Source organism: Nonomuraea sp. NPDC050783 (assembly GCF_040802095.1).
In the GTDB taxonomy this organism is placed as follows: Bacteria; Actinomycetota; Actinomycetes; order Streptosporangiales; family Streptosporangiaceae; genus Nonomuraea.
Window position 1 is genome coordinate 338128 of record NZ_JBFAHK010000004.1, and the last position, 351029, is coordinate 689156.

A 351029-nucleotide genomic window follows, 5' to 3' on the forward strand; every position below is an offset into this window, starting at 1 on the left:
CGGGCAAGACCACGCTGACCGCGCTGGTGCCCCGCCTGCTCGACCCGACCGAGGGCCGCGTCACGATCGACGGGCACGACGTGCGCGACCTCGACCTCACCACCCTGCGCACGGTGGTGGCCACGGCGTTCGAGGAGCCGACGCTGTTCTCGATGAGCGTGCGCGAGAACCTCACGCTCGGCCGGCTCGACGCCACCGAGGAGGAGCTGGCCGAGGCCGTCCGCACCGCGCAGGCCATGTTCGTCTACGACCTGCCGTGGGGCCTCGACACCCGCATCGGCGAGCAGGGCCTGTCCCTGTCCGGCGGCCAGCGCCAGCGCCTGGCCCTGGCCCGCGCCGTGCTGGCCAGGCCGCGCGTCCTGGTGCTCGACGACACCCTGTCCGCGCTCGACGTGGAGACCGAGGCGCTGGTGGAGGAGGCGCTGCGGCACGTGCTGCGCGACGCCACCGGCATCGTGGTCGCCCACCGCGCCTCCACCGTGCTGCTGGCCGACAAGGTGGCGCTGCTGCGCGACGGCACGATCACGCACGTCGGGCAGCACCACGAGCTGCTGTCCGAGGTGCCCGAGTACCGCGAGCTGCTGGCCCAGGACGCCGACCTCGACGACGCCTCGGAAGGAGCGCTGCGATGACCACGGCCACGGAGTCACCGCGCTCGCCGCGCCCCTCGCGGGCGTCCTGGCGCGGGGTCGCCACCGAGGACCAGGACGAGCTGCCGGAGAAGGTGTCGGTCCTGCTGCGGGAGCGCTCCCGGCGGCTGCTCGGCACGCTGCTGCGGCCCTACCGCAGGCGCATCGCGCTGCTCGTGGCCACCATCGTGGTCTCCAGCGCGGCGGGACTGGCCATCCCCTTCCTGGTCTCGGTCGGCATCGACCGGGGCATCCCGCCGCTCTCCCGCGGCGAGGGGGCGGCGGTCCTGCTGGCCGTGGTCGGGGTGATCCTGGCCGCGACCCTCGTCCAGGCGGTGACGCGGCAGGCGTTCCTCAACATGTCCGGCCGGATCGGCCAGGGCATCCTGCTGGAGCTGCGCCGCCGGGTCTTCGGCCACTTCCAGCGCCTGTCGCTGAGCTTCCACGAGCAGTACACCTCCGGCCGGGTCATCTCCCGGCTGACCTCCGACATCGAGAACATCGCCGAGCTGCTGCAGTCGGGCTTGGACGCGCTGGTCCGGGCCCTGCTGACCATGGTCGGCACGGCGGTGCTGCTGCTGGTGCTGGACGTGCGCCTCGGCCTGATGGCGCTCGTCCCGCTGCCGCTGCTGCTGCTGTTCACCCGCTGGTTCCGCCGGCAGTCGGCCGTGGTCTACCGGCGCACCCGCGAGACGGTCGCCCTGGTGATCGTGCACTTCGTGGAGTCGATGACCGGCATCCGCGCGGTGCAGGCCTTCCGCAGGGAGCCGCGCAACCAGGAGATCTTCGAGCAGCTCAACGACGACTACCGGGACGCCAACGCCGGCAGCATGAAGCTCGGCGCGACGTTCATGACCGGCATCAAGCTGATCGGCAACCTGACGGTCGGCGGCGTGCTGCTCTACGGCGGCTACCTGGCGCTGCACGACGAGGTCACGGTCGGCACGCTGGCCGCCTTCCTGCTCTACCTGCGCCAGTTCTACGAGCCGATGCAGGAGGTCAGCCAGTTCTACAACACGCTGCAGTCGGCGAGCGCGGCCCTGGAGAAGCTGTCGGGCGTGCTGGAGGAGGAGCCGTCGGTGCCCGAGCCGCGCGACCCCCGGCCGCTGCCGCAGGGCCGGGCGCGCGGCCGGATCCGCTTCGAGCGGGTCAGGTTCGCCTACGTCGAGGAGATGCCGATCCTGCCGGGCCTCGACCTGACGATCCCGGCCGGGCAGACGGTGGCGCTGGTCGGCTCGACCGGCGCGGGCAAGACCACGCTGGCCAAGCTGATCTCGCGCTTCTACGACCCCACCGAGGGCCGGGTGCTGCTCGACGGCGTGGACCTGCGCCTGCTGGACGAGCCGGCCCTGCGCCAGGCCGTGGTCATGGTGACGCAGGAGAACTTCCTGTTCAGCGGCACGGTCGCGGACAACATCAGGTTCGGCCGTCCGGGGGCCGGCGACCGGGAGGTGCAGGAGGCCGCCAGGGCGATCGGCGCGCACGAGTTCATCTCGAACCTGCCCGACGGCTACGACACCGAGGTCGGCAAGCGCGGCGGGCGGATGTCGGCCGGGCAGCGGCAGCTCGTGGCGTTCGCGCGGGCGTTCCTGGCCGACCCGGCGGTGCTGATCCTGGACGAGGCGACCTCCAGCCTGGACGTGCCCAGCGAGCGCCTGGTGCAGCGGGCGCTGCGTACCATCCTCGCCGACCGCACGGCGCTGATCATCGCGCACCGGCTCTCGACCGTCGAGATCGCCGACCGCGTCCTGGTGATGGACCGGGGCGAGATCGTCGAGGACGGGCCGCCGGAGCGGCTCATCGCCGCCGCGGGCCGCTTCGCCGGCCTGCACCAGGCGTGGCTGGACAGCCTGAGCAGCTGAGCGGTCAGTGGTGCGCCACCGGGGCCGCGACGGCGGCGTACAGCTCGTAACCGACGAACAAGGCGATCGGCACCCCGAGCGCCACCAGCAGCCGACCGGGTAGGGTGGCCCGCACCACGGCGGGCAACCCGTCCGGCGGCTCGGTCGCCGGCCCCAGCAGGGGCGCCGGCTCCGGGTCCGGCGCCGCCATCAGCTCGGGGTGGCGGGCCAGGTAGCCGCTCGGGAACGAGGTGACGTGGTAGGCGCCGCAGCCGGGGCAGCACGACCCCGACCAGGGTGGCTGCACCGCCACGCCGGAACTCAGCCAGATCTGCGTCTCGTTGCCGTGGACGTCCAGGAGATGGCGGACCAGGAAGTCCTCCTCCCAGACGTGCAGGCAACGCAGGCACTCGAAAGGCCATGACACCTGGGTTTCGAACCCCTCGGGCACGAAGACCACCCCCGGCTGTGGATCACCGTTCGCCCTCAGTGTCCACCCGGCTACACAAGACCGGCAAGACGGTCTTGTAACACCTGACGTTAGACAATGCTCACCAACTGTCAGGTTAGCGCTGAGAGCCTAGGTTTCCGGCGCGAGCAGGTCAGAACCCTCGTGACCACACGAAGGCCACCGCGCCCGCGACCACGCAGAGCGTGCCGAGCCAGGCCAGCAGGGCGTCCACGCCGTTGTCGAGGGGCCGGCCGCCGTGCAGCGCCGCCTGCGTCCGGCGGAAGCGGGCGCGCGTCCTGGTGAGCAGCACACCGCCGCAGAGCGCGGCCAGCGTGAAGACCACCACCGCGGGCGCCGGCAGGGCGTGGCGCAGCGCGACGCCGGCCGCGCCGAGCCCGCCGGTGGCCAGCGCCACCGCCGAGCGCACCCAGGCCAGCCGGGTGCGCTCGCTCTGCAGGCCGCTGTCCCAGACCTCCTCCTCCGGGGCCCCCGCCATCGCCGGTGCCGCCGCTCAGGCCGCGAGGACGATGAGGACGAGCGCGATGACCGCCACGGCCGCCACGCCGTAGCCGAAGACGGCGGCGAGCGCGGGCGGGGGCAGCGGCGTCTGCTCGCGCAGGGCGCGCTGGATGTTGCGCCAGCGGGGGTAGGCCAGGCCGGCCGCCAGCGCCGAGAGCGTGACGAGCATGACGGCCAGGGCGGTGCGGATCCACGGGACGAACACGTCGGCCGGCACCGCCGCGATGGCCACCCCGCCCGCGCTGAGCGCCAGCGCCGTGCTCAGCCAGGTGAGGAAGGTGCGTTCGTTGGCCAAGGTGAAACGCGGGTCGGGCTCCATGAGGAAACGGTAATTCTTCCCCATTTCCCCTAGAGAAGGCGGGATTGTGCCGCCCGGCAGGCGCTCAGTTGGTGCAGGCCCGGCTGACCTTCTCCAGGTAGGCGGCCGAATCCGTGGCCACCTTCTGGGCCGCGTCCACGGCGTCGTTGACGTTCTGGACGGAGATGCCGCTCAGGGTGGCGGCCAGGTTGTCGGAGGCCTCCTTGAGCGTGGTGTTGGCGGCGCTGTCGGCCACGTCGTTGAGCTTGGCCGCGGCGTCGTCCAGCGCCTTGTCCATGGCCTGGGGGTCGTCGGTGAGCTTGGCGACCTGCGCGCCCAGCTCCGTGACGATCTTCGGCGCCTCCAGGCACGCCTGGGCCTTGTCGATGGTCTGGTTCACCTCGCCGCACCCGGCTGCGGCGAGGACGACGACGGAGAAGGCGGCAAGGGACAGGAACCGGCTCTTGTGGAGTCGCATGCCCCGACCCTACCCAAGCCCCGGGCCCGGCGCGGGGAACGGCGGTCCGGCCGGTACACCCCGGCTCCACCAGGAGAGATATCGCTTTCCATATCACCGGGTTCCCGATATCGCTATTAGACATCACGTGATCCCTTCTGCTGTGCTTCTGCCCTCTGACCGACGACAGCAAGGACAGATGACATGCGACACCACCGCGCCCGCCGTCTCGCCGCCACGCTGCCCGCCACCGCGCTGGCCGCCTCCCTCCTGACCGGGGGCACGCTGGGAACGGGCACCGCGGCGGCCGGGACGACCGCGACGGTCACGGCCGACCGGCTCGCGGGGCAGGCCCGGGTCACGAAGGAACTACGGGCGCTGGAGGCGTCCTTCCGCGGGCGCATCGGGGCGTACGCGATCGACACCGGCACCGGCAGGACGGTCTCCTACCGGGGCGGCGAGCGGTTCCCGCTGCTGTCCACGTTCAAGGCGCCTGCCTGCGCGGCCGCGCTGCACCAGGCCCGCACGTCCGAGCCCGGCCTCATGGACAAGGTCGTCAAGTGGACCAAGGCCGAGCTCAAGCCCAACTCGCCGACGACCGGGAAGCACCTCAAGGACGGCCTCAGCGTCGCCCGGCTCTGCGAGGCGACCATCACCCTCAGCGACAACACCGCAGGCAACATGGTCCTCAAGCAGATCGGCGGCCCGGCCGGCCTCACCCGGTACTTCCGCTCGCTCAAGGACCCGATCTCGCGCCTCGACCGCTGGGAGACCGAGCTCAACGATTGGAGCCCGAAGGAGAAGCGGGACATCACCACGCCCGCCGCCATCTCCCGCGACCTGCGCCTGCTCACCACCGGCGACGCGCTGCACGCCGAGGACCGCGCGCGGCTCAACCGCTGGCTGCGGGCCAACGAGACCGGCGGCGAGCGCATCCGCGCCGGCCTGCCCAAGACCTGGACGATCGGCGACAAGACCGGCAGCAACGACGCGATCGGCGGCGGCAACGACATCGCCGTCATCTGGCCGGGCAAGAAGGCCGCGCCGATCATCATGGCCGTCTACACCACCCGCTCGGTCCCCGCGATCGACAACAAGGTGATCGCGAAGACCGCCACCGTCCTCGCCCGCGGCCTCGGCAAGCTCTGATGGCGCGGCGGGGGACGAAGGTGGTCCGGCTCGCCGCCGCGGGGGCTGCGGCGGGCGTGCTCCTGGCCGCGATCGCGGTCCCGGCCGTGGGGGGCGCCGGGGCCGGGCTGGTGGCGGCGGCCGACCAGATCGACCTCAAGCCGGTCGACCTGGTCGAGCCGCCACCGGCCGAGGTCACGATCGTGCTGGACGCCAAGGGCGGCGAGATCGCGCGCTTCTACGAGGAGTACCGCGAGGTGGTCGGCTTCGACGACATCGCGGACGTCATGAAGACCGCCATCGTGGCGATCGAGGACTTCCGCTTCTACGAGCACGGCGCGATCGACCTTGAGGGCACGCTGCGCGCGCTCGCGACGAACCTGCAGGCGGGCGAGGTCGCGCAGGGCGGTTCGAGCATCACCCAGCAGTACGTCAAGCAGGTGCTGCTCAACTCGGCCGGCACCGACGCGGAGCGCGAGGCCGCCCTGGAGACCAGCTACGCGCGCAAGCTGAACGAGCTGCGTTACGCCATGGGCGTGGAGAAGAAATACACCAAGGACCAGATTCTTGAGAAATACCTGAACATCGCGTATTTCGGCGCGGGCGCGTACGGGGTGGAGGCGGCGGCCGAGCGCTTCTTCGGCGTCCGGGCCGCGGACCTGACCCTGCCGCAGGCCGCGACGCTGGCCGGAGCCGTCCAGGACCCGAACGCCACCGACCCCAACCTGGGCAGGCGGCAGCGCGAGCGCCTGCTGAAGCGCCGCGACGTGGTCCTGGACCGGATGGCGGAGCTGGGCAGGATCACCCGGGAGCAGGCCGGCAAGGCCAAGGCGGCCAGGCTCGGCTACAAGGGCACGCGGCTGCCCGGCGGCTGCGAGTCCAGCGAGTACCCCTACTTCTGCCTCTACGTGCGCCACGAGATCCTCGGCAACCCCGACTTCGGCCCGACCGCCGAGGCCCGCCTGGCCACGCTCAACCGCGGCGGCCTGACCATCAGGACCACCCTCGACCCGGCCATGCAGGCGGCCGCCGAGCGGGCGATCCGCGCGCGCGTCCACGCCACCGACCGGCCGGTCGCCGCCGAGGCGCTGGTCCAGCCGGGCACCGGAGCCATCAAGGCGATGGCCGCCAGCCGGCCCTACGGCAACCGCGCGGCGCGCGGCGAGATCTCCTACAACCTGGTCGCCGACGCCGCGCACGGCGGTGGCACCGGCTTCCAGGCGGGCTCGACGTTCAAGACGTTCACGCTGATCAGCGCGTTGAAGCAGGGCATGAAGGTGGACGACGGCTTCACGGTGGGCGCGGGCTACCGCGCGGCCGGGTACGCGGCCTTCAAGAACTGCGCGGGCGGGAACATCGGCGACCCCACGCACACGGTCACCAACGACGAGGGCTCCCCCGGCTGGAAGACCCTCCGGACGGGGACGTGGGGCTCGGTGAACACGTTCTTCATGGAGCTGGAGCGGCGGGTCGGCCTGTGCGAGACGGTGACCACGGCCAAGTCCCTCGGCATCCGCCGCGCCGACGGCCGCGCGCTGCAGGAGTACGAGACGTTCACGCTCGGCATCAACGAGATGGACCCGGTCACGGTGGCGGCCGCGTACGCGGCCATCGGCGCGCGCGGCACCTACTGCGCGCCGATGGCCATCACCCGCATCACCGACAGGAACGGCAAGGCCACCCGCTACCGCCCGAAGTGCCGCCAAGCCCTCGAACCGGCGATCGCCGACGCCACGGCGGACGTGCTGTCCGGGGTGTTCACCAAGGGCACGATGAGCGGCGTCGGCGGCATCGGCCGGGACGCGGCCGGCAAGACCGGCACCACCGACGGCTACGCGACCGCCTGGTTCGCCGGGTTCACCCCGGACCTGGCGGCGGCGGTGAGCATCGGGGACCCGCGGGGGTCGCAGCGCCACAAGCTCGTGGGGGTGACGATCGGCGGCCGGTACTACGGGATCGTGGCGGGGGCCAGCCTGCCGGGGCCGATCTGGAAGGAGACGATGATCGGGGCGCTGAGGAAGGTGCCGCCGTCGTCGTTCACGCCGATCGACCGCACCCGCTTCGAGGGCTGCGCCACCCACTGCCGCCCCGCGCCGGAGGAGGACGCCGGCGAGGAGCCGGAGTAGGCGCGGGCAGCGCGTCCCCCTGGTCCCTGCGGAGGCGCCGGTGAGCAGGCGAAACGCTCCGGCTGTTGCATGAAGCTCGCGTATTAGGATGATTCATATGGCTATGTGCGAGCATCTTGCCCAGAGTGACGACCCCGCGGCGCGTACCCCGGAGGGCTGCGAGGAGTGCCTCGCCGAGGGTGGCCGCTGGGTGCACCTGCGGCGTTGCCTGGAGTGCGGCCACATCGGCTGCTGCGACTCCTCCCCCGGCAAGCACGCCACCGCCCACTTCCACGACACCACCCACCCGGTGATGCAGTCGTTCGAGCGCGGCGAGAGCTGGCGCTGGTGCTTCGTGGACAACCAGATGGGCTGAGCCGTCCCCGGCCGGGGGCGGCTCAGCGCTCCAGGATGGCCTCCTCGAAGTCGAGCTGGGCCATCACCTCGCGCAGCACCTCGTCGTCCAGCCGCCGCTCGTCGCGCAGGCGGACGAACACCTGGCGCTCGGCCTGCAGCATGTCGCGGCGCAGGCGCCGGTAGAGGTTGCTGGGGGTCTCCGCGCCGCCCTGCCCGGTGCCGCCGCCCAGACGCTCCCAGGCGCTGAGCGAGCGCCGCCACGACTTCTCGCGGAGCTGGTCGATGACCTGCCTCTGGATCTCGTCGGGCTCGCCCTCCTGCTCGGCCACCAGCCGCTCCAGCTCGGCCAGGCCCGCCTCCAGCGCCGCCTGCTGGGCGGCGGCCTCGGCCAGCCGGTCTTCGTACTGCTCCTGCTCGCCGGAGACCCCGAGCCGCCTGATCAGCGCGGGGAACGTGGTGCCCTGGATGAGCAGGGTGCCGATCACGGTGGTGAACGTCAGGAACAGCACCAGGGCCCGGTCGCGCGGCGGCACGTCCGGCGGCAGGGCGAAGGCCGCCGCCAGCGACACCACGCCGCGCATGCCCGCCCAGCCCAGGATGACGCTCTGCTGCCGGGTCGGCGCCTGCCGGCGGCCCCGGCCGACGAGCTTGACGACGTAGGTGGCGGCGAACACCCACACGAACCTGGTGAGGATGGTCACGCCGAGCACCGCGGCGGCGTAGCCGGCGACCTGCCAGGCGCTGTAGCCCGAGATGCCGCGGATCACGGTCACCAGTTGCAGCCCGATCAGCGCGAAGACGATCGTCTCCAGGAAGAAGTCGGTGACCTTCCACACCGCGTCGGACACCAGCCGCGTGCCGAACCCGCGCAGGTGCATGCGGTAGCCCAGATAGAGGCCGACGATGACCACCGCGATGACCCCGGAGACGTGCACCGACTCGGCCGCCATGTAGGCGGCGAACGGGATCAGCAACATCAGGGTGTTCTCCACCAGCGAGTCGCGGGTCAGCGTGAACAACCACGCGAACGCCAGCGCCAGCGCCAGCCCGATCACCACGCCGCCGACCGCCGTCAGCAGGAACTGGCCCACGCTGTCGAGCAGGCCGAGCAGGTCGACCGCGCCGCCGGTGAGCGCGCCGAGCGCCACCCGGTAGACCGTCAGCGCCGTGGCGTCGTTGAACAGGCTCTCGCCGATGAGGATCGTCAGGGCCTGGCGCGGCAGGCCGAGCCGCCGCCCGACCGCGACGGCGGCCACCGCGTCCGGCGGCGCGATGATGGCGCCCAGCGCGAACGCCAGCGGCAGCGGCAGCGCCGGCAGCATGAGGTGCACCACGAACCCGACGACCGCCGTGGTGAACAGCACCAGCCCGATCGACAGCAGCGCCACGGCCCGCTTGACGTCACGCAGCCGCAGGTAGGAGCTGTCGAGCGCGGCGGAGTAGAGCAGCGGCGGCAGGAAGACGTAGAGGACCAGCTCGGGGTCGAGCGGCACCGCGGGCACCAGCGGCGAGACCAGCAGCCCCGCGGCCACCAGCAGCAGCGGCGCGGGCCAGCCCTTGCGCCGCGCGATCGCGGCCACCGCGATGGCGCCGCTCGCCACCAGCAGCAATTGCAGGCCCAGGATGGGGCTCACCGATGCTCCTCCCGCTCCGGTCGGTCAACTCGCCGACAGGAGCGTACCCGGCCCGCCGGAGCGGGCCGGCACTCACCACTCCCTGCGGTCGCTGCGCTCGTGGTAGTCGGGCTGCTCGGGACGCAGGCGCTCGCCCGTGGAGAACATGGGGTCCCCGACGTACGGGCGGGACATGCCCTGGTCGGGCTGCGGCGGGTACTGCTCCTGGCGGCCCAGCGCCAGCAGGGGATCCACCGGGTTGGGCTGGTGCTGCGCCTGCGAGGAGTGATGGCCCTGGGGCTGCTGGACCTGCGGCTGCTGGGCCTGGGGCTGCTGGTAGGCCGCGTAGTCGTCCCGGTAGTCGTCCCTGACGGGCTGCTGGGGGGCGGCGCGGCGGCGGCCGGCGCCCGGGATGCCGTGCATGGGCGTGCCGAGGCCCGCGCCGCCGCCGTCCTGGCTCTGCGGCTGGGGCGGCTGCGCGTAGGAGTCCTGCCGCCGCCCGTAGGTGTCGGACGGGTACGGCTGGGCGGGCGCGGCGGCCGCGTACGGATCGGCGGCCGGGGAGGGGAAGCCGAGCGGGTCGGTGCTGATCGGCGAAGGACGGCGCTGCTCGGCGGTGCCGGGGAGCTGGTAGACGGGCTCGTTGTCGGTGTACTGGGGGCCGCCGAAGCGGTCGGGCTGCGGCTGCTGGTACTGCGGCTGCTCCGAGGTGTACTGGGGGCCGCTGAAGGGGTCGCCGGTGTAGCGGGACTCGCCCGGGTACTGCTGCTGCGGGCCGCCGGCCGGGTCGCCGGTGTACTGCGGGCCGCTGAAGGGATCGCCGGTGTAGCGGGGCTGCGGGCCGGTGCTCTCGACGTATTGGGGGCCGGTGAAGGGCAGGCGGTCGCCGTAGGCGGCGGGCTGCTCCCTCGGCACGGTGTTCTCGCCGAACCCGGCGACCAGCTTGTCCTGGGGCGCGGGCCCCCGGGCCACGAGGACGTCGTTGGGGGACAGCGCGGCGGTGGGCCGCTCGTCGAGCGGCTGCGCGTGCTGCTGCTGCGGCTGCTGGTGGAGGGGCTGCGGCGGGCGTTGGTACTGGCCCGTGCCCGGGATGACCTCGGTGCCCGGGTCGTGCGCGGGCACGGCGGGCTGCTCGCCCGTCGCCTCGGCGTAGCCCTCGTCGAGGGTGTCGAGCAACCGGCCGACATCCTCCATGGGCATGCGGAAGCTCGCTGTGCACATCTCCCCACGCCACAGGCTGAGCACCAAGGTGCCCTCGTGCCACGTGACCCGGAGGCACCGCTCCTGACCTCGTGCATCGAAGAAGACTTCGCCGAACGACGGCAACGGGACAACTTCCGACATGGCAGACATACTGCTTTAACCAGCCTTTATTCGTCCACTCAACCCCGGAAAACCCTACAGAACCGGCCTTCCTATACACACCACAGGCCCCTCTCGTCAATGATGCACGATCGTTTCGACCAGTTGGGGTCCCGATCGCCCAGTGTGCCACGCGGGCCGCCGGGAGCGTTCGCAAATGCCGGGATGCGTCTGGCCGGTCACAGGGCGTTCGGCCCAGCGGTCGGCCCAGCGTCGGCCCAGCGGTCGGCCCAGCGTCCGCCCGGTGTTGGGCACGGCGACCCGGGAAATGCGGGTAGCGTTTACTGCCGTGCCGGACTCCCATCTCCCGTCAGTGGACGAACTGCTCAGCATCGCGGTCAGCGCCGTCGGCGGGAGCGAGCGGCAGGGCCAGGTCACCATGGTCCGCGCCGTGCAGCGGGCCATCGACGCCGACGAGCACCTCGCCGTCCAGGCCGGCACGGGCACCGGCAAGTCGCTGGCCTACCTGGTGCCGTCGATCCGCCACGCCATGGACAGCGACAAGCCCGTGGTGGTCTCCACGGCCACGATCGCGCTCCAGCGCCAGCTCGTCGATCGCGACCTGCCCCGGCTGGCCGAGGCGCTGGGCGAGAAGCTGCCGCACGAGCCGACGTTCGCCATCCTCAAGGGCCGGCGCAACTACCTGTGCCGCTACAAGGCGACGGCGGGCTGGCCGGAGGAGGACGAGCAGGACCAGCTCTTCGACCCGCGCGAGGTGAGCGCCACCGGCCGCATGGTGCAGCGCATCCAGGAGTGGGCCGAGGAGACCGAGACCGGCGACCGCGACGAGCTGGTGCCGGGCGTCAGCGAGCAGGCCTGGCGGCAGTTCTCCGTCAGCGCCCAGGAGTGCCTGGGCGCCAACCGCTGCCCCAGCGGCGCCGAGTGCTTCGCCGAGCTGGCCCGGCAGCGGGCCGGCGAGGTCGACGTCGTGGTCACCAACCACGCGCTGCTGGCCATCGACGCCATGGGCGAGCTGCCGGTGCTGCCCGAGCACAAGGTCGTGGTCGTGGACGAGGCGCACGAGCTGGTCGACCGGGTCACCTCCGTGGTCACCGGCGAGCTGTCGGAGCAGACGGTGTCGCTGGCGGTGCGGCGCGTCGGCCGGCTCATCGAGCAGGCCGTCGCCGACCAGCTCCAGGAGGCCGGCGAAGACCTCAAGGCGCTGCTCGCCGCCGCCCCGCCCGGCCGCGTCGACGAGCTGCCGCAGGTGCTGGCGATGACCCTGCAGCTCGTCCGCGACTCGGCCTGGCGCTGCGTCAGCGCGCTCGGGCCGCGCAACGCCGACAAGGACGACCCCGACAAGGCCGGCCAGCGCAAGGCCGCGTTCACCGCCCTGGACGAGGTGCACGACACGGCGGTGCGCATGCTGGAGGCGTACGGGCACGACTCCGAGGCCGACCGGGCCGAGGTGGTCTGGCTGGAGGGGGCCACCGACCGGCGGCCGCCCGTGCTGCGCGTCGCGCCGCTGACGGTCAGCGGCATGCTGCGCGACAAGCTGTTCGGCGAGCGCACCGTGATCCTCACCTCGGCCACGCTCGCCCTGGGCGGCACGTTCGACGGCCTGGCGGCGCAGTGGGGGCTCGGCGGCTCGGGCGAGTGGCAGGGCATCGACGTCGGCTCCCCGTTCGACCACCCCAGGGCCGGCATCCTGTACGTCGCCAAGCACCTGCCCCAGCCGGGCCGCGACGGCCTGCCGCAGCAGTACCTCGACGAGATCGCCGAGCTGATCGAGGCGGCCGGCGGGCGCACGCTGGGCCTGTTCTCCTCGATGCGCGCCGCCAAGGCCGCCACCGAGGCGCTGCGCGACCGCCTGGAGGTGCCGCTGCTGTGCCAGGGCGACGACTCGACGATGCTGCTGGTCAAGCAGTTCGCCGAGGACGAGCCCACCTGCCTGTTCGGCACGCTGTCGCTGTGGCAGGGCGTGGACGTGCCCGGCCCCTCGCTGCGGCTGGTGATCATCGACCGGGTGCCGTTCCCGCGCCCCGACGACCCGCTGACCTCCGCCCGGCAGCGGCACGTGGCGGCGCGCGGCGGCAACGGCTTCATGGCCGTGGCCGCCAACCACGCCGCCCTGCTGCTGGCCCAGGGCACGGGCCGGCTGCTGCGCTCGCAGCACGACAAGGGCGTGATCGCGGTCCTCGACCCGCGCCTGGCCACGGCCCGCTACAGCGGCTTCCTGCTCAACTCCCTGCCGCCGTTCTGGCGCACCACCGACCCGGCCGTGCCCCGCGCGGCGCTGAAGCGCCTGGCCGCCGAGTCGCCCGCCTGACCGCCCGGCGCCGGAGCGCGGGCGGGCGAGGGGTCATCCCCAGGGGCTGAGGTCGGGGCGCTTCGGGGTGAGGCCGTCGCCCGACGAGACGCCCCGCAGGCGGCGCGCCACCCACGGCACCAGGTGCTCGCGCAGCCACTGGGCGTCCTCGCGCCGCCGCGTGCGCGGATCGACGGTCCGGGCCGGCCACTCCTTGCGCCAGTCCTCGAACGGCACGCCCAGCTCGTCCAGCACCCGGGCGGCCACCAGGCGGTGCCCGTCCTCGTTCATGTGCAGCCGGTCGGCGCTCCAGGCCCGCCAGTCGCGCAGCCCCTGCATGGACCACTGGTCCACCAGCCGGCACCCGTAGAGGTCGGCGATGGAGCGCAGGTGCAGGTAGAAGATGGCGAAGCGGCCGCGCAGGCGGCGCATGAGCGGCGTGTCGCGTGGGTCCACCCCGGTGAACAGCAGCACGTCCGCCCCGCCCGCCCGCAGCTCGCGCACCGCGCCGGCGAGCTTCTTGGCCATCACGTCCGGGTCGCTGCCCGGCCGGAGCAGGTCGTTGCCGCCCGCGCAGAAGCTGACCAGGTCGGGGGCCATCTCGACGGCCACGGGAACCTGCTCGGCGATGATTTGGTCGAGCAGCTTGCCCCGCACGGCGAGGTTGGCGTAGCGGAAGGAGGGGTCGTCGGCGGCCAGCCGCTCGGCGACCCGGTCGGCCCAGCCGCGGTAGTGGCCGTCGGGGCCCGGGTCGTTCAGTCCTTCGGTGAAGCTGTCCCCGAGCGCGACGAAGGACTTGTAGTGCCTCATGAGGTGGTGTTCATCTCCGCGATAGCGTGCAGCGCAAGGACGTACGACTGTAGTCCGAAGCCGGCGATGGTGCCCGTCGCCACCCCGGCGACGACGGAGGTGTGCCGGAACTCCTCCCTGGCCGCGGGGTTGGTGAGGTGGACCTCGACGAGCGGGGCCCTGCGCTGGGCGATGGCGTCGCGCAGCGCGTAGGAGTAGTGGGTGAACGCCGCCGGGTTGAGCACGACCGGGATGCGGCCGTCGGCGGCCTCGTGCAGCCAGCCGACCAGCTCGGCCTCGTCGTCGGTCTGGCGCACCTCGACGTGCTCGCCCAGCTTCCTGCCGGTGTCGCGGCACAGCGCGGCGACGTCCTCGAACGTCTCCGAGCCGTAGACGTCGGGCTCGCGGGTGCCGAGCCGGCCCAGGTTGGGCCCGTTGAGCACGAGGATCATGCCGAGATCTCCTTGTAGGCGGCTTCGAGCAACTCTTCAGGCGGGCCTTCGAGCCGGCCCGGCTCGGCCAGGCCGTCGAGGACCACGAACCGCTGCTTGGCGCCACGGTTCTTCTTGTCCAGCCGCATGTGGTCGCGCAGGCGCGGCCAGGCGTCGGCGCGGTAGGAGACCGGCAGCCCGACGGCGGTCAGGATGTCGCGGGTGCGGGCGACGAGGTCGGCCCGCCCGGCGAGCCTGGACAGCTCGGCGGCGTAGACCATGCCGATGGCGACGGCCTCGCCGTGGCGGATGGCGTAGTGCTCCTCGCGCTCGATGGCGTGGGCCAGCGTGTGGCCGTAGTTGAGGATCTCGCGCAGGCCCGCCTCGCGCAGGTCGGCGCCGACGACCTCGGCCTTGACCCGGATCTTGCGCTCGATCAGCTCGCGGGTGTGCGGGCCGCCGGGGCGGGTGGCCCCCTCGGGGTCGGCCTCGACGAGGCGCAGGATCTCGGGGTCGGCGATGAAGCCGCCCTTGATGACCTCGGCCAGGCCGGCGCGGTAGTCGTCGCGCGGCATGCTGTCGAGCGTGGACAGCTCGCACAGCACGCCCGCGGGCGGCAGGAACGTGCCGACGAGGTTTTTGCCCTCGGGCGTGTCGATGCCGTTCTTGCCGCCGACCGCGGCGTCGACCATGGCCAGCAGCGTGGTGGGCACGAGCACGACCTGCACGCCGCGCAGCCAGGTGCCGGCCACGAACCCGGCGAGATCGGTGGTGGCGCCGCCGCCCACGCCGACGACGGCGTCGGAGCGGGTCACGCCGTGGCGGCCGAGCGCGGACCAGAGCCCGGCGGCCACCTCGACGGTCTTGGCGCGCTCGCCGTCGGGCACCGGCAGGGCGACGACCTCGAACCCGGCCGCCTCGACCGCCTCGCACACCGGGCGGGAGATCGCCGGCAGGCTCTCGGGGTGGACGACCGCGACCGTGCGGACGCCGGGCCTGAACAGGGTGGGCAGCTCGGCCAGCACGCCGGTGCCGACGACCACGTCGTACGGGCTGTCGCCGCGCACGGTGATCCTGGTCGCGCCGGTGATCCTGGTCGCGCCCGTGATCCCGGTCGCGCCCGTGGACGGCCCGCTCATGCCGGCAGCCCCTTCGCGATCTCGTCGGCGAGCTCGGCGGGCTCGCGCTGGTCGGTGACCACGGTGACGGCCGCCAGCCGCTCGTAGACCGGCCGCCGCTCCTCCATGAGCTTCTTGAGCTGGCTGCGCGGGTTGAGCACCAGCAGCGGCCTGGCCGCGGCCAGGCCGACCCGCTGCACCGCGTCGGCGAGGCCGACCTGCAGGTAGACCACGTGGTGGCCGGCGAGCAGGGCCTGGGTCTCCTCGTGCAGCACGGCGCCGCCGCCGAGGGACAGGACGCCGTCGTGCTCGGCCAGGGCCCGGCGCACCGCCTCGTGCTCCAGCTCGCGGAAGCGGGTCTCGCCGTCCTCGACGAAGATGTCGGGGACGGGCTTGCCCGCCACCGCCTCGACGTCGGCGTCGGTGTCGCGGAAGGCGACGCCGAGCCGGTCGGCCAGCAGCCTGCCGACCGTGGTCTTGCCGGAGCCGGGTGGACCGATGAGCACTGCCTTGGCCGTCATTTGATCACCATCGAAGAGAGGTAGCCGGACAGGTTGCGCGCGACCTCCTCGACGGAGTCGCCGCCGAACTTCTCGAGCGCCGCGTCGGCCAGCACCAGCGCGACCATGGCCTCGGCCACGACGCCCGCCGCCGGGACGGCGCACACGTCGGAGCGCTCGTGGTGGGCCTTGGCCGCCTCGCCGGTCTTGACGTCGATGGTGGCCAGCGCCCTCGGGACGGTGGAGATCGGCTTCATGGCGGCGCTGACCCGCAGGACCTCGCCGTTGGTCATGCCGCCCTCGACGCCGCCCGCGCGGTTGGTCATGCGGCGGACGCCGTCGCCGGAGGTGTAGGCGATCTCGTCGTGGGCGCGGGAGCCGGGCCGCGTGGCGGTCTCGAAGCCGTCGCCGACCGCCACGCCCTTGATCGCCTGGATGCCCATGAGCGCGCCGGCCAGCCGGGAGTCGAGCCGGCGGTCCCAGTGGGTGTAGCTGCCGAGGCCGGGCGGCAGGCCGTAGGCCAGGACCTCCACGACGCCGCCGAGCGTGTCGCCGTCCTTGTGCGCCTGGTCGATGGCGGCCACCATCGCGGCGCTGCCCTCGGGGTCGTGGCAGCGGACCGGGTCGGCGTCGATGCGGGCCAGGTCGCCGGGGCCGGGCAGGGTCGGCGACGGGCTGCGCACGCCGCCGATGCCGGTGACGTGGCTGACGATGTCGACGCCGAGCGCCTGCTTGAGGAAGCGCCGGGCGACCTCGCCGAGCGCGACGCGGGCCGCGGTCTCGCGGGCGCTGGCCCGGTCGAGCACCGGGCGGGCGTCGTCGAAGCCGTATTTCTGCATGCCGGACAGGTCGGCGTGGCCGGGGCGCGGGCGGGAGCGGGGCGCGTTGCGGGCCAGGCCCTCCAGCTCGGCCGGGTCGACCGGGTCGGCCGCCATGACCTTCTCCCACTTGGGCCACTCGGTGTTGCCGACGCGGACGGCGACCGGGCTGCCCATGGTGCGGCCGTGGCGGACGCCGCCCACGATCGTGACCTTGTCCTCCTCGAACTTCATGCGCGCGCCCCGGCCGTAGCCGAGCCGGCGGCGGCGCAGCGCCTCGTCGATGGCGGCCGTGGTCACCTCGACCCCGGCCGGCAGGCCCTCCATGACGGCGACGAGTTCGGGCCCGTGGGACTCTCCGGCGGTCAACCAGCGCAACATGCGTACAAGTCTTCCATGCGCGGCCGGGTGGGACGTCCCGTGCTCACCCGTCGAGACAGAGCACGGTGAACGCGCCCATCAGCATGAACGGCCCGAACGGGAACTGCGTGTGCCGGGTGCCGCGCCGGGTGGCCAGCAGCGCCAGGCCGTACAGCGCGCCGAGCACCTGCCCGGCCAGGGCCGCGAGCACCCACGCCGGCCGGCCGGCCGCCGCCGAGACCAGGCCGATGAGCCCGGCCAGCTTGACGTCGCCGAGGCCCATCGCCGCAGGCCGGGCGAACCAGAGCAGCCCGTAGAGCGCCGCCAGCGCCGCCCCGCCGGCCAGCGCGCGCGGCAGCTCCCCGGTGGGCCACAACGCCAGGGCCGTGATCGGGTACGCGGGAAGCGTGATCGCGTCGGGCAGAACGCTGGTGCGCCAGTCGATGACGGCCAGGGCCACCCCGGTCACCGCGAACGGCACGTACGGCAGGCCCATCCGCCAGGCGGTCAGCGCCGCCACCGCGGCGGTCACCAGCTCGACGGCCGGGGGCCAGGCGGGCGTGCCCCCGGCGGCGGGCTCGTGGAGGCGCTCGTAGGCGTCGGCCAGCGCCCTGATGCGGTGCCCGCAGACCAGCCCCGCCAGCGCCATGAGTGCGACCACGAGCCGACCCTAACGGGCCGGGCGCCGCCGGGCGGCCCGTTCCGCGGATACCGGCCAACGGGCGCCGGTCAGCGAGCGCCGGTCAGCGGGCGCCGGCCAGTGGGCGCCGGTCAGCGGGCGCCGGCCAGTGGGCGCCGATCAACGGGCGCCGGCCAGTGGGCGCCGATCAACGGGCGCCGGCCAGTGGGCGCCGATCAACGGGCGCCGGCCAGTGGGCGCCGGTCAGGGGGTGCCGGTCAGCGGCGGGAGAACCAGCGGCGCCTGCGGGCCGGCTCGACCCGGGCCACGGTGGCGCCCTCCAGCCGCGCGGCCGTGCCGGACTCGACCGCGGCCAGCGCCTCCAGCATCGCCCCCTCGATGACGAACGGCACCGGCCCGGCCACGTCCACCACGACCGCCGCCGCCCCCTCCTGGACCGCCGCCCGGCACACCTGCAACGTGGTGGTCTGGATCGGCCGCGCGTCGGGCCGCCACCTGACCAGGGCCTCCGTGCCGGTGAACGCCGGCACCGCGTGCCTGCCGTCCTGCCCGACCAGCTTGGGCAGGGCCATCTCGCTCTCCTTCTCCTGCCGCAGCCCGCGCGCGCCCACCTCGGACTCGGTCAGCAGCGCCACCACGGGCACCAGGAGCCGGGCGCCGCCGAGGGCGTTCAGCACGGCGGCGGCGTCGGCCGTGCCCGCCTGGTAGGCGGCGAGGGCGGCGACCACGGCGGGCGCGGCACCGCCGTCGTCGTGGGGGTCGAGGGGCTGCGGAATGCTCGGCACAGCCCCCGAGACTACCCGCGCCCGCCCCCGCCTCCGCCCCCGATCCTGCCCCGCAGCGCCCGCGCCCGGCGCAGGACGCGCGACACGTCCTCCCGGCGCGGGACGCGCGGCACGTTCCCCCGGCGCAGGACGCGCGGAGCGTTCCCCCGGCGCAGGGTCGCCGCCATGCGCGGCATCCCGGCGACGAGCTGGAGGGCGAAGCGCGCCCTCGCCCGCGGTCCGGGCAGCGCGTGCAGCTCCCCCAGCCACTCCTCCACGTAACGGGCACGGGCACCGGGCGGGAGCAGCACCGCGCCCGCGGCGATCAGCGCGAACGACCCGCGCCCTGGCAGGTTGGCGGCGGACAGCCGCTGGAGCTCGCGCCCGACCGGCTCCAGGCGCGCGCGCCCGGCCACCGGCACGAACAGCTCCAGGGTCTCCCGCGCCTTGCGCCGCCGCTTGTCCTCGGGCAGGAAGCGGGCGGTGCGCAGGTTGTGCAGGCGGTCGGCCAGCTTGATCGCCAGGACGCGCTCGTCGGTGGTGTCCCGCCAGTCCGGCGGAAGGCGCTCGGGGTCGTCGAGCGCCGACACCCCGCGCACCAGCCTCACCACCGTCTCGCCGAACGCGGCGGCCAGCTCCGGCTCCGGGCAGCCCGTGTCCTCCAGCACGTCGTGCAGCAGCGCGGCGCAGATCACCTCGTGGTGCGCACGCCCTGCTCGGCCAGGATCGTCGCGACGGCGACCGGGTGCGTGACGTAGGGGTCGCCGCGGCTCACGACGCCTCCCCGGGGCGGGCCGGCCGGAGCGGCGTGGTGCGGGGGCGGGAGCGGTGGGCGCGGGCGACGGCGTCGCGGGCGCGCTCGGCGCCGTCCGGGGTGAGGCGGTAGTAGCGGCGGCGCGGGCGGCCCGCCTTCTCGTGGGTGCCGGGGTCCTCCCACCGGCTCTCCATCCAGCCGAGCTGCTCCAGCCTGGCCAGGATCGGGTACACCGTGCCGCCGGGCAGCCCGGCCAGGTCGCACAGCTCCAGGCCGTAGCGCTCCCGGGCGGGCTCGGCGAGCAGGACGCGAAGGAGGGCCCGGGTCGGCATGGTCATCCGGGGAACGCCACTCTTCATAGGTAGTACTCTATATAGGTAGAACAGGAGATGGTAGAAGGGACCGCATGCGGATCGCCCGGCTTCCCCTCGACGAGCAGGCCGACGCCACCGTGAAGGTGCTGCGGGCCAGCCCCCGGCTCGCAGCCGTGCTGGAGGGCGCCCGCGCGCTGGGCCTGCCCGGGTGGTGGCTGGCGGCGGGGGCGGTGGCGCAGACCATCTGGAACCACGTGACGGACCGCGACCCCGACCACGGGATCAGGGACTACGACCTCGTCTACCACGACGCCGCCGACCTGTCCTGGGCGGCCGAGGACGCGGCGATCGGCGCGGGGCGGCGGGTGTTCGGTGACCTGCCAGTGGAGATCAGGAACGAGGCGCGGGTGCATCTGTGGTACGAGGAGCGCTTCGGCGTCCCCTGCCCGCCGTACGACAGCGCCGAGGACGCCATCGGCTCCTTCCCCGCCACGACCTGCAGCCTGGGCGTGCGGATCACCGCCGGCGGCGAGTGGAAGGTGTACGCCCCCTACGGGGTCGCGGACGCGTTCGGCCTCGTGCTGCGGCCCAACCCGCGGCTCGCGCCCCGGCACGTCTACGAGGCCAAGGTCGCCCGGTGGACGGCGGCCTGGCCGGAGCTGCGGGCGCTGCCGTACCCCGAGGGGGACGGCTAGGACAGGTCGGCGATGGCCGCGACCGGGCCGCCGCCCGACGGCCCCTGGTGGACGGCCGCCACCGACACGAACACCGCCGGGTCGCCCGTCACCGACGCCGCCACCCCGCCCACGGCCGCCTTGATCTGCCGGTGCCAGTGCACGTCGGAGTCGTCCAGCATGATGTTGCGCCGGCCGCGCACCCGCCCGGACGGGTCGGCCTCGCACTTCATGAAGACGTTGACCAGCCGCCCGCCGAGGTCCGACGGGTGGGGGCGCTCGGGCAGCGGCAGGCCGGAGTCGCGGATGGCGGCCCAGACGCCGTCGGCGTCCAGGGCGTCCTTCATGACGCTGTGGCCGATGCGGTAGCGCCCGCCGATCCCGCGGACGTTGCCCGCCAGCACGATCTGCGCCCGGTCCAGCTCGACGCCGGACGAGCAGGAGGCCACCGACGAGTAGAGCGACAGGTCCTTGTGGATCTGGTCGGCGCGGGGCATGTCGATCTCGCCGAGCGCCACGGCGATGCCGAGGGCCGTGGTGGAGTTGGACAGGTCCATGGAGGGGCCGGTCTCCTCGATGGCGGTGTCCTGGCCGCGGCTCCTGGCGTCGGCGATGCCGGCCATGGTGAGCAGGGGTGTCTTGGTCTGGACGTAGTGGACGTCGCGCGGGTCGTCGATGCCGGCGGTCTTCATGGCCTCGCGCACGCCGGCGGCGACCTTCTCCACCATCGCGGGGCGGCCGATGTCCTCGGGCAGGATGACCTCGCTCATCGCCACGCCGACCGACAGGCGGGGCTCGTCGGTGGCGGGGGCGTCCGCGGTGGTGGCGAAGACGGTGGCGTGCGGGCTCAGGATGCCGTCGGTGCCGCCGGACCACACCAGCGGGACGTTCTCCGGCGCCGGGTGGCCGTGCTCGGCCAGCACGTCGCGGAAGGCGCGGTCGGCCAGGATGCGCGTGTAGTCGTTGACCCCGCCGTTGCCCTCGGTCTTGCCGATGACGGCGAGCACCCGCCCGGCCTCGATCACGCCGTCGGCGATGAGGCGCGACAGCCCGGAGGCGTCGGTCACGCTCTCGATCGGCACCTTGCGCACCTCGATCGGCTCCGGCATCGCGCCCTCCCTTTCCGCACGTCCCTGGCGACGCTAGCCGAGCCGGCCGGCGCGCTTCATGGGCAATGTGTGCCCATGAAGGCCGCCGGGCATGTCAAGGCGCGCCGTACGCCGGCCCTCGTGAGCCGTACGCTGGCCCTCGTGATTCGCGAAGCATCAGTGAACGGGATCAAGCTCCTCTACCGGGAGGAAGGCGACCTCGCCGCTCCCCCGCTGCTGCTGATCCACGGCCGCACGGCCGACCACAACGACTGGAACGGCATCACCCAGCACTTCGCCGCCCGCTACCACGTGCTCGTGCCCGACCTGCGCGGCCACGGGGGCAGCGACCGGCCGGGCGCGTACCCGCTGCCGGACCTGGCCGGGGACATGGCCGGCCTGCTCGACCACGCGGGGATCAGCCGGGCCACGGTGATCGGGCACTCGCTGGGCGGCATGGTGGCGTACCTGCTCGCCATGCGCGACCCGGAGCGGGTGGAGCGGCTCGTGCTGGAGGACGTGCCGCCGCCCCTGCCGCTGGAGAACCGGCCGCCCGTCGTCGAGGACGGCTCCACCGGCTTCGACTGGCGGATGGTGCACGAGACCGAGCGGCAGTTCCTCGACCCCGACCCGGCGTGGCGGGCGGGGCTGGCGCGGATCACGGCGCCGACGCTGGTGCTGTCGGGCGGGGCGGCCAGCCCCTTCGACGCCGGGGCGCTGGCGGCCGCGATCCCGGGGGCCGAGCTGGTGACGATCGAGGCGGGGCACCTGATCCACGTCACCGAGCGGGCGGCGTTCCTGCGCGCGGTGGACGCGTTCCTGCCGGAGTGACGTGGGCAGTGGCTCTGGCCGGAGATAGTGGACTGAACGGGCGAATGTGACCCCAATGTCATCTCTGTCCGCCAGGGTGGGAAGGGTGCGAACGAGGCTCGGCGATCATGTCAGGGAGCGGCTGGGCACGTTCGCCCTCGCCGCGCCGTCCATCGCGCAGTGCGCGGTGGGCGCGGCGCTGGCCTGGGTCGTGGCCACCGAGCTGCTCGGCCATCCGCGCCCGTTCTTCGCGCCGATCGCCGTGCTGATCAGCGTGGGCGTGGGCCTCGGGCAGCGGCTGCGGCGCGTCGCCGAGCTGGTGGTCGGCGTCAGCCTGGGGGTCGGGGTCGGCGACCTGCTGGTGTCCTGGATCGGGTCGGGGCCGTGGCAGATCGCGCTGGTGGTGGCGCTGGCCATGGCCATCGCGGTGCTGCTGGACGGCGGGGCGCTGTTCGTGGCGCAGGCCGCGTCGTCGGCGGTGCTGGTGGCCACGCTCGTCCCCACGGCCGGCGCGGGCGGACTGGACCGCATGGCCGACGCCCTGACCGGCGGCCTCATCGGGATCGCGGCGGTCGCGCTGATGCCCGCCAGCCCGTTCGCCATCGCCGCCAAGCACCTGTCCGGGGTGCTGGACGCGCTGTCCACCGTGCTGGAGCGCGCCGCCGAGGCCATCGAGAAGCGGGACGTGGACCTGGCCGCCGAGGCCCTGGACGAGGCGCGCGGCACGCAGGCGGCGGTCGAGGAGTACGAGAAGGCGCTGGAGACCAGCAAGGAGATCACCACGCTCTCCCCGCTGCACTGGCACCGGCGGGCCCGCCTGGCCCGCTACGAGGCCGCCGCGCTCCCGGTGGACCTGGCGATGCGCAACATCCGCGTGTTGTGCCGGCGCACGCTCGCCTCGCTCGGCGAGGCCAGCCCGCCTCCGCCCTCGCTCGCCGAGGCCATGCGCGAGGTGTCGGAGGCGGCCCTGCTGCTCCAGCTCGAACTGGGCGCCGGCCGGGACCCCGCGCTGGCCCGCCAGGCGCTGCTGGCGGTGGCGGCCCGGGAGCGGCCCGAGCACCTGGGCTTCTCCGCGCACGTGATCATCGCGCAGCTCCGCTCGGTCGTGGTGGACCTGCTCCAGGCCACCGGCATGGAGCACGAGGAGGCCACCGCCTCCCTGACCCCCCTCGACGTGGAGGACGGCGGGAACGGCCAGGACGGCCGGCGGGGGCCCGCCGCGGGTTGAGCCGCCGCGCGGGAGACCCCCTACGATCGGAATACGCGTTCCGCTTGACCACGGGAGGTCCGACCATGCGCGCCGACGCCCAGCGCAACCGCGCCCGCGTCCTGGAGGCCGCCGAGCAGGTGCTGGCCAGGGACGGGCTGGCGGCGTCGATGCGGGAGATCGCCGAGGTGGCCGGCGTCGGCGTGGGGACGATCTACCGCCAGTTCCCCACCAAGGAGGCCCTCTACCAGGCGATCGTGCTCGACCGGCAGCGGCGGCTGGTCGAGCGGGCCGCCGAGCTGGCCGGGGCGCCCGACCCCGGGGAGGCGTTCTTCGCGTTCTTCACCCGGGTCGTGGAGGACTCGACGGTCAAGAAGGTGCTGGTGGACGCGCTGAGGGAGGCCGGCATCGACCCCAAGGCCGGCCTGCCCGACATCCGGGGCGCGATCGCGGAGCTGCTGCGCCGCGCCCAGGACGCCGGGGCGGTGCGCGCGGACGTGGGCATGGCCGAGCTGCTGGCCCTGCTCAGCGCCACGTCCCTGGCGGCCCAGCACAACAACTGGGACGCCGATCTGCGCACCCGCACGCTGCGGGTGGTCTTCGACGGCCTCAGGCCGACAGGCGCTTGAGCCGGGCCACCGCCTCGTCGATGACCTCCTCCTTCTTGCAGAAGGCGAAGCGCACGAAGTGCCGGCCGCGCTCCGGGTGCTCGTAGAAGACCTGGGTCGGGATGGCGACCACCCCGGCCAGCTCCGGCAGCCGCCGCGCCAGCTCCAGGCCGTCGGTGAAGCCGAGCGGCCGGATGTCGGTCTGCACGAAGTACGTGCCGGAGGGCCGCAGCACCTCGAACCCGGCCGCCGCCAGCCCCTCCATCAGCCGGTCGCGTTTGTCCTGGAGCCCGGCGCGCAGCGCGGCCACCCACTCCAGCTCGTGCCGCAGCCCGTAGGCCACCGCGAGCTGCCACGGCGCGCCCGCCGTGAACGTCAGGAACTGCTTGACGGTCTGCACCGCCGTGACCAGCGGCGCGGGGGCGCACACCCAGCCGGTCTTCCAGCCGGTGACCGAGAACGTCTTGCCGGCCGAGGAGATCATGACCGTGCGCTCGCGCATGCCGGGCAGTGTGGCCAGCGGCACGTGCGCGACGCCGTCGAACGTCAGGTGCTCGTACACCTCGTCGGTGATCGCGATCAGGTCGCGCTCGCGGCAGAGCTCGGCGACGACCTCCAGCTCCTCGCGGGTGAACACGGTGCCGGTCGGGTTGTGCGGGGAGTTGACCAGGACGGCGCGGGTGCGCGGCGTGACCGCGGCGCGCAGCTCGGCGGGGTCGAAGGTGAAGCGGCCGCCGTCCGGCCGCAGGGTCACGGCCACCAGCCTGGCCTGGGCGAGGGCGATGGAGGCGGCGTAGGAGTCGTAGTAGGGCTCGAAGGCGATCACCTCGTCGCCGGGCTCGCACAGCGCCAGCACGGTGGCCGCGATGGCCTCGGTGGCGCCGACCGTGACCAGGACCTCGCCCGACGGGTCGTAGCCGAGCCCGTAGTGCTCGGCGCGGTGCTCGGCGACCGCGTGGCGCAGCTCGGGCAGGCCGGGGCCGGGCGGGTACTGGTTCGCGCCGGAGGTGATCGCCTGGACCGCCCGGTCCAGCATGGCGGCCGGCCCGTCGGTGTCGGGGAACCCCTGGCCGAGGTTGATCGATCCGGTCTGCACGGCGAGCGCGCTCATCTCCGCGAAGATGGTCGTTCCGAAAGCGCGCATCCTGGACACTAGTGGTTCCGTCACGGTCACAGACTATTAGTCTCGTCCCGTGATCTTTCGGGTCGTGCTCGCCCTCGCCCTGTCCGCGCCGCCGGTCACGGCCTCCCCCGCTCCGCAGGCGCACCCCTGCCCGGTGGCCGTGCCGGCCCGCACGAGCTGCGGTTTCCTCGTCGTGCCCGAGCGCAGGGACGCCCCGGGACGGACGATCCGGGTCGGCTACGCCGTGCGCCACTCGACGGCGCGCGAGCGCCGACCGGACCCCGTGGTCTACATGAGCGGCGGGCCGGGCTCGGCGTCGCTGCAACTGACCGGGTTCCTGAGCCAGATGTTCCCCGACCGGGACGTGGTGACGCTGGAGCAGCGCGGCGGCCGCTACTCCGAGCCGGTGCTGAGCTGCCCCGAGACCGCGCAGGCGCTGCTCGGCCGGCTGCGCCGCCCGCCCGCCGACGTGGGCGCCGCGGCCGCCGGGTGCCGCGACCGGCTCCGCGAGCAGGGCGTGGACCTGCGCGGCTACACCACCAGGGAGATGGCGGCCGACGTCGTCGCGCTGCGCCGCGAGCTGGGCTACCCGAGCTGGAACCTGTTCGGCGTCAGCTACTCCACCCGCGTCATGCTGGCCGCCGCCGCGGCCGACCCCGGGGGCACCCGGTCGGTGGTGCTGGACTCGTTCCTGCCCGAGAGCGTCGCCTGGTACGACGACGCCGAGCGCAACCTGGCCGACACCGTGGCCCGGCTCGGCGTGAAGGACGCCTTCGCGACCATGCGCGCCCGGCTCAACGCCTCCCCCGCCCGGGTGCCGACCACCGACCCGCTGCTCGGCCGGGCCTTCACCGCGCTGATGAGCGGCGATGACGTGGCCGCGGTGCTCGGCGAGGCGCTGCACGAGACGGACGTGGCGGCGGTGGCCGGCGAGCTGGTGCCCGCGCTCGCCGAGGGCCACGACGAGCTGCTGCGACCGCTGGCCGACGCCGTGGGCGAGGGGCTGGTCTCGCACGAGTTCGGGCTGTACCACGCGGTGCAGTGCCAGGACGAGCTGCCGTTCAACGCCTTCGCCGGCGGCTCCCGGCTGTTCACCCTCGACGCCGACAAGGCGGTGTGCGACGCCTGGGGCCTGCCGAAGTCGCCGCCGCTGAACGCGGCCCCGCGCGCCCCGGCGCTCGTGCTCGGCGGCCAGTACGACCCGACCACCCCCGTGCGGACCGGCCGCCCGGCCGCCGAGGCCCTGCCGCGGGCCCGCTTCGTGGAGATCCCGCGCGCCTCCCACGCGGTCTTCCTGTCCAGCGCGTGCGCCCGGGCCGAGATCGCCGCGTTCCTGGACGACCCGGCGGGCGGCGGCGCGGGCCCGTGCCCGGACGACGAGCACCGGCCGGACGACCTGCGCGTGACGGCGGCCCCGTACGCGATCTCGCGGGCTCCCTGGCTGGCCGCGCCGTTCGCGGTGTTCGCGCTGGCCGCCCTGGTCCAGCTCGTGGCGGCCGGGCTGCGGGGCCGGGCGCTCGCGGCCTTCGGCGGCCTGGCCGGGGTGGCCTTCGCCGGGCTGACCGCCCAGGCGGTGTACGGCCTGGCCGAGCGCAACGAGACGGCGCTGGCCGTCGGCGTCCCCGAGGTGGTCGGTCTCTACACGTGGATCGCGGTGGCCGCGGTGGCGCTCACGGCGGCGGGCGCGCTGGCCCGGCGCCGCCGCTGGCAGGGGTGGGCCGCGACCGCCGTCGGCGCGGGATTCCTCGTATGGTGGTTCACCTGGTTCCTATGACGCGCATCAGAGAGCTCGACGCGCTCCGCGGGTTCGCGGTGTGCGGCATCATGCTGGTCAACACCTGGCAGCACACGCGCGTCGCCGGGGCGCCGGCGGGCGGTGTCGACCTCGTCGTCGAGCACCTGTTCCAGAGCCGGTTCTACCCGATCTTCTCGGCCCTGTTCGGCATCAGCTTCCTGCTGTTCCTGCGCGGCAACAGCCGGTGGGCGCTGCTGAGCCGGCTGTTCTGGCTCTACTGCATCGGGCTGGGGCAGGGCCTGTTCTACGAGGGCGAGGTGCTGACCGACTACGCGCTGTGGGGGGCGCTGGTGCTGCTGCCGGCCTCGTTCGTGCCCGGCGGCTGGGCGCAGCTCGCGCTCGGCCTGGCCGGCATGGCGTGGGGGCTGCTGGCCGGGGGCGGCGGGTCGTGGCTGATCCCGGGCCTGCTCCTGACGGGCATGGGCCTGTGGCTGATCCGGCCGCCGCGGTCGCTGCTGCTGCCGGGGTTCGCCGCCGCCGCGCTGGCCACGGTGCTGCTGACCTACGCCTCGGTCACGGGCGGCGGCTGGAACGTCTACAGCGTGGCGGCGCTGGCCGGGGCGCTGGCGTACGCGCTGGGCCTGGTGCTGGCGCTGCGGCCCGGCCTGTCGGCGGTGCTGGAGCCGCTGGGGAGGATGGCGCTGACCAACTACGTGACCGGCACGGCGGTGATCGTGGCGGCGCTGCCGCTGCTGAGGCTCGACCCGTCCCACTGGGCGGTGGTGGGCCTGGCGGCGGGGACGATCGCCGCGCAGGTGCTGGGGAGCCGGTGGTGGCTGGCCAGATTCCGGTACGGACCGCTCGAATGGGTCTGGCGCTGCCTGACCTGGTTTCGACGGGTGCCCAACCGGTTAGAGTCGGGCCGTGACCACAATCGCCCTCTGCCAGATCCCGGTCTCCCCTGACCCCTCGACCAACCTCAAGAGGGCCAGGGAGGCGCTCGCCCGCGCCGAGGGCGCCGATCTGGCGATCTTCCCGGAGGCCACGCTGACCCGCTACGGGCGGCGCATCACCGACCTCGCCGAGCCGCTGGACGGGCCGTTCGTGTCCGGCCTGGCCGACGCGGCGCGCGAGCACGGGCTGGCGGTGATCGCCGGGGTGTTCGAGCCCGGCGAGGGCCGGGTGCACAACACCGCCGTGGCGCTCGACGCGCAGGGCGAGGTCAGGGCCGCGTACCGCAAGATCCACCTGTTCGACTCCTTCGGCGCGAAGGAGTCCGACCTGGTCGCGCCGGGCGCCGAGCCGGCGGTGGTCGAGCTGGCCGGGCTCCGGGTGGGGATGATCACCTGCTACGACGTGCGCTTCCCCGAGCTGGCCAGGGCGCTGGTCGACAGGGGCGCGGAGCTGTTCGCGGTGATCGCCGCCTGGGGCTCCGGGCCGCTCAAGGAAGACCACTGGGTGACGCTGGTGCGGGCGCGGGCGCTGGAGAACACCATGTGGACGGCCGCCGTCGGCCAGGCGCCCAACCCGGGCGAGTCCTCCGACGGCTACGGCGTGGGCCGCAGCATGCTGGTCGATCCGCTGGGCGTGGTCCGCGCCGACCTGGGCACCGCCCCCGGCGTCCAGGTGGTGCGGGTGGACCACGAGTACACCGAGACGGCCAGGGCCACCCTGCCGTGCCTCAGCCACCGGGTCATGTAGGGGTCAAGCGACCGTAAAGTAGAAGCGTGAGCGGAACGCAGATGCAGAAGGTGATCCCGCCGCGTCTGCTCGTGCCCTATCTGTCGGGCAAGCGCACGGTGATCTCCGGTTACGTCTACCGGGTGCAGGATTGCGTCAGGCTGACCACCCCAGAGGCTCTCTACTGGGGGCTCGACCTGTCGTTCGACGGATCGGAGCTGTTCGCGGAGGTGCCCGAGGTGTATCTGATGCGCTGGTACGCCCGCGACGTCGACACCTACGCGGTGCCGTACGGGCCGCACATGGGTGGCGACTGGAGCGACGCCCCGCCGTTCGCGGGCAACGGCTTCACCACCTCGCCCGACCACGTCGTGCCGCAGTTCCACACCGTCCCGATGCCGATCCCGGCGGGCGCGGAGATCGTGCACGTCACGCGCGACGGCGAGCGGCCCTTCGCCGGCTACGACGGGCTGACCTGGCGGCCCGCCGCATGAGCGAGGACATCACGCCGGTCGCCTCCGGCTTCGTCGCCCGCTACGGCGAGCACACCCTGCCCGCTGCCGTGGGCCCCGAGGACGGTCAGGTGGTGCTGTTCAGCGAGGCCGAGCTGCCCGGCTTCGAGCAGGCCGACGGCTACTGGCGGCGGCGGGTGACCCGCGCCGAGGTGGAGTGGCTGGTGCTCGTCCGCACCGTGGGGGCCTTCGGCGGCGAGCCGTGCATCGTCCTCGACGAGGACGAGGACGGCCTGCACATCGCTTACACCGGGCACAGCGGGATGAAGGCCGAGGCACTGGGCTACTGGATGGTCGACCACGGCGCCTACGAGGTCGTGGTCCCCCGCGAGGAGGTCTTCTCCATCCGGGTCGAGCGCATCCCGGTGCCGTAGGGAAGGCGGTCCGCGTGTTCTCGGTGTCCCTCGGCGACGACGGCGCGCTGCTGCGCCCCCTGGAGCCGTGGCACGCGGCCGAGTTCCTGGCCCACATCGACCGCGGCCGCGAGCACATCGGCCGCTTCATCGGCCTGCCCGACCGGGTGGGCGACCTGGAGTCGGCGCGGGCGTTCCTGATCTCCTACGCCGGCAGGGCCGCCGCCGACACCGGCCGCCTCTACGGCATCTGGCTGGACGACCGGCTCGTCGGCGGGGTGCTGTTCCGCACCATGGACGTCGCCATGGGCACCGCCGAGGCCGGCTGCTGGCTGGAGCCCTCGGCCGTCGGCAAGGGGCTGGTGACCAGGGCGGTGCGGGCGATCATCGACTGGGCCGTCGAGGAGCGCGGCATCCACCGCGTGGAGTGGCAGGCGGCGTCGGGCAACACCGCCAGCATCGCGGTGGCGCGGCGGCTCGGCATGACCCGCGACGGCGTGCTGCGCGAGAGCTACCCGCACCGGGGCGAGCGCCACGACATGGAGGTCTGGTCGGTGCTCGCGCCGGAGTGGCGGGCGGCGCGCGGCTGAGATCGTCCCGCCCGTCGCGTCAACCGGATCACGCATCGGGTGTCTCTTCAGGTGTGATCGACACACCGACCGCCACCACGCGGCAGCCGGCGTTCGCGGAGCTGTTCGCCGCCCAGTACCACGGCCTGGTGCGCCTGGCCGGCCTGCTGGGCGCCGACGACCCGGAGGACATCGCCCAGGAGGCGTTCGCCCGGCTGCACGCCAGGAGGCTGCGCGAGGACACGGCCGCGCTGGCCTACCTGCGCGCGACCGTCTGCAACCTGACCCGCAACCGCCTGCGCCACCTGCGCCTGGTCCGGCTGCGCCGCCCCGACCCGCCCGAGCCGGCCCGCGGCGGCGAGCACGCCGTGCTCGCCGCCGAGGAGCACCGCGAGCTGCTGGCCGCGGTGGACCGGCTGCCCCGCCGCCAGCGCGAGGCCCTGGTCCTGCGCTACTGGCTGGACCTGTCCGAGCGGGAGATCGCCGAGGCCATGGGCGTCTCGCCCGGCTCGGTCAAGACGCACGCCAGCCGGGCGCTCGCCGCGCTGGGCCGGGCACTGAAGCAGGAGGAGGACCCGCGATGAACGACATGGAGGAGCGCCTGCGGGCCGCGTTCCACGCGCGGGCCGAGACCTTCGGGACGAGCCCGGACGCCTGGATCCGGGTCCGGAACCGGCACCCGCGCCGCCGCCGCTGGGGCCACCCGCTGCTGGCCGCGCTGCCCGTGGCGCTGCTGGCCGTGTTCGCGCCGGTCCTGCTGGGCGGGGGCCTGGGCCGGAACACCGCGGCCGACCCGGGCGAGATCCACAGCCGGCTCATGCGGGACCGGACGGCCGCCGGGGAGGAGGTGACCGTGGACAACCCCAGCGAGGAGCGGCCGCTGCGGCTCTGGTTCGCCAAGGCCGCGCTGGGCTACCCGCAGCTCTGCTTCGTGCTCGAACGGGCCGCCGCCGAGCCGTACGGGGGCTGCTCCGAGGTGTCCGAGCAGTCCCAGGTCGAGTTCATGGGCAGCACGAACCGGGACGGGGCGGCGACCGCGCTGGACTGGGGGGTGGCCCAGCCCGGGGTCGGCGCGGTCACCGGGATCACCGCCTCGGGGCGGAGGGTGGCGGGCACGCTGCTGAGCCCGGAGGGCGCGCCGTACCGGATCTGGACCGTCACCTACCCCGCGCCGGACGGGCTGTCCTGGGTCGAGTACGCCGACCGGGGGGGCGCCCCCATCAGCAAGCGCTCCCGCGACCCGCTGGCGATGCCGCGCGGGCCCGCGGCGGGACCGGCGGCCGAGCTGCCCGAGGGCGTCACGGTACGGTACCGGAAGCCGCCGGAGGGCGACCGGCTGACCTGGACGCGCGGCGGCGCCGACCTCGACGACCTCCCGGTGGACGTCCGCAAGGAGCCGGTGCACCTGATCCTGCGCCCGGCCGTCGTCACCGGCTACGCCCGCCCGGACGTCGCCACCGTCAAGGTGTCCTACCAGGACGGCGGCGAGGCCACCGTGAGCACCCGGCCCGACCCGTGGCACCTGGGTCTCGCGCTGTTCGCCGGCGCCGGCCCGGACGTCGATCCCTACGCCGGCTACACGGCGGTCGCCTACGACGCGGCCGGCCGCGAGGTCTGGCGGTACCAGGAGCCGGACAAGTCCGGCGCCGCCACCGCCGATCACGTGATCGGTCCCGTGCAGGACCTGCCGGGCACCGAGGGCTCCGGCGGCCCGACGCGCGTCTGGTTCGTCCGGAGGGGCGAGGATCCGCTCACGCTCTGCGCGAGCGGCGGCGTCCGCCCCAGCGAGCGGCACGCGACGTGGTGCTCCCCCGCGGATCCGCAGGGGACGTTCCCCTCCTACACCACGGTCACCTACCTTCCCGAGCCGGGGGCCGAGACCCTTTACGGCCCGGCCGGCGACGACTGGGAGTGGGTCGAGGCGGTGCTGTCCGACGGGCGGCGGGTGCGCGCCGGCTTCCTGCGGGGCGAGGGCGCGCCCGGCACGGTGTGGCACGTGTCGGTGCCGCTCGGGACCGACGTGCGCGGCTACGTCGTGAAGGTACGCGACCGCAAGCCCCGGCCGGTGCCGATCTACACCAAGGCCTGCGGCCTCGACACCAGCCCGGCCGGGGACAGGCTCCTGAGCCTGCCCGGCGGGACCACCGCCCGGCTGAGCGACAGCTGCCTGGACTTCCGGGAGGGCGGGGAGCTGGCGGCGGCACTGCCGGGACCGGTGCCCGGCAGCAGGCTGAGCGAGCAGTTCGACGAGCGCCACCCCGCGTACTGGGCGAACGGCGAGCACTCCTGGTACGGCTACGCGCCCGCGGGCACGGCCAAGGTCGTGATCGCCTGGAAGGGCGGCGCCACCGCCACCGCCACGACCGTGCCCGACCCCTGGGGACAGGGCGTGACGCTGTTCGCGGGGCCGGCGCCTGACGGCGCCGACTTCGGCGAGGGCGCGACCCTGACCGGCTACGACGCCGCCGGCGAGCGGATGTGGTCCACCCCGCCTCCGTCCTGACGGCGGGCTAGCCGGCGGGCGTGCCCAGCCCCCGGTAGCGGGCCCGGCGGGCCGCGAGTCGGTCCGCCGGGTCCTGCCGCAGCAGCCCGGCGATCTCGTACTCCAGCGCCCGCCCCACCCGCTCGCAGAAGCGCCGCGGCTCGTAGGCGGCGTCGGGCACCTCAGGGATGACCCGGTCCACGATGCCGTCGCGGCGCAGGTCGGTGGCGCGGATGCGCTGGAACTGGGCGATCTCCGGCGCGAAGTCGACCGAGCGGTAGAGGATCGCCGAGGCGCCCTCCGGTGGCAGCGGCGACAGCCAGGCGTGCTGGGCGCACAACACCCGGTCGGCGGGCAGCAGGGCGAGGGCCGCGCCGCCCGCGCCCTCGCCGAGCAGCAGGCAGACGGTGGGCGCGGGCAGCGTGACCAGCTCGGCCAGGCAGCGGGCGATCTCGGCGGCCAGCCCGCCCTCCTCAGCCGCCTTCGACAGGTCGGCCCCGGCCGTGTCGACGACGGTGACCAGCGGCAGGCCCAGGTCGGCGGCCAGCCGCATGCCGCGCCTGGCGACCCGCAGCGCGGCCGGGCCGGGCGGCGCGCTGGCCCGCTGGATCCGCCGGTCCTGGCCGAGCACCACGGCCGGCGCGCTGCCGAACCTGGCCAGCGCGAGCAGCAGCCCCGGGTCGCTGTCGCCGGTGCCGGTGCCGCTGAGCGGGGTGGTGTCGGTGGCGGCGAGCTTGAGCAGCGTGCGCACGCCGGGACGGTCGTCGCGGCGCGAGCGGGTGATCGCCTCCCACGCCTCGACCGGCCGCAGGTCCTCCTCCGGCGGCTCGCCCGCCACCACGGCGGAGCGGTCGGCGGCCAGCACGCCCAGCGCCCTGATCGCGACCGCCCGCAGGTCGGCGGCCGAGACCACGGCGTCCAGCAGGCCCTTGTGGTAAAGGTTCTCGGCGACCTGGACTCCCTCGGGGAACGGGTAGCCGTGCAGCGCCTCGAACACCCGCGGCCCCATGAAGCCGATCAGCGCCTCCGGCTCGGCGGCCGTGACGTGGCCGAGCGACCCCCACGAGGCCAGCACGCCGCCGGTCGCCGGATGGCGCAGGTACACCAGGTAGGGCAGGCCGAGCGCGCGGTGCTCCTGGAGCGCGGCGGTGATCTTCACCATCTGGACGAACGCCGGCGCGCCCTCCTGCATGCGCGTGCCGCCCGAGGCGGGCGCGGCCAGCAGCGGCAGCCGCTCGCGGCCGGCCCGCTCGACCGCGGCGGTGACCCGCTCGGCCGCCGCCATCCCGATCGAGCCGGCCATGAACGAGAACTCGCAGGCCACGACGGCCACCCGGCGCCCGTCGAGCAGCCCCTCGCCGGTGATCACGGACTCGTCGTAGCCGGTCTTGACGCGGGTGGCGGCCAGCTCGTCGGCGTAGGAGGAGCCGGGCTCTGCCGGGTCGGCGGGCGGCGCGTCCCACGACTTCCACGATCCCTGGTCGAGGACCGTCTCGATCAGCGTGCGCGCGTCCGGACGGCTCACTGTCGCTCCCTAGTTGTCGGCCGGCTCTGGGATGGTGCCGCACGGGCGCCCCGGCGGGCGGCGCCGCGTGCCGGTCGTGCCGTTCGTGCCCGTCGTGCCCGTCATCCTTCGCGCTCCGCCAGCCAGGCGAGCACCGCGTCGCCGTCCTGGCCGAGCATGGGGGGCGCGGTGTGCTCGCGGGCGGGCAGGCCGTCGAAGCGCAGCGGCGGGCCGGGCAGCTCGACGCGGCCGAGCACCGGGTGGTCGACCTCGACGACGAGGCCCTGCGAGCGGGTCTGATCCCACGTGTAGACCTCGTCGAGGGAGCGGATCGCGCCCGCGGGAACCCCGGCCGCGCCCAGCTCGGCCAGCCAGTGGGCGCGGCCGTGGGCGGCCAGCGCCTTCTCCATCTCGGCGATCAGCGTCTCGCGGTGGGCGTGGCGGTCGCGGTTGGTGCGGTAGCGCGGTGTGTCAGGGTCGATGCCGAGCAGCGTGGCGACCTTGCGCCACTGGCCGTCGTTGGCGGCGGCGATCTGGAGCATGCCGTCGGCGCAGCGGAAGGAGCCGTAGGGGGTGATGGAGGCGTGGTGGTTGCCGGCGGCGCGGGAGACCTGGCCGCCGACGGTCCAGGCGGTGCCGTGGTAGGAGTGCACGCCGGTGACGGCGGCCAGCAGGGACGTACGCACGACGCGCCCCCTGCCGGTGCGCTCGCGCTCGTAGAGCGCGGCGACGACGCCGTAGGCGCCGTGGATGCCGGCCAGCAGGTCGGCGATCGAGGCGCCCACCCGGTAGGGCTCCTCCGGCGAGGGGCCGGTCAGCGACATCAGCCCGGCCTCGCCCTGGGCGATCTGGTCGTAGCCGGGCCGGCCGCCCTCGGGGCCGTCGTGGCCGAAGCCGGTGATCGACAGGATGACCAGGCGGGGGTTGAGCTGGTGCAGGCGCTCGGTGGAGAAGCCGAGGCGGTCGAGGACGCCGGGGCGGAAGTTCTCCACCAGGACGTCGCTCTGCCGGGCCAGGCGCTTGACGAGGGTTTTGCCCTCGGCGGACTTGAGGTCGACGGCGATCGACTGCTTGTTGCGGTTGGCTGCCAGGAAATATGTTGAAATTTCGTGATCGGGACCGACGAACGGCGGCCCCCAGCCCCGCGACTCGTCGCCGCCGTCCGGGTGCTCCACCTTGATCACCCGGGCGCCCAGGTCGCCCAGCATCTGCGCGGCGTGCGGCCCGGCCAGCGCCCTGGACAGGTCCAGCACGACGACGTCGCCGAGGGGTCCGAGCACGGTCAACCTCCTGCTTGCGTCCAGGGTGAAAGAACATTCTCTCAGTTGCCGCCGCCGCGTCATCTACCCTGGGTCGGTGAATTCGCCGGCCGCCGTCGTCAGGAGCCTGCCGCCGTCGTGCGGCCCGGTCCGCCTGGTGGCGGTGGACGGGCCGGCCGGGTCGGGCAAGACGACGTTCGCCCGGCGGCTGGCGGCGGAGCTGGGCTGCCAGGTCGTCCACAGCGACGACTTCCCGGTGCCGTGGGAGGAGGGGCCGGGCGGCTGGTTCGCCGCGCTGGAGGAGCAGGTCCTGGAGCCGCTGCGGAACGGGCGGCCCGGCGGGTTCCGCCGCTACGACTGGGTGCGGGGCGCCTACGCGGAGCACGTGGACGTGCCGGTGGCGCCGGTGCTCGTCGTCGAGGGCGTCGGCGTGGCGCGCGCCCGCGTCGCGCACCTGCTGGCGTACACGGTGTGGATGGAGGCGGACGAGGCGGTGCGGCTGGCCCGCGTGCTGGAGCGGGACGGCCCGGCGCTGGAGCCGCGCTGGCACGAGTGGTTCGCGGCCGAGCGGGAGTGGTTCGCCGCCGACCGCACCCGCGAGCGCGCCGACCTGGTCGTCAGGACGTGAGGTGCCCGACGTCGTTGAAGCGGACCAGCTCGAAGGCTCCCTCCCCGGTGCGCCACACCGACACCGAGGCGTTGAGCACGGGCGCGAACTCCAGCACCGCGGCCAGCTCGGCGTCCGGCGCTCCGGCGATGACGTGCCGCAGCCCCAGCACCACCGAGTCGTGCGCGACGATCAGCACCCGCCGCCCGTCCGCCCGCCGCTCCAGGTGCCGGACGAACGCGCGCAGCCGCACCACCACGTCCGCCAGCGACTCCCCGCCCGGCGGCCGGAAGGCGTAGGCGCCCTCCGCCTCCCGCCGCGCCGGCTCCCCGGGGAAACGTTCCCTGACCGCCGCCGGGTTGAGCCGGGCGAACGCCCCTTGCTCCTGGTCCCTGAGCCGGTCGTCCACGGTGAGCGGCAGCGGCCCGGCGCCCCAGGCGGCCCTGGCGCCCTCCCAGGTGTCGAGCGCCCGCCGGTAGGGCGAGCACCACACCTGCTCGGGCTCCTCGCCGGCGGGCAGCGCCGCCAGCAGCCGGCCGAGCGCCGCGGCCTGCTCGCGGCCCAGCGCGGTCAGGGTCACCTCGTCGTCGCCCCGCCCGTAGACCAGCGGCCGCTCGCCGGCCCGCCGGTACGCCAGGTTGGCCTCGCTCTCGCCGTGGCGCACGGCGATGATCCGGGAAGGTCCCACGCGGCCATCGTATGATGATCCCATGACTTCAGTCGCAGTTCTCGGCACCGGGATCATGGGCGCGCCCATGGCGCGCAACCTGGCCGCGGCCGGTCTCCGCGTCACCGCCTGGAACCGGACGAGGGAGAAGGCGCAGCCGCTGGCCGAGCACGGGATCACGGTCGCCGGCACGGCCGCGGGCGCGGTCGAGGGCGCGGACGTGATCGTCACCATGCTGAGCGACGCCGGCGCGGTGCGGGCCGCGATGACGGCCGCCGTCCCCGCGCTGCGGGCCGGGCAGGTCTGGGCGCAGATGAGCACGGTCGGCCCGGCCGCCGCCGCTGAGCTGGCCGCGCTGGCCGCCGAGCACGGCCTGGCCTACGTGGACGCGCCCGTGCAGGGCACCAGGCAGCCCGCCGAGCAGGGCAAGCTGCTCGTGCTCGCGGCCGGCCCGCAGGAGGCCAGGAAGGCGGTGGAGCCGGTCTTCGACGCGGTCGGGCAGCGCACGCTCTGGCTCGGCGAGGACGGCGCCGACGGCACCGCCTCCAAGCTCAAGCTGGCCACCGTCAGCTACGCCATCTCGCTCACCGCCGTCGTGGCCGAGTCGCTGGCCCTGGCCAAGGGCCTCGGCCTCGACCCCGGCCTGGTCGGCGAGGTGATCTCCGGCGGCCCTCTCGACAACGCCTACTTCCAGGGCAAGTCCAAGGCGATCATCGCGGGCGACTTCACGCCCAGCTTCACCGTGGCCAACGCCGAGAAGGACACCCGGCTGATCGTCGAGACCGGCGCGGCCGCCGGCGTCCGGCTCGACGTGGTGGCGGCCGCCGGCGAGCGCTTCCGCCGCGCCGCGGCGCGGGGCCACGGGGGCGAGGACATGGCCGCCACCTACCACGCCAGCTTCGACGAGCAGGGTTAGAGCTCGTCCACCTCGGCCTGCGCCCGGCCGCCCGACAGCTTGGCGTAGCCCGGCCCCCGGTCGAAGAAGCGGTTCGACGGGGGCCGCAGGGTGGCGCGCAGCTCGGCGGTGCCCTGCTCGTCGATGCGGTCGCCGTCCAGCACCACGCCGTAGTCGCCGAGGGCGCCGGCGATCGAGACCTTGCCGTCGCGCACATCGGCCGCGACGGCGCGCGGGTCCCGGTCGTACGGCGAGCCCCAGCCGCCGCCCCCGGTGGTGCGGATGCGGATGATCTCGCCGGCGTGCACCGGATGGTCGTCCACCAGGCCGTCCATCTCCCTGCCGTTGATCTCCACCCGGAACGGCCGCCCGGCCAGCCCGCCGTTGACGCCCCAGCACGACAGGATCGAGCGGTCGGCGATCGACATGTACGAGGCGTCGCGCAACATCCGGATGTGCTTGTCGTAGCCGAGCCCGCCCCGGAACATGCCCGGCCCGCCCGAGTCGCAGGCGAGCGCCAGCCGCTCGACCCGGAACGGCCAGCGGGCCTCGGCGAACTCCACCGGGATGTTGCGCGAGTCGGGCACGACGTGGATGGTGTCCTCGCCGTCGGCGTACCAGCGCCCGCCGGAGCCGCCGCCCAGCACCTCGCGCATCAGGTACGGCTGCCCGTCGGCGTCCAGGCCGTGCACGCCGGTGTAGCGGATGGTCTCCTGGTCGGCCGGCATGCGCCCGCCGGTGGCCTTGGCCAGCACCCCGGCGAGCACGCCGAGCAGGCGCAGGATGACGAACGTGCGCGCGTTCGTCGGCGCGGGGAAGACCGGCGTGAGCAGCGTGCCCTTCTCCGGGAAGACCATCTCGATCAGCGGCACGACGCCCTCGTTGACGTCCAGCTCGGCCATCCGCTCGGGCGTGTCGGCCAGGTTGCGCAGCACGGGGGCCAGCCACTTCTTCAGGAACACCCCGTCGGCGTAGTCGCCGGCGTGGTTGATCGGCCCCTTGGCCTGCGGCGAGGTGCCGGTGAAGTCGATGCGCAGCGGGGCCTCGGCGGCGTGGTCCACGGTGAGCGTGATGCGCTGAGCGTGCAGGCGGGGCTCGTCCACGCCGTCGTGCTCGGCGTAGTCCTCCCACACGTACGTCCCCTCGGGGATCTTCGACAGCAGCTCGCGGCGGAAGGTCTCGGTGGTCTTGGTGATGATGGCGTCGAAGCACTCCTCGACGGCCTCGCGGCCGTAGCGCTCGAACAGCTCGCCCAGCCGCCGCGCGCCCATCAGGCAGGCCGAGCACTCGGCGTCCAGGTCGCCGGCGAGGGAGTCGGGCAGGCGGGAGTTGCGGGTCATGATGCGCAGCGCGGCCTCGTTCGGCACGCCCTGGTCCCACAGCTTGATCGGCGGGACCATCAGGCCCTCCTCGAACACCGAGCGCGCGTGCGAGGGCATCGAGCCCGGCACGCTGCCGCCGATGTCGTCGTGGTGGCCGAACGCCTGCACGAACGCCACCACCTCGCCCTCGTGGAAGACCGGCACGGTGACGCACAGGTCGGGCAGGTGGCCGATGCCGCCCTCGGACAGGTAGACGTCGTTGTGGAAGTAGACGTCGCCGGGCCGCATCGTCCCGATCGGGAAGTCGCGCACGACCGGCTGGACCAGCGCGCTGTAGGAGCGGCCGGTGAGCTTGCGCAGGCGGGCGTCGTGGATGCCGGCGCGGAAATCGTGCGCGTCGCGGATCATCGGCGAGCGGGCGGTGCGGGCGATGGCGGTCTCGACCTCCTTCTCGACCGACGCCAGCGTGCCCTCGACGATCTCGACGAGGATGGGATCAGTCACGCTTGACCTCCACGTTGCCGTAGGCGTCCACGGTGGCGGTGAAGCCGGGGTGGATGGGGATCGTCGAGCCGTACTCCTCGATCACCGCCGGGCCCTTGACGGTGGCGCCGGGGCCGAGGGCGACGCGCTGGTGTATCGGCGTGTCGCGGGTCTCGGTGAAGTGCACGGAGCGTACGGAGGTGGCGCCCGTGCCGGGCTTGTCCAGCGGGCGCAGGGCCGGGCGGGTGATGGGGCCGATGCCCGAGACGCGCAGGTTGACCCATTCGACCGCGTGGCGGGGGTCGTCGCGGTAGGCGTAGCCGTACAGCTTCTCGTGCGCCTCGTGGAAGCGCTCGACGACCTGGGCCCGCCAGTCGGCGTCGATCTCCCCCGACGGGGCCGGGACGCGCACCTCGTAACCCTGGCCGTAGTACCGCAGGTCGGCGCTGCGGACGTAGACGGGGTCGGCGAAGCCCTCGCGGTCCAGCGCCTCCCCCGCCTGATGCTCCAGGTCGTGGAAGATCTCCGCGGCCTTGCCGAGCGACAGGTCGCGGGTGACGTACGTCCGCACGTAGTCGTTCTTGACGTCCACCGTGAGCAGCCCGAACGCCGAGACGTTGCCCGGGTCGCGCGGCACCACGACCGAGGGCAGCCCCAGGATGTCGATGAGCCGGCACGCCAGCAGCGGCCCCGACCCGCCGAAGGTCACCAGCGGGAAGTCCCGCACGTCCAGCCCCCGCTTGACGGTGAGCTGCCGGATGGCGTTGCTCTGGTTGAACGCGCTGATCTCCAGGATGCCGGTCGCGGTGCGCTCGGGGGTGAGGCCGAGCTTGTCGGCCAGGGCCTCGATGCCGGCGCGGGCGGCCTCGACGTCCAGCGGGATCTCGCCGCCCAGCAGGTGCGGCGGGACGCGGCCGAGGAAGACGTGCGCGTCGGTGACCGTCACCTCCGTGCCGCCCTTGCCGTAGCAGATCGGGCCGGGGTCCGCGCCGGCCGAGCGCGGGCCGACCTTGAGCGTGCCCTCGGGCGAGATCCACGCGATCGAGCCGCCGCCCGCGCCGACCGTCACCAGGTCGATCATCGGGATCTTGCACGGGTAGCGGCCGATCGAGCCCTCCGTGGTGACCGACGGCTCGCCGTCGATGACCACGGCCACGTCCGTGGAGGTGCCGCCGCCGTCCAGCGTGATCACCGAGCCGTGCCCGGCGGTGGCGGCGACCAGCGCCGCGCCCAGCGCGCCGGCGGCCGGGCCGGACAGCACGGTGGTGATCGGCTGGTTGACCACCTCACGGGCCGACAGGATGCCGCCGTTGGACTTCATGACCGAGAACGGGCGGCCGAGGCGGGTGGACAGGCTCGCCAGGTAGCCGCGCACCGCGGGCTTGACGGCGGCGTCCACCAGGGTGGTGACCGAGCGCTCGTACTCGCGGTACTCGCGCAGCACGTCGCTGGAGAGCGAGATCACCGCCTGCGGGTGCTCGCGCCACAACACCTCGCGCATGCGCCGCTCGTGCTCGGGGTTGGCGTAGGAGTGCAGGAAGCACACGCCGATCGCGTTGATGCCCTTGCCGCGGAACCAGCGGGCCACCTCGACGGCCTGCTCCTCCGAGAACGGCCGCACCTCGTTGCCCTGGTGGTCCAGGCGCCCGCCGACGGTGCGGACGTGGCGCACCGGGACGATCCTGGGCGGCTTGACCCAGAAGTAGGAGTTGCCGTAGCCGTCGGGGACGCTCTGGCGGGCGATCTCCAGGATGAACTCGAAGCCCTCGGTGGTGATGAAGCCGAGGCCGGCGATGCGGTCCTCCAGGAGCTGGTTGGTGGCGACGGTCGTGCCGTGCACGATGCCGCTCACGTCGAGCCCGCCACCGCCGTCCAGCTCGCTCAGCTTCGCGATGCCCGCCAGGAACCCGTCGGCCGGGTTCGCGGGGGTCGAGGGGGTCTTGGTGGTGAGGATCTCACCGGTCTGCTCGTCCACCGCCACCACGTCGGTGAACGTGCCTCCGGTGTCCACTCCGATTCGGACGCTTCGCATGGGCTCCTCAGCTCCGGCGTCGGCCGAGCACTTCGTCGATGACTCGGGGCGCGTTCGCGGTGCCGACGTACGCGGCCAGGCGGATCGCCAGCTCCTGGGTCCTGGCCAGCTCGGCCTCGACCCTGGCCTTCCCCGACTGGCCGGCCTGCACGCCGAAGTACGCGCCGACGATCGTACCGATCACCCCCGCCACCCCGGCGAACAGCGCCGCGAACTCGCGCGTGGCGAACACGGCCGCGCCGAAGGCGACCAGGACGGCCACGATGCCCGCGACCACCACGTAGAAGCCGTAGCGCCATCGGGTGGCATCGGCCTGGGCGGCGGTGAGGTCGTCCTGCTTCAACATCTCGTCGAGCGCGGGCGGTTTTTCGGTGACCACAGTTCCTCCTGAAACCTCAGGGGAGAAATGTCCCACGAGGTTATGGAACAAGCCAAGCCGCTAAGCTGGCGGCCCGTGACCCAATCGTCTGCCTTGTCGCCGGTGCCGTCGGGGGCGCGGGATGCCGTGCTGAAGTTCTACTTCGGCCCCATGGACTGCGGGAAGTCCACCCTCGCGCTCCAGCTGAACTACAACCACGCGAGGCAGGGCCGGCGCGGCCTGGTGCTCACCAAGCACGACCGCTCGGGCGGGCCCAAGGTCACCAGCCGCATCGGGCTCGGACTGGAGGCCATCGAGGTGGAGGACGGCCTCGACCTGGTGCGGCTGGTCACCGCGCACGACCGCGTCGACTACCTCATCTGCGACGAGGCGTGCTTCTACACGGTCGAGCAGATCGAGCAGCTCGCGGACCTGGTGGACGACCACGGCGTGGACGTCTACGCCTTCGGCCTGGCCTCCGACTTCCGGTCGGTGATGTTCCCGGCGGCGCAGCGGCTGTTCGAGCTGGCCGACGAGGTGTGCCGGCTCCAGGTCGAGGTGCTGTGCTGGTGCGGGCGGCCCGGGCAGCTCAACGCGCGGGTGGTGGGCGGGACGATGGCGCGGACCGGCGAGCAGGTCGTCATCGGCGACACCGACGACTCGCCGGTGCGCTACCAGGTGCTCTGCCGCCGCCACCACCGCGCCGGGCAGCTCGGCGAGGGCGGGCCCGTTTCAGCCGACCAGCTTGCCGAGCAGGGCGCGAAACAGGCGGGCCTCCCCCTCCTCTAGGCCCGCCAGGAACTCCGCCTCGGCGGCGTCCACCGCCCGCGTGGCCCCCTCCAGGGTCTCGCGGCCGCGCTCGGTCAGCTCGACGACGTTCTTGCGCCGGTCGTCGGGGTGCGGCCGGCGGCCCACCAGCCTCTTGCGCTCCAGCCCGTCCACCAGCCCGACCATGCTGGAACGGTCGACGCCGAGCCGCCGCCCCACGTCGAGCTGCGACAGCGGCCCCGGCCCGCCGATCACCGCCAGCACCGCGAACTCGCGCCCGTCCAGGCCGTACGGCTCCAGGGCCGGACCGGTCAGCTCGGTCAGGCGCAGATTGGCGTGCTTGAGCAGGTAGCCGAGGCGGCGAGGACGCGACACGTCCCGATTCTCCCACCCGTCCTGGAGTTCACACGGCTCTGGAGTTCACACGGCGCAGGAGCCGTCGTCGCAGCCGTCGGCGGGAGCGGCGAGCACGGTGACCGGCTGCTGGCCGGTGCGCTCGGCCACCTCGTCGATCGCGGCGTCGAACGTCTCCTCCGGCTGCGCGCCCGACACCGCGAACTTCTCCTCGAACAGGAACAGCGGCACCCCGGTGATCCCGAGCGCCCTGGCCCGGCCGAGGTGCTCGCGTACCTGCTCGGCGCCCTCGCCGGTGTCCTCGACGCCGGTCTCGGCGGCCAGCTCGGCCAGCACGGCGGGGTCGGCCACGTTGCGGCCCTCGGCGAAGTGCGCGCGGAACAGCCGCTCGGCCAGCTCGACGCCGCGTCCCTGCCGGGTGGCCAGCTCGATGAGCCGGTGCGCCTCGAACGTGTTCGCGCTCACGCCCTTGCCGTAGTCCAGGGTGAGGCCGTCGGCCGCGGCCACGTCCACCACCCGCTGGACCATCTGGGCGGCGTTCGGCCCGAACTTGCGCTCCAGCGCCGGGATCATCGGCTCGCCCGCCGCCGAGGCGTCCGGGGCGAGCTGGAACGGCCGCATCGTCACCTCGATCGTGCCGCCCCTGGCCCGGAACCGCTCGGCCGCCCTGGAGAACCTGGCGTGCCCGATGTAGCACCACGGGCACGCGATGTCGGAAAATATCTCAACCTTCACATAGGACGACAACCGCGCGCCCCAACGCTCGATTCCGTGCCCGATTCCGTGCGCCGTCGCGGGACCTCAGCCCGCGGCCAGCTCCTCCAGCCGGTACGGCAGGTACGCCGAGTCGTCCACCAGCGCCGAGACCCCCCGCCACCAGCCGAACCACTCGCCGCTGCGCCACATCCAGTCCACCCGCTCGATGGCGCTCACCACGTCGCCGACCGTCTCCCAGCGCTCGCCCAGCTGCTCGGGGGTGGCCCCGTGGCGCAGCGCCCAGGCGCGCAGGATGCCGGAGGCGCGGGCGGGCACCTCGCGGGCGTACGGGTCGGGGTGCTCGCCGGGCAGCCGGTGCGGGCCGAGCCCGGCCGCCACCCCCCAGCTCCACTGGGCCTCGGCCGGGCGCGCGTAACGCAGCGAGTGGAAGTCGAGGTTGGAGCCCAGCTCCTCGTCGGAGCGCCGGGTGACGACCGCGTCCAGCCGGCCGCCGGCGTCGAAGTGCACCACGAGCCGCTGCCCGGGCCTGGCGCCCGGCGGCAGGCCGAAGCGGTCCTCGGCCTGCCAGGAGTTGAGGTCGACCTGGGCGACCGGCGTGCCCCAGAGCTGGTCGGCGGCGTCGTCGGAGATCCAGGCGGCCAGCATCTCCAGCGCGGTCAGGTCGGTCCACGGCTCGATGGCCACGGCCGTGCGGACCACCTCGTCGGGCGGCGGCAGCTTGCCGCCACGGGGGCGCGTCCACCACTCCTCGCCCAGCTCGCGGGTGCCGACCAGCAGCGCGGCGAGGGCCGCCAGCTCGGCCGAGCGCCGGGTGAGCGAAGCGCCGAGTGCCAGTTCGAGCGCGCGGCGGGTGCGCTCCTCCCCGAGCACGGGGCTCACGTCGGCGATCAGGGACTGGGCGGTCGGCCGCTCCTCGCCCAGCAGGTTGCGTACGATCCGTCTGGCCTCGGTCCGTGCGTCTTCCGCGTGTGCCTGGCGCATACCGCCACGCTACGCCGGGAGATCCTTTTCCGCGAGAGCCCGCGCACGGACCGTCATCCCGGCACCGTCCCGGCCGCCGTCAGCCGCGGGGGCGGCGCGAGCCGCGGCCGAGCAGCCAGCCCACGGCGACGCCGGTGAGCGCCACGCCCGCGCCCGTGCCGAAGGAGGCCAGCATCACCCACGGGCGGGTGCCGGCCTGGGCGCGGGCCGCGACGGGCCGCTCGTGGACGGCCCCCCGCACCTCCACGGCATCCGCCCGTTCCCCCACCTCCGCCCCGCCGGACAGGTGCCGTTCGACGGCGGCGAAGAACTGCCCCGCCGTCCGCTTGGCCACCGAGCCGAGCATGCGCTGCCCGACCCCGCCGATCATCCCGCCGATCACCGCCTCGGCGTCGTACTCGACGCGGGTCCCGCCGCCCTGCCCGCCCTCCTGCCCGCCGTCCTGCCCGCTCTCCTCGCTGAGCCGCAGCCGGACGACGGCCTCCACCGTCCCGGGCGCGCCCTGCCCCCGCGCCCTGAGCGTGAAGCTCTCGGGCGGCACGGGCTCGGCCAGCACGACCTCCCCCTGGTAGACGCCCTTGACGGAGGCCACCCCCGCGTTGACCGTCATCCGGTACGCCCCCGGCCCGGTCTCCTCCAGCCGCTCGCACCCGGGAATGGTGCGCACCAGCACCGCCGGGTCCTGGAGCGCCGCCCACAGCCGCTCCCTCTGCACGCCGATCACCGCACTGCCCGCCACTCGCATGCCGCCACTCTAGGCAGCCGCGCGCCTCCGGATAAGGGCAACTCCTGCCAGAGGAGGGGCGTGTCCCGGACGCCGGGGATGGCAGGATGGTGCCCCATGCGTGCGAGATCCGCGTTCGCCGCCGTGCTCGCGCTGACGGCGGCCACGGCCGGCACCGCCTGCGCGCCCGAGCGCGGCGCCGCCCCCGCCGCCCCGGCCACCCGGGCCCCCGCGCCCGCGCAGAGCCGCACCGCCCGGCCGCCGCAGGGCCCGCCGGGCGTGCTCCCGCGCGCGGGCGAGGTCCGCCCGCTGCCCGCCCCCACCGGCTCACTGCCGCCGGTGATCAGCTCGATCCCCACCAGCCGCAAGGTCGTCTTCCTCACCATCGACGACGGCTGGGAGCAGGACCCCGGCTTCGTCCAGCAGGTACGCGACCAGCGCATCCCGGTCACCGTCTTCGCGATGCGCGACGCGGTGGAGGCCAAGGGCGCCCCCGACCAGGCGGGCGGCACGGCCCGCTACGTCGGTGCCGGCAAGTGGGACTACTTCCGCCGGCTCCGCGACGCCGGCGCGCCCATCGAGAGCCACACCCTGACCCACCCCGACCTGCGCACCCTTTCGGCGGCCGCCCAGCGCCGCGAGATCTGCGGCTCGGCGCGGCTCATCGGGAGGGAGCTGGGGGCCAGGCCGACGCTGTTCCGGCCGCCGTTCGGCTCGTACAACACCGACACGCTGCGGGCCGCGAAGAGCTGCGGCATGACCGCCGTCCTGCTGTGGACCGCCACCGTCCAGCCGGGCGGCAAGATCGCCTACCAGGTCCCCGACAAGCGCCTGCGCCCCGGCGACATCCTGCTGCTGCACTTCCGCCCCGACCTGGCCAGGGACTTCCGCGTCCTGGTGCGGAAGATCGAGCGGCGCGGCTACCGGTTCGGCAACCTCCACGCCTACCTGGAGGCGGCCGTACGCCCCGCGGCGGACGGCTGAATCAGCCCGGCGGGTGACGCCCCTGGCCGCCTCGCCAGGGCATCCTCGATACCCGGTAACCAGCACGTACGCACCGATGTGACCAAGCTCGCATCGCATTGCTCTACAGCGTGTAGTACTACTACAAGTAGATGTACTACAGCCTGTAGAGCTCAGGAGTCGACGGGGAAGATGGACGCACTTGACCTGGCACGGTGGCAGTTCGGGGTCACCACCGTGTACCACTTTCTGTTCGTGCCCCTGACCATCGGCCTGGGCATCTTCGTGGCCGGGCTGCAGACGGCCTGGCACCGCACCGGCAAGGAGCACTACCTGAGGCTCACGAAGTTCTTCGGGAAGCTGTTCCTGATCAACTTCACCATGGGCGTGGTGACCGGCATCGTGCAGGAGTTCCAGTTCGGGATGAACTGGAGTGAGTACTCCACGTTCGTCGGGGACGTCTTCGGGGCGCCGCTGGCGATGGAGGCGCTGCTGGCCTTCTTCATGGAGTCCACGTTCCTGGGACTGTGGATCTTCGGCTGGGACAGGCTGCCGAAGAAGGTCCATCTGGCGTGCATCTGGGCCGCGGCCATCGGCTCCAACCTGTCGGCCTACTTCATCCTGGCCGCCAACGCCTGGATGAAGCACCCCGTCGGGTACGAGGTCGTGGACGGCAGGGCCCGCATGACCGACCTGTGGGCCGTGCTGACCAACTCCACCGCGCTGGCCCAGGTGCCGCACGTGATCGGGGCGGCGTTCATCGTGGCGGGCGGGTTCGTGCTGGCCGTCTGCGGCTACTGGATGCTGCGCGGCAACGCGCCCATGTGGCGCGGCGCGGCGCGGGCGGCGCTGGTGATGACGGCGATCGCGGGCGCGGTCGTCGCCGGCACCGGCGACATGTCGGGCAAGCTGCTGTACGAGCAGCAGCCGATGAAGCTGGCCGCCGCCGAGGGGCTGGAGCACGACACCGCGGGCGCCGCCTTCAGCCTCGTCCCCGGCCTCGAGATCCCGCACGTCCTGAGCTTCCTCGCCACCAACGACCCCAACGCCACCGTCCAGGGCACCGAGGACCTCCAGCGCCGCTTCGAGCGGCAGTTCGGCCCCGGCGACTACCGCCCCGACCCCACCGTCGTCTTCTGGTCGTTCCGCCTGATGATCGGATTCGGGATGGCCACGGTCGGCCTGTCGGCGCTCGGGCTCTGGCTGACCCGCCGCGGGCGCGGCTTCCCGCGCTGGTTGTCGCGGGCGCTGCTGGCCGCCCTGCCGCTGCCGCTGCTCGCGGTGATCGCCGGCTGGCTGCTGAGCGAGGTCGGCCGCCAGCCGTGGACGGTGGCCGGCGAGCTGCTGACCGCCTCCAGCGTCTCCCCCGGCGTGTCGCTGGCCGAGGTGGCCGCCTCGCTGGCGGTCTTCACCCTCCTGTACGGCGTGCTCGCCGTGGCCGAGGCCGTGCTGCTGACCCGGCACGTACGCCAGGGCGTCGCCGATCCCGAGCCCGTCCAGGCGGCCGAGCCGCGGCGCGAGCCGCAGCTCATGTACTGAGAGGCCCCGCAGTGATCGATCTCTGGTTCGTCATCATCGCCTTCCTCTGGACGGGCTACTTCGTGCTGGAGGGCTTCGACTTCGGCGTCGGCCTGCTGGCGCCGCTGGTCAGCAGGAACGCCGCCGAGCAGCGGCAGAGCCTGCAGACCATCGGCCCGGTGTGGGACGGCAACGAGGTGTGGCTGATCACCGCGGTGGGCGCCATGTTCGCCGCGTTCCCCGCCTGGTACGCGGGCGTGTTCAGCTCCTTCTACCCGCACGTCACGCTGATCCTGGTGGGGCTCATCCTGCGCGGCGTGGGCCTGGAGTGGCGCGGCAAGGTCCGCGACCCGCGCTGGTGCGACCTGGCCGTGATGGTGGGCAGCGGCCTGCCGGCGTTCCTGTGGGGCGCGGTCTTCGCCGACCTGCTGACCGGCAGCGCGCCCGCGGCCCTGTTGGGCGGCGCGTTCACGCTGGCCGTGTGCGTCCTGCACGGCGCGGTGTTCCTGGCGCTCAAGACCACCGGCCCGGTGCGCGCCCGCGCCCGCGCCACCGCCCTGATCGCCAGCGCCGCGGCCATCCCGGTGGCCGTGTTCGTCCTGTCCGGCCTGGGGACGTTCCCCGCCCTGGCCGCGATGGCGGCGCTGGCCGCGGCCGCGGCGCTGATCTGGCGGCGCAGGGAGGGCTGGGCGTTCGCGGCCACCGCCGGCTCGATCGTGCTGGCCACGCTGGCGGTCTTCATGGAGCTGCGGGTGCGGCCGCTGCCGGGGCTGACCCTGGCGGAGGCGGCCTCGGGGGCGTACACGCTGACGGTGCTGAGCTGGATCGGGCTGATCGCGCTCCCGTTCGTCCTGGTCTACCAGGGCTGGACGTACTACGTGTTCAGGAAGCGGGTCCGGGCGGGCGTCTGAGTCACCGGCCGGCCACCGTCATCCGCCGGGTGCGGTGGTCGGTCAGGTGCAGGTCGCCGCCGAGGCGTTCCTTGAGCAGGTCGAGCACCTTCCGGCTGGACAGCACCGTCCACAGGTTGCCGACCAGGTGCGGGTTGTACTCGGGGGCGGCGTCCATCCAGGCGTCCTTGCCCGCCTGGGTCCTGAACGTGGTCACGAAGAACTCGCCGTCGGCGGTGCGGCAGTACCCGGTACGCAGCTCGGCGGCGTTGACCTGGATGCGCGGCCGGCAGCCGACCTTGGCGGACAGCTGCTCGACGGTGAGGGGGGCGGCGCCGGCCCGCCCGCCGGCCGCCGCGGGGCCGCCGCCCGCGCTGCCCTGGGAGCAGGCGGCGGCCAGCCCGGCCAGCAGCGCGAGGGCGGCCAGACGTGGAAATGTCGTCATGCGCAGGGGTACGCGGCCCGTCCCTGCCGGGTTCGGCGCCATACCGGTTGCCTCTCAGTTCGGCGTCGGCGTCTGCGAGACCCGGTGGTCCATGAGGTGCAGGTCGCCGTTGAGCGGCGACTTGAGCTGCTCCAGCACCTCCAGCGGGCCGAGCACGGTCCACCGGGGGCCGACCAGGTGCGGGTTGTACTCCGGCGCCTGGTCCATCCACTCGTCCTTCAGCTTCTCGCTCTTGAAGGTGTTGACGAAGAACTCGCCGACGGTGGTCTTGCAGTATCCCGTGCGGACCTCCGCGCCGTCGACCTGCATCTTCGGCTTGCAGCCGACCTTGGCGGAGAGCTGCTCGACGGTGAGGGGGGTGGTGTTGGCCGGCTGGTTCTGGCCCGCTGCGACGTAGTCGCCCCAGCCCCCCGAGGAGGAGCATCCGGCGACCAGTCCGGCCAGCAGCGCGAAAGCGGCCAGACGTGGAAATGTCGTCATGCGCTGAGGTACGCAGGGATCGCCACGCCGGTTCACCCCCGAACTTCAGGGCGGGACTTCGGCGCAGGACTTCAGCGCAGGACTTCAGCGCAGGACGACGCAACCCCGACCGGCCAGGACGCGCAGGACCTCGGGATCGGGGTCGTCGAGCTTGTTCCAGCGCAGGTCCAGCTTCTCCAGCGCGGTCAGCCCGGCCAGCCCGGCGGGCAGCTCGCGCAGCCGGTTGGCGCGCAGGTCGAGGTGGGTGAGTCGGGGCGGCAGGGCGTCCGGCAGCGCGCGGAGATGGTTGCCGCGCAGGTCCAGCACGCGCAGCTCGCGCAGGCCCGCCAGGCCGGGCAGGAACCGCAGGCGGTTGCCCTGGAGGTGCAGCTCGCGCAGCCGGGGCAGCCGGCCGACGGCGTCCGGCAGGGACTCCAGGCGGTTGTTGTAGAGGCGCAGCTCCACCAGCGCGGACATGCCGCCGATCGTGTCCGGCAGGCGGGTGAGGCGGTTGTCGGTGAGGTTGAGGTAGGCCAGCCGGTCCAGCCGCCCGAGCGCGGCGGGGACCTCGGTGAAGCCGTTGTCGCTGAGGTAGAGGTAGTCGGTGAGCGGCAGATCGCCCAGCTCGGGCGGGATCGCGGTGAGGCGGTTGTGGCCGAGGTCGAGCATGCGCAGCCGGGTCAGGCCGCCGATCGCGGCGGGGACCTCGGTGAGGGCGTTCTCCGCCAGGTTGAGGGACTCCAGGCCGGTCAGCTTCCACAGGGCGGCGGGGACGGCGGTCAGGCCGTTCGCGCCGGCGGCCAGGTGGCGGAGGGCGGGCGGCAGGCGTTCCGGCAGCTCGGCGAGGCGGTTGCCGTACAGGAAGAGCGTCTGCAGGCCCGGCGGGCAGGCGGGGAGGGACGTCAGCCGGTTGCCGTCCAGGTGCAGCGCCCGCAGCGCGGACAGCCCGGACAGGTCGGGCAGGGCGCTCAGCGCGTTGCCGTCCAGCCGCAGCTCCTCCAGCGCGGTCAGGGCGGCGAGGCCGGCGGGCGCCTCGGTGATCGCGTTCCAGGCCAGGTCGAGGATCCGGACGTCGCCGGGCACGTCGGGGAAGGCGGTCAGGCCGCTGTCGGGGGCACGCACGCCGCCGATCATCCCACGGGGCGATCACTCCTGGCGCAGGTGGAACAGGTCGGAGGGGGAGATGGGCATGCGGTCGATCGGGATGCCCTCGGCGTCCTCGATCGCCGAGGCGATGACCGCCGAGACCGGGATGACGCCCGCCTCGCCCGCCCCCTTGACGCCCAGCGGGTTGAGCGGCGACGGGGTCTCCAGGTGGGCGGTCTCGACGCGGGGCACCTCGGTCGCGTACGGCATGAGGAAGTCCATGAAGGAGGCGTTGACGAGCTGCCCGTGCGGGTCGTACACCATCCGCTCGTAGAGCGCGCCGCCGATGCCCTGCGCCACCCCGCCGTGGATCTGCCCCTCCACGATCATGGGGTTGACCAGCCGCCCGCAGTCGTGCACGACCGCGTAACGCAGCACCCGGATCTCGGCGGTGTCGGGGTCGGTCTCCACGACGGCGGCGTGCATGCCGGCCGCGAACGTGGACCTGATCGGCGAGTAGTAGTCCCGTCCCTCCAGCCCCGGCTCCTCGCCCGCCGCGACCGGCGGCCGGTCGGCGTCGGCGGGCGCGGCGAACTGGGTGGCCCTGGCGGTCTCCTCGTCGAAGGCGTAACGCAGCGGGTTGGCCAGGACGGCGACCGTGGACAGCGGGACGGCCGCGTTCGGCGCCCCGGCCACGTGCACGACCCCCTCGGTGATCTCCAGGTCGGCCGGGTCGGCCTCCAGCGCGTCGGCGGCGATGCGCAGCGCCTTCTCGCGCACCTTGCGGCAGGCCAGCGCGATGGCGTTGCCGCTGACCACGGCCGCCCTGGAGGCGAACGTGCCGACCGCGTAGCCGAACCTGCGGGTGTCGCCGGTGACCACGCTCACCCGGTCGATGGGCACGCCCAGCTCGCTCGCGGCAATCTGGGCGAAGACCGTCTCGTGGCCCTGCCCCTGCGAGGTGAGCCCGGTCGAGACGTGGACCCGGCCGTCGGAGGTGATCTGCACGTGGCCGCCCTCGTACGGGCCGACGCCGGTGCCCTCGACGTAGCAGCCGATCCCGATGCCGAGCCCGGGGCGGCGCTCGAAGGAGTCCCAGCCGACGAGCTCCTTCAGCAGGCGCAACATCTCGGGGTAGTCGCCACTGTCGTAGATCAGCGGCCGGCCGTCCTGGAAGGTCATCCCCTGGTCGTAGGGGAACTCGCCGGGCCCGATGAAGTTGGCCGCCCGCACCTCGGCGCGGTCGCGGTCCAGGTAGCGGGCGATCTTGTCCATGGTCCGCTCCATGCAGAACACGCCCTGCGGGCGGCCCGCGCCCCGGTACGGCGTGACCTGCACGGTGTTGGTGTAGACCGCGCTGAACTCGACCCGGTAGGCCCCGATCTTGTAAGGCCCGAGGAGCTGCGTGGAGGTGACGATCGGCACGATGATCCCGTACGGGGTGTAGGCGCCGTGGTCGTGCAGGATCGTCACGTCCAGCCCGAGCACGCGCCCGTCGTCGTCGAACCCGACGCGCACGTACTGGACCTGCCCGCGCTCGTGCGCGGAGGCGACGAAGTGCTCCCTGCGGTCCTCGGCCCACTTCAGCTCGCGGCCGAGCGTCATGGCCGCCCACGGCACCAGGATCTCCTCCGGCCACGGGTGCACGATCTTGACGCCGAAGCCGCCGCCGACGTCCGGCGCGATGACCTCGACCTGCGGCAGCGGCAGGCCGAGCGCGGCCGCCACCGCCATGCGCACGCTGGTGGAGGTCTGCGTGCTGGAGTAGACGCGCAGGTCGCGGCCGTCCCAGCGGGCGTACACGCCGCGGCCCTCCAGCGGCATGCCGGCGCTGCGCTCGATGTCGAGGCGGAAGGCGAGGGTGTGCGGCGCGGTCTCGATGGCCTCGCGCGCGCCGCGCCCGTCGGCCCCGGCGACCTCCTGCACGAGGTGCGCGCCGACGTTGCCCGGCACGTCGTCGTGGACGAGCGCCGCGCCCTGGACCGCCTCCTCCAGGCCGACGACCGGCTTGAGCACCTCGTAGTCGACCTCGATGAGCGCGCAGGCGTCCTCGGCGGCGTAGCGGTCGGCGGCCACCACCATCACCACCGGCTCGCCCACGTGCCGGACGACGTCCCTGGCCAGCGGGTGGGCGGTGCGGCCGTGGGTGAGCGCCGGGTGCGGGATGAGCAGCGGCAGCGGCCGGCCGACCCGCTCCGGCAGGTCCTCCCAGGTGTAGATCGCGACCAGGCCCTCGACGTCGAGCGCGGGGCCGACGTCGATGTCGCGGATGCGGGCGTGGGCGTGCGGGGAACGCACGAACGCGGCGGCGAGCGCGTCGCGGCCCAGGTCGTCGAGGTAGCGGCCGTCGCCGGTGAGCAGCCGCGGGTCCTCGCGCCGCCGTACCGGCTCGCCGAACAGTTTGGTGGTCATCGCTCCTCAGCCAGCAGCTCGGCGGCCCGGTGGACGGCCTTGACGATGTTCTGGTAGCCGGTGCAGCGGCACAGGTTGCCCGAGACGCCCTCCAGGACCTCCTCCTCCGTCGGGGCCGGGTTGGCGGCCAGCAGGGCGGTCACCGTGCACAGGAAGCCGGGGGTGCAGAAGCCGCACTGCAGGCCGTGGCACTCGGCGAAGGCCCGCTGCACGGGCGACAGGCCGTCCGGGCGGGCCAGCCCCTCGACGGTGGTGATCTCGTGGCCGTCCACGGTGACGGCGAAGGTCAGGCACGAGCGCACCGGCTCGCCGTCGAGCAGCACTGTGCAGCAGCCGCAGACGCCGTGCTCGCAGCCGACGTGGGTGCCGGTCAGGCCGAGGTCGTGGCGCAGGCAGTCGGACAGCAGCCGCCGGGCCGGGACGCGCGCCCGCCGGGCGGCGCCGTTCACGACGAGGGTGATCTCATGCTCCACCGGTGCCCGCCTCCTCCGCCGCCTCGCGCAGCGCCCGCTCGGCCAGGACGCCCACCAGGTGGCGGCGGTAGGCGGCCGTGGCGTGGATGTCGTCGTCGGGGTCGGCCGCCGCCCGCACCGCGCGGACCGCCGCCGCCCGGTCGGGGGCCCGGCCGCTCACGTCCACCACGACCGGGACGGGGCCGACGCCGAAGCAGGCCACCCGGGCGGTGCCGTCGGCGGCGGCCACGGCGCAGACCCCGGCCAGGGCGTAGTCGCCGTGGCGGCGGGAGATCTCGGCGAAGGCGCATCCGGCCCGCTCCCCCAGCGCCGGGAAGAACGCCGACACGGCCAGCTCGCCGGGCCCGACCGCCGACTCCATCGGGCCGAGGAAGAAGTCGGCGGCGGGGACGTCCCGCTCCACCGCCGTGCCGCCTTCCCAGCGCGCCACGCGTACCGACCCGCCCAGCACGGCCAGCACGGCGGGCAGCTCGGCGGCCGGGTCGGCGTGGACGAGGCTGCCCACGACCGTCCCCCGGTTGCGGATGACCGGATGGGCGACCAGCTTGAGCGCCCGCGCCAGCAGCGGGTGCGCGCCGGAGCGCTCGACCTCGGCGTGCCGGGCCAGCGCCCCGACGCGCACGCCGCCGGGCACCCGCTCGACGCCGCCCAGCCCGGCCACCCGGTTGATGTCCACCAGGTGCGCCGGCGCGGCCAGCCGCATGTTGAGCATGGGGATGAGGCTCTGCCCGCCGGCCAGCACCTTGCCCCCGCCGGCGCCCTGGACCTCGGCCAGGACGCGCAGCGCCGCGCCGAGGTCGCGCGGGGCGTGGTACGCGAACGGCGGCGGCTTCACCCGGCCTCGCTCCCGGTCGTGCTCCCGGTCGGGCTCCCGGTCGGGTTTCCCGCCGTGCTCCCGGCTGGGTTCCCGGCCGTGCTCCCCGCTCGCGCGGCCGGTTCGAGCGGCCGGCCGGAGATGGCCCGCAGCAGGTGGTAGCCGCCCAGCACGACGATGGTGCCGAGCGCGATGCCCTCCAGGGTGAACTCGCCGGCGACGGGATGATGGACCGGCCCGATGGCCAGGATGATCCCGGCGCCGATCGGCACCATGTTGACCGGATCGGCGAAGCTCACCCGGTTCTCGATCCAGATCTTCGCGCCGAGCAGGCCGATCATGCCGTACAGGATGACCGTGACGCCGCCGAGCACGCCGCCCGGCGTGGCCGCGACGAGCTGGCCGAACTTGGGGCACAGCCCGAACAGGATCGCGATGACGGCCGCGATGTAGTAGGCGGCGGTCGAGTAGACCTTGGTGGCGGCCATGACGCCGATGTTCTCGGCGTAGGTGGTGGTGGGCGAGCCGCCGACCGCGCTGGCGACCACGGTGGCCACGCCGTCGGCGGCGACCGCGCGGCCCACGTACGGGTCCACGTCCGCGCCGGTCATCTCGCCGACGGCCTTGACGTGCCCGACGTTCTCGGCGATGAGCGCGATGACGGCGGGCAGCACCAGCAGCACGGCCGAGAAGCGGAAGTCGGGCCCGTGGAAGTCGGGCAGCCCGAACCACTCGGCCTTGGCCACCTTGTCGAAGCTCACCCGGTCGTGCGGGAAGGCCGTGGCCACGCAGTACGTGCCCTCGGCCGTGCAGGGGTTACCGGCCGCGTCGCGCAGGTTGGCGCTGGGCAGCACCGACGTGATCGGCCCGGCCAGCCGGTCGAGCACCCACGACAGCACGAACCCGGCGACCAGCCCGACCAGCACCCCGATGCGCCCGACGAACCCCTTGAACAACACGATCACCAGGAACGTGATGACCATCGTGAGCAGCGCCACCCAGTGGTCCTGCGGCCAGTACACGCCGGCCACCACGTACGCCAGCCCGAACCCGATGAGCATGACCACCGCGCCGGTGACCACGGGCGGGAAGATCCGGTGGATGACCTGCACGCCGAGGAAGTGGATGGCCACCCCGGCCAGCGCCAGCACGAACCCGGCGACCAGGATCGCGCCGGTCACGACCGCGTCCGCGCCCGCCGTGTCGCCGCCCGCGACGGCCCGCACGGCGAGCACGCCGCCCACGAACGAGGCGCTGGTGCCGAGGTAGCTGGGCACCCGGCCCTTGACGATGAGCAGGAACAGGATCGTCGCGACGCCGGACATCATCACCGCGATGTTCGGGTCCAGCCCCATGACCAGGGGGAAGACGAACGTCGCGCCGAACATGGCGATCACGTGCTGCGCGCCGAACCCCACCATCCTGGGCCAGCTCAGCCGCTCGTCCGGCCTGACCACCTCGCCGGGCGCCAGGTGCTTGCCGTCACCGTGTTTGGTCCATCCCAAAACCATGAGCGCCCCTTACGCGCTGGGCCTTGCCGGCGACACGTGTGCCGTTGCGGGCACATTAGGCCCGTCCCGGCACTCCTACACGGGCATGATCTGCCAAATCCGCGCCGCTCACCAGTAGGAACCTCGCGTACTGGCGGGATCTAGGCGACGTGAATGGAGAAACCGTCCCCGCTCACGACCTGCCCGGCCCGGATCTTGGCGGTCTTGCGCAGCTCCACCTCCCCGTCCACCAGCACCAGGCCCTCGGCGATCAGGTGCTTGGCCATGCCGCCGGTCTCGGTGACGCCGCAGTACTTGAGCAGGTCGCACAGCGGGATGAAGTCGGAGCGCAGTTCGAAGTCCAGGTCCACGGGGACCCAGCTTAAATGCCCCTCATCCGCAGCACGTGCAGGGCGAGGGTGAGGTTGAGCCGCAGGTGCGGGTCGTCGGTGAAGTTGCCGAGCAGGCGCTCCAGCTTGCCGATGCGGTAGCGCAGCGTGTTGTAGTGGAAGTGCAGCCGCCGGGCGGTCTCGGCCACGTTGAGGTTGGTCTCCAGCAGGACCTGCAGGGTGCGGCGCAGGTCGGCGTTCTCGGCGTCGTCCTCGGCGGCCAGCGGGCCGAGCGTCTCGCGGACGAACGCGTGCAGCTCCCCGGTGTCGTTGACCAGCGACAGCAGCCGGTAGACGCCGAGCTGGTCGAAGTGGGCGACCGCGCCGGGCCCGTGGAGCTGGCGGCCCACCCGGGCGGCCTTGAGCGCCTGCGCGTACGCCTCCGGCAGCGCGTCCGCGCCCGGGCTCGGCCGGGAGGTGCCGGTGGAGAACGTGGCGGGCGGCACGTCGGCGAAGGCCGCGGCGGCGTCCCTGGCCACCCGCGCGGCGTCGAGCGCGGCGTCGATCACCGCCACCACCTCGTGCGAGAACCCGGCCACCGCGCCGCGCGGGTCGTGCCGCCTGATCGCCGCCGTCCAGCAGGACACCAGCCGGTCCTGGGCGCTGCGCTCGTCGCCGTCCGGGTCGAGCTCGGACACCAGCACGGTCACCGGCCGCGACAGGTCCCAGCCGAACGCGCGGGCGCGGGCGGTGACCCGCTCGGCCGCGCCGGCCCGGCCGGTGAGCACGTCGCGCAGGAAGTCGGCCCGGTACTTGCTCTCGACGGCGTTGACCGCCTCCTGCCGGGTGACGACGAGCGCGGCCACGGTGGCGGCCCGCTCCAGGATGCCGACGTCGCTGTCCCTGATCGCCCTCGCCGCGCTGTAGGCGACGATCCTGCCGTGGTGGTGCCCGCCGGCCAGCACCGGCACCGAGGCGAACTCCCGGCCCCGCCCGGCGCCGCGCGCCCCTCCCGGCTGCCGGGCCGCCGGCACCCGGGCGGAGGTGGGCGGGCCCTCGCGGGAGATCGACTCGCGCAGCACGGCCACGTGCCCGGCGGGCCCGGCGGTGGCCAGCACGGCGCCGGCGCCGTCCACGACCGCCACCGACACGTCGAGGAGCTGCGCCACCTCGGCGGCCACCTCGTCCAGCCCGCCGCCCGCCAGCACGACCTGCACCAGCGCGCGGTGCGCCTCCTCGGCGCGGGCCAGCACGGCGGCCTGGCGGTTGAGGATGTCGGTGAGCACCTGGTTGAGGATGTCGTCGAAGCCGACGTCGTTGGGCAGCAGGATGAGCGGGAAGCCCAGCCGGTCGGCCTGCTCGACCATCTCGCCGGGCAGCTCGTCCACGTACCGGCCGAGCTTGATCGCCAGGGCGGCGAGGCCGCGCTCGTCGAGGTCGGCGACCAGCCGGCCGAGCGACTGCGGGGTGTTGCGCAGCGGGTAGCCGGTGGTGAGCAGCAGCTCGTGCGGCTTGACCCAGGCCAGGATGTCGGGGACCTCCATGACGTTGAGCCGCTGGACGATGCGGCCGAGCCCGCTCTCCCCGGCGATCAGCCTGGCCTGGGCGAGGGTGGACACGCCCAGCACCTCCCCGACGGAGACGCCGTGAAGGATGGTGCCGGTGCTGGCGAGACGGACAGGGGGCTCCATGAGGGAATTGTGACTCCGAAGCGGTCTGTCAGGAAGAGCCAACCATCGCGCTGACTGTTGGCAAATTTCTCCGTACGGAGGGTTCCCGGCCCGTTCTACGGTCAGGTCCAGGGTCGGTCAGGGAGGTCTGGTGCCCGTCGGTGTCCATGTCAGCACGTCGTCCGCGCGGCGGGGCCGCGTCCACGTCACGGGGGCGGCCAGCACCGCGGTGCGTCCGGTCCTGGAGGCGCCGCGGCGGCCCGCCCGGGTGCTCGCCGCGTTCCCGGCCGGGGTGTACCTGGAGGTCAGGACGGAGCTGGAGCCCAAGGTGATCGCGGTCATCACCGGCGAGGCCGTCCGGCTGCCCAACTCGGTGCTGCTGGCCGGGCCGCTGCCCCGGGTCGAGGTCGGCGAGGAGGCGTGGGCGGGCGAGCGGGGCGTGGAGCTCGGGGCGCTCAGCCTGCGGGTGCGGCGCTGGTGGGATCCCGCGCCGCCGCTGGGGCCGGTGGACCGGGCGGGCCTGGAGGAGGCCGCCGCGGTCCTCGCCCGGCCGGCGGAGCCCGCGCCCGGACTGCCGGGCAACGGGGTGATCGCGGCGCTCGCGGCGGCCTGCGGGCGGGGCTGGCTGCTGGGCATGGCGACGGCGGCCGAGCAGCTCGTCGGGCTCGGGCCGGGGCTGACGCCGAGCGGCGACGACGTGCTGGCGGGGCTGCTGGTGACGCTCCGGCACCTGGGGGCGGCGACGGGGACCGGGCGGGCGGTGTGGCTGGCCGGCTGGCTGGCGGCGACCGTGACGTTCGACGCGCGGACCCGTACCACTCCGCTGTCGGCCACGCTCCTGCACTGCGCGGCGCGGGGCGAGGCGAGCCCGGAGGTGCTGGCGGTGCTGCGCGGCGTCGCCGGCCACCAGGCGCTCGAACCGGCGCTGCGCCGGCTGCGCCACCTCGGCCACACCTCGGGGGCGGACCTGGCGCAGGGCGTGGCCATCGGCGTGGACGCGGTGCTGGCCCTGGGCGGGCGCCGGTGAGCGAGGGGACGGCGAGCGAGGGGACGATGGGCGAGGGGACGGCGAGCGGCGAGATCGTGCTGGTCCGCGAGGGCGCCTATCACGACTCGGTGCGGCTCATGCGGGTCAGCCGGGCGCTGGCGGCCGTGCCGGGCGTCGAGGCGGCCATGGTCGCGATGGGGACCGAGCTCAACGTCGCGGTGCTCAGGGACCTCGGTTTCACCGTGCCGGCGGCCGGGCCGGGCGACCTGCTGGTCGCCGTGCGGGCCGCCGACCCCGGCGCGGCCGTGGCGGAGGCCGACCGGCTGCTCGGCGCGCTGGACCGGCCGGGGGACCCGGCGGGCGGCACAGCGGGCGGCACAGCGGGCGGCACAGCGGGGCAGCCGCCGCGCACCGCCGGCTCGGCGATCCGCCGGGGGGACGCCGGGCTGGTGCTGGTCTCGGTGCCGGGCGAGCACGCCTTCTGCGAGGCGCACGACGCCGTGCTGGCCGGGCTGCCCGTCATGATCTTCAGTGACGGGGTGCCGGTCGCGCTGGAGCGGCGGCTGAAGGAGCTGGCCGAGGAGCGGGACGTCCTGGTGATGGGTCCCGACTGCGGCACCGCCTCGATCGGCGGCGTAGGGCTCGGCTTCGCCAACGTCCTCGCGCCCGGCCCCGTCGGCGTGGTCGCGGCCTCCGGCACCGGCGCGCAGCAGGTCGCCTCGCTGCTGGACTGGGCGGGCGTGGGGGTCAGCCACATCCTGGGCGTGGGCGGGCGGGACCTGTCGGACGAGGTCGGCGGCCTGTCCACGCTGCGGGCGCTGCGCCTGCTGGAGGCGGACCCGGCCACCGAGCTGATCGTGCTGCTCTCCAAGCCGCCGGCCCCGCGGGTGGCGCGGGCGGTCGAGGCGGCCGCCGCCGGGCTGCGCAAGCCGGTGGTCCGGGCCCTGCTGGGGCCGGGCGCCCCCGACCTCACCGCCGCCGCCGAGTCGGCGCTGCGGGCGCTCGGCCGGGCGGTGCCGGTGTGGCCGTCCTGGCCGGGGCGGCCGTCCCGGGGCGCGAAGAAGGCGCTCAAGGGCCTCTACTCCGGCGGGACGCTGAGCGCGGAGGCCGCGCTGGTGGCCGGTCCGATGGCTGGGCGGGGCGACTTCGTGGACTACGGCGACGACGCCTACACCAGGGGCCGGGCGCACCCGATGATCGATCCGACGCTGCGCGTGGCGGCGCTGGCCGGGGCGGCGGAGACGGACGTCGTCCTCATGGACGTCGTCCTGGGCCACGCGGCCGACCCCGATCCCGCCGCGACGCTCGCCCCCGCCGTCGCCGCCTCGCCCGCCACCGTGGTCGTGGCGCTGGTCGGCACCCGCTCCGACCCGCAGGACCCCCACCGCCAGGCCACCGCCCTGCACCGGGCGGGAGCGGCCGTGTTCCTGTCCAACGCCCAGGCCGCCCGGCACGCCAGGAGCCTCCTGTGACCCCGCCGCCCGTGACCCCGCCGCCCGTGACCCCGCCGCCCGTGACCCCGCCGCCTGTGACCCCGCTGTCCGCTCCCTCCCGCGTCGTCACCGTGGGCGCGGGCCTGCTCGACGAGTCCCTGGCCGCGCAGGCCGTGCCCACGACGCCGGTGGACTGGCGCCCGCCGCTGCCGGGAACCGCCGAGGCCCTGGTCAAGGTGCTGTCCGATCCGCGCAGGCGGGCCGCCAACGAGCTGGCCGCGCGCCGCCTGACCACCGCCCGGCCGCGGCTGGTGGCCGTCCGGCGCGCCTCGGAGGCGCTGGCGGAGGTGCTGGGCGAGGGGGCGTTCCTGCACGCCGGGCCGCCGATCACCTGGGAGCGGGCGTCCGGCCCGCTGCGCGGCGCGCTGATCGGCGCGATGCTGCTGGAGGGCCGGGCGCGCGACGAGCACGACGCCGGGCGCGCGCTGGCGGCCGGCCGGGTGGCGCTGCGGCCCTGCCACGAGCACGGCGCGGTCGGTCCGATGGCGGGCGTGGTGAGCCCGTCGATGTGGTTGTTCGAGGTGCGCGACGAGGAGCACGGCGGCACCGCGTACTGCTCGCTCAACGAGGGCCTGGGCAAGGTCCTGCGGTACGGCGCCTACGGCCCCGAGGTGCTGGAGCGGCTGCGCTGGATGGACGAGGTGCTCGGCCCGGTCCTGGCCGCGGCGCTGGCCGCCACCGGGCCGGTCGACCTGGGCGCGCTGGTCGCGCAGGCGCTCCAGATGGGCGACGAGCTGCACAACCGCAACCGCGCCGCCACCTCGCTGCTGTTGCGCGAGCTGGCCCCGGCCGTGGTCGAGGCCGCCCCCGGCCAGGCCGCGCGGGTGCTGCGCTTCATCCACGGCAACGACCACTTCTTCCTCAACGTGGGCATGGCCGCGGCCAAGGCCGCCACGGACGCCGCCCGCGACGTCCCCGGCTCGTCGATGGTGGTCGCCATGGCGCGCAACGGCACCGACTTCGGCGTGCAGGTGTCGGGGCTCGGCGGGCGCTGGTTCACCGGCCCCGCGGGGGTGCCCGACGGCCTCTACCTCGGCTCGTACGGCCCCCAGGACGCCAACCCCGACATCGGCGACTCCACGATCACCGAGACCTCGGGCCTCGGCGGCTTCGCGATGGCGGCCTCGCCGGCGATCGTGCGGTTCGTGGGCGGCGAGGTGGCCGACGCGGTGCGGGCCACCCGCTCCATGTACGAGATCACGCTGGCCGAGCATCCGGCGTACCAGATCCCGGGGCTCGGCTTCCGCGGCACGCCGACCGGCATCGACGTCGCGCTGGTCGCCCGGACGGGCCTGCTGCCGGTGGTCAACACCGGCATCGCGGGCCGCGTACCAGGAACGGGACAGGTCGGAGCGGGGCTGGTCAAACCACCTGCAGAGGCTTTCATCTCCGCATTGCTGGCATTGGCCAACGAAGTAAGTGATCCATTTGAAAGGGGACATATCAGCACGTCAGAGCCCCAGTAAAGGGGCATCACCTTCCCTCGCGCATTCCCCGCCGATATCGTAACGAACCTCATAATCTGCAAGTAGCGTGAAGAACGCACGTGACGGATGAGGGAGATGGGGGCGGGATCATGGCAGCCGACCGCTTGCTCAGCGGGCCCGGCCGGGAGGGCGACGCGGCGAGCGACGCCGCGCAGAGCCAGGGCCGCCTCATCGGACGGCGTTACCGGCTCATGTCCCCGGTCGGCAGGGGCGGCATGGGCATGGTGTGGCACGCCCACGACGTCCTGCTCGCCCGGGACGTGGCGGTCAAGGAGCTGATCCTGCCCTACGGGCTCGACCACGCGGGCAAGCAGATGGCGCACCGGCGCATGCTCCGCGAGGCCCGCTCGGCCGCCCGGCTGCAGCACCCCGGCATCGTGACCGTCCACGACGTCGTCGAGGAGGACGGGCGGCCCTGGATCGTGATGGAGCTGGTCCGGGCGTGGTCGCTGGAGCAGGCGGTCCGCCAGAGCGGGCCGCTGCCGGTGATCCAGGCCGCCGAGATCGGCATCCGGGTGCTGGACGCGCTCATGCACGCGCACGCGGCCGGCGTCCTGCACCGCGACATCAAGCCCGGCAACGTGCTGCTGACCTCGGACCGGGTGGTGCTGACCGACTTCGGCATCGCGGCCATCGAGGGCGACGTGACGATCACCCAGACCGGGCTGCTCATGGGGTCGCCGGCGTACATCCCGCCGGAGCGGCTGTCGGCGCAGGCGATCACCCAGGCGGCCGACCTGTGGTCGTTCGGCGCCACGCTGTACGCCGCCGTCGAGGGGCGGCCGCCCTACGAGGGGCCGGACCCGGTCGCCGTGCTCGGCCAGGTGCTCACCCAGGACCCGATCCCGCCGCAGCGCGCCGGCTCGCTCATGCCGGTGATCGAGGGCCTGCTGCGCAAGAACCCCGCCGAGCGGCTGACCGCCCCGCAGGTGATCGAGATGCTGGAGGCGGTGCTGCGGGTGCACGGCTCGGTCCGGCCGCGGGCGCCCGAGCCGCTGCCGAGCCCGGTGGACCCGACGCCGGTCGGGCTGCTGCCGCCGCTGGACACGCCGTCGGGGCCGATGCCCTCGCGCATCGTGGAGACGCCGTCGGGGCCGGTGCGGGTGCCGTACGACCCGCTGACCAGCCCGTCGGGCGGGCACTCGATGCCGTACGACGGGTTGTCCACCCCGTCAGGCAGCCACCGTACCGACCAGATCCCGCGCCCGCCCGGCTTCGGCGGCCCGGACCCCGGCGCGCCGCCGTTCGCGGGCGCCAGCGGGCCGCGGATCCCGGCGCGCGACCTCGACGACGACCTGGACAGCCCCTCCGGCCCCCATCCGCGGCCGATCCTGCCGCTGACCACGGACAGCCGCTCCGCCGGCCCCGCCGACACCCCGTGGCCGCTGGCCTCCGACGACGACCTGCGCGAGCAGTCGCGCGGCCTGTCGGGCCAGCTCGGCGGCGGCCGGCTGACCCGGCTGCCCGCCGCCGCGCCGCGCGCGGGCAGGAACCGGCGCAGGGCCGAGGAGGACGGCGGCCTGTGGGTGCGCGGCGGGCGGCCCACGCCGCTGGCGATCGCCGGGTCGCTGGTGGTGATGGGCGGCGCCATCGTCGCGGCGATCCTCGCCCTGTCGAGCGGCGGCTCCCCCGCGCCGGTCGCGGACCCGCCCGCGGTCGCGGCCAGTGCGGGCACGCTGCGGGCCGAGGCGGCGGCCGTGCCCGACGGCTACAAGGAGCAGACCCCGGCCGGGTTCAGCGTCGCGGTGCCCGCGAGCTGGAAGTTGTCCGCGGCGGGCGGCGTGGCCACGTTCACCGGGCCGAAGGACTCCGGCCTGCGCACGCTGGTGGAGGAGGTCTCGCCGCAGGCCGACGGCGGCCTGTCGGAGCTGAGCAGGCAGGAGGCCGACGGCGGCCTGGAGAGCTACATCCAGGTGCAGCTCCAGGGCGTGGCCTACCGCGGCTGGAAGGCGGCCGACTGGGAGTACACCTACACGACCGCGAGCGGCGTCCCCATGCACGCGCTGACCCGGTACGTCACGATCGACGACACCACCGCGTTCAAGATCACCTTCGACGGGCCGGAGCTCACGTGGGACGAGCAGGCCGACATGCGGGAGGTCTTCCTGAAGACGTTCAGGAAGACGACGTGACCCCGACCGTATTGCACTGATCGTTCCAAAACATGTTATCGTCGTGCCATGGCCCGACCGAGGAAGTTCGACGAGGAGCGCGCGGTCGAGGCGGCCATGCGCGCGTTCTGGCGGACGGGCTACGAGGCCACCTCGACGCAGGACCTGTGCGCGGCCACCGGGCTGGGGCGCAGCAGCATCTACAACACCTTCGCCGGCAAGCACGACCTGTTCCGCAGGGCGCTGCGCCACTACATGGACGAGCGTGACACCGCCCTCGCCGAGCTGATGGACGGCGACCTGCCGGTCAAGGAGAAGGTGCGGACCGTGCTGGGGTGGGCGGTCGAGCCCGGCCCCGACGACCCGGCCGGCTGCCTGGTGGTCAACTCGATGATCGAGCTGGGGCCGCACGACGAGGAGGTGGCCGGGATGTTGCGGCGCAGCCACGAGCTGCGGGTGCGGATCATGCGCACGGCGTTCGAGGCGGCGCGGGCACGCGGCGAGCTGGGGCCGGGCCAGGACCCGCTGGCGCTGGCCCGGTTCGTCACCGCCACGGTCAGCGGGCTGCGCGTGCTGGCGCGCGGCGGGGCCGACCGGGCCACCCTGGAGTCCGTGGCGGGCACCGCGCTGGACACCTTCTGAGTTTTTTGTGCCCGAATTTTGGACTGATCAATCTAAAACTGGGGAAGGAGACCGCCGTGCCACTGGCGGTGTACGTACTGGGACTTTCGATCTTCGCGCAGGGCACCTCCGAGCTGATGCTGGCCGGGCTGCTGCCGGAGATGGCCGCCGACCTGGGGGTGTCCGTGCCGCGGGCGGGGCTGCTGATCTCGGCGTTCGCGATGGGCATGCTGGTGGGCGCGCCGGTGCTGGCCGTGGTCACGCTGCGGTGGCCGCGGCGCACGGCGCTGCTGACGTTCCTCGCGGTCTTCGCGCTGTCGCACGTGGTGGGCGCCCTGACCACGGACTACGCGACGCTCTTCGCCACCCGGGTCGCCGGGGCGTTCGTGTACGCCGGGTTCTGGGCCGTGGCGGCGGGCAGCGTCGTCGGCCTGGTGCCCGCCGGGTCCCGGGGGCGGGCGATGAGCGTGCTGGCCGGCGGCCTGACCCTCGCCACCGTCCTCGGGCTGTCCCTCGGCACGGTCATCGGGCAGCACCTCGGCTGGCGGGCGGCCTTCTGGGCGGTGACCGCCATGACCCTCCTGGCGGGTGCGGGCGTCCTCGCCACCATCCCGGGCGCCGGCCCGCGCGCGGCGGGCGGGGGCGAGGCCGGGAGCGGCGGGGCGCGGCTGGGCGCCGAGCTGCGCGCGATGGCCCGCCCCCGGCTCTGGCTCGCCTACGCCACCACCGCGCTCACCACGGGCGCCCTGCTGGCCTCCTTCAGCTACCTGAGCCCGATGCTCGTCACCACCACCGGCCTGGCCCCCGCCTGGGTGCCCGCCGTGCTCGCCCTCTACGGCCTCGGCGCGCTGACCGGCATCACGATCGGCGGCAGGACCGCCGACGCCCGCCCGTTCCCGACCCTGTTCGCCGGCGTCACGGGCCTGGTGGCCACGTCGGTGGCGCTGGCCCTGTCCGCCTCGGTCCCGGTCCTGGCCGTCGTGCTGATCCTGCTGCTGGGCGGGTTCGGCTTCGCCACCAACCCCGCGCTCAACACCCGCGTCTTCGCCGTGGCGCCCGACGCCCCGACGCTGGCCGCCGCGGGCAACGTGGCCGCCTTCAACGTCGGTATCACCGCCGGCCCCTGGCTGGGCGGCCTGGCCATCGACGCGGGCCTCGGCTACCCGTCGGTCTCGTGGCTCGGCGCGGCGATCGGCGTCGCGGCCCTCGGCGCGGTGGCGCTGGCGGCCCGCCTGCACCGTACGGAAGCGGGCGTCGCCGGCCCGGAACCGGCCGGAACCGGTGAGGTACGGTCGGCCGTATGAAGCTGGCGAGCATCCACTTTTATCCCATCAAGTCGACAGCCGGGCACGACGCCGCCACCGCCGAGGTGCAGCCCTGGGGGCTGGCCGGCGACCGCCGCTACCTGGTCACGGACGCCCGCGGCGCCATCCTCACCGCCCGCGAGGAGCCCCGGCTGCTGGCCTGCCGGGCCGAGCTCGACGGCGACCGGCTGACGCTGACCGGCCCGCACGCCGCCCCGCTGCCGGTGACCCCGGGCGGCGGGCGGGCCGTGGTGGAGATGGCGGGCACGCGGGTGGAGCTGACCGACTGCGGCGAGGACGCGGCGCGCTGGCTGTCGGAGCTGACCGGGCGGCCGGTCCGGCTCAGGTGGCTCGACGACCCGACCCGCCGCCGGGTCGACCCGGAGTACGGGCGCCCCGAGGACCGCGTCAACCTGGCCGACGGCTACCCGCTGCTGCTCACCTCCACGGCCTCGCTCGCCCGGCTGAACGACTGGATCGCGGAGGGCGCGCTGGAGCGCGGCGAGGAGCCGCCCGCGCCGCTGTCCATGCGCCGCTTCCGCCCGAGCGTGGTCGTGGACGGGGCCGCGGCGGCCTTCGCCGAGGACGGCTGGAAGCGGCTGCGCATCGGCGAGGTGGACTTCCGCGCCGTCAAGGGCTGCGACCGGTGCGTGCTCACCACGATCGACCCGGAGACGCTGACGAAGGGCAAGGAGCCGATCCGCACGCTGTCCAGGCACCGCAAACGGGACGGCAAGGTGTGGTTCGGCGTCAACCTGATCCCGGACGCGCCGGGCCGGATCTCCGTGGGAGATTCGATCACCATTCTCTGAAATATTGCAGAAAAACCCCTTCCCAGACAGAAAAGGGTTGCTGTCCATCTTTGGGGCGATGTTGGGGCATATGCGAGACTTCACAGGTGACCAGCACCCCCACCAAGCCCGCCGTCTTTCCCCCTGACCGCATCCAGAGCATTCAGCGCCGGACCCTGGGCGTGCTGTCCGCCGCCCAGATCATGGGCGGCGTGGGAGTCGCGGTGGGGCTCGCGCTCAGCTCGGTCGTGGTGGACGAGCTGTCGGGGTCCACGGTCATCAGCGGCTTCGCCGGAACGGCGACCACGCTCGGCGCGGCGCTGCTGGCCCTGCCCACGGCCAAGGCCTCGGGCCGGGGCGGGCGCCGCGCGGGGCTGACCCTGGCCTACGTGGCCGCGCTCACCGGCTGCGCGATCTCGGTGACCGCCATCAGCCTGCGTACCTGGCCGCTGCTCCTGGCCGGGCTGGTGCTGGTCGGCGGCGGCAGCGCGGGCGGCCTGGCCGCGCGTTACTCGGCGACCGACCTGGCACCGAAGGGGCGCTCGGCCCGGCACCTGTCGCTGGTCGTGTGGGCCTCGACCATCGGCTCCGTCGCCGGTCCCAACCTGGCCGAGCCCGCCGACCGGATCGGCATCCGGCTGGGGCTGGTGGACAAGGCCGGGCCGTTCGCGTTCGCGGCGCTGGCCTTCGCCCTGGCGATGGTCATCGTCCTCGCCCTGCTGCGTCCCGACCCGCTGCGGCTGGCCCGCCGCCTCGACGGTGCCGCGGAGGCCGGCCCGGCCGGCAACCGCACGGTCAGCACCGCCTGGCACACCCTGCGCACCACCCCGGCGGCCCGCCGCGCGCTGGTCATGATCGCGGTGAGCCACACCGCGATGGTGTCGGTCATGTCGATGACCCCGGTCAAGCTGCACCACGACGGCTCGGCCCTGGACGTCATCGGGCTGGTCATCAGCCTGCACATCGCCGGCATGTACATGATGTCGCCGCTGGTGGGCTGGCTGGCGGACAGGGCGGGCAAGGTGCCCGTGCTGGTGCTCGGCATGGGGCTGCTGCTGCTCGCGGCCACTCTCGCCGGCACGGCCGGCCACCGGGTGGGGCAGGTGACGGCGGCGTTGTTCCTGCTCGGGCTGGGCTGGTCCTGCGGGCTGGTGGCCGGCTCGGCGCTGGTCACGGAGTCGGTGCCGATCGAGCGCCGCCCCGCCGTCCAGGGGCTGTCCGACCTGATCATGAACGTCTGCGGCGCGACCGGCACGATCGTGGCCGGCGCGATCGTCGGCGTCCTGTCCTACGGCTTCCTGGGCCTGGTGGTCGGCGTCATGGTCGCCCTCGCCGCGCTCTGGCTCCTCGCCACCCGCACCCGGGGCTGAACGGGCCCGCGAGGCGGCGGCTCACTTGGCGTCGGCGTAGCACCTGACGGCGACCGCCTCCATCGGGAAGCGGACCTGGGTCTGCCCGAACAGCAGCCGGGTGGCCTCGGCGGCGGCCGCCGCGACCGCCTCGACCACCTCGCCGGCCTGCTCCTGGGGGCAGTGCACCATCACCTCGTCGTGCTGGAAGAACACCAGCCGCGCCGGCTCGGGCAGCAGCCCCCGCAACACCGCCAGCAGCGCCAGCGCCCACTCGGCGGCCGTCGCCTGCACCACGAAGTTGCGGGTGAAGCGCCCCCGGTCGCGGGCCGCGCGCCCGCCCTCGGGCCCGGACACCAGCTCCCGCCAGCGCGCCGACGGCGGCGGGCTGGTGCGGCCCAGCCAGGAGCGCACGAGCCGCCCCTCCTCCCCCGCCTTGGCGGCGTCCTCCACGAACTGGTAGGCCCTGGGGAAGCGCCGGCGCAGCACGGCCAGCAGCTTGGAGGCGTCGCCGCTGGTGCCGCCGTACATGGCGGACAGCATGGCGATCTTGGCGTTGTCGCGCTGCCCGCCGAAGGACCTGGCCAGCGCCGAGTACAGGTCGATCTGGCCCGCGGCCCTGGCCAGCCCGCCGTCGCCGGACATCGCGGCCAGCACCCGCGGCTCCAACTGGGCGGCGTCGGCCACGACGAGGGTCCACCCCTCGTCGGCCAGCACCACGCGGCGCATCACCTTGGGGATCTGCAGCGCCCCTCCCCCGCTGGTGGCCCACCGCCCGGACACCACGCCGCCCACGACGTACTCGGGCCGGAAGCGCCCGTCGCGCACCCACTGGTCGGCCCACGCCCAGCCGTGCGCGCTGAAGAGCCGGGCCAGCTCCTTGTAGGCCAGCAGCGGCGCCACCGCGGGGTGCTCGACCCGCTTGAGCTCCCACGACCGGGTGCTCTTGAGCGCCACCCCCGCGCCCTTGAACGCCTTGACGAGCTGCTGCACCGAGTCGGGGTTGACCGGATGGCCGAACGCGGCGGCCACCTCGTCGGCCAGCGCCTGGAGCCGGGCCGGCCGCATGCCGTGCACGGGCCGCGGCCCGAGCAGCTCGGTGAGCAGCGCGTCGTGCACGTCGCGCCGCCACGGCATGCCCGCGTGGGTCATCTCGGCGGCGACCAGCGCGCCCGCCGACTCGGCCGCGACCAGCAGCCGGAGCCGGGCAGGCTCCGGCAGCGCCGCGATCCGCCGGAGCTGGCCGGCCAGCACCTCGGCCACCACCTCGGCCGGCACCGGCTCGGGCGCGAACAGCGTGCCCGGCGCGCTCGGCGGCTCCTCGGGGACGGGCAGCCCGTACAGCCGGGCGTGGGCGGCCCTGGCCGAGCGGCTCTCGCCGGAGCGGCCCTCGCAGGCCAGCAGCAGGCCCTCGGTGAGCGCGAGGTCGTGGCAGCGCCCGACCCGGACCCCGGCCGCCAGCAGCGCGGGGTAGGTCTCGCGCGTGTCGGCCCACACCCAGCGCGGCCGCTCGGCCGCCTCGATCTCCCGCACGGCGGCGGCCAGGTCGGCGGGCCGGCGCGCGGCGCCTCCGACCGGCAGCAGCGTCTCCCCCGCGACCACGACGTACACGCGGTCAAGGGTGCCAAACGGCTACGACAGACTGATGCGCACCTCGTCCTCCACCGGCGGCTGCAACTCCTGCGCGAGGCAGCCGGTCGCGGCGTGGCAGCGCAGCGTCAGCTCCCGGGGCGTGACCGAGGCGTGCAGGAAGCTCTTGAAGAACGGCGGGCGGTCCCAGTCGGACAGCTCCGACAGGAAGCGGTGGTTGGCCTTGCCCACGGGCAGCCGCAGCGGCCACGGCCAGGTGCCGAGCAGCCGCGCGGCCCACCGCATCCTGGCGGTGATCTCGACCGGGCCCTCGGGCGTGCGGACCGGCTCGTTGCCGACCTGCCGCGCCGTGATGCACGCCGCCTCGTCCGGCTGCAGGCAGAGCCATCGCATGCGGAGCCTCTGGGCGTAGAGCTGGCTGTAGAACGACAGCGAGTCGCCGCGCAGCGGGTAGCACCGGAAGTCGTCCTCGTGCACCCCGGCCACGTCCACCCGGTCGATGGTGTGCGTGGCGTGCATGAACGCGCCGCCGCCGCCGGAGACGACGTACTGGATGACCCGGTCGCCCACCTTGACCGGGTAGCGCTGGTAGTTGTGCACGTCGCCGCCGATGGCCGCGACGTACCGGTGTGCCGGGTCGCGCACGATGTCGTCGATCGTGCCGCCCTCCTCCAGCTCGGACGGCTTGTAGGCGTTGTCGACGTAGATGGGCTTGCCGGTCACCAGGATCTTGGGGCGGGGGTCGCGGGAGACGCCGCGCAGCCAGGCGGTCTGGCCCTTGTCGATGACGTTCTTGATGCCGGTGTCCACGCCCACGACGAGCAGGGCGGCGGTCTCGATCGCCCAGTAGGGACCCGGCTGGACGGCCTGCTGGGACGGCCTGCCGCGTAACGCGCGGGCCTCGGCCAGCCGGGCCTCGTCGATGGTCTCCGGCTTGCGCCACAGCAGCCGGCGCAGCAGCCCCCGGTCCGGCTTCGGCTTGAGCGGCGGCGCGTCGCAGAAGACCCGCATGAAGCCGCCGAGGCCGTCGTACCAGTCGTGGTTGCCGGGGATGGCGTAGATGGGGGCGTCGTAGTCCTGGTAGGGGCGGAAGAACTTCGCCCCGTACTCGTTGCCGGAGCCGGTGGGATAGATCACGTCGCTGGCGATGACGGCGAAGGCGGTGCCGGCGCCCACTTTCAGCATCGGCGGGACGACGGCGTACTGGGAGGCGTCGCCCTCGCCGGTGTCACCGAGCAGCAGGAAGTCGAAGGTGTCCCCTACGGGCGGCCGGATCCGGAATTCCGGATCGACCCCCCGCGCCCGCTGGGCCTCCACCCACCGCGCCCGCACCTCGCCCGAGGGGTCGCCGAGCATCCCCGCCAGGATCTCGTTGCGCGAGCGCCACAGCGTGCCGGCGTCGAGCCAGCTGAAGCCCTGGTCGTCCGGCCTGAGCCCGGCGAACTCGCCGATCTGGGCGCAGGCCCACCCGGCCCCCGCCTCCGACTCCCGCGAGGAGCGCCCTCTCGCGCGCCCGGCCGCCGCTCCCGTCCTGACCCCATCCATGCCCCCATCTCTACCGCTTCCGGGCCCGGCGCGCGCCCGTACCTCTCGGCTGCCTTCTGGACGGCCTTTGGGACGCTCCGTACCGTGAAGAACACAGAAGGTGCGCCATGGTGTACCCTCACCCCCCAAGCAAGCGGTTGGGACCGCCGAGGGGAGGCTCCCATGTCGCGTAACGGCCCCGATGACGCGACCCGGAAGGGGACCGAGGAGGCGGCCGAGATCGAGGGCCTGCTCGCCCTCGCCGCCACCACCCGCCCCCAGAGGGGCGGGGCGGCGCTGGAGGTCATGAGCGAGGCGATCGCCAAGTGCAGGGTCCTGGCCCGCACCTCTCCCGGCGAGTACGACGCCCTGCTGGCCCGCTGCCTGCGCGACACCGCGACGATGCTGCTCGACCGGCGCCGGGCGGTGGAGGCGCTCACCCTGGCCCAGGAGGCGGTGGCGCTCGCCCGGGCGGCCGGCGGGGTCCCGCTGATGAGGGCGCTGCGGTGCCTGGCGGCCGCCCTGGGGGCGCTCAACCGGTTCAGCGAGGCCGCCGTGACCGAGGCCGAGGCCGAGACGCTCGCCCGGCCGCCGGACTGAGCCCCTGACCTCCCGGGACGCCGGGCCCCTAGTCCTCCGGGACGAGCACGCCGGGGTTGAGGATCCCGGCGGGGTCGAGGCGCGCCTTGACCGCCCGCAGGACGCCGGCCCCCAGCGGGCCGATCTCGGCGGCGTAGGCCGCGCGGTGGTCGCGGCCCACCCCGTGGTGGTGGGAGATGGTGCCGCCGGCCGCGACGACGGCGGCGTTCACCTCGGCCTTGGCCCGCTCCCACTGCGCCACCGGGTCCTCGTTCTGCGGGGTCACGACGGTGAAGTAGAGGGAGGCGCCGGTCTCGTACACGTGGGAGATGTGGCACATCACCAGCGGCGAGCCGAGCGCGCCGAGCAGGGCGAGCCGGACGGCGTCGTACAGGCGGGGCAGGTTCGCCCAGAACCCGGCGGTCTCCAGCGTCTCGACGGTGGCCCCGGCGGCGAGCAGCGCGTCGCGCAGGTACGGCGCGGAGAAGCGCCCGTGCTCCCACGCCCGCCCCGGCCCCTCGCCGAGGGGTTCGCCGCCCAGCCGCGCCAGCACCGCCCCCGCGGCTGCCCGCCGCGCGGCGACCGACGCCCCCTCGTGGCCCGCGACCAGCAGGCATCCCGAGCCGCCCGCGCCGATGGCGTCCGGCTCGGCCAGCCCGATCATCGTCTCGGTCTCGTCCGACAGGCGCAGCACGGTGGGGACCGGCCCCTCCTGGGCGAGCGCCCGCACGGCCGCCGAGCCGGCCCGCCACGACGGGAAGCGCCACCCCTCGTAGGCGCGCTCGGCGGGGGCCCTGCGCACGCGCAGCCGCAGCGCGGTGATGACGCCGAAGGCGCCCTCCGAGCCGAGGACGAGCTGGCGCAGGTCGGGCCCGGCCGCCGACTTGGGGGCGCGGCCGAGGTCGAGGGTGCCGGAGGGGGTGGCGAGGGTGAGGCCGACGACCATGTCGTCGAAGCGGCCGTACCCGGCGGAGGCCTGGCCGCTGGAGCGGGCCGCGGCGAAGCCGCCGAGCGTGGCGTACTCGAAGGACTGGGGGAAGTGCCCGAGGGTCAGCCCGTGCGCGGCGAGCAGCCGCTCGGCGTCGGGGGCGCGCACGCCCGGCTCGAACCCGGCCGTCATCGACTCGGCGTCCACCGAGCGCAGCCGGTCGAGCCGGGCCAGGTCGAGCGCGACCACCCCGGCGAAGCCTGCCCGGGCGGCGGCCAGCCCGCCCACCACCGAGGTGCCGCCGCCGAAGGGCACGACCGCGACGCGCTCGCGCGAGCACAGCGCCAGCAGCTCGGCGACCTCCTCGTGCGAGCCGGGCAGCACCACCGCGTCGGGCGCGTCCGAGCCGTCGCCGGCCCGCAGGCGCAGCAGGTCGGGGGTGGACTTGCCGCGCGTGTGCCGCACGCGCTCCTCGTGCCCGGTGCGTACGTGCTCCGCGCCGACGACGCCGGCCAGCGCGGCCAGGTGCGCCGGGGTGAGGGCGACCGGCGGCAGCCGTACCGACTCCAGCGTGGCGGCGGGCGCGTGCGGGGCCCGCACGCCCAGCAGGTCGCGCAGCAGCCCGCGCACCTGCTCGGGCAGCTCGCGGGCCTTGGCGGGGTCGCCCCAGCCGCACCACGACATCGGTTCGCGCGTCATGCTTACACTGTGACACATGACGTCTATTCGTCACAATGACGGCGTTCTGGACGCCGCCCGCGACTGCGTGCTGGCCTACGGCGTGCGCAGGACGACGCTCACGGACGTGGCCCGCCGCGCGGGCGTGTCCCGGATGACGCTCTACCGCCGCTGGCCCGACGTGCGCACCCTGGTCGCCGACCTGATGACCCGGGAGTGGGTGCGCGTGCTGGCCGGGCTGGACACCTCCGACCCGGTGCGGGCGGTCGTCGCGGGCATCCGCGAGCTGCGCGCCCACCCGCTCTGGCGCAAGATCGTCGAGGCCGATCCCGAGCTGCTCCTGCCCTACCTGCTCGACCGGCGCGGCGCCACCCACGAGGCCGTGCTGGCGCTGCTGGAGCCCGCCGTCGGCGGCCCGCGCAGGGCCAGGGCGGTGCTGCTGGTGGCGCAGTCCTTCCTGCTGTCGGCGCCCACCATGCTCGACCCCGTCACGCTGGACGAGCTCGACGCCGAGCTCGCCGCCCTCCTGGAGGCCTACCTTGGATAGCTCGCTCAACGCCGCCCGCCGCGCCAGGGAGTTGCGCCGGGTCCCCGAGGAACGGCTCGACGTGCTGGTGGTCGGGCTGGGCGCGACCGGCGCCGGGGCCGCGCTCGACGCCGCCGCGCGCGGGCTGAGCGTGGCCGCGATCGACGCGCACGACCTGGCGTTCGGCACCTCGCGGTGGAGCTCCAAGCTCATTCACGGCGGGTTGCGCTACCTGGCCAGGGGGCAGGTCGGCGTGGCCTACGAGAGCGCCGCCGAGCGCGGGATCCTGCTGCGCAGGACCGCCCCGCACCTGGTCAAGGCGCATCCGTACGTGCTGCCGCTGACCCCCGCCGTCTCCCGGCGGCAGGCGGAGCTGGTGATGGCCGGCTACCGCCTGGGCGACGCCCTGCGCGCCGCCGTCCGCACCCCGCGCCGCCTGCTGCCCGGCCCGTCCCGGCTGGACGCGGCGCGGGCGCACACGCTCGTCCCGGTGGCCCGCGCAGAGGACCTGCGCGGCGCCCTGCTGTCCTGGGACGGCCGGCTGCTCGACGACGCCCGCCTGGTGGTGGCGATCGCCAGGACCGCCGCCGCGCACGGCGCCCGCGTCCTGACCCGCTGCCGCGCGCTGCGCCTCGATCCCGCCGGCGGCCCCGGTGGCGGCCCCGGTGGCGGCCCCGGTGGTGGCGGAGTGCGGGCCGCCGTGCGCGACGAGCTGACCGGCGAGGAGTTCGAGATCCGCGCGCGGACGGTGGTCAACGCCACCGGCGTGTGGGCGGGCACCCTGGACCCGCGGGTGCGGCTGCGCCCGTCCCGGGGGACGCACCTCGTGCTGCCGCCCGGGACGCTGCCGGGTCTGATCGCCGGCCTGCACCTGCCGCTGCCGGGCGAGACCAACCGGTTCGCCCTGGTTCTTCCGCAGCCCGACGGCCGCGTGTACGTCGGGCTGACCGACGAGCCGGTGGAGGGGCCGGTGCCCGACGTGCCCGAGGCACCCGAGGAGGACGTCAGAGCGCTCCTGGAGGTGCTGAACGGGGCTCTCGGGACTCGGGTGACCAGAGAGGCGGTCGCGGGCGCGTACGCGGGCCTCAGGCCCCTCCTGGCGGACGACGGGCGGGCCGGGGGTCGGGCCGGCGCGCGGGCCGGGGGTCGGGCCGGCGAAGGAGCCGGGGGGCGGACGGCCGACCTGTCCCGGCGGCACGCGGTGTCGGCCGGGGACGGCGTCGTCACGGTGGTCGGCGGAAAACTCACGACATATCGCCGTATGGCCGAAGATGCGGTGGATTGTGCGGTTTCGTCCGGAGACCTCCGGGCAGGACGATGCCTCACCCGGCGCATCCCGCTCGTGGGCGCGGCGCCCCGACCGGCCGGAGCGCCGTCCGGCGTGCCGGCTCGCCTGACGGAGCGCTACGGCAGCGAGGCCGCCGCCGTGCACGAGCTCGTGCGGGCCCATCCGGAGGAGGTCGGCCTCGGCGTCACCGAGGGCGAGCTGCTCTGGTCGGTCCGGCACGAGGGTGCGCTCGACGAAGGCGACCTGCTGGACAGGCGGACCAGGATCGGCCTGGTCGAGTCGGACAGGGAGCGCGCGTTGCCCGCGGCCCGCGAGGCACTCGCGCGGTTCCCCCGCCCCTGAACCCGCCTATCCGTTAGGTTAGTCTTACCTAATTCACCGGACAGAGGGGGGACGGGCGTTGGTGAAGGGCTGCGACCATCCGTTCGGGTGCCACACCGGGGAGGTGCCCACGCTCGCCAGCGCCACGGCGGGCGCCCGGCTGTGGCTGCTGATCGAGTATCCCGGCCCGTGGCCCTCCCACCTCGAAAGCTTCGAACTTCCTGAAGAAATCTCGGAACTGGTCCGCCGGGCGCTCGAACGCGGTATCAGGCCCCAGCTCATCCGCCGCCCGGGCCGCCGGACCCGTCAGCGGGACCAGGGCATCCGTGTGCTAGTCGGGCACGCGGCGGGCGAGCACCCCTGGCTCGCGAGCGGCGTCGTCGCAGGTCCCGAAGACCTGGACCTGGACGCGCTGGTGGCCGGAGTGGTCCCGGAGTCCTGCATACTTGAAGACGAGCCGGTATTTCTGGTCTGCACGCACGCCAAGCGCAATGTGTGCTGCGCCCGCATTGGACTACCCCTCGCCCGGTCCCTGGCAGAAAATCTGCCGGACAGAGTGTGGGAAACGTCACACGTTGGCGGCGATCGCTACGCCGCCAACCTCGTGTGCTTGCCACACGGAATTTTCTACGGCAGCATGTCTCAGGCTGCTGCACTGGCAGCGGCTAACGCGTACCGGTCGGGCGAGGTCATCCTCGACCGCTACCGGGGGCGCGCAGGCATCCCTGAGCCATTGCAGGCCGTCGAGCACTTCGCCCGAGCCCATACGGGAGAGTGCTCCGTCGGCGCGGTGGCCGTGGAATCCTCCAGGTCGGACGGCGACGTCACCGAAGCCATCGTGCGAGTCGGCACGAAAAGGGACGGCGACGTCCGGTTCCAGGTTGTGGTTGAACCATCGGCGTTCACGACGCCGTGTGGTACGGCTAGCGCCGGAACGATCACCACCTACCGGCTGGTTTCGCTGGACAGGCTCGCGCCTGTGCGGTACGCCACGCCGGCTCTCGCCTGATCAGGGAACATCACGGCCCGAAGTTGCGTTGGAACAGTGACGCCATAAGCGTCCAATGCGGCTCAATTACCGAAATACCTCTCACGAAGGTGGTTTTCTCATGTCTCAGGTACGTCGGCAGCTCGCCCGCCCGCGCCCCAGCTGGGGTTGGCAGGATGATGCCGCGTGCCGGGGTGAGGACCTCGTGCTCTTCTTCGGCCCCGACGGGGAGCGGCAGCCCGAGCGTGACGTACGTGAGCGGAAGGCCAAGGCGATCTGCGCCCAGTGCCCTGTCCGCAACGAGTGCCTTGACTACGCGCTGTCCCGGCCGGAGAAGTACGGCACGTGGGGCGGTCTCAACGAGGACGAGCGCGCCAGCGAGCGTCGCCGTCGCATGCGCCGCGCGGCCAGCGCCGGCATCTCCGCCGCCTGACACACCCGGCAGCAACACCATCATCGCGTGATCCCGCAGTTGTCCCGATGAACCGGAGCCTGGCACCCCACGCCCAGGCTCTGGCGAACCCGGTCGGGACAACTGTTTGATCAGGCCCGCAAGCACGGAGATCCCGGACGTGCGGTGACCGTCGCAGGTCATCGCGCGTCCGGGATCTCGTCACATGAGCGGCCGGCGACCCCTCGCGCAGGGGGCGCCGGCCCGCGCGTTAGAGTGCCCGGCATGGCACGTTCCGACCGGGTTCCCGTGACCGCCGACGACCTGTTGCGGGTCGTGCGGCTGGCCGTCGACCTCCTCGCCACCGCGCCCGCGGTGGCCTGGGACCGCAGGGCGGGCTCGCTGGAGTGGACGTGCAGGGAGACCGCCGACCACCTGGCCGACGACCTGTTCGCCTACGCCGCCCAGCTCGGCCCGCGCCGGCCGCCCCTGGACGGTTACGTCCCCTTCGCGGTGAGCGGGCGCAGGGAGGGCGCGCCCGTGGAGACCATCCGCACCCGCCCGGAGGCGGGCCCGGACGGCGTGCTGCAGGTGGTGGAGGCGTGCGGCGCGCTGCTCGCCGCGATGGTGCGCACGGCCGCGCCCGGCACGCGCGCCTACCACGGGTTCGGCAACTCCGACCCGGAGGGCTTCGCCGCCATGGGCCTGGTGGAGACCCTCGTCCACACGTACGACCTGGCCGAGGGCCTGGGCCTGACGTGGACGCCGCCCGGCGACGTGTGCGCCCGGGTGCTCGACCGGCTCTTCCCCGCCGCCCCGCGCGACGCCGACCCGTGGCCGGCCCTGCTGTGGGCGACCGGGCGCGCCGAGCTCCCGGGACGCCCGCGCCGCACGTCGTGGCGCTGGTACAGCGCGCCCCGCGACTGACCTGACCCCGGCTCGCGGCCGAGGTGATGCTATGTCCGGACCTCACACGATGAGGTCGTCGAACTCCCCGTCCTTGGCCCCGAGAACGAACGCGGCGATCTCCGCCGGGGTGTAGACCAGCGCCGGCCCCTCGGGGAAGCGCGAGTTGCGCATGGCGATCTCCCCGTTGGGCAGGGTGGCGACCTCGACGCAGTTGCCGTTGGGGTTGCTCCGCTTGCTCTTGCGCCAGACGACGGGAAGGCGGCCGGCGGGGGTTCCGTTCCGGAACTCGTGCATGGGGGCGGCTCCTCGCGATCTTACGGATGCACGTGCATCCGCGTTTGCGAGCAGACAATACGGCAGCATGCCCACCTCCATATACCGGACGGCCAAAAATCCGGTATGGAGTGGATCACAGAGGTTTCAGCTGGTCATCATCCGGAAAGCAGCCGCTCCAGGAAACGCCGGGTCTCCCTCGGCGTCTCCGCCTGGACGCTGAGCCGGTCCATGACCTCCATGTAGTGGTCGGAGTCGGCCGGCTTGTCCAGGTAGAGGGCGCTGGTGAGCTGCTCCATGTAGACCACGTCGGGCAGCTCCCGCTCGGGGAAGCGCAGGATGCTGAACGGGCCGCCGGCGGCGGCGTGCCCGCCCCGCTCGAACGGCATGACCTGGAGGGTGATGGTGCGCTCGGCCGTGGCGTCCAGCAGGTGCGAGATCTGGGCGCGCATGACGCCCGGCCCGCCGAGCGTGCGGCGCACCACCGCCTCGTCGATGACCGCCCAGAGGGTCAGGCCGTTCGCCAGCCGCCGCTGGCGGGTGGTGCGCAGGGCGACCCGGCGGTCCAGCTCGGCGCGGGTGGCCTTCTCGTGGGCCAGCTCGATGACCGCCCTGGCGTAGTCGGGGGTCTGCAGGAGGCCGGGGACGAACTGGTTCTCGTAGGTACGGATGCTGGAGGCGGCGCCCTCCAGGCCGATGTAGACCTCGAACCAGCCGGGCAGCACGTCGCCGTACTTGTGCCACCAGCCGGGGGCGTTGGCCTGCTTGGCCAGGTCGAGGAGCTGCTGACGCTCGGCGGGGTCGGTGACGCCGTAGAGGGTGAGCAGGTCGGCCACGTCACGCTGCTTGAAGCTCACCTGGCCGAGCTCCAGCCTGCTGATCTTGGCATGGGATGCGCGAATCGAGTACCCGGCGTCCTCGCGCGAGATACCCTTCTCCGTACGGAGCCTGCGGAGCTGGGTTCCGAGCAGGATCCGCAGCACCGTCGGGCTTCCCGGCGCGTAGTTGAGGAGATTCCCCTCCGCGCTCTCTGCGCTCACCGTACCGCTCCTAGATCATCTGCACGTGCAGATGCGATTAGCATCCGTAAACTACGAAAAGTCTTGCATTGGTAAGCACTCCCCGTAAAGATGGGCATTGGATCACCAGACCGCGCTTCGGGGGCCAGAATGACGACTTTCGACGCTCGGCCGCAAGCCGCCATCGGGGCCCGGCCTCCAGGATGGCTTTTGTCCATTCTGGTGGACGGTCACTCCAGTGACCACGACGCCGCTTTCCCCTTCGCCGAGCGCACCGCGCTGGAGCCGGCCTGCGTGGCCACGGCCCGGCGGTTCGTCGACCAGACGCTGACCTCGTGGGGTGTGGGCGAGATCGCCTTCGACGCGCAGCTGGTGGTCTCCGAGCTGGTGACCAACGCCATCCGGCACGGCGGCGGGGCCGCGCAGCTCCGGCTGCTGTGCCACGGGCCCGAGCTGGCCTGCGTGGTGACCGACCACAGCCAGAGCGTCCCGGTGACCGCCGCGCCCGACGTCTTCTCCGAGTACGGGCGGGGGCTGCGCCTGGTGGACGCCCTCTGCAGCACCTGGGGCTGGCTCTCGACCGGCAGCGCGCGCAAGCTCGTCTGGGCCGTGCTCACCGGCTGACCGCGCCCGGGCACCCAGGAGGGGCAGGAGGTCAGGGGCGTTCCAGCAGCTTCAGCACGTCGGCGTCGGTGAGCTGCTCGAAGTGCTCGTACCACTGGCCCACCGCGCGGAAGTCGACCGGCGTGAGCAGCGCCACCACCTCGTCGGCCTCCCGCCGCATGGACTCCACCGTGTCGCGCGCCCCCACCGGCACGGCCAGCGTCACCCTCGCGGGACGGGCCGCGGCCACCGCCCGCAACGCCGCCCGCGCCGTGCCGCCGGTGGCCAGGCCGTCGTCCACGACCACCACCTCCCGGCCGGCCAGCGGCGGCAGCGGCCGGTCGCCCCGGTAGGCGCGCACCCGGCGGGCCAGCTCGCGCCGCTCCAGCTCCACCACCTCCGCGACGGACTCGGGCGTCATCCCCAGCCGCCGCAGCAACCCCAGGTCGAACACCGGCTCGCCGCCCTCGGCGATCGCGCCGACGCCCAGCTCGGGCTGCGCGGGGTGGCCGATCTTCCTGGTGACGAGCACGTCCAGGGCGGCCCCGAGCCGGCGCGCGACGGGCGCCGCCACCGCCACGCCGCCGCGCGGCAGCGCCAGCACCAGCGGGTCGCGGGCGTCCGGCAACCGCTCGGCCAGCCGCCTCCCGGCCTCGTCCCGGTCTGCGAAGAGCTCCATCCTCCCTGCCTACCCACCAGCCACGACCCCGCACTGAACCGGTCACCCCGCCGGCACCGGGAGACCCCGGAACGCGGTGACCGGGCGGGCGAACGCCGCGCCCCCGCTCCCCCGCCCGGAACGGCCGTCCGTCAGGACCGGGGCAGGGGGCAGGAGGCAGGGGGCAGGGGGCAGGAGGCAGGGGGGCAGGGGGCAGGAGGCAGGAGGCAGGAGGCAGGAGGCAGGGGGCGCGGCCGCCGGGACGGGCGCCGCGCCCCTCACCCCCGCCCCCGCCCCCGGAACGAACGGCCGTTCCGTCAGAGCCGGGGGCGGGGACCCGTCAGGGGCGGTTGCGGCCGGAGCGGCGCATCTCCTTGGTGATCATCTTCCACTTGTTCTGCTGCTCCTTGCGCAGCCGCGCGTCCGTACGGGACGCCATCCAGGCGGCCTCCCGCTGCAGCTTGCGCCAGCTCTCCAGCCGCCGCTCCGGCAGCTCGCCGCTCTCCAGGGCGGCCAGCACCGCGCACCCCGGCTCCCCGTTGTGCCCGCAGTCGCCGAACCGGCACCGCTCGGCCAGCGCCTCGATGTCGGCGAAGACGAGATCGACGCCCTCCTGCATGTCGTACAGGCCGATCCGCCGGATGCCGGGCGTGTCGATGACGAGCCCGCCGCCGGGCAGCGGGATCAGCTCCCGGTGCACGGTGGTGTGCCGGCCGCGCCCGTCCGCGGCGCGTACCTGCTGGGTCTCCATGACGCCCTCCCCGGCCAGCGCGTTGACCAGGGTGGACTTGCCGGCGCCTGACGGGCCGAGGATGACGGCGGTGCGGGAGCCGTCGAGGTAGGACCGGACGATCTCCACGCCGTCGCCGAGCAACGACGACACGGCGTGCACGTCCACCCCGGGCGCGGCCGTGCGGACGTCGGCCAGCAGGTCGTCCAGGCCGTCCTCGAACAGGTCGGACTTGGTGACGAGCACGACGGGCGTGCCGCCGGACTCCCAGGCCAGCGCGACCAGCCGCTCGATGCGGCCGAGGTCGGCGAAGTCGGCGGCGTGCATGGACGGCTCGGCGACGAAGACCACGTCCACGTTGGCGGCGAGCACCTGGCCCTGGCCGTCGCCGGACAGGCCGCCGACCGAGACGCGGCTCACGCCGCCCCGGATGAACGCGGTCGTGCGGGGCAGCACCGCGTCGAGCTCGTAGCGGCCCTCGGGCAGCAGCCGCAGCGCCGCCCAGTCGCCGACGCAGGGCAGCGCGACCGGGTCGGCCGCCGAGGCGCGGCGGATGTGGGCGGCGTGGCGGACGTGGTGGTGGCCGTCGGCGGCGATCACCTCGGCGGCGCCGCGATCGACGCGGGCCACGCGGGCGGGCACGGTGCCTTCCGGCAGCTCGTCGGCGCGCGCCTCGCTCCAGCCGAGCAGGGACAGATCGTACGACGGCAGATCGTGCGACGACAGGTCGTACGACGACAGGTCACGAGAAGAAGACAGGTCGTGAGAAGACAACGGAGGAAACCTTTGATCGAGAAGGGAAGAAGGAAGCCGGGCGGCGTCAGGCGAGCGCCCGGAGGCGAACTGAGGGCACGCTGAACAGGACAACCCGCATGACCCTCACCTCCTCGATCGATGAACCGGGGGTGACTCTACGCATCCCGCGCCCGGCCCGCAAACCATTTTGTTCTGGCGATTCGTTTGTTCCGGCGATTCATTGAACCGTGCCGGGCCGGCCCCCCGTACCTCCTCGCGACGGACACGAGAAAGGGGCGAACATGCGAGCGAGCACGTATCCCCCGCCCTCGGCCGACGGAGCCACCCCGAAAGGGAAGCCGCGCGCACGCCACTGGATGCGGCGCGTGCGGCCGGAGCACGAGGTGCCCGACGACGAGGTGGCCGTGTCCGCGCTCTACCGGGAGTACCACGGGCCGCTGCTCGGCTTCGTGATCCGGCTGACGGCGGGCGATCGGCAATGGGCGGAGGACGTGGTGCAGGAGACCATGATCCGGGCCTGGCGCAGCGCCGAGCAGCTCGATCCCGAGGCGGTGTCGCTGATGCCCTGGCTCGCCACGGTGGCCAGACGTATCGTGATCGATGACCGGCGGCGCAGGGACGCCCGCCCCCAGGAGTCGGGCGACGGGCCGCTGGAGAGCATGCCCGTGCCGGACGAGATGGAGGGACTCCTGCACCAGGTGGTCGTGTCAGAGGCGCTGAAGGCGTTGTCGCCGGCCCACCGCGAGATCCTCAACGAGACGATCCTGCGGGACCGGTCGGTCAACGACGCCGCCGAGGCGCTCGGCATCCCGGTGGGCACCGTGAAGTCCCGGGTCTACTACGCCGTGCGCGCGCTGCGGATCGCGCTGGAGGAGAGGGGGGTGACGGCGTGACAGCGAGAGTCGAGCACACGGATGTGGGCGCCTACGCGCTCGGCCTGCTCGATGAGGAGGACAGAGAGGCGTTCGAGGCCCACCTGCTGCTCTGCGGCGGCTGCCGGGCCGAGCTCTCCGACCTGGCGGGCGTGGCCAGCGCGCTGAACGGCATCGGCCCCGTCCACGACGAGCCGGCGCCCGCCCCCGGCCCCGCGATCGACCTGGTGCGCCGCAAGCGGTCGGCCGACCGGCGCTCGCGGAGGGGGACGTTCGTGATCGGGATGGCGGCGGCGGTCACGCTGGTGGCCGGCGGGCTGACCGTCGGCACGCAGCTCAGCGGCGGCGCCACCGTGCAGGTCGCGCAGGAGCACTCCGGCCATCTCAACCATCTGGGCCCGGCCGAGCAGTTCTACGCCGACGGCCGGCCCATCGAGGGCAAGGGGATCGACGGCGTCACCGGCGGGCTCGTGGTGGAGTCCAAGGGGTGGGGCACGCACGCCGCGCTCAAGCTGGCCGGGGTCAAGGGGCCGCTGGAGTGCGAGCTGGTCTCGGTCGGCAGGTCCGGCGAGCGCCGGGTGATGACGGGGTGGTCCGTGCCTCCGGCCGGGTACGGAGTGCCGGGCTCGCCCGATCCGCTCTACATGCACGGCGGCAGCGCCACGCCGCTGAAGGAGATCGACCACTTCGAGGTGGTCACCTCGGCGGGCAAGCGGCTGCTGACCGTGCGAGTCTGACGGTGCGGGTCTGACGGTGCGGGTCTGACCGTCGTACCAGGCCCTCCTGCCGCCGGCGGCGGAGGGAGGGCACGCGAGGGGCACTCCGGCCACCCCCCCCTCGCACCGCGGCGCCCCGCCGCGCACGGAGCCCGTGCGGCGGGGCGCTGCGGCGGTCACCGAAGGATCAGGACAGGCCCGGGGCCGGGAACTGGGCGGTCAGCTCGCTCACCTCGTGGTGGACGCGGGTGATGACGTCCTCGGCGTCGCCCTTGGCGAGGGCGGTGACGACCTCGTCCATCCAGGCGCCGATCTGCCGCATCTCGGCCTCGCCCATGCCGCGCGAGGTGACCGACGGCGTGCCGATGCGGATGCCGGACGGGTCGAACGGCTTGCGCGGGTCGAACGGCACCGTGTTGTAGTTGGTCTCCAGCCCGGCCCGGTCGAGCGCCTGGGCGGCCGGCTTGCCGCCGATGCCCTTGGGCGTGAGGTCGAGCAGGATGAGGTGGTTGTCGGTGCCGCCGGAGACCAGGTCGAACCCGCGCGAGGACAGCTCGTCGGCCAGCGCCTTGGCGTTGGCGACGACCTGGTGGGCGTACTCGCGGAAGGACGGCTGGGCGGCCTCGTGCAGCGCGACGGCGATGGCGGCGGTGGTGTGGTTGTGGGGGCCGCCCTGCAGGCCGGGGAAGACGGCCTTGTTGAGCGCCGTGGCGTGCTCGTCGGAGGTGGCCATGAGCATGGCGCCGCGCGGGCCGCGCAGCGTCTTGTGGGTGGTGGTGGAGATGACGTCGGCGTGGCCCACCGGGGAGGGGTGGGCGCCGCCCGCGACGAGGCCGGCGATGTGCGCGATGTCGGCGGCCAGCACGGCGCCGACCTCGCGGGCGATGGCGGCGAAGCCCTCGAAGTCGATGGTGCGCGGGATGGCGGTGCCGCCGCAGAAGATGAGCTTGGGCCGGTGCTCCAGGGCCAGCTCGCGCACCTCGTCGAGGTCGATGCGGCCGGTGTCCTTGCGCACGCCGTAGCGGACGGAGTTGAACCACTTGCCGGTGGCCGAGACCGACCAGCCGTGGGTGAGGTGGCCGCCGAAGGGCAGGCCCATGCCCATCACGGTGTCGCCGGGCTGCAGGAACGCCAGGTAGATGGCGAGGTTGGCGGGCGAGCCCGAGTAGGGCTGGACGTTGGCGTGGTTGACGCCGAACAGCGACTTGGCGCGCTCGATGGCGACGGTCTCGATCTGGTCGATGACCTGCTGGCCCTCGTAGTAGCGCTTGCCCGCGTAGCCCTCGGAGTATTTGTTGGTCAGGACGGTGCCGGTGGCCTCCAGCACGGCCTTGGAGACGTAGTTCTCCGAGGCGATCAGCTTCACCGTGTCGGCCTGGCGGCGCTCCTCCGCCTGGATGAGCTCGGCGATCCGCGGGTCGACGCTAGCGAGAGAACTCATGATTCTCCTGTCATCGTTGACGGCTGCGAAGACCCAGGCGCCCGGCCTCCGCTCCTTCCGCTCCCCGGTGGTCGATCCCACCCAATGCGCCAGTCGCGTCTCGCTGTAGACGATAGCGGATGCGGCAGGGGGCTTCCCCCGCCCGATCAGCGCATTCAGCCGCCGCTGGTGCGGCCCTCCCCGGGCCACAGCCGGTCGACCTCGGCGTTGAGTATCGCCCCGATGAGCACGGCGAGGGCCGTGATGTAGAGCCACAGCAGCACGGCGATGGGAGCGGCCAGGGAGCCGTACACGGAGACGGGCGAGAACCAGGCGGCCAGCACCGCGCGCAGCACGGCGGCGCAGACGATCCACAGGAACAGGGCCAGGATCGCGCCGGGCAGCTCGCGGTACCACTTGGTCCGCACCGGCACGCTGACGTGGTAGAGCACGGTGAGGAACAACACCGAGCCGATGATGACGACCGGCCAGTAGAGGACGTCGATCATGACGCCGTACTGAGCGGGCAGGGCGTCCTTGAGCAGCGTGGGGCCGACGACCATGATCGGCATGATGATGATCGCGATGACCAGGCCCATGACGTACAGGCCGAAGGACATGAGGCGGGTGCGGATGATGCCGCGCTCCTCGCCCAGGCCGTAGGCGACGGAGATGAGGTCCACGTAGACGTACAGGGCCCGGGAGCCGGACCAGAGCGACAGCAGGAAGCCCAGCGAGATGATCGACACCTTGCCGGCGTCGTCCCTGAGCACGTCGGTGATCAGCGGGTTGACCACCTTGTTGATGGCGTCCTCGGTGAACAGCAGCCCGGCCTGCTCGATCACCCACGACTTGACCTGGTCGACGACGCCGCCGCCCAGCCAGTTGCCGATCTTGCCGAGCACGCCGATCAGGCCCAGCACGAACGGCGGCAGCGACAGCAGCGCGAAGAAGGCCGCCTCGCCGGCCAGGCCGGTCACGCGGTAGGTGACGCCGGCGTTGGTGGCCGCCTGGACGACCGCCCACGCCTTCGTGCCGAGCACCCGGCTCAGTCTGGCACGGGCGTGCCTGACCAGCCCTCTCTTGTGTCTCCTCTTGGAGTGCGGGGGCGCATCGGTGGACGTCATGGCACCCAACGTTCGCAGTGACACTGGTCGTGGTCTCTTCCGGACAGCTTACGTCCCCAGTCACTGCCCTAGTCGAGGTCGACGATGCGGGCTCCCAGAGGAAGAAGGGAAACAGGGACCAACTTGATGTTCGCCACACCCATCGGGATGCCGATGACGGACAGGAAGAGCGGGATCGAGGTGACGACGTGACCGACGGCGAGCCAGACGCCGGCGACCACGAACCAGATGATGTTGCCGAGCAGCGAGAACACGCCCGCGTCGGGGTCGCGTACGACGGTCCGGCCGAACGGCCACAGCGCGTACGCCGCGATGCGGAACGAGGCGATGCCGAACGGGATGGTGACGATCAGGACGCAGCAGACGACCCCGGCCAGCGCGTAGCCGATCGCCAGCCAGATCCCCGCGAACACCAGCCAGATGACGTTCAGTAGGGTACGCATGGTCACAGCATGTCACCGGCCGCGCCGGGCGGGTCATCCGGAACGACCCTGGTCCTTCCCTAGTCCGCGCGGCGGCCGTCCCTTGCCCGGCGGCCCGGCGAACGCCTGGGCGATCTCCATCCAGGCCCGCGCGGGCTCGCCGGCCAGCTCCAGCGCCGTGTCGGACAGGTGGATGCGCTGGGTGACGGCCAGGCAGAAGTCGAGCATCGGGCCGCGCACGGTGCTCGCGGCGCCGGGCGGTCCGGCGGTCCAGGTGCCGCCGCCGGGCATGGCCAGCTCGACGCGCACCGGCTCGGCCGGCTCGGGCAGGCCGCGCACGGCGAAGCTGTAGGGGCGCGCCCGGCAGCCGATCGCGGCCACGTGCCGCAGCCGGTCGGTGGGCCGCCTGGCGACGCCGAGCGCGTCGGCCACGTCCTGGCCGTGCGCCCAGGTCTCCATGAGCCGGGCGGTGACGAAGGAGGCGGCCGACATGGGCGGCCCGAACCACGGCACCCGGGCGCGGGCGTCCAGTCCGGCGAAGACCTCCAGGCCGCGCTCGCGGGCGGCCAGGAACCAGGCGCGCAGGTCGGCCGGGGACAGCTCGCGCGCCTGGCGGGCGAGGTCGTCCACGGAGGTGAACCCCGCGAGGGAGGCCGTGAAGCCCTCGGGGTCGGTGACGGCCCGGACGGCGGCCTCGTCGAACCAGGCCAGATGGCTCACCTGGTCGCGCACCGCCCATCCCTCGGCCGGCGTGGGCAGCTCCCAGTCCGCCTCCCGCAGCGGCGCCAGCAGCTCCTCCAGGGACGCGGTCTCGGCGCGGAGGTCGTCCAGCAGCTCGGCCATGAGATCCACGCGCGCCAGCCTAACCCGAACAAGGTTCTAGGAGAATAATCGGAGAGGTGATCTGCGAAAGCTGCAAGGACAAACGCCACGAGGACTGCCGGGGCGGCTCCTGGTGCGACTGTCAGCACCAGAGCGCCGACCGGCCCGCGGAGTCCCCGCTCGACTGGCCCCGCCAGGGGTGACCTGACCCGGACAGTCCCACACTCTGGACCCTGTCTTGGACATCCCGGACGCCCGGGGTATCGTCAAGGTATGCCAGCGGATCCCATGCTCGTCGGCCGACGCCACGTCGACCTTCAGCGTGTCCGCAGTGCCATCTGTTGCGACGCCCGCTAACACTCGCTGTTTCTCTGCCGCTGAGCGCGTCGCAAACCTCCTGAATCTCCCTGCCCCTCGACGACGAGGCCACGGAGGGCCCCTGCGCGCGCCCATGAACCGAAGGACGCGCAATGAGCACCCCTGCCAGCCGCACCCCTGCCAGCCGGCACCACAAACGCCCGCGCGGTGAAGGCCAGTGGGCTCTCGGTTACCGTGAGCCGCTCAACAAGAACGAAGAGAACAAGAAGAACGACGACGGTCTCAACGTCCGCCAGCGCATCATCGACATCTACTCCAAGCGGGGCTTCGACTCGATCGACCCGGCCGACCTGCGCGGCCGCATGCGCTGGTACGGCCTCTACACCCAGCGCAGGCCCGGCATCGACGGCGGCAAGACCGCCGTCCTGGAGCCGGAGGAGCTGGACGACCGCTACTTCATGCTGCGCGTGCGCATCGACGGCGGCCAGCTCGACCTGGCCCAGCTGCGCACGATCGCCGACATCTCCAACGAGTACGCCCGCGGCACCGCCGACATCACCGACCGCCAGAACATCCAGCTCCACTGGGTGGAGATCGAGTCGGTGCCGGACATCTGGGAGCGCCTGGAGGCCGTGGGCCTGTCCACCACGGAGGCGTGCGGCGACACCCCGCGCGTGATCCTGGGCTGCCCGCTGGCCGGGATCGACACCGACGAGGTGCTCGACGCCTCCGACCAGATCAGGGAGATCTACGACCGGGTGATCGGCAACCCGGCGTACTCGAACCTGCCGCGCAAGTTCAAGACCGCGCTGAGCGGCTGCCCGGCGCACTGCACGGTGCACGAGATCAACGACGTGGCGTTCGTCGGCGTGGTCAACGAGCACGGCGAGGCCGGCTACGACCTGTGGGTGGGCGGCGGGCTGTCGACCAACCCGATGCTGGGCAAGCGGCTGGGCGTGTTCGTCAGCCCCGAGAAGGCGGCCGACGTGCACGAGGGCGTCGTGGGCATCTTCCGCGACTACGGCTACCGGCGGCTGCGGCACCGGGCCCGCATCAAGTTCCTGGTCAACGACTGGGGGCCGGAGAAGTTCCGGGAGATCCTGGAGACCGAATACCTCAAGGAGCGACTGCCCGACGGGCCCGCCCCCGTGCAGCCGCGCGACAGCCGCCGCGACCACGTGGGCGTCTTCCCGCAGAAGGACGGCAACTTCTACGTCGGCTTCGCGCCCAAGGTGGGCCGGGTGGACGGCGACACGCTGCACCGGATCGCCGACATCGCCGAGCGGCACGGCTCCGGCCGGGTCCGCACCACCGTCGAGCAGAAGATGGTCATCCTCGACGTCGCGCCCGACCGGGTGGACTCCATCGTGGCCGAGCTGGAGGCCGGCGACCTGCAGGTCAAGCCCTCCACGTTCCGCCGCCAGACGATGGCCTGCACCGGCATCGAGTACTGCAAGCTGGCCATCGTCGAGACCAAGGCCGCGGCGATGGACCTGATCGACGAGCTGGAGCGGCGGCTGCCGGACTTCCAGGAGCCGCTGACCATCAACCTCAACGGCTGCCCCAACTCCTGCGCCCGCATCCAGGTCGCCGACATCGGCCTCAAGGGCCAGCTCGTGGTGGACGAGAACGGCGACCAGGTCGAGGGTTTCCAGATCCACCTGGGCGGCTCGCTGGGCGTCGGCTCCGGCTTCGGCCGGAAGGTGCGCGGGCTGAAGACCACCGCCAAGGGCCTGCCCGACTACGTCGAGCGGGTGGTGAAGAACTACGACGCCCAGCGCAAGGAGGGCGAGTCGTTCGCCGACTGGGTGCAGCGGGCGGACGAGGCGGACCTGCGATGAGCGAGCGAGCGGTTCCCTTCCACTGCCCGTACTGCGGCGAGGAGGACCTCGAACCGTACGAGAGTGACGGCGGCTGGTACTGCAGGTCCTGCGCTCGCGCTTTCAAGCTGAAATTCCTCGGGATCGGAGTGAAGATATGACGCTGGTGGACATCGAGGTCGGTTTAAGAGATCAGCGCGGCACGCTCGACCTGCAGGACATCGTCGAGTCCGCCGCCACGTTCCTGGAGGGCGCCCCGGCCCGGGAGATCATCCGCTGGGCGGCGGCCACCTTCGGCGACCGGCTCTGCCTGACCTCCTCGATGAGCGACGCGCTCCTGATCGACCTGGTGAGCAGGGTCAAGCCCGGCGTGGACGTGTTGTTCATCGACACCGGCTACCACTTCGCCGAGACCATCGGCACGCGGGACGCGGTGCGCCAGGTCTATGACGTCAACGTGATCGACGTGAAGCCGTCGCGGACGGTCGCCGAGCAGGACCGCGACCTCGGGCCGCGGCTGTTCGGCCGCAACCCGGACCTGTGCTGCTACCTGCGCAAGGTGGAGCCGCTCAACCGGGCGCTCGAGCCCTACCTGGCGTGGATCTCCGGCATCCGCCGCGACGAGTCGTCCAGCCGCAAGGACACCAGGGTCGTCGAGTGGGACGCCAAGCGGCAGATGGTGAAGGTCAACCCCATCGCCGCCTGGACCCAGGAGGACGTCGACAACTACATCGCCGACAACGGGGTGCTCATCAACCCGTTGCACTATGACAACTACCCCTCGATCGGGTGCGCGCCCTGCACGCGGCAGGTCGCCGAGGGGGAGGATCCGCGCAGCGGGCGCTGGGCGGGCCTGGGGAAGGTCGAATGCGGCATTCACCTGTGATCCCCGGAAGGGGTCTCGTCCCGTTGGCAGGCGGGGCGGCCCCCGGTCGCGTGCCACTGGTGGCGGTGGCGCACGGGTCGCGTGACCCGCGCGCCGCCGCCACCGTGGCCGCGCTGCTCGACCAGGTGCCGCTGGACGTGCGGGTGGCCTACCTGGACCACTGCGCGCCGGCGCTCGCCCAGGCCCTGCACGGCCTGGACGAGGCCGTGGTGCTGCCGCTGCTGCTCACCGAGGCCTACCACAGCCGGGTGGACCTGCCGGCGGCGCTGAACGAGGCCCGCGCCCACCAGCCGCGCCTGCGCGTCCACTACGGCACGACGCTCGGCCCGCACCCGCTGATGCGCGCGGCGCTGGAGCGGCGGCTGGCCGAGGCGGGCGTGCCCGCCGGCGACCCGGACACCGCCGTGGTGCTGGTGTCGGCCGGCTCCAGCGACGTCCGCGCCAACGCGGTGGTCTCCAGGACGGCCAGGGAGTGGCGACGGGCCGGGTGGTGGACGGTCCGGGCCGCGTACGCCTCGGCCGCCGGGCCCACCCCCGCCGAGGCGGTGGCGGAGCTGGTGCGGGCGGGGGCGCCGCGGGTGGCCGTGGCGCCGTACCTGCTGGCGCCCGGTCACTTCGCGGACAAGGTGCGCCGCGAGGCGCTGGAGGCCGGCGCGGCCGTGGTGTCCGACGTGCTCGGAGCCGCGCCGGAGCTGGTGGACGTGCTGCTGGAGCGGTACGAGGGGGCGCAGCGGGACCCGGTGTCGCTGGTCGGCTGAGCCGGAGGGCCGGGCGGGCCGGTGGCCGCAGGGCGGGGGGCGGGGTCAGTAGCCGCGCCTCTGGTCGCGGATCTGCCGGTTCATCTCCCGGGTCTGCTCGCGGATCTGCCGGTTCAGCCCGCGGGTCTGGTCGTTGATCTCGCGGTTCAGCGCGCGGGTGTCGTCGCGGATCTGGCGGCCCAGCTCGCGCCAGTCCTCGCCGTGCATCTGCCGCCAGTGCTCGCGCCAGGCGGCGAACCCGCGCTTGAGCGGCTTGGCCCGCGAGTCGCCGAGCACCTTGACGTCGCCCATGACGGCGTAGGCGCGGACGCGCACCACGGGCACGTTCGTGCCGGGCGCGCCCTCCAGCACGTCCACCCGCTTGTCGCCCATGACGGCCATGCCGTCGAGGTCCACGTTGACGCCGTCCGGGACGATGATCTTGACGTCGCCCATGACGGAGACGGCCGTGATGTCCACCACGTCGGTGCGCACCTCGGCCTCGCGCAGGTCCAGCACCACGTCGCCCATCACCGCGACCGCGCCCAGCTCCTGGTCGATGCGCCACTTGCCGCGCCGCTTGGTGTCGCCCATGACGCCCACGAACCACCGCCGCTTCCTGCCCTGCGCCGCGGGCGCGGGCGCCGCGGGCGCCGCCCCGGGGCCCGGCAGGTCCTGGGTGAGCAGGGCGAGCTCGGCGTGGGTGGTGGCGGTGTAGGCGGCCTCCGTACGATCGGTCAGCTCGGCCAGCGTGAGCCTGCCCTCCACCGACGCGACGCGGAGCTGCTCGACGACGGCTTCGCGCTCGGCGTCGGACGCGCGAAGCTCCCCAGGATCGCTCATACTCGCAACATATCGCGTTTGCCGGGATGGGGAACTCCTCCTCCAGGAGGAGAAGCACCGCAGTCGAACGATGCACGTTCCCCCGGCCGGTGAACCGGAGGCGGGCCGGATCGCGTACCACTCGATGACATGGCCCTAGCCTGGCCCGGGGCGCGGCCGGACCAGGCTAGGGTCCGTGTCATGCATGAGGAACAGCTCTACCGCGCGGCGTTGAACGGCGAGACCGACACGGTGGCCAAGCTGCTCGCCGCCGGCGCCGACCCCAACAGGCCCAGCGAGGGCGAGGAGGAGGGCCTGCCGCTGTGCGCGGCCGCCGCCTGGGACCGGCAGGAGGTCGCCCGCGCGCTGCTCGCGGCCGGCGCCGAGGTGGACGGCCGGGAGAGCGGCGGCTGGACGGCCCTGCTGTGGGCGGCCGCCAACGGCCAGGCCGCCACCGCCCGGCTGCTGATCGAGGCGGGCGCCGACGTGGACGCGAGCAACGACGACGGCGACACCCCGCTCACGCTGGCGGCCAGGCGCGGCGCGCTCGGCGTGGTGCAGGCGCTGCTGGAGGCGGGCGCCGACGCCGGGAAGTACGACGGGGACGGCGACACGCCGCTGGAGATCGCCGTCGACTGGGTGGGCGTGCACCTGGAGAGCGCGCTGCTCGACCAGGTCGAGCAGGACGGCTGGGAGTACGTCGTGGCCCGCCAGTACGCCAAGGACGGCACCGAGCTGGTCACCGTGGCCGGCCGCTCCCCCGACGGCGAGCGGAGCGAGCAGGTGCAGGCGCAGCGCGGCCACGCCGCCGTCGCGACCCTGCTGGAGGACGCCCTCGGCCTGCGTACGCCGGTGGAGCGGCTGGTGGCGCGGGCGGTGGCGCACCGCGACACCGACGAGGACGCCGAGACGTGGTGGATCGTCGCCGACACGCTGGCCAAGCGGGCCGACGACGACACCTACGAGGAGCTGGCCCGGCTGTGCGTGAGCGAGGACGCCAGGGAGCGGGAGTTCGGCGTGGACGCCATCGCCCAGTTCGGCTTCGCCGACGGCGAGAAGCCGTACCTGGAGCGCACGCTGCCGCTGCTGCTGAAGATGGTCACCACCGAGAGCGACCCGCAAGTGCTGCGCTCGGTGCTGGCCGCCCTCGGCCACCAGGGCGATCCGCGGGCGCTGCCCGCCGTGCTCGACCTCCTCGGCCGCCCGGGGCACCGGCGCACGACGACCGACGCGATCGCGCTGGCCGACGTGCTGCCGCCGGACGACGAGGAGGGCCTGGCGCTGCTCGTCTCGATGACCGAGGACGACGACGCGGAGGTGCGCGACTGGGCCACCGCCGGCCTCGCCGCGCTCGACGCCGACACGCCGCGCATCCGCGAGGCGCTGGCGGCCAGGCTCACCGATCCCGACCTGCGCACCGTGGCCGAGGCCACCCGCGGGCTCGCCGCGCGCGGCGACGCCCGCGCCGCCCAGGGGGCCGCGCGGGTGCTGGCCGAGAGCGACGACGAGTACGCCAGGGACCTCGTCACGCAGGACTGAGCACGCGAGCCGGAGCCGGCTACGAGGGGCCGCCGTTGAGCACGCGGACCACCCAGTCGAGGGTGCCCGTGCTCAGCGCCTCCTCCGCCAGGCGCTTGCCGGTCGGGGTGGTGATGGCGGCCAGCGAGCTGTCGATCCACCCCTGGGTGTTGTGGTTGCCCTGCTCGCGGTACTCCACGGCCTGCAGGAGGCACTCCAGCTTGTCGGCGTCGCGCGCGCAGACGGCCTCGATGCTGGCCTTCTCCTCGTACTCGGCGACCGCGTCGCGCACCATGTCGCCGACCGGGCCGCTGACGCCGCGCGTCTGGTCGGCGGTGACCTCCTCGTTGGCGGCGGCCTTGAGGTAGCGCTTGCCCAGGTAGGGGATGTCGGTCAGGCGCGTCTCCTGCGTGTCGTGGAACAGCGCCATGAACGCGGCCCGCTGCGGGTCGCCGCCCTCCAGCCGGGCGATCACAGCCGCGATGACCGCCGCCCGGAAGGAGTGGTCGGCGACGCTCTCCGGGTCGCGCACCCCGGCGACCAGCCATCCCGTGCGCTTGTAGCGCTTGAGCAGCCCGAACTCGTACAGCAGGTCCGCCAGCCCCGTCACATCGCCCGTCACGATGAGCCCCCTCTCGTCATGCGCCCGAGCCTAGACGACTTCGGTCGTCAGTCGCCGATGGCCGCGTACCCCGGCGTCCAGAAGTCGCGGAACGGCCGCGGGGCGGGTCAGGGGCCGGACAGGGCGGGGGCGGTACGCAGGACGTCGGCGGCGAGGGCGCGGTCGCCGGTGACGTCGGCGGGGAAGTCCTCCGGGTCGCCCCGGCCGCCCAGCAGGAAGCAGAAGGCACGCACGTCCGCCGTGAGGTGCGCGTCCGGGTCGCCGGGGACGGTCTCCGCCACGCCCAGCGGCAGCAGCCACTCGCCCCCGCCGGGGCCGGTCAGCGTCAGGCGCAGGGTGCGGCCGGTGCCGTCCAGGCCGGAGAAGAGCATCGTCCAGGGCAGCAGCCGGGCGCACAGGTCGGCGGTGGGCCGGACGTGCTCGGGGACCGGGTCCGGCAGCCGGACCCCGGCCGCCCGCGCGGCGTCGTCGGTGTGGACCCAGGTCTCCAGGCCCCGGCCGAGCAGGTGGTCGCGGAGCGGCACCTCCATGCCGTCGAGGGTGGCCGGGGTGGTCTCGGGCAGCGTGGCCACGTGGCGGCACAGGGCGTCGGCCTGCGCCCGCCAGTCCCGCCGCGTCTGCTCGGGGCTGCGCGCCCGCTCGTACGCCTGGACGTCGCCCGTGCGCCCGAGCGCGTCGAGCGCCCCCAGGGGCGGCCCCAGCACGGGGGCGCCCACGGAGGCGGCCAGCAGGCCGTCCTTGGCGGCCAGGTGCGCGACGAGCTCCTGCAACGTCCAGCCCTCGACGATGACCCGCGACCAGTCCTCGTCCGCCGCCGAGGCGAGCAGGGCGTCCATGGCGGCGACCCGGCCCGCGTACGGCTCCGCCCACACCGCCGTGGGGGCCGCCGGCCTGCGCCTCGCCCGGGCTCCGGCCAGGAGCTGGGGCCGCAGCGAGTGGGCCGGCGACGCCGGTTCCTCCATCAGCGCGTCCAGGTAGAGACGCTCGACGGGATCCATCACACCTCTTCCTCCGCCAGCGCGTCCGCCAGCCGCCTGAGTGCCAGCCGGATGCGCGACTTGGCCGTGCCCTCGGGCACGCCCAGCTCCTCACCGACCTGCCGGTACGTCCGGCCTCCGAAGTACGCCAGCTCGACCGCCTGGCGTAACCCGTCGGGCAGTGACGTCACCGCCTGGCGCACCCGTTCGGCCTCGTCGGCGGCGAGCACGCCGTCCTCCAGCCGGGCCGGCTCCCGTTCGAACAGCCGGGGCCCCAGCGCCGACACGCGGCGCCGCTCCTCGGCGCGCACGTGGTCGACCGCCCGCCGGTGGGCGATGGTGGCCAGCCAGGCGCGCAGCGTGCCGCGGCCGGGGTCGTAGGCCAGCGGACGCTCCCAGAAGACCAGGAACACCTCCTGCGTGATGTCCTCGGCGATCACCCGGTCCCTGGTGACCCGCAGGGACAGGCCGAAGATCAGCGCGGAGAGCCGATCGTAGACCTCCCCCAGCGCGGACTCGTCGCCGCCGACCACCCGCTGGTGCAACAGGCGGTCGTCGTACGGTGCCTCCACTGGCACCACGCTCCCGTTGTATCCGGATCCGGACCCAGGCGGCAGGTGCGCCGCGACCCGAGCATGTCATTATTCGCGGCAAATGTAGAGACGGATGAGTGCCGCGCCGCCTTCGTCCCCTCCGCCGGGTGGTGACGCGGGCGCGATAGGGTCGGAGGACCATATCGGAAGGGAGCACAGCCATGGCCACCACCCGCACCGCCACCACGCAGTGGAAGGGCGCCCTGCTCGACGGCTCGGGCACCGTGTCGCTCGACACCTCGGGCGTGGGCACCTTCGAGGTCTCCTGGCCGTCCAGGGCCGAGGCCGCCAACGGCAAGACCTCCCCCGAGGAGCTCATCGCCGCGGCCCACTCGTCCTGCTTCTCGATGGCGCTCTCGCACGGTCTGGCCGGCGCGGGCACCCCGCCCGAGTCGCTGCGCACCAGCGCCGAGGTGACCTTCCAGCCGGGCGAGGGCATCACCGGCATCGTGCTGACGGTGCAGGGGCAGGTGCCGGGCATCACGGCCGAGCAGTTCCAGGAGGCCGCCGAGACGGCCAAGGCCAACTGCCCGGTGAGCAAGGCCCTGGCCGGCACCACGATCACGCTCAAGGCCGAGCTGCTCTGAAACGTCATCCACGGCGCCGGTACCCTTCCGGCGCCGTGCATGTGAGGGCATCTGTGCATTGAGAGACCAAGAGCGCCATCCCGTGCGACAATTGGGCCACATGCGCGAGGTCTGGCCGGGGCAGCCCTATCCACTCGGCGCGACCTGGGACGGCGTTGGCACCAGCTTCGCGGTGTTCTCAGAGGTCGCCGAGCGGGTCGAGCTGTGCCTTTTTCACGATGACGGCTCCGAGGAACGCCTGGAGCTACCCGAGGTCGACGGGTTCGTCTGGCATGGCTACCTGCCGGGCATCCAGCCGGGGCAGCGCTACGGTTACCGCGTCCACGGCCCGTACGCGCCCCAGCACGGGCACCGGTGCAACCCGAGCAAGCTGCTGCTCGACCCGTACGCCAAGGCGATCGACGGCGAGCTGACCTGGAACCAGGCGCTGTTCCCCTATTACTTCACCGACCCGGGGCGGCGCAACGCCGAGGACAGCGCGCCCTACATGCCGAAGAACGTGGTCATCAACCCGTTCTTCGAGTGGGGCAACGACCGGCCGCCGCGCATCCCGTACCACCAGACGGTGATCTACGAGGCCCACGTGCGCGGGCTCACCATGCGCCATCCCGCCGTGCCGCGCGACCTGCGGGGCACGTACGCGGCCATGGGCCATCCGGCGATCATCGAGCACCTGCTGTCGCTGGGCGTGACGGCGGTCGAGCTGATGCCGGTGCACCACTTCGTCCCCGAGCACTTCCTGGTGGCGCGCGGGCTGACCAACTACTGGGGCTACAACACCATCGCCTACCTCGCCCCGCACGGCGGCTACTCCAGCGCGGGCACCAGGGGGCAGCAGGTGCCGGAGTTCAAGGGCATGGTGCGGGCGCTGCACGAGGCGGGCATCGAGGTCATCCTCGACGTGGTCTACAACCACACCGCCGAGGGCGACCACATGGGCCCGACGCTGGGCTTCCGCGGCATCGACAACACCGCCTACTACCGGCTGCACGACGGCGACCGCCGCTACTACCTCGACTACACCGGGTGCGGCAACTCCCTCAACGTGCGCTCCCCGCACGCGCTGCAGCTCATCATGGACTCCCTGCGCTACTGGGTGCTCGACATGCACGTCGACGGGTTCCGCTTCGACCTGGCCTCGGCGCTGGCCCGGGAGCTGCACGACGTCGACCGGCTGAGCGCCTTCTTCGACCTCATCCAGCAGGACCCGGTGATCTCGCAGGTCAAGCTGATCGCCGAGCCGTGGGACGTCGGCCCCGGCGGCTACCAGGTGGGCAACTTCCCGCCGCTGTGGACGGAGTGGAACGGCAAGTACCGCGACATCGTCCGCGACTTCTGGCGGGGCACGCACTCGGCGCTGCCCGAGTTCGCCTCCCGGCTGACCGGCTCGGCCGACCTCTACGAGTCCTCCGGCCGCCGCCCGGTCGCCTCGATCAACTTCGTGACCTGCCACGACGGGTTCACGCTGACCGACCTGGTGTCGTACGACCACAAGCACAACGAGGCCAACTGCGAGGACAACCGCGACGGCACCAACGACAACCGCTCCTGGAACTGCGGCGCGGAGGGCCCGGTCGAGGACCTCGACATCGTGACGCTGCGCCGGCGCCAGCGCCGCAACTTCCTGGCCACGCTGTTCCTGTCGCAGGGCGTGCCGATGTTGTCCCACGGCGACGAGATCGGCCGCACCCAGCGCGGCAACAACAACGCCTACTGCCAGGACAACGAGCTGGCCTGGGTCGACTGGTCGACGCTGCACACCGAGTCCGAGCTGCTGGGGTACGTGCGGGCGCTGTCGAAGCTGCGCCGCGAGCACCCGGTCTTCCAGCGCCGCCGCTTCTTCCGCGGCCGGCACCCCGACAACGGCGACCGCGACCTGGTGTGGCTCACGCCGGGCGGCACGGAGATGACGGCCGGCGACTGGCACATCGGCTACGCCAAGTCGCTCATGGTCTACCTCAACGGCGAGGCGATCACCGAGCCGGGGCCGCGGGGCGAGCGCATCGCCGACGACTCGTTCCTGCTGCTGATCAACGCCCACCACGAGGACATGTCGTTCACGCTGCCGGGCAGGGAGTGCGGCGAGGTGTGGCTGCCGGTGCTCGACACCACCCACGAGGTGGCCGGCGAGGGCTTCCCCACGGAGCGCTACCGGCCGGGTGACGTGGTCGCGGTGACCAGCCGCTCGCTGCAGGTGCTCCGCCGCCCCCGCACCCCGGCCCCGGCGGCCCAGAACGGCCGGCGGAACCCCTGAACCGGCGGAACCCCTGAACCGGCACGCCCAGGCCCGCCGGCGCGGGGCGGCCGGCGGCGCGGGGCGGCTCGTGGCTCAGAAGGCGCGGGCGGCGCTGGCGGCGAGGAACACCAGCGCGAACGTGGCCACCCCGGCCGCCCCGTGCAGCGTCACCGCCAGCAGGGGCAGCCCGCCGGCTCCGTCGCCGTGCCGTCCGGTGCCGAGCCACCGCGTGAACATCACGAACCCCAGCAGCGCCGTGGCCGCCAGCCCGGCGGTGGCCAGCCAGGCCAGCGCCCGTACGCCGGTGACCAGCGCGGCCGCCCAGCAGGCCAGCGCCGACACCGCCAGCGCGGGATGGGACAGGATCAGTGCCAGGGGAAAGGGCGTGACCTTGGCGCGGCGCACGCCGCCGCGCGCGACCCAGAAGTGGAGGAGATATGCCCCTGCGGCAGCGGCGACCGTTCCCGTCGCGGCGGTGACCAGCCCCACGGGCCCTCCCCTGTCCGTTCCATGCCTCTCGTCACGTTAAGTAGAGAACCCCCCTTATGTCGTTGATACCGGGAAGTGCGGTTGTCAACGATCGCCGGCCACGCCAGGCGCCGTCAGCCGGCTTCCAGAACGAAGAACAGGAAGCTCAGGAACCTCGCCCCGGTGATCCCGCGGAACTCCTCGGGGAACAGTTCGCGGGCTTCCGGCACGAACGGCGGTTCGCTGATGACGCTGATGCGAAAGCCGGCCTCGGTGAAGGCATCGGTCATCGCGTGCAGCGGCCGGTCCCAGAAGCGCATCCGGGTGGTCCGCCCGCCCATGGTCCATTCGTCGGTCCGGGCCCGGGTTCCGAAGTACCTGGGCTTCTCCCCGGCCAGGTGCTGCCAGAGGGTGACGGAGAAGGGATGGTCGACCGAGACGAGGAGCCGGCCGCCAGGTCTCAGCACGCGTCGCAGCTCGGCCAGTGCCGGCCCCCAATCCTCCAGGTAGTGCAGCACCAGCGACGCGATGACGTCGTCGAAGGTGTCATCGGGGAAGGGCAGCGGGCCGGCCAGGTCGGCGGCCCGCAGGTCCGCGTCGGCGCCCAGCCGCCGTCGGGCCATCTCCAGCATCCCGGCGCTCGCGTCGATGCCGGTGACGACGGCGCCCCGATCGCGCAGCTCGGCGAACAGGGGGCCCGAGCCGCAACCGGCGTCGAGGATGCGCCGGCCGGTCACGTCGCCGGCGAGTTCCAGCATCGCGGGACGCTCGTAGTACGCGTTCAGGAGGCCGGTCTCGTTCTCGGCCGTGTACCCCTCGGCGATGGTGTCGTAGTCGTTGAACCGGGACGGATGGGCAGTCTCACCGTGATCCTCGGGTATGGCGGGCATGCGGGCCATTGTGGACCAGCAGGCTCGGCGGCACAGACATATGGCCCGTTCGCCGTGACTGAGCGCTTCGAGCGCTCCCACGCCCGGGAAGCCAGGGACGGACGGGACGTGCCGGAGGGTTGTCGGTGGCGTGTGCCAAGGTAGAGGAGTGCGGCGCATCTACCCCGACATCGGTGACAATCCAGACATCCCCCAGGCGTACGCCTACCCCGAGCACCGGCCGTGGCTGCGGCTCAACATGGTGGCCAGCGCCGACGGCGCGGCCTGGCTCGACGGGCGCTCGGGCGGGCTGTCGAGCAGCGGCGACAAGCGCATCTTCCAGATCCTGCGCGGCCTGTCCGACGTGGTGCTGGCGGGCGCGGAGACCGTGCGCAAGGAGGGCTACGGCCCCATCGAGCCGCGCGAGTCGTGGGCGGGGCTCCGCGCGGGCCGCCCCGCCGTGCCGCCGATCGCGGTCGTCTCCCGCAGCCTCGACCTCGACCCCGGGCACGCGCTGTTCACCGAGGCCACCATCAGCCCGACCATCGTCATCACCTGCGAGGCCGCCCCGCGCGAGCGGCGGGCGGCGCTGGCCGGGCGGTGCGACCTCATCGTGGCCGGCGAGGAGAGCGTCGATCTGCGCGAGGGCGTGGCACGGCTGCACGAGCGCGGCCTGACCCGCATCCTGTGCGAGGGCGGCCCCCGGATCAACGCCCAGCTCTCGGCCGGCGGCCTGGTCGACGAGCTGTGCCTGACGATCAGCCCGCTGCTGGTCGGCGGCGGCGCGGCCCGCATCCAGAACGGCGAGCTCGCGCGGGTCGGCCTCTCCCTCGTCCAGGTGCTGGAGGAAGAGGGAGTCCTGTTCTGCAAGTACGCCAAGGAGAAGGAGCCCGACGCATGACCGAGCCGACCAAGCCGTCGAGGCCGACGCGATCGGCGAAGCCGGCCGAGGAACCCGCGCCGGGGCCCGCGCCGGAGCCGGTGCCCGGCCTGGTGGTGCGCCCGCCCGTGCCGCCGATGCTGGCCAAGCCGGTCAAGGCCATGCCCGCGCAGGACGGCGGCCTGTTCTACGAGCCGAAGTGGGACGGCTTCCGCTGCATCATCTTCCGCGACGGCGACGAGGTCTACCTCGGCAGCCGCAACGAGCGGCCGTTCACCCGCTACTTCCCCGAGCTGGTCGAGGCGGCCAGGGCCGAGCTGCCCGACAAGGTGGTGATCGACGGCGAGATCGTGCTGCCCCGGGGTACGCAGCTCGACTTCGACGCGCTGCAGCAGCGCATCCATCCGGCCGCGTCGCGGGTGAAGCTGCTGTCGGAGCAGACGCCCGCCCAGTTCGTCGCCTTCGACCTGCTGGCCGTCGGCGAGGAGTCGCTGATGGAGGCGCCGTTCGCCGAGCGCCGGGCGCGGCTGGTGGAGCTGTTCCCTGAGAAGGGCGGCTCGATCCGGCTGACCCCGGTGACCACCGACGAGGCGCGGGCCCGCCAGTGGTTCGAGACGTTCGAGGGCGCGGGGCTCGACGGCATCATCGTCAAGCCCGGCGACCAGCCGTACGCGCCGGACAAGCGCACGATGTTCAAGGTCAAGCACGAGCGCACGGCCGACGTCGTGGTGTGCGGCTACCGCGAGCACAAGTCGGGGCCGGTCGTCGGCTCGCTGCTGCTCGGCCTCTACGGCGACGACGGCAGGCTGCACCACGTCGGGGTGGCGGCGTCGTTCCCGATGGCGCGCCGGGCCGAGCTGGTGGAGGAGCTGCGTCCGCTCGTCGCCGAGCTGAGCGAGCACCCGTGGGGGCACTGGGCCGAGGCCGCGCAGGCCGGCATCGGCCAGCCGGCGCCCGGGCCGTCGCGGGGCGGGCAGCGGGTGCCGGGCGCGGTGTCGCGGTGGAACGCCAAGAAGGACCTGTCGTTCATCCCGCTGCGGCCCGAGCGGGTGATGGAGGTCGCCTACGACCAGATGGAGGGCGACCGGTTCCGGCACACGGCGCAGTTCCGGCGGTGGCGGCCCGACCGCACGCCGCAGTCGTGCACGTACGAGCAGCTCGAACGGCCCGTCAGTTACGACCTCGACGACATCCTTGCGCGCTGAGCCGGTGCCCTGTCTAGGCTCGGTGCATGAGCACCGGCGATGAGTTAAAGGCCGCCATGTCCGCCCGCCGCGACCTCGGGCCCGACTTCGAGGACGCCATCGTGGAGTCGTTCCTCGACAAGATGGGCCAGGAGGTCGACCGGCGGGTGGACGAGCGGCTGGCCCAGGTCGCGCCGCGGGCCGCGGCCCGGCAGGGGGCGGGCGACGGGCAGCGGCTCGCCCTGGCGATCGTCTCCCTCTGCCTGGGCACGATCATGACGCTGGCCGTGATGTTCTCGGGCGACACGCCGATGAGCTTCATCGTGCCCGTGTGGGTCGGGATCATCATCGTCAACGTGGTCTTCAACGGCAACCGGGGGAAGGGCTGACCGCCGGGCCGCCAGCCGCCGGTGGCGGGTGCCGTCACTCCAGCCAGATGAGGCCGGCGAAGCGGCCGCCCGGCTGCTCGCGGCGGTGGGAGTAGAGCTCCCCCGACTCGATCGTGCAGCGCGCGTCGTGCCGCACCTCCGTCAGGCCCGCCGCCCTGAGCTGGGCCTCGATGCCGGCCCGCAGGTCGAGCGCCGGCGTCCGCCACGACGTCTCCGACCAGGTCTGCGGCATCCGCGCGGCGACGCGCTCGCGCAGCTCGGCGGGCACCTCGTAGCAGCGGCCGCACGCGCCGGGGCCGACCAGCGCGACCATCCGGCCCGGCTCGGCGCCCTTGGCCGTCATGGCCTCCACCAGGGCCGTGGCGATGCCCGCCTCGGTGCCGGGACGGCCGGAGTGGGCGGCCCCCACCATGCGCGCCACCGGATCGGCCACCAGCACCGCCGGGCAGTCGGCGCCGAGCGAGGCCAGCGCCAGCCGGGGCTCGGTGGTGAACACGCCGTCCAGCGGCGGCGGGTCGTCGCCGAAGGGCTCGCTCACGTACGCGATGTCGGTGCCGTGGACCTGCCGCATGTAGACCACGGCCCGCACGCCCAGCTCGGCCACGACGCCCGCGCGGTTGGCGCGCACGGCCGCCGGGTCGTCGCCGACCATGCCGCCGAGGTTGCGCGAGCCGTAGGGCGGGGCGCTGACGCCCCCGTGCCGGTCGGTGACGGCGACGCGCACTCCGGGGGCCAGCTGCATGTCTAGATCCTAGAGCCCCGGCGGGGGGCGGGTGGTGGCGCGGTGGTGGGTCGGATGGGGTTTGCCCCCTTTCGGCGACAGCGAGGGTGGGGCGTGCGATGATGATCGTGCCATGCCCGCCATACCCGCAGCCGCCCCGGCCACCGCTGCGACCGCCGCTGCGACCGCCGCTGCGACCGCTGTCCCGGCTGCCGCTGCGACCGCTGTCCCGGCTGCCACTGCGGCCGTTGCTCCGGCTGCCGCTCCGGCTGCCGTTGCGAACGGCGTTCCGGTCGCTGGGTCTCGTGGAGGCGCCCCGGGAGCGCTCGCCGAGGGGGCCGGGGTTCCGCTGCGCGGGGCGCGGGCCGGGGTGTTCGCGGCGGTCTCGGTGTTGCTCGGCCTGGCGGCCCACCTGCTGCCGGGCGGGTCGGTGTCGATGGCCTGGCTGCTGCCGGCGTGGGGCGTGGCGTTCGTGCCGGCGTACCTGCTGGCGGGGCGGGAGCGCTCGTTACCGGTCATCGTGACGGCGCTGGCCGCCACGCAGGTCGCGTTGCACCTGCTGTTCTCCTCGGCGCACGCCGTCGAGGCGGCGGTGGCCGGCGGGCACGCGCACGCCGGCTCCGGGCTGGTGCCGGGTCTCGGCATGCTGACCACGCACGCCTGGGCGGTCGTGCTGACGGCGGTGTGGCTGGCCCGTTGCGAGGCGGCCGTCTGGGCGGTGCTGCGCCGGCTGGCCGTCCGGTTGTTCGTCGCGGTAGTGGCGGCCGTCGTGCCGGTCGCCCGGCAGGTCCTGGCCGTTCCGGCGTCCCGGCGGCCGGTGATCCTGCGCCCGGCCCTGCTCGGTCATGAGATGGGCCGGCGCGGTCCTCCCCTTCGCCGCGCCGTGCTCGTGCCCGCCTGATCCTGCCGTCGTCCACGGCCCGGCGGGCCCTTTCCGACCTCTTCTGTCGTTCTCACGCCCCCGGACGGGGGTGTCCTCGGCGTGCGCGCCCTCGGTGGCGACCGCCGAGCCGTTCCACAGCGAACCGTGCCGGCTTGAGCCGGATGAAGGGCTTTGTCATGTTCTCGCGTACCAGTAAGGCCACCGCGATCCGCGTCACCGGCCTCGGCCTCGTCGCCGCCGCCGCCGTCCTGACCGCCTGCGGCTCCCCGCGGCAGGCGGCGCCGGCCGCCGCCCCTGCCGCCGCCACCACCGCTCCCGCGACCGCGCCGGCCGGGCCGGCGCTCGCCATCACCGACCCCTGGGTCAAGACCGCCGAGAAGGGCATGAGCGCCGCCTTCGGCACCCTGGTCAACAACACCGGCTCCGACATCGTCGTGGTCTCGGGCACCACGCCGCTGTCGCCCGAGGTGGAGCTGCACGAGGTGGTGGAGTCGGACGGGAAGATGGTCATGCGGCCCAAGAAGGGCGGTTTCGTCATCCCCGCGCACGGTTCCCACGAGCTCAAGCCCGGCGGTGACCACATCATGCTGATGAACATCGTCGAGCAGGTACGGCCGGGCGCGGAGGTGCGCTTCACCCTCACGCTCAAGGACGGCGGCACCTTCAGCTTCACCGCCCTCGGCAAGGACTTCGCCGGGGCCAAGGAGGACTACCAGCCGGGCTCGGGCATGCACATGGGCGGCGGGAATGGCTGAGCGGCGGCGGCCCGCCGGGCAGGGCGCCGAGAGCCCGGCCTGGCTGACCCGGCGCGGGTTGCTGAGCGGAGGCGCGCTGGCCGCCGCCGCCACGGTGACCGGCGGCGCCCCGGCCGGGGCCGCGGCGACCAGCTCCCCGCCCGGGGCCGCAGCGACCGGCTCACCGCCCGGGGCCGCGGCGACCGGCGGCCCGGCCGGCGCCGGACCCGCGAGCGGTGGCACGAGCGGCCCCGCGGGCGGCGCGGTGGAGCCCTTCCACGGGCCGCACCAGGCGGGGGTGGCCACGCCACCGCAGGCCCACGCCGTCTTCGTCGCCTTCGACCTGCGCAAGGGCGTCGATCGGGAGGCGCTGGCGCGGATGATGCGGCTGCTGACCGACGACGCCCGCCGCCTCACCCAGGGGCGGCCCGCGCTGGCCGACACCGAGCCGGAGCTGGCGGCGCTGCCCGCCCGGCTGAGCGTGACCTTCGGCTTCGGGCCGCGGTTCTTCGACGCCGCCGGCGTGGCGGAGCACCGCCCGGGGTCCGTGGCCGCGCTGCCCGCGTTCGCGATCGACCGGCTGCAGCCCCGCTGGAGCGGCGGCGACCTGCTGGTGCAGATCTGCTCCGACGACCCGCTCACCGTCACCCACACGCTGCGCATGATCGTCAAGGACGCCCGCGCGTTCGGCAGGGTGCGCTGGACGCAGCGCGGGTTCCGCCGCGCCGCCCACAGCCAGCCCGGCGGCATGACCCAGCGCAACGTCATGGGCCAGCTCGACGGCACCGTCAACCCGGTCCCCGGCACGGCGGACTTCGACCGCGCGGTGTGGATCGCGGACGGCCCGCTGCGCGGCGGCACCACCCTGGTCCTGCGGCGCATCCGGGCCGAGCTGGAGACCTGGGACGCCGCCGACACCGTGGCCAAGGAGTTCACCGTGGGCCGCCGCCTGTCCGACGGCGCTCCGCTGACCGGCCGGTACGAGCGGGACGCCCCGGACCTCGACCGGCTCACCCCGGCGGGCTTCCCGGTCATCTCCGAGTTCGCCCACATCCGCCGCGCCCACGTCGCCGACCCGGCGCTGCGCATCCTGCGCCGGGTCTACAACTACGACGAGGGCGTGGCGGCCGACGGCACCGCCGACGCGGGGCTGCTGTTCGCCTCCTACCAGGCCGACGTCGCCCGCCAGTTCGTCCCGATCCAGCGGCGGCTGGCCGAGGCGGACCTGCTCAACGAGTGGACCACGCCGATCGGCTCGGCCGTCTTCGCCGTCCCGCCGGGCTGCGGCCCGGACGGCTGGATCGGCCAGACCCTGCTGGCCTGATCGGGGCACCCCGGTACGGGAGGGCGCGGCCGGCTCTCCCGTACCGGCCATGCCGGGTGCCGATGGGGTTGAACCGGGCGGGGCCGCGCCGCGTACCTGGGCACGATCGGCACCCGCCGGGGTCCAGAAAGTTGCGTGAGATGAAGCGTCTGCGGTCCTTCGTGGCGTCCGGCCTGCTCCTGCTGGGCGCGGTCCTGGCGGTGTCCACGATCCTCGCTCCGGCCTCCACGGGGACGGCGGCGGCCGGACACCGGCACCGGGCCGGGCCCCTGCCGGTGGCCGGGCTCGACCGGATCCTGGCCGCCGTCGCGTGCCGGCATCCCGAGGTGCAGGTGGACGCCGCCGAGCTGCACGAGGTGGCCTGCCGCTCGGCCGCCGGGCGGTACACCGTGATGACCTTCGCCACCTCGCGGGGGGAGAGCTCCTGGCTCGGCGAGGCGGAGCCGTACGGCGGGACGTACCTCGTCGGTGACCGGTGGGCCGTCGTGTCCACCCCGGCCCTGCTGGACGGGCTGCGCGCCCGGCTCGGCGGGCGGATCGAGGGCGGGCCGGGGAGCGGGCCGGGGAGCCATCACTGAGCGGCGCCGCCTGGCCTCCGCCATCAAGCAAGCATATGCTTGGTTACGTGCCTGACTTTCGCAACCTCATCGGCGGCGAGCTGACCGCCGCGGCCCGCACGATGGAGACGGTGGACCCGAGCACCGGCGAGGCGTGGGCCCGCGTCCCGGCCGGTGGCCCCGAGGAGGCCGGGGCCGCCGTGGCCGCCGCCCGCGCGGCGTTCCCCGCCTGGGCCGCGCTGCCCGCCCCGGCCCGCGCCCGCCACCTGCGCGAGGTCTCGGAGCTGTTCGGCCGGCACGCCGAGGAGCTGGCCCGGCTGGAGACCCGCGACAACGGCCGCGTGCTGCGCGACACGCTGCGCAAGGACCTGCCGGGCATGGCGTTCCTGTGGCAGCTCGCGGCCGGGCAGTGCCTGGACGCGGTCACCGGCGACACCGTCGTACTGGGCCCGGACACGCTCGGCATGACCCGGCGCGAGCCGTACGGGGTGGTGGTCTGCATCATCCCGTGGAACTCCCCCATCTCCACCTTCTCGGCCAAGGCCGCGTACGCGCTGGCGGCCGGCAACACCGTCGTGGTCAAGCCCGCCGAGCAGGCGAGCGCGTCGGTGCTGCGGCTGGGCGAGCTGCTGGCCGGGGTGTTCCCGCCCGGCGTGCTCAACATCGTCAGCGGCCTCGGCGAGGAGGCCGGCGACGCCCTCGTACGCCACCGCGACGTCGCCAAGATCAGCCTCACCGGCTCCACCGAGACCGGCCGGGCGATCACCCGGGCCTCGGCGGACGCGCTGAAGCCGATGACGTTCGAGCTGGGCGGCAAGTCCCCCAACATCGTCTTCCCTGACGCCGACCTGGACGCCGCCACCCTGGGCGTCACCGTGAACTCGATCTACACCGGCAACGCCGGGCAGGTGTGCGTGGCCGGCTCGCGCATCCTCCTGCACCGCTCGATCTGGGACGAGATGCTGGGCCGGATCAGGGACGTGTGCGCCGGGCTGGTGCTGGACGACCCCCAGGACCTGCGGACCACGATGGGGCCCATCGTGTCGGCCGGGCAGTTCGAGCGCGTGACCTCCTACCTGGAGCTGGCGGAGAAGGAGGGCGCGCGGCTGGTGTTCGGCGGGCGCAGTGGCGCGGAGGTGGTGCCGGGGCTGCCGGGGGGCTACTGGGTGGAGCCGACGTTGTTCGCGACGGAGGACAACGCGCTGCGGATCTGCCAGGAGGAGATCTTCGGGCCGGTGGCGGTGGCGTTGCCGTTCGACAGCGACGAGCAGGCACTGGAGATCGCCAACGACTCGGCGTACGGGCTGGCGGCCGGCGTGTGGACCCGTGACCTGGGGCGGGCGCACCGGTTCGTCCGGGATCTGCGCAGCGGGACGGTGTGGGTGAACACCTTCCGGCAGATGCCGCCCGGGCTGCCGTTCGGGGGCGTCAAGGACAGCGGCTACGGCCACGATTCGGTCCTGGAGTTCACCCGGGAAAAGGCAGCCGTTATCCAGATCTAGTCGGATAGAGTTCCGCCTCATGAGCGAGGGGATCAAGGATCGGGCGGAGCACGGGCTGTCGGAGGCGGCCGCCCGGTCGCGGGCGTCGGTGCTGCGGAGCCGTGCCGAATCGTACATCGCCCTGTCGCGGCACGACGCGGCGATCGCGGATCTCACCGAGGCGATCGCCCTGGTGCCCGACAGCGCCCGCGCCTGGCGCCTGCGCGGCGAGAGCCACCGCGTGCTCGAACGGTACGAGGCCGCGCTGACGGACTTCGACGAGTCGCTGAAGCTGGAGCCCGACAACGCCTACGCCCTCGGCTCGCGCGGCCAGACCTACGCGGCCATGGGCCGCATGGAAGAGGCCATGACCGACTTCGAGCACGCCCTCACCATCACGCCCGACTCGTTGTGGATCCTGGAGGCGAAGGCGGACGCCCTGGTGGACCTCGACCGCCTCGACGAGGCCCTGGACGAGCACGCGAAGATCATCGCGTTGAACGGCGAGCAGCCGTACCCGTGGGTGGCCCGCGGCGACCTCTACCAGCGCCTCGACCTGTACGCCGAGGCCATCGACGACTACACCAAGGCCCTGGCCCTCGACCCCGCGCACGTACGCGCCCTGAGCCGGCGCGGCGAGGCCCTGCGCATGATCGACCGCTACGAGGAGGCGCTGGCCGACCTCAACCGCGCCCTGGAGCTGGACCCCGGCAACGACCGGGCGCTGGGCAGCAGGGGCGCGGTGCTGAGCGAGCTGGGCGACAACGAGGCGGCCCTGCGCGACCTGGACCAGGCCATCGAGCTGGACCCCGAGTACGTCTGGGCGTACCGGGTGCGGGGCGAGATCCTCCAGGAGCTGGACCGCCACGAGGAGGCGGTGGCCGACTTCACGCAGGCGCTGCACCTGGAGTTCGGCGACTGAGCCACTCCAGCGCGCCGGGCGCGGCGTGGAGCACCGAGATGTGACCGTCGCCGGGGAGCAGGCGCAGCTCGGCGCCCGGGCAGTGGCGGGCCAGCCACTCGCCGTGCGCGGCGGGGATCACGCGGTCCTCGGTGCCGTGCAGGATCAGCACAGGGACGGCGATCCCGGACGGGTCGCAGCCCCAGGGGGCGACGTAGGAGAGGTCGTCGTCGACCGGGCCGGGGCCGTCGGGGCCGGCGGCGAGGGCCGGCTCGACGACCTCGCCGAACCAGGACCACTCGCCGCCGAGGGCCTGGTGGTCGGCCGGGGTGAACATCTCGGGGTCGTAGCCCGCCTCCGCCTCGTGGCGCCGCTTCGCGGCCCGGCCCGCCAGCGCGGCACGCAGGGACGCCTGGCCCGAGGGGCACATGCCGGCGAACCAGTCGAGGCCCTCGGCGCCGTACGGGGCCGGGCCGGACACGTCCACCGCCGCCAGGACGCGCTCCGGCAGCAGGGCGGCGCAGGCCAGGGCGTACGCGCCGCCGCCGGAGTGCCCCATCACCGCGAAGCGGCCCACGCCCAGGGCGTCGGCCACCTGGGTGGCGAGGGCGGCGGCGGAGGCGAGGTCGCGGCCGGGAGCGGGCGTGGAGGTGCCGTAGCCGGGACGGTCGTAGGAGATCCAGCGGATGCCGAGCCGGGCGGAGGCCGCGAGCAGCGGGGCCGGGGGCGTGCCGATGTTGGGCGTGCCGTGGTGCCAGAGGATCGTCAGCCGGTGCGCGCCGGAAGGCCCGCCGGGGGCCGCGGTGTCGTAGACGTGGAGGGTGCGGCCGTCGCCGAGCCGCATGTCGAGCTCTCTCAGCATCCGGCGAGCCTAACCACTGTCGAACAAGTGCGCTAGTCTGCTCCCGCTCTCCTCGCCGGGCCGCGGGGGGCGGGACCGGCGAGGAGAGCCTTGGGAGCGGGCTGTCAGAGGGCGAGCAGGGCGGTCGCCGGCAGGCGCCCGCCGAAGGACAGCGGGCGGAAGGCGACGCGGAGCAGGGCCCGCGCGTTGTCGTCGCCCGCGATGCGGTTGGCACTGAGCCCGCCGCACGACTGGCAGTGGTGGATGATCAGCCACTCCCCGTCCGGCCGGACGGTGACGCTCAGCGCCGCCATCCGGCCCCGGCAGCCCGCCCGCCGGTCACCCGGTACGCGGTGATCGACGTGCAGGCTGGTCAGGCAGTGCGGGCAGTGGTTGCGGTGCGCGGTGCCGGGCGCGGACATGGGCACGTCCAGCCGGCAGCCGACGCAGCGGAACGCGTCCCCGCGCTCGCCGTGCCGGACCGGGCTCTTGCGCCGTTGCGGCCGTTGCCCACGGCCAGGGTTCCTCCTGGGCATGTCACAGATCACCGAACGCCTCAAGGGGGAACGGCGGCTGCGCGAGCGGGCGTACCGCCATGCGCATGAGGATGAGCTGGTTGTCGTCCCCGCAGATGGGGTTGGACGTGAGTTCGCCGCAGCGGGTGCAGCGGTGGATGATCATCCAGTCACCGGTACGGAGGACCGCGATCGAGATCGGGATCATCCGCGACCGGCACTCGGACGGGCCGCCCTCCACCCGGTCGAGCACGTGCAGCGAGTGCAGGCAGCTCGGGCAGTGGTTGCGGCGCGTGCCGTCGGGCGCGGTGGCGGTCACGGTGAGGCCGCAGCGCACGCACGGGAAGGTGTCGGTGGTGGAGACGGTGGAACGAGGTTTGCCGTTGCTGGACAACGCGGGTGGCTCCTTGCCGGAAGAAGGTCGATGAACGTCGGCGGCTGCGGCGAAGATGCGCCTGGCGAGCGCCGCGCGAGAGCGCGCGGGCACGCCGGTGCCGCGGGCGGTCGTCCTCCGGCCGGTCGGGAGCGAGGGTCAGAGGCGGAAGGCGCCGGCAGCACGTCGGGGCGCACACCGCAGGGTGACGGTCATAAACGCACTCCCTCCGTGGGCGGCACGACGGCCCGCCCGGCTGCTCTTCCTCCATCCGGCACTGACAGATCGGAGGGTAGCGGGGGCGGGCCGCGGGCCGCCAACGGTTTTTCGCCGGCCGGGCGGGCCGGCTGCCGCGCGATCCGCGATCCGCGATCCGCGATCAGCTCTTCGCGCCCGGGTAGTACGGGGCCGCCAGGTGGGCGTAGACGATCGTGTTGTCGCGGTAGCTGTGCGCCTGCCGGTCGAACGTCCCGCCGCACGTCACCAGCCGCAGGCCCGGATAGGAGAGCTTGCCGTAGACCTTCCTGGCGGGGAAGCCCGACTTCGGCGCGTGCTCGACCCGGTCCACGACGAACACCGCCACCGAGCGGTCGGCGCGCAGCACCTGGACCTGGTCGCCGCGCCTGACGTCCTTGAGCCGGGCGAAGACGGCGGGGCCGCTCCTGGTGTCGAGGTGGCCGGTGATGACGGCGGCGCCGCGCTGGCCGGGGACGGGGGCGTAGCGGTACCAGCCGGCCAGGTTCGGCTGGTCGAGCGGGGGGTTCTGGATGGCGCCCCGGGCGTCCAGGCCCAGCTCCATGAGCGGTGCCGCCACGCCTGCGGACGGGATGTAGACGGCGGTGGGGCGGGCGGCCCTCATCGGCCGGGCTACCTTGCCCACGGGCAGCGGGCCGGTGACGGGCGCGGCCCCGGGTGGAGCCTGGCGCGCCGCCGTGGCCGTCTCCCCCGCCGGGGCGGGCGCGCTCGCGGGCTCGCCACCGTTCCCGGCGATGCCACTGAGCCCGAACGCGATCAGCGACACCCCGGCCAACGTGACACCCCCGGCCAACCCCCAGATCCCCCACTGCCCCCGACCCCCCTGCGAAGAGGGAAGCGAAGCCCCACCGGAACGCCCATGCGTCTCGGACGCCGCCCCACCGGAACGGCCGGACGTGCCGGATGGCGCTTCGCCGGGGTCGGCGGGGGCGGTGGGCGGGGCGGGCTGTGTGCCGTCGGAGGGGGTCATGCCGTCAGGGGGTGGTCCGGCGGCGGCGTACCGCGAAGCCGGTCAGGCCCGCGCCCGCGAGCAGGGCCGTGCCGCCCGCCGCGAACGGCCACGCCGCCCCCTCCTCGGCCAGGCCGCCCCCTCCGGTCTCCGGGTGGCCGCGCGGGATCCGGTGCTCGCGCTGCCCCGCCGGCCGCCACGGCCGGTCCGATACGACGGGACCGGGCTGGGAGGGCCACGAGTCCTGCGGGGCGGGCGCGTCGGACCAGGTGTCACCGGGCGCCGGAGCAGCGGGCCAGGAGTCGTCGGGCATGGTGTCATCGGGCACGGTGCCGTCAGGAACGGTGCCATCAGGAACGGTGGCGCCAGGAACGGTGCCGCCAGGAAGGGTAGCGCCGGGCGCGGGGGCGTTCGACCAGGAGTCGTCGGGCGCGGGCTCGGCCGGCCAGGAGTCGCCCCCGCCGTGGTGGCCCCGCCGGGAGCCGTCCGTACCCGCCCGCGGGTCGCCCGGGGCCTGGCCGCCGGACCAGGAAGCGTCGTCCGGCTCGTCGCAGAGGGCCGGCAGCGGCAGGACGCAGTCGGGCCTCGTGCCCGGCACCCGAGGAGCGGCCCCGGTGGAGGCGGCTGTGGAGGCGGCGGAGGCCGCCGTGGACGCGCCGGTGGTGGCGGCGGCCGCGGTGCCGAGACCGGCGGCCAGGCTCACCCCTGCCACCACGAAGGCCGTCACCGCTCCAGCGGCCGAGAGACGTCGCGCTCTTGCCATGGAAGGCTCCCGAAGAGATCGGCTGTCGCCCCCGATGCCCTAGAGAGCCTTGCGGACTATTGGACCGAGCGTCAAGTAATGTGACCGAAGCGAAACAGGCCAATACGGACTGTGGGGTGTTTGGCTTCCGCCCGCCGTGGCAGGGGGAACGGAGCTAAGGGGGACAAACGCCATGACCAATCCACAACAGCCCGAACTTCGCAGATCAGGAAAATCAGCCACCGAGTCCAAGTCCGCGAACGGCATGCCCGACACCCGGAGCGGCACCAAGCCCTCGGGCCGTGCCCACGGCACCGACAAGGGCAACAAGGGCGGCGGCAAGGGCGGCGGCGTGCCGCCCGACCAGCAGCCTCCGCACCCGGAGTGAGGCGGGCCGTGAAGGGAAGCCTCCAGTTCATCGGCAACGCCACCACGCTGATCCGCTACAACGGCTTCACGCTGCTGACGGATCCCAACTTCCTGCACCGGGGCCAGCGCGCCTACCTCGGCCACGGCCTGTTCTCGCGCCGCCGCACCGACCCGGCGGTGGAGATCGAGGACCTGCCGCCGCTGGACGCGGTGGTGCTGTCCCACATGCACGGCGACCACTGGGACCGGGTGGCCCGCAAGGGCCTGGACCGGGACACCCCGATCGTGACCACCCTCTCGGCGGCGGGCAAGCTCCGCCGCCAGGGGTTCGGCCAGAGCGTGGGCCTGCGGCAGTGGCAGCAGCACGAGCTGCGTAACGCGCACGGCACCGTCACGATCACGGCGCTGCCCGCCAAGCACGCGCCGGGGCCGATGGAGCGGCTGCTGCCGCCCGTCATCGGCACGATGCTGGAGTTTCGTGACCGCGAGGGACGGGTGGAGCTACGCCTGCACATCAGCGGGGACACGCTGCTCGACCGCCGCCTGGACGCGATCCCGCGCCGCTTCCCGGACATCGACCTGGCGCTCGTCCACCTGGGCGGCACCAAGCTGCTCGGGGCCGTGCTGGTGACCATGGACGGCGAGCAGGGCGCCTCCTGGGTGAACCTGCTCAACCCGCGCACGGTCGTACCGGTCCACTACGACGACTACACCGTCTTCACCTCCCCACTGGACGACTTCCGGCACCACGTCGAGCAGGCGGGCCTCGGCGACCGGATCGTCTACCTGGAGCGAGGCGAGACCCGGGAGCTCGCGCCCCACCACATCGCCCGCCACTGACGACGCGCTCGTCAGGGCGACGCGCTCATCAGGGCGACGCGCTCATCAGGGCGACGCGCTCGTCGGAAGGCCCGGCGGGCCCTTCGTGGACGTCGAGCGGCCGGCCGGACAGGTCATCGACCACCTGCCCGGCCCGCCGCCACCGGCTCTCGCCCAGCACCTGGGGCACCTCCACACCCCGCGGAAGGAGCGCGAGCGCCCGGGTGAGCGCCCGCTCCGCCCGCATCACGGGGAGCGGGCTCGTCCACATGCGGCCCACCGGACCGCACCACGCCAGCATCGCGACGGACCCGTCCGCCACCGGCCGCGCCAGCTCGGCCGCCGTGGACGCCCGCAGGTCGCCCCGGACCCGATGCCCCACGGCCACCCACGTGATGATCGCCCCGGGGCCGAGCGTCGGGTCGTAACCTCTGCGCCGCTCCCGAGAAGCGGCGGGATCGGGCGGCGGCGGGCGGAAGCCGTGCGGCAGGTACCAGCCGGCGCATACGACCGTGCCGGCCAGCTCGAAGACGCGGCGGAACCGCGCGACCGCCTCCGCCATCGCCTCCGCCGGGTAGCCCCAGCCCGCGCGCTCGGCGACGAGCAGCGCCTCGGCCCGGGTGAATACGCGTTCATCGGCGACCGGGCCCCGGTACAGCGCGTGGAAGCCGGCGGCGGGCATGTCAGTCGGTCGCTCTGGCCCGGCTGGGCTGCACGCGCATCGGCTCGCCGGGCATCTTCGGGTAGTTGGGGGGATAGGACAGGTCGCCGCGGTCGTCCTTGGTGTACAGCTCCAGCAGCGGCTCGATCGAGTAGGCCCGCTCGTCGATGGCCGCGTGCACGTCGCCGACCTCGGCGAAGCGGGCGGGGACGGTGCGGATGTCGAAGTCGCGCGGATCGGCGTCGGCCAGCTCGTCCCAGGTCAGCGGGGTGGAGACGGGCGCGTGCGGCTGGGCCCTGACGGAGTAGGCGCTGACCACGGTGCGGTCGCGCGCGTTCTGGTTGTAGTCGATGAAGACCCGCTCGCCGCGCTCCTCCTTCCACCAGGCCGTGGTGACCAGGCCGGGGTCGCGCTCCTCGACCGCCCGGGCCAGGGCGATGCCGGCGTGGCGGACCTGGACGAAGTCCCAGCGCGGCTCGATGCGTACGGCGATGTGCACGCCGCGGTTGCCCGAGGTCTTGACGAAGCCGGACATGCCCAGCTCGCCCAGGACGTCTCTGGTCAGGAAGGCGGCCCGGCGCGCGGCGTCGAACTCCAGGCCGGGCTGCGGGTCCAGGTCGACGCGCAGCTCGTCGGGGTGCTCGACGTCGGCGGCCCGCACCTGCCAGGGGTGGAAGTCGATGGTGCCGAGGTTGGCGCAGTAGGCCAGGGTGGCGACCTCGGTGACGCGGATGGACCGGGCCGTCCGGCCGCTCGGGAAGGTGACCTCGGCCGACTCCAGCCAGTCGGGGTGCTTGGGCGGCATGCGTTTCTGGTAGATCGCCTCGGTCTGGATGCCGTCGGGGTGGCGCTTGATGTTGGTCGGGCGGTCGCGCAACGCCCGCAGCGCGCCCTCGCCGACGCTCACGTAATACTCCACCAGCTCGCGCTTCGTGACGCCGAGCTGCGGGAAGTAGACCTTGTCGGGATTGGTGACCTTGACGGTCCGCTCCCCCACCTGGAGCTCGATGAACGGCGATGCCATGCCCAGGAACCTACATTCCCGCGCCGACAAAATCGCCCCGACGAGCGGCGGGCGAGCGGGCATGCGGGCGAGCGGGCAGGTAGGCGAGCGGGCAGGTAGGCGGGCGGGCAGGTAGGCGGGCGGCGGGCGAGCAGGGTGGGCCCGCCCCGGAGCACTTCTCGGTGGCGGGACCGAGGGCTCGACAGGGCGGGCCTGCAGACCGCCCGCCACCGTTCCGGGCGCTGGCGCGCCACCCGGTCGGCCGTTGCGATCCCCCCAGCGGCGCCAGCACGGGCGTGGGCTGCGCCGCTCTGCGGGACCTGCGGACGATCTCACCCCTTCGCAGGAGGCGATGACACCCCCTTACCGACAAAGACGCGAATTCTCCCCCGAATGGATGCTTCGACCTGCGGAGATCTCTTTTTGCCGGATCTGGTACTTCGGCTGTCTCGTACTCTGGTCGTATGGAAAAGGTCGTCAAGAGCGAGGCCGAGTGGCGGTCCGAGCTCTCCCCGGAGGAGTACCACGTCCTCAGGGAGGCCGGGACCGAGCGCCCGTTCACGGGGGAGTACGTCGACACCAAGGTGGAGGGCGTCTACTCGTGCCGCGCGTGCGGGGCCGAGTTGTTCCGTTCCGACACGAAGTTCGAGTCCCACTGCGGGTGGCCGAGCTTCTACGCTCCCTCCGAGTCCGACGCCGTGAAGCTGATCGAGGACCGCAGTCACGGCATGGTCCGCACCGAGGTCCGGTGCGCCCGGTGTGACTCCCACCTGGGGCACGTCTTCCACGGCGAGGGTTACCCGACGCCGACCGATGATCGTTACTGCATCAACTCGGTCTCGCTGCGGCTCCAGCCCAAGGCGTGATCGACTAGCGACTCCGCGTACCGACCGGTGGCCACGGGTAGACCCTCCCGCGTGCGGTTCATTCATCTCCGCCACCGCTGGATGACGATCGAGACCATCGGTCGGGTCGTCACCCAGCGGTGTGAGGTGTGCGGGAAGACCCGCGTACGGGTGCGGTGAGCCTCCGCGCCTCCGTCGCCCCTCCCCTGTTTCTGTCCCTGTCAGCCCGGGGCCGGGTGGGTGACCGTACAACCGCGGTCGGAGGGGCCGAGGATGTTGGCGAGGACGGGGTTGCCGTTCCCCCCGAACCTCGCGTGGACGAACACCACCGGCCGGCGCACCCCGGCGGCGCGCAGGTAGTCCAGGCCGCGTTCGCACAGGGTGATCGCGGTCGGGGAGTTGTGCGCGGACTCCGGCAGGTTCGTGTAGATGCGGAGGTATCCGCCGACGGTGCGGATGTCCGTCATGCGGCGCAGGGCTTTGTCGTCCGGGCCCCAGTTGCCGCGGAAGTAGTCCAGCGCCCGGTGGTCGGTGTGCGACGAGGGGCCGTCGGCGCGGTGGCCGTCGGTGTCGCCCGTGCCCGGCACGGCGGGCGTCCCCTCGCCCTGGGGAGGGAGGGCGCCCGCGATCGCGTTCGGGCCGGTGGCCGTGGCCGGAGCGGGCGCCGAGAGCCGGCGCTGCCCGCCTGGTCCGCCCGGTCCGCCTGGTCCGTCCAGCCGGTCCTGGTCGTCCGGGTCCTGGGCGCCCTCGCGGCCGGTGGCCCCTTTCGGGCCGGTCGTGCTCTTCGTGCCGACGGTCCCCCGCGCTCCCGCCGTCCGTAGCGGGCCCGCGGTCCGTCCGGACGGGCCGGGCTGCACGGGTGCCGCCTGCCCGACCCCGGGCCCCCCGGACGCCTGGGCGCCCGTCCGCGATCCCGCGCCGCTCCGCCCGCGTGCCGTCGCGCCCGGGTCGCCCTGCCCGGCGCCCCCGCCCGGGGACGTGCCCGGCCCGGAACCCGCCAGTGACCCGGAGCCCGCCGGCGTGCCGCCGGTCACCCCGCTGACGCCCGCCATGCCTGCCGCTCCCCCGGCCAATACCAACGCGCCCAGCACCACGGCCACCACCGGCCGCGTCCGCCGCCCCGGACCTCGTACCCCGCGCCGCCCCGGACCTCGTACCCCGCGCCGCCCCCGCTCCTCCCCGCTCTCACGCCGCGGTTCCTCCCTGCTCCCACGCCGCGGCTCCTCACCGCCCTCGCGCCGCGGCTCCTCACCGGCTCCGCGCCGCCGCGCTCCTCGCGACCGGCCTGCCGCATGCCGCCCGCCAGCGTGCCGTCCCCTCGCCCGCCGCCCGTCCGCGTCCCGCCCGTCCGCGTCCCGCCCGTCCGCGTCCCGCCCGGCGGCGTGCCGCTCGGCAGCGCGGCCGGCCTCTTCGGATGGCTCCACCCGTCCTCCTCCACACCCCGTCCGGATGCCGTCGGCGAGTCGCCGGCTCGGGGCTTGCCGGTGTAGGACGCGTACGATCACACTACGGTTGTGGCCCGGGACGAGATCCTGAGATGTCGCGGCCTGCGCAAGACGTTCGGCGACCTCGTGGCGGTGGACGGCGTCGGCTTCACCGTCGCCGCAGGCGAGACGTACGGCCTGCTCGGCCCCGGGGGCGCGGGGAAGACCACCACCCTCGCGATGATCGCCGGCACCCTGCACCGCGACGGCGGAGAGGTGCTGGTCCGTGGCCGCCCCCACGACCCGTCCCGCCCCTGGGGCAGGCGCCGCGTTGGCTACGTCCCCCAGGAGCCGTTGCCGGCCCTCTCCCCCGGCCTCACCGGCCGCGAGAACCTGCGCCTGCTCGCCCGCCGCCACGGGCTGGGCCGCGCGCGGGCCCGCCGCCGCGCCGATGAGGTCCTGGAGGCCGTCGGCCTCACCGGCCGGGCGGGGCAGGCCGTCAAGGCGTACTCGGACGGCACGATGCGCCGCCTCCGTCTCGGCGTCGGCCTCCTGCTCCGTCCCCGCCTGCTGATCCTGGACGAGCCCACCGCCGGCCTCGATCCGCGCGGCCGCGACGCCGTCCTGGCGAGCCTCGCCACGCTGGCGGGCGAGGGCGTCGCGATCCTCTGCGCGACCCGTCGCGTGGCCGAGGCCGGGCGCCTCTGCGACCGGGTCGGCCTCGTCGATCTCGGCCGGATCAGGGCCGAGTGCACCCGCGCGGAGCTGGCCGGCCCGGCCGCCGAACTGGACCGGATCACGCTGACCGTGGACGGCCGGCCCGACGTGCCCGCGCTGCTGGCGCTGCCCGGGGTCCGCGAGGCCACCGGGCACGAGGGCCACGTGGACGTCATGACCGAGGACGCCGGCCGGGCCCTGCCCGGGGTGCTGGCGGCGGCCGCGGGCGCGGGCATGGCGGTGCGCGCGGCCGAGGTGTACGAGCCGGCCCTGGAGTCGGTGTTCGTGCGCCTCACGGGCGGGCCGCCACGGGGCTGACCCGCGCAAGGCCAGGCCGTGGTGGCTACGGCAGGGCGTTGACCAGCTCGCGCACCGGCTTGCGGGCGCCGGTGTAGAACGGGATCTCGACGCGGGTGTGGCGGCGGGCCTGGGCGCCGCGCAGCGTACGCATGAGATCGACGATGCGGTGCAGCTCGTCGGCCTCGAACGCCAGCATCCACTCGTAGTCGTTGAGCGAGAAGCAGGCGACGGTGTTGGCCCGCACGTCGGGGTAGTCGCGTGCCATCCGGCCGTGCTCGGCCAGCATCGCCCGCCGCTCGGAGTCGTCGAGGAGGTACCACTCGTAGGAGCGGACGAACGGGTAGACGCTCACGTACGCGCGCGGCTCCTCCTCGGCGAGGAAGGCCGGGATGTGCGACTTGTTGAACTCGGCCGGCCGGTGCAGCGCCATCGCCGACCAGACGGGCCTGCTGTGGCGGCCCAGCGCGGTGCGGCGGAAGCGGGAGTAGACGTCCTGGAGGTCCTCGGGGGCGGGCGCGTGCCACCAGAACATGAAGTCGGCGTCGGCCCGCAGCCCGGCCACGTCGTAGACCCCCCTGGTCACGACGTCCTTGCCGGCGGCCTGCTCCAGCAGCTCCTCGACCTCGCCCGCCAGGCCGTCGCGATCGGCGGGGCACGGGTCGGTCACCTGGAAGACCGACCACATGGTGTAACGGATCACCTGGTTGAGATCGCGGGCCTTGAGCCGCGGGGCTCCCTCTGTCATGGTTCCTATTCTCCTCGCTCGGACAGGTGGTCCAGAATCCGGCCGGCGGCCGTGCGGGCCGCGCCGACGCAGGCCGGGATGCCGATGCCGTCGTAGGCCGCGCCGCAGACGGCCAGCCCCGGCTCCACCGCGACCGCCGCGCGCACCCGGGCCACCCGGTCCAGGTGGCCCACGTTGTACTGGGGCAGGCCGCCTCCCCAGCGGGTGACCCGGCTGTCCAGGGGCAGGCCGCGCGCGCCCATCACGTCGGCCATCTCGGCGGTGGCCAGCGACACCAGCTCGACGTCGTCGCGCTGGAGCAGGTGCTCCTCGCCGACGCGGCCGATCGAGCAGCGCAGGATCACCAGGTCCTGGGCCAGGTGGGGCCACTTCACCGAGCTGAACGTCACCGCCTTGACCGGGCGGCGCTCCACGGGCGGCACCAGGTAGCCGCTGGTGGTGGGCGGCTGGGGGAAGGCCGACAGCGGGTAGGCGAGCGTGACCACGGCCATGCTGGCGTACTCGATCCTGGACAGCTCGGCCGCGGCCTTGGGGACCTCGGGCTTGAGCAGGCGGGCGGCGGCGGGGCCCGGCACGGCGACGATCACGGCGTCGGCCTCGACGGTCTCCGGTCGCGGCACCGGCCCGGTCACCAGGCGCCAGCCCTGCCCGGCGCGGCGCAGCTCGCGGACGGTGACGCCGGTCCTGACGTCGGCCCCCGACGCCTTGGCGACCGCCTCCGGCAGGGTGCCGACGCCGTGGCGCAGCGTGGTGAAGACCGGCCCGGCGTCCTTGGGGGCCTCCGCGACCAGGTGGCGGGCGGCCGACAGCAGCGAGCGCTCGGCGCGGGCCACGGCCGCCACGCGGGGCATCGTGGCCTCCAGCGACAGCATGTCGGCGCGGCCCGCGTACACGCCGCCGAGCAGCGGCTCGACCAGCCGGTCGACGATCTCGCCGCCCATCCTGGCGCGGATGTAGGCGGCCACGGAGACGTCGGTGCGTACGAGCGTGGCGGGCAGGACCTGGTCGAGCGGCACGCGCAGCAGCCCCGCGGGTGAGACGATGCCGGACCTGGCCAGCTCGGCCAGGTCGGCGGGCACCCCCATGACCTGGCCCTTCGGCATGGCGTGCAGGCCGCCCCTGGAGTAGATGGCCGAGCGGGTGGTGCCGGGGTGGACCAGGTCGTCGCCGAGCCCGACCGCCCTGGCCAGCTCGATGCCCTCGGGGCGGCGGGCCAGCATGGCCTCCGCGCCGGCGTCGACGCTCACCCCCGCGACCTCCGAGGCGTGCAGCTTGCCGCCGATGCGCGAGCCCGCCTCCAGAACGGTCACCTTGACCCGCTCGCCCGCACCCTGCCGGAGGTACCACGCGGCGGCGAGCCCGGAGATCCCGCCACCGACCACGACGACGTGCGCCCGATTCCCTTCCACGCCTCCAGACGCTACCGCCTCGCCTCCCCGCCCGGCCGCGCGGGGCACGTGACCCGACCGTGATCCGTCCCGTCAAACCGCCCTGATCACCGGGCCGTCTTAAGGGCATGAGGAGAATCCGGTACGGGATCACCGCGTTATCCGTTCTGCTCCTGGCGGGGTGCGGCGCCGGCGCCACGTACGAGAGCACGGCCAGCGCCCCCGAGCACGCGGCCGGCGGCGCGAGCGCCTACCCGATGCCCGCGCAGACCAGCGCGGCCAAGCGCCCCCGGTCGGAGGCGGCCGACCAGAGCGGCGGCGTCTCCGACGGTAAGAGCGGCGTCTCCGACGTCAAGGTGACCCGGCAGGACCGGCAGGTCATCTACACCGGCGACATGACGGTCCGGGTCAAGCAGGTCTCCGCCGCCGTCGAGCAGGCCAAGCAGATCGTCACCGCGGCCGGTGGCTACCTGTCCAAGGAGGAGAGCAGCTCGGCCAGCAAGGCGCGGGAGACGGCGTCGCTGGAGTTCAAGATCCCGCCGAGCGGTTACGGCGCGGTGCTCGCCCGCCTCGGCAAGGAGCTGGGCACCCAGACCGCCATGAACCAGTCCACGCAGGACGTCACGCTCCAGGTGGCCGACGTCAACAGCCGGCTCAAGTCGGCCCAGCAGTCGCTGGAGTCGCTGCGCACGCTGCTGAAGCGGGCCGACACGATCGGCCAGGTGCTGGAGGTGGAGCGGGAGATCGCCACCCGCGAGGCGGACCTGGAGTCGTTGCAGGCGCAGCAGAAGGAGCTGGCCACGCAGGTCGCGATGGCGACGCTGACCCTGCGGCTGCTCGGGCCGGTCGCCGCCGCGCCGAAGCCCGAGAAGAGGAGCGAGGGTTTCCTGGCCGGGCTCAAGAGCGGCTGGAAGGCGCTGCTGGCCAGCCTGGTGACGTTGCTGACGATCCTCGGGGCGCTGCTGCCGTGGCTGGTGGCCTCGCTGCCGCTGGTGCTGCTGGTCGTCTACCTGGTGCGCCGCGCCCGGCGCGACGACGCCCGCGGCGGCCGCCTGCCCGCGCCCCCGCCCGGCACGCCCCGCTCCGGCGACCCGGACCCCGAGGCCGCCTGAGCCCGGCCGCCGTCAGGCCCGGCCGCGGGGCGCCGGTCGCCCAGGGCCGGGCCTCGGGCGCCGGCCGTCCAGGGCCGGGCCTCAGGCGCCGGTCGCCCAGGGCTGGGCCTCGGGCGCCGGTCATCCAGGGCCGGGCGTCAGGCGCCGGTCTCGTGGACGAGGTCGGTCAGCCGCTTGAGCTGGTCGGGGTCGGTCGAGGGCAGCACGCCGTGCCCCAGGTTGAACACGTGCCCCTCGGCGGCGCGGCCCTGCCGCAGCACCTCGCGCGCCTTGCGCTCGACGACCTCCCACGGGGCCAGCAGCACGGCCGGGTCGAGGTTGCCCTGGAGCGCCCGGCCCGGCCCCACGCGGCGGGCCGCCTCGTCGAGCGGCACCCGCCAGTCGACGCCCACCACGTCGGCACCGGCCTCGCCCAGCACGCCGAGCAGCTCGCCGGTGCCGACGCCGAAGTGGATGCGCGGGACGTCCGCGATGCCGTCGAAGATGCGCCGGGTGTGGGGCAGGATGAACTCGCGGTAGTCGGCCGGGGCCACCGCACCCACCCACGAGTCGAAGAGCTGCACGGCCGAGGCGCCGGCCGCCACCTGGATGCGCAGGTGCTCAAGGACGATGCCGGACAGCCGCTCCATCAGCGCGTGCCACAGCTCGGGGGCGCCGTACATCATGGCCTTGGTGCGGTCGTGGTTCTTCGACGGGCCGCCCTCGATCAGGTAGGAGCCCAGTGTGAACGGCGCCCCCGCGAACCCGATCAGCGGCGTGCCACCCAGCTCGCCGGTCAGCGCGCGGATCGACTCGGTGACGTAGGGAACGTCGCCGGGCTCCAGCGGCCGCAGCGCCTCCAGCCCCCTGGCGTCACGGATGGGGTCGGCCACGACCGGCCCGACGCCCGGCTTGATGTCGAGGTCGACGCCGATGGCCTTGAGCGGCACCACGATGTCGCTGAAGTAGATGGCCGCGTCCACGCCGTAGCGGCGGACCGGCTGCATGGTGATCTCGACGATGAGGTCGGGCGTGGCGCACGCGGTCAGCATCGGCACGCCCTCGCGCACCTTGAGGTACTCCGGCAGCGAGCGGCCGGCCTGGCGCATGTACCAGACCGGGGTGTGCGGGACGGGCTGGCGGCGGCAGGCACGCAGGAACGCGGAGTCGGCGAGGTTCACCTGTCAAGGGTCCCATGTCAGGGCAGCGGTCGGGGCAGCGGTCCGGTCACCGGCGCGGATCGGCGCGCGGTGTCGGAAAAAGATGCATTGGATACCCCAAATCATGATCAGATAGCAGGATGAAGGTTTACCGGTCTGCTCGGCATCGGCGGCTCAGCCGGGTCCACTGCGCCCCATGGCGGGCCAGGGAGCCGGTCTGGATCGGGCCAAATGTTCCCCAACCCACCGCGCGGCACCGATTCAGCGACCACTTTCGGGACACGCCGAGCGCGTTGCGGGGAATTGTCGGCGGCTCATGCCAACGTCAGAGCCACGACCCGAAGAAAGGCCCGTTGTGATGACCGCGTTGTGGAGTTCTCCAGAGCGCCGCAGTGAGCGCTGCGCCTCCTGCGGTGACGAACGGCCGTTCGAGCAGCCGCCGTGCCCCGACGGGCACGAGGTGGGCGAGTGCCCCGAGTGGGCCTGCGCCGACTGCGGCCACGCGATCACGCTCGGCACGGCCGAGACCGCCCGACCGCTTCGCCGGCTCGTAACGGCTACGGCTTGATCACCGAGGATGAGCACCCCCGTGGTCCCCTTCCGCCCGATTTCGACCTACGCTCCGGCCATGACGCCCGGTGAGCAGCCGCCGCCTCCGGCCGCGTTCACCCGCGCGGCGGAGAGCCTGCGGCCGCCCGAGGTCAGGCCGGAGATCGAGCTGGAGGACCTGCCCGCGCCGCAGCGGCTGGCCCCCTACTCGGCCGCGATCGGCGCGTCGGTCTACCGCGACGACGACGAGCTCGCGGTCGGCAGGCTGATCCTGCTCTACGACCCCGACGGCCAGCGCGGCTGGGAGGGGCCGTTCCGGCTGGTGGCCTACGTCAGGGCCGACATGGAGCCGGAGATCACCTCCGACCCGCTGCTCGGGCCGGTCGCGTGGAGCTGGCTCACCGAAGCTCTGGAGGCCCATCAAGCCGTTTACTCGGCCGCCGGCGGTACCGTGACAAGAGCCGTGTCCGAGGGGTTCGGCAACAAGGCCGAGGACCCGGTCACGACCGAGCTGGAGCTGAGGGCGTCCTGGTCTCCCGCCGAGGAGGATCTGTCCGGCCATGTCGCCGCCTGGTGCGATCTGATGTGCCTGGCGGCGGGCATGCCCCCGCTCCCGCCGGACGTGGCCGCGCTGCCCCGGCGACGTGATGATCCGGAGAGTGACCGAACGAAGTGAGGGCACCAGTCAATACAGCACAAGCGTCATGAGGTCGGTGAGCTCATGACAGAAGAACGAACCGTCGAGCCGCTGCTCGAACCTCGTGAGGGCATCCCGCCGGTGATCGCCGACGCGGACGGCCTGGCCAGGGTGGTGGAGCGCTTCGCCGCGGGCGGCGGCCCCGTCGCCGTGGACGCCGAGCGCGCCTCGGGCTACCGCTACGGCAACCGCGCCTACCTGGTGCAGCTACGCCGCGCGGGGGCCGGCACCGCGCTGATCGACCCGATCGGGTGCCCCGACCTGTCCGCGCTCGACGCCGCCGTGGCCGACGCGGAGGTCGTGCTGCACGCCGCCTCGCAGGATCTCCCCTGCCTGCTGGAGGTGGGGTTCCGGCCGCGCGAGATGTTCGACACCGAGCTGGCGGGGCGGCTGCTCGGCTACGAGCGGGTGGGGCTCGGCACGATGGTGGAGACCGTGCTCGGGCTGCGGCTGGAGAAGGGCCACTCGGCCGCCGACTGGTCGACCAGGCCGCTGCCCGAGGACTGGCTGCGGTACGCCGCGCTCGACGTGGAGGTGCTGGTCGAGCTGCGCGACGTGCTCCACCGGCAGCTCGCCGACAGCGGGAAGCTGGAGTGGGCGCGCGAGGAGTTCGCCGCCGTGCTCAACAGCCCGCCGCCCGCGCCCCGGTCCGACCCGTGGCGGCGGACGTCGGGCATCCACAAGGTACGCAACGTGCGGGCCCTCGCGATCGTCCGCGAGCTGTGGCTCATGCGCGACCGCATCGCCCGCGAGGCCGACCTCGCGCCGGGGCGGGTGCTGCCGGACGCGGCGATCGTCACGGCGGCGCTGGAGGGGCCGCGCACCAAGAAGGCGCTGACCGAGATCTCCGCCTTCACCGGGCGCAGCGCGCGCCGCCACATGAGCGACTGGCTGGCGGCCGTCAACCGCGCCCGCACGCTGCCCGACAGCCAGCTCCCCGCGCCCAGCACGCCGGGCGACGGGCCGCCGCCGCCCAACCGCTGGGCCGACCGCGACCCGGCCGCCGCCAGGCGCCTGGCGGCGGCGCGTGCCGTCGTGGCCGCGCTGGCCGACAAGCACCACATGCCGACCGAGAACCTGCTGCAACCGGAGGCGGTGCGCCGGCTCACCTGGGAGCCGCCGGAGGAGATCAGCGACGAGACGGTCACCGCCCGGCTGCGGGAGCTGGGCGCCCGGGAGTGGCAGCTCGCCCTCGCCGCCCGGCCCATCGCCAAGGCCCTGTCCCGGCTGAAGGGCTGAGGCGGCCTCGGCCCCCGCCCCCAGGACGTCCCGGCCGTCCGGCCGGGTGAGCGGACGGGCGGGCGGGGGTAAACCCGTTACCAGCGGGCGGTCGGGAGGTCGCGGCACTTGACGCCTTCGGGCGGCCCGCCGTACCGTTCGGGAAAGCGCTTTCCCCCGCCTTTGTCCTGAAGGGATTCTCATGAGCGTGCGCACCATCGGCGTCGTGATGAACGGCGTCACCGGACGGATGGGCTATCGCCAGCACCTGGTCCGTTCCGTCCTGGCCATCAACGAGCAGGGCGGTGTGACGCTCTCGGACGGCGGCCGGGTGAAGCTGGCGCCCGTCCTTGTAGGCAGAAATGCTGACAAACTGGCAGATATAGCTACCAAGCATGGAATTGCCGACTTCACCACGGACCTCGACGCCGCCCTCGCCGACGACGGCAACCTGATCTACTTCGACGCCCAGGTCACCAGCGCCCGCGTGAAGGCCGTGCTGAAGGCCATCGAGGCCGGCAAGCACGTCTACGCCGAGAAGCCCACGGCCGAGTCCACCCAGGAGGCCGTCGCGCTGGCCGAGGCCGCCACGGCCAAGGGCGTCAAGAACGGCGTGGTGCAGGACAAGCTGTTCCTCCCCGGCCTGCTCAAGCTGAAGCGGCTGATCGACGGCGGCTTCTTCGGCCGCGTCCTGTCGGTGCGCGGCGAGTTCGGCTACTGGGTGTTCGAGGGCGACTGGCAGGAGGCCCAGCGCCCGTCGTGGAACTACCGCAGCGAGGACGGCGGCGGCATCGTGCTCGACATGTTCCCGCACTGGCACTACGTGCTGGAGAACCTGTTCGGCCGGGTCGAGTCGGTCTACGCCCGCGCCGTGACGCACATCCCCTCCCGCGTGGACGAGCAGGGCAACGCCTACCAGGCGACCGCCGACGACGCCGCGTACGGGATCTTCGAGCTGGAGGGCGGCGTGGTCGCGCAGATCAACTCGTCCTGGACCGTCCGGGTCAACCGCGACGAGCTGGTCGAGTTCCAGGTGGACGGCACGCACGGCAGCGCCGTCGCGGGCCTGCGCAACTGCCGCGTCCAGCACCGCTCGGCCACGCCGAAGCCGGTCTGGAACCCCGACCTGCCGGTCACCGCGCGCTTCCGCGACGGCTGGCAGGAGGTGCCGGACAACACGGAGTTCGACAACGGGTTCAAGATCCAGTGGGAGGCGTTCGTCCGGCACGTGCTGGAGGACGCGCCCTTCCCCAACGACTTCGCCTCGGGCGCGCGCGGCGTGCAGCTCGCCGAGCTGGGGCTGCGCTCGTCGGCCGAGGGCCGCAGGATCGAGGTGCCGCAGCTGTGAGGATCGACCTTCCCGGCTTCGGCTCCTACCCGCTGCGGGAGCCGGTGTCCTGGCCGGTCGTCGGCACGCCGGCCGGCAGCCGCGTCGTGTACGCCGCCGCGCACGTGGTGGCCGACCCGCTCGGCGACAACACGCCCGGCTCCCCCGCCGCGGTGGACTGGGACGCCACGCTGCGCTTCCGCCGCCACCTGTGGTCGCACGGCCTGCGCGTGGCCGACGCCATGGACACCGCCCAGCGCAACATGGGTCTGGACTGGGCGGCGACCAGGGAGCTGATCAGGCGCAGCGCCGCCGAGGCCCGCTCGTACGGCGACCCGGCCACGCTGGTCGCCTGCGGCGCCGGCACCGACCACGCGCCCGGCGCCGCCGACCTGGACGCGATCACCGCCGCCTACGCCGAGCAGATCGAGACCGTGCAGGCCGCCGGCGCCGGCGTGATCGTCATGGCCTCCCGCCAGCTCGCCAGGGCCGCCACCGGCCCGAAGGACTACCACCAGGTGTACGGCAAGCTGTTCGGCCTGGCCGAGCGCCCGGTGATCCTGCACTGGCTGGGCGAGATGTTCGACCCCCACCTGGCCGGCTACTGGGGCTCGCGCGACGTGGCCGCGGCCACGGAGTCGTTCCTGGAGCTGGTCCACGCCCACGCCCCGATGGTGGACGGCGTGAAGGTGTCGCTGCTGGACGAGGAGCACGAGGTGCGGCTGCGTGCCGCGCTGCCCGAGGGCGTCCGGCTCTACACCGGCGACGACTTCAACTACCCGTCGCTGATCAGGTCGGGCTCGCACGCGCTGCTGGGCATCTTCGACGCCATCGCCCCGGCGGCCGCGGCCGCGCTGCGGGAGCTGGACGCCGCCGAGGCCGGCGACGAGAGCGCGGCGGCCCGCTACGAGGAGATCCTCGCCCCGACGGTCCCGCTGTCGCGCAAGATCTTCGAGACCCCGACGTACAACTACAAGACCGGCATCGTCTTCCTGGCCTGGCTGAACGGCCACCAGAACGCCTTCGCCATGGTCAACGGCGCCCAGTCGGCCCGCTCGCTGGTCCACCTGTCGGAGGTGTTCCGCCTGGCCGACCAGGCCGGGCTGCTGGCCGACCAGGAGCTCGCGGTGCGCCGCATGAGGGCGCTGCTGGCGGTGAACGGCCTGTGAGCCTGTCACTCAACCAGTGGACGACGCGGCGCTGGTCCGTGGCGGAGGCCGTGGACGGGTGCGCGCGGCACGGCCTGGAGGCGATCGGGCTGTGGCGCGAGAAGGTCGCCGAGACCGGGCTCGCGGAGAGCGTCAAGCTCGTGCGGGCGGCGGGGCTGCGCGTCTCGTCGTTGTGCCGCGGCGGTTTCCTCACCGCGGGTGGGCTGCCGGGCGAGGAGGGCCGCACGGCCTTCGCGCGGGCGCTGGAGGAGAACCGGCGGGCCATCGACGAGGCGGCCGAGCTGGAGGCGGCCTGCCTGGTGCTGGTCGTGGGCGGCCTGCCCGGCGTGAAGCCGGGCGAGGAGCTGCCCGGCTCCGGCTTCACCCGTGACCTGGCGGGCGCGCGGGAGCGGGTGGCCGAGGCGCTGGCCGAGCTGGCGCCGTACGCCGGGGAGCGCGGGGTCAGGCTGGCCCTGGAGCCGCTGCACCCGATCTACTGCCCCGACCGCGCGGTGCTGTCCACGCTGGGCCAGGCGCTGGAGTTGTGCCTGCCGTACCCGGAGGAGCGGGTCGGCGTGGTGGTGGACACCTTCCACGTGTGGTGGGACCCGCGCCTGCTCGCGGACGTGGCGCGGGCGGGCAACCGCATCGCGAGCTACCAGGTGTGCGACTACCTGCATCCGCTGCCGGCGGACGTGCTGCTCGGGCGGGGCATGATGGGCGACGGCGTGATCGGCTTCGGGCCGATCACCCGCGCGGTCCTGGACGCCGGCTACACCGGCGACATCGAGGTGGAGATCTTCAACGCCGAGGTCTGGGCCGCCGACCCGGACGAGGTGCTGGCCACCATGAAGGCCCGCTACGCGGACGTGGTGCTCCCCTGACCGCCCGGCCGGGGGCCGCCCCGGCCGGGTGAGGCCCCCTCACAGCGGCGTCACCGTGCCGGCCGCGCCGTCGATCGTGACCTCCTGGCCGGTGGTGATCCGGTGGGTGGCGTCGGGGACGCCGACGACGGCCGGGATGCCGTACTCGCGGGCCACCACCGCGCCGTGCGACATCGCGCCGCCCATCTCCATGACCAGCCCGCCCGCCGTCAGGAACAGCGGCGTCCAGCCGGGGTCGGTCGAGGGGCAGACCAGGATCTCGCCCGGCTCCAGGTGGGCGCCGACCGGGTCGAGCACGACGCGGGCCCGGCCGGTGACCGTGCCGGCCGAGGCCCCGATGCCCGCGAGCCCGGCGCCGTCGAGCGCGCCCGGGGCGGCCAGCGCCTCCGGCTCGGTGCCGTCGGACAACAACATCCTGGGCACGTGCCGGCGGCGCGACTCCTGCTCGTAGGCCGCCCGCCGCCCGGCCACCAGCGCGCGCAGGTCGCCGCCGTCCAGCGCGGCCCTGGCCTCGCGGAAGTCGAGGAAGAACACGTCGCCGGGCGCGTCGAGGACGCCCAGCCCGGCCAGGTGCTCCCCGACGGCGAGCAGGCTGCGCCGCACCCCGGCGAGCGTCTTGACCAGGTAGAACTTGGGCAGCTCGCGCAGCCCCGCGTACGTCCTGGTGCGCCGGAGCCCGAAGCGCACCACGGCGGCCCGCCACCGGCCCCGGCGCCGGGCCGCGGCGACCACCCGGTCGGCCGCGGCGCGGGCCTGCGCCTCGCCCTTGGCGAACAGCGCGGCGGGGGCGAGCCCGGAGCCGGCGTCCATGCGCAGGTAGTTGGCCAGCGCGCCGAGGATGTGGGCGGGCTCCTCCGACCAGCGGGGCAGGCCGAGGTCGATCTCGGCGACGCCGCGGTGGCCGTAGGTGTCGAGGAACGCGGCGATCCCGCGCTGCGCGACGGGCGGCAGCTCGCCGGCCTCGTAGCGGCGGGTCAGCTCGGCGACCGTCAGCTCCCTGAACGGCTCCGGCTCGACCCGGGTGGCCAGGTCCCACAGCTCCAGGTCCATCTCGGTGGTGGGGTTGTGCGGGACGCTGCGCAGCACGTCCTGCATCTCGGCCAGCGACAGTCCGGAGAGCCTGGCGGCCAGCGCGAACAGGCCGTAGCCGGTGACCACGATCGGCATCACCGTGATGATCGCCGGGAACGTGCCGGCCAGCATGCGCTCGGCGTGGTCCAGCCGCTGCGCGGGCGTCGCGGAGGCGGCCACCCGCAGCCGCTGGTCGAGCACCTCGCCGATGCGCCGGCTGTAGGCCAGGGCCCGCCGCGGGCCGGCCAGCGCCAGCAGCGCGCGGGAGGGCAGGTGGACGCGCCGGGCGAAGCGGGCCAGCCTGCGCAGGAACGCCAGGCGGGAGGCGGGCACAGGCGCCAGCCTGGGGTCGTCGAAGAGCCGCTGGACGAGGGCCACGCCGCGGGCCTCGCCGAGCGCGAGCGCGCGCGGCAGGACGGCCCGGCCAGGGCGGCTGCGTACGGCGGTGGTCAGGTCGAGCCACACCCGTTGCCCGGAGACCGCCATGAAGGGCGCGCCGTCCAGGGGGTCGGCGGGGGCGAGCCCGGCCAGGCCGGCCCCTCCCGCGCCGAGCAGCCGGAACGCCGACAGGCCCATCGGGGTGAGCGGCCCCATGACGCCCTGGATGACGTTGACCGAGAAGAAGACCCGCAGGCCGGGCCTGGTCGGCTCGGGCAGCGGGTAGAGCGTGGTGATCGGCCGGGCCTGGGTGAGCCAGAGCCCGCCGTCGCCGTCGATCGCCCATTCGGTGTCCTGGGGCGCGCCGTAGTGGTCCTCGACGCGGCGGCCCAGCTCGGCCAGCCGCAGCACCTCGGCGTCGGTGAGGCAGAGCCCCTCGTGCGCGGTGTCGAGACGTTCGGTGCCGCCGCCGGGCAGGGGGCGGATGGCCAGCCGCTTGTCGCCGGCGCGGCGCTCCAGGATCCTGCCGCCGTGCACGACGAAGCGGTCGGGGTTGACCGCGCCGGACACGACGGCCTCGCCGAGCCCGGGGCTGGCGTCGATGACGGCCTCGTGCCGCCGCCCGGTGACCGGGTCGGCGGTGAACATCACGCCCGCCACCCGCGCGTCCACCATGACCTGGACGACCACGGCGAGGCGGACGGCGGCGTGGTCGATGCCGTTGGACTCGCGGTAGGCCACGGCGCGGTCGGTCCACAGCGAGGCCCAGCAGCGGCGCACGGCCTCGACCACGGCGTCGGCCCCCACGACGTTGAGGTAGGTCTCCTGCTGCCCGGCGAAGCTGGCGAAGGGCAGGTCCTCGGCGGTGGCCGAGGAGCGCACCGCCACCGGCACGTCGGGGCCGAGCGCGGCGTAGCGCTTGACGATCGTCTCGTGGACGGCGTCGGGCACGGGCGCGCCCAGCAGGTGCCGCCGGGCACGCTCGGCCAGCCCGTCGCCGGTCAGGTCGAGGCCGGTCGCGGCCTGCCGGTAGGCGTCGGTGGTCAGCACCCAGCCGGGCGGGACGGGCAGCCCGGCCCGGGTGAGCTCGCCGAGGTTGGCTCCCTTGCCGCCGACCTCGGCGAGCATGCCGCCGTCGATCTCGGAGAAGTCCAGTGCCGTGTTCATCGAATGCACCCCTGCCGTTCGGCTCGTCGACACCAGTGTCACCCCTGCCGGGCAGAAATTCAACACCCGATGAAAATCGATCACGGCTCCAGGGGCGCGCCGTCCAGCTCCCAGGCGGACTCGACCGGCACTCCGAGCGCCGCGAGGGCCGTCGGCGCCACGTCCACCAGGCGCGGGCCGGGCAGCGACCGGCCGCCCAGGTCCTCGCCGAGGCGGTGGGCGATGACGAACACCGTGCGCTCCTCGTCCGAGACGCCGCCGTGGCCGCCCTCGTCCACGTGGCCGTGGTCGGTGGTGACCAGGACCGTCCAGCGCTCGCGCGGGTAGTCCGGGCGGGCGCGGACGGTGTCCAGCAGGCGGCCCAGGTGGGCGTCCTGGGTCCGGAGGGCGGCGGCGTACTCCGGGCAGTGCGGGCCGAGGGCGTGGGCCACCTCGTCGGTGTCGCCGAGGTAGACGAAGACGGCGTCCGGGTCCCGCTCGGCGAGGTGGCGCTCGGCGGCCGCGGCCACCTGCTCGTCGGCCCGGCTCCAGCCCAGGGCGTAGCCGTCCACGACGAAGCGGTGGTCGATGGCCGGGCCGAGGGCGCCGTGCTCGGCGAGGGCCGTCCAGGAGAAGAAGGCCGCGGTCGCGAGGTCGGGGCGGGCGTGCTTGGCCCGGGTCAGGAAATCCGGAAATTTCTGGAACTGGGGGTCGCCGAAGGCGTTGTCCACGACCCCGTGCTTGTCGGGCCACACCCCGGTCGCGATGGACGACCACCCGGGCCCGGAGTCGGTGCGGGAGCGGATCGCCCGGCCGCCGCCGCCCGGCTCGGGGCTCTTGGGCACGACCTCGCCGATCGACTCGGTACGGGGCGCGCCGGCCTCGCCGTAGGGAAGCCTGCTGGTGCCGTACGCGCCGGCGGACATCAACCCGGTCAGGACGGGCACGCCCGAGGCGGCCAGCAGGTCGAACCGGAGGCCGTCCATGCCGACCACGAGGACCTTGGAGCGAAAGGTGTTCTTAGATGCGGACATACCGCTATCTAAGCGGGCGATCTACCCGGCGAATCGGCGCACCCAGTCCGCCGCGCCCGGCAGGATCTCCTCGACCGGCGCGACCTGCGGATACCAGGTCCGCTCCCACTCCAGGGACACCCAGCCCGCGTACCCGGCCGCGCGCAGCAGGGCGCCCGCCTCCTCCAGCGGCACCGAGCCCGCCCCCAGGGGGACCGGCGTGGTGTCCTGGGCCGAGACCGCGTCCTTGATCTGCACGTACGCCAGGTGCGGGCCGAGCGCGGCCAGCGAGCCGGCCGGCGCTTCGCCGTGCCGCCAGGGGTGCAGCAGGTCCCAGATCGCGCCCGTGGACCCCGGGCGGCCGGCCGCGTCGAGCAGCCCGGCCACGGCCGCGCAGGTCGCCATGGCGTCGTGCGTCTCGACGAGCACGCGCACGCCCAGCTCGGCGGCGGCCCCGGAGACCGCCCGCAGCCGGCGGGCGCCGAGCGCCGGGTCCGCGCCGCGCGGGAACACCCGGACGCCGGGCGCGCCCAGGTCGGCGGCCAGCCGCAGGTCGGCGAGGAGGGCTTCGGTGACCGGCCCGTCCGGCCCCGGCGCGCAGATCCCGACATATCCGGCGAGAGCCGCGATCTCCAGGCCCGCGCCCGCCACCCGCGAGCACACCGAGCGCCGCTCCGCCGCGTCCAGCCCGGCGTGCACGCCGGTGTCGGGATGCAGCCGCAGCTCCAGCCCCTGGCAGCCGTGCTCCGCCGCGAGCCGCACGGCCCGGCCGAGCCCTTCCCCGGGCATCCCCAGGGTGCTGACCGCCAGCCTCACCCGGACCTCCGCGCGTTCCGGGACCGCGCCCCCGCAGAACTCACCCGGGCCCCCGCAGAACTCACCCGGGCCTCCGCACGCCGCTCATCCGGGCCTCCGCACGCAGCTCACCCGAGCCTCCGCACGCTCTCGCGCAGCACGACCTCGCCGTCGACCTGCTCGACCACCGGGCCGTCCGCCTCGCCGAGGGCCAGCTCCAGCGCCCGCGCCCCCATGTCCTTCAGCGGCAGCCGCACGGTCGTCAGCGCCGGGACGTGGTCACGCAGCGTGACGATGTCGTCGAACCCGGCCACCGAGACGTCCTCCGGCACCCGCACGCCCGCCTCCCGGTAGGCCGCCAGCGCGCCGACCGCCATGACGTCGTTGACCGCGAACACGCACGTGACGTCCGGCGCGACCCGCCGCGCGGCCTCGTGGCCGCCGTCGCGGTCGAACGGCCCGGGGACGATCTGCGGCGCGGGCAGCCCCAGCTCCTCCAGCGCGCCGGCGAAGCCCGCGCACCGGTCGGCCGCCGTCACCAGGTGGGGCGGCCCGGCCAGCACCGCGAAGCGCCGGTGCCCGAGCCCGGCCAGGGCCCGCGCCAGCTTCGCCGCGCCCTCGCGGTTGGCGGGCGCGACGGTGTCCACGGCGAGCAGGTCCTGGCCCACGCAGGCCGCCCGGCCGCCGCCCGCGCAGTACTTGGCCAGCTCCTCGCGCAGCCGCCCGGTGACCCGGGGATCGGCGACGCGGGAGCCGACCAGCAGCACCGCCCGCACCCGCTGGGCGCTGAGCGTGGCGACGTAGGCGATCTCCTGCTCCGGGTCGCGATGCGTGGTGCCCACCATGACCAGCAGGCCCTGGGTGGCCGCCGCCCGCATCGCCCCGTCGGCGAGAGCGGCGAAGTAGGGGTCGGTCAGGTCGTGCACGACGATGCCGATGACGTTGCTGGCGCCCCTGGCCAGCGTCTGGGCCGCGATGTTGGCCCGGTAGCCCAGCTCGACGGCGGCCTGCTCGACGCGGGCCCGCAGCGTCGCGCCCACCTGGCGGGTGCTGCCGTTGAGCACCCGCGAGGCGGTCGCCAGCGAGACGCCCGCCTGCTTGGCGACGTCCTCAAGCGTGACCACGAGACCTCCCCCGTCGGAAAGCGGTTTCCAGTGTGCCAGAACAGCACGGTGATCCGCATCCTCGCACGGGCCGGGCCCCGGACGACAGGACGCCCGTGGCCCGTTTCGCGGGCGCCCCGCCCGGAACGGCCCCGGACGTGGGGAAACCCGGTCCCCGGGGCTCAGGCCCAGGGGAACAGGAAGTCCAGCAGCCCCTTGCGCTCCTCCTGCGTCGGCGCGGGATCGGGCGCCTCCGTGGCGGAGGGGGCCTCGGTGGGCTGCTCGGTCTCGGCCTGCTCCTTCCGCTCGGTCTGCGAGTCGCGCACGCTCGCGGGCGGGTCGTCGTCGGTCTCCCGCGCCTCCGGCTCCTGGGAGCGGGACGGGCGGGCGCTCGACCGCGCCGACGGCTCCTCCTCGCGCGTGCGGGTGGGCCGGGCGGCCGGCTCGCGGGTCGGCCTGGCCCGCTCGGGGGACGGGGTGGACCGCGCGGTCCCGGGCTCGCCCGGCTCGGTCGTGGCCGGCTCCGTGGGCTCGGCGGTGGGCTGCTCGTCCTCCTCCTGCGGGGTCTCCTCGGGCAGCGCGGACTCCGACGGCGCCCGTACCTCGCCGGCACTGGCACAGCGGCCGCCGGCGCACGGGTCGTCGGAGGAGGTGCCGGTGAGCAGGAAGCCCGCGCCCACGCCGACCAGCACCACCGCGACGGCCGCCAGCACCAGCGTCCGGGTGCGGCGGCGCACCTCGCGCTCGGCGCGGCCGGAGTGCCCGTCGCCGGAGTCGTCGGTCCAGCCGGAGCCGAGGAAGCCGCGCCTGGGCCGGTCGTCGTCGCCGTAGGAGTCGTAGGAGTCGTAGCCGCCGGGGCCGCCGGGGCCGCCGCCGTGACCGTCGTCACCGCCCCCGCCGTGACCGCCGTCGTCGGGCCCGTCGCCCTGGCCGGCGCCGTCGTGGCCGCTCCCCGCGAGGGCGGGCCGGTCGTCGTGCTCGCCCTCGTAGCCCCGGTCGAGCGGCAGGTACGGGCTCTCCTCCTCCAGGGCCTCGCCGGAGGGGGCGAGTTCGTCGTACGGGCCGGCCTGCGGGGTGCCGCCGAGCACGTCGCCCCCGGGCTCGGGCGGCAGGATGTAGGTCTCGTTGCCGGACACCTGGACGGCCGGCTGCTCGTCGGTGTCGTCGTTGCTCCACCGCGGGGACAACACGTCGCCCGTCAGCTCCGGGTTCAACGACCTTGCCTGGCCGTCCTCGTATGGCCTGTCGTTCTCGTCGCGCGCCACGGTGGAACCTCTCTAAGTACGTAAAGTGACCGCGCCCTTTCTTAGCAGAGTCAAACCCCACTTGTCCGGAAATTCCACACGTTTCGCTAAAATCACTCTACGTAACATTCGCCCCTTACGTGCAGGGCGGCGGCCTCACTTGCACGGATTGGTGTTGACGTCCACCACCTTGTCCTTGAGCGAGTCAGGGATCGCCGACAACACCCGCACCCCCGGCCAGTCCTTGCCGATGACGAGCTGGACGATCGGCCCCTTGGCCGGCACGGCCACCTTCGACGGGTAGGCGTCGGTGGTCACCGGCTTGACCTTGCCCGCCACCGGCGTGCGCTTGTCCTTCGACAGCCGGGCGGCCACCGCGTCGGCGTACGCCGGCCCGTCCTGGGCGTCCTTCTTGGCGTAGCGGACGGCGGTGGTCGCGGTGGCGGGCGCGTTGCCCACCCCGACGACCGGGAAGCCCTGCGCGGCCAGCTCGTCGGCGACCTGCACGGCCTTGCCCTGCTCGCCGCTGCCGTTGAGCACCTGCACCCGGACCTGGCCGTGCTCGATCTTCGGCGCGGACGACCTGCCGGGCGAGGGGGTGGCGGTGACCTCGACGTCGTTGCGCACGGCCTCGAAGAAGTTCGCGGCGGCCGGCTGGCTGAACTGCACCCGGTTCTTGTCCTGCGGGTACGCCTCCACCGGCACCGTGATGCCCTTCAGCTCCTTGGCCGTCAGCCCCTTGACGCTGTTGGCGATCTCCAGCATGCGGTCGGGCGACAGCCCGCTGTCCACGGTGACGGCGGCGGCGGCCGAGCGCAGGAAGTCGTTGAGCTTGACCGGGTTGGTGAGCAGCCCGCCGTCGGTGACCTTCTCCAGCACCTTGGTGAGGAACACCTGCTGGCGCTGGATGCGGCTGAGGTCGCTGCCGTCGCCGAGGGAGTAGCGGGTGCGCACGTACCCGAGGGCCTGCTCGCCGCTGACCACGTGCTTGCCCGCGCCGAGCACCAGCTTCGCCTTGGGGTCGTTGACCGGCTTGGGCAGGCAGATCTCGATGCCGCCGAGGGCGTCGATGATGCCCTTGAAGCCGGTGAAGTCCACCTTCACGAAGTGGTCGATCTTGATGTTGGTGAGCGACTCCAGCGTCTTGATGGTGCAGTTGATGCCGCCGTCGTTGAAGGCCGCGTTGATCTGGCGGACGCCGGGGGCGATCACCGTGCCGTTGCGGGCCCGGCACTCCGGGATCTGGACCACGGAGTCGCGCGGGAAGCTGATCATGGTGGCCTTGTCCCGGTTGGGGGAGATGTGCAGCAACATGATGGTGTCGGTGCGCTCGCCCAGGCCCTGCGACTTGGGGCCGTACTTCTTGTTGTCGCCCTCGCGCGAGTCGGAGCCGACGAGCAGCACGTTGAGCGCCCCGGTCTCCGGCGGCCGGGTGGCGTCGATGACGATCTTCTCCTGGTCGATGCCGCTGAAGATGCTGCGGTAGTACGCGTACCCGCCGAGCGTGCCGGCCACCAGCACGCCCGTCAGGCCGACGCTCACCCAGCCCAGGGGCGTCAGCCGGTTGCGGCGCGGGCGCGGGCCGCCGTCGTGCGGGGACCGGGGGCCGGGGGCGGGACGGGGGCCTCTGTCCGTACTGCCAGGTCTTGCTCTCACACGGTCCACCCCTTGCGCCATGATCGCGCAGCATAGTCACAAACGAGCAGCCACGACGACAAAACTCCGCTTCTCCCCCATCGCACCCCCGGAAGGCCGGAAGGCGCCGAGGCTCACTTGGTAATTCGGCTGCCGGCGCCCGGAGAAGCCTGGCGCGCGCGCCACTTCTTGCTCACCTCGCCGGGATCTCGCCGGGCGGTGAGAGCTCCGTCCGAACCGGGGAATCACGGGCGGGACCACGTGCGATGCCGCCATCATGGCGTTCATGCCGCTCACCGAGATGCCGCCGCCAGGAGCCGTGGAACTGGCCGCGCTGCGGGCCGCGGCGCGGGTGGCGCGCCGGAGCGCCGGCGTCGCGCTCGTGGTCGGCATCGCGCTGCCGGCCGCCGCCCAGGTGCTCGCCGAGCGCGCCACGAGGGAGCAGGCGCCGGCGCTGGCCGCCTTCTCCCTGGCGGCCCTCGCCGCCGCGCTGCCCGTGCTGGCCGTCACGCAGTACGTCTGGGGCGTGCGCGCCCGCCGGGTACGCCACCGGGAGCGCGAGCTGTACGCCAGGGCCCGGTCCGGGCGGGCCCGGCCGCTGAGCCGGCTGGGGGTCGCCGCCTGCTGGGCGGTCGCGCTGCTGCTGGGCTGCGCGCTGCCGCACCTGCTGCGCCGGGCCGCCCTGGATTCCGCCGCGGGCGCCCTGAGCTGGGCGGTCGAGGCGCTCAGGGTGCTCGGGCCGGTGGCGGGGGTGTCGTTCCTGCTGTGGTGGGCACGGGACGTGGCAGGGATGCTGACGCGCGTCCGGCGCCCGGGAGGATCACCTGGCGATCCATGGGACCCCGGCCCCGGCGCGCGTCCGCGGACGGGCGCGGCGCTCTGGACCGGCGCGGCCCTGGCGGTCACCGCCCTGGTCGGGGCCCGCGCCCACCTCTGGGAGCCCGCGACGGGCTGGATCTACACGTTCCTGACGGCCGCCCTCGTCTGCGGAGTAGTTACTGACGAGTAGCATAGGCACGGAACCCCTTTCCAGAACGAGGAGCTAATCCGTGCCTTCCTCTCGTGACGTCGTGTTCGTCGACGGCGTGCGCACGCCTTTCGGCAGGTCAGGGCCGAAGGGGCTGTACGCGGAGACCCGCGCGGACGACCTGGTCGTCCGGGTCATCCGCGAGCTGATGCGGCGCAATCCCGGCCTGCCGCCGGAGCGCGTGGACGAGGTCGCCATCGCCGCGACCACCCAGATCGGCGACCAGGGCCTGACCATCGGCCGCTCGGCGGCGGTGCTGGCCGGCCTGCCCAAGACCGTGCCCGGCTATGCCATCGACCGCATGTGCGCGGGCGCGATGACCGCGGTGACCACGGTGGCCGGCGGCATCGCCTTCGGCGCGTACGACGTGGCCATCGCGGGCGGCGTCGAGCACATGGGCCGCCACCCGATGGGCGAGGGCGTCGATCCCAACCCGCGCTTCCTGTCGGAGAAGCTCGTCGACCCGAGCGCGCTGGTCATGGGCATGACGGCCGAGAACCTGCACGACCGCTACCCGGCGATCTCCAAGGAGCGCGCGGACGCGTACGCGGTGCTGTCGCAGGAGAAGGCGGCCAAGGCGTACGCCGACGGCAGGATCCAGCCCGACCTGGTCCCCACCGCGATCAGGACCGCCGAGAAGGGCTGGGGCCTGGCCGTCGAGGACGAGGCCCCCCGGCCGGGCACCACGATGGAGGCGCTGAGCGGGCTCAAGACCCCGTTCCGGCCGCACGGCCACGTCACGGCGGGCAACTCCTCCGGCATCAACGACGGCGCCACCGGCTGCATCGTGGCCGCCCGCGAGGTGGCCGAGGAGCTGGGCCTCGCGCCGCGGATGCGGCTGGTGTCGTACGCGTTCGCCGGCGTGGACCCCGAGGTCATGGGCGTCGGCCCGATCCCGTCCACCGAGCGCGCGCTGCGCCTGGCCGGGCTGGACATCTCCGACATCGGGCTGTTCGAGATCAACGAGGCGTTCGCCGTGCAGGTGCTGGCCTTCCTCGACCACTTCGGCATCGCCGACGACGACCCCCGCGTCAACCCCTACGGCGGCGCGATCGCCTACGGCCACCCGCTGGCCTCCTCGGGCGTGCGGCTGATGACGCAGCTCGCCCGGCAGTTCGGCGAGCGTCCCGAGGTGCGTTACGGCATCACCACCATGTGCGTCGGCATGGGCATGGGCGGCACTGTGATCTGGGAGAACCTGGCGTGAGCAACATCGACAACTGGCGGGCGCTGCTGGGCGAACGCAACCCCGACGAGGTCGTCACCAAGGCGCTGGTGCGCGACGTGCGGCTGCCCGGCGGCGCGGGCACGATGGCGCTGATCACGCTGGACAACGGCTTCGACCACACCAAACCCAACACCTTCGGCCCGCACGGCCTGCTCGCGCTCGACGAGGCGCTGTCGGCGATCGCCGGGCGCGGCGACCTGGCGGCCGTGGGCGTGACCGGCAAGCCGTTCATCTTCGCCGTCGGCGCCGATCTCAAGGGCGCGGCCGCGGTACGCACCCGCGAGGAGGCGCTGGCCATCGGCGCGCTCGGCCACCACGTCTTCCGGCGGCTGGGCGAGCTGGGCGTCCCGTCGTTCGCGTTCGTCAACGGCGCGGCGATGGGCGGCGGCCTGGAGATCGCGCTGCACTGCACGTACCGGACGATCTCCTCCGGGGTGCCGGCGGTGGCGCTGCCGGAGTGCTCGCTCGGCCTGGTGCCGGGCTGGGGCGGCACGCAGCTCCTGCCGCGCCTGATCGGGCCGGCCGCCGCGATCAAGCTCATCGTCGAGAACCCGCTCGCCCAGAACCGCATGATCAAGGGCAGGGACGCGTTCGAGCTGGGCGTCGCGGACGCGATGTTCGAGCCGGCCGACTTCCTGGAGGAGTCGCTGCGCTGGGCGTCCCGGGTGCTCAAGGGCGAGGTGACGGTCGAGCGCGAGACCCACGACGGCTGGGAGAAGGCCGTGGCGGACGCGCGCTTCCTGGTGGACCTCAAGCTGCACGGCGCCTCCCCCGCCCCCTACCGGGCGCTCGACCTCATCGCCAGGGCCGAGACCGCCACGCCGGACGAGGGCTTCGCCGCCGAGGACGAAGCGCTGGCCGACCTGCTGACGAGCGACGAGCTGCGGGCCGGGCTGTACTCCTTCGACCTGGTGCAGCGCCGGGCCAAGCGGCCCGCGGGCGCGCCGGACCAGGCGCTGGCCCGCAAGATCACCAAGGTCGGCGTGGTCGGGGCCGGGCTGATGGCCTCGCAGATGGCGCTGCTGTTCGCCCGCCGCCTGGAGGTGCCGGTCGTCCTGACCGACCTCGACCAGGCCCGCCTCGACAAGGGCGTCGGGTACGTCCACGCCGAGGTGGACAAGCTCCTGGCCAAGGGCCGCGTCTCGGGCGACCGGGCCAACCGCCTGAAGTCGCTGGTCACCGGCTCGCTGACCAAGGACGCCTTCGCCGACGCCGACTTCGTCATCGAGGCCGTCTTCGAGGACCTGGCGGTCAAGAAGCAGGTGTTCGCCGAGGTCGAGGCCGTGGTCACCGCCGAGTGCGTGCTCGCCACCAACACCTCCTCGCTGTCGCTCACCGAGATGGGCGCGGACCTGGCGCACCCGGAGCGGCTGGTCGGCTTCCACTTCTTCAACCCGGTCGCGGTCATGCCGCTGCTGGAGATCGTCCGGGGCGCCGCGACCGACGAGGCCACCCTGGCCACGGCCTTCGCCGCCGGCAAGGCGCTGAAGAAGTCGGCCGTGCTGGTCAAGGACGCCCCGGCGTTCGTGGTCAACCGGCTGCTGACCGTCTTCATGGGCGAGGTCGTCAGGGCCGTGGACGAGGGCACGCCGCTGGAGGTCGCCGAGCACGCGCTGGACGGGCTCGGGCTGCCGATGACGCCGTTCGCGCTGCTGCAGCTCGTCGGCCCGGCCGTCGGCCTGCACGTGGCCGAGACGCTGCACGCGGCCTTCCCCGACCGCTTCGGCGTCTCGGAGAACATGTCCAAGCTGGTGGCCGCGGGCAAGCCGGGCGTGTACCGGCCGGACTTCAGCCTCGACCCGGAGGCGGTGGCCCTCTTCGCGGGCGGCGACCGGCCGTCCACGGCCGAGCAGGTCCGCGAGCGGGTGCTCGGGGCGCTGGCCAGGGAGATCCGGATCATGCTGGACGAGGGCGTCGTGGCCGCGCCGCAGGACATCGACCTGTGCATGATCCTCGGCGCCGGCTGGCCGTTCCACCTGGGTGGCATCACGCCTTATCTGGACAGGACCGGCATCGCCCAGCCGCGTTTCCTTCCTCCCGGTGTGGCCTCCCTGCCGGCCTGACTCTTTACCGGAGCCCGGTCCTGGACACCGCGTTTCATGACCTCCACCTCCGTAGCGTTACGTCCCGCACGACGAACGGAGAGTAATCATGATGCGAGCAATCGGCACGATGGCCCTGTGCGCGGCGTTCCTGGCGTGCGCGGCCTCCGCCCCCGCGCAGGCCGCGGCGCGCCCTGCCAAGGGCAAGCTGAAGATCGTCGTCGCGGTGAAGGGGTCCCCCACCAAGGGGGTCACCCTTCGCTGCAGCCCCGACGGCGGCACCCACCCGCACCCGAAGGCCGCCTGCGACGTACTGCGCAGGTACAAGGGCGACCTCAGCGGGATGCACGTCCCGAAGTCCAACTCCTGCGGGCCGGAGGTGCAGCCGTACGCGGTGGTCGTCAAGGGCACCTGGGAGGGCAAGAAGGTCGAGTGGAGCAAGGGCTACCGCAACGCCTGCGTGATGAAGGCCGCGGCCGGGGCGCTGCTGTCCTGACCGGCGGATAGAAGGGGGGCGGGCCGGGCACGGCCCGCCCCCCTTCGCGCGCTCAGCGGACGGACTCGCGGACTCCGGTGCGGCTGTGCCGGTAGCCGTAGCCGAAGTAGACGACCACGCCGATGACCATCCAGATCACGAACCGCAGCCAGGTCTCCACCGGCAGGTTGAGCATCAGGTAGACGCAGGCCAGCACCGACAGGATCGGCAGCACCGGCACGAGCGGGGTGCGGAAGGCGCGCGGCAGGTCCGGCCGGGTGCGCCGCAGCACGACCACGCCGATCGAGACCACCACGAACGCGAACAGCGTGCCGATGTTGACCAGCTCGGCCAGCTCCCCGAACGAGACGAACCCGGCCAGCGCCATCGTCACCACGCCGATGATGACGGTGAGGGTGGCGGGCGTGCCGAAGCGGGGGTGCACCTTGGCCAGCGAGCGCGGCATCAGCCCGTCGCGGGACATCGCGAACAGCACCCGCGTCTGGCCCAGCAGCAGCACCAGGACCACGGTGGTGAGGCCGGCCAGCGCGCCCAGGCTGATGATGGTGGCCAGCCAGGGGTGGCCGACGGAGGTGAAGGCGTCCGACAGCGGCGCGGCGGTGCTGAGCCGGTCGTAGCGCTGCATGCCGACGACGACGAGGGAGACGGCCACGTACAGGACCGTGCAGATGACCAGCGAGCCGAGGATGCCGCGCGGCACGTCCCGCTGCGGCTTGACGGTCTCCTCGGCGGCCGTGGCCACGATGTCGAAGCCGATGAAGGCGAAGAACACGATCGCGGCGGCGGCGAAGACGCCCACCACGCCGAACGCGACCGGCGTGATGCCGAACAGCACCTGGATCAGCGGCGCGTTCAGCCCCTCCACCCGCGGCGTGGACACCGGGTCGGGGACGAACGGCGTGTAGTTGGCGGCCTTGACGAAGAACAGCCCCGCCACGATGACCAGCAGCACCACGGCGACCTTGGTGATCACCAGGATGAGGTTGACCCGGGACGACAGCTTGATGCCGGCCACCAGGACCGCCGTGAGGATCGCCACGATGACCACGGCCGGCACGTTGACCACCGGGTCGTCGCCGGCGATCGTGGCCGGCAGCGGAATGCCGATGGAGTTGAGCATGGAGGCGAAGTAGCCCGACCAGCCGACCGCCACCACGGCCGCGGCGAGGGCCAGCTCCAGGATGAGGTCCCAGCCGATGACCCAGGCGGGGAACTCGCCGAGGGTGGCGAAGGAGAAGGTGTACGCCGATCCGGCGACCGGGATCGTGGAGGCGAACTCGGCGTAGCACAGGGCCGCGAGCCCGCACACCACGCCCGCCACCACGAACGAGATCGCCACCGCCGGGCCCGCCATCTCCTTGGCGACCTGGCCGGTGAGCACGAAGATCCCGGTTCCGATGATCACGCCGATGCCGAAGACCGTGAGGTCGAGGGCGCTCAGGCGCTTGCGGAGCTGGTGATCCGGGTCCTCGGTGTCACGGATCGACTGCTCGACGCTCTTCGTGCGAAAGATGTCCACGGCCGGTGATCCTTCCCACACCCTAGGCGATCATTCCTGGCGCGCGCACGTCGGCGCAGCGGGGAGAACACGCTCAATGGTGTGCTGGACGCCCGCGACCGGCAAGACCCAGAGTTCACCGCCACCCCCCGGCGCCGGGGGGTGGCGGTGGGCCGTCGGTGGCGGTGGACCGGCGGCGGGACGTCAGTCGCGGTGGACCGGCGGCGGGACGTCAGTGGCCGTGGACCGGCGGCGGCGGGACGTCAGTGGCGGGCCGGCTCCGCGGCGGCGGAGGTGGTGCGCCTGGCGACGGCCTCGGTGACCTGGCGGGCGAGGTCCTGCCCGGTCAGGCCGATCCGGCCGAGGATCGCGGCGCGCTTGGCGTGCTCGAGGAACTCCTGGGGGATGCCGAAGGTGCGCACCGGCACGTCGACGTCGGCGTCGCGGAGCAGGCGGGCCACGGCGTCGCCCACGCCGCCCACGCGGCCGTTGTCCTCGACCACGGCCACCAGCTTGTGCGCGCCGGCGGCCGGCACCAGCGCGTCGTCCAGCGGCTTGACCCAGCGCGGGTCCACGACGGTGGCGGCGATGCCCTGCGCGTCGAGCAGCACGGCGGCCTCCAGGCAGACCTGGGCCATCGGGCCCACGCCGACCAGCAGCACGTCGGGCTCGGCCGCGGGGGCACGCAGGAGGTCCATCTCGCCCAGCTTGCCGACCGGCTCGACGGCCTCGGCCACCGGGCCCTTGGGGAAGCGCAGCACCGTGGGGCCGTCGGTGACCGCGACCGCCTCGCGCAGCAGCTCGGCGAGCCGGTCGCCGTCGCGCGGCACGGCGATGCGCAGGCCCGGCACGACCTGGAGGATGGACAGGTCCCACATGCCGTTGTGGCTGGCGCCGTCGTCGCCGGTGACGCCCGCGCGGTCGAGCACGACGGTGACCGGCAGGCGGTGCAGGGCGACGTCCATGAGGAGCTGGTCGAAGGCCCGGTTGAGGAAGGTGGCGTAGACGGCCACGACCGGGTGCAGGCCGCCGAGCGCCAGGCCGGCGGCGCTGGTCAGCGCGTGCTGCTCGGCGATGCCGACGTCGTAGATGCGCTCGGGGAAGCGGTCGGCGAAGGCGTTGAGGCCGGTGGGGTGGAGCATGGCCGCGGTGATGGCGACGAGGTCCTCGCGCTCCTTGCCGAGCCGGACGAGCTCCTCGCTGAAGACGTTGGTCCAGATGCGGCCCTTGGGCTTCTCCGTGCCGGTGGCCCGGTCGAAGGCGCCCGGGGAGTGGAACTGGTCCTCGTCGTGGTTCTCGGCCGGGGTGTAGCCGCGGCCCTTCTGGGTGAGGGCGTGCACGATCACCGGGCCGCGGAAGTCGCGGGCCTTGCGCAGCGCCGCCTCCATGGCCTGCTCGTCGTGGCCGTCGATGGGGCCGACGTACTTGAGGCCGAGGTCCTCGAACATGACCTGCGGGGCGAGGACGTCCTTGACGCCCTTCTTGAAGCCGTGCAGGGCGTCGTAGAGGACGGGAACGTTCCCGAGCTTGTCCTTGACGTAGCCGAGCATGTCCTCGTAGCGGCGGTTGACGCGCAGCGAGGACAGGTGGGAGGCCAGGCCGCCGATGGTCGGGGAGTAGGAGCGGCCGTTGTCGTTGACCACGATGACGACCGGGAGGTCCTTGGCGCCGGCGATGTTGTTGAGCGCTTCCCAGGCCATGCCGCCGGTGAGCGCGCCGTCGCCGATCACCGCGACCACCGTGCGGTCGCGGTCGCCGCGCAGCTTGAACGCCTTGGCCAGGCCGTCGGCGTAGGACAGGGCGGTGGAGGCGTGGGAGTTCTCCACGAAGTCGTGCTCGGACTCGGCCTGGCTCGGGTAGCCGGACAGGCCGCCCTCCTGCTTGAGCGCGTCGAAGCCGGCGACGCGGCCGGTGAGGATCTTGTGGACGTACGCCTGGTGGCCGGTGTCCCAGATCACGGGGTCGCGCGGGGAGTCGAAGACGCGGTGCACCGCGATCGTGAGCTCCACCACACCCAGGTTGGGGCCCAGGTGCCCGCCGAAGCGCGCGCACGAGTCGACGAGCAGGTCACGGATCTCCCCTGCGAGCCGCGGCAGCTCCTCGGCGGCGAGCCGTTTGACATCATGCGGTCCTCTTATCCCGCCCAGCAACCCGCTCACGGACGCGACTCCCCTCTGCTGTTGTCAGCGCCGACTCCTCGAGTCTAGTTCGCCGACGCCTCATTGACTCCATCGAGTCAATTCCACCCCTATATGTCCGATCTTGACCTAGTCTTTCGGTACCTATGAACTCCGTCTCCACTGGCAAGGTCGTGGTGCTCGTGGCCGCCTTGCTGGCGTTAGCCCTCGCCGCCGCGGGTCTGGTGCTCGTCCTCGCCGACTCGGCCACGACCTCCGCCAGGCCGGTGAACGAGGCGCAGCAGGTCGCCGCCCCGCCCGCCAGTGCCGCCGAGACCAAGCGGGTCCCGGTGCCCGGCAAGCGCCTGGCCACGGACAGCCCGCTCTACCGCACCGGCCGGCTGACGGACGTGAACTGCACGCCGGGGCCGCTGCCCGCGGGCAGCATCACGGCCTACCGGCGCTTCCTGCTGCGGGTGACGACATGCCTCAACAGGGCGTGGGCGGCCCAGTTCCGCAAGGCGGGGATGCCGTTCAGCAAGCCGCGCCTGCGCATCATCACCGGCAGGGTCCGCACGCCCTGCGGCGCGTGGAACACCGGCGCGGACGGCGTCTACTGCTCCACCGACCGCACGATGTACCTGATGATCAGCCGCGACCAGCTCCGCAACCCGTTCCCGCTCGGCATCACCCGGCTGATCGCCCACGAGTACGGCCACCATGTGCAGCAGATCTCCGGCATCTGGAGCTACTACTGGACCGCCAGGGCGAGCGCCGGCAAGGCCGGCCGGCTGCTGCTGTCGCGCCGGTCGGAGCTGCAGGCCGAGTGCCTGTCGTCGATCTTCATGAGCACGATGCGGGACACGCCGCTGGTCACGGACGCCGACTGGGCGTACACGGTGGACTGGTTCAGGAAGAACGGCGCCAAGGGCTGGCCCCAGAACGACCACGGCAGGGGCCCCACGCAGGCCGCCTGGATGACCCGCGGCTTCAACCGCGGCACCCCGGCCGCCTGCAACACCTGGTCCGCCCCCACCCGCAACGTCACCTGACGGCTAAGGCGTACGTGTCCTGACAAATCGGGAAATAGTGCTTTATTATGCGCCAACGTGCGCACTGCTCTCGTGGTGGCGGGCTGGGGGCTGCTCGCGGGGATGCTCGGGGCCGGGCCCGCGCAGGCCGGGCCGCGGGTGGGGCAGCCGGTGCTGTCCGATGTCATGGGCGGTGACCGGGGCGAGCTGGCGTGCGCCGTCCCGCCGATCAAGGTCGGGTCGGTGGGCTCGTTGCGGGCCTTCCACCGGGCCATGGCCGGGTGCGCCGACCGCTTCTGGGCGGCGCGGTTCGCCGCGGCCGGGATCGCGTACAGCTCGCCCGAGGTGACGATCACCACCGGCGCGGACTCGGTCTGCGGGCGCATCTCGGGCGCCGGCGCCCATTACTGCCCCGAGCAGCGCGCGATCGTCATCCGCATCACCCGGCAGGACCTGCGTGACCCGTTCAGGATGAACATCGCGCACTCCGTCGCCCACGAGTGGGGCCATCACGTGCAGCAGCTCACCGGCGTGCTGGGGGCGCAGGAGGCGCTGTACCAGCAGGCCACCGACCAGGCGCGCACCGTGCTCAGCCACCGGCTGGAGATGCAGGCCGAGTGCTACGCGGGCGTCTTCTACAGCGCCGCGCTGAAGTCGATCAGGCCGGGGATCACCTGGAAGGCGTGGATCGGCGCGGTACGGCAGGCGGAGGAGAGCGAGGTCCACGGCAAGCCGCGCAACCTGGCGTTCTGGCAGGACCGCGGCTACCGCGGCGGCGCCACCGGCTTCTGCAACACCTGGACGGCGGACGGGACGAAGGTCGGCTAGCCACCGGCTAGCCGTTGGCGCGGGCCAGGACCTCCAAGGGGTCGGCGAGGACGTGTGCGAAGGCCAGCTCCGCCGCGCCGACCAGGGTGGCGGAGTCGCCGAGCGCGGAGGTGCGCAGCCGCAGCCGCTCGCGCTGCGGCGCCATGGCGTGCAGGGTGAGCTGCGTGCGCACCTGCGCGGCCGAGCCGAGGTAGACCTCCCGCAGCATGCCGCCGAAGATCACCATTTCCGGGTTGAAGATGTTGACGAGGTTGGCCACGCCAAGGCCGAGCCACTCGCCGATGCGGGTGAGCCCCTCCTGGGCGACGATGTCGCCGCGGTCGGCGGCCTCGACCACCGCGCGCACCGCGTCGCGGCCCTGCTGGCCGGCGCCGAACCGGCCGGCCGCCTCCAGTAAGGCCCGCTCCCCCACCTCGGCCTCCAGGCAGCCGTGCGAGCCGCAGCCGCAGGCCCGGCCGCCCGGGTTGACGACCATGTGGCCGACCTCGCCCCCGTAGCCGTCGTGGCCGCCGAGCAGCTGGCCGCCGGCGATGATGCCGCCGCCGATGCCCACGTCGCCGTGCAGGTAGATGAGGTCCTTGACGGCGACGCCGATGCCCCGGCTGTGCTCGGCCAGGGCCGCCAGGTTGGCGTCGTTGCCCACGCTGACCGGCAGCCCCAGGCCCAGCCTGCGGCCCAGCTCCTCGCCGAACGGCGCCTCCTCCGCCTTGAGGTTGGGGCCGAAGGAGACCACGCCGTCGGCCTTGCGCACGCCGCCCGACACGGCCGCCGCGGCCCCCACGCACACCGTGTCGGCCCTGGTCCTGCGGCGCATCTGCCGGGCGAAGCCGGCCAGCGCGCCGGTCAGCTCGTCCAGCCGGAACGCGCCCCGCCTGCGTACCGCCTCGCGCCGGTCGAGGATGACCCCGCCCAGCCCCACGCGGGCGACCGCGAGCCGGTCGGGGCCGACGTCGAAGGCGAACACGTAGACCCGCGACGACTCCGGCCGCACCACGAGCGAGGGCCGGCCCGCGCGCCCGGTCTCCTTGGGCAGCTCCTCGCGCACCAACCCGGCCGCCGTGAGGTCGGAGGTCAGCGCCATGATCGTGCTGCGGTTGAGCCCCATCTTGGAGGTGAGCTCGGCCCGCGAGGTCGGCCCGCCCAGGTGGACATGGCGAAGCAGCGCGCCGAGGTTGTGGCGCCTGATGTCCTCCTGCGAGGGGCCGGCACGCATGGTCTGGAGTTCCTTCAGGGGCTGCGGGTCGCTGATCACCTTAGACCAGCGATCACCTTAGGCCAGCGGCAGCCGCCCGCCTGCGCGCCAGGGCGTCCACGCCCGCGGCCAGGAGCAGAACGGACCCGGTGACCAGGTACTTGACGCTGGCGCCGTACCCCATCAGGCCCATGCCGTTCTCGATGACGGCCACCACGGCGCCGCCGAGGACGGCGTCGAGCACCCGGCCCTTGCCGCCGAACAGGCTGGTGCCGCCGATGACCGCGGCGCCGACCGCGTACAGCAGCACCGAGCTGCCGCCCGTGTTGGGGTCGACGGAGCTGGCCCGGGAGGCGGCCACGATGCCGCCGACGGCGGCCATCGAGGAGCAGATGACGAACGCGCTGATCTTGAGCCGGTCCACCGGGATGCCCGCGCGGCGGGCGGCCTCGGTGTTGCCGCCGACCGCGTAGAGGTGGCGGCCGAACGCGGTGCGGCGCAGGATGACCGTCCACACCACCAGCAGCACCAGGATGATGGGCACCACGATCGGCACGCCGGTCAGCGACACCAGCGCCGGGTTGCGGCTGCGCTCCAGGTTCAGCGCGAACACCGCGGCTCCGGCCAGCACCGCGAGCGCTCCCACGCGGAAGGCGATGAGCGACAGCGGGTCGGCGGTCAGCCCGCGCTTGGCGCGCCGGTTGGCCCGGACGAGCTGGAGGGCCGCGAACGCCAGCACGCACACGGCGTAGAGCGCCCAGCCGAGCCACGGCGGCAGGTTCTTGTTCGCGATGGCCACGATCGTCGGGTCGTGGATGGAGATGTTCGTGCCTTCCCTGACCAGCACCAGGACCAGGCCCTGGAAGGCGAGGAAGGCGGCGAGCGTCACGATGAACGACGGGATGCCGACCTTGGCCACCAGCGCGCCGAGCACGGTGCCGATGACCACGCCGGTGAGGATGGCGGCCAGCGCGCACACGTACCAGGGCAGGCCGAGGTTGGTGAGCGTGACGGCCAGCACCGCCGCGCATACGCCGCTGGCGAAGCCGGCCGACAGGTCGATCTCGCCGAGCAGCAGCACGAACACCAGGCCCATCGCGATGAGCGTGACGGCGGCGCCCTGGGTGAACAGGTTCGCGAAGTTGATCGCGGTGACGAAGGACGGGCGGGCGACCGCGAAGACCGCGCAGAGCACGACCAGGCCGAGCACGGCGGGCAGCGCGCCCATGTCGCCGCCGCGTACCCGCTGGGCGTAGGCGCGGAAGCTGTTGCCGATGGACGGGGCCTCGGTCGCGGCGACGATGGCCTCGCTGGGGAGTTCCTTGACCTTGCTCATGGGGTGACCCCGTTCTTGAGGCCGAGGTCCCCGCTCCGGCCTGCAGTGATCAGTTCCACGACCTGCGCGTGCGTCACGTCGGCGGTCTTGACCTGGGCGGCCATCCTGCCGAGGTAGAGCGCCGCGATCCGGTCGGAGACGGCGAACACGTCGTTCATGTTGTGCGAGATGAGGACGACGGCCAGCCCCGTGTCGGCCAGCCTGCGGACCAGTTCGAGCACCTGGGCGGTCTGGGCCACGCCCAGGGCCGCGGTGGGCTCGTCGAGGATGACGACCTTGCTGTTCCACAGCACGGCCTTGGCGATGGCGACGGTCTGCCGCTGCCCGCCGGACAGGCTGGAGACCTGCTGCCTGATGGACTTGACGGTGCGTACGGACAGGCTGCTGAGCGTCTTCTCGGCCAGCTCCTCCATGCTGTCCTCGTCGAGCATGAAGCCGCTCTTGCGCTCCCGGCCGAGGAACATGTTCTGGACGATGTCCAGGTTGTCGCACAGGGCCAGGTCCTGGTAGACGATCTCGATGCCCAGCTCGCCCGCGTCGCGCGGGGTGTGGATGTGCACCTGCTTGCCGTCGAAGAGGACCTCGCCGGCGTCGATCGGGTAGATCCCGCCGATGCACTTGACCAGGGTGGACTTGCCCGCCCCGTTGTCGCCGACGAGCGCGGTGACCTGGCCGGCGTAGGCGGAGAACTCGACGTTGTGCAGGACTTTCACCGGGCCGAAGCTCTTGTCGATCCCGCGCACTTCAAGGAGGGGGGTCATGGGGCTCCCTACAGGGGGAGGGTACGGCACCGCGCTCGTGACGCGGGCCGTACCCTTCGGTTCTACTGGATTCCGGCCTCGGTGCACTTCGCGGCGAAGTCACCGGTGCACAGTTCCTCCTTGGTCACGTAACCGTCGGCCACGACGTCCTTGACGTTGTCGGCGTAGATGGCCTGCGGCTCCATCAGCTCGGCGGGAACGTCCTGGCCGGTCTCCGGGTCCTTGACGCTGGAGCTCGCCGTGGGCTTCTCGCCCTTGGCCAGCGCCACCGCCAGCTTGGCACCGGCGTCCGCCTCCTTCTTGACCGCCTTGTAGACGGTCATGCACTGGTCGCCCGCGAGGATGTTCTGCAGGCCCTGGACGGTGGCGTCCTGGCCGGTGACCGGCACCTTGCCGTTGAGGCTGTTCTTCTTCAGCACGGTGATGGCGGCGTTGCCGAGGCCGTCGTTGGCGGCCAGCACGCCGGCGATCTTCGGCTGCTCGGTCAGCATCTGCTCGAAGAGCGTGCCGGCCTTGGTGTTGTCCCACTCGGGCACCGACTGCTCGGGGCCCTTGACGTAGTCGCCGGAGTCGAACTTCGGCTTGAGCACGCCGTCGTAGCCCTCCTTGAACAGCGTCGCGTTGTTGTCGGTCGGCGAGCCGTTCAGGTAGGCGACGATCGGCTTCTCGGCCTTCTTGTCGGTCAGGCACTTGACCAGGCCCTCGCCCTGGAGCGTGCCGACCTTCGTGTTGTCGAAGCTGACGTAGTAGGCGGCGCCGCCGCCGAGGGTCAGCCGGTCGTAGTCGATCACGGCCACGCCCTGGGACTTGGCCTTGTCGATCACGGCCTTGCCGCTGCCGCTGTCCAGGTTGGTGATCATGAGGACGGTGGCGCCGTTCGTGATCATCTGGTCGGCGATGGTCTGGAACGCCGTCTTGTCGTTCTGGGCGTTCTGGATGTCGTACGCGACGCCGGCGGCCTTGAACGCCTCTTCGAGGTACTTGCGGTCCGCCGTCTCCCACCGGGCCGAGGACTTGCTGTCCGGCAGGATGACGCCGATCTTGCCCGCCTTGGCCGCTGCCGAGGCGGGGGCGGACGAGGCCGACGAAGAGGTCTGACCGCTGTCGCCCCCGCAAGCGGTGAGACCGAGGGCGAGCGCGGCTGCCGCGGCGGTCAGGCTGAGGATCCCCTTGCGCATGGTGCAGGGTCCTTTCTTCCGGAGGGGCCCGGATGAATGTTGTTTGCGGCAACGTATTCCGGTACGGCCCTGCTTTGGAAGGGGGTCGAGGCCGGGAGTTTGTTGTTTCCGGTAACAATCCAGAAACGTCGCCTCAATCTGCCGGACTCCCGGACGTCGTCCGGCGGCGTCCAGTTCCGGACAACGGGCGTGACAAGGCCACCGGTTGTTTGCGATACATCGATCAAGGCCATCGGCGTTCGGGGGCGCTGTCCTATCCGCTGGGGGTCCCGTGAAGCGCTTGTGCTCCGTCCTGTCCTCCGTCCTGCTCGTCACCGCGGCGCTGGCCGCCGGGAACGCTCCACCCGCGCGGGCGTTACCCGCGTCGTTCCAGAAACAGGCCGTCCTGAGCGGGCTCGACCATCCCACCAACGTCGAGTTCGCCGCGGACGGCCGGGTGTTCGTGGCGGAGAAGAACGGCCTGATCAAGGTCTTCGACTCGCTGTCCGACACCACCCCGTCCACCTACGCCGACCTGCGCACCCAGGTGCACAACTTCTGGGACCGCGGCCTGCTCGGCATGGCCCTGCACCCGAACTTCCCGGCCGACCCGCGCCTGTACGTCCTGTACACCTACGACGCCGTGCCCGGCGGCACCGCCCCGCGCTGGGGCAGCCCCGGCGGCACCGACGACCCCTGCCCCTCCCCGCCCGGCGCGACCGGCGACGGCTGCCTGGTCACCGGCCGCCTGTCGGTCATCTCCCCCTCCGGCGCCGAGACGCCGCTGATCACCGATTGGTGCCAGCAGCACCCCAGCCACTCCGTCGGCGACCTGGCCTTCGGCCCCGACGGCGCCCTGTACGCCTCGGCGGGCGACGGCGCCAGCTTCAACTTCGCCGACTACGGCCAGGACAACCTCACCGCTTCCGACGTCACCCCGGACAACCCGTGCGGCGACCCGCCCTCGCCGGTCGGCACCGCCCTGTCGCCGCCCACCGCCGAGGGCGGGGCGCTGCGTTCCCAGGACGTGCGGACCACCGGCGACCCGGCCGGCCTCGACGGCTCCCTGATCCGGATAAATCCGGACACGGGGGCGGCGGCCGCCGGCAACCCCAACGCCGCGAACCCCGACCCCAACGCCGCCCGGATCGTCGCCCACGGCCTGCGCAACCCGTTCCGCCTCACCGTCCGCCCCGGCACGTCGGAGATCTGGCTCGGCGAGGTCGGCTGGAACACCTTCGAGGAGATCAACCGGGTCACCGCCCCCACCGCGGCGGTCGCCAACTTCGGCTGGCCCTGCTACGAGGGCGCCGGCCGCCAGGGCGGCTACGACAACCTCGACCTGACGCTGTGCGAGAACCTGTACGCCGCCGGCGCCGCCGCCCACGCCGCCCCGTACTTCGCCTGGAACCACAACGCCCGCCCGGCCCCGAACGACCCGTGCCCGTCGGGCGGCTCGTCGGCCAGCGGCGTCGCGTTCTACGACGGCGGCACCTACCCTGACGCCTACGACGGCGCGCTGTTCTTCTCCGACTACAGCCGCCAGTGCGTGTGGGTGATGACCAGGGGCGCCGACGGCCTGCCCGACCCCGCCACCGTGCGCAACTTCGACTCCGGCATGCCCGCGACCGAGCTGGAGATCGGCCCCGGCGGCGACCTGTTCGCCGTGGACTACGACCACGGCACGCTGGTCCGCTACCTCTACGCCAACACCCCGCCCACGGCCGTCGTCAACGCCACCCCGTCCTCCGGCGACGCCCCGCTGACGGTCGCCTTCTCCGGCACCGCCTCCAGCGACGCCGACGGCGACCCGCTCACCTACGCCTGGGACCTCGACGGCGACGGCGAGCTCGACGACTCCGCCTCCCCCACCCCGTCGTTCACCTACACCCAGCCGGGCTCCCCCGTCGTACGGCTGCGGGTGACCGACGGCAGGGGCGGCCAGGGCGACGCGACCGTGACGATCAACGTCGCCAACACCGCGCCGAGCGCCACGATCACCACCCCGTCGGCGTCCACCACCTGGGCCGTCGGCCAGACCATCGGCTTCTCCGGCACCGGCACCGACGCCCAGGACGGCACGATCCCCGGCTCGCGCATGACCTGGACGCTGATCCTCCAGCACTGCCCGAGCACCTGCCACGAGCATGAGATCACCTCGTTCACCGGGAGCAGCGGCTCCTTCCAGGCCCCCGACCACGAGTACCCCTCGCACCTGGAGCTGCGCCTGACCGTGACCGACGCCCACGGGCTCAGCGACACCGAGAGCGTGGTGCTCCAGCCCAGGACCGTCGCGCTGACGTTCGCCTCCGCGCCTTCCGGGCTGCGGCTCGGCTTCAACGGCGAGCAGGCGGTCACGCCGTTCACCCGCACGGTGATCGTCGGGTCGGGCAACTCGGTCTCGGCGCCCTCGCCGCAGACCTCCGGCGGGCAGAGCCACGCCTTCGCCTCGTGGTCGGACGGCGGGGCCGAGACCCATCAGATCGTGGCCCCGGCCACGGCGACCACCTACACGGCGACGTTCACGCCGGTGCCGCCCGCGGGCGGGCTGGTGGCCGCGTACGGCATGAACGAGGGCTCGGGCAGCGCGGTCGCCGACGCCTCCGGCAACGGCAACCACGGGACCGCCACGGGCACGAGCTGGACGGCGAGCGGCAGGTACGGCCGGGCGCTGTCCTTCAACGGCCTGACGAGCTGGGTCAACGTGCCCGACTCGGCCGGCCTGCGGCTGACCGGCGGCATGACGCTGGAGGCGTGGGTGCGGCCGTCGAGCGTGAACGCCTGGCGCACGGTGGTGATGAAGCGGCACTCCGGCGGCCTGGCCTACGCGCTGTCGGCGGGGGCCCCGGACCGGCTGCCGCACGCCCGCGTGTACACCACGGCGGCGTCCGACCTGGCCGGGGCCGCCGAGCTGCCGGTCAACACGTGGTCGCATCTGGCGGCGACGTACGACGGGGCCGCGCTGCGGCTGTTCGTCAACGGCGTCCAGGTGTCCCAGCGGGCCGTCACCGGCGACCTGCGCACGGACGGCAGCTCGTTGCGGATCGGCGGCAACGGCCTGCTCAACCAGGTCTTCAGCGGCCAGATCGACGAGGTGCGCGTCTACGGCAGGGCGCTCACCCCGGCCCAGATCCAGACCGACATGAACACACCCGTGAGCTGACCTCAGCCCCGGACGTCAGCCCCGGACGACGACGTTCTGGACGATCAGCGCCAGTGCGGAGGCGGCCGCCACCACCAGGACGGCCGCCCGCACCCGCCCCCCGTCGAGGTAGCGCCGCAACGGCCCCGACACCAGGAACCCCACCACCATGGGGACGAGCAGGAACCCGCCCGTCGCCAGCGCCCGCCCAGGCAACTCGTCCACGATCGCCAGGATGACGAGCGACTGGGCGGCGCTGAGGAAGAAGAACATGGCCAGGGTGGCCCGGATCTGGGGCCCCTTGGCCGTCTGGTAGACCAGCGCGACGGGCGGCCCGCCGATGCCGGTGGCGGTGCCGGTCACCCCCGACACGAACCCCGCCGAGGTGATGGTGACGCCGTTGCGCGGCACGCTGAGCGCCCGCGCCGTGAGCGCCACCGCCACGAGCACCATGACGGCCACGAGGACGCCTCTGGTGTAGACAGAAACGTATACAACGACGAGCGCGCCGAGCACGCTCCCCGGAACCCTCCCGAGCACCGCGAACCCCAGCCCCCGCCAGTCCACGCGGCGCCACTCGGCGGCCAGCGTGAACAGCGGCAACGTCATGTTGACCACCTGGATGGCCCCCGGCATCAGGTCCGGTTCCAGCATCGTGAGCACGGGCGCCGCCACCAGCCCGAGCCCGAACCCCACCCCGCCCTGCACCACCGCCCCGACGAAAACCGCCAAACCACCAAGTACCAGCACCAATGCCGCATGAGTCATGCGAAAGAGTCAACCATCTTTACTCACTGTTGCCGCTCATGCCTCCGGAGTGACCATCGGCCTGTAGGGTCCGTACAGACGCCGACGTAGCCTGCGGAGTATGACGATGAAGCCTAAAGCCACCACGATCCGCGTCAGCGTCAAGACCCGAGACCGACTAGCCCGCATCGCCCGACAGGAGGGCCGGACCATGACCGAGGTGCTCAACGACGCCATCGCCGACTACGAACACAAGCAGTTCTGGCAGGAGGTCGACGCACAGGTCGAGCGGACGCAGCGCGAGGACCCCGAAGGATGGGCCGACTACCTCGCGGAGCGCGATCTCGTCCTGGGGCCGCGGCCACGCTCGCGCCGCGTGGCGCCCGAGTGGAAGGGCCTGATCGCCTTTCCCGAGGAGAAGCATGAAACTCGCACAAGGTGAGATCTGGTTCGCCCGGTTCGGCAGTCCGACCGGGCACGAGCAGGGCTACGACCGGCCCGCGCTCATCGTCAGCAACGACAGCCTCAACCACTCACGGCTGGGGCTCGTCCTGGCGGTGCCGCTGACCACCCGCGAACGCGGTTATCCGACGCACGTCCGCGTCGGCCGCGGTGACAGCGGCCTGGCCAGGCCGAGCTGGGCGATGGTCGAGCAGGTGCGCGCCATCTCGCCCGACAGGTTCGACTTCTTCGTGGGCAACGCGCCCGAGGAGGCCGTCGCGCAGGCGGTCATCGTGCTGAAGCGCATGGTGTGACACGCCGTCCGGCGAACCGATACTTCGCCGGACGGCATGCTCATCGTGCCACATCCGCCGCTCGCCAAGCTGCCGATCGTGCACCCCCTCCCGATCGTGCTCGCCCTCGCCACGGCGCTGTCGGCCGCTCCCGCGGACGCGGGAGTACCTGCGGACCGTCGTGACCTGTCTCGACACGTCGTGGAAGGCGTACGTCACGAAGGCCGGGCGCCCGTTCCGCGAGCCCGCCGTGCGCTACTTCGAGGAGCCGGCCGACCGCGTGTGCGGCGGCGACTGGCCCGCGCAGGCGGCCGCCTTCTACTGCGTCGAGCGGCGCACCCTCGTCTTCCCGCTCACCGGCGGCTGGATCGAGGGCCGCGACGACCTCTGGCTGGAGCGCGGCTACCGGGCCGTCTCCCCCTCGGCCTGCGACACCTGGCGGGCCCCCGCCTCGCGCGTCGCGTAGGAGCGCAGGCGCAGCTCCAGGCCGTCGAGCACGAGCTGGAGGCCGTCCTCGAACGCCTGCTCCCCCTGCGGGTCACCGCTCTGCCTCAGCGCGGCCATGACGCGCGGGTGCGCCGCCGCGAACGCCTCCATGTCGGGCAGGGCCTCGTCACCGCCCCTGCGCGCCCTGTCGGCCTGCTCCTCCAGCACGAACCCGGCGACGTACCCGCCGAGGACGGACAACCCGCGGAAGGCGTCGCCGACGGTGAAGCCGACACGCTCCAGGGTCGCCACCGTGCGCTCCACCGCCGCGAGCACCTCGGGTGACGGCCGCGTGCCCGCCACCAGCCTGGCGCCGTCGCGGTAGGCGTTGAGCATCGCCCGGTCGGCCCGCGCGTGGCCGGCCAGCCACGCGCGCCACTCGCCCGGCTCCGCCAGCTCCGGCCGGGACAGGTGCCGCGCGGTCATCGCCGCCGCCATCGCGTCCAGCAGCTCCTGCTTGCTCGCGAAGTGCCAGTAGAGCGCGGGGGCCCGCACGCCCAGCTCGGCGGCGAGCTTGCGCAGCGTCACCCCGTCGAGCCCGGCCTCGTCCAGCAGGCGCAGCGCGGCCGCCACGATGGTCTCTCTCGCCAGTGCCACGGTTGACAGCTTAACAACGTTAGAGGACCCTTAACACTGTTAGATTTAACACCGTTAAGGAGGCTCCGGCCATGATCAGAACTGAGGGGCTGCGCAAGCGGTACGGGGACCGCGAAGCGCTCAAGGGCATCGACCTCGACATCCCCGCCGGCACCGTCTGCGGCCTGCTCGGGCCCAACGGCGCCGGCAAGACGACCGCCGTCCGCATCCTCGCCACCCTCCTGCGCCCCGACGCGGGCCGCGCCGAGGTCGCCGGCCTCGACGTGGTGCGGGACGCGGCCCGCCTGCGCTTCCGCATCGGCCTGGCCGGGCAGCGCGCCGCCGTGGACGATCTGCTGACCGGCCGGCGCAACCTGGAGCTGTTCGGCCGCCTCTACCACCTGTCCAGGGCCGGGGCGCGGCGCAGGGCGGGCGAGCTGCTGGAGCGCTTCGGGCTGGCGGAGGCGGGAGGGCGGCCGGTGCGCGAGTACTCGGGGGGCATGCGCCGCCGCCTCGACCTGGCGGCGAGCCTCATCGTGTCGCCACCGGTGCTGTTCATGGACGAGCCGACCGGCGGGCTCGACCCGCGCAGCCGGCTGGGGCTCTGGGAGGTGCTGCGCGAGCTGGTCGCGGAGGGCACGACGCTGCTGCTCACCACCCAGTACCTCGACGAGGCCGACCACCTGGCCGACCAGGTGGTCGTGCTGCGGGAGGGCGTCGTCGCCGCGGCCGGCTCGCCCGCCGCGCTCAAGCGGCAGGTCGGCGGCGACCGGGTACGCGTCGTCTTCCGCGAGCCCGCGGACGTGCCGGCGGGCCTGCGCGCGCTGGGCCACGCGCCACCCCCGCCACCCCCGCCACCGGCGCCGCTCGCGCGCGACGGCCGCGCGGCGACCCCGCCACCCGCGCACGGCACCCACGAGGCGACCCCACCGCTCGCGTGCGACGGCCGCGAGGTGGTCCTGCCCGCCGGGGACGGCGCGCAGGCGCTCGTCCGCGTCGCCGCCGCCCTCGGGGCGGCCGGCATCCCCGTGGAGGACCTGGCCCTGCGCCGCCCCACGCTCGACGAGGTCTTCCTCCACCTCACCGCCTGACGACCGCGCGCGCAAGGAGAGCCCCCCATGCACCAGACCATGCACCAGACCAGGCACCAGACCAGGCACCAGACCGTGTACGAGACCGTGCGCTGGACCGTCAGCGACTCCCTCACCATCGCGGGCCGCACCTTCTCCCGCCTCAGGGCCCAGCCGGGCGAGATCGCCGGATTCCTCGTCTTCCCGGTGATCATGACGGTGCTGTTCGGCTACGTCTTCGGCAGCGCCATCACCCTGCCCGGCGGCGGCGACTACCGCGACTACCTGATGCCCGGCATCTTCATGCAGGTCATGGCCATGACCGCGACCTCGTCCGCCACCGCCGTGGCCGAGGACATGGCACGCGGCGTCATCGACCGCTTCCGCGCCCAGCCCGTGGCCCGCGGCGCCGTACTGGCCGGCCGCAGCCTGGCCGACCTGTCGCTGCACCTGCTGTCGCTGGCGGGCATGGTGGTCACCGGCGTGCTGCTGGCGGGCTGGCGCCCGCACGGGACGCTCCCCCGCACGGCCGCCGCGTTCGCGCTGCTGGCGCTGTTCGGGTACGCGATGCTCTGGGTCGGCACCCACATCGGCCTGTACGTCAGGAACGGCGCGCAGGCGGACGCCGCCACGTTCGGCTGGCTGTTCCCCATGACGTTCCTGGCCAACACCTTCGTCCCCACTGGCGGGCTGCCGGCCTGGCTCAGGCCGCTGGCCGACTGGAACCCCATGAGCGCCGTGGTGGCGGCCGCCCGCGAGTTGTTCGGCAATCCGGCTCCGGCGGCCACCGCCTGGCCGCTCCGGCATCCGGTCGTCGCCGCCCTGGCCTGGTGCCTGGCGCTGCTCGCGGTGTTCGGCCCCCTGGCCGTGCGCCGCTACGCGCGGATGTCACGCTGAGGGGCCGGGACAGCAGGAGCCGCCCGGCGGGGGTGTCCCGCCGGGCGGCTCCGAAGGAGATCGGGTGGTTCCCCCGATGCGGGGCGCGTGAGAACCGCGCCCGACCCCCGGCCCCCGCCCGGCTCATGACCGGGCGGGCACCGGGAAGATCACTTGGCCAGCAGCGAGCGCAGGACGTACTGCATGATGCCGCCGTGCCGGTAGTAGTCGGCCTCGCCGGGCGTGTCGATGCGCACGACCGCGTCGAACTCGACCTCGCCCGCCCTGACGTGGACGGTGCGCGGGATGCCGCCCTGGTTGAGCTCCTCGACGCCGGTGATGTCGAACGTCTCCTCGCCCGTCAGGCCCAGCGACTCGGCCGTCTCGCCCTCGGGGAACTGCAGCGGCAGCACGCCCATGCCGATGAGGTTGGAGCGGTGGATGCGCTCGTAGGACTCGGCGATGACCGCCCGCACGCCCAGCAGCGCCGTGCCCTTGGCGGCCCAGTCGCGCGAGGAGCCCGAGCCGTACTCCTTGCCGGCCAGCACCACCAGCGGCGTGCCGGCGGCGGCGTAGTTGACCGAGGCGTCGTAGATGAACGACACCGGGCCGTCGGCCTGGGTGAAGTCGCGGGTGTAGCCGCCCTCGGTGCCGGGGGCGATCTGGTTGCGCAGGCGGATGTTGGCGAACGTGCCGCGGATCATCACCTCGTGGTTGCCGCGCCGCGAGCCGTAGGAGTTGAAGTCCTTGACCTCGACGCCGTGGGCCTGCAGGTATTGGGCGGCCGGGGTGCCGACCTTGATCGAGCCGGCCGGCGAGATGTGGTCGGTGGTGACCGAGTCGCCGACCTTGACCAGCACGCGGGCGCCGGTGATGTCGGTGACCGGCTGCGGCTTCTCCGGCATGCCGTCGAAGTAGGGGGCCTTACGCACGTAGGTGGAGTCGGGGTCCCACTCGAAGGTGTCGCCGGTCGGGATCGGCAGCGAGCGCCAGTGGTCGTCGCCCTTGAAGACGTCGGCGTAGTCGCGCTCGAACATCTCGCGGCCGATCGAGGAGTGGACGACCTCGGCGATCTCCTCCGGCGAGGGCCAGATGTCGCGCAGGTAGACCGGCTGCCCGTCGGAGCCGGTGCCGAGCGGCTCGTTGTCGAGGTCGATGTCCATGGTGCCGGCCAGCGCGTAGGCCACCACGAGCGGCGGCGAGGCCAGGTAGTTCATCTTGACGTCGGGGTTGATCCGGCCCTCGAAGTTACGGTTGCCGGACAGCACGGCGGTGACGGCGAGGTCGTTGGCCTGGATGGCCTCGGAGATCTCCGGCAGCAGCGGGCCCGAGTTGCCGATGCAGGTGGTGCAGCCGTAGCCGACCAGGTTGAAGCCGATCTTGTCGAGGTAGGGCTGGAGCCCCGAGCGCTCGAAGTAGCCGGTGACGACCTGGGAGCCGGGCGCGAGCGAGGTCTTGACCCACGGCTTGCGGGTCAGGCCCCTGTCGACGGCGTTGCGGGCGAGCAGGGCCGCGCCGAGCATGACGTAGGGGTTGGAGGTGTTGGTGCACGAGGTGATCGCGGCGATCGAGACGATGCCGTGGTCGATCTCGAACGAGGTGCCGTCGGCCAGCGTGACCGGGACCACGGTGTGCGGCCGCTCGCCGTTGAGGTCGGCGGCGTGCGGCTTGTCGCCGTTGCCGTCGTGGCCGATGGCCGGGGAGTCGGAGGCCGGGAAGGACTCGGCGGAGGCCTCGTCGGCGGGGCCCTGCACGCTGGGCGCGTAGTCCTTGACGGCGGCGCGCCAGGCCCGCTTGGCGTCGGACAGCGCGATGCGGTCCTGGGGGCGCTTGGGGCCGGCGATGGAGGGCACGACGGTGCCGAGGTCGAGCTCGATGTACTCGGAGAAGACCGGCTCGGGCGCCGACGGGTCGAGCCACAGGCCCTGGGCCTTGGCGTAGGCCTCGACGAGGGCGATCTGCTCCTCGGAGCGGCCGGTCAGGCGCAGGTAGTCGGTGGTCTGGCCGTCGATCGGGAAGATCGCGCAGGTGGAGCCGAACTCGGGGCTCATGTTGCCGATCGTGGCCCGGTCGGCCAGCGGCACGGAGGCGACGCCCTCGCCGTAGAACTCCACGAACTTGCCGACCACGCCGTGCTTGCGCAGCATCTCGGTGATGGTCAGGACCAGGTCGGTGGCGGTGGCGCCGGCGGGCAGCTGCCCGCTGAGCTTGAAGCCGACCACGCGCGGGATGAGCATGGAGATCGGCTGGCCGAGCATCGCGGCCTCGGCCTCGATGCCGCCGACGCCCCAGCCGAGCACGCCGATGCCGTTCTCCATCGTGGTGTGGGAGTCGGTGCCGACGCAGGTGTCGGGGTATGCCCGGAGAGTGCCGGCCTCGTCGCGGGTCATGACGACGCGAGCCAGGTGCTCGATGTTGACCTGGTGGACGATGCCGGTGCCGGGCGGGACGACCTTGAACTCGTCGAAGGCGGTCTGGCCCCAGCGCAGGAACTGGTAGCGCTCGCGGTTGCGCTCGTACTCGCGCTCGACGTTGCGCTGGAAGGCGTCGGGGTGGCCGAAGTAGTCGACGATCACCGAGTGGTCGATGACCATCTCGGCCGGGGCCAGCGGGTTGATGCGGGCCGGGTCGCCGCCGAGGTCGCGTACGGCCTCGCGCATGGTGGCCAGGTCGACCACGCAGGGCACGCCGGTGAAGTCCTGCATGATGACGCGGGCGGGGGTGAACTGGATCTCCACGCTGGGCGTGGCGTTCGGGTCCCAGCCGCCCAGGGCGCGGATGTGGTCGGCGGTGATGTTGGCGCCGTCCTCCGTGCGCAGGAGGTTCTCCAGCAGGATCTTCAGGCTGTACGGGAGGCGTGCGGCGCCTTCGACGGCATCCAGCCGGAAAATCTCATATGACGCGTCGCCGACGCGCAGCGTGTCACGGCTGCCGAAGCTGTTCGCGGACACGGTGATTCGCCTCCTCATCAGACCGGTGTTCAGTCAATCCTGCCGCACAGCCGGGACGACACGTACGTTAGGTAACCCTAACCACCTGGCCGCGGCGGATGTCTCGACGTCAAGATATCTCCAGGATATCTCGACATCAAGTTAAACCGGTACGAGACGCCAGAAGAGCAGGCCGATGATGGCCACCGAGAGGATCGGGGCCAGGATCTTCTGCTCGAACTTCTTGCCGGTCTTGATGCCGATCTTCCACGGCAGCACGAACTTGGCCCCGAGCGGCCAGAGCACCGGGCAGCCCCGCTCGGTCATGCAGTCGCCGACGACGTGGATCAGGCAGCCGACGCCCACGGCCAGGCCGAGCCAGGCGTAGCCGACGCCGAGGGAGAGGAAGACGGCGTACAGGCCCGCGGTCATGCCGATGTTGACCATCGCGGAGCCGAGCTTGTTGCCCGGGATGCCGATGCCGATCGCGCGCAGGGCCAGGCCGATGAGCAGCACGACCATGATGTCGCGGCCGATGGGATAGGCGGTGGCCAGCCAGTGCGCGCCGAACCCGAGCGCGACGGCGAAGGCCAGCGAGTGGGTGGCGCCGCGGTGGCCGCCGCTGAGCCAGGACACGAGCTTGCTCAGCAGCCAGGTCACCGGCCCGAAGGTCTGGGCGATGGTGGCGCTGGGATGGTCGAGGTCGGGCAGCATGGCCGCGCCCGCGCAGATGAGGGCCCCGGCGATGAGCTCGGCGGGGGTCAGGGCGCCGGCCATGATCCCGGTCTCGATGAAGCGGGAGGACTCGTTCAGCAGCGGCAGCGCGGCGAGCGGCGGTGCCAGCCCCAGCCAGGCGATGGCCCCGGTCATCGCGTGCGTGTGCCCCATCATGATCGGGACTGTACGGCAAAGCCGGCTTTGACGCGGACCCGCATGCTGCTCCTTTGCTCCCGCGCGTGAAAGACCCGTAAACGCAGACGAGGCCGTCTCTCGCGGCGACAGCACCCCCCAGCCCTGCCGACGCGGAACGACCTCGTCTGCTCTGTTCAACGGCGCCACCCCCGAACCTGTTCCCGGATTCCGCAACTTTTTCGTGATCTGGCTCACGTCCGGCGGGGGCTTGCTGCCGACACAGTAACGATATATCTTTGACGCATCGAGAACATATCACGATGTAGGGGGAAACCTATGAGTTCCGCACAGGCAGCGTCCGGCCCCTGGCCGGGCTCGCACGAGTACCGCCGCGCCGCCCGCGAGGCCTTCAAGGCCGTCGCCGACGCCTTCGAGGAAATGGGCGGCCGCGCGCACCGCCGGCACGAGCACCGGCACGAGCACCGCGAACGCGGCCGCAGGGGCGGGCCGGGCCCGTTCCCGTTCGACTTCGGGCGCGGCCCGTGGGGCGGCCCGGGCGGGCCGTTCGGCGGGCACCGCGGCTGGGGCGGCCGGGGCCGCAAGGCCAAGCGCGGCGACGTCCGCGCCGCCATCCTGGCCCTGCTCTCCGAGGAGCCGCGCAACGGCTACCAGATCATCCAGGAGATCGCCGAGCGCAGCGAGGGCGGCTGGAAGCCCAGCCCCGGCGCCGTCTACCCGGCGCTCCAGCAGCTCACCGACGAGGGCCTGGTGGTCGCCGAGGAGAACGAGGGCCGCAAGACCTTCCGCCTCACCGAGGAGGGCCGCGGCTACGTCGAGTCGCACACCGACGAGGTCCGCGCCCCGTGGGACGAGATGCGCCCGGACATCGACGACAACGTCACCGAGCTGTGGCAGATCGGCCGCCAGTCGGCCTTCGCGATGATGCAGATTCTCCAGACCGGGAACGACGCACAGATCCGCGAAGCGCGTAAGACTTTGGTGGAGACCCGGCGCAAGCTCTACCAGATCCTGGCTGACGGCGACCCGGGCGAGGAGTGACCCTGCGAGGCCGGAAGAGCGAGGAGCCAGGCAATGGACCCGAACGACCTCCGCATCGGCGACGCCGAGCGCGAGCAGACGATGGCCGCCCTGCGCGAGCACTTCGCCCAGGGCCGCCTGACCCGCGAGGAGCTCGACGAGCGGCTGGACCAGGCGCTCGCGGCCAGGACCGGCCGTGACCTCTCCCAGGTCACGGCCGACCTGCCCGGGCCCCACCACCGGGAGGCCGCCGCGCGTCCCGCGTCACCGTACGACATGGACGGCTGGCGCGAGGCGATGACCGCGCACCACCGCCAGGTGCAGTCCCCGCACCAGACGCATCACGACATGCGCCGGGCCCGCAGGGAGATGCGTCACCAGATGCACCAGTGGCGGGGGCACCCCGGGCGCCGCCACCACCACGGCCCGCACCCGTTCGTCGGCGTGCTGTTCCTCTTCATGATCATCGGGCTGATGGTGGGCGGCTTCGGCATCTTCAAGGTGCTGTTCGGCGTGTGGCTGCTGGCCATGGTCTTCAGCCTGGTCCACCGGCGCTTCCACTACCGCGGCTGAGGAGGCCCGCGCAGATCGTTTTTGGGCCTTGACCCTGCGGGGGGCGCCATTGATGATCTGGGCGGGTTTTCCAGACGCGAAGGGAGCCGCATGACCGAGCACGGCGCTCCGGCCGGGATCGACAATCCGTTCGCCGCCGTCGCGCACGCCGACGGGCTCGTCCTGGATCCGCTGGAGTACCAGGCCGCCTTCGACCGTGACCACGCCGTGCGGACCGAGCCGATGTGGAAGCTGGAGCGCGCCCAGAGCTTCTACGAGCCCGACGTGGCGAGCTGGCGGGCCATGATGGACGGCGACTGGGCGGGCTCCCTCGCCCTGGTCGCGCGCATGGCCGAGCCGCTGGAGCGCTACTTCCGCGACCGGGTGCCGGTCCGGCGGGTGCGGGTGGTGGAGTTCCCGATCACGCCCTACCTGCAGTGGGAGATGCACGTGCTGGCCGAGCGGGCGCGGGCCGGCTCGCCGTGCCGGGTGGTGGGGGCCGCGCGGGTCGCCGGCCTCGACCCGCTGCCCGAGCTGGTCGTCTTCGGCCCGTCCCTCATGTACGAGGTCCTGTACGACCGCCACGGCGGCTGCCGAGGCGGCCGGCGCGTCACCGACGCCCGCGTCGTGGGCCCCTGCCTGGAGGCCGTGCGCGACCTGTACGCCGGCGGCGAGGACGTGCTCGCCTTCCACGAGCGCGAGATCGTGCCGCTGCCGCCGCCGGCCGTCACCGACGAGATGCGGGCCGCGGTGCCCGCCTACGGGCACCGCACCGAGGAGTTCAGGGTCTGAGCGGCCCGCCCGCCTCGTTGACGCACCGCAGCACCGGGAACCTGGTCAGCGCCGCCGCGTCCAGCTCCCTGCCGGTCGTGACGTGGAAGTGCGCGCTCTCGCCCGGCAGCAGGGTGACGAGCTGGTCGTCCACGCTCGCGTCCGGATCCAGCCGGTCGGGGAAGAGGGCCAGCTCGCGCAGCACGGTGCGGGCGGTGACGCTCACCCGGTAGCCGCCGGGCGCGGGCTCGGCGTGCGCCTCCCAGGCCGCCTCGGGGAAGGCCACGGCCGGGTCCTCGGCGTAGAACCGCACGGCCCGGACGGGGCCGAGGCGGGCGGCCAGCAGCTCGCGCGCCGGGTCGTCGGCGGCGGCCACCGGCGGCGGCAGCGCCACCCTGGACACCGCGCGCGGCGCCACGTGCACGGCGACGACCTCCTTGGCCAGCGGCTCGCCCGCCAGGCCGCGCCGGGTCAGCTCCAGCTCGCCCGACCACGCCTGCGAGGTGTCGTTGACCACGGCCAGCTCGCCGTCCACGAAGGTGAGCAGCCGGTCGGCGTAGGCGCGGCGCAGCGCGTGCCAGAGCGGCTTGCGCCGGCCGTCGCCGTCCACCGCCGACCAGGACGTCACCGGCCAGCAGTCGTTGAGCTGCCAGACGATCGTGCCCATCGTGTGCGGCATGAGGGCGCGGAAGCGCTCCACGCCGAACGCCACCGCCCGCGCCTGGTTGAGCTGCGTCAGGTAGTGCCAGTCGTCGAACGTCTGCGGCCGGGGCAGGTGCGCGCCCAGCCCGCGCAGCAGCTTGTCCTGGCCGTCCACGGCCTTCTGGTGGGAGGAGTCCGGGGTCAGCGGGTCGTCGGAGGAGGCCCGGCGCAGGGTGGCGTACGCGGGCGGCCCCTGGAAGCCGAACTCGGCGACGAAGCGCGGCCGGTAGGCGGCGTAGCGGGTGTAGTCCTCGCGGTTCCAGACGTCCCAGATGTGCACGGTGCCGCGGGCCGGGTCGTTGGGCGGCAGGCCGGGGGCGCCCGAGTAGGGGCTGCCCGGCCAGTACGGCCGGGTCGGGTCCAGCTCGGCCACGATGCCCGGCAGCAGGTCATGGTAGAAGCCGGCGCCCCAGCTACGGCCCTGGAGCCGGTCGCGCCAGCCCCAGTCGGCGTGGCCCTCCAGGTTCTCGTTGTTGCCGCACCACAACACCAGGCTGGGGTGCGGGGCCAGGCGGGTGACGTTCTCGCGCGCCTCGGCGGCCACCTCGGAGCGGAACGGCTCCTCCTCGGGGTAGGCGGCGCAGGCGAACGGGAAGTCCTGCCACACCATGAGGCCCAGCTCGTCGGCCAGGTCGTAGAAGTCGTCGCTCTCGTACAGGCCGCCGCCCCAGACCCGCAGCAGGTTGACCCCGGCCGCGGTGGCCTGCTCGAACCGCGCCGCCAGCCGCTGCCTGGTCACGCGGGCCGGGAAGCAGTCGTCGGGGATCCAGTTGACGCCCTTGACGTAGACCGGCACGCCGTTGACCTTGAAGCGGAACGCCTCCCGTTCCAGCTCCACCGAGCGGAACCCGATCCGGCCGCGCCACTCGTCCTCGCCGAGCCGCACCGCCAGGTCGTAGAGGGGCTGGGCGCCGTGGCCGCGCGGCCACCACAGCTCGGGGCCGGGCACCCTGAGCCTCAGCACGGCGGCGCGGCCCTCCAGGCGCTGCTCGGCGCTCACCCCGCCCACCTCGGCGGAGAGCGTGAGCGGCCCCTCCGCCACGCGCTCGACGCGCACGTGCACCCGCACGCTCCCGTCGGCGTACGCCAACGGCCGCACCTCCGCCAGCCGGGCGCCGCTCCAGCTCTCCAGCCCGATCGGCCGCCAGATGCCGGCGGTGACCAGCGTGGGCCCCCAGTCCCAGCCGAAGTTGCAGGCCATCTTGCGGATGAACGGGTAGGGCTCGTCGTAGGCGCCGGGCCGCTCCCCCAGCGCCGCCCGCCGCTCCTCGGCGTAGGCGTAGGCCGAGCCGAAGGTGACGCTCAGCTCGTTGGCCCCGTCGCGCAGCAGGTGGCGGACGGGGAAGCGGTAGGAGCGGTGCTGGTTGGCGGTGCCGCCGACGCGGACCCCGTTGAGCCGGACCTCGGCGACCGTGTCCAGCCCCCGGCACACCAGGTCCGTGCGCTCGTGCTCGTCGGGCGACCAGGCGAACGTGGTGCGGTAGGTCCAGTCCCGGCGGCCGATCCAGGCCAGCCGGCGCTCGTTGTCGTCCAGGTAGGGGTCGTCGATGAGCCCGGCGGCGAGCAGGTCGGTGTGCACGCAGCCCGGCACGGTGGCCGGGACCCCGGTGATGAGGTCCGCGGGGTCCTGCGACGACAGGGTCCAGCCGTCGTGCAGCGGACGGTAGTTCAAGAAGATCTCCTTAGCAGGTCGTCAGCCGGGCGCACGCCACGAAGTGTCCCGGGCCGGCCTCCAGCAGGCCGCCGGACGCGCCGCGCTCGTGGTAGAGGCAGGTCTCCACGGCCTCGGCGTCGGTCCATTCCTGGTGCAGGCGCGGCACCGCCGACAGCAGCTCGCGGGTGTAGGGGTGGAGCGGGCCGCCGAAGACCTCGCCGGTCGGGCCCATCTCCACGACCGTCCCCTTGCGCAGCACGATCGTGCGCTCGGCCAGGTAGTTGCCGAGCGACAGGTCGTGCGTGATGTAGAGCACGCCGAGGCCCCTGGTCTTCAGCTCGGCCAGCAGGTTGAGCACGTCGATGCGGGTGGAGGCGTCCAGCATGCTGGTGATCTCGTCGGCCACCAGCAGCTTGATGTCCAGCAGCAGCGCGCGGGCGATGAGCAGGCGCTGGAGCTGGCCGCCGCTGAGCTGGTGGGGGTACTTGCCGAGCACCTGGTCGGGGTTGAGCCGCACGTCGCGCAGCGCCGCCCGGACCCGCTCGTCCCACTCCCGGGCGGGCACGTCCGGACGGTACGACTCCTTGATCATCGCGAACACCCGGTCGGCCTTGAAGACCGGGTTGAACGAGCTGAACGGGTCCTGGAAGATGCCCTGGACGTGCCGGTAGTACTCCTTGCCCGAGCGGGCCGGGCGGCCGTCGAAGGTGATCGTGCCGCTGGTGGCCGGGTTGAGCCCGAGGATCATGCGGCCGATCGTGCTCTTGCCGCTGCCGCTCTCCCCGATGAGGGAGACGACCTCGCCGGGCACGACGTCGAAGCTGACGTCCGCGACGGCGGTGACGGTCCGGCCGCCGAAGGCGCCGATCCTGAACACCTTGGTGACGTGGTCGAGTCTCAGCATCATGCCTTCCAGCAGGCGACGTAGTGACCAGGCGCGACCTCGGCCACCGGCGGCTGCTCGGCGCACTCGTCCCCGGCGAGGGGGCAGCGGTCGCGGAAGCGGCAGCCCGGGGGCGGGTCCAGCAACGACGGCGGGCTGCCGGCGATGCCCTCCAGCCTGCGCTCGGCGTAGCGGACGCCGACCTCGGGCAGCGCGTCGATGAGCAGCCTGGTGTACGGGTGCCTGGGCGCCTTGACGAGCACGTCGGCGGGGGCCTTCTCGGCGAGGCGGCCCGCGTACATGACCATGATCGTGTCGGCGATGTGGTGGGTGAGCGCGATGTCGTGGGTGACGAAGATCATGCTCTTGACGTAGCCGCTGTCGCGGAAGCCGAGCAGGGCGCGGGCGACGGCCTTCTGGGTGGAGACGTCGAGCGCGGAGGTGACCTCGTCGGCGATGAGCAGGGACGGGTCGAGCAGCGTGGAGATGACCATGACCATGCGCTGCTTCATGCCGCCCGACAGCTCGATCGGGTAGCGGTCGAGCACCTCGCGCGGCAGCCCGACCTGGTCCATGCGCCGCTCCAGCTCGGCGACGTCCAGCGCGGCGCCGCGCGACCTCAGCAGCTCCCCGACCATCTTGCGGATCTTGCGGGTGGGGTTGAGCGCGCTCATCGCGTACTGCGGGATGAGGGAGACCTCCTTGAAGCGGAAGTCGTTCATGGCGCGGTCGTCGGCGATGGGCAGCTCCCGCCCGTCGAGGACGACCCGGCCGCCGACGTGCCGCATGCGGCCGTCCATGCGGATGAGCGCCTTGCCCAGGGTGCTCTTGCCGCAGCCGGACTCGCCGACCAGGCCCAGGATCTCGCCGTCGCCCAGCTCGAAGGACATGCCGTCGAGCGCGCGCACGTCGCCCCTGAGCGTGCGGTAGTGGACCTCCAGCTCGCTGACGTGCAGGCTCATGTCTCCCTCAGCTTCGGGTTGAAGACCTCGTCGAGGCCGACGTTGGCCACGTACAGGGCGCCCACGATGGCGGTGATGGCGGCGCCGGGCGGGACGAACCACCACCACATGCCGAGCTGGAGCGCGCTCCACTGGTTGGCGTTCTGCAACATCAGGCCCAGCGAGACGCCCTCGGTGGGGCCGAGGCCGATGAAGTCCAGCGAGGAGGCGATGAGCACCGAGCCGCCGAACAGCAGGATGAACGTCATGAACAGGTAGGAGCTCATGTTCGGGGCGATCTCCCTGGCGATGATCCGCCAGGTGCCCGACCCGCTCATCCTGGCCAGGTCCACGAACTCCCGGGTACGCAGCGAGAACGTCTGCGCCCGGATCGCCCGCGCCGCCCACGGCCACTGCGTCAGCCCGATGAACAGGCCCTGCACCGCCACGCTGCGGATGCCCAGGTAGGCGTTGACGATGAGCAGGACGGCCAGGGTGGGGATGACCAGGATGACGTTGGTCAGCATGTTGAGCACCTCGTCCACGAACCCGCCGAGGTAGCCGGCCGCGAAGCCGACGGCCATCCCGATGACCGCGGCGATGCCGCCGCCGATCACGCCGACCGCGAAGGTGCTGCGCAGGCCGTACACGAACTGGGCGAAGATGTCCTGGCCGAAGGTGGTGGTGCCGAGCCAGTGCTCGCCGGTGGGCGGGCTCATGGGCCGGGGGCCGTACTCGTTGGGCGTGGCGTCCACCAGCAGCGGGCCGAGCAGGCCCAGCAGGAGCAGCGCGAGCACGATGACCAGGCCGGCCATCAGCTTGCCGTTGCGCACCGCGAAGTGGAGCGCCTCGCGCCGCACCCCCTCCCGCTCGCGCGGGACGGTTTCCTGGATCGTCGTCATGCCTGCGCACCCGCCATTCCCGCCCTGGTCCTGGGGTCGACCACGACGTAGACGATGTCGATGATGAAGTTGGCGATCAGCACGCCGAGCACGATGAACAGGAACGTGCCCTGCAGCAGGAAGAAGTCCTTGTTCTGGATGGCCTTGAGTATGAGGCTGCCGAGGCCCGGGTAGGCGAAGACGATCTCGGTGACCAGGGCGCCGGCCACCAGCACGCCGAGCTGCAGGGCCAGGCCGGTGATCTGCGGCAGGACGGCGTTGCGGAAGGCGTAGCGGCGGACGAGCCGGGCGGGCGCGCCGAGCGCCGACAGGTAGGTGGAGTAGTCGGACTCCAGCTCGTAGATGATCATGTTTCGCATGCCGATCGCCCAGCCGCCCAGCGCCACCAGGAACAGCGACAGGAACGGCAGCGTCCAGTGGTGCAGCAGGTCGAGCAGGAACGCCCACGACAGGTTGGGGCGCATGGAGAAGCTGTAGCCGCCGGCCACCGGGAAGATCCCCGCGATGACGCCGAGCGACCAGGCCAGCAACACCGCCAGCCACATGTACGGCATGGCCGTCAGCACGTACCCGACCGGTAGGACCGTGTTGTCGAGCAGCTTGCGGCGGGCCGCGTACGCGCCGAACCGGTTGCCGACGACCCAGCTCAGCAGCACCGACGGGACGATCAGCGCCAGCGTGTACGGCACCGCGCCGCCGATCACCTGGCTGACCGGGGTCGGGAAGAGCCAGATGCTGGTGCCGAAGTCACCGCGCAGCAGCGCGCCCCAGAAGTTGGCGTACTGCGCGAGCAGCGGCTGGTCCAGGCCGAAGAGGCTGGTGTAGTAGGCCCGCATGGCCTCGACGGCCTCGGGCTTGGTGACGTTGGCCCGCGCGACCATGCTGGCGACCGGGTCGCCGGGCATGAAGCGCGGGATCATCCAGTTGATCGTGACGGCGACGAAGAACGTCAGCCCGTAGATGAGCAGTTTCCTGCCGAAGTAGCGACGCACGTGATCTGTCTCCGGGAAGGCCCCGCTCCCGGGCCCGCCGACCGGCCGACCGACCGGCGGACGGGCGGACGGGCGGGCGCGCGCGGAAGCGGGGGCGGGGGCGGGGGCTGGCGGCTCGGCTAGGAGGCGTTGGGCTGGAGCTGGGTGAGGGTCTCGAAGCCGCCCAGCTCGATCCAGTTGCGCCACATCACGGCGGGGGTCTTCGGCGCGCCCCCGGCGGCGGCCGGCCAGTTCTTCCAGGTGGAGGTGCTGGACTGCGCCCACAGGCCGTTGTACCAGAGCGGGATCACCGGCAGGTCGTCCAGGTGGATCTGCTGGAGCTGGGAGATGATCTTCTGCATGCCGGCGGTGTCGTCGGTCCTGACCTGGTCGAGCTGCTGGACGAGGTCCCAGGCCTTCTTGTTCTCGTAGCGGGCGAAGTTCACCGTGTTCTGCTGCTTCTGGATCGGCAGCTGGAAGAGGTACTCGTAGTAGGTGTAGGGCGAGTTCGACAGCTGCCGCTCGTTGTTGATCAGCAGGTCGAAGTCGCCCTTGCCGCGCTTCTCGACCAGGGCGTTGAAGTCGGGGAAGTCTGGGGTGATCTGGATGCCGGCGGTCTTGGCGCTGGCGGCGATCGAGCGGGCCGACTCCATCCAGTCGGTCCAGCCGGACGGGACGATCAGGGACAGGCTCAGCTTGGAGCCGTCCTTGTTCTCGACGTACCCGTCGCCGTCGCCGTCCTTGTAGCCGGCGTCGGCCAGCAGCTTCTTGGCCTTGGCGGTGTCGAAGGTGAAGCCGGAGGCGCTGACCACGTTCTGGTCGACGTACTTGTCCCACTGCGGCAGCAGGCCGGTCGGGCTGGCGGCCTTGACGAGGTTGCCGTACACGCCTTCGACGATCTTCTTGACGTCGATCGAGGAGGCGAGGGCCTTGCGGAAGGCGGGGTCGTCCATGGGCTTCTTGGTGGTGTTGGGCACCAGCCAGGCGGTGTTGGCCGACAACATGTACGGCGGCTCGTTGTAGTAGGTCGTCAGGCCGAAGTTGCCCTTGACCAGGTTGGCCACGCCGGGCAGGAAGTTGTTGCTGAGGTCGAGGCCCTTCTGCAGCAGCAGGCCCATCGCGACCTCGTTGCTCGGGGTGGCGATGTCGACGATGTAGCGGGGCTTGGGCTCCATGTTGAGCGTGCTCTTGCCCCACCAGTCGTCGCGGCGCTGCAGGACCACGCGGTCCTGGTCCTTGCTCATGAACTTGTAGGCGCCCGTGCCGACCGGGTTCTCGTTGAGACCGTCGAGGACCTCCTTCTCCGCGCGGCCCTTCCAGATGTGCTCGGGGACGATCGAGCGGCTGTAGAGGTTGAAGTCCCACTGCTGGTAGTTGGCCTTGGAGAAGGTGAACGTCACCGTCTGGTCGTCGGTGGCCTCGACCGACTTCAGCCAGTCCCACAGGTGGTGGTAGGGGATGGTCTCCATCTTGCCGAGCTCGAAGGAGAAGACGACGTCCTTGGCGGTGAAGGGCTGGCCGTCGGACCACTTGACGCCGGGGCGCAGCTTGACCTCGTAGGTGGTGTCGTCGGTCCAGGAGCCGCTCGCCGCCAGCCAGGGCGTGAGCTTGGCGGCGACGGTGTCGTAGTGGAACAGCGTCTCGTACACCAGGCCCTTGGTGCCGACCGCCGAGTCCCACTCGCGGATCGGGTTGAAGTTGGCCGGCGGGCCCCACTGGGTGCCGGTGGTGTAGAGGGTCTCGTTGCGGGGGAGCTGGTTCGGGTCCGCGCCGGCCGGCCCGCTCTGGCCCTGGCCCTGGGTGGCGGCCGGCCCGGTCGGCGTGGAGGGGCCGCCGCTGCAGGCCGTGACGGCGAGCAGGCCCGCCGCGACGAGCGGGATGATCTTCCGAGCCCGGTTACGCATCGCTTCTCTCCTTCCTTCGCGCGCGGCGCGAAGGCTCCTACGTGCCAGTCCGATGGGAGCGCTCCCAGTGACCCCCGCCGATGAGCGCATGGATTGCTGAACCGGATAAGTACCGCGAACGTAAATTCCCCGTGTCACCTCCGTCAAGAGCCGTGACGCTTTCGAGACACAGGGCTGGGAACGCTCTCAAAGCCTGGCTAACCGGTTCAATCACCGGGTTTCGGGCAGTCCGTATAGAGAGCCGCAGAGGTCGCTTCAGACGCCTCAGAGGACACTTCGGTTTACCTGCAACATCACGGAAATGTCGCGAATTGGATGACAAACGGGTTGCGGCCCCGCCAGAATGCCTAGCCATCCAGCGTCTATCGCAACTGGAGGAAACCCCCCATGCGCAGACCCCTAGGGGTTCTAGCCGGCCTGGTGAGCGCCGCCGCCCTGTGCGCGCCGGTCACCGCGGCCGAGGCCGCCACCGCAACCACCGCGGCCGAGGCCGCGAACGCATCGCAGTCGGCCTGCCGGGTGACCGTCACCAAGCCCAGGCTGAGCGGCAACGCGCTCACGATCGTCTCCTCGGCCGCCCGCCGGGGCTGCTTCTCCCGCGCGCTCGTCCGCATCCGCGTCCAGCGGGCCGTCCCCGGCCCGGACCCGGTCGTCAAGAGCGGCGCCACCAGGAACGGCCGCATCACGCTCACCCTGCCCTGCGCGCCGGGCACGTACTACGCGACCGTCACCGACTACCGCGGCGGCACCGCGAAGTCCAGGCCGGTCAGGCTCACCTGCACCCCCACCACCCCGGCGCCGGGCACGCCGACGCCCACGCCGACGGGCTCGTCCACCCCGACCTCGACCCCGACCTCCTCCCCCACCACCTCCGCCCCGCCCTCCGGCGGAACGGTCGGCACGGCCGAGGAGAACGAGGTCCTGCGCCTGACCAACGCCGAGCGCGCCAAGGCCGGCTGCGGCGCGCTCAAGCACGACCCGCAGCTCCGCGCGGCCGCTTCCGGCCACTCCGCCGAGATGGCCAGGCGCGGGAAGATGGACCACAACTCCGCCGACGGCAGCAGCTTCATGGACCGCATCCGCGCGGCGGGCTTCACCGGCGGCTCGGCCTTCGCGGAGAACATCGCCGAGGGCTACACCACGCCCAGCGCCGTGGTCCAGGGATGGATGAACAGCTCGGGGCACCGGGCCAACATCCTGAACTGCCGCTACACCCTCATCGGGATCGGCGCGGCCAAGAACGCGGCGGGCCGGATGTACTGGACGCAGGACTTCGCCGCCCGATGAGCCCCTCAGGCGGCCAGTGACGATCGCAGGCGGCGCATCTCGTCCGCGATCCCGGCCAGGGTCCAATGGGCGTTGAGCCCGCTCGGGTTGGGCAGCACCCACACCCTGGCCCCGCCCACCGTCTCCTCCTGCGGCCCGATCCGCGCCTTGGGCCGCAGGAAGGCGGTGCGGTACGCCGAGACCCCCAGCACGGCGAGCACCTGCGGCGCGACCCCCGCCACCTTGGCGGCCAGCACCGCTCCGCCCTCGACCAGCTCCTCCTTCGTCAGCTCCGACGCCTTGGCGCTGGCGCGGGGCGCGAGGTTGGTGATGCCCAGCCCGTACGAGGGCAGCAGGTGCTGCTCGGACGGGGCCAGCAGCCGCGGCGTGAAGCCGGACAGGTGCAGGGCGGGCCAGAAGCGGTTGCCGGGCCTGGCGAAGTGGTGACCGGTGGCCGCGGACATGAGACCGGGGTTGATGCCGCAGAACAACACGTCGAGCGAGGGACCGAGAACGTCGTCGAGCACGGCACAGGTTAGCCCATGTCTTCGAGTTTGCGACCCTTCGTCTCCCTGACCCACTTCATCACGAAGAAGAACGACAGCAGGGCGAACAGCGCGTACGCGGCGTAGGTGAGCGGCAGGTTCCAGTCGGCCAGGGCCGGGAACGACACCGTGATGGCCCAGTTGGCGATCCACTGGGCCGCCGCGGCGACGCCGAGCGCGGCCGCGCGGATGCGGTTGGGGAACATCTCGCCCAGCAGCACCCAGACCACCACACCCCACGACAGCGCGAAGAACAACACGAACACGTTGGCCGCGACGAGCGCGATCGGCCCCTGCGGCTCGGGCAGCGCGACCCCCCCGCTCGCGGTCGTCCGGGACGCGCTGAACGCCCACGCCGCCGTGGCCAGCGAGAGCGCCATCCCGGCCGAGCCGATCATGAGCAGCGGACGCCGGCCGATCCTGTCCACCAGGGAGATCGCGATGAACGTGCCGATGATGTTGATGATCGAGCTGGAGAAGCTGATGAGCAGCGAGTCGCTCTGGTTGATGCCGACCGACTGCCACAACACCGACGAGTAGTAGAAGATCACGTTGATGCCGACGAGCTGCTGGAAGGCCGACAGCACGATGCCGACCCACACGATCCCGAGCAGCCCGAGCGCGGGCCCCCGCAGGTCCTTCAGCCCCGGCACCCGCTGGGTGCGCAGCACGTGCTGGATCTCGGCGATGCGCTCGTCGAGGTCCACGCCCTCGCCCTCGACCTCGGCCAGCACCTCCCGCGCCCGCCGCGACCGTCCCGACATGATGAGGTAGCGCGGCGACTCGGGGATGGTCAGCGCGAACAGCAGGTACAGCAGCGCCGGGACGACGCACGCGCCCAGCATCCACTGCCACGCCTCCAGCATCCACAGCCGGTTGTTCACCTCGCCGCCCGCCAGCCGCGCGATCACGTAGTTGACGAGCTGCGAGACCGCGATGCCGAGCACGATGGCGAGCTGCTGGAACGAGCCCAGCCGCCCCCGGTAGGCGGGCGGCGCGACCTCGGCGATGTAGGCCGGCCCGAGCACCGAGGCCATACCGATCGCGAAGCCCGCGACCACCCGCCACAGCGCCAGGTCCCACAGCGCGAACGGCAACATCTGCCCGATCGAGCTGACCGCGAACAACAGCGCCGCCACCTGCATCGACCGGGTGCGCCCCCACCGGTCGGCCAGCCGGCCGCCGGCCCAGGCGCCCACGGCCGAGCCCAGCAGCGCGATGGCCACCACGAAGCCGGTCTCGACCGATCCCACCCGGAAATGCCGCTCGATCCCGACGACCGCGCCGTTGATGACGGAGCTGTCGTAGCCGAACAGGAACCCGCCGATGGCGGCGGCCGCCGTGATGAACACGACGTGCCCCAGGTGCTCTTGGTGCGTGTGCTGAGTGGCCATGCGGGTCCTTTCCCTGGATCCAGGGGGCATACCCGCACGTCACAGCCCTAAGAAGGCGATTGCCCAAGCTTTAAAGGCGCGGGTCCACCGGCTCCGACTCCAGGGCCAGCACCGCGAAGACCGGCTCGTGCACCCGCCAGGCCGCCTCGCCGTCCGCCAGCCGGGCCAGCGCCTCCAGGCCGAGCGCGTACTCGCGCAGCGCGAGCGAGCGTTTCTTGCCGAGGAAGCGCCTGCGCAGCACGTCCAGCGACTCGGTGTAGTCGGGGCCGTAGATGATGCGCAGGTACTCGCGCCCGCGCACCTTGATCCCGGGCTGCACCCGGCCGGGCGTGTACGCGGCGGGCTTGACCACCATGCCCTCTCCGCCGGCCGCCGTCATCGACTCCCACCAGGCGGTGGCCGCCGCCCGCGACTCCGGCGAGCCGAGGTCGGCGAAGACGTGCCGGGTCGGGGCGATCAGCGGCCCGTCCAGCCTGGACAGCGTGGCCAGGTGCCAGGCGTGCGGCTCCAGCGCCGTGGCCCGCCCCTCGCAGGCCAGGATCTGGAACGGCGCCACCTTGACCCCTTCCAGGCCGTCCACCGGCCAGCAGTACCGCGCGTAGGCCGCGCGGAACAGCTCGGCGTTGGCGGAGCGGCGCCGGGTGCGCTCCAGCAGCCCGGCCACGTCCAGCCCGCGCCCGGCCGCCGCCTCCAGCGCGGACAGCGCCGCCGGCAGGGCGGCGCCGGCCGCGGCGCCCACCGACGCGTACTGGCTCCTGATGAGGTCGCCGGCCTTGGCCGACCAGGGCAGCAGCTCGCAGTCGAGCACCACCCAGTCGGAGCCCAGCTCGTCCCACAGCGGCGCGCAGGCCGCCCGCAACCCCTCGACCAGCGGGCCGGTGTCGGCGAAGAACGGCCGCCCGGTACGCGTGTAGACCGCGCCGCAGGAGCCGTCACGCACGCCGAACCGGGCCGCGGCGGCCTCCGGCGTCCGGGCCAGCACGGCCACCGCCCGCGAGCCCATGTGCTTCTCCTCGCAGACCACCTCGCGCACCCCGGCGGCGGCTAGCTCCTCGAACGCCTCGTGCGGGTGCTCCAGGTAGCCGTCCAGCCGGGAGGTCTCCGGCGGGGCCATCGTCGGCGGCAGGTAGACCAGCCAGCGCGGGTCCACCGCGAAGCGGCTCATGATCTCCAGGGCGGCGGCCGCGTTCTCCTCCGCGACCTTGATCCGGCCGCCGAACCGGGTCTCGACGTGCCGGGTGCCGATCACGTCGCCGACGTCCAGCATGCCCGGGTCGCGGGCCGGGCCGGTGCCGAGCGGCTTGACCGGCTCGTACCAGACCTTCTCCGCCGGGACCTGGACGAGCTCCCGCTCCGGGTAGCGCAGCGCGGTCAGGTGGCCGCCGAAGACGCAGCCGGTGTCGAGGCAGATCGTGTTGTTGACCCACTCGGGGCTCGGCGTGGGCGTGTGGCCGTAGACGACCATGGCCCGGCCGCGGTACTCCTCGGCCCACGGCAGGCGGACCGGCAGGCCGTACTCGTCGGTCTCGCCGGTCGTGTCGCCGTACAGGGCGAACGAGCGCACCCGCTTGGAGGCCCGCCCGTGGTAGGACTCCTTGAGCCCGGCGTGCGCGACCACCAGCCGTCCGCCGTCCAGCCGGTAGTGGCTGAGCAGGCCGTCCATGAACGCCTTGGCCCGCGCCACGAACTCCGGCGGCTGCGCGGCGAGCTGGTCCAGCGACTCCCGCAGGCCGTGGGCGACCTTGACGTTGCGGCCGTTGAGCGCGCGCACCAGCTTCTGCTCGTGGTTGCCGGCCACGCACAGCGCGGTGCCCGCCTCGACCATGTCCATGACCAGGCGCAGCACGCCCGGCGTGTCGGGGCCGCGGTCCACCAGGTCGCCGACGAACACCGCCGTGCGGCCCTCGGGGTGCCGGATGCCCTCCCAGCCCAGCCGGGCCAGCAGCGCCTCCAGCTCCGCGCGGCAGCCGTGCACGTCGCCGATGACGTCGAACGGGCCGCTCAGGTGGGTCAGGTCGGACCACGCCTTCTCGTAGGTGATGCCGGCGGCGTCGATCTCGTCCGTGCCGCGCAGCACGTGGACCTTCCTGAACCCGTCGCCGGAGATCTTGCCCAGCGAGCGGCGCAGGTCCTTGCGCTGGCGGATCACCACGCCGGGGCCGAAGTCGCGGTCGGGACGCGCGGCGTTGCGCGCGATCGCCACCTCCTCGGGCACGTCGAGCACGATGGCGTCGGCCAGCACGTCGTGCTTCCTGGCCAGCTCGACGAGGCTCTTGCGGGCGGCGTACTGGACGTTGGTGGCGTCCACGACGGTGAGCAGGCCGCGGGCCAGCCGTACGCCGACGATGTGGTGCAGCAGGTCGAAGGCGGCCGGGGTGGCGGCCTGGTCGTTCTCGTCGTCGGCGACCAGGCCGCGGCAGAAGTCGGAGGAGATGACCTGCGTGGGCTTGAAGTGCCGGCGCGCGAAGGTCGACTTGCCGCTGCCGGACACGCCGACGAGCACCACGAGGGACAGCTCAGGAACGCTGATCACGGGTGAAGACTCCCATCTGGGTGGGCGGGCCGACCTCGGGGTCGTCGTCGCCGACCGGCTCCAGGGTCACCTGGTAGCCGTGCTCGGCCGCCACCCGGCCGGCCCAGGCGGCGAACTCGGCTCGGGTCCACTCGAAGCGGTGGTCGGGGTGGCGCAGGCCGGTGAGGAATTCGTAGCGGACGTTGTACTCGATGTTGGGGGTGGTGACGATGACGTGCCGGGGGCGGGCGTGGCCGAACACCACGCGCTCCAGCGCCGCCAGGCGGGGCGGATCGACGTGCTCGACCACCTCCATGAGCACGGCGGCGTCGTAGCCGGACAGGCGCTTGTCGGTGTAGGTGAGCGCGCCCTGGAACAGGGTGAGCCGGGCGCGCTTGGCGTCGGGCATGCGGTCCAGGCGCAGCTTGCGGGCGGCGATCGCGAGCGCCAGCGGGGAGACGTCCATGCCGGCCACGCGGGCGAACCTGGGCCTGGACAGCAGCGCGCCGACCAGCTCGCCCTGGCCGCAGCCCAGGTCGAGCACGCTCACCGCGCCCAGCTCCTCCAGCCTGGCCAGCACGGCCTCCCGCCGCCGCACACTCAGCGGCCTCGCGGGAACGGCGGGCTCCGCAGCGCTCTCGCCTGCCGCCTCCGCTTCGGCGGCGGCGGCCTCGTCGGCGGCGCTGGCGCCGGCCGGGGCGTCCTCGGCGAGCGCGGGCTCCAGGTGCTCCTCGGTCTCGTCGCCCAGCTCGGCCAGCCGGGCCAGCGCCGTGCGGGCCAGCGTCCAGCGCCGCCCCAGGTAGCGCCGGGTGATCAGGCCGCGCTCGGGATGCCCGCGCAGCCAGCCCTCCCCCGCCCGGATGAGCTTGTCCACCTCGTCGGGCGCGATCCAGTAGTGCTTGCCGTCGTCGAGGACGGGCAGCAGCACGTACAGGTGGTTGAGCGCGTCGGCCAGGCGTACGGTGCCGCGCAGCGCGAGGCCGACGTAACGCGACTCGCCCCATTCGGGGAAGGCGCTATCCAGCGGCAGCGCCCGCGCCTCGACCTCCCAGCCCAGCGGCTCGAACAATCGGCGGGCCAGGTCGGGCCCGCCCCGGCAGGGCAGCGCGGGCAGCCGCAGCTCCAGCGGCAGCGCCCGGTCCGGCAGCTCCGGGCGGGCCTTGCAGCGGCCCGCCCGCGCCGTGCGGAAGACGTCGCCCAGCGCCACGGCCAGCAGCGAGGAGGCGGCGTAGGGGCGGTCGTTGACGTACTGCGACAGGCTGAAGTCGGGCGAGCCCTTGCCGCGCGACCTGACCAGCGCGACCGGGTCGATCTCCAGCAGGAGCGCCGCCGTGCAGCGCTCCTCGTCCGCCTCGGGATAGAACACCGTGGCCGTGCCGGAGGACTGGCTGAACTCCTGCACCCGCCCGGGATGCTTGTGCAGGAGGAAGCCCAGGTCGGTGGCGGGTCTCGCGGTGTTCGTGATCGTCAGCAGCACGTCCCAAGTGTGCCGGAACGCCACGAAGGCCCGCCAACCGTTTACCCCGGTCACACGTGGGGCAGCACCTCGGCGGCGATCAGCTCCAGGTGCTCCAGGTCCGCGAGGTCGAGGATCTGCAGGTAGAACCGCTCGGCGCCGAGCGCGCCGAAGGCGCCGATCTTCTCGACCACCTCCGCCGGGGTGCCGCACAGGCCGCGCTCGCGCAGCTTGTCCGGGTCCTCGCCGATCGCCGCCGCGCGCCGCGCGATCTCCGCCCGGTCCGCGCCCACGACCGTGGTCTGCGCCGCCGACATCACCACCTCGCGGCCGGTCGCCTCGCACGCCCGGCGCACCCGGTCGAACGCCGCGCCCGTCTCCTCCAGGGAGCGGAACGGCAGGTTGAACTCGTCGGCGTAGGTGGCCGCGAGGCGCGGCGTGCGCTTGGCGCCGGACCCGCCGATGATGATCGGCGGGCGGGGCCGCTGCACGGGCTTGGGCAGCGCGGGCGAGTCGGCCAGCCGGTAGTAGCTGCCCTCGAAGGAGTAGGTCTTCTCCGCCGTCCACAGGCCGGTGATGATCTCCAGCTGCTCCTCGAAGCGGCCGAAGCGCTCGCCGACCGGCGGGAACGGGATGCCGTACGAGGTGTGCTCGGCGTCGTACCAGCCGGTGCCGAAACCCAGCTCGACCCGGCCACCGCTCATCTGGTCCACCTGGGCCACGCTGATGGCCAGCGGCCCGGGCAGCCGGAACGTGGCGGGCGACACCAGCGTGCCCAGCCGGATGGCCGAGGTCTCCCTCGCCAGCCCCGCCAGCGTGATCCAGGCATCGGTCGAGCCGGGGCCCGGCGCACCCGTACCGATGCGTTGGTAATGGTCGGACCGGAAAAAGGCGTCGAAACCCAGCCGTTCGGTGGCCTGGGCGACGGTGAGCAGGTCGTCATATGTCGCGCCCTGCTGGGGCTCGGTGAAGATCCGCAGCTTCATGGGACACATTATCGGCGCGCGGCGGACCCGAATCCGGAAGGGGGTGACGCCGTGCCGCCGGGCTTGCTAGCGTTCAACCTCTGCGCCCTATGTAGCCGGTCGAACACAGGGAGTGCACTATGTCGCGGCAGCCGAGGGAGCCGGGCATGCTCCCCCGCCCCCTCGCGGCTCTCGCGGCGCTGGCGCTCGTCGCCGCCACCACGGCCGCCGTCCGGCTGCTGCCCGCGGGCGCCGCCCCACCCGCTCCCCCTGCTGGTCCCCCTGCTGCTCCCTCGTCCGTTCCCCGGGCCGGGGTGATCGTGCGGCACACGCCCGCGCTGTCCGTCGCCGTGACCGGGGCGCCGGTGCCGGTGTTCGCGAGGTTCGTCGACACCGCCCGCGAGCCGGGCTTCGACCTGCCGGCCGAGGCCCTGCGCACCGGCGTGCGCCACTACCTGCTCGGCCATCTCGTCGCGGGCGGCGCCGACGGCTGCTCCCCCCGGTGGGCGAGCCCCGACGGCACGCACCTCGGCCCCGGCGAGAACCCCGTGGCCAACCGGATCGGGCGGCTCAGGGCGCTCGGCGGCGACGCCGCGCCCTCCTTCGGTGGGGCCGGCGGCGCCGACCCGGCGGCCGTCTGCGTCCGGCCGGGCGGGCTCGCCGCCGCCTACCGCCGGGTGGTCGGCGCCTTCGACGCCGGCACGCTCGACTTCGAGCCCCACGACGCCCCCGCCGCGTACCCCGCCTCAGGGGACCCCGCCTCAGGAGAGCCCGCCCCAGGAGACCCCGGTCCGGGGGCCGACGCGGGGGTGGTGCTGCGGAGGGCGCGGGCGTTGCGGGCGTTGCAGCGGGAGCGGCCGTTGCGGGTCAGCTTCACATTGCCGCTGCGGGCGTCCGGGCTCGACCCCGCGGACGCCGCCGCGCTGCGCACCACCCGGCAGGCCGGCGCCGACGTCGCGACCGTCAACCTGCTGGCCCTCCTGGAGCCGCGCGCGGCTCCCGCCGGCCGCCTGGGCCGGCTCGCCACGGCCGTCCACCTCGCGCGCGCCCAGATCGCCCGCGCCCAGGCGCTGGACGACCCGGAGGAGGCGTGGCGGCGCGTCGCCCTGACGCTCTTCCTGGAGCACGGCTCCGACCTCGACGTACGCGACGCCCGCACCCTCAAGGCGTACGCCGCCCGCCACGGCCTGGCCTGGCTGTCGCTGCGCGGAGCCGCCCCCGACGAGGAGATCTCCGACGTTCTACGAGGTACCGCACCCTGACCTATAAAATCCCCTTACGCGATGTTGTTCCAGCCGGCAGGGGAGGGGGGCGATGGCGGCTCGTCCCGAGACGGCGCGGAAGATCCTGCTCTACTGGATGGACGGCAGCATGGCGCTCGTCGCCGTCATCTCCGTGGCGTTCGTCGCCGGCCGGACGATGGCGGGCGCGATCACGACCGCCCACGCCGCCCTCGTCATCACCTGCCAGCTCGGCCTGTGCGGGTTGTTCCCCTTCGTCATGCGCGAGGCATTCGACCGGCGGCCGCGTCCCGGCTGGAAGCTGATGGTGTCAGGGGTGTTCGCGACGGGCACGGTCCTGCTGCGCCCGCCCGCCTTCAACGGCGCGTCCCCCGTGATCGAGATGGGCCTGCTGTGGCTGTCGGCGGCCGCGCTCTACCTGTCCCTGCGGGCGACGGCCTGCCTCGCGGCCGTGGTGGTCGCGCTGTTCACCGTGTACGCCACGCTCGTCCACGGCCAGAGCTGGCTCAACACCCTGGTCGGCACCGCCGTGAACGCCTTCGTCATGGTCACGGCCATGCTCCTGTGGCGCTGGCTCTGGTGGATGATCAGGGACGCCCACCACAGCCGCGAGGCCAGGGCGCGGCTGGCCGTGGCGGAGGAGCGGCTGCGCTTCGCCCGCGACCTGCACGACCTGCTCGGTCACAGCCTGTCGGTGATCACGCTGAAGAGCGAGCTGGCCGCCAAGCTGGCCACCAAGGATCCCGGGCGGGCGCTGGCGGAGATGGCCGAGGTGCGCGGGCTGGCCGCCGACTCGCTGGCCGAGGTGCAGCAGGCCGTGCACGGCTACCAGGCGCTCGACCTGGACCAGGAGCTGGCCGGCGTGCGGGCCGCGCTGGAGGCGGCCGGGGCCCGCTGCGTGGTGCGCGCCCGGCCCGAGGACCTGTCGCCGCCCGCCCGCGCGCTGCTGGCGTGGGTGGTGCGCGAGGGCGGCACGAACGTGCTCAAGCACAGCGCGGCCACGTACTGCGCGATCACGATCGACGGCGGCGTGCTGGAGATGCGCAACGACGGGGTGCCGCAGGCCGCGTCCCGGCCGGGCAGCGGCCTGCGCGGGCTGGCCGAGCGGCTGGTCGCGGCCGGCGGCACGCTGTCGGCCGCGACCACGGCGGACGGCGAGTTCCTGCTGCGCGCCACGGTGCCGGTCGGCGGCGAGCTGCCGGCGCGCGAGGTGGTTCCGGCATGAGGCCCGCCCGCCCGCCGGGGCCGCTCGGCCGGCTGCGGAGGGCGACCAAGCTCGACAAGGTCCGCTGGCTGATCGTCTACTCCGCCGACGTCGTCCCGCTGCTGAGCCTGTTCGGCTTCTACGGGCTCTACCTGCAGGTGCAGGCGGGGATGTGGCCGTCCCTCGCGGTGGCGGCCGGGGTGCTGCTGGTGGTCTTCATCGCGCTCAGCACGCGGCCGTTCCGGGTGGCGGTGCGCGGCGGGCCGCGGCCCACGGCGTTGCTGACGGCGAGCGGGGTGATCGCCCTGGTCCTGTGCTGCTTCGCCGTCGTGTGGGCGCTTCCCACCTGGCTGGGGACGCTGACGCCGTTCGTCCGCACGCGCACGGCCGTCGCCCTGTCGGCCGGCTCGATCGCCGTCCTGGCCGTGGCCCTGACGCTGGCCGGCGCGGGGCTCACGGACGTGCTGATCCTGGTGGCGGCGCTGGCGTTCATGGTCGTGGTCGCGGCCGGCGGGGTGTGGGTCAACCTGCGGCTGTGGCGGACGGTCCAGGAGGCGCACCAGGGCGAGGAGGCGCTGGCCATGCTGGCGGTCTCCGAGGAGCGGCTGCGCTTCGCCCGCGACCTCAACGACCTGCTCGGCCAGAGCCTGACCGACGTGGCCGCGCGTACCGCGAGGGCCGAGGAGCTGCTGCGCGCCGATCCCGGGGCGGCCGCGGCCGAGATGTTCGAGGTACGCGACCTGTCCCGCCGCTCGCTGCGCGAGGTGCGTACCGCGGTGCAGAACTACCGGGCCATCGACCTGGACGAGGTGCTGGCCGGCGTCCGGGCGGTGCTGGAGGCGGCCGACGTGCGCTGCACGGTGCGCGCCGACACCGCGGCGCTGACGCCGGAGACCCGCACGCTGCTGGCCACGGTCGTCCGCGAGGGCACCACCAACGTGCTCAAGCACAGCCGGGCCGCGTCCTGCACGATCACGATCGAGGACGGGGTGCTGGAGATGTCCAACGACGGGGTGAACGGCCCCGTGGGCGAGCACGCGCCCAACGGGCTGGCCGGCCTGGCCGACCGGTTGCGCGCGGCGGGCGGCAGCCTGGAGGCCGCGCCCACGCCCGAGGGCCGTTTCCTGCTGCGGGCGGCGGTGCCCGCGTGAGCCGTGGGGAGAGATCATGACCATCCGCGTCCTGCTCGCCGACGACGAGCACCTCATCCGCGGCGCCATCGCGGCCCTGCTGGACCTGGAGGAGGGCATCGAGGTGGTCGCCCAGGTCGGCCGGGGCGACGAGGTGCTCGCCGCGGTGGCCGAGCACCGGCCGGACGTGGCCGTGCTCGACATCGAGATGCCCGGCATGGACGGCCTGAGCGCGGCCGAGCGGATCAGCTCCCAGTGCAAGATCGTCATCCTGACGAGCCTGGGCCGCCCCGGCTACCTGCGCCGGGCGATGGCCGCGGGCGTCAGCGGCTTCCTGGGCAAGGACGCCTCCGCCGAGGAGCTGGCCATGGCGATCCGCAAGGTCCAGGGCGGCGGCCGCTACCTCGACGCCGAGCTGGCCGCGGCGGCGATGGCGGCCGGCGACAGCCCGCTGACCGACCGCGAGCGCGACGCGCTGCGGCTGGCCGGCGACGGCGCCACGATCGCGCGCATCGCGGGCGAGCTGCACCTGACCGAGGGCACCGTGCGCAATTACCTGTCGAGCGCGATGACCAAGCTCAACGCCCAGAACCGCCTGGAGGCCATCCGCACCGCCCAGCGCATGGGCTGGCTGTGACCCGGGCCGGGCAGCGGCAGCCAGGACGGCGGTAGGCAAAAAGGCACACGGCCGCTGTCCCTTCCGGCACAGGGCGGCGGCGCTCCCGGCGCTGTACTCGTCCTCGGCCCTCGCGACCGCGGGGGCCTGCCATCCAATCGCTGGAGGGGATTTCGATGAGTACACGGGGGAACGCGCCGCGCGCCAGGGCCCGCGTCCTGCGGCGCAACGGGGTGCGCGCGCTGACGGCGGGCGCGGCGCTGGCCGGCTGCCTGCTGGCCGTCACCGGGCCGGCGCAGGCCGCGACCGGCGTGCGCGTGGCGGGGTCGGTGCTGGAGGTACGCGCGGGCGCGGCGGCCGACGACATCGCCGTGTCCGTGGACACCGACGGCTCGCTGCTGGTCAGGAACGCGGCCGACACGGTCGTCGCGGGCGCGCTGTGCGTCGCGGTGACCGCCGACCAGGTGGACTGCGCCGCCGCGGGCGTCACGACGGTCTCCGTCCTCACGGCGGAGGGTGACGACCTGGTGCGCAACCGGACGGCCCTGCGCTCCAGGGTCGTGCTGGGGCCGGGCGCGGACGCCTTCCTCGGCGGCCTCGCCGCGGACGCCGTCTCCGGCGGCGACGGCGACGACCGGCTGTCCGGCCTCGGCGGCGACGACCTGCTGCTGGGCGACGCGGGAACCGACACGGCCACCGGCGGGGACGGCACCGACCGCTGCGACGCCGAGTTCGAGACCACCTGCGAGTCGTGAGACCGGGCCGGCGCGGGTAAGACAGGGCCGGCGCAGGCGAGACCGGGCCGGCGCGGGCGAGACCGGGCCGGCGCGGGCGAGACCGGGCCGGCGCAGGTAAGACCGAGCCGGCCCGGGCGAGACCGGGCCGGTGTGGCCCGCGTGCCGCACCGGCCGTCCGGGGTCGCGCCCCGGCGCCGCCGGCGGAGCTAGTGCTGGGACAGCAGGCGGGCGAGCTCCTGCTCGACCTCCTGGCTGGCCACGAACAGCAGCTCGTCCCCCGCCTCCAGGGGGTCGTCGGCCGACGGGGTCAGCACCCGCCCCTCACGCAGGATGGCCACCAGCGCGGTGTCCGGCGGCCACGGCACCGCCCCGGTCCGCTGGCCGACGACCGGCGCGTCCTCGGCCAGCGTCAGCTCGACGAGGTTGGCCTGGCCCTGGCGGAACGTCATCAGGCGCACCAGGTCGCCGACGCTCACCGCCTCCTCCACCAGCGCGCTGAGCAGGCGCGGCGTGGAGACGGCGACGTCCACGCCCCACGACTCGTTGAACAGCCACTCGTTGTTGGGGTGGTTGATGCGGGCCACCACGCGCGGCACGCCGTACTCGGTCTTGGCCAGCAGCGACACCACGAGGTTGACCTTGTCGTCGCCGGAGGAGGCGACCACGACCTGGCAGTTGTTGAGGCCGGCCTCGTCGAGGGAGGCGATCTCGCAGGCGTCGGCGAGCAGCCACTCGGCCCGCGGCACGCTGTCGATCTTGATGGCCCTGGGGTTGACGTCGATGAGCAGGACCTCGTGCCCGTTCTCCAGCAGCTCCGCGGCGATGGAGCGGCCGACCGCGCCCGCTCCGGCGATGGCGACGCGCATCAGTGGTCCTCTTCCGGCGCTCCGGCGAGCACCTTGTTGATCCGGTCCATGTCGTTCTCGGCGGCGATGACGTGCAGCACGTCGCCCTCCTGCACCACCGTGTCGGTGGTGATGGTCAGGGCCTCGCCCATGCGGTTGATGAACGCGGCCCGGGTGCCCGCGCGCTCCTCCAGGTCGACGACGCGGGTGCCGATCCAGGAGGGGTTGATGATCACCTCGGCGAGCACGACGGTGCCCGTGGGGTCGCGCCAGAGCGGCTCGGCGCCCTCGGGCAGGATGCGGCGCAGGATCTGGTCGGCGGTCCAGCGGACGGTGGCCACCGTCGGGATGCCCAGCCGCTGGTAGACCTCGGCCCGGCGGGGGTCGTAGATGCGGGCCACGACGTTGTCGACGCCGAACGTCTCGCGCGCCACCCGCGCGGAGATGATGTTGGAGTTGTCGCCGCTGGAGACGGCGACGAAGGCGGCCGCCGACTCGACGCCGGCCTCGGTGAGCACGTCGCGATCGAAGCCCATCCCGGTCACCCGGCGACCGCGGAACCCGGCACGCAGCCGGCGGAACGCCTGCGGGTCGCGATCGATGATGGCGACGGAATGGCCGCTGTCCTCGAGGATGTGCGCGAGGGTCGATCCCACGCGGCCACACCCCATGATCACAATATGCATGTCCCCCCGCATCGTCGCGGCCGGCCGGTTGTTGAACACCAGTATGGCGCCAGGGGGGAGCGCCTCGTTTAGGCCCCGGCTCTAGGGCTAGCATCTGGTGACGTGGCGAAGGTAACGGATCTTGTCAAACGCTTGCTCGTGGGGCGCGCCCTGCGCAGCGGGCAGCTCCACGAGCAACTCCTCCCCAAACGGATCGCACTCCCCGTCTTCGCCAGCGACGCGCTCTCCTCCGTGGCCTATGCCCCCCAGGAGATCCTGGTCATCCTGTCGCTGGCCGGTGTCTCCTTCTACTCCTACAGCCCCTGGATCGCGGTCGCCGTCGTCGTGGTGATGCTCACGGTGGTCGCCTCCTACCGGCAGAACGTGCACGCCTATCCCAGCGGCGGCGGCGACTACGAGGTGGCCACCACCAACCTCGGCAAGAACGCCGGCCTCACGGTGGCCAGCGCGCTGCTGGTCGACTACGTGCTGACCGTCGCCGTCTCCGTCGCCAACGGCGTCGACTACGTGGGCGCCACCATCCCGTTCGTGGGCCAGCACAAGCCGGCCGTGGCCATCGTCATCGTCGTGCTGCTCACCGTGATCAACCTGCGCGGCATCCGCGAGTCCGGCGCCGCCTTCGCCGTCCCCACGTACGCGTTCATGATCGCCGTGGTGGGGCTGATCGTCTGGGGCGGGTTCCGGCTGCTGGTGCTGGGCGACGAGCTGCACGCCCCGAGCGCGGACTTCACCGTGCGGGCCGAGCAGACCAACCTGACGGCCTTCGCGGCGGCCTTCCTCATCCTGCGGGCCTTCTCCTCCGGCTGCGCGGCCCTGACCGGCGTCGAGGCCATCAGCAACGGCGTGCCCGCCTTCCGCAAGCCCAAGAGCAGGAACGCGGCCACCACGCTGCTCATGATGGGCGTCGTGGCCATCGTGATGTTCGGCGGCATCATCGCGCTCGGGCTGGCCTCGGGCGTGAAGGTGGCCGAGCCGTCCGTGGTGCCCGAGGACCTGCTGCGGCCGGACGGCACGCCGGTCGGCCCCGGCTACTACCAGCAGCCGATCATCTCGCAGGTGGCCGACGCGGTGTTCGGCGGCGGGTCGCTGCCGTTCGTGGCGATCTCGGCGGTGACCGCGCTCATCCTGTTCCTGGCGGCCAACACCGCCTTCAACGGTTTCCCGGTGCTCGGCTCGATCCTCGCCCAGGACCGCTACCTGCCGCGCCAGCTCCACACCCGCGGCGACCGCCTGGCCTTCTCCAACGGCATCATCATCCTGGCCGCGGGCGCGTGCCTGCTGCTGTGGGGGTTCGACGCCGACGTCAGCCGCCTGCTCAACCTCTACATCGTCGGCGTCTTCGTCTCCTTCACGCTCAGCCAGATCGGCATGGTCATCCACTGGACCCGCCACCTGCGTACCGAGACCGACCCCAAGGTCCGCCACCAGATGCACCGCTCGCGGGTGATCAACTTCTTCGGCGGCGTCATGACGGGGCTCGTGCTGATCGTCGTGCTGCTGACGAAGTTCATGGTCGGGGCGTGGATCGTGGTGATCGCGATGCCGATCCTGTTCCTCATGATGAAGGCCATCCGGCGCCACTACGACAACGTGGCGGCCGAGCTGGAGATCACCGAGGACTACGAGCCGGCCATGCTGCCCGCCCGCAACCACGCGATCGTGCTGGTCTCCAAGATCCACAAGCCGACGATGCGGGCCCTCGCGTACGCGCGCGCCACCCGGCCGTCCATGCTGGAGGCCGTCACCGTCGGCGTCGAGGGCGAGGAGGCCCGCCAGCTCCAGGAGGAGTGGGAGCGGCGCGGCATCCCGGTGCCGCTGAAGATGCTGGACTCGCCCTACCGGGAGATCACCCAGCCGATCCTCGACTACGTCAAGACCCTGCGCCGGCGCTCGCCGCGCGACGTGGTGACGGTGTTCATCCCCGAGTACGTCGTCGGCCACTGGTGGGAGCACCTGCTGCACAACCAGAGCGCGCTGCGGCTGAAGGCGCGGCTGCTGTTCAAGCCGGGCGTCATGGTGACCAGCGTGCCGTGGCAGCTCCACTCCTCCGACCGGCTCAAGGGCCGGCCCGAGCCGTACGCGCCGGGCGCGGTGCGCCGCCCCGGGCACCAGCCGGTCAAGAACGACGAGATCAGGACGAGCTGAGCAGCGACCTCAGCCGCACGCTGTCGGCCGTGCCCCAGCCGCGCGGAGCGGCCACGGCGGCCCAGGCGTCCACGATGCCGGCGTTGTAGCGGTGCCCGTGGCCGGGCGGCACGGACAGCGCCGCGGTCATGTCCACCAGCACCTGCCAGAACGTCACCAGCGGGAACCAGTTCATCTGCGGGTTGACGCCGGGGCCGCGCTCGCCCTTCAGCCAGGCGGGCCGGCGCAGGATCAGCCGGGGCGTCCACCAGACGACCGGGTCGGAGGCGTTCTGCAGGTAGACCACGCGCGGCGGGGCCCACGGGCCGGGAGGCCGGGTCAGGTCACCGGGGGTCTGCGCGAAGCGGACGGTGCGGCCCGCCTCGTACACCGGCCGCCACAGCGGGCTGTCCGGCTCCCGTCCGGCCGTGACGTGCTGCCAGATGGGGTTGGCGTTGGGCGGGCCGACGAAGACCGCGCCGTCCGTGCGGGCCACCAGGTCGCCGAGGTCGTGGAAGGCGTTCTCCAGCTCGTAGGAGCCGAGGCTCTCCCCCGACAGCAGCAGCTTGGGCCGGTCGCCGGCGGGCAGCCGGGCCCACCGGGCGCGCACCGCCTCGAACAGCGCCCGCCCGGCCGCGGCCGCCTTGGTACGGTCCACCAGGAACGACACCCAGCTCGGCAGGTAAGAGTACTGGACGGCGACCATCGCCGAGCCGCCGTTGTACATGTACTCCAGCGCGTCGGGGATGTGCGGGTCCACCCAGCCGGTGCCGGTGGTGCCGAGCACGGCGAGCACGGGACGCTCGAAGGCGCCGGTACGTTCCAGCTCGCGCACGGCCAGCGCCGCCTGCGCCTGCGGGGTGGGGGCGGCGTCGAGGCCGACGTACACCCTGATGGGCCGCGTGGCGGGGCGGCCGGAGAAGGCGGCCAGCCGGTCGGGCGGGACGGCGGTGCCGACGAAGGTGCGGCCCTCCCTGCCGAGCGAGCCCCACGCCACCAGCGAGCCGGGGCCGCCGGACACCAGGCTCGACGCGGGCGGCCGGATCCCGGCGGCGGTGCCCCGGTTGGTCACGGCGGACACGTCGCTCACCCGGGCGACGAACGCCGAGAACAGCACGTCGTTGGCGAACACCGCGACGAGGAAGGAGATCAGCAGCACGCCGAGCGCGTGGCCCACGTAGAAGGGCACGAACCGGTCGAGCCAGCCGATCAGCTTGCGGCCGCCCAGCCGGACCAGCCGCGACAGTACCAGCCCCAGCGTGAACAGCACCGCCGTCACGGCCAGGATGAGCGGCGGGAACCAGGTGATGCGGGTGTCCATGCCCATGAGCGAGCGCAGGTCGCGCTGCCAGTCGTAGCTGTACCAGAGCGCCACCAGCGACAGCGCCGAGCAGGCGCCGATCATGACCTGCCAGGCCGTGCGGCGCCACCGCTCCGGCGGCCGGTAGGAGACCAGCGCGCGGCAGAGCGCGCCGATCGAGGCGCCGACGGCGTAGCCGAGCAGGCCGGTGACGGCGCCCATCACCCCCTGGTACATCCAGGTGCGCGGCAGCAGCGACGGCGTCAGCGAGGCGCAGGCGAACAGCGTGCCCAGCAGCGCTCCCCCGAAGCCGGGCCATCGCCGTACCACCCGCGCCGTGTCCACGACGACCAACAGTAGTGGATCAAGTCCGACGGTAGTCAGCCAGGTCAGGGCATAGGGTGTCGGATGTGGAACAGGCATCTCTGGAGCTGACGGTGGGTCCGGTCGCGCACGGCGGCTGGTGTGTGGCCCGGCACGAAGGGCGCGTGGTGTTCGTGCGGCACGCGCTGCCCGGCGAGCGGGTGATCGCCGACATCACCGAGGAGACCTCCAGGTTCCTGCGGGCCGACGCCGTGGAGATCCTGGAGCCCTCGCCCGACCGGGTGGTCCAGCCCTGCCCGTACGCGGGGCCGGGCCGCTGCGGCGGCTGCGACTGGCAGCACGCCACGCTGGAGGCGCAGCGGCGGCTCAAGGCGCAGGTGGTGGCCGAGCAGCTGCACCGGCTGGCGGGCATCGAGCGCGAGGTGGTGGTCGAGGAGGTGCCGGGCGCGAAGGACGGCCTCGGCTGGCGCACCCGCGTGCAGTTCGCCGCCCTGCCGAGCGGCGAGCTGGGCCTGCGCAAGCACCGCTCGCACGAGATCGAGCCCGTCGACGCCTGCCTGATCGCCCACCCCGAGGTGGAGGCGGTCGGCGCGGAGGCGCGGAGCTGGCCGGGGGCCGCCGGGGTCGAGGTGATCGCCTCCTCGGGCGGCGACCGGGCGGTGGTCGTCACGCCCCGGCCGCGGCGCAGCGTGAGCGTGCCCGACCTCGACGCGCCCGCCTCGATCCTGCTCGACCAGGGCAAGGGCCGCACGGTGCCGCGGCGCGGCTCGGGGGTGCTGCACGAGCAGGTGGGCGAGCGCGGCTTCCGGGTGGCGGGCAGCGGCTTCTGGCAGGTGCACCCGGGCGCGGCCGAGACGCTGCTGGACGCGGTGCTCGCCTACGCCGCGCCGGAGCCCGGCGAGTGGGCGCTCGACCTCTACTGCGGGGTCGGCCTGTTCGCGGCGGGCCTGGCCGAGGCGGTGGGGCCCGAGGGCGCCGTCTTCGGCCTGGAGTCCGAGGCCGCCGCCGTGCGCGACGCCCGCGCCAACCTCCGCGACCTGCCGCAGGCCCGCATCGAGCGGGGGCGGGTGGAGGAGGCGCTCGACCGCTTCCGGATCGAGCGCGCCGACCTGGTCGTGGTGGACCCGCCGCGGTCGGGTCTGGGGCGCGAGGTGGTGGAGCGCGTCACGGGCCTGGAGGCGTCCAGGATCGTGTACGTCTCCTGCGACCCGGCCACCCTGGCCCGCGACCTGAAGTGGCTGGCCGAGCGCGGCTACGCCCTGGCCGACCTGCGGGCCTTCGACGCCTTCCCGATGACCCACCACGTGGAGTGCGTGGCCCTGCTGGCCCGCACCCCGTGATCGGGGGGCGGGTCAGGCGGGGGCGATCGGGGGCTTGACGGGGGTGCGGCCGCGGCCGAGGGTCCAGAGCATGGCGGCCAGCGCCGCCACCTGCAGCGGCCACCCCATGACGATCTTGGCGACGCCGAGCGCGGCCACCGCCTCGTCGCCGCCGCCGAACAGGTAGACCGGCCCCTGCACCGCCACCCGCACCGCGCACGGCAGCATGAGCAGCCAGGTCAGGCGGGTGCAGAGCCGGACGATGCCGGGGTCCTTGTGCCAGGCGGTCGGGTCGCCGGTGACCGAGCCGATCAGGAAGCCGACCACCGGCCAGCGGGCCACGATGGAGACGAGCATCCCCACCATGTAGCCGGCGTTCCACAGGATGCCGGGCAGGAAGTAGTCCTTCGCGTCGCCGGAGCGGCTGGCGAAGAACGCGCCGATCGCGATGCCGATCAGGCTGTTGATGACGAACTGCGGCGTGGATCGCTGCAGCAGCCGCCCCAGCAGCAGCACCACCGACAGCGAGACGCTGACGACGAGCGACGTCTTCAGCTCCTCGGTGACGATCCAGCACACCGTGAAGGCGATCGTCGGGACGGCGGCCTCGATGATGCCGCGCACCCCGCCGAACGCCTTGGCGAGCTGCGCTCGCACCGCCGCCTCCACGGTGTCGTGGGCGACCTCTTCCGCCTCAGCACTCACCTGATCAACTCCCTGGCCGGAGCTCGTAACGCGGATTGAACATCACCTTGCGGCCGTCCTGCACGCTGACCAGCCCCTCGGCCTTCACCGTGCGGCCGGGCTCGATGCCGGCGATCCTGCGGCGGCCGAGCCAGACCAGGTCGATCACGTCCGACCCGTCGTAGAGCTCGGCCTCCAGGGCGGGCGCTCCGCCTCGCGGGCGCAGCGTCACCGTACGCAGCGTACCGGCCACGCAGAAGCGCCGCCGCCCGCCGCACGACACGATCGGGGTCGCGCCGACCTCGTCGGCGTCCTCCCGCAGCTCCTGGGCCTCGATCTCGGACTGAGGAGATGCCAGCCGAGCGAAGAACCCACGCAATCCCCCGCGTTTAGCGGGCTCTGCCGTACTCATGATGACTCAGCCTACGTGATGTCAGCTCTCAGCGAATCTCGCTGATCTCGGGCCCTCGCCGGAACGGGTTGAAACCGGGTCTTTCATCCCCCACGTCGCCGCCGGACTGCTCGTTGGGACGGCGCAGCGGGATGGGCTCCTCGCGGGCCATCGGCTCGTCACCGCGCACCACCACGACGTCCTTGACGAAGTCGACGAACGCCCCGGAGACGGCCTCGTCGTCGGCGCCGGGGCCGGAGATCACCGCCAGCAGGAACCAGCGCGGGCCGTCGATGCCGAGGTAGCGGGCCGGCCGGTCGCCGCCGTCGGTCTTGAGCAGGCCCGCCAGCTCGGTGCCGAACGGGCCCTCCCGCTCCTCCAGCCCTTTCGCCTGCGCCCGGATCTTGGTCTTGACCTCGTCCCACAGGCCCGAGCTGCGCGGCGCGGCCAGCGCCTGCAACTGCAGCGTGTTGTCGCCGTGGATCGCGACGACGCCGACGTGCTGGTCGCCGACCGAGGCCAGGCGCACGTCGAAGTCGGGGTTGTGCGGCAGCCGCAGGCCGCCGAGGTCGACGCGCTCGGTGTCCGGATGGGGCTCGTCGGCGTCCCACGGGCCGGACTCGCGCGTGGGGGCGGCCGGCCGCTGCTCGGCCACCGCTTCCGGCTGCTCACGACGACGACGTCGGAACACTTTCCTCACTCTCCCTGATCGTCCTGATGGAGCTGATGGAGGCCGCTGGGCCCGGTGGAGGGCCGTCAGCGGCCCGTCGAGCCGAATCCGCCCGCGCCGCGCACCGAGCCCGGCAGGCGCTCGACCTCGTAGAACGCCGCGCGCTCGACCCGCTGGATCACCAGCTGCGCCACCCGGTCGCCCCGCTGGAGCCGGAAGGGCTCCTTGGCGTCGGTGTTGATGAGCGTGACCTTGATCTCGCCGCGGTAGCCGGCGTCGACGGTGCCGGGCGCGTTGACCAGCGTGACCCCGTGCCGGGCCGCCAGCCCGGAGCGCGGGTGCACGAAGGCGGCGTAGCCGCCGGGCAGCGCGATCGCCACGCCCGTGCCGACCACGGCCCGCTCGCCCGGTGCCAGCTCGACGTCCTCGGCCGCGTAGAGGTCGGCGCCCGCGTCGCCCGGATGGGCGTAGGACGGCAGCGGCAGCCCGGCGTCGAGCCGGTGGATGAGAACCTCCACGTCGCTCAAGGGTTCACCTCGTAGTCCTGGTGCTCGGCGGCGATGGCGGCCAGATCGCCGTGCTTGGCGAAGTGCTCCATGCCCACCTCGATGAACAGCGCCGCCGCGCGGACGGCGACCGGCCCGTCGGGGGCGCCGATGCGCCCCTCAGCCTCAAGGTACGCCTTCCTGCCCGCGATGCCGTTGCACCAGGCACGCAGGTGGAGTGTCGTGCCGACGGGGACGGGGAGGAGGTAGTCGGTCTCCAGCCGCCCCGTGACGTACGGCTTGCGGAACAGGTAGACCGACATCCCGAGGACCTCGTCCATGGCGGCCGCCAGCACGCCGCCGTGCGCGAGCTTGGGCGCGCCCTGGTGCGCCTCCCCCACCGTGAACTCGGCCTCGACGGTCGTGCCGTCGGGTGTCATGGCCTTGAGGTGCAGCCCGGTGGGGTGCTCGGTGCCGCAGCCGAAGCAGTGGCCGTAGTGGGAGCCGAGCACGGCGCCGGCCGGCGGCGCTCCGGGCTGGGCCGCGGGCGCGACGGCGCCGGGCGGCGGGGTGGTGAGGGAGGAACGCGTCACGGGTGACGAGGTTACTCCCTGTTCACGCTCCGCTCGTCCTCGGCGGGCGCGGCGCGCGGGCCGTCGCCGGGATCGCCGTCCGGTACGTTCCCCTCGTCCGGTATGGGGCGCGGCGGCGGGGGCGGCAGGGCCGGCTGCTGGTGGCGCAGCTCCGGCAGCGCCCGGTAGATGACGGCCGCCACCGGCACCGCGACCGCGGCCCCCGCGATGCCCGCCAGGATGCCGCCGACGGCCAGCACCAGGATGATCGCCAGCGGGTGGAAGTTGAGTGCCCGGCCGACGATCAGCGGCTGCAGGACGTGGTTCTCCAGCTGCTGCTCGACGATGAGGACGCCGAGGAAGACCAGCGCCAGCACGAGCCCCTTGGCCCCGAGCGTGACCAGCGTGGCCACCGTGCCGGCGAAGAAGATGCCGACGATCGGGATGAAGCTGGCGAAGAAGATCAGCACCGCCAGCGGCGCCCACAGCGGCACGCCCATGCCGGCCAGCACGATGCCCATGATCACGCCGTGCACGGCGGCCACCGCGACCGTGCCCTGCACGTAGTGGGACAGCGTGGTCCACGCCGCCCGCCCGGCACGGTCCACGCGCGGCGCGACGTCGCCGAAGCCCCTGAGGATCCACGCCCAGATGCGGTCGCCGTCCTTGAGCAGGAAGAACGTCACGAACAGCAGCAGCACGATGGAGGCCAGCACCTCGAAGGCCACCGCGCCCGCGCTCAGGACGGTGGTGGTGATCGCCTGCCGCTGGGCGTTGACCACCTGGGCGATCTCGTCGACGTAGGCGGTGATCTGCGCCTGCTGCAGGTGCAGCGGGCCGGTGATCAGCCACTCCTGGACGTCTCTCGCGGTGGTCTGCACCTGCTCGACCAGGTTGGGGAACTCCTCGCTGGCCCGCGCCCCGACCAGCCAGCCGGTGCCGACGAGCACGGCCAGCGCGATCAGCATGGTGACCCAGGTGGCGTAGATGGGCCGCATGCCGGCCTGGCGCAACCGGTGGGTGAGCGGGAACAGCAGCGCGGTCAGCAGCAACGCGATCGCCACCGGCAGCGCCACGAACGTGAGCCGGGCGATGATCATCGCGAAGATGTAGACGACCACGCCGACGAGGATCAGGCACACGCACCAGGCGGCCATCTTGGCCAGCACGGGCGGCACGAGCTTGGTGGGACGGTCGGGCAGCACGTGTTCAAGACTGTCACGTCCGGGCCGCGGGCGCGCGCGGATAACCGGCCGGAGATCGGGCCTGGGCAACGGACGGGCGGCGTGCCACCGTCATCGTCATGAAGGCCGTGGCGACTCTCACACTGGCTCTGCTCGCCTCCCTCACCGGCGCCCCGGCGCAGGCCGCCACCGGCGGCGCGCTGGCGCTGGAGGTGCTCTCCAGCCGCGCCGACCAGGTGAGCGGGGGTGATGCCCTGGTCAGGGTCCGCCACCCGAGGGGCGTCCGGCCGGTCGTCGAGCGCAACGGCGAGGACGTGACCGCCGCGTTCACGGCCACCGGGGACGGCCTGACCGGCCTGGTGACCGGCCTGCGGGCCGGCCCCAACACGATCACGGCCGAGGCCGGCCCGCTGCGCGCCACGCTGACCGTGCGCGACTTCCCGATCGAGGGCCCGATCTTCTCGGGGCCGCACCAGTACCCGTTCCTGTGCAAGACCGAGCGCGGCGGCCTGGGCCCGCCGGTCGCCGACAACCAGGACGGCCAGGGCATGCGCACGGCGGGCGGCTGGAGCAGGGACTGCTTCGCGCCCGCGGTGACCGACCGGCTCTACCGCTCGACGGACGGCACGTTCAAGCCGATGCCGGCCGGGCGCCCCGCCGACCTGGCCACGACCACGCTGCTGGACGGCCGGACGGTGGACTTCGTGGTCCGCCGCGAGCGCGGCGTCATCAACCGCTTCCTCTACTCGATCGCCCTGCTGGAGGACGGCTGGAACGGCCGGGCGATCTACCGCTTCGACGGCGGCGTGGGCATCGGCCACGACCAGGGCACGCTCGGCGGCGGCGCGCTGGACCCGTACGGGCTCGGCAAGGGCTACGCCGTCCTGTACTCCTCGGGCACCCGCACCTCGGTCCACTACAACCTGGTCCTGGGCGGCGAGACGGCCCTCATGGTCAAGGAGCGCTTCATCGAGACCCACGGCCGCCCGCTCTACACGGTGGGCGTCGGCGCCTCCGGCGGCGCGATCCAGCAGTACATCTACGGCCAGAACTTCGGGAACCGGGTGATCGACGCCGCGATCCCGCAGTACTCCTATCCGGACATGGTCACCCAGACCATTCACGTGGGCGACTGCGAGCTGCTCGAACGCTACATGGACCACGATCCGCGCTGGGCCCACTGGGACGAGCGCACGGCGCTCATCGGCATGAACGCCGGCGACACCGTCGCCAACCCCTACACCGGCCGGCCGGGCTCCGACGAGTGCGTCAACGGCTGGCGCGGCCTGGCCCCGCTGACCATGAACCCGAAGTGGACCCCCAACGAGGACCCGGAGTGGGCGCTCATGGACCCGCCCGGCGTCAAGGACACCGTGAACTGGACGCACTGGGACGACCTGCGCAACGTCTACGGCGTGGACGAGCGCGGCCACGCCCGCTCCACCTGGGGCAACACCGGCGTCCAGTACGGGCTGAAGGCGCTGGTGGACGGCGTCATCACCCCGGCGGAGTTCCTGGACCTCAACGCGAAGGCCGGCTCGTGGAAGGAGGCCGCCGACATGGTGCAGGAGGGCTGCCCGTTCGTGCGCGCCGCCTGCCCGGCCGACCCCGACCCGTGGAGCGCCCGCAACATGAACCTGGGCGACCCGGCCCCCCGCCGCACCGGCGACCCGGTCGCGATCAGGAACGTCGAGCGCAGCGGCCTGGTCTTCCGCGGCGCCATCGACATCCCCGTGATCGACTGGCGCCACTACCTGGAGGACCGGCTCGACATGCACAACTCCCACCAGTCGTTCGCGGCCCGCCGGCGCATGCTGGACCACGACGGCCGGGCCGGCAACCAGGTCATCTGGTTCACCGACGCCCGCCCGGACGGCCCGAAGCACGACCAGACGCCGGAGGCGCTGGCGGTGATCGACCAGTGGATGGCCAACCTGCGCGCGCACCCCGGCCGGGGCGTGGCGGGCAACCGGCCGCCGCTGGCCGTGGACCGCTGCTTCGCCACCGACGGCACGCAGCTCGCCGCGGGGCCGCACGTCTGGGACGGCGTCCTGGACCGCCGCCCGCCCGGCGCGTGCACCCGGCACTTCCCGCTGTACGGGACCTCCCGCACGGTCGCGGGCGGCCCGCTGGAGGGCGGCGTCTACGCCTGCCGCCTGCAACCGGTCGCGCGGGCCCTGGCCAGGGGCCTGTACGGCTCCTGGCGGCCCACCCCGGAGGAGCGGGCGCGCCTGGAGCGGATCTTCCCCACCGGGGTGTGCGCCTACTGACCGCGGAAAGAGGGGCGGGGAACGCCCCCGCCTCTCTTCGCGGCGTCAGCCCAGGTGGACCTCCACGGTGAGCTCGTCACCGTGGTCGAGCACGAACTCCTCGACGTTCCCGGCCGCGCACAGGTCGTCCTGCGCCTGGCGCACCAGCTCCACCTCGGGCCCGGTGACGGTCAGCCGGGCCACCTCGGCCCGCATCGACAGCTTGGCCTCGGACTTGGCCTTGCGCACCCGCCCGAGCACCTCGGAGGCCACGGCCAGCACCGCCGGGTTGCCGTCGCCGGGCGCGGGCTCGGGCCACGGCGCCCGGTGCACCGAGCCCTCCCGCCACCAGGACCAGACCTCCTCGGTCACGAACGGCAGGAACGGCGCGAACAGCCGCAGCAGCACGTCCAGGGCCTGGCGCAGCGCCGCGTGCGCCGAGGCCGCCCCGGGCCCGGACTCCTCGTACGCGCGGGCCTTGACCAGCTCCAGGTAGTCGTCGCAGAACGCCCAGAAGAAGCGCTCGGTGCTCTCCAGCGCGCGCGTGTGGTCGTAGGCGTCGAACGCCCCGGTGGCCTCGCGGACCACCCCGGCCAGCGCCGCCAGCATCGACCGGTCGAGCGGCTCGCTCACCTCGCCGTCGGCGCCGGCCAGGCCGAGCACGAACTTCGAGGCGTTGAGGATCTTGATGGCGAGCCGCCGGCCGATCTTGAGCTGCCCCGGCTCGAAGGCGAAGTCCACGCCGTAGCGGCCGTTGGCCGCCCAGTAGCGCACCGCGTCGGAGCCGTGCTGCTCCAGCAGCTCCAGCGGGGTGACCACGTTGCCCTTGGACTTGGACATCTTCTTGCGGTCGGGGTCGAGGATCCAGCCCGAGATCGCGACGTCGCTCCACGGCAGCCGGTCGAACTCCAGGTGCGAGCGCACCACCGTCGAGAACAGCCAGGTGCGGATGATCTCGTGCGCCTGGGGCCGCAGGTCGGCCGGGTAGACCCGCTCGAACAGGTCGTCGTCGCTGCCCCAGCGGCCGGCGATCTGCGGCGTCAGCGACGAGGTCGCCCAGGTGTCCATGACGTCGGGGTCGGCCATGAAACCGCCGGGCACGCCACGCTGCTCCTCGGTGTAGCCGGGCGGCACGTCCGTGGACGGGTCGACCGGCAGCATGTCCTCCTCGGGCAGGATCGGCGCGTCGTGGACCGGCTGCCCGGACCCGTCGATCGGATACCACACGGGGAACGGCACGCCGAAGAAGCGCTGGCGGGAGACCAGCCAGTCGCCGGTCAGCCCCTCGACCCAGTTGTCGTAGCGCACCCGCATGTGCGGCGGGTGCCAGGCCAGCTCGCCGCCCCGCTCCAGGAGGCGCCGGCGCAGCTCCTCGTCCCTGCCGCCGTTGCGGATGTACCACTGGCGGGTGGAGACGATCTCCAGGGGCTTGTCGCCCTTCTCGTAGAACTTCACCGTACGGGTGACCGGGCGCGGCTCGCCGTCGAGGTCGCCGGACTCGCGCAGCAGCTCCACGACGCGCTCGCGGGCGCTGTGCACGGTCTTGCCGGCCAGCTCCTTGTAAGGCTCGGGGTCCACGCCCTCGGGCGGCTCGGGCAGCAGCCGCCCGTCCCAGCCGATGACCGAGCGGGTGGGCAGGCGCAGCTCCCGCCACCAGATCACGTCGGTGAGGTCGCCGAACGTGCAGACCATCGCGATGCCCGAGCCCTTGTCCGGCTCGGCCAGGTGGTGGGCCAGCACCGGCACCTCGACCCCGAACAGCGGCGTGCGCACCGTGGTGCCGAACAGCTCCCGGTAACGCTCGTCGGAGGGGTGCGCGACCAGCGCCACGCACGCCGGGAGCAGCTCGGGCCTGGTCGTCTCGATCAGGACCGGGCCCTTGTCGCCGTGGAACGACAGGCGGTGGAAGGCGCCGGGCCACTCGCGGTCCTCCAGCTCGGCCTGCGCGACCGCGGTGCGGAAGCCGACGTCCCACAACGTCGGCGCCTCGGCCAGGTAGGCCTCGCCGCGCAGCAGGTTGCGCAGGAACGCGCGCTGCGAGACCGCCCGCGCCGCGTCGCCGATCGTGGTGTAGAGCAGCGACCAGTCGACCGACAGGCCGACCCGCCGCCACACCTCCTCGAACGCCTGCTCGTCGATGGCGGTCAGCCGGTGGCACAGCTCCACGAAGTTGCGCCGTGAGATCGAGATCTCACGTTTGCCGGGCTTGTCAGGTGGAACGAAGTCGGGGTCGTAGGGCAGCGACGGGTCGCAGCGCACGCCGTAGTAGTTCTGGACCCGCCGCTCCGTGGCCAGGCCGTTGTCGTCCCAGCCGATGGGGTAGAACACCGACTTGCCGATCATCCGCTGGTAGCGCGCCATGATGTCGGTGTGCGTGAAGGAGAAGACGTGGCCGATGTGCAGCGAGCCCGACACGGTCGGCGGCGGCGTGTCGATCGCGTAGACCTGCTCGCGCGGCCTGGACCGGTCGAAGCGGTAGGTGCCCTCGGCCTCCCAGCGGGCTACCCATACCTGCTCCAGGCCGTCGAGAGTGGGTTTCTCCGGCATGGATGCATGGCGTAGTCGCTGTTGAGTCATGCCTCCTTATGGTACGGCTTCGGGGGCTCGCCAAGCGGTACAGACTAGTGTTCGTTACATATGGGGAAGGAGATCGGCATGGCGGATGACAAGCCGGACGTGACCTGGCGGATCATCGGCGGCCTGGTGGGGCTGGCGACGGGGTGGGCGGCCCGCAAGCTGCTCACCTTCGTCTGGGTGAAGGCGACCGGCAAGGAGCCGCCCGTCGACACCGACTCGCCCGAGGTCAGCCTGGCGGAGGCCATCGGGTACGCCGTGCTCATGGGCGTCGGCATGTCCGTGGCTCAGATCGTCATCAACCGGACCGCCAAGAAGCGCTATGACGCGTGGCGGGCTCTGCGGCAGGTGACTCCAGGGCACTGAGGAACTCGCTGGCCCAGCGGTCCACGTCGTAGGTGGCAACCCGGCGGCGCATGGTGCGCATCCGCCGGGCCAGCTCGTGCGGCGTGGCCCGCATCGCCGCCAGCATCTGGCGCTTGACGTCCTCCACGTCGTACGGGTTGACCAGGTAGGCCTGGCGCAGCTCGTCGGCGGCCCCGGCGAACTCGCTGAGCACCAGCGCGCCGCTGAGGTCGTGGTGACAGGAGACGTACTCCTTGGCCACCAGGTTCATGCCGTCGCGCAGCGGGGTGACCACCATGACGTCGGCGGCCAGGTAGAGCGCGGCCAGCTCCTCCTGCTTGTACGACTGGTGGAAGTACCAGATCGGCTGGTAGCCGAGCGTGGCGTGCTCGCCGTTGATCCGGCCGACCTGCAGCTCGATGTCGTCGCGCAGGCGGCGGTACTCGTCCACGCGCTCCCTGCTCGGCGTGGCGATCTGCACGAACACCGCCTCGCCCGGCCGCAGCAGGCCGTCCTTCAGCAGCTCGCCGAAGCTCTCCAGGCGCTGGCCGATGCCCTTGGTGTAGTCGAGCCGGTCCACGCCCAGCAGCACGTGCTCGGGGTCGCCCAGCTCGGCCCGGATCTCCTTGGCGCGGGCCACGATGTGCGGCTCGCGTACCAGCGAGTCGAGCTGCCCGAAGTCCACCGAGATCGGGAACGCCTGGGTGTGCACCACCCGGTCGTCGAGGAAGATCTCGTTCCCCTTGTACGGCAGCCCGAGCAGCCTGCGGCACAGCCGCCGGAAGTTGGAGGCCCCGCCCGGGAGCTGGAAGCCCACCAGGTCGGCCCCGAGCAGCCCCTCCACCAGCTCCTTGCGCCACGGCAGCCGCCAGAACAGCTCGGTCGGCGGGAACGGGATGTGCAGGAAGAACCCGATCCGCAGGTCCGGCCGGAGCTTGCGCAGCATCGAGGGCACGAGCTGGAGCTGGTAGTCCTGCACCCAGACGACCGCCCCCTCCTCGGCGCTGTCCGCGGCGGCGGCGGCGAAGCGCTCGTTGACCGCCCGGTAGGTCTCCCACATCTCGCGGTGGTAGACCGGCGGGGCGACGGCGTCGTGGTAGAGCGGCCACAGGGTGGCGTTGGAGAAGCCCTCGTAGTAGAGCTCCACCTCCTCGGCCGACAGGGGCACGGGGATCAGGTTCATGCCGTCCTGCTCGAACGGCTCCAGCTTCTCGTCCGGCGCCCCGTGCCAGCCGGCCCAGGCTCCGTGGCGGCGCTGCATCACCGGCGCGATCGCGGTGACGAGCCCGCCGGGGCTCCTGCGCCACGAGGCCGTTCCGTCGGGCTCGATCGTCCTGTCCACCGGCAACCGGTTGGCGACGATCAGAAACGAACTCCGGCCAGTCACGCAGTCCCTCCTCTATGGGGTCATGTATCAGCAGAGCCACCGAGAGCGCGGCTCATGGCGACCGCCACCGGCTCAGGCCCCGCATGGGGGATGATCGCGGCGATGTACGCATCGGGCCTGATGAGCCATGCCTCATCGGGCCCGGCGCCGAGCTTTTCAGCGAGCGAGCCTGTGCCGTCCATCTCCGCGAGCCCGCGTACGGCGAGCGGCGCGGTAATGACCTTGCCCAAGACCTGCGCAAACAAACTCGAATCACACATATCACCCAGCAGGAGGAGGAAACCATCCCGGCACCTCTCGCGCAGCCGGCCCCCGGGGAGCGCGGCGTCGGGCAGGATCACGCCGGGCGCGGGCGGGCACGGCGCGCCCCGGGGCGGGCGGCCGGCGAACGGGCGGCCGGGCTCGGGCGTGGTGAGGGGCGAGTCGACGTACCAGAAGGGCTCGGCGAAGCGCCCCGAGTCCACCTCGGCCACCCGCCCGCCCTCCAGCACGGCCCGCCGGCGCGCGCGCTCCTCGGCGCTCCTCGGCGCCAGGAAGCGCATGGTGGCCCCGGTCACCTCCAGGTTCTCCCTGGCGGCCGCGTGCCGCTCGGCGTGGTAGGACTCCAGCAGCTCCTCCCCCGCCCAGCCGTTGAGCACGAAGGCCAGCTTCCAGGCGGCGTTCTCCGCGTCGGGGACGCCGGAGTTGAGGCCGCGCGCCCCGAACGGCGCCACCAGGTGGGCGCAGTCGCCGGCCAGCAGGACCCGCCCGACGCGCATGCGGTCGGCCAGGCGGTGGTGGAAGCGGTAGGTGCTGTGCCAGAGCAGGTCGTAGGGGCGCTCGCCGATGATCTGCCGGATCCTGCGCGCGACGTCCTCCCTCGTCGGGACGGAGCCGGGCGCGATCTGCCAGTCGATCCGGAACGTCCCGCCCGGGCACGGGTGGATGAGCACCTGCCGGCCCGGGTTCCAGGCGGGATCGAAGTAGAAGCGCCGCTCGTGCTCCCAGCCGGGCAGGTCGGCCCTGATGTCGCAGATCAGGAACTGGTCGCCGAACGTCTCGCCGTCGAAGCCCACGCCGAGCGCCCGCCGCAGCGGCTGGGCCCGCGCCCCGGCGCACAGCAGCGCGTACGGCGCCCGCAGCAGCCGCCGCCCGCACCGCACGCTCACCCCCGAGGCGTCCTGCTCGATCCCGGTGACCTCGTGACCCCAGCGCACCTCGACCAGCGGCTGCCCGGCGGCGGCCGCGTCCAGGATCTGCTCGGTGCGGGCCTGCGAGAGGTTCACGAACGGCGGCAGCGGCCCCTCCCGCTCGAACGACCACGACAGCAGCTCGCGGTCGCGGTAGTAGGTGCGCGCGGTGGTCCAGGTCACGCCCTCCTCGGCGATCGCGCCCGCGCCCGCGGCCGCCCAGATGTCGAGCACGTCACGCTGCTGGCAGATCGAGCGCGACCCGATCGCCTCCCGCCCGGGCCGCCGGTCCAGCACCAGCGTCGGGACGCCCCACCGGGCCAGCAGCAGCGCGGCCGTCAGCCCCACCGGCCCGGCGCCGACCACGATGACCCGTCCACTCATGCCTGCAGCTCGTCCCAGATCGCGCGGTCGCGCTCGGGGGTCCACACGCGCGGGCGCTCGACGCCGTGCAGCTCGTCCCACAGCCGGGAGACGTTGAACGGCAGGCAGTGCTCGAAGATCGGCCAGGTGCCGTAGCGGGGGGCCAGGGCGTGGTGGGTGCGGGCGAACGCCTCCTTCAGGGTGCCCGCCCCGCCCACCTCGCGCAGCATGACCTCCAGGAAGTCGCGGGTCTGCCCGACGGCCGCCTCGACCTCCGCCTCGTCCCTGGCCACCGCGCCCCGGCCGCCGACCAGCGTCCGCGCGCCGAACGACGCCACCCGGTCGAGCGTCGTGGACGCCCACTCGCGGTGGAAGGCGTCACCGGTGTAGAGGGCGGCCCGCGACTCGACCAGGTCGCCGGCGAACATGATCCGCTGCCGGGGCAGCCACGCCACCAGGTCGCCCTCGGTGTGGCCGCGCCCGCAGTGGGCCAGCACCAGCTCGCCCCGGTCGCCGCCCAGGTGGATGGTGAACGTGTCGCTGAAGGTCGCCGTCGGCCAGGTCAGGCCGGGGATCGAGGCCGGCTCCCTGAACAGGCGGGGCATGCGGGCGTACTCGCTGGCCCAGTCCTGCTCGCCGCGTTCGGCGATCAGCTCGCGGGTCCTGTCGTGCGCGACGATCACGTCCGCGCCGAACGCCGACGCGCCCAGCACCCGGACCGCGTGGTAGTGCGACAGCACGAGGTACCTGACCGGCTTGTCCGTGTGCGCGCGCAGCCGGGCCAGCCACTCGCGGGCGGCCACCGGGGTGGCGAGCGCCTCGAAGCAGACCAGGAAGTCCTCGCCCTCGATCGCGCCCACGTTGGGGTCGCCCTCGGCGGTCAGCGCGTAGACGCCGTCCGCGAGCACCTCCAGGGTCTGCCGTTTCGCGCCGAGGTCGGCCGACGAGGCGAACGGCTTGGGCATGGCTCTCCTCCCGTCACCACTCGTAGAACCCCTTCCCGCTCTTGCGGCCCAGCTCGCCGGCGGCCACCTTGTCGCGCAGCAGCCGCGGCGGCTCGAAGCGCGGGCCGAGCCGGGCGTGCAGGTACTCGGCGATGGCCAGGCGCACGTCCAGCCCGACCAGGTCGCCGAGCCGGAGCGGGCCCATGGGGTGGCCGTAGCCGAGCGTCATGGCGGTGTCGATGTCCTCGGGGGCGGCCACGCCCTCCTCGACCATGCGGACGGCCTCCAGGCCGAGCAGCACGCCCAGGCGGCTGGTGGCGAAGCCGGGCGAGTCGCGGACCACGACGGCGGTCTTGCCCAGGCGCTCGGCGTAGCCGCGGGCCCTGGCCAGAACCTCGGGCGGGGTGGCCCGCGTGACCACGATCTCGACCAGGCGCTGGACCGGGACCGGGTTGAAGAAGTGCAGGCCGACGAGGCGGTCCGGGCGGTCGAGGACGGCGGCCAGCTCGGCGATGGACAGGGAGCTGGTGTTGGTGGCCAGGACGGCGTCCTCGCCGGCGCTCGCCTCGGCCGCCGCCAGCACCCGCGCCTTGAGCGCCGGGTCCTCGGGGACGGCCTCGATCACCAGCTCGGCGTCCGGCGGGACCTCGCCCATGACGAGCCTGCCCAGCGCCTCCGCGCGGTCGGCCAGGCCCTTGGACTCGGCGATCGCCAGGCCGTCGGCGATGCGGCGGCGGGCGGCCTCCTCCTCGGGCTCCTGGACGGTGACGTGGTCGCCCCTGGCCAGGAACACCTGGGCGATCCCGCTCCCCATCCGGCCTCCGCCGATCACCGCCACTTTCATTCCGCTCACCCTCTCCACCCTGAGCATCCTCCCTGAGAACCCGCGAAAAGAGCGCTCCCCCTCCCGCCGCCCCTCCAGGGCCCGCGGAAGAGGGGAAGGGTCTCAGGCGGGGCGGCGGGACTGGACGAGGTGGAAGCGGCCCGCGACGAAGCCCGGGTCGGTGAGGGAGGCGGTGGCGGACGGGTTGGCGCCGGTGCCGTGGTAGTCGCTGAAGGCGGCCGACTGGTTGACGTAGATGCCGCCGGTCAGGTTGCACGACAGGTTCACGCCCGCGTCCAGGGCGGCCCGCTCGGCGTCGTCCAGCACCTGCCGGGAGGTGGAGTAGACGGAGGCGGTGAGCGCGCCCCGGGCCTTCACGGTACGGCGCAGCAGGTCGAGGCTCTCCCCGGTGGAGGCCGTGGGGATGAGGAACGAGACGGGCCCGAAGCACTCGCGCCCGTAGACGTCCTCCGCCGACGCCTCCACCCGCACGATGGCGGGCGTCCTGACCACCGCGCCGGGGAACGACGGGTGCCGGATCGCCCGCGACGCCAGCACCACCTCCCCCAGCGACCCGGCGCTCTCCACCCGCTCCAGCACGCCGGGGTTGACGACGGCGCCGGTCAGCTCGACCGCCCGCGCGTCGTCGCCCAGCAGCCGGCCGACGGCCGCGGCCAGCCCCTCGGCCACCTCCTCGAAGCTCTTGTGCCCCTCGTCGGTGTCGATGCCGCCGGCCGGGACGAAGATGTTCTGCGGCGCGGTGCACATCTGCCCGCTGTAGAGCGACAGCGAGAACGCCAGGTTGCCCAGCATGCCGCGCCAGGAGTCGGTCGAGTCGAGGACGACGGCGTTGACGCCGGCCTTCTCGGTGTGGACGAGCGCCTGGCGGGCGTTGCGCTCCAGCCAGTCGCCGAACTCGGTGGAGCCGGTGAAGTCGACGATCCGCACGTCGGGGTGGGCGGCGAGGGTGACGGCCAGCCCCTGCCCCTCCTCGGCGGCCAGGGACACCAGCGCCGGGTCGAACCCCGCCTCGGTCAGCACCTCCCGCGCCACGAGCACGGTGATCGCCAGCGGCAGGATCGCCCGGGGGTGCGGCTTGACGATCACCGGGTTGCCGGTGACGAGCGAGGCGAACAGCCCGGGGTAGGCGTTCCAGGTCGGGAACGTGTTGCAGCCGATCACCACGGCCACCCCGCGGGGCACGACGGTGAAGCGTTTGTCCATGACCAGCGGCTCGCCCTTGGCCGGCTTCTCCCAGCGGGCGCTCGCGGCGGCGGCGGTCATGGCGGCGTGCCCGCAGGCGACGGCCTCCAGCGCGCGGTCCTGGGCGTGCGGCCCGCCGGCCTGGAAGGCCATGACGAACGCCTGCCCGGTGGTGTGCTGCACCGCGTGGGCGAGCTCGAAGCTGCGCCGGTTGATCCGGTTGACGATCTCGACGCAGGTCAGCGCGCGGGCGTCGGGCCCGGCGTCGCGCCAGGCGGGCATCGCCGCCAGGGCCGCCGCGATCAGCTCCTCGGCGACCGGCTCGGGGTAGGTGACGCCGAGCTCGATCCCGTACGGCGAGCGCTCGGCGCCGATCCAGGAGCCGGTGCCCGGCTGCTCCAGCGGGAACGGCTTGCCCAGGTAGGACTCGAACGCCTCCTTGCCCCGCTCGGCCGCCCCCTCGCCGTACACCCGGGGGCTCGGCGACTCGGGGTAGGCGCTCCAGTAGCCACGCCCGGCGACGGCGGCCAGGGCCTTCTCCAGGGTGTCACGGTGCTGCTCGTACATGATGGCTCACCCTCTTGACAGAGATCGGCCGGACGGTGAAGTGTTTACCGAACATTCGGTCAGTTGACAAGGGAGACCTGCCGTGGCGCGCGGGCGGATCCCGGGAGCTGAGATGAGACTGGCGCACCCGCCGGAGCCCGGCGAGCTGGACCCGATCGAGCGGATCTCCCGTGACGAGCTCGTGGCGCTGCAGCGGGAGCGCCTGCGGTGGACGCTGGGCCACGCCTACGACCACGTGCCCTTCTACCGGCGGCGCTTCGACGAGGCGGGCGTGCGTCCCGACGACTTCAAGGACCTGTCCGACCTGGCGAGGTTCCCCCTCACCACCAAGCAGGACCTGCGCGAGAACTACCCGTTCGGCATGTTCGCCGTGCCCCGCGACCGGGTGGCGCGCGTGCACGCCTCCAGCGGCACCACGGGGCGGCCGACCGTGGTCGGCTACACGAAGGGGGACCTCGACGTCTGGGCGGAGGTGATGGCCCGCTCCATCCGTGCCTCCGGCGGCCGTCCCGGCGACGTCGTGCACGTGGCCTACGGGTACGGGCTGTTCACCGGCGGGCTGGGCGCGCACTACGGGGCCGAGCGGCTGGGGTGCACGGTGGTCCCGGCCTCCGGCGGCATGACGGCGCGGCAGGTACGCCTGATCGCCGACCTGCGGCCGGACGTGATCATGGTGACGCCGACGTACATGCTGGCCCTGCTGGACGAGTTCGCCGCGCAGAGGCTGGACCCGCGCGCGTCGTCGCTGCGCGTCGGCGTCTTCGGCGCCGAGCCGTGGACCGAGCGGATGCGCGCCGAGATCGAGGACGCCTTCGGCCTGCACGCCGTGGACATCTACGGCCTGTCGGAGGTGATGGGCCCCGGCGTGGCCGTCGAGTGCGCCGAGACCAAGGACGGCCTGCACGTCTGGGAGGACCACTTCTACCCGGAGACGGTCGACCCGCTCACCGGCGAGCCCGCCGGCGACGGGGGCGAGCTGGTGCTGACGACCCTCACCAAGGAGGCCATGCCGGTCGTCCGCTACCGCACCCGCGACCTGACCCGGCTGCTGCCCGGCACCGCGCGCCCGGCCTTCCGGCGCATGGAGAGGGTGACCGGCCGCACCGACGACATGATCATCCTGCGCGGCGTGAACGTGTTCCCCACCCAGATCGAGGAGCTGGTGCTGCGCGTGCCCGGCCTGGCGCCGCACTTCCAGCTGCGCCTGTCGCGGCCGGAGCGGCTGGACGTGATGACGGTCAGGGTGGAGGCGCGGCCCGGGTTCGAGGGGCGGGCGCGGGCGGCGGCGGCGCTGGCCGCGGCGGTCAAGGCCGGGGTCGGGGTGAGCGTCGAGGTCGAGGTGGCCGATCCGGGGACGCTGGAGCGGTCGATGGGCAAGCTGCGGCGGGTCATCGACGAACGCCTGGATAATCGTCCGGATAATTAGGCATATGTCCACCCCATCCCGCCGGCGCGGGCACGACCCCGAGTCCGTCCTGTCGATCGCCGTCGGCGTCTTCAACGAGCGCGGCTACGACGGCACCAGCATGGAGGACCTCGCCAGGGCGCTCGGCGTCACCAAGTCGGCGATCTACTACCACGTCCCCGGCAAGGAGCAGCTCCTCGCCCGGGCGCTGGACCGGGCGCTGGACGGGCTGTTCGCGCTGGCCGCCGACGAGCGGGCGGCCACCGGCCCGGCCATCGACCGGCTGGAGTGGGTGGTCAGGCAGAGCGTGCGGGTGCTGGCCGAGCGGCTGCCGTACGTGACGCTGCTGCTGCGGGTGCGCGGCAACAGCGCCACCGAGCAGGCGGCGCTGGAGCGGCGCAGGGAGTTCGACGCGTTCGTCAGCCACCTGGTCAAGGAAGCGGCGGCCGAGGGCGCCATCCGGCCCGACCTGGATCCGGCGCTGGTGACGCGGCTGCTGTTCGGCGCGGTCGGCTCGATCGCCGAGTGGTACCGGCCGGAGAGGGGCGCGTCGGCCGACGACGTGGCCGACGCGCTGGTCACAATGGCGTTCGACGGGTTGCGGGGGTGACGGGGGCGCGGGGGTGACGGGTCAGCCGGGCAGCTCGTCGCGGCGCGGCCCGGGGGGCAGCTTGCCGCGCAGGTCGTCGCGGATCGCCTCGCCCAGCTTCTTCGTCGCCATCCTGTTGAGCGTGCCGCCGGCGACGGCTCCGGTCAGGAAGGGCCCGAACGTGGTCAGGTGCCGGCCGAGCGTCCGCATGAGGCGGTTGCGCAGGGCGGTCTTGGTGGCCGCGCCGAGCGCGAGCGACACGGACGCGGGAGCGAGGGGGTCGATCCCGCGCTGCCTGGCCCAGGCGGCGGTGAAGGCGATGGCGCGCTGGGCGCCGGTGCCGTGCACGCGCACGCCGTAGACCTCGTGCAGCTCGGCCAGCAGTTTGACCTCGATGGCGGCCACGACGATCGTCTCGGCGACGAGCTGGGCGGGGGCGGAGAGCAGGAGGGGTGGTGCGGCGAACTCCGCCGCCGCGAGCGCTCCGCCGATGGCGCCGACCGTCATCGTGGCCTTCTGGGCGGTGCGCACCAGATCGTCGGCGAGCTGCTCGCCGGTCATGCCGTGATGATGCTCGGAGAGGATGTGCAGGTCCCGGATCGGAATGCGCGGCGCGATGTTGAGGAAGACGTCCGCCAGCCAGCGCCCGCGCCCGGTGCCGGTCGCCTTCGCCCGCTTCGCGCCGGCGGACAGGGCCCTGGCTAGTCGGCCGAGCAGCTTGCGCCGCTCGGCCGGCTCCAGCTCACCGGCCTCGGTGAGCCTGCCTACGAGCTCGCCGACCTCCTTGTCGGGGTCGGCGATCTCGTCTCCTGGTTGACGGTCCTTCTCCGGTTCGGCCACGCGATGCCTCCGTCCTCATGGTCGCGACCTTCAGGGTTCGTCGGCTTGAAGTCACGCTCTCGTACCCTGAGGCACGGCGATCAGGCGGCGCACTCCCGGCAGACCTGCTGGCCGTTCTTCTCCGAGGCCAGCTGGCTGCGGTGGTGCACCAGGAAGCAGCGCGAGCACGTGAACTCGTCGGCCTGGCGGGGGATCACCCGCAGGGAGAGCTCCTCGTTCGACAGGTCGGCCCCGGGCAGCTCCAGCGACTCGGCGAGGTCGGTCTCGTCGATGTCGATGCTGCCGGAGGACTTGTCGGTGCGCCGCGCCTGAAGCTCCTGGAGGCTGTCCTCCCCCAGGTCGTCGTCAGTCTTGCGTGGGCTGTCGTAGTCGGTAGCCATTGTGCTTACTCCATCCCCCTCATCTATATGTCGGCGCGCTGTCGCGCGTCATCTAACGTCCGGGAGGCCCATCTTGTGCCCGTTCCGCCGGGGAGATTTCCCATCGGTACCCCGCGGGAACGGCCCGCGAACCTCCCGACACGCCAGGGCCTGCTGCCGGCGGCAATGGTTAGCCAAATATGGCGAAACCCACAGCCTTGGCGTCATGCACCACCGTGTTCGACGGCACATCCAACCACATGTGCGGCGTGAACGAGACGCCCCCCGTGCATCAACACGCGGACGAACGTCACGGAGCATCACGGGTCAGCCCTTCGGCAACCGAATGGTCACTACGAGTCCTCCGCCATCACGTGGCACGGCGGTCACATTTCCGCCGTGGGCCTGCACCACCGCACGGACGATGGACAACCCGAGACCCGATCCCTTGGCCGAGTCCACGCGGTCGGCGTGGAGCCTCCTGAACGGCTCGAACAGGCTGTTCACCTCGTACGCCGGGACGAGCTGTCCCGTGTTGGCCACCTGAACAACCACGGCACCGTCTGCCATTCCCGCCCGGATCCATACTTTTCCGTTTTCGGGAATGTTGTACTTCACCGCGTTCTCCATCAGGTTGCCGACGCAGCGCTCCAGCAGCACCGGGTCGCCCACGGTAGGCGCGCTGACCAGTTCGGTGCTGACGGTTACCCCGTGTTCCGCGGCGAACGGCGTGAGCTGTTCGACGGCGGTCCGCGCCGCTTCCTGAACGTCCAGCGGTTTGCGCACGGCGAGTTCGCGCTCGCTCCTCGCCAGCAGCAGCAGTCCCTCGATGAGCTTCTCGTTACGCGCGTTCACTTCGAGAAGGGTGCGCCCGAGCGCTTTGAGGTCCTCCGACGCCTCGGGATCGGACAGCGCTATCTCCAGGACCGTCCGGTTGATGGTGAGAGGGGTACGCAATTCGTGGGAGGCGTTGGCCACGAATCTGCGCTGGGCGTCGAAGGCGACGTTGAGCCGGGTGAGCATGGCGTCGAAGGTGTCGGCCAGCTCCTTCAGCTCGTCGTTGGGGCCCTCCAGGGCGATGCGCTGGTGGGCCAGCGTGCTCTCCGACAGCCTGCGCGCCGCGGCCGTCATCCGCGCCACCGGCCGCAGGGCCCGGTCGGCCACGAAGTAGCCGATGATGAGCGACAGGATGCCCACCCCGATCAGCGCCATCACCGAGCTCTGCAGCAGGGCGTCCTGCGCCCGCGACACGGCGGCCAGCCGGGAGTCGCGCCAGGTGAGCTCGTCCCTGGCCGTCCCCCAGGTGAGCTCGGGCCAGGACTGGTCGATCGCCCGGGCGACGATCGTGTAGAGCGAGAACAGCACCACCGCCGAGGCCACGAAGACCAGCGCGGCGTAGGTGACGGTCAGCCGCCAGCGGATGCTGACCTTGCCCGGCAGCGCCTTCATGCGGTCCATCGTCGTGCGCTGGGCGGGCGGGTACGCGGGCGGGGGCGGGCCGTCCCAGACGGGCGGGCCGCTGGGCGGAGGCGCCTCCTGCACACGTGTCGCCTTGCTCGCCGAGTGCGGGCTGATCATCGGATGCGTCTGCTCCGCGCGGCGCTCTGCCCCTTCGCTCACAACTTGTACCCAACCCCGGGCACGGTCTCGATCACTTGAGGCTCGCCCAGCTTCTTGCGCAGCGTCATCATGGTCACCCGGACGACGTTGGTGAAGGGATCGATGTTCTCGTCCCACGCCTTGTCCAGCAGGTCCTCCTGGCTGACGACGGCGCCCTCGGCGCGCATCAGCTCCTCCAGGACCGCGAACTCCTTCTTGGTCAGCACGACCTCTCTGCCGTCGCGCTCCACCAGCCGCTTGCCGGGGTCGAGCCGGATGCCGGCCCGCTCCAGCACGGGCGGCAGGGCGGGCGCGGAGCGCCGGCCGAGCGCGCGCACCCGCGCCACCAGCTCGATGAAGACGAACGGCTTGGCGAGGTAGTCGTCGGCCCCGAGGCCCAGGCCCTCCACCTTGTCGTCCACGTCGCCCGAGGCGGTCAGCATCAGGATGCGCGAGGCGGTGCGCTGCTCCACGAGCCGCCGGCACACCTCGTCGCCGTGCACCACCGGCAGGTCCCGGTCGAGCACGATCACGTCGTAGTCGATGTAGGAGGTGCGCTCCAGGGCGCCCCCGCCGTCGTAGGCCACGTCCACGGCCATGGCCTCGCGCCGCAACCCGGTCGCGATCGCGTCGGCGAGCACCCGCTCATCCTCCACCACCAGCACTCGCACGCTGGAACACCTCTCTTCGTCCTGGCCACTCATTGTCCCCACAGTGGCGATAAGCGCACGGTAAGGCATGTTCAGGCGTTGGTGACCGACAGGCGAGGCAGAGTGCCAGGAAATTCATGTTTCGGAGGGGGACGAGCCGGGGTATGCCTGCGGGACACCCATCGGCCGGACATCGACTGGCAATGGGTGCCCATCGCCCCGCACGGCACGAACCCCTAGAGAGTAGGTGAGATGGGCGAGTTCACCACCACGATCGAACACCGCCTCGACCAGGCTTACGAGGGCCTTCGGGAGGCCCGCAGCGCCGGCGACGACTACCTCGCCGACACGCTCACCGCCGAGATCGAGGACCTGCGCCGTCTGGCGGACGATCACGGCATCGCCTTGCCCCGCTGATCCGCGGTGAACGGCCGGAGCCCCGCTCCGGCCGTTCGTGCCCCGGGACACCCTGGATCAGGCGTCGCGCTCGGGGTCCAGCGTCACCAGCAGATCGTGCAGCTCCTCGAACAGGCCAGGGGCCGCGCAGAGCGCGAAGTCACGGCTCACCGGCCGGCCGCGCAGCCCGGCGAGGCGCGCCCCCGACTCGGTCGCCACCAGACCGGCGGCGCCGTAGTCCCAGGGGTTGATGCCCCGCTCGTAGTACGCGTCCACCCGCCCGGCCGCCAGGGAGCACAGGTCGATGGCGCACGAGCCGCCGCGCCTGATGTCACGCACGCGCGGCAGCACCTCGGCCACCACCCTGCCCTGGACGGCCCGGCTGGCCTGGGCGTAGCCGAACCCGGTCGCCACCAGCGCCTGCGCCAGCGGCACGCCGGTGTTGCAGCGCAGCCGCGTGCCGCCCAGCCAGGCGCCCTCGCCCAGCGCGGCGGTGAAGACCTCGCCGCGCGCCGGGACGTTCACCACGCCGGCCACGACCCGGCCGCCGACCTCGACGGCGATCGACACCGCCCAGTCGGGCAGGCCGTACAGGAAGTTGACGGTGCCGTCGATCGGGTCCACGACCCAGCGCACGTCGCCCTCGCCCGGCGCCTCCCCGCCCTCCTCCCCGAGGATGCGGTCGCCGGGGCGGGCGGCCTCGATGCGCTCGCGGATGAGCCGCTCGGAGGCGGTGTCCAGGGCGGTGACCACGTCGGTCGGGCTGGACTTGGTGGCGACCTCCTCCGACATCGTGGGCCGCTTGGCCAGCAGCATGTCGCCGGCCTCGCGGGCGATGTCCTCGGCCAGCCTCAGGAAGTCGCTCATCAGGCCACCGAGTCCGGGCGCTTCCACTCCTGGCCGAGCACGTGCTGGGCGAGGAAGGCGAGCACGGTCTCGTACCAGGCGACGATGTTGCCGGGCTTGAGGATCCAGTGGTTCTCGTCGGGGAAGTACAGGAACTTCGACTCGACCTCGGTGCGGCGCAGGTCCCACCACAGGCGCAGGGCCTCGCCGATCGGCACCCGGTAGTCCTTGTCGCCGTGGATGACGAGCATCGGGGTGGTGATCCGGTCGAGGGCGTGGTGCGGCGACAGCAGGCCGTAGCGCTCGGAGCCGGGGGCGCCGAACTCGCGCTGCCAGTAGTGGGGGGCGTCGGTGGTGCCGGCGAACTGGTCGAGGTTCCACAGCGAGGCGTGGGTGACGATGGCCTTGTAGCGGTCGGTGTGCCCGGCCAGCCAGTTGGCCATGTAGCCGCCGAACGAGCCGCCCATGGCGGCCACGCGCTCGCTGTCGATGTCGTCCCTGGCCAGGGCGACGTCCACGATGGCGTCGAGGTCGGCCTGGGTGCGCGGGCCCCAGCTGGCCCAGCCGCGGTCGATCATGTCCTGACCGTAGCCGGTGGACAGGCACGGGTCCGGCATCAACACGGCGTAACCGTGCTGGGCCATGATCCACGACTGCCAGCGCCACTGCCAGTCGTTCCAGGAGGCGATCGGGCCGCCGTGGATGAACAGCAGGAACGGCGCGGGGTTGCCGGCGGAGGCGCCCTCGGGCAGCGCGAGCCAGCCGCGGATCGTCGTGCCGTCGTCGGCGATGGCGGTGATCTCGGTGAGCGTGCCGGGCACCTCGGGGCGGGGCGCGGGCGAGGGCAGGTCGGCGATCTCGCCGGTGGTCACGTCGATCCTGGCCGGGGCGGGGGCCAGGTCGATCGCGCTGCGCAGGGCGTACAGGAAGCCGCCGTCGGCGGCGGCGCTCACGGCGGCGTAGGCGGCGTCGTCGCCGGTGAGCCGACGGACCTCGCCGTCGAGCGGCACCTGGAAGACCGGGCGGCGGCCCTGGTGGTCGGCGACGAGGTAGACGGCCGAGGAGTCCGGCGCCCATTCCAGGCCCAGGGGGAACAGGTCGGGCGCGTAGCCGCGGCCCTCGCCGGTGGCCAGGTCGGCGATCCACAGCTCGCTGCGGGCCGAGACCTCCAGGGACGTGAGCCGGCCGCGCGAGCAGGCCACGCGGGCGCCGTCCGGCGAGATCGCGAGCGGCCCCTCGAAGTCGTGGCCCTCGTCGGTGAGCAGCGTGCGCCGCTCGCCGGTGGCCACGTCGATGACCACCAGGTCGGTACGCGTCTCGCCCTTGGGCAGCTCGACCTGCCAGGTGGTGACCACGCTCGCGCCGTCCGGCGTCAGCTCGAAGGCGGCCTCGCGCAGCGCGTCGCCGGCGTCGGGGGTGAGATCGCGCACGTCCTCCAGCCGGTCGGCGCCGAGCCGGGCGGCGAACAGGCGGGGGCGGCCCGGGCCGAGGTCGTGGTCCCAGTAGCGGACCGCCGCGCCCTCGTGCAGGATCGCGCTGATCCCGGCCTCCTTGCGGGCCTTGCGCCGCTCCGCGTCGGCGGCCTCCTCGCCGTCGAGCACGTCGGAGGAGAAGACGACCACGTCACCCGCGGTGCGCACCGCGCCGATGCCGCCGGGCCTGGTGGCGACCTGCCGGGCCTCGCCGCCGGAGCGCGGCAGCAGCCAGAGCGCCGGGACCTCGTCCGTGGCGTCCTTCACCGTCGGGTCGGGGCGGGCGGAGGTGAACAGGAGGTCACCGGCGTCGGTGAAGACGGCGGCCGACTCGCCCTTGGCGGAGCGGGTGAGCCGGGCGGGCTCGCCGTCCAGCGGGATCGTCCAGAGCGCGGTGCCGTACGACTTGCCGTCGGGGTTGAGGGACTGCACGGTGGAGACGAGCCGGGAGCCGTCGGGCGACAGCCGCAGCGAGAGAACCCGGGGAATTGCCACATAGTCACGTATGTCGTTAAATGCGCTCACCCGACCGAACCTACCTCGCGGAGGGACCACCGGCACGGTTGAATAGGGTGGTTCACGTGGGTGATTACGACGCTCTGCTGCTCCTGTCGTTCGGCGGGCCCGAGGGTCCCGACGACGTGATGCCGTTCCTGGAAAACGTCGTGCGGGGGCGCGGCGTGCCGCGCGAGCGGCTGCTCGAAGTGGCCGAGCACTACCAGGGCTTCGGCGGGGTCAGCCCGATCAACCAGCAGAACCGCGACCTCATCGAGGCGCTGCGCCCGATCCTCGACGTGCCCGTCTACTGGGGCAACCGCAACTGGCACCCGTTCGGCGAGGACACCGTACGGCGGATGAAGGCCGACGGCGTCCGCAGGGCGGCCGTCTTCGCCACCTCCGCCTTCGCCGGCTACTCCAGCTGCCGCCAGTACTACGAGGACATCAGGCGCATCTCCATCGAGGGCGGCCCCGAGCTGGTCAAGATGCGGCACTTCGGCGACCACCCCGGCTTCGTGGCCGCCATGGCCGACCACACGCGCGCGGCGCTGGAGCGGCTCGGCCGCGACGACGCCCGCCTGGTGTTCACCGCCCACAGCATCCCGGTCTCCATGGCCGAGACCGCCGGCCCGTCGGGCGGCCTGTACGAGGCCCAGCTCCGCCGCAGCGCCGAGCTGGTCAGCCGGGCCCTCGGCCGCGACGAGCCGTGGGACCTGGTGTGGCAGTCGCGCAGCGGCCCGCCGCACGTGCCGTGGCTGGAGCCGGACGTCTGCGACTTCCTGCGCAAGACCGACGCCCCCGCCGTGGTGCTGGTGCCGATCGGGTTCGTCTCCGACCACATGGAGGTCGTCTACGACCTCGACACCGAGGCCCGGGCCGTCGCCGCCGAGCTCGGCCTGCCCCTGGAGCGGGCGGCCACGGCGGGCACGCACCCGCGCTTCGTGCGGATGGTGCGCGAGCTGATGGAGGAGCCGGAGCCGGTGCCCTGCCCGCTCACCTGCTGCCCGGCGCCCCGCCGCCCCAAGTAGGCCGTCCCGAGTAGGCCGTCCCGAGCGGAGCGTCCCGAGCAGGCGTCAGGCGTAGGTGCGGGCGTACCCCTCGGCGATGCCCATGACCTTGTTCACGTAGTCCCACGAGTGGTTGTAGAACCAGATCGCCTTGCGCAGCTTCTCGCCGCCCCGGCCCGCGCCGTTGGCGCACAGGTAGCCGGCCGCGCTCGGCACGGCGTCGTACGGGCTCCAGATGTCGGCCTTGCCGTCGCCGTCGCCGTCCACGCCGTAGTGCTTCCAGGTCGCGGGCATGAACTGCATGGGCCCCAGCGCGCCGGCGCTGGAGGGGCCGTTGTTGCGGCCGTGCCCGCTCTCGACCTGGCCGATCGCGGCCAGCACCGTCCAGGACAGGCCGGGGCAGCGGGCGGCGGAGAGCTTGTAGAGGTCCAGGTAGCTGCCGGGGCGGCCGACGTTGACGCTCCGCGGCTTCTGGGAGGTGTCGGTGGTCGCCCGGCGCTTCTGGGTGCGCGCGGCGGCGTCCAGCACGACGACCTGGGAGCCCTTGCCGAGCAGCTTGCGCACCCCGGCCTCGCTGATCGTGCCGGGCTTGCCGTGCAGCAGCACCGCCACGCCGGGCGCGAACCCCAGCGAGCGGCCCAGGTCCGCGCCGACCAGCCCGTCCACGCCGGTCAGCCCCAGCGGGGCGGTGGCCGCCACGCGCAGCCTCGGGCCGCCGTCCACCTGGTAGAGCGCGCCCGGCGCCATGCCGTACTTGCGGGCCGCGCCGGACTCGGCGACCAGCTCGCCCCTGGACAGGGCGCTCCACACGGCCGGCTGGTCGGCGACGGCCTGGGGCGTCCAGGAGCGGAAGTGGGCCGGGTCCACGGCCAGCAGGTTGAGCGGCGTGCCCGACACCTTGACCTGGCCGGCGTCCACCACGGCCACCTTCTCCACGTGCTTCAGCGCACCCAGCCTGAGCCGGGTCCGCTTCGGCACCTCCGCCGGGGCGATCGCGAACACCCGCGCCGGGGTCGCGGTCACGCCCGGGCCGCCCTCGCCGAACTCCCGCGTCCGCTCGCCGACGGGCTCAGTGGTGGGACCCGCGGTGGAACCGGTCGTGGGACCGGTCGTGGGGCCGGGCGTCGGGACGAGCTGGTCCAGGCGGGGCGCGGCCGAGGGGCGGCGGGTGGGCTCGCGTACCGGCTCCTGCGTGCTCCTGACCAGGTCACCGTCCAGGAACACGATGACACCACCGGTCGCGACCGTGACCGTGAGCACGGCGACGACCATGAGCATGACCGCACGGAAGGAGGGAAGACCGGACACTCGGGACACGTTAGCCCAGTCGGCGGGGAAACCACTTGCAATCCGGACATCAGTGCGCAAGGGTTGGCTGGCGTACGTAAGGGGGAAACGGGGTGGTCGGGCCTTACCGGGGGCTGTTCGACGGGCCTGGCATCAAGGCGTTCGTGCTGGCCGGATTCGTCGGGCGGATGCCGATGTCCATGCTGGGGATCGGGGTCGTCCTCCTCATCTCCGGCGTCACCGGCTCCTACGCCACCGCCGGTGCGGTCGCGGCCGCCAGCAACCTCGCCTTCGCCGTCGGCGCGCCGCTGTCGGGCCGGCTCGTGGACAGGTTCGGGCAGGGCCGGATCATCCCGCCGTTCGCCGTGGTCAACGCGCTCGCGCTGGCCGCCCTCATGGTCTGCACGTTCCTGCGGCTGCACGAGTGGACCCTCTACCTGACCGCCCTGGTCGTCGGCGGCACCTCGCTGTCGGTCGGCTCGCTCGTACGGGCCCGCTGGTCGGCCATCCACGGCGGCTCCGACCGGCTGCACACCGCCTTCGCCTTCGAGTCCGTCGTGGACGAGGTCGTCTTCGTCACCGGGCCGGCGCTGGTCACGCTGCTGGCCACGCAGCTCAACCCGTACCTGGGGCTGGTCGCCGCGCTGGTCTTCATGCTGGCCGGCTGCCTGGCGCTGGCGGCGCAGCGGCGCACCCAGCCGCCGGTCACCCCGCACAGGTCGGCGGGCGGCACGCCCATCCTGATCCCCGGCATCGCGCTGCTGGCGTGCGTCTACGTGGCGATGGGGGCGGTCTTCGGGTCCGTGGACCTGATCACGGTGGCCTTCGCCGAGGAGCAGGGGGTGAAGGGGGTCTCCGGGCTGCTGCTGGCCTCGTTCGCGGGCGGGTCGATGGTGTCGGGGCTGTGGTTCGGGTCGCGGCACTGGCGGATCTCGCTGCGCGGGCGGTTCGTGCGGGCGCTGCTGGTGTTCGCGCTGGGGCTGGCGCCGATCTCGTTCATCGGGAACGCGTGGCTGATGGCCGCGGCGCTCTTCCTGGCCGGGTTCGCCATCTCGCCGACGCTCATCACGGGTTTCTCCCTGGTCGAGCGGCTGGTGCCGGCGCCGCTGCTCACCGAGGGCATGGCGTGGATCTCCACCGCGCTGGGCATCGGCGTGGCGGCCGGCGCGTGGGCGGGCGGGCACTTCACCGAGACCGTCGGCGCGTCCGACGCCTACCTCATCGCCCTCGGCGCGGCCGTGCTGGCGCTCCTCGTCGGGGTCGGAGGTTCGGGTTTGCTGAGACTTCCCGCCGCGGCTTCACCCGTCCAGAGCTGATCCGCTACCGTCGGGAACATCCCTCGCAACATCCATCACAAATGGAAGCTTTTTTCATGTCCCGACAACTCACTTCACTTCTGGCCATCGCGGCCGTCTGCGTCGCTCTGGCCCCGGGCCAGGCGCAGGCCGCCACCACCCCCAAGAAAGCCGCGACCCCCAAGAAAGCCGCCGCCGTCGACTGCTCGCAGGTCAAGTGCATCGCGCTGACCTTCGACGACGGCCCCGGCAAGTACGCGGGCACGCTGCTGGACACCCTCAAGAAGTACGACGCCAAGGCGACGTTCTTCCTGGAGGGCCAGTACGCCAAGAGCCGCCCGCAGTTCGTCAAGCGCATGGCCGCCGAGGGCCACGAGCTCGGCAACCACAGCTACACCCACCCTGACTTCACCAAATCCGAGCCTGCGGCCATCAGGAGCGAGATCCAGAAGACCCAGGACGCTGTCAAGAAGGCGGCCGGGGTGGAGCCCAAGCTGCTGCGGCCCCCGTACGGGCTGGCCGACCTGACCGTCTCCGACATCGCCGCGGAGTTCAAGATGCCGATCATCCTCTGGACCGCCGGGTCGGAGGACTGGGCGAGCAAGAACGTCGAGGCGATCAAGAAGAAGACCCTTGAGGTGGCCAAGCCCAACGGCATCATCCTCATGCACGACTGGGTGAAGCAGACCGTCGACGCCATGCCGTCGATCGTCAAGTCCCTGCAGGGCAAGGGCTACCACCTGGTGACCGTCTCCGACGTCGTCAAGGGCGAGAACCTCGAAGCCGGCGACATCTTCCCGGTTCCCGCGGGCTGGGAGAACTGAGTATCGTTCACGTTTGACGTCAACGGTGCTGTGCGGGCTCGCGAAGGGGCTGCTCGATGGTCTTCACGAACTGGGCGAGGAACCAGACCGGCAGCCCCGCCGAGGTCCGCGCCCCCGCGTCCGCCGAGGACGTCGTCCGGGCCGTCCGCGACGCCGCCGCGTCGGGGCGGCGCGTCCGCATGGTCGGCACCGGCCACTCCTTCACCGGCGTGGCCCTCACCGACGGGATCATGCTGCGCCCCCACGCGCTGACCGGCGTCACCTCCTGGGCCGGCGACCGCGTCACCGTCCGCGCCGGCACCCCGTTACGGGTGCTCAACGAGCTGCTCGACCGGCGCGGGCTCGCCCTGGCCAACATGGGCGACATCACCGAGCAGACCGTCGCCGGCGCCATCCAGACCGGCACGCACGGCACCGGCCGCGACAGCGGCGGCCTCGCCGACCAGGTCGCCGAGCTGGAGCTGGTGCTCGCCGACGGCACGATCGCCACCGCCGCGCCCGGCGAGGAGCTGTTCGACGCCGCCCGGGTCGGGCTCGGCGCGCTCGGCGTGCTGACCGCCGTCACCTTCCGGGTCGAGCCCGCGTTCCTGCTGCGGCACCGGCGGCGCCGGATGCCGCTGAGCGAGATCCTGACCTCGCTGGACGAGCTGACCGCCGCCAACGAGCACCTCGACTTCTTCTGGCTGCCGCACACCGACGCCTGCCTGGTCAAGACCAACAACCGCGACCCCGGGCCGGCCCGGCCGCCGAGCGCCGCGCGGCACTGGCTGGACGCCGTCTTCCTGGAGAACACCGTCTTCGGGGCGGCCTGCGCGGTCGGGGCCCGCGCTCCCGGGCTGATCCCGCGCATCAACGCCGCCAGCGCCGCCGCGCTCGGGGACGTCGAGTCGGTGGACACCTCGTACAAGGTCTTCACGGCGCGGCGGGACGTGCGGTTCCTGGAGATGGAGTACGCGGTGCCGCGCGAGCGGCTGGCCCAGGCGCTGCGCGAGACCCGCGACCTCATCGACCGGATGGACTGGAAGATCACCTTTCCGGTGGAGGTGCGGGTGACGCCGCCCAGCGACGCCTGGCTGTCCACCGCGTACGGGCGGACCTCGGCGTACGTGGCCTGCCACATCTACCGGCCGACGCCGAACCCCGCGTACTTCGAGGGCGTGGAGGAGATCATGACGCGGCTGGAGGGGCGGCCGCACTGGGGCAAACTGCACACCCGGGACGCCGGTTACCTCGCCAAGGTCTACCCCCGCTTCACCGACTTCACCGACCTGCGCGACCGCCTCGACCCGGGCCGCCTGTTCTCCAACGCGTACTTGGACCGCGTGCTCGGCTAGCCACCCTGGACCCCGGCCATCCTGGGCCTCGACCGCCCTGGACCCCGGCCACCCTGGGCCCCGGCCGCCCTGAGGCCGGACCGTCCCCGGCCGACCATCCCCTGCCGCCCGTGCCGCGTCAGCGGCCGGGGGGCGTGTCCTGGCCGGCCCCGCCCGTCCAGTCGCTATCGTCGGCCGGCTGGCCCGTCCGGTCCGGGTGGCCCGGCCGGCCGTCGCGGGAGTCCCCGTCACCCGCGCCGGAGCTCGGCTCCTCCTGCGGCGAGCGCCCCGGCCCGCCGCTCGGCGCGCGGCTCGGCCCGCGCCCCTGCGGCGCCGTGGCGCCCGGCCCGGTCGGCTCCGGCGTCACGGTGACCGTCGCCGTCGCCGTCGCCGTCGCCGTGGCCGTCACGGTCGGGGTCGGGGTCGGGGTGGGGCTCGGGGTCGCCGGCGCCCGCGTGCCGGCGTCCCGTGGCGCGCCGGTCGGCCCGGCCGGGGCGCCGCGCCCGCCCGTGGTTCCGTCGTAATCGGCCGGCGCCCGCCGCCCGTCGCCCGCGTCCTTGCGCGACGCCTTGCCGGTGACCTGCTCGTGCACCGTCTCCTGGGCGACGGCCTGGTAGGCCAGGATGCTCCCCATACTGACCGCGAACACCAGCCCCGCGGCCGCCGCCACCTTCCCCCACGCGAGCTTCGCGCGCCGCTCCCGCACGACGGGCATGACCAGGGTGTCCCCGGCGGCGCCGCGCGTCCCCTCGTCCTGGCCGGATCCGTCCCCCTGGCCTGAAGGGCGGCGGACGACCACGATCCGCCGCCTGACCTGCTCCCCTGTCTGCTTGAGGTAGTGCGTGTAGATCGCGCCGGCCACCGTGCTGGCGACGCTGACCACCGCCGCGCCGATCACGGTGCCGGCCACGCCCAGGTAGGAGGCGGCCACGGCGGCCGTCACGGCGGCCAGGGCGCTCCCCAGGATCTGCGGCCCGCTCAGCTCGAACTTACGCTGCTCGCCGCCCATCCCTCGGACCAGTCCCCTCTCGTCCTGCATTCGGTAAAGACCTGTCTCGTGAATAGACGGGACGGCGTGTCCTGTTGTTCCTGTGACCTGCGTGACAGGCACCCTCGTAACTCGTGCCCCGACGACTCGGCCTGCCCTCCGTGTACCTGGCCGCGGCCGCGGCGACGGCCGCCGCGACCGCCGTCCCCCTGGCCATGACGCCCGCCTCAGGTCTCACCGCGCGCCCCGCCGTCACCGAGCCCACCCGGCCGTACATCGTCATCGCGCGCAGCCGGGCGGCCGCCCGCGACCTCGTGGGCGAGGTGCGCTGGCGGGTGCGGCGCTACTACACCGCGGCGCTGCCCGGCTTCGCCACGTTCCTGAGCGCCGCGGAGCTGGCGGCGCTGCGCGCCGACCCCCGCGTGCGCACCGTGGAGCCCGACCGCCAGATTCACCCTATGCCCGTACGGCGGCCTGCCCATGCGCTCGCCGGGGGCGGAACGGGCGCCGGCGTCACGGTTCACCTGGTGGACAGCGGGGTGGACGCGGGGCGGGCCGAGTTCGGCGACCGGGCGTGGCGCGCCTTCGACGCCACCGGGGGCACCGGGCGGGACTGCACCGGCCACGGCACCCAGGTCGCGGGGCGGATACACGCCGCCGCGCCCGCGGCCGGGATCGCCTCGGTGCGGACGCTCGGCTGCGGCGGGTCGGGCGCGCTGGCCGACGTGCTGGCGGGGCTGGACTGGATCCGCCGGCACGTACGCGGGCCGTCCGTGGCCGCGCTGCCGGTGGACGGGGCCGGCTCCCCCGCCCTCGGCGCCGCCGTGCGCTCCCTGGTGCGCGCCGGGGTGTTCGTCGTGGGCGCCGCGGACTCCGGCGAGTGCCGGATCGGGCCGGGCGGGGCGGCGTACACTGCGGTCGTCCCGCACCTCGCGGCGGCCGCCGCGCGACATCTGGAGCGCACTCCCGACGCGAACCCGGCGATTGTCGCGTCTCTACTCAACTGCACTTCCGCCCCCGGCGCGATTCGCCAGAACCCGTCGAGGGCCCTTAACCTCCTCATGCACAACGGCGGGCTCTAGAGGGATGGATTCGACAAATGTGACCGGCGTCACATCGCCCCTTGGCTATCCCAGGAAGGCGATGTTCGGACATGCCGGGTACGGTGCTGGCAGGCAACCGGCACACGCGAGAGACTCAAGGGTCCGGGGGAAGAATGGCGACGCTGACGAAGGGACTCGCATGCAGGAGCTCCGACTCGTCGCGGTGAGTGAGGACGGTACCTACCTCGTGCTGGCCACGGCCGGACGGGGCACCCGCTTCACTCTTCCCGTGGACGACCGGCTCCGTGCTGCCGTCCGCGGAAATTTCTCCCGTCTCGGCCAGTACGAGATCGAAGTGGAGAGTCCGTTGCGCCCCAAGGAGATCCAGGCCCGCATCCGTGCCGGGGAGACCGCCGAGGAGATCGCGGCCACCGCCGGCATCCCGGTCGAGCGGGTGCGCTGGTTCGAGGGGCCGGTGCTGCAGGAGCGCGAGTACGTCGCCCAGCAGGCGCAGCGCGTCGCCGTGCGCATGCCCGGCGAGTCCGCTCCCGGCCCCACGCTGGGTGACCTCGTCGCCGAGCGGCTGACCAGGCGCGGCGTGCCCACCGACGAGATCGACTGGGACTCCGCCAAGCGCGACGACGGCCTGTGGCGAGTCAAGCTCGGCTACGTGTGGAACGGTCACACGCGCCACGCCGAATGGCTCTTCGACCCGCGCAAGCGGCACGTGACGCCCCACGACGACGAGGCCACGCGGCTGTCGGCCGCCGACTTCGACCCCGAGCCGCCCGTGGTGGAGGACACCACGGTGACGCCGTTCGCGCCGCGCGTGGCCAAGCTGCAGCCGGTGCCGCCGCTGGCCTCGGACGCGCGGCCGTTCCCCTCGGTGGTGCGCCGCGAGCCCGAGGAGCCCGCCGTCGGCTACAACCCGCCGCCCCGCCCCCCGGGCACCGACCAGGACGAGTCACGCTCGGAGAGCACCGCCCACCGCGCGGACCCGCCCTCCCGCGAAACCGGCTCCACCCGTCCCGGCGAGGTCCCGTCCCGCGAAGCGGGCCACACCCGTCCCGGCGAGGTCCCGTCCCGCGAAACCGGTTACGCCCGTCCCGGCGAGACGCCCTCCCGCGAGACCGGTTACGCCCGTCCCGGCGAGACGCCCTCCCGCGAAGCGGGATACGCCCGTCCTGGCGAGGTCCCGTCCCGCGAGGCCGGTCACGGCCGTCCTGGTGACGCCCCATCCCGTGAGGCTGGTCACGGCCGTCCCGGTGACGGCTCGTCCCGCGAGGCCGGTTACGCCCGTCCCGGTGATGGCTCGTCCCGCCGTGGCGGGCCTTCGCCGTGGTTGCCCGACTTCAGCTCCGGCCGCCCGGCCGATCGTGACAACGACGCCATCTACGCCCCTGCCACCCGCCCCGCGCCCCCGTCCCAGGAGCCGCCCGCCCGTCCCGTGCGTCCCGCCACGCCCGCGGCCACGTCCCCCGCCCCGGCCGCATCACCGTCCTCGCCTGCCCAGACCCCTCCGACCACCTCCAGCGAGACCCCCCGCCCGGCCCCGCCCGCTCCCCCCGTCCAGGCGACTCCGACTGCCCAGGACACTCCGCCCGCCCAAGCGGCTCCGCCCGCCCAGGCAACCCCTTCCGCCCAGGCAGCCCCGCCTGCCCAGGCGGCTCCTCCCGTTCAAATGCCTCCGGCTGGGCAGCCAACTCCTTCCGCCCAGCCGGCCATGCCCGCTCAGACGGCCGCTCCCGCTCCGTCGGCACCCGCCCAGCCTGCACCCGCCGCTGCGGCGGCCCCGCCCAGCGAGCCGGCCGCCACCGGCCAGTCCGCACCGACCGGTCAGCCCGCCGGAGCCACGGGCACCGTTCCCGCGTCGGACCAGCCCGCCACGGCTCTGACGTCCCCCGACGCGAACGCGACGGATGCGACGCCCACCGCCACGGACGCGACGCCCACCGCCGGAGCCGGCGCCGCCGAGGGCAAGCCCTCCGAGACCGGCACCGCCTCCACCGAAGCCCCCCAGCCGAACGTCGCCACCACCGCCGAAACGGCACCCGCCGCCCCCGCGGCACCGCCCGCCGCCGAGGCACGCCCCGACGCTTCCACCGCAGCGCCGTCCGACGCGGCCGAAGCGCGCCCTGGCACCACTGCCGCCGCCGCACCGCCCGACGTCGCCGAAGCGCGGCCCAGCGCGCCCGCCGCTCCCGCCCCCGAGCCCGCCGCACCGGCCTCGGACGTCAGCTCCAGCACCACGTCCGCCTCGGACAGCGCGCCTGCTCCTGACAGCGCCTCCACCGCCGGCACCCCGACGAACACCACCGAGCCGGCCACCGACGCCGCTACCACGAGCGAGCCCACGGCCACGAGCGAGCCCACGGCCACCGAGGCTCCCGCCGCCTCCGCAACCCCTGCCGCCCCGGCCACGGAGCCCGCAGCGACCTCGCCTGCCGCCACCACACCTGCGGCGGAAGCGTCCACGGAGGCGCCCGCCACCACCGCGCCCGAGGCCCAGGCACCGGCCGCCGGCACACCCGCGTCGAGCCCCGCCCCCGCGCCTGCGGCGGACGCCACCCCTGGCACGCCTGCCCAGCCTCCGACGGACGGCGCGGCGAAGCCCGAGGGAACGCCGAGCGGAGCCACTGCGCCCACGGAGGCACAGGCCGCCACCGCCAGCACGACACCGGCCGAGCAGCCCAAGCCGACCACCGGCTCGACGCCGGCCGAGGCACCGAAGCCCACCGCCGAGACGAAGCCGGCCACGGAGACCCCCAAGGCCGAGGACAACACCACTCCCCAGACGACCGCACCCGAGCAGCCCGCCGAGCCCCAGCAGGCACAGTCCGACCAGCCGAAGGCCCAGCAGCAGCCCGAGCCCCAGCAGCCCGCAGCCGAGCAGCCCACGGCTGAGCAGCCCAAGCCCGAGCAGCCCAAGCCCGAGCAGGAGGCCGCTGCCGAGCAGGAGGCCGCTGCCGAGCAAGAGACGGCGGCCGAGCAAGAGACGGCGGCCGAGCAAGAGACGGCCAAGGACGTCAAGCCGCCGGCGCCCAAGCCCAAGCCGGCCCCCGGCGCCGAGCCCAAGGTCCCTGCCGCCCGGCCGGGAGACAAGGGCGCCAAGGACGAGCCGCCGGTGCCGGTGCCGTCCCCGCCGCCCGCTCCGGCCGCCCGTCAGGCGCGCAAGGGCTCCCGTGGCCGTCGCGCCTCGGTCCCCACCTGGGACGAGATCATGTTCGGCGCCCGCCGCCAGGACTGACCAGGCCTCCGAGCGACCTACAGGCCCCGGCGCCCAGCGTCACCGGGTCACCCGCCTGAACGCGATGGACGTGTGAGGGCTGCCCCGGATCACGCGTCAGTGCCGGATCACGCGTCAGCGAAAGCGCCGCACCCCGAGGGACTGGCCGGCCATCCCGAAACGGGGAGCCGACCGTCCCCGATCACGAATTGCCGGACGACGGCGGCGATGACGGCGATGACGGCGGCGGTCCGAGGGGTCCGAAAGGTCCAGAGGGTCCGGAGGACTCAGAGGTCTCGGAGGTCCCGGAGGATCCAGGGAGCCCGGAAGGTCCAGAGGGCCCAGCGGATCCAGGAAGTCCCGGAGGGTCCTGAAGATCTGAGGGATCCGAAGGACTACGGGGCTCGATAGGTCCGGAGGACCCAGGGGGCCGGGAGGGTCCGAGGGGTCCCGAGGCCACCGGGGGTCCCGAGGCCACCGGGGGTCCCCAAGATTCAGGGGGTCCCGAAGACTCAGGACGTCCCGAAGACACCGGGGGTCCCCAAGACTCAGGACGTCCCGAAGACACCGGGGGTCCCGAGGGCCGAGGGGGGTCGAGGAACGGGGCCAGCCATTCCGGGGACACCTCGGCCGGGAAGCTCACACCCTGGGCCTCCGAGACGTCGATCGCCTCGTAACCGCCCGTCCCGGCCCCCACCCCGGCGATCAGCGTCAGCACCCCGGCGCGCCGCTGGAACCAGGTCTGCCGCAGCCGCCACCCCACCACGGCCCGCCGCTCGACCACGGCCTGCCTGCGCCGCAGCGACCCCGAGCGCACGCTCAGCCGTACCCCGTCGTAGCCGTGCCCGAGGGACGCGTAGCGGTCCAGCCCCAGGGGGATCCCGGCGCCGGCGAGCAGCAGCGCGACGACCAGCAGGATCCACCACAACATCATCCCGGTCGCCGCCGCGGCCACGCCGCTCAGCAGGGCCGTCACCGCCCAGGGGAAGACGGCGCGGAAGAGGCGGCGGTTGCGGGCCACGGGCGGGTGGCCGCGCAGCGGGGCGTCGTACGGGCCGACGGCCTCGCCCGCCACCGCGAGCGCGACCGGCCGCGGCACGTCGGGCAGGAGCTGGCCGCGCGCCCGCGAGTCGCCGAGCCCGGTCACGATGGCCCCGGCGCGGACGACGCCCGCCCACCGCTCGGCCAGCCCGTCCGCGAGCTCGTAACCGCGTACCCGGGCGGACTCCAGCGACACGCTGCGCCGGTTGACCAGCCCGCGTTCGACCACCAGGTAGCCGTCGCGCCGCGAGAGGACGAAGTCCCAGTTGAAGACCGCGTACATGATCCCGCCGAGCACGGGCATCGCCAGGACGAGCAGCACCGCTCCGGCCAGCAGCAGGTAGGGCCGGTCCCAGAGCCATTCGCCCACGTGCCAGGCGACGTCCTGGCCGAACCCGAGCTCGTCGCCCCACTGGAAGGCCAGCCCCACGGCGCCCCCGGCGAGCGCGAACGGGGTGAGCAGGTAGGCCCCGGACAGCGGCCCGTACAGCAGCCACCGCTTCGGCACCCGGGCGATGGGGCGATCGGTCCCGTGCCGGGCGGCCCGCGGGGCGGGACCGGCGTCGTGCGGGGATGCGGCGGCGGTGGCGACGGTGGCGGCGCGGCGCAGCAGGACGGCCTTGAGCCGTTCGGCCTCGGCGATCGTGACGCCGTCGAGCGCGGCCTCCTCGTCGCCGCCGCTCGCGCCGGTGTCGATCTTCAGGACGGCCAGGCCGAGCAGCCGGTGCATGGGCGGGGTGGAGAGGTCCACGCCGCGGATGCGCTCCAGCGGGATGGTGCGGACGGACCGGCTGATGAGCGAGCGCTTGGTCTCCAGACGGTCGCCCGCGATCTCGTACGTGAACGTCGCCCACCGGATGATCGCGAACACCACCGTGCCCACCAGGCCGAAGGCCGCCCAGCCGTACGACCTGGCCGAGAACCCGCCCACGAACAGCACCCCGACCAGCGGGAGGAGGAGCGAGGGCAACATCCGCACCGGGTCGATGAGCAGCACCTTGGGGCTGAGCCGCAGCGGCACGGGAACGGGCGCGGGCGGCGGACCCGGTAGCGGACCCGGTAGCGGACCCGGCGGCGGCAGCGGCCGGGAGGGCACGGGCCCGCCGGCGGCGGCGGGAGGCGGATGGGGAGGACCCGGTTCCGGGGGGATGGAACGGGGGTCGGTCATGTCGCGTCGTCCCTCAGCGCCTCGGCGCGGTGCGCGAGCTGCTCGGCCAGCCCCGCCGCCACCGCGTAGTCGAGCCCCCGGATGGTGGACGACCCGGCGTGGGACGCGGTGCGGATCTCCAGGGTGGCCAGCCCGAGCAGCCGCTCGAACCACCCTTGCCCCTTGTCCACGGTCTGGATGCGGCTCACGGGCACGAAGACCCACTCTCTGGTCAGGAACCCCGACCTGGCGTAGACGACGTCCCCTGAGAGCTCCCAGCGGTGCACGGCGTACCGGACGAACGGCTCGGCCGCGAGGAAGGGCAGCCCCAATACCACGACCGCGGCGGGCAGCAGCCACGAGTGGTCGGCGAACCAGCCGGGCACCCACGACCATCCGCTCCCGCCCACCCATCGCGCCACCGCCAGCGAGCCGCCCAGGAGGAGCACGAACACCACCAGCGCCTGCAGCAGCCACAGGCGCACGGCCTTGGGCGAGACACGGTTCGCGGGATCGCGCAGGGGGCCTGTCGAGGTCACGGACCCAGCTTAGGACCGAAGGCGGCGCACCGCCGGTCCGGCGACCGGCGGTGCGGCGCCCGTCCCGCCGGAGCGCGTCCCGCCGGAGCCCGGTCCCGCGCCGCCCGCCGTCCGAAATCGATGACCGTTTTGTCAGGCGTCCGCATGAGATTTCGTTCCATGTCCAGTCATTGCGCCCCGGCGGACCGGGCGAAGGCCCTCTCCTACGCCGGGACACTGCCCAGGAGGTGTGACGGCAGGGGCCGATGTGGCGAACTTCACTCGCAGGATGCCGTGGTTCTGGCTGGTTTCGGATCCTTTACCGGCCACCGACCATCGGGAAACGGTCTGCGCATCGCCGAGAGCCGCGTAGCATCATCCGGCATGGGGCTGTGTAACACGCCATTGCGTCTGCGACGCATCGCTGCCAGTGTGACGGCAGTGGCCGCGGCGTTCGCGCTGGCGGGATGCGGCAGCCTCATCGGCAGATCCCAGGCGGAGGACATCGCGGAGATCAACGTCTCGAGCCCGGAGTTGCGCGACGGCAAGCCGCTGCCGCGCGACTACTCCTGTCAGGGCACCCAGGGCAGCCCACCGCTGCGCTGGTCGAGCCAGCCGCTGTCCAAGGCCAAGTCGATCGCCATCGTGGTCGACTCGCACACTTCTTCGGAAGCGGCCGTGCACTGGGTGCTCTACAACATCCCGGCCACCACGACCGAGCTGGGCCCCAACGCCGCGGCCGACCCTCCTGAGGGCAGCGGCCAGGCGAAGGTGACCAGCGGCAGAGTGGGTTACGACGCGCCCTGCCGGACACCGGGAAGCTACCGCTTCACGGTCTACACATTGGACGGCAAGGTAGATCCGGAGAAGGGGAGTACCCTCCCCGAGATCCTCAAGCAGATCGCCGATCAGACCATCGCCCGTGGTCGGCTGACGGCGGTCGACATCGAGTGAGAGACCGGACACCGCTGGTATTAGGGTGTACCAATTCTTCACGTAGGGTGTGACAACGCTCATAGTGGTCCGACACAATCAGATCCAATCGTTAGGCATTGGTGATCAAAGGGGGCAGATCGCGTCGATGGCCGCGCGATCTCACCGATGCCAGAGGGAGGCCATGGCTTTGAGGGTGGTGCAATGACAGCGGTCGTCGTGAGCTTGGTCGCTATCGTGCTCCTCGTGCTCGTCGTCGTGGCACTGGGCATGCGTTCGATGAGTCGGCGGGAGAGCTCCCTACCTCCTGAACGGCTGAAGGAGATGGCCGAGAAGGAGGAGAAGACCCATGCGCGCTCCACGGACGAGTTCGCGTCCCACGAGCCGCGGATGGCCAACTTCAGCCCCGACTTCAGCCCCATAGACGCCCCCAAGCAGCCCAAGCCGGTACGTACCGGCCAGCGTGGCAAGCGCGGCGTGGACGAATGGGGCAACCCCGTCAACGACGACGATGACGAGGAGTTCTGGGCCAACATCCGCAGCGACGCCGAGCAGGGCGGCTTCGGCGCCGGAGGCACCGTGGCGGCCAGGAAGGCCGCCGCCCGTCCCGACGAGCGCCCGGCCGAACGCCCGGCTGAACGCCCTGCCGGACACTCCGCCGCCGCCGAGCGTCCAGGGCCCCAGGAACGCCCGGCCGAGCGGCGCAGTGAGCGCCACAGTGAGCGCCACAGTGAGCGCCACAGTGAGCGCCACAGTGAGCGCCACAGTGAGCGCCACAGTGAGCGCCACAGTGAGCGGCGCGGCGAGCGCAAGGCCGCCCCGCAGCCCGCGCACGCGGCCGTCGATCCCGACGCGACCACCATCCAGGCCCCCCTGCCGCAGCGCCAGGCTCCCGCTCCCGCTCCCGCCGCCGCCAACCTCGCCGACCTCGTCGAGCCCGCCAGGCACACGCCCTCCCAGGCGGAGCTGGCCGACCAGCGCACCGTGATGTTCGCCGCGCCGACGCCCGACGTGCTGAGCGCCCTCGGCGCGCAGCCGGCCGCCGCCTCCCGGCCCGAGACCGCCCCGGCTCCCCGTTCCTCCCGCTCGCGTTCCCGCTCCTCCCGCGCCGCCCAGCCGGCGGCCGCCGCCGGCAACGGCTCCGCCCCCGGCGGCTCCCTCGCGGCCTCCCCCAGCGGCTCCCTCGCGGCCTCCCCGGCCGGTGGCGCGTCGCGCCCGGGCGCCCCGGTGAGCGGCAGCGGCTCGTTCCCGGCCATCTCCTCCAACAGCACCGGCCCGTTCCCCACCGCCGCGCCCGCCGCCTCCCCCGCCTCCAGCGGCCCGTTCCCGATCGCGCAGCCGGCGCCCATCCACGGCGCGCCGACCAGCGACCCGTTCCCGGTGGCCTACAGCGGCGGCCAGGGCGACGCGTCCGAGGCCGGCTGGCCCGCGCCGGCGCCCGGCGGGTCCGGCTCCTGGCCCGCCGCGCCGGTGGCCGACATCCTGGACGACCCGGCGCCAGCGGCCTCCTACCCCGGCCCGGCGAGCTCGTGGCCGGCGTTCGAGCAGCCCGCGGCCCGCTCGTCCTATCCCGCCTCGTACGAGGTGCGTCCCGGCTGGGCGGTGGCCGACGACTCCGAGCCGACCCCTCCGGCCGGCATCCCCACCGTGCCGAGCCGGGCGGTCTCGCCCGGCGGCTACGAGGGCACGCGGTCGGTCCCGACACCGCCCGCCCCGTCGTCGTACCCGGCGTACGAGACCGGCGACATCACCACCGCGCCCGCCGAGGTCTGGCCCGCCCCGCCCGTCGCGGGCGGCGTGCAGCCGGCGGCGTGGCCCGGCTACGGCGACCAGGCCGCCCTGCCCGCCAACGGCGCCCCCGGAGCCGGCGGCAGCGGCGGTGGCCGCAGGCGCCGCTCGGAGCAGGACTACCCGCACGACTACTACCGCTGACCGCTCCGGCGGCCATTGACCGGGCCGCCGGCAGTCACCATTAATCGGTAAAACCCACGCGATGCCCAGCTAAAGCGCGGAAGCCGGAGCACTAGGGTTTGCTCCATGTTCCGCGACACGCAGAGTAGCCGGCTTGCGGCGCTCCGCCACGACGTGCCGGCCTCGCTCGTGGTCTTCCTCGTCGCGGTGCCCCTGTCCCTGGGCATCGCGATGGCCTCGGGCGCGCCGCTGGCCGCCGGGCTGATCGCCGCCGTGGTCGGCGGCGTCGTGGCGGGCACGCTGGGCGGCTCGTCGGTGCAGGTCAGCGGGCCGGCCGCCGGGCTGTCGCTGGTGGTGGCGAACCTGGTGCAGACGTACGGCTGGCGCGCCACTTGCATGATCACGTTGCTGGCGGGAGCCGTACAGGTCGTGCTGGGCGTGCTCAAGGCCGCCCGCGCGGCGCTCGCGGTGTCGCCGGCCGTCATCCACGGCATGCTGGCGGCGGTCGGCCTGATCATCGCGCTGTCCCAGCTCCACGTCGTGCTGGGCGGCACCCCGCAGCAGTCGGCGGTGGAGAACCTCGTCGAGCTGCCCGGCCAGCTCGCCGACCTGCACGGGCACAAGGTCTTGATCGGCCTCCTGACGATCGCGGTGCTGGCGGTGTGGACGCGGCTGCCCAGGCGGATCAGGGCGGTCCCCGCGCCGCTGGCCGCGCTGCTGGCGGCGGCGGTCACGGCCGCGCTGTCCGGCTGGGACGTCACGCACGTGGACCTGTCCCACGACGTCGTGGAGTGGGCCTTCCCGGTGCTGCCGCAGGGCGACTGGCACCTGGTGGTGGCCGCGGTGCTGCTGGTGGCGCTGCTGGCCGGCGGCGAGTCGCTGCTGTGCTGCGTGGCGGTGGACGGCCTGCACGGCGGCCGGCGCGCCGACCTCGACCAGGAGCTGACCGGCCAGGGCGTGGCCAACATGGTGTCCGGCGCGCTCGGCGGCCTGCCGGTGGCGGGGGTGATCGTGCGCAGCACCGCGAATGTGGCGGCGGGGGCGCGTACCCGCTGCGCGACGATCCTGCACGGGGTGTGGGTGCTGCTGTTCGCGCTCGGGTTCGGCTGGTCGGTCGCGCTCATCCCGGTGGAGGCGCTGGCGGCGCTGCTGGTCTTCATCGGCGTGCAGATGGTCAACCTGGGCCACATCAGGAAGGTGCACGGCCACGGCGAGACCCCCGTGTACGTGGTGACGATGGCCGCGGTGATCCTGCTGGGGCCGGCCGAGGGCGTGCTGGCCGGGCTCGCGCTGGCCGCGCTGCTCGCGCTGCGCCGCCTGACCTGGGTGAGCGTGCTCAAGCACGCCGACCGGGAGGGGCGGGTGCGCGTGGCGGTGTCGGGGTCGCTGACGTTCCTGGGCGTGCCGCGGCTGACCCGCGAGCTGCGGGCGATCCCGGCGGGCACGCCCGTGGACCTCGACCTCGACATCGACTTCATGGACAACGCCGCCTTCGAGGCGCTGCACTCCTGGCGGCTGGACCACGAGCGCCTGGGCGGCGCGGTCGAGGTGGACGAGCTGCACGAGGAGTGGTACACGCTGGCGGCCGGCGGCGGGCGGACGCCCGCGGCGAAGCCCCCGCCCGCGGAGCCGGACCGCTGGTGGCGGCCGTTCAACCAGCGGCGCCGCCGTCCTCCGTCCCGGTGCCCGGCGCCGGCGCCGTCCTCGGAGCCGTCGCGGGCGGAGCACGAGCCGCCGGTCGCGGCGCGCGAGCACCACCGGCGCACGCCCCCGCCGGTACGTCCCCGCTTCCCCGACCCGGTGGTCCGCAGGCAGCAGCCGTCGCACCTGTTCATCACGTGCGCGGACTCGCGGATCGTGCCCAGCCTGATCACCGCCAGCGGGCCCGGCGACCTGTTCACGGTGCGCAACATCGGCAACCTGGTGCCGCGCCGCGGCTCCGAGCCGCACGACGACTCGGTGGTGGCGGCGATCGAGTACGCGACGCAGGTGCTGAGCGTGCACACGATCACGGTGTGCGGGCACTCGGGGTGCGGCGCGATGGCCGGGGTGCTGAGCGCCGGCGTGCAGGCGGGCAGCCTGCCGGGGCTGCGGCGCTGGCTGCGCCATGGCCATCACAGCCTGGCGCGCTTCATCGAGACCGAGGGCGACCGGCTGCACGGCGGGGCGCTGGACGTGCTGTGCCGGGTCAACGTGCAGCAGCAGCTGGAGAACCTGCGGACGTACCGGAAGGTGGACGACCAGGTCAGGGCCGGGCGGCTGGAGCTGGTGGGGCTGTTCTTCGACATCCCGACGGCCCGGGTCCACCTGGTGCCCCCGCTGCGCCCGACGCGTCCCGGCGGTTTCGCTACGCCCTTGGTGAAGACGTCCGATGGAGGGGTGCGCGTGGGCGAAGAATGAGGCGCATGAGAGTTCTTGTCATAGGTGGTTCGGGGTTCCTGGGGCGTGCCGTCGTGGAGGAGGCGCTGGCCCGGGGCCATGAGGTCACCACGTTCAACAGGGGCCGCAGCGGTCCCGACGTGCCCGGGGTGGAGGCCGTGCGCGGCGACCGCGAGTCGGCGGCCGACCTGGAGCGGCTGGTCGAGGGGCGCTCGTGGGACTTCGTGGTCGACACCTCCGGCTACGTCCCGCGGGTGGTGGGCGGATCGGCGCGGGCGCTGTCGGGCCACGCGGGCACCTACGCGTTCGTCTCCACGATCTCGGCCCTCGCCGGCTTCCCCGCCCAGCCCGCCACCGAGGACGCCCCGACCTGGCCGTGCGAGCCCGACGCCGGCCCTGATGACGGCAACTACGGCGTGCTGAAGGCCGGCTGCGAGCGGGCGGCCGAGCAGGGTTTCGACGGCAACGTGCTGATCCTGCAGCCGGGCATCATCCTGGGCCCGTACGAAGACGTCGCCCGGCTGCCGTGGTGGCTCACCAGGATCGCGCGGGGCGGGAAGGTGCTGGCGCCGGGCGACCCGGACGCGCCGCTCCAGTTCGTGGACGCCCGCGACCTGGCGATCTTCACGCTCGACCAGGCCGAGCGCGGCACGGCCGGACGGTTCCTGGTGACCGGCCCGGTGGGGCAGACCACGTTCGGCGAGTGGCTGGCGGCGTGCAAGGAGGCGACCGGCTCGGACGCGGAGTTCGTCTGGGTCGACAGCACGTTCCTGGCCGAGCAGGGCGCCGGGACGTTCGTGGAGCTGCCGCTGTGGGGCGGCCCGCCCTCCCCCGACATCGGCAACTTCTGGACCGCGCCCACCGAGCGGGCGCAGGCGGCCGGGCTGCGCGTGCGGCCGGTGGCCGAGACCGTGCGCGACACGTGGGCGTGGCTGCGGGAGATCCCGGAGGAGCGGCGCAACTTCGGCACCAACACCGCGCACGGCATCGCCCCGGAGAAGGAGGAGGCGATCCTCGCCGCCTGGGCGGCCCGTTCTGAGTAATCCTGCGCAGACGGGCGGCGCGGGGCGGGGTTAGGGTCGCGGTGCCGACGAGGTGATCCCGGTGCCCATGGCGCACCTCGCGGCACCGGTCCTGACTCCCAGGGGCCGGAGGGGCGGAGGCGATGGCGTCTCCGCCCCTCTCCTCGCTTGCTTCTGTACCTACTAGTATGTACGATCGTGGTCGTGGACATGAGGGAACGGCTGATCGAGAGCACCCGCGAGCTGCTGTGGGAGCGCGGATACGTGGGCACCTCGCCCAAGGCGATCCAGCAGCGCTCCGGAGCGGGCCAGGGCAGCATGTACCACCACTTCCGCGGCAAGCCCGACCTGGCGCTGGCCGCGATCACCCGCAGTGCCGCCGAGCTGCGCGAGCGCGCCGAGAAGGAGCTGTCGGCGCCCGGGAGCCCGCTGCGGCGGGTGACGGCCTACCTGCGGCGCGAGCGGGCCGCCCTGCGCGGCTGCCCGGTCGGCCGGCTCACGCAGGACCCTGACGTCATGGCCGACCCCGCGCTGCGCCGTCCGGTCGAGGAGGCCTTCGCCCGGACGCGGGGCCGCCTGGCCGAGGTGCTGGCCGAGGCCCAGGCCCAGGGCGAGCTGCGGGCCGGCCTCGATCCGGCCGCCACCGCCGCCGCGCTGATCGCCGTGCTGCAGGGGGCGTACGTGCTGGCCCTCGCCGCGGGCGACGCGGACGTGTACGCGCAGGCCGTCGAGGGCGCTCTCGGCCTGCTCACCTGACGAGAGGACGCGATACCCATGCCTTTCATCCGAATCGACGCGATCCACGCCGACGAGCAGCGGCTGGAGGCCCTCGGCCGGGCCGTGCACGACGCCCTCGTGGAAGCCGTCGGCATTCCGCAGGACGACCTGTTCCAGGTGCTGACCGGCGGCGGCCCGGTGCGGCTGGTCCGCTACGACCCCGACTACCTCGGCGTCCACCGCGACGACGACCTCGTGTTCGTCTCGATCACCCTGCGCTCGGGGCGTACGCCGGAGCAGAAGCAGGCCCTCTACCGCAGGATCGCCGAGCTCGCCCACGACTACGCCGGCGCCGAGCCCCGCAACGTCTTCGTCTCCCTCGTGGAGAACGAGCTCGTCGACTGGTCGTTCGGCGACGGCGTGGCCCAGTACGTGGCGGCCAGGACCTGAGGCCCGGCACCGGCGCTCACGCCATCTCGCCAGAAATCTCCGAGATTTCTGGCGAGAACGTGTCGAGAACCCGCCGGCGGCTCCGACTCCCCCGTGAGCGGCGCGAAGAACAGGACGCCGCGACGCACCCGCGGAGGAGAACCGAGATGAGCACCGAGACGAGCACCGGGATGAGCAAGGTCACCTGCGACATGGCGATGTCCCTCGACGGCTTCGTGGCGGGCCCCCGTCAGACCCTGGAGAACCCGCTGGGCGAGGGCGTGGAGGAGCGCCTGCACAGCTGGATGTTCGACGAGCCCGAGGCGCACGCCGACGTCATCCACGCCATCACCGACGCCGGCGCCTTCATCATGGGCCGCAACATGTTCGGCCCCGACCGCGGCCCGTGGGACCTGGGCTGGACCGGCTGGTGGGGCGAGGAGCCGCCGTACCACGCGCCGGTCTTCGTCCTCGCCCACCGCCCGCGCGAGCCGCTGACGATGAAGGGCGGGACGACGTTCATCTTCGTCACCGACGGCATCGAGGCGGCCCTGGAGCGGGCCCGCGAGGCGGCCGGCGACCGCACGGTCGCCGTCGCGGGCGGCGCGCACACGGTCAACCAGTACCTGGCCGCGGGCCTGATCGACGAGCTGCGCCTGCACGTCGCCCCCGTGATCCTGGGTCAGGGTGAACGGCTGCTCGCCGGCGTCGGGAGCATCGACCTGGAGCCGATCGCCGAGCCGCGCGGCACCGCCCTGGTCACCCACCTCACCTACCGGGTGCCGCGCCGCTCCTGACGTCCGCCCCCGGCCGCCCGCCGGCGGCGAAGAACGCGGCCACGACCTTCGTGTGCAACGAGAACGCCAGCTCCTGCGGCCCCTCGATCAGCAGCCACTCGGACGTCTCCGCGGTGACGGTCACGGGCGGCAGGGCGCCGGCGTCCACCTGGGGCCCGAGCCCGAAGACCAGCAGCGTCCCGTCGGGCGCGCTGACCGTGTCGAGCAGCCGTACCCGCTCCGCGTCCACCACGACCCCGGTCTCCTCGCGCAGCTCCCGCACGGCCGCCTCCTGCCACGACTCCCCCAGGTCGATGAAGCCGCCGGGCAGCGCCAGCTCCCCCCGGTGCGGCTCCACCGCCCGCCGCACCACCAGCACCCGGCGGCCCCCGTCCACGGGCAGCACCATGACGGCGACGGGGAGCGGGTTGAGGTAGCTGGTGTTGCCGCAACCGGCGCAGGTCCGCGGCCACGGCTGCCCCGCCGCGAAGGCCGTGCCGCAGAAGGAGCAGTAGGCGTTCCTGATCGTCATGCCCGCAGCCTGCCAGCCATCCGCCCCGCCGGTCACCCCTCCTCCGCCCCGGGGCGGATCTCCGGGCGCCCCCGGCCGGGTCATCCGGCCCGCTGCTCGACCTCCTGCTTCAGCGCCTCGTTGAGGCGCGCGAAGTTCCTGCTGGTGCCCTCGATCATCGAGCCCAGGAAGGGGACGAGCAGTCCTTTGAAGGCTTCGCTCTGGACCAAATGGGTGCCCTGCGGCGTCGCCGTCAGGACAAAGCTGTGAGCACCGTCGAACAGCCCGGGAAGAACGAAACGCCCGAGCCACTTCAGCGTCCTGCCGCGCTCGGCCTCCAGCACCCGCGGCCGGAAGGTCATCGGCTTGCCGTTCTCCGGATACATCTTCAGCACCAACGTCTCGCCCACGACCGCCTGGCCCGCTCCCTCCCGGATGAACGGGTTCCACGTGCTGTAGCCGGCGAAGTCGACGAGCACGTCCCACACCTGTTCAGGAGAGGCGGCGATGTCGATGGAGGAAGTGATCTCACGCATGAACGACCTCTGTCACATTGACGATCTCTAGTTACGCGTGAACCTTAGAGCTTTCCGGATCCATCCGAAACGGGGGCTCCGCGATTCCCTCCGGCGGAACGCCCTGCCGAGCCGACGAGCAAAGGCAACAGGGGTGACGAGCCGGCCTGTAGGCCGGGAAGAACGAGAGGGCTCTAAGCCCAGCTCAGGCTAATTCAGCCTGGTTCACTCCCCTGGTGTCTGCCCTGGTGGACGGGCAAGCGGGTTTCATCCAGGTTCAGCCCGCTTCCCTCCGTTCCAACCCCTTCTGATGACGCGCTGATGACGCGTCGGCGAGGGTTCAACCAGGAGGGGACACACCACCTGTCCAGCTCTGACGAGCGGTTCACCTTCGGCTTGCTGCACGATCTGTACGCGGTTCTCGAAGCCCACGGCTACCGCCTCCCCGACTCGGCACAGTCGGCGGCATCACGTACGCGCTGGGTCCCGATAGCGCTGGCAAACGGAACACACCGCCGATCATCCACCTGGCCATCCCCGGCCTTGACGAGCTGGTCAGGCTAGGGGCTCAAACGGAAGCAACCACCCCCAGCGCCTAGCCTCCCATCGGCCCCGCTGCCGCCGGCGCGATGGGAGTCCATAGAAGACACGTCGAAAGAAGCCCTGTGCTCTCAGTCTTCGGAAGCATCCGCATGTGGACGCCACTCTTTTGGCCAGCGGTGCGCCGGCTACCGGCGGACGTAGATCATGATCGCGCAGGAGGGCCCGAATCGTCGTCTGTACCTGCGCCAAGGGCAGCGGTTTTGCCTCAAGATAGAAACATGCTCGGAGAGCGCTTGCGGTCCCACCGGAAGCTGCGCGGCCTAAACCAGCGTGAGCTGGCCGCACGGTCCGGTGTCGCCCTGTCCTTGATCCGGAAGGTAGAGCAAGGCGAACGCAAGAGCGTACGTATCGAAACTGTTCGAGCTTGGGCAACAGCGCTGGAGGTAACCACTACTGCGCTACTCGGCACCGCTCCGGAGACCGAACGACAGAACGGGAACGGGGATCGCCTCGCGCCACTGCGGCAAGCGCTACAGGGCGCCCCGGCCGACGTGGAAGACGTACCGACCGCTGACGGCCTGCGGTCCGCCGTCACAAGCGCCGTACGGCTGTACCACGACGACGAATATGCCGAACTGGCCATGATCTTGCCCGCCCTGGTCAAGGAAGCACAAACTCTTGTGGAGCAAGGCGGACCAGAAGCTCTAATTATCCGCGCGAGAGTCCTACAACTGGTCGGCTCGCTGGCTACACAGACCCGAGTGTTCGACGTGGCGGAGATGGCTCTAGAAGGCGCCGTGTCTGACGCAATCGAGACTGGCGACCGCATAGAGGCGGCATCCGCCGTCATCACCTTGTGTTGGCTGCTCCTGCGTGAGCGGCGCCTTGATGAAGCACGCTTGCGGGCCGTCGATTGGGCAGACGAGATCGAACCGCGCATGTCGCGGGCGACCAACACGGAACTCTCAGCCTGGGGATGGCTACTACTGCGCGGCAGCGCGGCAGCCATCAGAGACAACCGGCCCGACGAAGCGGACGAGATGATGCGCCTGGCCCTGTCGGGCGCGGTTCGCATGGGGCGAGAACACGGCTCGTACCACGAATACTTCACCACGTTCGGACCGGCCACGGTCCAGATGAAGCGGGTAGAGAACGCCATCATCGAACATCAGCCAGAGCGAGCCCTACGGCTCGCACGCGAAGTACCCCCAGGGTTGAGGCCGACCAGCGACAATCGGAACCGACATCTATTGGACGTGGCCAACGCTCACGTCATGCTGCGCGAGTACGACAAAGCCCTAGATGTCCTGTCGCGGCTTGCTCGCGAGGCGCCTGCATGGCTGCCGAATCAGCGTTACGCCAAGGACATGCTCCGGACGATCATCGGTCGTCGTCGCACGCTGACACCGGAGATGCGGGAGCTGGCGGACGCGGTTGGTCTAGAACCGTAGACGTGTGGCACTTCGCGGCGCGGCCCGCCGAAAGTGCCACAGACAGCTTGACCTTGGGTTTCCTACCTTGTGGTCATGCGCTCTCCGAACACGTCCGCACAGCTCGAAGGACTGGACCTAGGCAAGCCTGTACCAGAGGCGGAAGCCGACCAGCAACGTGCCGCGCTGGACCGCGTTCTGGAGCACATGGCGAAAACGGTGGGCGTGCATGCTGAACTAATTACTCGGATTGCTCCCGATTGCGAGAGTCAATCTAGACCGAGCGTGGAGAGACGCCGCTATCCGCCAGTGTTGCTCGTCTACCGGATGCCGGATGGCGGGTCGCCACCGTCACCATTGGGGAGCGCTCCGGTAGCTACTTGGTCGAGTTGGCGCGCATAGCCGACCAGGCCGAGACGGACAAGCTTTTCGCGGCTCTGGCTGACGAGAGGCCCGAACTAGTCGCAGACATGCACCGTGACCGAATCGCGGTCGTGCCTGCACACCTTCCCGATCGGGTAGCGCTAGTGATCGCTCAGCACGCAGGAGTCCATCAGTGAACGATGAGACAACCCCGCAGCCAACGCCATCCCAGCGTGCCACCGTTGAGGATTTGCAGGCCAAGTATGGCCACCGCTGGGAGATCGTCACCGATCTTGCGGTGGGTGTCGCCGCCTGGCGGAAGACGTACCTTCCCACAACCAGCCTGACGGGAGCCCTCCTCAACGTCCTACATGCATCGAATCTCGACGCCCTGGGCGCCCGGCTGGCAGAACAGGAGAACGAATCATGCCAGTGACCGTGCCGCTGATCGCATGGCACCCAAGCCGCTACCCGGAAATTGAGTACGGGATGATGGGCAGCATTAAAGCGTTCTCGATCGGGAAGGACGGGTCAAAGTATCGGTTGGACCCGCACCTGCCCAACGAGAAAGGCTTGCGGTACGAATCGCAAGAATTTCGCGACCCCCAAAAGGCGCGAGAGCGCGCAGACGAGATCCGCGAGGAATGGCGTAAGGCGCTCGCGACCCCATACGGCTCTCCGCAGAGCCGGGCGTCATAGACGCCCCCGGTGGAGGTAGATAGCCGACGGTCCCTCTATCGGGGTGCGAGCAGCCCCCGGCCGGGCGGGCATTCACACGGCTCAGCCCGTAACGTGGTGAGTGAGGCGCCTCGCTATTCGCATTCCGGCCGGGGCGCTCAAGCGCCCCCAGAACGCAAAAAAGAGCCCCAGGGCCAATAGGCGGATTCGAGGGGCGTCGCAACACCCCAGCTCGGGGAGTGCGATGGAGTTCGAGACCCGGAAGATCCGGTCCCCTCAGGGGCGACGGAAGCTGCCCCGTGAGCGGGAGGAATACTTCCGGCTTATGGATCAAGGTTTCAGCAGCATGGAAGCCTGCCACCTTGTCGGGGTCAACTACCGGACCGGCAAGCGGTGGCGGAACGGCTCAGCGCTGAACAAAGCAAAAAAGAAGGGCCCCGCCGGTCCGACGACCAGCGGGGCCCCTTCTGGCGTGTCTCGCTACCTGTGGGAAGACGAGCGGATCCACATCGCTGACAAAGTACGGGAGAAGGCGTCGATCCGGGAGATCGCCCGCGAGCTGGGCCGTGCGCCCTCGACCGTCAGCAGGGAAATCCGCCGCAACCGGCACCCCACCAACGGCCAGTACCGGCCGTACGCAGCTCAGGCCCGTGCCGACGCCCGCCGGCCCCGCTCCAAATCAAGCAAGATCGGGCAGAACCCGGAGTTACGGGCGTACGTTCAAGAGCACCTGCACACGCGCTGGAGCCCGGAGCAGATCGTGCTGGAGCCCGGAGCGGATCGTGCTGGAGCCCGGAGCAGATCGTTCAGAGCCTGCGCAGGACTTTCCCCGAGCGTCCGGAGATGCATGTGTGTCACGAGACCATCTACCAGGCGCTCTACGTTCATGGCCGTGGCAAGCTGCGCCGTGAGCTGACCAGGGCGCTGCGTACCAGCCGCGCGATGCGCAAGCCGCGCCGCCGGGCTCAGCAGCGCCAGCCCCGCTACAGCGCCCCCATGGTCATGATCAGCGAGCGGCCCACTGAGGCCGACGACCGAGCAGTGCCCGACCACTGGGCAGGCGACTGCACCATCGGCAAGAACCAGGCATCGGCGATCAGCATCCTCGTCGAACGCACCACCCGCTACGTGATGCTCGTCCACCTGCCGATCGACCGCATGCGCGACGCCCTGGTGGAGACCATGGTCACGCTGCCCGCCCCTCTCAAGCGATCCCTGACCTGGGACCAGGGCAGGGAGATGGGCCGCCATCACGAGTTCTCCATCGCCGCCGACATGCCCGTCTACTTCTGCAACCCGGCCAGCCCCTGGCAGCGCGGCAGCAACGAGAACACGAATGGTCTGCTCCGCCAGTACGGCCCCAAGGGTACCGACCTGTCGGTCCCCACCCAGGATCAACTAGAGTCCGTGGCCGCGGAATTGAATGCCAGACCACGGAAGACGCTCGGCTGGGACACTCCGGCCGAGCGTTTGGCTGCACTCCTGTCCCCATGTTCGATCACAGCCCAGCGATCCGTGGGCGCGGAACCAGTACAAAAACGGTCACCCAGAAAAGGGCAACGGGCACGATGGCCACGAATACCATGGTCATGACCAATCTGAGCAGCATCGCCCGGTGAGCCATCCAGAACCCCGCGCCAGCGGAACCGAGGAACACGGCAAAGACCAACGCCATGGCGACCAGGACGCTGAGGTGGTTGTGGAGGCTCGGGTCGATGATCCAGTCTTCCATCGGATCTCCCGTCCCAGGGAATCCCGACATATGGCACAGAAGAGGCGTTGCCCTCCATGACGCCACCGCCAGTTGGGTCGCCCCCAGCCCCGCACCGGCAAGTAGTGCTGTGACCAGGCCGGCCCGGCGCGCTCTGTGCCTGCTCCACCGTGCGACCAGCACACCGGCGAACAGCGCGCAGACGTGCCCGACCGCGCTACCGGAGGTATAGGCCAAAGCCGCCGCGCGACGCCACTCCGCTACATATTCTCCTGTCCATTGCGGGTCAGTCACCGTGTCCTGCCCCAGCTGGGCGTTTGGGACGACCAACACAGCGGCTGCAACGGCGGTCATCGCCGTCAAGATCCAGTAGATGGCAACGTGACGGCTCTTGGCCTGCCTGATCGCGGAAATATGCGGCATGTCGCCATAATGCGCGATTGCCGGATTTCATGAGGTCGGACCGCGCGAAAGCGAAGCGAGGTCGAGGACGAGCCGAAACGACTCCGGCGATGATCAACTGACCCTGTTCCTACCCGTGCGAACGCTTGGCTGGGATACCCAGCCAAGCGTCCGCTATCCTCCCGCACACCGGTAAGCGGCCAGTGTGTTGCGACGACCCCTCGAATCCGCCAATGACCCTAGAGGGCTTTCGTCATGCGCCAACCGGCCCGGAGAGCCACGTCTGTCCTACTCTGACCCCCGCCGGTCACCCCTCCCCCGCCCCGGCCGGCGGGATCGCCACCGTCGCGAGCGAGCCCCTGGCCAACTCTGGCTCTTCCACCTGCCGCTCGGGAGGCAACGTCCCGACGACCACCAAATCGTGCCGGGCTTGCTGGTGGAATTCGCTCAGGGCGTTGACGTATCTTTTCCGGGCCGCGTTCCAGGCGTCGGGCGAGCCGTCGACCGCGCCACGCGCGAACCATTCCAGCTCCCAGACCGCGCGATTGAGCTTGTGCCCGGCCAGAATGGTCGACGCATCACCAAGCAGAACGACACGTTCGAAGGCAATTGTCCGCTTTTATTCGGAATTGTCCAGCGCCATGAGCCCCTGCGCCTCGTCACGAGGTCTCGCCGCCAGCGGATCATAACCCCGCAACCCCGCCACCTGGCCCGCGATTCGCGCCATGACGGCGATGGTGCCGAGGTAATCGATGTACGCGTCGAGCTCCCGGCCGTCCCACCGATTCCGCAGCTCGCGCTTGTGGCGGGCCCGCTCGGCCAGCGCGCCGGCGGCGTACGACATGAGCGCCCCCAGCACCACCCCGACGAGAGGAAGCACTTGCACGGCCATCTCCTGCCCCCGGAAATTCGTGGCAGCGACACAAGAACCCTCAGTATGGGGCGATCCCTTCATTTCCTCCAGTCGCCGATATCACATCGTGTCCTGCTTTCCGGTGACAATTCTGTTCGACGAGAACGTCTTGCGCAGCCGGACCGAGCCACCTAAAGTTACTCACTTCACTTCCGAGGAAGAAGCGGGAAAAATCATGCCCGGCTTTAAGTTCGTTTTCTTCCTGGCCGTCGAGCTGCCCAGCATGATGGTGATGACCGCTCACAAAATGATCTGCACGATCAGGGACGAGCCATGCACACCGCTGCCGATCTGGCAGTACCGGCTCATCGGGTTCGCCGGCCTCTGCGCCGCGTTCTTCGTAGCGATGATCATCTTTGCCCTGAGCGGAGCGGGACAACCGCGATGAGGGGTGACGAGCCGGCCTGTAGGCCGGGTTCTGTCCTTCGTGTGAAGGGGCGACCATCCATCTAGGGCCGTCGTTGCCGGCGGCCTCAAGCGGTCTACCCGCGCGGCTCGGGCGGGCAGCCCTCGAACGTCGCGCGCGGGACGCTCCGGGGAGCGTCCCTTCTTGACCTTGCTCCGGGTGGGGTTTACCTAGCCGCCCGCGTCACCGCGGGCGCTGGTGGTCTCTTACACCACCGTTTCACCCTTACCTCCCGGCGTGCGGGAGGCGGTCTGCTTTCTGTGGCACTGTCCCGCGGGTCACCCCGGGTCGGTGTTACCGACCACCCTGCCCTGTGGAGCCCGGACCTTCCTCGGCGGGCCTGATGAGGGCCCGACGCGGTCGCCCGGCCGGCTCGTCTCGCCAAAGGTTACCAGTCGCAAGCCGTTCTCAACCCAGCCGCAAGATCGAGCCGGTGGAATGGGCGGGTCATCGCCTGAGGGGGGCGATGCGCAGGCGGCCGTGCCGGGGCTCTGGCGGACCCCGGCACGGCCACACACCTCTCGGCCTGCCGCCGCGGCCGGTGCGCGTGCGGCGTTCAGCGCAGGTGCGAGGTGTCGTTGAAGGACTTCACCACGGCCGGGCCGTCCGCGTAGTACTCGACCAGGGACAGGCAGGCCAGGTCGAGGTGCATCCGGTACAGGGACTCCAGCGGGGCCATGAGCGCCAGGCGCAGCAGCATCTTGATCGGGGTGACGTGGGAGACCGCCAGGACGGTCTTGCCTTCGTACCGCTCCACCAGGCGCTCCCCCGCCGCCTGCACGCGGCGCGCGACGGAGGCGAAGCTCTCGCCGCCGGGCGGGGCCGCCTCGGGGTCGGCCAGCCAGGCGGCCAGCTCGGCCGGCCAGCGGCGCTGGACCTCGGTGAACGTGTGCCCCTCCCAGGCGCCGAAGTCGGTCTCCCTGAGGTCGTCGTCCACCTCGACGTCCAGGCCGGTGCGCTCGGCCACGGCGGCGGCGGTGCGGCGGGCGCGCTTCAGCGGGGAGGAGACGATCACGTCGAGCCGGTACGGCTCCCGCGACAGCCGGTCGGCGGCGGCCTCGGCCTGGGCCAGGCCGTTGGGCGTGAGGTCGGGCTCGCCGAGGCCGGAGAAGCGGCGCTCCAGGGACAGCTCGGTCTCGCCGTGCCGCAGGAGGAGCAGGGACGTGGCCACGCGCGTGGGGGGACGCCAGCCGGTGCCCGTGCCCGTCTCGCCCTGGGTGCGGGTGCCCGTGGCGCGGGTGCGCTGCTGGTCGGCGGCCACCGAGGCGGTGGGGGCGGACAGCTCGGGGCGCGTGGAGGTGCCCCTGGAGACCCTCGGCGCGGCGGAGGCGTCGAGGAGATCGGTCTGCCCCGGGGAAGCGGTGGCTGAGGCGGAGACGGAGACAGTGGCAGAGGCGGTGGCGGTGGCGGTGCCGCCCGCCGTCCACTCCAGGCCCTGGGCGGCGGCGTCCATGGCCTCGTTGGCCAGGCGGTCGGCGTGCTGGTTGCGCTCGCGGGGGATCCAGGTCCACTCCGTGACGCGCAGCCGCCGCACCAGCGCCCCCGCCTCGGACGCCAGCGGCCGCAGCCCTTCGTGCTTGACCTTCCACCGCCCGGCCATCTGCTCGATGACCAGCTTGGAGTCCATCCTGACGGCCACCGCCGCGCCCTCGCCGCCCACCCGCAGCACGGCCTGGAGGCCGGCGATGAGCCCGCGGTACTCGGCCACGTTGTTGGTGGCGACGCCGATCGCCTCGGCGGCCTCGGCCAGGACCTCGCCGCTGGCGGCGTCCTTGACGACCGCGCCGTAGCCGGCCGGGCCGGGGTTGCCGCGCGAGCCGCCGTCGGCCTCGACGACGTATCGGCTCACAGGCCGGACTCTGCCGTGCGGACGAGGATCCGCCTGCACTCCTCGCACCGGAGCACCTCGTCGTGCGGGGCGGACTTGATGGAGTTCATCTCGGCGATGGACAGGGCCACCTTGCAGCCCTGGCAGCGGCCGTGGCGCAGCATGGCGGCGCCGACGCCGTACTGCTCCCTGAGCTTCTCGTAGAGCTTGAGCAGGTCGGCGGGGATGTCGGCGGCGACGCCGGTGCGGCGGCCCTGGACGTCGGCCGCCTCCTTGTCGATCTCCTTGAACGCGGCGTCGCGGCGGTCCTCGGCGGCGTGCAGCGCGGCGGCGGCCTCGTCGCGCCGGGCCATCAGGTCGCGCACCTTGGTGTCGGCGGCCTCGCGCCGCTCCATGATCTCCAGGACGACCTCCTCCAGGTCGCCCTGCCGCTTGTGCAGCGAGGCGATCTCGGACTGCAGGCCGGCCAGGTCGCGGGGCGAGGTGACCGCACCGGAGTCGAGGCGCTTCTGGTCGCGCTCGGCGCGGGTGCGCACGGCGTCGACGTCGCTCTCCGCCTTCGTCTGCTCGCGGGCCAGGTCGCCGGCCTCGGTCTCGGCCTCGATGACCTGGGTGGCGAGCTTGGCGTACTGCTTGGAGCGCTCGTCGATCTCGGCCAGCTCGGGCAGGGTGCGGCGGCGGTGGGCCAGCCGGTCGGTCACGGAGTCGAGCTCTGCCAGGTCGAGCAATCTCTTCTGGGCCTCAGGGGCTGCTTTCATGATCAATATCCTTTTGTCCAAGCATCGGTGACCGTGGCGGAGACACGCGTTTCAACGGTAACGCCACTGGCGTGCAGGATGGACGCCGCGCTGTCGAGCCAGGGCCATTCGGTCGCCCAGTGCGCGGCGTCGATCAGCGCCGGCCCGCCCGCCTCGACGAACTCGCTCGCCGGATGGTGCCGCAGGTCGGCCGTGAGGAACACGTCGACCCCCGCGGCCGCGGCGGCGCCGAGGAGGGAGTCGCCGGCCCCGCCGCTGACCGCCACCCGGCGCACCGGGCGGGACGGCTCGCCCGCCACCCTGATGCCCCAGGACGTGCGGGGCAGCCCTTCGGCGGCCCGCGCGGCGAACGCGCCGAGCGTCGTCTCCTCCGGCAGCTCGCCGACGCGGCCGAGCCCGCGCCACGGGTCGTCGGGGAAGGGGCGCAGCGGCACCAGGTCGCCGGTCAGGCCGACGGCCCTGGCCAGGGCGTCGGAGACGCCGGGGTTGGCCACGTCGGCGTTGGTGTGGGCGGTGTAGAGGGCGACGCCGTTCCTGATGAGGGTGTGGACCAGGCGGCCCTTGGGGGTGGTGGCGGCCACGCTCGTGGTGCCGCGCAGGTAGAGGGGGTGGTGCACGAGGATCAGGTCGGCGCCCCACTCCAGGGCCTCCTCCGCCACGGCGGCGACGGGATCGACGGCGAGCAGCACCCGCCGCACCTCCTGGGCCGGATCGCCGCAGACCAGCCCCACCGCGTCCCACGACTCGGCCCGGGCGGGCGGGTAGGCCGCCTCGAGCACTCCGATCACGTCCGTCAACGTCACAGCAGCCACCTGGGAAGACTATCGGCCTCCGGGAGGGTCGCGGCGGAACGACGTCCGGCGTAATGTAAGTGGACACTGACGGGCGGAGGGTGGCATGGCACCAAGCGTCGCGATCATCGGAGCGGGTTTCGGCGGACTGTGCATGGCGATCCGGCTGGAGCGGGCCGGGATCGGTTCGTACACGGTCTTCGAGAAGGCGGGCGACGTCGGCGGGACCTGGCGGGACAACAGCTATCCGGGGGCGGGCTGCGACATCCCCTCGCACCTGTACTCCTACTCGTTCGAGACGTACGCGAGCTGGAGCCGCCGCTATCCGGACCAGCCGGAAATTCTTGCCTACTTATCGCACTGCGCCGATAAATACGACGTCAGGCGAAAAATCAGGTTCCGCAGCGAGGTCCGCAGCGCCGTCTTCGACGGGAGCCGCTGGCAGGTCACCGCCACCACACCCGGCCACGACAGCACTGACGGCGACGACGGCCCCCACGGCGATCCCCAGGGCAACCCCCACGGCAACCCCCACGACAACCCCCACGACAACCTCCGCGGCAATCCCCACGGTGACTTCCACCACGCCGGCGAGCGGACGGAGGCGTTCGACGTGGTGGTGATGAGCGTCGGCCAGCTCAACCGCCCCCACCTCCCCGACATCCCCGGAATGTCCGACTTCGAGGGCGTCTCCTTCCACTCCGCCCGCTGGAACCACGGCCACGACCTCACCGGCAGGCAGGTCGCGGTGATCGGCACCGGCTCCTCGGCCGCCCAGCTCATCCCGCCCGTCGCCGAGCGGGCCGGGCGGCTGCACGTCTTCCAGCGCACCCCCAACTGGGTGATCCCGAAACCGGACGCCACGTTCGGCCCGATCGAACAGCTCGCCTTCCACCACGTCCCTGGCCTGCAACGGGCCTACCGCGAGTGGATCTACCGGTACGCCGAGGCCACCCTCTACCCCGCCCTCGCCCAGGGCTGGAGCGCGAGCCTGCTGCGCAGGCGGGCGCTGGCCCACCTGCACGCCCAGGTGCCCGACCCGGCGCTGCGCGCCAAGCTCACCCCCGACTACCCGCCCGGCTGCAAGCGGGTGGTCATCGACAGCCGCTTCTATCCGGCCCTGACCAGGGAGAACGTGGACGTCGTCACCGACAAGATCGTCCGGATCGCGCCGCGCGGCGTCGAGACCACCGAGGGGCTGCGCGAGGCCGACACGATCATCTACGCGACCGGCTTCAGGAGCACGGAGTTCCTGGCCCCGATGGAGGTGACCGGGCGCGGCGGCCGGACGCTGCGGGAGCGGTGGGCGCGCGGCGCGGAGGCGTACCTGGGCATCTCCGTGCCGGAGTTCCCCAACATGTTCCTGCTGTACGGGCCCAACACCAACCTCGGCCACAACTCGATCGTCTTCATGATCGAGTGCCAGGTGGGCCACGTCATGGCCTGCCTGCCGCGCCTGGCCGCCGAGGGCCCGATCGAGGTGCGCCCCGAGGTGATGGCGGCCTGGTCCCGGCGGCTCGGCGCGGCCATGGAGCGGATGGTGTGGAACAGCGGCTGCCAGAGCTGGTACAAGACGGCCGAGGGCCGCGTCACCAACAACTGGCCGGGCCCGACCACCCTCTATCGCAGACTCACGAGCAGGCCGCCCCGCGACGCCTACCGCCCGGCGCCTGCGGGGTGACCTAGCACTACGACCTGGCACGGTGACCTTGCGCGGTGACCTAGCACGGTGACCTTGTACGGTGACAAGCGGTAGCGTCCAGACATGTCGCACTCTGCCCTGCACCGGCGTGCCGTCGTCGCCGACACCCACAACGACCTGCTGATGGCCGTCTCCGCCCGCCCCTCGCACCTGTGGTCGTCGTTCTTCCGCGAGCGCTGGCTGCCGCAGCTCGCCGAGGGCGGGGTGAACCTCCAGGTCCTGCCGGTCTTCATCGACGACCAGTACCTGCCGGAGGGCGCGCTGCGGCAGACGTTGCGGATGATCGAGTGCGCCCACGTGATCGCCGAGGGGAACGCCGACCGCGTCGCGCTCTGCCTGGACGCCGCCGGCATCGACGCGGCGCTGGAGTCGGGCAGGATCGCCCTGGTGCTGGCGCTGGAGAGCATGCCGGGCCTGGACGCCAGCGTCGAGCTGATCCCGACCATGCACCGGCTGGGCGTGCGGGTGGCGTCCATCGCGCACTTCGGCCGCACGGCGCTGGCCGACGGCAGCGGCGAGGACGCCACCGGCAGCGGCCTGACCTCGCACGGCGTCGCCGCCCTGGCGGAGATGGAGCGGCTCGGCATCGTCTTCGACGTCTCCCACCTGGGCGCCTCGGGCGTCGCGCACGTGCTGGAGCTGGCCACCAAGCCGGTCATGGCCACCCACTCCTCGGCCCGGGCGCTGCGCGACCACCACCGCAACCTCACCGACGAGCAGCTGCGCGGCGTGGCGGCGACCGGCGGGGTGATCTGCGTCAACTTCTTCGCCCCCTTCCTGGCCGAGCGGGAGGCGGACATGACGCTCGACCGCCTGCTCGACCACATCGAGCACATCGCGGACGTGGCCGGCATCGACCACGTCGGCCTCGGCCCCGACTTCATCCGCGAGGTCATGGAGGACCTGACGCCGCCGTGCTGCGAGGACGCGTACTACCGGGGCGTGGACCCGAAGGCCGCGGTGCCCGGGCTGGCGGGACCGGCGGGCCTGCCCCTGGTCACCGAAGGGCTGCTCGCGCGGGGCCTGCCGGAGAAGGACGTCATGAAGATCATCGGCGGGAACGTGCACCGCTTCCTCGGCGCGATGCTGGCCTGACCGCAGACCCCGGCTCCCGGTCAGGCCGCCGCCACGGGGCTACACGACCGGCCCGAGGGTCCGTTGCATGACGCACCGGTTGGGGAACTCGCGGTGGTAGGCGATCTGGCTGCCGTACCAGCGGCCGACGACCTCGACGTCCACGGGTGCGTAGATGTGCGTGCACGGGCCCGGCTCGACGTTCAGGTTCTCCACCTGGCCGCGCACCGAGCGCAGCGCGTGGCAGGCGTGGCCGGCACGCGGGTGGCTGCCGTCGTCAGGATCGCAGGTCAGGAGGTAGCGGTAGGCGCCGCCGCTCGCCGGGGTGACGGTGATGGTCAGCTCCGCGCCCGCCCGGACGGCCGCACCGGCCGGAACGGCCCCGAACGGCGCGGCCAGGAGCCCGGCGGCGCAGAGGCCGGCGGCGGCGATCCTGGCGGCGGTCCGGACGGCGGTCCGGGCGACGGGCACGAGCTTCATGGGTGACCTCCCTGGTCGCAGGACGTCCCGGTCGGGGGACGACGTCCTTCACATGACTACAGTGGGTGACGGCGCGGCTACCACTGATCAGGTGGACAGCACAGCGTGATGGATCAGTGACAAAGAGCTGTCGGGGCGGGTATAGGCGCGTCCGGGCGGCATGTATTAATGGGCGCATGACACGCCAGAGCGAGGAGGCGGCGGCCAAGGCCGGCGTCGTGATCAGGGAGCTGACCGGGATCGCCGAGTTCCGCGAGGCCGACCGGCTCTTCGACGACATCTGGCATCCCGGGCCGCGCAACGTGCCCGTCCCGGTCGAGCTGATGGCCGGGCTCGCGCACGGCGGCGGCTACGTGGCCGGGGCCTTCGACGGGGACGCGCTCGTCGGCGCGTCCGTCGGCTTCCTCGCCGCGGGCCGGGCGCTGCACTCGCACGTCACGGGCGCGGCCGTGGGCCGCGGCATCGGGTACGCGCTCAAGCTGCACCAGCGCGACTGGTGCCGGGAGCGCGGGCTGGAGCGGATCACCTGGACCTTCGACCCGCTCGTCCGGCGCAACGCCCGCTTCAACCTGGTCAAGCTGGGCGCCCTGCCGCAGGAGTACCTGCCGGACTTCTACGGGCCGATGGCCGACGCCATCAACGAGGGGGACGCCTCCGACCGGCTGCTCGCGGTGTGGCCGGTCGAGCCGGGCGAGCCGCCCGCCGAGTCGCCCGCCCGGGCGCCGGTGCTCCTGTCGTGCGCGGACGGGCGCCCGCTGGTCCGGGGGGCGGCCGGCGAGGTCGTCCTCGTCGCGACGCCGCGCGACGTCGAGGAGCTGCGGCGTACGGACCCGGAGGCGGCCGCGGAGTGGCGCTCGGCGGTCCGCGCCGTGCTCGGCGGGCTGATGGGCGCGGGCGGGCGGGTCATCGGGTTCACCGATCGCGGCGAGTACGCGGTAGCCGTCAACTAGCTATTCCACTGGGCTTAGTGGTCTTTGTAATGTGGCGGTGAGGTAAGCCGAAAAGGAGATCGGCATGACGGAGTTCACCCCCACCGTCCCCGCACGGGTCCTGCCGCCCGTCACCGTCCGCGACCTGCCCGAGCCACCCCGATCCAACTGGCGGATCATCGGCCCCGGCCTGGTCGGCGCGGGCGTGGGCCTGGCGTCGGGCGAGTTCATCCTATGGCCGTACATCGCCTCCCAGGTCGGACTGGTCTTCGTCTGGGGCGCCGCGATCGGCATCATCACGCAGTGGTTCCTCAACATGGAGATCGAGCGTTACACCCTGGCCACCGGCGAGACCGCGCTGACCGGTTTCAGCCGCATGTGGCGGCACTGGGGGCTCGTCTTCGTCCTCATGACGCTCTGCTCGAACCTGTGGCCGGGCTGGGTGACCAGCTCCGCCACCATGGTCACGTACCTGACGGGGTCGGGCCAGGGCTCCATCCGGTGGATCGCCATCGGCATGCTCGTCCTGATCGCGCTCGGCCTCACCCTGGCGCCGGTGATCTACACGGTGCTGGAACGGGTGATCTTCGTGAAGATCGCTCTGGTGGTGACGCTGATCGTGGTCGCGATCGTGTTCGCCATCACCTCCGACAGCTGGCTGGAGCTGGGCAAGGGCATGACCGTGGGCGCCCGCTTCCCGGTGCCGGAGCTGGAGTTCGCGGTGCTCATGGGCGCCATCGCCTACGCGGGCGCGGGCGGCGGCCAGAACCTGTGCCAGAGCAACTGGATCCGCGACAAGGGCTTCGGCATGGGCCTGTACGTCCCGCGCCTGGTCAGCCCGGTCACCGGCCAGGAGGAGGCGGCCCCGACGACCGGCTTCCAGTTCGCCCCGACCCGCGAGAACCTGGCCCGCTGGCGGCAGTGGTGGCGCTTCGCCAACGCCGAGCAGGCGTGGACGTTCGCCCTGGTGTCGTTCGTGACGATCGCCCTGATGTCGATGCTGGCGTACTCCACGGTCTTCGGCCGGGAGGGGCTGGCCAACAGCATCGGCTTCCTCCAGGTGGAGGGGCGGGCGCTGCAGGACGCCGTCGGGACGTGGTTCGGCGTGCTGTTCTGGCTGATCGGCGCGCTGGCGCTGTTCGCCTCGGCCATGGGCATCGTCGACTACACCTCGCGCCTGGCCTCCGACACGATCAAGACCGTCTACCTGCGTGACAGGCCGGTGTCGGTCAACCGGATCTACTTCCTGACCGTGTGGGCGCTGGTGCTGGTCGGGATCGTGATCCTGCTGCTGGGCTTCGACCAGCCGCTGCTCCTGCTGGTGTTCTCGTCGAGTTTCGCGGCCGTGATGATGTTCGTGTACTCGATCCTGCTCATCGTCCTCAACCGGCGGGCGCTGCCGCGGGAGATCAGGGTGCGGTCGTACCGGCTGGGGGCGCTGGTCTGGTCGGTGGCCTTCTTCGGGTCGCTGACCGTCCTGACCGTCGTCCAGCAGGCGCAGAAGCTGTTCGGCGGCTCGTGACGAGGACGTCGGCGCGCGGATGAGGGCGGTTCCCGTAAGGGAGCCGCCTTTTTCCGAATATGTCTCGCGAACAGCCGCGATATGGACCCCACATAAAGCCGACAAAAACCATATCAATCGACGCCGGTTTCCTGGCTGGTTACTCTTTTGTCATCGAACGCATCCAGTGCGGAGCCGCGCGTGATCGACGAGAGACCGCCGCAGAGCCGGCCCCAGCGACACCGGCTGATCAGAGCGGTTCTCGTCGTCGCCCCTCCCGCCGCCGCGTTCACCACCTACGGCCTGCTTCTCGACCACCTTTCCGAGAGCTGGTTCAAGGTCGACGTGCTGCGCTACCTGCTGGCGCTGCTCGCGGCGGGGGTCGTCTGGCTCGGGCTGGCCCTGGTGCGCCGGCTTCCCTCGGTCGCCGGCCTGCTCGCCGAATCCCCCGTGATCGGCCCGGCCGCCGGGAGCGGGACTCGCGCCGAGCCGGGCCCCACCGTGCTCGCGCTCGCCGAGGGGGCCAAGCAGCAGGTGCTCGACGCCGTCACCGGGCATCTCGACCATCCGGCGCTGCGCGGCTGGGGCCAGTTCCTCGGCGACGGCGCGCCGCCCAGCGCCACCGGCACCTCCTACGGCCTGCGCCTGGTCCTGGCCCTGGACCTGCGCGACCCCAGGCTCGACCGGGCCATGCTGGTGCGCACCCTGCTCGCGTTGCAGTGCGAGGCCGGCGGCTGGGCGTCCACCAGCCAGCGCGGCGTCGCGCGGCCCGAGGTGACCGCGTGGGCGCTGGGAGCCGCCTGCCGGGCCGGCCTGGAGCGGGACGAGCGGGTCCGCCTGACCGCGCTGCTGGAGGACGTCACCAAGAAGGACGTGTCCGGGCTGAACAAGACGACGGTGGTCACCACGGTGCTGTCCACGCTGACGGAGGTCCCCCCCTCAGCGGCGCTGGTGGCCGAGCTCGCCGACCTCCTGATCACGAGACTCGGGCGCAGGGACGAGCGGGTCGGCTGGGGCGAGACGCTCAGCGAGCGGCAGGTGCCCTCGCTCGCCCACACCGCCAGGGCGGTCGTCGCGCTGCGCCGTGCTGCCGGCGTCCTGCCCCATCACGCCCGTCTGGACGAGGTGATCAGGGCGGGCGTGGGCTGGCTCGTCACCGCGGACGACCTGAGCAACGGGCGCGAGCGCCTGCGACGGCAGGAAGGCATGCAGCACGAGACGCTCACCATCGATCACTTCACGGCCGCGTGGGTCGCCAAGGCGCTGTTGATCTGCGGCGATCCGGATCCGGTGGCGCTGCGGAGAGCCGTCGCGGCGGTGCTCGCCCAACAAGAGAACGGGATCTGGCAATGGGAACAGGGGCCGCGTCCCATATGGATGACCTACCAAGGACTGAGCGTGATCCGCGACTACGCGATGCGCCGGCCGGTCCTGTGAGCAGGATCAGGGTGGGCACCTGGAACGTCCACGAGGGGGTGGGCGCGCCGGGCGGGATCGCCGACGAGTGCGTGCGGCGGGTGCTGGAGGAACGCATCGACCTGCTCGCCCTGCAGGAGGTGCCCTTCCCGGCCGGCTCGCGGCCGTCCCCGCTGCTGCGGGGACTGGCCGAACGGACGCCGCTGCGGCATCTGGCGCACCACGTGCTCTCGCCCGCCTGGCTCGTGGAGGGCCCGGCGTTCTCGGGGGTGGCCGTGGCCAGCCGCTTCCCCATCGGCGCCACCGCCGACGCGGACCTGCCCAATCCGCGGCTGGAGCGTGACGGGCTCCGGTCGTTCGACAAGGGCGGTGTCACGGCCTTCGTCGAGGTCGCCGGGCGGACCGTGGCGATGACCTCGCTGCACATGCTGCCCTTCCACCGGTTCGGCAGGCGGGCCGAGGACCGGGACTTCGTCCACATCTGGGAGAACCTGGCCAAGCAGCTCACTCCCAAGGACGACGAGATACCCGTGATCGCGGGCGACTTCAACACCCCGCGCCGCGATCTGCTGGTCGCGCGGATGCACGTGGAGCTGGCCTCGGCCATCTCCGAGCCGACGCACCGCGGCATGGCCCTGGACGACGTCGTCCATGCCGCCGCCGCGCGCCGGGTCTCGGCGCGGACCGTCGCCACCTTCTCCGACCATCGCCTCTGCGTCGTCGAACTCGATCTGGACTGAGCCATGAACGACCTGGTCACCTGCGTGTCGAGGCTGATGGTGGCCCGGGCGGAGCGGCAGCGGGCGGCCCTGAGCCGGCTGGTCACGCCGTCCGCGCTCGCCGGGCTGCTGCGGGAGATCGCCCGCGACGAGGACGGCCTGCGGCAGATCGCCGCCGACTCCTACCCGCACCCGCTGGGGTTCGACAAGTACGTCCTGTGGTCGCGCTACCCGGCGGGCCGGTTACGGATGCACGTGTGGTGGCCGGGGGACGCGCGCGGCAGGGAACACGTCCACAACCACCGCTTCGCCTTCTCCTCGGTGGTGGTCGCGGGGCTCGTGCGCGCCACGCTGTTCCAACGGGACGAGGGCGGGCGACCGCACACGAGGTACCTCGACAGCACGCCGCTGCGGGCCGACAACTGGGTCCTGCGGCCGCAGGAGGACGTCACCTTGACACCGGCCGCGACGCTGGAGGTGGGCGCCGGAGCCGCCTACTCGCAGGCCGCCCTGACCTTCCATCAGGTGGCGGTGGCCGATGAGCTGACCGTCACGCTCTTCCTGGAGGGCGCGGTGACCAGGTCGTATTCCGAGGTGCTGATCCCGGCCGGGCAGCGGCCGGCGGACCGGGAGCCGCGCAGGCCGTTCTCGCCGGAGGGCCTGCGCGAGCGGTTCGAGCTGCTGAGCGGCGTCCTGCACGGCGGGGCGCGCACCGTGGCCAGGCGCGCGTTCGGCTGATTCCCGCCGGCGGGCGGATCGCGGAAAGAAACCTTCCGCGTCTGCGGGCACACTGGGGGGATGCTGGAGACCTCCGCCCGTCTGCTCAAGTTGTTGTCCCTCCTTCAAGCGCACCGTGAGTGGTCCGGCCCCGAGCTGGCCGCCCGGCTCAGCGTCTCGACCAGGACCATCCGCAACGACGTCGAGCGGCTGCGCGCGCTCGGCTACCCGGTGCACGCCACGCCGGGCGTCGCGGGCGGCTACCGGCTCGGGGCCGGGGCCGCGCTGCCGCCGCTCCTGCTGGACGACGAGGAGGCGGTCGCGGTGGCCGTGGGGCTCGGCCGGGCCGCCGGAGGCGGCGTGGAGGGCATCGAGGAGACGTCCGTGCGCGCGCTGGCCAAGCTGGAGCAGGTGCTGCCGTCCCGGCTGCGCGGCCGGGTGCAGGCGCTCAACGCCTACACCGTCCAGATCCCCGGACGCGCCCCGGCGGTCTCCCCCGAGGTGCTGACCACGATCGCCAACGCCGCCCGCGACCACGAGCGCCTGCGCTTCGACTACACCGCCCACGCGGGCGACGCCACGGTCCGCGACGTCGAGCCGTACCGCCTGGTGCACCGGCACGGCCGCTGGTACCTGGTGGGTTACGACGTCGAGCGGCGCGACTGGCGCACGTTCCGGGTGGACCGGATCCGCCCGCGCGTCCCCGGCGGCCCCCGCTTCACCCCGCGCGAGCTGCCCGCGGACGGCAACGTGGCCGCGTACGTGCAGCGGGGCGTCAGCACGGCCATGTGGCGCCACCGCGCGACGCTCCTGGTGCACGCCCCGGCGGAGCGGCTGGCCGCGCTGTCCTGGCTCGGGCTGGAGGTCGAGCCGCTGGACGGGACGGCCTGCCGGGTCGCGATCGGCGGCGACGACCTGGACGGCATGGCCGCGTGGATCGGCCTCCTCGGCGCCGACTTCGAGGTGCTCGACCCGCCGGAGCTGGCCGAGGCCGTGCTGCGGTTGTCGGAGCGCTACCGGCGGGCGGTCAGCGGCCGGTCAGGGCCCGGTCAGCGGCCGGACGCAGGCTCGCGGGCATGAAGAACATGACGCGCGTGGCCGGCGGGAAGGGCGACTTCCAGCTCGTGCACCACCTGACCCTGTCCGGCGGCCAGTTCGAGATCGGCCGGGCGCTGACCGAGGAGGCCCGCCGGCTCGGCTGGTCCCCCGTGCCGGTGGACCCGGTCGTGGGCCGGGCCCGCCGCACCTGGTTCGAGCGGCACTGGCCGCAGCAGCACGCCCGCATGGACGGCGCGGCGGCGGCCCTCGGCCTCGACCCCGACCAGGACGAGCTGGCCCTCGACGGCCTGAGCTACCTCCCCGAGGGCACGGGCTGCTCGGCCCTGTGGATCCCGCCGTCGGCGGCCACCGACGGCCACGGCAGGGTGGGCCGCACCTACGACTTCTTCCCCACGACCGCCGGCGAGGTCATGGGCGGTGCGCCCCGGCCGCACGAGCTGCCGATGGCCTCCCGCCCGTACGTGATCACCACCGTCCCGGACGAGGGCCCGGCCACGACCGTGATCACCATGAACGACCTGGACGGCTGCATGGACGGCATCAACGCGGCCGGCCTGGCCGTCATGCTGCTGGTCGCCGACATCGAGAACGCCGCCCCGCCGCTGGACGCGACGCCCCAGGTCGGCCTGTCGAGCGTGCAGCTGCCCCGCTTCCTGGTGGAGACCTGCGAGAACGCCGACCAGGCCAAGCAGGCGCTGCTGGGCGCCAAGCACTACGACCACGGCATGTCCCTGCACTACCTGGTGGCCGACGCCCACGGGCAGGCGTTCGTGTGGGAGCGGGGCAGGGACGGCCGCGAGCACATCGTCGAGTTCGGCGACGGCCCGCTGTGCGTCACCAACCACCTGCTGCACCTCAACCCGGACCCGATGAGCCTGCCCGCCGACGGCCCGGGTTCCTTCCGCACCTACGACCGCCTGCGCACGCTGTACGAGCGCAGCAAGGGCACCGCCATGTCCGGCGCGGACCTGCGCGCGGCCCTGCGGGCGGTGGCGCAGCCGGAGGACCCGGCGGCGCCGTTCCGCACCCTGTGGAGCACGGTGTTCGACACCGCCGAGCGCACCCTGTCCACCCGCTTCTACCTGGGCGACGGCCGGCCCTACAGCGACGAGCTGGTGTTCTCGCCCAGGTAGTCGGCGCGGACCTTCGAGCGGGACAGCTTGCCGGTGGGGGTGCGCGGCAGCCGCTCGCGGTACTCGACGACCTTCGGGTGCTTGAACCGGGCGATGCGCGGCTCGCAGTGCGCCAGCAGCTCGGCGGTCAGCCCGGGCCCCGGCTCGGCACCCTCGGCGGGCTGGACCAGCGCGACGACGTTGTGCCCCCATTCCTCGTCGGGCACCCCGATGACGGCCACGTCGGCCACTGCGGGGTGCTCCAGGAGCGCGGCCTCGATCTCGGCGGGGTAGATGTTGACCCCGCCGGAGACGATGAGGTCGGTGCGGCGGTCGCACAGGAACAGGTAGCCGTCCTCGTCGAGGTAGCCGATGTCGCCCGGCGTGTACCACTCGCCGCGCATGCTGGCGGCCGTCTTCGCCGGGTCCTTGCGGTACTCGAAGCGGCTCGTCGAGGACTTGACGTAGATCATGCCGGGCTCGCCGGGCGGCAGCTCCGCGCCGTCCTCGCCGAGGATCCTCGCCTCGAACGTGGGCACCGGCCGCCCCACGGTGCCCGGCCGGGCCAGCCACTCGTGCGGCTTGACCGCGAAGGCGATCGCGGACTCGGTGGAGCCGTAGTACTCGTAGAGCACCGGCCCCCACCAGTCCATGATCTGCTGCTTGACCGCGACGGGGCAGGCCGCCGCCGTGTGGATGACCTGGCGCAGGCTGGAGAGGTCGTACCTGGCGCGCACGTCCGCGGGGAGCTGGAGCATGCGGTGGAACATGGTCGGGACCATCATCGCGTTGGACACCCGGTGGCGCTCGACCAGCTCCAGGATGTTCTCCGGGTCGAAGCGCGGGGTGATGACGACGGTGTGCCCGAAGTGCAGCGCGAACTGGGTGTGCGCGCACGGCGCGGAGTGGTACATCGGCGAGGTCACCAGGTGCGTCTCGTCGCCCGGCCGCAGGTCCACGACCTCGCCGAGGAACCACGCGTACAGCGGCAGGACCGCCTCCGGCTCGGCGCCCGGCAGCGGGCGCTGCACGCCCTTGGGGAAGCCGGTGGTGCCGGAGGTGTACCACATGACCGCTCCGCTGGTGCGGTCGGCGGGCGCGCCGGTGGGCTGCCCCTCGGCCAGCCCGGCCGTGCCGGTCTCGGCGCCGGGCACCTGGAAGCCGGGGGCGGTGACGACGACCCCCGCGTCGCAGTCGCGCAGGATGTAGGCGATCTCGGGCTCGGTCAGGTGCCAGTTGATCGGCACGTAGTAGAGGCCGATCTGACCGGTGGCCAGGAGCATGACCACCGCGTCGATGCCGTTGGGCAGCACGCCCGCCACCACGTCGCCGGTGCCGAGGCCGCGGGCGCGCAGGCCGTGCGCGACCTGGTTGACGCGGGCCAGCAGCTCGCCGTACGTGGTGCGGGTGCCGTCGGTGTCGATGACGGCCAGGCGGTCGGGATGGGCGGCGGCGATGGCGTAGAAACCGGGCGTCTTCTCGAAGTCGAGCACAGTGTTCGTCGCGGTGTTCGTCACAGCGTCCATCACAGCTCCAGCAGCTCCGCGAGTCGGGCACGGTGGATCCGGGGCGGGCCCAGCAGCACCTCGTCGGCCTTGGCCCGCTTGTAGAACAGGTGCGCGTCGTGCTCCCAGGTGTAGCCGATGCCGCCGTGCAGCAGCAGGTGGTCGCGGGCCACCTCGAAGCAGGCGCGGCCGACGTACGCCTGGGCGAGCGCGGCGGCCTCCGGCAGCTCGGCGGGCGCCTCGTCGGCGGCCCAGGCCGCGTACCTGACGATGGACTCGGCCTGTTCGAGCTTGCCGTGCATGTCGGCGAGCTTGTGCTTGACGCCCTGGTAGGAGCCGATGTAGCGGCCGAAGGCGACGCGGATCTTGGCGTAGGCGACGATGGCGTCGAGCGCGGCCCGCATCACGCCGAGCTGCTCGGCGGCCAGCGCCACGCACACCCGCTCCAGGACGCCGTCCGCCCGCGGCCCGAGCACCTTGCAGGGCGCGCCGTCCAGGGCGACCCTGGCCTGGCCGCGGGTGAGGTCGAGGGTGTCGAGGGCGGTCCTGGTGACGCCGGGCGCGGTCAGCTCGACGGCGATCACGACGGGGCCGCCGTCGCCGGCCGCGGGCGTCACCAGCACGTCGGCCTCCATGCCGCTGAGCACCTGCGGCAGCGTCCCGTGCGCGGTCGTGCCCGCGCAGGTGATCTCGTCGCCGGCGGGCAGGCCCAGCGTGGCGGCGAGGCGGCCGTCGGCGATGCCGGACAGCAGCTCCTTGTCGGGCGTGGCCGACAGCGCGATCGCGGCGAACGCGGTGGCCAGGAACGGCCCCGGCAGCAGCGCGGCGCCGGTCTCCTCCAGCACGACCGCCAGCTCGGCGAGGCCGGCGCCCGCGCCGCCGTACTCCTCCGGGACGATCAGCCCGGACAGGCCCAGCTCGCCGTTCAGCCGGGCGTGGACCCGCGGGTCGTGGCCCTCGCGGGCCTTGGACAGCGGCGAGGCGGCGCGCAGGAAGGACCGGACGGACTCCTGGAGCTGCCGCTGCTCCTCGTCGAGTACGAGCTTCACGCCTGCGTCCCCACCTTCAGGTCCTTGAACGGCACGTTCTTGTCCACCCGCGGCTCCGGCGGCAGCCCGAGCACGCGGTCGCCCACGATGTTGCGCATGATCTCGTTGGTGCCGCCGCCGAGCGCCATGCCCGGCGCCATCGACACGGCCTGGGCCAGCGGGTGGCCGGCCAGGGCCGCCTCCGGGCCGACGAGCCGGGTGGCCAGGTCCGCCTGAAACAGCGTCAGCTCGGCCAGCAGCAGCTTGGCCCCGCTGCCGCGCGCCCCGGGGAAGATGCCGGCCCTGGTCTCCTGGGCCAGGCGCTGGTTGAACAGCGCCAGCGCGCGGGTGCGGATGTGCAGCTCGACGAGCTGGTCGCGGACGATCGGGTCGCCGGTGTCCACCACCTCGCGCAGCGCCTCCAGCGAGGCCGGGTGGCCCTTGGAGCCGCCCATGCCGACGCCCGCGGAGATCGACAGCCGCTCGTGCAGCAGCGTCGTGACGGCCACGCTCCAGCCGTCGTTGACCTCGCCGACGCGGTGCTCGTCCGGGATGGTGACGTCGTCGAAGAAGATCTCGTTGAAGTTGGCGCGGCCGGACATGTCCCTGAGCGGGCGGACGGTCACGCCCGGGTGGTGCATGTCCACCACGAACATGGTCAGGCCCTTGTGCTTGGGCACCTCCACGTCGGTGCGGGCCAGCAGCAGGCCCCAGTCGGCGTGGTGGGCGACCGAGGTCCACACCTTCTGGCCGTTGACCACCCAGTGGTCGCCGTCGCGCTCGGCCCTGGTCTGGAGGGCGGCGACGTCGCTGCCGGCGCCGGGCTCGGAGAAGAGCTGGCACCAGATCTCCTCGCCGCGCAGCAGCGGCCGGACGAAGCGCTCGCGCTGCGCGTCGCTGCCGCGCTCGACGATGGTCGGGCCGGTCATGCCGAGGCCGATCGAGAAGACGTAGGTGGGGAGGGTGAAGTCGCGGGCCTCGGCGGCGAAGGCGCGCTCCTCGGCCTGGGTCAGCCCCTGGCCGCCCCACCGCGCCGGCCAGGTGATGCCGGAGTAGCCGGCGTCGTAGAGCTTGGCCATGAACTCCTTGGCCCTGGTGATGCCGTCCCCCTCGGGCGGCCCGTCGTCCGGAGCGTTCTCCTCCAGCCAGGCCCTGGCGGCACGCCGATACTCAGCAAGGTTCACATCGACTCCTCGGTATCAGTGCTCACTTACTCTAATCAGCCCGGTGCCGGGCGCATAGAGCAACGCCCTGGCGGGGGTGACGGCGCGGAAGAGCGGGTAAGGGATGGTTTCCGGCCCTGATCGACAACCGACGGGGACCGGCCGTTACCATGATCATGAAGTTAGTCTGCTGTGAAGAGAGTTACCCGTTGTGACATCTGGTTTCAGCCGATTACGGCGTGAGGATCTCCTGAAGACCGCGTGCGAGGTGATCGCGGACCAGGGCTTCGGCCATACCAGGACCATTGACATCGCCCGGGCCGCGGGCGTCAGCCAGGCACTGCTCTTCTACCACTTCGAGAACAAGGAGCGGTTGTTCGCGCAGGCCTTCATGTACGCGGCCCGCCAGCACATGAGCACGCTGGAGGACATCGAGCAGTCCAAGGCGACGCCGCTGGACCGGCTGCGCAGCCTGCTGCGGATCTGCTCCCCCAGCGTCCAGCCGGAGGGCTGGCGCCTGTGGATCGACGCGTGGGCGGAGGCGATGCGCAATGCCGACCTGGAGGACATCTCACGGCGGATCGACACGCAGGGCCGCCTGCTGCTGCGCGCGATCATCGAGGACGGCTCGGCGGCGGGCGAGTTCACCTGCTCCGACCCGGACGGAGCGGCCTGGCGGATCTTCGCGCTCATCGACGGGCTGGCCATCCAGACGAACGTGCATCCCAAGGTGCTCTCGCGGCGCCGGATCAACGCGCTGATCCGTACGGCGGCGGCGAACGAACTGGGCGTGCCCCTCGAAAAGCTGTGAAACTTCCCCTTTCCGAGTTATTGGACACTTCGTACAATTACTCGGCGAGGAGAGGAGGCACGTGATGACTTCCGCACCGAGCTCCATCACCGCCAGGGAACGCGACGAGCAGGTCGCCGCCCGCAGCGCCTACCGGTCGGTCATCGAACGCCTGTCGAAGGCGTCGGTCGACAAGCACTGGGAGCCGTACCGCGACATCCCCTGGGACGACCCCGACTTCCAGGTGGACCCGGCCGACCCGCGCTGGGAGCTGCCCGAGGTGGACAAGCTGGGCGGCCACCCGTGGTACCGCGGCCTGCCCGCCGGTACCCGGGCGGCCATCGGCCTGTGGCGGGTGGCCACCGCCATGAAGATCGGCCTGCAGTTCGAGAACCTGCTCAAGCGCGGCCTGCTCAACTACGCCTACCGGCTGCCGAACGGCTCGCCGGAGTTCCGCTACGTCTACCACGAGACCATCGAAGAGGGACATCACGGGATGATGTTCCAGGAGTTCGTGAACCGTACCGGGATGCCGATCCGCGGCATGCCGGGGCCGCTGTCGGCCGTCGCGCAGGTCGCGCCGTGGATCCCGCTGATCTCGACCGAGCTGTTCTTCGTGTTCGTGCTGGGCGGCGAGGACCCCATCGACCACGTGCAGCGCAAGGTCCTCAAGGACGGCCGGGCGCACCACCCGCTGGAGGAGACGATCATGCGCATCCACATCGCGGAGGAGGCCAGGCACATCTCCTTCGCCCGGCACTACCTGCGCAACCGCGTGCCGCGGATGCCCGCGTACCGGCGGCTCCTGCTGGGCGTCGCCGCGCCGCTCGTCCTCGGCGTGATGGCCCGCATCATGCTCGCGCCGCCCGGCGCCATGATCCGGCACTTCCGCGTCCCGCCGGACGTCGTCGCCGACGTCTACCTGCGCAACGCCGAGGCCAAGCGGGAGATCCGCGACTCGGTCGGCAAGACCCGCGAGCTCTGCGTCGAGCTGGGGCTGGTCAACGCGTTAACGCGGCGCCTCTGGCGGGTCATGGGCATCTGGGCGGAGCCGCGCCGGTGAGAACCGCGATCGTCACCGGCGGGGCGTCGGGGATCGGGCTGGCGCTGGTCCGGGCGCTGGCCGGGCGGGGCGTCTCCGTCACGGTCGCCGACCTGGCGGAACCCGCCGGCCCGCCCGCGGGAAAGGTGGAGTTCGCCCGCGTGGACGTCACCGACGCCGAGGCCGTCGCCGCCCTCGTCGGCCGGGTGAGCGCCGAGCGGGGGCGGCTGGACTTCATGTTCAACAACGCCGGCATCGCCGTGGGCGGCACCGCGCTGGAGATGACACGCGAGCACTGGGACCGGGCGATCGACGTCAACCTGCGCGGGGTGGTCCACGGGGTGCTGGCCGCCTATCCGGTCATGGCGCGGCAGGGGTTCGGGCACATCGTCAACACCGCGTCGCTGGCGGGGCTGGTGCCGGCGCCGCTGATGCTGCCGTACACCGCCGGCAAGCACGCCGTGGTGGGGCTGTCGCTGGCGCTGCGGGCCGAGGCGGCGGCGCACGGGGTGCGGGTCTGCGTGGTCTGCCCGGGTTTCGTGGACACGCCGCTGCTCGACAACGCCAACCCCGGGCTGCCCGCGACCCGGATCGGCTCGGCGGCCCGGCAGGTGATCGGGCGCGCTCCCGGACGGCTCTACCCGGCCGACGCGCTGGCCGCGGACGTCCTGCGCGGCATCGCCCGCGGCAGGGCGGTGATCGTGGCGCCCGCGTCGGGGCGGCTGGCCTGGCGGCTGGCGCGGCTGTGGCCGGGCGGGGCCGTACGCGTCGCCCGGCTGGCGGCCGGGCTGGCCTCCGGGCCGGACGGGCGCTCGCCCGGCGGCGGCTGACCGGGCGAACGCCGCACGCCTCGCGGGTGGGACCATAGACGGGTTCCAGGCAAGGTTCGATGGAAGGCTTTCGGCTTTGAGGCGGCTACTCACGGTCCTGCTGCTCGCCTGCGCGGCGATGGGGGTCGTCCCTCCGTACGCGGCGCAGGCGCACAACGTCCTGGTCGGCAGCGATCCCGCGGACGGCGCCACGCTGGCGGCCGCGCCGCGGCAGGTGACGCTGGTCTTCGACCAGGCGGTGCGGCAGGGGTACGCGCGGATCGAGGTGACCGGGGCGGACGGGGCGTCCTGGGCGGACGGGGACGCGGTCGTGGCGGCCGAGCGGGTGTCGGTGAAGCTGAAGCCGCTGACCGGGAGCGGGACGTACGTGGTGGGCTACCGCATCCTGTCCGCCGACGGGCATCCGGTCACCGGCAGGCTCACCTTCGTCCTGGGCACGGCGTCCACCACCACCTCGGCCGCCCCGAGCCCGGGCACGGGCACGGGCGCGGCGGGATCGGATGCGGGCGCGTCCTCGGGTGCGGGCGCGTCCTCGGGCACGGGTACGGGGTCGGCCGAGGCCGGTGCGGCGGCGGCCGAGGCGGCGGCGAACGGCGGGGCCGGCATGGCCGTCGTCTGGATCGTCGGCGCGCTGCTGCTGCTCGCCGCGGGCACGGTCGTCGCCCTCCGCCGCGCCGCCCCTTCTCCCGGCGGCTCCTCCCCGGCCGGGCCCTCCCCCGCTGCGCCGTCCGGCGCGAGCACCTCCGGGCCGGCGCCCGGCGCGGGCACCTCCGGGCCGGCGCCCCGCGCGGGCACCTCCGGGCCGGCGCCCGGCGCCTCGGTGCTGGGGGGCGCCGGCGACGAGGGGGCGCGGCCGTGAGCGTCACCGCGCCGCCCCTCGCCCGGCAGCGGACCGGTGGGCTGCTCGTGGCCGGGGTGTTCGGCGTGTGCGCCGTGGCCGCGGCCGTGGCGGCCGGCACGTTCACCGCTCAGGAGAGCGTCCCCGGCATCCCGATGCCCGGCCCGTTCGTCACCGTCGGCCTGCCCGTCGTGCGGGTCCTGCTCGACCTGGCCGCCGTCGCCGTGGTCGGCCTGAGCCTGCTGCCCAAGCTGCTCGGCTTCGACGCCCCCGAGCGCACGGAGCCGGTCCTGCTGCGGGTGCGGCCCCTGGCCGTGATCGCGGCCTGGGTGTGGGCGATCTGCGCCCTGCTGACGATCGTGCTCCAGACGGCCGAGCTGAACCCGGGCGGCGTGCCCACGTTCGGGATGATCGCCGCCTATGTCGGGGACGTCGGCACGGGCCAGGGCCTGCTGTTCAGCGCCGCATGCGCGCTGGCCGCGGCCGGGATCGGGTTGATGGCGGTCAGGTTCGGCGAGAAGGTCCCGGCCGAGCTGCGGGTGATCGTGGCGTTGTTCGGGCTGCTGCCCATCCCGGTGACCGGTCACGCCGTCAACTCGGTCTGGCACGACCCGATCATGATCTCGATGGAGATCCACGTGATGGGCGCGGCGGCGTGGAGCGGCGGCCTGGTGGCGACGGCCGCGTTCCTGGCCCCGCACCGCGACCTGCTGGCCGTGGCGCTGCCGAGGTTCTCCCGGCTGGCCACGCTGTGCCTGCTGCTGGTCGGCCTGTCGGGCCTGGTGACCGGGCTGGGCACGATGGCGCTGACCCCGGGCGTGACCCTGCCGGACGCGATCGTGACCAGCCATTACGGGCTGCTGGTCGTGGTCAAGACGGCGCTGGTGGCCGCGCTGGTGCCGCTGGCGGCGCACATCCGCTTCCGCCTCCTGCCCGCCGTACGCCAGGGCCGGGCCACCGCCCTCGCGAGGTGGGCGACGGCCGAGGTCGGGGTGATGGGCCTGGCGTACGGGGTGGCGGTGGCCATCACCCGCGCCTCGATCGCCTGAGCCACCGCCCGGCACCCGGCCATCAGGCCGGGGTGGGCCTGGTCGGGCCGGACCTGGCTGGGCCGGACCCGGGCGGGCCTGGCCGGGGCGGGGATCAGGCCGAGATCAGGCGGGGACCGGGCGCCGGTTCTGGCGGCGGCCCGGGCGGCGGCCTGCTGGGCGTTCGTCGTCCGGGCCGGCCGGCCGCGGCACACGCCTGCTCGCGACCCACTCGACCGCCAGCCAGATGGCCAGCAGCCCCAGCCCCGCCCACACGGCGGACGACCCGGCCTGCGGAGGCGCGCCCAGCAGCCCCTCCTGGCCCTTGACGGCGCCGTACACCGCGCCCATGATCGCGCTCTGCGCGGCGAGCGCCCCGTACGCGACGGCGGTCACCCCGGCGGCCCCCGCGACGGCCCGCACGACGGGCATCCGTACCAGGAACGCCACGTCCACCATGAGCCCGGCCACGACCAGGAAGAACGGCACCGCCGACGGCGGGAAGCCGGTGAAGGTCAGCAGCGGCCAGATCAGCGTGCGGAAGGCGACGTAGGCCCCGGCCACGAGCGTGGCGGCGCCGAACCGGCCGATCAGCAGCCGCGCCACCACCAGCACCGACAGCCCCGCGACCACGGCGTACACCGGGTAGAGGAAGTCGGGCACCGGCAGGGCGAAGCCGAGCATCATCGTGCGGTCCACCGGCCGCCCCATCTGGTCGGCGGCGAACTGCAGCAGGATCGGCTCGGCGTAGACGGCGTGGTTGTCCCACGCCCCGACCGACAGGATGCCGTACTCCTGGTGCTGCTCGGGGAAGTGCACGTTCTCCAGGAAGAACGCGAGGAACGCGGCCAGCACGAGCGTGCGCTCCCTGCCGGGCGGCGCGCCCAGGAACCAGCCGCGGATCACGCCGGCGATCATGAAGAACGTCCCGACGTAGAGCATCAGGTGGGACGGGCTCCACGAGGTGATGTCGAGCCCGTTGACGCGGTGGTTGATCAGGTCGAGCGGGACCGCGACGAGGAAGATCCCGGTGCCCCACTGGATGAGCCTGAGCGCGAGCCTGTCGACGCCGTAACCGGTGTAGCCGTGGATGATGGTCAGGGCGACCGCGATGGCCGTGCCGGCGGAGTTCAGCAGGTGCGGCGGGGCGAGGTCGTCACGCAGCCACTTGAAGTGCCACGAGACGTCCCAGGCCGAGCCGAGCAGCTTGAGCGTGAGCGCCACCAGCCATCCGAAGTAGAGCACCCTGAACAGGTCGTGCGGCGTCTCGCGGCCTGCCTGGCCTCTGGTCCAGTACGGCAAGGCCCACTCTGTGGCCTTTTTGAAGGATGCTGGAGACTTCACGGGAGTGAATCTTACGGTTCTTCCGGCCCCCGGTTCTCGATGTCCTGATCCTGGCGGACTTCTATCCGCTCACGATCTTCTCCTGCGACAATGAATGACATGCCGTACGAAATCCGGCCAGCCCGTCCGGACGACGCCGAAGCGATCGAAGAGGTCCGCCTCGCGTCCTGGCGTACCGCGTACCGGGATGTCATGCCCGCCGGCCTCCTCGACACCCTGGAGGTGCGGCCCGAGGTCGTCCGCGGCCGGACCGAGGCGCTGGCGAGCGGGCGCGTGTCCGGAGTGGTGGCGGTGCGCGATGGGTTGCGCGGTTTCGCCCTCTACGGCCCCGCGCGGGACGAGGGCCTGACCGGCATGGAGGTGTACGCCATCTACGTGCTGCCCGAGGAGTTCTCGACCGGCATGGGACGCGCCCTGATGACCGCCGCCGTCGAGGACCTGGCGTCGTCCGGGCACGGCGACGTCGGGCTGTGGGTGCTGGCGGACAACCCGCGGGCGCGCCGCTTCTACGAGCGGTTCGGCTTCCGGCCGTCGGGCCGGACGAAGACGCTGCCCGACCCGCCGCTGGAGGAGGTCCACTACCGGCTGGACCTGCCGGTCGCCTGAGCCCCCCGGTCAGCCGGCGCGGCGCGGGCTCAGCCGTACAGGCAGGCGCTTGAGCCCGTTCTGGAAGTTGGACGTGAGGCGCCGCGGCTCGCCGGCCGGCTCGACGTCCCAGCGCAGCAGCTCGCCGAGCACCGCGCGGAACTGCGCGCGGGCCAGGTGCGCCCCGAGGCAGACGTGCGGGCCGAAGCCGAAGCTGACGTGGTCGTTCGGGGTGCGGGCGAGGTCGAGGCGGTCGGGCTCGGCGAAGACGGACGGGTCGCGGTTGGCGGAGGCGTGGTGGACGACCACCTTCTCGCCCGCCCGGATGCGGCGGCCGGCGAGGGTCAGGTCGCGGGTGGCGGTGCGGCGGAAGTGGATGACCGGCGGCCAGAAACGCAGCAGCTCCTCGACGGCGGAGCCCAGGAGGGACGGGTCGGCGCGCAGGCGGGCCAGCTCGGCCGGGTGCTCCAGGAGCGTGAGCAGGCCGCCGGGGATGCCGTTGCGGAGGGTCTCGTTGCCGGCGACGGCGAACAGGAAGAACATGTTCTCGAACTCGCCCTCCGCCAGCCCGCCCCGCCGCATGGCGGACATGACGGACTTGTCGTCCGCCGGGGCCTCGGCGAGGGCGTGCGCGTAGGCGAACATGTCGGCCAGCGCCGCCCTGGACCTGGGGTTCACGCCGGGCCGCGGCTCGGGCCTGGCCGCGACCGCCAGGCGGCCCATCGGGGTGAGCGAGGCGACGTCGGCCGTGGACAGCCCCGCGTAGTCGGCGTCCTGGTAGCCGATGACCCGCGAGGCCCAGTCGTACAGCAATCGCCTGTCCCGCGCCGGGACCCCCATCACGTGGGCCAGCGTCCACACGGGCAGCTCGGCGACCACCTCCACGAAGTCGCACTCGCCCCGCCCGAACAGCGCCGCCGCGTGCTCGGCGATCGTCCGCTCCAGCGCCCGCACCGCGCGCGGGGTGAAGGCCGCCGCCACGATCCGGCGCAGCCTGGAGTGGCCGGGCGGGTCCATGTTCAGCATCATGTCCTGGACGAAGGCCAGGTCGGACGGGGTGTCGGGGTCGCGGATCTGGGTCGCGCCGAGGTGCGAGGAGAAGTCCTCCGGGGTGCGGAGGACGTGTTTGACGTCGGCGTGGCGGAAGACCGCCCAGTAGCCGGGGCCCTCGCGCCACGGGCCGACGGCGGGCTCGGGGATCCAGCGGACGGGGGTCTCGCGGCGCAGGCGGGCGAACAGGTCGTAGGGGACGGCCTGTTCGTACGTGGACGGCAGGAAGATCCGGACCGCTTCCTCTTCCCGTACCGCCATCCGAGCCTCCTCCCGCCGGTCACCCGTCCATGAGCCTTACCCCGAACCTCGGCCGGCGACAAGGCCACGACAAGGCCATGCCGCCATGCCGCCATGCCCCCGCTCCCCTCGTCGTCCACAGGCCGGCCCCGGCCGCGCGCGGTTGTCCACAGGCCGACGGTTCGCGGCTCCGCGCCGGCCGGGCGGCGTGCATGATGACGGCGTGACTTCAGAGAACGTGACACCGGAAACCATGAGCCCGGCAGCCGTCGAGGCGATCCTGCGTGCCAGCTTCGCCCCCTGGGTCCAGCGGCTCGGCCTGCGGGTGGAGGAGGTGGGCGAGCGGCGCACCGTCGTCCGCCTGCCCTGGTCCGGCGAGCTGGCGCGCGAGGGCGGCGGCCTGTCCGGGCAGGCGATGATGGCCGCCGCCGACACCGCCACCGCGCTGGCGATCTGCGCGGCCCGGGGCGGGTTCGTGCCGATGACGACGGTGCAGCAGTCCACGACGTTCCAGCGGCCGGTGGCGGGCCACGACGTGCTGGTCGACGTCCGCATCACCAAGCTGGGGCGCACGCTCGCCTTCGCCGAGGTCGCCCTCACCGCCGAGGGCGCCACGGAGCCGGCCGCCCGCGCCTCGACCGTCTACGCCCTCCTGGGGTGAGCCGCGAGCCCTGTCCTGGATGAACCGCGAACACTGTCTCAGGGATCTCTCAGGTCCGGAAAGTAGGCTCTCCGCATGAAGCGTGTGGCCGCGCTGGTGGCGGCACTCGCCCTGATCGGGGTGGCGACCTGGCTGGTCTTGCCGTCCGCTCCGCAGGTGCGAGGTCAGGACCAGGTGATCAGTGTCGTCGACGGGCCGGCCGATGACCAACAGGTGCGACTCGACTCCACCTTCTTCCCGCCCGCGGGCGGGGGGAGGGCGCCGGTCGTGCTGCTCGCCCACGGGTTCGGCGGCAGCAAGCAGAGCGTCAGGCAGCAGGCGACGCGGCTCGCCCAGGACGGCTACGCGGTGCTGACGTGGTCGGCGCGCGGCTTCGGCCGCTCGACCGGCGAGATCGCGCTCAACTCGCCCGACTACGAGGTCAAGGACGTCAAGCAGCTCATCGACTGGGTCGCCAAGCGGCCGGAGGTGCGGCTCGACGCCGCGGGCGACCCGCGGGTGGGCATCGTGGGCGGCTCGTACGGCGGCGCGATCGCGCTGATGACGGCGGCCTTCGACCAGCGCGTGGACGCGATCGTCCCGCAGATCACCTGGGCCGACCTCGCCGACGCGCTGTTCCCCGACGACGCCGTCCAGGCCCCCGCGAGCGCCGCGGGGGGCTCCACCGGCACCGGTCTCGGGCATCCCGAGACCGGCGTCTTCAAGCGCATGTGGTCGGGCATCTTCTTCGGCCGCGGCCTCTCCCTCGACGGCTTCGCCCAGCAGGGCCAGAGCCAGGGCGACCAGGGGCAGGGCGACCAGGGGCAGCGCGGCCAGGGAGAGGACGGCCGGGGAGAGGGCGGCCAGGGGCGGGGCCAGGCGGCCGCGCCGATGTCGCCCCAGGAGGCGCGCTGCGGCCGGTTCCTGCCCGCGATCTGCGACATCTACCAGCAGGTCGCCAAGGACGGCCGGGCCACCCCCGAGGCGATCGCCCTCCTGCGCGCCTCCAGCCCGATCGCCGTGGCGGGCCGGATCAAGGCCCCCACGCTGCTGCTCCAGGGCCAGCGCGACTCCCTGTTCCCGCTGAGCCACGCCGACGCCAACGCCAAGGCGATCGCCGCCGCCGGCACCCCGGTCAGCCTCGCCTGGTTCGACGGCGGGCACGACGGCGGCAACGGCGAGGCCGACTGGCTTCACGAGCAGACCTCGGCCTGGCTGGCCCGCTACCTCAAGGGCGAGGGCTCGGCACAGGCCGCGCCGCCGGTCAGCGCCTTCACCGTCACCCGTGACGGCGGCCGCGACCCCGGCACCCGCCAGCGCATCAGGCTGCACCCGGAGGCGTCCTCCTACCCGGGCCTCGGCGGCACCGGCACCACCACCGTGCAACTCGGCGGCCCGGAGCAGAGCATCGTCAACCCGCCGGGCGGCGCCCCCGCCTCGATCTCGACCGTGCCCGGCGTGGGCGCCCTCCTGGGCGGCCAGAACGGCGGCGTGTCGCTCGACATGCCCGGCCAGAGCGCGGCGTTCGAGTCCCGGCCGCTGACCGCGCCGCTCCAGCTCACCGGCAGCGCCACCGCCCAGGTCAGGGTGTCGGGCAAGGGCGAGGCGACGCTGTTCGCCAAGGTGTACGACGTGTCCGAGGGCTCGCAGCTACCGGTCCTGCCCGGCGGGCTGGTGGCGCCGTTCCGGGTGACGATCCCCGACGGCGCGGGCAGCGTCGTGGCCACGGTCACCCTGCCCGCCGTCGATCACGGCTTCGCCGCCGGCCACCGGCTGCGGCTGGTGGTGACCACGACCGACATGGGGTTCGCCACGCCGGCCGAGCCCGCCACCTACCAGGTGTCGCTGGCCGCCCCCGGCCTCACCGTCCCGACGGTGCCCGCGCTGACCGCCGCGCCGGCCGGGATCGCCTGGTGGGTGTGGGCGATGCCGCTGGCCGCCGTCGTGCTCGCCGCCGTCCTGCTCGCCACCGGCCGGGCCTCGTCCCTGGTCCCGTCCGGTGCCCGCCCGCGCGGGCGCGCCCGGCCCGCGGACCTGCACGCGGACCTGCCCGTGGACCTGCCCGTGGACCTGCCCGCGGACGACCGGCCCGCCGCCGTCGCCCCGGCCCCCGACGTGGACGACGGCGACGGCGGGCGGCGGCCGGTGCCGCTGGAGATCAAGGGGCTGACGAAGGCGTACCGCAACGGGGAACCGGCCGTGGACGGCCTGTCGTTCCGCGTCGAGCAGGGTCAGGTCCTGGGCCTGCTCGGCCCCAACGGCGCCGGCAAGACGACCACGATGCGGATGATGATGGGCCTCATCCGCCCCGACGGCGGCGAGATCCGCATCTTCGGCGAGCCGGTGACGCCGGGCGCGCCCGTGCTGTCCAGGCTCGGCTCGTTCGTCGAGGGCCCCGGCTTCCTGCCGCACCTGTCCGGCCGCGACAACATCGAGCTGTACTGGGCGGCGACCGGCCGCCCGCCCGCCGACGCGCACTTCGAGGAGGCGCTGGAGATCGCGGGCCTGGGCAAGGCGCTGAAACGTGCCGTACGCACCTACTCGCAGGGCATGCGGCAGCGGCTCGCCATCGCCCAGGCCATGCTCGGCCTGCCGGACCTGCTGGTGCTCGACGAGCCCACCAACGGCCTCGACCCGCCCCAGATCCGGGAGATGCGCGAGGTGCTCAAGCGCTACGCGCGCGAGGGCCGTACCGTGATCGTCTCCAGCCACCTGCTCGCCGAGGTGGAGCAGACCTGTAGCCACGTCGTGGTCATGCACCGCGGGCGCCTGGTCTCCGCGGGGCCGGTGTCGCGGCTGCTCACCTCGGCCACGCCCGCCAACGGGCACGGGCCGCGCCTGGAAGACGTGTTCCTCGACCTCATCGGAGACAAGAGATGACCGCCGCGCCGGGTTACGCACCCCGCCGCACGCTGCCGCTCCGGGTGGAGATCGTCCGGCAGTTCAAGCGGCGGCGGACGATCGCCATGTTCGGGCTGCTGCTCGCGCTGCCGTGGGTCCTGGTGATCGCCTTCCAGTTCGGGCCGCAGTCCAGCGACCAGGGGCCGTCGCTGCGCATCTCCGACCTGGCGACGCAGAGCGGCCTCAACTTCGCCGCCTTCGCCCTGTCGGTGTCGGCCAACTTCCTGCTGGTGGTCGCGGTGGCGCTGTTCTGCGGCGACACCGTGTCCAGCGAGGCCAACTGGTCGTCGCTGCGCTACCTGCTCGCCGCCCCGATCCCCCGCGACCGGCTGCTGCGGCAGAAGCTGATCGTGGCGCTCGGCTACTCGGCGGCGGCCGTGATCTGCCTGCCGCTGATGGCGCTGCTGGCCGGCACGCTGGCGTTCGGGTGGAACGACATCCAGGTGCCCGTCACGGGCGAGATCATCCCGGCGCTGGACATCCTGCCGCGCTTCGGCATCGTGATCGGGTACGCGCTGGTCAGCCAGCTCGTGGTGGCCGCGCTGGCGTTCCTCCTGTCTACCGTGACCGACTCCCCGCTGGGCGCGGTGGGCGGGGCGGTCGGGCTGTGGATCGTCTCGACGATCCTCCAGGCGGTCGAGGCGCTGGGGGCGCTGCGGGAGTTCCTGCCCACGTTCTGGAACGCCGCCTGGCTGGACGCGCTCGCGCCGGAGCTGGACTGGAGCGGCATGGTCAAGGGGGCGTCGATCTCGATCACGTACGCGGCCGTCCTGATCGCCGTGGCCTTCCGCCGTTTCCGGCGGAAGGACGTGGTGAGCTGAGCGGCGGGCGGGGTTCAGGCGGTGAGGCCGCCGTAGGCGGCGAGCACGATGCCGAAGCCGCGCTCGTCGGTGAGGCCGCCCCCGTCGATCATCCGGTTCATCACGTACGCCACCACCATCCGGGCGTCGAAGTCGATGAACACCAGGGAGCCGCCCCACCCGCCCCACCCGCAGGTACGCCCGCCCTCGCCGTAGAGGCCGTACCCCAGGCCGTAGCGCATGGGGACGCCGAGCAAACGGTCCACGCCGTGGTACTGCTGCTCCAGCGCGCGCTCGCAGCCCGCCGGCGACAGCAGGCGGACGCCGTCGGCCGTGCCGCCGCAGGCCAGGACCGACTGGACGGCGGCGACGGAACGGGCGTTGCCGTGCCCGTTGCCGGACGGCAGCTCGGCGCGGCGCCAGGCCGCGGTGTTCGCGACGGCGGGATCGATCACGGGGCTGAGCGGCTCGCCGGCACCTCTGCCGCCGGTCGCGGCCGCCGGTCGCGCGGGCTCGGGCGGGATGATCGGGGCGACGCGGGGGTCCTCCCGCTCGGGGAGGCCGATGTGGAAGTCGGCGCCGAGAGGGGCGGCCACCTCCTCGGCGAAGAAGGCGCCCAGGGTGCGGCCGGTGATCCGGCGGACCACCTCACCGACCAGGAAACCCTGCGTCACCACGTGGTAACCGCACTCGGCTCCCGGCCGCCAGCGCGGCGTCTGGGCGGCCAGCAGGGCGGTGGCCCTGTCCCAGTCGTACAGGTCCTCGACGGTGAGCGGCGCGTCGAAGCTCGGCAGCCCGGCGGTGTGGGACAGGAGGTGCCGGACCAGGACCCCGGCCTTGCCCGCCGCCGCGAACTCCGGCCAGTACGCGGCCACCGGCGCGTCGAGGTCGAGGTCCCCGCGGTCGGCGAGGATCAGCGCGCACAGGGCCGTCATGGTCTTGGTCGTGGAGAAGACGTTGGTGATGGTGTCGCATTCCCACAAAAGGTCGCGCTCCGGGTCGGCGTGACCCGCCCACAGGTCCACGACCGGTTCGCCGTCCACGTACACGGCGGCCGAGGCGCCCACGTCGGCGCCGCTCGCCAGGAAGCCGGCCAGCGTCTCGCGTACCTCGGTGAAACGGCCGTCGCACGTGCCGTGGAGCTCCGTCATGGGACGGAACGTAGCTCCGCCGTCTCTCGCCGGGCCACTGGTTTACGGGAGTGCCGGTGCGCGGGTGACGCGGGTGGGGCGGAGGTGCGCGAGAGGACCGATCCGGGGTGATCCACGGGGCGGGCGCGGGCGTATAGGTGAGGAACGGGTGGGACAGGACAGGGGCATCGGCGTCGGACGGGGAGTCCGCCATGGGGAACCTTTTCGGTACGTTGAAACGCCGGGTGGACGCCAACGCCAGGCGGGTCGTCGAGGCGTGCGTCGGGGAGATCGCCGACTACCACGCGATCGAGCCCGTGGCGCGGGCGTCGATGATGGACTTCGCGGTGATCATCCGCCGGCGTACGGCGGAGCTCGTCGCCTCGGACGAGCCGCTGCTCGACTCCGACCTCGCCTTCATCAGGGCGATCGGTGAGCAGCGGGGCGCGCAGGGGGTGTCGGCGGCCGGGCAGCGGAACGCGCTCGCCCTGCACGCCGCCCTGACCATGCGCGAGATCGCGGAGGCGGCGGGGCCGTGGGACCTGGACGACACCATGCACCTGCTGGACTGGCTGTCCCGGCACGGCCGGGTCGCCCAGGCGGCGCACACCGGCGGGTACCTCGTGGGGCAGGGGCGGCTGGTGTCCGCCGTGGCGCGGGCGCAGCTCCTCGCCACGATGCTGCTGTACGACGATCCGGCGGCGCCCGAGCTGGCGCGCGGTCTCGGGCTGCCGGTGTGCGGGCGGTACCTGGTGACCGTGATGCGGGTCGCGACCGGCGGCGGTGGCGGCGGGGTGGCGGTGCTGGCGGAGGAGGACCGGGAGGAGGTGGTCCGGGTCCTGCTGGAGGAGCATCGGGTGCCGGTGGGGTGGTCGGGGGCGGACGAGTTCGTGGCGCTGGTGCCCTGTGACGGGGCTCGCGACGGGACTCGCGACGGCGCTCGCGACGGGACTCGCGACGGCGCTCGTGACGGGATCGGTGACGGGACCCTTGGCGCGGGAGGTGACGGCGGGGGGCGGGGCGGGCGGCCCGGGACGGTGCAGGGCGTGGAGGCGGCGCGGCGGCGGGCGCTGGCGATCGGGCGGGACTTCGCCGCCACGGCCGGGCGCAGTTGCGCGGTGGGCACGGCCGACGGGCCGCTGTACCGGCTGGCGCCGGCGGCCGCGCTGGCGCGCAGGGTGAGCCGGGTGGCGCCGGTCGAGCGGGTGCCGCGCCGCGCGTACGCGGTGGCGGACGTCTTCGCCGAGCTGGGAGCCGTGCAGCACCCGCAGGTGGACGAGTGGCTGCGGGAGGTGGCGCGGCGCCTGGCCGGCGGGCCGGATCTCGTCGCGACGCTCGACGCCTACTACCGCAACGACATGAACCGGCTGCTCACCGCCGCCCAGCTGCACGTGCACCCGCGCACGCTCGACTACCGGCTGCGGAGGGTGCGGGAGCTGGTGGGCCTCGACCCCGGGTCCACGCGGGGGGTGCGGGTCCTGAGCACGGCGGTGACGCGGCTGCTCGCGGGCTCCTGGCCGGACGACCTCCCGGCGGGCGGCCGGTAGTAGCGGCGGCGGATGAAAAGGCGTCAGGTGAGCGGCGTCAGGTGAGAGCGCGTTCGAAGGTCAGCAGGGTGGTCCCCGGGCCGTTGTAGCCGGGGACGGGGCCGTTCACGGTGAAGCCCATGCGCCGGTGGAAGGCGACCGACGCCTCGTTCACCGGCGAGGTGATGGCCTTCACCACGTGCCGCCCGTGCTCGCGCGCCATCCCGAAGAACTCCTCGTACAGCTCCCGCGCCACCCCCGTCCCCCTGGCCTCCGGGGAGACGCCCACGAAGTGGATGTACGCCTCGCGCGGCGCCGACGGCGACAGGAACCCGATCAGGAAGCCCGCCATCGCGCCGGAGGCCGACGTGGCGATGAGGCTCGTCCGGTGGAAGTGGTCGAGGAAGAGCCTCGGGAGGGAGGCGAGGATCGGGCGGCCCCACCACGCGTCGACCACGGCGGCGATGGCGTCGTAGTCGCCCGGCGTGGCGGGGCGCAGCGTGTGCCGGGTCACGGGGACGTCAGTCCCAGTGCGGCGGCCTGTTCTCCAGGAAGAAGTCGTCCGGGTCCTCGTCGGGGAGGTCGTCGCCCCAGCCGAGGTCCAGGTCGTCCGCCGTCTGCTCGGGGTAGAAATCATCCACGGCTTACATGCTACCTAGACGTACAAAGCAATACCCGGCGTGTCCCCAGCTCCGGGGACACGCCGCAGGTGCGGCGGTACGATGCCAGGGCAGGTGTCGCCTATCCCCCGTGAGGCTGCGCATGGCCACCCCGACCGGTTGGCGGCGAGAGGGCAATCTCCCGGCAGAGCTCACCAGCTTCGTCGGCCGCACGCGTCTGCTCGCCAACCTCAAACGGCACCTGGGCGAGTCCCGGCTGGTGACCGTCACGGGCATCGGCGGCGTCGGGAAGTCCCGCACCGTGCTGCGCCTGGCGCACCAGGTGCGCTCGCAGTACCCCGACGGCGTCTGGTTCGCCGACCTGGCCAGGCTCCAGGACGCGGGCATGGTCAAGCACACGATCTCCTCGGCCCTGCGCATCGCCGACCAGTCGTCGCGGGCGGAGTCGGAGTCGCTGTCGGAGTGGGTCGGCGAGCGCGACATGCTGCTGATCATCGACACCTGCGAGCACGTCGTGCAGGGCTGCGCGGAGCTGGTCCACGAGCTGCTGGAGGCGGCGCCCAACCTGAAGGTGCTGGCCACCAGCCGCCAGTCGCTGCACCTGCCGTACGAGCACGTGGTCCCCGTCCCGCCGTTGCAGGTGCCCGGCGACGACGCGGCCGTCAACTACTTCACCAACGAGTCGGTGCAGCTCTTCGCCGCCCGTGCCGGGGCCAGCGTCCCCGACTTCCAGCTCGACGAGGGCAACATCGGCGCGGTGGCCGAGCTGTGCCGGCGGCTCGACGGCATCCCGCTCGCCATCGAGCTGGCGGCGGTGCGGCTGCGGGCGTTGTCGGTGGAGCAGATCCTGGGGCTGCTGGCCGACCGGTTCAGCCTGCTGGCCGGCGCCAGCCGTACGGCCCTGCCGCGCCACCAGACGCTGCGGGCGGCCATCGGCTGGAGCCACGAGCTGTGCGAGCCCGCCGAGCGGCTGCTGTGGGCGCGGCTGTCGGTGTTCGCCGGCGACTTCGAGCTGGACGCGGCGCGCTTCGTCTGCGCCGACGGCCGCCTGCCGTCCGAGGACATCACCGATCTGGTCACCGGCCTGGTGGAGAAGTCGGTGCTGCTGATCAGGAGCAACCACGCGGGTGTCCGCTACAAGCTGATCGACACCCTGGCCGAGTACGGCGACGAGTGGCTCGACAAGCTCGGCCAGCGCGAGCAGATGCGCCAGCGGCACCTGGAGTACTACCTGAGCCTGGCCCAGCGCAGCGAGGACGCCTGGTCCGGGCCGCGGCAGATCTACTGGTTCGTCCGGATGCGCCAGGAGCACGACAACGTGCGGGTGGCGCTGGAGCACGCGCTGAAGACGCCGGGCAAGGAGATCTCGGCGCTGACGCTGCTGTCGTCGTTGTGGTTCATGTGGGTCTGCTGCGGCTTCGCCCGCGAGGGGCGGCTCTACCTGGAGCGGGCGCTGGAGGCCAACCCCGAGGTCAGCAAGGAGCGTTGCAAGGCGTTGTGGGTGCTGTCGTACGTCAAGAGCGCCCAGGGCGACAGCACGGGCGCCCAGGCCGCGGCGGAGAAGTGCAGCACCGAGGCGGTCCGGGTGGGCGACTCGCGGGCGGTGATCCTGGCCTCGAAGATGCAGGGCACGGCCGCGCTGCTCCAGGGCGACCTGCAGAAGGCCAGCGCGCTGCTGGGCGTGGCGATCGAGTTCAACACCGACAACAAGGAGCTCAACCCCGGCCTGCTGCCGGCCATCGTGGAGCTGTCGCTGGTGCTGTCCTCGCAGGGCGAGCTGTACGAGGCCGAGTCGCTGCTCCAGGACTGCCTGCAGGTGTGCCGGGAGCGCGGCGAGCTGTGGGTCAGCTCCCACGCGCAGTGGGCGCTGGCGGGCACCAGGCTGGCGACGGGCCGGGCCGACGAGGCGCTGCAGAACGCCCGGGAGGCGCTGCGCATCAAGCGGCACTTCCACGACACGCTCGGCATGCTGCTCGCGCTGGAGACGGCGGCGCGCATCTTCGCCGAGCTGGACGACGCCGAGACGGCGACACAGCTGCTGGGGGCGTTGCAGCAGAACTGGAAGACGGCCGGGCTGCCGCAGCTCGGCGCGCCCTGGATGACCGACGTCCACGACGCCTGCGTGCGCGAGTGCAAGCGCCGGCTGGGCGAGGTGGCTTACAAGGAGATCTTCGAGGAGGGCGCGCGACGGGATCTCGAGGAGGCGTCCGCGCTCGCGCTGGGCGAGCTGGACGCCCCTGGCGAGAGCCGGCCTCACACGGCTTGAGGCCAGCGGGTGCCGTCGGGCCAGGCGCCGACGTAGCGGGCGCTGCCGAGCGAGAACTCTATGTGGCCGCGGATCCAGTGCTCCAGGCCGCGGACGTACTTGCGGACCGGCAGGGTGGCCCACCGGTCGAGGGTCGCGCGCCGCTGCAGGAAGGCGGTGAGGGCGGCGTTGTGCATCCGGGAGACCTCCAGCATGGCCTCCTGGATCGTGAGGGACTTGTGCGTGGCCAGCACGGTGACGAGGTTGTGCCGGGCTTTGTCGTTGTCGCGCTCCTTGGCGTAGGACAGCAGGTCGTTGTCCCACCCGATCAGGTCGCACGCCAGGTCGGACAGCGTGCGCACGTCGGGGTGGTGCCACTCCTCGGCTTCCAGCCGGTAGCCGCCACCCGCGTCGATGAGGGCGAAGCAGGTGTAGGTGGCTCCGGTGATGCGGCGCATGAGGATGTAGTCCTCAGGGGTGGGGATCAGGTCCACCTCGCGGTTGGCGGCCTCCCAGATCTGGGCGAACAGGTACTCCTTGACCGTGGTCCGCCACCGGTCCACCTGGGCCGGGGTGGCGAGGGCGGAGATGCGGTCGAGGAGCTCCTTGAGCGTCAGGCCGAACGGGTCGTCGTGTTCGTCGGGGTCCTTGCGCCCGTCGAGGATCTCCAGGAGCGGCGGCAGGGCACGGGCCAGAGCCGAGGCCCGGTGTCCCATGAGCTCGCCCTCGCAGAAGGCGTCGTCGAACGCGAACAGCCAGTTGTACCAGTCGTTGATCAACCGGAGGCTGTCACGCGGCACGGTCGGATTGGTCCGGGCCGCGAGCAGGCCGATCTTGGAACGCCGGAAGAGTTCGACCGTCGCGGCGCCCTTGAGCATTTTTGAGGCGGCCAGCCATGCGTGGCTCTCCGCGTCGACCTCCGAAGCATGCTCGTGGATCTCGCTGGGGAACGGGCATGGCAGCGGAGGGATGTGGAGCGGTCGCCTACCGAAGGAGTGTGCAGAAGTAGCCACGTCCTTAAGCATGACTACGGACTGCTCGAAAAGCCACACTCGACAAGTTCGTGGCCTTTAATGCTTATTTCACACTATGAAGCCCTTTGCGTGGAGCGTTGGATAAACTGGCTTTTCGCGAACATCCAGACCTTGCCCGGCGCATGGGACCGAGCCCGCCGCCCGGCCCCGTCCTGGCGGGCCGTGGAGCGCTGACCACGGCGGATCGCCTCCCCGGTACGCCGCCGGCGAGCGGGGGCGGGCCGCGGTCTCCGGCACGCCCGATGCCGGCGCGGCGTGTGACAAGCGTCATTACCGTCGCGGCGTGACCGTAATGAGCCGCCGCCCTCAGCAAAGTGTCACCTTTGCCGCCGGGCCGATCTCCTGGCCCGCTCTCCTGGCCCGATCCGGCGAGCCGGTCCGACGGCCGGTCCGACGGCCGGTCCGACGGCCGGTCCGACGGCCGGTCCGACGGCCGGTCCGACGGCCGGTCCGACGGCCGGTCCGACGGCCGGTCCGCTGGCGTGGCGGCTCCGGGTCCCGTCCGCGCGGGTCGTCGTGCCTCGATAGGGTGCCGTGCGCGGAATCGTTCCGACCCGCCATAGGTTCTGGGAAAGAGTACCTAGGGAAAGGCTGTCCAACCGTGTTCGACCCGAAGGATCTCTACGAGCTCGCAGACGAGCTGCCCGAGCTGCACGATCCGGTGTTGCTGTACCACTTCGACGGCTTCGTCGACGCGGGGGGCTCCGGGCGGCTGGCGCTGGGCCACCTGCTCGCCGAGCTGGAGCACCGGGTCGTGGCGACGTTCGACGTGGACCGGCTGCTCGACTACCGGTCCCGCCGGCCCATCATGACCTTCGACACCGACCGCTGGGTGGAGTGCGAGAGCCCGGAGCTGGCCGTCTACCTGTTGAAGGACACGACGGGGACGCCGTTCCTGCTGATGCAGGGGCCCGAGCCCGACCGGGAGTGGGAGTTGTTCACCAGGGCGGTCAAGGCGCTGGTCGACCGGCTGGGCGTGAGCAAGCTGGTGACGGTGCACGGCATCCCGATGGCGGTCCCGCACACCCGCCCGCTGGGGGTCACCACGCACGCCAGCCGTCCCGAGCTGATCAACACGCAGAGCAGCGCGTTCGGCCGGGTCCAGGTGCCGGGCAGCGCGGCGGCGCTGATCGAGCTGCGGCTCGGCGCGCAGGGGCACGACGCGCTGGGCTACGCGGTCCACGTGCCGCACTACCTGGCGCAGGCCGAGTATCCGACCGCCGCGGTGGCCGCGCTGGAGGCGGTGACGCGGGGCACCGGGCTGGTGTTCCCGATGGACGCGCTGCACGAGGCCGCCCTGCGGACGACGGCGGAGATCGAGGAGCAGATCCGCGCTTCTAGCGAGCTGTCCACCGCGATCAAGGGCCTGGAGCAGCAGTACGACGCCTTCGCGGCGGGCACCGAGCGCGAGAACCTCATCGCCGAGACCACCCCGATGCCCACCGGCGACGAGCTGGCCGCCCAGTTCGAGCGTTTCCTCGCCGAGCGGGACGACCCGCCCGCCCCGTGACGCCGGGGCCCGTCACCTGGCCCTTCCGCTAGCCTGGCCGGATGAGCGAGATCCGGGTCGGGCTGGTCGGTTACGGGGTCGCGGGGGCGTTCTTCCACGCGCCGCTGATCCACGCCACCGAGGGGCTGAGGCTGGCCGCGGTCGTCACCCGGGACCCGGCGCGGCAGTCGGAGGTGGCCGGCCGCTACGGCGCGCAGGGCGTCGCCGACGTGCGGGAGCTGTGGGGGCGGTGCGACCTCGTCGTGGTCGCCTCGCCCAACAGGACGCACGTGGCCACGGCCGCCGCCGCCATCGAGCAGGGGCTGCCGGTCGTCGTGGACAAACCGCTGGCCGGCACCGCCGAGGAGGGCCGGGAGCTGGTGCGGCGGGCCGAGGAGCGCGGGGTGCTGCTCACCGTCTTCCAGAACCGGCGGTGGGACGGCGACTTCCTGACCGTGCGGCGGCTGGCCGCGGAGGGCGCGCTCGGGGAGATCCTGCGTTTCGAGTCGCGCTTCGAGCGCTGGCGGCCGGTCCCCAAGGGCGGCTGGCGGGAGACCGGCGGGCCCGAGGAGATCGGCGGGCTGCTCTACGACCTGGGCAGCCACCTGGTCGACCAGGCGCTGCGGCTGCTCGGGCCGGCGCGCGAGGTCTACTGCGAGAGCGACGTGCGGCGGGAGGGGGTCAACGCCGACGACGACACGTTCATCGCGCTGACGCACGCCGGCGGGGCTCGCTCGCACCTGTGGGCCGGCTCGCTGGCGGCGCGGCCCGGGCCGCGCTTCCGGGTGCTGGGGTCGGCCGCCGCGTACGTCAAGCACGGCATGGACGTGCAGGAGGAGCGGCTGCGCGCCGGGGTCGCGCCCGGCACGCCGGGGTTCGGCGAGGACGAGCCGGAGCGCTGGGGCGAGCTGGGCACCCCCGGCGACCAGCGGCGGGTGCGCACCGAGCCCGGCGCCTACCTCGACTTCTACCGGGGCGTGGCGGCGGCGCTGCTGGAGGGCGCGCCGCCGCCGGTCGATCCGCGCAGCGCGGTGGACGTGCTCGCCGTGCTGGAGGCGGCCCGCCGCTCGGCCGCCCAGCGCGCCGTGATCCACCTGGGCTGACCGGGCGGGCGACGGGAGCCGGACACATCGGGCGGGCCGCGCGGATTCGGCGGCCCGCGCGGTCGGGCGGGCGTCAGTCGCGCAGGCGGGCGCGCATGGCGGCCGTGTCGGTCTCGGTCCAGCCGTTGCGCGACAGCCAGCCCATCACGCCGCCGAAACGCTCCTCCAGCACCTGGAAGAACTGCTCGATGTAGCGGGGACGGGGCAGGTGGTCGTCGGCGGGGCGGGAGTCCAGGTCGCCGCGGTAGGTCTCGCTGGCGCGCAGGCGCCGCAGGATCAGCTCCAGGCGCTCGCCCGTGGCCGCGTAGTCGGCCACGATGGCCTCCCTGGTGACCCCGGCCACCTCCAGCGCCAGCGCCGACAGCACGCCGGTGCGGTCCTTGCCCGCCGCGCAGTGCACCAGCGCCGCCCCGTCGTCCAGCGCCATCGCCCGCAGCGCCGCGATCACCGCGGACGGCCGGTCGCGCAGGTAGCCGAAGTAGAAGCCGGTCACCCGCAGCTCCTCGTCCGGCACCCGCTCGGCCCAGGGCAGCACCCGGTCGCCGTCGATGCCGAGGGGCTGGGTGTCGGCCTCGACGTCGGTGTGCCGGCCGCCCTCGGCGAACAGCGTCAGGTGGTGGTGCCGCACCTCCGGCACCCGGGTCAGCGGGCCGGGGCCCTCCAGCGCGACCTCGGCGTTGGAGCGCAGGTCCACCACGTGCCGCAGCTTCAGCTCGCCGACCAGCAGGGCGACGTCGCGGGGCGTGAGCCCCTGGAGATTGTCGGCACGGAAGATCCGGCCACGTACCGTGACACCGCCGTCACGGGTGGGAAGGCCGCCCAGGTCACGCGCGTTGACCGCGCCTTCCAGCTCGATCCACCTTGTCATCTCGCTCATCAGGTTCGACCCTATATGTCCCTCAAACATGAGCGAATTCGTGCTTCATAACGCAGCATGAACGTATGGATCCACGAGCTCTGCCTCCAAGGCTGGTGATCGATCCCTCGCTGCCCCCGGAGATCTCAGTAGAGCTACGGTCGAGCCCGCACATCCTCCGCATGGCTCGGACCGGCAAGCGGATGGACACCACCTTCCATCCCGCGCTGCTGTTCGTCCTCCCCGCGTTCCTGGTGCTGATCGGCCTGGTGGCCGAGTCCGCCGGAGCGTTCGTGGCCGCCTTCGGCATCGGGCTGATCGCGCTGCTGCGCTGGATGGCGGTGGACGGGTCGTACCGGGCCACGAAACGCCGGCTCCGCCTGGCGTACGCGCACGCCGACCGGTACGTCCTGCCCGAGGACCTGGACTACCCCTGCCAGCAGCTCCTGCGGCGGGCGCAGAACGCGGTCGAGGTCATCCTGGCCTCCAAGGTGCACCGGGCGGGCCTGATCGACACCATCGACAACCAGGTGACCCTGCCGGAGGAGGTCTGGCAGATCGCGCAGCGGCTGCGCGACCTGTCGGCCATGCACGCCGAGCACGGCCGGCTCGTCCCGCGCGAGCTGCCGCCCGGCATGGAGGAGGCGTTCCGGCCGTACACCAGCGCGCTGGACGCCGCCTGGACGTCTTTGTCGCAGCGGGTACGCCACCTGGAGAAGTACGCCAAACAGGTGATCAAGACCGACAAGGTCTACCAGACCCACAAACGCCTGGAGGCGCTGGCGGCCAGGACTCCCGACTACCAGCGGCTGATCGCCGACACCGTCCGGGACGAGCTGGCCCGCCAGCACATCAGGGAGCTGGCCGACCAGGCGGCGCACGCGCGCAAGCTGTTCGAGGAGAGCATCACGCAGGCCAGGCAGGCGGCGGGCGCGCTGCTGCGCACCCCGCTCACCTGAGCCTGAGGGTCTAGACCGCGGCCCGCCGCAGCAGCTCCAGGGTCCGGCGCAGGCCGGCCTCGTTGCCGAGGCTGCGGTAGATGTCCCTGGCCTGCTCCAGCGGCGCCACCGCGGCCCGGTGCCCGCCCGCGTCCAGGTGCGCCTCGCCGAGGTAGCGCAGGCTGCGCGCCATCCACCAGCGGTCCTGCAGCTCCTCGAAGCCCTCGACGGCGTGCCGCAGCTCCCGCTCCGCCTCCGCCAGGCGCCCCAGCCGGGCCAGCGCCCGGCCCGCCGAGAGCGCGGTGCGCGCCACTCCCCAGGAGTCGCCGAGCGCGGCCAGGATGTCGGCGGCCCGGCGTACCTGGTCCAGCTCGCGCAGCCCGCTGTCGGGGTCCCCGACCTCGCCCGCGGCCCGCAGGCAGCGGGCCTCCTCCCACAGCTCGCCCCGCTGCCGGAACATCTCGCCCGCCCGGTCGAGGCTGTGGCCCGCGCGGGCGAACAGGCCGGCGGCGTTCCTGCGGTCGCCCTCGCGGTGCTCGCGCCGCGCCTGCGCCGCCAGCACCTCGCCGTACACGCGCAGCGTCTGGGCCTCCGAGTAGCGGTTGCCCTGGCTCTTGAAGACCTCCAGGGCGTCCTCCAGCAGCTCCCGCGCCTCCTCGGGCCGACGCTGGGCCATCCGCATCTCGGCCAGGTTGCGCTGGGTGCGGGCCATCCACCACAGGTCCTCCTCGCCCTTGAACGCGGCGATGGCGTCGATCAGGTGGTCCTGGGCCCGGTCCAGGTGGCCGTCGTTGAACAGGGTCATGCCGATCGTGCGCATGGCGCGGGCCGCCCACCAGGTCTCGCCCAGGCCGGTGAAGGCGTCCAGGGCCTGCCTGGCCTCCTCCAGCGCGCGCTCGCGCAGGCCGAGCCCGCCGTGCACCGCGGCGCTGTCGAGCAGGGCGATGGCCGGCGCGCGCGGGTCGCCCTGCCCGGCGGCGGCGCGCTCGGCGGCGGCCCGGCCGAGCTCCGCCACCGCCTTCCAGTCGGCCCAGTAGGCGCGCAGCGAGTGGCACAACGAGCAGAACGCCCGGGCCAGGCCCCACGTCAGCTCCCACAGCTCCAGCCGGTGCGCCAGGTTGATCATGGCCAGCAGCGACAGCCGCTCGGCGTTCAGCCAGTCACCGGCCCGGACCTGCCCGCCGGAGCCGGCCCGGCGCCCGCCCTTGCTCCAGTCCTGCGGCCAGCGGTTCTGGGCGGCCTCCTCGGCGCGGCGGCGGTAACCGTGCAGCACCCGCTCCAGCGCGGCGCGGCGGCGCTCCGGCTCGTCCTGGTCGGCCAGCTCGCCGGCGAACACCCGGACCAGGTCGTGCAGCCGGTAGCGCATCGTCCCGGTCTGGTCGGTGCCCGAGCACTCGGCGAGCTGGGCGTCGATGAGGGCTTCGAGCTGGTCGCCGCCCTCCAGGACGGAGACGTCGAGCAGCTCGCCGGCCACCCAGCCGGGCACGTCGGGCGCGGGCAGCGCGCTGAGCAGGCGCAGCAGGCGGCGCTGCATGCCGGTGCAGTCGTCGTAGCTGAGCTGCAACGAGGCCCGTACGCTCTTGTCCACGCTCTGCGCCACTTCGAGCTGGTCGAGGCGGCGGCGGGTGTCGGCCAGCCGGCCCGCCATCTCGCGCAGCGTCCACTGCTCGCGGGTGGCCAGGCGGCCGCCGCAGATGTTGATCGCCAGCGGCAGGTGGTCGCACAGGCGGACGACCTCCTTGGCGGCCTCCAGGTCGTCCACGACCCGGGCGCCGCCCGCCAGCCTGGCCAGCAGCTCGACGCCGTGGGCCTCGCTGAGGACGTCGAGCCGGGTGTCGTGGGTGCCGCTCAGGAACAGCGGGGAGCGGGAGGTGACCAGCACCGCGCAGCCGGGCGCGGCCGGGATGAGCGGCTTGACCTGGTCGGCGTCGCGGGCGTTGTCCAGGCCGATGAGGATCCTGCGGCCCTTGGTCCAGGTCAGCCAGAGCTTGCGCAGCTCGTCCAGGCCGCCGGGGTCGGTGGTGAGGCGCACGTCCAGCGCGCGCAGGAAGCCGATCAGGACCTCGTCGGGGCGGACCGGGGCTTCGACGGTGCCGCGCAGGTCGGCGTAGAGGCGGCCGTCGGGGAACCAGCCGGCGACCTCCTGGCCGAAGCGGGTGGTGAGGGCGGACTTGCCGACGCCGCCGCGGCCGTAGACGGAGACGACGAGCGGCGGCGACAGGTCGTCCGAGCGGCGGCGGGCGGCGAAGACCCCGTGCAGCTCGGCCAGCGCCTCGGCGCGGCCGGTGAAGTGCTCGGGGACGGGCGGCCACTGGTCGGGCGCGAGCGTGCCGGCCCGGCCGGCCGCGGCGCGCCTGCGGGGCTGCGACTCGGTGGTGGCCCAGGTGGTGAGGCCGACGAGGACGGCCGCCGTCACGGTCACGCCGATCTTGGCGGCGGGCGGGAGGTCCCATTCGACGCTGGCGGCCAGGACGCTCGCCGCGGCGGCCGCCAGGCCGGCCGACACCGACGCGGCCCAGGGCACCCTCCCGCGCCTGCGCCGCGGCCTGTCGGGTAAGCCCCCCGTCGTCCGGTCCGGCAGGTGGTCCTCGCTCAACCGGCACCCCCTTTCGGGGGTCGATTCAAGCCGATGGGGCGCGGCCCGCGCCAGCCGCGCCCCACGGGTTTCCGCTACAGGCCGACCACGTGGCAGGTGGCGGTCATCGTCCTGGTCGGGTCGCTCTCGGAGGTGGCGGTGAGCCTGACCTGGGCCAGGCGGTCGCCGCCGGTCGTGCGCAGGGCGTTGACGGTCACGGTGTCGTGCTTGCCGAAGGCGACGGCGGCCAGCTCGTTCGGGAGCTGGGCGGTCCAGCCCTTGCCCTTCACCTCGGCCTTCAGGCGGTAGACGTCGGAGCCGAGGTAGGCGCTGACGTCCTCGGGGTGCTGTCCCTGGGCGGGCGCGGCCCTGCCGGTGTTGAACAGCGGGAACGTGCAGGTGGAGGCGTTCTTGCCGGTGGGGACGCCGGCGGCGGGCAGCACCCTGACGCCGCGCCGCTGCGGGCCGGCGCCGTCGAGCGAGCGCACGGCCACCTTGTACGACAGCTCGCCGTCGCGGTCGCGCTTGCGGTCCAGGATGTAGAAGTGCAGCCGGTTGGCCTGGTCCACGTACTCGTACTGGCTGCCGGAGCCGGTGCCGGCGTGGAAGAGGGCGTCGGCGAGCTGGCGGTAGTCGCCGATGGTGATCGGGACCTTGGTGCCGTCCGGCAGGACGTAGTCGGTCATGCCGATGTCCTGCGGGTTGGCGTCGATCACCCACTCGAACGGGGCCCGGTCCTGGTTCTTGGTCTTGGCGAGCAGGACGCCGGAGTCGGGGGTGAAGGAGTCGCTGCCCATGCGGTCCACGACCTCGACGGTGTAGTTCTCGTAGCCGCCGCCGTCGCAGAGCGGGTCGGCGGCGTCGCAGGTGCTGTTGTCGGGGCCGTCGAAGGCGATGTTGACGCCGGACAGCTCGTCCTTGCCGGGCTGCACGGCGCGGGCCAGGACGTCGGCGACGACCAGGCCGGAGTCGTCGAGGGCGGCCCTGGACAGGCGCAGCACGTTCTGCTCGTCCACCATGCTGAGCTTGATCTTGTTGCGGAGCATGTGCTGGGCGCCCATGGACGCGCCGGCGGTGGGCGGGATGAGCCAGCGGGAGTGCGGGCCGCCCGGGCCGTTGAAGCTGCCACGGCTGAGCATCTCCCAGATGCCGGTGTAGGCCCGTTTGGGCGGCACCGCGTAGGGGTTGTTGTAGTTGTCGGCGATGCCGAAGATGTGGCTCAGCTCGTGGGCGAAGGTCGCCATGCCCGAGCTCTCGGCCTGGACCGAGTCGATGCCGAAGCGGGCGTTGGGCCAGAAGTTGGAGCCGGCCTGCCAGGAGGTCCACTCGACGTAGCGGGTCCTGGACCAGTTGGGCAGGGCGGGGTCCTCGGGGCCCCACGCGTCCGGGACGTCCTCCTTGGTGGGGAACTTCATCATCCCGAACTCCTGCCAGGTGGACGACTCGTCCTGCCCGGCGCTCAGGTAGAAGACGAAGTCGAACTGGGCGGCGGTCTCCTGGCCGACGTCGGCGAGCCAGGCGGCGTTGCCGTCGGCGCGCAGGTTGCGGGTGCAGGTGTCCCCGGCGGGGCAGGCGTCGCGCTGGTACTCCATCGCGTACTCGTGGTCCTTGCCCGGCATCGTGTACGGGCCGAACCCGGTCAGCTCCACCCCGATCCGGCCGCCGGAGTCCTCCATCCAGTACTCGTGGATGGTGTGCCCCTTGTTGAGGGCGTTCGGGGTGTTGAGGAAGTCCTTGTAGAACGTGGCGACCTGGTCACGTGGGATGTCGTGGGCCTCGGTGCTCGGGTTGCCGTAGATCGTCGAGTTCTGGGGCTGGGTGACGACGAACGGCTGGTTGGGGTAGTCGAGCAGGACGAGCGCGCCCTTGAAGGTGCGCTGGGAGCCCTTGACGGCGGGGTCGTTCCAGCGGGTGCCGGGCGGCTTCTTGTAGTCCGCCCACGTCATGTTGTCGGGGTTTTCCCAGTTCTGGGGGTCGATGGGCTGGATGCCGGTCGTGGGACGGCCGCGCAGGGTGGTCCTGGCGTCCATGGAGGTGTCGCTCTGCCAGGGCTGCGTCTGCGGCCAGTGGTCTCGGCGCCACGGGTGCTCGGGCGCGCTGGGGGGCGCTGCGGAAGCGGGGGTCGCCGCCAGCGTGACCGGAACCATCACGATGGTCGCGAGCAGTCCCCTCAATAGCTTCTTCGGGACAATCACGGCACGACGGTATAGACGTTGTTGACCCGGATCATCGCGCAGTTGTAGGGAAGACCCATAGCGTTATTTCCTACAAATGCCGAATTGCCCAGGTTAAGGGGTGTCCGTGGCGGATCTCCAGCGGACCGTGGACGAGCTCGCCGCCCGTCTCGGCCGCCCCCTGCTGCTGGAGGACCGGGTGCAGCGGGTCGTGGCCTACAGCGAGCAGAACGGGGCCATGGACGACATCCGCCGCGACTCGATCCTGCGCCGGCGTACCACGCCGGAGGTACGCGCCTGGTTACGCGCGGCCGGCGTCCACGAGGCGCCCGGCCCGATCCGCACCGCGGGGGCGCCGCACCTGGGCCTGCTGCCGCGGGTGTGCGTGCCGGTCCGGCACGCCGGCGGGCTGCTCGGCTTCCTGTGGTTCATCGACGCCGGCCCGGCCATGTCCGAGGGGCAGGTCGCCGAGGCCGCGGCCGCCGTCCCCGGCCTGGCGCTGGCCCTCTACCACGAGAGCCTGGCCTCGGAGCTGGCCTCGCACCGCGAGCTGGAGGCGGTCACCGGGCTGCTGCTCGGCGAGCGGGACGCGGCCAGGCAGCTCATCGAGGCGGGGGCCTTCCCGCAGGCGCGGGCGGTGACCGTCCACGTGGCCAGGCCGCTCGCGGCCGAGCCGTCGGACCCGCTGCGGCTGGCGCTGGAGCAGGGGCTGCTGGCGCTGCGGCGGCGGCTGAGCGGGCACCATCCGCTGCACCTGGTCCGCTACGACCACGCGGTGCTGCTCACGGCCGGGACGGCGCCCGCCGCCGACGAGCTGCACGCGGCCATGCCGGTGCCGGTGGTCGTCGGGGCCGGGCGGGCGCGGCCGGAGCTGGCGCGGGCGCCGGAGTCGTACCGGGAGGCGCGGCACGCGGCCGAGGTGGCCGCCCGGGTGCCCGGACTGGGCCGTACCGCGGAGTGGTCGCGGCTCGGCGTGTACCGCATGCTCACCCACCTGCCCGCCCAGGAGCTGCACCCGGGGCTGGAGGAGCTGCTGGCCGACGCCCAGCACCTGCCGCTGCTGGAGACCCTGGAGACCTACCTCGACCTGGCCGGCAGCGCGGTGGCCACGTCCAGGGCGCTGCGGCTGCACCGCACGTCGCTCTACTACCGGCTGCAACGGGTGGAGGAGCTGGCCCACACCGATCTGAAGGACGGCGAGGAGCGGCTGGCGCTGCACCTCAGCCTGAAGCTGGCCCGGCTGTCCGGGCGCTACCTGCCCCGCGAACTGCCCTAGCGCCGGTCCGCCCGTGCCGCCTCCGCCGCCTGCGCCGTCTCTCGCCCCTGCGCCGCCTCTCGCGCCCGTGCCGCCTCCACCGCCTGTGCCGTCTCTCGCGCCTGCGCCGCCGCGTCCACCGCGCTCAGCAGCTCGCCGAGCTGGTCGCGCTGCTCGGCCGCCAGCACGGCGAACAGCTCCTCCCCCGCCTGCCTGCGCGCCTCGCGGGCCCGCTCGGCCGCCACGCGCCCCTCGTCGGTGATCTCCACGAGCGTGGAGCGGCGGTTGCCCGGGTCGGTGCGCCGGCGCACCAGCCCGGCCTCCTCCAGCGCGTCCACGACGGGCGTGAGCGAGCGCGGCACGATCCGCAGCTCCTCGGCGAGCCGCACCATGCGCAGCGGCCGCGGCGCGTCGGCGAGCACCCGCAGCGCCCGCGCCTGGCCCGGGCTGAGCCCGAGCGGGCCGAGCCGCCGCACGTAACCGTGCCGCAGCCGCCGGTTGACCAGGTGCATCAGATCGGCCAGCTCCCTCTCACCCATACCGACAGTTTAGCCGGAACAAATATGAGTTAACCTCTGTTTGAGTGGACATCTGGAAGGAGTACCACTTGGCGGAGGAACCCCGGGCGCCGCTGCGGCGCATCATCTCCCTCTTCCGCGCCTACCGCAGCCGCCTGGCCCTGGTGGGCGCGCTCATCCTGCTCTCCTCGCTGGTGTCGCTCGCCTCCCCGTTCCTGCTGCGCGAGGTGCTGGACGTCGCCATTCCGGCCAGGGACGCCGGCCTGCTCGCGCTGCTGTCCCTCGGCATGATCGCGGTGGCGGTCACCACCAGCGTGTTCGACGTCCTGCAGACCCTGATCTCCACCACGGTCGGCCAGCGGGTCATGCACGACCTGCGCATCTCCGTCTACGCGCACCTCCAGCGCATGTCGCTGGCCTTCTTCACCCGCACCAGGACCGGCGAGGTGCAGTCCCGCATCGCCAACGACATCGGCGGCATGCAGCAGGTCGTCACCTCGACCGCCTCCTCGCTGATCTCGAACCTCACCACCGTGCTCGCCACGATCGTCGCCATGGTCGCGCTCGACTGGCGGCTGACCGTGATCTCGCTCCTGCTGCTGCCGGTGTTCGTGTGGATCAGCCGCAAGGTGGGCGCCGAGCGCAAGCGCATCACCTCCGAGCGGCAGCGCAAGCTCGCCACGATCGCCTCGATGGTGCAGGAGTCGCTGTCGATCAGCGGCATCCTGCTCGGCCGGACGATGGGCCGCTCCGACGCCCTGACCGAGCGCTTCGGCCGGGCCTCCGACGAGCTGGCCGACCTCGGCGTGCGGATGAGCATGTCCGGGCGGTGGCGGCAGGCGTCCATCCAGATCGTCATGGCCGCGATGCCCGCGGTGGTCTACTGGGCCGTCGGCTACACGGGGGCGATCTCGGTCGGCACGCTGGTGGCGTTCACGACGTTGCAGACGAGCCTGTTCCGGCCGGCGGTGTCGCTGCTGCGGCTGGGCGTGGACGTGCAGACCTCGCTGGCGCTGTTCGGGCGCATCTTCGAGTACCTGGACCTGCCGGTGGACATCCGTCCCGGCACGCGGACGCTGGAGCGGGTGCGCGGCGAGGTCCGCTTCGAGGGCGTCGAGTTCTCCTACGGCGACGCGCCCACGCTCAGCGGCGTGGACCTCACGGTGCCGGCCGGGTCGAGCGTGGCCGTCGTGGGTGAGACGGGCGCGGGCAAGACCACGCTGAGCTACCTGCCGCCCCGCCTGTACGACGTCACCGGCGGCCGGGTCACCATCGACGGGGTGGACGTGCGGGAGCTGACGTTCGAGTCGCTGAGCGCGGCGGTCGGCGTGGTCTCGCAGGAGACCTACCTCTTCCACGCCTCGATCGCCGACAACCTGCGCTTCGCCAGGCCGGACGCGACCGACGAGGAGCTGGAGGCGGCGGCGCGGGCGGCGCGCATCCACGACCACATCGCCGCGCTGCCCGACGGCTACGACACGCTGGTGGGCGAGCGCGGCTACCGGTTCTCGGGCGGGGAGAAGCAGCGCCTGGCCATCGCGCGCACGCTGCTGCGCGACCCGCCGGTGCTGATCCTCGACGAGGCCACCAGCGCGCTGGACACGCAGACCGAGCGGGCGGTGCAGGAGGCGCTGGACGCGCTGGCGCGGGGGCGTACGACGATCACCATCGCGCACCGGCTGTCCACCGTGCGCGACGCCGACCAGATCGTGGTGCTCGACCGCGGCCGGATCGCCGAGCGCGGCACCCACGAGGAGCTGATGGAGCGCGGCGGCCACTACGCCGCCCTGGTCAGCCGGGACCGGCCGGAGCTGCGTACCCGGCTGGAGCAGGTCTAACCTTCCGGACAGTATCGCCTTACCGGACTTGCCTCCATCGAACGCTGTAGCTAACCTGTAACTGCAATTGGAGCTTAGATACAAACAAGATCGCAGCGAGGAGGTTCCGACATGCTTCTCACCTCGATCGACCCGTTCGTCCAGGAGTTCGAGCGGCAGTTCAACCGCCTGGCCCGGCAGAGCTACGACACCGGCGCGATCATGCCGATGGACGGCCTCCGCCGCGACGACGACGTCGTCCTGCGCTTCGATCTGCCCGGCGTCGACCCCGACTCCATCGAGGTCACCGTGGACCGCGGCGTGCTCAGCGTCAGCGCCCGCCGCGAGGTCGAGATCGCCGAGAACGAGCGGCTGTTCGTCCGCGAGCGCCCCATGGGCACCTTCACCCGCCGCGTCTACCTGTCCGAGCACCTCGACAGCGACAGGATCGACGCCGGCTACACCAACGGCGTGCTCACCGTCCGCATCCCGGTGCTGGAGCGGGCCAAGCCGCGCAAGGTCGAGATCCAGCGCGGGGACTCGCGCGAGACCAAGGCCATCAAGGCCTGACGGGCCGCGCGGCGCGGGGGCGGGCGTGACGTCCGCCCCCGTACCATGAGGAGGTCATGATGGCCGAACTCCCCTTCGACGACGAGCACGCCCCTCTCTACTCCCTCGGGCAGGTGGCGAGCATGCTCAACGTGCAGCAGGCCTACCTGCGCCGCCTCGACCAGCACGAGGTCGTCACGCCGAGCCGGTCCGAGGGCGGCCAGCGGCGTTACTCGCGCCACGACATCATGACCGTGCAGCACGTCACGCGCATGGCCGACGAGGGCATGACGCTCATCGCCATCCGGCGCATCCTGGAGCTGGAGCGGGAGCTCGCCGAGCTGCGCGAGGAGCTGCGGCGGGCCCGGGCGCGACTGGACGAGCGGCGGGAGTGATCCGGTGATTGGGAGGGATTGCCTTGGGTAGCGCTTGACCTCATGGCAACCGACGTCATCACCCTGATCACCAAGGACCACCGGACCGTCGAGACCCTCTTCGAGCGGCTGAAGAAGGGCGAGGGCGACATCAAGGCCACCGTGGCCGAGCTGCACGCCCTCCTGATCGCGCACGCCCGCGCCGAGGAGGACCGCGTCTACCCCGGCCTCGACGCCCACCACAGCGTCGAGGAGCACAAGGAGGCCGAGGTCCTCCTCGACTCGCTGGTACGCGCCCAGCCCGGCACGGCGGAGTTCCGCACCACGCTGGAGCAGCTCGTCGAGTCGGTGCAGCACCACGTCGAGGAGGAGGAGAGCGAGCTCCTGCCCGCCCTCGCGAAGTCGGCCGGCGAGAAGGAGCTCCAGGAGCTCGGCAGGGCCTTCAAGGAGCGCAGGGACGCGGAACTGAAGGCGCTCGGCGTCCCCCAGCAGGGCCGGCCCGCTGGCGCCGCCGAGGAGGCCACCAAGGCCGAGCTGTACGAGCAGGCGCAGCAGGCCGACATCCCCGGCCGTTCCCAGATGAGCAAGGAGGAGCTGGCCGAAGCTCTCAAGCAGGCCAAGTCCTAGGGTTCCCCGCCCTCCCCGGGGTAGGGGATCACTCATGAGTGAACTGCCTCCGGACCGGTTCGGCCTGAGCGACGAGCAGGACATCGAGGTCTCGGAGTGGACCGACGACCGCGGTCTCGACCACGAGGTCGTCCCCGACGACCCCCGGCACCGGGACACCCTCGACGAGCGGCTGCGGCGCGAGGCCCCCGACCGGCTCCGCGGGCACCGTCCCCTGCACCGGCTCACCCAGCCCGACGAGGGCCTGGGCCCGGACCGCGACGACGAGGAGCTGGCCGAGGACCGGGGCGCCGACACCGGCGACCTGTCGGCCGAGGAGCGGGCGATCCACATCGACCTCGGCGAGGACCTGCGGTGACGCTCACCCCAGTCGCCGGGCGGCGGGCAGGACGGCGTGCAGGTCGTCGACGATCGCGTCGGCGGCCTGCGCCTCCGCCCGCGCGGCGTGCAGGTATCCCCAGGGGCCACGGCGGACGAGGGCGGTGCGCATGCCGGCCCGGCCCGCCGGGAGCACGTCGTTGTCGAGCCTGTCGCCGACGTACAGGATCTCGCCGGGCTCCCGCCCCGCCACCGCCGCCACCTTGGCGAAGAACTCCGGCTGCGGCTTGGCCACCCCCCACCCCTCCGAGGTGTGGACGGAGTCGGCCGGCAGCTCCATCGCCACCAGCGCGTCGTAGGCGCGGCGCGGCTGGTTGCCGGCGATGATCACCTGGTATCCGGCGTCACGCAGCGCGCCCAGCGCCTCCCTGACGTCCGGGTAGAGATCGTCGGCGTCGAAGTGGTTGCGCAGCCCCTCCGGGTCGTCGCGCTCCCACGCCGCCTCCTCGGCCCCCGGGTCGATGCCGGGCCGGACGAGCCTGAAGGCGTCCTCGTGCGGGCGGTCCAGCGCCGCCATCCCGCCGAGCGCTCCCATGAGCACGAAGGGGCTGACGCCGAGCCGGCCGGCCCAGCGCGTCCAGATGCGCGTCTCGTCGATGAGCGTCTCGCCGACGTCGAACACCACAGCTCTGACCATCGATTTCCCCCGCATCCGACATTCAACCGCAAACCGGAATTCTGCCACGCGCCGGGGTTTTACAGAGCGGCGGGCGTGCGATACTTAGCGTGCCCGTTCGAATACGAAGGGATAGGTCCGTTGTCAGCCACGGCGACCACCCCGCCAGAGGGCACCCGCGTGCCGCGCACGACACGCGAATTGCTCGATGCCCTGTCCCCCTCCCCGGCTTCCGAGCTGAGGTCATCGAAGGAAACCTGATCGTGAGCCCGATAGGCACCCCCGAGCACCTGTGGATGGCCGCCGATCTGCACGACGCCCTCCAGCCGCTCCGCCGCGAGCGGGGCTGGCGCGGATCACCGCAAGGCCCGCCCGTCTGTATAGAAGGCCCCCGCAACTCCCTCGTGCCCGACTACGTCCTGGTGCCACCGGGCTGTCCCCGCTGGGGTCAAGCAGAGCTGCCCACCGTCACCGTGCACAGCGACATCGCCGACGGCGCCTACCGGTCGATCGCCACCGTCCCGATGGGCAAGCCGCTGCACCTGCCCGCCCCCGTCGACGTCGAGCTCGACACCTCGATCTTCATGGCGTGAGCTTGTCCATCGCCTTGGCGATGCGCTTCTCCGAGATCGGGGTGGGGGTGCCCAGGGTCTGGGCGAAGAAGCTGACCCGCAGCTCCTCGATCATCCACCGGATCTCCACCACGTCCGGGTCCCCGCGCCGCGCCGGCGGCAGCTTCTCCAGCAGGTCGTGGTAGTCGTCCTCGACCTTGTGCACGCGGTCCATCCACTCCTGGTCGCGCCACGGGTCCTCGGGGAGCTTGGCGAGGCGGCGGTCGACGGCGCGGACGTAGCGGAGCAGGTCCGCCAGGCGGCGGTGGCCGGTGGCCGTCACGAAACCCTTGTGGACCAGGTGGCCGAGCTGGTCGCGAATGTCGTCGGTGGCGGCGCTCGGGCGCAGGGTGTCCAGGCGGGAGGTGGCCTCGTGCCAGACGGCCAGGATCTGCTCGACCCTCGCCAGCACGGCGGCGGCCGTGTCGTACAGGTTGGCCCGGACGTGCTGGTAGAGGCGGTCGAAGGCGACCGGGTCCCAGGCGGGGCCGCCGGCCTCCTGCATGAGCTGGTCGACGGCGGCGTTGACCACGTCGTCGAACAGGGCCACCGCGCCGCCGTGCGGGCTGCGTGACAGGGCCAGCTTGGCCTGGTTGGTCAGCCCGGCCAGCAGCGACTTGGCCGGGTTGGTGACGTTGAGCAGGAGCAGGCGGCGCACGCCGGGCCAGTGGGAGCGGCGCTGCTCGGCCTCGGTCTCGAAGATCTTGACGGAGACCGAGTCGCCGGCGTCCACCAGCGCCGGGTAGCCCTTCATGCGGCCGTGCTCGAACACCTTCGGCAGCCGGCCGAAGCTCCACGTGTGCAGGCCGGTCTGCTCCAGGTCGTCGCCGGCCTGGGAGAGCGTCTGGCGCAGGCGCGGGGCCAGGCGGCGCTTGAGCGCGTCGAGGTCCTTGTCCTCGGCCAGCGTGCGCTTGCGCTCGTCGATCACCCGGTACGTGATGCGCAGGTGGTCGGGCACCTGGTCGAGCTGCCAGGCCTCGCGCGGCACCCGTACGCCGGTCAGGCGCAGCAGCTCGCGCTCCAGAGCGGCCAGCAGCGGCTCCCCGCCCGGCTCGACGGCCGCCAGCACCTGCTTGGCGTAGTTGGGAGCGGGCACGAAGTTGCGGCGCAGGTTCTTCGGCAGCGAGCGGATCAGCGCGGTGACCAGCTCCTCGCGCAGGCCGGGGATCTGCCAGTCGAAGCCGTCGGAGCTGACCTGGTTGAGCATCTGGAGCGGCAGGTGAACGGTGACGCCGTCGGCGTCGGCGCCCGGCTCGAACTGGTAGGTCAGCCGCATCCGCTGGCCGAGCTGTTTCCAGGTGTCGGGGTAGTCGCGGGTGCTGACGTCGGCGCCCTCGTTGACCAGCATCTCCGGTGAGAACGTGAGCAGGTCGGGCGTCTCCTGCCCGGCCTTCTTCCACCAGGAGTCGAAGTGCCGGGCCGAGACGACGTCGGCCGGCACGCGCTGGTCGTAGAAGTCGAACAGGGCCTCGTCGCTCACCATGATGTCGCGGCGGCGGGCGCGGTTCTCCAGCTCCTCGACCTCTTCGAGGAGCTTGCGGTTGTCCTTGAGGAAGCGGTGGTGGGTGTCCCAGTCGCCCTCGACGAGGGCGTGCCGGATGAACAGCTCGCGGGACAGGTCGGGGTCGATGCGGCCGTAGTTGACCTTGCGGCCGACGACGAGCGGCACGCCGTACAGGGTGACCTTCTCCAGGGCGACGACCGCGCCCTGGTTCTTCTCCCAGTGGGGCTCGGAGTAGGAGCGTTTGACCAGGTGCTGGGCGAGCGGCTCGACCCAGGCGGGCTCGATCTTGGCGTTGACCCTGGCCCAGAGGCGGGAGGTCTCGACCAGCTCGGCCGACATGATCCACTGCGGCTGCTTCCTGGCGAGCGCCGAGCCGGGGAAGACGGCGAAGCGGGCGTTGCGGGCGCCCAGGTATTCCTGGATGGGGCGGCGGCCGCCCTCGGCGGGGCGCTGCTTGTCGAGGACGTCCTTGACGCCGATGTGCGACAGCAGGCCGACCAGCAGCGACACGTGCACGTGGTAGGGGTCGGCGGGGGCGCTGTTGGGCTGAACGCCGAGCGACTGGCGGATTTGGCTGTAGATGTCCTGCCACTCGCGTACGCGCAGGTAGTTGAGGAACTCGGCCTTGCACAACCTCCGGAACGCGCTGGACGACAGCTCCTTCTGCTTGTCGCGCAGGTAGTTCCACAGGTTGAGGTAGGCCATGAAGTCGGACTCGGGGTCGGCGAAGCGGCGGTGCTTCTCGTCGGCCTGCTGCTGCTTGTCGGCCGGGCGCTCGCGCGGGTCCTGGATGGACAGGGCGGCGGCGATGACCATGACCTCGCGCAGGCAGCCGTTCTTCTCGGCCTCCAGCACCATGCGGCCCAGCCGCGGGTCCACGGGCAGGGTGGCGAGCTTGCGGCCGACGGGCGTGAGCCGGCCCTGGGCGTCGAAGGCGCCCAGCTCGTGCAGCAGGTTGACGCCGTCCTTGACCTGGCGGCGGTCCGGCGGCTCGACGAACGGGAACGCCTCGATGTCGCCGAGTCCGATCGAGGTCATCTGCAGGATGACCGAGGCCAGGTTGGTGCGCAGGATCTCCGGGTCGGTGAACTCCGGCCGGCTCAGGAAGTCCTCCTCCTCGTACAGCCGGATGCAGATGCCGTCGGAGGTGCGGCCGGAGCGGCCCTTGCGCTGGTTGGCGCTGGCCTGCGAGATGGCCTCGATGGGCAGGCGCTGGACCTTGGTGCGGTGGCTGTAGCGGGAGATGCGGGCGTAGCCGGGGTCCACGACGTATTTGATGCCGGGGACGGTGAGCGAGGTCTCGGCCACGTTGGTGGCCAGGACGACGCGGCGGCCGGTGTGCGGCTGGAAGACGCGGTGCTGCTCGGCGGCGCTGAGCCGGGCGTACAGCGGCAGGATCTCGGTGTTGCGGAACTCGGCCTTGGCCAGGGCGTCGGCGGCGTCGCGGATCTCCCGCTCGCCGGACAGGAACACCAGGATGTCGCCGGGGCCCTCGGCGATCAGCTCGCGGCAGGCGGCGACGATGCCCTGCGTCTGGTCGTCGTCGTCCTCCAGGGGCCGGTAGCGTACCTCGACCGGGTAGGTGCGGCCGGAGACCTCGATGATCGGCGCGTCGTCGAAGTGGCGGGAGAAGCGCTCGGGGTCGATGGTGGCGCTGGTGATGACGACCTTGAGGTCGGGGCGCTGGGGCAGGAGCTGCTTGAGGTAGCCGAGGATGAAGTCGATGTTGAGGCTGCGCTCGTGGGCCTCGTCGATGATGAGGGTGTCGTACTGGTCGAGCATGCGGTCGTGCTGCAGCTCGGCCAGCAGGATGCCGTCGGTCATCAGCTTGACGAGGGTGCGGTCGCTCGCCTGGTCGGTGAAGCGCACCTTGTAGCCGACGACCTCGCCCAGGCCGGTGCCCAGCTCCTCGGCGACGCGCTCGGCCACCGTGCGGGCGGCGATGCGGCGCGGCTGGGTGTGGCCGATCAGCCCGCGGACGCCGCGCCCCAGCTCCAGGCACATCTTGGGGATCTGGGTGGTCTTGCCGGACCCGGTCTCGCCGGCGATGATCACGACCTGGTGGTCGCGGATGGCCGCGAGGATGTCGTCCCTGCGCTGCGAGACCGGCAGGTTCGCCGGGTAGGTGATCGCGGGCACGGCGTCGCGGCGGCGCTGGAGCCGCTGCTCGGCGCGTTCCACGTCGGCGAGGATCTCCGTGACGATCTTGTCCCGGGCGTCGCGGGAGCGGACCCGGCGCATGCCGTCGAGCCTGCGCCGCAGCCGCCGCTGGTCGCGCGGCATGAGGTCGGGCAGGCGGGACTGGAGATCGGCGAGCGGAGAGGACAAGGAAGGCGTTCCCATACTGCTTTCAGGATATTTGAGTCACGCGGGCACGGGGCCAACGGCTCATCGTGCCCCACGGGTCGCGGGCTACGCATCTCAATATCGCGTCCAGGGAACGTCAACGCCGCCCGGCGGCCCCGGCATTCCCGGGACCGCCGGGCGGGTCAGGGGCCGGTCAGGGACGGGCCGTCAGGGCCGCGCCGATGATGCCCGCCTCGTTCTGCAGCTCCGCGGGCACCACGGGGGTGCGCAGCGTGATGTGCGGCAGGAACTTGTCCGCCTTCTTGCTCGCTCCCCCGCCGATCACGATGAGCGACGGCGAGAACAACATCTCCACGTGCGCCAGGTACTCCTGGACCCGCTCGGCCCACTTCTCCCAGCTCAGGTCGTGCTCCTCGCGCGCCCGCGCGGAGGCCCGGTGCTCGGCGTCCTTGCCGTGCAGCTCCAGGTGCCCCAGCTCGGTGTTGGGCACCAGCCGGCCGTCGTGGAACAGGGCGCTGCCGATGCCCGTCCCGAACGTCAGCATCAGCACGGTGCCGCGCTCCCCGCGCCCGCGGCCGAAGACCATCTCGGCCACCCCGGCGGCGTCGGCGTCGTTGAGCACGCGCGCGCCGCCGAACAGCGCCGCCGCGTCCACGCCGATCCAGGAGCGGTCGACGTTGGCCGCCGTCCGCACCACCCCGTCCGTCACCACGCCGGGGAAGGTCACCCCGACCGGGCCGCTCCACTCGAAATGCTCCAGGATCTCGCGGACGGCCGCCGCCACCGCCTCGGGCCCGGACGGTTCGGGAGTGGGGATGCGCAGGCGCTCTTCGATCAGTTTGCCGGCCTCGGTGTCCACGGGGGCGCCCTTGATCCCCGAACCGCCGATATCGATGCCCAACACGTTCATGCCTCTCCTTCTTACCGCCTGACGCCGTCAAATTCGCCTGACGATTTTTTATCGGTGACGGAACCTGAACCTGCTCTCGCCCGTCCGCGTACCTCCCGTCACAAGCGCTAACTAGGAGGCAACGGATGCGGCCACGCATCATCACACTCTGCGCTGTTGCGGTCGTCTTGGGAGCGACTCTCACCACTCCCGCACACGCCACCACCAGGACTCGTTTCGACGTCATCAACCTTGTGTCGGACGTCCAGGGCAAAGCCCCGGTCACCGACGCCAAGGTCGTCAACCCGTGGGGCCTGGCCATGGGCAAGACTCTGTGGGTCTCCAACACGGGCACCGGCACCGCCACCGTCTACTCCGGCACCGGCAAGAAGGAGCAGACCGAGGTGTGGATCCCCGGTGGAGCGCCCACCGGCCAGGTCTTCAACCCTGGCGACGGCTTCACCGTCAAGGGCAAGCCCGCCACGTTCATCTTCGCCAGCCCGAGCGGTGCCATCACCGGCTGGAACGCCGAGGTGGACCCGAAGAACGCCGTCATCGCGGCGTTCACCCGGGGCGCCGACTACAAGGGGCTGGAGCTCGTCCAGACCGAGGACGACGCCTTCCTGCTGGCCGCCGACTTCGCCGGTGGCCGCATCCACGCCTTCGACCAGGACTTCCGGCGCATCCGCCTGTCGCGCTGGCAGTTCAGGGACCCGGGCGTGCCGGACGGCTACCACGCCTACAACGTGGCGGTGGCCAACGGCAGCGTCTGGGTGTCGTACGCGCTGCGCGACCCGTCCACCGGCAAGCCGGTCTTCGGCAACGGCAAGGGCTTCGTGAGCCGCTTCAACGCCTCCGGCCGCGTCACCGGCCGCATCTCCCGGGTCGGGCTCAACGCCCCCTGGGCCGTCACCGCCGCCCCGAAGGGCTGGGGCCAGTACGCCGGAGCGCTGCTCGTCGGCAACTTCGGCGACGGCACGGTGCACGTCTACAAGCGCAGCCGCCACCTGGGCGCCCTGACCGACTCCAGGGGCAGGAAGATCGTGCTGCCGGGCCTGTGGGACCTGGAGCCGGGCACCGCGGCCACCGGCGGCGAGAGCTCGCTGTGGTTCTCCGCGGGCATCGACGGCACCAAGCACGGCCTGATCGGCATCATCGCCCCGCAGGGGACGAAGCCGACCTCCAACGGCGCGGCGGCCAGCCCGTCCGCCACCCCGACGCGGCACCCGTCGGGGCACCGATCGAGCGCCCCCTCCTCGCCGTCCTCCCAGAACCCGTACGGCGGGTACTAGGCCGGCGCTCCCGAGCCGCCGTCCCCGGCCAGGCGAGGAGCGCAGCTCGCCGAGACAGCGGGCGGGGCGGCGGTCCACGGCGTTCCCGGCGCGGCCGGCGCGAGCCGCGCCGGGAACGACCCCCCTCCCCCTCCTCCGGTACGGTCGTGATCATGACCGGATTCAGCGACTGGCTGCGCGGGCGGTGCGAGGCGGAGTGGACCGCGGTGGTGACCCATCCGTTCGCCCTGGCGATCACGACGGGCTCGGTGCCCGACGCGGCCATGCGGCACTACCTGGAGCAGGACTTCCGCTTCGTGGACGCCTTCACGGCGCTGCTCGGGGCGGCCGTGGCGAGCGCCGACACCTTCGAGGCCCGGGTGCCGTACGGCAGGTTCCTCGGCCAGGTGGCCACCACCGAGGAGACGACGTACTTCCACCGGGCGCTGGCGGAGCTGGGCGGGCGGCTGGACGCGCCGCCGGAGCCGGTCACCGCGGCGTTCGTCCGGCTCATGGACGAGGTGCGGGCCCGGCAGGACTACCCGCTGATCGCCGCGGTGCTGTGCGTGGCCGAGTGGTGCTACCTCGGCTGGGCCTCGCGGGCGCGCGAGCCGCTGCCGGAGCGCTTCGTCCACCGGGAGTGGATCGAGCTGCACGAGGGCGCGGAGTTCCGCGCCTGGGTGGCGTTCCTGCGCGGTGAGCTGGACCGGCTGGGCGCGGGCCTGGACGAGCCGCGCCGCGCGGAGGTGCTGGACGTCTTCCGCCGGGCCGTCGAGCTGGAGAAGGCGTTCTTCGACATGGCGGGCTCGGACATGGCGAGCTAGGACATGGCGGGCTCGGACGCGGCCGGCTCAGAGGGAGCGGGCTAGCGGCTCCAGCGCCGCGGCCAGGTCGGCGGCCGTGCGGAAGTGCACGCCGGTCATGCCGAGCGCCTGGGCGGCCGCCACGTTCGGCGGCCGGTCGTCGACGAACAGGCAGCGCCGCGGCGGCACGCCCGCCCGCTCGGCGGCGATCTCGTAGATGCGCGGATCGGGCTTGGCCACCCCCACCCGGTAGCTGCTGACCAGGTCGTCGGCGAAGTACCTGAGCCCGAGCCGGTCGAGGTGCTCCTCCACGGTGTCCATGGCATTGGTCACCAGGATCACCGGGACGCGCTCCTGCGCCTTGGCCAGCAGGGCCCTGACCTCCTCGTCCACGAAGAACGGCACCTCCATGAACTCGGCGACCGCCTGCCGGGCCGCCGCTCCCCCGCCGAGCGCGGCGACGATCGACTCCGCCCACTCCGCCTCCGTCGCCAGCCCGACCGTGGGCGGCCCGATCAGCGCGGGGTCGAAGGCCGTCCTCCTCAGCGGCAGCCCGTAGCGGGCCTCGATCTCGGCCTGGACGGTGTGGTCGAACTGGCGCAGCACGCCGTCGAGGTCACAGAGCACCGCAGCGAAGGGGATCACAGCCCACATTGTGACAGCCCGTCCGATTTCACGCGCCACCGGAAGGTGCCGGGGCAACCGGCGGCACTACCATCTCCGAGACAGGATTCGGCATCGGAACGGTAGGGCATGAACGATCACCGGCTGCCACGTGAGCTGTGCCGGCTGTTCCCCGACGGCGGCAGGGGGCGCGGCCTGGGCGCGCCGCTGCCTCCGGGCGACCTGGTCTGGCCCGACCCCGGCTACACCGGCCAGGGCCGGCCGGTCAGGCCCGCGTTCTGGATGAGCGACGAGCCGGTCACCGGCGAGCACTGGTCGCTGATGCGCGAGTGGCACCCGCACAGCGGGCTGTGGCCGCTGCTGCTGGACGAGTCCGCGCAGCCCTGGGCGGTGGGGCAGGTCGTGCCGGACGACCCCCGCCAGATCGACCACTTCACCGCCGAGGGCTTCATGGCCGAGGTGTGGGAGGAGTGGGTGGCGCAGATGCCGCCCGACGCGCTGGAGGAGTTGCAGCCGTACGGCGCGATCTGCCCGGGCCCGGCGCCGCCGGGCGTGCTCAGGGCCGATCCCGAGGCGGTCGCCGACTGGTACGCGGGCCAGCTCGCCGCCAAGAGCATGCCGCTCGGCCTGGTCGCCGCGGCGCGCGGCGCCGACGCGCTGGCCGTCATGGGCTGGCAGGGGGCGCTGCACCACAACGAGTGGATGGTGCCGATGGCGGCCGTGGTGCGTAGCTGGGAGGAGCGCTTCGGCGCCCGGGTGGTGAGCGTCGGCTTCAACACGCTGGACCTGAGCGTGGCCGCGCCGCCGACGGACGCCGAGCACGCGCTGCACGTGGCGGCCGAGCACTGGGCGTTCTGCCCCGACAACGTCGTGCAGGGGCCGGGCGACCTCCAGGGGTACGCCGAGCAGATCATCGGCGGGCACACGTGGTCGTTCTGGTGGGACTGAATCAGGGCCTTTTACGCTACCTTTAACCTTCGTGTCCTGGGGAGATCTGACGCCGGAGTTACTGCACTCCTCCGTCTGGGCCGACGCCCTGGTGCAGGCGGCGGGCATTCCGATCTACGACGTGCCGCTGGTGTCGGTGGGCGGCGGGCTGGGCTCGTTCACGCTCGTGGACGTGCTGCGCGTCCGCGGCGTGCCGGCCGGGGCCGTGCGTGTGCTGTCCACCAGCGACACCCCCTGGCAGACGTGGGAGTACCTCACCCGCGTGTCCCAGCTCCCCGCGCACGAGCGCATCCGCTCCGATGCGGGGGCGCGGCCGGACAACATCTGGGGCTTCCCGTCGTACGCGATGCAGGAGGCGTGGCGGGAACGGTCCATCAAGCCGGTGCTGCAGGTGCTCACCGAGCCGGTGCTGGCCGACTTCTACAGCCCCAGGGCGGGACTGGTGATCGAGAGCCTGCGGCGCGAGGCCGACCGCGTCGACTACTGGAGCATGCTGGCCAAGGGCCAGGTGCGCATGGTCAGGAAGCGGCTGGGCGGCGGCTACTTCACGGTGCTGACCCCGCCGCCGGGCACGGCCGCGACCAAGCGGGTGGCGCTGCGCTCGCAGTACGCGCACCTGGCCGTCGGGTATCCCGGGCTGAAGTTCCTGGACGACCTCCAGGAGTTCCGGCAGCGCACGGGCGAGCGGTTCCGGCTGGTCAACGCCTACGAGCCGCACGAGCACGTCTACGACCAGCTCCGCAAGCGGCCCGGCGTGGTGGTGGTGCGCGGCGCGGGGATCGTGGCCTCGCGGGTGCTGCAGCGGCTCATGGACGACCGGGAGCGCCACGGCCTGCAGACCCAGATCGTGCACCTGTTCCGCACGTACGTCACCGGCCCGCACGGCTCGGGCCCCTTCATGCGGCGCAGGGGCGGCGACGGCTGGGCCTACCAGGCGTTCACGATGCCGAAGTCGGCCTTCGGCGGCCAGCTCAAGGCGCAGTTCAGGCGGGCCTCGCCGCAGCGGCGGGCCGAGCTGGCGTCCCTGGTGGCCGGCACCACCACGCCCAGGCTGGCCCGCTGGCAGGAGCAGATGAGCCGGGCCCGGCTGGGCAACTGGTACCACCCGACGCAGGCCGTGGTGGACCGCATCGACCAGACGCCGGACGGCCGCCTGGTCACCCTCACGCGCAGCACGCACTCCGCGCCCATGCAGTACGTCTCCGACTTCATCATCGACTGCACCGGCCTGGAGGCCGGCATGTCCGAGCACCGGGTGCTCGACGACCTGCTGCGGCACGGCGGCGCGCGCGCCAACAAGGCGGGCCGGTTGCAGGTGGGAGAGAGCTTCGAGGTGCTCGGCGCGGAGAGCGGCGACGGCGCGCTCTACGCCTCCGGCGCGGCCACGGCCGGCAACCACTTCCTGGCCGTGGACAGCTTCCTCGGCATGCAGACCGCGGCGCTGGACATCGCCGACGACCTGGCCAGGCGCGGGTTCTGCAAGGGGCTGGGGCCGCTGCGGTCGTTGTCGCAGTGGCTGAAGTGGGCGGCGGGCAGGAGGCTCCCGTGATCCCCACGCTCGCCGGGCGCGTGCAGACCCGGGTCTTCGTCCTGGCCACGGTGGGCGCGGTGCTGACCGCGCTGCTCGCGCTCGTGCTGCCCGTGTCCTTCGCCGACGCCTACCTCGTGCTGCTGGCCGCCGCCGTGGTGGGTCTCGGCTGGGAGGTGCTGTACCACCTGCTCATGCAGTTCCGCTGGGACAAGGACTGGCCGACGCTGTTCGGGCTGCTGACCGGCGTGCCCGAGGGCCTGCTCCTGTGGGTGCTGCTGGACCTCGGCCTGGTGCCGGGCGTCGAGGGGCCGCTCACCTGGTGGGCCTTCGCGGTCATGTTCGCGGCCGTCTGGCTGGGCCAGTGGCTGTTCGTGAACGGGCCCATGCGGGTGTTGTTCGTCCGGTGGCGGTTGCGGGGCGGCCGCGTCGTGTGAGAGGCGGCGAGCCGGCCGGGTGGCCCGGCGCGCCCGCTCATGGGACGCGGGCCACGGCGCCGTAGTTGCCCGAGGCGCTCGGCTCGTCCGGCGGCCCGTCCGGGCAGGCGGTGCCGTGGCCGCCGGGCCGCCACTCCGGGACCCACACCAGCCCCGGATCGACCAGCACCAGGCCGTCCAGCAGCGCCGCCACCTCCTCCCGGGCGCGGATCGCGTGACCGGGCAGCGTCATCGCCAGCAGGTCGTGCATGGCGGGCAGCAGCTCCGGCGGCACCGCGTCGAACGTGGTCTGCAGCAGCGACAGGTAACTGCCCTCCGGCACCTCCTGGCGGATGCGTTTGATCACGTAGTGGAAGTACTCGTCGTCGCTCAGGCTGTGGGTGGACACCAGCAGCACGGCCATCGGCCGGTCCCAGTCGAGGAACGTCCGCACGACCCGGTCGTCGAGGACGTCGTCGATCTCGCGCACGTCGCCCTCGACGACGCGGACGAGGTCGTCGGCGGGCTCGATGGTGGCCCGTGCCCCGGCCAGCACCATGGGGTCGTGCTCGACGTAGACGACCCGGGGCCGCCCGCCGGCCGACGCCTCGCGGGCCACGTCGTGCAGCTGCCGCCCGGCGGGCAGCCCGCTGGGCACCCCGCTGCCGACGATCACGAACTGCTCGACGTCCTCGGCCGCCAGGAAACGGATCACGCGGCACAGATAGTGGAGCACGGCCCGCGCCGCCGCGGTGGTGACGGGGGCGGCCAGGTCGTAGCGGCGCACCGCTTCGCGGTCGGCCACGAAGTGGTTCTTCCCGCCCGCCGCGGCGTCGAGGATGCGGGTGACGCTCGCTCGGGTCATGTCCAGCTTCGCCAAATTCCGGATGGCACGCTGACGCATTGAGTGTTGCCCCTTTCCCCTCGCCCACGATCTCGGGAAAAGCTGATCCTTGCGGACCCCACTCGATGACCCAGACCATATGATCCTCCCCGCCGGGGAGAACACAACACGAAATGCCATTGGTTTTGGGTATAACTGGGTAACCGCCGGCGGGGGCGTCATTTCCCGAGCGAACGCGAAAGCCTCTCGCCGTGCAGGCCCAGCAGCTCGACGGTCTCCTCGCGGGTGGTGGTGGTCACCGACAGCTTCGTGAACGCCTGGTGGTAGGTCTCCACCGCGCCGGTGTCGGTGATCAGGTGGTCGCTCTCGATGCCGTGGGCGCAGGCGATGTCCGGCTCGAACGCCTCGGCGAACCGCCAGAGCGTGAAGGGGCCCGTGCGCGGCAGGTAGGCGGGATCGTCCATCGGCACCACGTGCAGCGAGACGTTGGGCCGCTTGGCGTGCTCCATCAACAGGTCGAGCTGGCGGAGCTGGGTGTGCCTGCCGACGATCGAGCGCACCAGGACGCTCTCGTCGATGATCGCCCACAGCACGGTCGCGCTGTCGCGGCTCAGCGCCTCCTGGCGGGCCATCACCAGGGCGAGCGCCTCGTCGACCGTCTGCTGGCCGAGCGTGGCCGGGCCCATCACGGTGAGCGCCGCCCTGGCGTACTCCTCGGTCTGCAGCAGCGGCGGGACGAACTGGGTGTGGAACGTGCGGATCAGCGTGGCCCGCCGCTCCAGGGCGTAGGCGGCGGCCAGCCAGACCGGGATGGAGTGGGCGTCGTACCAGGCGGCCTCGCGCTCGCCCCTGGCCAGCGTGAGGACGTACTCGCGCACCGGCGGCGAGGTGATGCCGAAGACCGTGAGCAGGCGCTCGACGGTGATCGGCGGCGGGGCGACGCGGCCCTCCTCGATGGCGGGGATCGCGGCCGTGCCCCTGCCGATCGCGGTCTCGACCTGCTCCACCGTCAGGCCGGCGGCCAGGCGCAGGCCGTGCAGCCGGCGGCCGAGCGCGCGGCGCTGCGGCCCGCTCAGCGGGGCGGCGGCCTCGGGGACGGCGTCGGCGGCGGGCGGCGGCTCCTCGGGCAGGCCCTCGGCCCTGCGGGCCAGCTCGACCACGCCGCGCAGGACGGTGAGCGAGCTCTCCGACAGGCCGGAGGCGGACCCGCCCAGCCCGGCCGCGCGTAGCTGGAGGTCCTCCACCGCGCCGGACTCCAGGTGGTCGTCGCCGACCAGCCAGCCCACGCTCACCTGGAGGCAGGAGGCCAGCGCCCGCAACACCTGGAGCGTCGGGTTGGTCTGCTTGCCCGTGCGCAACTGGCTGACGTAGGCGCGGGTGATGGGGATGCCCGCCTCCGTCAGCGTGGAGGCGACCTGCGCGCCGGTGAATCCGCGCTTGGTCAGCGCGAGATCGAGCCGCTCGGCGAAGTTCGCCACGGCACACCTCCTACTGCCCGTGAACTTTTCCAGCGTAAGGGACGCGGGGCCCGGTGTCCCCCGCCATGCGGGGAGGCTCTGCTCCGTTGGTGGGTATCAAGGTATGCGGAAACTGTGAGTTGACATAGCCCCGTCGAGAAGCAGACTATCGGAGCACGTGGTAAGTGAGGCTTAACAGCCGGAAGATTCTGGAGAGAGTTCCCGGCGAGGAGGTGGCCGGACGTGACCATGGAAGTGTCGGGCGGTTCGTGGTTCCAGGACGATTCGGTCCCTCTCATGGAGGAACTGGTGGTGCGCCGCATCTGCGACCGGGTGGCCGGTCCCGCGGCCGGAGCGGGCGTGCACGTCGCGAGCCTGCCCCTCGGCGGGCTCCAGCTCTGGCTGGACGACCCCCGCGACCGCTGGCGCCACTACCACCGGATGGCCAGGGAGCTGCGGCTGGCGGGCTGGCACACGGAGACCGGGCCCGACCGGCTGCTGCTGCTCGGCTGGAGCTCGGTGTGCCTGAGCCACCGCGCCAGGCTGCTGGACGCGGCCCTGTCCGGGCGGCTGGCCGACTTCGACCAGACGGCGCTCACCGCCGTCATGATCGCGACCCGGCTGCTGCACGAGGGGTTCCCCCTTCCCCAGCTCGCCGCCGAGGTGGAGGCCCGCTGCCGCCGCCTGCTGCGCTGGCCCGACCGGCTGGCCGACCTCGACGGGCTCGACCGCACGTCGTCGCTGGAGCCCATGCGGCTGCGCCTGGCCCAGGTGGCCGGGCTGGAGGCCAAGGTGGGCCGGCGCTGCGCCGAGCACCTGGTGCTCGCCGCCAAGGTCGCGCGGATGGTCGCCGGCCAGACGGCCCCGGACGCCGCGCGCCCGCCCGCCCCGCGACCCCGCGGGCACGCTCCCTGCGGTCCCGGCCGGGGGAACGCCGCCCGGCACGCGGCCGGGACGGCCGGGGGGACCGAGCGGGTGCGGCGGGCGGGCCTGACCGAGCGGATGGTCCGCGCCAGCGTGCCCAACCAGGCTCTGAGCGCGGTGACCACCCGATGAGGCTCGCCCCGCTCCCCACGTACGCGCCGCCGCCCGCGAGCGGGCGCCCACCGGCCTCCCCCGGCCGGCGCGGCCCGCTCGTCCCCTGTGCGGGACCGGCGGCGCTCCTGGCGTCGGCCCCGGCGCTGTCCTGCCCCCCCAGCACCGTGCGGCACGTGCCCGACCCAGTCGGCGCGGTGTTGTTGGCCAGCGCGGTAGCGGCTGGCGTGCTGGCCATCTCAAGGGGCGGCGCCCGGGACCGGCTTTCTCCGCGTTCGCCGGGGTGCGCGGGCACACCGCGCCCCCGGCGGCACGCGGCACCGACGACCACACGGGACGGGATCGGCTCTGGCGGGGGTCCCGTCCCGCGCGGCGGGCGCACGCGAGGCGCCGCCGCGTCCCGGGCCGTCGGCATGGGGGTCACAGCGGGCAGCGCGATCGGCGTGACGGGCGCCACTGTGCTGATCGGCCGGCCGTTCGCGAACGGACCGGCGCCCGTACCCGCCTCCGTGCCGGTGGCCGTCATGGCCGCCGTTCCGCTCGCCGCCACGGCGCTGGTGCGGGTCGCCAGGGCGTCGGGTCGTGAGACCGCACGTGGATCCCGACGGCGATCCCCACGTCGATCTCAGCGCGCGGCCGGTGGGAGGCCGGCGATGCTCCGCCGGCCTCCCACCCGGATCACGCGCGACCGGTTCCGCCAGGTCATCCGCCCAGCCACGCAGCCATAGACAGGAGCGGACATGCTCGCCGACGAGATGCGCAGGTCACAACCGCACGAGGTCCGCGCCGCCCGGCCCGGGCCGGCGCCAGGGGAGCCCGATCCCACGGCGGGCACGCGCGCCGCCCACCGGCTGCGCCGCATCCGCCAGGTGTCCGCGCGGGCCGTCACCGAGATCGACCAGGCGCTGACCGACCGGACGCCGTGGCACCGTGCGCACTGACCCCGCCACCGTCGAGGAGGCTCCGATGCGCACCCGCCCGGTGGTGAGCCGCAGCCGGGTCGGCGTGATCGTGGCGCCGGCGAACCCGTCGGCGGAGCCGGAGCTGACCCGCCTGTTCGGGTCGCGGGCCGACATGCACGTCGCCCGCCTCCCGGTCCGGCGCGGGCTGCGCCTGGCCGAGCGCCTGGAGAGCTACAACGACGACCTCCCCCTCATGCTGCACGCCTTCGGCGGCCTGCCGCTCGACGCCATGGTCATGGCCTGCAGCGAGCCCCGCTACCTGCTCGGCCCCGACGAGGACCGCGACCAGTGCGCCAGGCTGGGCACGCTGACCGGGACGCCGTTCGCCTCGGCCACGCTGGCCACCCGGGAGGCGCTGGAGCACGTCGAGGCGGGCGACATCGTGCTCGTCTCGCCGTACCAGCCGTGGCTGACGGAGCTGGCCGAGCGGTTCTGGAAGACCGCCGGGCTGACCGTCGCCCAGACCGTGCAGGTACGCGCCGGCGGCGGCTACTCCTCGTACGCGGTCACCCCGTCCGAGCTGATCAGCCAGGTCGAGCTGGCCGGCGTGCCACGGGACGCGGTGCTGCTGTTCACCGGCACCGGGATGCCCACGCTGCCGGTGCTCGGCCCGCTGAGCGCCGGCAACGAGCGGCTGCTGCTCACCTCGAACCTCTGCACCGCCTGGTGGGCGCTCTCGCGCGCCACCGGGCAGCGCGTCACGCTCAGCCGGGTCCCCCACCGCAGCCCCGTCCCGGCGCAGGGGAGGCGCCCGGCATGAACGGCGTCATCGTGGTGGGAGCGGGGCCGGCGGGCCTGACCGCGGCGCTCTCGCTGGCCAGGGCGGCGATCCCGGTCACCGTGCTGGAGAGCGAGGGCGAGCCTCTCCGGCAGCCGCGCGCCTGCACCTTCCACCCCGCCACGCTCGACCTGCTCGACGAGCTGGGCGTCGCGTCCCGGCTGGTCGCCGGCGGGCGGGTGGTGGACCGCGTCCAGTGGCGCGACCGGCCGGGAGCCGTGCTGGCCGAGATGGGCATGGACCGGCTGGACGGGCTGACCCGGCACCCGTTCAGGGTGCACGCCGACCAGAGCGCGCTCACCTCGCTGCTGCTGACCGCGCTCGGCTTCTACCCCGACGTGGACGTGCGGTTCGGCGCCCGGGTGGACGGCGTGGCCGAGGGCGGCACAGGCATCCGGGTCCGCGTCGGCCACACCTGGACGCGGGCCCGGTACCTGATCGCCGCCGACGGCGCGCAGAGCACGGTCCGGGCCGCGCTGGGGCTGCCGCTGCCCCGGCCGGAGCACCTGGCGCAGGCGCTGCGGGTGTTCACCGACTCGCCGCTGGACCGGCTGCTGCCGGGCCTGGCGCCGCTGACGTACGTGCGCGACGTCCAGCAGTCGTGCACCCTGCTCGGGCTGCCCGACCACTGGCGGATCATCTTCAAGATCCCGGTGGACGGGCACGAGCCGCTGTCGCCGGGCAACCTGTCGCTGCTGGTCCGCCGGGCCCTGCCGGGCGCGGGCGGGCCGATCCGGGTGACCGGCGCCGACCGGTTCGGGCTGTCGCGGGGCGTGCTGCCGTCGTACCGGTGCGGGCGGGTGCTGTTCGTCGGCGACGCGGCGCACCTGACCTCGACGGTCGGCGGCCTCAACATGAACGCCGGCGTGCACGACGCGGCCGAGGCCGCCCAGGTGATCGCCGCCGTCCTGGGCGGGCACGCCAGGCCGGCCACGCTGGAGGCGTGGGCGTGGCGGCGGCGCTCGGTGCTGGTGCAGCGGGTGCTGCCACGCGGGCAACGGCGGCCGGTGGGCGTGCGCGAGCGCGACAGCGCCCGGCTGGCCGCCGCCATGGACGGGTTGCGGGCGATCGCCGGCGACCCCGACGCGACCCGGGCCTACCTGGCCCAGGCCTCCCTGCTCGACAACGTGCCGGGGAGACCGTGACGTACCGAAGGATCGGCTTCACGGGGTGGAGGAGGTGACGCCGGATGTGGCGGACGCTGTCCGACGACGCGCGGCAGGCCATCCGTGACCTGTGCGACCGGCACGGGGCGCGCCTGTACGACTACTGCCGCACCGAGCTGGCCGCGGGCGAGGCCGAACAGGCCGTGGCCGGCGCGCTGCTGACGGCTCACCTGTACGCCGACCGGCTGGCGGACCCGGCCCTGCGCCGGCCCTGGCTGTACGCGCTGGCCCGCGCCCACCGCGCGGTCGTGGCCAGGCCGGCCAGCATCGGCTCCTGGTCGCGCCCCGGCCGCATGTCGGAGCTGCTGCCCGAGGCGCTGCTGTCGTTGCAGCGCCCGCAGCGCGAGCTGCTGGACCTGTCGCTGCGGCACGGCCTGTCCGACGCCGAGCTGGCCGTGCTCTTCGAGCTGGACGCGGCCGAGGTACGCGCGATCGTGGCCAGGGCCGCGGCCGGCCTGGAGGAGTGGTTCGCCGCGATCGTCGCCGCGCGCGGCACCGGCGGGTGCGCCGACCTGACCGCGCGGGTGTCGGCGTGGGTCGCCGCGCCCGGCCGCCGGGCCAGGGCCAGGATCGGCCGGCACATCCAGTCCTGCGCGACCTGCCGGGCCGCGCCCAGGACGATGACGGCGGGCGCGCTGCTGCGCCGCCTGCCGATCACCACGCTGCCCGGCACGTTGCCCAACCGGCTGGCGTCTGCGCAGCCGTTGCCCGCCGAGGGACATCTCTGGCGGGCCGACGGCTTCCCTGTGCAGGCACGCACACTGGTGGAGACCGGCCCCGCGGAGACTGGCCACTGGGCCGCCGTTCCGCCGGTCGCCGACGCCACGCCGGCTGTCCCCGTCGCCGACCCCACGACGGCGACGCAGGGAAAGCCCTGGCCGGTGGCGGGCGCGGCCGCCACCGGCCAGGAGCTCCCGGCCGCTCCCGCGGTGCGCGGGCGGCATCCGTTCGCGCCGCAGAGCCGGGCCAGGGCCGTGCGCGGGGGCGCGTACACCGACAAGCTCGTCTACAGCGCGACGCCCGGGAACGGCACCGGCGACGACCACGCCATCTCCCCCGACGCGATCATCCGCTACGGCGGGATCACGATGAGCGGCGACCCGCCCGGCGGCGAGCGGCGGTGGCAGGAGTACTGGAAGGAGCCGCCCGGCGACGACGCCGAGGCGGGCACCCCGATCCGCGCCGTGGCCAGGCTGGCGCTGGTGCTGGGCGTGGGCCTGCTGGCGGCCGGGCTGGTGTGGGCGCTGCTGAACGCCCGCGACCACCCCACCGTGATCACCAAGACGGCCGCGCGGACGAGCGTGCTGCCGGAGCGGCCCGCGGGGTGGGTGGCGAGGGCGCCGGTGCCGCCCGCCGGGCGCGCCGGCCTGACCAGCGTGACCAGGACGGTCACGCTGCCGAGGCCCGCGCCGCCGGTGGCGCGGCTGTCGCCCGCGTCGGTGTCGCTCGGCTCCGCGCGCGCCGGGTCGTTCGCGCTGGCGTGCTCGGGACGCTGCACGATCACCTCCGTCACCGCCACGCCGGGCCTGGCCGTCTCCGGGACCCGCTTCCGAGTGCGGGAGAGCGCGGCCCGCGCGGGCTGCGGCGACCAGGGCCGCAGCGGCCGGATCGTGGTCCGCTGGGCCGGCACGGCCACCGGCGACGGCGTCCGCACCGGCGGCACGACGGCGACCCGCGGCACGCTGGCCCTCACCGTCCACTGGACCGCCGGCCGCGACTGGAGCTCCTGCGCCTGAGCCCCGCCCCGGCGGCGGGGGCTCAGGCCGGTGGGAGCTAGAAGAACTGGAACGTCCGCTCGGGCTGCGGCAGGTCCACCCGGTCCGGGCCGTGGAACCTGCTCCGGTCCTGCGGCACGTCCGCCAGCGGCGTCCCGAGCACGAACGGCACGGCGACGCTGCTCCTGGCCAGATCGACGGTGACGGTGGCGCCGGTCGCGGTCTCGTCGCTGTAGGTCGCGTCGGTGCCGGCGATCACCAGGCCGATCCTGTGGCCCTTCCTGAAGGTGTAGTCCTGCGGCAGCGTCAGCCATTTGACCGTGCCGTACGTGCCGGCGGGCAGCGGCTCGGCCTGGCTGAGCGAGTGGCGGTTCTGCACGTCGATCCAGCCGCGGGCGACGATCTCCAGCGGGCGGGTGGCGACGTTCGTGACGACCTTCTTGTAGCAGGCGTCGTCGGCCGCGGTGCTCTCCCCGTGGCAGTCCTCCTCGGCGAGCGTGGTGATGCCCTGGCCCCGGCGCCAGTCCACCCGGGCCGCCTCGCCGAAGTCGACGAGCAGGGCGGTCAGGTTGGCGGTCGGCTTGTCCAGCTTGACCCGCAGGTCGGCGGTGGGCGTGCCGGACAGGCGCAGGTCGAGCGGCAGCGCGCCGGTGGTGAACGCGACCCGGCCGGGGTTCGCCGTGCCGACGTCGGCCACCATGGCCTCCTCGCTCATGGCCACGTCGGTGAAGGAGGCGGTGCTGTTCGCGGCGGCCGGGCGCAGGCCGAGGGAGCCGTCGGCGGCGGGCCGCAGCGACGCCTTGAGCGCGAGCGGCGCCGGCCAGTCGCGCTGGGTGATCCACCGCGCCGGGCCGACCTCCACGTCGGCGCGGGGCTCCTGCATGATGCCGTTGCGCACGCCGTGCAGCCAGTAGTCGAACCAGCGGTGCAGGGTGTCCACCCACAGGTCCCTGCGGCCCTCGAAGTCGAACGGATCGACGTGCTGGGTCTGGCCGACCCAGATCTTGCGCGGCACGCCCCGCTCGGCCAGGGCCTTCCACCAGGTGGAGAAGTTGTCGGGCTTGACGTTGAGGTCGTTGACCGTGTGCACGACGAACACGCCGGCCCTGACCTTGGAGGCATCGCCCAGCAGGCCCTTGATGTAGTCGCGCTCGGCCCAGAACGCGTTGTAGTCGCCGGTGTCGTCGCCGTCCTCGGCGTCCAGCCGGTCGCGGACCGCCTGGCACTTGGCGTCGGGGTCGGTGTCCACGAGGTTGGCCAGCCAGGAGGCGTAGTCGTAGTTGTAGACCACGCCGTTGGAGCGCTGGTACTTGTACCAGGAGCTGATGGACGAGATGGGCACGATCGTCTTCAGGCCCTCGACGCCGGTGGCGGCGACGGCGTTGGCCAGGGTGCCGTCGTACGACTTGCCGATCATGGCGGTCTTGCCGGTGGTCCAGTCGGCCACGGCCGGGCTGCCGTCCGCCCTGGTCGCCCTGGCACGGCCGTTCAGCCAGTCGATGACGGCCTTGCCGCCCAGCACGTCGGCCCTGCCGCCGACGTCGGGGCAGCCCTCGGACCTGGTGGTGCCGAGCATGTCCACGTTGAGCACCGCGTAGCCGCGCGGGACGAAGTAGTTGTCGTAGAAGAGCGGGAACTTCGTGACATTTCCAGCAGCGTCGTAGACCTTGCGCTCGCCCTCGTTGCCGCGGCCGGAGTTGTCGTAGTAGGGGCTCTCGTCGATGATCACCGGCACCTTGAGGCCGGGGCCGGACTCCTTGGGGCGGATGATGTCCACCCTGACCTTGTCGAGGGCGCCGTCGGAGTCGCTGTCCACCGGGGACTCGACGTACACGTGCTCGCGGACGGCGTCGGCGTAGGAGAAGACCGGCTGGGTGCGGCCGTTCTCGACGGTGATCGCGGGCGCTGCCGCGGCGCCGGCCTGGGCCGGGAGCGCGGTTGCGGTGGCTGTCGCGGCCGCCAGGGTGAGGGCGGCGGCGAGGCGGGCCGTGCGTAAGGGTGACACGCGGGACCTCCAGTGGGGCACTCGGGACAGACGCAATCTCTCAGACGGCCCGGAGGGTGACAAGATTCGGGGCATGGACGGCCGGGACGGGGCCCGCGCAGCGCTTAGGGTGGGTTCCCAGCCGAAGGAGAAGAGGAGCACATGCGGAACGTCGCTCGGACCTCGCTCGTCGACGCCGCGATCGACGAGCTCCGCCGGGAGATCGCCCGCGGGACGTGGCCGGTCGGGACGAAGATCCCGTCCGAGAGCCAGCTCGCCCAGAGCCTGGGCATGAGCCGGCTGTCGGTGCGCGAGGCGGTACGCGTCCTGGCGCACGCCGGGCTCCTGCACACCCGGCAGGGCGACGGCACGTACGTGACCGCGACCGACGAGTCCCGCGTCGCGCTGCGCCGCCGCCTCGACACGGCGGCCGCGATGGACATCATCGACGTGCGCCGCGGCCTGGACCTCGTGGCCGCCCGCCTGGCCGCCGGCCGCCGCACCGAGGCCGACCTGACCGCGCTGCGCGCGGCCCTGGCCCGCAGGGACACCGCCGCCAGGGCCGGCGACCTGGACGGCTTCGCCGACGCCGACGTCGAGTTCCACGTCCTGGTGGCCGGCGCCGCCCACAACGCGCTGCTCGCCGACCTCTACCGCGGCATGAGCGACGCGCTGCGCGACAGCGTCCGCGACCAGGAGGAGGCGGCGCTGGCGCCGGACGGCTCCCACGAGGAGCTGCTGCGCGCGATCGAGGCCGGCGACCCGTCCCGCGCGGTCGCCGTCTCGATCGCCATCCTCGACCAGCAGGAACGCGACCTCTGACCGGTCCCGGTCGTCGTCCCCCGGCCGGGTCGTCCTAGCCGGAGATGACGATGGTCTCGGCGGAGGGGTCGCGCGGCGGGTCGTCGTCCTCCCCGGTGGGTCTCTCGCCGGGGCGCCGGGTGGTGAGGCGGAGGGCCGCCGCCGTCAGTGCCGCGCCTCCCGCGGCGGCGATCACCAGGGTGTACGCGGGCAGCCCGCCCGCCGGCTCCGGCTCCGGGGGCGCGGCCGGGGACGGCGCCGGGGAGGGCGGGACCGCCGTCGGGGCGAGCCTCACCGTGGGTCCCGGGAGGTCGGGGAAGCCGGGGGGCCGCACGTCCTCCCAGTAGTCGCGTCCGTTGGTCACGAAGGCGGAGACCAGGTCCTTCGGCACGGGCTCGGCCTCCAGCGCGCCGGGCACGGACAGCGTCCCGACCGGGTCCGGCCGGAAGAGCCCCTGGATCCCCTCGATCCGCCACGTCCCCTCCGGCAGCACCACGGAGGCGGCGTAGTGCCCGGCCTCCGGCAGCGGGGTGCCCGGGAACATCAGGTTCCTGCCGTCGTCGCGGGTGAAGCGCAGCCCGGCCGTCCTCAGATCCCCCTCGAACGGGTGCGTGCCGTGCTGCAACACCCAGAACCCCAGCGTGTACGACGTGCCCGCCGCGAACGACCCCGGCGCCGGGTCCAGGGTGGTCGTCGCCCACCCTCCGGCCGCGCCACCGGCCCAGCCGCCGATCCAGCCGCCGATCCAGCCGGCGGCCAGCAGTGCCAGCATCCATCTCATGTGACGGGTACACCGGCGCCCTGGCGGAGGTTCCCGCGGCAAGCGACATTTCCCGTCGTGGGACGCCCATTTCCTGCCGCGACGCGCACAATGGGAAAGGCAGGGCGAGAATTCGGCGAGGAGCGAGGAGGCTGTCGCCGTGTCCGCCGCCGGACGCCGCTATCCCGACGCGATGCTCGACGTGCTCGTGTACGAGAACGTCCTGGTCGCGTGGCGGCGGACGCCGCTGGGCGGCTACCTGATCGTCTCCCACGAGGGCGAGGAGATCAGGCTGACCGCGCACCACGCGGACGTCTGGACGCGGGGCGCGTTCGCCGTCTACCTGGCGCTGGTCGACGCCCGCCGGATCACCCCGCGCATCCCCGGCGACCCGGCGCAGAAGTGACGGAGGGCGAAGGGCGCGCCGGTCACGGGTTGCGCGCGCGGCCCAGGATGTGCGTCAACGACGGGGCCGACGGCATCGGCCGGAAGGGGAAGCGCTCGCATTCCTCGACGGCCAGCCCGCTGTCGCGCACGGCGCGCTCGGTGTCCCGGCCGGGCCGGCAGCCGCCGCTCACCAGCCGCCACACCGGCGTGACGAGGTGCTGCAACAGCCCCACCAGCGGGTTGGCCGAGCGTACGTGCTCGAAGAAGCGCACCTCGCCGCCGGGCCGCAGCACCCGGCGCACCTCGGCCAGGACGGCCCGCTGGTCGGGCACCGAGCACAGCACCAGCGACAGCACCGCCGCGTCGAACCCGCCGTCCTCGACCGGCAGCGCGCCGCCGTGCCCGGCCAGCACCCGCACGGGCACCTTCGCCGTGCCCGCGGCCCGCTCGGCCAGGCTCCGCAGCACGTCGTCCGGCTCGATCGCGACGACCTCGCGCACCTCGGGCGGGTAGTGCGCGAAGCTCAGCCCGTTGCCGGCGCCGACCTCGACGACGCGCCCCGCCAGGCCGGACAGCAGCCGCCGGCGCAGCTCGCCGGTGCGTGCCTCAGCCTCGACGCTCATCCGGGCGTACACGCGGGCGAACCGGGGGTGCTGGAACCGCGACAGATCCTGCATGCCCCCACCGTAGGTCAGGATCTGCCGCGGTTCCCTCGGCGCGGCGCGACCGCCGCCCCATGCCCCTACCGTGTTCCCGCGCCGGAGCCGGCGCCGGTCAGGACGCCTTGTTGTTCATGAACTGCGAGATCTTCCACTGGCCGCCCTCCCGCACCAGCAGGAACAGCTCGCGGAGGTCGTTGTTGCCCTGCTTGGCCCGCGAGCGGACCACCGCGTGCTCCCCGCCCAGGTCGCTCGCCTCCTCGATGGTGTGCGTGGCCTGGGACAGGCCCTTCGAGCCCTTGAGCCGGTCCTGGAAGAGCGTGCGGACCGCGTTCGCGCCCGTCGCCGTGGCCTCCCCCTCCATGGCGACGACCGCGTCGTCGGCGAAGGCGCCCACGACCTGGTTGACGTTGCCCGACTTGAGCGCGCTGAAGTAGCCCTCGACGACCGAGCGCGCTTGGCCGCCCCCGCCGGTGCCGCTCGGCGTGGACGTGCCCATGTCGGTGCCGGTCGCCGAGGGCGAGCCGGAGTCCAGATCGGTGCCGGTCTCCTCCGGCGACATCATGGAGTCGGTGGGCGTGGCCGGACTCGCCGCGCCCTTCATGGCCTGCGAGTCACCGCCCCCGGCGCAGCCCGCCACGAGGAGGGCGGGGACGACGGCGGCCAGCAGGAATGACCTGCGTAGAGAAATCGTGCTCATGGCCGCTTTGATGCCCCCGCCGCCGATCACTGAATGCGCGGTTGAGGCACTTTCAACACGGCCTTTACCTGGCCGGGTAGTGACCCGATGAAATGACCCGAATCGCCGAGACCGTTCAGAGCTTCGATCGTTGCCAGCACGAGACCAGCCGGGCAGGAGCCCCCGATACCGTCGCTCCAGTGCCGCGAACCCAGGCGAACCCGGACCCCCTCCCCCAGCGTGAGGACGCCGAGCGTTGTGACAGCTTGGAGGCGGGCCGCCGCTGTGTCCTGCCGGCGGGCCACCGCAGCCAGCACGTGTACCCGCCCGCGGACGGCCTCGCCTCCTGACCGGAGCCGGGACGCCGGGCGCCGGGCTTCCGGGCGCCGGCTCCCGGACGTCAGACGCTGACTTCCACCGCGCCGCCCGCCACCCGCACCGGGTACACCGGCACGGCCACGCCGCGCTCGTCCAGGCACAGGCCGGTGGCCAGCGAGAAGACCTGCTTGTGCAGCGGTGAGGCCACCGTCGGCTCGCCCTTCCTGGTGCCGACGATGCCGCGCGAGAGCACGTACGCGCCGCTGAACGGATCGAGGTTGTCCAGCGCGTGCAGGCCGCCGTCGTAGGTGCGGAACAGCGCCACCTGCCGGCCCTCGACCAGCGCGCACACGCCGCGCTCCGGCAGCAGTTCGTCGTAGGCGCACACCGGCGTCCAGGCCGCGCTCATCGGGCCATCACCGGCTTGATCTGGCCGCGCTCGGTCCCGAACACGATCGACGGGTCGGGGACGCCCGGGGCGTTGACGAAGCTGACGAACCGGCGCAGCTTGCCCGGGTCCGCCAGGGTGGCCGACCACTCGTCGGCGTACGTGGCGACGTGGTGCGCCATCTGCGCGTCGAGGTCGGCGCAGATGCCCAGCGAATCCTCCATGATCACCTCACGCAGGTAGTCGAGGCCGCCCTCCAGCGACTCCAGCCACGCGGCGGTGCGCTGCAGCCGGTCGGCCGTGCGGATGTAGAACATCAGGAACCGGTCGATGGTCCTGACCAGCTCCTCGGTGGACAGGTCGGAGGCCAGCAGGTCGGCGTGGCGGGGCTTGAAGCCGCCGTTGCCGCCGACGTACAGGTTCCAGCCCTTCTCGGTGGCGATGATCCCGAAGTCCTTCGAGCGGGCCTCGGCGCACTCGCGGGCGCAGCCGGAGACCGCGGACTTCAGCTTGTGCGGCGAGCGCAGCCCCCGGTAGCGCAGCTCCAGCTCGATGGCCAGGCCCACCGAGTCCTGGACCCCGTAGCGGCACCAGGTCGAGCCGACGCACGACTTCACCGTGCGCAGCGCCTTGCCGTAGGCGTGGCCGGACTCGAACCCGGCCTCCACCAGCCGCCGCCAGATCTCCGGAAGCTGCTCGACGCGGGCGCCGAACAGGTCGATGCGCTGCCCGCCGGTGATCTTGGTGTAGAGCCCGAAGTCGCGGGCCACCTCGCCGATCACGATCAGCTTCTCGGGCGTGATCTCGCCGCCCGGGATGCGCGGCACGACCGAGTACGTGCCGTTCTTCTGGATGTTGGCCAGGAAGGCGTCGTTGGTGTCCTGCAACGCGGCCCGCTCGCCCTCCAGCACGTGCCCGTTGTGCAGCGAGGCCAGGATGGAGGCCACCGCCGGCTTGCAGATGTCGCAGCCCCTGCCCTGCCCGTGCTCGGCGATGAGCTGCGAGAACGTCGTGATCTCCCGGACCCGTACGATGTCGAACAGCTCGGCCCGCGAGTACGCGAAGTGCTCGCACAGCGCCTTGCTGACCTCGACGCCCGACTTCTCCAGCAGCTGCTTCAGCATGGGCACGCACGAGCCGCACGTCGTGCCGGCCCGGGTGCACGCCTTGAGGCCGGGCACGTCGGTGACGCCCTTGTCGGCGATGGCGGTGCGGACGTCGCCCGCGCACACGTTGTTGCAGGAGCAGACCTGCGCCTCGTCGGGCAGGTCCAGGCTCGCCCCCGCCCCGCTGAAGAGCAGGTCGGACGGCGCGGCGGGCAGCGCCTTGCCGACGAAGGGGCGCAGCGAGGTGTAGGGCGAGGCGTCGCCCACGCAGATGCCGCCGAGCAGCGTCCGCGCGTCGTCGCTGATGAACAGCCTCTTGTAGATCCCGCCCACCGGGTCCATGTAGGTGACGTCCAGCGCCCCGGTCATGGCCCCGAACTGCGCGACCTCGACGCCGAGCAGCTTGAGCTTCGTGGACAGGTCCGCGCCCTCGAACGCCGCCGAGCCGCCGGTGATCCGGTCGGCGGCGACCTCCGCCATCGTGTTGCACGGCCCCACCAGGCCGTAGATCATGCCGCCGGCCAGCGCGCACTCGCCGATGGCGTAGATCGACGGGTCGGAGGTGCGCATCCCGGGATCGACCACGACGCCGCCGCGCTCGCCCACCTCCAGCCCGGCGGCGCGGGCCAGCTCGTCGCGCGGCCTGATGCCCGCCGAGAACACCACGACCTGGGCGTCCAGCAGCGTCCCGTCCGGCTTGCGCAACCCGACGACCTGGCCCTCGCCGTCGGTGACGACCTCCTGGACGCCCGCCCCGGCGTGCACGCTCAGGCCCAGGCCCTCGATGTGCTGCCTGAGCACCGCGCCGCCGCCCTCGTCCACCTGGCGCGGCATCAGCCAGGGGCTCATCTCGACGATGTGCGTCTTCAGCCCCAGCGACCGCAGCGCGTCGGCGGCTTCCAGCCCGAGCAGGCCGCCGCCCACCACGACGCCCTCGGCCGCGTCCTTGGCGGCGGTCCTGATGGCGTCCAGGTCCTCGATCGTGCGGTAGACGTGGGCGTGCCCGGCGCCGGGCACCGGCGGCACGAACGGCGCCGAGCCGGTGGCCAGCACCAGCACGTCGTACGGCTCCGCCGCGCCGTCGGCGGTGAGCACGCGCCTGGCCTCGCGGTCGATGCCGGTGACCCGGGTGCCCAGCCGGGTGACGGTGCCCCCGGGCACGTCGTAGGTGAGGTCCTCCGCGCTGGTGCCCGCCAGGTAGGACGTCAGGTGCACCCGGTCGTAGGCGGGGCGCGGCTCCTCCCCGATCACGGTCACGCGCCCGTCGAAGCCCTTGGCCTGGAGGCTTTCGACGAACCGATGGGCCGACGGCCCGTACCCGACGACGACGATCTTCCTCATACCGAGATCCCTTCCTGCTCGCACAGCCAGCCGACGATGCCCTCCACGGCGTCGCGGCAGGTTCCGCAGCCGGTCGTGGCCCTGGTGGCGGCTGCCACGCCGGCCACGTCGCGGGCCCCGGCCTCCCAGCACGCCCTGATCTGGCCCTTGGTCACGTTGTTGCACTGGCAGACCTTGGCCGCGTCCGGCATGAGCGTCGGGCTGTCGGCCACGGGCGCCTGGGACAGCCCGGGGAACAGCAGCCCCGCCCGGTCGCCGGGCACCGGCCCGCCGCGGTCGAAGAGCTGGGTGAGCGTGCCGACGGCGTCGCTCTCGCCCAGCAGGATCGCGCCGACCAGCCGGCCGTCGCGGATGACGAGCTTGCGGTAGGTGCCGCGGGCCCGGTGGCTGAACCTGACCACCTCGGCGTGCTCCTCGGTGAGGTGCGTCTCGCCCATGGCGGCCAGCTCGACGCTCCTGGCCTTCAGCCGGGTGACCAGGCGGGAGCCGCGGTAGAGGGCCTTGCCGCCGGTGATGACGTCGGCGGCGACGGCGGCCTGCTCCCAGGCGGGGGCGACCAGGCCGTAGACGGTGCCGTCGTGCTCGGCGCACTCGCCGATGGCGAAGATCGACGGGTCGTCGGTACGCAGCTCGTCGTCCACGACGACGCCGCGGCGCACCTCCAGCCCCGCCTCGGCGGCCAGGCCGGTGACCGGGCGGACGCCGCAGGCCAGCACCACCAGGTCGGCCGCCACCAGCTCGCCGCCGGCCAGCCGGACGCCATCCTCCAGCACCGCCTCGGCGGTGACGCCGGTGCGGATGTCCACGCCGAGCCCGGCCAGCGTCTCGCCCAGCACCTGGCCGGCCTCGACGTCGAGCTGGCGCTCCATGAGGTGCCCGGCCAGGTGCAGCAGCGTGACCGGCAGGCCGCGCCCGGCCAGGCCGCGGGCGGCCTCGATGCCGAGCAGCCCGCCGCCGACCACCACGGCCCGGCGTGCGTGCTCGGCCGCGCCGAGGATGCGCTCGCAGTCGTCCAGGGTGCGGAACGGCACGGCCCGCCCGACGCCGGGGATCGGCGGCACCACGGCGTCGCTGCCGGTGGCCAGCACCAGCAGGTCGTACGGCTCGCGCCGGCCGCTCGCGGTGACCACGTGCCGGGTCTCCCTGTCGAGGTGCGCGACGGCGTCGCCGAAGACCGCCTCGACGTCGTGGGCGGCGTACCAGGAGGCGTCGAGCAGCCGCACCTGGTCGGGGCGGGAGCTGCCGGCCAGCACGTTGGACAGCAGCACCCGGTTGTACGGCTGGCAGGTCTCCGCGCCGAACACGGTGATCCTGATGTGGGGGTCACGGGCGCGTACCTCGCTGACCAGCCGCGATCCGGCCATCCCGTTGCCCACGACGACGAGCCTCATGAGTCCCTCTCCACCCTGACCGCGCAGACCTTGAACTCCGGCATCCTCGACGTCGGGTCGAGCGCCGGGTTGGTGAGCCGGTTGGCGCCCTCCCAGTGGAAGGGCATGAACACGGTGTCGCGCCTGATGGCGTCGCTGATGCGGGCGACGGCCTTGGCCTCGCCGCGCCTGCTGGTGACCCGCACCACGTCCCCGGCGGCGATCTCCAGCCGCTCGGCCAGGTCGGGGTGCAGCTCGACGAACGGCTCGGGCGCGGCCCGCACGAGCGCGGCGATCCTGCGGGTCTGCGCGCCGCTCTGGTAGTGGGCCAGCACCCGGCCGGTGCTGAGGTAGACCGGGTAGTCCTCGTCGGGCTCCTCGGCGGCGGGCCGGTGCCGGACCGGCACGAACCTGGCCCGGCCGTCCGGATGGGCGAAGCGGTCGAGGAAGGGGCGGGGCGTGCCCGGGTGGCCCGGCTCGGGGCAGGGCCAGAAGACGCCGTTCTCGGCGGCGATGCGCTCGTAGGTGATGCCGGAGTAGTCGGCGGGCCCGCCCGCGCTGGCCCGGCGCAGCTCGTCGAACACCTCGGCGGGGTCGCTCGCGAACCGGTGCCCCAGCCGCCCGGCCAGGCCGGCGATGACGTCGAGGTCGCTGCGCACGCCGTCGGGCGGGGCCGTGGCGCGCCGGCGCAGCAGCACGCGGCCTTCGAGGTTGGTCATGGTGCCGCTCTCCTCGGCCCACTGCGTGACCGGGAGCACCACGTCGGCCAGCGCGGCCGTCTCGGACATCACGAAGTCGCAGACCACCAGCAGGTCGAGCGCGCCGATCCGCCCGGCGACGTGCTCGGCGGCGGGCGCCGAGATCACCGGGTTGGAGCCGAACAGCAGCAGCGCCCTCGGCCCGTCCGGGGTGCCGAGCGCGTCGAGCAGCTCGTACGCCGACCGCCCCGGCCCCGGCAGCGACCCGGCCGGCACGCCCCACACGGCGGCCACGTGCTCGCGCGCCGCCGGGTCGTCGATCCTGCGGTAGCCGGGGAGCTGGTCGGCCTTCTGGCCGTGCTCGCGCCCGCCCTGCCCGTTGCCCTGGCCGGTGACGCAGCCGTAGCCGGAGCCGGCCCGGCCGGGCAGGCCGAGCGCGAGGGCCAGGTTGATGAAGGCGCTGACCGTGTCGGTGCCCTTGGACTGCTGCTCGGCGCCGCGCCCGGTCAGCACGTACGCGTTTCCGGCCGCGGCGAGGGCCCGTACCGCCTGCCGCATCTGGTGGACGGGCACCCCGGTGATCCGCTCGACCCGCTCCGGCCACCACTCGGACAGCGAGGTGCGCACCTCCTCGAAGCCGGTGGTGCGCGCGGCCACGTACTCCTCGTCCACCAGCGCCTCGGCGACGACCAGGTGCAGCAGGCCGAGGGCGAGCGCCAGGTCGGTGCCGGGGGTGGGCTGCAGGTGCAGCCAGGCCAGCCTGGCGGTCGAGCTGCGGCGCGGGTCGATGACGATCAGGCGCGGGCCGTCCAGGTGGCGGACGAACGGCGGCATGGTCTCGGCGACGTTGCCGCCGGCCAGCAGCACCACGTCGGCCCCGGCCAGGTCGGTGATCGGGAAGGGCATCCCCCGGTCCAGGCCGAACGCCCTGGTCGAGGCGGCGGCGGCCGAGGACATGCAGAAGCGGCCGTTGTAGTCGATCTGGCTGGTGCCGAGGGCCACCCGGGCGAACTTGCCGAGCGTGTAGGCCTTCTCGTTGGTCAGCCCGCCCCCGCCGAACACGGCCACGGCGTCGGGGCCGTGCTCGGCGCGGATGGCGGACAGCCGGTGGGCGACGTGATCGAGCGCGACGTCCCACTCCACCGGCTCGCCGTGCAGGAGGGGGCTGGTCAGCCGCTCGCCGCTGGTGAGCAGCTCGCCCGCTGTCCAGCCCTTCTGGCACAGCGCCCCCGAGGCGTTGGCCGGGATGTCGGTCCTGGGCCGGATGTCCAGCGCGGGGCCGATCTCCATGCCGCACTGCAGGGCGCAGTACGGGCAGTGCGTCTTCACCGGCTCGCCCACGGTCAGACCCTGGCGTGGGCGAGGCTGGCCACGACCCCGCTGCCGACCCTGCGGACGTAGCACCACCAGGTGAGCGCGAAGCAGGTGGCGTAGAAGACGCCGAAGGCGAGGAAGGCCGGGGCCGGCGAGCCGGCGGCGGCGAAGGCCATCCCGAAGGCCCGGTTGATGAGGAACCCGCCGAGCGCGCCGACCGCCGAGATGATGCCGAGCGCGGCCGCGGCCTGGCGCTTGCCGTGCAGCAGGGCCTCCTCGCCCTCGCCGCGCTCGGCCACGGCCTTGGCCTGGAAGATCGCCGGGATCATCCGGTACGTGGAGCCGTTGCCGATGCCGGCGGTCAGGAACAGCAGCTGGAAGGCGAGGAAGAACGCCCAGAAGCCGCCGGACTCGCTGGCCGTCCAGACCAGCAGGACGCCGCCGCCCATCACGGCGAAGCTCCACAGCGTGACCGGGGCGCCGCCCAGCCGGTCGGCCAGCCAGCCGCCGGCCGGGCGGACGAGCGAGCCGACGAGCGGCCCGGCGAAGGCGACGGCCGCGTACGGCGAGTCGGGGAACAGGCTCTTGCTCAGCAGCGGGAAGGCGGTGGAGTAGCCGATGAACGAGCCGAACGTCCCGATGTAGAGGAACGACATGATCCACGTCTGGGCCTTGCCCGCCACGGCGAGCTGCTGGCGCGGGTCGGCCTTGGCGGTGGTCAGGTTGTCCATGAAGAACCAGGCGCAGGCGGCGGCCACGACGATGAACGGGATCCAGAACCACCCGGCCGCGGCCAGCCCGAGCGAGCCGATCACCAGCGGCATGACGAGCTGCACGGAGCTGACGCCGATGTTGCCGCCGGCGGCGTTGAGCCCGAGCGCGAGGCCCTGCTTGCCGCGGGGGTAGAAGTAGGTGATGTTGGCCATGCTGGAGGCGAAGTTGCCGCCGCCGAACCCGGCGAGGGCCGCGATCACCAGGAACGCCCAGTAGGGCGTGCCCGGATCGCTGACCGCCACGCCGAGCAGCGCCGCGGGGATCAGCAGCAGCAGCGCGCTGGCCACGGTGAAGGTGCGCCCGCCGAACCTGGCGGGGCCGAAGGTGTAGGGCAGCCGCAGCGCCGAGCCGATCAGGTTCGGCAGCGCGACCAGCCAGAACAGCTCGTCGGTGGTGAACTCGTACGACCCCAGCCTGGTCGCGACGATGCTCCACAAGGTCCATACGGTGAAGCCGAGATGCTCGGCCAGGATAGAGAAGATCAGGTTGCGCCGTGCGACGCGCTTTCCTGTGCTCTCCCAGAAGGCTGGGTCATCGGGGTGCCACTCGGCGATCCAGCGCGCCATCGACCACTCCTACGTTCGGCGTCCGGGATCCTCACGGTAGGAAGCGGTCGTTACGCACTTTGACCCTGCGTGGCTGTGCGCCGGTTACATGTGATTCACCTCCGTAACATGCCACGCACATGCGTCACGCCGGAAACATGCGCGTAATCATCGGTTACACCCGCTTACCTGGGGTAACAGCACTCACAGCAAGGGGGGATAACCATGATCAAGATGCTGCACAAGATGGGCATCAAGTCCAACCACATGTACCTCGCGGGCCTCGGCTCCATCGGCCTGGCCTTCGCGAGCTGGTTCGCGTCCAAGAACGCCGAGCGGGCCGGCCTCGACCGGGCCGACCGGTGGGGGATCTTCATCGGCGAGTGGGCTCCGACCTTCTTCGCCATGGGCATCGCGCTGCGCATCGAGGAGACGCACAGCGAGATCGAGGAGTCCGGCATGGACGGCTACGGCCAGACCCAGGGGATGCGGAGCAAGTCGCACGCGGGGGTTTAACCTGGCCGTCACGCAGGTCACGTCACCGTGCGTGACCTGCGTGACCTCCCTTCCGGTGGCCGCCGCTCAGCGGGCGCGGCCGGCCAGCCGCCGCAGGGGCTCGTCGGTCAGCCGGTACGTCAGCCACTCGTCCTGCCGGACCGCGCCCAGCTTCTCGTAGAAGCCGATGGACGGCTCGTTCCAGTCGAGCACCGCCCACTCCAGGCGCTGGTAGCCGCGCTCGGCGCAGATGCGGCCCAGCTCGCCCATCAGCGCCAGGCCGAGGCCGCCGCCCCGGTGCCGCGGGCGCACGTACAGGTCCTCCATGTGGATGCCGTGCGTGCCGCGCCAGGTGGAGAAGGTCAGGAACCACAGGACGAAACCGGCGATCTCGCCGTCGGCCTCGGCAATGTGCGCGAAGACGGCCGGCCGGTCGCCGAACAGGGCGGCACGCAGGTCCTCCTCGGTGGCGCGCACCTCGTGGGCGGCCTTCTCGTACTCGGCCAGCTCGCGGATCAGGGAGAGGATGGCGGGGACATCGCCGGGGGTAGCGGGACGAATCATGACCACCAGCGTACGGGCAGGTCAGCACCGCTCCCGGCCCGGGCGGCGCCCGCCGGGAGGGCGGGCGCCGGGCCGTCACCAGCGGTGGTGCACCTGGGGGCGGATCAGCTCGTCGTAGACGCCCGCGACCGCCTCCAGCGTCGCGGCCGGCAGCGGGGCCAGCCCGGCGGCGGCCGCGTTGGCGACGGCCTGGGCCGGGTTGCGGGCGCCGGGGATCACCACGGAGACGCCCTCCTGGTCGAGGATCCAGCGCAGCGCGAACTGCGCCATCGTCGCGCCCTCCGGCACCAGCGGGGCCAGCCGGCGGACCGCCTCCAGGCCGGTGGAGAAGTCCACGCCCGAGAAGGTCTCCCCGACGTCGAACGCCTCGCCGTGCCGGTTGAAGGAGCGGTGGTCGTCGGCCGCGAACGTGGTGTGCTCGTCGTAGCGGCCCGACAGCAGGCCGCTGGCCAGCGGGACGCGGGCGATGATGCCCACCCCGGCGGCACGCGCGGCCGGCAGCACCCGCTCCAGGGGCTTGAGGCGGAAGGCGTTGAGGATGATCTGCACGCTCGCCACGCCGGGGCGGGCGATGGCGGTCAGCGCCTCCTCGCAGGTCTCCACGCTGACCCCGTAGGCGGCGATCTTCTCCTCGGCCACCAGGGTGTCGAGGGCGTCGAAGACCGCGTCGGTGGAGTAGACGGGCGTCGGCGGGCAGTGCAGCTGCACCAGGTCGATCGTGTCCACGCCGAGGTTCTGGCGGGAGCGCTCGTTCCAGGCGCGGAAGTTGGACATCACGTAGGTGGCGGGGATCTGCTCCATCCGCCGGCCCATCTTGGTGGCGACGGTCAGGCCGGGGTGGCCCTTGGCGAAGCGGCCGACGATCTGCTCGCTGCGGCCGTCGCCGTAGACGTCGGCGGTGTCGATGAAGGTGACGCCCGCGTCCACGGCCGCCGACAGCGTGGCGAGGGCCTCGTCCTCGGAGACCTCGCCCCAGTCGGCGCCGAGCTGCCAGGCGCCGAGGCCGATGACGCCGACCTCGCGACCGGTGCGTCCCAATATGCGGTGTTCCATCAGAGTGGCTCGCTTCCTTTGCGTACTGTCTCGTATTTCACCACGTCGCGCGGCACTCCTCCGAGTTGAGTAGGGGCCTACTCATCCCTGGAGCGGGCGGGCGCGCCTAGCCTGCCGCTGAGGCCGGGAGGTGCGCGATGCGGTACGGGACGGCGGCTCGGATGCTGGTGGCGGGCGTGCTGGCGGCCGGGGCCGCCGTGGCCGCCGTGCCGGTCCTCCCCGGGGCCGCCGTCGCCGTGGCGCCCGCGTCACCGGAGCCGCCCGTGGACAGCTCCTTCCCCACGGACGAGCTCACGCCGGACGTCACCCCGGCCGACACCCCGGCCGACACCCCCACCCCCGACGAGACCAGGACCTGCGAGCCGCTGTCGGGCACCCACGACGCCGTCCCGATGGGCCATCCGCCCGACGTCATGGGCCTGACCAGGGACGTCGCGACCGCCGTGCTGGAGCAGGACGGCTTCACCGTGACCGCCAGGCCCTCCGGGGCGGCGGGCGGGGCCACCGTGACCGACCAGACGCCGACCCACGAGGAGCTGGTGGCCTGCGGCTCCGACGTCACCATCGACCTGGAGACGCCGATCACCCCTCCCCCGCCGGTGGTCAGGCAGGTCGTGGTGCCCGACCTGCACGGGCTCACCAGGAAGGCGGCCCGCGCCCGGCTCGACGACGCCGGGCTCGAACTGGCCGTCGGCGGCGGCAGGTCCGGCCGCGTGAGCGACCAGGACCCGGCCGCCGGCAGCCTCGCCGACCCCGGCGACACGGTCACCGTCACGCTGACCGGGACCACCGGGCCGGGCGCCTCCCCCAGCCCGGCGGACACCGTCCCCACCGGGAACGCCGGGAGCGAGGTCATCGACCCCGACGAGCGCGACGCCTCGGGCGGCCTGACGGCGCCCGTCGGGCTGGCGGCCGTCGTGGCCGTGCTGGCGGCGGGCGGCTGGGCGCTGCGCAGGGCCCGGCGGCGCCCCGGCGAGCGGGCGGACGAGCGGGTGAACGAGCGGGCCGGCACGCTCGTCTGCGTCGCCCACGCCGACCCGGACCCGCACCTGGAGATCCGCGACCTTGCGCCCGCCCTGCGGATCGAGCTCGTGTGCCACCACGACGGGGGCCTTCAGGAGATCAGGGAGATCGTACGGTGACCGTCACCTTCACCACCCACCCCAGCACCGCCGACCTGCTGCTGAGCGCCGACCCCGAGCGTGCCCGCGCGGAGCTGGCCCGCGCCCTCGACACCCAGCGGGTCCTCGACGGGACCCGGCACCTGCTGCACACGCCGCCCGAGGTGCTGACGGGCGAGGCCGCGCGGGCCGGGGTCGAGCTGCTGCGGGGCATCGACCTCGGCTCCGTCCTGCTGAACGGCTGGGTGAAGTACCGCAGGCTGCGCGAGGCCGCCCGGTACACCCTCGACAACCCGGGCGCCGGTCAGATGGTGCCGCTGGCCGAGCACGAGATCGTCTCCGAGCACAAGCCGTACATCGAGGTGCGCCTCGACGGGCAGCCGGTGGCGCGGCTGAACTGCGGCGTCAACCTGGTGCTGCACCTCACGTTCGTGCAGGCCAGCGTGCGGGCGGGGCGGCTGGTGCGGCTGACCGGCGGCGACTGCGCGGTCTCGATCGTGTTCAAGATCGAGGGGGTCGAGGTGGGCAAGGCCCGCCTCGTGGCCGTCACGCTGCCGCTCAACCGCGACTTCGGCGACGGCATCCCGCTGCTCAGGCAGGCCAGGACCGCGAGCTGACCCGTTCCCGGTCCTGGCCCCCTGGTCGCCGCGGGCGGTCGCGAGGCCGTTGACGGCGTCGTACATGGCGGCGCCGACCATCGCGTACGTGCGGGCGGCGTCGGAGTCCGGGGCCCGGTGCGCCCGGCCGCGCACTGCCCGATCGGGTCAGGCGACGGTACGGCGGCCGTCCGGTTCCGGCCACGCGCCCGGACCGGGGCTCGGGCGGGGGCCGGGGTGGTGGCTGGGGTGGTGGCTCGGGCGGTGGGTGCCGAGCGTCCTGGTCAGGACTCGCAGCGCGCGGCGCAGCGTGACGGTGTCCAGGTGGCCGTAGTACAGGACGAGGCCGTTGCCGAGGACGTGCGCGCCGCCGCGCCGCTGGTGGAAGGCGCCGAGCCCGGCCACCGCGACCCGCCGCTCCAGCAGCTCCGCCACCACCGCGCCGGCCTCGATCCCGTCCGGGAGCAGCAGGGTCGCCGAGATGCCGGTGTCCGCGCCGAGCAGGCGGACCCCGGGGTAGGCCGCCAGCGCCTGCCGAACGAGGGCCCGCTTGGCCGCGTACAGGGCGGCCAGCCGGTCCGCCCGCCGCGTCACGGCTCCGGAGGCGAGCAGGTCGGCCACCGCGAGCTGGCAGGTGAACGACGGCTCCCCGGGCCCGGCGCCGTCCTCCTGCGGACCGGCCCAGCCCCGCGGGACGACCGCGAACGCCAGCCGCAACGCCGGGGTCAACACCTCACAGAAGGACCCCACCATCCCCACGGTCCCGCAACCCGCCATCCCCGCCGTCCCCGCCCCCGGCACCCCCGCTCCCTCCCGGCCCGCTCCCGCTTCCGCTCCCGCCGGGCCCACTTCCGCCCGACCCCTTCCTGCCCGGCCCGCTCCCGCCAGGTCCGCCGGGTCGCCGTTCGCGAGTGCCAGCACGCTGGGCAGCGGGTTCACGCCCGCGTCGAACAGGCCGTCGAAGGCCGGCTCGATCACCAGCCCTCCGCTGCCGCGCGCCCACGCCGCCAGGGCCCGACGCCGCTGGAGCGGCATCCGCGTGCCCAGGGGGTTGCCGCGTTCCGGCAGTACGGCGACCACGTCGCAGCCGCGCGGGATCAGGTCGGGCCGGGCCCCGGCCCGGTCGGCGGGCAGCGGCAGCACCGTGCCCAGGCGGGCGTAGGCGGCCCTGAGCCGCGGCGGCGCGGGATCCTCCAGCGCGATGACCGGCCGGCGCCCGTGCCCCCGCCCGTGCCCCTGCCCCCGCCCCTGCCCGTACCCCTGCCCGTACCCCCACCCGCGCAGCAGGAGCTCCAGCGCCTCGCCGTACCCCGCTGCGACCAGGATCTCGTGCCGGTCGAGCACCAGGCCGCGGGTCTCCCTCAGGTGCGCCGCGATCACCGCCCGCAGCTCCGGCAGCCCTCCGGCGGGCGGCTCGTCGGCGGGCGGCGCGTGGTGCCCGGCCCGCCGCCAGGCCGCCCGCCACGCGGCCAGCGGGAACGCCTGCGTGCTCGGCCGCTCCCTCCGCAGGTCGATGAGGTCTCCGGACGGCGGGCGCCCATCCCCGGACCGATCGCCAGGCGAGCCACCGGAGGGGTCATCGGACGGGCCACCGGACGGGCCGTCGAGCGAGCCACCGGACGGGCCACCGGACGGGCCACCGGACGGGCCACCGGACGGGCCGTCGAGCGAGCCACCGAGCGAGCCACCGGGCGAGCCACCGGGCGGGGCCGGCTCGGCGCCGGCGACGTACGTGCCCGCCCCGTGCCGCCCCTCGACGCACCCGTCGGCGAGCAGCCTCTCGTACGCCGCCAGCGCCACCCCCCGCGAGATCCCCAGCACCGAGGCCAGGGTGCGGGTGGACGGCATCCGGGCGCGGGGCGCGAGCCGTCCCGCCAGGATGGCCGACTTGAGCTGGCCGGCGAGCTGGGCCTGCAGCGGCTCGGCCAGCCCCCGGTCGAGGTGGATCGGCACGTTGAGTCGTTGCGGACTACGCATGTGGACGTTCCCCCTGAAGCGGTCGAAACGGACCCCGTCACCCTGGGGGCGTGCCATCCCGTTCCATCTCCAGGGGGAAGCGCCGGCGGGAGGAGCGGCGGTTCAGCGGGGGCGGTAGCAGCAGCGCAGCCCGGTCTGCACCGAGGCGCGCAGTTCCTCCCCGATCACCGCGTCCACGGCCTCGATGCGCGACAGCGCCCGCCTGATCGCCTTGCCCACCGCGATCCTGGCCCGCTCCTCGCTGCCCGCGAACGGCCGCGCCCGCCCGCCGATGCCGGTGGCCGCCGACAGCTCGGCCACCAGCCACTCGCGTTCCAGCCGCAGCGCCGAGACCCGTTCCAGGTCGTTCATCTCCTCCAGCTCGTCGATCTCGGACTGGAGCTGCGTCAGCCGCTCCCGGTAGGAGTCCCGGGCGAGGTCGTCCAGCACCGGCTGGGCCGAGGAGCCCTCGCCCTCCCGCGACCACGTGCCCGCCGCCAGGTCGGCGGCCAGGATCTCGCGCCCGGGGTTGGCGACGAGCGCGGCCAGGTGGGCCATCCCCACGCTGTGGTCCACCACCGCGATCCGCCCGCCCAGCTCGACCTGCCAGTGCCGCCCGTGCCTGCGCAGCCGGCACGCCGCCCGCGGCCCGTCCGCCCGCCCGGTCAGGCCGGGCAGCGTCATCCCCAGCTCCCTGGCCTCCTGCGCCGCCGCGGACAGCTCGGCGCGCGCCGTCTCGTCCTGCGGCCCGTCGCGCAACGCCAGGGCCTGCCCCAGCCGGCACCGCGACAGCGCGGCCGCCGGCCAGTGCCCCAGCGCCAGGTTCGCCTGCACGGCGGCGCGCAGGTGCCGCACGGCCCGGTCCAGGTCGCCGATCGTGAGCGCGGCCACGCCCAGCGAGTGCTCCACCGACCCGAAGCACACCACGCCGAGGCTGCCGATCACGGGCAGGCCGGCGTACGGGCTGAGCAGCGCGTACGCCTGCGCCGCCGTGCCGGTGTCGCGCACCAGGTGGGCGGCCTCGACGACGAGGTACATCGTGACCAGCCAGGTGCTCGAACTGGGCAGGGCGGCGAGGTCCCGGCCGCGGACCCGGGCCAGGTTGCCGGCCGCCAGCCGCCGGTCCCCGGCCACCGCCGCGGCCAGCGCGAGGCCGGCGAGGTAGGAGTGGTCGATCGGGCTGAGGGTGGGCGAGCTGACCAGGTCGAGCAGCGCGGGCACCAGCTCGCCGGCGCGGCCCTGGTACCAGCGGATGGCGCCGAGCTGGCCGCCGAACCAGCCGGTGGCGTCCATGTCGCCGGCCTTGACGCCGCGCTCGAAGCACTCGCCGGCCAGCTTCTCCGCCTCCTCGAAGCGGCCCTCGCGGATGGCGAGCATCACCTCGATGGCGTTGACCACGTACTCGACCGCGAGGTAGGCGTGCTCGCCCAGCAGCCGGCGCAGCTCCTCCAGGCAGCGCTCGGCGTGCGGGTCGGCGGCCAGGAACAGGTCGACGGTCCGCCACATCAGGCCCATCAGCAGGTCGCCGCGGCGCTCGGTCACCGCGGCCTGCCCGATGAGCTCGCCGGCCAGCTCCCGCCTGAGCGCCGCGTGCTCCGGGCCGAGCAGGCAGTGGTGCGCCAGGCTCAGCGCCTCCGCCACGGCGAGCGGGTCCTCCGACTCCCGCGCCTCCCGCAGCGCCTGCAGGATCCCGGCATGCGCGCCGTCCCGGTAGTCGTCCTCCCCCCGCATCCGTACGCGCAGCCGCAGCGCCAGCGGCGAGGAGGCGTCCAGCAGCGACAGCGCCCGCAACTGCCGTGCCCGCACCCCTTCCGAATCCGCGCAGGTCCGGTGCTCCTGGACCCACCGCCCGCCGAGGCCCAGCGCCGCCTGCCCCAGCGCGATCGGGTCGCCGGACTGCTCGGCCTGGCGGTAGGCGGCGTCGAACCAGCGCCGCGCGGTCTGTAGATCTCCGTTGACGTGCAGCGCCCGCTCCCCCAGAACGAGCGCCAATCTGACCTCGACATCCCGGGCCGGCAGCACCTCCGGCCAATGTGCTACGCCCACGTTCCGCTCCCCTGTCGGTCTACTGGGCTGAGTTCGGGAACGGTACTCCGAATACCGTTCGAGAATGAGGACGTACGGCGTCTCCCGGCGGTTCAATTCGCTCGAAACTGTCGGTGCGGCCCGGCAGAATGCGGAGCACCATGATTCCTTTCACCGCCGTACGCTCCCCCCATGGCGACATCGTCGTCTTCTACGTGGGCTCCGAGCCCCGCATGACCCCTGACCAGGCCCTCGCCTTCGCCGACCAGCTCCGCGCCCTGGCCGCCGACGCGCACCCGGCCCCAGTGATGGGCTCCGTGACGGGCCCCGCGATGGCCGCCGTCTGACCCTTCCGGGCCTCGCTCACAGGCCGCCGACGAAGCGGTTCATGGCGGCGGTCACGTCCGCCAGCATCCGGGCCGACTCCACCGGATCGCCGCCCTCCAGCCCGTGATCGGCGCCGGGGATCTCGACGTACTCGTGCCCGAGGCCCCGCGCCACGTCGCCGTCCCAGGACCTGTCGGCGGTGCCTCCCACCAGCAGCGCGGGCGCCGGGGTGCCGCGCAGCCCGGCCACGACGACGTCGTAACCGAGCAAGGGGGTCAGCCAGATCGCCGGCAGCCCTCGCTCGGCCGCCACCGGCGCCGCGAACGTCCCGAGCGACTTGCCCACGAGCAGCAGCCGCCCGGCCCGCTCCCGGTCGAGCGCCGCCCGCGCCTGCCCGGCGACCCACCGGGACCTTTCCACCACGTCCTCGGTCTCCGGCGCCTGCCACCAGACCTCCTGCACCGACCACCCGTGCCGGGCGAGCACCGTGCGCGCGTAGTGCAGGAGCGGCCGCGCGGGCACGTATCCCGCCCCGGGCAGCAGCACGGCCACCCGCTCCGGATCACCCTCGTGCCGCGTCGGCACCCCGAAGACCGCCTCAGGAGCCATGCCGGGAGTATGGCACGGCCTCGGCGCCCAGCGCTCCCGCGTTTCCGGGGCGCCGCCAGCCCGCCCACTAGCCCGCCCACGCCTCCTTGCCGGTGACGGCCGGGCCGCCGCCGCGCGCCGACTCGCCGATCGCGAGGGCGATCAGGTGGTCCTGGCACGCCTCGGCCAGCGGGTAGGGCGCCGGCCCCTCCCCCCGGGCCCAGGCGCCCGTGCGCTCCAGGATGTCGGCGACCGCGATGTCGTCGTCGGACAGGCCCGCGCCCTCGAACGGGTTGCGGTAGACCACCCGCCCGTCGAAGCTGATGTGCTTCAGGTCGCGCAGCTCCAGGTTGAGATCGACCCCGGTGTCGCGCCTGATCAGCACGGACTCCACCGGCGTCGTCGGATCGACCAGCCGGACCACGCGGTCGTCGGCCAGCTCGCCGATCGAGCCGCGCACCACGATGCGCCGCATGCGCAGCGGGTTCCACCACTGGTTGTCGGTGAAGTCGTACAGGCCCGTCCGGCCGCCGAAGTCGAGGGTGGCGATGGTGGTGGTCAGCCGCTGCGGGGTGTCGTCGCCGCTCCACCCGTCGGGGGTCAGGGGGTTGGCCAGCGGCGCCTCGAACGCTCCGGCGCGTACCTCGGCGGCCTCGAACCCGACCCCCAGCAGGCCGCGGATCATCGACACCGCGTGGTACAGGTGAGTAGAGGAGACCTGGACCGAGGTCGGCTCGCCGATCACGCCGTCCCGGACGAGCGCCAGCCGCGCCGCGTGCCCGGGCATCAGCAGGTACTGCTCGGCGACCTGCACCAGGCCGGTGGCGCCCACGTCCCGCCACAGGGCGCGCAGCCCGTCCAGGTCGGGGGCGGGCGGGGTCTCGGCCAGCACCGGCGTCCGGTGCCGGGCCACCTCGCGGATCGCGTCCGGCATGGCGGGCCAGGGCACCGCCGCGGCGACGTAGTCGGGGCGCTCGTGCCGCAGCAGCTCGCCGACCGTGCGGAAGGCCGGCACGCCCCACCGGGCGGTGACCTCCTCGCCCCGCTCGGCGCTGCGGGTGACGACGCCGGCGACCCGCAGCCGGTCGGGGACCGCCGCGGCCAGCCGCAGGAAGAACCGAGTCCGCCGGCCGCTGCCGATCGCGCCGAACGTCGTGGCCATGAGCGCCTGACCTCCTCGGGAGCCGGGGCGGGTGCGGATCAGCGTACGGTAGGGGCCGGCAGCCCGGCCTGCCGGTCAGCTCTCGCGCTGCTTGAGGCGGAGCGCTTCCTTGCGGGCATCGGCCTGGACGGACCGCTCGTGCTCCAGCCACGCCGGGTTCTCCGCCTTCAGCGCGTCGATCTCGGCGGTGGTGAGCGGCTCGGTGATGCCGTTCCTGAGCAGGCCGGAGATGGAGACCCCGAGCTTGGCGGCGACGACCTGCTTGGGGTGCGGGCCGTTGCGGCGCAGCTCGACGAGCCAGGCGGGCGGCTTGGCCTGCAACGCGTTCAGCTCGTCCCTGGAGACGACGCCCGCCTGGAACTCGGCGGGAGTGGCCGAGAAGAGGACACCCAGCTTCTTGGCCGCGGTCTCGGGCTTCATCGTCTGGACGCTCTTCGGTTTGGACGAGGTCATGGCGCCTAGCGTAGCCAGTCGGAACGGCCTGCCCGACATCGATACCCTGGGACGGTGAGCGACGGTGAGATCGGCACGGTGTTCCGGCTGGCGTACGTGCCCGGGGTGACCCCCGCGAAATGGGTCAGGATCTGGGCCGAGCGGCTGCCCGACGTGCCGTTGACCCTGGTGGACGCGCCCGTCGGCGAGGCGGCGGGGCTCCTGCGCGACGGCGGGGCCGACGCCGGGTTCGTCCGGCTGCCGATCGACCGCGCCGAGCTCAGCGTGATCCCCCTCTACGTGGAGACCACGGTGGTCGTGGTGCCCAAGGACCACGCGGTGGCCGCCGCCGACGAGGTGACCGCCGCCGACCTGGCCGACGACGAGGTGTTGTGGCCTCTCGACGACACCCTCGAATGGGCGGTCCGGCCCGGCTCGCCCGCGTTCACCCGCCCCGCCACGACCGCGGAAGCCGTCGAGCTGGTGGCGGCCGGCGCCGGGCTGCTCCTGGTGCCGCAGTCGCTGGCCCGCCTCCACCACCGCAGGGACCTCACGTACCGGCCGGTGACGGACGCGCCGCAGTCCCAGGTCGCGCTGGCCTGGCCCACGGCCGCGACCACCGACCTGGTGGAGGATTTCATCGGCATCGTCCGCGGCCGCACCGCCAACAGCTCTCGCGGCCGCACCACCGCCCCTCCCCCGGCGGAGAAACCGGCCCGCCGCCAGCCCCAGAAACCCGCCCAGAAAAACACCGCCCGCCGCCGCGCCACGCAACCCACCCGCAGGAAGAAGGGCCCCCGCCCCCGCTGACCCGGCCCTCCCCGGGGCGGCCGGGGTCGCCCGGCTCCCTCTCGCTCACCCGCTCACCCGCTCACCCGCTCACCCGCTCCGGGAGGCGTGCGCGAGGTAGAGCTGCCCGAGCCGGTCGATGCGCCACAACTGGCCCAGCGTGATCAGGCTGGCCCCGAACACCGTCGGCCACGGCTCCAGCGCGACCAACCCCCAGACGAGCAGCACGAACCCCGCCGAACCCACGCCGACGAGCAGCCGCTGCACGTTGCGGTGGTCGCCGGTGACCAGCGACCGGTCGTGCAGCCACATCTTCTCGCCGTAGATCCCCCTGGCCGCCCAGCCGTCGGGCCGCTCGACCGCGGGGAAGACGTGCGGGTTGAGCGCCAGCCAGACGGCGACCAGGCCGACCGGCACCAGCGCCCACCAGCCGATCCACTCCCGGCTCCAGATCGCCGCGATCATCAGCGGGATGGCCGCGAACCTGGTCCAGACGCTCCACGGGTTGGCGTGGCGCTTCCACGCCTCGTCGGACATCCCGGCGGCCCGCGCGTACCTCTTCAGCACGTTCATGCGATCAGCCCTCTCGCCAGCGCGTTGATGGTGGCATCGAGCACCTGCTCGTGGTCGGGTCCGTACCTGTCGCGGTTCAGCACCAGCAGCCCGGCGGTACGCAGCACGCCGAGCAGCACCTCCGGTGACACGTCCGCGACGATGACGCCGTCGGCCTGCCCGCGGGCGAGGTAGTCGAGCAACGGCGTCACCAGGTGCGGCGTGACGCGGGCGACCTCCTCGGGCCCGACCCTGCGGGCCACGGCCTCCAGCTCGTCGGGCCGGGCGAGCAGCCGCCGGTAGAACGGGTCGGTGGTGAGCACCTCGACCATGCCGCGCATCAGCCCGGCCAGCGCCTCGGCACTCGGCGGCCGTTCGAGCGCGGCGGCCAGCCGTCTGCCCAGGGCCGGCGCCCTGCGGATCATGACCTCCTTGTAGAGGTCCTCCTTGGAGTCGAAGAACGCGTAGAAGCTGCCCTTGGCGATGCCCGCGGGCGCGACCAGCTCTTCGAGCGAGGTCTTCTTCAGCCCTTGGACGGCGAAGAGCTCTTCGGCGGTGTCGAGCAGGGACGCGGTGATGCGCACCCGATCGTCCGCCGTGAATGCCACGGCCAACACTGTATCCCTATGACTAGTTCGGATATTCAGTCATAGCTTAACAGCCCCGGCCCGGCTCGCCCCCAAAAAACAGGACTTCCCACCGCCGGCGATCAGTGCTGATCTGAAGGTGTCCTGTCACCCGACCGTGAGGAGCCCCATGAAGATCAGCGACTTACCCGCCGCGGCCCTGCTCGCCGCCGCTCTGGGCGCCGCCACCCTGGCCGGCACGGCACCCGCTTCAGCTTCGGCTTCCGCCCCCGCCCCGGCCGCGAGGACGTTCCTCGCCCCGCTGCCACCGGACTGGTACTGGTCCGAGCAGTACCCGACCATGGACGAGTGCAGGGCCGGCTTCCAGGACGCCGCCGTGAACGGCCAGTACACCGGCCTCGCCACCTGCCGCTACTACGAGGGCGACCGCTACCGCCCACCGGGCTACTACTTCCTCATCTACATCCCCTGAGCACTCCAGCGACCGGCGCCGCGACACCCGCACGATCCACCGCTCCGGCCTGGGCTCCGCCGAACTCGGTCAGGGGCGGGGGCCGTCGCAGGAGGCGTCCCCGGCCGGCAGGGTCCCCTTGATCAGGAACGCGACGGTGGCCTTGTCGGCGCAGGTCGAGCCGGTGCCGTAGACGAAGTGGCCGCCGTGCTCGACACCGAGGAAGCCGGCGCGCTCACCCAGCGCCCTGCGCATCCCCCGGCCCGCGGCCCACGGCGTGGCGTTGTCGCGGCGGTTCTGCAGGATCAGGATGTTCCGCGGACCGTGCGAGGTGATCTTGACCACCGGCTCGATCGGCTTCTGCGACCAGAACGCGCACGGCAGGATGTTGTTGGGCATGCCCGCGCTCAGCGGGTACTTCGCGCGGGCGGCCGCGGTGGCCTTGGCGTAGGAGTCCACATTCCGTGACCAGGTGGTGTCCCCGCAGAGCATGGCCAGGACCATGGTGGCCTGGTTGTCCGCCGGCACGCCCTTCGCGGCCGGGGTGTCGGCGAGAATCTGCCGGAGCACGGCGACGCCCGTGTCCGCCGGGGTCCTGCCCGCGGACAGGTCGGCCGCCGCCTTCCAGAACTGGGTGAGCGGGGCGAGCATCTCGTTGCGCTGCAACATCTGGTACGTGACGCCGCGCAGCAGCGCACCGCTGATGGCCACCGATGTGCCCGCCATCGTGGCCGGCTTCCGGTCAAGGCGGTCGGCCAGCGCGAGGAAGGTGTCGGTGACCTCCTCGGCGGTGTCGCCCAGCCCGAGGTCGGCGTCGGCCGCCGCGGCCACGCGGGCGGCGTCCGGGAACCGGTCGTTCATGCCCTGGTTCCAGGTGTTCAGCATCTTCGCCCACACCTTGCCCGGATCGACGTTGCCCTCCAGCACCATCAGGTCGGTGTTGCGAGGGAACAACGAGGCGTAGACCGCGCCGAGGTAGGTGCCGAAGGACTGGCCCCAGTAGGAGATCTTCCGCGCCCCGAGCGCCTGGCGGATGCGATCCATGTCGCGTGCCGTGTTCGCGCTGTTGAAGAAGCGGAGCTTGTCACCGATCGTGGCGCACTGCCGGGCGACGGCGCGCGCGGTGGCGACATTGCCCTTGATCGAGCCGCCGGCGCCGGGATAGGGGAAGATGGTGAGAAGGCTGCTGCCGGACAGACCGCAGCTCATCGGGGTGCTGTGCCCGACGCCACGCGCGTCGAACCCGATCAGGTCGTAGGAGTCCAGCACCCCCTTCGGGAGCGTGAGTGCCATCTGGCCGGGCACGTCCAGGCCCTGCAGTCCCGGGCCACCGGGATTGAACAGCAGGTCGCCGCGCTTCTTGCCGTGCTTGGCGGTGGCGATCCTGGAGACCGCGACGGTGATGGTCTCTCCGTCGGGGCGGCGGTAGTCCAGAGGCACCTCGACCGTGCCGCAGGTCTGCCTGGGGTCCCGTTTGGCGCCCGGCGCGAGTTCCGGGCACTCACCCCACTTGATCGAAGACTGGACGTGACCGGTGCTCGCCTCGGCCCTGGCGCCGGCCGGCTGCCCGCCGATCACCGCCCCCGTTGCCGCGACCGCGGTCAGGGCGCCGGCGACGACGGCGCGTACGCGGATGGTGTTTCCCATGATGCTGTCCTCCGAATGACCGATGTGCCGCGATCCGGCTTCGCGGTTGACCGTGGTTGTCAGCCGCTGATGAGAAAGGTAGGAGCGGAGGGCCCTGTCCCGAATCACTGCGTTGCGGACATTCCGTGTAGCTCACATGAGGGACAAGCGCGGCGATGTCGGGGATCAGGGATCGCTAGGCTCTGAGTCATGTCGGGGACCTGGGCCAGCGACCGCTTGCGGAGAGTGCGGGAGGTGTGGCGCGTCTACGACGCCACGGTGTGGGACCGGTGGCTGGCCGTCGTGTCCACCGGGCTGGCGTTCGTGCCGGCGCTGTCGATCATGAGCGTCCAGTTCGGCGACCTGTCAGGACGCCCGGCCGACGCGTTCCAGATCGTCCTGGTCCTGGCCCAGACGGTGCCTCTGGCCGTGCGTACCCGGTGGCCCGCCGCGTGCCTGGCGATCAACGGCACGGCTTTCATCATCTACGAGACGCTCGGCTACCCGATGCACTTCGGCACCGTGACGGTGTACATCGCGCTGTACTCGGTGGGCGCGCACCAGGAGCGGTTCCGGCGCGTCACCGCCGTCGTGGCGTCGGCCGCGTACGTCGTGTTGTGCGCGGCCGTGATCCTGCGCGGCTCACCGGCTCTGCAGAGCGACTTCGTGGTGTTCTACCTGCTTTTCGCCGCGTGCTGGCTGGTCGGCGCCTTCGTACGCGGGCAGCGGCTCCAGGAGGCCGAGCGGCGGCGGCTCGCCACCGAGGCCGCGGCCGCCGCGGAGCGGGCGCGCATCGCGCGGGAGCTGCACGACGTGGTGACCCACCATGTCACCGCCATCGTCGTGCAGGCCGACGCCACGCAGTTCGTGGCCACGTCACCGGAGCGCGTGGTCACGGCACTGGCCACGATCGGCGGCGCCGGCCGCCGGGCCCTGGCCGAGCTGCGGTACCTGCTGGACGTGCTGGAGGCGACCGGGGAGTCGGCCACGCCCGTCGTGGGCAGCGTACGCGACCTGGTCGAACGGACCCGGAGCGGCGGCCAGCCGGCCGAGCTGGTGGAGGACGGCGACCAGCCCCCGCTCCCGGTCGGCGTGGGGCTGGCCGTGTACCGGGTGGTGCAGGAGGGCCTGACGAACGCCGTCAAGTACGCCGAAGGCCGCCCCACCACCGTTCGCATCGGCTACCGGGACGACCGCGTGGAGGTCGAGGTGACGAACGCCGCCGCCGCGGTCCCCGTCGGCGCGAGAGGCGGCCTCTCCGGCGGCCGCGGCCTGGCCGGGCTGCGCGACCGGGTGGCCGCGCTGGGCGGCGAGCTGTCCGCGGGCGAGCAACCGGACGGCGGATTCCGAGTCTCCGCGTCGATCCCCGTAGGCGGTACCGCATGACCATCCGTGTCATGATCTGCGAGGACCAGGAGATCGTCCGTACCGGCTATGTGACGGCGTTCGACGCGCAGCCGGACATGACGGTGGTCGGCGTGGCCGCCGACGGCCCGGCCGCGGTCGAGGCGGTCGCCGGCCTGAAGCCCGACGTGGTGGTCATGGACATCCACATGCCGCTGATGGACGGCATCGAGGTGACCAGGCGCATCGCCGGCCCCGGTGTCGTGGCGCCGCCAAAGGTGCTGGTGGTGACCACGTTCAACGTGGACGAGTACGTCTACGAAGCCCTGCGCGCCGGAGCCAGCGGCTTCCTCCTGAAGGACGCCCCTCTCCTGGACCTGGTGAACGGCGTCCGCACCGTCGCCCGCGGGGAGTCCCTGCTGTCCCCCGCCGTGACCCGTACCCTGATAGGCCGCTTCGCCGACCGCCTCCGCCCGGCCGCCTCCACCCCCGGCGAGGATCCGCTGGCCGTCCTGGCTCCCCGCGAACGCGAGGTACTGCGGCTGATCGCCCGTGGCCTCTCCAACGCCGAGATCGCCGCGGAGCTGGTGATCAGCTTCGAGACCGTCCGAACCTACGTCTCCCGGATCCTCACCAAACTGGACCTGCGCGACCGCGTCCAAGCCGTGGTCCTCGCCTACCGCACCGGCTTCGCCGACAACGACCACCGCTGAAACCGGCAAGCGCCCACAACCAGCGGATACCAGCCGGCCGCGAGAAGTGCCGCGATCGTCAGCTCTGTCGAGGACATCGCCATGATGACCGGAAAGGCCATACGCCGAGGGACGACACCTTCCAGTGTCACGCTTGTTGAAGTCCCGCGCCATGACCCCCAAGCGGTTCATCGTCACCGACACCACCGGCATGCTCGTGACGGTCGCGGTGTTGGCCGCGAGCTGGCAGGACCGCGATGGCGCCAAGACCGCCCTGTTGCCGGCCTGCCTGCACCACGAGTTCGAGCTGATGGCACGGGCCGGGATGACACCGGCGGAGATCCTGCGCTCGGCCACCGTGCTGCCCGCCCGCGCCTTCGGCCTGCCCGACCGGGGCGCCGTCCGGCCGGGCATGCGGGCCGACCTGCTGCTGGTCGACGGCGACCCGACCCGGGACATCACGGCCACCCGCGCCATCCGCGCCGTCTGGTGCGCCGGCCACCCCGTCACACCGGCCACCGCGCGCGAACCCTGAAAGCTGAGCGGCCGCACGAGCGGAAGTCCCGGCCACGGCGGTTCATCATCGTTTCGGCGAACTGGCGCACATGGCCCCGGAGCGCTGCCAGCAGGGGACCATAGCGGTGAGGGTGTTGCTCGCCGGATTCGTTGGCACCCGCAGGGAATACCTGGTCAACCCTCACGCGGGCCAAGCAGGGAACACAACCGCGACCATCTCACCGCTACCGCCCACCGTCACTCAATCAGCATCCGTCGCATTCGCCAGGAAGGACCGGTTGACCTCGATCAGGCGATCAAGCGCTTCCCTGGCGGCCGTGAGGCGGTCGATCATCGATGTAAGGCGGGTTCGCTCATGATTCATGACGGTCAAGGCATGCAGGGCCTTGGCCCTGGTGGGTTCCGACATGCAGGGGACCATCTGAGCGATGCTCATGCTGGACATGCCAGCGGCTAGGAATGTCTGAATCAGCGCCACCCGCTGGACGTGATCGTCGTTGTAGCACCGCTGGCCACTGGGCGATCTCGTGCTGACCAGCAGGCCCTGCTGCTCGTAATAGCGCAGCGATCGACGGCTTGCTCCTGTCCGGGCAGACAGCTCACCGATCCGCATCTCAACTCCTCGTGTGCATTAGGTCACAATGCCTTGCCCATGACATCGATGTGAGCATTTAGCGTATCCCCGTAGCTGCCAACCCGACGCCGGGGCAGGCGGTCGCCTCCCCCGTGCCGCGAGACGTAGGAAGCCAATCATGATCAAGTTCGCTTTCATGATTAACCGCATCGGGGGGATGACCCTCGAGGAGTTCGTTGATTATCACCGCAACCACCACGCCCCATTGTTCGCCTCCATCCCGGAGGCGCGACGGTACGTGAAGAAGTACACCGTCTCTCACCCGGTTCCCGCCGACGGCTACCCGAGCCCCGGCTACGACGGCCTCACTGAGATCTGGTTCGAAACCTGGGCGGACCATGATGCCTTCTTCGGATCGAAGAATTACAAGGAGCTGCTGAACCCGGACGAGAGCAAGTTCATCGATGTGGATTCGGTGGTGGTCATGGTCACCGAAGAGAAGGTCGTGATCTGATACGCGCTGCGGCGAAGCTGGACGACGAGGCGGAGCCTGGCGGGCGAGGTGCGCCACCTCGGTCGGCATCTCCGAGGCCGCACCCGCCACCGTCCGCCGCGCCCACGCCGTCCACCCCGTCACCGCCGGCCAGTACGAGTACTCCCTGTTCACCCGCGACATCGAAACGACCTGCTGCCCCCGCTCCGCGAACTCGGCCGCGGCCCGGCCCTCGCCTGGGTGCTCAACCGGGACAGGGACGACGTCGTGCCGATCCCCGGCACCAAGCGGATCGCCCGGCCGGAATGAGCACCGTCAACCACTTACCGCTTGCCCGGCGCGGATGCCGACGCCGGGCGGGTGGCTCGCTGCTCACGGCTTCACCATCGTGCGGACGAATGTGGCCGCGCGGGTCATCGCCGCGTCGGCCTCGTCCCACGAGGCGGCGAATGACTGGAAGACGTGCGTCGCCTGCGCGGTGACGTCCAGCGTCACCGACACGTCGGCCGCCGCGAGCCGTGCCGCAAGCCGGATGGAGTCGTCCAGGAGCACCTCGTCAGAGCCGACCTGGATCAACGTGGGCGGCAGACCGCGCAGGTCCGCGAACAGCGGGCTGTGCTGTTCCGCCGAGGACGCGTCACCGAGGTAGTCACGCACGCGGCGTTCGAGGGCGGTGCGGTTCAGGATGAAGTCCGCCTCGGCCCTGACCGTCATCGAATCGCCGCTGAGCGTGAGGTCAACCCACGGCGAGAACAGCAACGCCGCGGCGGGCATCGGCTCGCCGGCGGCGGAGAGAGCCGCCAGCAGGCCGAGCACTACCCCGCCGCCGGCCGACTCACCGGCGACCACCACCTGTTGCGGGTCGACGCCGGAGGCGATCAGGGCGCGATAGGCGCGTACCGCGTCGTCGGTGGCGGCAGGGGCGGGATGCTCGGGCGCCAGGCGGTAGTCGATGGTGATCACCCGCGTCTGTGACCTGCGGGCGAGGTCCGCGACGATCCCCAGCGAGCTGCGCGCCGATCCGAAAACATACGCCCCGCCGTGGAAGTACAGGACGGCGCCGGCGCAGGGCTCTTCCGCGAGTTCGACCAAAAGGCCAGGGACCGTGTCGTAGCGGGCTTCGGTGACGATGACGTCCTCAGGGACAGGATGGTGGGACAACAGCTGCTCGAACAGGGCGCGCTGTTCGTGGACCGCACCGCCAAGGTCGAGGGGGGGACGACGCGCGCAACTGCCGAACGGCCTCTCGCTGCTCGCGGCTCATATCTGCTCCTTGCTGTGAGTTCGGGCCGGTTTTGTTCCGGACGGGTCATGAAGGCGTGAGCTCAGACGGCCCGGGCGTGCTCGATGAAAAGGTCGGCGAAGGCGTCCGGCTGGTCGACCGGGGTGATGTGACCGCAGTCCTCAAGCAGATGCTGCGTGAGGCGGCCGGTGATCGGTTCGAGCTGGCGGGCGGTGGCCGCGCCGATCGCGCCACCGCCGATGGCGAGGGCCGGCGTCGTCAGTCGCTGGTCCTGCGCCCAGTTCCCGATCCACTCCGCGGTGGCCGGCACCGCGCGGTAGTGGTCGAAGGCACTGCCGAGGCTCGTCCTGCCCCGATATGCCTCGACGATCACCCGCGCAAGGTCTGCCGGCACACCTCGGCGGCTACCGGCGGAGAGGAAGAAGCGGACGTAGCGCTCCGCCGAGTTCTCCAGGACGTCCTCGGCCAGACCATCGGGCGCCTGGTGGAAGCCGAACCACCACGGCGGCCCCTGCCGCAGGAATGCCTCGGCGCCGGGCAGAAATCCGATCAGCCCTTCGGACAGGGTCAGGCTGGTCACGCGCTCGGGCGACGATGCCGCCAGAGCGAATGCCGGAGAGACGCCTAGATCGGTGCCGACCACGTGCGCCTCGCGGTCACCGAGGACATCCAGCATCCCGAGCAGGTCCGTGGCGATCGCCGATGCCTGGTAGCCGCGGACGGCGGGTGTGCTGTCGCCCAGCCCGTGCAGGTCCGGCGCGACGGCCCGGAAACCTGCCGCGGCCAGCCGGGGTGCGACATCGCGCCAGATCGCGCGGGTGTGCGGGAAACCATGCAGCAGCAGCACAGCCGGCCCCTGCCCGAGAGTCTCCACGGCGAGTTCGACCCCGTCGATCGGTATCCGATGCACGGTCGCGCCGGGAAGGTGAGGAGAAAGAGTCATCTGGCGCACAGGTGCCCTCCCTGGTTACGCTTGGAAACGTGGTAACCGTAGGAGACTTTCAATGAACGGGGAAGACGGCACTTTTCCGACACCAGGTGACCTCGTGGTAACTGCCTCACGGCAGGGGAACCTGTTCGATCCTCTCTGCCCAACCAGGCTCCTGCTCGACCGGGTGGGGTCGCGATGGACGACCATGGCGGTGCTGTCGCTCGCCGCCGCCGAGGGCGAACTGCGGTTCACCGAACTGAAGCGCGAGATGACCGGTGTGTCGCAGAAGATGCTGGCGCAGACCCTCAGGGCGCTGGAACGAGACGGACTTGTCGCTCGCCGTGTTGAGGCGAGCAAGCCTCCACGGGTGTACTACCGCCTGACCGATCTGGGCACCACACTCGTCGCGCCGCTGCGAAGTCTGCGAGCCTGGGCTGAGCAGTACATGCCCCTGATCCAGCACAACTGCCACATGTTCGACGCCGCCGACAGCCCGGACGACCACGGCTGACAGCCGCGAGCCGACGAAGGACTCCTCCAAACCCATCGAGCAAACAGCACAAAATACCGTGAGTGCAGAGTGGGCATACTTTCATCAACCACGCCTGAACGCCCACTCAGAATTCGTCGTATCCCGAGACCTGGCCGACAGGAAAGATGTGCCGATTCGCGGCGCAGATCGTCTCAAGTGGGCTTGATCCGGTTTGACGGACATCCGAGATCAGGGGCTCGTCCCCGGAAGGATGTCCATGATGGAGAGCATGGGGAAGAAGAAGCCGCGTC

Annotated in this window: 332 protein-coding genes, 1 other RNA gene and 1 pseudogene (1 of these 334 running past the window's edge); 167 read left to right on the forward strand and 167 right to left on the reverse strand. The window is 73.0% G+C overall.

Annotation, left to right across the window (positions count from 1 at the left end):
- Both AB0H75_RS12925 and AB0H75_RS12930 read left to right on the forward strand, forming a co-directional pair.
- Positions 1–632, forward strand: the final stretch of a protein-coding gene (locus AB0H75_RS12925) for an ABC transporter ATP-binding protein (RefSeq protein ID WP_367795090.1). 1153 nt of this gene lie to the left of the window's left edge; the window shows 632 of its 1785 coding nt (coding positions 1154–1785); its start codon lies off the left edge, out of view; it ends in the stop codon at positions 630–632.
- A complete protein-coding gene (locus tag AB0H75_RS12930) occupies positions 629–2491 on the forward strand; it encodes an ABC transporter ATP-binding protein (RefSeq protein WP_367795093.1) in 1863 nt (620 codons plus the stop codon). Before AB0H75_RS12925 ends, AB0H75_RS12930 begins: the two co-directional genes overlap by 4 nt.
- 4 nt (positions 2492–2495) lie before the next feature.
- Here AB0H75_RS12930 and AB0H75_RS12935 read toward each other — a convergent pair whose 3' ends face one another.
- The 4 genes from AB0H75_RS12935 to AB0H75_RS12950 all read right to left on the reverse strand — a co-directional run bounded on the left by AB0H75_RS12935 (position 2496) and on the right by AB0H75_RS12950 (position 4216).
- Entirely contained in the window at positions 2496–2897 is a 402-nt protein-coding gene (locus AB0H75_RS12935) for a hypothetical protein (RefSeq protein ID WP_367795096.1), read from the reverse strand.
- A gap of 175 nt (positions 2898–3072) precedes the next feature.
- On the reverse strand, positions 3073–3417 hold the full coding sequence (locus AB0H75_RS12940; RefSeq protein ID WP_367795099.1) for a DUF202 domain-containing protein: 345 nt from the start codon (positions 3415–3417) through the stop codon (positions 3073–3075).
- Positions 3418–3432: 15 nt separating this feature from the next.
- Complete coding sequence (locus AB0H75_RS12945) at positions 3433–3759, reverse strand: YidH family protein (RefSeq protein ID WP_367795102.1); 327 nt, start codon at positions 3757–3759, stop codon at positions 3433–3435.
- A gap of 64 nt (positions 3760–3823) precedes the next feature.
- Positions 3824–4216 carry a hypothetical protein gene (locus AB0H75_RS12950; protein WP_367795105.1) on the reverse strand — a complete coding sequence of 131 codons (393 nt, stop codon included), beginning with the start codon at positions 4214–4216 and terminating at the stop codon, positions 3824–3826.
- A gap of 183 nt (positions 4217–4399) precedes the next feature.
- Between AB0H75_RS12950 and bla the strand changes: the two genes are divergently transcribed.
- The 3 genes from bla (at position 4400) to AB0H75_RS12965 (ending at position 7804) form a co-directional block, all read left to right on the forward strand.
- The gene (gene bla / locus AB0H75_RS12955; RefSeq protein WP_367795108.1) at positions 4400–5344 is read left to right on the forward strand and encodes a class A beta-lactamase; all 945 of its coding nucleotides are present in this window, start codon (positions 4400–4402) and stop codon (positions 5342–5344) included.
- Positions 5344–7449, forward strand: a complete 2106-nt coding sequence (locus tag AB0H75_RS12960) for a transglycosylase domain-containing protein (protein WP_367795111.1) — start codon at positions 5344–5346, stop codon at positions 7447–7449. The genes bla and AB0H75_RS12960 overlap by 1 nt, the downstream gene beginning before the upstream one ends.
- Before the next feature lie 103 nt (positions 7450–7552).
- Positions 7553–7804: a ubiquitin carboxyl-terminal hydrolase 14 gene (locus tag AB0H75_RS12965; RefSeq protein ID WP_367795114.1), complete on the forward strand. Its 252-nt coding sequence runs from the start codon at positions 7553–7555 to the stop codon at positions 7802–7804.
- A gap of 22 nt (positions 7805–7826) precedes the next feature.
- Here AB0H75_RS12965 and AB0H75_RS12970 read toward each other — a convergent pair whose 3' ends face one another.
- Positions 7827–9419 (reverse strand): Na+/H+ antiporter, encoded by a 1593-nt coding sequence (locus AB0H75_RS12970; RefSeq protein WP_367795117.1) that lies wholly within the window; start codon positions 9417–9419, stop codon positions 7827–7829.
- A 72-nt stretch (positions 9420–9491) separates the two neighbouring features.
- Positions 9492–10598, reverse strand: a complete 1107-nt coding sequence (locus AB0H75_RS12975) for a hypothetical protein (RefSeq protein ID WP_367795120.1) — start codon at positions 10596–10598, stop codon at positions 9492–9494.
- A 430-nt stretch (positions 10599–11028) separates the two neighbouring features.
- Here AB0H75_RS12975 and AB0H75_RS12980 point away from each other — a divergent pair, with 430 nt between their 5' ends.
- Positions 11029–13029: an ATP-dependent DNA helicase gene (locus tag AB0H75_RS12980; RefSeq protein WP_367795123.1), complete on the forward strand. Its 2001-nt coding sequence runs from the start codon at positions 11029–11031 to the stop codon at positions 13027–13029.
- A gap of 33 nt (positions 13030–13062) precedes the next feature.
- Here the strand turns inward: AB0H75_RS12980 and AB0H75_RS12985 are convergent, their stop codons facing one another.
- The 9 genes from AB0H75_RS12985 to AB0H75_RS13025 all read right to left on the reverse strand — a co-directional run bounded on the left by AB0H75_RS12985 (position 13063) and on the right by AB0H75_RS13025 (position 19541).
- Entirely contained in the window at positions 13063–13818 is a 756-nt protein-coding gene (locus AB0H75_RS12985; RefSeq protein WP_367795126.1) for an SGNH/GDSL hydrolase family protein, read from the reverse strand.
- The gene (aroQ, locus tag AB0H75_RS12990) at positions 13815–14249 is read right to left on the reverse strand and encodes a type II 3-dehydroquinate dehydratase (RefSeq protein ID WP_367795128.1); all 435 of its coding nucleotides are present in this window, start codon (positions 14247–14249) and stop codon (positions 13815–13817) included. The genes AB0H75_RS12985 and aroQ overlap by 4 nt, the downstream gene beginning before the upstream one ends.
- On the reverse strand, positions 14246–15367 hold the full coding sequence (aroB, locus tag AB0H75_RS12995; protein ID WP_367795131.1) for a 3-dehydroquinate synthase: 1122 nt from the start codon (positions 15365–15367) through the stop codon (positions 14246–14248). Before aroB ends, aroQ begins: the two co-directional genes overlap by 4 nt.
- Positions 15364–15867 carry a shikimate kinase gene (locus AB0H75_RS13000; RefSeq protein WP_367795135.1) on the reverse strand — a complete coding sequence of 168 codons (504 nt, stop codon included), beginning with the start codon at positions 15865–15867 and terminating at the stop codon, positions 15364–15366. Before AB0H75_RS13000 ends, aroB begins: the two co-directional genes overlap by 4 nt.
- Complete coding sequence (aroC, locus tag AB0H75_RS13005; RefSeq protein ID WP_367795138.1) at positions 15864–17045, reverse strand: chorismate synthase; 1182 nt, start codon at positions 17043–17045, stop codon at positions 15864–15866. The genes AB0H75_RS13000 and aroC overlap by 4 nt, the downstream gene beginning before the upstream one ends.
- Before the next feature lie 43 nt (positions 17046–17088).
- Positions 17089–17685 carry a prepilin peptidase gene (locus AB0H75_RS13010; RefSeq protein ID WP_367795141.1) on the reverse strand — a complete coding sequence of 199 codons (597 nt, stop codon included), beginning with the start codon at positions 17683–17685 and terminating at the stop codon, positions 17089–17091.
- 236 nt (positions 17686–17921) lie between these two features.
- Entirely contained in the window at positions 17922–18449 is a 528-nt protein-coding gene (locus AB0H75_RS13015; RefSeq protein WP_367795143.1) for an SseB family protein, read from the reverse strand.
- 11 nt (positions 18450–18460) lie between these two features.
- Positions 18461–19123: an HD domain-containing protein gene (locus AB0H75_RS13020; protein WP_367795146.1), complete on the reverse strand. Its 663-nt coding sequence runs from the start codon at positions 19121–19123 to the stop codon at positions 18461–18463.
- 76 nt (positions 19124–19199) lie between these two features.
- Positions 19200–19541, reverse strand: coding sequence for a PadR family transcriptional regulator (locus AB0H75_RS13025; protein ID WP_367795149.1), 342 nt, complete (start codon positions 19539–19541; stop codon positions 19200–19202).
- Positions 19542–19588: 47 nt separating this feature from the next.
- Here AB0H75_RS13025 and AB0H75_RS13030 point away from each other — a divergent pair, with 47 nt between their 5' ends.
- A complete protein-coding gene (locus tag AB0H75_RS13030) occupies positions 19589–20191 on the forward strand; it encodes a nucleotidyltransferase family protein (protein WP_367795152.1) in 603 nt (200 codons plus the stop codon).
- On the opposite strand, the gene AB0H75_RS13035 is transcribed toward AB0H75_RS13030, so the two are convergent.
- The gene (locus tag AB0H75_RS13035) at positions 20188–21279 is read right to left on the reverse strand and encodes a ring-opening amidohydrolase (RefSeq protein ID WP_367795155.1); all 1092 of its coding nucleotides are present in this window, start codon (positions 21277–21279) and stop codon (positions 20188–20190) included. The genes AB0H75_RS13030 and AB0H75_RS13035 overlap by 4 nt on opposite strands.
- A 159-nt stretch (positions 21280–21438) precedes the next feature.
- Between AB0H75_RS13035 and AB0H75_RS13040 the strand changes: the two genes are divergently transcribed.
- The 3 genes from AB0H75_RS13040 to AB0H75_RS13050 all read left to right on the forward strand — a co-directional run bounded on the left by AB0H75_RS13040 (position 21439) and on the right by AB0H75_RS13050 (position 23904).
- On the forward strand, positions 21439–22089 hold the full coding sequence (locus AB0H75_RS13040) for an alpha/beta fold hydrolase (protein ID WP_367795158.1): 651 nt from the start codon (positions 21439–21441) through the stop codon (positions 22087–22089).
- A gap of 85 nt (positions 22090–22174) precedes the next feature.
- Positions 22175–23296 carry an aromatic acid exporter family protein gene (locus tag AB0H75_RS13045; protein ID WP_367795161.1) on the forward strand — a complete coding sequence of 374 codons (1122 nt, stop codon included), beginning with the start codon at positions 22175–22177 and terminating at the stop codon, positions 23294–23296.
- 65 nt (positions 23297–23361) lie between these two features.
- Positions 23362–23904 carry a TetR/AcrR family transcriptional regulator gene (locus tag AB0H75_RS13050; RefSeq protein ID WP_367795164.1) on the forward strand — a complete coding sequence of 181 codons (543 nt, stop codon included), beginning with the start codon at positions 23362–23364 and terminating at the stop codon, positions 23902–23904.
- Here the strand turns inward: AB0H75_RS13050 and AB0H75_RS13055 are convergent.
- Positions 23885–25051 carry a pyridoxal phosphate-dependent aminotransferase gene (locus AB0H75_RS13055; protein ID WP_367795167.1) on the reverse strand — a complete coding sequence of 389 codons (1167 nt, stop codon included), beginning with the start codon at positions 25049–25051 and terminating at the stop codon, positions 23885–23887. The two genes, AB0H75_RS13050 and AB0H75_RS13055, sit on opposite strands and share 20 nt — an antisense overlap.
- 25 nt (positions 25052–25076) lie before the next feature.
- Between AB0H75_RS13055 and AB0H75_RS13060 the strand changes: the two genes are divergently transcribed.
- From AB0H75_RS13060 to AB0H75_RS13095, 8 genes are read left to right on the forward strand one after another with little or no spacing between them, the layout of a single operon-like run.
- Positions 25077–26780 carry an alpha/beta hydrolase gene (locus AB0H75_RS13060; RefSeq protein ID WP_367795170.1) on the forward strand — a complete coding sequence of 568 codons (1704 nt, stop codon included), beginning with the start codon at positions 25077–25079 and terminating at the stop codon, positions 26778–26780.
- Positions 26777–27706 (forward strand): DUF418 domain-containing protein, encoded by a 930-nt coding sequence (locus tag AB0H75_RS13065; RefSeq protein ID WP_367795173.1) that lies wholly within the window; start codon positions 26777–26779, stop codon positions 27704–27706. The genes AB0H75_RS13060 and AB0H75_RS13065 overlap by 4 nt, the downstream gene beginning before the upstream one ends.
- Positions 27666–28442, forward strand: a complete 777-nt coding sequence (locus AB0H75_RS13070) for a carbon-nitrogen hydrolase family protein (protein WP_367795176.1) — start codon at positions 27666–27668, stop codon at positions 28440–28442. Before AB0H75_RS13065 ends, AB0H75_RS13070 begins: the two co-directional genes overlap by 41 nt.
- A 26-nt stretch (positions 28443–28468) precedes the next feature.
- Positions 28469–28915, forward strand: a complete 447-nt coding sequence (locus AB0H75_RS13075; RefSeq protein ID WP_367795179.1) for a hypothetical protein — start codon at positions 28469–28471, stop codon at positions 28913–28915.
- The gene (locus tag AB0H75_RS13080) at positions 28912–29307 is read left to right on the forward strand and encodes a hypothetical protein (RefSeq protein WP_367795182.1); all 396 of its coding nucleotides are present in this window, start codon (positions 28912–28914) and stop codon (positions 29305–29307) included. Before AB0H75_RS13075 ends, AB0H75_RS13080 begins: the two co-directional genes overlap by 4 nt.
- 14 nt (positions 29308–29321) lie before the next feature.
- Positions 29322–29876, forward strand: a complete 555-nt coding sequence (locus AB0H75_RS13085; protein ID WP_367795185.1) for a GNAT family N-acetyltransferase — start codon at positions 29322–29324, stop codon at positions 29874–29876.
- A 53-nt stretch (positions 29877–29929) separates the two neighbouring features.
- Positions 29930–30439 carry an RNA polymerase sigma factor gene (locus tag AB0H75_RS13090; RefSeq protein WP_367795188.1) on the forward strand — a complete coding sequence of 170 codons (510 nt, stop codon included), beginning with the start codon at positions 29930–29932 and terminating at the stop codon, positions 30437–30439.
- Positions 30436–32358, forward strand: a complete 1923-nt coding sequence (locus AB0H75_RS13095) for a hypothetical protein (protein WP_367795191.1) — start codon at positions 30436–30438, stop codon at positions 32356–32358. Before AB0H75_RS13090 ends, AB0H75_RS13095 begins: the two co-directional genes overlap by 4 nt.
- Positions 32359–32365: 7 nt before the next feature.
- Here AB0H75_RS13095 and AB0H75_RS13100 read toward each other — a convergent pair whose 3' ends face one another.
- Complete coding sequence (locus AB0H75_RS13100) at positions 32366–33862, reverse strand: carboxyl transferase domain-containing protein (RefSeq protein ID WP_367795194.1); 1497 nt, start codon at positions 33860–33862, stop codon at positions 32366–32368.
- A 101-nt stretch (positions 33863–33963) separates the two neighbouring features.
- The gene (locus tag AB0H75_RS13105) at positions 33964–35121 is read right to left on the reverse strand and encodes a CaiB/BaiF CoA transferase family protein (protein ID WP_367795197.1); all 1158 of its coding nucleotides are present in this window, start codon (positions 35119–35121) and stop codon (positions 33964–33966) included.
- Positions 35122–35197: 76 nt separating this feature from the next.
- Here AB0H75_RS13105 and AB0H75_RS13110 point away from each other — a divergent pair, with 76 nt between their 5' ends.
- On the forward strand, positions 35198–35728 hold the full coding sequence (locus AB0H75_RS13110; RefSeq protein ID WP_367795200.1) for a uridine kinase: 531 nt from the start codon (positions 35198–35200) through the stop codon (positions 35726–35728).
- Here the strand turns inward: AB0H75_RS13110 and AB0H75_RS13115 are convergent.
- Positions 35718–36395: a histidine phosphatase family protein gene (locus AB0H75_RS13115; protein ID WP_367795203.1), complete on the reverse strand. Its 678-nt coding sequence runs from the start codon at positions 36393–36395 to the stop codon at positions 35718–35720. The genes AB0H75_RS13110 and AB0H75_RS13115 overlap by 11 nt on opposite strands.
- A 22-nt stretch (positions 36396–36417) precedes the next feature.
- Here AB0H75_RS13115 and AB0H75_RS13120 point away from each other — a divergent pair, with 22 nt between their 5' ends.
- A complete protein-coding gene (locus tag AB0H75_RS13120; protein WP_367795206.1) occupies positions 36418–37290 on the forward strand; it encodes an NAD(P)-dependent oxidoreductase in 873 nt (290 codons plus the stop codon).
- On the opposite strand, the gene AB0H75_RS13125 is transcribed toward AB0H75_RS13120, so the two are convergent.
- Genes AB0H75_RS13125 through AB0H75_RS13135 form a run of 3 tightly spaced genes read right to left on the reverse strand, consistent with a single transcriptional unit; the run spans position 37287 to position 41485 of the window.
- Positions 37287–39095 (reverse strand): hydantoinase B/oxoprolinase family protein, encoded by a 1809-nt coding sequence (locus AB0H75_RS13125; protein ID WP_367795209.1) that lies wholly within the window; start codon positions 39093–39095, stop codon positions 37287–37289. The genes AB0H75_RS13120 and AB0H75_RS13125 overlap by 4 nt on opposite strands.
- Positions 39088–41106 carry a hydantoinase/oxoprolinase family protein gene (locus AB0H75_RS13130; protein WP_367795212.1) on the reverse strand — a complete coding sequence of 673 codons (2019 nt, stop codon included), beginning with the start codon at positions 41104–41106 and terminating at the stop codon, positions 39088–39090. The genes AB0H75_RS13125 and AB0H75_RS13130 overlap by 8 nt, the downstream gene beginning before the upstream one ends.
- A 7-nt stretch (positions 41107–41113) precedes the next feature.
- On the reverse strand, positions 41114–41485 hold the full coding sequence (locus tag AB0H75_RS13135; protein ID WP_367795215.1) for a hypothetical protein: 372 nt from the start codon (positions 41483–41485) through the stop codon (positions 41114–41116).
- Between the two features lie 75 nt (positions 41486–41560).
- On the opposite strand from AB0H75_RS13135, the gene AB0H75_RS13140 reads away from it, so the two are divergent.
- The gene (locus AB0H75_RS13140) at positions 41561–42253 is read left to right on the forward strand and encodes a thymidine kinase (protein ID WP_367795218.1); all 693 of its coding nucleotides are present in this window, start codon (positions 41561–41563) and stop codon (positions 42251–42253) included.
- Here the strand turns inward: AB0H75_RS13140 and AB0H75_RS13145 are convergent.
- From AB0H75_RS13145 to AB0H75_RS13160, 4 genes are all read right to left on the reverse strand, one after another.
- Complete coding sequence (locus AB0H75_RS13145; protein ID WP_367795222.1) at positions 42197–42607, reverse strand: MarR family winged helix-turn-helix transcriptional regulator; 411 nt, start codon at positions 42605–42607, stop codon at positions 42197–42199. The two genes, AB0H75_RS13140 and AB0H75_RS13145, sit on opposite strands and share 57 nt — an antisense overlap.
- A gap of 45 nt (positions 42608–42652) precedes the next feature.
- On the reverse strand, positions 42653–43321 hold the full coding sequence (locus AB0H75_RS13150) for a DsbA family protein (RefSeq protein ID WP_367795224.1): 669 nt from the start codon (positions 43319–43321) through the stop codon (positions 42653–42655).
- 66 nt (positions 43322–43387) lie between these two features.
- Entirely contained in the window at positions 43388–44284 is an 897-nt protein-coding gene (locus AB0H75_RS13155) for a hypothetical protein (protein WP_367795227.1), read from the reverse strand.
- A gap of 79 nt (positions 44285–44363) precedes the next feature.
- Positions 44364–45029 (reverse strand): carbon monoxide dehydrogenase subunit G, encoded by a 666-nt coding sequence (locus AB0H75_RS13160; protein WP_367795230.1) that lies wholly within the window; start codon positions 45027–45029, stop codon positions 44364–44366.
- 96 nt (positions 45030–45125) lie between these two features.
- On the opposite strand from AB0H75_RS13160, the gene AB0H75_RS13165 reads away from it, so the two are divergent.
- From AB0H75_RS13165 to cydB, 3 genes are all read left to right on the forward strand, one after another.
- Entirely contained in the window at positions 45126–45992 is an 867-nt protein-coding gene (locus tag AB0H75_RS13165; RefSeq protein ID WP_367795233.1) for a polysaccharide deacetylase family protein, read from the forward strand.
- Between the two features lie 171 nt (positions 45993–46163).
- The gene (locus AB0H75_RS13170) at positions 46164–47510 is read left to right on the forward strand and encodes a cytochrome ubiquinol oxidase subunit I (protein WP_367795236.1); all 1347 of its coding nucleotides are present in this window, start codon (positions 46164–46166) and stop codon (positions 47508–47510) included.
- An 11-nt stretch (positions 47511–47521) separates the two neighbouring features.
- On the forward strand, positions 47522–48400 hold the full coding sequence (gene cydB / locus AB0H75_RS13175) for a cytochrome d ubiquinol oxidase subunit II (RefSeq protein WP_367795239.1): 879 nt from the start codon (positions 47522–47524) through the stop codon (positions 48398–48400).
- Position 48401: 1 nt separating this feature from the next.
- Here cydB and AB0H75_RS13180 read toward each other — a convergent pair whose 3' ends face one another.
- The 9 genes from AB0H75_RS13180 to AB0H75_RS13220 form a co-directional block, all read right to left on the reverse strand.
- Positions 48402–48824, reverse strand: a complete 423-nt coding sequence (locus AB0H75_RS13180; RefSeq protein ID WP_367795242.1) for a hypothetical protein — start codon at positions 48822–48824, stop codon at positions 48402–48404.
- A gap of 54 nt (positions 48825–48878) precedes the next feature.
- Positions 48879–49304 (reverse strand): hypothetical protein, encoded by a 426-nt coding sequence (locus AB0H75_RS13185; RefSeq protein ID WP_367795245.1) that lies wholly within the window; start codon positions 49302–49304, stop codon positions 48879–48881.
- Between the two features lie 84 nt (positions 49305–49388).
- The gene (locus AB0H75_RS13190; RefSeq protein ID WP_367795248.1) at positions 49389–50405 is read right to left on the reverse strand and encodes a leucine-rich repeat domain-containing protein; all 1017 of its coding nucleotides are present in this window, start codon (positions 50403–50405) and stop codon (positions 49389–49391) included.
- Between the two features lie 24 nt (positions 50406–50429).
- Positions 50430–52781 (reverse strand): aerobic carbon-monoxide dehydrogenase large subunit, encoded by a 2352-nt coding sequence (cutA, locus tag AB0H75_RS13195; protein ID WP_367795251.1) that lies wholly within the window; start codon positions 52779–52781, stop codon positions 50430–50432.
- Positions 52778–53254 carry a (2Fe-2S)-binding protein gene (locus tag AB0H75_RS13200; RefSeq protein ID WP_367795254.1) on the reverse strand — a complete coding sequence of 159 codons (477 nt, stop codon included), beginning with the start codon at positions 53252–53254 and terminating at the stop codon, positions 52778–52780. Before AB0H75_RS13200 ends, cutA begins: the two co-directional genes overlap by 4 nt.
- Positions 53244–54089: a xanthine dehydrogenase family protein subunit M gene (locus AB0H75_RS13205; protein ID WP_367795257.1), complete on the reverse strand. Its 846-nt coding sequence runs from the start codon at positions 54087–54089 to the stop codon at positions 53244–53246. Before AB0H75_RS13205 ends, AB0H75_RS13200 begins: the two co-directional genes overlap by 11 nt.
- A complete protein-coding gene (locus AB0H75_RS13210) occupies positions 54086–55579 on the reverse strand; it encodes a uracil-xanthine permease family protein (protein ID WP_367795260.1) in 1494 nt (497 codons plus the stop codon). Before AB0H75_RS13210 ends, AB0H75_RS13205 begins: the two co-directional genes overlap by 4 nt.
- A 140-nt stretch (positions 55580–55719) precedes the next feature.
- Complete coding sequence (locus AB0H75_RS13215) at positions 55720–55929, reverse strand: RNA-binding S4 domain-containing protein (RefSeq protein ID WP_020540721.1); 210 nt, start codon at positions 55927–55929, stop codon at positions 55720–55722.
- Positions 55930–55940: 11 nt separating this feature from the next.
- Complete coding sequence (locus tag AB0H75_RS13220) at positions 55941–57578, reverse strand: PucR family transcriptional regulator (RefSeq protein WP_367795263.1); 1638 nt, start codon at positions 57576–57578, stop codon at positions 55941–55943.
- A 130-nt stretch (positions 57579–57708) separates the two neighbouring features.
- On the opposite strand from AB0H75_RS13220, the gene AB0H75_RS13225 reads away from it, so the two are divergent.
- The 8 genes from AB0H75_RS13225 to AB0H75_RS13260 all read left to right on the forward strand — a co-directional run bounded on the left by AB0H75_RS13225 (position 57709) and on the right by AB0H75_RS13260 (position 67722).
- Positions 57709–58584, forward strand: coding sequence for a DUF2877 domain-containing protein (locus AB0H75_RS13225; protein ID WP_367795266.1), 876 nt, complete (start codon positions 57709–57711; stop codon positions 58582–58584).
- Positions 58581–60017: an FdrA family protein gene (locus tag AB0H75_RS13230; protein WP_367795269.1), complete on the forward strand. Its 1437-nt coding sequence runs from the start codon at positions 58581–58583 to the stop codon at positions 60015–60017. The genes AB0H75_RS13225 and AB0H75_RS13230 overlap by 4 nt, the downstream gene beginning before the upstream one ends.
- Complete coding sequence (locus AB0H75_RS13235; protein WP_367795272.1) at positions 60014–61504, forward strand: DUF1116 domain-containing protein; 1491 nt, start codon at positions 60014–60016, stop codon at positions 61502–61504. The genes AB0H75_RS13230 and AB0H75_RS13235 overlap by 4 nt, the downstream gene beginning before the upstream one ends.
- Positions 61505–61614: 110 nt before the next feature.
- On the forward strand, positions 61615–63657 hold the full coding sequence (locus AB0H75_RS13240) for a protein kinase (protein WP_367795275.1): 2043 nt from the start codon (positions 61615–61617) through the stop codon (positions 63655–63657).
- 48 nt (positions 63658–63705) lie between these two features.
- Positions 63706–64278, forward strand: coding sequence for a TetR/AcrR family transcriptional regulator (locus AB0H75_RS13245; protein ID WP_367795278.1), 573 nt, complete (start codon positions 63706–63708; stop codon positions 64276–64278).
- Positions 64279–64334: 56 nt separating this feature from the next.
- Positions 64335–65561: a Cmx/CmrA family chloramphenicol efflux MFS transporter gene (locus AB0H75_RS13250; RefSeq protein WP_367795281.1), complete on the forward strand. Its 1227-nt coding sequence runs from the start codon at positions 64335–64337 to the stop codon at positions 65559–65561.
- A complete protein-coding gene (locus AB0H75_RS13255) occupies positions 65558–66373 on the forward strand; it encodes an MOSC domain-containing protein (RefSeq protein ID WP_367795284.1) in 816 nt (271 codons plus the stop codon). The genes AB0H75_RS13250 and AB0H75_RS13255 overlap by 4 nt, the downstream gene beginning before the upstream one ends.
- An 86-nt stretch (positions 66374–66459) precedes the next feature.
- Positions 66460–67722 carry an MFS transporter gene (locus tag AB0H75_RS13260; RefSeq protein ID WP_367795287.1) on the forward strand — a complete coding sequence of 421 codons (1263 nt, stop codon included), beginning with the start codon at positions 66460–66462 and terminating at the stop codon, positions 67720–67722.
- Positions 67723–67743: 21 nt separating this feature from the next.
- Here the strand turns inward: AB0H75_RS13260 and AB0H75_RS13265 are convergent, their stop codons facing one another.
- Together AB0H75_RS13265 and AB0H75_RS13270 are read right to left on the reverse strand one after the other, a co-directional pair.
- The gene (locus AB0H75_RS13265) at positions 67744–69312 is read right to left on the reverse strand and encodes a bifunctional 3'-5' exonuclease/DNA polymerase (RefSeq protein ID WP_367795290.1); all 1569 of its coding nucleotides are present in this window, start codon (positions 69310–69312) and stop codon (positions 67744–67746) included.
- Between the two features lie 21 nt (positions 69313–69333).
- Entirely contained in the window at positions 69334–70836 is a 1503-nt protein-coding gene (locus tag AB0H75_RS13270; protein ID WP_367795293.1) for a metallophosphoesterase, read from the reverse strand.
- Between the two features lie 162 nt (positions 70837–70998).
- On the opposite strand from AB0H75_RS13270, the gene AB0H75_RS13275 reads away from it, so the two are divergent.
- The gene (locus AB0H75_RS13275) at positions 70999–71415 is read left to right on the forward strand and encodes a hypothetical protein (protein ID WP_367795296.1); all 417 of its coding nucleotides are present in this window, start codon (positions 70999–71001) and stop codon (positions 71413–71415) included.
- Positions 71416–71443: 28 nt separating this feature from the next.
- Here the strand turns inward: AB0H75_RS13275 and AB0H75_RS13280 are convergent, their stop codons facing one another.
- Positions 71444–73006, reverse strand: a complete 1563-nt coding sequence (locus AB0H75_RS13280; protein ID WP_367795994.1) for an FAD-binding oxidoreductase — start codon at positions 73004–73006, stop codon at positions 71444–71446.
- A gap of 31 nt (positions 73007–73037) precedes the next feature.
- On the opposite strand from AB0H75_RS13280, the gene AB0H75_RS13285 reads away from it, so the two are divergent.
- The 5 genes from AB0H75_RS13285 to AB0H75_RS13305 all read left to right on the forward strand — a co-directional run bounded on the left by AB0H75_RS13285 (position 73038) and on the right by AB0H75_RS13305 (position 77441).
- Complete coding sequence (locus tag AB0H75_RS13285) at positions 73038–73547, forward strand: TetR/AcrR family transcriptional regulator (protein ID WP_367795299.1); 510 nt, start codon at positions 73038–73040, stop codon at positions 73545–73547.
- Positions 73540–75156, forward strand: coding sequence for a glycerol-3-phosphate dehydrogenase/oxidase (locus AB0H75_RS13290; protein WP_367795302.1), 1617 nt, complete (start codon positions 73540–73542; stop codon positions 75154–75156). Before AB0H75_RS13285 ends, AB0H75_RS13290 begins: the two co-directional genes overlap by 8 nt.
- 103 nt (positions 75157–75259) lie before the next feature.
- Positions 75260–76144, forward strand: coding sequence for a sucrase ferredoxin (locus AB0H75_RS13295; RefSeq protein WP_367795305.1), 885 nt, complete (start codon positions 75260–75262; stop codon positions 76142–76144).
- Positions 76145–76244: 100 nt separating this feature from the next.
- Complete coding sequence (locus AB0H75_RS13300) at positions 76245–76556, forward strand: WhiB family transcriptional regulator (RefSeq protein WP_080036407.1); 312 nt, start codon at positions 76245–76247, stop codon at positions 76554–76556.
- 243 nt (positions 76557–76799) lie between these two features.
- Entirely contained in the window at positions 76800–77441 is a 642-nt protein-coding gene (locus AB0H75_RS13305) for a maleylpyruvate isomerase N-terminal domain-containing protein (protein ID WP_367795310.1), read from the forward strand.
- Positions 77442–77483: 42 nt separating this feature from the next.
- Here the strand turns inward: AB0H75_RS13305 and AB0H75_RS13310 are convergent, their stop codons facing one another.
- A complete protein-coding gene (locus AB0H75_RS13310; RefSeq protein WP_091082158.1) occupies positions 77484–77717 on the reverse strand; it encodes a DUF397 domain-containing protein in 234 nt (77 codons plus the stop codon).
- A gap of 137 nt (positions 77718–77854) precedes the next feature.
- Positions 77855–78736: a helix-turn-helix domain-containing protein gene (locus tag AB0H75_RS13315; RefSeq protein WP_367795314.1), complete on the reverse strand. Its 882-nt coding sequence runs from the start codon at positions 78734–78736 to the stop codon at positions 77855–77857.
- 189 nt (positions 78737–78925) lie between these two features.
- On the opposite strand from AB0H75_RS13315, the gene AB0H75_RS13320 reads away from it, so the two are divergent.
- Entirely contained in the window at positions 78926–79339 is a 414-nt protein-coding gene (locus tag AB0H75_RS13320; protein ID WP_367795317.1) for an ATP-binding protein, read from the forward strand.
- Between the two features lie 31 nt (positions 79340–79370).
- On the opposite strand, the gene AB0H75_RS13325 is transcribed toward AB0H75_RS13320, so the two are convergent.
- Positions 79371–79997 (reverse strand): phosphoribosyltransferase, encoded by a 627-nt coding sequence (locus tag AB0H75_RS13325; protein ID WP_367795320.1) that lies wholly within the window; start codon positions 79995–79997, stop codon positions 79371–79373.
- A gap of 319 nt (positions 79998–80316) precedes the next feature.
- Positions 80317–81480, reverse strand: coding sequence for a ribosome small subunit-dependent GTPase A (gene rsgA / locus AB0H75_RS13330; protein WP_367795323.1), 1164 nt, complete (start codon positions 81478–81480; stop codon positions 80317–80319).
- 338 nt (positions 81481–81818) lie between these two features.
- Here rsgA and AB0H75_RS13335 point away from each other — a divergent pair, with 338 nt between their 5' ends.
- Positions 81819–82355 (forward strand): sigma-70 family RNA polymerase sigma factor, encoded by a 537-nt coding sequence (locus AB0H75_RS13335; protein WP_367795996.1) that lies wholly within the window; start codon positions 81819–81821, stop codon positions 82353–82355.
- Entirely contained in the window at positions 82352–83071 is a 720-nt protein-coding gene (locus AB0H75_RS13340) for an anti-sigma factor (RefSeq protein ID WP_367795325.1), read from the forward strand. Before AB0H75_RS13335 ends, AB0H75_RS13340 begins: the two co-directional genes overlap by 4 nt.
- A gap of 166 nt (positions 83072–83237) precedes the next feature.
- Here the strand turns inward: AB0H75_RS13340 and glyA are convergent, their stop codons facing one another.
- The 4 genes from glyA to AB0H75_RS13360 all read right to left on the reverse strand — a co-directional run bounded on the left by glyA (position 83238) and on the right by AB0H75_RS13360 (position 86862).
- Entirely contained in the window at positions 83238–84491 is a 1254-nt protein-coding gene (gene glyA / locus AB0H75_RS13345; protein ID WP_367795328.1) for a serine hydroxymethyltransferase, read from the reverse strand.
- 155 nt (positions 84492–84646) lie between these two features.
- Positions 84647–85597 carry a YihY/virulence factor BrkB family protein gene (locus AB0H75_RS13350; RefSeq protein WP_367795331.1) on the reverse strand — a complete coding sequence of 317 codons (951 nt, stop codon included), beginning with the start codon at positions 85595–85597 and terminating at the stop codon, positions 84647–84649.
- 68 nt (positions 85598–85665) lie between these two features.
- On the reverse strand, positions 85666–86040 hold the full coding sequence (locus tag AB0H75_RS13355; protein ID WP_367795334.1) for a YccF domain-containing protein: 375 nt from the start codon (positions 86038–86040) through the stop codon (positions 85666–85668).
- A 33-nt stretch (positions 86041–86073) separates the two neighbouring features.
- Positions 86074–86862 carry a TIGR03084 family metal-binding protein gene (locus AB0H75_RS13360; protein WP_367795999.1) on the reverse strand — a complete coding sequence of 263 codons (789 nt, stop codon included), beginning with the start codon at positions 86860–86862 and terminating at the stop codon, positions 86074–86076.
- A 252-nt stretch (positions 86863–87114) separates the two neighbouring features.
- Here AB0H75_RS13360 and AB0H75_RS13365 point away from each other — a divergent pair, with 252 nt between their 5' ends.
- From AB0H75_RS13365 to AB0H75_RS13385, 5 genes are all read left to right on the forward strand, one after another.
- The gene (locus AB0H75_RS13365; RefSeq protein ID WP_311132608.1) at positions 87115–87198 is read left to right on the forward strand and encodes a putative leader peptide; all 84 of its coding nucleotides are present in this window, start codon (positions 87115–87117) and stop codon (positions 87196–87198) included.
- A 113-nt stretch (positions 87199–87311) separates the two neighbouring features.
- The gene (locus tag AB0H75_RS13370; protein ID WP_367795337.1) at positions 87312–89000 is read left to right on the forward strand and encodes a nitrite/sulfite reductase; all 1689 of its coding nucleotides are present in this window, start codon (positions 87312–87314) and stop codon (positions 88998–89000) included.
- The gene (locus AB0H75_RS13375) at positions 88997–89140 is read left to right on the forward strand and encodes an Insertion element protein (RefSeq protein ID WP_367795340.1); all 144 of its coding nucleotides are present in this window, start codon (positions 88997–88999) and stop codon (positions 89138–89140) included. Before AB0H75_RS13370 ends, AB0H75_RS13375 begins: the two co-directional genes overlap by 4 nt.
- On the forward strand, positions 89137–89865 hold the full coding sequence (locus tag AB0H75_RS13380) for a phosphoadenylyl-sulfate reductase (protein ID WP_367795343.1): 729 nt from the start codon (positions 89137–89139) through the stop codon (positions 89863–89865). Before AB0H75_RS13375 ends, AB0H75_RS13380 begins: the two co-directional genes overlap by 4 nt.
- 59 nt (positions 89866–89924) lie before the next feature.
- A complete protein-coding gene (locus AB0H75_RS13385; protein WP_367795345.1) occupies positions 89925–90623 on the forward strand; it encodes a sirohydrochlorin chelatase in 699 nt (232 codons plus the stop codon).
- A 45-nt stretch (positions 90624–90668) separates the two neighbouring features.
- Here AB0H75_RS13385 and AB0H75_RS13390 read toward each other — a convergent pair whose 3' ends face one another.
- Entirely contained in the window at positions 90669–91445 is a 777-nt protein-coding gene (locus tag AB0H75_RS13390) for a DUF1707 domain-containing protein (protein ID WP_367795347.1), read from the reverse strand.
- A gap of 180 nt (positions 91446–91625) precedes the next feature.
- On the opposite strand from AB0H75_RS13390, the gene AB0H75_RS13395 reads away from it, so the two are divergent.
- The gene (locus AB0H75_RS13395; protein WP_367795350.1) at positions 91626–92963 is read left to right on the forward strand and encodes an ankyrin repeat domain-containing protein; all 1338 of its coding nucleotides are present in this window, start codon (positions 91626–91628) and stop codon (positions 92961–92963) included.
- A gap of 19 nt (positions 92964–92982) precedes the next feature.
- Here AB0H75_RS13395 and AB0H75_RS13400 read toward each other — a convergent pair whose 3' ends face one another.
- The 3 genes from AB0H75_RS13400 to AB0H75_RS13410 all read right to left on the reverse strand — a co-directional run bounded on the left by AB0H75_RS13400 (position 92983) and on the right by AB0H75_RS13410 (position 95122).
- Positions 92983–93564: an HD family hydrolase gene (locus AB0H75_RS13400; RefSeq protein ID WP_367795353.1), complete on the reverse strand. Its 582-nt coding sequence runs from the start codon at positions 93562–93564 to the stop codon at positions 92983–92985.
- Positions 93565–93671: 107 nt separating this feature from the next.
- Positions 93672–94562, reverse strand: coding sequence for a maleylpyruvate isomerase family mycothiol-dependent enzyme (locus AB0H75_RS13405; RefSeq protein WP_367795356.1), 891 nt, complete (start codon positions 94560–94562; stop codon positions 93672–93674).
- Positions 94562–95122, reverse strand: coding sequence for a sigma-70 family RNA polymerase sigma factor (locus tag AB0H75_RS13410; protein WP_367795358.1), 561 nt, complete (start codon positions 95120–95122; stop codon positions 94562–94564). The genes AB0H75_RS13405 and AB0H75_RS13410 overlap by 1 nt, the downstream gene beginning before the upstream one ends.
- A gap of 173 nt (positions 95123–95295) precedes the next feature.
- Here AB0H75_RS13410 and AB0H75_RS13415 point away from each other — a divergent pair, with 173 nt between their 5' ends.
- A complete protein-coding gene (locus AB0H75_RS13415) occupies positions 95296–95721 on the forward strand; it encodes an OsmC family protein (RefSeq protein WP_367795361.1) in 426 nt (141 codons plus the stop codon).
- A gap of 100 nt (positions 95722–95821) precedes the next feature.
- Positions 95822–97975, forward strand: coding sequence for a glycogen debranching protein GlgX (glgX, locus tag AB0H75_RS13420; protein WP_367795364.1), 2154 nt, complete (start codon positions 95822–95824; stop codon positions 97973–97975).
- A gap of 75 nt (positions 97976–98050) precedes the next feature.
- On the opposite strand, the gene AB0H75_RS13425 is transcribed toward glgX, so the two are convergent.
- A complete protein-coding gene (locus AB0H75_RS13425) occupies positions 98051–98446 on the reverse strand; it encodes a hypothetical protein (RefSeq protein WP_367795367.1) in 396 nt (131 codons plus the stop codon).
- 113 nt (positions 98447–98559) lie between these two features.
- The gene (locus tag AB0H75_RS13430; protein ID WP_367795370.1) at positions 98560–99315 is read right to left on the reverse strand and encodes a class I SAM-dependent methyltransferase; all 756 of its coding nucleotides are present in this window, start codon (positions 99313–99315) and stop codon (positions 98560–98562) included.
- A gap of 148 nt (positions 99316–99463) precedes the next feature.
- On the opposite strand from AB0H75_RS13430, the gene AB0H75_RS13435 reads away from it, so the two are divergent.
- Genes AB0H75_RS13435 through AB0H75_RS13445 form a run of 3 tightly spaced genes read left to right on the forward strand, consistent with a single transcriptional unit; the run spans position 99464 to position 101747 of the window.
- Positions 99464–100195: a pyrimidine reductase family protein gene (locus tag AB0H75_RS13435; protein ID WP_367795373.1), complete on the forward strand. Its 732-nt coding sequence runs from the start codon at positions 99464–99466 to the stop codon at positions 100193–100195.
- Complete coding sequence (locus tag AB0H75_RS13440; RefSeq protein WP_367795376.1) at positions 100192–101379, forward strand: ATP-dependent DNA ligase; 1188 nt, start codon at positions 100192–100194, stop codon at positions 101377–101379. Before AB0H75_RS13435 ends, AB0H75_RS13440 begins: the two co-directional genes overlap by 4 nt.
- Positions 101380–101405: 26 nt before the next feature.
- Entirely contained in the window at positions 101406–101747 is a 342-nt protein-coding gene (locus AB0H75_RS13445; protein WP_367795379.1) for a hypothetical protein, read from the forward strand.
- A 34-nt stretch (positions 101748–101781) separates the two neighbouring features.
- On the opposite strand, the gene pgeF is transcribed toward AB0H75_RS13445, so the two are convergent.
- On the reverse strand, positions 101782–102489 hold the full coding sequence (gene pgeF / locus AB0H75_RS13450; RefSeq protein WP_367795382.1) for a peptidoglycan editing factor PgeF: 708 nt from the start codon (positions 102487–102489) through the stop codon (positions 101782–101784).
- Positions 102490–102838: 349 nt separating this feature from the next.
- Between pgeF and AB0H75_RS13455 the strand changes: the two genes are divergently transcribed.
- The 6 genes from AB0H75_RS13455 (at position 102839) to AB0H75_RS13480 (ending at position 108369) form a co-directional block, all read left to right on the forward strand.
- Positions 102839–103369, forward strand: a complete 531-nt coding sequence (locus tag AB0H75_RS13455; RefSeq protein WP_367795385.1) for an MFS transporter — start codon at positions 102839–102841, stop codon at positions 103367–103369.
- A 158-nt stretch (positions 103370–103527) separates the two neighbouring features.
- Positions 103528–104106: a copper chaperone PCu(A)C gene (locus AB0H75_RS13460; protein ID WP_367795387.1), complete on the forward strand. Its 579-nt coding sequence runs from the start codon at positions 103528–103530 to the stop codon at positions 104104–104106.
- The gene (locus AB0H75_RS13465) at positions 104099–105409 is read left to right on the forward strand and encodes a Dyp-type peroxidase (protein ID WP_367795390.1); all 1311 of its coding nucleotides are present in this window, start codon (positions 104099–104101) and stop codon (positions 105407–105409) included. Before AB0H75_RS13460 ends, AB0H75_RS13465 begins: the two co-directional genes overlap by 8 nt.
- A gap of 140 nt (positions 105410–105549) precedes the next feature.
- Positions 105550–105987, forward strand: coding sequence for a hypothetical protein (locus tag AB0H75_RS13470; protein ID WP_367795393.1), 438 nt, complete (start codon positions 105550–105552; stop codon positions 105985–105987).
- 47 nt (positions 105988–106034) lie between these two features.
- Positions 106035–107468, forward strand: coding sequence for an aldehyde dehydrogenase family protein (locus tag AB0H75_RS13475; protein WP_367795396.1), 1434 nt, complete (start codon positions 106035–106037; stop codon positions 107466–107468).
- A 19-nt stretch (positions 107469–107487) separates the two neighbouring features.
- The gene (locus tag AB0H75_RS13480) at positions 107488–108369 is read left to right on the forward strand and encodes a tetratricopeptide repeat protein (RefSeq protein ID WP_367795399.1); all 882 of its coding nucleotides are present in this window, start codon (positions 107488–107490) and stop codon (positions 108367–108369) included.
- Here AB0H75_RS13480 and AB0H75_RS13485 read toward each other — a convergent pair.
- The 5 genes from AB0H75_RS13485 to AB0H75_RS13505 form a co-directional block, all read right to left on the reverse strand.
- Complete coding sequence (locus AB0H75_RS13485; protein WP_367795402.1) at positions 108335–109210, reverse strand: alpha/beta fold hydrolase; 876 nt, start codon at positions 109208–109210, stop codon at positions 108335–108337. The two genes, AB0H75_RS13480 and AB0H75_RS13485, sit on opposite strands and share 35 nt — an antisense overlap.
- A gap of 104 nt (positions 109211–109314) precedes the next feature.
- The gene (locus AB0H75_RS13490) at positions 109315–109725 is read right to left on the reverse strand and encodes an RNHCP domain-containing protein (RefSeq protein WP_367795405.1); all 411 of its coding nucleotides are present in this window, start codon (positions 109723–109725) and stop codon (positions 109315–109317) included.
- A 1-nt stretch (position 109726) separates the two neighbouring features.
- A complete protein-coding gene (locus tag AB0H75_RS13495; RefSeq protein WP_367795408.1) occupies positions 109727–110098 on the reverse strand; it encodes an RNHCP domain-containing protein in 372 nt (123 codons plus the stop codon).
- Between the two features lie 358 nt (positions 110099–110456).
- Positions 110457–111098, reverse strand: coding sequence for a class F sortase (locus AB0H75_RS13500; protein WP_367795411.1), 642 nt, complete (start codon positions 111096–111098; stop codon positions 110457–110459).
- A 208-nt stretch (positions 111099–111306) separates the two neighbouring features.
- On the reverse strand, positions 111307–112044 hold the full coding sequence (locus AB0H75_RS13505; RefSeq protein ID WP_367795414.1) for a hypothetical protein: 738 nt from the start codon (positions 112042–112044) through the stop codon (positions 111307–111309).
- 172 nt (positions 112045–112216) lie between these two features.
- On the opposite strand from AB0H75_RS13505, the gene AB0H75_RS13510 reads away from it, so the two are divergent.
- Both AB0H75_RS13510 and AB0H75_RS13515 read left to right on the forward strand, forming a co-directional pair.
- Complete coding sequence (locus AB0H75_RS13510) at positions 112217–112411, forward strand: hypothetical protein (RefSeq protein ID WP_367795416.1); 195 nt, start codon at positions 112217–112219, stop codon at positions 112409–112411.
- An 8-nt stretch (positions 112412–112419) separates the two neighbouring features.
- A complete protein-coding gene (locus tag AB0H75_RS13515; protein ID WP_367795419.1) occupies positions 112420–113232 on the forward strand; it encodes an MBL fold metallo-hydrolase in 813 nt (270 codons plus the stop codon).
- 28 nt (positions 113233–113260) lie between these two features.
- Here the strand turns inward: AB0H75_RS13515 and AB0H75_RS13520 are convergent, their stop codons facing one another.
- Together AB0H75_RS13520 and ligD are read right to left on the reverse strand one after the other, a co-directional pair.
- A complete protein-coding gene (locus tag AB0H75_RS13520) occupies positions 113261–113893 on the reverse strand; it encodes a hypothetical protein (protein WP_367795422.1) in 633 nt (210 codons plus the stop codon).
- Between the two features lies 1 nt (position 113894).
- Positions 113895–114896: a non-homologous end-joining DNA ligase gene (gene ligD, locus AB0H75_RS13525; protein WP_367795424.1), complete on the reverse strand. Its 1002-nt coding sequence runs from the start codon at positions 114894–114896 to the stop codon at positions 113895–113897.
- A 443-nt stretch (positions 114897–115339) separates the two neighbouring features.
- Between ligD and msrB the strand changes: the two genes are divergently transcribed.
- Positions 115340–115741, forward strand: coding sequence for a peptide-methionine (R)-S-oxide reductase MsrB (msrB, locus tag AB0H75_RS13530; protein ID WP_367795427.1), 402 nt, complete (start codon positions 115340–115342; stop codon positions 115739–115741).
- A gap of 200 nt (positions 115742–115941) precedes the next feature.
- Here msrB and AB0H75_RS13535 read toward each other — a convergent pair whose 3' ends face one another.
- The gene (locus tag AB0H75_RS13535) at positions 115942–116772 is read right to left on the reverse strand and encodes a hypothetical protein (RefSeq protein WP_367795430.1); all 831 of its coding nucleotides are present in this window, start codon (positions 116770–116772) and stop codon (positions 115942–115944) included.
- Between the two features lie 462 nt (positions 116773–117234).
- Between AB0H75_RS13535 and AB0H75_RS13540 the strand changes: the two genes are divergently transcribed.
- Positions 117235–118179 (forward strand): ABC transporter ATP-binding protein, encoded by a 945-nt coding sequence (locus tag AB0H75_RS13540; RefSeq protein WP_367795433.1) that lies wholly within the window; start codon positions 117235–117237, stop codon positions 118177–118179.
- Positions 118180–118204: 25 nt separating this feature from the next.
- On the opposite strand, the gene hemQ is transcribed toward AB0H75_RS13540, so the two are convergent.
- Positions 118205–118906 (reverse strand): hydrogen peroxide-dependent heme synthase, encoded by a 702-nt coding sequence (gene hemQ, locus AB0H75_RS13545; RefSeq protein ID WP_367795436.1) that lies wholly within the window; start codon positions 118904–118906, stop codon positions 118205–118207.
- Between the two features lie 5 nt (positions 118907–118911).
- Entirely contained in the window at positions 118912–120315 is a 1404-nt protein-coding gene (hemG, locus tag AB0H75_RS13550; RefSeq protein ID WP_367795439.1) for a protoporphyrinogen oxidase, read from the reverse strand.
- 107 nt (positions 120316–120422) lie between these two features.
- Here hemG and AB0H75_RS13555 point away from each other — a divergent pair, with 107 nt between their 5' ends.
- Positions 120423–121406 (forward strand): DUF4349 domain-containing protein, encoded by a 984-nt coding sequence (locus tag AB0H75_RS13555; protein ID WP_367795442.1) that lies wholly within the window; start codon positions 120423–120425, stop codon positions 121404–121406.
- Between the two features lie 137 nt (positions 121407–121543).
- Here the strand turns inward: AB0H75_RS13555 and hemE are convergent, their stop codons facing one another.
- Positions 121544–122494, reverse strand: a complete 951-nt coding sequence (gene hemE / locus AB0H75_RS13560; protein ID WP_367796003.1) for a uroporphyrinogen decarboxylase — start codon at positions 122492–122494, stop codon at positions 121544–121546.
- A gap of 679 nt (positions 122495–123173) precedes the next feature.
- On the opposite strand from hemE, the gene AB0H75_RS13565 reads away from it, so the two are divergent.
- From AB0H75_RS13565 to AB0H75_RS13585, 5 genes are all read left to right on the forward strand, one after another.
- Complete coding sequence (locus AB0H75_RS13565; protein ID WP_367795445.1) at positions 123174–123770, forward strand: DUF3000 domain-containing protein; 597 nt, start codon at positions 123174–123176, stop codon at positions 123768–123770.
- A gap of 45 nt (positions 123771–123815) precedes the next feature.
- Positions 123816–125030 carry an HRDC domain-containing protein gene (locus AB0H75_RS13570; RefSeq protein WP_367795448.1) on the forward strand — a complete coding sequence of 405 codons (1215 nt, stop codon included), beginning with the start codon at positions 123816–123818 and terminating at the stop codon, positions 125028–125030.
- A gap of 181 nt (positions 125031–125211) precedes the next feature.
- A complete protein-coding gene (locus AB0H75_RS13575) occupies positions 125212–126357 on the forward strand; it encodes a Gfo/Idh/MocA family protein (RefSeq protein ID WP_367795451.1) in 1146 nt (381 codons plus the stop codon).
- Positions 126354–127505, forward strand: a complete 1152-nt coding sequence (locus AB0H75_RS13580) for a dihydrodipicolinate synthase family protein (protein ID WP_367795454.1) — start codon at positions 126354–126356, stop codon at positions 127503–127505. The genes AB0H75_RS13575 and AB0H75_RS13580 overlap by 4 nt, the downstream gene beginning before the upstream one ends.
- The gene (locus tag AB0H75_RS13585; RefSeq protein ID WP_367795457.1) at positions 127502–128368 is read left to right on the forward strand and encodes a sugar phosphate isomerase/epimerase family protein; all 867 of its coding nucleotides are present in this window, start codon (positions 127502–127504) and stop codon (positions 128366–128368) included. The genes AB0H75_RS13580 and AB0H75_RS13585 overlap by 4 nt, the downstream gene beginning before the upstream one ends.
- A 39-nt stretch (positions 128369–128407) precedes the next feature.
- On the opposite strand, the gene AB0H75_RS13590 is transcribed toward AB0H75_RS13585, so the two are convergent.
- The 6 genes from AB0H75_RS13590 to AB0H75_RS13615 all read right to left on the reverse strand — a co-directional run bounded on the left by AB0H75_RS13590 (position 128408) and on the right by AB0H75_RS13615 (position 136660).
- A complete protein-coding gene (locus AB0H75_RS13590) occupies positions 128408–130984 on the reverse strand; it encodes a PEP/pyruvate-binding domain-containing protein (protein WP_367795460.1) in 2577 nt (858 codons plus the stop codon).
- An 80-nt stretch (positions 130985–131064) separates the two neighbouring features.
- Positions 131065–131997: an alkaline phosphatase family protein gene (locus AB0H75_RS13595; RefSeq protein WP_367795463.1), complete on the reverse strand. Its 933-nt coding sequence runs from the start codon at positions 131995–131997 to the stop codon at positions 131065–131067.
- 21 nt (positions 131998–132018) lie between these two features.
- A complete protein-coding gene (locus AB0H75_RS13600) occupies positions 132019–132792 on the reverse strand; it encodes a sugar phosphate isomerase/epimerase family protein (RefSeq protein ID WP_367795466.1) in 774 nt (257 codons plus the stop codon).
- Between the two features lie 107 nt (positions 132793–132899).
- Positions 132900–133895 (reverse strand): LacI family DNA-binding transcriptional regulator, encoded by a 996-nt coding sequence (locus AB0H75_RS13605; protein WP_367795469.1) that lies wholly within the window; start codon positions 133893–133895, stop codon positions 132900–132902.
- A gap of 161 nt (positions 133896–134056) precedes the next feature.
- Positions 134057–135139 carry a hypothetical protein gene (locus AB0H75_RS13610; protein ID WP_367795472.1) on the reverse strand — a complete coding sequence of 361 codons (1083 nt, stop codon included), beginning with the start codon at positions 135137–135139 and terminating at the stop codon, positions 134057–134059.
- Between the two features lie 135 nt (positions 135140–135274).
- Entirely contained in the window at positions 135275–136660 is a 1386-nt protein-coding gene (locus AB0H75_RS13615; protein WP_367795475.1) for an LCP family protein, read from the reverse strand.
- A 379-nt stretch (positions 136661–137039) separates the two neighbouring features.
- On the opposite strand from AB0H75_RS13615, the gene AB0H75_RS13620 reads away from it, so the two are divergent.
- The 4 genes from AB0H75_RS13620 (at position 137040) to AB0H75_RS13635 (ending at position 141546) form a co-directional block, all read left to right on the forward strand.
- Entirely contained in the window at positions 137040–137762 is a 723-nt protein-coding gene (locus AB0H75_RS13620; protein WP_367795478.1) for a hypothetical protein, read from the forward strand.
- 61 nt (positions 137763–137823) lie between these two features.
- A complete protein-coding gene (locus AB0H75_RS13625) occupies positions 137824–138987 on the forward strand; it encodes an acetyl-CoA C-acyltransferase (protein WP_367796006.1) in 1164 nt (387 codons plus the stop codon).
- A complete protein-coding gene (locus tag AB0H75_RS13630) occupies positions 138984–141071 on the forward strand; it encodes a 3-hydroxyacyl-CoA dehydrogenase NAD-binding domain-containing protein (RefSeq protein WP_367795481.1) in 2088 nt (695 codons plus the stop codon). The genes AB0H75_RS13625 and AB0H75_RS13630 overlap by 4 nt, the downstream gene beginning before the upstream one ends.
- Before the next feature lie 88 nt (positions 141072–141159).
- Positions 141160–141546 (forward strand): SSI family serine proteinase inhibitor, encoded by a 387-nt coding sequence (locus AB0H75_RS13635; RefSeq protein ID WP_367795484.1) that lies wholly within the window; start codon positions 141160–141162, stop codon positions 141544–141546.
- 52 nt (positions 141547–141598) lie between these two features.
- On the opposite strand, the gene AB0H75_RS13640 is transcribed toward AB0H75_RS13635, so the two are convergent.
- Both AB0H75_RS13640 and dxs read right to left on the reverse strand, forming a co-directional pair.
- Positions 141599–143065 carry an amino acid permease gene (locus AB0H75_RS13640; RefSeq protein WP_367795487.1) on the reverse strand — a complete coding sequence of 489 codons (1467 nt, stop codon included), beginning with the start codon at positions 143063–143065 and terminating at the stop codon, positions 141599–141601.
- A 242-nt stretch (positions 143066–143307) separates the two neighbouring features.
- On the reverse strand, positions 143308–145194 hold the full coding sequence (dxs, locus tag AB0H75_RS13645; protein WP_367796009.1) for a 1-deoxy-D-xylulose-5-phosphate synthase: 1887 nt from the start codon (positions 145192–145194) through the stop codon (positions 143308–143310).
- A gap of 134 nt (positions 145195–145328) precedes the next feature.
- On the opposite strand from dxs, the gene AB0H75_RS13650 reads away from it, so the two are divergent.
- A complete protein-coding gene (locus AB0H75_RS13650; RefSeq protein ID WP_367795490.1) occupies positions 145329–146213 on the forward strand; it encodes a neutral zinc metallopeptidase in 885 nt (294 codons plus the stop codon).
- A gap of 57 nt (positions 146214–146270) precedes the next feature.
- Positions 146271–147020, forward strand: a complete 750-nt coding sequence (locus tag AB0H75_RS13655; protein WP_367795493.1) for a neutral zinc metallopeptidase — start codon at positions 146271–146273, stop codon at positions 147018–147020.
- Between the two features lie 7 nt (positions 147021–147027).
- On the opposite strand, the gene AB0H75_RS13660 is transcribed toward AB0H75_RS13655, so the two are convergent.
- The 4 genes from AB0H75_RS13660 to AB0H75_RS13675 form a co-directional block, all read right to left on the reverse strand.
- Positions 147028–148233, reverse strand: a complete 1206-nt coding sequence (locus tag AB0H75_RS13660; protein ID WP_367796012.1) for an ROK family protein — start codon at positions 148231–148233, stop codon at positions 147028–147030.
- 52 nt (positions 148234–148285) lie between these two features.
- The gene (locus AB0H75_RS13665) at positions 148286–149548 is read right to left on the reverse strand and encodes a sugar ABC transporter permease (RefSeq protein WP_367795496.1); all 1263 of its coding nucleotides are present in this window, start codon (positions 149546–149548) and stop codon (positions 148286–148288) included.
- Positions 149545–150309 carry an ATP-binding cassette domain-containing protein gene (locus AB0H75_RS13670; protein WP_367795499.1) on the reverse strand — a complete coding sequence of 255 codons (765 nt, stop codon included), beginning with the start codon at positions 150307–150309 and terminating at the stop codon, positions 149545–149547. Before AB0H75_RS13670 ends, AB0H75_RS13665 begins: the two co-directional genes overlap by 4 nt.
- 62 nt (positions 150310–150371) lie before the next feature.
- On the reverse strand, positions 150372–151487 hold the full coding sequence (locus AB0H75_RS13675) for a sugar ABC transporter substrate-binding protein (protein WP_367795502.1): 1116 nt from the start codon (positions 151485–151487) through the stop codon (positions 150372–150374).
- Between the two features lie 271 nt (positions 151488–151758).
- Here AB0H75_RS13675 and AB0H75_RS13680 point away from each other — a divergent pair, with 271 nt between their 5' ends.
- Entirely contained in the window at positions 151759–154629 is a 2871-nt protein-coding gene (locus AB0H75_RS13680; protein ID WP_367795505.1) for a LamG-like jellyroll fold domain-containing protein, read from the forward strand.
- 15 nt (positions 154630–154644) lie between these two features.
- Here AB0H75_RS13680 and AB0H75_RS13685 read toward each other — a convergent pair whose 3' ends face one another.
- Positions 154645–155340, reverse strand: a complete 696-nt coding sequence (locus tag AB0H75_RS13685; protein ID WP_367795508.1) for a TSUP family transporter — start codon at positions 155338–155340, stop codon at positions 154645–154647.
- Positions 155341–155476: 136 nt separating this feature from the next.
- Here AB0H75_RS13685 and AB0H75_RS13690 point away from each other — a divergent pair, with 136 nt between their 5' ends.
- The 3 genes from AB0H75_RS13690 to AB0H75_RS13700 all read left to right on the forward strand — a co-directional run bounded on the left by AB0H75_RS13690 (position 155477) and on the right by AB0H75_RS13700 (position 156555).
- Positions 155477–155797 carry a hypothetical protein gene (locus AB0H75_RS13690; protein WP_367795511.1) on the forward strand — a complete coding sequence of 107 codons (321 nt, stop codon included), beginning with the start codon at positions 155477–155479 and terminating at the stop codon, positions 155795–155797.
- On the forward strand, positions 155778–156110 hold the full coding sequence (locus AB0H75_RS13695) for a type II toxin-antitoxin system PemK/MazF family toxin (protein WP_367795514.1): 333 nt from the start codon (positions 155778–155780) through the stop codon (positions 156108–156110). Before AB0H75_RS13690 ends, AB0H75_RS13695 begins: the two co-directional genes overlap by 20 nt.
- Positions 156111–156270: 160 nt before the next feature.
- A complete protein-coding gene (locus tag AB0H75_RS13700) occupies positions 156271–156555 on the forward strand; it encodes a hypothetical protein (RefSeq protein ID WP_367795517.1) in 285 nt (94 codons plus the stop codon).
- Here AB0H75_RS13700 and AB0H75_RS13705 read toward each other — a convergent pair.
- Complete coding sequence (locus tag AB0H75_RS13705; RefSeq protein WP_367795520.1) at positions 156492–157172, reverse strand: TetR/AcrR family transcriptional regulator C-terminal domain-containing protein; 681 nt, start codon at positions 157170–157172, stop codon at positions 156492–156494. The genes AB0H75_RS13700 and AB0H75_RS13705 overlap by 64 nt on opposite strands.
- Before the next feature lie 71 nt (positions 157173–157243).
- On the opposite strand from AB0H75_RS13705, the gene AB0H75_RS13710 reads away from it, so the two are divergent.
- Both AB0H75_RS13710 and AB0H75_RS13715 read left to right on the forward strand, forming a co-directional pair.
- Complete coding sequence (locus AB0H75_RS13710) at positions 157244–158242, forward strand: ATP-binding cassette domain-containing protein (RefSeq protein WP_367795523.1); 999 nt, start codon at positions 157244–157246, stop codon at positions 158240–158242.
- Between the two features lie 27 nt (positions 158243–158269).
- A complete protein-coding gene (locus AB0H75_RS13715; protein WP_367795526.1) occupies positions 158270–159118 on the forward strand; it encodes an ABC transporter permease in 849 nt (282 codons plus the stop codon).
- A gap of 149 nt (positions 159119–159267) precedes the next feature.
- Here AB0H75_RS13715 and AB0H75_RS13720 read toward each other — a convergent pair whose 3' ends face one another.
- Together AB0H75_RS13720 and AB0H75_RS13725 are read right to left on the reverse strand one after the other, a co-directional pair.
- A complete protein-coding gene (locus AB0H75_RS13720; protein ID WP_367795529.1) occupies positions 159268–162048 on the reverse strand; it encodes an aconitate hydratase in 2781 nt (926 codons plus the stop codon).
- Between the two features lie 141 nt (positions 162049–162189).
- Positions 162190–162918: a metal-dependent hydrolase gene (locus tag AB0H75_RS13725; RefSeq protein ID WP_367795532.1), complete on the reverse strand. Its 729-nt coding sequence runs from the start codon at positions 162916–162918 to the stop codon at positions 162190–162192.
- A gap of 297 nt (positions 162919–163215) precedes the next feature.
- On the opposite strand from AB0H75_RS13725, the gene AB0H75_RS13730 reads away from it, so the two are divergent.
- The 3 genes from AB0H75_RS13730 to AB0H75_RS13740 all read left to right on the forward strand — a co-directional run bounded on the left by AB0H75_RS13730 (position 163216) and on the right by AB0H75_RS13740 (position 165261).
- Positions 163216–163938 (forward strand): PadR family transcriptional regulator, encoded by a 723-nt coding sequence (locus AB0H75_RS13730; RefSeq protein ID WP_367795535.1) that lies wholly within the window; start codon positions 163216–163218, stop codon positions 163936–163938.
- 33 nt (positions 163939–163971) lie between these two features.
- On the forward strand, positions 163972–164490 hold the full coding sequence (locus tag AB0H75_RS13735) for a DUF1707 domain-containing protein (protein ID WP_367795537.1): 519 nt from the start codon (positions 163972–163974) through the stop codon (positions 164488–164490).
- A gap of 90 nt (positions 164491–164580) precedes the next feature.
- The gene (locus tag AB0H75_RS13740; RefSeq protein WP_367795540.1) at positions 164581–165261 is read left to right on the forward strand and encodes a DUF6879 family protein; all 681 of its coding nucleotides are present in this window, start codon (positions 164581–164583) and stop codon (positions 165259–165261) included.
- On the opposite strand, the gene AB0H75_RS13745 is transcribed toward AB0H75_RS13740, so the two are convergent.
- The 6 genes from AB0H75_RS13745 to AB0H75_RS13770 form a co-directional block, all read right to left on the reverse strand.
- Positions 165251–167614 carry a glycoside hydrolase family 2 TIM barrel-domain containing protein gene (locus AB0H75_RS13745; RefSeq protein ID WP_367795543.1) on the reverse strand — a complete coding sequence of 788 codons (2364 nt, stop codon included), beginning with the start codon at positions 167612–167614 and terminating at the stop codon, positions 165251–165253. The genes AB0H75_RS13740 and AB0H75_RS13745 overlap by 11 nt on opposite strands.
- Positions 167615–167624: 10 nt before the next feature.
- A complete protein-coding gene (locus AB0H75_RS13750; protein WP_367796015.1) occupies positions 167625–168500 on the reverse strand; it encodes an ABC transporter ATP-binding protein in 876 nt (291 codons plus the stop codon).
- The gene (locus AB0H75_RS13755) at positions 168500–169441 is read right to left on the reverse strand and encodes an ABC transporter ATP-binding protein (RefSeq protein WP_367795546.1); all 942 of its coding nucleotides are present in this window, start codon (positions 169439–169441) and stop codon (positions 168500–168502) included. The genes AB0H75_RS13750 and AB0H75_RS13755 overlap by 1 nt, the downstream gene beginning before the upstream one ends.
- Complete coding sequence (locus AB0H75_RS13760; RefSeq protein WP_367795549.1) at positions 169438–170322, reverse strand: ABC transporter permease; 885 nt, start codon at positions 170320–170322, stop codon at positions 169438–169440. The genes AB0H75_RS13755 and AB0H75_RS13760 overlap by 4 nt, the downstream gene beginning before the upstream one ends.
- Entirely contained in the window at positions 170319–171314 is a 996-nt protein-coding gene (locus AB0H75_RS13765; protein ID WP_367795551.1) for an ABC transporter permease, read from the reverse strand. Before AB0H75_RS13765 ends, AB0H75_RS13760 begins: the two co-directional genes overlap by 4 nt.
- A gap of 119 nt (positions 171315–171433) precedes the next feature.
- A complete protein-coding gene (locus tag AB0H75_RS13770) occupies positions 171434–173197 on the reverse strand; it encodes an ABC transporter substrate-binding protein (protein WP_367795553.1) in 1764 nt (587 codons plus the stop codon).
- Between the two features lie 387 nt (positions 173198–173584).
- Between AB0H75_RS13770 and AB0H75_RS13775 the strand changes: the two genes are divergently transcribed.
- On the forward strand, positions 173585–174484 hold the full coding sequence (locus AB0H75_RS13775; RefSeq protein ID WP_367795555.1) for a CAP domain-containing protein: 900 nt from the start codon (positions 173585–173587) through the stop codon (positions 174482–174484).
- Between the two features lie 5 nt (positions 174485–174489).
- Here AB0H75_RS13775 and mug read toward each other — a convergent pair whose 3' ends face one another.
- The 5 genes from mug to AB0H75_RS13800 all read right to left on the reverse strand — a co-directional run bounded on the left by mug (position 174490) and on the right by AB0H75_RS13800 (position 181356).
- Positions 174490–174990, reverse strand: coding sequence for a G/U mismatch-specific DNA glycosylase (mug, locus tag AB0H75_RS13780; RefSeq protein WP_367795558.1), 501 nt, complete (start codon positions 174988–174990; stop codon positions 174490–174492).
- An 8-nt stretch (positions 174991–174998) separates the two neighbouring features.
- On the reverse strand, positions 174999–176402 hold the full coding sequence (locus AB0H75_RS13785) for a sugar porter family MFS transporter (RefSeq protein WP_367795561.1): 1404 nt from the start codon (positions 176400–176402) through the stop codon (positions 174999–175001).
- A 70-nt stretch (positions 176403–176472) separates the two neighbouring features.
- Positions 176473–178935: a polynucleotide kinase-phosphatase gene (locus AB0H75_RS13790; protein ID WP_367795564.1), complete on the reverse strand. Its 2463-nt coding sequence runs from the start codon at positions 178933–178935 to the stop codon at positions 176473–176475.
- The gene (locus AB0H75_RS13795) at positions 178919–180391 is read right to left on the reverse strand and encodes a 3' terminal RNA ribose 2'-O-methyltransferase Hen1 (RefSeq protein ID WP_367795567.1); all 1473 of its coding nucleotides are present in this window, start codon (positions 180389–180391) and stop codon (positions 178919–178921) included. The genes AB0H75_RS13790 and AB0H75_RS13795 overlap by 17 nt, the downstream gene beginning before the upstream one ends.
- A 50-nt stretch (positions 180392–180441) precedes the next feature.
- Positions 180442–181356 (reverse strand): LLM class F420-dependent oxidoreductase, encoded by a 915-nt coding sequence (locus tag AB0H75_RS13800; protein WP_367795570.1) that lies wholly within the window; start codon positions 181354–181356, stop codon positions 180442–180444.
- A gap of 146 nt (positions 181357–181502) precedes the next feature.
- On the opposite strand from AB0H75_RS13800, the gene AB0H75_RS13805 reads away from it, so the two are divergent.
- The 5 genes from AB0H75_RS13805 (at position 181503) to AB0H75_RS13825 (ending at position 186281) form a co-directional block, all read left to right on the forward strand.
- The gene (locus AB0H75_RS13805; protein ID WP_367795573.1) at positions 181503–182597 is read left to right on the forward strand and encodes a hypothetical protein; all 1095 of its coding nucleotides are present in this window, start codon (positions 181503–181505) and stop codon (positions 182595–182597) included.
- Between the two features lie 52 nt (positions 182598–182649).
- Complete coding sequence (locus AB0H75_RS13810) at positions 182650–183801, forward strand: sensor histidine kinase (RefSeq protein ID WP_367795576.1); 1152 nt, start codon at positions 182650–182652, stop codon at positions 183799–183801.
- Entirely contained in the window at positions 183798–184931 is a 1134-nt protein-coding gene (locus tag AB0H75_RS13815; protein WP_367795579.1) for a sensor histidine kinase, read from the forward strand. Before AB0H75_RS13810 ends, AB0H75_RS13815 begins: the two co-directional genes overlap by 4 nt.
- A 16-nt stretch (positions 184932–184947) precedes the next feature.
- Positions 184948–185547, forward strand: a complete 600-nt coding sequence (locus AB0H75_RS13820; RefSeq protein WP_367795582.1) for a response regulator transcription factor — start codon at positions 184948–184950, stop codon at positions 185545–185547.
- Between the two features lie 155 nt (positions 185548–185702).
- Positions 185703–186281, forward strand: a complete 579-nt coding sequence (locus tag AB0H75_RS13825; RefSeq protein ID WP_367795584.1) for a hypothetical protein — start codon at positions 185703–185705, stop codon at positions 186279–186281.
- A gap of 188 nt (positions 186282–186469) precedes the next feature.
- Here the strand turns inward: AB0H75_RS13825 and AB0H75_RS13830 are convergent, their stop codons facing one another.
- Both AB0H75_RS13830 and AB0H75_RS13835 read right to left on the reverse strand, forming a co-directional pair.
- Positions 186470–187129 (reverse strand): TrkA family potassium uptake protein, encoded by a 660-nt coding sequence (locus AB0H75_RS13830; protein ID WP_367795586.1) that lies wholly within the window; start codon positions 187127–187129, stop codon positions 186470–186472.
- A complete protein-coding gene (locus tag AB0H75_RS13835) occupies positions 187129–187794 on the reverse strand; it encodes a TrkA family potassium uptake protein (protein ID WP_367795589.1) in 666 nt (221 codons plus the stop codon). The genes AB0H75_RS13830 and AB0H75_RS13835 overlap by 1 nt, the downstream gene beginning before the upstream one ends.
- A gap of 102 nt (positions 187795–187896) precedes the next feature.
- On the opposite strand from AB0H75_RS13835, the gene AB0H75_RS13840 reads away from it, so the two are divergent.
- Positions 187897–189939, forward strand: coding sequence for an APC family permease (locus AB0H75_RS13840; RefSeq protein WP_367795592.1), 2043 nt, complete (start codon positions 187897–187899; stop codon positions 189937–189939).
- Here AB0H75_RS13840 and AB0H75_RS13845 read toward each other — a convergent pair.
- A complete protein-coding gene (locus AB0H75_RS13845) occupies positions 189926–191563 on the reverse strand; it encodes an alpha/beta hydrolase (RefSeq protein ID WP_367795595.1) in 1638 nt (545 codons plus the stop codon). The genes AB0H75_RS13840 and AB0H75_RS13845 overlap by 14 nt on opposite strands.
- A gap of 56 nt (positions 191564–191619) precedes the next feature.
- Between AB0H75_RS13845 and AB0H75_RS13850 the strand changes: the two genes are divergently transcribed.
- Positions 191620–192882 carry a class I SAM-dependent RNA methyltransferase gene (locus tag AB0H75_RS13850; RefSeq protein ID WP_367795598.1) on the forward strand — a complete coding sequence of 421 codons (1263 nt, stop codon included), beginning with the start codon at positions 191620–191622 and terminating at the stop codon, positions 192880–192882.
- A gap of 12 nt (positions 192883–192894) precedes the next feature.
- Here AB0H75_RS13850 and AB0H75_RS13855 read toward each other — a convergent pair whose 3' ends face one another.
- The 6 genes from AB0H75_RS13855 to AB0H75_RS13880 form a co-directional block, all read right to left on the reverse strand.
- The gene (locus AB0H75_RS13855) at positions 192895–193566 is read right to left on the reverse strand and encodes a DUF3159 domain-containing protein (RefSeq protein WP_367795601.1); all 672 of its coding nucleotides are present in this window, start codon (positions 193564–193566) and stop codon (positions 192895–192897) included.
- A 4-nt stretch (positions 193567–193570) separates the two neighbouring features.
- Positions 193571–193957 carry an OB-fold nucleic acid binding domain-containing protein gene (locus tag AB0H75_RS13860; protein ID WP_367795604.1) on the reverse strand — a complete coding sequence of 129 codons (387 nt, stop codon included), beginning with the start codon at positions 193955–193957 and terminating at the stop codon, positions 193571–193573.
- A 28-nt stretch (positions 193958–193985) separates the two neighbouring features.
- Positions 193986–194627 carry a DUF3710 domain-containing protein gene (locus AB0H75_RS13865; protein WP_367795607.1) on the reverse strand — a complete coding sequence of 214 codons (642 nt, stop codon included), beginning with the start codon at positions 194625–194627 and terminating at the stop codon, positions 193986–193988.
- Between the two features lie 65 nt (positions 194628–194692).
- A complete protein-coding gene (gene dut, locus AB0H75_RS13870) occupies positions 194693–195133 on the reverse strand; it encodes a dUTP diphosphatase (protein ID WP_367795610.1) in 441 nt (146 codons plus the stop codon).
- On the reverse strand, positions 195130–195684 hold the full coding sequence (locus AB0H75_RS13875; RefSeq protein ID WP_367795613.1) for a PaaI family thioesterase: 555 nt from the start codon (positions 195682–195684) through the stop codon (positions 195130–195132). The genes dut and AB0H75_RS13875 overlap by 4 nt, the downstream gene beginning before the upstream one ends.
- An 11-nt stretch (positions 195685–195695) precedes the next feature.
- A complete protein-coding gene (locus AB0H75_RS13880) occupies positions 195696–196868 on the reverse strand; it encodes an AI-2E family transporter (protein ID WP_367795616.1) in 1173 nt (390 codons plus the stop codon).
- 107 nt (positions 196869–196975) lie between these two features.
- Here AB0H75_RS13880 and AB0H75_RS13885 point away from each other — a divergent pair, with 107 nt between their 5' ends.
- Positions 196976–199117, forward strand: coding sequence for a DUF6351 family protein (locus AB0H75_RS13885; RefSeq protein WP_367795619.1), 2142 nt, complete (start codon positions 196976–196978; stop codon positions 199115–199117).
- Between the two features lie 45 nt (positions 199118–199162).
- Here AB0H75_RS13885 and valS read toward each other — a convergent pair whose 3' ends face one another.
- Positions 199163–201643 carry a valine--tRNA ligase gene (gene valS / locus AB0H75_RS13890; protein ID WP_367795622.1) on the reverse strand — a complete coding sequence of 827 codons (2481 nt, stop codon included), beginning with the start codon at positions 201641–201643 and terminating at the stop codon, positions 199163–199165.
- A gap of 108 nt (positions 201644–201751) precedes the next feature.
- Between valS and AB0H75_RS13895 the strand changes: the two genes are divergently transcribed.
- Positions 201752–202036: a DUF4235 domain-containing protein gene (locus tag AB0H75_RS13895; protein WP_367795625.1), complete on the forward strand. Its 285-nt coding sequence runs from the start codon at positions 201752–201754 to the stop codon at positions 202034–202036.
- Here AB0H75_RS13895 and AB0H75_RS13900 read toward each other — a convergent pair.
- From AB0H75_RS13900 to paaN, 5 genes are all read right to left on the reverse strand, one after another.
- Positions 201969–203402, reverse strand: coding sequence for a trehalose-6-phosphate synthase (locus AB0H75_RS13900; protein ID WP_367795628.1), 1434 nt, complete (start codon positions 203400–203402; stop codon positions 201969–201971). The two genes, AB0H75_RS13895 and AB0H75_RS13900, sit on opposite strands and share 68 nt — an antisense overlap.
- Positions 203403–203422: 20 nt before the next feature.
- Complete coding sequence (locus AB0H75_RS13905) at positions 203423–204955, reverse strand: FAD-dependent monooxygenase (RefSeq protein ID WP_367795631.1); 1533 nt, start codon at positions 204953–204955, stop codon at positions 203423–203425.
- Complete coding sequence (locus tag AB0H75_RS13910) at positions 204952–205899, reverse strand: MBL fold metallo-hydrolase (protein ID WP_367795634.1); 948 nt, start codon at positions 205897–205899, stop codon at positions 204952–204954. Before AB0H75_RS13910 ends, AB0H75_RS13905 begins: the two co-directional genes overlap by 4 nt.
- Positions 205900–205912: 13 nt before the next feature.
- Positions 205913–206722, reverse strand: coding sequence for a 3-hydroxyacyl-CoA dehydrogenase family protein (locus AB0H75_RS13915; RefSeq protein WP_367796018.1), 810 nt, complete (start codon positions 206720–206722; stop codon positions 205913–205915).
- A 102-nt stretch (positions 206723–206824) separates the two neighbouring features.
- Positions 206825–208471 (reverse strand): phenylacetic acid degradation protein PaaN, encoded by a 1647-nt coding sequence (paaN, locus tag AB0H75_RS13920; RefSeq protein ID WP_367795637.1) that lies wholly within the window; start codon positions 208469–208471, stop codon positions 206825–206827.
- A gap of 112 nt (positions 208472–208583) precedes the next feature.
- Between paaN and paaK the strand changes: the two genes are divergently transcribed.
- Together paaK and AB0H75_RS13930 are read left to right on the forward strand one after the other, a co-directional pair.
- Positions 208584–209897: a phenylacetate--CoA ligase PaaK gene (gene paaK, locus AB0H75_RS13925; RefSeq protein ID WP_367795640.1), complete on the forward strand. Its 1314-nt coding sequence runs from the start codon at positions 208584–208586 to the stop codon at positions 209895–209897.
- A gap of 4 nt (positions 209898–209901) precedes the next feature.
- The gene (locus tag AB0H75_RS13930) at positions 209902–210486 is read left to right on the forward strand and encodes a TetR/AcrR family transcriptional regulator (protein WP_367795643.1); all 585 of its coding nucleotides are present in this window, start codon (positions 209902–209904) and stop codon (positions 210484–210486) included.
- 21 nt (positions 210487–210507) lie between these two features.
- On the opposite strand, the gene AB0H75_RS13935 is transcribed toward AB0H75_RS13930, so the two are convergent.
- From AB0H75_RS13935 to AB0H75_RS13950, 4 genes are all read right to left on the reverse strand, one after another.
- Entirely contained in the window at positions 210508–211305 is a 798-nt protein-coding gene (locus AB0H75_RS13935) for a hypothetical protein (RefSeq protein WP_367795646.1), read from the reverse strand.
- Positions 211306–211385: 80 nt separating this feature from the next.
- On the reverse strand, positions 211386–211685 hold the full coding sequence (locus tag AB0H75_RS13940; protein ID WP_020542847.1) for a DUF4193 domain-containing protein: 300 nt from the start codon (positions 211683–211685) through the stop codon (positions 211386–211388).
- A 306-nt stretch (positions 211686–211991) separates the two neighbouring features.
- A complete protein-coding gene (locus AB0H75_RS13945; RefSeq protein ID WP_367795650.1) occupies positions 211992–213284 on the reverse strand; it encodes a sensor histidine kinase in 1293 nt (430 codons plus the stop codon).
- Positions 213281–213934: a response regulator transcription factor gene (locus tag AB0H75_RS13950; protein WP_043614151.1), complete on the reverse strand. Its 654-nt coding sequence runs from the start codon at positions 213932–213934 to the stop codon at positions 213281–213283. Before AB0H75_RS13950 ends, AB0H75_RS13945 begins: the two co-directional genes overlap by 4 nt.
- Before the next feature lie 231 nt (positions 213935–214165).
- On the opposite strand from AB0H75_RS13950, the gene AB0H75_RS13955 reads away from it, so the two are divergent.
- Entirely contained in the window at positions 214166–214330 is a 165-nt protein-coding gene (locus AB0H75_RS13955) for a hypothetical protein (RefSeq protein ID WP_367795653.1), read from the forward strand.
- Positions 214331–214387: 57 nt separating this feature from the next.
- Here AB0H75_RS13955 and AB0H75_RS13960 read toward each other — a convergent pair whose 3' ends face one another.
- On the reverse strand, positions 214388–215176 hold the full coding sequence (locus tag AB0H75_RS13960; protein ID WP_367795656.1) for an inositol monophosphatase: 789 nt from the start codon (positions 215174–215176) through the stop codon (positions 214388–214390).
- Positions 215176–217122 carry an alpha/beta fold hydrolase gene (locus AB0H75_RS13965; RefSeq protein WP_367795659.1) on the reverse strand — a complete coding sequence of 649 codons (1947 nt, stop codon included), beginning with the start codon at positions 217120–217122 and terminating at the stop codon, positions 215176–215178. The genes AB0H75_RS13960 and AB0H75_RS13965 overlap by 1 nt, the downstream gene beginning before the upstream one ends.
- An 86-nt stretch (positions 217123–217208) precedes the next feature.
- Between AB0H75_RS13965 and AB0H75_RS13970 the strand changes: the two genes are divergently transcribed.
- Positions 217209–218153, forward strand: coding sequence for a ferrochelatase (locus AB0H75_RS13970; protein ID WP_367795662.1), 945 nt, complete (start codon positions 217209–217211; stop codon positions 218151–218153).
- A 45-nt stretch (positions 218154–218198) separates the two neighbouring features.
- On the opposite strand, the gene AB0H75_RS13975 is transcribed toward AB0H75_RS13970, so the two are convergent.
- On the reverse strand, positions 218199–219440 hold the full coding sequence (locus AB0H75_RS13975; protein ID WP_367795665.1) for a lytic transglycosylase domain-containing protein: 1242 nt from the start codon (positions 219438–219440) through the stop codon (positions 218199–218201).
- A 92-nt stretch (positions 219441–219532) separates the two neighbouring features.
- Here AB0H75_RS13975 and AB0H75_RS13980 point away from each other — a divergent pair, with 92 nt between their 5' ends.
- The 3 genes from AB0H75_RS13980 to AB0H75_RS13990 are packed head-to-tail and all read left to right on the forward strand — an operon-like array spanning position 219533 to position 222872.
- Positions 219533–220735 carry an MFS transporter gene (locus tag AB0H75_RS13980; RefSeq protein ID WP_367795668.1) on the forward strand — a complete coding sequence of 401 codons (1203 nt, stop codon included), beginning with the start codon at positions 219533–219535 and terminating at the stop codon, positions 220733–220735.
- A 56-nt stretch (positions 220736–220791) separates the two neighbouring features.
- Complete coding sequence (locus tag AB0H75_RS13985) at positions 220792–221538, forward strand: polysaccharide deacetylase family protein (RefSeq protein ID WP_367795671.1); 747 nt, start codon at positions 220792–220794, stop codon at positions 221536–221538.
- A 56-nt stretch (positions 221539–221594) separates the two neighbouring features.
- Entirely contained in the window at positions 221595–222872 is a 1278-nt protein-coding gene (locus tag AB0H75_RS13990; protein ID WP_367795674.1) for a D-arabinono-1,4-lactone oxidase, read from the forward strand.
- Between the two features lie 118 nt (positions 222873–222990).
- On the opposite strand, the gene AB0H75_RS13995 is transcribed toward AB0H75_RS13990, so the two are convergent.
- Positions 222991–223860 (reverse strand): hypothetical protein, encoded by an 870-nt coding sequence (locus AB0H75_RS13995; protein ID WP_367795677.1) that lies wholly within the window; start codon positions 223858–223860, stop codon positions 222991–222993.
- A 113-nt stretch (positions 223861–223973) separates the two neighbouring features.
- On the opposite strand from AB0H75_RS13995, the gene AB0H75_RS14000 reads away from it, so the two are divergent.
- Positions 223974–224921 carry a protease inhibitor I9 family protein gene (locus tag AB0H75_RS14000; RefSeq protein WP_367795680.1) on the forward strand — a complete coding sequence of 316 codons (948 nt, stop codon included), beginning with the start codon at positions 223974–223976 and terminating at the stop codon, positions 224919–224921.
- Between the two features lie 160 nt (positions 224922–225081).
- A complete protein-coding gene (gene sepH / locus AB0H75_RS14005) occupies positions 225082–228129 on the forward strand; it encodes a septation protein SepH (protein WP_367795683.1) in 3048 nt (1015 codons plus the stop codon).
- Positions 228130–228310: 181 nt separating this feature from the next.
- Here sepH and AB0H75_RS14010 read toward each other — a convergent pair whose 3' ends face one another.
- Both AB0H75_RS14010 and AB0H75_RS14015 read right to left on the reverse strand, forming a co-directional pair.
- The gene (locus AB0H75_RS14010; RefSeq protein ID WP_367795685.1) at positions 228311–230170 is read right to left on the reverse strand and encodes a PH domain-containing protein; all 1860 of its coding nucleotides are present in this window, start codon (positions 230168–230170) and stop codon (positions 228311–228313) included.
- A 143-nt stretch (positions 230171–230313) separates the two neighbouring features.
- On the reverse strand, positions 230314–230835 hold the full coding sequence (locus tag AB0H75_RS14015; protein WP_367795688.1) for a PH domain-containing protein: 522 nt from the start codon (positions 230833–230835) through the stop codon (positions 230314–230316).
- A gap of 363 nt (positions 230836–231198) precedes the next feature.
- Here AB0H75_RS14015 and AB0H75_RS14020 point away from each other — a divergent pair, with 363 nt between their 5' ends.
- The 7 genes from AB0H75_RS14020 (at position 231199) to AB0H75_RS14050 (ending at position 239002) form a co-directional block, all read left to right on the forward strand.
- A complete protein-coding gene (locus AB0H75_RS14020) occupies positions 231199–231768 on the forward strand; it encodes a YbhB/YbcL family Raf kinase inhibitor-like protein (protein WP_367795691.1) in 570 nt (189 codons plus the stop codon).
- A 198-nt stretch (positions 231769–231966) separates the two neighbouring features.
- Positions 231967–233679 carry a hypothetical protein gene (locus AB0H75_RS14025; protein ID WP_367795694.1) on the forward strand — a complete coding sequence of 571 codons (1713 nt, stop codon included), beginning with the start codon at positions 231967–231969 and terminating at the stop codon, positions 233677–233679.
- A 105-nt stretch (positions 233680–233784) separates the two neighbouring features.
- A complete protein-coding gene (locus AB0H75_RS14030) occupies positions 233785–236058 on the forward strand; it encodes a SulP family inorganic anion transporter (protein WP_367795697.1) in 2274 nt (757 codons plus the stop codon).
- A gap of 5 nt (positions 236059–236063) precedes the next feature.
- Positions 236064–237080: an NAD-dependent epimerase/dehydratase family protein gene (locus AB0H75_RS14035; protein WP_367795700.1), complete on the forward strand. Its 1017-nt coding sequence runs from the start codon at positions 236064–236066 to the stop codon at positions 237078–237080.
- Between the two features lie 189 nt (positions 237081–237269).
- The gene (locus tag AB0H75_RS14040) at positions 237270–237815 is read left to right on the forward strand and encodes a TetR/AcrR family transcriptional regulator (RefSeq protein WP_367796020.1); all 546 of its coding nucleotides are present in this window, start codon (positions 237270–237272) and stop codon (positions 237813–237815) included.
- An 18-nt stretch (positions 237816–237833) separates the two neighbouring features.
- Positions 237834–238226: a tautomerase family protein gene (locus AB0H75_RS14045; protein ID WP_367795702.1), complete on the forward strand. Its 393-nt coding sequence runs from the start codon at positions 237834–237836 to the stop codon at positions 238224–238226.
- Positions 238227–238372: 146 nt separating this feature from the next.
- Complete coding sequence (locus tag AB0H75_RS14050) at positions 238373–239002, forward strand: dihydrofolate reductase family protein (protein WP_367795705.1); 630 nt, start codon at positions 238373–238375, stop codon at positions 239000–239002.
- Here the strand turns inward: AB0H75_RS14050 and AB0H75_RS14055 are convergent.
- Both AB0H75_RS14055 and AB0H75_RS14060 read right to left on the reverse strand, forming a co-directional pair.
- Positions 238974–239513, reverse strand: a complete 540-nt coding sequence (locus tag AB0H75_RS14055; RefSeq protein ID WP_367795708.1) for an NUDIX domain-containing protein — start codon at positions 239511–239513, stop codon at positions 238974–238976. The two genes, AB0H75_RS14050 and AB0H75_RS14055, sit on opposite strands and share 29 nt — an antisense overlap.
- 80 nt (positions 239514–239593) lie before the next feature.
- Positions 239594–240028 (reverse strand): SRPBCC family protein, encoded by a 435-nt coding sequence (locus tag AB0H75_RS14060; protein WP_367795711.1) that lies wholly within the window; start codon positions 240026–240028, stop codon positions 239594–239596.
- Between the two features lie 800 nt (positions 240029–240828).
- Here AB0H75_RS14060 and AB0H75_RS14065 point away from each other — a divergent pair.
- The 4 genes and pseudogenes from AB0H75_RS14065 to AB0H75_RS14080 form a co-directional block, all read left to right on the forward strand.
- Complete coding sequence (locus AB0H75_RS14065; RefSeq protein ID WP_367795714.1) at positions 240829–242001, forward strand: helix-turn-helix domain-containing protein; 1173 nt, start codon at positions 240829–240831, stop codon at positions 241999–242001.
- A 535-nt stretch (positions 242002–242536) separates the two neighbouring features.
- Entirely contained in the window at positions 242537–242779 is a 243-nt protein-coding gene (locus tag AB0H75_RS14070) for a hypothetical protein (RefSeq protein ID WP_367795717.1), read from the forward strand.
- The gene (locus tag AB0H75_RS14075; RefSeq protein ID WP_367795720.1) at positions 242770–243042 is read left to right on the forward strand and encodes a hypothetical protein; all 273 of its coding nucleotides are present in this window, start codon (positions 242770–242772) and stop codon (positions 243040–243042) included. Before AB0H75_RS14070 ends, AB0H75_RS14075 begins: the two co-directional genes overlap by 10 nt.
- Positions 243043–243265: 223 nt before the next feature.
- Positions 243266–244506: pseudogene (locus AB0H75_RS14080) on the forward strand (IS30 family transposase); the annotation flags it as partial.
- Positions 244507–244519: 13 nt separating this feature from the next.
- Here the strand turns inward: AB0H75_RS14080 and AB0H75_RS14085 are convergent.
- Entirely contained in the window at positions 244520–245155 is a 636-nt protein-coding gene (locus AB0H75_RS14085; protein WP_367795723.1) for a hypothetical protein, read from the reverse strand.
- A gap of 598 nt (positions 245156–245753) precedes the next feature.
- Positions 245754–246020, reverse strand: a complete 267-nt coding sequence (locus AB0H75_RS14090; protein WP_367795726.1) for a hypothetical protein — start codon at positions 246018–246020, stop codon at positions 245754–245756.
- A 109-nt stretch (positions 246021–246129) separates the two neighbouring features.
- Between AB0H75_RS14090 and AB0H75_RS14095 the strand changes: the two genes are divergently transcribed.
- Positions 246130–246435: a hypothetical protein gene (locus tag AB0H75_RS14095; RefSeq protein WP_367795729.1), complete on the forward strand. Its 306-nt coding sequence runs from the start codon at positions 246130–246132 to the stop codon at positions 246433–246435.
- A gap of 3 nt (positions 246436–246438) precedes the next feature.
- Here the strand turns inward: AB0H75_RS14095 and rnpB are convergent.
- The 4 genes from rnpB to AB0H75_RS14115 form a co-directional block, all read right to left on the reverse strand.
- Positions 246439–246829: RNase P RNA component class A (rnpB, locus tag AB0H75_RS14100), an RNA gene on the reverse strand.
- A gap of 180 nt (positions 246830–247009) precedes the next feature.
- Complete coding sequence (locus AB0H75_RS14105; RefSeq protein WP_367795732.1) at positions 247010–248302, reverse strand: bifunctional RNase H/acid phosphatase; 1293 nt, start codon at positions 248300–248302, stop codon at positions 247010–247012.
- Positions 248299–249039: a zinc ribbon domain-containing protein gene (locus AB0H75_RS14110; RefSeq protein ID WP_367795735.1), complete on the reverse strand. Its 741-nt coding sequence runs from the start codon at positions 249037–249039 to the stop codon at positions 248299–248301. Before AB0H75_RS14110 ends, AB0H75_RS14105 begins: the two co-directional genes overlap by 4 nt.
- 2 nt (positions 249040–249041) lie before the next feature.
- The gene (locus AB0H75_RS14115) at positions 249042–249842 is read right to left on the reverse strand and encodes a Nif3-like dinuclear metal center hexameric protein (RefSeq protein ID WP_367795738.1); all 801 of its coding nucleotides are present in this window, start codon (positions 249840–249842) and stop codon (positions 249042–249044) included.
- A gap of 94 nt (positions 249843–249936) precedes the next feature.
- Here AB0H75_RS14115 and AB0H75_RS14120 point away from each other — a divergent pair, with 94 nt between their 5' ends.
- Both AB0H75_RS14120 and AB0H75_RS14125 read left to right on the forward strand, forming a co-directional pair.
- Complete coding sequence (locus tag AB0H75_RS14120; RefSeq protein WP_367795741.1) at positions 249937–251511, forward strand: flavin-containing monooxygenase; 1575 nt, start codon at positions 249937–249939, stop codon at positions 251509–251511.
- An 84-nt stretch (positions 251512–251595) separates the two neighbouring features.
- Positions 251596–252627, forward strand: coding sequence for a dipeptidase (locus AB0H75_RS14125; RefSeq protein ID WP_367795744.1), 1032 nt, complete (start codon positions 251596–251598; stop codon positions 252625–252627).
- Between the two features lie 39 nt (positions 252628–252666).
- On the opposite strand, the gene AB0H75_RS14130 is transcribed toward AB0H75_RS14125, so the two are convergent.
- Positions 252667–253086, reverse strand: coding sequence for an SSI family serine proteinase inhibitor (locus AB0H75_RS14130; RefSeq protein ID WP_367795747.1), 420 nt, complete (start codon positions 253084–253086; stop codon positions 252667–252669).
- A 176-nt stretch (positions 253087–253262) separates the two neighbouring features.
- Here AB0H75_RS14130 and AB0H75_RS14135 point away from each other — a divergent pair, with 176 nt between their 5' ends.
- From AB0H75_RS14135 to AB0H75_RS14165, 7 genes are all read left to right on the forward strand, one after another.
- Entirely contained in the window at positions 253263–254036 is a 774-nt protein-coding gene (locus tag AB0H75_RS14135; protein WP_367795750.1) for a GNAT family N-acetyltransferase, read from the forward strand.
- A gap of 64 nt (positions 254037–254100) precedes the next feature.
- Positions 254101–255537 carry an Nramp family divalent metal transporter gene (locus AB0H75_RS14140; protein ID WP_367795753.1) on the forward strand — a complete coding sequence of 479 codons (1437 nt, stop codon included), beginning with the start codon at positions 254101–254103 and terminating at the stop codon, positions 255535–255537.
- Between the two features lie 180 nt (positions 255538–255717).
- Positions 255718–256953, forward strand: a complete 1236-nt coding sequence (locus tag AB0H75_RS14145) for a hypothetical protein (RefSeq protein WP_367795756.1) — start codon at positions 255718–255720, stop codon at positions 256951–256953.
- The gene (locus tag AB0H75_RS14150) at positions 256950–257672 is read left to right on the forward strand and encodes an endonuclease/exonuclease/phosphatase family protein (RefSeq protein ID WP_367795759.1); all 723 of its coding nucleotides are present in this window, start codon (positions 256950–256952) and stop codon (positions 257670–257672) included. Before AB0H75_RS14145 ends, AB0H75_RS14150 begins: the two co-directional genes overlap by 4 nt.
- A 3-nt stretch (positions 257673–257675) precedes the next feature.
- Positions 257676–258389: a hypothetical protein gene (locus AB0H75_RS14155; protein WP_367795762.1), complete on the forward strand. Its 714-nt coding sequence runs from the start codon at positions 257676–257678 to the stop codon at positions 258387–258389.
- A gap of 60 nt (positions 258390–258449) precedes the next feature.
- Positions 258450–259448 carry a helix-turn-helix transcriptional regulator gene (locus tag AB0H75_RS14160; RefSeq protein WP_367795765.1) on the forward strand — a complete coding sequence of 333 codons (999 nt, stop codon included), beginning with the start codon at positions 258450–258452 and terminating at the stop codon, positions 259446–259448.
- Entirely contained in the window at positions 259445–260560 is a 1116-nt protein-coding gene (locus AB0H75_RS14165) for a C45 family autoproteolytic acyltransferase/hydolase (protein ID WP_367795768.1), read from the forward strand. The genes AB0H75_RS14160 and AB0H75_RS14165 overlap by 4 nt, the downstream gene beginning before the upstream one ends.
- Here the strand turns inward: AB0H75_RS14165 and AB0H75_RS14170 are convergent.
- From AB0H75_RS14170 to AB0H75_RS14180, 3 genes are read right to left on the reverse strand one after another with little or no spacing between them, the layout of a single operon-like run.
- A complete protein-coding gene (locus AB0H75_RS14170; RefSeq protein WP_367795771.1) occupies positions 260527–262065 on the reverse strand; it encodes an AMP-binding protein in 1539 nt (512 codons plus the stop codon). The genes AB0H75_RS14165 and AB0H75_RS14170 overlap by 34 nt on opposite strands.
- Positions 262065–263093 (reverse strand): acyl-CoA dehydrogenase family protein, encoded by a 1029-nt coding sequence (locus AB0H75_RS14175; RefSeq protein WP_367795774.1) that lies wholly within the window; start codon positions 263091–263093, stop codon positions 262065–262067. The genes AB0H75_RS14170 and AB0H75_RS14175 overlap by 1 nt, the downstream gene beginning before the upstream one ends.
- Complete coding sequence (locus tag AB0H75_RS14180; protein WP_367795776.1) at positions 263090–264256, reverse strand: acyl-CoA dehydrogenase family protein; 1167 nt, start codon at positions 264254–264256, stop codon at positions 263090–263092. The genes AB0H75_RS14175 and AB0H75_RS14180 overlap by 4 nt, the downstream gene beginning before the upstream one ends.
- 190 nt (positions 264257–264446) lie before the next feature.
- Between AB0H75_RS14180 and AB0H75_RS14185 the strand changes: the two genes are divergently transcribed.
- The 5 genes from AB0H75_RS14185 (at position 264447) to AB0H75_RS14205 (ending at position 268784) form a co-directional block, all read left to right on the forward strand.
- Positions 264447–265046 (forward strand): TetR/AcrR family transcriptional regulator, encoded by a 600-nt coding sequence (locus tag AB0H75_RS14185; protein ID WP_367795779.1) that lies wholly within the window; start codon positions 264447–264449, stop codon positions 265044–265046.
- 64 nt (positions 265047–265110) lie between these two features.
- Positions 265111–266088, forward strand: a complete 978-nt coding sequence (locus AB0H75_RS14190) for a diiron oxygenase (protein ID WP_367795782.1) — start codon at positions 265111–265113, stop codon at positions 266086–266088.
- Complete coding sequence (locus AB0H75_RS14195) at positions 266085–266897, forward strand: SDR family NAD(P)-dependent oxidoreductase (RefSeq protein ID WP_367795785.1); 813 nt, start codon at positions 266085–266087, stop codon at positions 266895–266897. Before AB0H75_RS14190 ends, AB0H75_RS14195 begins: the two co-directional genes overlap by 4 nt.
- 76 nt (positions 266898–266973) lie before the next feature.
- Positions 266974–267756 carry a copper resistance protein CopC gene (locus AB0H75_RS14200; protein ID WP_367795788.1) on the forward strand — a complete coding sequence of 261 codons (783 nt, stop codon included), beginning with the start codon at positions 266974–266976 and terminating at the stop codon, positions 267754–267756.
- Positions 267753–268784, forward strand: coding sequence for a copper resistance D family protein (locus tag AB0H75_RS14205; protein WP_367795791.1), 1032 nt, complete (start codon positions 267753–267755; stop codon positions 268782–268784). Before AB0H75_RS14200 ends, AB0H75_RS14205 begins: the two co-directional genes overlap by 4 nt.
- A 105-nt stretch (positions 268785–268889) precedes the next feature.
- Here AB0H75_RS14205 and AB0H75_RS14210 read toward each other — a convergent pair whose 3' ends face one another.
- Entirely contained in the window at positions 268890–270065 is a 1176-nt protein-coding gene (locus tag AB0H75_RS14210; RefSeq protein WP_367795793.1) for a hypothetical protein, read from the reverse strand.
- Positions 270066–270206: 141 nt separating this feature from the next.
- Between AB0H75_RS14210 and AB0H75_RS14215 the strand changes: the two genes are divergently transcribed.
- The gene (locus AB0H75_RS14215; protein WP_367795795.1) at positions 270207–270713 is read left to right on the forward strand and encodes an N-acetyltransferase family protein; all 507 of its coding nucleotides are present in this window, start codon (positions 270207–270209) and stop codon (positions 270711–270713) included.
- A 9-nt stretch (positions 270714–270722) separates the two neighbouring features.
- Here the strand turns inward: AB0H75_RS14215 and AB0H75_RS14220 are convergent, their stop codons facing one another.
- Positions 270723–272003: a cytochrome P450 gene (locus AB0H75_RS14220; protein WP_367795798.1), complete on the reverse strand. Its 1281-nt coding sequence runs from the start codon at positions 272001–272003 to the stop codon at positions 270723–270725.
- A gap of 232 nt (positions 272004–272235) precedes the next feature.
- Between AB0H75_RS14220 and AB0H75_RS14225 the strand changes: the two genes are divergently transcribed.
- The 3 genes from AB0H75_RS14225 (at position 272236) to AB0H75_RS14235 (ending at position 276344) form a co-directional block, all read left to right on the forward strand.
- A complete protein-coding gene (locus AB0H75_RS14225) occupies positions 272236–272643 on the forward strand; it encodes a PaaI family thioesterase (protein ID WP_367795801.1) in 408 nt (135 codons plus the stop codon).
- 75 nt (positions 272644–272718) lie between these two features.
- Entirely contained in the window at positions 272719–275502 is a 2784-nt protein-coding gene (locus tag AB0H75_RS14230; RefSeq protein WP_367795803.1) for an alpha/beta fold hydrolase, read from the forward strand.
- Entirely contained in the window at positions 275499–276344 is an 846-nt protein-coding gene (locus tag AB0H75_RS14235; RefSeq protein ID WP_367795805.1) for an ABC transporter permease, read from the forward strand. Before AB0H75_RS14230 ends, AB0H75_RS14235 begins: the two co-directional genes overlap by 4 nt.
- Positions 276345–276358: 14 nt before the next feature.
- Here AB0H75_RS14235 and AB0H75_RS14240 read toward each other — a convergent pair whose 3' ends face one another.
- Positions 276359–277474 carry a serine hydrolase domain-containing protein gene (locus AB0H75_RS14240; RefSeq protein WP_367795807.1) on the reverse strand — a complete coding sequence of 372 codons (1116 nt, stop codon included), beginning with the start codon at positions 277472–277474 and terminating at the stop codon, positions 276359–276361.
- Between the two features lie 191 nt (positions 277475–277665).
- Here AB0H75_RS14240 and AB0H75_RS14245 point away from each other — a divergent pair, with 191 nt between their 5' ends.
- Positions 277666–279000: a helix-turn-helix domain-containing protein gene (locus AB0H75_RS14245; RefSeq protein ID WP_367795809.1), complete on the forward strand. Its 1335-nt coding sequence runs from the start codon at positions 277666–277668 to the stop codon at positions 278998–279000.
- A gap of 37 nt (positions 279001–279037) precedes the next feature.
- Here AB0H75_RS14245 and AB0H75_RS14250 read toward each other — a convergent pair whose 3' ends face one another.
- Positions 279038–279493 (reverse strand): N-acetyltransferase family protein, encoded by a 456-nt coding sequence (locus tag AB0H75_RS14250; protein WP_367795811.1) that lies wholly within the window; start codon positions 279491–279493, stop codon positions 279038–279040.
- A gap of 236 nt (positions 279494–279729) precedes the next feature.
- Between AB0H75_RS14250 and AB0H75_RS14255 the strand changes: the two genes are divergently transcribed.
- Positions 279730–281865, forward strand: coding sequence for an ATPase (locus tag AB0H75_RS14255; protein ID WP_367795813.1), 2136 nt, complete (start codon positions 279730–279732; stop codon positions 281863–281865).
- On the opposite strand, the gene AB0H75_RS14260 is transcribed toward AB0H75_RS14255, so the two are convergent.
- Together AB0H75_RS14260 and AB0H75_RS14265 are read right to left on the reverse strand one after the other, a co-directional pair.
- Complete coding sequence (locus tag AB0H75_RS14260; RefSeq protein WP_367795815.1) at positions 281853–282722, reverse strand: hypothetical protein; 870 nt, start codon at positions 282720–282722, stop codon at positions 281853–281855. The genes AB0H75_RS14255 and AB0H75_RS14260 overlap by 13 nt on opposite strands.
- Positions 282723–282921: 199 nt before the next feature.
- Complete coding sequence (locus tag AB0H75_RS14265; protein WP_367796023.1) at positions 282922–283404, reverse strand: PT domain-containing protein; 483 nt, start codon at positions 283402–283404, stop codon at positions 282922–282924.
- 75 nt (positions 283405–283479) lie between these two features.
- On the opposite strand from AB0H75_RS14265, the gene AB0H75_RS14270 reads away from it, so the two are divergent.
- Positions 283480–284388 (forward strand): proteasome assembly chaperone family protein, encoded by a 909-nt coding sequence (locus AB0H75_RS14270; RefSeq protein WP_367795817.1) that lies wholly within the window; start codon positions 283480–283482, stop codon positions 284386–284388.
- A 41-nt stretch (positions 284389–284429) separates the two neighbouring features.
- Positions 284430–285470: a Gfo/Idh/MocA family oxidoreductase gene (locus tag AB0H75_RS14275; RefSeq protein ID WP_367795819.1), complete on the forward strand. Its 1041-nt coding sequence runs from the start codon at positions 284430–284432 to the stop codon at positions 285468–285470.
- Between the two features lie 73 nt (positions 285471–285543).
- Here AB0H75_RS14275 and AB0H75_RS14280 read toward each other — a convergent pair whose 3' ends face one another.
- Entirely contained in the window at positions 285544–286347 is an 804-nt protein-coding gene (locus AB0H75_RS14280) for a tyrosine-protein phosphatase (RefSeq protein WP_367795821.1), read from the reverse strand.
- Positions 286348–286508: 161 nt separating this feature from the next.
- Here AB0H75_RS14280 and AB0H75_RS14285 point away from each other — a divergent pair, with 161 nt between their 5' ends.
- The gene (locus tag AB0H75_RS14285) at positions 286509–287285 is read left to right on the forward strand and encodes a hypothetical protein (RefSeq protein ID WP_367795823.1); all 777 of its coding nucleotides are present in this window, start codon (positions 286509–286511) and stop codon (positions 287283–287285) included.
- A 10-nt stretch (positions 287286–287295) separates the two neighbouring features.
- On the opposite strand, the gene AB0H75_RS14290 is transcribed toward AB0H75_RS14285, so the two are convergent.
- A complete protein-coding gene (locus tag AB0H75_RS14290; RefSeq protein ID WP_367795825.1) occupies positions 287296–289788 on the reverse strand; it encodes a tetratricopeptide repeat protein in 2493 nt (830 codons plus the stop codon).
- Between the two features lie 146 nt (positions 289789–289934).
- A complete protein-coding gene (locus tag AB0H75_RS14295; RefSeq protein ID WP_367795827.1) occupies positions 289935–292013 on the reverse strand; it encodes a M6 family metalloprotease domain-containing protein in 2079 nt (692 codons plus the stop codon).
- A 127-nt stretch (positions 292014–292140) separates the two neighbouring features.
- Here AB0H75_RS14295 and AB0H75_RS14300 point away from each other — a divergent pair, with 127 nt between their 5' ends.
- Positions 292141–293289, forward strand: coding sequence for a PucR family transcriptional regulator (locus tag AB0H75_RS14300; protein ID WP_367795829.1), 1149 nt, complete (start codon positions 292141–292143; stop codon positions 293287–293289).
- On the opposite strand, the gene AB0H75_RS14305 is transcribed toward AB0H75_RS14300, so the two are convergent.
- Positions 293286–293807: a MarR family winged helix-turn-helix transcriptional regulator gene (locus AB0H75_RS14305; protein WP_367795831.1), complete on the reverse strand. Its 522-nt coding sequence runs from the start codon at positions 293805–293807 to the stop codon at positions 293286–293288. The genes AB0H75_RS14300 and AB0H75_RS14305 overlap by 4 nt on opposite strands.
- 68 nt (positions 293808–293875) lie before the next feature.
- On the opposite strand from AB0H75_RS14305, the gene AB0H75_RS14310 reads away from it, so the two are divergent.
- The 5 genes from AB0H75_RS14310 to AB0H75_RS14330 all read left to right on the forward strand — a co-directional run bounded on the left by AB0H75_RS14310 (position 293876) and on the right by AB0H75_RS14330 (position 297511).
- Positions 293876–295624, forward strand: coding sequence for an ABC transporter ATP-binding protein (locus AB0H75_RS14310; protein ID WP_367795833.1), 1749 nt, complete (start codon positions 293876–293878; stop codon positions 295622–295624).
- 111 nt (positions 295625–295735) lie between these two features.
- Complete coding sequence (locus AB0H75_RS14315; RefSeq protein ID WP_367795835.1) at positions 295736–296173, forward strand: Hsp20/alpha crystallin family protein; 438 nt, start codon at positions 295736–295738, stop codon at positions 296171–296173.
- Between the two features lie 59 nt (positions 296174–296232).
- Positions 296233–296547 (forward strand): helix-turn-helix domain-containing protein, encoded by a 315-nt coding sequence (locus AB0H75_RS14320; RefSeq protein ID WP_367795837.1) that lies wholly within the window; start codon positions 296233–296235, stop codon positions 296545–296547.
- Positions 296548–296589: 42 nt separating this feature from the next.
- Positions 296590–297153, forward strand: a complete 564-nt coding sequence (locus tag AB0H75_RS14325; protein WP_367795839.1) for a hemerythrin domain-containing protein — start codon at positions 296590–296592, stop codon at positions 297151–297153.
- Between the two features lie 34 nt (positions 297154–297187).
- Complete coding sequence (locus AB0H75_RS14330) at positions 297188–297511, forward strand: DUF5709 domain-containing protein (RefSeq protein ID WP_367795841.1); 324 nt, start codon at positions 297188–297190, stop codon at positions 297509–297511.
- 3 nt (positions 297512–297514) lie between these two features.
- Here AB0H75_RS14330 and AB0H75_RS14335 read toward each other — a convergent pair whose 3' ends face one another.
- The gene (locus tag AB0H75_RS14335; RefSeq protein WP_367795843.1) at positions 297515–298168 is read right to left on the reverse strand and encodes an HAD family hydrolase; all 654 of its coding nucleotides are present in this window, start codon (positions 298166–298168) and stop codon (positions 297515–297517) included.
- 242 nt (positions 298169–298410) lie between these two features.
- Here AB0H75_RS14335 and AB0H75_RS14340 point away from each other — a divergent pair, with 242 nt between their 5' ends.
- Positions 298411–298740 (forward strand): hypothetical protein, encoded by a 330-nt coding sequence (locus AB0H75_RS14340; protein WP_367795845.1) that lies wholly within the window; start codon positions 298411–298413, stop codon positions 298738–298740.
- Here the strand turns inward: AB0H75_RS14340 and hrpA are convergent.
- Positions 298730–302605, reverse strand: coding sequence for an ATP-dependent RNA helicase HrpA (hrpA, locus tag AB0H75_RS14345; protein WP_367795847.1), 3876 nt, complete (start codon positions 302603–302605; stop codon positions 298730–298732). The two genes, AB0H75_RS14340 and hrpA, sit on opposite strands and share 11 nt — an antisense overlap.
- 157 nt (positions 302606–302762) lie before the next feature.
- Entirely contained in the window at positions 302763–303479 is a 717-nt protein-coding gene (ppgK, locus tag AB0H75_RS14350; RefSeq protein ID WP_367795849.1) for a polyphosphate--glucose phosphotransferase, read from the reverse strand.
- Between the two features lie 233 nt (positions 303480–303712).
- On the opposite strand from ppgK, the gene AB0H75_RS14355 reads away from it, so the two are divergent.
- Both AB0H75_RS14355 and AB0H75_RS14360 read left to right on the forward strand, forming a co-directional pair.
- Positions 303713–304750, forward strand: coding sequence for a TIGR03118 family protein (locus AB0H75_RS14355; protein ID WP_367795851.1), 1038 nt, complete (start codon positions 303713–303715; stop codon positions 304748–304750).
- A gap of 152 nt (positions 304751–304902) precedes the next feature.
- Positions 304903–305553: a TenA family protein gene (locus AB0H75_RS14360; RefSeq protein ID WP_367795853.1), complete on the forward strand. Its 651-nt coding sequence runs from the start codon at positions 304903–304905 to the stop codon at positions 305551–305553.
- 27 nt (positions 305554–305580) lie between these two features.
- Here the strand turns inward: AB0H75_RS14360 and AB0H75_RS14365 are convergent, their stop codons facing one another.
- Positions 305581–306177, reverse strand: coding sequence for an HAD family hydrolase (locus AB0H75_RS14365; RefSeq protein ID WP_367795855.1), 597 nt, complete (start codon positions 306175–306177; stop codon positions 305581–305583).
- A gap of 108 nt (positions 306178–306285) precedes the next feature.
- On the opposite strand from AB0H75_RS14365, the gene AB0H75_RS14370 reads away from it, so the two are divergent.
- From AB0H75_RS14370 to AB0H75_RS14380, 3 genes are read left to right on the forward strand one after another with little or no spacing between them, the layout of a single operon-like run.
- Entirely contained in the window at positions 306286–307104 is an 819-nt protein-coding gene (locus AB0H75_RS14370) for a DUF4253 domain-containing protein (RefSeq protein ID WP_367795857.1), read from the forward strand.
- Between the two features lie 31 nt (positions 307105–307135).
- Positions 307136–308653, forward strand: a complete 1518-nt coding sequence (locus tag AB0H75_RS14375; RefSeq protein WP_367795859.1) for a hypothetical protein — start codon at positions 307136–307138, stop codon at positions 308651–308653.
- On the forward strand, positions 308650–309069 hold the full coding sequence (locus AB0H75_RS14380) for a hypothetical protein (protein ID WP_367795861.1): 420 nt from the start codon (positions 308650–308652) through the stop codon (positions 309067–309069). The genes AB0H75_RS14375 and AB0H75_RS14380 overlap by 4 nt, the downstream gene beginning before the upstream one ends.
- A gap of 37 nt (positions 309070–309106) precedes the next feature.
- On the opposite strand, the gene AB0H75_RS14385 is transcribed toward AB0H75_RS14380, so the two are convergent.
- Both AB0H75_RS14385 and AB0H75_RS14390 read right to left on the reverse strand, forming a co-directional pair.
- Positions 309107–309913: an SAM-dependent methyltransferase gene (locus tag AB0H75_RS14385; RefSeq protein WP_367795863.1), complete on the reverse strand. Its 807-nt coding sequence runs from the start codon at positions 309911–309913 to the stop codon at positions 309107–309109.
- 197 nt (positions 309914–310110) lie between these two features.
- The gene (locus AB0H75_RS14390) at positions 310111–311370 is read right to left on the reverse strand and encodes a Scr1 family TA system antitoxin-like transcriptional regulator (protein WP_367795865.1); all 1260 of its coding nucleotides are present in this window, start codon (positions 311368–311370) and stop codon (positions 310111–310113) included.
- A gap of 222 nt (positions 311371–311592) precedes the next feature.
- Here AB0H75_RS14390 and AB0H75_RS14395 point away from each other — a divergent pair, with 222 nt between their 5' ends.
- The 5 genes from AB0H75_RS14395 to AB0H75_RS14415 all read left to right on the forward strand — a co-directional run bounded on the left by AB0H75_RS14395 (position 311593) and on the right by AB0H75_RS14415 (position 317026).
- On the forward strand, positions 311593–312405 hold the full coding sequence (locus tag AB0H75_RS14395; protein ID WP_367795867.1) for a hypothetical protein: 813 nt from the start codon (positions 311593–311595) through the stop codon (positions 312403–312405).
- Positions 312406–313124: 719 nt separating this feature from the next.
- Positions 313125–313325: a hypothetical protein gene (locus AB0H75_RS14400; protein ID WP_367795869.1), complete on the forward strand. Its 201-nt coding sequence runs from the start codon at positions 313125–313127 to the stop codon at positions 313323–313325.
- On the forward strand, positions 313315–314106 hold the full coding sequence (locus AB0H75_RS14405; RefSeq protein WP_367795871.1) for a hypothetical protein: 792 nt from the start codon (positions 313315–313317) through the stop codon (positions 314104–314106). Before AB0H75_RS14400 ends, AB0H75_RS14405 begins: the two co-directional genes overlap by 11 nt.
- Entirely contained in the window at positions 314103–315269 is a 1167-nt protein-coding gene (locus tag AB0H75_RS14410) for an FAD-dependent oxidoreductase (RefSeq protein WP_367795872.1), read from the forward strand. Before AB0H75_RS14405 ends, AB0H75_RS14410 begins: the two co-directional genes overlap by 4 nt.
- A 44-nt stretch (positions 315270–315313) precedes the next feature.
- Entirely contained in the window at positions 315314–317026 is a 1713-nt protein-coding gene (locus tag AB0H75_RS14415) for an RNA polymerase sigma factor (protein ID WP_367795875.1), read from the forward strand.
- 37 nt (positions 317027–317063) lie between these two features.
- Here AB0H75_RS14415 and AB0H75_RS14420 read toward each other — a convergent pair whose 3' ends face one another.
- On the reverse strand, positions 317064–319010 hold the full coding sequence (locus AB0H75_RS14420) for a Xaa-Pro dipeptidyl-peptidase (RefSeq protein WP_367795878.1): 1947 nt from the start codon (positions 319008–319010) through the stop codon (positions 317064–317066).
- A 141-nt stretch (positions 319011–319151) separates the two neighbouring features.
- Between AB0H75_RS14420 and AB0H75_RS14425 the strand changes: the two genes are divergently transcribed.
- Positions 319152–319811 (forward strand): FadR/GntR family transcriptional regulator, encoded by a 660-nt coding sequence (locus tag AB0H75_RS14425; RefSeq protein WP_367795881.1) that lies wholly within the window; start codon positions 319152–319154, stop codon positions 319809–319811.
- Positions 319812–319845: 34 nt separating this feature from the next.
- Here AB0H75_RS14425 and AB0H75_RS14430 read toward each other — a convergent pair whose 3' ends face one another.
- Entirely contained in the window at positions 319846–320562 is a 717-nt protein-coding gene (locus AB0H75_RS14430; protein WP_367795884.1) for a hypothetical protein, read from the reverse strand.
- 148 nt (positions 320563–320710) lie between these two features.
- Here AB0H75_RS14430 and AB0H75_RS14435 point away from each other — a divergent pair, with 148 nt between their 5' ends.
- Positions 320711–320956: a hypothetical protein gene (locus AB0H75_RS14435; RefSeq protein WP_367795887.1), complete on the forward strand. Its 246-nt coding sequence runs from the start codon at positions 320711–320713 to the stop codon at positions 320954–320956.
- A 22-nt stretch (positions 320957–320978) separates the two neighbouring features.
- Here AB0H75_RS14435 and AB0H75_RS14440 read toward each other — a convergent pair whose 3' ends face one another.
- From AB0H75_RS14440 to AB0H75_RS14470, 7 genes are all read right to left on the reverse strand, one after another.
- Positions 320979–321614 carry a class I SAM-dependent methyltransferase gene (locus AB0H75_RS14440; protein WP_367795890.1) on the reverse strand — a complete coding sequence of 212 codons (636 nt, stop codon included), beginning with the start codon at positions 321612–321614 and terminating at the stop codon, positions 320979–320981.
- Positions 321615–321711: 97 nt separating this feature from the next.
- Positions 321712–322296, reverse strand: coding sequence for a nuclear transport factor 2 family protein (locus AB0H75_RS14445; RefSeq protein ID WP_367795893.1), 585 nt, complete (start codon positions 322294–322296; stop codon positions 321712–321714).
- A 379-nt stretch (positions 322297–322675) separates the two neighbouring features.
- Positions 322676–323002: a nitrite reductase small subunit NirD gene (nirD, locus tag AB0H75_RS14450; RefSeq protein ID WP_367795896.1), complete on the reverse strand. Its 327-nt coding sequence runs from the start codon at positions 323000–323002 to the stop codon at positions 322676–322678.
- The gene (nirB, locus tag AB0H75_RS14455) at positions 322999–325428 is read right to left on the reverse strand and encodes a nitrite reductase large subunit NirB (protein WP_367795899.1); all 2430 of its coding nucleotides are present in this window, start codon (positions 325426–325428) and stop codon (positions 322999–323001) included. Before nirB ends, nirD begins: the two co-directional genes overlap by 4 nt.
- Positions 325425–326819: an FAD-dependent oxidoreductase gene (locus AB0H75_RS14460; protein WP_367795902.1), complete on the reverse strand. Its 1395-nt coding sequence runs from the start codon at positions 326817–326819 to the stop codon at positions 325425–325427. The genes nirB and AB0H75_RS14460 overlap by 4 nt, the downstream gene beginning before the upstream one ends.
- Positions 326816–328837, reverse strand: a complete 2022-nt coding sequence (locus AB0H75_RS14465; RefSeq protein WP_367795905.1) for a molybdopterin oxidoreductase family protein — start codon at positions 328835–328837, stop codon at positions 326816–326818. Before AB0H75_RS14465 ends, AB0H75_RS14460 begins: the two co-directional genes overlap by 4 nt.
- A gap of 2 nt (positions 328838–328839) precedes the next feature.
- Positions 328840–330150, reverse strand: coding sequence for an MFS transporter (locus tag AB0H75_RS14470; RefSeq protein WP_367795907.1), 1311 nt, complete (start codon positions 330148–330150; stop codon positions 328840–328842).
- A gap of 204 nt (positions 330151–330354) precedes the next feature.
- On the opposite strand from AB0H75_RS14470, the gene AB0H75_RS14475 reads away from it, so the two are divergent.
- Positions 330355–330645, forward strand: a complete 291-nt coding sequence (locus AB0H75_RS14475) for a hypothetical protein (RefSeq protein WP_367795910.1) — start codon at positions 330355–330357, stop codon at positions 330643–330645.
- Positions 330646–330711: 66 nt separating this feature from the next.
- On the opposite strand, the gene AB0H75_RS14480 is transcribed toward AB0H75_RS14475, so the two are convergent.
- Positions 330712–331188 carry an N-acetyltransferase family protein gene (locus tag AB0H75_RS14480; RefSeq protein ID WP_367795913.1) on the reverse strand — a complete coding sequence of 159 codons (477 nt, stop codon included), beginning with the start codon at positions 331186–331188 and terminating at the stop codon, positions 330712–330714.
- A gap of 75 nt (positions 331189–331263) precedes the next feature.
- A complete protein-coding gene (locus tag AB0H75_RS14485; RefSeq protein WP_367795916.1) occupies positions 331264–332241 on the reverse strand; it encodes an aldo/keto reductase in 978 nt (325 codons plus the stop codon).
- A gap of 137 nt (positions 332242–332378) precedes the next feature.
- On the opposite strand from AB0H75_RS14485, the gene AB0H75_RS14490 reads away from it, so the two are divergent.
- Positions 332379–333383 (forward strand): PASTA domain-containing protein, encoded by a 1005-nt coding sequence (locus tag AB0H75_RS14490; protein ID WP_367795919.1) that lies wholly within the window; start codon positions 332379–332381, stop codon positions 333381–333383.
- Positions 333380–333979 (forward strand): hypothetical protein, encoded by a 600-nt coding sequence (locus tag AB0H75_RS14495; protein ID WP_367795922.1) that lies wholly within the window; start codon positions 333380–333382, stop codon positions 333977–333979. The genes AB0H75_RS14490 and AB0H75_RS14495 overlap by 4 nt, the downstream gene beginning before the upstream one ends.
- A gap of 147 nt (positions 333980–334126) precedes the next feature.
- Here AB0H75_RS14495 and AB0H75_RS14500 read toward each other — a convergent pair whose 3' ends face one another.
- Positions 334127–335935 carry a PLP-dependent aminotransferase family protein gene (locus AB0H75_RS14500; protein WP_367795925.1) on the reverse strand — a complete coding sequence of 603 codons (1809 nt, stop codon included), beginning with the start codon at positions 335933–335935 and terminating at the stop codon, positions 334127–334129.
- Positions 335936–336037: 102 nt separating this feature from the next.
- Positions 336038–337960: a hypothetical protein gene (locus AB0H75_RS14505; RefSeq protein WP_367795928.1), complete on the reverse strand. Its 1923-nt coding sequence runs from the start codon at positions 337958–337960 to the stop codon at positions 336038–336040.
- Between the two features lie 140 nt (positions 337961–338100).
- Here AB0H75_RS14505 and AB0H75_RS14510 point away from each other — a divergent pair, with 140 nt between their 5' ends.
- Complete coding sequence (locus AB0H75_RS14510; RefSeq protein ID WP_367795931.1) at positions 338101–338286, forward strand: hypothetical protein; 186 nt, start codon at positions 338101–338103, stop codon at positions 338284–338286.
- Positions 338287–338302: 16 nt separating this feature from the next.
- Here AB0H75_RS14510 and AB0H75_RS14515 read toward each other — a convergent pair whose 3' ends face one another.
- The 3 genes from AB0H75_RS14515 to AB0H75_RS14525 form a co-directional block, all read right to left on the reverse strand.
- Positions 338303–338875, reverse strand: coding sequence for an alpha/beta fold hydrolase (locus AB0H75_RS14515; RefSeq protein ID WP_367795934.1), 573 nt, complete (start codon positions 338873–338875; stop codon positions 338303–338305).
- Positions 338876–338942: 67 nt separating this feature from the next.
- On the reverse strand, positions 338943–340016 hold the full coding sequence (locus AB0H75_RS14520; RefSeq protein WP_367795937.1) for a Gfo/Idh/MocA family protein: 1074 nt from the start codon (positions 340014–340016) through the stop codon (positions 338943–338945).
- A 75-nt stretch (positions 340017–340091) separates the two neighbouring features.
- Complete coding sequence (locus AB0H75_RS14525) at positions 340092–340469, reverse strand: DUF5997 family protein (protein WP_367795940.1); 378 nt, start codon at positions 340467–340469, stop codon at positions 340092–340094.
- Between the two features lie 54 nt (positions 340470–340523).
- On the opposite strand from AB0H75_RS14525, the gene AB0H75_RS14530 reads away from it, so the two are divergent.
- Complete coding sequence (locus AB0H75_RS14530) at positions 340524–341258, forward strand: LysR family substrate-binding domain-containing protein (RefSeq protein ID WP_367795943.1); 735 nt, start codon at positions 340524–340526, stop codon at positions 341256–341258.
- A 69-nt stretch (positions 341259–341327) separates the two neighbouring features.
- Here AB0H75_RS14530 and AB0H75_RS14535 read toward each other — a convergent pair whose 3' ends face one another.
- Together AB0H75_RS14535 and AB0H75_RS14540 are read right to left on the reverse strand one after the other, a co-directional pair.
- Entirely contained in the window at positions 341328–341810 is a 483-nt protein-coding gene (locus AB0H75_RS14535) for a DUF6653 family protein (RefSeq protein WP_367795946.1), read from the reverse strand.
- Positions 341807–342397 (reverse strand): TetR/AcrR family transcriptional regulator, encoded by a 591-nt coding sequence (locus AB0H75_RS14540; protein WP_367795949.1) that lies wholly within the window; start codon positions 342395–342397, stop codon positions 341807–341809. Before AB0H75_RS14540 ends, AB0H75_RS14535 begins: the two co-directional genes overlap by 4 nt.
- A 148-nt stretch (positions 342398–342545) precedes the next feature.
- Here AB0H75_RS14540 and AB0H75_RS14545 point away from each other — a divergent pair, with 148 nt between their 5' ends.
- Positions 342546–342848 (forward strand): hypothetical protein, encoded by a 303-nt coding sequence (locus tag AB0H75_RS14545; protein ID WP_367795952.1) that lies wholly within the window; start codon positions 342546–342548, stop codon positions 342846–342848.
- 69 nt (positions 342849–342917) lie between these two features.
- Here AB0H75_RS14545 and AB0H75_RS14550 read toward each other — a convergent pair whose 3' ends face one another.
- Positions 342918–344474 carry an alpha/beta hydrolase gene (locus tag AB0H75_RS14550; RefSeq protein WP_367795955.1) on the reverse strand — a complete coding sequence of 519 codons (1557 nt, stop codon included), beginning with the start codon at positions 344472–344474 and terminating at the stop codon, positions 342918–342920.
- A gap of 189 nt (positions 344475–344663) precedes the next feature.
- Here AB0H75_RS14550 and AB0H75_RS14555 point away from each other — a divergent pair, with 189 nt between their 5' ends.
- The 3 genes from AB0H75_RS14555 (at position 344664) to AB0H75_RS14565 (ending at position 347024) form a co-directional block, all read left to right on the forward strand.
- Positions 344664–345839, forward strand: coding sequence for a sensor histidine kinase (locus AB0H75_RS14555; protein ID WP_367795958.1), 1176 nt, complete (start codon positions 344664–344666; stop codon positions 345837–345839).
- Positions 345836–346510: a response regulator gene (locus AB0H75_RS14560; protein WP_367795961.1), complete on the forward strand. Its 675-nt coding sequence runs from the start codon at positions 345836–345838 to the stop codon at positions 346508–346510. The genes AB0H75_RS14555 and AB0H75_RS14560 overlap by 4 nt, the downstream gene beginning before the upstream one ends.
- 133 nt (positions 346511–346643) lie before the next feature.
- Complete coding sequence (locus AB0H75_RS14565; RefSeq protein ID WP_367795964.1) at positions 346644–347024, forward strand: amidohydrolase family protein; 381 nt, start codon at positions 346644–346646, stop codon at positions 347022–347024.
- A gap of 222 nt (positions 347025–347246) precedes the next feature.
- On the opposite strand, the gene AB0H75_RS14570 is transcribed toward AB0H75_RS14565, so the two are convergent.
- Positions 347247–347618 carry a MerR family transcriptional regulator gene (locus tag AB0H75_RS14570; RefSeq protein WP_367795967.1) on the reverse strand — a complete coding sequence of 124 codons (372 nt, stop codon included), beginning with the start codon at positions 347616–347618 and terminating at the stop codon, positions 347247–347249.
- Positions 347619–347757: 139 nt separating this feature from the next.
- On the opposite strand from AB0H75_RS14570, the gene AB0H75_RS14575 reads away from it, so the two are divergent.
- Positions 347758–348093, forward strand: a complete 336-nt coding sequence (locus tag AB0H75_RS14575; protein WP_367795970.1) for an EthD domain-containing protein — start codon at positions 347758–347760, stop codon at positions 348091–348093.
- A 351-nt stretch (positions 348094–348444) separates the two neighbouring features.
- On the opposite strand, the gene AB0H75_RS14580 is transcribed toward AB0H75_RS14575, so the two are convergent.
- Both AB0H75_RS14580 and AB0H75_RS14585 read right to left on the reverse strand, forming a co-directional pair.
- Positions 348445–349233 (reverse strand): alpha/beta hydrolase, encoded by a 789-nt coding sequence (locus tag AB0H75_RS14580; RefSeq protein ID WP_367795973.1) that lies wholly within the window; start codon positions 349231–349233, stop codon positions 348445–348447.
- A gap of 164 nt (positions 349234–349397) precedes the next feature.
- A complete protein-coding gene (locus tag AB0H75_RS14585) occupies positions 349398–350258 on the reverse strand; it encodes an alpha/beta fold hydrolase (RefSeq protein ID WP_367796026.1) in 861 nt (286 codons plus the stop codon).
- Between the two features lie 61 nt (positions 350259–350319).
- On the opposite strand from AB0H75_RS14585, the gene AB0H75_RS14590 reads away from it, so the two are divergent.
- Positions 350320–350757, forward strand: a complete 438-nt coding sequence (locus AB0H75_RS14590; protein ID WP_367795976.1) for a winged helix-turn-helix transcriptional regulator — start codon at positions 350320–350322, stop codon at positions 350755–350757.
- The last annotated feature ends 272 nt before the right edge of the window (positions 350758–351029 follow it).

Excerpts from the sequence above, each read along its gene's own strand:
- AB0H75_RS14040 (WP_367796020.1), top strand. The coding sequence starts at position 237,270 with ATGAGGGAACGGCTGATCGAGAGCACCCGCGAGCTGCTGTGGGAGCGC.
- AB0H75_RS13390 (WP_367795347.1), bottom strand. The coding sequence starts at position 91,445 with ATGAGCGATCCTGGGGAGCTTCGCGCGTCCGACGCCGAGCGCGAAGCC.
- AB0H75_RS13750 (WP_367796015.1), bottom strand. The coding sequence starts at position 168,500 with ATGCTGAGACTCGACCACGTCACCAAGGTGTTCAGGATCGGCGCCTTC.
- AB0H75_RS13815 (WP_367795579.1), top strand. The coding sequence starts at position 183,798 with ATGAGGCCCGCCCGCCCGCCGGGGCCGCTCGGCCGGCTGCGGAGGGCG.
- AB0H75_RS13155 (WP_367795227.1), bottom strand. The coding sequence starts at position 44,284 with ATGCGCCAGGCACACGCGGAAGACGCACGGACCGAGGCCAGACGGATC.
- AB0H75_RS14155 (WP_367795762.1), top strand. The coding sequence starts at position 257,676 with ATGAACGACCTGGTCACCTGCGTGTCGAGGCTGATGGTGGCCCGGGCG.
- AB0H75_RS14220 (WP_367795798.1), bottom strand. The coding sequence starts at position 272,003 with ATGGCGGTACGGGAAGAGGAAGCGGTCCGGATCTTCCTGCCGTCCACG.
- AB0H75_RS13835 (WP_367795589.1), bottom strand. The coding sequence starts at position 187,794 with ATGCATATTGTGATCATGGGGTGTGGCCGCGTGGGATCGACCCTCGCG.
- AB0H75_RS13735 (WP_367795537.1), top strand. The coding sequence starts at position 163,972 with ATGGACCCGAACGACCTCCGCATCGGCGACGCCGAGCGCGAGCAGACG.
- AB0H75_RS14485 (WP_367795916.1), bottom strand. The coding sequence starts at position 332,241 with ATGGAACACCGCATATTGGGACGCACCGGTCGCGAGGTCGGCGTCATC.
- AB0H75_RS13820 (WP_367795582.1), top strand. The coding sequence starts at position 184,948 with ATGACCATCCGCGTCCTGCTCGCCGACGACGAGCACCTCATCCGCGGC.
- AB0H75_RS14020 (WP_367795691.1), top strand. The coding sequence starts at position 231,199 with ATGGGGCTGTGTAACACGCCATTGCGTCTGCGACGCATCGCTGCCAGT.
- AB0H75_RS14515 (WP_367795934.1), bottom strand. The coding sequence starts at position 338,875 with ATGGCTCCTGAGGCGGTCTTCGGGGTGCCGACGCGGCACGAGGGTGAT.
- AB0H75_RS13480 (WP_367795399.1), top strand. The coding sequence starts at position 107,488 with ATGAGCGAGGGGATCAAGGATCGGGCGGAGCACGGGCTGTCGGAGGCG.
- AB0H75_RS14245 (WP_367795809.1), top strand. The coding sequence starts at position 277,666 with ATGGGGAACCTTTTCGGTACGTTGAAACGCCGGGTGGACGCCAACGCC.
- AB0H75_RS13180 (WP_367795242.1), bottom strand. The coding sequence starts at position 48,824 with ATGACGACATTTCCACGTCTGGCCGCCCTCGCGCTGCTGGCCGGGCTG.
- AB0H75_RS14075 (WP_367795720.1), top strand. The coding sequence starts at position 242,770 with ATGCCAGTGACCGTGCCGCTGATCGCATGGCACCCAAGCCGCTACCCG.
- AB0H75_RS13245 (WP_367795278.1), top strand. The coding sequence starts at position 63,706 with ATGGCCCGACCGAGGAAGTTCGACGAGGAGCGCGCGGTCGAGGCGGCC.
- AB0H75_RS13120 (WP_367795206.1), top strand. The coding sequence starts at position 36,418 with ATGACTTCAGTCGCAGTTCTCGGCACCGGGATCATGGGCGCGCCCATG.
- AB0H75_RS14285 (WP_367795823.1), top strand. The coding sequence starts at position 286,509 with ATGGCTCGGACCGGCAAGCGGATGGACACCACCTTCCATCCCGCGCTG.
- AB0H75_RS13485 (WP_367795402.1), bottom strand. The coding sequence starts at position 109,210 with ATGCTGAGAGAGCTCGACATGCGGCTCGGCGACGGCCGCACCCTCCAC.
- AB0H75_RS13360 (WP_367795999.1), bottom strand. The coding sequence starts at position 86,862 with ATGGCCGAGCTGCTGGACGACCTCCGCGCCGAGACCGCGTCCCTGGAG.
- AB0H75_RS14260 (WP_367795815.1), bottom strand. The coding sequence starts at position 282,722 with ATGCTCAAGGGCGCCGCGACGGTCGAACTCTTCCGGCGTTCCAAGATC.
- AB0H75_RS13065 (WP_367795173.1), top strand. The coding sequence starts at position 26,777 with ATGACGCGCATCAGAGAGCTCGACGCGCTCCGCGGGTTCGCGGTGTGC.
- AB0H75_RS13595 (WP_367795463.1), bottom strand. The coding sequence starts at position 131,997 with ATGTCCGCATCTAAGAACACCTTTCGCTCCAAGGTCCTCGTGGTCGGC.
- cutA (WP_367795251.1), bottom strand. The coding sequence starts at position 52,781 with ATGACCACCAAACTGTTCGGCGAGCCGGTACGGCGGCGCGAGGACCCG.
- AB0H75_RS13375 (WP_367795340.1), top strand. The coding sequence starts at position 88,997 with ATGAGCGAGCGAGCGGTTCCCTTCCACTGCCCGTACTGCGGCGAGGAG.
- AB0H75_RS13395 (WP_367795350.1), top strand. The coding sequence starts at position 91,626 with ATGCATGAGGAACAGCTCTACCGCGCGGCGTTGAACGGCGAGACCGAC.
- AB0H75_RS14305 (WP_367795831.1), bottom strand. The coding sequence starts at position 293,807 with ATGGGTGAGAGGGAGCTGGCCGATCTGATGCACCTGGTCAACCGGCGG.
- AB0H75_RS14230 (WP_367795803.1), top strand. The coding sequence starts at position 272,719 with ATGAAGCGTGTGGCCGCGCTGGTGGCGGCACTCGCCCTGATCGGGGTG.
- AB0H75_RS14360 (WP_367795853.1), top strand. The coding sequence starts at position 304,903 with ATGACCGGATTCAGCGACTGGCTGCGCGGGCGGTGCGAGGCGGAGTGG.
- AB0H75_RS13370 (WP_367795337.1), top strand. The coding sequence starts at position 87,312 with ATGAGCACCCCTGCCAGCCGCACCCCTGCCAGCCGGCACCACAAACGC.
- pgeF (WP_367795382.1), bottom strand. The coding sequence starts at position 102,489 with ATGCAGCTGGCCCCCGGAGTGCGCGTCGCCGTCACCGACCGGCACGGG.
- AB0H75_RS13405 (WP_367795356.1), bottom strand. The coding sequence starts at position 94,562 with ATGGATCCCGTCGAGCGTCTCTACCTGGACGCGCTGATGGAGGAACCG.
- AB0H75_RS14445 (WP_367795893.1), bottom strand. The coding sequence starts at position 322,296 with ATGAGCACGATTTCTCTACGCAGGTCATTCCTGCTGGCCGCCGTCGTC.
- AB0H75_RS14330 (WP_367795841.1), top strand. The coding sequence starts at position 297,188 with ATGAGTGAACTGCCTCCGGACCGGTTCGGCCTGAGCGACGAGCAGGAC.
- AB0H75_RS14140 (WP_367795753.1), top strand. The coding sequence starts at position 254,101 with ATGACGGAGTTCACCCCCACCGTCCCCGCACGGGTCCTGCCGCCCGTC.
- AB0H75_RS13280 (WP_367795994.1), bottom strand. The coding sequence starts at position 73,006 with ATGTCGTGGTGCGGCTGGGGCGACCCCGCCAAGGCCCGCGAGCTGCCC.
- AB0H75_RS13775 (WP_367795555.1), top strand. The coding sequence starts at position 173,585 with ATGCGCAGACCCCTAGGGGTTCTAGCCGGCCTGGTGAGCGCCGCCGCC.
- AB0H75_RS13650 (WP_367795490.1), top strand. The coding sequence starts at position 145,329 with ATGAACTCCGTCTCCACTGGCAAGGTCGTGGTGCTCGTGGCCGCCTTG.
- AB0H75_RS13690 (WP_367795511.1), top strand. The coding sequence starts at position 155,477 with ATGACGATGAAGCCTAAAGCCACCACGATCCGCGTCAGCGTCAAGACC.
- AB0H75_RS13300 (WP_080036407.1), top strand. The coding sequence starts at position 76,245 with ATGTCTCAGGTACGTCGGCAGCTCGCCCGCCCGCGCCCCAGCTGGGGT.
- AB0H75_RS13470 (WP_367795393.1), top strand. The coding sequence starts at position 105,550 with ATGAAGCGTCTGCGGTCCTTCGTGGCGTCCGGCCTGCTCCTGCTGGGC.
- AB0H75_RS12985 (WP_367795126.1), bottom strand. The coding sequence starts at position 13,818 with ATGAGGCACTACAAGTCCTTCGTCGCGCTCGGGGACAGCTTCACCGAA.
- AB0H75_RS13575 (WP_367795451.1), top strand. The coding sequence starts at position 125,212 with ATGAGCGTGCGCACCATCGGCGTCGTGATGAACGGCGTCACCGGACGG.
- AB0H75_RS13740 (WP_367795540.1), top strand. The coding sequence starts at position 164,581 with ATGACCGAGCACGGCGCTCCGGCCGGGATCGACAATCCGTTCGCCGCC.
- AB0H75_RS14325 (WP_367795839.1), top strand. The coding sequence starts at position 296,590 with ATGGCAACCGACGTCATCACCCTGATCACCAAGGACCACCGGACCGTC.
- AB0H75_RS14215 (WP_367795795.1), top strand. The coding sequence starts at position 270,207 with ATGCCGTACGAAATCCGGCCAGCCCGTCCGGACGACGCCGAAGCGATC.
- AB0H75_RS13715 (WP_367795526.1), top strand. The coding sequence starts at position 158,270 with ATGCACCAGACCATGCACCAGACCAGGCACCAGACCAGGCACCAGACC.
- AB0H75_RS14550 (WP_367795955.1), bottom strand. The coding sequence starts at position 344,474 with ATGGGAAACACCATCCGCGTACGCGCCGTCGTCGCCGGCGCCCTGACC.
- aroQ (WP_367795128.1), bottom strand. The coding sequence starts at position 14,249 with ATGATCCTCGTGCTCAACGGGCCCAACCTGGGCCGGCTCGGCACCCGC.
- AB0H75_RS13955 (WP_367795653.1), top strand. The coding sequence starts at position 214,166 with ATGGGCGAGTTCACCACCACGATCGAACACCGCCTCGACCAGGCTTAC.
- AB0H75_RS14415 (WP_367795875.1), top strand. The coding sequence starts at position 315,314 with ATGTGGCGGACGCTGTCCGACGACGCGCGGCAGGCCATCCGTGACCTG.
- AB0H75_RS14120 (WP_367795741.1), top strand. The coding sequence starts at position 249,937 with ATGGCACCAAGCGTCGCGATCATCGGAGCGGGTTTCGGCGGACTGTGC.
- AB0H75_RS13270 (WP_367795293.1), bottom strand. The coding sequence starts at position 70,836 with ATGGATGGGGTCAGGACGGGAGCGGCGGCCGGGCGCGCGAGAGGGCGC.
- AB0H75_RS13305 (WP_367795310.1), top strand. The coding sequence starts at position 76,800 with ATGGCACGTTCCGACCGGGTTCCCGTGACCGCCGACGACCTGTTGCGG.
- AB0H75_RS13555 (WP_367795442.1), top strand. The coding sequence starts at position 120,423 with ATGAGGAGAATCCGGTACGGGATCACCGCGTTATCCGTTCTGCTCCTG.
- AB0H75_RS14035 (WP_367795700.1), top strand. The coding sequence starts at position 236,064 with ATGAGAGTTCTTGTCATAGGTGGTTCGGGGTTCCTGGGGCGTGCCGTC.
- AB0H75_RS13755 (WP_367795546.1), bottom strand. The coding sequence starts at position 169,441 with ATGAGCCTGCACGTCAGCGAGCTGGAGGTCCACTACCGCACGCTCAGG.
- AB0H75_RS13000 (WP_367795135.1), bottom strand. The coding sequence starts at position 15,867 with ATGACGGCCAAGGCAGTGCTCATCGGTCCACCCGGCTCCGGCAAGACC.
- AB0H75_RS13535 (WP_367795430.1), bottom strand. The coding sequence starts at position 116,772 with ATGGCGGGCGTCAGCGGGGTGACCGGCGGCACGCCGGCGGGCTCCGGG.
- AB0H75_RS13915 (WP_367796018.1), bottom strand. The coding sequence starts at position 206,722 with ATGAAAGTGGCGGTGATCGGCGGAGGCCGGATGGGGAGCGGGATCGCC.
- AB0H75_RS14545 (WP_367795952.1), top strand. The coding sequence starts at position 342,546 with ATGAAGATCAGCGACTTACCCGCCGCGGCCCTGCTCGCCGCCGCTCTG.
- AB0H75_RS12945 (WP_367795102.1), bottom strand. The coding sequence starts at position 3,759 with ATGGAGCCCGACCCGCGTTTCACCTTGGCCAACGAACGCACCTTCCTC.
- AB0H75_RS14110 (WP_367795735.1), bottom strand. The coding sequence starts at position 249,039 with ATGAAAGCAGCCCCTGAGGCCCAGAAGAGATTGCTCGACCTGGCAGAG.
- AB0H75_RS13445 (WP_367795379.1), top strand. The coding sequence starts at position 101,406 with ATGAGCACCGGCGATGAGTTAAAGGCCGCCATGTCCGCCCGCCGCGAC.
- AB0H75_RS14430 (WP_367795884.1), bottom strand. The coding sequence starts at position 320,562 with ATGCTGGCACTGCTGGCCGCCGGCTGGATCGGCGGCTGGATCGGCGGC.
- AB0H75_RS13830 (WP_367795586.1), bottom strand. The coding sequence starts at position 187,129 with ATGCGCGTCGCCATCGCCGGAGCGGGCGCGGTCGGCCGCTCCATCGCC.
- bla (WP_367795108.1), top strand. The coding sequence starts at position 4,400 with ATGCGACACCACCGCGCCCGCCGTCTCGCCGCCACGCTGCCCGCCACC.
- AB0H75_RS13030 (WP_367795152.1), top strand. The coding sequence starts at position 19,589 with ATGCGGATCGCCCGGCTTCCCCTCGACGAGCAGGCCGACGCCACCGTG.
- ppgK (WP_367795849.1), bottom strand. The coding sequence starts at position 303,479 with ATGAACGTGTTGGGCATCGATATCGGCGGTTCGGGGATCAAGGGCGCC.
- AB0H75_RS14275 (WP_367795819.1), top strand. The coding sequence starts at position 284,430 with ATGAGCGAGATCCGGGTCGGGCTGGTCGGTTACGGGGTCGCGGGGGCG.
- AB0H75_RS13185 (WP_367795245.1), bottom strand. The coding sequence starts at position 49,304 with ATGACGACATTTCCACGTCTGGCCGCTTTCGCGCTGCTGGCCGGACTG.
- AB0H75_RS14320 (WP_367795837.1), top strand. The coding sequence starts at position 296,233 with ATGGCCGAACTCCCCTTCGACGACGAGCACGCCCCTCTCTACTCCCTC.
- AB0H75_RS13995 (WP_367795677.1), bottom strand. The coding sequence starts at position 223,860 with ATGGGCGGCGAGCAGCGTAAGTTCGAGCTGAGCGGGCCGCAGATCCTG.
- AB0H75_RS13465 (WP_367795390.1), top strand. The coding sequence starts at position 104,099 with ATGGCTGAGCGGCGGCGGCCCGCCGGGCAGGGCGCCGAGAGCCCGGCC.
- AB0H75_RS13670 (WP_367795499.1), bottom strand. The coding sequence starts at position 150,309 with ATGACCCCCCTCCTTGAAGTGCGCGGGATCGACAAGAGCTTCGGCCCG.
- AB0H75_RS14510 (WP_367795931.1), top strand. The coding sequence starts at position 338,101 with ATGATTCCTTTCACCGCCGTACGCTCCCCCCATGGCGACATCGTCGTC.
- hemQ (WP_367795436.1), bottom strand. The coding sequence starts at position 118,906 with ATGACAGAGGGAGCCCCGCGGCTCAAGGCCCGCGATCTCAACCAGGTG.
- paaK (WP_367795640.1), top strand. The coding sequence starts at position 208,584 with ATGAGACTGGCGCACCCGCCGGAGCCCGGCGAGCTGGACCCGATCGAG.
- AB0H75_RS13025 (WP_367795149.1), bottom strand. The coding sequence starts at position 19,541 with ATGAAGAGTGGCGTTCCCCGGATGACCATGCCGACCCGGGCCCTCCTT.
- msrB (WP_367795427.1), top strand. The coding sequence starts at position 115,340 with ATGGAAAAGGTCGTCAAGAGCGAGGCCGAGTGGCGGTCCGAGCTCTCC.
- AB0H75_RS14370 (WP_367795857.1), top strand. The coding sequence starts at position 306,286 with ATGAACGATCACCGGCTGCCACGTGAGCTGTGCCGGCTGTTCCCCGAC.
- AB0H75_RS13165 (WP_367795233.1), top strand. The coding sequence starts at position 45,126 with ATGCGTGCGAGATCCGCGTTCGCCGCCGTGCTCGCGCTGACGGCGGCC.
- nirD (WP_367795896.1), bottom strand. The coding sequence starts at position 323,002 with ATGAGCGCGGCCTGGACGCCGGTGTGCGCCTACGACGAACTGCTGCCG.
- AB0H75_RS14560 (WP_367795961.1), top strand. The coding sequence starts at position 345,836 with ATGACCATCCGTGTCATGATCTGCGAGGACCAGGAGATCGTCCGTACC.
- AB0H75_RS12965 (WP_367795114.1), top strand. The coding sequence starts at position 7,553 with ATGTGCGAGCATCTTGCCCAGAGTGACGACCCCGCGGCGCGTACCCCG.
- AB0H75_RS13665 (WP_367795496.1), bottom strand. The coding sequence starts at position 149,548 with ATGAGCAAGGTCAAGGAACTCCCCAGCGAGGCCATCGTCGCCGCGACC.
- AB0H75_RS13770 (WP_367795553.1), bottom strand. The coding sequence starts at position 173,197 with ATGCGTAACCGGGCTCGGAAGATCATCCCGCTCGTCGCGGCGGGCCTG.
- AB0H75_RS14475 (WP_367795910.1), top strand. The coding sequence starts at position 330,355 with ATGATCAAGATGCTGCACAAGATGGGCATCAAGTCCAACCACATGTAC.
- AB0H75_RS14280 (WP_367795821.1), bottom strand. The coding sequence starts at position 286,347 with ATGAGCGAGATGACAAGGTGGATCGAGCTGGAAGGCGCGGTCAACGCG.
- AB0H75_RS12980 (WP_367795123.1), top strand. The coding sequence starts at position 11,029 with ATGCGGGTAGCGTTTACTGCCGTGCCGGACTCCCATCTCCCGTCAGTG.
- AB0H75_RS14525 (WP_367795940.1), bottom strand. The coding sequence starts at position 340,469 with ATGACCTCGTCCAAACCGAAGAGCGTCCAGACGATGAAGCCCGAGACC.
- AB0H75_RS13725 (WP_367795532.1), bottom strand. The coding sequence starts at position 162,918 with ATGATGGGGCACACGCACGCGATGACCGGGGCCATCGCCTGGCTGGGG.
- AB0H75_RS13990 (WP_367795674.1), top strand. The coding sequence starts at position 221,595 with ATGGTCTTCACGAACTGGGCGAGGAACCAGACCGGCAGCCCCGCCGAG.
- AB0H75_RS14385 (WP_367795863.1), bottom strand. The coding sequence starts at position 309,913 with ATGACCCGAGCGAGCGTCACCCGCATCCTCGACGCCGCGGCGGGCGGG.
- AB0H75_RS12960 (WP_367795111.1), top strand. The coding sequence starts at position 5,344 with ATGGCGCGGCGGGGGACGAAGGTGGTCCGGCTCGCCGCCGCGGGGGCT.
- AB0H75_RS13695 (WP_367795514.1), top strand. The coding sequence starts at position 155,778 with ATGAAACTCGCACAAGGTGAGATCTGGTTCGCCCGGTTCGGCAGTCCG.
- AB0H75_RS12930 (WP_367795093.1), top strand. The coding sequence starts at position 629 with ATGACCACGGCCACGGAGTCACCGCGCTCGCCGCGCCCCTCGCGGGCG.
- AB0H75_RS13520 (WP_367795422.1), bottom strand. The coding sequence starts at position 113,893 with ATGCCCGCCGCCGGCTTCCACGCGCTGTACCGGGGCCCGGTCGCCGAT.
- AB0H75_RS14030 (WP_367795697.1), top strand. The coding sequence starts at position 233,785 with ATGTTCCGCGACACGCAGAGTAGCCGGCTTGCGGCGCTCCGCCACGAC.
- AB0H75_RS13350 (WP_367795331.1), bottom strand. The coding sequence starts at position 85,597 with ATGACGTCCACCGATGCGCCCCCGCACTCCAAGAGGAGACACAAGAGA.
- AB0H75_RS13675 (WP_367795502.1), bottom strand. The coding sequence starts at position 151,487 with ATGCGCAAGGGGATCCTCAGCCTGACCGCCGCGGCAGCCGCGCTCGCC.
- AB0H75_RS14165 (WP_367795768.1), top strand. The coding sequence starts at position 259,445 with ATGAAGAACATGACGCGCGTGGCCGGCGGGAAGGGCGACTTCCAGCTC.
- AB0H75_RS14425 (WP_367795881.1), top strand. The coding sequence starts at position 319,152 with ATGCGGAACGTCGCTCGGACCTCGCTCGTCGACGCCGCGATCGACGAG.
- hrpA (WP_367795847.1), bottom strand. The coding sequence starts at position 302,605 with ATGGGAACGCCTTCCTTGTCCTCTCCGCTCGCCGATCTCCAGTCCCGC.
- AB0H75_RS12975 (WP_367795120.1), bottom strand. The coding sequence starts at position 10,598 with ATGCCCATGGAGGATGTCGGCCGGTTGCTCGACACCCTCGACGAGGGC.
- AB0H75_RS14570 (WP_367795967.1), bottom strand. The coding sequence starts at position 347,618 with ATGCGGATCGGTGAGCTGTCTGCCCGGACAGGAGCAAGCCGTCGATCG.
- AB0H75_RS13335 (WP_367795996.1), top strand. The coding sequence starts at position 81,819 with ATGCGGCGCGTGCGGCCGGAGCACGAGGTGCCCGACGACGAGGTGGCC.
- AB0H75_RS13255 (WP_367795284.1), top strand. The coding sequence starts at position 65,558 with ATGAAGCTGGCGAGCATCCACTTTTATCCCATCAAGTCGACAGCCGGG.
- AB0H75_RS13825 (WP_367795584.1), top strand. The coding sequence starts at position 185,703 with ATGAGTACACGGGGGAACGCGCCGCGCGCCAGGGCCCGCGTCCTGCGG.
- AB0H75_RS13490 (WP_367795405.1), bottom strand. The coding sequence starts at position 109,725 with ATGCCCAGGAGGAACCCTGGCCGTGGGCAACGGCCGCAACGGCGCAAG.
- AB0H75_RS14520 (WP_367795937.1), bottom strand. The coding sequence starts at position 340,016 with ATGGCCACGACGTTCGGCGCGATCGGCAGCGGCCGGCGGACTCGGTTC.
- AB0H75_RS13460 (WP_367795387.1), top strand. The coding sequence starts at position 103,528 with ATGTTCTCGCGTACCAGTAAGGCCACCGCGATCCGCGTCACCGGCCTC.
- AB0H75_RS14160 (WP_367795765.1), top strand. The coding sequence starts at position 258,450 with ATGCTGGAGACCTCCGCCCGTCTGCTCAAGTTGTTGTCCCTCCTTCAA.
- AB0H75_RS13510 (WP_367795416.1), top strand. The coding sequence starts at position 112,217 with ATGACCAATCCACAACAGCCCGAACTTCGCAGATCAGGAAAATCAGCC.
- AB0H75_RS14170 (WP_367795771.1), bottom strand. The coding sequence starts at position 262,065 with ATGGACGCTGTGACGAACACCGCGACGAACACTGTGCTCGACTTCGAG.
- AB0H75_RS13080 (WP_367795182.1), top strand. The coding sequence starts at position 28,912 with ATGAGCGAGGACATCACGCCGGTCGCCTCCGGCTTCGTCGCCCGCTAC.
- AB0H75_RS13050 (WP_367795164.1), top strand. The coding sequence starts at position 23,362 with ATGCGCGCCGACGCCCAGCGCAACCGCGCCCGCGTCCTGGAGGCCGCC.
- AB0H75_RS13310 (WP_091082158.1), bottom strand. The coding sequence starts at position 77,717 with ATGCACGAGTTCCGGAACGGAACCCCCGCCGGCCGCCTTCCCGTCGTC.
- AB0H75_RS14055 (WP_367795708.1), bottom strand. The coding sequence starts at position 239,513 with ATGACGATCAGGAACGCCTACTGCTCCTTCTGCGGCACGGCCTTCGCG.
- nirB (WP_367795899.1), bottom strand. The coding sequence starts at position 325,428 with ATGAGGAAGATCGTCGTCGTCGGGTACGGGCCGTCGGCCCATCGGTTC.
- ligD (WP_367795424.1), bottom strand. The coding sequence starts at position 114,896 with ATGGCATCGCCGTTCATCGAGCTCCAGGTGGGGGAGCGGACCGTCAAG.
- AB0H75_RS13895 (WP_367795625.1), top strand. The coding sequence starts at position 201,752 with ATGGCGGATGACAAGCCGGACGTGACCTGGCGGATCATCGGCGGCCTG.
- AB0H75_RS13620 (WP_367795478.1), top strand. The coding sequence starts at position 137,040 with ATGCCGCTCACCGAGATGCCGCCGCCAGGAGCCGTGGAACTGGCCGCG.
- AB0H75_RS14065 (WP_367795714.1), top strand. The coding sequence starts at position 240,829 with ATGCTCGGAGAGCGCTTGCGGTCCCACCGGAAGCTGCGCGGCCTAAAC.
- AB0H75_RS14575 (WP_367795970.1), top strand. The coding sequence starts at position 347,758 with ATGATCAAGTTCGCTTTCATGATTAACCGCATCGGGGGGATGACCCTC.
- AB0H75_RS13565 (WP_367795445.1), top strand. The coding sequence starts at position 123,174 with ATGACGCCCGGTGAGCAGCCGCCGCCTCCGGCCGCGTTCACCCGCGCG.
- AB0H75_RS14460 (WP_367795902.1), bottom strand. The coding sequence starts at position 326,819 with ATGAGGCTCGTCGTCGTGGGCAACGGGATGGCCGGATCGCGGCTGGTC.
- AB0H75_RS13430 (WP_367795370.1), bottom strand. The coding sequence starts at position 99,315 with ATGCCCGCCATACCCGAGGATCACGGTGAGACTGCCCATCCGTCCCGG.
- glyA (WP_367795328.1), bottom strand. The coding sequence starts at position 84,491 with ATGAGTTCTCTCGCTAGCGTCGACCCGCGGATCGCCGAGCTCATCCAG.
- AB0H75_RS13905 (WP_367795631.1), bottom strand. The coding sequence starts at position 204,955 with ATGAGTGGACGGGTCATCGTGGTCGGCGCCGGGCCGGTGGGGCTGACG.
- AB0H75_RS13505 (WP_367795414.1), bottom strand. The coding sequence starts at position 112,044 with ATGGCAAGAGCGCGACGTCTCTCGGCCGCTGGAGCGGTGACGGCCTTC.
- AB0H75_RS13910 (WP_367795634.1), bottom strand. The coding sequence starts at position 205,899 with ATGCCCAAGCCGTTCGCCTCGTCGGCCGACCTCGGCGCGAAACGGCAG.
- AB0H75_RS14555 (WP_367795958.1), top strand. The coding sequence starts at position 344,664 with ATGTCGGGGACCTGGGCCAGCGACCGCTTGCGGAGAGTGCGGGAGGTG.
- AB0H75_RS13170 (WP_367795236.1), top strand. The coding sequence starts at position 46,164 with ATGGACGCACTTGACCTGGCACGGTGGCAGTTCGGGGTCACCACCGTG.
- AB0H75_RS14535 (WP_367795946.1), bottom strand. The coding sequence starts at position 341,810 with ATGAACGTGCTGAAGAGGTACGCGCGGGCCGCCGGGATGTCCGACGAG.
- AB0H75_RS14335 (WP_367795843.1), bottom strand. The coding sequence starts at position 298,168 with ATGGTCAGAGCTGTGGTGTTCGACGTCGGCGAGACGCTCATCGACGAG.
- AB0H75_RS14130 (WP_367795747.1), bottom strand. The coding sequence starts at position 253,086 with ATGAAGCTCGTGCCCGTCGCCCGGACCGCCGTCCGGACCGCCGCCAGG.
- AB0H75_RS13805 (WP_367795573.1), top strand. The coding sequence starts at position 181,503 with ATGCTCCCCCGCCCCCTCGCGGCTCTCGCGGCGCTGGCGCTCGTCGCC.
- AB0H75_RS14590 (WP_367795976.1), top strand. The coding sequence starts at position 350,320 with ATGAACGGGGAAGACGGCACTTTTCCGACACCAGGTGACCTCGTGGTA.
- AB0H75_RS13985 (WP_367795671.1), top strand. The coding sequence starts at position 220,792 with ATGTCCCGACAACTCACTTCACTTCTGGCCATCGCGGCCGTCTGCGTC.
- AB0H75_RS13800 (WP_367795570.1), bottom strand. The coding sequence starts at position 181,356 with ATGAAGCTGCGGATCTTCACCGAGCCCCAGCAGGGCGCGACATATGAC.
- AB0H75_RS13440 (WP_367795376.1), top strand. The coding sequence starts at position 100,192 with ATGACCGAGCCGACCAAGCCGTCGAGGCCGACGCGATCGGCGAAGCCG.
- AB0H75_RS13285 (WP_367795299.1), top strand. The coding sequence starts at position 73,038 with ATGACGTCTATTCGTCACAATGACGGCGTTCTGGACGCCGCCCGCGAC.
- AB0H75_RS14470 (WP_367795907.1), bottom strand. The coding sequence starts at position 330,150 with ATGGCGCGCTGGATCGCCGAGTGGCACCCCGATGACCCAGCCTTCTGG.
- AB0H75_RS14240 (WP_367795807.1), bottom strand. The coding sequence starts at position 277,474 with ATGACGGAGCTCCACGGCACGTGCGACGGCCGTTTCACCGAGGTACGC.
- AB0H75_RS13710 (WP_367795523.1), top strand. The coding sequence starts at position 157,244 with ATGATCAGAACTGAGGGGCTGCGCAAGCGGTACGGGGACCGCGAAGCG.
- AB0H75_RS13635 (WP_367795484.1), top strand. The coding sequence starts at position 141,160 with ATGATGCGAGCAATCGGCACGATGGCCCTGTGCGCGGCGTTCCTGGCG.
- AB0H75_RS13810 (WP_367795576.1), top strand. The coding sequence starts at position 182,650 with ATGGCGGCTCGTCCCGAGACGGCGCGGAAGATCCTGCTCTACTGGATG.
- AB0H75_RS13785 (WP_367795561.1), bottom strand. The coding sequence starts at position 176,402 with ATGGCCACTCAGCACACGCACCAAGAGCACCTGGGGCACGTCGTGTTC.
- AB0H75_RS14315 (WP_367795835.1), top strand. The coding sequence starts at position 295,736 with ATGCTTCTCACCTCGATCGACCCGTTCGTCCAGGAGTTCGAGCGGCAG.
- AB0H75_RS13940 (WP_020542847.1), bottom strand. The coding sequence starts at position 211,685 with ATGGCTACCGACTACGACAGCCCACGCAAGACTGACGACGACCTGGGG.
- AB0H75_RS13660 (WP_367796012.1), bottom strand. The coding sequence starts at position 148,233 with ATGCGTGCCGGCCCCTCGCAGGAGGACATCAGGCGCCACAACCTCGGC.
- AB0H75_RS13590 (WP_367795460.1), bottom strand. The coding sequence starts at position 130,984 with ATGAACACGGCACTGGACTTCTCCGAGATCGACGGCGGCATGCTCGCC.
- glgX (WP_367795364.1), top strand. The coding sequence starts at position 95,822 with ATGCGCGAGGTCTGGCCGGGGCAGCCCTATCCACTCGGCGCGACCTGG.
- AB0H75_RS14085 (WP_367795723.1), bottom strand. The coding sequence starts at position 245,155 with ATGCCGCATATTTCCGCGATCAGGCAGGCCAAGAGCCGTCACGTTGCC.
- aroC (WP_367795138.1), bottom strand. The coding sequence starts at position 17,045 with ATGTTGCGCTGGTTGACCGCCGGAGAGTCCCACGGGCCCGAACTCGTC.
- AB0H75_RS14135 (WP_367795750.1), top strand. The coding sequence starts at position 253,263 with ATGACACGCCAGAGCGAGGAGGCGGCGGCCAAGGCCGGCGTCGTGATC.
- AB0H75_RS14410 (WP_367795872.1), top strand. The coding sequence starts at position 314,103 with ATGAACGGCGTCATCGTGGTGGGAGCGGGGCCGGCGGGCCTGACCGCG.
- AB0H75_RS14480 (WP_367795913.1), bottom strand. The coding sequence starts at position 331,188 with ATGATTCGTCCCGCTACCCCCGGCGATGTCCCCGCCATCCTCTCCCTG.
- AB0H75_RS13930 (WP_367795643.1), top strand. The coding sequence starts at position 209,902 with ATGTCCACCCCATCCCGCCGGCGCGGGCACGACCCCGAGTCCGTCCTG.
- AB0H75_RS13325 (WP_367795320.1), bottom strand. The coding sequence starts at position 79,997 with ATGGAGCTCTTCGCAGACCGGGACGAGGCCGGGAGGCGGCTGGCCGAG.
- AB0H75_RS14060 (WP_367795711.1), bottom strand. The coding sequence starts at position 240,028 with ATGCGTGAGATCACTTCCTCCATCGACATCGCCGCCTCTCCTGAACAG.
- aroB (WP_367795131.1), bottom strand. The coding sequence starts at position 15,367 with ATGAGCGGGCCGTCCACGGGCGCGACCGGGATCACGGGCGCGACCAGG.
- valS (WP_367795622.1), bottom strand. The coding sequence starts at position 201,643 with ATGCCGGAGAAACCCACTCTCGACGGCCTGGAGCAGGTATGGGTAGCC.
- AB0H75_RS13570 (WP_367795448.1), top strand. The coding sequence starts at position 123,816 with ATGACAGAAGAACGAACCGTCGAGCCGCTGCTCGAACCTCGTGAGGGC.
- AB0H75_RS14045 (WP_367795702.1), top strand. The coding sequence starts at position 237,834 with ATGCCTTTCATCCGAATCGACGCGATCCACGCCGACGAGCAGCGGCTG.
- AB0H75_RS14125 (WP_367795744.1), top strand. The coding sequence starts at position 251,596 with ATGTCGCACTCTGCCCTGCACCGGCGTGCCGTCGTCGCCGACACCCAC.
- AB0H75_RS14050 (WP_367795705.1), top strand. The coding sequence starts at position 238,373 with ATGAGCACCGAGACGAGCACCGGGATGAGCAAGGTCACCTGCGACATG.
- sepH (WP_367795683.1), top strand. The coding sequence starts at position 225,082 with ATGCAGGAGCTCCGACTCGTCGCGGTGAGTGAGGACGGTACCTACCTC.
- AB0H75_RS14500 (WP_367795925.1), bottom strand. The coding sequence starts at position 335,935 with ATGCGTAGTCCGCAACGACTCAACGTGCCGATCCACCTCGACCGGGGG.
- AB0H75_RS13730 (WP_367795535.1), top strand. The coding sequence starts at position 163,216 with ATGAGTTCCGCACAGGCAGCGTCCGGCCCCTGGCCGGGCTCGCACGAG.
- AB0H75_RS13355 (WP_367795334.1), bottom strand. The coding sequence starts at position 86,040 with ATGCGTACCCTACTGAACGTCATCTGGCTGGTGTTCGCGGGGATCTGG.
- AB0H75_RS13210 (WP_367795260.1), bottom strand. The coding sequence starts at position 55,579 with ATGGTTTTGGGATGGACCAAACACGGTGACGGCAAGCACCTGGCGCCC.
- hemE (WP_367796003.1), bottom strand. The coding sequence starts at position 122,494 with ATGCGCCAGGCCGGCCGCTCGCTGCCGGAGTACCTCAAGGTGCGCGAG.
- AB0H75_RS13365 (WP_311132608.1), top strand. The coding sequence starts at position 87,115 with ATGCCAGCGGATCCCATGCTCGTCGGCCGACGCCACGTCGACCTTCAG.
- AB0H75_RS13240 (WP_367795275.1), top strand. The coding sequence starts at position 61,615 with ATGGCAGCCGACCGCTTGCTCAGCGGGCCCGGCCGGGAGGGCGACGCG.
- AB0H75_RS13160 (WP_367795230.1), bottom strand. The coding sequence starts at position 45,029 with ATGCGAGTGGCGGGCAGTGCGGTGATCGGCGTGCAGAGGGAGCGGCTG.
- AB0H75_RS14440 (WP_367795890.1), bottom strand. The coding sequence starts at position 321,614 with ATGCAGGATCTGTCGCGGTTCCAGCACCCCCGGTTCGCCCGCGTGTAC.
- paaN (WP_367795637.1), bottom strand. The coding sequence starts at position 208,471 with ATGTACGAGCAGCACCGTGACACCCTGGAGAAGGCCCTGGCCGCCGTC.
- AB0H75_RS14225 (WP_367795801.1), top strand. The coding sequence starts at position 272,236 with ATGAGCCCGGCAGCCGTCGAGGCGATCCTGCGTGCCAGCTTCGCCCCC.
- AB0H75_RS14235 (WP_367795805.1), top strand. The coding sequence starts at position 275,499 with ATGACCGCCGCGCCGGGTTACGCACCCCGCCGCACGCTGCCGCTCCGG.
- AB0H75_RS13860 (WP_367795604.1), bottom strand. The coding sequence starts at position 193,957 with ATGAGTACGGCAGAGCCCGCTAAACGCGGGGGATTGCGTGGGTTCTTC.
- AB0H75_RS13960 (WP_367795656.1), bottom strand. The coding sequence starts at position 215,176 with ATGAGCGACTTCCTGAGGCTGGCCGAGGACATCGCCCGCGAGGCCGGC.
- AB0H75_RS14490 (WP_367795919.1), top strand. The coding sequence starts at position 332,379 with ATGCGGTACGGGACGGCGGCTCGGATGCTGGTGGCGGGCGTGCTGGCG.
- AB0H75_RS13220 (WP_367795263.1), bottom strand. The coding sequence starts at position 57,578 with ATGGAGCCCCCTGTCCGTCTCGCCAGCACCGGCACCATCCTTCACGGC.
- AB0H75_RS14190 (WP_367795782.1), top strand. The coding sequence starts at position 265,111 with ATGACTTCCGCACCGAGCTCCATCACCGCCAGGGAACGCGACGAGCAG.
- AB0H75_RS13095 (WP_367795191.1), top strand. The coding sequence starts at position 30,436 with ATGAACGACATGGAGGAGCGCCTGCGGGCCGCGTTCCACGCGCGGGCC.
- AB0H75_RS13035 (WP_367795155.1), bottom strand. The coding sequence starts at position 21,279 with ATGCCGGAGCCGATCGAGGTGCGCAAGGTGCCGATCGAGAGCGTGACC.
- AB0H75_RS14585 (WP_367796026.1), bottom strand. The coding sequence starts at position 350,258 with ATGACTCTTTCTCCTCACCTTCCCGGCGCGACCGTGCATCGGATACCG.
- AB0H75_RS14400 (WP_367795869.1), top strand. The coding sequence starts at position 313,125 with ATGCTCGCCGACGAGATGCGCAGGTCACAACCGCACGAGGTCCGCGCC.
- AB0H75_RS13380 (WP_367795343.1), top strand. The coding sequence starts at position 89,137 with ATGACGCTGGTGGACATCGAGGTCGGTTTAAGAGATCAGCGCGGCACG.
- AB0H75_RS13275 (WP_367795296.1), top strand. The coding sequence starts at position 70,999 with ATGTCGCGTAACGGCCCCGATGACGCGACCCGGAAGGGGACCGAGGAG.
- AB0H75_RS13415 (WP_367795361.1), top strand. The coding sequence starts at position 95,296 with ATGGCCACCACCCGCACCGCCACCACGCAGTGGAAGGGCGCCCTGCTC.
- AB0H75_RS12950 (WP_367795105.1), bottom strand. The coding sequence starts at position 4,216 with ATGCGACTCCACAAGAGCCGGTTCCTGTCCCTTGCCGCCTTCTCCGTC.
- AB0H75_RS13130 (WP_367795212.1), bottom strand. The coding sequence starts at position 41,106 with ATGCGAAGCGTCCGAATCGGAGTGGACACCGGAGGCACGTTCACCGAC.
- AB0H75_RS13760 (WP_367795549.1), bottom strand. The coding sequence starts at position 170,322 with ATGACGACGATCCAGGAAACCGTCCCGCGCGAGCGGGAGGGGGTGCGG.
- AB0H75_RS12940 (WP_367795099.1), bottom strand. The coding sequence starts at position 3,417 with ATGGCGGGGGCCCCGGAGGAGGAGGTCTGGGACAGCGGCCTGCAGAGC.